489 protein-coding genes, 1 tRNA gene, 1 other RNA gene, 4 pseudogenes, 2 riboswitches and 1 other annotated feature (2 of these 498 only partly in view) are annotated in these 461,373 nt (G+C 42.6%); of the genes and pseudogenes, 402 read left to right on the top strand and 93 right to left on the bottom strand.

Annotated elements, in window-relative coordinates; genetic code table 11:
• Both LGO15_RS17375 and LGO15_RS17370 read left to right on the top strand, forming a co-directional pair.
• A protein-coding gene (locus tag LGO15_RS17375; RefSeq protein WP_226085394.1) for a peptidoglycan D,D-transpeptidase FtsI family protein crosses the window boundary here: on the top strand, positions 1-1,146 show its 3' portion. The gene continues 639 nt to the left of window position 1, outside the view; only the last 1,146 of its 1,785 coding nucleotides appear in the window; its start codon lies off the left edge, out of view; its stop codon occupies positions 1,144-1,146.
• 85 nt (positions 1,147-1,231) lie between these two features.
• Positions 1,232-1,912 carry a DUF1510 family protein gene (locus LGO15_RS17370; RefSeq protein ID WP_226085393.1) on the top strand — a complete coding sequence of 227 codons (681 nt, stop codon included), beginning with the start codon at positions 1,232-1,234 and terminating at the stop codon, positions 1,910-1,912.
• A 36-nt stretch (positions 1,913-1,948) separates the two neighbouring features.
• On the opposite strand, the gene LGO15_RS17365 is transcribed toward LGO15_RS17370, so the two are convergent.
• Entirely contained in the window at positions 1,949-2,155 is a 207-nt protein-coding gene (locus LGO15_RS17365; protein ID WP_226085392.1) for a YrzA family protein, read from the bottom strand.
• 161 nt (positions 2,156-2,316) lie between these two features.
• Here LGO15_RS17365 and LGO15_RS17360 point away from each other — a divergent pair, with 161 nt between their 5' ends.
• The 4 genes from LGO15_RS17360 to LGO15_RS17345 all read left to right on the top strand — a co-directional run bounded on the left by LGO15_RS17360 (position 2,317) and on the right by LGO15_RS17345 (position 5,943).
• Positions 2,317-3,612 carry an amidohydrolase family protein gene (locus tag LGO15_RS17360; RefSeq protein WP_226085391.1) on the top strand — a complete coding sequence of 432 codons (1,296 nt, stop codon included), beginning with the start codon at positions 2,317-2,319 and terminating at the stop codon, positions 3,610-3,612.
• An 83-nt stretch (positions 3,613-3,695) separates the two neighbouring features.
• Entirely contained in the window at positions 3,696-4,400 is a 705-nt protein-coding gene (locus tag LGO15_RS17355; protein WP_226085390.1) for a 5'-methylthioadenosine/adenosylhomocysteine nucleosidase, read from the top strand.
• A gap of 793 nt (positions 4,401-5,193) precedes the next feature.
• Positions 5,194-5,451 (top strand): YrhC family protein, encoded by a 258-nt coding sequence (locus tag LGO15_RS17350; RefSeq protein WP_226085389.1) that lies wholly within the window; start codon positions 5,194-5,196, stop codon positions 5,449-5,451.
• Positions 5,452-5,805: 354 nt separating this feature from the next.
• Entirely contained in the window at positions 5,806-5,943 is a 138-nt protein-coding gene (locus LGO15_RS17345; RefSeq protein ID WP_102263671.1) for a YrzI family small protein, read from the top strand.
• A 445-nt stretch (positions 5,944-6,388) separates the two neighbouring features.
• Here the strand turns inward: LGO15_RS17345 and sigK are convergent, their stop codons facing one another.
• A complete protein-coding gene (gene sigK / locus LGO15_RS17340) occupies positions 6,389-7,111 on the bottom strand; it encodes an RNA polymerase sporulation sigma factor SigK (RefSeq protein WP_023627218.1) in 723 nt (240 codons plus the stop codon).
• Positions 7,112-7,380: 269 nt separating this feature from the next.
• Here sigK and LGO15_RS17335 point away from each other — a divergent pair, with 269 nt between their 5' ends.
• The 4 genes from LGO15_RS17335 to LGO15_RS17320 all read left to right on the top strand — a co-directional run bounded on the left by LGO15_RS17335 (position 7,381) and on the right by LGO15_RS17320 (position 9,916).
• A complete protein-coding gene (locus tag LGO15_RS17335; RefSeq protein ID WP_167831642.1) occupies positions 7,381-7,782 on the top strand; it encodes a DsrE/DsrF/DrsH-like family protein in 402 nt (133 codons plus the stop codon).
• Positions 7,783-7,902: 120 nt separating this feature from the next.
• Positions 7,903-8,142 carry a sulfurtransferase TusA family protein gene (locus tag LGO15_RS17330; protein ID WP_226085388.1) on the top strand — a complete coding sequence of 80 codons (240 nt, stop codon included), beginning with the start codon at positions 7,903-7,905 and terminating at the stop codon, positions 8,140-8,142.
• A 62-nt stretch (positions 8,143-8,204) separates the two neighbouring features.
• Positions 8,205-9,341: an NAD(P)/FAD-dependent oxidoreductase gene (locus LGO15_RS17325; protein WP_167831641.1), complete on the top strand. Its 1,137-nt coding sequence runs from the start codon at positions 8,205-8,207 to the stop codon at positions 9,339-9,341.
• A 14-nt stretch (positions 9,342-9,355) separates the two neighbouring features.
• The gene (locus LGO15_RS17320) at positions 9,356-9,916 is read left to right on the top strand and encodes a helical membrane plugin domain-containing protein (protein ID WP_167831640.1); all 561 of its coding nucleotides are present in this window, start codon (positions 9,356-9,358) and stop codon (positions 9,914-9,916) included.
• A gap of 99 nt (positions 9,917-10,015) precedes the next feature.
• Here the strand turns inward: LGO15_RS17320 and LGO15_RS17315 are convergent, their stop codons facing one another.
• Positions 10,016-10,372, bottom strand: coding sequence for a group I truncated hemoglobin (locus LGO15_RS17315; protein WP_167831639.1), 357 nt, complete (start codon positions 10,370-10,372; stop codon positions 10,016-10,018).
• A gap of 91 nt (positions 10,373-10,463) precedes the next feature.
• Positions 10,464-11,135, bottom strand: coding sequence for a response regulator transcription factor (locus LGO15_RS17310; protein ID WP_167831638.1), 672 nt, complete (start codon positions 11,133-11,135; stop codon positions 10,464-10,466).
• A gap of 175 nt (positions 11,136-11,310) precedes the next feature.
• Here LGO15_RS17310 and LGO15_RS17305 point away from each other — a divergent pair, with 175 nt between their 5' ends.
• A complete protein-coding gene (locus tag LGO15_RS17305; protein WP_167831637.1) occupies positions 11,311-11,457 on the top strand; it encodes a hypothetical protein in 147 nt (48 codons plus the stop codon).
• Between the two features lie 204 nt (positions 11,458-11,661).
• A complete protein-coding gene (locus LGO15_RS17300) occupies positions 11,662-13,443 on the top strand; it encodes a M3 family oligoendopeptidase (protein ID WP_226085387.1) in 1,782 nt (593 codons plus the stop codon).
• A gap of 81 nt (positions 13,444-13,524) precedes the next feature.
• Here the strand turns inward: LGO15_RS17300 and pssA are convergent, their stop codons facing one another.
• Positions 13,525-14,064, bottom strand: a complete 540-nt coding sequence (gene pssA, locus LGO15_RS17295; RefSeq protein ID WP_167831635.1) for a CDP-diacylglycerol--serine O-phosphatidyltransferase — start codon at positions 14,062-14,064, stop codon at positions 13,525-13,527.
• A gap of 191 nt (positions 14,065-14,255) precedes the next feature.
• Between pssA and LGO15_RS17290 the strand changes: the two genes are divergently transcribed.
• Entirely contained in the window at positions 14,256-15,044 is a 789-nt protein-coding gene (locus LGO15_RS17290; protein ID WP_226085386.1) for a phosphatidylserine decarboxylase, read from the top strand.
• Between the two features lie 86 nt (positions 15,045-15,130).
• Here the strand turns inward: LGO15_RS17290 and LGO15_RS17285 are convergent, their stop codons facing one another.
• Entirely contained in the window at positions 15,131-15,271 is a 141-nt protein-coding gene (locus tag LGO15_RS17285; RefSeq protein ID WP_102265137.1) for a sporulation histidine kinase inhibitor Sda, read from the bottom strand.
• Between the two features lie 427 nt (positions 15,272-15,698).
• On the opposite strand from LGO15_RS17285, the gene LGO15_RS17280 reads away from it, so the two are divergent.
• From LGO15_RS17280 to LGO15_RS17245, 8 genes are read left to right on the top strand one after another with little or no spacing between them, the layout of a single operon-like run.
• The gene (locus LGO15_RS17280; protein WP_226085385.1) at positions 15,699-16,214 is read left to right on the top strand and encodes a YqeG family HAD IIIA-type phosphatase; all 516 of its coding nucleotides are present in this window, start codon (positions 15,699-15,701) and stop codon (positions 16,212-16,214) included.
• Positions 16,215-16,217: 3 nt separating this feature from the next.
• Complete coding sequence (gene yqeH, locus LGO15_RS17275; protein WP_167831632.1) at positions 16,218-17,321, top strand: ribosome biogenesis GTPase YqeH; 1,104 nt, start codon at positions 16,218-16,220, stop codon at positions 17,319-17,321.
• A 34-nt stretch (positions 17,322-17,355) separates the two neighbouring features.
• The gene (gene aroE, locus LGO15_RS17270) at positions 17,356-18,186 is read left to right on the top strand and encodes a shikimate dehydrogenase (RefSeq protein ID WP_226085384.1); all 831 of its coding nucleotides are present in this window, start codon (positions 17,356-17,358) and stop codon (positions 18,184-18,186) included.
• Between the two features lie 3 nt (positions 18,187-18,189).
• Positions 18,190-18,483 carry a ribosome assembly RNA-binding protein YhbY gene (gene yhbY / locus LGO15_RS17265; RefSeq protein ID WP_167831630.1) on the top strand — a complete coding sequence of 98 codons (294 nt, stop codon included), beginning with the start codon at positions 18,190-18,192 and terminating at the stop codon, positions 18,481-18,483.
• 18 nt (positions 18,484-18,501) lie between these two features.
• Positions 18,502-19,071 carry a nicotinate-nucleotide adenylyltransferase gene (locus LGO15_RS17260; protein ID WP_226085383.1) on the top strand — a complete coding sequence of 190 codons (570 nt, stop codon included), beginning with the start codon at positions 18,502-18,504 and terminating at the stop codon, positions 19,069-19,071.
• Positions 19,061-19,627 carry a bis(5'-nucleosyl)-tetraphosphatase (symmetrical) YqeK gene (gene yqeK / locus LGO15_RS17255; protein ID WP_226085382.1) on the top strand — a complete coding sequence of 189 codons (567 nt, stop codon included), beginning with the start codon at positions 19,061-19,063 and terminating at the stop codon, positions 19,625-19,627. The genes LGO15_RS17260 and yqeK overlap by 11 nt, the downstream gene beginning before the upstream one ends.
• A 4-nt stretch (positions 19,628-19,631) precedes the next feature.
• The gene (rsfS, locus tag LGO15_RS17250) at positions 19,632-19,985 is read left to right on the top strand and encodes a ribosome silencing factor (protein WP_167831627.1); all 354 of its coding nucleotides are present in this window, start codon (positions 19,632-19,634) and stop codon (positions 19,983-19,985) included.
• Positions 19,985-20,731, top strand: a complete 747-nt coding sequence (locus tag LGO15_RS17245) for a class I SAM-dependent DNA methyltransferase (protein ID WP_226085381.1) — start codon at positions 19,985-19,987, stop codon at positions 20,729-20,731. The genes rsfS and LGO15_RS17245 overlap by 1 nt, the downstream gene beginning before the upstream one ends.
• Positions 20,732-21,126: 395 nt before the next feature.
• On the opposite strand, the gene comER is transcribed toward LGO15_RS17245, so the two are convergent.
• Positions 21,127-21,948 (bottom strand): late competence protein ComER, encoded by an 822-nt coding sequence (gene comER, locus LGO15_RS17240; RefSeq protein WP_167831625.1) that lies wholly within the window; start codon positions 21,946-21,948, stop codon positions 21,127-21,129.
• An 88-nt stretch (positions 21,949-22,036) separates the two neighbouring features.
• Between comER and LGO15_RS17235 the strand changes: the two genes are divergently transcribed.
• From LGO15_RS17235 to LGO15_RS17225, 3 genes are all read left to right on the top strand, one after another.
• Positions 22,037-22,654: a helix-hairpin-helix domain-containing protein gene (locus LGO15_RS17235; protein WP_226085380.1), complete on the top strand. Its 618-nt coding sequence runs from the start codon at positions 22,037-22,039 to the stop codon at positions 22,652-22,654.
• 111 nt (positions 22,655-22,765) lie between these two features.
• Positions 22,766-23,179 (top strand): deoxycytidylate deaminase, encoded by a 414-nt coding sequence (locus LGO15_RS17230; RefSeq protein WP_167831623.1) that lies wholly within the window; start codon positions 22,766-22,768, stop codon positions 23,177-23,179.
• Between the two features lie 20 nt (positions 23,180-23,199).
• Positions 23,200-25,545, top strand: a complete 2,346-nt coding sequence (locus LGO15_RS17225) for a DNA internalization-related competence protein ComEC/Rec2 (RefSeq protein ID WP_226085379.1) — start codon at positions 23,200-23,202, stop codon at positions 25,543-25,545.
• A gap of 107 nt (positions 25,546-25,652) precedes the next feature.
• Here the strand turns inward: LGO15_RS17225 and LGO15_RS17220 are convergent, their stop codons facing one another.
• Complete coding sequence (locus LGO15_RS17220; RefSeq protein ID WP_167831621.1) at positions 25,653-25,787, bottom strand: YqzM family protein; 135 nt, start codon at positions 25,785-25,787, stop codon at positions 25,653-25,655.
• Between the two features lie 350 nt (positions 25,788-26,137).
• On the opposite strand from LGO15_RS17220, the gene holA reads away from it, so the two are divergent.
• A complete protein-coding gene (holA, locus tag LGO15_RS17215; protein ID WP_226085378.1) occupies positions 26,138-27,160 on the top strand; it encodes a DNA polymerase III subunit delta in 1,023 nt (340 codons plus the stop codon).
• Between the two features lie 71 nt (positions 27,161-27,231).
• On the opposite strand, the gene rpsT is transcribed toward holA, so the two are convergent.
• Positions 27,232-27,492, bottom strand: coding sequence for a 30S ribosomal protein S20 (gene rpsT, locus LGO15_RS17210; protein ID WP_167831619.1), 261 nt, complete (start codon positions 27,490-27,492; stop codon positions 27,232-27,234).
• 223 nt (positions 27,493-27,715) lie between these two features.
• Between rpsT and gpr the strand changes: the two genes are divergently transcribed.
• From gpr to LGO15_RS17195, 3 genes are all read left to right on the top strand, one after another.
• A complete protein-coding gene (gene gpr, locus LGO15_RS17205) occupies positions 27,716-28,840 on the top strand; it encodes a GPR endopeptidase (RefSeq protein ID WP_226085377.1) in 1,125 nt (374 codons plus the stop codon).
• A gap of 108 nt (positions 28,841-28,948) precedes the next feature.
• The gene (gene spoIIP / locus LGO15_RS17200; RefSeq protein ID WP_226085376.1) at positions 28,949-30,154 is read left to right on the top strand and encodes a stage II sporulation protein P; all 1,206 of its coding nucleotides are present in this window, start codon (positions 28,949-28,951) and stop codon (positions 30,152-30,154) included.
• Positions 30,155-30,175: 21 nt separating this feature from the next.
• Complete coding sequence (locus LGO15_RS17195) at positions 30,176-30,508, top strand: YqxA family protein (protein WP_167831616.1); 333 nt, start codon at positions 30,176-30,178, stop codon at positions 30,506-30,508.
• Between the two features lie 1,040 nt (positions 30,509-31,548).
• Here the strand turns inward: LGO15_RS17195 and LGO15_RS17190 are convergent.
• Entirely contained in the window at positions 31,549-31,851 is a 303-nt protein-coding gene (locus tag LGO15_RS17190) for a nuclease-related domain-containing protein (RefSeq protein WP_226085375.1), read from the bottom strand.
• Positions 31,852-32,043: 192 nt separating this feature from the next.
• Between LGO15_RS17190 and lepA the strand changes: the two genes are divergently transcribed.
• The 9 genes from lepA (at position 32,044) to mtaB (ending at position 43,624) form a co-directional block, all read left to right on the top strand.
• Positions 32,044-33,879, top strand: a complete 1,836-nt coding sequence (gene lepA / locus LGO15_RS17185) for a translation elongation factor 4 (protein WP_167831614.1) — start codon at positions 32,044-32,046, stop codon at positions 33,877-33,879.
• A 97-nt stretch (positions 33,880-33,976) separates the two neighbouring features.
• Positions 33,977-35,116 (top strand): radical SAM family heme chaperone HemW, encoded by a 1,140-nt coding sequence (gene hemW / locus LGO15_RS17180; RefSeq protein WP_226085374.1) that lies wholly within the window; start codon positions 33,977-33,979, stop codon positions 35,114-35,116.
• Positions 35,117-35,192: 76 nt separating this feature from the next.
• Entirely contained in the window at positions 35,193-36,224 is a 1,032-nt protein-coding gene (hrcA, locus tag LGO15_RS17175; protein ID WP_226087924.1) for a heat-inducible transcriptional repressor HrcA, read from the top strand.
• Between the two features lie 162 nt (positions 36,225-36,386).
• Positions 36,387-36,974 (top strand): nucleotide exchange factor GrpE, encoded by a 588-nt coding sequence (gene grpE / locus LGO15_RS17170; RefSeq protein ID WP_226085373.1) that lies wholly within the window; start codon positions 36,387-36,389, stop codon positions 36,972-36,974.
• A gap of 35 nt (positions 36,975-37,009) precedes the next feature.
• The gene (dnaK, locus tag LGO15_RS17165) at positions 37,010-38,842 is read left to right on the top strand and encodes a molecular chaperone DnaK (RefSeq protein ID WP_226085372.1); all 1,833 of its coding nucleotides are present in this window, start codon (positions 37,010-37,012) and stop codon (positions 38,840-38,842) included.
• 436 nt (positions 38,843-39,278) lie between these two features.
• Complete coding sequence (gene dnaJ / locus LGO15_RS17160; RefSeq protein ID WP_167831611.1) at positions 39,279-40,406, top strand: molecular chaperone DnaJ; 1,128 nt, start codon at positions 39,279-39,281, stop codon at positions 40,404-40,406.
• A 19-nt stretch (positions 40,407-40,425) separates the two neighbouring features.
• On the top strand, positions 40,426-41,364 hold the full coding sequence (prmA, locus tag LGO15_RS17155) for a 50S ribosomal protein L11 methyltransferase (RefSeq protein WP_167831610.1): 939 nt from the start codon (positions 40,426-40,428) through the stop codon (positions 41,362-41,364).
• Between the two features lie 152 nt (positions 41,365-41,516).
• A complete protein-coding gene (locus LGO15_RS17150) occupies positions 41,517-42,266 on the top strand; it encodes a 16S rRNA (uracil(1498)-N(3))-methyltransferase (RefSeq protein ID WP_167831697.1) in 750 nt (249 codons plus the stop codon).
• A gap of 5 nt (positions 42,267-42,271) precedes the next feature.
• Entirely contained in the window at positions 42,272-43,624 is a 1,353-nt protein-coding gene (gene mtaB / locus LGO15_RS17145) for a tRNA (N(6)-L-threonylcarbamoyladenosine(37)-C(2))-methylthiotransferase MtaB (protein ID WP_226085371.1), read from the top strand.
• A 126-nt stretch (positions 43,625-43,750) separates the two neighbouring features.
• On the opposite strand, the gene LGO15_RS17140 is transcribed toward mtaB, so the two are convergent.
• A complete protein-coding gene (locus tag LGO15_RS17140) occupies positions 43,751-44,683 on the bottom strand; it encodes a Na/Pi symporter (RefSeq protein ID WP_226085370.1) in 933 nt (310 codons plus the stop codon).
• Between the two features lie 210 nt (positions 44,684-44,893).
• On the opposite strand from LGO15_RS17140, the gene rpsU reads away from it, so the two are divergent.
• The 8 genes from rpsU (at position 44,894) to LGO15_RS17100 (ending at position 51,602) form a co-directional block, all read left to right on the top strand.
• Entirely contained in the window at positions 44,894-45,067 is a 174-nt protein-coding gene (rpsU, locus tag LGO15_RS17135; RefSeq protein ID WP_015595024.1) for a 30S ribosomal protein S21, read from the top strand.
• A 16-nt stretch (positions 45,068-45,083) separates the two neighbouring features.
• Entirely contained in the window at positions 45,084-45,530 is a 447-nt protein-coding gene (locus LGO15_RS17130) for a GatB/YqeY domain-containing protein (RefSeq protein WP_167831607.1), read from the top strand.
• Positions 45,531-45,989: 459 nt separating this feature from the next.
• Complete coding sequence (locus tag LGO15_RS17125; protein WP_413231407.1) at positions 45,990-47,303, top strand: NfeD family protein; 1,314 nt, start codon at positions 45,990-45,992, stop codon at positions 47,301-47,303.
• Positions 47,304-47,435: 132 nt separating this feature from the next.
• Complete coding sequence (gene floA, locus LGO15_RS17120; RefSeq protein ID WP_167831605.1) at positions 47,436-48,431, top strand: flotillin-like protein FloA; 996 nt, start codon at positions 47,436-47,438, stop codon at positions 48,429-48,431.
• Positions 48,432-48,465: 34 nt separating this feature from the next.
• Entirely contained in the window at positions 48,466-49,038 is a 573-nt protein-coding gene (locus LGO15_RS17115; protein WP_167831604.1) for a hypothetical protein, read from the top strand.
• Positions 49,039-49,153: 115 nt separating this feature from the next.
• A complete protein-coding gene (gene yqfC / locus LGO15_RS17110; protein ID WP_167831603.1) occupies positions 49,154-49,438 on the top strand; it encodes a sporulation protein YqfC in 285 nt (94 codons plus the stop codon).
• A 15-nt stretch (positions 49,439-49,453) separates the two neighbouring features.
• Positions 49,454-50,692: a sporulation protein YqfD gene (gene yqfD, locus LGO15_RS17105; RefSeq protein ID WP_226085369.1), complete on the top strand. Its 1,239-nt coding sequence runs from the start codon at positions 49,454-49,456 to the stop codon at positions 50,690-50,692.
• Complete coding sequence (locus LGO15_RS17100) at positions 50,643-51,602, top strand: PhoH family protein (protein WP_167831601.1); 960 nt, start codon at positions 50,643-50,645, stop codon at positions 51,600-51,602. Before yqfD ends, LGO15_RS17100 begins: the two co-directional genes overlap by 50 nt.
• Positions 51,603-51,925: 323 nt before the next feature.
• On the opposite strand, the gene LGO15_RS17095 is transcribed toward LGO15_RS17100, so the two are convergent.
• Positions 51,926-52,105 carry a hypothetical protein gene (locus LGO15_RS17095; RefSeq protein WP_226085368.1) on the bottom strand — a complete coding sequence of 60 codons (180 nt, stop codon included), beginning with the start codon at positions 52,103-52,105 and terminating at the stop codon, positions 51,926-51,928.
• A 67-nt stretch (positions 52,106-52,172) separates the two neighbouring features.
• Here LGO15_RS17095 and LGO15_RS17090 point away from each other — a divergent pair, with 67 nt between their 5' ends.
• From LGO15_RS17090 to LGO15_RS17005, 18 genes are all read left to right on the top strand, one after another.
• The gene (locus tag LGO15_RS17090) at positions 52,173-54,356 is read left to right on the top strand and encodes an HD family phosphohydrolase (RefSeq protein ID WP_167831600.1); all 2,184 of its coding nucleotides are present in this window, start codon (positions 52,173-52,175) and stop codon (positions 54,354-54,356) included.
• Entirely contained in the window at positions 54,353-54,823 is a 471-nt protein-coding gene (gene ybeY, locus LGO15_RS17085; RefSeq protein ID WP_167831599.1) for an rRNA maturation RNase YbeY, read from the top strand. Before LGO15_RS17090 ends, ybeY begins: the two co-directional genes overlap by 4 nt.
• Positions 54,813-55,193 (top strand): diacylglycerol kinase family protein, encoded by a 381-nt coding sequence (locus tag LGO15_RS17080; protein WP_226085367.1) that lies wholly within the window; start codon positions 54,813-54,815, stop codon positions 55,191-55,193. Before ybeY ends, LGO15_RS17080 begins: the two co-directional genes overlap by 11 nt.
• A gap of 428 nt (positions 55,194-55,621) precedes the next feature.
• On the top strand, positions 55,622-56,551 hold the full coding sequence (gene era, locus LGO15_RS17075; protein ID WP_167831597.1) for a GTPase Era: 930 nt from the start codon (positions 55,622-55,624) through the stop codon (positions 56,549-56,551).
• Positions 56,552-56,721: 170 nt separating this feature from the next.
• Positions 56,722-56,865, top strand: a complete 144-nt coding sequence (locus LGO15_RS17070) for a YqzL family protein (RefSeq protein WP_023627269.1) — start codon at positions 56,722-56,724, stop codon at positions 56,863-56,865.
• Between the two features lie 31 nt (positions 56,866-56,896).
• A complete protein-coding gene (gene recO / locus LGO15_RS17065) occupies positions 56,897-57,649 on the top strand; it encodes a DNA repair protein RecO (RefSeq protein ID WP_167831596.1) in 753 nt (250 codons plus the stop codon).
• A gap of 390 nt (positions 57,650-58,039) precedes the next feature.
• Positions 58,040-58,930 carry a glycine--tRNA ligase subunit alpha gene (gene glyQ / locus LGO15_RS17060; protein WP_167831595.1) on the top strand — a complete coding sequence of 297 codons (891 nt, stop codon included), beginning with the start codon at positions 58,040-58,042 and terminating at the stop codon, positions 58,928-58,930.
• Positions 58,923-60,998, top strand: a complete 2,076-nt coding sequence (glyS, locus tag LGO15_RS17055; protein ID WP_167831594.1) for a glycine--tRNA ligase subunit beta — start codon at positions 58,923-58,925, stop codon at positions 60,996-60,998. Before glyQ ends, glyS begins: the two co-directional genes overlap by 8 nt.
• Positions 60,999-61,261: 263 nt before the next feature.
• Positions 61,262-61,891, top strand: a complete 630-nt coding sequence (locus LGO15_RS17050; RefSeq protein WP_167831593.1) for a transcriptional regulator CcpN — start codon at positions 61,262-61,264, stop codon at positions 61,889-61,891.
• 29 nt (positions 61,892-61,920) lie between these two features.
• The gene (locus LGO15_RS17045; protein ID WP_167831592.1) at positions 61,921-62,739 is read left to right on the top strand and encodes a pyruvate, water dikinase regulatory protein; all 819 of its coding nucleotides are present in this window, start codon (positions 61,921-61,923) and stop codon (positions 62,737-62,739) included.
• Between the two features lie 260 nt (positions 62,740-62,999).
• Positions 63,000-63,485: a YaiI/YqxD family protein gene (locus LGO15_RS17040; protein ID WP_318999843.1), complete on the top strand. Its 486-nt coding sequence runs from the start codon at positions 63,000-63,002 to the stop codon at positions 63,483-63,485.
• Positions 63,486-63,500: 15 nt separating this feature from the next.
• Positions 63,501-65,306, top strand: a complete 1,806-nt coding sequence (gene dnaG, locus LGO15_RS17035) for a DNA primase (RefSeq protein ID WP_167831591.1) — start codon at positions 63,501-63,503, stop codon at positions 65,304-65,306.
• A 44-nt stretch (positions 65,307-65,350) separates the two neighbouring features.
• Positions 65,351-66,481: an RNA polymerase sigma factor RpoD gene (rpoD, locus tag LGO15_RS17030; RefSeq protein ID WP_102263622.1), complete on the top strand. Its 1,131-nt coding sequence runs from the start codon at positions 65,351-65,353 to the stop codon at positions 66,479-66,481.
• A 109-nt stretch (positions 66,482-66,590) separates the two neighbouring features.
• The gene (locus LGO15_RS17025; RefSeq protein ID WP_226085366.1) at positions 66,591-67,121 is read left to right on the top strand and encodes a hypothetical protein; all 531 of its coding nucleotides are present in this window, start codon (positions 66,591-66,593) and stop codon (positions 67,119-67,121) included.
• Positions 67,122-67,219: 98 nt separating this feature from the next.
• A complete protein-coding gene (locus LGO15_RS17020) occupies positions 67,220-68,359 on the top strand; it encodes an acyl-CoA dehydrogenase family protein (RefSeq protein WP_226085365.1) in 1,140 nt (379 codons plus the stop codon).
• A gap of 184 nt (positions 68,360-68,543) precedes the next feature.
• A complete protein-coding gene (gene cccA, locus LGO15_RS17015) occupies positions 68,544-68,909 on the top strand; it encodes a cytochrome c550 (RefSeq protein WP_167831695.1) in 366 nt (121 codons plus the stop codon).
• Positions 68,910-69,029: 120 nt separating this feature from the next.
• Entirely contained in the window at positions 69,030-69,740 is a 711-nt protein-coding gene (locus LGO15_RS17010; protein ID WP_226085364.1) for a tRNA (adenine(22)-N(1))-methyltransferase, read from the top strand.
• The gene (locus LGO15_RS17005) at positions 69,737-70,852 is read left to right on the top strand and encodes a Nif3-like dinuclear metal center hexameric protein (RefSeq protein WP_226085363.1); all 1,116 of its coding nucleotides are present in this window, start codon (positions 69,737-69,739) and stop codon (positions 70,850-70,852) included. The genes LGO15_RS17010 and LGO15_RS17005 overlap by 4 nt, the downstream gene beginning before the upstream one ends.
• A 79-nt stretch (positions 70,853-70,931) precedes the next feature.
• Here LGO15_RS17005 and LGO15_RS17000 read toward each other — a convergent pair whose 3' ends face one another.
• Entirely contained in the window at positions 70,932-71,885 is a 954-nt protein-coding gene (locus LGO15_RS17000; RefSeq protein ID WP_167831586.1) for a 4-hydroxy-3-methylbut-2-enyl diphosphate reductase, read from the bottom strand.
• A gap of 110 nt (positions 71,886-71,995) precedes the next feature.
• Positions 71,996-72,562 (bottom strand): YqfQ family protein, encoded by a 567-nt coding sequence (locus tag LGO15_RS16995; protein WP_226085362.1) that lies wholly within the window; start codon positions 72,560-72,562, stop codon positions 71,996-71,998.
• Between the two features lie 325 nt (positions 72,563-72,887).
• On the opposite strand from LGO15_RS16995, the gene LGO15_RS16990 reads away from it, so the two are divergent.
• Together LGO15_RS16990 and LGO15_RS16985 are read left to right on the top strand one after the other, a co-directional pair.
• Positions 72,888-74,204 (top strand): DEAD/DEAH box helicase, encoded by a 1,317-nt coding sequence (locus LGO15_RS16990; RefSeq protein ID WP_167831584.1) that lies wholly within the window; start codon positions 72,888-72,890, stop codon positions 74,202-74,204.
• A 22-nt stretch (positions 74,205-74,226) separates the two neighbouring features.
• Entirely contained in the window at positions 74,227-75,117 is an 891-nt protein-coding gene (locus LGO15_RS16985; protein WP_226085361.1) for a deoxyribonuclease IV, read from the top strand.
• A gap of 283 nt (positions 75,118-75,400) precedes the next feature.
• On the opposite strand, the gene LGO15_RS16980 is transcribed toward LGO15_RS16985, so the two are convergent.
• Positions 75,401-75,655 carry a DUF2624 domain-containing protein gene (locus tag LGO15_RS16980; RefSeq protein ID WP_226085360.1) on the bottom strand — a complete coding sequence of 85 codons (255 nt, stop codon included), beginning with the start codon at positions 75,653-75,655 and terminating at the stop codon, positions 75,401-75,403.
• Positions 75,656-75,800: 145 nt separating this feature from the next.
• On the opposite strand from LGO15_RS16980, the gene LGO15_RS16975 reads away from it, so the two are divergent.
• The 3 genes from LGO15_RS16975 to LGO15_RS16965 are packed head-to-tail and all read left to right on the top strand — an operon-like array spanning position 75,801 to position 77,853.
• Positions 75,801-76,592, top strand: coding sequence for a metal ABC transporter ATP-binding protein (locus LGO15_RS16975; RefSeq protein ID WP_167831582.1), 792 nt, complete (start codon positions 75,801-75,803; stop codon positions 76,590-76,592).
• On the top strand, positions 76,585-77,427 hold the full coding sequence (locus LGO15_RS16970; protein ID WP_226085359.1) for a metal ABC transporter permease: 843 nt from the start codon (positions 76,585-76,587) through the stop codon (positions 77,425-77,427). Before LGO15_RS16975 ends, LGO15_RS16970 begins: the two co-directional genes overlap by 8 nt.
• A gap of 12 nt (positions 77,428-77,439) precedes the next feature.
• Positions 77,440-77,853, top strand: a complete 414-nt coding sequence (locus LGO15_RS16965) for a zinc uptake transcriptional repressor Zur (protein WP_226085358.1) — start codon at positions 77,440-77,442, stop codon at positions 77,851-77,853.
• Between the two features lie 46 nt (positions 77,854-77,899).
• On the opposite strand, the gene LGO15_RS16960 is transcribed toward LGO15_RS16965, so the two are convergent.
• Complete coding sequence (locus LGO15_RS16960) at positions 77,900-78,469, bottom strand: 5' nucleotidase, NT5C type (RefSeq protein WP_167831579.1); 570 nt, start codon at positions 78,467-78,469, stop codon at positions 77,900-77,902.
• Positions 78,470-78,629: 160 nt separating this feature from the next.
• Between LGO15_RS16960 and LGO15_RS24370 the strand changes: the two genes are divergently transcribed.
• Complete coding sequence (locus LGO15_RS24370) at positions 78,630-79,175, top strand: DUF4190 domain-containing protein (protein ID WP_413231353.1); 546 nt, start codon at positions 78,630-78,632, stop codon at positions 79,173-79,175.
• 61 nt (positions 79,176-79,236) lie between these two features.
• On the opposite strand, the gene ispG is transcribed toward LGO15_RS24370, so the two are convergent.
• The 3 genes from ispG to LGO15_RS16940 all read right to left on the bottom strand — a co-directional run bounded on the left by ispG (position 79,237) and on the right by LGO15_RS16940 (position 81,795).
• Positions 79,237-80,325 carry a flavodoxin-dependent (E)-4-hydroxy-3-methylbut-2-enyl-diphosphate synthase gene (ispG, locus tag LGO15_RS16950; protein WP_226087921.1) on the bottom strand — a complete coding sequence of 363 codons (1,089 nt, stop codon included), beginning with the start codon at positions 80,323-80,325 and terminating at the stop codon, positions 79,237-79,239.
• 126 nt (positions 80,326-80,451) lie between these two features.
• Positions 80,452-80,802 carry a hypothetical protein gene (locus LGO15_RS16945; RefSeq protein WP_226085357.1) on the bottom strand — a complete coding sequence of 117 codons (351 nt, stop codon included), beginning with the start codon at positions 80,800-80,802 and terminating at the stop codon, positions 80,452-80,454.
• 216 nt (positions 80,803-81,018) lie between these two features.
• On the bottom strand, positions 81,019-81,795 hold the full coding sequence (locus LGO15_RS16940; RefSeq protein WP_226085356.1) for a DUF1189 domain-containing protein: 777 nt from the start codon (positions 81,793-81,795) through the stop codon (positions 81,019-81,021).
• A gap of 219 nt (positions 81,796-82,014) precedes the next feature.
• On the opposite strand from LGO15_RS16940, the gene LGO15_RS16935 reads away from it, so the two are divergent.
• Both LGO15_RS16935 and LGO15_RS16930 read left to right on the top strand, forming a co-directional pair.
• Positions 82,015-83,646 carry a Na/Pi cotransporter family protein gene (locus tag LGO15_RS16935; RefSeq protein WP_226085355.1) on the top strand — a complete coding sequence of 544 codons (1,632 nt, stop codon included), beginning with the start codon at positions 82,015-82,017 and terminating at the stop codon, positions 83,644-83,646.
• Positions 83,647-83,711: 65 nt separating this feature from the next.
• Positions 83,712-84,191 (top strand): DUF456 domain-containing protein, encoded by a 480-nt coding sequence (locus tag LGO15_RS16930; RefSeq protein WP_226085354.1) that lies wholly within the window; start codon positions 83,712-83,714, stop codon positions 84,189-84,191.
• A 312-nt stretch (positions 84,192-84,503) separates the two neighbouring features.
• On the opposite strand, the gene LGO15_RS16925 is transcribed toward LGO15_RS16930, so the two are convergent.
• Complete coding sequence (locus tag LGO15_RS16925; RefSeq protein WP_226085353.1) at positions 84,504-85,199, bottom strand: Crp/Fnr family transcriptional regulator; 696 nt, start codon at positions 85,197-85,199, stop codon at positions 84,504-84,506.
• Between the two features lie 418 nt (positions 85,200-85,617).
• Between LGO15_RS16925 and LGO15_RS16920 the strand changes: the two genes are divergently transcribed.
• The 8 genes from LGO15_RS16920 (at position 85,618) to phoU (ending at position 94,591) form a co-directional block, all read left to right on the top strand.
• On the top strand, positions 85,618-86,226 hold the full coding sequence (locus LGO15_RS16920; RefSeq protein ID WP_167831572.1) for a superoxide dismutase: 609 nt from the start codon (positions 85,618-85,620) through the stop codon (positions 86,224-86,226).
• 143 nt (positions 86,227-86,369) lie between these two features.
• Positions 86,370-87,590 (top strand): MFS transporter, encoded by a 1,221-nt coding sequence (locus LGO15_RS16915; RefSeq protein WP_167831571.1) that lies wholly within the window; start codon positions 86,370-86,372, stop codon positions 87,588-87,590.
• A 181-nt stretch (positions 87,591-87,771) separates the two neighbouring features.
• Complete coding sequence (locus LGO15_RS16910) at positions 87,772-89,904, top strand: peptidoglycan D,D-transpeptidase FtsI family protein (RefSeq protein WP_413231406.1); 2,133 nt, start codon at positions 87,772-87,774, stop codon at positions 89,902-89,904.
• 223 nt (positions 89,905-90,127) lie between these two features.
• Positions 90,128-91,081, top strand: a complete 954-nt coding sequence (locus tag LGO15_RS16905; protein WP_226085351.1) for a PstS family phosphate ABC transporter substrate-binding protein — start codon at positions 90,128-90,130, stop codon at positions 91,079-91,081.
• Positions 91,082-91,194: 113 nt separating this feature from the next.
• The gene (gene pstC / locus LGO15_RS16900) at positions 91,195-92,169 is read left to right on the top strand and encodes a phosphate ABC transporter permease subunit PstC (RefSeq protein ID WP_413231352.1); all 975 of its coding nucleotides are present in this window, start codon (positions 91,195-91,197) and stop codon (positions 92,167-92,169) included.
• 1 nt (position 92,170) lies between these two features.
• Entirely contained in the window at positions 92,171-93,055 is an 885-nt protein-coding gene (gene pstA, locus LGO15_RS16895) for a phosphate ABC transporter permease PstA (RefSeq protein ID WP_167831567.1), read from the top strand.
• An 18-nt stretch (positions 93,056-93,073) separates the two neighbouring features.
• Complete coding sequence (pstB, locus tag LGO15_RS16890) at positions 93,074-93,898, top strand: phosphate ABC transporter ATP-binding protein PstB (RefSeq protein ID WP_167831566.1); 825 nt, start codon at positions 93,074-93,076, stop codon at positions 93,896-93,898.
• Positions 93,899-93,931: 33 nt separating this feature from the next.
• Positions 93,932-94,591: a phosphate signaling complex protein PhoU gene (gene phoU / locus LGO15_RS16885; protein ID WP_167831565.1), complete on the top strand. Its 660-nt coding sequence runs from the start codon at positions 93,932-93,934 to the stop codon at positions 94,589-94,591.
• A 74-nt stretch (positions 94,592-94,665) separates the two neighbouring features.
• On the opposite strand, the gene LGO15_RS16880 is transcribed toward phoU, so the two are convergent.
• Complete coding sequence (locus LGO15_RS16880) at positions 94,666-95,142, bottom strand: endolytic transglycosylase MltG (protein ID WP_167831564.1); 477 nt, start codon at positions 95,140-95,142, stop codon at positions 94,666-94,668.
• The gene (locus LGO15_RS16875) at positions 95,139-95,513 is read right to left on the bottom strand and encodes a hypothetical protein (protein WP_167831563.1); all 375 of its coding nucleotides are present in this window, start codon (positions 95,511-95,513) and stop codon (positions 95,139-95,141) included. The genes LGO15_RS16880 and LGO15_RS16875 overlap by 4 nt, the downstream gene beginning before the upstream one ends.
• Before the next feature lie 329 nt (positions 95,514-95,842).
• On the opposite strand from LGO15_RS16875, the gene LGO15_RS16870 reads away from it, so the two are divergent.
• From LGO15_RS16870 to LGO15_RS16830, 9 genes are all read left to right on the top strand, one after another.
• Positions 95,843-96,286, top strand: a complete 444-nt coding sequence (locus LGO15_RS16870; protein ID WP_226085349.1) for a DUF4912 domain-containing protein — start codon at positions 95,843-95,845, stop codon at positions 96,284-96,286.
• Positions 96,283-97,494: a glycosyltransferase family 4 protein gene (locus LGO15_RS16865; protein WP_226085348.1), complete on the top strand. Its 1,212-nt coding sequence runs from the start codon at positions 96,283-96,285 to the stop codon at positions 97,492-97,494. Before LGO15_RS16870 ends, LGO15_RS16865 begins: the two co-directional genes overlap by 4 nt.
• Positions 97,491-98,123, top strand: a complete 633-nt coding sequence (locus LGO15_RS16860) for a hypothetical protein (protein ID WP_167831560.1) — start codon at positions 97,491-97,493, stop codon at positions 98,121-98,123. Before LGO15_RS16865 ends, LGO15_RS16860 begins: the two co-directional genes overlap by 4 nt.
• Before the next feature lie 56 nt (positions 98,124-98,179).
• Complete coding sequence (gene rpmG, locus LGO15_RS16855; RefSeq protein WP_084221782.1) at positions 98,180-98,329, top strand: 50S ribosomal protein L33; 150 nt, start codon at positions 98,180-98,182, stop codon at positions 98,327-98,329.
• A gap of 156 nt (positions 98,330-98,485) precedes the next feature.
• A complete protein-coding gene (locus LGO15_RS16850) occupies positions 98,486-99,055 on the top strand; it encodes a 5-formyltetrahydrofolate cyclo-ligase (protein WP_167831559.1) in 570 nt (189 codons plus the stop codon).
• The gene (locus LGO15_RS16845) at positions 99,045-99,833 is read left to right on the top strand and encodes a DUF92 domain-containing protein (protein WP_226085347.1); all 789 of its coding nucleotides are present in this window, start codon (positions 99,045-99,047) and stop codon (positions 99,831-99,833) included. Before LGO15_RS16850 ends, LGO15_RS16845 begins: the two co-directional genes overlap by 11 nt.
• 129 nt (positions 99,834-99,962) lie before the next feature.
• Positions 99,963-100,907, top strand: coding sequence for an L-lactate dehydrogenase (locus LGO15_RS16840; RefSeq protein ID WP_226085346.1), 945 nt, complete (start codon positions 99,963-99,965; stop codon positions 100,905-100,907).
• 161 nt (positions 100,908-101,068) lie between these two features.
• Positions 101,069-101,266: a hypothetical protein gene (locus LGO15_RS16835; RefSeq protein WP_167831556.1), complete on the top strand. Its 198-nt coding sequence runs from the start codon at positions 101,069-101,071 to the stop codon at positions 101,264-101,266.
• A gap of 147 nt (positions 101,267-101,413) precedes the next feature.
• Complete coding sequence (locus LGO15_RS16830; RefSeq protein ID WP_226085345.1) at positions 101,414-102,952, top strand: rhomboid family protein; 1,539 nt, start codon at positions 101,414-101,416, stop codon at positions 102,950-102,952.
• Here the strand turns inward: LGO15_RS16830 and LGO15_RS16825 are convergent.
• Positions 102,924-103,805: a hypothetical protein gene (locus tag LGO15_RS16825; protein WP_226085344.1), complete on the bottom strand. Its 882-nt coding sequence runs from the start codon at positions 103,803-103,805 to the stop codon at positions 102,924-102,926. The two genes, LGO15_RS16830 and LGO15_RS16825, sit on opposite strands and share 29 nt — an antisense overlap.
• Positions 103,806-104,066: 261 nt before the next feature.
• Between LGO15_RS16825 and LGO15_RS16820 the strand changes: the two genes are divergently transcribed.
• From LGO15_RS16820 to LGO15_RS16795, 6 genes are all read left to right on the top strand, one after another.
• The gene (locus LGO15_RS16820; protein WP_226085343.1) at positions 104,067-105,527 is read left to right on the top strand and encodes a spore germination protein; all 1,461 of its coding nucleotides are present in this window, start codon (positions 104,067-104,069) and stop codon (positions 105,525-105,527) included.
• A gap of 332 nt (positions 105,528-105,859) precedes the next feature.
• The gene (locus tag LGO15_RS16815; protein WP_226085342.1) at positions 105,860-106,066 is read left to right on the top strand and encodes a YqgQ family protein; all 207 of its coding nucleotides are present in this window, start codon (positions 105,860-105,862) and stop codon (positions 106,064-106,066) included.
• 16 nt (positions 106,067-106,082) lie between these two features.
• Complete coding sequence (locus LGO15_RS16810) at positions 106,083-107,060, top strand: ROK family glucokinase (protein WP_226085341.1); 978 nt, start codon at positions 106,083-106,085, stop codon at positions 107,058-107,060.
• Positions 107,061-107,333: 273 nt separating this feature from the next.
• The gene (locus LGO15_RS16805) at positions 107,334-109,217 is read left to right on the top strand and encodes an LTA synthase family protein (protein ID WP_167831550.1); all 1,884 of its coding nucleotides are present in this window, start codon (positions 107,334-107,336) and stop codon (positions 109,215-109,217) included.
• Between the two features lie 260 nt (positions 109,218-109,477).
• Positions 109,478-110,638 carry a YqgU-like beta propeller domain-containing protein gene (locus LGO15_RS16800; RefSeq protein WP_226085340.1) on the top strand — a complete coding sequence of 387 codons (1,161 nt, stop codon included), beginning with the start codon at positions 109,478-109,480 and terminating at the stop codon, positions 110,636-110,638.
• A 24-nt stretch (positions 110,639-110,662) separates the two neighbouring features.
• Entirely contained in the window at positions 110,663-110,980 is a 318-nt protein-coding gene (locus LGO15_RS16795; protein WP_167831694.1) for an MTH1187 family thiamine-binding protein, read from the top strand.
• 70 nt (positions 110,981-111,050) lie between these two features.
• Here LGO15_RS16795 and LGO15_RS16790 read toward each other — a convergent pair whose 3' ends face one another.
• Together LGO15_RS16790 and LGO15_RS16785 are read right to left on the bottom strand one after the other, a co-directional pair.
• The gene (locus LGO15_RS16790; RefSeq protein WP_167831548.1) at positions 111,051-111,224 is read right to left on the bottom strand and encodes a DUF2759 domain-containing protein; all 174 of its coding nucleotides are present in this window, start codon (positions 111,222-111,224) and stop codon (positions 111,051-111,053) included.
• A gap of 111 nt (positions 111,225-111,335) precedes the next feature.
• Positions 111,336-111,815 carry a hypothetical protein gene (locus tag LGO15_RS16785; protein WP_167831547.1) on the bottom strand — a complete coding sequence of 160 codons (480 nt, stop codon included), beginning with the start codon at positions 111,813-111,815 and terminating at the stop codon, positions 111,336-111,338.
• A 184-nt stretch (positions 111,816-111,999) separates the two neighbouring features.
• Between LGO15_RS16785 and LGO15_RS16780 the strand changes: the two genes are divergently transcribed.
• Both LGO15_RS16780 and LGO15_RS16775 read left to right on the top strand, forming a co-directional pair.
• Positions 112,000-112,635 carry an MBL fold metallo-hydrolase gene (locus LGO15_RS16780; RefSeq protein WP_226085339.1) on the top strand — a complete coding sequence of 212 codons (636 nt, stop codon included), beginning with the start codon at positions 112,000-112,002 and terminating at the stop codon, positions 112,633-112,635.
• Between the two features lie 168 nt (positions 112,636-112,803).
• On the top strand, positions 112,804-113,892 hold the full coding sequence (locus LGO15_RS16775) for a class I SAM-dependent methyltransferase (protein ID WP_226085338.1): 1,089 nt from the start codon (positions 112,804-112,806) through the stop codon (positions 113,890-113,892).
• A gap of 68 nt (positions 113,893-113,960) precedes the next feature.
• Here LGO15_RS16775 and LGO15_RS16770 read toward each other — a convergent pair whose 3' ends face one another.
• Both LGO15_RS16770 and LGO15_RS16765 read right to left on the bottom strand, forming a co-directional pair.
• A complete protein-coding gene (locus LGO15_RS16770; RefSeq protein ID WP_023627332.1) occupies positions 113,961-114,206 on the bottom strand; it encodes a DUF2626 domain-containing protein in 246 nt (81 codons plus the stop codon).
• A 79-nt stretch (positions 114,207-114,285) separates the two neighbouring features.
• Positions 114,286-114,987, bottom strand: a complete 702-nt coding sequence (locus LGO15_RS16765; RefSeq protein ID WP_167831544.1) for a helix-turn-helix transcriptional regulator — start codon at positions 114,985-114,987, stop codon at positions 114,286-114,288.
• Positions 114,988-115,181: 194 nt separating this feature from the next.
• Between LGO15_RS16765 and LGO15_RS16760 the strand changes: the two genes are divergently transcribed.
• Positions 115,182-115,535, top strand: a complete 354-nt coding sequence (locus LGO15_RS16760) for a Spx/MgsR family RNA polymerase-binding regulatory protein (protein WP_226085337.1) — start codon at positions 115,182-115,184, stop codon at positions 115,533-115,535.
• A 36-nt stretch (positions 115,536-115,571) separates the two neighbouring features.
• Here the strand turns inward: LGO15_RS16760 and LGO15_RS16755 are convergent.
• Positions 115,572-115,643: transfer RNA gene (locus LGO15_RS16755), tRNA-Gln, on the bottom strand.
• Positions 115,644-115,777: 134 nt separating this feature from the next.
• Here LGO15_RS16755 and comGA point away from each other — a divergent pair.
• Genes comGA through LGO15_RS16710 form a run of 9 tightly spaced genes read left to right on the top strand, consistent with a single transcriptional unit; the run spans position 115,778 to position 120,530 of the window.
• The gene (gene comGA / locus LGO15_RS16750) at positions 115,778-116,854 is read left to right on the top strand and encodes a competence type IV pilus ATPase ComGA (RefSeq protein ID WP_226085336.1); all 1,077 of its coding nucleotides are present in this window, start codon (positions 115,778-115,780) and stop codon (positions 116,852-116,854) included.
• Positions 116,841-117,872: a competence type IV pilus assembly protein ComGB gene (gene comGB / locus LGO15_RS16745; protein ID WP_226085335.1), complete on the top strand. Its 1,032-nt coding sequence runs from the start codon at positions 116,841-116,843 to the stop codon at positions 117,870-117,872. The genes comGA and comGB overlap by 14 nt, the downstream gene beginning before the upstream one ends.
• Positions 117,873-117,909: 37 nt before the next feature.
• Positions 117,910-118,236 (top strand): competence type IV pilus major pilin ComGC, encoded by a 327-nt coding sequence (gene comGC / locus LGO15_RS16740; protein ID WP_226087920.1) that lies wholly within the window; start codon positions 117,910-117,912, stop codon positions 118,234-118,236.
• Positions 118,220-118,672 (top strand): competence type IV pilus minor pilin ComGD, encoded by a 453-nt coding sequence (gene comGD / locus LGO15_RS16735; RefSeq protein ID WP_226085334.1) that lies wholly within the window; start codon positions 118,220-118,222, stop codon positions 118,670-118,672. The genes comGC and comGD overlap by 17 nt, the downstream gene beginning before the upstream one ends.
• A complete protein-coding gene (locus tag LGO15_RS16730) occupies positions 118,656-118,991 on the top strand; it encodes a hypothetical protein (protein WP_226085333.1) in 336 nt (111 codons plus the stop codon). The genes comGD and LGO15_RS16730 overlap by 17 nt, the downstream gene beginning before the upstream one ends.
• Positions 118,873-119,418 (top strand): competence type IV pilus minor pilin ComGF, encoded by a 546-nt coding sequence (gene comGF, locus LGO15_RS16725; RefSeq protein ID WP_318999791.1) that lies wholly within the window; start codon positions 118,873-118,875, stop codon positions 119,416-119,418. The genes LGO15_RS16730 and comGF overlap by 119 nt, the downstream gene beginning before the upstream one ends.
• A gap of 47 nt (positions 119,419-119,465) precedes the next feature.
• Positions 119,466-119,789: a competence type IV pilus minor pilin ComGG gene (gene comGG / locus LGO15_RS16720; RefSeq protein ID WP_226087919.1), complete on the top strand. Its 324-nt coding sequence runs from the start codon at positions 119,466-119,468 to the stop codon at positions 119,787-119,789.
• A gap of 16 nt (positions 119,790-119,805) precedes the next feature.
• Positions 119,806-120,306, top strand: coding sequence for a shikimate kinase (locus LGO15_RS16715; RefSeq protein WP_226085331.1), 501 nt, complete (start codon positions 119,806-119,808; stop codon positions 120,304-120,306).
• Positions 120,307-120,347: 41 nt separating this feature from the next.
• Positions 120,348-120,530, top strand: a complete 183-nt coding sequence (locus tag LGO15_RS16710) for a YqzE family protein (RefSeq protein ID WP_167831536.1) — start codon at positions 120,348-120,350, stop codon at positions 120,528-120,530.
• Between the two features lie 53 nt (positions 120,531-120,583).
• Here the strand turns inward: LGO15_RS16710 and LGO15_RS16705 are convergent, their stop codons facing one another.
• Both LGO15_RS16705 and LGO15_RS16700 read right to left on the bottom strand, forming a co-directional pair.
• A complete protein-coding gene (locus tag LGO15_RS16705; protein WP_226085330.1) occupies positions 120,584-121,372 on the bottom strand; it encodes a YqhG family protein in 789 nt (262 codons plus the stop codon).
• The gene (locus LGO15_RS16700) at positions 121,350-123,038 is read right to left on the bottom strand and encodes a DEAD/DEAH box helicase (RefSeq protein ID WP_226085329.1); all 1,689 of its coding nucleotides are present in this window, start codon (positions 123,036-123,038) and stop codon (positions 121,350-121,352) included. The genes LGO15_RS16705 and LGO15_RS16700 overlap by 23 nt, the downstream gene beginning before the upstream one ends.
• A gap of 174 nt (positions 123,039-123,212) precedes the next feature.
• Positions 123,213-123,301, top strand: a riboswitch (glycine riboswitch).
• 197 nt (positions 123,302-123,498) lie between these two features.
• Between LGO15_RS16700 and gcvT the strand changes: the two genes are divergently transcribed.
• From gcvT to gcvPB, 3 genes are read left to right on the top strand one after another with little or no spacing between them, the layout of a single operon-like run.
• On the top strand, positions 123,499-124,605 hold the full coding sequence (gene gcvT, locus LGO15_RS16695) for a glycine cleavage system aminomethyltransferase GcvT (RefSeq protein WP_226085328.1): 1,107 nt from the start codon (positions 123,499-123,501) through the stop codon (positions 124,603-124,605).
• A gap of 22 nt (positions 124,606-124,627) precedes the next feature.
• On the top strand, positions 124,628-125,974 hold the full coding sequence (gene gcvPA, locus LGO15_RS16690) for an aminomethyl-transferring glycine dehydrogenase subunit GcvPA (RefSeq protein WP_226085327.1): 1,347 nt from the start codon (positions 124,628-124,630) through the stop codon (positions 125,972-125,974).
• The gene (gene gcvPB / locus LGO15_RS16685; RefSeq protein ID WP_167831531.1) at positions 125,967-127,430 is read left to right on the top strand and encodes an aminomethyl-transferring glycine dehydrogenase subunit GcvPB; all 1,464 of its coding nucleotides are present in this window, start codon (positions 125,967-125,969) and stop codon (positions 127,428-127,430) included. The genes gcvPA and gcvPB overlap by 8 nt, the downstream gene beginning before the upstream one ends.
• Before the next feature lie 949 nt (positions 127,431-128,379).
• Here the strand turns inward: gcvPB and LGO15_RS16680 are convergent.
• Positions 128,380-128,700, bottom strand: coding sequence for a rhodanese-like domain-containing protein (locus LGO15_RS16680; RefSeq protein WP_167831691.1), 321 nt, complete (start codon positions 128,698-128,700; stop codon positions 128,380-128,382).
• A gap of 234 nt (positions 128,701-128,934) precedes the next feature.
• Here LGO15_RS16680 and LGO15_RS16675 point away from each other — a divergent pair, with 234 nt between their 5' ends.
• The 6 genes and pseudogenes from LGO15_RS16675 (at position 128,935) to LGO15_RS16650 (ending at position 135,935) form a co-directional block, all read left to right on the top strand.
• Entirely contained in the window at positions 128,935-129,771 is an 837-nt protein-coding gene (locus LGO15_RS16675) for a lipoate--protein ligase family protein (protein ID WP_226085326.1), read from the top strand.
• A 353-nt stretch (positions 129,772-130,124) separates the two neighbouring features.
• Positions 130,125-132,080, top strand: a pseudogene (locus tag LGO15_RS16670) (vitamin B12-dependent ribonucleotide reductase); the annotation flags it as partial.
• 246 nt (positions 132,081-132,326) lie between these two features.
• Complete coding sequence (locus tag LGO15_RS16665; RefSeq protein WP_167831527.1) at positions 132,327-133,160, top strand: HNH endonuclease; 834 nt, start codon at positions 132,327-132,329, stop codon at positions 133,158-133,160.
• Between the two features lie 72 nt (positions 133,161-133,232).
• A pseudogene (locus LGO15_RS16660) lies at positions 133,233-133,835 on the top strand (ribonucleotide-diphosphate reductase subunit alpha); the annotation flags it as partial.
• A gap of 97 nt (positions 133,836-133,932) precedes the next feature.
• Positions 133,933-134,958 (top strand): spore photoproduct lyase, encoded by a 1,026-nt coding sequence (gene splB / locus LGO15_RS16655; RefSeq protein ID WP_226085325.1) that lies wholly within the window; start codon positions 133,933-133,935, stop codon positions 134,956-134,958.
• Positions 134,959-135,050: 92 nt separating this feature from the next.
• Entirely contained in the window at positions 135,051-135,935 is an 885-nt protein-coding gene (locus LGO15_RS16650) for a patatin-like phospholipase family protein (protein WP_167831525.1), read from the top strand.
• A 107-nt stretch (positions 135,936-136,042) separates the two neighbouring features.
• Here the strand turns inward: LGO15_RS16650 and LGO15_RS16645 are convergent, their stop codons facing one another.
• On the bottom strand, positions 136,043-136,414 hold the full coding sequence (locus LGO15_RS16645) for an SA1362 family protein (protein WP_167831524.1): 372 nt from the start codon (positions 136,412-136,414) through the stop codon (positions 136,043-136,045).
• Between the two features lie 295 nt (positions 136,415-136,709).
• Between LGO15_RS16645 and LGO15_RS16640 the strand changes: the two genes are divergently transcribed.
• The 4 genes from LGO15_RS16640 (at position 136,710) to efp (ending at position 139,393) form a co-directional block, all read left to right on the top strand.
• The gene (locus tag LGO15_RS16640) at positions 136,710-137,225 is read left to right on the top strand and encodes a YqhR family membrane protein (RefSeq protein WP_167831523.1); all 516 of its coding nucleotides are present in this window, start codon (positions 136,710-136,712) and stop codon (positions 137,223-137,225) included.
• A 77-nt stretch (positions 137,226-137,302) separates the two neighbouring features.
• The gene (aroQ, locus tag LGO15_RS16635) at positions 137,303-137,749 is read left to right on the top strand and encodes a type II 3-dehydroquinate dehydratase (RefSeq protein WP_167831522.1); all 447 of its coding nucleotides are present in this window, start codon (positions 137,303-137,305) and stop codon (positions 137,747-137,749) included.
• Positions 137,750-137,752: 3 nt separating this feature from the next.
• The gene (gene pepQ / locus LGO15_RS16630; protein ID WP_226085324.1) at positions 137,753-138,814 is read left to right on the top strand and encodes a Xaa-Pro dipeptidase; all 1,062 of its coding nucleotides are present in this window, start codon (positions 137,753-137,755) and stop codon (positions 138,812-138,814) included.
• A 21-nt stretch (positions 138,815-138,835) separates the two neighbouring features.
• A complete protein-coding gene (gene efp, locus LGO15_RS16625; RefSeq protein WP_226085323.1) occupies positions 138,836-139,393 on the top strand; it encodes an elongation factor P in 558 nt (185 codons plus the stop codon).
• Positions 139,394-139,490: 97 nt separating this feature from the next.
• Here the strand turns inward: efp and LGO15_RS16620 are convergent, their stop codons facing one another.
• From LGO15_RS16620 to LGO15_RS16610, 3 genes are all read right to left on the bottom strand, one after another.
• Complete coding sequence (locus LGO15_RS16620) at positions 139,491-139,853, bottom strand: rhodanese-like domain-containing protein (protein WP_226085322.1); 363 nt, start codon at positions 139,851-139,853, stop codon at positions 139,491-139,493.
• 135 nt (positions 139,854-139,988) lie between these two features.
• Positions 139,989-140,657, bottom strand: a complete 669-nt coding sequence (locus LGO15_RS16615; RefSeq protein WP_226085321.1) for an SIMPL domain-containing protein — start codon at positions 140,655-140,657, stop codon at positions 139,989-139,991.
• 111 nt (positions 140,658-140,768) lie between these two features.
• Complete coding sequence (locus LGO15_RS16610) at positions 140,769-140,921, bottom strand: hypothetical protein (RefSeq protein WP_167831517.1); 153 nt, start codon at positions 140,919-140,921, stop codon at positions 140,769-140,771.
• 210 nt (positions 140,922-141,131) lie between these two features.
• Here LGO15_RS16610 and spoIIIAA point away from each other — a divergent pair, with 210 nt between their 5' ends.
• The 8 genes from spoIIIAA to LGO15_RS16570 are packed head-to-tail and all read left to right on the top strand — an operon-like array spanning position 141,132 to position 146,274.
• On the top strand, positions 141,132-142,055 hold the full coding sequence (gene spoIIIAA / locus LGO15_RS16605; RefSeq protein ID WP_167831690.1) for a stage III sporulation protein AA: 924 nt from the start codon (positions 141,132-141,134) through the stop codon (positions 142,053-142,055).
• On the top strand, positions 142,056-142,571 hold the full coding sequence (gene spoIIIAB, locus LGO15_RS16600) for a stage III sporulation protein SpoIIIAB (RefSeq protein ID WP_167831516.1): 516 nt from the start codon (positions 142,056-142,058) through the stop codon (positions 142,569-142,571). It begins immediately after the preceding gene.
• Between the two features lie 19 nt (positions 142,572-142,590).
• Entirely contained in the window at positions 142,591-142,797 is a 207-nt protein-coding gene (spoIIIAC, locus tag LGO15_RS16595; protein WP_009794945.1) for a stage III sporulation protein AC, read from the top strand.
• Positions 142,798-142,811: 14 nt separating this feature from the next.
• Entirely contained in the window at positions 142,812-143,201 is a 390-nt protein-coding gene (gene spoIIIAD / locus LGO15_RS16590; protein ID WP_173401223.1) for a stage III sporulation protein AD, read from the top strand.
• A 32-nt stretch (positions 143,202-143,233) separates the two neighbouring features.
• The gene (gene spoIIIAE / locus LGO15_RS16585) at positions 143,234-144,433 is read left to right on the top strand and encodes a stage III sporulation protein AE (protein WP_226085320.1); all 1,200 of its coding nucleotides are present in this window, start codon (positions 143,234-143,236) and stop codon (positions 144,431-144,433) included.
• 13 nt (positions 144,434-144,446) lie between these two features.
• Complete coding sequence (gene spoIIIAF, locus LGO15_RS16580) at positions 144,447-145,076, top strand: stage III sporulation protein AF (RefSeq protein ID WP_226085319.1); 630 nt, start codon at positions 144,447-144,449, stop codon at positions 145,074-145,076.
• Positions 145,066-145,725, top strand: coding sequence for a stage III sporulation protein AG (gene spoIIIAG, locus LGO15_RS16575; protein ID WP_167831513.1), 660 nt, complete (start codon positions 145,066-145,068; stop codon positions 145,723-145,725). Before spoIIIAF ends, spoIIIAG begins: the two co-directional genes overlap by 11 nt.
• 3 nt (positions 145,726-145,728) lie before the next feature.
• Positions 145,729-146,274, top strand: coding sequence for a SpoIIIAH-like family protein (locus tag LGO15_RS16570; protein ID WP_167831512.1), 546 nt, complete (start codon positions 145,729-145,731; stop codon positions 146,272-146,274).
• A 37-nt stretch (positions 146,275-146,311) separates the two neighbouring features.
• Here LGO15_RS16570 and LGO15_RS24215 read toward each other — a convergent pair whose 3' ends face one another.
• Positions 146,312-147,793: a methyl-accepting chemotaxis protein gene (locus LGO15_RS24215; RefSeq protein WP_264163743.1), complete on the bottom strand. Its 1,482-nt coding sequence runs from the start codon at positions 147,791-147,793 to the stop codon at positions 146,312-146,314.
• Between the two features lie 207 nt (positions 147,794-148,000).
• On the opposite strand from LGO15_RS24215, the gene accB reads away from it, so the two are divergent.
• The 14 genes from accB (at position 148,001) to spo0A (ending at position 162,988) form a co-directional block, all read left to right on the top strand.
• Positions 148,001-148,507: an acetyl-CoA carboxylase biotin carboxyl carrier protein gene (gene accB, locus LGO15_RS16560; protein WP_226085318.1), complete on the top strand. Its 507-nt coding sequence runs from the start codon at positions 148,001-148,003 to the stop codon at positions 148,505-148,507.
• A gap of 12 nt (positions 148,508-148,519) precedes the next feature.
• Positions 148,520-149,875, top strand: coding sequence for an acetyl-CoA carboxylase biotin carboxylase subunit (gene accC / locus LGO15_RS16555; protein ID WP_226085317.1), 1,356 nt, complete (start codon positions 148,520-148,522; stop codon positions 149,873-149,875).
• A 15-nt stretch (positions 149,876-149,890) separates the two neighbouring features.
• Positions 149,891-150,301, top strand: a complete 411-nt coding sequence (locus tag LGO15_RS16550) for an Asp23/Gls24 family envelope stress response protein (RefSeq protein ID WP_167831508.1) — start codon at positions 149,891-149,893, stop codon at positions 150,299-150,301.
• Between the two features lie 777 nt (positions 150,302-151,078).
• Positions 151,079-151,471 (top strand): transcription antitermination factor NusB, encoded by a 393-nt coding sequence (nusB, locus tag LGO15_RS16545; protein WP_226085316.1) that lies wholly within the window; start codon positions 151,079-151,081, stop codon positions 151,469-151,471.
• A gap of 54 nt (positions 151,472-151,525) precedes the next feature.
• On the top strand, positions 151,526-152,398 hold the full coding sequence (gene folD / locus LGO15_RS16540) for a bifunctional methylenetetrahydrofolate dehydrogenase/methenyltetrahydrofolate cyclohydrolase FolD (protein WP_226085315.1): 873 nt from the start codon (positions 151,526-151,528) through the stop codon (positions 152,396-152,398).
• 139 nt (positions 152,399-152,537) lie between these two features.
• Positions 152,538-153,896 carry an exodeoxyribonuclease VII large subunit gene (xseA, locus tag LGO15_RS16535; RefSeq protein ID WP_226085314.1) on the top strand — a complete coding sequence of 453 codons (1,359 nt, stop codon included), beginning with the start codon at positions 152,538-152,540 and terminating at the stop codon, positions 153,894-153,896.
• Complete coding sequence (locus LGO15_RS16530) at positions 153,886-154,119, top strand: exodeoxyribonuclease VII small subunit (RefSeq protein WP_167831504.1); 234 nt, start codon at positions 153,886-153,888, stop codon at positions 154,117-154,119. Before xseA ends, LGO15_RS16530 begins: the two co-directional genes overlap by 11 nt.
• A 2-nt stretch (positions 154,120-154,121) precedes the next feature.
• On the top strand, positions 154,122-155,015 hold the full coding sequence (locus tag LGO15_RS16525; protein ID WP_167831503.1) for a polyprenyl synthetase family protein: 894 nt from the start codon (positions 154,122-154,124) through the stop codon (positions 155,013-155,015).
• A 343-nt stretch (positions 155,016-155,358) separates the two neighbouring features.
• Entirely contained in the window at positions 155,359-157,251 is a 1,893-nt protein-coding gene (dxs, locus tag LGO15_RS16520; protein WP_226085313.1) for a 1-deoxy-D-xylulose-5-phosphate synthase, read from the top strand.
• A gap of 3 nt (positions 157,252-157,254) precedes the next feature.
• A complete protein-coding gene (locus LGO15_RS16515; RefSeq protein WP_167831501.1) occupies positions 157,255-158,103 on the top strand; it encodes a TlyA family RNA methyltransferase in 849 nt (282 codons plus the stop codon).
• Positions 158,104-158,300: 197 nt separating this feature from the next.
• Positions 158,301-158,750 carry a transcriptional regulator AhrC/ArgR gene (gene ahrC, locus LGO15_RS16510; RefSeq protein ID WP_041967930.1) on the top strand — a complete coding sequence of 150 codons (450 nt, stop codon included), beginning with the start codon at positions 158,301-158,303 and terminating at the stop codon, positions 158,748-158,750.
• A 16-nt stretch (positions 158,751-158,766) separates the two neighbouring features.
• The gene (gene recN, locus LGO15_RS16505) at positions 158,767-160,458 is read left to right on the top strand and encodes a DNA repair protein RecN (RefSeq protein WP_226085312.1); all 1,692 of its coding nucleotides are present in this window, start codon (positions 158,767-158,769) and stop codon (positions 160,456-160,458) included.
• A gap of 124 nt (positions 160,459-160,582) precedes the next feature.
• Positions 160,583-161,869 (top strand): SpoIVB peptidase, encoded by a 1,287-nt coding sequence (gene spoIVB / locus LGO15_RS16500; RefSeq protein WP_167831499.1) that lies wholly within the window; start codon positions 160,583-160,585, stop codon positions 161,867-161,869.
• 321 nt (positions 161,870-162,190) lie between these two features.
• Positions 162,191-162,988 carry a sporulation transcription factor Spo0A gene (spo0A, locus tag LGO15_RS16495; RefSeq protein ID WP_167831498.1) on the top strand — a complete coding sequence of 266 codons (798 nt, stop codon included), beginning with the start codon at positions 162,191-162,193 and terminating at the stop codon, positions 162,986-162,988.
• Positions 162,989-163,179: 191 nt separating this feature from the next.
• On the opposite strand, the gene LGO15_RS16490 is transcribed toward spo0A, so the two are convergent.
• Positions 163,180-163,320, bottom strand: a complete 141-nt coding sequence (locus LGO15_RS16490; RefSeq protein ID WP_167831497.1) for a YycC family protein — start codon at positions 163,318-163,320, stop codon at positions 163,180-163,182.
• Between the two features lie 44 nt (positions 163,321-163,364).
• On the opposite strand from LGO15_RS16490, the gene LGO15_RS16485 reads away from it, so the two are divergent.
• Entirely contained in the window at positions 163,365-164,099 is a 735-nt protein-coding gene (locus tag LGO15_RS16485; RefSeq protein ID WP_226085311.1) for a glycerophosphodiester phosphodiesterase, read from the top strand.
• A 76-nt stretch (positions 164,100-164,175) separates the two neighbouring features.
• On the opposite strand, the gene LGO15_RS16480 is transcribed toward LGO15_RS16485, so the two are convergent.
• Positions 164,176-164,439: a DUF2627 domain-containing protein gene (locus LGO15_RS16480; protein WP_167831495.1), complete on the bottom strand. Its 264-nt coding sequence runs from the start codon at positions 164,437-164,439 to the stop codon at positions 164,176-164,178.
• A 213-nt stretch (positions 164,440-164,652) separates the two neighbouring features.
• On the opposite strand from LGO15_RS16480, the gene LGO15_RS16475 reads away from it, so the two are divergent.
• The 18 genes and pseudogenes from LGO15_RS16475 (at position 164,653) to LGO15_RS16395 (ending at position 185,874) form a co-directional block, all read left to right on the top strand.
• A complete protein-coding gene (locus LGO15_RS16475) occupies positions 164,653-166,713 on the top strand; it encodes a sigma-54 interaction domain-containing protein (protein ID WP_226085310.1) in 2,061 nt (686 codons plus the stop codon).
• 134 nt (positions 166,714-166,847) lie between these two features.
• Positions 166,848-167,753: a phosphate butyryltransferase gene (yqiS, locus tag LGO15_RS16470; RefSeq protein WP_226085309.1), complete on the top strand. Its 906-nt coding sequence runs from the start codon at positions 166,848-166,850 to the stop codon at positions 167,751-167,753.
• Positions 167,754-167,781: 28 nt separating this feature from the next.
• Positions 167,782-168,876: a Leu/Phe/Val dehydrogenase gene (bcd, locus tag LGO15_RS16465; protein WP_226085308.1), complete on the top strand. Its 1,095-nt coding sequence runs from the start codon at positions 167,782-167,784 to the stop codon at positions 168,874-168,876.
• 209 nt (positions 168,877-169,085) lie between these two features.
• Positions 169,086-170,171 carry a butyrate kinase gene (gene buk, locus LGO15_RS16460; RefSeq protein ID WP_167831491.1) on the top strand — a complete coding sequence of 362 codons (1,086 nt, stop codon included), beginning with the start codon at positions 169,086-169,088 and terminating at the stop codon, positions 170,169-170,171.
• Positions 170,172-170,246: 75 nt separating this feature from the next.
• The gene (gene lpdA, locus LGO15_RS16455; RefSeq protein WP_167831490.1) at positions 170,247-171,668 is read left to right on the top strand and encodes a dihydrolipoyl dehydrogenase; all 1,422 of its coding nucleotides are present in this window, start codon (positions 170,247-170,249) and stop codon (positions 171,666-171,668) included.
• A gap of 69 nt (positions 171,669-171,737) precedes the next feature.
• A complete protein-coding gene (locus tag LGO15_RS16450) occupies positions 171,738-172,733 on the top strand; it encodes a thiamine pyrophosphate-dependent dehydrogenase E1 component subunit alpha (protein ID WP_226085307.1) in 996 nt (331 codons plus the stop codon).
• 12 nt (positions 172,734-172,745) lie between these two features.
• Entirely contained in the window at positions 172,746-173,729 is a 984-nt protein-coding gene (locus tag LGO15_RS16445; RefSeq protein WP_144476445.1) for an alpha-ketoacid dehydrogenase subunit beta, read from the top strand.
• A gap of 168 nt (positions 173,730-173,897) precedes the next feature.
• A pseudogene (locus LGO15_RS24365) lies at positions 173,898-174,155 on the top strand (biotin/lipoyl-containing protein); the annotation flags it as partial.
• Positions 174,156-174,326: 171 nt separating this feature from the next.
• Positions 174,327-175,301: pseudogene (locus LGO15_RS16440) on the top strand (dihydrolipoamide acetyltransferase family protein); the annotation flags it as partial.
• Between the two features lie 195 nt (positions 175,302-175,496).
• On the top strand, positions 175,497-177,452 hold the full coding sequence (locus LGO15_RS16435) for a methylmalonyl-CoA mutase subunit beta (RefSeq protein WP_226085306.1): 1,956 nt from the start codon (positions 175,497-175,499) through the stop codon (positions 177,450-177,452).
• A 16-nt stretch (positions 177,453-177,468) separates the two neighbouring features.
• Positions 177,469-179,619 carry a methylmalonyl-CoA mutase gene (scpA, locus tag LGO15_RS16430; protein ID WP_413231405.1) on the top strand — a complete coding sequence of 717 codons (2,151 nt, stop codon included), beginning with the start codon at positions 177,469-177,471 and terminating at the stop codon, positions 179,617-179,619.
• On the top strand, positions 179,619-180,746 hold the full coding sequence (gene meaB, locus LGO15_RS16425; RefSeq protein WP_226085304.1) for a methylmalonyl Co-A mutase-associated GTPase MeaB: 1,128 nt from the start codon (positions 179,619-179,621) through the stop codon (positions 180,744-180,746). The genes scpA and meaB overlap by 1 nt, the downstream gene beginning before the upstream one ends.
• 210 nt (positions 180,747-180,956) lie before the next feature.
• Positions 180,957-181,394, top strand: a complete 438-nt coding sequence (locus LGO15_RS16420) for a BrxA/BrxB family bacilliredoxin (protein ID WP_226085303.1) — start codon at positions 180,957-180,959, stop codon at positions 181,392-181,394.
• A gap of 218 nt (positions 181,395-181,612) precedes the next feature.
• On the top strand, positions 181,613-182,404 hold the full coding sequence (locus LGO15_RS16415) for a transporter substrate-binding domain-containing protein (protein ID WP_226085302.1): 792 nt from the start codon (positions 181,613-181,615) through the stop codon (positions 182,402-182,404).
• 82 nt (positions 182,405-182,486) lie between these two features.
• The gene (locus tag LGO15_RS16410; protein WP_226085301.1) at positions 182,487-183,146 is read left to right on the top strand and encodes an amino acid ABC transporter permease; all 660 of its coding nucleotides are present in this window, start codon (positions 182,487-182,489) and stop codon (positions 183,144-183,146) included.
• Positions 183,139-183,861 carry an amino acid ABC transporter ATP-binding protein gene (locus LGO15_RS16405; protein ID WP_167831480.1) on the top strand — a complete coding sequence of 241 codons (723 nt, stop codon included), beginning with the start codon at positions 183,139-183,141 and terminating at the stop codon, positions 183,859-183,861. Before LGO15_RS16410 ends, LGO15_RS16405 begins: the two co-directional genes overlap by 8 nt.
• A 466-nt stretch (positions 183,862-184,327) precedes the next feature.
• Complete coding sequence (locus tag LGO15_RS16400; protein ID WP_209437891.1) at positions 184,328-185,332, top strand: aromatic acid exporter family protein; 1,005 nt, start codon at positions 184,328-184,330, stop codon at positions 185,330-185,332.
• A gap of 26 nt (positions 185,333-185,358) precedes the next feature.
• A complete protein-coding gene (locus LGO15_RS16395; protein ID WP_226085300.1) occupies positions 185,359-185,874 on the top strand; it encodes a L,D-transpeptidase in 516 nt (171 codons plus the stop codon).
• Between the two features lie 43 nt (positions 185,875-185,917).
• On the opposite strand, the gene prli42 is transcribed toward LGO15_RS16395, so the two are convergent.
• Positions 185,918-186,013: a stressosome-associated protein Prli42 gene (prli42, locus tag LGO15_RS16390; protein ID WP_167831477.1), complete on the bottom strand. Its 96-nt coding sequence runs from the start codon at positions 186,011-186,013 to the stop codon at positions 185,918-185,920.
• A gap of 263 nt (positions 186,014-186,276) precedes the next feature.
• Between prli42 and mce the strand changes: the two genes are divergently transcribed.
• From mce to LGO15_RS16370, 4 genes are all read left to right on the top strand, one after another.
• Entirely contained in the window at positions 186,277-186,690 is a 414-nt protein-coding gene (gene mce, locus LGO15_RS16385; protein WP_226085299.1) for a methylmalonyl-CoA epimerase, read from the top strand.
• A 2-nt stretch (positions 186,691-186,692) separates the two neighbouring features.
• Positions 186,693-188,243, top strand: a complete 1,551-nt coding sequence (locus LGO15_RS16380; protein WP_226085298.1) for an acyl-CoA carboxylase subunit beta — start codon at positions 186,693-186,695, stop codon at positions 188,241-188,243.
• A 74-nt stretch (positions 188,244-188,317) separates the two neighbouring features.
• Positions 188,318-189,439 carry a tripeptidase T gene (locus LGO15_RS16375; protein ID WP_226085297.1) on the top strand — a complete coding sequence of 374 codons (1,122 nt, stop codon included), beginning with the start codon at positions 188,318-188,320 and terminating at the stop codon, positions 189,437-189,439.
• Positions 189,440-190,096: 657 nt separating this feature from the next.
• On the top strand, positions 190,097-190,579 hold the full coding sequence (locus LGO15_RS16370) for a chemotaxis protein CheW (RefSeq protein ID WP_167831473.1): 483 nt from the start codon (positions 190,097-190,099) through the stop codon (positions 190,577-190,579).
• 48 nt (positions 190,580-190,627) lie between these two features.
• On the opposite strand, the gene LGO15_RS16365 is transcribed toward LGO15_RS16370, so the two are convergent.
• Entirely contained in the window at positions 190,628-192,340 is a 1,713-nt protein-coding gene (locus tag LGO15_RS16365; protein WP_226085296.1) for a methyl-accepting chemotaxis protein, read from the bottom strand.
• Positions 192,341-192,530: 190 nt separating this feature from the next.
• On the opposite strand from LGO15_RS16365, the gene LGO15_RS16360 reads away from it, so the two are divergent.
• The 3 genes from LGO15_RS16360 to LGO15_RS16350 all read left to right on the top strand — a co-directional run bounded on the left by LGO15_RS16360 (position 192,531) and on the right by LGO15_RS16350 (position 196,225).
• Positions 192,531-193,808, top strand: a complete 1,278-nt coding sequence (locus tag LGO15_RS16360; RefSeq protein ID WP_226085295.1) for a DNA polymerase IV — start codon at positions 192,531-192,533, stop codon at positions 193,806-193,808.
• Positions 193,809-193,941: 133 nt separating this feature from the next.
• Positions 193,942-195,351, top strand: a complete 1,410-nt coding sequence (gndA, locus tag LGO15_RS16355; protein ID WP_226085294.1) for an NADP-dependent phosphogluconate dehydrogenase — start codon at positions 193,942-193,944, stop codon at positions 195,349-195,351.
• Between the two features lie 133 nt (positions 195,352-195,484).
• Positions 195,485-196,225, top strand: a complete 741-nt coding sequence (locus tag LGO15_RS16350) for an alpha/beta hydrolase (protein ID WP_226085293.1) — start codon at positions 195,485-195,487, stop codon at positions 196,223-196,225.
• A 77-nt stretch (positions 196,226-196,302) separates the two neighbouring features.
• On the opposite strand, the gene LGO15_RS16345 is transcribed toward LGO15_RS16350, so the two are convergent.
• Complete coding sequence (locus LGO15_RS16345) at positions 196,303-197,037, bottom strand: YwaF family protein (RefSeq protein WP_226085292.1); 735 nt, start codon at positions 197,035-197,037, stop codon at positions 196,303-196,305.
• Positions 197,038-197,225: 188 nt separating this feature from the next.
• On the opposite strand from LGO15_RS16345, the gene LGO15_RS16340 reads away from it, so the two are divergent.
• Positions 197,226-197,432: a zinc ribbon domain-containing protein gene (locus LGO15_RS16340; protein WP_167831468.1), complete on the top strand. Its 207-nt coding sequence runs from the start codon at positions 197,226-197,228 to the stop codon at positions 197,430-197,432.
• Between the two features lie 147 nt (positions 197,433-197,579).
• On the opposite strand, the gene zwf is transcribed toward LGO15_RS16340, so the two are convergent.
• The gene (zwf, locus tag LGO15_RS16335) at positions 197,580-199,052 is read right to left on the bottom strand and encodes a glucose-6-phosphate dehydrogenase (protein WP_226087917.1); all 1,473 of its coding nucleotides are present in this window, start codon (positions 199,050-199,052) and stop codon (positions 197,580-197,582) included.
• A gap of 292 nt (positions 199,053-199,344) precedes the next feature.
• Here zwf and rnz point away from each other — a divergent pair, with 292 nt between their 5' ends.
• The 4 genes from rnz to LGO15_RS16315 all read left to right on the top strand — a co-directional run bounded on the left by rnz (position 199,345) and on the right by LGO15_RS16315 (position 202,312).
• The gene (rnz, locus tag LGO15_RS16330; protein ID WP_226085291.1) at positions 199,345-200,274 is read left to right on the top strand and encodes a ribonuclease Z; all 930 of its coding nucleotides are present in this window, start codon (positions 199,345-199,347) and stop codon (positions 200,272-200,274) included.
• 17 nt (positions 200,275-200,291) lie between these two features.
• Positions 200,292-200,840, top strand: a complete 549-nt coding sequence (locus tag LGO15_RS16325; protein ID WP_226085290.1) for a histidine phosphatase family protein — start codon at positions 200,292-200,294, stop codon at positions 200,838-200,840.
• A 360-nt stretch (positions 200,841-201,200) separates the two neighbouring features.
• Positions 201,201-201,485, top strand: a complete 285-nt coding sequence (locus tag LGO15_RS16320; RefSeq protein WP_167831464.1) for a hypothetical protein — start codon at positions 201,201-201,203, stop codon at positions 201,483-201,485.
• A gap of 206 nt (positions 201,486-201,691) precedes the next feature.
• Complete coding sequence (locus LGO15_RS16315; RefSeq protein ID WP_226085289.1) at positions 201,692-202,312, top strand: class I SAM-dependent methyltransferase; 621 nt, start codon at positions 201,692-201,694, stop codon at positions 202,310-202,312.
• A 440-nt stretch (positions 202,313-202,752) separates the two neighbouring features.
• Here LGO15_RS16315 and namA read toward each other — a convergent pair whose 3' ends face one another.
• The 3 genes from namA to proC all read right to left on the bottom strand — a co-directional run bounded on the left by namA (position 202,753) and on the right by proC (position 205,908).
• A complete protein-coding gene (gene namA, locus LGO15_RS16310) occupies positions 202,753-203,775 on the bottom strand; it encodes an NADPH dehydrogenase NamA (RefSeq protein ID WP_226085288.1) in 1,023 nt (340 codons plus the stop codon).
• Positions 203,776-203,855: 80 nt separating this feature from the next.
• A complete protein-coding gene (locus LGO15_RS16305) occupies positions 203,856-205,004 on the bottom strand; it encodes a glycosyltransferase family 2 protein (RefSeq protein ID WP_226085287.1) in 1,149 nt (382 codons plus the stop codon).
• Between the two features lie 58 nt (positions 205,005-205,062).
• Positions 205,063-205,908, bottom strand: a complete 846-nt coding sequence (gene proC, locus LGO15_RS16300) for a pyrroline-5-carboxylate reductase (protein ID WP_226085286.1) — start codon at positions 205,906-205,908, stop codon at positions 205,063-205,065.
• A 534-nt stretch (positions 205,909-206,442) separates the two neighbouring features.
• Here proC and LGO15_RS16295 point away from each other — a divergent pair.
• The 4 genes from LGO15_RS16295 (at position 206,443) to LGO15_RS16280 (ending at position 210,209) form a co-directional block, all read left to right on the top strand.
• Positions 206,443-207,408 carry an MBL fold metallo-hydrolase gene (locus LGO15_RS16295; RefSeq protein ID WP_167831460.1) on the top strand — a complete coding sequence of 322 codons (966 nt, stop codon included), beginning with the start codon at positions 206,443-206,445 and terminating at the stop codon, positions 207,406-207,408.
• A gap of 11 nt (positions 207,409-207,419) precedes the next feature.
• Positions 207,420-208,211 (top strand): SDR family NAD(P)-dependent oxidoreductase, encoded by a 792-nt coding sequence (locus tag LGO15_RS16290; RefSeq protein ID WP_226085285.1) that lies wholly within the window; start codon positions 207,420-207,422, stop codon positions 208,209-208,211.
• A 134-nt stretch (positions 208,212-208,345) separates the two neighbouring features.
• A complete protein-coding gene (locus LGO15_RS16285; protein WP_167831458.1) occupies positions 208,346-208,867 on the top strand; it encodes a sigma-70 family RNA polymerase sigma factor in 522 nt (173 codons plus the stop codon).
• Positions 208,860-210,209: a DUF4179 domain-containing protein gene (locus LGO15_RS16280; protein ID WP_226085284.1), complete on the top strand. Its 1,350-nt coding sequence runs from the start codon at positions 208,860-208,862 to the stop codon at positions 210,207-210,209. Before LGO15_RS16285 ends, LGO15_RS16280 begins: the two co-directional genes overlap by 8 nt.
• A 50-nt stretch (positions 210,210-210,259) precedes the next feature.
• On the opposite strand, the gene LGO15_RS16275 is transcribed toward LGO15_RS16280, so the two are convergent.
• Positions 210,260-210,451 (bottom strand): YqzH family protein, encoded by a 192-nt coding sequence (locus LGO15_RS16275; RefSeq protein WP_226085283.1) that lies wholly within the window; start codon positions 210,449-210,451, stop codon positions 210,260-210,262.
• 225 nt (positions 210,452-210,676) lie between these two features.
• Between LGO15_RS16275 and LGO15_RS16270 the strand changes: the two genes are divergently transcribed.
• Together LGO15_RS16270 and LGO15_RS16265 are read left to right on the top strand one after the other, a co-directional pair.
• Positions 210,677-211,936, top strand: a complete 1,260-nt coding sequence (locus tag LGO15_RS16270; protein WP_226085282.1) for a Y-family DNA polymerase — start codon at positions 210,677-210,679, stop codon at positions 211,934-211,936.
• A gap of 21 nt (positions 211,937-211,957) precedes the next feature.
• Entirely contained in the window at positions 211,958-212,296 is a 339-nt protein-coding gene (locus tag LGO15_RS16265) for a YolD-like family protein (protein ID WP_226085281.1), read from the top strand.
• Between the two features lie 101 nt (positions 212,297-212,397).
• Here LGO15_RS16265 and LGO15_RS16260 read toward each other — a convergent pair whose 3' ends face one another.
• On the bottom strand, positions 212,398-212,613 hold the full coding sequence (locus tag LGO15_RS16260) for a CDGSH iron-sulfur domain-containing protein (RefSeq protein ID WP_167831453.1): 216 nt from the start codon (positions 212,611-212,613) through the stop codon (positions 212,398-212,400).
• 145 nt (positions 212,614-212,758) lie between these two features.
• On the opposite strand from LGO15_RS16260, the gene LGO15_RS16255 reads away from it, so the two are divergent.
• Positions 212,759-213,085, top strand: coding sequence for an iron-sulfur cluster biosynthesis family protein (locus tag LGO15_RS16255; RefSeq protein ID WP_167831452.1), 327 nt, complete (start codon positions 212,759-212,761; stop codon positions 213,083-213,085).
• A gap of 85 nt (positions 213,086-213,170) precedes the next feature.
• A complete protein-coding gene (locus LGO15_RS16250; RefSeq protein WP_167831451.1) occupies positions 213,171-213,716 on the top strand; it encodes a hypothetical protein in 546 nt (181 codons plus the stop codon).
• Between the two features lie 570 nt (positions 213,717-214,286).
• Here the strand turns inward: LGO15_RS16250 and LGO15_RS16245 are convergent.
• The 3 genes from LGO15_RS16245 to LGO15_RS16240 form a co-directional block, all read right to left on the bottom strand.
• Positions 214,287-215,222: an alpha/beta hydrolase gene (locus tag LGO15_RS16245; RefSeq protein WP_226085280.1), complete on the bottom strand. Its 936-nt coding sequence runs from the start codon at positions 215,220-215,222 to the stop codon at positions 214,287-214,289.
• Between the two features lie 249 nt (positions 215,223-215,471).
• Positions 215,472-215,603, bottom strand: a complete 132-nt coding sequence (locus LGO15_RS24210) for a hypothetical protein (RefSeq protein WP_264163742.1) — start codon at positions 215,601-215,603, stop codon at positions 215,472-215,474.
• Between the two features lie 72 nt (positions 215,604-215,675).
• Entirely contained in the window at positions 215,676-216,578 is a 903-nt protein-coding gene (locus LGO15_RS16240) for a hydroxymethylglutaryl-CoA lyase (protein ID WP_226085279.1), read from the bottom strand.
• Positions 216,579-216,728: 150 nt separating this feature from the next.
• Here LGO15_RS16240 and LGO15_RS16235 point away from each other — a divergent pair, with 150 nt between their 5' ends.
• The 6 genes from LGO15_RS16235 to LGO15_RS16210 all read left to right on the top strand — a co-directional run bounded on the left by LGO15_RS16235 (position 216,729) and on the right by LGO15_RS16210 (position 221,327).
• On the top strand, positions 216,729-217,916 hold the full coding sequence (locus LGO15_RS16235) for an acetyl-CoA C-acetyltransferase (RefSeq protein WP_226085278.1): 1,188 nt from the start codon (positions 216,729-216,731) through the stop codon (positions 217,914-217,916).
• A 90-nt stretch (positions 217,917-218,006) separates the two neighbouring features.
• Entirely contained in the window at positions 218,007-218,696 is a 690-nt protein-coding gene (locus LGO15_RS16230) for a CoA transferase subunit A (RefSeq protein WP_226085277.1), read from the top strand.
• A gap of 29 nt (positions 218,697-218,725) precedes the next feature.
• Positions 218,726-219,394, top strand: coding sequence for a CoA transferase subunit B (locus tag LGO15_RS16225; RefSeq protein WP_226085276.1), 669 nt, complete (start codon positions 218,726-218,728; stop codon positions 219,392-219,394).
• A 346-nt stretch (positions 219,395-219,740) separates the two neighbouring features.
• Entirely contained in the window at positions 219,741-219,989 is a 249-nt protein-coding gene (locus LGO15_RS16220; RefSeq protein WP_167831445.1) for a YqkE family protein, read from the top strand.
• Positions 219,971-220,513, top strand: coding sequence for a GrpB family protein (locus LGO15_RS16215; RefSeq protein ID WP_226085275.1), 543 nt, complete (start codon positions 219,971-219,973; stop codon positions 220,511-220,513). Before LGO15_RS16220 ends, LGO15_RS16215 begins: the two co-directional genes overlap by 19 nt.
• Before the next feature lie 79 nt (positions 220,514-220,592).
• Positions 220,593-221,327 carry a ZIP family transporter gene (locus LGO15_RS16210; RefSeq protein WP_167831444.1) on the top strand — a complete coding sequence of 245 codons (735 nt, stop codon included), beginning with the start codon at positions 220,593-220,595 and terminating at the stop codon, positions 221,325-221,327.
• Between the two features lie 66 nt (positions 221,328-221,393).
• On the opposite strand, the gene LGO15_RS16205 is transcribed toward LGO15_RS16210, so the two are convergent.
• Complete coding sequence (locus LGO15_RS16205; RefSeq protein WP_226085274.1) at positions 221,394-222,305, bottom strand: aldo/keto reductase; 912 nt, start codon at positions 222,303-222,305, stop codon at positions 221,394-221,396.
• A gap of 60 nt (positions 222,306-222,365) precedes the next feature.
• On the bottom strand, positions 222,366-222,512 hold the full coding sequence (mciZ, locus tag LGO15_RS16200; RefSeq protein ID WP_167831442.1) for a Z-ring formation inhibitor MciZ: 147 nt from the start codon (positions 222,510-222,512) through the stop codon (positions 222,366-222,368).
• Positions 222,513-222,587: 75 nt separating this feature from the next.
• Here mciZ and LGO15_RS16195 point away from each other — a divergent pair, with 75 nt between their 5' ends.
• The 19 genes from LGO15_RS16195 (at position 222,588) to LGO15_RS16105 (ending at position 239,612) form a co-directional block, all read left to right on the top strand.
• Complete coding sequence (locus tag LGO15_RS16195) at positions 222,588-223,139, top strand: NUDIX hydrolase (RefSeq protein ID WP_226085273.1); 552 nt, start codon at positions 222,588-222,590, stop codon at positions 223,137-223,139.
• A complete protein-coding gene (locus tag LGO15_RS16190; protein ID WP_226085272.1) occupies positions 223,140-224,306 on the top strand; it encodes an endonuclease Q family protein in 1,167 nt (388 codons plus the stop codon).
• A 256-nt stretch (positions 224,307-224,562) separates the two neighbouring features.
• Entirely contained in the window at positions 224,563-225,204 is a 642-nt protein-coding gene (gene spoIIM / locus LGO15_RS16185; protein ID WP_167831439.1) for a stage II sporulation protein M, read from the top strand.
• Between the two features lie 115 nt (positions 225,205-225,319).
• Positions 225,320-225,781 (top strand): ferric iron uptake transcriptional regulator, encoded by a 462-nt coding sequence (locus LGO15_RS16180; RefSeq protein ID WP_167831438.1) that lies wholly within the window; start codon positions 225,320-225,322, stop codon positions 225,779-225,781.
• A gap of 182 nt (positions 225,782-225,963) precedes the next feature.
• Positions 225,964-226,191 (top strand): YqzK family protein, encoded by a 228-nt coding sequence (locus tag LGO15_RS16175; RefSeq protein ID WP_167831437.1) that lies wholly within the window; start codon positions 225,964-225,966, stop codon positions 226,189-226,191.
• A 5-nt stretch (positions 226,192-226,196) separates the two neighbouring features.
• On the top strand, positions 226,197-227,090 hold the full coding sequence (gene xerD / locus LGO15_RS16170) for a site-specific tyrosine recombinase XerD (protein ID WP_167831436.1): 894 nt from the start codon (positions 226,197-226,199) through the stop codon (positions 227,088-227,090).
• A 265-nt stretch (positions 227,091-227,355) separates the two neighbouring features.
• Positions 227,356-228,537 (top strand): phosphopentomutase, encoded by a 1,182-nt coding sequence (gene deoB / locus LGO15_RS16165; protein ID WP_167831435.1) that lies wholly within the window; start codon positions 227,356-227,358, stop codon positions 228,535-228,537.
• A gap of 12 nt (positions 228,538-228,549) precedes the next feature.
• Positions 228,550-229,368, top strand: a complete 819-nt coding sequence (locus LGO15_RS16160; RefSeq protein WP_226085271.1) for a purine-nucleoside phosphorylase — start codon at positions 228,550-228,552, stop codon at positions 229,366-229,368.
• 45 nt (positions 229,369-229,413) lie between these two features.
• Positions 229,414-230,718: a pyrimidine-nucleoside phosphorylase gene (locus LGO15_RS16155; protein ID WP_226085270.1), complete on the top strand. Its 1,305-nt coding sequence runs from the start codon at positions 229,414-229,416 to the stop codon at positions 230,716-230,718.
• Between the two features lie 141 nt (positions 230,719-230,859).
• Positions 230,860-232,032, top strand: a complete 1,173-nt coding sequence (locus LGO15_RS16150) for a D-alanyl-D-alanine carboxypeptidase family protein (protein WP_167831686.1) — start codon at positions 230,860-230,862, stop codon at positions 232,030-232,032.
• Positions 232,033-232,174: 142 nt separating this feature from the next.
• Entirely contained in the window at positions 232,175-232,525 is a 351-nt protein-coding gene (gene spoIIAA, locus LGO15_RS16145; RefSeq protein WP_167831432.1) for an anti-sigma F factor antagonist, read from the top strand.
• Positions 232,526-232,528: 3 nt separating this feature from the next.
• Positions 232,529-232,969 (top strand): anti-sigma F factor, encoded by a 441-nt coding sequence (gene spoIIAB, locus LGO15_RS16140; RefSeq protein ID WP_226085269.1) that lies wholly within the window; start codon positions 232,529-232,531, stop codon positions 232,967-232,969.
• Positions 232,970-232,982: 13 nt separating this feature from the next.
• Positions 232,983-233,741 carry an RNA polymerase sporulation sigma factor SigF gene (gene sigF / locus LGO15_RS16135; RefSeq protein WP_167831430.1) on the top strand — a complete coding sequence of 253 codons (759 nt, stop codon included), beginning with the start codon at positions 232,983-232,985 and terminating at the stop codon, positions 233,739-233,741.
• A gap of 349 nt (positions 233,742-234,090) precedes the next feature.
• Entirely contained in the window at positions 234,091-234,708 is a 618-nt protein-coding gene (locus tag LGO15_RS16130; RefSeq protein ID WP_167831429.1) for a stage V sporulation protein AA, read from the top strand.
• Entirely contained in the window at positions 234,698-235,120 is a 423-nt protein-coding gene (locus LGO15_RS16125) for a stage V sporulation protein AB (RefSeq protein WP_167831428.1), read from the top strand. The genes LGO15_RS16130 and LGO15_RS16125 overlap by 11 nt, the downstream gene beginning before the upstream one ends.
• Positions 235,121-235,225: 105 nt before the next feature.
• The gene (locus tag LGO15_RS16120; RefSeq protein WP_226085268.1) at positions 235,226-235,804 is read left to right on the top strand and encodes a stage V sporulation protein SpoVABEA; all 579 of its coding nucleotides are present in this window, start codon (positions 235,226-235,228) and stop codon (positions 235,802-235,804) included.
• Positions 235,788-237,266, top strand: coding sequence for a spore germination protein (locus LGO15_RS16115; protein ID WP_167831426.1), 1,479 nt, complete (start codon positions 235,788-235,790; stop codon positions 237,264-237,266). The genes LGO15_RS16120 and LGO15_RS16115 overlap by 17 nt, the downstream gene beginning before the upstream one ends.
• A 216-nt stretch (positions 237,267-237,482) precedes the next feature.
• Positions 237,483-238,802, top strand: coding sequence for a diaminopimelate decarboxylase (gene lysA / locus LGO15_RS16110; protein WP_167831425.1), 1,320 nt, complete (start codon positions 237,483-237,485; stop codon positions 238,800-238,802).
• A gap of 432 nt (positions 238,803-239,234) precedes the next feature.
• A complete protein-coding gene (locus tag LGO15_RS16105; protein ID WP_167831424.1) occupies positions 239,235-239,612 on the top strand; it encodes a GNAT family N-acetyltransferase in 378 nt (125 codons plus the stop codon).
• Positions 239,613-239,625: 13 nt separating this feature from the next.
• Here the strand turns inward: LGO15_RS16105 and LGO15_RS16100 are convergent, their stop codons facing one another.
• Positions 239,626-240,159: a DUF309 domain-containing protein gene (locus LGO15_RS16100; protein ID WP_226085267.1), complete on the bottom strand. Its 534-nt coding sequence runs from the start codon at positions 240,157-240,159 to the stop codon at positions 239,626-239,628.
• 133 nt (positions 240,160-240,292) lie between these two features.
• Positions 240,293-240,388 (bottom strand): YjcZ family sporulation protein, encoded by a 96-nt coding sequence (locus tag LGO15_RS16095; protein ID WP_079509612.1) that lies wholly within the window; start codon positions 240,386-240,388, stop codon positions 240,293-240,295.
• A 199-nt stretch (positions 240,389-240,587) separates the two neighbouring features.
• Here LGO15_RS16095 and LGO15_RS16090 point away from each other — a divergent pair, with 199 nt between their 5' ends.
• The 17 genes from LGO15_RS16090 (at position 240,588) to LGO15_RS16010 (ending at position 257,502) form a co-directional block, all read left to right on the top strand.
• Positions 240,588-241,331, top strand: a complete 744-nt coding sequence (locus LGO15_RS16090; protein ID WP_226087916.1) for a segregation/condensation protein A — start codon at positions 240,588-240,590, stop codon at positions 241,329-241,331.
• A 4-nt stretch (positions 241,332-241,335) separates the two neighbouring features.
• Positions 241,336-241,926 carry an SMC-Scp complex subunit ScpB gene (gene scpB / locus LGO15_RS16085; RefSeq protein WP_167831422.1) on the top strand — a complete coding sequence of 197 codons (591 nt, stop codon included), beginning with the start codon at positions 241,336-241,338 and terminating at the stop codon, positions 241,924-241,926.
• A gap of 146 nt (positions 241,927-242,072) precedes the next feature.
• Positions 242,073-242,492 carry a hypothetical protein gene (locus LGO15_RS16080; protein WP_226085266.1) on the top strand — a complete coding sequence of 140 codons (420 nt, stop codon included), beginning with the start codon at positions 242,073-242,075 and terminating at the stop codon, positions 242,490-242,492.
• 160 nt (positions 242,493-242,652) lie between these two features.
• Positions 242,653-243,141: a YpuI family protein gene (locus LGO15_RS16075; RefSeq protein WP_167831420.1), complete on the top strand. Its 489-nt coding sequence runs from the start codon at positions 242,653-242,655 to the stop codon at positions 243,139-243,141.
• A gap of 170 nt (positions 243,142-243,311) precedes the next feature.
• Entirely contained in the window at positions 243,312-244,448 is a 1,137-nt protein-coding gene (locus LGO15_RS16070; protein ID WP_226085265.1) for a D-alanyl-D-alanine carboxypeptidase family protein, read from the top strand.
• On the top strand, positions 244,441-245,028 hold the full coding sequence (locus LGO15_RS16065) for a nucleoside recognition domain-containing protein (RefSeq protein ID WP_167831418.1): 588 nt from the start codon (positions 244,441-244,443) through the stop codon (positions 245,026-245,028). The genes LGO15_RS16070 and LGO15_RS16065 overlap by 8 nt, the downstream gene beginning before the upstream one ends.
• A 5-nt stretch (positions 245,029-245,033) precedes the next feature.
• Positions 245,034-245,567 (top strand): spore maturation protein, encoded by a 534-nt coding sequence (locus LGO15_RS16060; protein WP_167831417.1) that lies wholly within the window; start codon positions 245,034-245,036, stop codon positions 245,565-245,567.
• A gap of 505 nt (positions 245,568-246,072) precedes the next feature.
• On the top strand, positions 246,073-246,798 hold the full coding sequence (gene rluB, locus LGO15_RS16055) for a 23S rRNA pseudouridine(2605) synthase RluB (protein WP_167831416.1): 726 nt from the start codon (positions 246,073-246,075) through the stop codon (positions 246,796-246,798).
• 63 nt (positions 246,799-246,861) lie between these two features.
• Complete coding sequence (resA, locus tag LGO15_RS16050; protein WP_226085264.1) at positions 246,862-247,383, top strand: thiol-disulfide oxidoreductase ResA; 522 nt, start codon at positions 246,862-246,864, stop codon at positions 247,381-247,383.
• A 30-nt stretch (positions 247,384-247,413) separates the two neighbouring features.
• Complete coding sequence (locus LGO15_RS16045) at positions 247,414-249,039, top strand: cytochrome c biogenesis protein ResB (RefSeq protein ID WP_226085263.1); 1,626 nt, start codon at positions 247,414-247,416, stop codon at positions 249,037-249,039.
• Positions 249,040-249,052: 13 nt separating this feature from the next.
• Entirely contained in the window at positions 249,053-250,240 is a 1,188-nt protein-coding gene (gene ccsB / locus LGO15_RS16040) for a c-type cytochrome biogenesis protein CcsB (protein ID WP_226085262.1), read from the top strand.
• Between the two features lie 112 nt (positions 250,241-250,352).
• The gene (locus LGO15_RS16035) at positions 250,353-251,069 is read left to right on the top strand and encodes a response regulator transcription factor (RefSeq protein ID WP_041965633.1); all 717 of its coding nucleotides are present in this window, start codon (positions 250,353-250,355) and stop codon (positions 251,067-251,069) included.
• On the top strand, positions 251,066-252,853 hold the full coding sequence (locus LGO15_RS16030) for an ATP-binding protein (RefSeq protein WP_167831412.1): 1,788 nt from the start codon (positions 251,066-251,068) through the stop codon (positions 252,851-252,853). The genes LGO15_RS16035 and LGO15_RS16030 overlap by 4 nt, the downstream gene beginning before the upstream one ends.
• 832 nt (positions 252,854-253,685) lie before the next feature.
• On the top strand, positions 253,686-254,237 hold the full coding sequence (gene sigX, locus LGO15_RS16025) for an RNA polymerase sigma factor SigX (RefSeq protein WP_226085261.1): 552 nt from the start codon (positions 253,686-253,688) through the stop codon (positions 254,235-254,237).
• Entirely contained in the window at positions 254,212-255,447 is a 1,236-nt protein-coding gene (locus LGO15_RS16020; protein WP_226085260.1) for a hypothetical protein, read from the top strand. The genes sigX and LGO15_RS16020 overlap by 26 nt, the downstream gene beginning before the upstream one ends.
• Before the next feature lie 212 nt (positions 255,448-255,659).
• Positions 255,660-256,622 carry a peptidoglycan DD-metalloendopeptidase family protein gene (locus LGO15_RS16015; protein WP_226085259.1) on the top strand — a complete coding sequence of 321 codons (963 nt, stop codon included), beginning with the start codon at positions 255,660-255,662 and terminating at the stop codon, positions 256,620-256,622.
• Between the two features lie 67 nt (positions 256,623-256,689).
• Complete coding sequence (locus LGO15_RS16010) at positions 256,690-257,502, top strand: histidinol-phosphatase (protein WP_226087915.1); 813 nt, start codon at positions 256,690-256,692, stop codon at positions 257,500-257,502.
• Between the two features lie 79 nt (positions 257,503-257,581).
• On the opposite strand, the gene serA is transcribed toward LGO15_RS16010, so the two are convergent.
• Entirely contained in the window at positions 257,582-259,156 is a 1,575-nt protein-coding gene (gene serA, locus LGO15_RS16005; protein ID WP_226085258.1) for a phosphoglycerate dehydrogenase, read from the bottom strand.
• A gap of 296 nt (positions 259,157-259,452) precedes the next feature.
• A riboswitch (FMN riboswitch) is annotated at positions 259,453-259,585 on the top strand.
• A gap of 165 nt (positions 259,586-259,750) precedes the next feature.
• Here serA and LGO15_RS16000 point away from each other — a divergent pair.
• Positions 259,751-260,332, top strand: coding sequence for an ECF transporter S component (locus tag LGO15_RS16000; RefSeq protein ID WP_167831406.1), 582 nt, complete (start codon positions 259,751-259,753; stop codon positions 260,330-260,332).
• A 180-nt stretch (positions 260,333-260,512) separates the two neighbouring features.
• Here LGO15_RS16000 and LGO15_RS15995 read toward each other — a convergent pair whose 3' ends face one another.
• Positions 260,513-260,761 (bottom strand): ferredoxin, encoded by a 249-nt coding sequence (locus tag LGO15_RS15995; protein WP_023627496.1) that lies wholly within the window; start codon positions 260,759-260,761, stop codon positions 260,513-260,515.
• Positions 260,762-261,054: 293 nt separating this feature from the next.
• On the opposite strand from LGO15_RS15995, the gene LGO15_RS15990 reads away from it, so the two are divergent.
• The 5 genes from LGO15_RS15990 (at position 261,055) to LGO15_RS15970 (ending at position 265,473) form a co-directional block, all read left to right on the top strand.
• A complete protein-coding gene (locus LGO15_RS15990; RefSeq protein ID WP_167831405.1) occupies positions 261,055-262,101 on the top strand; it encodes a YpbB family protein in 1,047 nt (348 codons plus the stop codon).
• The gene (locus tag LGO15_RS15985; RefSeq protein ID WP_226085257.1) at positions 262,092-263,591 is read left to right on the top strand and encodes a RecQ family ATP-dependent DNA helicase; all 1,500 of its coding nucleotides are present in this window, start codon (positions 262,092-262,094) and stop codon (positions 263,589-263,591) included. Before LGO15_RS15990 ends, LGO15_RS15985 begins: the two co-directional genes overlap by 10 nt.
• The gene (locus LGO15_RS15980; protein WP_226085256.1) at positions 263,591-264,193 is read left to right on the top strand and encodes a CPBP family intramembrane glutamic endopeptidase; all 603 of its coding nucleotides are present in this window, start codon (positions 263,591-263,593) and stop codon (positions 264,191-264,193) included. The genes LGO15_RS15985 and LGO15_RS15980 overlap by 1 nt, the downstream gene beginning before the upstream one ends.
• Entirely contained in the window at positions 264,186-264,911 is a 726-nt protein-coding gene (locus LGO15_RS15975) for a LysM peptidoglycan-binding domain-containing protein (RefSeq protein ID WP_226085255.1), read from the top strand. Before LGO15_RS15980 ends, LGO15_RS15975 begins: the two co-directional genes overlap by 8 nt.
• Positions 264,912-265,014: 103 nt before the next feature.
• On the top strand, positions 265,015-265,473 hold the full coding sequence (locus tag LGO15_RS15970; protein ID WP_167831401.1) for a YpbF family protein: 459 nt from the start codon (positions 265,015-265,017) through the stop codon (positions 265,471-265,473).
• Between the two features lie 30 nt (positions 265,474-265,503).
• Here LGO15_RS15970 and LGO15_RS15965 read toward each other — a convergent pair whose 3' ends face one another.
• From LGO15_RS15965 to LGO15_RS15955, 3 genes are read right to left on the bottom strand one after another with little or no spacing between them, the layout of a single operon-like run.
• Entirely contained in the window at positions 265,504-266,073 is a 570-nt protein-coding gene (locus tag LGO15_RS15965; protein WP_167831400.1) for a manganese catalase family protein, read from the bottom strand.
• A 26-nt stretch (positions 266,074-266,099) separates the two neighbouring features.
• Entirely contained in the window at positions 266,100-266,360 is a 261-nt protein-coding gene (locus tag LGO15_RS15960) for a spore coat protein CotJB (RefSeq protein ID WP_167831399.1), read from the bottom strand.
• Positions 266,357-266,587, bottom strand: coding sequence for a spore coat associated protein CotJA (locus LGO15_RS15955; RefSeq protein WP_226085254.1), 231 nt, complete (start codon positions 266,585-266,587; stop codon positions 266,357-266,359). Before LGO15_RS15955 ends, LGO15_RS15960 begins: the two co-directional genes overlap by 4 nt.
• 145 nt (positions 266,588-266,732) lie before the next feature.
• On the opposite strand from LGO15_RS15955, the gene LGO15_RS15950 reads away from it, so the two are divergent.
• The 7 genes from LGO15_RS15950 to LGO15_RS15920 all read left to right on the top strand — a co-directional run bounded on the left by LGO15_RS15950 (position 266,733) and on the right by LGO15_RS15920 (position 273,090).
• Positions 266,733-267,365: a CBS domain-containing protein gene (locus LGO15_RS15950; protein ID WP_167831397.1), complete on the top strand. Its 633-nt coding sequence runs from the start codon at positions 266,733-266,735 to the stop codon at positions 267,363-267,365.
• A gap of 217 nt (positions 267,366-267,582) precedes the next feature.
• A complete protein-coding gene (locus tag LGO15_RS15945; RefSeq protein WP_226085253.1) occupies positions 267,583-267,963 on the top strand; it encodes a hypothetical protein in 381 nt (126 codons plus the stop codon).
• Between the two features lie 23 nt (positions 267,964-267,986).
• Entirely contained in the window at positions 267,987-268,775 is a 789-nt protein-coding gene (locus tag LGO15_RS15940; RefSeq protein WP_226085252.1) for a metallophosphoesterase, read from the top strand.
• A gap of 64 nt (positions 268,776-268,839) precedes the next feature.
• Positions 268,840-269,751 carry a MerR family transcriptional regulator gene (locus tag LGO15_RS15935; RefSeq protein WP_226085251.1) on the top strand — a complete coding sequence of 304 codons (912 nt, stop codon included), beginning with the start codon at positions 268,840-268,842 and terminating at the stop codon, positions 269,749-269,751.
• A 64-nt stretch (positions 269,752-269,815) separates the two neighbouring features.
• Positions 269,816-270,400: a genetic competence negative regulator gene (locus tag LGO15_RS15930; RefSeq protein WP_167831394.1), complete on the top strand. Its 585-nt coding sequence runs from the start codon at positions 269,816-269,818 to the stop codon at positions 270,398-270,400.
• Positions 270,401-270,737: 337 nt separating this feature from the next.
• Positions 270,738-272,015 (top strand): Glu/Leu/Phe/Val family dehydrogenase, encoded by a 1,278-nt coding sequence (locus LGO15_RS15925; protein ID WP_167831393.1) that lies wholly within the window; start codon positions 270,738-270,740, stop codon positions 272,013-272,015.
• A 109-nt stretch (positions 272,016-272,124) separates the two neighbouring features.
• On the top strand, positions 272,125-273,090 hold the full coding sequence (locus LGO15_RS15920; RefSeq protein WP_226085250.1) for a YpdA family putative bacillithiol disulfide reductase: 966 nt from the start codon (positions 272,125-272,127) through the stop codon (positions 273,088-273,090).
• A gap of 373 nt (positions 273,091-273,463) precedes the next feature.
• On the opposite strand, the gene LGO15_RS15915 is transcribed toward LGO15_RS15920, so the two are convergent.
• Positions 273,464-274,435, bottom strand: coding sequence for an asparaginase (locus LGO15_RS15915; RefSeq protein WP_167831391.1), 972 nt, complete (start codon positions 274,433-274,435; stop codon positions 273,464-273,466).
• Positions 274,436-274,538: 103 nt separating this feature from the next.
• On the opposite strand from LGO15_RS15915, the gene prsW reads away from it, so the two are divergent.
• The 9 genes from prsW to fni all read left to right on the top strand — a co-directional run bounded on the left by prsW (position 274,539) and on the right by fni (position 282,889).
• Entirely contained in the window at positions 274,539-275,210 is a 672-nt protein-coding gene (gene prsW / locus LGO15_RS15910) for a glutamic-type intramembrane protease PrsW (RefSeq protein ID WP_226085249.1), read from the top strand.
• A gap of 114 nt (positions 275,211-275,324) precedes the next feature.
• A complete protein-coding gene (gene sleB / locus LGO15_RS15905) occupies positions 275,325-276,113 on the top strand; it encodes a spore cortex-lytic enzyme (RefSeq protein ID WP_167831389.1) in 789 nt (262 codons plus the stop codon).
• A 12-nt stretch (positions 276,114-276,125) separates the two neighbouring features.
• Positions 276,126-277,475, top strand: coding sequence for a germination protein YpeB (gene ypeB / locus LGO15_RS15900; protein ID WP_167831388.1), 1,350 nt, complete (start codon positions 276,126-276,128; stop codon positions 277,473-277,475).
• A 479-nt stretch (positions 277,476-277,954) separates the two neighbouring features.
• Complete coding sequence (locus LGO15_RS15895; RefSeq protein WP_167831387.1) at positions 277,955-278,614, top strand: flagellar brake protein; 660 nt, start codon at positions 277,955-277,957, stop codon at positions 278,612-278,614.
• Positions 278,615-278,877: 263 nt separating this feature from the next.
• Positions 278,878-279,060: a YpfB family protein gene (locus LGO15_RS15890; protein WP_167831386.1), complete on the top strand. Its 183-nt coding sequence runs from the start codon at positions 278,878-278,880 to the stop codon at positions 279,058-279,060.
• 206 nt (positions 279,061-279,266) lie between these two features.
• Positions 279,267-279,941, top strand: coding sequence for a (d)CMP kinase (gene cmk, locus LGO15_RS15885; RefSeq protein WP_167831385.1), 675 nt, complete (start codon positions 279,267-279,269; stop codon positions 279,939-279,941).
• Between the two features lie 2 nt (positions 279,942-279,943).
• Complete coding sequence (locus tag LGO15_RS15880; protein WP_167831683.1) at positions 279,944-280,525, top strand: lysophospholipid acyltransferase family protein; 582 nt, start codon at positions 279,944-279,946, stop codon at positions 280,523-280,525.
• Between the two features lie 153 nt (positions 280,526-280,678).
• Positions 280,679-281,818, top strand: coding sequence for a 30S ribosomal protein S1 (rpsA, locus tag LGO15_RS15875; RefSeq protein ID WP_226085248.1), 1,140 nt, complete (start codon positions 280,679-280,681; stop codon positions 281,816-281,818).
• A 12-nt stretch (positions 281,819-281,830) separates the two neighbouring features.
• Entirely contained in the window at positions 281,831-282,889 is a 1,059-nt protein-coding gene (gene fni / locus LGO15_RS15870) for a type 2 isopentenyl-diphosphate Delta-isomerase (protein WP_226085247.1), read from the top strand.
• 127 nt (positions 282,890-283,016) lie between these two features.
• On the opposite strand, the gene LGO15_RS15865 is transcribed toward fni, so the two are convergent.
• Positions 283,017-283,160, bottom strand: a complete 144-nt coding sequence (locus LGO15_RS15865) for a YpzI family protein (protein ID WP_167831382.1) — start codon at positions 283,158-283,160, stop codon at positions 283,017-283,019.
• Positions 283,161-283,369: 209 nt separating this feature from the next.
• On the opposite strand from LGO15_RS15865, the gene LGO15_RS15860 reads away from it, so the two are divergent.
• The 32 genes from LGO15_RS15860 to LGO15_RS15705 all read left to right on the top strand — a co-directional run bounded on the left by LGO15_RS15860 (position 283,370) and on the right by LGO15_RS15705 (position 312,756).
• Positions 283,370-283,981, top strand: coding sequence for a YphA family membrane protein (locus LGO15_RS15860; protein ID WP_226085246.1), 612 nt, complete (start codon positions 283,370-283,372; stop codon positions 283,979-283,981).
• Positions 283,978-284,871, top strand: coding sequence for a YIEGIA family protein (locus tag LGO15_RS15855; protein ID WP_226085245.1), 894 nt, complete (start codon positions 283,978-283,980; stop codon positions 284,869-284,871). The genes LGO15_RS15860 and LGO15_RS15855 overlap by 4 nt, the downstream gene beginning before the upstream one ends.
• A complete protein-coding gene (locus LGO15_RS15850; protein ID WP_167831379.1) occupies positions 284,868-285,053 on the top strand; it encodes a capping complex subunit for YIEGIA in 186 nt (61 codons plus the stop codon). The genes LGO15_RS15855 and LGO15_RS15850 overlap by 4 nt, the downstream gene beginning before the upstream one ends.
• A gap of 210 nt (positions 285,054-285,263) precedes the next feature.
• Positions 285,264-286,574: a ribosome biogenesis GTPase Der gene (gene der / locus LGO15_RS15845; RefSeq protein ID WP_167831378.1), complete on the top strand. Its 1,311-nt coding sequence runs from the start codon at positions 285,264-285,266 to the stop codon at positions 286,572-286,574.
• Between the two features lie 19 nt (positions 286,575-286,593).
• Positions 286,594-287,640, top strand: a complete 1,047-nt coding sequence (locus LGO15_RS15840) for an NAD(P)H-dependent glycerol-3-phosphate dehydrogenase (RefSeq protein WP_226085244.1) — start codon at positions 286,594-286,596, stop codon at positions 287,638-287,640.
• A 250-nt stretch (positions 287,641-287,890) separates the two neighbouring features.
• The gene (locus LGO15_RS15835; RefSeq protein WP_167831376.1) at positions 287,891-288,091 is read left to right on the top strand and encodes a DUF2768 domain-containing protein; all 201 of its coding nucleotides are present in this window, start codon (positions 287,891-287,893) and stop codon (positions 288,089-288,091) included.
• Positions 288,092-288,118: 27 nt separating this feature from the next.
• A complete protein-coding gene (locus tag LGO15_RS15830; RefSeq protein WP_167831375.1) occupies positions 288,119-288,832 on the top strand; it encodes a hypothetical protein in 714 nt (237 codons plus the stop codon).
• Between the two features lie 286 nt (positions 288,833-289,118).
• Positions 289,119-290,597 carry a stage IV sporulation protein A gene (gene spoIVA / locus LGO15_RS15825; RefSeq protein WP_167831374.1) on the top strand — a complete coding sequence of 493 codons (1,479 nt, stop codon included), beginning with the start codon at positions 289,119-289,121 and terminating at the stop codon, positions 290,595-290,597.
• A 501-nt stretch (positions 290,598-291,098) separates the two neighbouring features.
• Entirely contained in the window at positions 291,099-291,371 is a 273-nt protein-coding gene (locus tag LGO15_RS15820; RefSeq protein WP_023627533.1) for an HU family DNA-binding protein, read from the top strand.
• A 192-nt stretch (positions 291,372-291,563) separates the two neighbouring features.
• Positions 291,564-292,130 (top strand): GTP cyclohydrolase I FolE, encoded by a 567-nt coding sequence (gene folE / locus LGO15_RS15815; RefSeq protein ID WP_167831373.1) that lies wholly within the window; start codon positions 291,564-291,566, stop codon positions 292,128-292,130.
• A gap of 146 nt (positions 292,131-292,276) precedes the next feature.
• Entirely contained in the window at positions 292,277-292,510 is a 234-nt protein-coding gene (gene mtrB, locus LGO15_RS15810; RefSeq protein ID WP_226085243.1) for a trp RNA-binding attenuation protein MtrB, read from the top strand.
• A 265-nt stretch (positions 292,511-292,775) separates the two neighbouring features.
• Positions 292,776-293,612 (top strand): heptaprenyl diphosphate synthase component 1, encoded by an 837-nt coding sequence (locus tag LGO15_RS15805; RefSeq protein ID WP_226085242.1) that lies wholly within the window; start codon positions 292,776-292,778, stop codon positions 293,610-293,612.
• Positions 293,613-293,616: 4 nt separating this feature from the next.
• Positions 293,617-294,318: a demethylmenaquinone methyltransferase gene (locus tag LGO15_RS15800; protein ID WP_167831371.1), complete on the top strand. Its 702-nt coding sequence runs from the start codon at positions 293,617-293,619 to the stop codon at positions 294,316-294,318.
• 348 nt (positions 294,319-294,666) lie between these two features.
• Positions 294,667-295,629: a heptaprenyl diphosphate synthase component II gene (gene hepT, locus LGO15_RS15795; protein ID WP_226085241.1), complete on the top strand. Its 963-nt coding sequence runs from the start codon at positions 294,667-294,669 to the stop codon at positions 295,627-295,629.
• A 91-nt stretch (positions 295,630-295,720) separates the two neighbouring features.
• Positions 295,721-296,167: a nucleoside-diphosphate kinase gene (ndk, locus tag LGO15_RS15790; protein WP_226085240.1), complete on the top strand. Its 447-nt coding sequence runs from the start codon at positions 295,721-295,723 to the stop codon at positions 296,165-296,167.
• 170 nt (positions 296,168-296,337) lie between these two features.
• A complete protein-coding gene (locus LGO15_RS15785; RefSeq protein ID WP_226087914.1) occupies positions 296,338-297,111 on the top strand; it encodes a CheR family methyltransferase in 774 nt (257 codons plus the stop codon).
• A 246-nt stretch (positions 297,112-297,357) separates the two neighbouring features.
• Entirely contained in the window at positions 297,358-298,530 is a 1,173-nt protein-coding gene (gene aroC, locus LGO15_RS15780) for a chorismate synthase (RefSeq protein WP_226085239.1), read from the top strand.
• A 1-nt stretch (position 298,531) separates the two neighbouring features.
• Complete coding sequence (gene aroB, locus LGO15_RS15775; RefSeq protein WP_226085238.1) at positions 298,532-299,626, top strand: 3-dehydroquinate synthase; 1,095 nt, start codon at positions 298,532-298,534, stop codon at positions 299,624-299,626.
• A complete protein-coding gene (gene aroH / locus LGO15_RS15770; RefSeq protein WP_226085237.1) occupies positions 299,619-299,975 on the top strand; it encodes a chorismate mutase in 357 nt (118 codons plus the stop codon). Before aroB ends, aroH begins: the two co-directional genes overlap by 8 nt.
• Before the next feature lie 107 nt (positions 299,976-300,082).
• On the top strand, positions 300,083-301,186 hold the full coding sequence (gene hisC, locus LGO15_RS15765) for a histidinol-phosphate transaminase (RefSeq protein ID WP_226085236.1): 1,104 nt from the start codon (positions 300,083-300,085) through the stop codon (positions 301,184-301,186).
• 13 nt (positions 301,187-301,199) lie between these two features.
• Positions 301,200-302,306 (top strand): prephenate dehydrogenase, encoded by a 1,107-nt coding sequence (locus tag LGO15_RS15760; RefSeq protein ID WP_226085235.1) that lies wholly within the window; start codon positions 301,200-301,202, stop codon positions 302,304-302,306.
• Between the two features lie 17 nt (positions 302,307-302,323).
• Positions 302,324-303,616: a 3-phosphoshikimate 1-carboxyvinyltransferase gene (gene aroA, locus LGO15_RS15755; protein ID WP_226085234.1), complete on the top strand. Its 1,293-nt coding sequence runs from the start codon at positions 302,324-302,326 to the stop codon at positions 303,614-303,616.
• Positions 303,617-303,756: 140 nt separating this feature from the next.
• Positions 303,757-304,662 carry a hypothetical protein gene (locus LGO15_RS15750; RefSeq protein ID WP_226085233.1) on the top strand — a complete coding sequence of 302 codons (906 nt, stop codon included), beginning with the start codon at positions 303,757-303,759 and terminating at the stop codon, positions 304,660-304,662.
• Positions 304,663-304,713: 51 nt separating this feature from the next.
• Positions 304,714-305,979, top strand: coding sequence for a tetratricopeptide repeat protein (locus LGO15_RS15745; protein WP_167831361.1), 1,266 nt, complete (start codon positions 304,714-304,716; stop codon positions 305,977-305,979).
• A 42-nt stretch (positions 305,980-306,021) separates the two neighbouring features.
• Positions 306,022-306,576, top strand: a complete 555-nt coding sequence (locus LGO15_RS15740) for a ReoY family proteolytic degradation factor (RefSeq protein ID WP_167831360.1) — start codon at positions 306,022-306,024, stop codon at positions 306,574-306,576.
• A gap of 1,129 nt (positions 306,577-307,705) precedes the next feature.
• Positions 307,706-308,161, top strand: coding sequence for a YpiF family protein (locus tag LGO15_RS15735; protein WP_226085232.1), 456 nt, complete (start codon positions 307,706-307,708; stop codon positions 308,159-308,161).
• Positions 308,162-308,316: 155 nt separating this feature from the next.
• Positions 308,317-308,823, top strand: coding sequence for a QcrA and Rieske domain-containing protein (locus tag LGO15_RS15730; RefSeq protein ID WP_167831358.1), 507 nt, complete (start codon positions 308,317-308,319; stop codon positions 308,821-308,823).
• A 3-nt stretch (positions 308,824-308,826) separates the two neighbouring features.
• Complete coding sequence (gene qcrB, locus LGO15_RS15725; protein WP_102263395.1) at positions 308,827-309,501, top strand: menaquinol-cytochrome c reductase cytochrome b subunit; 675 nt, start codon at positions 308,827-308,829, stop codon at positions 309,499-309,501.
• A 67-nt stretch (positions 309,502-309,568) separates the two neighbouring features.
• Positions 309,569-310,327: a menaquinol-cytochrome c reductase cytochrome b/c subunit gene (locus tag LGO15_RS15720; RefSeq protein WP_226085231.1), complete on the top strand. Its 759-nt coding sequence runs from the start codon at positions 309,569-309,571 to the stop codon at positions 310,325-310,327.
• Positions 310,328-310,547: 220 nt separating this feature from the next.
• Complete coding sequence (locus LGO15_RS15715; RefSeq protein WP_167831680.1) at positions 310,548-311,150, top strand: lipoprotein heptaprenylglyceryl N-acetyltransferase LhaT; 603 nt, start codon at positions 310,548-310,550, stop codon at positions 311,148-311,150.
• 69 nt (positions 311,151-311,219) lie between these two features.
• Positions 311,220-312,017, top strand: coding sequence for a sporulation protein YpjB (gene ypjB, locus LGO15_RS15710; RefSeq protein WP_226085230.1), 798 nt, complete (start codon positions 311,220-311,222; stop codon positions 312,015-312,017).
• 61 nt (positions 312,018-312,078) lie between these two features.
• Entirely contained in the window at positions 312,079-312,756 is a 678-nt protein-coding gene (locus LGO15_RS15705) for a zinc metallopeptidase (RefSeq protein ID WP_167831355.1), read from the top strand.
• A 106-nt stretch (positions 312,757-312,862) separates the two neighbouring features.
• On the opposite strand, the gene LGO15_RS15700 is transcribed toward LGO15_RS15705, so the two are convergent.
• Entirely contained in the window at positions 312,863-313,735 is an 873-nt protein-coding gene (locus LGO15_RS15700) for a YitT family protein (protein WP_167831354.1), read from the bottom strand.
• A 286-nt stretch (positions 313,736-314,021) separates the two neighbouring features.
• On the opposite strand from LGO15_RS15700, the gene LGO15_RS15695 reads away from it, so the two are divergent.
• The 18 genes from LGO15_RS15695 to LGO15_RS15610 all read left to right on the top strand — a co-directional run bounded on the left by LGO15_RS15695 (position 314,022) and on the right by LGO15_RS15610 (position 330,219).
• Entirely contained in the window at positions 314,022-314,336 is a 315-nt protein-coding gene (locus LGO15_RS15695; protein ID WP_226087913.1) for a nucleotide pyrophosphohydrolase, read from the top strand.
• Between the two features lie 15 nt (positions 314,337-314,351).
• Complete coding sequence (gene dapB, locus LGO15_RS15690) at positions 314,352-315,152, top strand: 4-hydroxy-tetrahydrodipicolinate reductase (RefSeq protein WP_226087912.1); 801 nt, start codon at positions 314,352-314,354, stop codon at positions 315,150-315,152.
• An 11-nt stretch (positions 315,153-315,163) separates the two neighbouring features.
• Positions 315,164-315,595: a methylglyoxal synthase gene (gene mgsA, locus LGO15_RS15685; protein ID WP_167831353.1), complete on the top strand. Its 432-nt coding sequence runs from the start codon at positions 315,164-315,166 to the stop codon at positions 315,593-315,595.
• Positions 315,576-316,292, top strand: coding sequence for a bacillithiol biosynthesis deacetylase BshB1 (bshB1, locus tag LGO15_RS15680; protein WP_226087911.1), 717 nt, complete (start codon positions 315,576-315,578; stop codon positions 316,290-316,292). The genes mgsA and bshB1 overlap by 20 nt, the downstream gene beginning before the upstream one ends.
• Positions 316,289-317,428 (top strand): N-acetyl-alpha-D-glucosaminyl L-malate synthase BshA, encoded by a 1,140-nt coding sequence (bshA, locus tag LGO15_RS15675; protein ID WP_226085229.1) that lies wholly within the window; start codon positions 316,289-316,291, stop codon positions 317,426-317,428. Before bshB1 ends, bshA begins: the two co-directional genes overlap by 4 nt.
• Positions 317,425-318,633 carry a CCA tRNA nucleotidyltransferase gene (locus LGO15_RS15670; RefSeq protein WP_318999789.1) on the top strand — a complete coding sequence of 403 codons (1,209 nt, stop codon included), beginning with the start codon at positions 317,425-317,427 and terminating at the stop codon, positions 318,631-318,633. The genes bshA and LGO15_RS15670 overlap by 4 nt, the downstream gene beginning before the upstream one ends.
• A complete protein-coding gene (locus tag LGO15_RS15665; RefSeq protein WP_226085228.1) occupies positions 318,594-319,589 on the top strand; it encodes a biotin--[acetyl-CoA-carboxylase] ligase in 996 nt (331 codons plus the stop codon). Before LGO15_RS15670 ends, LGO15_RS15665 begins: the two co-directional genes overlap by 40 nt.
• A gap of 242 nt (positions 319,590-319,831) precedes the next feature.
• Positions 319,832-320,668, top strand: coding sequence for a 3-methyl-2-oxobutanoate hydroxymethyltransferase (gene panB, locus LGO15_RS15660; protein ID WP_226085227.1), 837 nt, complete (start codon positions 319,832-319,834; stop codon positions 320,666-320,668).
• Entirely contained in the window at positions 320,665-321,513 is an 849-nt protein-coding gene (panC, locus tag LGO15_RS15655; RefSeq protein ID WP_226085226.1) for a pantoate--beta-alanine ligase, read from the top strand. The genes panB and panC overlap by 4 nt, the downstream gene beginning before the upstream one ends.
• Before the next feature lie 23 nt (positions 321,514-321,536).
• Complete coding sequence (gene panD / locus LGO15_RS15650) at positions 321,537-321,923, top strand: aspartate 1-decarboxylase (protein WP_226085225.1); 387 nt, start codon at positions 321,537-321,539, stop codon at positions 321,921-321,923.
• A 254-nt stretch (positions 321,924-322,177) separates the two neighbouring features.
• Complete coding sequence (dinG, locus tag LGO15_RS15645; RefSeq protein WP_226085224.1) at positions 322,178-324,964, top strand: ATP-dependent DNA helicase DinG; 2,787 nt, start codon at positions 322,178-322,180, stop codon at positions 324,962-324,964.
• A gap of 105 nt (positions 324,965-325,069) precedes the next feature.
• Positions 325,070-325,900: a ComEC/Rec2 family competence protein gene (locus LGO15_RS15640; protein WP_226085223.1), complete on the top strand. Its 831-nt coding sequence runs from the start codon at positions 325,070-325,072 to the stop codon at positions 325,898-325,900.
• A gap of 232 nt (positions 325,901-326,132) precedes the next feature.
• Positions 326,133-326,303: a YpmA family protein gene (locus LGO15_RS15635; protein WP_167831345.1), complete on the top strand. Its 171-nt coding sequence runs from the start codon at positions 326,133-326,135 to the stop codon at positions 326,301-326,303.
• A gap of 68 nt (positions 326,304-326,371) precedes the next feature.
• Positions 326,372-326,857, top strand: coding sequence for a cell wall elongation regulator TseB-like domain-containing protein (locus tag LGO15_RS15630; protein ID WP_226085222.1), 486 nt, complete (start codon positions 326,372-326,374; stop codon positions 326,855-326,857).
• Between the two features lie 70 nt (positions 326,858-326,927).
• Positions 326,928-328,109, top strand: coding sequence for a pyridoxal phosphate-dependent aminotransferase (locus LGO15_RS15625; protein ID WP_226087909.1), 1,182 nt, complete (start codon positions 326,928-326,930; stop codon positions 328,107-328,109).
• A gap of 229 nt (positions 328,110-328,338) precedes the next feature.
• Positions 328,339-329,046, top strand: a complete 708-nt coding sequence (locus LGO15_RS15620) for a DnaD domain-containing protein (protein WP_167831343.1) — start codon at positions 328,339-328,341, stop codon at positions 329,044-329,046.
• Between the two features lie 145 nt (positions 329,047-329,191).
• Positions 329,192-329,842 carry an endonuclease III gene (nth, locus tag LGO15_RS15615; protein ID WP_167831342.1) on the top strand — a complete coding sequence of 217 codons (651 nt, stop codon included), beginning with the start codon at positions 329,192-329,194 and terminating at the stop codon, positions 329,840-329,842.
• Positions 329,842-330,219 carry a YpoC family protein gene (locus tag LGO15_RS15610; RefSeq protein ID WP_167831341.1) on the top strand — a complete coding sequence of 126 codons (378 nt, stop codon included), beginning with the start codon at positions 329,842-329,844 and terminating at the stop codon, positions 330,217-330,219. Before nth ends, LGO15_RS15610 begins: the two co-directional genes overlap by 1 nt.
• Positions 330,220-330,268: 49 nt before the next feature.
• Here LGO15_RS15610 and LGO15_RS15605 read toward each other — a convergent pair whose 3' ends face one another.
• Positions 330,269-332,812, bottom strand: a complete 2,544-nt coding sequence (locus tag LGO15_RS15605; RefSeq protein WP_167831340.1) for a penicillin-binding protein 1A — start codon at positions 332,810-332,812, stop codon at positions 330,269-330,271.
• A gap of 32 nt (positions 332,813-332,844) precedes the next feature.
• Positions 332,845-333,462 (bottom strand): Holliday junction resolvase RecU, encoded by a 618-nt coding sequence (gene recU / locus LGO15_RS15600; protein ID WP_167831339.1) that lies wholly within the window; start codon positions 333,460-333,462, stop codon positions 332,845-332,847.
• A gap of 117 nt (positions 333,463-333,579) precedes the next feature.
• On the opposite strand from recU, the gene LGO15_RS15595 reads away from it, so the two are divergent.
• The 3 genes from LGO15_RS15595 (at position 333,580) to LGO15_RS15585 (ending at position 335,786) form a co-directional block, all read left to right on the top strand.
• Positions 333,580-334,572 (top strand): DUF2515 domain-containing protein, encoded by a 993-nt coding sequence (locus LGO15_RS15595; protein ID WP_226085221.1) that lies wholly within the window; start codon positions 333,580-333,582, stop codon positions 334,570-334,572.
• 448 nt (positions 334,573-335,020) lie between these two features.
• Positions 335,021-335,275, top strand: a complete 255-nt coding sequence (locus LGO15_RS15590; protein ID WP_167831338.1) for a hypothetical protein — start codon at positions 335,021-335,023, stop codon at positions 335,273-335,275.
• A 115-nt stretch (positions 335,276-335,390) separates the two neighbouring features.
• Positions 335,391-335,786, top strand: a complete 396-nt coding sequence (locus LGO15_RS15585; protein WP_167831337.1) for a YppE family protein — start codon at positions 335,391-335,393, stop codon at positions 335,784-335,786.
• 407 nt (positions 335,787-336,193) lie between these two features.
• Here the strand turns inward: LGO15_RS15585 and LGO15_RS15580 are convergent, their stop codons facing one another.
• Complete coding sequence (locus LGO15_RS15580; RefSeq protein WP_167831336.1) at positions 336,194-336,391, bottom strand: YppF family protein; 198 nt, start codon at positions 336,389-336,391, stop codon at positions 336,194-336,196.
• A gap of 191 nt (positions 336,392-336,582) precedes the next feature.
• Between LGO15_RS15580 and LGO15_RS15575 the strand changes: the two genes are divergently transcribed.
• Positions 336,583-337,161 carry a YppG family protein gene (locus tag LGO15_RS15575; RefSeq protein WP_226085220.1) on the top strand — a complete coding sequence of 193 codons (579 nt, stop codon included), beginning with the start codon at positions 336,583-336,585 and terminating at the stop codon, positions 337,159-337,161.
• Positions 337,162-337,323: 162 nt separating this feature from the next.
• Here LGO15_RS15575 and LGO15_RS15570 read toward each other — a convergent pair whose 3' ends face one another.
• Positions 337,324-337,800, bottom strand: coding sequence for an Hsp20/alpha crystallin family protein (locus LGO15_RS15570; protein WP_167831335.1), 477 nt, complete (start codon positions 337,798-337,800; stop codon positions 337,324-337,326).
• A 214-nt stretch (positions 337,801-338,014) separates the two neighbouring features.
• Here LGO15_RS15570 and hcp point away from each other — a divergent pair, with 214 nt between their 5' ends.
• Positions 338,015-339,316: a hydroxylamine reductase gene (hcp, locus tag LGO15_RS15565; RefSeq protein WP_167831334.1), complete on the top strand. Its 1,302-nt coding sequence runs from the start codon at positions 338,015-338,017 to the stop codon at positions 339,314-339,316.
• Between the two features lie 77 nt (positions 339,317-339,393).
• Here the strand turns inward: hcp and LGO15_RS15560 are convergent, their stop codons facing one another.
• Positions 339,394-340,086 (bottom strand): Crp/Fnr family transcriptional regulator, encoded by a 693-nt coding sequence (locus tag LGO15_RS15560; protein WP_167831333.1) that lies wholly within the window; start codon positions 340,084-340,086, stop codon positions 339,394-339,396.
• Between the two features lie 208 nt (positions 340,087-340,294).
• Between LGO15_RS15560 and LGO15_RS15555 the strand changes: the two genes are divergently transcribed.
• The 8 genes from LGO15_RS15555 (at position 340,295) to LGO15_RS15515 (ending at position 347,867) form a co-directional block, all read left to right on the top strand.
• Entirely contained in the window at positions 340,295-342,571 is a 2,277-nt protein-coding gene (locus tag LGO15_RS15555) for a DEAD/DEAH box helicase (RefSeq protein ID WP_167831332.1), read from the top strand.
• A gap of 15 nt (positions 342,572-342,586) precedes the next feature.
• Positions 342,587-343,864: a ribonuclease H-like domain-containing protein gene (locus LGO15_RS15550; RefSeq protein WP_167831331.1), complete on the top strand. Its 1,278-nt coding sequence runs from the start codon at positions 342,587-342,589 to the stop codon at positions 343,862-343,864.
• A 386-nt stretch (positions 343,865-344,250) separates the two neighbouring features.
• Complete coding sequence (locus LGO15_RS15540) at positions 344,251-344,568, top strand: CotD family spore coat protein (protein ID WP_167831330.1); 318 nt, start codon at positions 344,251-344,253, stop codon at positions 344,566-344,568.
• A gap of 124 nt (positions 344,569-344,692) precedes the next feature.
• On the top strand, positions 344,693-345,253 hold the full coding sequence (locus LGO15_RS15535) for an SLOG family protein (protein WP_167831329.1): 561 nt from the start codon (positions 344,693-344,695) through the stop codon (positions 345,251-345,253).
• 119 nt (positions 345,254-345,372) lie between these two features.
• Positions 345,373-345,672 carry a cell division regulator GpsB gene (gene gpsB / locus LGO15_RS15530; protein ID WP_167831672.1) on the top strand — a complete coding sequence of 100 codons (300 nt, stop codon included), beginning with the start codon at positions 345,373-345,375 and terminating at the stop codon, positions 345,670-345,672.
• Between the two features lie 83 nt (positions 345,673-345,755).
• An RNA gene (gene rnpB, locus LGO15_RS15525) (RNase P RNA component class B) lies at positions 345,756-346,142 on the top strand.
• A gap of 133 nt (positions 346,143-346,275) precedes the next feature.
• The gene (locus LGO15_RS15520; RefSeq protein WP_167831328.1) at positions 346,276-347,418 is read left to right on the top strand and encodes a THUMP domain-containing class I SAM-dependent RNA methyltransferase; all 1,143 of its coding nucleotides are present in this window, start codon (positions 346,276-346,278) and stop codon (positions 347,416-347,418) included.
• A 281-nt stretch (positions 347,419-347,699) separates the two neighbouring features.
• Entirely contained in the window at positions 347,700-347,867 is a 168-nt protein-coding gene (locus LGO15_RS15515) for a hypothetical protein (RefSeq protein ID WP_167831327.1), read from the top strand.
• 104 nt (positions 347,868-347,971) lie between these two features.
• On the opposite strand, the gene LGO15_RS15510 is transcribed toward LGO15_RS15515, so the two are convergent.
• The 5 genes from LGO15_RS15510 to LGO15_RS15490 all read right to left on the bottom strand — a co-directional run bounded on the left by LGO15_RS15510 (position 347,972) and on the right by LGO15_RS15490 (position 350,794).
• Entirely contained in the window at positions 347,972-348,277 is a 306-nt protein-coding gene (locus LGO15_RS15510) for a metal-sulfur cluster assembly factor (protein ID WP_167831326.1), read from the bottom strand.
• A gap of 13 nt (positions 348,278-348,290) precedes the next feature.
• Positions 348,291-349,535: a hypothetical protein gene (locus tag LGO15_RS15505; RefSeq protein ID WP_167831325.1), complete on the bottom strand. Its 1,245-nt coding sequence runs from the start codon at positions 349,533-349,535 to the stop codon at positions 348,291-348,293.
• 5 nt (positions 349,536-349,540) lie between these two features.
• Positions 349,541-349,756, bottom strand: coding sequence for a DUF2249 domain-containing protein (locus tag LGO15_RS15500; RefSeq protein ID WP_167831324.1), 216 nt, complete (start codon positions 349,754-349,756; stop codon positions 349,541-349,543).
• Position 349,757: 1 nt separating this feature from the next.
• The gene (locus LGO15_RS15495; protein ID WP_167831323.1) at positions 349,758-349,997 is read right to left on the bottom strand and encodes a DUF2249 domain-containing protein; all 240 of its coding nucleotides are present in this window, start codon (positions 349,995-349,997) and stop codon (positions 349,758-349,760) included.
• A 107-nt stretch (positions 349,998-350,104) separates the two neighbouring features.
• Positions 350,105-350,794, bottom strand: coding sequence for a Crp/Fnr family transcriptional regulator (locus LGO15_RS15490; RefSeq protein ID WP_167831322.1), 690 nt, complete (start codon positions 350,792-350,794; stop codon positions 350,105-350,107).
• Between the two features lie 223 nt (positions 350,795-351,017).
• On the opposite strand from LGO15_RS15490, the gene LGO15_RS15485 reads away from it, so the two are divergent.
• Positions 351,018-353,381 carry a nitric-oxide reductase large subunit gene (locus LGO15_RS15485; RefSeq protein WP_167831321.1) on the top strand — a complete coding sequence of 788 codons (2,364 nt, stop codon included), beginning with the start codon at positions 351,018-351,020 and terminating at the stop codon, positions 353,379-353,381.
• A 36-nt stretch (positions 353,382-353,417) separates the two neighbouring features.
• On the opposite strand, the gene LGO15_RS15480 is transcribed toward LGO15_RS15485, so the two are convergent.
• A complete protein-coding gene (locus LGO15_RS15480) occupies positions 353,418-353,555 on the bottom strand; it encodes a hypothetical protein (protein WP_167831320.1) in 138 nt (45 codons plus the stop codon).
• 178 nt (positions 353,556-353,733) lie between these two features.
• On the opposite strand from LGO15_RS15480, the gene LGO15_RS15475 reads away from it, so the two are divergent.
• From LGO15_RS15475 to asnS, 4 genes are all read left to right on the top strand, one after another.
• Positions 353,734-353,967, top strand: a complete 234-nt coding sequence (locus LGO15_RS15475) for a DUF2249 domain-containing protein (protein WP_167831319.1) — start codon at positions 353,734-353,736, stop codon at positions 353,965-353,967.
• Positions 353,968-354,183: 216 nt separating this feature from the next.
• Positions 354,184-355,692, top strand: coding sequence for a carboxypeptidase M32 (locus tag LGO15_RS15470; protein WP_167831318.1), 1,509 nt, complete (start codon positions 354,184-354,186; stop codon positions 355,690-355,692).
• Between the two features lie 64 nt (positions 355,693-355,756).
• Positions 355,757-356,662 carry a DMT family transporter gene (locus LGO15_RS15465; protein WP_226085219.1) on the top strand — a complete coding sequence of 302 codons (906 nt, stop codon included), beginning with the start codon at positions 355,757-355,759 and terminating at the stop codon, positions 356,660-356,662.
• 534 nt (positions 356,663-357,196) lie between these two features.
• Positions 357,197-357,430 (top strand) — a binding site (T-box leader).
• Positions 357,431-357,482: 52 nt separating this feature from the next.
• Positions 357,483-358,874, top strand: coding sequence for an asparagine--tRNA ligase (gene asnS / locus LGO15_RS15460; RefSeq protein WP_167831316.1), 1,392 nt, complete (start codon positions 357,483-357,485; stop codon positions 358,872-358,874).
• Between the two features lie 148 nt (positions 358,875-359,022).
• Here asnS and LGO15_RS15455 read toward each other — a convergent pair whose 3' ends face one another.
• Genes LGO15_RS15455 through LGO15_RS15445 form a run of 3 tightly spaced genes read right to left on the bottom strand, consistent with a single transcriptional unit; the run spans position 359,023 to position 361,331 of the window.
• Complete coding sequence (locus tag LGO15_RS15455; RefSeq protein WP_167831315.1) at positions 359,023-360,678, bottom strand: b(o/a)3-type cytochrome-c oxidase subunit 1; 1,656 nt, start codon at positions 360,676-360,678, stop codon at positions 359,023-359,025.
• Positions 360,678-361,154, bottom strand: a complete 477-nt coding sequence (locus tag LGO15_RS15450; protein ID WP_167831314.1) for a cytochrome c oxidase subunit II — start codon at positions 361,152-361,154, stop codon at positions 360,678-360,680. Before LGO15_RS15450 ends, LGO15_RS15455 begins: the two co-directional genes overlap by 1 nt.
• Before the next feature lie 27 nt (positions 361,155-361,181).
• The gene (locus LGO15_RS15445; RefSeq protein WP_167831313.1) at positions 361,182-361,331 is read right to left on the bottom strand and encodes a cytochrome c oxidase subunit 2A; all 150 of its coding nucleotides are present in this window, start codon (positions 361,329-361,331) and stop codon (positions 361,182-361,184) included.
• Positions 361,332-361,968: 637 nt separating this feature from the next.
• Here LGO15_RS15445 and LGO15_RS15440 point away from each other — a divergent pair.
• The 6 genes from LGO15_RS15440 (at position 361,969) to LGO15_RS15410 (ending at position 371,010) form a co-directional block, all read left to right on the top strand.
• Positions 361,969-362,742 (top strand): SDR family NAD(P)-dependent oxidoreductase, encoded by a 774-nt coding sequence (locus LGO15_RS15440; RefSeq protein WP_167831312.1) that lies wholly within the window; start codon positions 361,969-361,971, stop codon positions 362,740-362,742.
• Positions 362,743-363,259: 517 nt separating this feature from the next.
• The gene (locus LGO15_RS15435; RefSeq protein WP_167831311.1) at positions 363,260-364,345 is read left to right on the top strand and encodes a type III polyketide synthase; all 1,086 of its coding nucleotides are present in this window, start codon (positions 363,260-363,262) and stop codon (positions 364,343-364,345) included.
• Between the two features lies 1 nt (position 364,346).
• Entirely contained in the window at positions 364,347-364,916 is a 570-nt protein-coding gene (locus tag LGO15_RS15430) for an isoprenylcysteine carboxyl methyltransferase family protein (RefSeq protein WP_167831310.1), read from the top strand.
• Positions 364,917-365,244: 328 nt separating this feature from the next.
• Complete coding sequence (locus LGO15_RS15425) at positions 365,245-368,898, top strand: dynamin family protein (protein ID WP_226085218.1); 3,654 nt, start codon at positions 365,245-365,247, stop codon at positions 368,896-368,898.
• Positions 368,899-369,095: 197 nt separating this feature from the next.
• A complete protein-coding gene (locus tag LGO15_RS15415; RefSeq protein WP_318999788.1) occupies positions 369,096-369,941 on the top strand; it encodes a sulfurtransferase in 846 nt (281 codons plus the stop codon).
• Positions 369,942-370,143: 202 nt separating this feature from the next.
• Positions 370,144-371,010: a 5'-3' exonuclease gene (locus tag LGO15_RS15410; RefSeq protein ID WP_226087908.1), complete on the top strand. Its 867-nt coding sequence runs from the start codon at positions 370,144-370,146 to the stop codon at positions 371,008-371,010.
• Between the two features lie 51 nt (positions 371,011-371,061).
• Here LGO15_RS15410 and sspL read toward each other — a convergent pair whose 3' ends face one another.
• Positions 371,062-371,193 (bottom strand): small, acid-soluble spore protein L, encoded by a 132-nt coding sequence (gene sspL / locus LGO15_RS15405; protein WP_167831306.1) that lies wholly within the window; start codon positions 371,191-371,193, stop codon positions 371,062-371,064.
• A gap of 157 nt (positions 371,194-371,350) precedes the next feature.
• Between sspL and LGO15_RS15400 the strand changes: the two genes are divergently transcribed.
• Together LGO15_RS15400 and LGO15_RS15395 are read left to right on the top strand one after the other, a co-directional pair.
• Complete coding sequence (locus tag LGO15_RS15400; protein ID WP_167831670.1) at positions 371,351-371,812, top strand: divergent PAP2 family protein; 462 nt, start codon at positions 371,351-371,353, stop codon at positions 371,810-371,812.
• A 54-nt stretch (positions 371,813-371,866) separates the two neighbouring features.
• Entirely contained in the window at positions 371,867-372,148 is a 282-nt protein-coding gene (locus LGO15_RS15395) for a DUF6123 family protein (protein ID WP_413231404.1), read from the top strand.
• Between the two features lie 236 nt (positions 372,149-372,384).
• Here LGO15_RS15395 and LGO15_RS15390 read toward each other — a convergent pair whose 3' ends face one another.
• Together LGO15_RS15390 and LGO15_RS15385 are read right to left on the bottom strand one after the other, a co-directional pair.
• Positions 372,385-373,323, bottom strand: coding sequence for a DMT family transporter (locus LGO15_RS15390; RefSeq protein ID WP_226085216.1), 939 nt, complete (start codon positions 373,321-373,323; stop codon positions 372,385-372,387).
• A gap of 1 nt (position 373,324) precedes the next feature.
• Entirely contained in the window at positions 373,325-373,732 is a 408-nt protein-coding gene (locus LGO15_RS15385) for a reverse transcriptase-like protein (protein WP_167831304.1), read from the bottom strand.
• A gap of 196 nt (positions 373,733-373,928) precedes the next feature.
• Here LGO15_RS15385 and LGO15_RS15380 point away from each other — a divergent pair, with 196 nt between their 5' ends.
• Positions 373,929-374,585 carry a reverse transcriptase-like protein gene (locus LGO15_RS15380; protein ID WP_226087906.1) on the top strand — a complete coding sequence of 219 codons (657 nt, stop codon included), beginning with the start codon at positions 373,929-373,931 and terminating at the stop codon, positions 374,583-374,585.
• A gap of 24 nt (positions 374,586-374,609) precedes the next feature.
• Positions 374,610-374,783 (top strand): zinc-finger domain-containing protein, encoded by a 174-nt coding sequence (locus tag LGO15_RS15375; RefSeq protein WP_167831303.1) that lies wholly within the window; start codon positions 374,610-374,612, stop codon positions 374,781-374,783.
• Positions 374,784-375,216: 433 nt separating this feature from the next.
• Here LGO15_RS15375 and cspD read toward each other — a convergent pair whose 3' ends face one another.
• A complete protein-coding gene (gene cspD / locus LGO15_RS15370; RefSeq protein ID WP_023627628.1) occupies positions 375,217-375,417 on the bottom strand; it encodes a cold-shock protein CspD in 201 nt (66 codons plus the stop codon).
• 341 nt (positions 375,418-375,758) lie between these two features.
• Between cspD and LGO15_RS15365 the strand changes: the two genes are divergently transcribed.
• The 4 genes from LGO15_RS15365 to mntR all read left to right on the top strand — a co-directional run bounded on the left by LGO15_RS15365 (position 375,759) and on the right by mntR (position 379,935).
• Positions 375,759-376,745, top strand: a complete 987-nt coding sequence (locus tag LGO15_RS15365; RefSeq protein WP_226085215.1) for an HD-GYP domain-containing protein — start codon at positions 375,759-375,761, stop codon at positions 376,743-376,745.
• A gap of 60 nt (positions 376,746-376,805) precedes the next feature.
• Positions 376,806-377,093 carry a hypothetical protein gene (locus LGO15_RS15360; protein WP_167831301.1) on the top strand — a complete coding sequence of 96 codons (288 nt, stop codon included), beginning with the start codon at positions 376,806-376,808 and terminating at the stop codon, positions 377,091-377,093.
• Between the two features lie 171 nt (positions 377,094-377,264).
• A complete protein-coding gene (locus tag LGO15_RS15355) occupies positions 377,265-379,442 on the top strand; it encodes a DNA topoisomerase III (RefSeq protein WP_226085214.1) in 2,178 nt (725 codons plus the stop codon).
• Between the two features lie 70 nt (positions 379,443-379,512).
• On the top strand, positions 379,513-379,935 hold the full coding sequence (gene mntR / locus LGO15_RS15350) for a transcriptional regulator MntR (RefSeq protein ID WP_226085213.1): 423 nt from the start codon (positions 379,513-379,515) through the stop codon (positions 379,933-379,935).
• A 43-nt stretch (positions 379,936-379,978) separates the two neighbouring features.
• On the opposite strand, the gene LGO15_RS15345 is transcribed toward mntR, so the two are convergent.
• A complete protein-coding gene (locus LGO15_RS15345) occupies positions 379,979-380,197 on the bottom strand; it encodes a DUF3892 domain-containing protein (protein ID WP_226085212.1) in 219 nt (72 codons plus the stop codon).
• 121 nt (positions 380,198-380,318) lie between these two features.
• Between LGO15_RS15345 and LGO15_RS15340 the strand changes: the two genes are divergently transcribed.
• Positions 380,319-381,002 carry a class I SAM-dependent methyltransferase gene (locus LGO15_RS15340; RefSeq protein ID WP_226085211.1) on the top strand — a complete coding sequence of 228 codons (684 nt, stop codon included), beginning with the start codon at positions 380,319-380,321 and terminating at the stop codon, positions 381,000-381,002.
• A gap of 12 nt (positions 381,003-381,014) precedes the next feature.
• Positions 381,015-381,707, top strand: coding sequence for an AIM24 family protein (locus LGO15_RS15335; RefSeq protein WP_226087905.1), 693 nt, complete (start codon positions 381,015-381,017; stop codon positions 381,705-381,707).
• Between the two features lie 139 nt (positions 381,708-381,846).
• On the opposite strand, the gene metA is transcribed toward LGO15_RS15335, so the two are convergent.
• Positions 381,847-382,755: a homoserine O-acetyltransferase MetA gene (metA, locus tag LGO15_RS15330; RefSeq protein ID WP_226085210.1), complete on the bottom strand. Its 909-nt coding sequence runs from the start codon at positions 382,753-382,755 to the stop codon at positions 381,847-381,849.
• A gap of 307 nt (positions 382,756-383,062) precedes the next feature.
• Between metA and LGO15_RS15325 the strand changes: the two genes are divergently transcribed.
• The 11 genes from LGO15_RS15325 (at position 383,063) to LGO15_RS15275 (ending at position 396,523) form a co-directional block, all read left to right on the top strand.
• Positions 383,063-384,751, top strand: a complete 1,689-nt coding sequence (locus LGO15_RS15325; RefSeq protein ID WP_226085209.1) for a formate--tetrahydrofolate ligase — start codon at positions 383,063-383,065, stop codon at positions 384,749-384,751.
• Between the two features lie 124 nt (positions 384,752-384,875).
• A complete protein-coding gene (locus LGO15_RS15320; protein WP_226085208.1) occupies positions 384,876-385,409 on the top strand; it encodes a hypothetical protein in 534 nt (177 codons plus the stop codon).
• Between the two features lie 184 nt (positions 385,410-385,593).
• On the top strand, positions 385,594-386,442 hold the full coding sequence (locus LGO15_RS15315) for a DegV family protein (protein WP_226085207.1): 849 nt from the start codon (positions 385,594-385,596) through the stop codon (positions 386,440-386,442).
• An 823-nt stretch (positions 386,443-387,265) separates the two neighbouring features.
• On the top strand, positions 387,266-387,910 hold the full coding sequence (locus LGO15_RS15310; RefSeq protein ID WP_167834426.1) for an HD domain-containing protein: 645 nt from the start codon (positions 387,266-387,268) through the stop codon (positions 387,908-387,910).
• Positions 387,907-389,790, top strand: a complete 1,884-nt coding sequence (locus tag LGO15_RS15305; RefSeq protein WP_167834427.1) for an ABC-F family ATP-binding cassette domain-containing protein — start codon at positions 387,907-387,909, stop codon at positions 389,788-389,790. Before LGO15_RS15310 ends, LGO15_RS15305 begins: the two co-directional genes overlap by 4 nt.
• Positions 389,791-390,094: 304 nt before the next feature.
• Positions 390,095-391,225 (top strand): conserved virulence factor C family protein, encoded by a 1,131-nt coding sequence (locus LGO15_RS15300; RefSeq protein ID WP_167834428.1) that lies wholly within the window; start codon positions 390,095-390,097, stop codon positions 391,223-391,225.
• A 213-nt stretch (positions 391,226-391,438) separates the two neighbouring features.
• On the top strand, positions 391,439-393,151 hold the full coding sequence (gene ilvD / locus LGO15_RS15295) for a dihydroxy-acid dehydratase (protein ID WP_226085206.1): 1,713 nt from the start codon (positions 391,439-391,441) through the stop codon (positions 393,149-393,151).
• Between the two features lie 83 nt (positions 393,152-393,234).
• Positions 393,235-393,669 carry a BrxA/BrxB family bacilliredoxin gene (locus LGO15_RS15290; protein ID WP_167834429.1) on the top strand — a complete coding sequence of 145 codons (435 nt, stop codon included), beginning with the start codon at positions 393,235-393,237 and terminating at the stop codon, positions 393,667-393,669.
• A gap of 139 nt (positions 393,670-393,808) precedes the next feature.
• Positions 393,809-394,585, top strand: coding sequence for a class I SAM-dependent methyltransferase (locus tag LGO15_RS15285; protein ID WP_167834430.1), 777 nt, complete (start codon positions 393,809-393,811; stop codon positions 394,583-394,585).
• A gap of 390 nt (positions 394,586-394,975) precedes the next feature.
• Positions 394,976-395,554: a YpjP family protein gene (locus tag LGO15_RS15280; RefSeq protein WP_167834431.1), complete on the top strand. Its 579-nt coding sequence runs from the start codon at positions 394,976-394,978 to the stop codon at positions 395,552-395,554.
• Positions 395,555-395,734: 180 nt separating this feature from the next.
• Positions 395,735-396,523: a TerC family protein gene (locus LGO15_RS15275; protein ID WP_167834432.1), complete on the top strand. Its 789-nt coding sequence runs from the start codon at positions 395,735-395,737 to the stop codon at positions 396,521-396,523.
• A gap of 55 nt (positions 396,524-396,578) precedes the next feature.
• Here the strand turns inward: LGO15_RS15275 and LGO15_RS15270 are convergent, their stop codons facing one another.
• The gene (locus LGO15_RS15270; RefSeq protein WP_226085205.1) at positions 396,579-396,845 is read right to left on the bottom strand and encodes a hypothetical protein; all 267 of its coding nucleotides are present in this window, start codon (positions 396,843-396,845) and stop codon (positions 396,579-396,581) included.
• A gap of 228 nt (positions 396,846-397,073) precedes the next feature.
• On the opposite strand from LGO15_RS15270, the gene LGO15_RS15265 reads away from it, so the two are divergent.
• The 6 genes from LGO15_RS15265 (at position 397,074) to LGO15_RS15240 (ending at position 402,988) form a co-directional block, all read left to right on the top strand.
• On the top strand, positions 397,074-398,702 hold the full coding sequence (locus LGO15_RS15265; protein WP_226085204.1) for a YceG family protein: 1,629 nt from the start codon (positions 397,074-397,076) through the stop codon (positions 398,700-398,702).
• Between the two features lie 3 nt (positions 398,703-398,705).
• Complete coding sequence (locus LGO15_RS15260) at positions 398,706-399,794, top strand: toxic anion resistance protein (RefSeq protein ID WP_167834434.1); 1,089 nt, start codon at positions 398,706-398,708, stop codon at positions 399,792-399,794.
• Between the two features lie 213 nt (positions 399,795-400,007).
• Positions 400,008-400,709 carry an anthrax toxin lethal factor-related metalloendopeptidase gene (locus LGO15_RS24205; RefSeq protein WP_245243671.1) on the top strand — a complete coding sequence of 234 codons (702 nt, stop codon included), beginning with the start codon at positions 400,008-400,010 and terminating at the stop codon, positions 400,707-400,709.
• A 158-nt stretch (positions 400,710-400,867) separates the two neighbouring features.
• Positions 400,868-401,662 (top strand): thymidylate synthase, encoded by a 795-nt coding sequence (locus tag LGO15_RS15250; protein WP_167834435.1) that lies wholly within the window; start codon positions 400,868-400,870, stop codon positions 401,660-401,662.
• Positions 401,659-402,147: a dihydrofolate reductase gene (locus LGO15_RS15245; protein WP_167834436.1), complete on the top strand. Its 489-nt coding sequence runs from the start codon at positions 401,659-401,661 to the stop codon at positions 402,145-402,147. The genes LGO15_RS15250 and LGO15_RS15245 overlap by 4 nt, the downstream gene beginning before the upstream one ends.
• Positions 402,148-402,256: 109 nt before the next feature.
• Positions 402,257-402,988, top strand: coding sequence for a lysophospholipid acyltransferase family protein (locus tag LGO15_RS15240; RefSeq protein ID WP_167834437.1), 732 nt, complete (start codon positions 402,257-402,259; stop codon positions 402,986-402,988).
• Positions 402,989-403,071: 83 nt separating this feature from the next.
• On the opposite strand, the gene LGO15_RS15235 is transcribed toward LGO15_RS15240, so the two are convergent.
• Entirely contained in the window at positions 403,072-403,293 is a 222-nt protein-coding gene (locus LGO15_RS15235; protein WP_023627653.1) for a hypothetical protein, read from the bottom strand.
• Between the two features lie 165 nt (positions 403,294-403,458).
• Here LGO15_RS15235 and ilvA point away from each other — a divergent pair, with 165 nt between their 5' ends.
• The 10 genes from ilvA to LGO15_RS15185 all read left to right on the top strand — a co-directional run bounded on the left by ilvA (position 403,459) and on the right by LGO15_RS15185 (position 412,735).
• Positions 403,459-404,727, top strand: a complete 1,269-nt coding sequence (gene ilvA / locus LGO15_RS15230) for a threonine ammonia-lyase IlvA (protein WP_226085203.1) — start codon at positions 403,459-403,461, stop codon at positions 404,725-404,727.
• A gap of 172 nt (positions 404,728-404,899) precedes the next feature.
• Positions 404,900-405,103: a twin-arginine translocase TatA/TatE family subunit gene (locus LGO15_RS15225; protein WP_167834439.1), complete on the top strand. Its 204-nt coding sequence runs from the start codon at positions 404,900-404,902 to the stop codon at positions 405,101-405,103.
• Positions 405,104-405,204: 101 nt separating this feature from the next.
• Positions 405,205-405,981 carry a twin-arginine translocase subunit TatC gene (gene tatC / locus LGO15_RS15220; protein ID WP_167834440.1) on the top strand — a complete coding sequence of 259 codons (777 nt, stop codon included), beginning with the start codon at positions 405,205-405,207 and terminating at the stop codon, positions 405,979-405,981.
• Between the two features lie 268 nt (positions 405,982-406,249).
• Positions 406,250-406,501 carry a DUF2535 family protein gene (locus LGO15_RS15215; protein WP_167834441.1) on the top strand — a complete coding sequence of 84 codons (252 nt, stop codon included), beginning with the start codon at positions 406,250-406,252 and terminating at the stop codon, positions 406,499-406,501.
• A 168-nt stretch (positions 406,502-406,669) separates the two neighbouring features.
• Complete coding sequence (locus LGO15_RS15210; protein ID WP_167834442.1) at positions 406,670-407,512, top strand: DegV family protein; 843 nt, start codon at positions 406,670-406,672, stop codon at positions 407,510-407,512.
• Between the two features lie 326 nt (positions 407,513-407,838).
• On the top strand, positions 407,839-409,419 hold the full coding sequence (locus tag LGO15_RS15205) for an ATP-binding protein (protein ID WP_226085202.1): 1,581 nt from the start codon (positions 407,839-407,841) through the stop codon (positions 409,417-409,419).
• 74 nt (positions 409,420-409,493) lie between these two features.
• Positions 409,494-410,468: a nucleoside hydrolase gene (locus tag LGO15_RS15200; RefSeq protein WP_167834444.1), complete on the top strand. Its 975-nt coding sequence runs from the start codon at positions 409,494-409,496 to the stop codon at positions 410,466-410,468.
• Between the two features lie 96 nt (positions 410,469-410,564).
• A complete protein-coding gene (locus LGO15_RS15195; protein WP_167834445.1) occupies positions 410,565-411,149 on the top strand; it encodes an SCO family protein in 585 nt (194 codons plus the stop codon).
• Between the two features lie 159 nt (positions 411,150-411,308).
• Positions 411,309-412,115: an SGNH/GDSL hydrolase family protein gene (locus LGO15_RS15190; protein ID WP_167834446.1), complete on the top strand. Its 807-nt coding sequence runs from the start codon at positions 411,309-411,311 to the stop codon at positions 412,113-412,115.
• Positions 412,116-412,150: 35 nt separating this feature from the next.
• Positions 412,151-412,735 carry a YpmS family protein gene (locus tag LGO15_RS15185; protein ID WP_226085201.1) on the top strand — a complete coding sequence of 195 codons (585 nt, stop codon included), beginning with the start codon at positions 412,151-412,153 and terminating at the stop codon, positions 412,733-412,735.
• A gap of 128 nt (positions 412,736-412,863) precedes the next feature.
• Here the strand turns inward: LGO15_RS15185 and LGO15_RS15180 are convergent, their stop codons facing one another.
• Positions 412,864-413,619, bottom strand: coding sequence for a DUF4397 domain-containing protein (locus tag LGO15_RS15180; protein ID WP_167834448.1), 756 nt, complete (start codon positions 413,617-413,619; stop codon positions 412,864-412,866).
• 346 nt (positions 413,620-413,965) lie between these two features.
• On the opposite strand from LGO15_RS15180, the gene rsgA reads away from it, so the two are divergent.
• The 4 genes from rsgA (at position 413,966) to LGO15_RS15160 (ending at position 416,804) form a co-directional block, all read left to right on the top strand.
• Entirely contained in the window at positions 413,966-415,015 is a 1,050-nt protein-coding gene (rsgA, locus tag LGO15_RS15175; RefSeq protein ID WP_167834457.1) for a ribosome small subunit-dependent GTPase A, read from the top strand.
• A gap of 282 nt (positions 415,016-415,297) precedes the next feature.
• Complete coding sequence (msrA, locus tag LGO15_RS15170; RefSeq protein WP_226085200.1) at positions 415,298-415,837, top strand: peptide-methionine (S)-S-oxide reductase MsrA; 540 nt, start codon at positions 415,298-415,300, stop codon at positions 415,835-415,837.
• Positions 415,834-416,271 (top strand): peptide-methionine (R)-S-oxide reductase MsrB, encoded by a 438-nt coding sequence (gene msrB / locus LGO15_RS15165; RefSeq protein ID WP_167834450.1) that lies wholly within the window; start codon positions 415,834-415,836, stop codon positions 416,269-416,271. The genes msrA and msrB overlap by 4 nt, the downstream gene beginning before the upstream one ends.
• Positions 416,272-416,303: 32 nt before the next feature.
• Complete coding sequence (locus LGO15_RS15160) at positions 416,304-416,804, top strand: PTS sugar transporter subunit IIA (protein WP_167834451.1); 501 nt, start codon at positions 416,304-416,306, stop codon at positions 416,802-416,804.
• A gap of 49 nt (positions 416,805-416,853) precedes the next feature.
• On the opposite strand, the gene LGO15_RS15155 is transcribed toward LGO15_RS15160, so the two are convergent.
• Both LGO15_RS15155 and LGO15_RS15150 read right to left on the bottom strand, forming a co-directional pair.
• The gene (locus LGO15_RS15155; RefSeq protein WP_167834452.1) at positions 416,854-417,459 is read right to left on the bottom strand and encodes a DUF502 domain-containing protein; all 606 of its coding nucleotides are present in this window, start codon (positions 417,457-417,459) and stop codon (positions 416,854-416,856) included.
• Positions 417,460-417,522: 63 nt separating this feature from the next.
• Entirely contained in the window at positions 417,523-418,596 is a 1,074-nt protein-coding gene (locus LGO15_RS15150) for an SGNH/GDSL hydrolase family protein (RefSeq protein WP_226085199.1), read from the bottom strand.
• A 282-nt stretch (positions 418,597-418,878) separates the two neighbouring features.
• Here LGO15_RS15150 and LGO15_RS15145 point away from each other — a divergent pair, with 282 nt between their 5' ends.
• The 16 genes from LGO15_RS15145 (at position 418,879) to LGO15_RS15070 (ending at position 435,316) form a co-directional block, all read left to right on the top strand.
• Positions 418,879-419,034, top strand: coding sequence for a YjcZ family sporulation protein (locus LGO15_RS15145; protein ID WP_167834458.1), 156 nt, complete (start codon positions 418,879-418,881; stop codon positions 419,032-419,034).
• A gap of 182 nt (positions 419,035-419,216) precedes the next feature.
• Entirely contained in the window at positions 419,217-420,683 is a 1,467-nt protein-coding gene (locus LGO15_RS15140) for an NAD(P)/FAD-dependent oxidoreductase (RefSeq protein WP_226085198.1), read from the top strand.
• Positions 420,684-420,748: 65 nt separating this feature from the next.
• Entirely contained in the window at positions 420,749-421,729 is a 981-nt protein-coding gene (locus LGO15_RS15135; RefSeq protein WP_226085197.1) for a S66 family peptidase, read from the top strand.
• Positions 421,730-422,661: 932 nt separating this feature from the next.
• Positions 422,662-424,023, top strand: coding sequence for an aspartate aminotransferase family protein (locus LGO15_RS15130; RefSeq protein WP_167833730.1), 1,362 nt, complete (start codon positions 422,662-422,664; stop codon positions 424,021-424,023).
• Positions 424,024-424,716 carry a CoA transferase subunit A gene (locus tag LGO15_RS15125; RefSeq protein WP_167833729.1) on the top strand — a complete coding sequence of 231 codons (693 nt, stop codon included), beginning with the start codon at positions 424,024-424,026 and terminating at the stop codon, positions 424,714-424,716.
• Positions 424,701-425,366 carry a 3-oxoacid CoA-transferase subunit B gene (locus LGO15_RS15120; RefSeq protein ID WP_167833740.1) on the top strand — a complete coding sequence of 222 codons (666 nt, stop codon included), beginning with the start codon at positions 424,701-424,703 and terminating at the stop codon, positions 425,364-425,366. Before LGO15_RS15125 ends, LGO15_RS15120 begins: the two co-directional genes overlap by 16 nt.
• 14 nt (positions 425,367-425,380) lie before the next feature.
• Positions 425,381-426,649 (top strand): peptidase, encoded by a 1,269-nt coding sequence (locus LGO15_RS15115; RefSeq protein ID WP_167833728.1) that lies wholly within the window; start codon positions 425,381-425,383, stop codon positions 426,647-426,649.
• Between the two features lie 21 nt (positions 426,650-426,670).
• A complete protein-coding gene (gene gabT, locus LGO15_RS15110) occupies positions 426,671-427,999 on the top strand; it encodes a 4-aminobutyrate--2-oxoglutarate transaminase (protein ID WP_167833727.1) in 1,329 nt (442 codons plus the stop codon).
• A 12-nt stretch (positions 428,000-428,011) separates the two neighbouring features.
• Positions 428,012-429,433, top strand: coding sequence for an aldehyde dehydrogenase family protein (locus LGO15_RS15105; RefSeq protein WP_167833726.1), 1,422 nt, complete (start codon positions 428,012-428,014; stop codon positions 429,431-429,433).
• A gap of 58 nt (positions 429,434-429,491) precedes the next feature.
• The gene (gene ablB, locus LGO15_RS15100) at positions 429,492-430,358 is read left to right on the top strand and encodes a putative beta-lysine N-acetyltransferase (RefSeq protein ID WP_226085196.1); all 867 of its coding nucleotides are present in this window, start codon (positions 429,492-429,494) and stop codon (positions 430,356-430,358) included.
• A 52-nt stretch (positions 430,359-430,410) separates the two neighbouring features.
• Positions 430,411-431,808 (top strand): sigma-54 interaction domain-containing protein, encoded by a 1,398-nt coding sequence (locus LGO15_RS15095; protein ID WP_167833724.1) that lies wholly within the window; start codon positions 430,411-430,413, stop codon positions 431,806-431,808.
• A 165-nt stretch (positions 431,809-431,973) separates the two neighbouring features.
• Positions 431,974-433,413 carry a lysine 2,3-aminomutase gene (gene ablA, locus LGO15_RS15090; protein WP_167833723.1) on the top strand — a complete coding sequence of 480 codons (1,440 nt, stop codon included), beginning with the start codon at positions 431,974-431,976 and terminating at the stop codon, positions 433,411-433,413.
• Positions 433,413-433,694: a YokU family protein gene (locus LGO15_RS15085; protein WP_209438034.1), complete on the top strand. Its 282-nt coding sequence runs from the start codon at positions 433,413-433,415 to the stop codon at positions 433,692-433,694. Before ablA ends, LGO15_RS15085 begins: the two co-directional genes overlap by 1 nt.
• A 112-nt stretch (positions 433,695-433,806) precedes the next feature.
• Complete coding sequence (locus LGO15_RS15080; RefSeq protein WP_226085195.1) at positions 433,807-434,016, top strand: hypothetical protein; 210 nt, start codon at positions 433,807-433,809, stop codon at positions 434,014-434,016.
• A gap of 190 nt (positions 434,017-434,206) precedes the next feature.
• On the top strand, positions 434,207-434,428 hold the full coding sequence (locus LGO15_RS15075) for a YozE family protein (RefSeq protein ID WP_167833722.1): 222 nt from the start codon (positions 434,207-434,209) through the stop codon (positions 434,426-434,428).
• A gap of 189 nt (positions 434,429-434,617) precedes the next feature.
• A complete protein-coding gene (locus LGO15_RS15070) occupies positions 434,618-435,316 on the top strand; it encodes a hypothetical protein (RefSeq protein ID WP_167833721.1) in 699 nt (232 codons plus the stop codon).
• On the opposite strand, the gene LGO15_RS15065 is transcribed toward LGO15_RS15070, so the two are convergent.
• The gene (locus LGO15_RS15065) at positions 435,313-435,483 is read right to left on the bottom strand and encodes a hypothetical protein (RefSeq protein ID WP_167833720.1); all 171 of its coding nucleotides are present in this window, start codon (positions 435,481-435,483) and stop codon (positions 435,313-435,315) included. The two genes, LGO15_RS15070 and LGO15_RS15065, sit on opposite strands and share 4 nt — an antisense overlap.
• A gap of 136 nt (positions 435,484-435,619) precedes the next feature.
• Between LGO15_RS15065 and LGO15_RS15060 the strand changes: the two genes are divergently transcribed.
• Positions 435,620-435,793 carry a YozD family protein gene (locus LGO15_RS15060; RefSeq protein ID WP_144479852.1) on the top strand — a complete coding sequence of 58 codons (174 nt, stop codon included), beginning with the start codon at positions 435,620-435,622 and terminating at the stop codon, positions 435,791-435,793.
• A 401-nt stretch (positions 435,794-436,194) separates the two neighbouring features.
• On the top strand, positions 436,195-436,965 hold the full coding sequence (locus tag LGO15_RS15055) for a sporulation protein (protein WP_167833719.1): 771 nt from the start codon (positions 436,195-436,197) through the stop codon (positions 436,963-436,965).
• Positions 436,966-437,015: 50 nt separating this feature from the next.
• Here the strand turns inward: LGO15_RS15055 and LGO15_RS24200 are convergent, their stop codons facing one another.
• On the bottom strand, positions 437,016-437,147 hold the full coding sequence (locus LGO15_RS24200) for a hypothetical protein (protein WP_264163720.1): 132 nt from the start codon (positions 437,145-437,147) through the stop codon (positions 437,016-437,018).
• Positions 437,148-437,329: 182 nt separating this feature from the next.
• Here LGO15_RS24200 and deoD point away from each other — a divergent pair, with 182 nt between their 5' ends.
• From deoD to LGO15_RS15020, 7 genes are all read left to right on the top strand, one after another.
• Positions 437,330-438,034 (top strand): purine-nucleoside phosphorylase, encoded by a 705-nt coding sequence (deoD, locus tag LGO15_RS15050; RefSeq protein ID WP_167833718.1) that lies wholly within the window; start codon positions 437,330-437,332, stop codon positions 438,032-438,034.
• A 316-nt stretch (positions 438,035-438,350) separates the two neighbouring features.
• Positions 438,351-439,202, top strand: a complete 852-nt coding sequence (locus tag LGO15_RS15045; protein ID WP_226085194.1) for a M15 family metallopeptidase — start codon at positions 438,351-438,353, stop codon at positions 439,200-439,202.
• Between the two features lie 279 nt (positions 439,203-439,481).
• Positions 439,482-441,878 (top strand): heavy metal translocating P-type ATPase, encoded by a 2,397-nt coding sequence (locus LGO15_RS15040; RefSeq protein WP_167833737.1) that lies wholly within the window; start codon positions 439,482-439,484, stop codon positions 441,876-441,878.
• A 27-nt stretch (positions 441,879-441,905) separates the two neighbouring features.
• Positions 441,906-442,112, top strand: a complete 207-nt coding sequence (gene copZ, locus LGO15_RS15035; RefSeq protein WP_226085193.1) for a copper chaperone CopZ — start codon at positions 441,906-441,908, stop codon at positions 442,110-442,112.
• A gap of 196 nt (positions 442,113-442,308) precedes the next feature.
• Positions 442,309-443,796, top strand: a complete 1,488-nt coding sequence (locus tag LGO15_RS15030) for a lmo1851 family serine protease (protein ID WP_167833736.1) — start codon at positions 442,309-442,311, stop codon at positions 443,794-443,796.
• Positions 443,797-443,862: 66 nt separating this feature from the next.
• Entirely contained in the window at positions 443,863-444,777 is a 915-nt protein-coding gene (locus LGO15_RS15025) for a CobW family GTP-binding protein (RefSeq protein ID WP_167833715.1), read from the top strand.
• Between the two features lie 170 nt (positions 444,778-444,947).
• Complete coding sequence (locus LGO15_RS15020; RefSeq protein WP_167833714.1) at positions 444,948-445,784, top strand: hypothetical protein; 837 nt, start codon at positions 444,948-444,950, stop codon at positions 445,782-445,784.
• Positions 445,785-445,843: 59 nt separating this feature from the next.
• Here LGO15_RS15020 and LGO15_RS15015 read toward each other — a convergent pair whose 3' ends face one another.
• Positions 445,844-446,083, bottom strand: a complete 240-nt coding sequence (locus LGO15_RS15015) for a hypothetical protein (RefSeq protein ID WP_023627701.1) — start codon at positions 446,081-446,083, stop codon at positions 445,844-445,846.
• A gap of 110 nt (positions 446,084-446,193) precedes the next feature.
• Here LGO15_RS15015 and LGO15_RS15010 point away from each other — a divergent pair, with 110 nt between their 5' ends.
• The 11 genes from LGO15_RS15010 (at position 446,194) to LGO15_RS14960 (ending at position 453,913) form a co-directional block, all read left to right on the top strand.
• On the top strand, positions 446,194-446,478 hold the full coding sequence (locus LGO15_RS15010; protein ID WP_226085192.1) for a hypothetical protein: 285 nt from the start codon (positions 446,194-446,196) through the stop codon (positions 446,476-446,478).
• Positions 446,479-446,899: 421 nt separating this feature from the next.
• Positions 446,900-447,223, top strand: coding sequence for a rhodanese-like domain-containing protein (locus tag LGO15_RS15005; RefSeq protein WP_167833713.1), 324 nt, complete (start codon positions 446,900-446,902; stop codon positions 447,221-447,223).
• Between the two features lie 14 nt (positions 447,224-447,237).
• The gene (locus LGO15_RS15000) at positions 447,238-447,501 is read left to right on the top strand and encodes a metal-sensitive transcriptional regulator (protein WP_167833712.1); all 264 of its coding nucleotides are present in this window, start codon (positions 447,238-447,240) and stop codon (positions 447,499-447,501) included.
• A gap of 126 nt (positions 447,502-447,627) precedes the next feature.
• On the top strand, positions 447,628-447,993 hold the full coding sequence (locus LGO15_RS14995; RefSeq protein WP_167833711.1) for a rhodanese-like domain-containing protein: 366 nt from the start codon (positions 447,628-447,630) through the stop codon (positions 447,991-447,993).
• A 31-nt stretch (positions 447,994-448,024) separates the two neighbouring features.
• Complete coding sequence (locus tag LGO15_RS14990) at positions 448,025-448,318, top strand: rhodanese-like domain-containing protein (protein ID WP_226085191.1); 294 nt, start codon at positions 448,025-448,027, stop codon at positions 448,316-448,318.
• Between the two features lie 421 nt (positions 448,319-448,739).
• Entirely contained in the window at positions 448,740-449,024 is a 285-nt protein-coding gene (locus LGO15_RS14985) for a hypothetical protein (protein WP_167833709.1), read from the top strand.
• Between the two features lie 167 nt (positions 449,025-449,191).
• On the top strand, positions 449,192-450,157 hold the full coding sequence (locus LGO15_RS14980) for a YncE family protein (RefSeq protein ID WP_167833708.1): 966 nt from the start codon (positions 449,192-449,194) through the stop codon (positions 450,155-450,157).
• Between the two features lie 4 nt (positions 450,158-450,161).
• The gene (locus LGO15_RS14975; RefSeq protein ID WP_167833707.1) at positions 450,162-450,842 is read left to right on the top strand and encodes a response regulator transcription factor; all 681 of its coding nucleotides are present in this window, start codon (positions 450,162-450,164) and stop codon (positions 450,840-450,842) included.
• Complete coding sequence (locus LGO15_RS14970) at positions 450,839-452,242, top strand: sensor histidine kinase (RefSeq protein ID WP_226085190.1); 1,404 nt, start codon at positions 450,839-450,841, stop codon at positions 452,240-452,242. Before LGO15_RS14975 ends, LGO15_RS14970 begins: the two co-directional genes overlap by 4 nt.
• A gap of 89 nt (positions 452,243-452,331) precedes the next feature.
• The gene (locus LGO15_RS14965; RefSeq protein WP_167833705.1) at positions 452,332-452,802 is read left to right on the top strand and encodes a FixH family protein; all 471 of its coding nucleotides are present in this window, start codon (positions 452,332-452,334) and stop codon (positions 452,800-452,802) included.
• A 388-nt stretch (positions 452,803-453,190) separates the two neighbouring features.
• Positions 453,191-453,913, top strand: coding sequence for a CAP domain-containing protein (locus tag LGO15_RS14960; RefSeq protein WP_167833704.1), 723 nt, complete (start codon positions 453,191-453,193; stop codon positions 453,911-453,913).
• Between the two features lie 42 nt (positions 453,914-453,955).
• Here LGO15_RS14960 and LGO15_RS14955 read toward each other — a convergent pair whose 3' ends face one another.
• A complete protein-coding gene (locus tag LGO15_RS14955; RefSeq protein WP_167833703.1) occupies positions 453,956-454,429 on the bottom strand; it encodes an Hsp20/alpha crystallin family protein in 474 nt (157 codons plus the stop codon).
• 170 nt (positions 454,430-454,599) lie between these two features.
• On the opposite strand from LGO15_RS14955, the gene LGO15_RS14950 reads away from it, so the two are divergent.
• Entirely contained in the window at positions 454,600-455,379 is a 780-nt protein-coding gene (locus LGO15_RS14950) for an SDR family oxidoreductase (RefSeq protein ID WP_167833702.1), read from the top strand.
• A 181-nt stretch (positions 455,380-455,560) separates the two neighbouring features.
• Positions 455,561-455,725, top strand: coding sequence for a hypothetical protein (locus tag LGO15_RS14945; RefSeq protein WP_167833641.1), 165 nt, complete (start codon positions 455,561-455,563; stop codon positions 455,723-455,725).
• A 44-nt stretch (positions 455,726-455,769) separates the two neighbouring features.
• Here the strand turns inward: LGO15_RS14945 and LGO15_RS14940 are convergent, their stop codons facing one another.
• On the bottom strand, positions 455,770-456,330 hold the full coding sequence (locus LGO15_RS14940; protein ID WP_167833701.1) for a GNAT family N-acetyltransferase: 561 nt from the start codon (positions 456,328-456,330) through the stop codon (positions 455,770-455,772).
• Between the two features lie 274 nt (positions 456,331-456,604).
• Complete coding sequence (locus LGO15_RS14935; RefSeq protein ID WP_226085189.1) at positions 456,605-457,729, bottom strand: amidohydrolase; 1,125 nt, start codon at positions 457,727-457,729, stop codon at positions 456,605-456,607.
• Between the two features lie 151 nt (positions 457,730-457,880).
• Between LGO15_RS14935 and LGO15_RS14930 the strand changes: the two genes are divergently transcribed.
• The 5 genes from LGO15_RS14930 to LGO15_RS14910 form a co-directional block, all read left to right on the top strand.
• Entirely contained in the window at positions 457,881-458,201 is a 321-nt protein-coding gene (locus LGO15_RS14930; protein WP_167833699.1) for a DUF4870 domain-containing protein, read from the top strand.
• 164 nt (positions 458,202-458,365) lie between these two features.
• Positions 458,366-458,566: a PLD nuclease N-terminal domain-containing protein gene (locus LGO15_RS14925; RefSeq protein ID WP_167833698.1), complete on the top strand. Its 201-nt coding sequence runs from the start codon at positions 458,366-458,368 to the stop codon at positions 458,564-458,566.
• The gene (locus tag LGO15_RS14920) at positions 458,566-459,474 is read left to right on the top strand and encodes an ABC transporter ATP-binding protein (RefSeq protein WP_167833697.1); all 909 of its coding nucleotides are present in this window, start codon (positions 458,566-458,568) and stop codon (positions 459,472-459,474) included. Before LGO15_RS14925 ends, LGO15_RS14920 begins: the two co-directional genes overlap by 1 nt.
• Positions 459,471-460,250, top strand: coding sequence for an ABC transporter permease (locus LGO15_RS14915; protein ID WP_226085188.1), 780 nt, complete (start codon positions 459,471-459,473; stop codon positions 460,248-460,250). Before LGO15_RS14920 ends, LGO15_RS14915 begins: the two co-directional genes overlap by 4 nt.
• A 263-nt stretch (positions 460,251-460,513) precedes the next feature.
• Positions 460,514-461,373, top strand: partial view of a S8 family peptidase gene (locus tag LGO15_RS14910; protein ID WP_226085187.1) — the 5' portion only. Its footprint extends 529 nt past the window's final position; 860 of the gene's 1,389 nt are visible here — the first part of the coding sequence; its start codon is at positions 460,514-460,516; its stop codon lies off the right edge, out of view.

The following is a 461,373-nucleotide window of genomic DNA, read 5'->3' as shown; positions in this document are numbered from 1 at the left end:
GAAGGAGCACCATTATTCGGGATCAATGTTAAATACATAGACCCTGCAAACCCATTCTATCCAATCAATCTGCAGACTTCGATAGACAAAGACCTGCAAATACTGCTAGAGGAGAAGGTGGATCAGTACAAGATCAATAGAGGCGGCGTGGTGCTTCTGGATATTGAAACGAACAGTATACTTGCAATGGTGTCAAGGCCTGTCATTGACCGTAAAAAACCTTTTAACGACGAGGGAACTGAAAATATGATGGTCAAGCAGCATATCCCTGGTTCCGTCTTTAAAACAGTTGTCGCAGCAGCAGCGATTGATCAGGGGCTAGATGATCCTGCCAGGGAATTTGATTGCAGCAAGACTATCAGCGGGGCACCGGATTTAAAATATGACTATGGATTGCTTAATTTTCAAGATAGCTTTGCAGTGAGCTGCAACCGGACATTTGGAGAGGTAGCCCGCGAGCTCCAGGAGCAGGACCCTAATATCCTTGAAAAATACGCAGAGAAGCTATCAATCACTGGCGGTGTAGGGTGGAAAGGAGACATTTTCCATCTAGAAGATTTCAGCCAGATCCAGGACGAGGAAAAAGGCAGGGTATTTTTATCAGATGAAGCGAGGAAGGATAAGAATTTTGCCGCATTATCCGGAATTGGCCAGCATGAAGTGAGGGTGTCCCCTCTTGCTGTGGCAAACATGATGGCAACGATCGCTAGGGGCGGGGAAAAGGATATGGTCAGGGCAGTACTGTCGATCCAGTATCAAAATGGTGCTGAAATGACCGCATTTCCTAGACAGAAGCTTGAAGGAGACAAACTATCACCATTCACCGCGATGAAACTCCAAAAACTTTTACGGGAGGTCATTGTGAACGAGCAAGGTACTGGAAGATGGTTCAAGGATTTGCCATATGCTGTGGCAGGAAAGTCAGGGACTGCAGAAACAGGGATTTACATAGATGACGACAAACAGCTGCACAATAAATGGTTCGCCGGCTATTTTCCCTACGAGAAACCAAAGTATGCTCTTGTAACGGTCAACTTAGGGGTTTTAGAAAATGAAGGTGGGGTCAATCCTCTTTTTGCAGATATAGTAAAAGAGGTCTATGCATTCAATCATGGTAGCTCGGCTGAAGGTCCTGAAAACAATTGAACCATCATTAGATGAATATAAAATCCTTCAAGTTTGCCCCCAGTCATGGTAGAATGTTGACAACCTTATAAGGGAGGGAAAGATCTTGAAGCACGATGATTATGAGAACCTAAATGAGGGGTCACGTTCTCAAATGAGGGCAAAACGCAGAAAAACGAACCTTATTTTAAATAGCTTGATTGTTGTTGTAATCTTGTTGATTGGAATTGTCTCATTTAACATTTTCTTCAGCAATGATGAAGGGGTTGCCGACCAAAACGATGTTGGTGCTGAGAAGGAACAGGCCGCAGCCACTCCGGATAAAAAAAATGACAGCAAGGCTAATGACAAAAAAGACGATAGCCAGGATTCCGAAAAAAAGGATGAATCAGCTTCAGAAGAAGCAGACGAGGAGTCTGCAGAGGATGAAGAATTGGCTGATCCAATCGTGACAGAAGGCGGAAGTGATGCCAATGTGAAACAAACGATAGAGAATCCTGAGTGGAAACCGGTTGGAACTACCCAATCCGGCGAACATAATACCGTATTTGACCAGAATGCAGCAGACTGGCAGGAAATGATTTTAGCTTATTCCTATGCTACAGGAATCGATAAAGATAACATGACAGTATGGTGGAATGAAAATGGCGGTGCGCCTAATACAGCGGTCGGAACGATCTCTCAGAAGGGCAGTGACCAGACATTCAGAGTTTGGATTGAGTGGGTGGACGGCGAAGGCTGGAAACCGGTAAAAGTGGAAGAACTGATTCAAAATGATAAAAGATAAGATAAAGATTGGAAGGGGGCTGAAGCAGCGGCCCCTTTATTTTTTTGCCTTGAAGTGGACCACTGCGGAATAGAACAGCCTGCCTTTATCATCTAAATGCATCTGGTGGGACACATGGTGGACTGATAGCATGATTGCTTTATTGATTTCGATTTGCTTATTGATTTTTTGTTCCAGTGATTTCAGGTCGACCGCTTCAAAAAATTCAACCTTGTCTTCTATTAGATCAAACTGGAAGTTCATAGATTCCTTTCCCCTTTCGTATACAACTTATTGACACAAATAAAATAGCAAATTCTCTATAAAAATGATACATTTTTTGATAAATTAAAACGATAGGCATATTTCCGGGACTACCACCGAATTCTAGTAAGTAAGTGTTTTTTACATAGGAGAGATTAAATATGACAAGAAAGTTATTTTATAATGGCACAATTATTACCGGTAATACAAACAATGAAGTTCTTACGAACGGTGCCATTGGCGTCGAAGGAGAGAAAATCATCTATGTGGGCACTACGCCTGATGATGTTGCCTCTTATGATGAAAGAATAGATTTAAAAGGGAATATCCTGCTCCCGGGCCTCGTCAATACGCATGGACACACCCCAATGTCATTGCTGAGAGGCTATGCGGATGATTTGCATTTACAGACATGGCTGGAGGACAAAATTTGGCCGCTTGAAGCCCAATATACACCGGAGCATGCAAAATGGGGTGCAAAGCTATCCATTCTTGAAATGATTCGCACAGGTACTACCACATTTGTTGATATGTATGACAATATGGACGAAATCGCCAAGGCTGTTGAGGAAGCAGGCATTCGTGGAGTTCTGTGCCGCGGTATAATCGGCTTTGGTTCAGAGGAGCTTCGACAGAGCAAGCTTAAAGAAGCAGCAGATTTTGCGAAGAGCTGGAATAACGGTGCAAATGGGAGGATCACGACGATGCTGTCACCGCATTCCCCATATACCTGCTCACCAGAGTATATCACCCAGATCATTGACAAAGCGGTTGAGCTGAATGTTCCCTTGCATACGCATATGTCGGAAACGAAATTCGAAGTAGAGAAGAATATCGAGGAATATGGTGCTACACCGGTGCGTCATCTAGAGAAGCTTGGATTCTTTGACCGGCCTTCGCTTGTTGCCCATGCGGTCCATGTGAATGAAGAGGATATTCAAATCCTGGCTGAAAAAGACGTCAAAGTATCACATAACATCATCAGCAACCTTAAATTGGGCAGCGGAATTGCCCCAGTTGGCAAAATGCTGGAAAGGGGAGTCACCGTCAGCCTTGGGACAGACAGTGTTGCTTCCAACAATAACCTCGACTTATTTGAAGAGCTGAAAGCTGCAGCAACGGTCCATAAAGGGCTTGCCCAGGATGCGACGGTCATCACTGCTCAGCAAGCTTTACGGATGGCAACAATCAATGGTGCAGAGTCACTCTGGCTGGAAAAACAGACTGGATCTCTTGAAGCAGGCAAAGATGCGGATTTCATTGTCGTGAACTCCAATCAGTCATTCTTTTATCCTAAGCATAATCCAGTATCCCACCTTGTTTATTCTGGCTCAGGACGGGATGTAAAGGATGTCTATGTCCTGGGAAAACAAATTCTGGATAATGGGCAATTCAAGACGATTGATGAAGAAAAAGTCCTTTATGAAGCAAATCGAATGTCAAAGCTCCTTTCATAGGATTTTAAAAATAAGTTCGAAGTCTGGAAAGTATAGCGGAAAGCTAAAAACAGAATGTAATAAGAACATTGGAGGTCTCAATAATGAGCAGAATTGGTATTATTGGTGCAATGGATGAAGAAATACAGCATATTCTTGATGCCATGAAAGATTATGGTGAGAAAAAGAAAGCAGGCATTACTTTTTATGTCGGCACTTTCAATGGATATGACGTTGTATTGTGTAAATCTGGAGTAGGGAAAGTGAATGCAAGTGTATGTACTCAAATCCTGATCGATGAATTTGCTGCATCACAGATTGTTTTCACAGGAGTAGCGGGTGCTGTGAACCCTGATCTTAAAATAGGCGATATCGTCATCTCCACTGATTGTGTACAGCATGATATGGATGTTCGTGCGTTGGGCTTCAAACTAGGGGAAATCCCTTATACAGAAGTTTCTGTATTTAAAGCAGATGAGAAATTGATAGACTTGGCCATTTCAGCAAGCAAAGAAATAGTCGAGGACAAGAAAATCGTCAGCGGCAGGATTTTATCCGGCGACCAATTCATCGCCGACCGCGATAAAGTGAAGTTCCTGTATGAGGAGCTCAATGGTTATTGTACAGAAATGGAAGGTGCAGCAGTAGGACAGGTCTGCAGCATGAACAACATCCCATTCGTGATCATCAGGTCCATGTCCGACCAGGCCGATGGCTCAGCAGATGTGAACTTCCTTGAATTCACAAAACTTGCGTCAAAGAATTCGTTTGAAATCGTCAATGAGATGGTCAAGAACTGGAAGCTTTAATTAATCTGAAAAACAAATCTTTTTTTAGCGTGGAAATTATTCCACGCTATTTTTTTTGGAAACTAGGGAGGGGCGTAGGTTAGACAAAAACCAGTCGGCCCCGCTAGCTTTCTGCGAAGTAGCCCCAGGTTCAGACAAAATCGCAGGAGGAGCGGTTTCGTTTGTCTAAAGTAGTGGCATGTTCAGACAAAATCCCAGGAAGAGAAGCTGGTTTTGTCCGAAGTAGCATCAAGTTCGGACAAAATCACAGAGAAGGCCGCCAGTTTTGTCTGAAGTAGCTTAAGGTTCAGACAAAAACCCAGTAGGAGCCGCCCTTTTAGTCCGAAGTAGCCCCAGGTTCAGACAAAATCACAGGAGGGGCCCCCGGTTTTGTCCGAAGTAGCCCAGGGTTCAGACAAAATCACAGGAGGAGCCGCCAGTTTTGTCCGAAGTAGCATCAAGTTCGGACAAAATCACAGGAGGGGCCCCCGGTTTTGTCCGAAGTAGCCCAGGGTTCAGACAAAATCACAGGAGAAGCCGCCAGTTTTGTCTGAAGTAGCTCTAAGTTCGGACAAAATCACAGGAGGAGCCGCCCGTTTTGTCCGAAGTAGCCCCAGGTTCAGACAAAATCACAAGAGGAGCCGCCAGTTTTGTCTGAATAAGCAGCTATGGTGCATCCAAATAGAATAGCATAACCTTAGATTACCTCACATCATATCTCAACTCATCTCTTTTCCAAAAATTACATACATAAAATGTGTTTAAAAGATGTTACAGTAGGGTTGTGGTTAAGTCTATTAAAATGCAGGTGATAATGATGAAGGCTAGACAACTCTATGAAAAAATGGTTGATTTTAAACAGTTTGCTACAGTTCTTCTTGCTGTGGGAGTGTTCTTTTATCTAGGCACGATCATTCCGTCTGAAACGAAAGTGATGACAGATATATATATTGCTACTGGTGCTTCCGCTGGATTCCTTGCTGGTTCCATCGTATTCTTTTCTTTCGCAAAAAAATACCGCAATCTGCTGATTGAGTCAGAAGAAGGCCAGGAAATGCTGATGAAGAAATAAACGTCCTTGAGAGGGCGTTTTTTTTGTTGGAATTTGACGAATCTTTTTTTGGAAAAAGTGACCAAAAAAGGTTTACAAACTAACCTGAAGTGGATATACTTACCAATGTGGTTAAATAATTCAAAGGAGGTCGAGTGAAATGATCATGAATAAATACTGGAATAACGCACAAACTTCATATCGCAATACGCATTCGACCGGATCGGACTGGATTATTTAAGCTGTTTTTTTGACACTTATACATCCATGGCCGCAGGGAGAATCGTGCCCTGTGGCTTTTTTGTGCCCGTTTTGCCGCAGGGGAGGAATCCTTGCGGCTTTTTGGGGTGGAAATTTAAAGGAGGTGAACCGATTATGACCTTAAATATCTTGTTTTTTACAATTACGATTAACAAACGTCAAATGTCTTTAGAAGAAATTCGCCATAACGAAATGGTTGAAAAAATGGTTGAAGATAATAAAACTCGTCAAACAATGCTGCGCCCGTTTTAATTCATTTGAATAATTAACTAAAGAAAGGTGGAAAGAAAATGATTTATTTAATTCAAAGAAGACTGGCTAGCTTATGGGTGGAGAAGGACACCACCTAACGACGGAGTCGGGAGGTAAATTGTATGTCACTGCATGTTTTGCTCTTAACACTAATTTTCAAGAAAAAGAAATCTCATCGTTAACAAAATGTTCACAACCTCTTCCTTTTAGCATCGTCCTTATATGATAAATTTGGTGTAAACACGGGTGAATGCTAAAGGGGTGATAGGCATGTTTTTGATTGTCATGGGATTGGTAATCTGCGGAGCTGTCGGTCTTGTAGTTGCTGCAGAAGTGAGCGTAGAATAGGATGTTCAAAAGGTATCAACCAATACTGGGTTGATGCCTTTTTTCTTGCTTAAATAGCATAAAAAAGTAACCCGGGCTAGTCGTCCCCGGGTTTTCGTTATTGTCCTTTATTCTTCTTCTTTTCTTTCTCCGCACGATAAAACTCATGGAACATCTTCATCAATGCCCGTTTCTCGATCCTGGATACATAACTTCTTGAGATGCCGAGTTCTTTGGCAATTTCACGCTGTGTTTTTTCCTTTTTCAAATCAAGACCAAAGCGGCCAACGATGACCTCTTTTTCACGTTCATCGAGGACATCGATATATTCTTTTACTTTTTCAAGCTCCATATTGAGTTGGATGGTATCAATGACATCTTCTGATTCGGACTTCAGGACATCGATCAGTGAAATTTCATTTCCTTCTTTGTCCTGGCCGATTGGGTCGTGTAAGGATACATCCTTCTTGGTTTTCTTCAATGCTCGCAAATGCATGAGGATTTCATTTTCAATACATCTGGCAGCATAGGTTGCCAGTTTGGTGCCTTTGCCTTCCGAATAGCTCTCGATAGCCTTGATTAGGCCGATTGTTCCAATGGAAATCAAATCCTCTGAATCCTCGCCGGTGTTTTCGAATTTTTTCACGATATGTGCGACAAGTCTAAGGTTGTGCTCAATCAGCATGTTTCTGGCGTGTGGGTCGCCATTGGCCATCAACCTTAAGTACTTTCGCTCATCAGCTGCAGATAACGGTTGAGGAAATGCATTGTTTTTTACATACGAAACAAGAAGGATCACTTCTTTAACTAAGTACCCGAGTGCTGTAAGTATGCCCGACATGTTTCCACCCCCGCTTTTTTAGGCTTTCGCCTATAATAAATTCCTATGTCTGAAGGGGGACGATTGTGTCTGTCCTTATAAATATTTTATGATGGAAATTTAAGGGATATTATAGTTCAGAAGAATCAAGAGTTAATTCTATGAACACCTTGTTTTGTCACTTTTTGGACTAAGAACGTTCACATAAAAGAAACAGACATAGATATGGGGGTATGGGTATAATTTAAGTGTAAGATAAATCATTCGATTTCATTAGGAGGAAATAAATTATGGAACAGCAAGCCCCATCTTTAGCCGTTATTTTATTATCTGAGGATCTTGAAAAGTTACACGCTGGTGCATTGGTAGGATCGGTTGCTTCAATGTCAGGCATGACTGTGAATGTCTTCGTCACAATGAACGCATTGAAATCCTTCCGTAAAGACAGCTTTGAAAGCACTGATTTCATCACTGGAACGATTGGCAAGGAAATGCTGGCAAAGAAAATTCCATTATTCGATTCACTTTTACAGGAAGGAAAGGATATGGGAGAACTTAACATTTACGGATGCGCATTAGCAATGGACATTATGGATTGGCAAGAAGAAGACATGATCGATGTGTTTGATGGAGTGATCGGGGTTACAAAATTCCTGGGAATGACTCAAGGAGCAACAGTTATTACGATGTAAGCTGCATAAAGGGAAAAAGTGATACGGCGTGCAGGCCTTTCAACCATTTCCCATTCATCCAAAATGAAAAAATCTTCTCTTATTCTAACATAAAACTTAACTATACAGGAGGAAAAAATCATGAGTGAAGTACGAGTGACTAAATCAATCGATGCAAGAGGGGCATATTGCCCGGGACCACTAATGGAATTGGTAAAAGGAATCAAAACAGCACAAGTTGGAGATGTGGTAGAAGTACTTTCTACTGATAAAGGTTCAGCAGTTGATATTCCTGAATGGGTCAATAAAATGGGCCACGAAATTGCCTACCTCGAGAATGAAGGCGATGAATTCAAGATCGCAGTTAAAAAGGTAAAGTAAAAGATTGCTGTTTATTCAGTAATAGCCTTCATCAAAGAAACCAATAAAGAGGTGTGGACCAAATGACAAAGAAAATTGTGGTTCTTGGGGCCGGCAGCGCGGGTACAATGGTCGCAAACAGATTAGCCCGCCAGCTTGGGGAAGAGATAAAGAAGCGTGAAGTCGAAGTGACCTTGATATCCAATACAGAAAAGCATATCTACCAGCCAGGATACTTATTCATCGCTTTCAATGAAAAGCCATCAGAGCACTTCATCAGGAAACAGGAAACACTCGTTCATCGACATGTTAACCTTGTATATGATGACGTTGAGAAAATCGACGTCGAAAAGAAGACAGTCAAAGGGAAAAAACAGTACCAGTATGATTACCTTGTGATTGCGACGGGATCACATCCGGACTTTGACAGTGTACCTGGCTTAAGGGAAGGAGCGCATAACTTCTATACACTGGATGGTGCTGAACGTCTGCGCGAAGACCTTGCAGCGATGGAGAAAGGAAGAATCCTGATCACCATCGATGTTCCGCACAAATGTCCTGCTGCTCCGCTTGAACTGGCATTGATGCTGGATGACTATTACCGCAAGAATGGCCGTCGCAAGGATATTGAAATCAAATACGCTTATCCTATCGGCCGTATCCATTCATTGGTTCCGGTTGCAGAATGGGCTCTTCCGCAATTTGAGAAGCGCGATATCAAATATGAGACATTCTTCAATCTTGAAGAAGTGGATCCAAAACGCAAGGTTGCAATCACGATGGACGGCTCTGAACACGAATATGACATGCTTATTACGATCCCGGCACATACTGGCGCAAAAGCAGTGATTGATTCTGGTATTGGAGATGAGTCCGGTTTCATTCCGACGAATCGTACAACTTTGAAAATGATTGGCCAGGATGATGTATATGTAATTGGCGATGCGACGAACCTTCCAATCAGCAAAGCTGGATCAACAGCACACTATCAGTCTGAATCGTTAGTTGCCAACATCATTAGCAGATTGACTGGACGACCGGAAACTGCTGTCTACAATGGCAAGGTAGCTTGCTTCCTTGAAAACAGCCTTGAAGATGCCAGCATGATTACATTCGATTACAATAACCCGCCGCAGCCAGCAGAAACGTCTGACCTTCTTCACTGGTTCAAAGCAGTATACAATGAGCTTTACTGGTTAAATGCCAAAGGGATTTTATAGAAGGGGTGGTTGAGATGGCTACAGAAACACCTCAAGCTCAACAAAATGCTCAACATAAACTCGTCAGCTTCACAGATGCAGCCATGAATGCGGTGACCGGGGAAATGGTCTCGTCGATTGCCGAAACAGGCGTAAAGATGGTCGAGATGGCCGATGATCTGCTTCAGCCTGAAACACTTTCCTTATTGAAGACCCTTCCTGAGGTGGCTGAGAACCTCGAGCGTACTTTGATGGAAGTGAAACGCATGGAAGAAACAGGTGTCTTGAAATCTTTGATGCAGCTTGCGGATATGGCAGCTGCCATGAAGGGTGCGATGACTGGCCCGATGGTGACCGATATGGCTGAAAAGGCAATTAAAGGCGTAGAACTTGCCGATTCCTTCGTCCAGCTGGGAGCCATTGACCTGGTAGATGGAATGCTTACTGCTTTCCATCATGCTCAAGAGGAAACAAAGGATAAAGAACCGTTGTCATCCATGCAGCTGATGAAGGCTGTCACACAGAAAGAAACTAGGGAAGGCATGACATTAATGATCTCCTTCCTGCAAAACCTGCCTAAACAATTAAATAAATAGAAAAGGAGAGGGGACTTCCCTTCTCCTTTTTTCATTATTATAGGCTGTTTCGTTTAGATAATCGCTGTACATGTCCTAGAATAGAAGGTAAAAAGAGTCTTACTTATAAAGTATATCGTTTTTCATCTCTGTCAACTTTGCAAGGACTTCATTGATGTCTTGTTCCGAGACATCGAATTCCCTGAGGCTGGCAGCCAGGTGGTTGGCGATTGCACCAAAGTGCTCGTCATTCAGGTTCATCCCTTTATGAGCAAGCTCCATGCTTCTTCCAGAATATTGGTTAGGTCCCCCTAACGCCCAGCTTATAAACAGAGATTGGTGCCGGCGCTGTTTTTCCATGTCGGTTTCCTTGAAAAATTTGTTCACTGTTTCATCAGCCAGAACCTTTTCGTAAAACACATCCACTACTTTTGAAATGGCATCCTGTCCGCCCAGGCGATCATATAAAGTTTCCAAGTGTTAATCCTCCTGTCTAAAAGATAACGTCTCTATTATCTCTCTATAACCAATAGATTATGAACGAAACCTCAAGAGGAGGAAACTAATCTTAACTTATCCATTTATAGCCCACGCCCCAAACGGTAGACAGATAATCGTCCACCGCAAAACCAGCTTTGCGGAGTTTATCCCGGAGGTTCCTGACGTGTGAATCGATCGTTCGGTCTTCGGTATCGACACCATAGCCCCATATAGTGGAGATTAAATGTTCTCTTGTGAAGACTTTATTGACGTTTTGCAGGAAAAGGCTGAGAAGGGCAAATTCCTTTGGGGTAAGAGGAATTAATGTGCCATTGAACTGAACATCATAGGAATCTATGTTCAGTTTTAATCCATTGAAAGAGAGCAGAGGGCTTTTACTATTTTGTCTCCTCAGTACTGCCTCAATCCTTGCAACCAATTCACCTTCATCAAACGGTTTGGTGATATAGTCATCGGCACCGGTTTTCAAGCCACGCACAATGTCAGGCTTCTCACTCCGGGCAGTAAGCATGATGACGGGAATATCCCAATGTTTGCGAATTTCATTGCATGTCTCCCAGCCATCCATCTCAGGCATCATGACATCAAGCAAGACAAGATCTGCAGTGTAGTCTTCAAGAAAGCTGATGGCTTCGGTGCCAGAATTTTTTTTGATGCATTTATATCCTAATGGTGTTAAATACAGCGCAAGCAAATCAAGCATACGCGTTTCATCATCTACTAACAGAATCGTTGCCATATTAAAACTCCTTGCAAAATGATTGTTAAGTTCATCCTACATGAAAAGTAAGGAAAAACTGTGCATATATAACGAGTTTTACTAAAAATTTTTGAAAAGGTTTGCTAAAAGCCCAAACCAAAATGGACAGATCCCCATAAAGTAATAACAGGATACAGTAAAGGAGTGTGAGAGTATGCCTTACGGTTACTATCCACCATACGGTGCCCCTTATGGAGGTTATCCGGGTTATTACGGCGGAAGTGGTGTATGGTTTGCGCTGTTCATCATCCTGCTGGTCATCGTCCTGATTTTTGGCGGATGGTGGTATTTTTACAGTTAGAAGGTTCAAAGGTTTATCCTGAAAAGGGGTAAACCTTTATTCTTGATTCTGCCCATATATCCCCCATTTCGAATCATTTAATATTCTGGTCAAGGCCATCACTATAGAAGCCCAAAACAACAGATTCGGAAAAACATCCGAAAAAATAGAAATTTTAGAAAAATAACATTATAATAATATGATAGAAAAAAAGGGGGATAATCAATGTCGAATACATACTCAGAAGTCTGGGACCTAGACGTATTTTTTGAAGGAGGGAGTGCTTCTCCGGAATTTGCTGCACATCTAAAGGAAGCAGGAGTGGAAATCGATCAATTTAAAAAGGAAGTTGAAAACTGGCAGCCTGCTGACCAAGAAAGCGAGAGAACCACACTGGAGAGCCTCGTAGGAATGTTTGATAATGCGGCAAGGAAGGTAAGGCAGGCAGGAGCTTTTGTCAGCTGTCTGCATGCTCAAAATACAAACGATAAAAAGGCCGGACAATTAAAGGCAGCTGTCACTGAACTTAGTGCGTCCTTGCAGACAGCACTTACCAAATTTGATCAGAAGCTATCCAGTTTTTCGGATTCTGTCTGGAGTGAGCTTGTTCAGGAAGGGCTTTTACAGGAACTTCGTTTTGTGCTTACAGAACGTCGCGAACGGGCAGCGGAAAGGCTTTCCGAAAAAGAAGAATCGGTCATCAATGCATTGAGTGTGGACGGCTATCATGGCTGGGGGCAGATGTACGACCTTTTAGTTGGCAACACTAAAATCGATTTCAACGGCGAAAGTCTATCTGTAGGACAGGCAGCCAATAAGCTTTCTAATGCTGACCGATCTGTCAGGAAAGAAGTTTTTGCTCAATGGGAAAAAGCATGGGGAGAGAATGAGGAAGCTTTTGCGAAGACACTTAACCATCTTGCAGGCTTTCGCTTGAATGTCTATAAACTCCGTGGCTGGGAAGATGTATTGAAAGAGCCGCTAGACATTAACAGGATGAAAAAGGAAACACTCGATGCCATGTGGGAGGTTATTTCCGACAATAAGGAGCCATTTGTTCAGTTCCTGAACCGCAAAGCAAAGCTTCTTGGACTGGACAAACTGAGTTGGTACGATTTAGATGCACCGATTGGCAGCACCGAATCGAAAATGTCCTATCAGGAAGGTGCAGATTTCATCGTCGATAACTTTGAACAATTTGGCAAGGAGAATGCTGACTTTGCGAGAATGGCGTTTGAAAACAATTGGATTGAGGCAGAAGATCGTCCTGGTAAGGCTCCAGGCGGATTCCACACTTTCTTCCCGGAGAGCAGCCAATCGCGGATTTTCATGACGTACTCAGGCACTCCATCCAATGTTTCTACACTTGCCCATGAGCTTGGACATGGTTTCCACACCTATGCCATGCGCGATTTGCACTTGCTTAATCGTAATTATGCGATGAATGTTGCTGAAACCGCCTCTACATTCGCTGAAATGATCGTTTCCGATGCTTCTGTCAAGAACGCGAAAACAAAAGATGAGAAGCTGAGTCTGTTGGAAGATAAAATTCAGCGTTCGGTAGCGCTTCTAATGAATATTCACTCAAGGTTCCTGTTTGAAACGAAATTCTATGAAGAACGCAAAGAGGGAGTTGTCACCACAGAAAGGCTGGGAGAATTGATGAAGAATGCCCAGACAGAAGCATATGGTGGTGCACTGGATGAGTATCATCCATTATTCTGGGCTTCAAAGCTGCACTTCTTTATCACGGGAGTACCTTTTTACAACTTCCCGTATACCTTCGGTTATTTATTTTCATTAGGGATTTATGCGCTGGCACAGGAAGAAGGCAAGGGGTACGAAGAGAAATATATTGCTCTATTGAAGGACTCCGCTTCTATGACAGTTGAGGATCTTGCCCAAAAGCATCTGAACGTCGATCTGACGAAAAAGGAGTTCTGGGAAAAAGCTGTCCGTATGTGTGTGGAGGATGTCGAGGAATTTATCGCCTTGATTGAGGAGTAATCAGCTTGCCTGGGATGTAACATCAGGTTTCGTGTTCCAATATCTAAAAATATACGAAAACCCAGCCATGAGGCTGGGTTTTTATACTTTTCTCAGCTTGAAGGGACTGACCATCAGCAGACTGAGAGCCATCATTATGAACAGGAACGTTTGAGGAGGAACGTGAGGAATGGCTAGGAAGCTAAGCGTTGCCAGCACTCCTGCTGCAGTAATTGGCAATCCTGTGAAATACCCTGTATTTTCGGTTATATTGAATCGTGCAAGGCGGAAGGCCCCGCAGCCTATATAGAAAACGATAAAGAAGGCTCCAGGTGCGCCAAAATCGGATAAAATTCCCTGATAGATTAATAGTGCGGGCGCAACGCCGAATGATATAATATCACTCATTGAATCTAACTGCTTTCCAAGTTCAGATTCAATGTTGAGTTTTCTTGCGACCATGCCATCAAAACGATCGGCCAGGGCGGCTATGAAGATCAGCAAAAGGCTTAAATTCAGATTGCCGTTAATGGCAAAAATGATGGCAAATCCGCCCAAAGAAAGATTTGCCAATGTGAGCAGATTGGCTGTCTGGGATTTTACTTTCTTGACAGTTGTGTCAAGTACATCATGAAGAAACATATAGATTTCACTCCTCATAATCGGAAAGGGAACTAGCACATTGGGTTATTATATAATAATATATAATTCTAAGCTGATTATGCTTTTTCGTAAAGATTTCTTTTTGATACTTTTCGAAATGTTTGATGTATTCCGGAAAATAAAAACACTTTTTCGGGTGCGAACCATAGATGAAATCGGAGGTATGAACATTGTTTCAATCCATCTATCGTATTCTTATAGAATTGACGAATGGGAAATGGACTTCTGCCATTTTGCATAAATTTGCAAAATCCAAAAGCAGTAAAAGGATTATTCCTTCCTTTGCCAAAACGTATAACATCAACCAGGAGGAAATGGAAAAGCCTATCGGGGAATATGAAAGTCTTCATCATTTTTTCATCAGGAATCTGAAAGAGGGAGCAAGGAAAATAGATCAGGATCCTCTGTCAGTCGTTAGTCCAGTAGATTCGGTAATCGAAGAGGTGGGCGAAATTGCAGCTAATAAAACCATTACGGTAAAAGGAAAGGTTTATTCCATTTCCGAAATGCTGGGTAATGATGATGCGATGGCAAGATATGAGCAGGGAACTTATATGATTTTTTACCTGAGTCCAAGCCATTACCACCAAATTCATAGCCCGGTGAATGGAGAGGTAACCAATCAATGGACTTTGGGATTGAAGTCATACCCCGTAAATAAAATGGGGTTGAAGTATGGAAATTACCCATTGTCTAAAAACTACCGGAAAATTACTGAGATCAGGCATAATGCTGGCATGGCAGCTGTCATTAAAGTAGGAGCCATGTTTGTCAATTCGATTGAAACAACACATGACGGATCGAAGCTGGACAAAGGTGATCAAATGGCATACTTTACCTTCGGCTCGACTGTAGTATTGCTGTTCGAAAAAGGTACGATTAACCTGATGCCGGAAATAGCTCCTCCCTATCCTATCAGGTATGGAGAAAAAATCGGCACATTAATGGGACAAGGCTGAAGACTGAAGGGCACAGGCTGAATCTGTGCCCTTCACTAATGTTAAGAAGCTCTTATTGCAAAAAAAAAAGCCCTTTTAGGGGGCTGTCAGGATGAGGCTTTAATTCGGTTAGATAATGAACGCCGGTGGATTTCCGTTTCAATCAAACGAATAAACTCATAGCTTAAATTCAATTCTCTTGCTTTAAAATATGACTCGATCAACAGCTCGTCCGACAGTTTACGCATTCCAGTCATTCACCCCCAAAAAGGTTATACTAAAACAGATGTTAATTGCATATAATTGTAAGTTGTTTTGTTCTACCCTTACTCTATCAGAATGAAACTTGGAGAACAACTGTTCTAATTATCCACATACAGCGGTGGATAACCTGTGATTAATTTGTTTATAAATGGGAAATTAGTAATAGAATCAATGTGTATTTTGTGCATAAGGTTATCCACAGGGCTGGAAAAGCTTGGATTTTGTCGAAAAGTTTTTTGGGATATTTTAAAAAAGTTCGAATTTAAAGCGAATTGAGTTTGATTTTGCCGACCAATAGAGAGGTTTTGGTTTTAATTTACATACATTTAAATGTTTGTTTTGAATACGAGGATAAAATTGGGTATGATGTTAACGGTATGATAGGAATTTAATTAATGAGGTGTAATGAAATTGCTAAAGCATTTTTTGCCCGATCAGCATGTGAAAAGTATTTTTGAAATCACCCCCGAAAGCCTGCATGAAAAAGGTGTGAAGGGTATCATCACTGACCTTGACAATACACTCGTTGAGTGGGATCGTCCCTATGCGACGCCGATGCTTATTGAGTGGTTTGATAATATGAGGAAAAATGAAATACTCGTAACAATTGTTTCAAATAATAATGAGAAAAGAGTAAAGGCATTTTCGGATCCTTTGCAAATTCCATTTATTTTTCAAGCGAGAAAACCGATGACCCGTGCATTTCATAGAGCATTAAAAGAAATGGGATTGCCCAAAGAAGAAACGGTCGTTATAGGTGACCAGCTTTTAACCGATGTACTTGGCGGCAACAGAAGCGGTTTCCATACTATTCTTGTTGTTCCTGTTGCGCAGACAGATGGGTTTGTGACTAGATTCAACAGGAAAGTGGAAAGAAGAATATTAAATTGGTTCAGGAAAAAAGGAAAGCTGAATTGGGAGGACTAAGATTTGAGTGAGCAAATAAACTGTACAGGCTGTGGTGTCATCATCCAGACGGAGAATCCAGAGGAATTAGGCTATGCTCCAGCTTCTTCATTGGAAAAAGAGGTGGTTGTCTGCCAGAGATGCTTCCGTTTGAAGAATTATAATGAAATCCAGGATGTAAGCCTGACGGATGACGATTTTTTAAAGATATTGAATGAACTAGGCAGCAGGGATGCCTTGATTGTCAAAATTGTCGATATCTTCGACTTCAATGGGAGCTGGCTGCCTGGTATCCATCGTTTTGCCGGAAAAAACCCGGTATTGTTAATCGGCAATAAGGCTGATCTCGTACCTAAATCAGTCAAACAGCAAAAACTGATTGACTGGATGAAAAAGGAATCAAGGGAATTGGGGCTCAATCCGATTGATGTATTCCTCGTCAGTGCAGCAAGAGGCTTCAATATAAAGGAAGCAGCTGCGGCGATAGACGAATACCGTAATGGCAAAGATGTTTATATTGTTGGCTGTACAAATGTAGGGAAATCTACTTTTATCAATAGGATCATCAAGGAAGTGACAGGCGAAGGTGATATAATCACCACTTCACACTTTCCTGGAACGACCCTTGATATGATTGAAATTCCGCTCGAGGATGGCAAAGCGATTGTAGATACACCAGGTATCATCAATCACCATCAGATGGCGCACTACGTGGATAAGCGAGATTTGAAGTTTATTACGCCTAAAAAAGAAATCAAGCCTAAGGTGTATCAACTGAATGAACAGCAGACTTTGTTTTTCGGCGGACTGGCCCGTTTCGATTACATCTCGGGAGGAAGAAGATCTTTCTCCTGCTATGTGCCGAATGAAATTAATATTCATCGGACAAAGCTTGAAAATGCAGATGAGCTGTATAAAAATCATGCCGGTGAGCTGCTGACACCTCCACGCCGTGAGCAAATGGACGAGTTCCCTGAACTTGTCCGCCATGAGTTTACCATCAAGGAAGCCAAAACAGATGTTGTTTTCTCAGGTTTGGGCTGGGTAACGGTCAATGATGCAGGCGCGAAAATTGCCGCGTATGTCCCTAAAGGCGTCAATGTGATGCTGAGAAGGTCACTTATATAGGAACCAAATTTAAAGAGGAAGGGCGGGAGATGAAATGAAAAAATTATTCGGTGTCATTGGCGATCCGATTGCGCATTCGATGTCTCCTGCCATGCACAATGATTTATTTGAGCTTTATGGAATACATGCCGTTTATCTGCCTTTCCATGTGAGCAAAGGAAATCTTGAGGCTGCAGTTAAGGGATTGAAAGCGCTTGGTGTGAGTGGATTCAATGTGACCATTCCGCATAAGACAGAGATCATCCCGCACCTTGATAAAGTTGATCCATTAGCAAGGGCAATTGGAGCGGTCAATACAGTCAAAAATGAAAATGGCCTCCTGGTAGGCTATAATACGGATGGTCCTGGATTCGTTAAAGGGCTTGAATACTTGGCTGCTGACCTTGGTTCAAGGTCAGCTTTGATTATTGGTGCTGGTGGTGCTTCAAGAGCCATTTATTTTGCGATGGCACAATCCGGTATTGGAAAGATTGACCTTTACAATCGGACTGATGAAAAAGCGAAAGAGCTTGTCAGCTCTTGTCCATACGAGGTTGAATCCAGAGTTATTGATAAGGAAACAGCTGAAAAGTCACTGGCCGATTATCAGCTTGTTATCCAGACAACTTCAATCGGGATGGTGCCTGATACAGAAAGTTTGCCGCTTTTGCCGGAAAACTTAAAGCAGAATACGATCGTTAGTGATATAATTTATAATCCATTGCAAACAAAGTTTTTAAAAGAAGCGGCCAAAAGGGGCGCCGCCGTCCAGAATGGTGTAGGAATGTTCGTTTTCCAAGGTGCGCTTGCTTTTGAAATATGGACAGGGATATTTCCCGATATCGAAAGAATGGAAGCAAATGTTTTAAGAAATTTAGGAGGTTAACATATGTTAACAGGTAAGCAAAAACGTTTTTTAAGATCCAAAGCCCATCATCTTACACCGATTTTTCAAGTTGGTAAAGGTGGGGTAAATGAGAATATGGTCAAACAAATCGCAGACGTACTTGAAGCAAGAGAGCTGATCAAGGTGAGTATCCTGCAGAATTGTGATGAAGATAAGGATACTGTGGCTGAACAGTTGTCGCGCGGTGCGAAGGCAGAGCTTGTCCAGGTAATCGGAAACACCATTGTTTTATATAAAGAGTCTCGTGAAAATAAGCAAATCGTTCTTCCAAGATAAAAACTGGGAGGTGCCTGTTTGAAGAAAGTTGGCATTTTGGGCGGAACCTTTAACCCGCCGCATACCGGACATTTAGTGATTGCGAATGAAGTGCAGCATGCCTATGGACTGGATGAGGTTTGGTTCATGCCGAATCAGGTGCCGCCTCATAAGACAGTGGATGAGCCCATCAGCCAATCAGACAGGCTGGCTATGCTCGAGCTTGCCATTGCTGATAACAAGCAATTCAGAATTGAAAAAGCAGAACTCGAGAGAAGCGGCCCATCTTACACGTATGAAACGATGAAAATATTGAAAGATATGTATAAAGAAATTGATTTTCATTTTATCATTGGGGGCGATATGGTTGAATATCTGCCCAAATGGCATAAAATTGATGAATTAATGAGAATGGTCAAGTTTGTCGGAGTCAGCCGGCCTTCATACAGCACTGAATCATCTTATGATATTCTTTACGCAGAGACACCGCAGATGGATATCTCATCTAGTATGATCAGAGAAAGAGTAAAAGGCGGCAAAAGCATTCGCTATCTGCTGCCCGATGCGGTGAGGGTTTATATAGAGGAGCATGGTTTATATGGAACGTGAACAAGCGCTTCAAATTGTGAAGTTGCAACTAACTGAACATCGCTACCAGCATACTCTTGGTGTGATGGAGACAGCCATCAAGCTTGCAGTGAAATATGGAGCAGATATAAAGAAAGCGGAAATGGCTGCTATTTTTCATGACTACGCAAAATTCCGCCCAAAGGATGAAATGAGGCAAATCATCGAAGAACAAAAAATGCCGGCAATCCTGCTTGAGTTTAACAGCGAGCTATGGCATGCCCCGGTAGGAGCCTACCTTGCAAAAAAAGAAGCTGGTATTGACGACAAAGAAGTTCTTGATGCAATCCGTTATCACACATCAGGAAGAATCGGTATGTCACTCCTGGAAAAAGTCATCTATCTGGCCGATTATATTGAACCAGGCCGACATTTTCCAGGTGTCGATGAAGTAAGGAAAATGGCAGAAGAAGATCTGGACAGCGCGCTGGTCCAATCAATGAAAAATACGATCCAATTTTTAATGAAGAAAAACCAGCCGGTCTTTCCGGATACATTCAATGCATACAACAGCATCGTACAAAATTCAGGAGGTTGATTTAATGAGTGATCGCGCATTATTAATGACAGCTGTAAAAGCAGCGGACGATAAAAGAGCAGAAGATATTATGGTATTGAACATGAAAGGCATCTCATTGATTGCCGATTATTTTATCATTTGCCACGGGAATTCAGATAAGCAGGTTCAAGCGATTGCCCGTGAAATCAGGGAAAAAGCAGAAGAACAAGGACATAGCCTAAAGAGGATGGAAGGCTTTGATGAAGCGCGATGGGTGCTGATCGATATCGGTGATGTGGTTGTCCATGTCTTCCATAAAGAAGAACGAAGCTACTATAATCTTGAGCGCCTATGGGGTGATGCTCCAATCGAAAACGTGCAGAGTGAGTTAAATTAATGTCTTACGGACGTTTCGCTTATTTGTATGATGAACTCATGCAGGATGTTCCCTATGATGAATGGGTTTCGATCGTAGAGGCATACAAAGAGAAATATCAAGTGAACGGAATGAAGCTCCTCGACCTCGCATGCGGAACCGGGGAGCTGTCTGTTAAATTTGCACAAAAGGGCTTTGAAGTGACTGGAGCGGACTTATCTAGTGATATGCTTTCCGTAGCCCAGGCAAAAGCTCAGGCACAATCGCTGAACATACAATTTTTTCAACAGGACATGACCGAGATTGATGATTTAGGTGAATTCGATATCATTGGCATCTTTTGTGACTCCCTGAACTATCTGGAAAATGAGCAGGCAGTCCGGCAGACCTTCGAAGGTGTCCACCGCCTTTTGAAAAAAGGGGGCTTATTCCTGTTTGATGTCCATTCAGTCTATAAAATGGAGCATATTTTTGCAGATGCGACCTTTACCTGGGATGATGAAGAAATCACTTATATTTGGAATAGCTTCAGGGGCGAAGGTACCCACAGCGTGGAACATGAGCTCACCTTCTTCGTCCTTGATGAATCGTCAGGGAAATATGACAGAGTCGATGAATTGCACTACCAGCGTACATATCCCGAGGGTACTTATGTAAAATGGCTAGAACAAGCAGGCTTTGCAAATGTTGAAGTAACCGGGGACTACACCATGAAGTCTCCAGAACCAACAGCAGAGCGGTTGTTTTTTGCTATGGTAAAGCGATGAATAGACAAAGGTAGACTCAAAAGTTCGAATGAATTCAGGAAAAATAAAAGAAATGCCCATTAATATAAACTCTGAGTTGATTGGAGTGGAAGGCGCGTAGACTCCTCCGAAAATGCTAGCGCATTTCCATCGTACGGGCAGGTTCTAGGAAGCAAATCAGTGTCCTGCGGGATCAGCTGGACAGGTGAGACCCCGCAGACGCCATCTGCGGTGAGGAGGCTCACCGCCAGCCCCGCGGAAAAGCGAAGCGCCTGGAACGGAAATCAACGGACTGAATTTACAAATGGTCAATGAAAAGAGGGTGCCCAAAAGTTATTTTACTTTGGGCACCCTCTTTCTTGTACTAAATTTGTCACATTTATAAAGAAGGATTAAAAAGACCAATAGCGAAATCTTTAAGGACGGAATTGTTCTTCCGTTTTTTGCAGTTCCTTGGCGAATTTCTTATGTGTGGCCTGAAACAATTTTTCAAACATATCTCCCGTTTCACTCTCGAGTACCGTGATTCCTTCTCCTGTTATGCCGCCTTTCACGCAAACCTTTTCCTGTAATGTTTGTAACGTATAATGATTTTGCTTCAGAAGTTCTCCTAAGCCAATGAGCATTTCACTTGAAAGCTTGGTGGCAGTTTCCTGGTCAATTTCCGTTTCCTTGACCGCGCCATTAATAAAACTCTGTACAAGATGACTGAAGAAAGCCGGACCGCAGCTGACAATATCAGATGCCACTCTAGTGATTTTCTCCTCGATTTCCAAAGGTACGGATACCTTCTTGAAGAGAGTAAACAGCGCTTCCCTCCATTCTGTACTGCATCGGCTTCCAAACGAGAATAGGGAAACACCGGCAAGCGCCCTATTCGTGATGCTTGGTATTATTCTCATGACAGAACAATTCACTTTGCTTTCAATTTGCTCCACACTGATTGGACTCGTTATTGAAATCACGCATTTATCCCTTGTCAGCATAGGGGTAATGGACTCGAGGACTCCCAATACATGATGAGGCTTAACACAGACGAAAATGGCGTCAGCATTTTTAGCAACTTCTGTTGCATCCTTTCCAACTGATAAGTCTGGATATATTTTTTGAATCTCTAAAGCTTTTGATAATGTTCTGTTTGTGATCGTCATTGAAGAAGGGGAAACGGCATTCCCATCAATGAGAGCTTCGGCGAGAATTCTCCCCATATTCCCTGTGCCTATAATCCCTAATTTCATAACCCTTCCCTCCTTCATACATTTATTCTCCTATATCCATATGATTTCAAATTTTAGATTATGACATATAGAAAGGTGTTGACCCTTTGTGGACTGGATCAAGGAAAACAAAATCTATGTTATTGCAGGATTGAGTGTACTCTTATTTTTTTTCTATTCCTCCTTTATTAAAGAAACAGAATTGACTGAAGTAAATGAAGGAGTAACTGCGATGGTTGATAACGAGGAAATGGGCACAGAAGAAATGGACAAAACGCAAGCCGAAGAAGAAACAATTACCATGATGGCCGATATCAAAGGAGCTGTCGTCAATCCGGGCGTTTACCAAATTGAAGAGGGAGGAAGAGTGATTGACTTAATTGAACTCGCTGGAGGTCTTGGACAGGATGCTGATACAGCCGCCATCAATTTTGCGATGCATGTACATGATGAAATGGCGATATACATACCTAGGATCGGTGAGGAGGTGAATGCTGTTTTGCCAGCTCAATCGGGTGAGAGTGCAGGAAAAGGCAAAGTGAACCTGAACTCTGCGCAATCCGGCGAGCTGCAGACATTGCCAGGTATAGGCCCTGCAAAAGCAGAAGCTATTATTGAGCACCGTGAAACCAAGGGTCCATTCAAATCGATTGATGATTTAAAAGAAATTAGTGGGATCGGGGATAAAACGTTTGAAAAATTGAAGGATCATATTTCGGTAAAATAGCTGCATTGAAATTGACTCTTTTATGATAAGTATTAAAATTAGAGAAAAGGAAAGAGAATTTTATTTGCTAAGTCTGTACATATTTAGAGTCTTCAAAAGGGGGAAAACAGCATGGAAAGAAAGAGTTGGGATCAGTACTTCCTGGATATTGCAGAGGGAGTTGGCACACGTTCCACCTGTCCAAGACTGCATGTAGGATGTGTCATCGTAAAGGACAAGCATATTGTATCAACCGGTTACAATGGTTCCATACACGGACATGATCATTGTGAGGATGTAGGATGCCTGATCAACGAGCAAGGCCGATGCATCAGGACCTTGCACGCTGAAGAGAATGCAGTCATTCATGCCGACAGAGGTCTTTTAAAAGGAGCAACAGCATTCGTAACCCACGAGCCTTGTGAAAAATGCTCCAAGACACTCGCACAGGCAGGCATTGCAAGAATCGTATACCGCAGCGCCTATCCTAACAAGTACAATGAGCTGTTTTTAAGGGACGTAGAGGTTGTTCACCTATCTAAATAAATAGAATAAGGAATAAAAACATGAAGCCAATTGCATTTGGACCAACCCAAGGGCAGCTGTTTTACTTTGCAGCTGTCTCCTTATTGGGGCTGATGACAATGACGGACAATCAGTTCGTATACGGTTCATTATTCCTGCTTGTCATCATCCTGTTAACAAAACTGAAGAATTTTCCTCCTGCCAATCTGCTGTTAGTGGCAAGTTGCTATCTTTTATTTATAACAGCAGGATACATTGATTCTGTTCATTTTGGAACAGAATATACCGGCAGGGAAAGAAGCTTCTTAATTCTTTTTGATGAAGAAATCCAGGTGGAAGGTGATCTGCTTTTTGCCTATGCGAAAGCAATGCCATCCAATGAAAAGCTTGCTGTAAGATACAGAATCAAGTCAGTATCAGAACAAGAGTCCATTCAAGAACTCCTCATTCCTGGAATGTCTTGTCAAGCTTCCGGGAGCCTCAATAGTCCATCACCAGCCAGAAACCCCAACGCGTTTGATTACCAAAAATATCTTCAACTTAAGAAAATATCATGGACCTTGGATGTAGATACACTTTCTCTTGAAACCTGCTCAAAACAAACAAGTACTTTAACAGCTTTAAAAGCATTCAGGCAAAAAGAAATTGCCAGGATTAAAGATATGTTGCCGAAGGAGACTTCAGCACTTGCTGCAGCGCTCATCTTTGGTGAAAGGAATCTCTTCGATCCTGAAACAGAGCGCTCATACCAGAAAATCGGAATCGTTCATTTGCTTGCCATTTCCGGTCTTCATGTCGGCTTGCTCACAGGGATGATGTATTTTATTTTTATCAGGGTGGGTGTGACAAAGGAGAAAACGGAGATCTTACTAATGGCTTTCCTGCCGATTTACGCTATAATAACCGGGCTTGCTCCTCCGGTAGTCAGGGCGGCTGCGATGCTGATGATATTGATCGGCTCACGGCGTTTGTCGCTGCGAATGACGCCGCTTGACGCAGTATGTGCTGCCTTTATGATCATGATACTCGTCCAGCCTTCTATAATATACGATACTGGATTTCAACTCTCTTTCGCAGTCAGCTTCTCCCTGGTCATTTCAGCACCAGTCATTCTGAAAGCCTTTCACTCATTCATAGAACAAACAGCTGCAGCTTCTTTTATAGCCCAACTCTCAAGCCTCCCGGTCATCCTTTCGACCTTTTACGAAGTTTCTGCCATCTCGGTTTTCGCCAATCTCCTGTTCGTGCCGCTATTCTCATTCGTTCTGTTACCGCTTTTGTTGATTTCCTATATCATTTTATCTTTTGACGGAGCGTTGCCTGAGTTCTATTTATACTTACTGGAGAACCTGATACACGGTGTTAATCTTTTAGCCATGCAACTTTCTGAACTTCCAATGTCAGCACTCATCATAGGAAAGTTGGAACCGATCTTACTGATTGCGCTAATCGTTCTGATTCCAGTATTTTTTTTCAAGTGGGAAGAATTTGTTATAAAAAAATCAAAACCGCCTCTATGGCTTTTTGTTGTTCCATTAATGCCGCTGGTAATGCAAATTGTATTGCCTTATTTGAATCCATATGGGCAGGTTGTCTTTCTGGATGTCGGCCAGGGTGACAGCATCTTCATTCAGATGCCGTATAATCAAGGGAATTATCTTATAGATACAGGTGGTGTCACTCCTTTTGTAAAGGAAAACTGGCAGCAAAGAGTGGATCCTTATGATCCAGGCAAAAAGATTCTCGTTCCATTTTTGAAAAGTGAAGGGATCAGGACGGTGGACAAATTGATTTTGACACACGGTGATGCAGATCATATAGGTGGAGCCAATGCTTTACTGGAGGAAATAGGGGTAAAGCAGCTGATTGTCCCGCGTGTAGCTGAACGATCAGCGTTAGAGCAAGAGATCATTAACAAAGCCAGGAAGAAGGGAACAGAAATTTATTTAGCTGGAATAGGGACGGGATGGAAGACAGCCCAAGGGGATTTTTTCATTCTTAACCCAAGTGAAAGCATAGGAGAGCGAAACGAACAATCCATTGTGCTGCGCGCAGCGATTGGCGGGAAAGAATGGCTTTTAACAGGGGATTTAGGTATAGAAGGAGAAAGGTTGTTGATTGAGAAAATAAAGGAAATCGATATTGACGTTTTAAAGGTAGGCCACCATGGCAGTAAATATTCCAGTTCAGAGCTATTTCTGGAGGAAACAACTCCTGATTTTGCAGTCATTTCTGTCGGAGAGAAAAATCGGTATGGTCACCCGGGGAAAGAAGTCCTAACAAGGTTGGAGGGACACAGCACCCGGATTTTCAGGACGGATGAAAATGGGGCAATCATTTATAAGTTCAAAGGAGATTCAGGAACCTTTTCAACACAACTTCCATAGTATATAGAAGAACGAATAGTTCTCTCCCCTGATAATCACAAAAACATGAAAAGAGACTGCATTTCAATGAAATGCAGTCTCCGTAACTTTATCCTATGTAGTCGTGATTAACCCGCGATTAACTGCACGACTGTTGCAATAATGAACATTGTTGCAAAGAATCCAAAAGAAACGATGAATCCAACACCTGAGTCAACAGCGTCATTACGATTGCTTTGGACATTTTCTTCGAATTGATTCACGGTCAATCCCCCCTATTAATTCTATAATAGTATAAGCGATTCAAATTAAAAAATCCAGTGTTTGTCTGCTACTGTGCTATTGGAAATTTCAGAACAATTTTGGATGCCTTCCTATATTGTGTGCCATGTACCAAGAGTTGTCACAAATACTTTTCCCTCCTGGGGCTAAAATAATCTTAACTTCGATGCACCGCTGCGACATAAGTATCCTAGGTCTTATTCCGCAGCGTTCAATATAAATAGGGGAATTGGCCCGAATCGAGGGTCAATTCCCTTAGAATGCTTGTCAAAATGTCCAAGCTTCTTTACGATAGATATATGGCAAAACTGGATTGAACGGAGCGAAAACAGTGGTATTGGACATTTGGAAAAAAATCAGCAAAAAACAGGTGGACCCTGTTTATTTAATGTTTGGAACAGAAACCTTCCTGATGAATGAAACAAAACAGCTTCTCGTGGACAATGTATTGGATGAAGAAGAAAAAGATTTCAATTTCTCAGTTTACGACTTAGAAGAAACACCGATCGAGGCAGCGCTGGAAGATGCCGAAACTTTCCCTTTCATGGGAGAAAAGCGCTTGGTCATCCTGCAGAATCCAGTCTTTTTGACATCGGAAAAGTCAAAGGGCAAGGTCGAACATAACCTTTCGAAGCTGGAAGAATATCTCTCTCAGCCGGCCCCTTATTCGATTGTTGTTTTTGCTGCTCCATATGAGAAATTGGACGAGAGAAAAAAAGTGACCAAAGAATTGAAGCGCAAAGCAACGGTAATTGAAGCCAAAAAGCTGAGTGAACAAGAAACAAAAGCCTGGGTTAAAGAACGTGCTGCAGCAAACGGTGCTGTGATTGATAACGATGCAATTGAGCTGCTTTTGACGCTCGCTGGGACGAACTTGTTCATGCTGACTTCTGAAATTGATAAACTGGCTCTTTATGCTGGTGAAAACCAGCCAATCAGCAGGGAGATTGTCGACCGCCTGACATCAAGATCATTGGAGCAGAACATATTTGCACTAGTTGACAAGGTTGTTCACCGAAATGTTGAGTCTGCTTTAAGAATTTATTATGATCTGCTGAAACAAAATGAGGAACCGATTAAGATTCTTGCGGTGATTACAGGCCAATTTAGATTGATTTATCAGGTGAAGGAGCTGGCACGCAAGGGTTATGGCCAACAGCAGATTGCCGGAACTCTGAAAATCCACCCATTCAGGGTAAAATTGGCAGCAGGGCAGGCAGGTGCATTTTCAGATGAGGAATTGACCAGGATCATGAAGCTTCTTGCCGACGCGGATTATCAGATGAAAACCGGCGGCATGAAAAAAGAAATGCTGATTGAAATGATTCTATTCCAGATCAATGGAAGGAAATGATCTATTACATAGAGGACAAAATAAAAAAACGACCGTTACAGGTCGTTTTTTTATTTGCAGTATGAAAAAAATTAGCCGTTAGCATTCAATTTTTTCATAAGACGGGCTTTTTTGCGGGCAGCTGCATTTTTGTGGATAAGACCTTTAGCTGCTGCTTTATCAAGCTTGCTTGCTGCTTGAGCGTAAGAAGCTTTAGCTTCAGCGTCGTTGTTCACGATAGCTGATTCAGCTTTTTTAACTGCTGTACGCATAGTAGATTTAACAGTGATGTTGTGAGCTCTGCTCTCTTCACTTGTTTTTACTCGTTTAATTGCAGATTTAATGTTTGGCATTCCGTTCACCTCCTAAAAAGCATCGAGATTTTATGGAACTCGACATTTCCAGTACATTTCTTATTTATTAAGAACAAATGATATTTTATCAAACAGGGGTTAATAATGCAATACTCTGCTTTAATTTAAGTCTAGTGTATCGTGAATGTTTTTTTATGTAAAAGGAAAAGATAGGCAATAGTATGCTGTTTAACAGCCAAACTGCGTTGGGAGGAATGCGACAATGAAGGAACCAGTAGACTTGAGCATGTATTCAATCAGGACTGACCTGGCTGTGGAAGCGAGGGAGATGGTGCTGGCAGACCAGGGGGCAACCGTCCACACCCAGGAAAATCTCTCCCATATTGAAGGCGTCATTATAAAAGAAAAAGAAGAAAATGATATAAAAATATCCCTGGTAGAGGTGACTGCTGAGGGCGAAAAGAACCTGAGCAAGAAGCAGGGGCAGTATTTGACAATCGAAGTGGTGGGCATACGCCAGCAGGACACCGAACTGCAAGGAAAAGTAGAAAAAGTATTCGCAAACGAATTTGCTCATTTCATCAAACAGGCCGGAATCAAAGAGGATGCATCCTGCCTTGTTGTTGGACTGGGGAACTGGAATGTGACTCCAGATGCTTTAGGCCCAATCGTTTGTGAAAATTTGCTGGTAACCAAGCATCTATTTGACCTCCAGCCAGAGTATGTGGAGGATGGATATCGCTCTGTCAGCGCGCTTTCTCCCGGGGTGATGGGGTTAACGGGTATTGAGACCTCTGATATTATTTTTGGCGTCGTGGAGAAGACGAAGCCGGATTTTGTGATTGCAATCGATGCGCTCGCATCTCGATCGATTGAAAGGGTCAATTCGACAATACAGATTTCAGATACAGGTATCCACCCTGGATCAGGCGTAGGCAATAAGAGGAAGGAAATAAGCAAGGAAACCCTTGGGATTCCTGTGATTGCAATAGGAGTCCCTACAGTTGTCGATGCTGTATCGATCACGAGTGATACGATTGATTTCATTTTAAAACATTTTGGCAAGGAAATGCGAGAAGGCGACAAGCCTTCAAGGTCACTTGTGCCGGCAGGAATGAGTTTTGGGAAGAGAAGGAAGCTGACAGAAGAAGATTTGCCGGAAGCAGAACATCGTCAAACCTTCCTCGGAATGATAGGAACACTGGAAGACGAAGAAAAGCGGAAGCTGATTTACGAAGTCCTCTCTCCATTGGGACACAACCTGATGGTCACTCCTAAAGAGGTGGATGTGTTCATTGAAGATATGGCCAACTTGATCGCGAGCGGTCTCAATTCGGCGCTCCATTCAAAGGTAGACCAGGATAATTCAGGCATGTACACACATTAGGGAAATTTCATCCAGTTTTATTTCAAATTCGTTACGTAGCGATTCGGAGTTCTATCTTTTCTAGCAAAGTCATAACATTTACTAGACTTGCACTAGAGAGGTGGAACAATGAGACTTAATAAACGATCTGGAATAATTGTAGCTGTCCAAGGGACTCAAGTTGTAAAAGCAGCCTTAGCATTTGTGTTCTTTCTCATTGGAATTTTTTCAATAAGCGGAGCGATGACTTCACTGCGGCCTGAATATCGGATCACTTCAGATTCAGTAAACCAGGCCGCGAATAATCTGAATGGCCAGCTGCTGTTCAGCCTGATGGGCTGGGAAAATCATCAATTCCTTCAGGCGCTGCCAGAGGACTATAAGACACCGAAGCTGTCGAATATTATGTTCAAGCTTTCTACTAATATCAATTTGGATGACCCTCGCAGCTTGCTAGGAAGGGAGCTTCCGGGATTCTCCCTTTTTGATGGGAAAATATTAGTTGCAGGTGAGGGGACGAATTATACGAATATGCCGATGGAATCGGCCCCGCCCGTGGATGTTTTGACGGCAGAGCAGGAAGCCGCATTGCAGAATACAGAAGACCTCACATCAGGATCTCAGGGAAATACGACAGCGCCGCCGCTATCCACCGGAGACCGTAAAGCCGTCTATATTTACTTTACACATACTAGAGAGTCGTACCTTCCGTATTTAAAAGGAGTGACCGACCCGAACATGGCCTATCACTCACAGGTGAATGTCACGAAGATAGGCGATCATCTAAAGTCTAGCCTGGAACAGCGGGGAATCGGCACAACGGTAGATAAAACCGATGTTATGGCTACTCTCAGTAAGAAGGGGCTTGGGTTTGGAAAAGCCTATCAGGAATCGCGGCCGGTTGTGCAGGCTGCGATGGCCGGGGATCGGAACCTTCAATACTTCATCGATATCCATCGGGACGGATACCGCAAAGATAAAACGACAATCCAGATCAATGGCAAGCCATACGCAAAACTGGCATTTGTCATCGGCGGGGAAAATGCCAATTACGAAAAGAACCTTGCGCTCGCACGAGAACTGCATAATCTCCTTGATAAAAAGTACGGCAAGGGCTTAAGCAGGGGGATCATCGAGAAAAAGGGTGCCTCAACGAATGGAAAGTTCAACCAGGACTTGTCTGGGAATGCATTACTAATAGAGTTTGGCGGCGTTGACAACACCTTCGAAGAGCTGAACAGATCCGCCGACGCACTTGCAGATGTCTTCAGCGAATTCTACTGGCAGGCGGAAAAAGTAGATGCCTCATCGCAGGAATCTGGAGACAAACAATAACGAATCGGTAAGGTGATCGAGATGAAAATGTTTATGCTAAAAAGCTTCATGCTTGCTTCTTTAATGTTCTTATCCGTGTTGTTCGGCATGCAACAGGCAAACGAAGGCATCCATAAAATGAAAGGCTACGAAGACCCTGAATTCAAAAGTGCGTTCAGCGTTAACGAAAAGGAAAACGGGAGCTTCGAAACCGCCATTTTAGGAAATGACATTTCCAGCCACGACCTCGAACAAAAACGGAAAAAACTAGAAGAAATGAAAGCATTCAATCTCTTCTCATCACTAGGAAAAAAGCTGGCAGACGGAATATCCACCGTCGTCGAGAAAACAGTAGATTTGATTACCGGGAAGTGAGGAGAACAGCGGGCTTTGGCCCGCTGTTTTTTCTTGTGCGGAGATCGTCTTTTACAGGTGCTATTAAGGAGGGATGAAGCTGGGAAACTCCACATGCTGGGAAAGGGGGTCAGCAATAGAGCGGCTTGGGACCTCAGAACTCCATTTAATGGTAAAAGGTGTCACCAATAAGGCGTATTGGAACCCTGAAAATCCAGATACTGGTATATGATGTCACCAATAGAGCGTATTGAGACCTCAAAACACCAGATACTGGAAAGTGGTGTCGCCAATAAGGCATATTGGACCCCTGAAACACTAGATACTGGTATATGATGTCACCAATAGAGCGTATTGAGACCTCAAAACTCCATATACTGGTAAAAGGTAGCGCCAATAAACCTATTTACCCTCAAAACAAAAAAATAGGTCACCAACGAATAATTGGTGACTGAAATTCATTCATAATATGACCATTGGCCATAACCTGAAATTATTAAGTTCTCCTTTAGTGTCTGTCTGATGGTTCTCTTTGGAAATAAATCGCCAGTCCATTCATAGATTGTGTTGGTTGATAACTTTTCAGATGGATATAGAACCTGATACTCCTCAATACTTTGCACCAACGCGCTTTTGGTATTCACAGGCTTTCCGCATTTTGGACATGTTAGGATCAGTGAGTGATATTCTGCTATTCCCGTCCCACATGCCTGACAAAATACACCCTTTCGAAGCTGTGAATATTCATAATGCGGCACCTTGCTAAAAGGGGATTTCGTAATATGTGAGGCTAATATCTTTTCGGACCATCCTATATGCTGGTGGTTCAAAGCAGACATCTGCTTATTCATTTTTTGGATAAAACGGTTGAGATTTGTTGGAAGAATGATACGGCTGTTAAGAGGGGCCTGGTACAATGTGAAATCGGGATTGACGAAAACGAGATAGGGCTCGATGGGGATTTTAATTCCGAAACTATTAAAGAATTGTCTCAGGAGTGAAACGTTTCTTTCTAGTTGAAGCAGTGGATTTTTAACTTCGTTCCCGTTGATTGTCTTGAACTAATCACCTTCAAAATAATACTCTCCTTCGAAATTCTTCACTTCGAAAAGGAAGGAGAGTCTCTGGGAGATCATCAGTGAGTCAATTTGATAATGTGAATGATTTTGTTCCAACAGCAAATCATTAAGGATCAGTGATTGAATGACTATTCGTTTCAGATATCCATCAAATATCACCTCCCCTTCAAATCCTTTTTGAAGATTTAAATAATATTGTTTCTCTTTCTCTGCTAAATCCATTCTCGAATTCAGCACCTTCATTACTCTCAGTTCTTCCGATTCGGAGCGATTCTTTAAATACATATGCCACATCCTTTCTACCAACCATTCTACCTAATAAGTTCCCAATATTCTGTGAACATTCTGTGGACTCATAGGCCAGTCCGATTCAGGCACCCCTCCGCTGCTCTTCCTCCTAAATTTATTGAATCTTGATATTCCTGCTGATATAATCAACAATAGTGTACATGCGCGAGTATAGTAGGAGTGAACGCAATGAGCAGAGAAGATAGACTGAATAGACAAAGTAAAATACGAAATTTTTCGATTATCGCCCATATTGACCATGGTAAGTCCACTTTGGCTGACCGGATCCTGGAAAAGACGAATGCATTGACTGCGCGTGAAATGAAGGATCAGCTTTTGGATTCCATGGATCTTGAGCGTGAACGTGGAATCACGATAAAGCTGAATTCCGTCCAGTTGAAGTATAAGGCGAAGGACGGGGAAATCTACACCTTCCATTTGATTGATACCCCAGGACACGTCGACTTCACATATGAAGTATCCCGAAGCCTGGCAGCCTGTGAGGGAGCAGTCCTCGTTGTTGACGCTGCACAGGGAATTGAAGCACAAACTTTAGCGAACGTTTACCTTGCTATCGACAATGACCTGGAAATCGTCCCGGTCATCAATAAAATCGATTTACCAAGTGCGGATCCTGAGCGTGTCAGGAATGAAATTGAAGAAGTCATTGGTTTGGATGCTTCTGAAGCTGTTCTTGCCTCTGCGAAAGCAGGGATCGGAATTGAAGAGATCCTGGAGCAAATCGTCGAGAAAGTTCCTGCACCGCAGGGAGACCCTGAAGCTCCTTTAAAAGCATTGATTTTCGACTCCTTGTATGACGCTTACCGTGGAGTAGTCGCTTATATCCGTGTTGTTGACGGCACGGTAAAAGTTGGCGACAAAATCAAGATGATGGCGACAGGCAAAGAGTTCGAGGTGACAGAAGTCGGCGTATTCACGCCAAAGGCAACTCCTTCACCAGAATTGACTGTCGGTGATGTTGGCTTCCTGACTGCGGCAATCAAGAACGTCGGCGACACTCGTGTTGGTGATACAATCACAAACGCGAAAAATGGAGCTGCGGAAGCACTTCCTGGTTACCGCCGCTTGAACCCAATGGTCTATTGCGGTCTGTACCCAATTGACTCAGCGAAATTCAATGACCTTAGGGAAGCTCTTGAGAAGCTTGAGCTGAACGATTCGGCGCTTCAGTTCGAACCGGAAACATCCCAGGCATTAGGCTTTGGTTTCCGTTGTGGATTCCTTGGACTTCTTCACATGGAAATCATCCAGGAGCGCATCGAGCGTGAATTCAAGATTGATTTGATCACGACTGCGCCAAGTGTTATCTATGATGTCATCATGACTGATGGAACTGAATTGAAGGTAGACAACCCGTCTAACATGCCTGATCCTCAGAAGATCGACCGTGTTGAAGAGCCTTATGTAAAAGCAACAATGATGGCGCCGAATGACTATGTTGGTGCGATTATGGAGCTTTGCCAGGAAAAGCGCGGCATCTTCATCGATATGCAATACATGGATGAAACACGTGTCAGCATCGTGTACGAAATCCCGCTGTCAGAAATCGTCTATGACTTTTTCGACCAGCTAAAATCAAGCACGAAAGGCTATGCTTCATTCGATTATGAATTAATCGGCTACAAGCCTTCAAAACTTGTTAAGATGGATATCTTGTTGAATGCTGAAAAAGTGGATGCATTGAGCTTCATCGTTCATAGGGACTTTGCTTATGAGCGCGGCAAAGTGATCGTGGATAAGTTGAGAGACCTTATTCCTCGTCAGCAATTCGAGGTGCCAATCCAGGCAGCCATCGGCCAAAAAATCGTTGCCCGTTCGACAATCAAGGCAATGCGCAAAAACGTATTGGCGAAATGTTACGGCGGGGACATCTCACGTAAACGTAAGCTTCTTGAGAAACAAAAAGAAGGTAAGAAGCGCATGAAGCAGGTTGGTTCTGTTGAAGTGCCGCAGGAAGCCTTCATGGCAGTCCTCAAGATGGACGATAACAATACGAAGAAATAATATAGCAGGGGAGGCTGGATGTGCTTGTAAAGCAAGCTATTCTGGCCTCTTTTTTCAATAAATCAGGGCAACGCTGCCTTATAGGAAGTGAATCATAATGAAATCAGCTTATATCCATATTCCATTCTGCCACCATATCTGCCATTATTGCGATTTTAATAAAGTCTTTATGAAAGGCCAGCCTGTCGATGATTACCTCGATGCCCTCGCTAAAGAAATGGAACTGACTGTACAAAGTGATCGGGATATGCTCGATACAATATTCGTTGGCGGCGGAACCCCGACCGCGCTGGATGAAAGGCAATTAGGAAAGCTGGTTCAGTCTATCCAGAATCAGTTGAACTTCAACCGAGAAACAGAATATACATTCGAGGCGAATCCAGGTGATCTGTCAAAAGAAAAACTGGCCATCCTGAAAGATGCAGGAGTCAACCGCCTGAGTTTTGGAGTGCAGACTTTTAATGATGAGCTTTTGAAAAAAATTGGCCGCAGCCACCGGGCGAAAGATGTTTTTGAGTCGATTGAAAATGCTAAAGCAGCTGGTTTCGAAAATATCAGCATCGATTTAATCTACAGCCTTCCCGGCCAAACAAAGGATGATTTCATCGAATCGATTCAAACGGCTTTTTCCCTAGGACTAGTCCATTACTCTGGTTACTCATTGATCATTGAACCAAAGACAGTGTTTTACAATTTAATGCAAAAAGGCAAATTGGCAATCCCTGGCGAAGATGCCGAAGCGGAAATGTATGAAACACTCATGGATCAAATGCAAAAACACGGTCTACATCAATATGAAATCAGCAATTTTGCGGTCCCTGGCTACGAAAGCAGACATAATCTCACCTACTGGAACAACGAGGAGTACTACGGTTTTGGTGCTGGAGCCCATAGTTATGTAAAAGGGATGAGACAGTCTAACTATGGACCGCTCAAAAAGTATATGGAACCTATCTCCAGGGGTGAACTGCCGATCATGGATGCCCATAAGACCACGCTTGAAGAGCAGATGGAAGAAGAAATGTTCCTCGGTCTCAGAAAGACAAAAGGTGTCAGTGTTCGACGATTCGAAGAAAAATTCAGCCGGAATCCCTTGCAAATATTCTCTGAACAAATTGATGATTGGACAAAGAAAGACCTGTTGAAAACCGATAATGACAATATCTCGCTAACAAGACAGGGGCGTCTTCTCGGCAATGAAGTTTTTCAATCATTCATCGGGGTATCAAATCATTGACATCCTCAGCGTTTATTGATAAATTATTTTTAGAATTAGCACTCGTTCTTATAGAGTGCTAACAGAGGTGATGATGTTGTTAACAGATCGTCAGGTGCTCATTTTGCAGGTGATTGTTGATGACTTTATTCGTTCAGCTCAACCGATAGGTTCAAGGAGCTTGTCGAAAAAAGAAGAAATTAATTTCAGTTCGGCAACAATCCGAAATGAAATGGCGGATTTGGAGGATATGGGATTTATTGAAAAAACCCATACTTCATCTGGAAGGATTCCATCCGAGAAGGGGTATCGATTTTATGTGGATAACCTTCTGCTGCCACAGAAAGTGAATCGCTCGGATATGGCGGCGATCAAATCCATTTTTGCTGAGCGTATATACGAACTGGAGAAAATCGTCCAGAAATCAGCGAGAATTTTATCAGAAATGACGAATTATACGTCGATTGTTCTTGGACCGGCTGTAAAGGACAACAGGCTTAAGAAATTGCAGATTGTCCCCTTGAATAAGGACACAGCTATCGCCATCATCGTAACCGATACAGGGCATGTAGAAAATAGAATGTTCCATTTCCCGACCAGCATTGATCCATCAGATGTTGAAAAAATGGTCAATATCCTGAATGACCGACTGGCAGGCGTTCCGCTTACCAATCTGAATTCAAAGATCTACAAGGAAATCGCTATGCTGCTCCGGCAGCATATCAGCAGTTATGACACGCTCCTCAATACCATCATGGATACGCTGAACATGCCGGCAAGTGAAAAGGTGTTCTTTGGCGGTAAGACGAATATTCTCAGCCAGCCAGAGTTCAACGATGTCGATAAAATCCGCAACCTGATGAATATGATCGAACATGAAGATGGTTTATACCATCTGATCAGGCAAAATTCAGCCGGAATCAATATCAAGATTGGCACGGAGAATGATAACTCTGCAATGGAAAATTGCAGCCTGATCACGGCCACGTATTCAATGGGAGAGGAAAAGCTTGGATCCATCGCGGTTTTAGGACCAACACGAATGGAGTATTCAAGAGTCATCAGTTTGCTTCAATTGATCAGTACAGATTTGTCCAAGGTGCTGACACAGCTGTATCAAAATAAATAAGCATGGAAATATTGATTAAGGGTGGAGCAGCCTGTTCCATCCTGAATTCTCATGTGTTTTCTACTGAAGCATGTTTGCTTCGTTGAAATATAAATCAATCCGGGCACTGCCTGGTACAATGAGGCATCACATGCCGCGACACTTTTAGGGAGGTGAGTTAACTTGACAGAAGAGAGAAACACTGAGCAAGAATTGAACAGCCAGACGGAAGAAGAAACGGTTGAAGAGGTTTTTGCCGAAAACGAAGCTTCTGAACAAACTGAAGAAATTCCAGCTCAAGAAAAACAGCAAGTCACAATGGAGCAGAAATTGGCTGAATTGGAAGGCAAGCTTGATGAAGCTGACAACCGTTACCTGCGCCTTCAGGCTGATTTTGACAACTTCCGCCGCCGTTCAAGGATTGAACTTGAAGCGAGCGCTAAATATAGAGCCCAAAACATTATTACCGATCTGCTTCCCGCCATCGATAACTTCGAACGTGCACTGAAGATGGATGTGGATAATGAACAGGCGAAATCCCTAAAACAGGGAGTGGAAATGGTTTACCGCAGCTTGCTTGACGCCCTTAAGAATGAAGGCGTTGAAGTCATTGAAGCTGTAGGCAAAGAATTTGACCCGCATCTTCATCAGGCAGTTATGCAGGCTGAAGATGAAAATTACGGTCCTAACATTGTTGTTGAAGAATTCCAAAAAGGCTATATGCTAAAGGACCGCATCATTCGTCCAGCAATGGTAAAAGTGAACCAATAAAGAGCCTACATAAAAGATCCAGGAGGTAATTGAAAATGAGTAAAATCATCGGTATTGACTTAGGAACAACTAACTCTTGTGTAGCCGTATTAGAAGGCGGCGAACCAAAGGTAATCCCGAATCCAGAAGGTAACAGAACGACTCCTTCTGTCATCGCATTCAAAAACGGCGAACGCCAGGTGGGTGAGGTAGCAAAGCGCCAGGCAATCACTAACCCAAATACAATCATCTCCATCAAGCGCCACATGGGTACAGACCATAAAGTGGAAGCTGAAGGCAAGGAATACTCACCACAGGAATTATCTGCTGTCATTCTTCAATACTTGAAGTCTTATGCTGAAGACTATCTTGGTGAACCTGTAACGAAGGCAGTCATCACTGTGCCAGCTTACTTCAATGATGCAGAGCGTCAGGCAACAAAGGATGCTGGAAGAATCGCAGGTCTTGAAGTTGAGCGTATCATCAACGAGCCAACAGCTGCAGCACTTGCTTACGGCCTTGATAAAATGGACGAAGATCAGACAATCCTCGTTTATGACCTTGGCGGCGGTACTTTCGACGTTTCCATCCTTGAATTAGGCGATGGCGTATTCGAAGTAAAATCTACTGCAGGTGACAACCGTCTTGGCGGTGACGATTTCGACCAGGTCATCATTGACTATTTGGTAGAACAATTCAAGAAGGAAAATGGTATCGATCTTTCAAAAGATAAGATGGCCCTACAGCGCTTGAAGGATGCAGCAGAGAAGGCGAAGAAGGATCTTTCTGGAGTAACTTCTACACAGATTTCCCTTCCGTTCATCACTGCAGGGGAAGCTGGACCGCTTCACCTTGAGGTAAACTTGACTCGCGCTAAATTCGAAGAGCTTTCTGCAGATTTGGTAGAGCGTACTATGGGACCTACTCGTCAAGCACTAAAAGATGCAGGCTTGAGCCCATCTGAACTGGATAAAGTTATCCTTGTCGGTGGATCCACGCGTATTCCGGCTGTTCAGGAAGCAATCAAGAAGGAAACAGGAAAAGATCCTCACAGAGGTGTGAATCCTGATGAAGTTGTAGCCATGGGTGCTGCAATCCAGGGTGGCGTTATTTCTGGTGACGTTAAAGACGTAGTACTTCTTGACGTTACTCCGCTTTCACTTGGAATCGAGACAATGGGTGGTGTGTTCACGAAGCTGATCGACCGTAACACAACAATCCCAACTTCAAAATCACAGGTATTCTCTACAGCTGCTGACAACCAGACGGCTGTTGACATTCACGTGCTGCAAGGTGAGCGTTCAATGGCTTCTGCCAACAAGACACTTGGCCGCTTCCAGTTGACGGATATTCCGCCAGCACCACGTGGAGTACCTCAGGTCGAAGTTACATTCGATATCGATAAAAACGGTATTGTAAACGTTCGTGCGAAAGACCTTGGAACAAACAAGGAACAACAAATCACTATCAAGTCTTCTACAGGATTGTCTGATGAAGAAATCGACCGCATGGTAAGAGAAGCGGAAGAGAACGCTGAATCTGACAAGAAGCTGAAAGAAGAAGTAGAACTTCGTAACGAAGCAGATCAGTTAGTCTTCACTGCTGAAAAGACTTTGAAGGACCTTGAAGGCAAGGTAGATGAAGAAGAAGTCAAGAAAGCGAACGAAGCAAAAGATGAGCTGAAGGCTGCAATCGAAAAAGGCGAAATCGAAGAAATCCGCACTAAGAAGGACGCTCTTCAAGAAATCGTTACAAACCTAAGCGTCAAGCTTTACGAAGAAGCAGCCAAGCAACAACAGGCACAGCAAGGCGCAGAAGGCCAAGAAGGAACAAAGAAAGACGACAATGTCGTAGACGCAGAATTCGAAGAAGTCAACGACGATAAATAAAACGCGATAACACCGAAAAGTCAAAGTCAGGTAATACTTGGCTTTGGCTTTTTTAATGTCAACAGTACTTCTATAAAATCTTAGTAGTTGTTGATATAAAATCCTGTTGATTGAAGTGGAAGGCGCGCAGACTCCTCCGAAAATGCTAACGCATTTCCATCGTGCGTGGGCAGATTCGAGGAAGCTCAATCAATGTCCTGCGGGATCAGCTGGACAGGTGAGACCCCGCAGTCGCCAGCGGCGGCGAGGAGGCTCACCGCCAGCCCCGCGGAAAGCGAAGCGCCTGGAACGTAAATCAACAGACTAACTTAACATATCAATTAATGAATTGAAAAAAGAGACAAAATACCGCATATCCAGATATTTTAAATATTGCGTATGAATGTACGGGAATGTTAGAATTATCTTTATGTGAAAAGATTCGGGAGTGGTAATCATGAGTAAACGGGATTACTATGAAGTCCTCGGAGTCAGTAAATCGGCTACGAAGGATGAATTAAAGAAAGCCTATCGCAAGCTTTCTAAACAATTCCATCCGGACATCAATAAAGAGCCGGGAGCAGACGAAAAATTCAAAGAAGTTAAAGAGGCATACGAGGTATTAAGTGACGACCAAAAGCGCGCTCACTATGACCAGTTTGGCCATGTCGACCCTAACCAGGGATTTGGCGGCGGCGGTGACTTCGGCGGCGGTTTTGGCGGTTTCGAAGACATTTTCAATTCCTTCTTTGGCGGCGGAGGCGGCAGACGCCGTGATCCTAACGCACCAAGGCAGGGTGCTGATCTTCAGTACACGATGACCTTGAAGTTCGAGGAAGCTGTATTCGGCAAGGAAACGGATATCGAAATCCCTCGTGAAGAAGAATGTGATACATGTGACGGAACTGGTGCAAAACCAGGTACTAAAGTGGATACATGTAAACACTGTCATGGCAGCGGCCAGATCAGCGTGGAACAAAACACGCCATTTGGACGTATTGTTAACCGCAGGGTGTGTCATCACTGTAATGGGTCAGGTAAGGAAATCAAAGAAAGATGTAAGACATGTTCCGGAACAGGGAAGGTTACGAGAAGGAACAAAATTCATGTTAAGATCCCAGCTGGTGTCGATGATGGCCAGCAGCTGAGAGTGGCAGGAAAAGGAGAAGCCGGTATCAATGGCGGACCTGCAGGCGATCTTTATATTGTCTTCCACATCAGGTCGCATGAATTCTTTGAGCGTGACGGTGATGATATTTACTGTGAAATGCCGATTACCTTTGTCCAGGCAGCGCTTGGTGATGAAGTTGAAGTCCCTACACTGCATGGTAAAGTGAAATTGAAAGTTCCTGCTGGAACACAGACAGGTACAAAGTTCCGCCTGAAAGGAAAAGGGGTACCGAATGTCCGCGGGTATGGTACAGGAGACCAACATGTCCTTGTCCGTATCGTGACTCCAACCAAACTGTCTGAAAAGCAAAAGCAGCTTCTCCGTGAGTTTGCCGAAGTGAGCGGTCAGTCTCCTCTTGGAGAGCAGGAAGAAGGCTTTTTTTCCAAAGTAAAACGTGCCTTTAAAGGTGATTAATCGAATGGAGTTGGTATAAATGAAATGGTCTGAAATCAGCATTTTAACTACAAATGAAGCGGTTGAGCCGATTTCCAATATCCTGCACGAAGCAGGCGCGAGCGGGGTCGTAATTGAAGATCCGCTGGAGCTTGAGAAGGAAAGAGAGGACCAGTTCGGGGAAATATACCAGCTTAATCCAGACGATTATCCGGAAGAAGGAGTTATCGTAAAAGCTTATCTGCCGGTAAATAGTTTTCTTGGAGAAACAGTCGATGAGATAAAAGAAGCGATCAATAACCTGATCATCTACAATATCGATATCGGGATGAATAAAGTATCAATCAGTGAAGTGAATGAGGAAGAGTGGGCAACTGCCTGGAAGAAATACTACAACCCTGTGAAAATCTCTGAGAAGTTCACGATCGTTCCAACTTGGGAGGATTATACTCCAGTCAACACAGATGAATTGATCATCGAGCTTGACCCGGGAATGGCATTCGGTACAGGAACGCACCCGACAACCGTCATGTGTATCCAGGCCCTGGAAAGAACTGTCCAGCCTGGTGACCGTGTCGTGGACGTTGGTACAGGATCAGGTGTCCTTAGTATTGCAGCAGCTAAGCTGGGGGCTGGAAAAGTGGAAGCGATGGATCTGGATGATGTAGCAGTGCAGGTGGCAAAACTCAACCTTAAGCTGAACAAAGTCCACGATGTCGCTACCATTTCACAAAACAATCTTCTTGACGGTGTTGAAGAGGGAGCAGATATTGTCGTAGCGAATATCCTGGCAGAAGTGATTTTGCGTTTTGCAGATGATGCAGGCAAGGTCGTGAAAAATGGCGGATACTTCATCACTTCTGGCATCATCCAACAGAAGAAAGAAGTTGTCAAAGATGCAATGATCAATGCTGGCTTTGAAATAGAGGAGATAATATCTATGGAAGACTGGGTTGCGATCATCAGCAAAAAGAAATAATGGAGAAAAAGGGGAACGGTTTATCCCCTTTTTTCTATCTTGTTAAATCTTATGTATTCAATCTATTAGATGTCTAGCTCCAGTGCCTGGCCCTCTAGAAGCTTGTCGGGACGGCTCAAGGCGCTTGCGCTTTTAGGAAAGCAGGTGCTATGGTGCAGCGGTATTTTATTGAAAAACAAACGAGTATGGAAGAGTTCAATATTAGCGGCGATGATTATCATCATATTGTACGTGTCATGAGGATGAAGGCTGGGGACGAAATCATCTGTGTCACGGCTACGGGAAAAAGCGCAGTTTGCCAGATTGCAGAAATTACCGATGAAATCGTAGTGGCAAACGTTGTAAAATGGGAGGATGGGACTACCGAGCTTCCAGTCCATGTCGTTATTGCGAGCGGTCTGCCCAAAGGGGATAAGCTCGAATTGATTATCCAGAAGGGTACTGAACTAGGTGCCTTTGAATTTGTCCCTTTCACCGCATCCCGCTCAATTGTTAAATTGGACGGCAAGAAAGCTGCCAAAAAGGTTGAACGCTGGCAGAAGATTGCCAAGGAAGCTGCCGAGCAATCGCATCGCAGCCATGTTCCAGCAGTGAGGGAACCTGTCAGCCTCAAAGAATTAATTAAATTGAGCGATGAGTATACGTATAAACTGGTTGCTTATGAGGAAGAGGCAAGGGAGGGCGAAGCGTCGGTCCTTTCTTCTACTCTCGCGAAATTGCAAGAAGGAGACAGTCTCCTGATTGTATTCGGTCCTGAAGGAGGACTTACCTCCGAGGAAGTTGCCCATTTAACTGAGAATAGATTTTTAGCTTGTGGTCTCGGACCGCGCATTTTGCGTACAGAAACAGCACCGCTATATGCCTTGTCTGCTGTTTCCTATCATTTTGAATTATTGAGGTGAAGATAATGCCTACAGTTGCTTTTCATACACTAGGTTGCAAGGTTAACCACTACGAAACAGAAGCCATCTGGCAATTATTTAAGGAACAAGGATACGAGAGGGTAGAATTTGAATCTACCTCAGATGTTTATGTCATCAACACCTGTACGGTAACGAATACAGGAGACAAAAAGAGCCGCCAGGTCATTCGCCGGGCTGTGCGCAAAAATCCGGACGCTGTTATTTGTGTTACCGGCTGCTATGCGCAGACTTCTCCTGCAGAAATCATGGCGATTCCTGGAGTTGATATTGTCGTTGGAACACAGGACCGTGTTAAAATGCTTGAGTATATTGAACAGTACAAGCAAGAGCGCCAGCCAATCAATGCTGTAGGAAATATCATGAAGAACCGTGTTTATGAGGAATTGGATGTACCGGCATTTACAGACCGTACAAGAGCTTCATTGAAAATCCAGGAAGGCTGCAATAACTTTTGTACTTTCTGTATCATTCCATGGGCACGCGGTTTGATGAGATCCCGTGATCCACAAGAGGTCATTCGCCAGGCACAGCAGCTTTTTGATGCAGGCTACAAGGAGATCGTCCTAACCGGTATCCATACAGGCGGATATGGTGAAGATATGAAGGATTACAACCTTGCAGCACTTCTTAGGGATCTTGAGGCTCAAGTAAAAGGCATAAAGCGCCTGCGCATTTCTTCTATTGAAGCAAGCCAAATTACAGATGAAGTGATCGAGGTAATCGATCAATCGAATATCATCGTCCGTCACTTGCACATTCCGCTTCAATCCGGATCTGACACAGTGTTAAAACGTATGCGCCGCAAATACACAATGGAATTTTTCGGAGAGCGTCTTGACCGACTGAAGGAAGTATTGCCAGGCCTTGCCGTGACATCTGATATCATTGTCGGTTTCCCTGGTGAAACGGAAGAAGAATTCATGGAAACGTATAATTTCATCAAGAAACATCAATTCTCAGAGCTGCACGTCTTCCCATATTCCAAACGGACAGGTACTCCTGCGGCAAGAATGGAAGACCAGGTGGACGAAGATGTGAAAAACGAACGCGTACACAGGTTGATCGAGCTTTCCAACCAGCTGGCTAAGGAATATGCATCTCAGTTTGAAAATGAAGTGCTAGAAGTCATCCCTGAAGAGATCTACAAGGAAGAGCCAGAGAGCGGACTTTATGTAGGATATACCGACAACTATTTGAAAGTTGTTTTCCCTGCTACCGAAGATATGATTGGAAAAATCGTGAAGGTCAAAATCGCAAAAGCAGGCTATCCATTTAATGAAGGACAATTCGTCCGAGTACTGGACGATGAAACTGTAGCTGAACATGCTGTTATATAAAGTAATCTGAAAGAGCTGGCAAAAGCGCCAGCTCTTTTTTGAATCTTAAAGAGGACAGTTACGACGAAAATTTAAAAGTAGAAATCGATTTTTTTACGACTTTCATTTTGCCCTCAATTCCGGATTTTAAAAATGTTTCTCCCTCCCGTGAATGAATTCAATCATCCTGCCGAATTTCTCTGCGACAGGCAGTACGAGCAAGGAAGCGATTATATTGTAAATGACACTTACATGCGCCAGTTGAACTTCTGGTCTTGTGGCAGTCAAGGCAGCCAATGAGGCAATTTGGTCAATGAATGGATAGAAGACTGCAGCCCCAGCGATATTCAGCCATACATGGGCAAATGCGGTAAGCCTGGCCTCTTTTCCTGCGCCAATCGACGCCAGCATCGCCGTAATGCATGTCCCGATATTGGCACCAAGCATCGCAGCTACTGCTGAATCCATGCTTAGAGTCCCTTCAGACAGAAACCCCATGATGATTCCAGTCATCGCTGTACTGGACTGGATCATGGCTGTAACAACCATGCCTGTAAAAATGCTGATTAAGTGGCTATTGTTCAAATTCGCGAGGGCGTGATCGACAATTGGAAGGCTGGTCACAGGATCAGCGAGGAAGGTGAGGCCTCGCATTGCTGCAAAAACAGCTGCAATCCCAAATGAAATGGCTCCAATGTTCCGCCAGGTTTTATTTCTCATCACCATTAAGATAGCGCCGATGACAGCAAAAGGCACGATAAAGGCGTCGATGTTGAACGTGATGATTTCAAGTGTGAAGGTGGTCCCGATATTTGAGCCAAGAATGATTCCGATTGAATTCGAGAACTTCAACAGGCCAGCAGAAATCAAGCCGATCGTGATGACCATGACAGCCGAACTGCTGTGCAGGAGGGCTGTAACGATGGTTCCGGCAATCAACCCTTTTATTGGTGTATCGGTCATGTGGGCCAGCCAATTCTTCATCCTGGTTGCGGATAAATCGAATAAGCCTTTTCGAAGCAATGTCATTCCGCCGATGAAGACGGCAAGGAATAATAGGAAAAATAATAGATAGACCATTGGACTCCCCCTCCCATTTATATGTATGAAGAGGCAGACAGGACATGCTAATAAAATTTGCAGACAGAATGTTATCGTGCAAAAGTACATATTCTAAAAACAAGGGCTAAATACAGTTGACCTCCTGCCAGTGTTATATTATAATTGCAAGGTACATGGTTTCCATGTGTTTTGGTGTTAGTGTGTTGTGCTCGGAGGGAGGGAAAGAGAATGTCTAAAACTGTCGTTCGTAAAAACGAATCGCTTGAAGATGCTCTTCGACGCTTCAAACGTACTGTATCTAAATCAGGTACTATCCAAGAAGCTAGAAAGCGCGAATTCTACGAAAAACCTAGTGTAAAGCGTAAGAAGAAGTCTGAAGCTGCTAGAAAACGCAAGTTCTAAGAGAGGGTGGAATAACTTGAGCCTGCTCGAGCGTTTAAATAATGATATAAAACAAGCGATGAGGAACAAAGAAAAGGACAGACTCACGACGATTCGGATGGTCAAAGCATCCCTGCAGAATGAAGCAATCAAGCAGGGCAAGCAGGAATTATCCGAAGAAGAAGAGTTAACTGTACTTTCTCGTGAAGTGAAACAACGCAAAGATTCCCTCCAGGAATTTGAAAAAGCTGGTCGTCAAGACCTCGTTGAAAAGATACAAACAGAACTAAAGCATGTCGAAGTTTACATGCCACAGCAGCTTAGCGAAGAAGAAGTGACGGAAATCGTCAAAGAAGCTATCGCGGAGACCGGTGCGGCATCGAAAGCCGATATGGGTAGAGTAATGGCTGTCCTTATGCCTAAAGTAAAAGGTAAAGCAGACGGATCTCTCGTTAATAAACTTGTACAACAACACCTTTCATAAAAAGCTCGAAGGCCGCAGGATATTCTTGCGGCCTTTTTAGCGCATACTAAAAGCTGTCCTAACATAATTAATTTTGCTATGTAAATGTCAATATAAAGTTGCGTACTCTCTTCTAATTTGCACACAGTCTGGGATTTATATGGCGAACTTGAGCCGCCGCCTCCGCAAAAGGTCACACAGAAAGATTCTATAAGCCTGAACAGATGTTCGAGTTCCTAAAAAGGTCATATAGAAAGATTCTATAAGCCCCCTTTGTGCTCCAGCTCCACAAAGGTTTAAATTGAACATACAATATCCATGGTATGAAAGCATTGGCAGAATATCTTAACATCAAAAATGAACATTTCAATTCAAGTTAAATAATTTAAAAATCTGTAGGAAATCTTTGAAACCTTTTCGTGTTCAAATGCGTATTACCACTATGGCCTTATTTTTATGAATGGAGGTGCCGAATTGAAAATAAAATCAGTGATTGCGAGCATCATCATCCTCTTGTCACTTGCCAGCTGGATCAATCCGTTCACAGCAGATGCTGATCAAAAAGTAGTCTATGTGGTGCCGATTGAAGAAACAGTCGAAAAGGGCCTGCTTGCCTTCCTGGAAAGAGCAGTGGAGGAGGCGGAAGAGGCTGGTGCGGAAGCAATCATTTTTGATGTGCATACACCTGGTGGAGTCGTTGATGCCGCTGATGGGATAGGCAAACTGTTGACTGGTACTGACTTGAAAACAGTTGCCTTCGTCAATAAAAAAGCGTTATCCGCCGGTGCCTATATTTCCTTGAATACAGACGAAATTTATATGGTTCCTGGAGCTACTATGGGATCAGCTGCAATTATCGACCAGCAGGGCAATACTGCTGGAAAGAAAGCGGAATCTTACTGGTTTGCTGCCATGAAGGCGGCAGCTGTCGAAAGTGGAAGGAATCCGATTTATGCCCAGGCGATGGCTGATGACAGCATTGATCTTCCTGAACTCGGGGCAGGCAAGGGTAAGCTGCTGACTCTTACGGCAGATCAGGCGCTTGAAGTCGGCTATTCAGAAGGAACGGTAAAAAATCTCAACGAATTATTAAATAAACTGGGTTATGAGGATGCCGAAATCAAGAATGTGAATGAGACTTTCGCGGAAAAGCTAGCGAGATTCATTACACATCCTGTTGTGATTCCAATCCTGATGACAGTCGGCAGCCTTGGGTTGGTTCTTGAACTTTATTCTCCGGGATTTGGACTGCCGGGGATTGCCGGTTTATCGGCATTGTTATTATTCTTCTATGGGCATATGGTTGCTGGTCTCGCTGGTTTCGAGACATTGATTTTATTCGCACTTGGGGTCGGGCTAATCTTGCTCGAGCTCTTCATACCAGGTGGAATAGCTGGAACTATTGGTTTATTAGCGATCATAGCTAGCTTTTTCATGGCCTCCGCCAATGTGATCCATATGGGGATATCGTTACTGATCGCATTGACTGCGTCCATCGTTTTATCTATTCTGATGATAAGGGTGTTTGGAAAAAAGATGAAATTTTTCAAAAGAATCATACTGACCGATTCAACAAGCACTGAAAAGGGATATGTATCCAATAAAAACCGCCTGGAATTGATAGGCGTAGAAGGAGTCACATTGACTCCCCTCAGGCCATCTGGAACCATTGTTGTGGAGGATGAACGCATAGATGCAGTCAGTGAGGGTGGCTTTATAGCAAAGGGGAAAAGAGTCAGGATTGTCAAAACCGAAGGCTCAAGAATTGTAGTTAGAGAAATTGCGGATATCTAATTTGTTCTTTCATTAAGGATTCATTGAGGTACTCATGCCGCAACGAATCAATGAAGCAACAAGTAGAGATAAAAAACCAGAGGTCTTTGAGATTCAAAGACTGTGGAATAATATTTTTAGGAGGCAGTTCATATGGAAGCAGGTACAGCATTTGTTTTAGTTGCCATTGCACTTGGGATCATTTTCCTTGGTGTTTTACTGACATTCGTACCGGTAATGCTATGGATTTCAGCATTGGCAGCAGGTGTCAGGGTCAGCATTTTCACGCTGATTGGTATGAGATTGAGGAGGGTTATCCCAAGCAGGGTCATCAATCCGATGATCAAAGCGCACAAGGCAGGATTGAATGTAACGACGAACCAGCTTGAAAGTCACTATCTTGCGGGAGGTAATGTTGACAGGGTAGTAAATGCCCTGATTGCAGCGCACCGTGCGAATATTGAACTTTCATTCGAAAGAGCGGCAGCGATTGACCTTGCTGGCCGTGATGTACTTGAAGCGGTTCAAATGAGTGTAAATCCAAAAGTTATTGAAACGCCATTCATCGCTGGTGTGGCCATGGATGGAATCGAAGTGAAGGCGAAAGCCAGGATTACAGTTAGAGCGAACATCGACCGTCTTGTCGGGGGTGCTGGTGAAGAGACAATCGTTGCTCGTGTAGGCGAGGGTATTGTATCGACGATCGGTTCTTCTGACAACCACAAAAAAGTGTTGGAAAATCCTGATATGATTTCGCAAACAGTCCTTTCTAAAGGTCTTGATGCGGGGACGGCGTTTGAAATTCTATCGATTGATATCGCGGACGTTGATATCGGGAAGAACATCGGTGCCGAGCTTCAGACAGAGCAGGCTGAAGCCGATAAAAAGATTGCCCAGGCGAAAGCTGAAGAGCGTCGCGCAATGGCTGTAGCTCAAGAACAGGAAATGAAGGCGCGCGTAGAGGAAATGAGAGCAAAGGTTGTCGAGGCGGAAGCAACTGTACCATTGGCAATGGCAGAAGCGCTTCGGGAAGGCAACATCGGCGTAATGGATTATATGAATATCCAGAATATCGAAGCAGATACAGATATGAGGGGCTCTATTGGCAAGCTTACAAACAATAAAAAAGATGATAAAAATAATAATTGATGGAAGAACCCGTTAAAAGAAAGGGGGGCTCCTCATGGAACTTTTATTTGAATTGTTCAGCAATCCTATAGCCCTGTTTATTTTGATCGGGGTCATCTCCAGTCTTTTTAACAAAAAGAAGACCGATGGCCAGCAGCCACAGCGCCGTCCGGTCAGGCCGCCTGGTCCGATGCAACAGCCTGGACCAGTAAGGCAGCATCGTCCTGCGCCTGCCAGGAGACAGCCGGCAGAGGCCAGGGTTGAGCCTGCGCCTGAAATCGAATTAGATCATAAGCCTCGTCAGGGTCCTCGCAGGGAAACAGAACGAAGCCGCGAATCTGGAACACGAAATTCAGGCGAAACTGGTGTGGAAATCATTAATGATCTCCAGCAGGTTTATCTAGAAAGAAAGCTTCAGGCAGAGGATCTTACAAACAAAGAGAGATCAAGTAAAGGCAGGATGTCTGCTGGTGAATCAACGGGCAGATTAAAGCAAAAGAGAGCGCAACAAGAACCAGAAGGTATCTTCCAGCCAGACAAAGACACCCTGGTGGAGGGAATAGTATGGGCTGAAGTCCTTGGCAAACCGAGGGCAAAAAGACCATATCAACCTTTAAGGAGAAGTTAGGAAAAGATTCGCCCTCCTGCTCCTGTTTTAAAGAATGCATATCCATATAGTTAAAAATGGTGCTAGAACCTCCTTTTTTCTCATACATATGAGATGAAAGGGGGTTCTTTTTTTTATGGCAAAAAAATGGGGCCAGTACGTACGCAAATGGATGACACAAAAGATGGATCTTCCTCAAGATGTCATGATGGATCTCCCTAGAATCACGATGATTGGGCAAGTCCATATTTATATAGAAAATCACCGGGGTCTGCTTGCGTTTTCGGATGGAGAGGTGCGCCTGATGATAAAAGGGGGCCAGCTTCTCGTCAAGGGAAAGGCATTTGTGATCAAGACCATATTGCCTGAGGAAATTTTGCTCGAAGGAAAAATAGATCAGGTTATTTATATAAATGATTGATTAAGGGGGAGCACAATGAAAAACCAATGGATCCACACCTTTTCTGGCACAGTTAAAGTGAAATTGACTGGAAAGGGAATAGAAAGATTTTTAAATCAGCTGACACGAAATGGTGTTTCGATATGGAATGTGAAAAAACATGGGTCTGAGGCTGTCACCTTCTATGTCAATCTTCAGGATGTGAAAAAACTCAGGATCCCGGCAAGGGACAGCAACTGTAAAATCCGTTTTTTAGAGAGGGCAGGCGGCCCTTTCTTTTTAAGGAAATTATGGACAAACAGTGGTTTTTTGGCCGGTGCATTTTTATTTTTAGCTTTGATGATCCTCCTGTCAAATATGGTTTGGGGCATCGAGATAAAAGGAGCGAGCCCTGCGACTGAACATCAGATTCGCAAGGAACTGGACAGAATGGGGATTGGCGTCGGCAAATTGCAGTTTTCTCTAGATAGTGTGGAAAGCATCCAGAAGGAGCTGACAGATAAAGTAGGGGCCCTTACGTGGATCGGTGTGGAGCTGAAAGGGACGACCTATCATTTTCAGGCTGTGGAAAAAAGCGAACCGAAAAAAGCAGAAGTCATAGGGCCGAGGCACCTGGTCGCAAAACGGAAGGCAGCCATCTACAAGATCTTTGTCGAAAAAGGGGAACCTGTTGTTGAAGTGAATGATTATGTTAAGCCTGGCCAACTTCTTGTTTCCGGTCTCTATGGAAATGAAGATGATTTGAAGGTAGTTGCCGCTGAAGGGAAAATTCTTGGTGAGACCTGGTATACAACAAAGGTGGAATTGCCGTTGAAGAGCACCTTTCAGGTTTATAACGGAAATGAAAAAAAGAAATATTCAATTATAGTCGCGGGTAAGGATTTGCCTGTATGGGGTTTCGGGAAACCTGAGTTCAGTGAATATGAAACCGAAGTGAGTGAACAGCCGGTGAGATTCTTTAGATGGGAACTCCCTTTAAAGGTGGGAAAAAAGACCCTCAGGGAGAGGGAGCAGGTAACTCGCATATATTCGAAGGAAGAAGCAATCGAAAGTGCAAAAGATTTGGCGAGAAAGGATATAAAAAACTACCTTCCTGAAAATGCTATCATTAAAGGGGAAAAAATTTTACATCAGTCAATTGAGAATGATAAAGTAAAGCTAACAACACATTTTACAATCATTGAAGATATAGCAGAAGGACAACCAATTATCAAGGAGACTGAGAATGACAGAAGACTTAAAAACGATGGAAATACAACTAGCGAACCCAACTGAAGCCATTTCATTATTTGGCAATGCAGATATGAACCTTAAACTGATTGAACAGGAGCTTGGTGTCTCGATTGTGACCAGGGGAGAGTCAGTAGGTATTTCTGGACCAGAGGACAAAGTGGAAATGGCACAGGCTGTTTTGCAAAATCTGCTCGCTGTGATCCGCAAAGGGATCAGCATTAGTCAAAGAGAAGCTGTTTACGCAATTCAAATGGCTGAAAAGGGAACACTGGAATATTTCAGGGATTTATATGATGAAGAAATCAGTAAGAACGTTAAGGGTAAATCGATCAGGGTCAAGACTCTTGGCCAAAGGCATTATGTGAATGCAATCAAGAGCCGGGACTTGGTTTTCGGCATTGGGCCGGCTGGTACTGGTAAGACGTATCTTGCGGTCGTAATGGCAGTCACAGCGCTTAAAAATGGGACAGTGTCCAAAATCATCCTGACCAGGCCGGCTGTAGAAGCAGGAGAAAGCCTTGGCTTCCTTCCGGGAGACTTGAAGGAGAAGGTTGATCCTTATCTTCGCCCTTTATATGATGCCCTTCACGATATTCTTGGTACGGAACATACAACGCGCCTGATTGAAAGAGGGACAATTGAAATTGCGCCTCTTGCCTATATGAGAGGAAGAACACTCGATGATGCATTTGTGATCCTGGATGAGGCCCAGAATACGACTCAAGCCCAGATGAAGATGTTCCTGACTCGACTGGGATTCGGATCTAAAATGATCATTACTGGGGACACCTCACAAATTGATTTGCCAAAGGGCGCTAAATCAGGTTTGGTTGAAGCAGAAAAAGTATTGATGAATGTCTCTGGAATATCTTTTGTTCATCTTGAACAAGCGGATGTAGTAAGACATCCACTTGTGGGCCGGATCATCGAGGCATATGGTAAAAACGAATAATCCATCTCAGTCCGCTCTTGATAAAACGAGGGCGGATTTTTGCTATTATTGAGGATAAAACGCTTTTAGAACTGATATTGACAGACGTAATCTCAAATAGTGGTGAAAATTCCAGGGAAAACTGATATGATGGAACATAAAGTTAGTCTATTTCCCAGTTATTCTCAAACTTGTTCCAAGTTTTTTTTGAGAAAGTCTATATTTCAATTGAGAAGTGTTAAGGTAAGGTCAAGGTATGTCTTCGCTTGTGGGGTTACCCAAGGCGCTTACGCTTTTCGCTTTATACATGTATGAACTTTATGAACTAAGATTAATGTCTAGCTTCAGCGCCTAGTCCCTTGAGTCGCTTGTCTAGTTTCGCCTCCTAGAAACTCCGAAACTTCAACTCCGCCGGCAGAAGCAAAAAACGCTTCTTTGTCGGAGTCTCCAGTTTCTGCGTTTCTGGGCAGTCGGCTACACATTTCGATTTCGGTCCGCCCGATGAAGTCAAAGAACGACTTCACCGGTCGGCCCTCCAGCGCTTGTCGGGACTGTCAAGGCGCTTACGCTTTTCTTATAGGAGGGCTGTATATGGAAAAGCTGCAGGTCCAGTTAACTGCCATATTGAATTTGTTGAATATAAAGATTTTTAGGGTTTTGTTATTTTTGCTGATTGGTGTTGTGATGTATTCAGCGATGTACAGCAATGTAAAACCTGAAAAGCTTAATTTGGAGTTATTCTCTGTGGCGGAGAAAACCATCAGGTCGCCTATTACCATCGAGGATAAGGAAAGTACGGAAGCGAACCGCAGGGATGCTGTCGAGCAGGTTAATGATGTTTACAGAGTCAAGAGTGAATATGCTCAGAACAGGGTGGATTTAATCACTTCCATTTTCGGCTCAGTTTCAGAAGTCAATAATGAAGTGCAGGAAGAGATCAACCAGAAGAAGAAAACAGCTGAAGAAGCAGGTGTGGAAGATGCTCCTATTCCTGAAGGTCCTTCAAAAGAAGAAAAGCTGGCTATGTTAAAAACTAAGTTGACTGAGAGTGAAACAAAAAGTTTATCAGACGAAGTGTTCATTGCTTTGCTTCAAGCACCGAAGGAAGAATTGCTGGTTGCCAAGGACCTTACGGTTACGGCAATTAATAATACGATGAAGCACAGTGTTCCCGCAGATGAGGTGGAGAATGCGAAGTTAAATGTAGAGGAAGAATTGAAGTATACCAGTTTAAGCAGCAGTTTAAAGAAAGCTGTGATTGAGCTTGGCCGCTATGCAGTCGTCCAGAATGAGTTCTACGATCCAGAAGCAACTGAAGATCAGCGCCAGCAGGCTATGGACAGTGTGGAACCTGTCAGGATCCTCGAAGGTCAAATACTTGTCGATGAAGGCCAGCTCATCAGCAGGGATGTCTATAAAAAGCTCCAGCTTGTAGGTCTGTTAGAAAGTGAAAACTCCTATAAGCCTTTTATAGGGCTGGCTATGCTTGTAGCTTTGATTCTTTTTTCCTTGTTTGTTATTTTTAACGAAATGGAAAACGTGGATAAAAAGCAGAAGAATCTTTTGATTTTCAGTATCATATTCATTACTTCCATTCTGTTGATGAAGCTTGTCAGTCTATTTGATGAATTCGAGTACTCGGAGATTGGCTATCTTTTTCCAGCGGCAATGGGAGCAATGCTGATCAAGATGCTGATTAATGAAAGACTGGCTTTGTTTCAAATGGCAATCCTGGCTGTAACAGGGTCAATCATCTTTAATGAGGGGATAACTGGAACGCTGAATGTTACCATCGGAATCTATATTTTAATCAGCGGCCTGACGGCAATTTTATTTCTGCAGAAACAGAATCGTCGTTCAAAAATCCTTCAGGCAGGAATGTTTGTATCGGTGGTTAATCTGGTTGTGATTCTTTCGATTTTGTTTTTAAGGAACAGCCAGTATTCTGGTCTGGAATACGGTTTTTATTTTACTGCTGCATTTGTTTCCGGAATCGTTTCGGCTGTATTGACAATCGGTTTGCTCCCATTCTTCGAAGCAGGGTTTGGCATTCTGTCAACATTAAGGCTGATCGAGCTTTCCAATCCGAACCACCCGCTCTTAAGAAAAATTCTCACAGAAGCTCCGGGTACTTACCATCACAGTGTCATGGTTGCCAACTTATCAGAGGCGGCTTGTGAAGCAATAGGAGCTAACGGGCTTCTGGCCAGGGTCGGATGCTATTATCATGACATCGGAAAGACGAAACGCCCGCAATTCTTTATTGAAAACCAGATTAATATGGATAATCCACACGATAAATTACCGGCTTTGACAAGCAAAAATATCATTATCGCCCATGCTACCGACGGAGCTGAGATGCTTCGTAAGCACAGGATGCCAAAAGAGATCATTGATATCGCAGAACAGCATCATGGTACAACTTTGTTAAAATATTTTTATCATAAGGCGAAGCAAGGCGGTCATGAGGTGAAAGAAGAGGATTTCCGTTATCCAGGACCGAAGCCGCAAACAAAAGAATCTGCAGTCATTGGGATTGCGGATAGTGTGGAGGCTGCGGTGAGATCGATGGCGCACCCGACACATGAGCAAATTGAAACGCTTGTACACAATATTATTGGGGACCGGTTGCAGGATGGCCAGCTGGGTGAATGTGATATCACCTTGAAAGAGCTGGATACCGTCGCTGATACGCTTTGTGAAACACTAAAGGGAATCTTCCATTCTAGAATTGAATATCCAGAAATGAATAAGCAGAAGGTGAAGCAGGCATGAGTTTAGAAATCGATTTTTTGGATGAAGTAAATGAATTATCTGATCAGGAAATAAATGACATAGAAAAATTATTGAATTATGCGGCAGAGAAGGAGAATGTCCAGGAGGGCAGTGAACTTTCCGTAACATTCGTGTCGAATGACAGAATTCAGGAAATCAACCGTGAATACCGTGACAAGGATCGGCCTACTGATGTCATTTCATTTGCTCTTGAGGAAATGGGTGAAGGAGAGTTGGAGATTGTGGGTGTGGATATACCAAGGATCCTGGGTGACATCATTATTTCCATTCCAAAAGCAAGGGAACAGGCGGAAGAATATAACCATTCATTCATGCGGGAACTTGGCTTCCTTGCGGTCCATGGCCTCCTGCATTTATTAGGCTATGACCATATGAATGAACAGGATGAAAAACAGATGTTTGACAGACAAAAAGAAATACTGGATGGGTTTGGGCTTGGCCGCTGATAAACAGAGGAAGCATACACTTGCTTCCTCCTTCAAATTTGGTTTCGAGGGAATCGCAGAAGCGGCAGCAAAGGAACGAAATGTCCGAATCCACATAACGATCTCCGTTTTGGTCACTATAGCGGGTTTTGTTTTTTCGATCAACAAGTTCGAATGGATTGCCATTATATTATCCATTGGCGGCATGATCTCGTTGGAAATGATGAATACGGCAATAGAAAGAACGGTTGATATGTATACGAAAGAATATCACCCGCTTGCCAAGCAGGCCAAAGATATCGCTGCCGGTGCCGTCCTGGTTTTTGCAATTGCAAGTGTCTTGATTGGAATCCTTATTTTTCTGCCAAGATTATTAGCATGGTTTAATTAGTTGTCCATTTAGGGCAACTTTTTTTATCATGATAGTCCTATGAAAAATACGATTTGCCCTGGCGATCTCAACAAAAGTTTTTTGATGTTTTTTTAATCATATTAGACTTTATATCATTTCAACTTCGAGAATTGTCCAGCTCCAGCGCCTAGCCCCTCGAGACGTTTCGGTCCGCCCAATGAAGTCAAAGAACGACTTCACTGGTCGGCCCTCCAACGCTTGTCGGGGCTGACCTAGGCGCTTGCGCTTTTCTTATCATGTTTGAACCAATTTGAAAACAGGGCAAAACTTAAGTAAAATATCATCACAGTGTAAAAACAATGCTTGTATGTTTTTAGAAAATTTAAAATTTTATATTTCATTTTTGCTACAAACGATGAAATCACACTGAAAATAAGTTAAAATAAAGTGGAGAAGGGAAATACAGTATGAATTTTAATAATCAAGGCAGTAACAACAAATCTCACAAATCAGGCTTCATTTCCATTATCGGAAGACCTAATGTAGGAAAGTCGACCTTTCTTAACAGGGTGATCGGGCAAAAGATTGCGATCATGAGCGATAAACCGCAAACGACCCGAAATAAGGTGCAGGGTGTCCTTACGCTTGATGATTCACAGTTGATATTCATAGACACACCAGGGATCCATAAACCAAAACACCGTCTTGGCGATTTCATGATGAAGGTAGCACAAAACACATTGAAAGAAGTGGATCTGGTATTGTTCATGGTCAATGCCCAGGAAGGATATGGACGCGGTGAAGAATTTATCATTGAGAAACTTCAGAATGTAAAAACACCCGTTTTCCTTGTCATCAATAAAATCGACCTAATCCATCCGGATGAGCTGATCAAACTAATTGAGTCCTACAATGAAAAGTTCAATTTTGCTGAAATTGTTCCGATATCTGCTCTTGAAGGAAACAATGTCGAAAAGCTTCTCGAGCAAATCAAGGTGAGAATGCCGGAAGGGCCTCAGTTCTATCCCGCTGACCAGGTAACGGACCATCCTGAACGTTTCATTGTTTCTGAATTGATCAGGGAAAAAGCACTGCATTTGACAAGGGAAGAAATTCCTCATTCGCTTGCTGTTGTCATTGAAAAGATGGAACGCCAGCCTGAAAAGGAAATGGTGCATGTCATGGCAACTATTATTGTTGAAAGGGACTCCCAGAAGGGAATCATCATTGGCAAGCAGGGCGGTATGCTGAAGGAAATCGGTAAAAGGGCACGTCATGATATCGAGAATCTGCTCGGTACGAAAGTGTTTCTGGAATTGTGGGTAAAGGTGCAGAAGGATTGGAGAAACAAAGCTACACAGCTGCGTGACTTTGGGTTCAGGGAAGATGAGTATTAAGCCTGTTTGGCGAATGCTCCCTCATTAACATATTAACGGGTTGCAAATATTATTCATTAATAGGATTTACAATTTTTACGTGACATGAAAATCTGATTGACAGGCTATGATATTCATAAGGATTTGGGATAGATAAGTTGCTAGTGAAAAAACGAAAGGTGGGGTTTTCGATGTTGGATTTTACCTGGAAGGTGTTTTCTCAGACAGGTAACATTGACACATATCTTCTCTTTAAGGAATTAGAGAAAGACGATCAAGAAATACCCGGTTATCAGGAGGAAGAACTAGCAGAAATTGATTTTCCAATCTCATAGGTTTGTCTGTAGTAATGGATGGTGACAACAAATGCTGCAGAAATGTGAAGGCATTGTCATTAGAACGACAAATTATGGCGAGAACAATAAAATAGTTACCTTATATACAAGGGAATTTGGTAAAGTTGGTGTGATGGCAAGAGGTGCTAAAAAGCCTAATAGCAGGCTTTCTGCTGTCACCCAACTTTTTACTTACGGGCAGTTTCTTTTTCAGGCAAGTTCAGGTCTGGGCAGTCTGCAGCAGGGGGAAATGATTTCATCCATGAGATCGATCCGGGAGGATATTTTCCTTACTGCGCATGCCAGCTATATTGTCGATTTGACTGATAAAGTGACGGATGAAAAAAAATCCAATCCTTTTATGTTTGAATTGCTTCTCCAGACGTTGAATTTCATGAATGAAGGCTATGATATGGAGATTCTCACTTTTATTTATGAAATGAAAATGCTGAATGTCCAGGGGCTCTATCCCATTTTGGACAAGTGTGCAAATTGTGGCAATACAGAGGGTGAGTACCATTTTTCAATCAGAGAGGGCGGCCTGCTATGCCATCGCTGCTTTGAAATGGATCCATACAGGATCAGGACATCGCCAGGTACTGTAAGACTGCTCCGTTTATTTTACTTGCTGGACCTAAGCCGCCTTGGCAATATATCGGTTAAACCAGAGACAAAGCTAGAGCTGAAAAAGGTAATTTCGGCCTATTACGATGAATATTCTGGACTGTATTTAAAAACAAGGAAATTCCTCGATCAAATGGATTCTTTCAGGGATCAACTGTAACTATTGACATTGGATTCTCTTTTCGCTATCATTCAAATCAAAAGCTTTTCTTATTTGCCGGTGGATCATTGTAAGCCATCGTACAAGGAAAAGATTTCATCATAATTACATATGTTGCGGTGAAGGAAAAGAGTACTTAAATCCCTCTGTATTAGCGAGTCCGGGTATGGTGTGAGCCGGATTGCAGAAATTAAGGAAGGCGTTCCGGAGCGACATCGAATTTAAAGAGGCTGCTCTTTGCAGCAAATAGGGTGGAACCGCGGGTAAACTCTCGTCCCTATGCATGAATCAGATGCATAGGGGGCGAGAGTTTTTTTATTTGGACACAGGCTATTCGCAATAAAAAGAGCTTATTAAAAAATTTAATTTAAAATTTTCGGAGGTGTAAAGATGAATATCCAGAATATGATTTTAACATTGCAAAAACATTGGTCTGAACAAGGCTGCGTACTTATGCAGGCATATGACACCGAAAAGGGTGCCGGAACAATGAGTCCATACACATTTTTAAGGGCGATTGGACCTGAACCATGGAGTGTCGCGTATGTTGAGCCATCACGCCGCCCAGCTGATGGCCGCTACGGAGAAAATCCAAACAGGCTTTATCAGCATCATCAATTCCAGGTGATCATGAAGCCGTCACCGGACAATATCCAGGAACTGTACCTTGATTCGCTAAAAGCATTGGGAATCGATCCCCTTGAACATGATATCCGTTTTGTAGAAGACAATTGGGAAAATCCATCACTAGGATGTGCTGGTCTTGGTTGGGAAGTATGGCTTGACGGGATGGAAATCACACAATTCACTTATTTTCAGCAGGTAGGCGGCCTGGATTGCAAACCGGTATCCGTTGAAATTACTTATGGAATCGAGCGTCTTGCATCCTATATCCAGGACAAGGAAAATGTCTTTGATTTGGAATGGACAGAAGGTTTTACTGTAAGAGATATATTTGGACAGCCAGAATATGAACACTCAAAATATACGTTTGAGACATCCGATAAAGATATGCTTTTTAATCTTTTCAGCATTTATGAAAAAGAAGCAAATCGCCAGATGGATGAAGGTCTTGTCCATCCTGCCTATGACTATGTCCTGAAGTGTTCCCACACTTTTAACATTCTAGATGCCCGCGGAGCGATATCCGTAACTGAAAGGACTGGCTATATTGCCCGTATCCGAAATCTTGCGAAGAAAGTAGCGAAAACTTTTTACGAGGAAAGAGAGAAATTAGGCTTCCCAATCATTAAACGGAAGGAGCAGGTGGAAAATGACTAAACGGGATTTATTACTTGAAATCGGTCTGGAAGAAATGCCTGCAAGATTTATTACTGACTCCATAAACCAGCTTGCTTCCAAGGTGGAGAAGTGGCTGAACACGAATAATATCGGCTTCGAAGAAATCAAGCTTTATTCCACACCGCGAAGGCTTGCATTGCTTGTCCTTAATGTTGATGAACGTCAGGAAGACAGTGAGGAAGAAGCAAAGGGCCCTGCTAAAAAAATCGCTATGGCTGAAGGTGGAGAGTGGTCTAAAGCAGCAATCGGCTTCACACGCGGCCAGGGATTGAGTGTTGAGGATATTTATTTTAAAGAAATCAATGGTGTTGAATATGCTCACGTAAAGAAATTCATCAAAGGGAAGGAAACATTTGAATTGCTTGTAGAGTTGAAAGCAATTATTTCTGGACTGACATTCCCTAAAAATATGCGCTGGGCCGATCGTGAGCTTCGTTATGTCCGTCCGATCAAATGGCTTGTTGCGATGTTTGGAAATGAAATCATTCCATTTGAAATCGCTGGTGCTGAAACTGGCAGCACAACCAGAGGCCATAGGTTCCTTGGGGAAGGAGAGATTGTCTTATCCAACCCTCAGGAATATGAAGAAGCATTATTAGGGCAATATGTAGTTGCTGATGCCCAAAAGCGTAAAGAGGCGATTATTTCACAGCTCGAAAAAATCGAGGAGGAGAATGGCTGGGCAGTTCCGGTTGATGAAGATTTGCTGGAAGAAGTCAATAACCTCGTTGAATATCCAACAGCCTTATATGGCCGTTTTGAAGATGAATTCCTGGAAATTCCGAGCGAAGTCCTGATCACTTCCATGAAGGAGCACCAACGGTACTTTCCGGTGAAATCCAAGAGCGGCGACTTGCTGCCTCATTTCATTACAGTAAGAAATGGTGACCACCTTCATATAGAAAAAGTAGCTCGCGGAAATGAGAAAGTTCTTAGGGCGCGACTCGCGGATGCAGCATTCTTCTATAAAGAGGATCAAAGAATGCAGATTGATGCAGCATTGGACAAATTGAAGAATGTTGTATACCACGAAGAGATTGGAACGATTGCTGAAAAATCAGAACGTGTTCGCAAGCTTGTAGGCTTGATTGCTGATAGAATGGAGTTTTCGCCTGAGATCTTGAAAAATGCTGATCGGGCAGCCCAAATCAGCAAATTCGACTTGGTTTCTCAGATGGTATATGAGTTCCCTGAACTGCAGGGGATCATGGGTGAAAAATATGCCTTGCAAAAAGGTGAGAATCCAGAGGTTGCAGCGGCAATCAATGAACATTATATGCCTCGCAACGCAGAAGATTCGATACCAGGGTCTCCATCTGGAGCATTGGTTGCGATTTCGGATAAAATGGATACCATCGTGGCGTTCTTCTCACTTGGCATCATCCCAAGTGGCTCCCAGGACCCATATGCTTTGAGAAGACAGGCAACAGGGATTGTCCAGACGCTGATTGAAAAGAAATGGGACATTACACTGGAAAACCTTGTTGGCCTATCGCTTAATCTTGTAACAGAAGCAGGAATCATCAAACGAAATGACGAAGAAGTGTACCACGACCTTATCCAATTCTTTAAGCTAAGGGTCAAGCACTTGCTGCAAGAGCGAGGCATCCGTTACGATTTAATCGATGCAGTACTTGGCGGTGAAATAGGAATGGTGTCAGAACTTATTGAAAAAGCGGATACTCTCCAGGATGCCAGCAGGAATGAAGGCTTCAAAGAAAGCATCGAGGCATTGAGCCGCGTTCTGAACATTGCAAGCAAGAAAGATGTATTAGGTGATATCGATCCTGAGAGATTCGAAAGCGAATATGAACAAAAGCTGTACGAAAAGTACCTGGATCTTGGCAAGAAGGCTGAGGAAGGAATGGACGCAGCCTCCTATTATCAGTTACTGGTTGACATCAAGCCGACAATCAATGATTATTTCGAGCATACGATGGTCATGGCAGATCAAGCTGAACTCCGTGAAAATCGCCTGAATCAAATGGCAGCACTTGCGGTGTTAATCATGAAACTTGCGAAAGTAAATGATATTGTAGTCAAGTGATCATTCACTGATCAATCGATGCAATTGAGTGCCTTCCTTAAGGGGAAGGCACTTTAACAACTATGATCTTGTAGAAATCGTCATAAAGCTGTAAAAGGTTTTGAAAATTTATCTCTTCTGTGTACCTCTTGTGGTATATAATTATTTTAAAAGAGCATATCAGGAGCGTAAAAATTGATTTCCTGAGGAAGCACAATCGTGTTTGATTGTGAGATTTGAGAAACAGTGCGAGAACCAGCTATACTAAAATCTCCCGATGGGTGGTGAGGACAATCGAACTGAATAAACGCCAGGAGCAAATTCTGCAAATCGTAAAAGATAATGGACCAATCACAGGTGAGCATATTGCTGAAAAGTTAAATCTGACAAGAGCTACGCTCAGGCCAGACCTTGCCATCCTGACGATGTCGGGATATTTGGATGCCAGACCACGTGTAGGTTATTTCTATACCGGCAAATCTGGTAATCAGCTGCTTTCAGAGAACCTAAAAAAAATTCTCGTCAGAGATTATCAGTCTATCCCGGTAGTCGTCCCTGAAAATGTATCTGTATACGACGCAATCGTTACGATGTTCTTAGAAGATGTCGGCACTTTATTTGTTGTCGATAAAGGTTCAAAGCTAGTAGGTGTCCTATCACGCAAAGATTTATTGAGAGCAAGCATCGGAAAGCAGGAGCTGACGACCTTGCCGGTTAATATCATCATGACAAGGATGCCCAATATAACTGTTTGCCGCCGTGAAGACCTGCTTATAGATGCTGCCAAGGAATTGATTGAAAAGCAGATTGATGCCCTTCCAATCATTAAAGATACCGATGATGGATACGAGCTAGTAGGAAGGTTGACCAAGACAAACATTACAAAGGCTTTCGTAGCCTTGGCTGAAGAATAAGGAGCAAATAGAGAAGGGGTTGGTCAAAGATGAGTAAAACACCTATTATTTATGTGGTTTCTGATTCAGTCGGCGAAACAGCAGAGCTTGTTACGAAGGCTGCCATTAGCCAATTCGAGCATTTGGATGTTTCACTTAAAAGGTTTCCTTATGTGGAAGATAAAGTACATATTGATGAAGTTATTGCGATGGCGAAGCATGATGGAGGGATGATTGCGTATACATTGGTCAAGCCTGATATCAGCGATTACCTTCAAGAGTCTGCTGCAAAGGAGGGCATATATGCCTGTGACATTATTGGCCCGCTCATGCAGCAAATACAGGTCCTTAGTGGCGAGACCCCTTTATATGAACCTGGTCTTGTCCGGAAACTGGATGAAGATTATTTCAAAAAAGTAGAAGCAATTGAATTTGCAGTAAAATACGATGACGGGCGAGACCCAAGAGGAATACTGAAAGCGGATATCGTCCTCGTGGGAGTCTCACGAACATCAAAAACTCCATTATCACAATACTTGGCCCACAAACGCTATAAAGTCGCGAACGTACCTCTTGTACCTGAAGTGGATCCGCCAGAAGAACTCTTCCTTGTTCCAAAGGAAAAATGTTTTGGACTGAGAATTACACCGGATAAGTTGAATCAAATTCGACGAGAGCGGTTGATTTCACTTGGTTTGAACGATCAGGCAATCTATGCCAATATCGAAAGAATCAAGGAAGAGATTGAATATTTTGATGGGATTGTTGAAAAAATAGGGTGTCCAGTCATTGATGTAACGAACAAAGCGGTTGAAGAAACAGCAAATGTCATCCTGAATATGGTCCGTAACAAGAAAATGGACGAATAGCACATATTTTTATGTGCTTTTCTTTTTGACGGTTCTCTTTACTGAATTAATGCATTAGCCAAGAAAAAATAATGGAAAAATAGGCTTTCTTATACTATAATAAAAAATTGTGATAAAAATGTATCTGTTTAGGTTTAGACTGGACAAATTACGAATAAACTATTTACTATCAGTTGTCAAGATATTGACCGCGAAAAAATTCGACAAAATTCCCTTAAAAAAATCCATTCCTTAAGAAGGAATATGCGGAGTGATGTAGAATTAATACTAGTAAAATCAACAGTCAGACCCTTTTTGTTGATGCAGACTCTTGCCCGGTTATTAAGGAAATTGTCGAAATTGCTTCGAAGTATTCCATCGAAGCTGTTTTTGTGGCCTCATATGCTCATATGAAGAACGATCTTCAAGGGCAGAACTGGGTTTTTGTCGATTCTCATAAGGAGGCTGTAGACCTTTATTTAATGAACCACGTGAAAAAAGGTGATTTTGCGGTGACGCAGGACATTGGTCTTGCTTCTACGCTTATTGCGAAAGGGGTTTATGCCATCTCTCCAAGGGGAAATTTATTTGAAGAAAAGGACATTCAGACTGCTCTTGACTTAAGATATCTTTCTGCGCGGGCACGAAGGCAAGGATCCTATGGAAAAGGGCCAAAGCCCTTTACTGAAAGAGATAGGGAAAAGTTTATAAAGGGATTGAACAAGCTTTTATTGAATTTCAAGGTATGTTCAACGAATCACAACTAATTAGAGGTCATGCTTATGGCAGAGAGGATTGCCGAGGAAAAAGTAAATGAAATCCGGCAAGCGGTTGAAATAGTCGATGTCATTGGTGATTATGTCCAATTGAAAAAACAAGGCCGCAATTATTTTGGGCTTTGTCCATTTCATGGGGAAAACTCTCCGTCATTTTCAGTTTCACCTGATAAGCAGATTTTTCACTGTTTTGGTTGTGGAGCCGGCGGGAATGTCTTTTCATTCCTGATGGATATCGATGGTCTGTCGTTTCAAGAAGCTGCAGTGAAGCTCGCGGAAAGGGCTAACATTGAACTGAAACTTGAAGGTCAGGCTGCAGGCAGAAATCCACAACTGCCTGAAGGTTCCAAGCAGATGATTGAAGCGCATGAACTATTGCGTAAATTCTATCATCATTTGCTTGTAAACACAAAAGAGGGTCAGGATGCCCTGGAATATCTTCTGAACAGAGGATTCACACAGGAGTCAATTGACACCTTCCAGATTGGCTATGCGCTGCCATCATGGGATTTTGCGGTTAAGCTGCTGGAGAAACGGGGATTCTCGCTCGAATTGATTTCCAAAGCAGGATTGATCATTCAGCGGGAAAACGAAGGTACCTACTTTGACAGGTTCCGGAACAGGATCATGTTTCCGATCCTGGATCATCAGGGAAATACGATTGCGTTTTCAGGGAGAGCAATGGGGGACGAAGAGCCCAAATACCTGAACAGTCCCGAAACGCAAATCTTCAATAAAAGTAAAATTTTATATAATTTTCATCTCGCCCGCGGCTCAATTCGAAAGCAGCAGCAGGCTGTACTTTTCGAAGGCTTTGCCGATGTTATTTCCGCTAACCGTGCAGGCGTAGAAAACGGTGTTGCCACAATGGGAACATCTTTGACCGAGGAACATATTTCCTTGCTCAAAAGAAACGTTCAAGCTGTAACGGTTTGTTACGACTCGGACAAAGCTGGTATTGAGGCAGCATTCAGGGCGTCAAACATGCTGTCAAAAGCAGGGGTTTCTGTCAGGGTTGCCATGATGCCTGATGGAATGGATCCGGACGATTTCATAAAAGTGCATGGCGAGGACAAATTCAGGAACGAGATCATTGGTTCCAGTGCCACTTTAATGGCATTTAAATTAATATATCATCGCCGTGGGAAAAACCTTCAGAATGAAGGAGATCGACTTCAATATATCGAAGAAGTACTTAAAGAAATAAGTGCACTCGATAAAGCAGTCGAAAAAGACCTGTACTTGAGGCAGCTTGCGACTGAGTTTTCGCTTTCCTTAGATGCATTGATCCAGCAGCTCAATCAGTTGGTTCAGGTATCGGCTCCAAAAAAGCAAAATCAACCGCGAGCAGAATCACGACCTGTAAGCTATACAAGGAAGACAGAGCTAAAGCCTGCCTATCATACGGCCGAGAGGCGAATGATCTTCCATATGATGAAAGATGCCGATGTGGCATATAAGGTTCAAGAGCTGCTTGCAGGCAATACATTGAACATTGATGAACACCAGGCTATTATTACTTATTTATTTGCATACTATGAAAAAGGACATGATCCTGACCCGGGAGCGTTCTTAAATTATCTTCAGGATAATAAGCTAAAAAGGGTCGTTGCTGATATTGAAATGATGCCTCTTAATGAGGAAATCAGTGACCAGGAATTATCTGATTATATCAAGCAGGTCTTGAATTATCAAAAAATGTTAAAAATAAAGGAAAAAATGGCAGAACAAAAACAGGCAGAACGACAAAACGATTTCTTGCGCGCTGCGGCGATTGCCACTGAAATTATCCAATTGCGCAAGACCTTATAGAAGCTTATGCTGATTGTTTTTGATTTTTGGAAGGAGGGGGACATATGGCTGAAAAGTCAGCCCGTTCTAAAGAAGTCACCGAAAATGAAGTGACAGTTGAACAAGTGAAAGACCAGTTAACAGCAATTGGCAAGAAAACAGGTGTCCTTGCTTATGATGATATCGCAGAAAGGCTATCAAGCTTTGATCTTGATTCCGATCAAATGGATGAATACTATGAGTTCCTCGGTGAACAAGGGATTGAACTCGTAGGTGAAAGCGATGAGGTTGAAGACCCTGACATCAAACAGCTTGCAAAAGACGATGAAGAATTCGACCTTAATGACTTAAGTGTCCCGCCGGGAGTTAAGATCAATGACCCGGTAAGGATGTATCTAAAAGAGATTGGCCGTGTCGACCTGCTCTCTGCAGAAGAAGAAATCAATCTGGCAGAAAGAATCGAACAAGGCGATGAAGAAGCGAAAAGACGGCTTGCAGAAGCTAACCTTCGATTGGTAGTAAGTATCGCCAAGCGTTACGTTGGCCGTGGAATGTTATTCCTTGACCTGATTCAGGAAGGTAACATGGGCTTAATCAAGGCTGTAGAAAAGTTCGATTACCGTAAAGGTTTTAAATTCAGTACCTACGCAACATGGTGGATTCGTCAGGCCATCACACGTGCCATCGCTGACCAGGCGAGGACAATCAGGATTCCTGTCCATATGGTGGAAACCATCAACAAATTGATTCGTGTGCAAAGGCAACTCCTTCAGGATTTGGGACGCGAACCGACACCTGAAGAAATTGGTGAGGACATGGACCTTTCCCCTGAAAAAGTACGTGAAATCCTGAAGATTGCCCAGGAGCCAGTATCCCTTGAAACACCAATCGGTGAAGAAGATGATTCCCACCTTGGGGATTTCATCGAGGACCAGGATGCTACTTCTCCTTCAGAACATGCAGCATATGAGCTCTTGAAGGAACAGCTGGAAGATGTCCTTGACACGCTTACAGACCGTGAAGAGAATGTCTTAAGACTTCGTTTCGGTCTTGATGATGGACGCACACGCACTTTGGAAGAAGTGGGTAAAGTATTTGGCGTTACACGCGAGCGTATTCGCCAAATTGAAGCGAAAGCACTTCGTAAGCTAAGACATCCAAGCCGCAGCAAACGATTGAAAGACTTTTTAGAATAGGATTGCCAAGGAATAATTTACTTTTTAAAATAAAAGTAAATTATTCCTTTTTCTATGAGCTAATATTATTTCTAAGTTAGATCATCATTAAGACAGGATGTGCCCAAATATGGATGACCATCGCAGGAAAATCATCACCTATGAGATTAAGTACTGGAAGCAAAACAGGATGTTGCCGGATCACTATTGTGACTTCCTTTTGAACCTGTATACAGAAGGAAGTGAGGAAGCTGAACTGCCTAAGCAAAAAAGACCGAGAAGCATTACAGGATTGGGTAGTTTTATCCTGATTGGATTGTTATCGCTTTCAGTTTTTTTATTTTATTTTACTGAATTGTCGCTCTTTTTGCAAACTGCCTTCATCATTTTTTTTGCAATTACGACCCTTTCAGCAGTTCTGTACATGTTGAAAAAATCTTTTTTTGATCTGATCCCATTACTAACTTCAGCACTTTTGTTATTGATCACATCTGTTCAGGCAGCTGAAATAATATTTCCTGAGCTCCCCTTGTTGTTGTACATCGTTGCGGGCTTGAACTGTATATTGTGGATTGCAGCAGGGTCGAAGTGGAACATGGTGAGCTTTAAACTTTCCGGAACCTTGGGGTTAATTGTCCTGGTAATTGCTATATTTATATAATTTTTAACAATTTAAAAGTTTTTAAATGTTGAGAAAATTGTTTATTCACCTTTATAATGAAGAATGTAAACGCATTCAATGTTTTAAGGGGGATGGAAATGAATTTTGATTTAACATCAGAACAGGCCATGATTAAAAGGACGATTAAAGAATTTGCGGAGGAAGAAGTTGCTCCAGGAGCGATTGAAAGAGATAAAACAAAACAATTCCCGACAGAAATCTTCAAAAAGCTCGGAGAACTAGGAATGCTGGGTTTGCCGTTCCCTGAGGAATATGGCGGAGCTGGGGCTGATACGGTTAGTTTTGCGATTGTAACGGAGGAATTGAGCAAGGCTTGCGCTTCAACCGGGATTACATACTCAGCCCATATATCTCTCGGTGGCGCACCTATCAATCTATTTGGTACAGAGGAACAGAAACAAAAGTATCTTGCACCAATCTGCTCAGGTGAATCACTGGGGGCTTTCGGACTGACCGAACCTAATGCAGGCTCGGATGCTGGAGGAACACAGACAACAGCGAAAGAAGTGGATGGAGAGTACATCATCAACGGCAGCAAGAACTTTATCACGAATGCAAGCTATGCCAAACATCTCGCAATGACAGCGATCACGGGCAATGTCGATGGGAAAAAGGAAATCAGTGCGATTATCGTGCCAACCGATGCACCTGGTTTTTCTGTCATTGATAATTATGAAAAAATGGGATTGAATGCTTCCAACACGACTCAGCTTGTGATGGAGGACGTACATGTTCCGGTTGAAAACCTTCTTGGCAAAAAAGGAGAAGGCTTCAAGCAATTCCTTGTCACGCTGGATGGAGGCAGGATTGGAATAGGCGCTATGGCTGTCGGAGTGGCTCAGGCTGCTTATGAAAAAGCCTTGCAATATGCGAAAGAAAGACAGCAATTCGGCCGGCCGATTTCACAGTTCCAGGCGATCCAGTTTAAGCTTGCTGACATGGCAATGAAAATTGAACTTGCACGCAATATGGTCTATAAGGCTGCCTGGCTGAAGGATCAACGGCGCCCATTCTCGAAGGAAGCTTCGATGTGTAAGCTGTATGCTTCTGAGATTGCGATGGAAGTAGCTGATCAGGCTGTCCAGATCCATGGGGGCTACGGCTATATGAGAGAGTACGAAGTAGAACGTTACATGAGGGATGCTAAGCTGCTGGAGATTGGTGAAGGCACTTCAGAAGTCCAAAGAATGGTGATTGCAAGATTAATTGGCTGCTAAAAGGGTATCCTATATATGCTTTGTACAGAAAAACTTCATCAAACGATGGAGTTTTTTGTCTAAATTGTGAACAAGTGTGACAAAGTTTGCTTTTTTACTTTCCCTGTAAACGTTTTTCAAGTAAAATAATATCTGTGTGAAATCATTATTTAAGTTTGATGTTGTACATAAAGGAGGGTATATGATGAATCGTAATCCAATTATCCCGTTCGTATTGATCATGGTGATGGGAATCGGCTTGATGTTCTTGCTTTCTTTCAAGGGTATTGGGGATTCCAAGGATCTTGCAAAGGAACATGAAGGCGGCGGTGAAAAGACCGAAGAAACAGCTGAAGCTAACCCGGAGGATTTTTACCAGCAGTCATGTGCAGGTTGCCACGGAAACCAGTATGAAGGTGTTTCAGGTCCTTCATTAAAAGGTGTTGGCAGCAAGTATTCCAAAGAAGAAATTCAGGACATTTTGGTTAATGGTAAAGGTAACATGCCACCAGGAATGGCTGCAGGCAAGGAAGCAGAAATGGCAGAATGGATTGTCAATGAATTGAAGTAATCTTTAAAGGCTCTTTGCATAGCAAAGGGCCTTTACTTTTTTCACTCCTGCATAATTGGACAATAGGCATCGTGTTTCATATACTTAAAAAAGCAAAATACGATTTAGTAGGTGACTTGTATGAATACTGAAAGACTCTCTGACCGGCTTGAAGCCGTTGCAAATAATATTCCCCAGGAGGCGAAGCTGGCTGATATTGGTTCTGACCATGCGTACCTTCCTTGTCATGTTGTAAAGAAGGGAGTGGTTCCAATGGCGATTGCTGGTGAGGTCGCTGAAGGTCCATTCCAATCTGCCATTGAACAAGTACAGGAAGAAAAACTCACTGACAAGATTTCAGTCAGAAAAGGGGACGGACTGGAAGTCATTGCACCGGGAGAAGTGGATTGCATTACCATCGCCGGTATGGGCGGTACATTGATCTCAACGATCCTGGAAAAGGGGAAATCAAAATTAGAAGGAGTCAGCAGGCTTGTCCTCCAGCCTAATGTTGGCAGCTTTGCTGTGCGCAGATGGCTGATTGACAATGGCTGGGAGCTAGTCAAAGAAGAAATCCTTGAAGAAGATCGGAAAATTTATGAAGTCCTTGTAGCTGACAAAGGGGAACCGCTTAAGCCATATCAGGATATTAACCTTGATTCTGGCATTCTGTTTGGTCCATTTTTGCTTAAAGAGAAGTCAGCAGTATTCAAGGATAAGTGGAATGGAGAAAAGCGAAATTGGGAACGTATCCTTAAGCAGCTGGATGATGCTGTGCAAAACGATGATACAGAGAGCAAGAGGCAGGAATTGAAAGCTAAATTGAAGATGGCAGAGGAGGCGTTACAGTGAAAAAGGTGAATGGGCATGAAGTGATTCAGCTTTTTGAACAGTTTTCCCCTAAAGCATTTGCGATGGAAGGCGATAAGGTCGGTTTGCAAATCGGAGCCTTGAACCAGCCGGTCGAGAATGTCCTCGTGGCTCTTGATGTAACAGAGGAAGTGGTGGAGGAGGCGATCGCCAAGAACGCTCAATTGATCATCGCCCACCATCCGCCCATTTTCAGGCCTTTGAAAAAAATCGCAACGGACACTCCTGCAGGAAGAATGATTGCCAAGCTGATCAAACATGACATCGCGGTTTATGCAGCACATACAAATTTGGATGTAGCAAAAGGCGGAGTGAATGACCTGTTGGCTGCTGCTCTAGGATTAAAGAATGCTCAAGTGCTTGTGCCTACTTATGAAGATCAACTGAAGAAGCTTGTCGTTTTCGTGCCGGAGGAGGATGCTGAGAACCTCCGTGAGACATTAGGAAATGCAGGAGCAGGAGCAATCGGCAATTATAGCCATTGTTCATTCTCCGGAGCGGGAGAGGGACGGTTCCTCCCAGGGGAGAATACAAATCCTCATATCGGCGAACAAGGGAAGCTTGAAGCAGTCAAAGAAGTACGTGTAGAAACTGTTTTTCCACAAAGTATGGAAAAAAAGATCATCCAGGCTATGATCAAAGCCCATCCTTATGAGGAAGTCGCCTACGATATATATCGACTTGACAATACAGGAGAACAACTGGGACTTGGCAGAATCGGACAGGTGGATGAGACGACTCTGTCCCAATTTGCCGATGTCGTAAAGGAAGCTTTGGGTGTCGATAAAGTACGCGTTGTCGGTGACTTGAATGCAAAGGTGAAAAAAGTAGCAGTCCTTGGCGGTGATGGCAACAAATATTACTCACAGGCGAAATTCCGCGGGGCTGACGTCTATGTAACAGGGGATATTTATTACCACACTGCACATGACGCGCTGATGGCCGGCTTGAATATGATTGATCCAGGGCATAATGTAGAGAAAATCATGAAACATGGAGTCGCTGTTGTGATGGAAAGGCTTAGCCAGGAAAAAGGTTATGAAGTCAAATATATCCCTTCAGAAATAGAGACCGACCCTTTTACTTTTATTTAGGTTATGAGTGATAATCAAAGCTAAATTCAAAAAACAATAAAAAGCAGCCTGAAATTCGGTTCAGGCTGCTTTCGTCTAATTATACGTTTGCCCCTGTCTTCTTGACCTTTGGAAGGATTTTATGAAGGGGTACTTTTTTCTCTTTCATCCAGGTTGTCTCGTTTTCTTTATCAAACTGTTCGAGGAAAGTAATGACCTCTTTTGTGATCGGAGTAGGAGTCGATGCTCCTGAAGTGACTGCGACTGTGTCAGCATCCTTTACCCATTCGATATCCAGCTCGGTAATATCAGCAATCCGATATGCTTTTGTACCAGCTATTTCTTCGGATACTTGAGCGAGACGATTTGAATTATTGCTCTTCGGGTCGCCAACGACAATAAGGACATCTGCTTCCTTAGCCTGCTCCGCGACTGCCTCCTGGCGTACCTGTGTTGCCATACAGATTTCTCTGTGGACCTCTGCATGAGGATATTTTTCTTTCACGCTTTTCATGATATCGGCAACGTCCCACTGGCTCATCGTTGTCTGGTTAGTGACAATCAACTTTTCAGCTTGAAGATTTAAAGCTTCCACATCCGATGCCGTTTCCACAAGATGAACGATTCCTGGTGCGACACCAACTGCTCCTTCAGGTTCGGGATGGCCTTTTTTGCCGATGTAAATAACCTCGAAACCTTCCTTTTCTTTTTCCCTAATCAGGTTATGGGTGTTTGTCACGTCAGGACATGTCGCGTCAATCGAGACTAGCCCCTTTTCCTTGGCAAGCTCCCTGACTTCAGGTGAGATTCCGTGTGCTGTAAAAATAACTGTTCCGCCATCAACTTTTTCAAGGATTTCCTTGCGGTTGTTTCCATCTAATGTAATGATGCCTTCTTCCTCAAATGCATCAGTGACATGCTTATTATGGACAATCATACCAAGTATATATATTGGACGCGGCAAGCTTTTATCCAATGCAGCATTGCGTGCAATGACCATGGCATCAACAACACCATAGCAATATCCGCGTGGCGATATTTTAATTACATTCATTGAGTCATCCTCCTAAGAATACACCTCTGATTCTTTCTTTTATTATATAAGACTTGCAGAAAGAATACAAAAGTGACTTTCCAGAAGGAATGAATTAACTATTTACCGATTTATATGAACAGTTTTGGAGAAGAACCTGAGTTATTGCTTTGTTTTTTTACAGGCTTTTGGTGTGTTGGGGAACTAGAACCATTTTTTTTGTTTTTTTGTGGTTTTTTCTTCCTTTCAGCCTTTTCATTCGTCTCTGTTTCATTCGTTTCTGTTTCAGCCGTTTGTTCATCAGCATCTGGGAGGTCTTTCAATCCTCTGTACAACTTCCACATCGAAGGCAGATTTCGGACAAGTGGACCGTATTGCTGAATCATCGGTCCGAATTGCTGTGCTGTGCTAAGAACTTTTTGAGTGTTGGTGAGAAACCCATTCAACGCAGATGGATCAGCGAGCGATTTCAGGATTCCACCGCCTGATGCTGCCCCCCGTGTTGCTGGATTTCCCCCTGATAACAAACCTGCGGCACCATTCCGCTGGTTATTTCCTTTTCCGAGTATTTTTGAAAGCATTCCGCCGCCTTGCCTTGAACGCTGATTCCTGCCCGCCATCCGCGGTATCTGGCCCTGTGGCATCATGGGACCAGGACCAGGGCCGAATGGGTTCGAATACATCTGTTGCTGACCCATTCGCGGGCCTCCCATCATGCGGGGGCCCTGAAAGCGATTGTGCATTCCGCGCATATTCATACGGGGTCCTTGAAGCATCGTGACCCCTCCTTTCCCTATATTTCATCTCCTATTAGCGTATGCAAAAAGTCAGGAATGGTTTAAAGAAAAAAAGTCTGCTGCCAACAGGTTTGTTTTTTTTATAGGAAAGGTTAAGATAGTACTGATTGGAGATTTTCTGCAATCTTTATTATAATTACAGGATGAACCTGAAAAAGAACAGCTTTCGGAACAGGCTGTACTCCCGGATACATTGGCGGGACAGGGTAAAAGAAGGAGATTTTCAATGAGTGAAACAAAATTTAAACGTTATGAACTGAAGCCGTTCATTATAGATGCAATCAATAAACTAGGCTTTTACGAGCCGACTGAGATCCAGGAACGCCTGATCCCGACTGTGCTGAAAGGCGATAGCGCAATCGGTCAATCCCAGACAGGAACTGGAAAGACGCATGCCTATGTACTTCCAATCATGGACAAGCTAGATCCTTCCCGAAATGAAGTTCAGGCAGTGATCACTGCTCCAACACGTGAACTTGCAAATCAGATCTACCATGAAGTCTTAAAAATCGCTGAACACGCTCCGGAAGGCGAACAGATTACTGCCCGCTGCTATATTGGCGGAACGGACAAGCAAAGAACAATTGAAAAGCTTAAGACACAGCCGCAAATCGTTATAGGCACACCAGGAAGAATCAATGACCTTGTACAGGAAAACGCCTTGTACGTCCATACAGCCAATATTCTAATTGTTGATGAAGCAGATTTGATGCTTGATATGGGATTCATCGAGGACATTGACCAGTTTGCATCCCGCATGCCTGAAAAAATCCAAATGCTTGTTTTTTCAGCGACGATCCCTGAGAAATTAAAACCATTTTTGAAAAAATATATGGAAAATCCGAAATATGTTCAAGTCGATCCGAAACAGGCTACTGCAGAGAAGATAGAACATATCCTTCTGCCTGCAAGGCATCGGGATAAAATCGGGCTAGTTCACTCAGCTCTTCTTGCATTCAACCCTTATCTAGGAATTGTGTTTGCCAATACGAAGAAAAAGGCTGATGAGATTGCTGATGGTTTGATCCAAAAGGGACTGAAGGTTGGCCGTATCCATGGAGACCTGAGCCCGCGTGAACGTAAACGCGTCATGAAGCAAATCAAGGACCTGGAGTTCCAATATCTTGTGGCGACTGACCTTGCCGCCAGAGGAATCGATATCCAGGGAATCAGCCATGTGATCAACTATGAGCTGCCGACGGATCTTGATTTTTATATCCACAGGGTAGGAAGGACTGCACGAGCAGGTTCCTCAGGAATTGCTCTCACAATATATGAGCAGCGTGATGAAGATGCATTGGTGCGTCTCGAAAAAATGGGCATCGATTTTAAAAATATCGATTTGAAAAAAGGTGAGTTCACCGAAATTGAAGAGCGGAACAGACGCCAGAACAGAAAGAAGAAGGAAAGTGCAGGCGAGGCAAAGGCAAAGTCGCTCGTTTCCAAGCCTAAAAAGGTAAAACCAGGCTATAAAAAGAAGATGAAATATGAAATGGATAAGATTAAAAAACGTGAAAACCGTATCCAAAAAAGAAATAAATAATGGACGTTAGGGAGAGATCAAGATGTTAATTGGCTCACACGTTTCCATGAGCGGAAAAAAAATGCTGCTGGCAGCAAGTGAGGAAGCTATCTCTTATGGAGCAAATACCTTCATGATTTATACAGGGGCACCTCAGAATACTAGAAGAAAAAAAATTGAGGACCTGAATATAGAAGCAGGCCGCCTGCATATGGAGCAGAACGGCATTCATGAAATTGTCGTACATGCTCCTTATATCATCAACATTGGGAACACACAGAATCCTGATACCTTTGATTTAGGAGTAAGATTCCTGCGCAGCGAAATCGATCGCACAGAAGCAATCGGGGCTAGGCAAATCGTGCTCCATCCAGGTGCACATGTTGGGGCTGGCACAGAAGAGGGCATAAAAAAAATCATTGAAGGACTCAATGAGGTTCTGACAAGCGATGATAAGGTTCAAATCGCACTTGAAACGATGGCCGGAAAAGGTTCGGAGTGTGGAAAATCCTTTGAAGAACTTGCGATGATCATGGAAGGCGTCACCCATAATGACAAGCTGTCTGTCTGCTTTGATTCTTGCCATACACATGATGCCGGTTATCCAATCGTTGAAGATTTTGATGGTGTCCTGAATGAATTCGATAAGATCGTCGGTCTGGATCGATTAAAGGTGCTTCATATCAACGACAGCAAAAATGAAGTCGGGATGAGGAAGGACCGTCATGAGAATATCGGATTTGGCCATATCGGATTTGACGCGTTAAACTACATTGTCCACCATCCGCAATTGGCACATGTACCTAAAATTCTCGAAACCCCTTATGTTGGTGAGGACAAAAACAATAAAAAAGCGCCATACAAACATGAAATTGACATGTTGAGAAACAAACAATTCGATGAGAACTTGCTTGAACTCATCAAGAATAGCTAATGGGATACATGAAGTAAAAGCTGTGGAACATCCATGTTCCACAGCTTTATTTTGTTCAATGGGTTCGCATCAAATTGACATGGCTGTTATGATAAAAACATCAACATATGGAGATAATGGACAAAACCGTGTCGGAGAAGGTAAAAAGTGTCCGTCATAAGAGTGCTGACGGACAAAAGTAGGCTGGCCAAAGGGAAAAATGTCCGTTATAAGGATGATGACGGACAAAAACAGACCGCAATAAAGGAAAAGTATCCGTCAATAACATTGACGGACACATGTCTTATTTAGTGAATTTAACAAATAGTTTGTTGACTTCTTTTGCTGTTTCAGGGCTGGTGATTCTGGCAATTTGTTTGATGAGGGCAGTTCTTTCTGAATCAATAAAGATGTTCACTTTTTTCCCTTTTAAGTATCCGGTGATTTTCTCTGCTTGTGGCCTGGTAATGGAGATGTTGAATTGTTTTGCATACTTCAGCAGTTCATCAGCCGTAATGTTGCCTATTTTGTGATTAATGATATTTTCAAATATAGCCAAAGATCATCACTCCTTCATAGTAGGGTATGTGCCCAGTTCTGGATTCGTGACAATTTTCTCGAGTTATTTTGTTTACAATATGGCCTGTAAGAGATATACTACTAAAGGTAAATCGGAATGATTCTTATTTTTCGGGTGATAAAAAATGGACTCTAATAAATACATCGTCCAGGTGCAGGATCTTTATTATCGATATGATAAAGAAAATGTTCTTGAGAATATAAATCTGTCTATTCAAAAGGGAAGTTTTTTAGCGATTGTTGGCCCCAATGGCTCAGGCAAGTCGACATTGCTTAAGCTGATGCTGGGATTGATCAAGCCGCAGAAAGGCTCCATCTCCCTGTTTGGACATGATATTAGCAAATTTAAGGAACAGCATAAAATTGGCTTCGTTTCTCAGAAGGCAAATTCTTTCAACACAGGCTTTCCTGCTACTGTATTTGAGGTCGTGGCCAGTGGGCTGACGAAGAAGCTAGGCCTTTTCAACTTTTTAAAGAAAAGTGATCATGCAAAAATAAAGCATGCTATCGAGTCGGTCGGGATGGGGAAATTTCTCGACAGGAATATTGGAGAGCTTTCTGGTGGCCAACAGCAACGGATTTTCATCGCAAGGGCTTTGGTCAGTGAGCCTGAACTCCTGATTTTGGATGAACCAACGGTAGGTGTGGACGTTCAAAACGTCAACTCTTTTTATGAAATGCTCGAAACACTTAATAAAGAGAAAGGGATCACTTTACTTTTGGTCACTCACGATATTGGTACGATTTCAGAAAAAGTCACGAATGTTGCCTGCCTGAATAAAAACATGCATTTCCATGGAAGTGCCGAGGAATTTGAACAAATGAAGATCAATGATGTTTCAGAGATTTATGGACATGATGTCCATGTCTTGACACACGATCATCATCATCACGAAGGAGGGCACCTTCATGATTAGCGGACTGTTGCAATATGAATTTTTGCAGAATGCTTTTTTGACTGGTATGATCATAGGCGTTATTGCTCCGCTTCTTGGTGTTTTTATCGTCGTCAGAAGACTTTCTCTTATAGCGGATGCCCTCAGTCATGTGACACTGGCGGGGATTGCGGCGAGTCTGCTGCTTGAGAAAAAATTCCTGATTTTCAGTGGGTTGAATCCTCTTTACATGGGAATGGCTTTTTCCGTTGGAGGCTCATTGTTCATTGAAAAGCTGCGTACAGTGTATAAACATTACCAGGAATTAGCGATTCCAATTATCCTTTCCGGGGGAATCGGTCTTGGAGTCATTTTCATTTCACTAGCTGACGGCTTCAATACAGATTTGTTCAGTTATTTATTCGGCAGCGTGAGCGCGGTAAGCAGGGCTGATTTATGGACTATCCTCATTATCAGCATCCTTGTCATAGCGCTTGTTGTGTTATTGTATAAAGAACTTTTCCTATTATCATTTGATGAGGAATATGCGAGGGCGACTGGTATTGCTGCAAAGACGCTCCACTTTATCTTCATTGTTATGGTGGCATTGGTGATCGCAGCATCAATGAGAATCGTGGGTATCTTGCTGGTCTCTTCCCTGATGACTCTGCCAGTTGCTGCGAGCATCCGTTTCGCGAAGGGATTCAAGCAAACCATCTTCTATTCCATCCTATTTGGTGAGGTATCAGTATTGGGCGGTTTATTCCTGTCCTATTATCTGGACCTTGCTCCAGGCGGCACGATTGTGATGATAGCAGTACTCATCCTTGTGCTGGCGATTTGGCTAAAAAAACGTGCAGCAACAAGATCCATCTAACGGGGTGATTTCATGAATGTGAATGAAGCAATGAACCTGTTGAAGGAACAGGGATACAAACATACCGGTAAACGTGAGGATATGCTCCAGCTGTTCTCTGATAATGACAAATATTTGACTGCGCGTGATGTACTTGAACAGATGAAGGAAAATTACCCGGGCCTAAGCTTCGATACCATCTACCGCAATTTGAGCGTGTTTGCTGAACTGGGGATTCTTGAAATGACAGAGCTATCTGGTGAAAAGCATTTCCGCTTCACCTGCTCTCACAAAGAGCATCATCATCACTTCATTTGTCTTGACTGCGGGAAAACGAAGGAAATTGAGACCTGTCCGATGAGGAATATCGAAGCAAGCTTCAAAGGCTATGATATATCGGGACATAAGTTCGAAATATATGGTCGATGCCCTGATTGCGTCCAATAACTTATAGTTAGAAAAACATAAAAAAACGGCCATGCAAATGGCCGTTTTAACTATTTTTGTGCCAATTTTCTACCCATTCATTCGCTTCCTGCCAATTGTTGACACGAATCACGCCATCAGGAATCGGTTCCTGGTTATAAGGAGTGTTGAAAAGAATCACCGGGATACTCAGTTCTTCATGGAGGTTTACTGCATTATCATGTTTATCTTCGAAAAATATATCCACATCGTATTTGCGGGCTGCCTCGATTTTATCATGTGAGCCAATCAGGTGGATGTCATGATATTTAAGTTCATTTACGGAGAACCATTCTTTCGTCAGGTCGAGTAAATGTCTGCCTCTTGCACTGATAAAATATAGTTCGTGCTCATTCTCCCAGCTTTTTAGTATATCCTTGGCTCCTTCTGCTAAAGGAGATTTAGAATAAATGACAGGTTCCATTTTTTTGAACCAGGCTGCGAATTCTTTTTCGGAAACCGATACCAAGGGCATAAAATCATATTGCTTGATATCATCCAGTGTAATATTCAAATCGAATCCTTCATTTAAATAAGGTACAAATGTAGTGGGACAAGTGACTGTACCGTCAATATCTATGCCGAAACGTTTTTTCATCCATCTTCTCCTTAAACATTCTTCTTTCTTTCATCTTACCAAATATGGATAGTCCACAAAAGATTTACTTTCTCAAGATTTAGTCAAACATTGCCATGATGAAATCCTCTCTGCTCGTAAACAATAATAAATGCTCCACTTAAGAAAGCGAGGGATTAAAGTGGCAGACCAAGAACGAAAACAGAGAGGTACCGAATATATCACTGAACCTAAGCAGGATGTCATCACGATCAGGGATGCGCGTGATGAAATATACCAGGAAGAAACAGCAACAGAACTGTATGCTCCTGCACGTGATGAACATTACCAGGAAATGACTGCGATAGCCGGACCTGAACGTGATGAACACTATCAGGAAATGACTGCAATCGCTGGACCTGGACGTGATGAGTACTATCAGGAGATGACAGCAATTGCCCGTCCTGGACAGTACCAGGAAGAAACAGCGGCTGAAATTGCTGCTCCTGCTCCACCTGCGATTAACAGAAGGTCAGAAGAGGAAAGTACAACTGGAGGACGAGGGCTTGCATACTCAGCTCTTGCTCTATCGATCTTGTCGCTGTTTATTTTACCTGTACTTTTTGGAGCAGCAGGGATTGTCCTTGGTTTCATGGCTCGCAGAAGAGGATCCGCTATCGGAAGCTGGGCCATAGGGATTGGGACAATCTCAATCTTAGTCGGTATCTTTATCCTGCCGTTCTTCTGACGGTGATATAAGATTGCCAACAAAAAATGCCCGGGAATCATTTCCCGGGCATTTTGATTGGTTATTGCTGAAGAGCAGCTTCACGAATCTTTTCTTCAGCAATTTTATCGATTTCTTTCTTAAGTTCTTCAACCATTGTTTCTTCAGGCACTTTACGGACAATCTCTCCTTTTCTGAAAAGAAGTCCTTCGCCTCTTGCCCCTGCAATGCCGATATCGGCTTCACGTGCTTCTCCAGGGCCGTTAACAGCACATCCAAGGACAGCTACCTTGATCGGTGCCTTAATCTTTGAGATGTACTCTTCCACCTCGTTGGCGATGCTGATTAGATCGATTTCGATCCGTCCGCATGTTGGGCATGAAATCAATGTTGCAGCATTGGCTGCAAGGCCAAATGACTTCAACAATTCTCTCGCAACTTTTACTTCCTCCACTGGATCGGCGCTTAATGATACTCTGACAGTGTTTCCGATGCCCTTGCTGAGAATCGCTCCAAGGCCAGCGGCACTTTTCACAGTACCTGCAAATAAAGTTCCGGATTCCGTGATTCCAAGATGAAGCGGATAATCAAAAGCTTTTGCCGCTTTCTCATATGCTTCAATCGCCAGGTTCACATCGGAAGCCTTCATTGACACGATGATATTGTGGAAATCAAGGTCCTCAAGGATTTTGATATGGTGCAATGCACTTTCTACCATGCCATCCGCTGTAGGGTAGCCATATTTTTCGAGGATCCTTCTTTCAAGAGAGCCCGCATTAACACCGATTCTGATCGGAATACCGCGTTCTTTTGCAGCTTTAACGACAGCCTCTACCTTCTCCCGCTTGCCGATATTTCCCGGATTGATCCTGATTTTATCAGCTCCGCCTTCAATTGCTTTAAGTGCAAGACGGTAATCAAAATGGATATCTACAACAAGAGGTATGTTAATTCTTTTTTTGATTTCTGATATGGCATTGGCTGCTCTTTCATCTGGACAGGCCACGCGGACGATCTGGCAGCCCGCTTCTTCAAGGCGCATGATTTCAGCAACGGTCGCTTCGACATCATGCGTCTTGGTTGTCGTCATACTCTGGATGACAACTTCATTGTTGCCTCCAATGGTTAAATTCCCTACCTTAATTGGACGGGTTTTGGTACGATGTATAATTTCACTCAACAGTGATTCGCTCCTTTGAAAAATGGAATTCATGAAAATGTTCCTAAAGTTGCATAACCCCATTTTATCAATTCTTTGCTCAAATTGACAAGGAAAGACTTCAATTGTTAGCCTTTGCTAATTTTGGCTGCTGTAGTCCGGGAATTTATAGGTGTTTCCGAACTTGATCTTTTGGGGATCTGTTCCATTGTTCAACTTTTTGAAGTCCTCCACCGCTTGTGAGACAGGAACGTCAAGTGGACTTTCTAAATATCTGTCAATGACTGATAGTACTGTATCACCAGGCAGTACTTCATGCTCGAAAAATGGAGTTTCTTGTGAACTTTGTACTTCTGCTTTCTCTGCCTTATGTTTTGTCGCCATTTCATGTTCTTGCATTTTTGCCGCTGGAAGGGTCCCTATGCTTAAATCATTGTAGACTGCGTAAGCTAAGATCAAGAAAACGAATAAACCTGCCAGTTTTTTCATAGGACCTTCCTCCTTTAATGCTTATATCATTATTTATGCATGTGAAATAGAGATAAGAACCTATTTGATAGAAAAAATGAAAGTTTTAAAAAAAGAAATGGAATAAGTAGGATACATTCTAGTTGAGAGACTTCATTTGTTTAAGAAAATGAATAAAGGGGCAGAAAGAAAGAAAACCATAGGATAAGGCAAAAAAAATACGCCAGAGGCGCATTTTTAACTTTCCTTAGGGTCAATTGCATGCAGTTCTTTAATGGCTAAAAGCAGCATCATTGAAGCTACAAACCAATTGACTGAGAAACTGAAGGGCACTTCTGTCTTTAAAAATGCCATAATCGTAAAAAATATAGTAGGGAGTGTTGTACTATATACGGCCATTCTCCATAAATGTCTGTATTGCAGCTTTCTGCCAGCGAGATTTTTTAAAAGAAGACCGAATAGGGCTAGTAGAGACACCTCAATGAATTTCATCCCGCTTGAAAAAACATAGACGACAATAAACAATAGGCCCAGCAACACGGGAAGTGAAGATTCAGCGGTGTCGACAAGTGAAATGAGGTCATCCTTTGTCATCGTTTCACTAGAGAACAGAGAGTAAGGAACAGCATTGGTTTCTCCGCCGGCAGCAAGAACGATTTCTTCCTGAAGCATGGCAACATTTGCATCCATCCCAGTGAGCTCTCCTTGATCAATCGCGCCGGTTGGATCAAAAATTAACGTGAAACTTCCATTTTTGATGGTTAGTGGTGCTTTTATGTCGGATTGGAGTATACCCTCTTCAATTGTGAAGGAGGGAAGGTCTTTTTGGATCGATTGTTTTACCGTGCCTACAGCTTCCGAGATTCCCGCAAACATATAATAGACAACTGGCAAGATAGAAATAAGTGTAAGCAAGAAGACGAATAAGATAGTTTTGCCGATTCCCTGGATTCTTGCGTCCGCTATTACCTTAGGGGAATACATGCTTTTTGCGATTTGTGTGAAGATATTCATAGGTACACGTCCTTTAATAGAGATACACTCCCTATTTTAGCTTTTGAAGCAGTTGAATAACAACCATTTTAAAATCACTTTGTAACATTTCTGTAACATAACGAGGAAATGTTAAGGTATTGTAAATTCGCTGCTTAAATAGTTTACTTTTCATTAATATTTCCTTCATAATAATCATGTTTGTAGATGTTTGTCGAAATAAATCTAGGGGTTGAAAAAATGGAATTGAATTTACAAGAAATGCTGTTTGAGTTCTTTGGTGGACTTGGTATCTTTTTATACGGCATTAAATTCATGGGTGATGGTTTGCAGAAGTCAGCGGGGGATCGATTGCGTGATGTCCTGGACCGCTTTACAACAAACCCCGTCATGGGTGTTTTAGCTGGGCTTATTGTTACTGTATTGGTCCAGAGCAGTTCTGCCACGACGGTCATAACTGTAGGACTTGTTAGTGCAGGTTTCATGACACTGCGCCAGGCGATTGGGGTCATCATGGGCGCAAACATCGGAACGACAATTACCGCGTTTATTATTGGTATTGATGTTGGTGAATATGCTTTGCCAATCATTGCCGTCGGTTCTATCCTTTTGTTCTTCTTTAAAAGTAAGAAGGTACATAATATCGGACAAATCGTTTTCGGTTTTGGTGCCTTATTTTATGGTCTCGAGTTGATGAGCGGAGGAATGAAGCCGCTTCGCAGTCTTGAGTCATTCCATGATTTGACAGTCGAACTCAGTTCTAATCCATTCTTGGGAGTTGTAATCGGTACAGTTTTCACTGTAATCGTACAAAGTTCGAGTGCGACGATTGGTATTCTTCAGGGATTGCATGCTGAAAACCTGATTAACCTTGATGGAGCTCTGCCAGTTTTATTTGGTGATAACGTTGGAACGACGATTACTGCTGTACTTGCAGCAATTGGTACTTCTGTAGCAGCAAAAAGAGCAGCTGCAACTCATGTGTTATTTAACTTGATCGGTACGACACTGTTTTTAATTCTTTTAAAGCCCTTTACTTTTATAATAGAGATTCTAAGAGACAATCTTTCTTTGAATCCAGAAATGACCATTGCATTTGCTCATGGGCTTTTCAATACAACTAATACGCTGATCCAGCTGCCTTTTGTTGCAGCACTTGCATTGATTGTAACGAAGCTGATTCCAGGCGAGGATTCAATTGTCGATTACAAGGCTCAGCATCTTGATCCTGTTTTTATTGAGCAATCTCCATCCATCGCTCTCGGACAGGCAAAGGAAGAAGTCCTGCGCATGGGTAAGTTCGCGTTAAAGGGACTAGAAGAAACGAATGAATTCCTTAAAACAAAAAACACAAAGCATTCCAATAATGCTTTACAGTTGGAAGAAGCGATCAATAATCTTGATAGGAAAATTACAGATTATCTTGTAGATTTGTCAACAAGCTCTTTATCAGAGCATGAATCAGAAGAGCATAGTATGCTGATGGACACAGTTCGAGATATTGAAAGAATCGGAGATCATTTCGAGAATATTGTAGAACTGATTGAGTATCAGCAAGCCAATAAAGTGAAGATGACCGATACGGCTATGGAAGACCTGGAAGTGATGTTCAACCTGACTGTTAGTACTGTGGAAGAAGCGCTTCAGGCATTGGACCAAAAGAGTCCGGAAGCTGCCAAAGCAGTAGTCACAAAAGAAGATGAGATTGACAGAATGGAACGTACGCTTAGAAAGCAGCATATCCTTCGCATGAACGAAGGCCAGTGTACAGGACAGGCTGGGATCGTATTCGTAGACATCATCAGCAACCTGGAGCGAATCGGTGACCATGCAGTAAACATTGCTGAGTACGTTTTAGGCGAACAGAAATAGTGGTAAAATAAGCAAAGGGAAACCTTTGCTTATTTTTTATTTCACAATCAAAAAGGATGGAATGAATGGAATTTGTTTATTGGATAATCATTGGAGTGTTATTCGTTGGAGCTTTTGCGAGTTTGGTCGTGCCAATCTTGCCAGGTGTTCTTTTAATGTTAGGCGGCTTCATCCTTTACGGCTTGTTTTTTTCTTTTGAGCCTTTTAACTGGTTATTTTGGTCCATTCAGGGACTCTTTGTTGCTTTGTTGTTTGGAGCTGATTATGTTGCTAATATCATCGGGGTAAAAAAATATGGAGGAAGCAAGGCTGGCATGTGGGGAAGCACAATTGGTTTGCTGGTCGGTCCCTTTGTCATTCCGATCCTCGGAATCCTGGTTGGTCCATTTTTGGGAGCGGCACTTGCGGAACTGCTCTTTAATAAAAAGAACCTGAATGAAGCGGTTAAGGTTGGCTTCGGTTCTGTCGTTGGTTTTGTCAGCAGTGTGGTGACAAAAGGAATCATCATGACCATCATGATTGTTTATTTCTTCATACTTATATAAAAAACTCGTGCTCGTGCAGCACGAGTTTTTTATATGGGTGGCAGTTTCGGCCTTAAAGAAATTTCCATTAATTTGAGCTGCGGGAGGTATAACCTTCATAATCGTATCCTTATGCGACAGAATCGCATCCCATAAGGAAACAATTCAAAGCGAATCGTACCCTTATGCGGCAGCATCGCATCTTATAAGGTAACAATTCAGAGCGAATCGTACCATTATGACGAATCGGCGGTGGCCATAAGAGCTCCTTTAAGAGGATAAAACCCGTTCTGAGTGTTTCTGTTTCCATATGGGCATTATTTGCACGGTTGATTAATTAAGCCCGCAAATTTCGAAGGAGCAGTTCTGGCAATCGACTTCTCTTTTTAAATAGGCGAGGTTTTTCACTGTGAATTTAAGCTGATCGTAAGCGATGATGTCTTTTTCACGTAATTCCTTAAGCATCCTTTGAATCACTTCGCGTGTTCCATATGTGAGATTCGCCAGCTCCTGATGGGTGAGGGGCAAATCAATCAGGATGCCTTCGTCTGTCATCACGCCATAACTGTTGCACAGTCTTATCAGAATGGAATATAAACCACCTTTTTTTCCATTCATGATCAAGTCCTGGCATTTCATCTGAGCTTTGAGATACCTGGTACTGAGCCAATTGACCATTGCATTCATAGCGGTTCTATCATTGATGATGAATTCCTCGAATTGCTCCCTTTTTATCATGAGGATTTCGCATTCTGTTAGGGTCTTTGCAGAAAAATGATAACGTGGATTGTGTTTGAACAACTCATACTCTATGATCATTTCTTCGCCATTCAGGATTTTGAGGATGAATTCCTTTCCTTTCATATGGATACGTCCAACCGAAACGCTTCCGCTCAAGATGACATAAACATTCTCTACATGTTCATCCTCTTGAAAAAGCATCGTGTCTGGCTTGATTTTTTGGATTGTTTCCCGGTCGATGAAGTTCTGCAAAATTAAGCTGTATAATGATATGTTTTTGTCCATCATGGTCGTCTCCTTATTAAGCCTTTCTATACTTTTGATTTAAAAGAATTGTTGTTACTGTGTCAATGGTGTATTGGTAATAAATGTAAGTATGATCCTTGGGTTGCGACTTATATCGTTGACAGGACGGCTTTCGGGCAATATTGACGATTTTCTGAAACTTTAATGGGAAAGAGGATTTGATCACTAGTACGGATTCATTTAAAGAGCACATTTTCAATAATTATGATGCTAATGAAAATAAAAGGCATAATCTTCGAAGAAAAGGGGATATTAAACTCGTTCTATAAAGCATTTTATTTGAAACGATTACCGTTCTTTGGTAATCTAAACTAGAAGCACTTTTAGAACAATTCTAATTACTGAATTGTAAGATAGATTTGTTCCGAAAGTGAAAACGATACATAGGAGGATGTTAAAAATGGCATTTGAATTACCACAATTACCTTACGCATATGATGCACTTGAGCCACACATCGACAAAGAAACAATGAATATTCACCACACTAAGCACCACAACACTTATGTTACAAACCTTAACAACGCTTTGGAAGGAAACGAAGAGCTTCTTTCTAAGTCTGTTGAAGAAGTTGTTTCAAACCTTGATGCGGTTCCTGAAGCAGCACGCACTGCAGTTCGCAACAATGGCGGCGGACATGCGAACCACTCTCTATTCTGGCAAGTGATTTCTCCAAACGGAGGCGGCGAGCCTGCTGGAGAATTAGCAGAAGCAATCAACTCTAAGTTTGGCGGCTTCGAAGGCTTCAAAGAGGAATTCTCTAAAGCTGCAACTACTCGTTTTGGATCAGGCTGGGCTTGGCTTGTTGTTAACAACGGTGAGCTTGAAGTGACTAGCACTCCAAACCAGGACTCTCCATTAATGGAAGGCAAGACTCCAATCCTTGGACTTGATGTTTGGGAGCATGCATACTACCTGAACTACCAGAACAGAAGACCTGAATACATTGGTGCATTCTGGAACGTTGTTAACTGGGAAGAAGTTAGCAAGCGTTACGCTTCTGCAAAATAATAATCGTTGATAGTAGAGAGGCTGGCAGTTCGATGCAGCCTCTCTTTTTCATGCCCTATTACGGTCCTTGAAGACTGTCGGGAAAAACTGAATAACCCCCTTTACTTTGTTAGAAACTACCCAAGAGAAAAGGGGAGTCGATCATGAGCAAAGTAAACAGATTATTAGGAGACATTGAACTGACAAAGGATTTAGCGCTCCTATTGATTATTGGGGGATTGTACTCATTGAGCATTGCCCTTTCGAATACCTTTGTTAACATTTATTTATGGAAGCAATCAGGTGAATTGGCTGATCTCGCAATGTATAATTTATCAATTGTTGTAGCCCAGCCGCTTACTTTTATACTTGCTGGAAGGTGGGCTAAGAAAGTCGACAGGGTAATAGTACTTCGAATCGGTGTCATTTTTCTGGCGTTGTTTTATGTAACAGTTTTGCTTGTTGGCACCAAAGCTTCCGAATTTTTGCTGCTATTAGGTGTGCTCCTTGGTATTGGATATGGTTTCTATTGGTTAGCCTACAATGTCCTTACTTTTGAAATTACTGAACCGGAAACACGAGATTTCTTTAATGGTTTTCTGGGCATCCTTGGTTCAGTCGGAGGGATGATTGGACCAGTAGCTGCAGGATTTATTATCTCCAGGCTTGAAAAATTGACCGGCTATACAGTAGTATTCGGACTTTCATTGGGGCTGTTTTCAATCGCTGTATTGCTTAGTTTCTTCCTGAAACGCAGACCAGCACACGGGAAGTATTGGTTCCAGCGAATCATAGCAGAAAGAAAACATGATAAAAATTGGCGAATGGTTACAAATGCTCATTTTTTCCAAGGCCTGAGAGAGGGAGTATTTGTTTTCATTGTATCGGTATTTGTTTTCATTGCCACTGACAGTGAGATGGCGTTGGGTACTTATGGACTGATCAATTCGGGGATTTCATTTCTTGCCTATTATTTTGTCTCAAGAATGCTGAAAAAGGAATACAGAAAAAAAGCAATCCTTGTGGGAGGAATCCTTCTTTTCCTCGCCATATTCCTGATTGTTTTCCAGGTCACCTATTTCCGGCTGTTGCTGTATGCGGCTCTGATTGCAGTTGCTTATCCATTGCTTCTCGTCCCGTATGTTTCTATGACTTATGACGTCATAGGGCGCGGCTGGAAGGCGGCTGAAATGAGAATCGAATATGTAGTTGTCCGCGAATTATTTTTGAATCTTGGCCGGGTTTCTTCTATATTACTATTCCTGGCTTCGATCCGTATCTTCAATGAAGAGCAGGCAATACCGATCCTCCTTGTCATTCTTGGGAGCGGCCATACATTGATTTACCTTTTTATCAGGAAAATCCAGTTGAAGGCTCCAGCATAACCGGGATGACTCCCGGTTTTTTCAAATGAATGGAAAATATTTCTGATACAGTTTATTAATAGAAAAAGACATCCATATTCGGTAAAATAGTATATAGTGCATTTTTGGACATACAGACTGAAGAGGTGGGAGAGGCTTGAACAAAAAGAAAAAAAAGACACATGTTCCATTCAGGCTGAATATGGTTTTTTTCGCGGTTTTTGTTTTATTTTCGATGTTGATTTTAAGGCTTGGCATTGTTCAAATTGTTTACGGTGAGGATTTCAAACGGGAAATAGAGCGGACAGAAGATGTGACGGTGAACAATCCTGTTCCTAGAGGGAAGATGTATGACCGAAACATGAAGCCGATTGTTGATAATACGCCTAGTAAGGCAATAACGTATACAAAGAGCCAGAGCACCGATACAAAGGAGATGCTGCTGGTCGCAGAACGACTTGCAAAACTGATATCAAAGGATTCCGAGGATGACTTAAAGAAAGTCAGGGAACGGGATAAAAAGGATTACTGGATTTTAAGGAATGAAGAGCGTGCCCGAGAAAAAATAAATGAAAAAGAATGGGCAGAGTATGATGAAAAGAAACTGGATGATAAAGCACTTTATAATCTCCAGCTTGATCGGATAACGGAAAAAGAGTTGAATGAATTAACGAAGGACGACCTGGAGATTCTTGCTATTTTACGTGAGATGATGAGCGGATACGCACTATCTCCGCAAATCGTCAAAAAGGATGTAACACCTGAGGAGTTCGCTATAGTAAGTGAAAATCTCGAAATGCTGCCAGGCGTCGACACAACCACGGACTGGGAGCGTCAATATAGCTATGATAAAACGCTGAAATCCATTTTAGGGAAAGTAAGTGACTCAGAGAAGGGTCTTCCGAAAGAAAAGCTAGAGTATTATCTGGCACGAGGGTACAGCCGGAACGACAGAGTGGGTCTAAGCTATATCGAGCAGCAATACGAGGATGTGCTGCACGGGCAGAAGGCAAAGGTTAAAAACATTACGGACAAAGGCGGAAACGTTCTTGACACACAGGTGATTACTGACGGACAGCGAGGAAAAGACCTTGTGCTGACGATCGATATGGACCTTCAGCTCGCTGTGGAGAAAATCATCGAAGAAGAATTGGCAAATGCGAAGCAGCAGCCTAGAACAGGGCTTCTGGATAGGGCATTTGTTGTATTGATGGACCCTAATACAGGTGAGGTCTTAACGCTTGCTGGAAAGCAGATCGTAAGGGATGAAGAAACTGGCAAAACGGTCATGCAGGATTTTGCGAGCGGAAATTTTACAACTTCTTACAACGTTGGGTCAGCTGTTAAAGGAGCAACGATTTTAACAGGATTCAATACCGGGGCAATCAGTCCGGGTACACAGTTTTACGATACACCAATTAAAATTGCAGGCACGAATCCAAAAAAATCATGGAAAGCAGGCCTGGGTACACTTGATGATCGCAATGCCCTTAAGGTGTCATCTAACGTATACATGTTCAGGACGGCGATTAATATCGGAAAAGGAAATTACAAATATGATCAGCCTTTGTACCTTGAGCCCCAAGCGTTTGACACAATGAGGAATTATTTCAGTCAATTTGGCCTTGGCACAAGGACAGGTATAGATCTGCCAAATGAAATGGTCGGTTTCAAGGGCGGAGATACAGGTCCTGGTCTCTTGCTTGACTTTGCGATTGGCCAGTATGATACGTATACAAACCTTCAACTGGCACAATATGTTTCAACGATCGCAAATGGAGGCAACAGACTTCAGCCAAGGATCGTCAAAGAAATCAGAGAGCCAGTTATGAAAAATAATGAAGTAGGACCAGTCTTGAATGAATTTGAACCTGTCATCCTGAATAAGGTCGATGGCAAACCAGAATGGTTTGACAGAGTCCAGGAGGGTTTCAGAAGGGTTATGCAGGAGCGTGGCGGTACAGCCTATGGAGCATTTTATACGGCCGATTACAAACCTGCTGGCAAAACGGGGACTGCCCAAGCTTATTATGATGGTCCAAAGAGAAAGAATTATGAATTGCCTCCAGAAGTAATGAACTTGAGTCTGGTTGCGTATGCTCCATATCAAAATCCGGAAATTGCCATGGCTGTCATGGTACCTTGGGCATATGAAGGAAATCAGGGTCATCATGCGAACAATGATATCGGACGGAGAGTCCTTGATACGTACTTCGAACTGAAGAAGAAGCGACTGGAAGGAAACATGAATCCTGAACAGCCAGTCCAGGAAATTGAAGAAAAAGAAGAAGGAACGGAGCTTTTAGAGGAAATCGAAACGGAAACAGAACAATAAATCATATTCTTAAACTGTCTCAGATGAGGCAGTTTTTTTTATTCATGCTGGGCATACTATCAGCAACCGGAAAATCCTTTGTATGTAAATCGACAGAATTACACAAAATACACCCGAATTTACAAAACCTTTACATTCAGTTAAAACAACATTAAAAAAATAAAGTTATTCTTATTTCTGTAGGACATAACATACATTCACATCTCTTAGGGGGAATTGAAGAATGAAAAGTTTTAAAAAGATGAGTCTGTTTTTAATGCTGGCAGCTGTTATGGTATTTGCTGCAGCTTGTGGTGGTGGGGATAATGAAGGTGGAAACGGTGAAGAACTAGAAGGCAGCGTCGTAATCGATGGTTCTGGTACTGTTTATCCATTCATGGCACGTATGGCGGAAAATTATATGGGAGAACAAGAAAATGTCTCTGTTGAAGTAAGCCGCTCAGGAACATCGGCCGGTTTCAAGAAGTTCCTTGCAGAAGATGGAACAGACTTCAATGATGCTTCCCGCCAGATTAAGGAAGAAGAAAAAGCAGAAGCAGAAAAACTTGGTATTGAAGTACAGGAAATGAAAGTTGCACTTGATGGTATTACAATTGTCATCAATAAAGATAATGACTGGGCTACTGAGCTTACTGAACAAGAAGTTAAAGATATATTCCTTGCTAGTGCTGGAAAGAAAAAGTGGTCTGATGTCCGTGCTGACTTCCCGGATGAAGAAATAAAGACCTATGGTCCAAATGAAAACCATGGAACATACGAATTCATGTTTGAAAAAATCCTTGAAGAACAGGATCTTCCAGAAGACATTAATCTTCAGCAGGATTACTCAACTCTAGTTGACCTTGTTTCTAAGGATAAGAATGCAATTGGTTTCTTCGGTTATGGTTATTATGAAAGCAACCAAGACAAGCTTTCTGCGGTAAAAGTCGACTTCGGCAATGGCCCTGTGGAGCCGTCTTTGGACACTATCAAAGAAGATGGTGATTATGCTCCATTTACTCGTCCGGTTTTCACATATTTAAATGTGAACAATGCTAAAGAAAAACCGCAAGTACTGGATTATGCTATTTACACAATGAACAATGCACAGGATGTTGCAAAAGAGACTGGTTTTGCACCATTATCTGATGAAGATGTAAAAGCTGTTCTTGATACATTGAATGGCATGAAGAAGTAATGCCAGACACACGAGAAGATGAGAGGTCTAACCTTCTCATCTTCTTGCGTGTGAATATGTAATATTATTTTCCTTTGGACACTATAAGGAAAATTCTTCCTTGGATGAGAAGAATGAAAGGGGTTATTCACGTGGCAAAAAGTGTTGTCCGAGATCACGGCCAGAAGTTGAATGTTCGTGAACTCATACAGGAAAAGAAAAGTACCAAGAGCATCACCAATACAACTGAAAAATTAATTCCTAAAATATTATTTGGTATTGCAGCAATATCCGTTTTTACGACAATTGGAATTGTACTTACATTATTGACCGAGACGATCGCTTTTTTTAAGGATGTTCCCTTTATTGATTTCTTCACAGGCACTAAATTGAAGCCACTCGGTGAGAATGCTGTATTTGGCGTATTGCCTTTGCTTACTGGTACACTCATATCCACGGTAATTGCGATGCTTGTAGCCATTCCGGTTGGATTGATGACAGCGATTTTCCTGAGTGAGTATGCTTCTGAGAAGACTCGCAGATTATTAAAACCGATCCTTGAAATTTTGGCAGGGATTCCGACAATTGTTTATGGTTTCTTTGCTTTTACTTTTGTAACACCATTACTAAGGTCATTTATTCCCGGTCTTGAACCGACAAATATATTGAGCCCAGGGATCGTAATGGGAATCATGATCATTCCGATGGTTGCCTCTTTATCAGAAGATGCAATGAGTTCTGTGCCGAATGCCATGAGAGAAGGTGCATTGGCTTTAGGTGCCACTAAGCTTGAGGTGACATGGAAGGTTGTCATACCGGCAGCTATTTCAGGTATCATTGCCTCATTTGTGCTTGGGATATCAAGGGCAATTGGCGAAACGATGATTGTTGCGATTGCTAGCGGCAGTTCAAAGAACTTCACCTTCGACGTAACACAATCGATGCAGACTATGACGGCGTATATTGTAGAAGTAACTGGCGGCGAGGCAGCTGCTGGAACAACTCTGTATTACAGTCTTTATGCTGTTGCAATGACATTATTTGTGTTCACGCTGATCATGAACCTTGTAGCTCAATATATCTCTCGCAGGTTCAGGGAGGAATATTAAAATGAAATATGTAGATTCAACTCAAGTCCAGAAAAAAATGGGTTCCAGGTTATTGGCAAATAACCTTGCAAAAGGGTTATTCTTTTTTGCCACACTTTTCGGTCTGATTGTTTTGGTTGTTTTAATCTACCGTGTTTTAAAAGATGGTTTACCATGGGTTAACGTGGATTTCCTGATGAATAGACTATCGACTGACCCAGAAAGAGCCGGTATATGGGGAGCGATCACAGGGACACTTTGGTTGATGGTGGTAGTGGCTCCGGTAACAATGCTCCTTGGAATCGGAACAGCGATATATCTTGAAGAATATGCAACAAAAGGCCGTATTTCTTCTTTTATTAAAACGAACATCTCTAATCTGGCAGGGGTTCCCTCCGTGGTATTCGGTATCCTTGGATTGACTGTATTTGCAAGAACTCTTGATTTAGGTTCTGTAGTACTGGCCGGTGGATTGACTATGGCTTTGCTTGTCCTTCCTGTCGTGGTTGTGGCAAGCCAAGAAGCGATCCGTGCCGTACCGCAATTTTTGCGAGAAGCGTCCTATGGAATGGGCGCAACTAAATGGCAGACAATCAAGAATGTTGTTTTGCCAGCTGCATTGCCTGGGATTCTTACTGGTGTCATCCTTGCACTCTCGCGTGCAATCGGGGAAACTGCACCACTTGTCGTTATAGGCATTCCTGCACTGTTAATACCTATTCCAGACGGAATCTTTGATAAATTCACGATTTTGCCAGTCCAAATTTATTATTGGACAATAGACTCAGCTCTTGTTGCTGAATATGCCAACCTGGCAGCTGCAACCATTGTCATTCTTTTGCTTGTATTATTTGTGATGAACTCAATTGCCATTTTGATCCGTAATAAGTTCCAAAAAAGATATTAGTCTGGGAGGGTTACCCTTATGTCTGTAGTGACAGAAAAGGCAAACACGTCTGTAAATACGAAATCAAATCCAACTAAAGAAGATACAAAAAAAGTTGTATATGAAACAAAGGATTTGAATCTTTGGTATGGTGAAGGCCATGCCCTGAAAAATATCAACCTTGCGATCAATGAAAATGAGGTAACAGCCATCATTGGACCGTCTGGTTGCGGTAAGTCAACGTATATTAAAACGTTGAACCGAATGGTTGAACTTGTTCCGACTGTGAAAATTTCTGGTGAGATTTTATACAGGGGGAGAAACATCCTTGAAAAATCCTATCAGGTTGAAGATTTAAGGACGAGTGTAGGAATGGTATTCCAAAAGCCAAATCCGTTCCCTAAATCCATATATGATAATATCGCATATGGCCCTAAGATTCATGGTATCCGCGATAAAAAGGTTCTGGATGAAATCGTTGAAAAAAGCTTAAGAGGGGCTGCCATCTGGGATGACGTAAAGGATCGGTTGAACCAGAATGCCTATGGCCTGTCTGGCGGACAGCAGCAGCGTATCTGTATCGCCCGTGCGCTTGCCATTGAACCGGATGTCATCCTGATGGACGAACCAACGTCAGCACTTGACCCAATTTCGACCTTGAAGGTTGAGGAACTTGTCCAGGAACTAAAAAAAGACTACAGTATCATCATTGTTACACATAACATGCAGCAGGCCGCACGAATTTCAGATAGAACCGCATTCTTCTTGAATGGTGAAGTCATCGAGTTTGCTGAGACTGATAAGATCTTCTCAAATCCATCGGATAAGAGAACAGAAGATTATATAACTGGACGTTTCGGTTGATCGAATTTATTTCATTTGGAAGGATGATGATAGATGGTAGTAAGAGGGAAATTTGATGAAGACCTGAAGACACTGCACGGAAAGTTGCTTGAACTTGGTAACTTTGCGGTCAGTGCGCTTAACCAGTCATTAGAAGCTCTCGAGAAAAAGGATATTGAACTTGCTTTGAAAATTCTTGAGGATGATGCCCAAGCGAATCTCCTTGAAGAGGAAATCAATGACTTTGCTATCCTTTTAATTGCGAAGCAGCAGCCTGTAGCTGTGGATTTAAGAAGGCTGATTGTCGCGATCAAGATTGCGACAGATATCGAAAGAATGGCAGACTTCGCCGTTAACATTGCGAAATCGACGATCAGGATTGGAAAAGAGCCGCTTGTAAAGCCAATTGAGCATATTAAGCAAATGCACCAAATCTCGCTTGAAATGCTTAAGCTGTCATTAGAGGCGTATAATGAAGAGGATCTGGGGAAAGCACGGCAGGTTGCGCAAATGGATGACCAGGTTGATGACCTTTATGGGGAGACAATCAAGGAACTATTGAAACTTGCGCAAACGAAGCCTGAACAGCTGGCACAAATCACTCAGCTTTCATTTATCAGCCGTTATCTTGAACGCTCAGCAGACCATGTAACGAATATCGCCGAAAATGTCTTTTACCTTGTAAAAGGAAAGAGATATGATCTTAATCAATAAGGATGAAGGAGCAGGGATTCCCTGCTCCTTTTTAAATACTAAAAGAAAGACCCTCCAAAAGAGGGCCTTCATCATTATCTGTTTTTTGTGATGATCTTGGCGATCTGGTGATAATCAAGGCCGCTGGTCAATTCGTATTTGCCGATTTGAACCTTAGTATGGTAACCCTGGTCAATCAGGAATCGCTCGAATTTTGTTTCGTCGTCGATGATTCCCTGGCTTGCCAGCATGGTAGCGACATCACCTGGTGACATCCCGCCGGCGATTATGAGGGTGAACTTCTTTTCTTCCTTTACTTCTTCTTTTTTCTCAGCAGGAGCTTCTTCTTTTGGCTTTTCTTCTTTTATAACTTCTGCTTTTTTCTCGTTAAGTTCGGCATATTCGCCGCTGCTCAACACTTTATAGCCTTTTTCCTCAAGAATCTTCTTGGCATCTGTAACGCCAACTTCCTTCTCTGGCTCTTTTTTGGCGATCACGCTGCTGCCCGCCCAGAGAAAAATCGCTGCAAAAATAAGTCCTAATGCGAATGCTTGAGCTGTTCTTTTATTCATACGATCTGTCCTTTATCAACAAATTCATTAATGATTTCCTGGACTTCCTGGTTTGTGAGAGATGATTGCTTTGCAATCTGGTTTATATCCATCCCTTGCTGGGCAAGTGACCAGACTTGGTTTTTAATGATTTCGTGTATTTGCTTTTTGCCAGTATGAAATGAAGATTGCTTTTCCAGAGTAGTATCACTAACAAGCAATTCTTCCTCCAATACTTTAAGCTTTTTCTTGATTTGGTATAGATCCTGGATTTGTTGGATTGTCAGCTGGTCGATTTCTTCTCGCAATTCTTTGTAAGGATCCTTTAAAAAGAATGAAATGACGAAAAGAAGCACGGCCAGGACAAAAAGGCTGGTGATTATATAGCCCATCTGTTATTCCTCCCGAGCTGTTATTAGAACACATAGAATTAGTTTACCATTCAAGTTTGAATAATTCGATTGATATTTTTTTCCTGAAAAAAAATGATAGTTTTGTCTTATTATGATTTCCAATCGTTGTAAAGGCTGTCGAATCCCCACCATATTTGTAATCCTAAAAGACTACTGAAAAATAATTGGAGAGTTCGGCACAGAGTACCCAGCAAGCTGCAAATTGTGACAATTTGCGTTCATTGTGGCGGGCAGAGGAACATGCTAACATAAATTTAAAGAATATATTTTTACTTCTATTCATATAATGGTTCATTTGGAGGTGCATCGTGACAGAGAGGCAACAGAAATTATACAAGCTTCAGGATCAGTTAGTTGCGAGAAGCCTTTCACCTGGAAAGCTGCTGATTTACTGGCAGCTGCAGGATGAAAAAGTCAAGTTCATTGGTGATTACTTTTATATACCGGAAGACAAGATTATCAGGAGCCTGCGCTTATTTGAACAGGATTCCAGAAGAGTCCTCCAGGAGGTGATTCTTCGTCCAGATGTGTCAAGCTGGATGTTCAAGGGAATCAAGCACAACGGTAATTATTATGTTGAGCTGGGAGTTAAACGCAGTCCAGAGACGTTTTTGCCATTATTACAATCCAAGTCGATTATTCTGGATGGCAGCAACCACTTAACAACAGTTCAGCCACCTGCACCAGGGTGGGTTGGAAAGGTGAGCACCTACACCTATTATGAGAATCTGGAAGGGAGCATCCACAAGTGACAGTCATCGAGAATAAAGAAAAAACTATTTTAATGCTCTCATGGGAATACCCACCTCATATAATTGGCGGGCTTGCCAGACATGTACATGCATTGTCAGATGAGCTTTCCAAAAGAAATCAGCAAATACATATCCTCACGAGTAAACCAAATGATAGCACAGACTATGAAAAACAAGGGAATGTTCACATTCACCGTGTAAATCCCATCAACGAACAGGATCCCGATTTCCTCTCCTGGATGGCCGGGTTGAATGTTGCCATCATTGAAGAAGCATTGAATATCGCAAACCATATTGAATTCAATCTTGTTCATACCCATGACTGGATGACGGGAGCTGCAGCAGCTTTTCTGAGCAAAAAATTGGAGATACCACTGATTGCAACAGTGCATGGTACGGAGTTTGGACGGAATAAAGGTGTTTTTTCGGATCTTCAGCAATTTATTGCAAACAAAGAGAATGAACTCTGTCATGATGCAGATGAAATCATCGTATGCAGTGATTTTATGGAAGCTGAGGTCATCTCTTTATTCAAAGTCCCCATAGAAAAAGTTACTGTCATTCCAAATGGGGCAGTTTCAGGCACAGTGGAGCAGCCAGCATTCGATATCGAGGAGTTATATCCATTTCTAAAAGGTAAGAAGCTGATTTTCTCCTTAGGAAGAATCGTTAAAGAAAAAGGGTTCCAAACCTTGATTGCTGCTGCAGGCCTTTTGAAGCATAAGCAAAGGGAAGTATGTTTTGTGATAGCTGGTAATGGGCCGCTATTAGACTGGTACAGGGAAAAGGTCAGGGAGCTGGGACTCGATGGATTTGTCCATTTTATTGGCTTCATAAATGAAGATATTCGGACAAGCATGATGATGAGAGCCGATCTCGCTGTTTTTGCAAGCAGTTATGAGCCATTTGGACTTGCGGCTGCTGAGGCACTTGCTGCAGGTGTCCCGACCGTCGTCGCGAAAACCGGAGGGATGCAAACATTGATCGAGGATTATCAAACCGGATTCTATATGCAGCCAGAGAATGAAAAAAGTCTTGTCCACATTATAGAATGGATTCTTGAAAATGAAGCCTCGACTAAAGTAATCGGCCGAAGAGCTAAGGAATCCATCAATGAGAAATTCAGCTGGGCACGAAATGCGAAGGATACAGATACACTATATATAAGTGCGTTATCAAAAAAATTCAAAAAGGAGGGTGTTAGATGAAGGTGAATGCTTATCTCCAAATCGACAATGAAGAAAACTACGAACGGAGCAGGAAACCACTGATCTTAAGTCCAGGAATTTGGGTGAATGGTAAAGTGTATTGGCTTGGGAATATGACAGAGAAACTTCTGCCCCAGGAAGACCTATCGATACGAATCAAACAAGCAAATGTCCACTCAAAGGTTGATTTTTTCGATCTATATGTCACCAACCATTCGAAAGTGGAGAAAGAAGCGAGACTGATTTTGATGCAGCGGCATGCAGAAAGTGCCACCGAACAATTCAGCTTTGTTTCACCAAATGAAAATGTGATTTTTCATTTTGCGGATAAGAGGGTATATCTCGTAAATGGAGTGAATGGCAGTGGAAGGATGAAGCAGTGTACAGTGCAGCCGATATGGAATGTGAGCACTGAACGGCTTTGGAATTGCCGGAAAACAGGGAAGCTTAATTATCAGCCAATGGCAAAGGGTTCAGCAGCAAGCCTGTTCTCACTTGATCTGAAAATGAACCCTCGTGAAACACAAAAAAGCAGCTGCTGGATGATTGAAGGGAATGAAAAAAATACAGTAGTTCACCTGAATACAATGCTTTTAAAAAACACACTAGCAATTCCCGACAAAAAGTGATATTATAGAAAAGTCGTATGCACGAACCTAGCTTGAATAGTTTGGAGGGAAATCACATGCGTGTAAATATTACATTAGCTTGCACAGAATGCGGAGAGCGCAACTATATTTCTAAAAAAAATAAGCGTAACAACCCAGATCGTCTTGAGCTTAAGAAATACTGCTCTAGAGATAAGCGCGCAACAGTACATCGCGAAACAAAATAAGCAGCGGGATTTTTCCCAGCTGCTTTTTTATTTGCCTAAAAATCTAAAAATCATTTCTTCGATGCTTCCAGGAATGGTATTGTTAATATATATAGTCCATACAGATGTGCAGAAATCAATACATAAGGTAGCCTATAACGTTTGGGGGAAGCATGAATGGATGCAAAAAAAGCCCTGAGACAGGGCATGAAAGAAAAACTAGCAGAGCTGGGCAAGCCTGAATATGAAGATCTGTCTTACCGGGTTGGACAACAGTTATTTCAAACCGAAGAGTGGATGGAAGCTTCAACAATCGCTATTACGGTTTCAAAGGCTCCAGAGATAGATACATTTCAGATTATCAGGAAAGGCTGGGAACAGGGGAAAAGGATGGTCGTCCCAAAATGCGAGCCAAAGACACGTCAATTAAACTTCAGGGAACTCAAGAGATTTTCTGAACTGGAATCGGTCTATTATGGTTTATTGGAGCCGATCGTTTCCGAAACGGAGTCAGTAAGCCATGATGAAATCGACTTAGTGGTTGTGCCTGGAATCGCTTTTTCGAATGAAGGATACAGGCTCGGGTTCGGAGGAGGATACTACGACCGTTTTCTGGCAAACTATCAAGGGAATACGGTTTCTCTGGCTTTCGAAAACCAAATTGTTCCAGAAGTTCCTGTTGAAAGCCATGATATCCCGGTACGAAAAATAGTCAGCAGCGAAGGAGTCATCATCATTGGGGATTGACCAGCTGTTGGTAATTGGGTTTATTGCTATATTCTCCGTGGCTTCAGGGTTTTTAAAACTATTGAAACCATCGGGAGCTTTTGCTGCTTTTTTCACCGGTTTGACCGTATGGGCAGGATTCGGTTTGAAGGGTCTTACCTTAATGGGAGTTTTTTTTCTCACCTCCAGCCTTCTGTCCAGATATAAAAGTAAAGTGAAGGAACAGCTGGGAGAAATTCATGAAAAAGGATCGGCGAGGGATTGGGCCCAGGTAGCTGCAAATGGAGGAACGGCAGCGTTTGCAGGTGTGGTTAATTTTATTTCACCTGATCCGGTTTGGCTTCTTGTACTTGCCATCTCCCTTGCCAGTGCCAATGCAGATACATGGGCATCAGAACTGGGTGTTTTGAGCAAACAGCAGCCAATATCAATTAAATCATGTAAAAGGGTGCCACGAGGAACCTCAGGTGCGGTTTCTGGTTTTGGTACGGCAGCTTCAGCAGCAGGTTCCTTGTTGATTGCTTTAACCGCTTTGTCACTTTTCGGCGGCAATCTTGTTTGGGTTTTATTCGTGTTTTTGTTCGGGTTGGCAGGTTCGTTGGCAGACACATTGCTTGGTGCCTATTTTCAGGCAGGATTCCAATGCGTTCGCTGCAATGTCCATACTGAAAAAATGTCCCATTGCTCCACGCCAACCAAGCAGGTTTCAGGTTTTAGCAATATGAACAACGACGCTGTGAATTTCATCTCATGTTTCACAGTGGCTATATTGGGAATGTCATTATATAACCTGCTTTAAACCAGCCGAATTGAAATGTAACAAAATGTTTATAATGATAACGTTTACTAAGGAAGAAAAGTTATATATTCAGATGAGAAGAAAAAGTACAATTAAATTAACAAATAATTATGCAAGGTGGGATCCTGGATGAAAAATCACGTAAATCGTGTTGTCCTTGTTGGAACAGGCTTTGTTGGTTCGAGTTATGCATTTGCGATGGTCAATCAGGGAGTAACTGAAGAATTAGTGCTTGTCGACCTTAACAAGGAAAAGTCTGAAGGAGACGCGATGGACTTAAACCATGGAATGGCATTCGCTCCTTCCCAGACGAAAATATGGTTTGGCTCCTATGCTGATTGCAAGGATGCAGACTTGGTTGTCCTTTGCGCAGGTGCCAATCAAAAACCTGGTGAAACAAGACTTGATCTTGTGGAAAAAAACTCAAAAATCTTTAAGAGCATTGTTGATGAAATCATGGCAAGCGGTTTTGATGGGATTTTCCTGGTGGCAACAAACCCTGTTGACATCCTTACATATGCTGTATGGAAATACTCCGGGCTGCCAAAGGAACGTGTCATCGGTTCGGGGACGATTCTGGATACAGCAAGATTCCGATTCTTGCTCGGAGACTATTTTAAAGTCGATACCAGGAATGTCCATGCCTATATCATTGGAGAACACGGAGATACGGAATTGCCTGTTTGGAGTCATGCTGATATAGGCGGCAAGCCAATCGCGAATATGATGAAAGATCAGGAACATTATAAGCATGATGATCTTGAGGAGATTTTCACCAATGTACGTGATGCTGCCTATCATATTATCCAGCGTAAAGGAGCTACCTATTATGGAATTGCCATGGGTCTTGTCCGCTTGACCAAGGCGATCCTCCAGGATGAAAACTCGATTTTGACCGTTTCAGCCCAACTAAACGGCGAATATGGCCATGAAGATATCTATATCGGAGTGCCAGCTATCGTTAACCGCAACGGAATCAGGGAAATTGTTGAGCTTTCCCTTGATGAAGATGAACAACAGAAGTTTAACCATTCTGTGGGAGTATTGAGAAAAGTAATGGATTCCATCATATAAGGAAAAATGGATGGAAGGGCTGCTGATCAATGCAGCCCTTTTTCTATTCATAAGTTTGTAACCGCTTTCTTCTATTATATATGCATCTTTTGCAAGTAATCTTAAAAGTTGAGTGGATAAAAAGTTGGATTAATTACCAAAATAAAAAGGGAGGGATTAATATGGCAAGGAAAATGGTCTCGATCTTTATGCTTGGACTGGCTGGCTATTTTGTTATTGAAAATAGGTACCGGCTCATGAATATGCTTCTTGGCAACAGGTTTTTACGCCGAGTGGCTGTGGGTTCAATCATGGGGATGCCAGGTATCAGAAGCAAAATGATGAATTCATTATTCTCAGGACCTTCAGAATTTCAGTAAAAGACCTTGTCAGGTCTTTTTCTGTTTTAAAGCGTTCATGATATCTTGAAGACGGAGCATTAGTTTATAATCATTTTATAGAGGAAAAACAAGATACATATTAACGGCAGGGACCGGAGCAGGAAAGTAGGGGAGAAGTTGGCTTTTATGGAAGAGTATTTGTTTTGGAAGGTCACGGAATTCCTGATTGTGAAGAAGGAGTATCGTATCCTCCAGCTATCGCAGGACCATGGGGAGTTGTGGCTGGAAAAGACAGAAAACAAGCATTCGCAGGTAGTTCGCCTGTTGCACTATAATCTTGATTGGAGCAACTGGCTCCAACGTGATATCAAAATGACTTCTGAGAATGGAGACAGAATCCGCAGGAAGCTCACTAAAGGAGACTTAAAGATTCTGAACCTTTACTTTAGCGCCTATCCACCTGTGGATGATTATGAATTCAGGATTGATGAACCAGCTCTCTCGGATAATGGCAAGGTGACGGTTGATACCATACTAGTGGAAAGATCTAATGTGTATGATGCTTTAAGTAAAATAGAAAAAAGATTCGATGATGAAATAGAGATTGAGCTGGCAGAGGAGTTTTCGGAGGATGATGTAGAGTCCATTAAGAAGAATGCCCTGTCCAGAGCGGTTAGCCGGGCAAAAGAAGAGCAATCCATCTTCAATTATGGGAAGCCTTTTTTTACCTATATATTCATTGCAATCCAAGTTTTAATGTTTCTTGTTCTTGAGGCAGCTGGAGGCAGCACGGATACATCAACCTTGATTAAATTTGGTGCCAAATTCAACCCGCTCATTCTAGAAGGAGAATGGTGGCGCTTTTTCACACCGATTATCCTCCACATTGGGCTGCTCCACTTGTTTATGAACACCCTGGCTTTATATTATTTGGGAACGATGGTTGAAAGGCTTTACGGGAACATGAGGTTTTTATTTATTTATATCCTTTCTGGTTTCAGCGGGGTGTTGGCCAGTTTCATTTTCAGTCCTAACCTCTCGGCTGGGGCGAGTGGCGCAATCTTTGGCTGCTTTGGCGCATTGCTTTATTTTGGTGTTGCGAAGCCAAGGCTGTTTTGGAGGACATTGGGGCTGAATATCCTTGTAGTGCTTGGCATCAACCTTGCCTTTGGTTTCACGATTCCTGGAATCGATAATGCAGGACATATTGGAGGACTTGTTGGCGGATTCGTCTCAGCAGGCATTTTCCACCTCCCTAAAAAGAAACGGCCATTGCTGCAAACCGCCTTTCTATTCGTTACGATTTCAGCAATAGCTTTAACATTGCAATATGGCTTTAGCGGCAAGGCCAATATAGTGGATGAAAGTTCGATCTTGGTGCTTGCCCAACAGCATATTAAAGCAGAAGAGTATGAACAGGCTAATGATCTGCTGTCAGACTATCGCAAGTCGGAGACACTTTCGGCCGAATCATTATTTATGCTTTCTTATACTGAAATCAAGCTTGGCAGACTTGAGGACGCAAAAAGGAATCTACTTCAGGTAGTTGAATTGGCACCGGATTTTCACGAAGCTTATTATAATCTCGCGTTAATATATTTAGATGAAAAAAGCCTGGAGGAAGCCCAAACCTTTGCAGAAAAGGCAGTAGAGCTAAACCCAGGGCAGGAAAGCTACCGCAAAACACTTGAGCAGATCAATCACTACCTTGAAGAAGCTGCTTGAGCACGGTGCTCTCCCCATCACCAGTTTGTGTCACAACTAGCAGATGGCTTTTATCTTTTGATACCAGAATCAAAGGCATGGTACTGTCAATCGGGTCTACGACAGTGCCATCGCCTTTTTTTATGCCCAGATAATAATTCTTATATAGCCCCTCCCATAGCTTTCCAATAATATTGGCTGTTTCCTTTTGTGTAAATCCATTCAGAGGCTGGTCCTCATACTGTCTGATTGTATCGAGGGGGACCACAATATAATTCTCGACCCTAAACCCAAACGTTTTTTCAGCCTTTTTCAGACTTTTACTTAGTCTGTTGCTTACACTCTGATCCAGTACCTTTTTCCATTCTTTCTCCTGTTTGCTTTTGGCGACCGAAAAGGACTGGAGTGGGCTGAAAGGAGAATCAATCACATAAAGCATGTCATCAGACATTCCTTGCGCGCTTGTGATTTTGTCCCCGTCCCCATGAAGTTCTGAATAATGAAAAGTGATGGCGTCATATTTTGCACTTTCCCCGCTTGATATGAAATCTTGCTGCTCTACACCTGCAGTCTCTTGCTCCCACTTGGCAAACTTCCCTTTCAAAAGGCCGTTAACAAACAAGAGACCCATATCCTGTCTCAAGTATGCTTTCTGGTCCAATGTTGACTGTACCTTCCAATCAACAATATGTTTATTATTCTTTTTATCTTTTTGCAAATGTAACGATGTGATTGCACTTTTGTACTTTACTGCTTCATTCAAAGGAAAAAAAGTGATCGTCTCCTCCGTACTGTTTATATTCTGAAGCTGGATCATCAAAGCTGAGACGGCTATAGCCAGTGCACTAATACCCAAAAATAAATACTTTTTCATCAGCTCACCCTTTTCAAATTATCAGGAGTCGGTATAACCACTATATGATACTTGTCCTTAACACATGCAATGAAGTATGATTTTCTCTTTATTTGTCTAAGATGGTGAAAGAAGTGGACAGGAAAATATTGGCCTGAATAAATGGTAAAGGTGATCCCTGCATTGAAGGATACTCATTTCATTACAATCCTGTTCCAAGTGAACGAAAAATAAATGGGAAAAGTTTGTAATAGAGCCTTAATGAAAGGTGTTTGAATAGAGATGGCAGAAAAACCAAAGCATCCCGTACACGAAAGCTTAAAAAAGAATATTGAATTTTTAAAAGAAGAACTTGGAATCGACAAGAGTTTTGATGTCATCCAGCTGGATGTAGAGTACGCAGGGAGAGACATGGCATTGTTTCTGGTGGATGGCTTCGTAAAAGATGATATCCTGCTGTATATCATGCAATTGCTGGCGAAGCTCGAGCCAGGAGCGTTGGACGTTGAAACCCTCAAAAAGCTGGTCAAGACGTACATACCTTATGTAGAGGTAGAAACGACTGATGATCTTGATAAGGTTGCGGATATGGTACTCGCTGGTCCAACTGCTCTGGCTGTGGATGGCGTGGCAGAAATCATTCTGATCGATGCAAGAACCTATCCTGTCCGAGGACCGCAGGAACCAGATACAGAAAGGGTAGTTAGAGGTTCCAGAGATGGTTTCGTGGAGACACTGGTATTCAATACCGCCCTTACAAGAAGGCGAATCCGTGACCGCACCTTGAGAATGGAGTATATGCAGGTCGGCAGGAGGTCTCAAACCGATATCGTCGTCTGTTACATAGAAGATATTGCCGATCCGGATATGGTGAAGAAAATAAAGGACTCTATCAGTAAAATAGATACGGATGGATTGCCGATGGGGGAGAAGACCCTTGAGGAATTCATCTCTGGCCATCACTGGAATCCATTTCCCACAGTAAGGTACACAGAGCGGCCAGATACCGCGGCAACACATCTGTATGAAGGGCATGTCTGCATCATTGTGGATGGATCACCAAGTGTCCTGATTACGCCAACGACCTTTTGGCACCATTTGCAGCATGCTGAGGAGTACCGTAACAAGCCGGTAGTCGGAGCTTACCTGCGAATGGTAAGGTTCCTGGCTGTGTGGGCATCACTGTTTTTGCTTCCGTTATGGTATTTATTTGCAGTCAAACCGGAATTGCTGCCAGAGAAGATGGCCTTTATTGGGCCGAATGATCCGGGGCAGATTCCTTTGTTTTTACAGTTTTTCCTGATTGAAATAGGAATCGATGTGCTCAGGATGGCCGCCATACATACACCGACCTCACTGGCAACAGCGCTAGGACTTGTCGCGGCCCTGATGATTGGACAAGTGGCGGTCGAAGTCGGGCTTCTTACAAATGAGGTCATCCTTTATCTTGCCATTGCCGCAATCGGGACCTTCGCAACGCCAAGCTATGAAATGAGCCTGGCAAACAGGCTAGTGCGGATATTCTTGTTAGTGCTGACTGCGGCATTCCAGCTTTATGGATTCCTGATCGGTGTCTTGCTGTTCTTCATCTTGCTCGCAAGAATGAAATCCTTCGGTGTACCATACCTGTGGCCGTTCATTCCATTTAACCCAAGGGCTTTCCGAGACGTGCTCCTACGGTCACCGATTCCATTAAAGAACAGGCGGCCAAGAATACTCAAACCACAGGATCCAGATCGTTAGAAAAAAGCAGCGCTTAATCTGAACACCTGACAGCATTGTCAGGTGTTTTTTAAATGCACAAAAGAGCTGTAATAGGCGAGAAATGTGCCCTTATGAAGGGGAGTTCCATCCCCTAAGGGTACGATTAGGTGAGAAATGTACCTTTATGAAAAAAATGCATCCCATGAATGGATATTCGGTATGAATTATATTCGAAAATCTTAACAAATGTGTAATGCGCTTTCTTATTTGTCATAAAATCTTCTCCTGCATACTTGAGGAGGCATAGAGTATCCTTTATACTAAAGTAATGAAAGCATGTTCTTATTTTCACAAACATTGAGGGGATTACGTTGAAAACGATTTATGACATCCAGCAGTTCCTGAAAAAATTCGGGACAATTATTTACATAGGTGACAGGGTGGCAGACTTAGAACTCATGACCGCCGAACTGAAAGAACTTTATAATTCCCAATTGATTGAGACAAAAGATTACCAGTCTGCGATTTTACTTTTAAGACAAGAAATCCGTCTGGAAACAGAAAAAAAACGCAAATGAGAAAAGGTGACAGAAAATGGCTGAAAAATGGCTTGTAGGGGTAGATCTAGGTGGAACAACAACCAAGCTTGCTTTCATAAGCATGTATGGGGAAATTCTTCATAAGTGGGAGATTCCAACAGATGTTTCAAACGAAGGAAAAAATATAACAGTCAATATCGCGAAGGCTATCGACGCAAAACTTGAGGAGTTAGGCCATTCAAAAAGTGAAATCATCGGGATTGGCATGGGAGCTCCTGGCCCAGTTGATCTTGCGACCGGTGTGATTTTTGAAGCAGTGAACCTTGGATGGAGAGAGCCTTATCCTTTAAAAGACCTGCTTGAAGTCGAAACCTCGCTTCCGGCTGTAATCGATAATGATGCGAACTGTGCCGCACTAGGTGAAATGTGGAAGGGTGCAGGAAATGGTGCCAAAGATCTTGTGTGTGTCACCCTAGGAACAGGCGTAGGCGGCGGTGTCATCACTAATGGTGATATCGTTCACGGAGTGAGTGGCGCTGCAGGTGAAATCGGCCATATCACTTCAATGGCTGAAGGTGGAGCGCCGTGTAACTGCGGCAAAACTGGCTGCCTGGAAACCATTGCATCTGCCACTGGAATTGTCAGGATAGCTATGGAAGCCTTGAACAAAGAAGCTTCAACTGGAGAACTGGCAACAGTGTATAAGGAAACAGGCTTTGTAACGGCGAAAGATGTTTTTGATTCTGCAAAAAGGAACGATCAATTGGCGCTGAAAGTCATTGATTCAGTGGCTTTGCATTTAGGAATTGCACTTGCCAATATCGCCAATACACTTAATCCGGAAAAAATCGTCCTTGGCGGAGGAGTTTCCAAAGCAGGGAATGTCCTTCTCAATCCGATAAAAGAAGAGTTTTTGCGCAACTCTTTTCCTCGAGTTGCTCAATCAACCGAAATAAGTATCGCTACATTGGGGAATGATGCAGGCGTTATTGGGGCTGCATGGCTGGTCAAGAACAAAATTAGACAAGAATAACGATTTACAGGGAGTTTTCAGTGAGAAAACTCCCTGTTTTTTTATGAGACAAAAGTTTCAATTTTCGGAATTTGGACATTCCTGAAACTTTTTAAGGTTTAATTCGTCTAAAGTAGTGGAAAATCACAATAATTGGTCTATACTTTTTTACTTTAATTTTGTTTGCTTTTTAGAAAAAAAAGTATTAAGATTATCTTTGATTCTTGAGCAAGTGGAAAAAATAACCTAAAAATTCCCACATCTGTTATATTTGACAGGGAGGTAACAAGCAAAATGAAGAAGAATACATGGACTAAAGCATCCATTGTTGCTATTGCGACAATTCTGCTTTGGCTAAAGACGTATATTGCCTATAAAACTAGCTTTGATATAAAGATTGAAAACTGGAGACAGGAAATCATTCTGCTCATGAACCCCTTAAGTTTCCTGATGATCATCCTGGGAATCAGCATGTTCATGAAGGAGAAGGCTCAGAAGCGCTACATTTTAATAACAAGTTTCATAGTTTCAGCTATCCTGTTCGCTAATGTAGTATTCTACCGTTTCTTCAATGACTTCCTGACGATCCCTGTGCTTTTCCAGACGAGTAATATGAGTGATCTGGGCAGCAGTGTCACCGAACTCATCAACATCAGCGATTTGTTTTATTTTGCAGACTTGCTCGTGTTGGCTGTTCTTTTAAAATTCAAACCCAATCTAATCGTATTTCGTGAATATACAAAAGTGGACCGCAGATCTTTCTTCCTTATCGCAATTGCGATTGCATTCTTTAACCTGGGAATGGCTGAAACTGAGCGACCTCAGCTATTGACAAGAACATTCGATAGAGAAATGCTTGTTAAAAATATCGGAACTTACAATTACCACCTATATGATGCTTACTTACAATCTAAGTCATCCGCACAGAGAGCAATGGCTGATGGCAGCGAGCTTGCAGACATTGACAACTATGTGCGTGCAAACTATCTACCGCCTAACGATGAGATGTTTGGCATAGCAAAAGGCAAAAATGTCATTCTAATATCAATGGAATCCACCCAGAACTTTGTCATAAACCAAACGGTGAATGGACAGGAAATTACCCCATTCCTGAACGATTTCATCAAAGATAGTTATTACTTCAATAATTTCTATCATCAGACTGGCCAGGGTAAAACTTCAGACTCTGAATTCCTGGTTGAGAATTCACTGTATCCATTAAGCCGAGGTGCTGTTTTCTTTACCCACTCTGGCAATGAATATACTGCAACACCAGAAATCTTGAACGAAAATGGCTATTTCACGGCTTCTTTGCATGCGAATAATAAGAGCTTCTGGAACCGTGATATCATGTATCAATCACTGGGCTACGAGCGCTTTTACTCCTTGCCGGATTATGAAGTGAAAGAAGAAAATTCAGTAGGCTGGGGCATGAAAGACATTGAGTTCTTCCAGCAATCTGTTGACCATTTGAAGGCTATGCCAAAGCCGTTCTATTCAAAGTTCATTACATTGACGAACCATTTCCCATTCGAACTGAATGAGGAAGACCGTTTTATCGACCCTTATACGTCAAATGATAAGACAGTCAATAATTATTTCCCAACTGTACGTTACCAGGATGAGGCTCTTAAGCTATTCATCCAAAAATTGAAAGATGAAGGGCTTTACGAAGACTCAATCATTATTTTATACGGTGACCATTATGGGATTTCAGAGAACCATAATAAAGCGATGAGTGAATACCTTGGCAAGGATATCACACCTTTTGAAAGCACTCAGCTTCAACAAGTGCCGTTGATTGTCCATATTCCTGGGCAAGAAGGCAAGATCATGCCTACGGTTGGCGGACAGATTGACCTGAAGCCGACGATCCTTCATCTGTTAGGAATCGATACAAAAAATAACATCGATTTTGGTTCAGACCTATTCTCGAAGGACCGAAATGATTTCGCTGTCCTTCGTGATGGCAGCTTCATAACGAAGGATTATGTATTCACAAGAGAAACTTGCTATGATAAAGCAACTGGTGAACCGACTGATAAAGCAGCTTGTGAGCGTTACTTCGATCAAGCAAAGAACGAGCTTGAGTTCTCCGATAAAATCATTTACGGTGACTTACTGAGATTTTATGAAGATGCAGACAATGAAAAAAGTTCTTCGAAATCTAATGAGTGATTAATAGAAAAGCCTGTGCCTGAATGTAATTTGGGTGCAGGTTTTTTATTATAAAAAAGCTGCCTTTATAGTGGCAATTTAGCTGAATCAATGAGATATTACATAGTGCAGAATAACAGTTTTTTAATAATGGGAGAATTTATAAAAAAACTGGTTTCCAAGCAGTGTAAAATGATTTACTAATTTTTCAAAATTGATTGAAACATTTCGGCGTTTCTAACGTACAGATATATACATTGTTAAAAAAGGGGGGGGCTGAGGTGAAGAACATCAAGGAAAGTACATATCGTTTACCTTTTGTTATATGGGGGATCCTGATCATCATCACTTCTGCAACGGCCCTTTCTGGCTGCACTCAGAAACTTGAAGGTTCATTACATAAAAGAGCGGACCATAGTTTGGATAGGATAAGAGAACTGCCGTCTCCTTCGTTTTTAGGAGAAGGAATCATTCCTATTAAGATTGGTGAGGATGAGGAATTCTATAAATCAGCAGGGTGGCTGAGTGGTTCAGAAATCCTCTATGTTTCAAATAAAGGAGAACAAACTTCTTTACTGTATTCCTACAACCTCGGGACAGGAAAGGGAGCATTGCTTTATAGAAGTGATGAGCCAATCATCACAGCGGTACCAAGTCCAGATAGGAAAAAGGTTCTCATCCATAGCTCTGCATCAGAAGAAGGCCTTTTGACGATCATCGATTTGTCAGGTGAAGAATTGTACTCTACAAGCATTCAATCATATGAAATAACATTTGAATGGAATCCGTTCGATGAAAATTTGATTATGATATCTGCTTTTACAGAAGAATGGGACTTCAACAGTTATTTGCTGGATTTGAGGAACAATAAGCTAGATGAGATTAATCTTCCAGAACCTTTTGTCAGGTGGATTTCCGAGGATGAACTTGTTTATCAGGAATGGGACGAAGAAGGGATGGAGCTAACAGCACCACTAAATTCCTTATCACTTAATGAAAGCAAGACGGAAACTTTGTTTGAGGATATTTATCAGTTCGATTCTTTAGGGCCGTATTTAATGACTGTCAAAGTGGATGATGAAGAAAATCCAGGTTTGGGATTGTATTCATTTTTCAGGAGTGGGGACAGACAGGTGGCCAGTTTCACAGCACCTTTGCTAACCTCTTTTTCTGGATGGGTCGTTCCATTTTATGATTTAATGGGAAATGGAAATGGTTTTATCTATCTGAAGGCAAACAGTATGGGAGATGCCGATCTATATGAGGGCGGATATAACTTGATGCGTTATCACTTAGAATCCCAAAAAGAAGAAGTGGTGCTTAGCGAGCTGGCTAACGAACCACTCTCCTGTTCACCTTCGGGAAAGATATGCCTGTATGGGTTCCAGCTCGAAAAAGTCTTGAATATTGAGACAAACGAGATGTTTGACCTCGTTTATTAATTGAATTTGCAAGGAGAGATTATGATGGCAATCGTCGATGTAACAGTTATACCAATCGGAACGGAAACACCGAGTGTGAGTTCTTATGTAGCAGATATCCAAAAGATACTTAAGCAATATGAGGAAAAAGGGGAAATTCAATATCAGCTTACGCCGATGAATACTTTGATTGAAGGTGAGCTGCCGGTGTTGTTTGAGGTGATCCAGGCGATTCATGAAGCACCCTTCAATGCAGGAATCCAGCGTGTGGCCACAAATATCAGGATAGATGACAGGCGTGATGTGAAAAGAAGGATGCAGGATAAGGTGGAAAGAGTAAACGAATTGTTGAAAAAGCAGTAAATGAAAAATTGGAATAAGCAGTAAATGAAAAGACCACCTGCTATAGGTGGTCTTTTCATGTGTCATAAAATTAGTGCGCTACTGGGAAGCCGTTGTGAAGGACCGTCATGACTGTGAACCAGCCAATAACCAAGAAAGTTCCTCCACCAAAGACGATTCCAAGAATGTTTTTGTTTTTAAGCGCTGAGAAAGTTGCATAACCGGCAAGCAGTGTGACTAAAGCCAAGATAATTGCCAATCCCATGATAAAAGCCCCCTTCATAATTAGGCAGACATAAGCCTGTTTGTTGAACAAGTTGATTGAAATTAGGCGGCAGCCTGTTATGTAATGACAAGCATACACTCGTTTTATATTTTATATTTTTTTACACCATTTGTCGAGGTCTAAAAACTCAACTTTCACCTCATATGCCTTTACTATACCCAATATCAGGTCAGTATAATGGTTGATGGTAAAATAAATACCTTCCGAAGAAGTATACACGAGATGTTCCTCCAACTGAATAAGAGCCATCTTAATCTGGATAGTACTTCCATCTGTAATCCTGAAGGCTGAAAGATCGTTAGTATATAAATAAGTATCAGTACCAGTGTGAAATCCGTAATCATAAAAATCCGCTCCGGCAGATCCTTCCACTTTTATCAGTTGATGTGTATCTTCATGAAGATCAGCTTCTGTCATCAATGCTAAGGCTGCTTCCGCCATTTGTTGCTGTACATAAATATAGATATTTCCATGAACAAGTTGCGGAGGGGCTTCTGACAGAAGTAACTGTTCAAATTCAGGCAGTTCCTTGATTATAGGGTCGGCCTCAATAGCAAAGAAAATTTGCATTTTATCGTCTCCTTAGTGTTTTATTGGAGAACACCTAACCATTATGAATGTGCGAATTTAGTTTCAACCCCGTTTGTTCAGAAGATGGCTACAAGCTTTTTCAATCGCAACCCCTGAAAACTTGCCTGACAATAGTGTAAAATAAATATATTAATAATACCACTAGAAGCTGGAGGCTATTTTAATGAAATGGAAACAGATTCCCTTAGGTCCTTTACAAACAAATTGCTATATTGTTTACGATGAAAACCACTCATGTCTGATTGTGGATCCAGGAGATAATCCGAAAAAGCTGGCAACAGTGATTGAACAGCTGGAATTAAAGCCGGAAGCAATTGTTCTGACACACGCTCATTTCGATCATATTGGTGCGGTGGATCGTATAAGGGATAAGTATGGTATCAAAGTCTATATCCATGAAAACGAGAAAGACTGGTTACCAGATCCTGCCCTGAATGGTTCCAGGCATTTCATGTTGAACGAGCCGATAAAAGCCCGACCTGCTGACTACTTGATTAAAGATGAGGGTACCATGTCAATTGGCAGTTTTAAGTTCGAAGTGTATGAAACGCCAGGGCATTCTCCAGGAAGTATCTCAATGTATTTTCCAGAAGGAGAATTTGTACTGGCAGGTGATGCCCTTTTTAATGGAAGCATCGGAAGGACAGATTTGCCGGGTGGAAACCATAATCAATTAATCAGAAGCATTCATGATAAGCTCCTGGTACTTCCAGAACAAACAGAGGTGCTATCTGGACACGGCCCGGCGACTACGATTGGTTTTGAAATGGATTCCAATCCGTTTTTAAACGGATTTTAAAGATCGCAGCATGAAAAAGAATACTAGAAAAGCCCTTCTCAAAGAGAAGGGCTTTCCTGGGGGATGTTCTATTCATATCATGGGAGGGGATATAGTTAAGCTACTACTAAAACAATATAATATCGAAAACACTATGTCAATAGTGAAAACTTTTTTCAAGGAGTTAATATGAAAGAAATAATTAAACAGTATATTGAAGCCTCTCCAGAAAAAATGATCTCTTATGCTGAGTATATGGAGCTTGCACTTTATCATCCTGAGGCAGGCTATTACATAAAGGAACGCAAGAAAATAGGCAAAGAAGGCGACTTTTATACATCCAGCAATGTAGCTGATGTGTTTGGCAAATTGATAGGAAAGTGGTATGCGAAAAATGCCAAAGCCCTTTGCTTACCGCCATCTGTTTGTGAAATAGGTGCTGGCAATGGGCGATTTGCCAGGGCATTCATTCAAGGCTGGAATGAGGTGAATGAGGAAACGCTTTGCTATTGGATTGTGGAAGCGAGTCCTTATCATCGAAAGCTTCAAACAGCAGAGTTGAATGGCTTGGATGTGGACATCCTTTATGGAGATGCATTTGAAAACACTGGCATGAAGCAAGGTCTGGTTTTTTCTAATGAATTATTTGATGCTTTCCCGGTCCATGTCATCGAAAAGTGTGAGAGTGTAGTCAACGAAGTTTTTGTAAGATATGAAAATGGACAACTTGAAGAGGTCATGATTCCGGTAGTGAATGAAAAAATTAAAGCTTTCATAAAAGACCAGGGAATAGAATTGGCTGAAGGGCAAAGGATTGAGATACCGCTTTCGTATGAACCTTTCATTAAATCGATTTCAGAGAATATGGCAAAGGGAATCATGTTGAGTGTAGATTACGGTTATACGAAAGAAGAATGGAAGCACCCAGCGCGCAGGCGCGGAAGCTTGAGAGGATATTACCAGCACCAGATGCATCATGATGTTTTGCAATATCCAGGTGAAATGGACCTTACAAGCCATGTGCATTTTGATGCACTAAAATTCATTGGTGAAAAATACGGCCTGAGTTTTCTGCAAAAAATGAGGCAGGATGAATTCTTGATGGCTGCTGGGATATTAGAAGAGCTTGCGGAGCACAATGATCCTAATCCTTTTTCTGAAGCAAGCAAGCGCAATCGTGCAATTCGGAGCCTGATCTTGCCAGGAGGGATCAGCCAGTCATTTCATGTTATCGTACAGGCTAAGGGAATGGGCGGCCTAGATGGGAAGCTATTTTAATATATCCGAAAGTAAATAAAAAAAGCGATGGAAATCCATCGCTTTTTTTATTTGAACTAAACAATTGATCAATGTCCAGTTCCACCTAATGGCATCATAAATGTTGACCAGTAAGTAAATCCAGCAAAGAAAATTGTTAAGTATGCGCCGAAGACGTATATGTACATACGCTCAGACAGTTTCAAGTAGCTTAATAACAAGAAAAATCCAGTTTGACCAAAGAAAATCAAGGACGTCGTATACATGTCACCCAAGAAAAACATGACAGCAAAGATTCCCGTCCAGAATCCTAAAACTCTGTACATACGATCCAAAGATATCCCTCCTTTACCCTACAAGTCCATCACTATCATATTATAAAGTAAAGTGGAGTGAAAAGTAAACAAGGATTGATTATTGTGCAATAACTGCTTGATATGAACAAGAGTCACAGCCTGTGAACATATTCTCTTTTTCGATCAATTCAATCTCGCCAAAGAGGGATTCGAACATTCCGCGCAAAAATTCATAGTGCATATTGCAGACTGTTTCTGTATGATCCATTGCCACTTCCTTGAATGGACAGTTAAAGATCTGAAAGTAAATTTTAGTCTTTTCACTGTTAGGTTCGAATTCAGGATAAAAACCAGCAAGAGTAGCCGCATTTTTTATTGAATTCAACTTATGTTCAAACGTCATTTCAGCCGACAATTGCGGATGGCGTGCTAGTTCCTGATCCATCAGCTCTTCACCAAAACGTTTACCTGTCATGTACAATGCCTTTTTTCCGGCTTCTCCAAGCGACATCATGGTGGTCATTGCGATTTTGGACAATAGCTGATAATCACGGAAAGGGAAGTGAAGCTGGATCACTTCATCTGATAGACGGTAAAGTCTGCTTGGGCGGCCGCCCTTGCCAGTCTTTTTCGTTTCGGATATCAGCATGTTGACATCTTCCAGTTTTGATAAATGCAATCTTGCTACATTTGGATGAATATCGAAATTATCAGCGATTTCCTGGACAGTTACATCCTTATGCCTTTTTGTGATGTATTGATAAATATAATAACGCGTTGGATCAGACAAAACACTTGTGATTTTTAATGTTTGCTCCACCTTAGTTCACCTCAGACCACTAATTTGCCTTCATTATAATACAGAGGAAAATAAGGTTTACACTGTTTACACTATATGTTTAGAAAATGTTCACAACTAAATGGCGAAATGATGACAAAATACTATACAAATGTTATACAAAAGTTATACAATGTGTATATAAGATAATTTTGTTCGCCAGGAGGGTTAACTTAATGGAAGAGCTGACGTTTTATTCATACCCAAGCTGTACTTCATGCCGTAAAACAAAAAAGTGGCTGGTCTCTAACAGCGTGAAATTCAAAGAACGTCATATGTTCAAAGATACTCCATCGAAAAAAGAATTAATGGAAATTTTATCACTGACGACTGAAGGCTTGGATGAACTGCTTGCCACAAGAGGAGAAACTTATAAAAATCTAAATATGGACATGGAAGACCTGCCACTTTCAGAGGTAATCAAACTTGTCATTGAGGAGCCGAAGCTGCTTAGACGCCCAATCTTGACAGATGGGAAAAAGCTTATAGTCGGTTTTAACCCTGATGCATTAAAAAAAATTGCTAAATAAAAAAACGGAAGCGCTTTGCTTCCGTTTTTTTAGGGACTGGGCTAGCTGGATTCGAACCAACGCATGACGGAGTCAAAGTCCGTTGCCTTACCGCTTGGCTATAGCCCAAAAAAATGACTCGTTGACGTTACGGTAGTTATTATGAATAGAACTGTCACTATTTATACATATTTTTGATCAATTTTTTGCAGGAAGGGAAGGGGGTGTGGCGAATTCCTTTCTATAACCCAAAAAGGTGGTGCATGATTATTGTCAAATCAATTGAACAGCTAGCGGACAATGTCCTGAAAGATGCTTTAAGAAGTGGCGCGTCGGATGTACATATTATCCCTCGCGAGAAAGACACACTGATTAAGTTCAGACTAGGCAATCAGCTACTCCCCCGGTACACACTTGAACAGGCTGATTGTGAGCGCCTCATTTCCCACTTCAAATTCACAGCTTCAATGGATATTGGTGAAAAAAGACGTCCTCAAAGCGGTGCTTTCACGTATCAATTCCAAGAAATGAAGATCGGCTTAAGGATTTCCACGCTTCCAGCCTACCAGAGCGAAAGCATGGTCATACGACTCCTTCCCGAACAAAATCAATCTCCTTCTTTCCAAATTTCTTTATTTCCATCCACATCGAAAAAACTGATTTCCCTTTTAAAACACGCACATGGTTTAATCATTTTTACTGGCCCCACCGGCAGTGGAAAGACGACTACCTTGTATTCCATGCTTTCCGAAACTTCGGATATAGTCAATCGCAATGTCATTACACTTGAAGATCCGATTGAAAAACCGAGTGATACAGTTCTCCAGGTCCAGGTCAATGAACGGGCTGGCATTTCATATTCTGCAGGCTTGAAGGCCATACTCAGGCACGACCCGGATATTATCATGGTTGGGGAAATTCGGGATAAAGAGACCGCGGAAACGGCTATTAGGGCCTCGCTTACAGGGCATCTCGTACTGACGACGATGCATACAAGGGATGCGAGAGGAGCGATTTACAGGCTTATTGAATTCGGAATCAATTGGCTTGAAATTGAACAGACATTGATTGCAGTGACGGCACAGAGGCTCGTTGAATTGACTTGTCCTTACTGTGAAGGAACTTGTTCGCCATTTTGCTATTCATCGGGCAGCGGAAAAAGAGGAAATGTCTTCGAAATCCTAACGGGGAAGGATTTATCTGCTGTACTGAAGGAAGCAAAGGGGGAGAGCCAAAGCTATCATTACAAGACGCTCAAAGATGCGATCCGGAAAGGAATCGCTCTGGGGTTCATCAAGGAGTCCGAATACCAGAGGTGGGTTCTCAATGATGGAGAGTAAATGGCCTGTCGCTGAACAGGCCAGGTTTCTCAAACGGACGGGCGAATTGCTGTCGCGCGGTTATTCACTGGCTGAAGCGATTGAATCAATGACTTTTTATTTGGAAAAGAAGAGAAAAGCTGAGGTTCGGAAAAGCCTAGAAAAGCTGCGCGAAGGATTTCCTCTTTATTTGATTCTGGCAGAATTGAATTTTAAAAGGGATCTTGTCAGCTATGTTTATTTTGCTGAACAGCATGGGGGACTGGCCCGCACCCTGACTGAAGGCAGTGATATGGTCATTAAGCGAGACGCAGATTACCAGAGATTAAAAAGGCTTGCAGCTTATCCATTACTGCTTTTGATGCTTACATTCAGCCTATTCTTTTTCGTCAACAGAATCTTGCTTCCGAAATTCAACTCACTCTTTTTAGACATGAACCTTGCTCCGAACATCTTTATGAAAACAATAGGGGCAACCGCCTCTTTTCTCCCAAACTTGCTCTATATTCTTCTCAGCCTCCTCACATTGCTTGTTTTATACTACTTCTCGAGCTTTAAAAACATCCATCCAATGAAACAAAAATTGATGCTTGTCAGGCTGCCGATTGCCGGAAAATTTGTCAGGCTTCTTTACTCACACTATTTCTCTGTCCAGTTAAGCTATTTGTTTTCTGGCGGACTTTCCGTGCTTGCGGCATTGAAGGTGTTTGAGCAAAACGTGCATGAACCATTTGCAAGGGAAATAGGGAAGGATATGATTTCAAAACTGGCTGCTGGCCAGGATTTTGACAAAGCAGTTGGAGAGTATCAGTTTTTTGAGGCAGAGCTGCAAAGGATTATTAAACATGGGCAGGAGAACGGGAAGCTTGACCAGGAACTTTATTTCTATAGCAGGCATTGCCTGAAAGAACTTGAAGAAAAATCGGAAAAAGCGATGAAGACCGTGCAGCCGATTTTGTATAGCTTTATTGGCTTGCTCGTCGTTTCATTGTACCTCGCCATACTGCTGCCAATGTTCCAGATGATGAAAGGTATTTAAGCATTTTTTGATGCGGAAAAATAAAGGAGAATGCATGATGAAAAACCAAAAAGGATTCACTTTGATAGAAATGATGATTGTTTTGCTCGTGATTTCTGTTCTGCTTATTATTACAGTTCCGAATATCGCTACACATAGTTCAAAAATCAATTCAAAGGGCTGCGAGGGCTATATTAAAATGGTTGAGGCACAGGTACAGGCGTACAAAATTGACAAAAATGTAATTCCTACCTTTGATCAGCTTCAAACGGACAAATACCTGAAAAACACCGGCTCCAAATGTCCAGACGGTAAAACTGAACTTGTAATAACCACTGAAGGTGCTGTTCTCACAGAAACAGAGTTCAATGCAACCAACCAATAAAGCATCTGGCGGGTTTACTATGGTCGAAATGCTGATCGTGCTTTCAGCCTTCTTGATGCTCTCCCTTATATCTGCGTTCCTGTTTTCACCCCAGAAGGACTTGCTCGAAAAGGAGATGTTCTTTTCTCAATTAAAGGCCGATCTTCTCTACGGCCAGCAATACGCAATTTCCCATCAAGAGACCATTACCGTTCATATCATGCCGGAAAATAATTACTACTATATCCGCGGAATGGATTATACTGCGCCATACTTGGCCAAAAGACATTACTCATCTGACATTATAGTGGAAAAAGGAACGATGAAATTGATGTTCCAATATAAGCCGGATGGGAATATCGATAGCTTTGGGTCTATTTACATCATTGCAGGTTCGAGAAAATATAAGATGATGTTTCAGATTGGAAAGGGCAGATTTTATGTTTTGGAAGAATGATGGTTTTTTTCTGAGTGAGATGCTGTTGTCACTTGCCGCTTTTTTCATGGGTACTGCGATTTTGCTGCCGATTGCCATACTAGTTGTCAATCAGACAATAGAGTCCGAAAAAAGTGTTACAGCCAGCCATCTAATATATGACGAACTGATGTATTTGAAAATTGAAGGAACATATTCGGGTAGAGAGTATATCATTCAGAATGGCGACCGCTATGATATCAAGGTCACTAAAAATAAGGGAGATACCTCGTGGGAGGTTTGCGTACTATATGTTGATCATGCTAATCAGCAGCAAAAAAAATGTGCACCTTCAGAGTGAACGAGGCTTTACGATGGCTGAGATGCTTTTATCTGTCCTTCTATTTTTGTTGATTGCCTCGATGCTGCCTTTAGGGATGAAAATAATCCTTGATCATCGAGTTACAGAGAGGATGGAGAGGAAAATGGAGTGGGAGATCTTCGGCAGCCAGGTGAAAAGAGAAATCCGATCAGCGCAGCAAATGACTGTCCAGCCAGATAAGCTTCTGCTAAAGGTTGATGAGCAAATTATTCTTTATGAAAAATATGCTAACAGTATGCGCAGGAGGGTGAACTACCAGGGACATGAAATCTTGATCCAAAACATTTCAAGCTTCAGTTTTGGCAAAATAGCTGATGGAGTAGAGATAAAAGCAAAGGATTTGGAAGGAACGGATTATTCGGTAAGGGTTCATCGACTTTATCCAGCTGGGGGTGTGGAACCATAAATCAAAAAGGTTTTGTTTATCCACTAACGATGATTTTTTTGCTGTTGATGTCATTTTCTTTATTGATATTGACGGAGAATTATGTCGCTGGCAAAAAGTTCGCGAAAGAAACAGAAGCGATCCGGCTGCAAGAATATTATATGCTATGCTCGGTCAAACAGACGGAGAACATGAGGAGCGAAGGCTCTTTACCTGCTTCAGGTACATTGGAGTATAAGTTAGGAGATGTTAGCTTTCAAAAGCAGGATGTTTCAAGCAGCGTGGAAGAGGTTATTTTTAATCTTAAACTCGAAGGCGGGGAGAAAGCTCTGGGTATCGCGCAATATGACAAGAATACTGGGGCAATGATAAGATGGAGAGAAAAGAAATGATAGGTGATAAAGAGATATGGAAGCAATCTATCTGATTGGGTTCATGGGATCGGGGAAAACTACTGTATCACAGGAATTGGCCAAAAAATTGCAAGTGGATGTTTACGACACAGATTTGGAAATTGTCAAAAAGGCCGGAATGACAATCAATGAAATCTTCTCTAATAAAGGCGAAGAGGAATTTCGTGGCATGGAGTCAGAGGTTTTATATTCAATGCCGAACGCAGATGCCATTGTCGCCACTGGGGGCGGAATTATTGGGTCGGAAAAGAACAGGGAATTTTTAAAAGGAAAAAAGAATGTTGTTCTCCTGCATGCAGATTTCAGCGCTATTATGGGCAGGCTCAAGGGTGACGACACCAGGCCTTTATTAAGCAATAATAATATGGAAGCTGCGGAAAGACTGTACAGTAGCAGGCTTCCTTTATATCAAGAAACGGCAAATATTGAGATTGATACTTCCGAGAAAACTGTTTCTATGATTGTCGATGAAATTATCCAGCGTATGAAAAACTAACTCCTGGTTATACTTGATAACGTACGGAGGATGGTGTAACTATGAAAACCAATGATTATGTGAAATATCTTACCCAGACTGTTGTAAAATATATTGACCAACCGAAAGAAGAACGCCAGAAGATGAAGCAGGCAAAAAAAGAAGCAGAAGCTACCTTTATGTTCAGGTGGTTTGGCATCCTGCCATTCATGCTGATGTCGAGCATCAAAAAGAAAAAGAACTAACTGGAAAACCCGGCTTAAACTATAGCCGGGTTTGTTTTTTTAGGGACTTGTCATCACAAAGCACGATCTGTTAAATAAAATAATCCCCCATTGACAATTTCGATATTGATCTTGGGTTCATATTGTTCCTGTAATGCAGCTTTTTCCGTTTTATAGCTGTCAGACGCTTCTTCTTCATTTTCATAGAAGTGATGGAGCAATTCCAGATCCTTCTGCCAGCGTTTTCTTGCCTCTTCCGCCCACGTATGATCCTCTTGCTCGACCCTGGCATTCAAAAATGACTGGATTCTGTTTACGCCGCTTTTTGGCTTGATTAGTGGAGAGAGTGTATAGGCGTAGTCCGGTATTTTTGAACTAAGCGGCAGCTTCAGTAATTTGTCATGGAATTCTTCTACCATCCTGCCATTGATCAGCTGCAGTCCGATAGAATGGAAAACATCACGCTTTCTATCACACTGATAGGATATTTTCATATTCAGACCAATCCAGGGGATAAGTGGTGTCTGGACTGGAAATTGGTTATTTTGGTATAACCGGATATAACCGGCAAGGTTTTTGGTCGATGCAAAAATTTGATGAAGACGCGGTGATCCAAAGTGGATTACCTCACCTTTCATATCGTCCGGCGCCTGCTGTTTATTGGTTATGAAGGTCAGCTTCATTGGGTTGGGGACGCCGCCAGTCTTCTCAAGATAATGCCAATAAAATGGTCGGTTCATCAACTCCTTGTCAAGATCCACCGTCAGCTGAACTGTCATATAACCCTTGTTATTTTCAACCAAGTCACAGTTATTCGCGGTAAAATATCTTTCGAGAAAATTATGGATTTCCTGTTGCTGCACGCTGATTTCCCTCCTTCATTTCCTCTGCGAACTGAATCATCGAAGTCAGATTTTCCATCTTGATCCTAATCTCACCATCAGAAGCCGACTTTCCAAAAATATCGGTTAGATGATCTTCAATATTGCCAAACTCCAATTTAGTCAGGATATCATCCAGTTCTCCGATGACTTTCTCAAACAAGTTGATCTTTTCGTATAGAAGTTTCAGTACATGTTCTTCGACTGTATCTTTTGTTGCGAAATTATATATTTTTACATCCTTCTCCTGTCCAAGGCGGTGAATCCTTCCGATCCTCTGCTCAAGTCTCATCGGATTCCACGGAAGATCGAAGTTGATGATATGGCTGCAGAATTGCAGGTTGATTCCTTCACCGCCAGCTTCCGTTGCGATCAGGACTTGGACATTCTTCTGGAAGAGCTCCCTCATCCAATCCTTCTTGCCGCGTTTGAATCCTCCTCGGAAGGGCACTGATGTGATGCCATTTTGCTTAAGGAACCATTGAAGGTACAGTTGTGTGGCCCTGTACTCGGTAAAAATAATGACCTTGTCATCAATCTCCTGGATTAATTCCAGCGCTTTTTCAGCCTTGGAATTCTTTGTTACGGCCTCTACACGTTTGATCAGCTGTGCGATGGTGTTTTGGAAGCCGACCGATGGATTCTCCTGTCTTTGAAGCATGTTCCTGAGTGTGTAGAATACAGCTTCCCTGCTGCTGCATGCTTCCCGCTGAAGCGTCATTAATGAGAATTGGCTTGAGTTTAGTCCGCTTTCAGCACCTCTTAATGATTGAATCGAATCGTAAAGTGCCCGTTCTTGTTCCGAGAACTGTATAGGAATGGTTTCGACATGCCGCTTGGTCCATTCGATTCCGGTATCAGCCCGCCTGTTGCGAATCATCACTTTATTGACCAGTTCCCTGAGGTGTTCGTCATCATTTACTGACCTGGCGTCCTTTTTATATTTATCAAAAAATGCCGTTTCACTGCCTAAATGTCCAGGTTTTAATAGAGAAACGAGATTGAAAATTTCTTCAATACGGTTTTGAATTGGTGTGGCAGTCAGAAGCAGGCAAAACCTTTTCTTGAGATTTTGGACAAATTCATAGTTTTTTGTTTTATTATTTTTAAGCTTATGAGCTTCATCAATAATGATAAGGTCATAATTTAAATTATTGATGATATCTCGGTGCGGCGCACGTTTAGCTGTGTCGATTGAAGATACGACAACATCACACTGCTCCCATACGTAACTTTTCTTTTGGGCTATTGCAGGAATATGGAACTTAGTATTCAGCTCCATGGCCCATTGCGAAACAAGGGAAGCAGGAACAAGAATCAATACTTTTTTGACTAGCCCTCTGATCATGTATTCTTTCAAAATCAATCCAGCTTCGATCGTTTTTCCAAGACCGACCTCATCGGCAAGTATGGCTTTTCCGTTCATGTTTTCAACGACCTGCTTCGCTACCTCCAGCTGATGCGGAAGGGGAGTGAGTTCCGGTAGATGAGACGGTGCCTGAAGTCCCTCGAATTCAGGGATGATGGTATGTTTTTCTATCTCCACGGCTAGTTTGTATAGCTCCCAATTTCCCCATGGCCCGTCATTCTCAATTCTCGCAGCCATTTCGTCCTGCCAGGAAGAATCAAAGTTAATTTCCAGAGTCATTTTATCCACCTCTTTTTAAGTATAAATATATTGCCGAAATTAGCTCTCTAATGGTAGGATGAAGTTAGCTTTTGAATGTTTTGAAATTTGTCATTTTATAGTCTTAAATAGTCAGTTTGCAGACATGTGTAATAACGTCTAGCATGCCCAATTGTGAAAATAATATAAATGCGGATGACAACAAGGGGAGAGACTACTTTAGTAGCGCCGAAGGAGCAAGCAGACTTTGTGAATCTCTCAGGCAAAAGAACTCTTGTTTGACGCATCTCTGGAGAGCGCTTTTTTAGTGGGAGCCACCAAAGGGGAAAGCCTTTACAGGTAAACTTTCAGGTGAAAGGACAGAGACCTTCTCAGAATCAGAGGGGGTGCTCTGTCCTTTTTTATGGCTCCAATGGCAATTGCCTCAACTAAAAACGTTCACAAACTGATTTTTTAGCTATAGGACGAAGGGGGATACATAATGACTGAATTAAAACGGACACCGCTATTTAATGTGTATAAGGAATACGGTGGAAAGACGGTTGATTTTGGAGGCTGGGAACTTCCTGTCCAGTTTTCGAGCATCAAGGAAGAGCACGAAGCAGTTAGGACAAAAGCTGGTCTATTCGATGTTTCTCATATGGGAGAAATCGAGGTAAAAGGCCCCGATAGTCTGGACTATTTACAAAAGATGATGACGAATGATGTTTCAAAACTCAAAAACGGCGGAGCCCAATACACAGCGATGTGTTATGAGACAGGTGGCACTGTTGATGATTTATTGGTTTATAAACTTGAAGATGAGCATTATCTGCTTGTAGTCAATGCATCCAATATAGAAAAAGATTTCGATTGGATGAATGACCACCTTGAAGGGAATGTGCAAATCGAGAATTTGTCTGAAGGCATGGCGCAGCTTGCGTTACAAGGCCCGCTTGGTGAAGGAGTCCTGCAAAAGCTTGCAAAAAATCATGACCTAAGCACAATCGGTTTCTTCAAGTTCAGCGAGGAAGTAGATCTGAACGGCAAGAAAGCGCTTGTTTCACGAACTGGATATACAGGGGAAGATGGATTTGAAATCTATTGCGATGCCGGGGATGCTGTAAGCCTCTGGAAGGAAATCCTTGAAGCAGGAAAAGAAGAGGGAGTCATCCCATGCGGCCTTGGTGCCAGGGATACATTACGATTTGAAGCCAATCTGGCATTATACGGCCAAGAGCTTTCATCAGAAATCAGCCCGCTTGAAGCTGGGATTGGTTTCGCAGTTAAGCTGAATAAAGATGCTGATTTTATTGGAAAAGAAGCGCTTAAGCAACAAAAAGAAAATGGACTTCCTAGAAAGCTTGTCGGCATTGAAATGATCGACCGCGGGATTCCTCGCCATGGGTATCCAGTTTACAAAGGGGATACTCAGATTGGCGAAGTCACTACAGGCACGCAATCCCCGACGCTCAAGAAGAACATTGGGCTTGCACTGATTGATACAAAAGAAACTGAGTTAGGCAATGAAGTGGAAGTTGAAATCCGCGGCAAGCGTTTAAAAGCTGCTGTTTCAGCTACACCTTTTTATAAAAGAGATAAAAAGTAAAAGCCGGAGAGGGGAAAAAGTTATGAAGCATCGCTATTTACCGCTGACTGAAAGTGATAAAAACGCAATGTTGGAAAGCATCGGCGTTTCATCGATTGACGAATTGTTCAGCGATATTCCTGAAAAAGTCCGTTTTGCCGGAGAATACAACATCAAGCCAGCCAAGTCAGAAACAGCACTGATGAAAGAGCTGGCACAGATGGCTGCGAAAAATGCCGATTTGAAAATGAATTCTTCATTTATTGGCGCAGGTGTCTACGACCATTACATTCCGGTGATTGTTGACCATGTCCTTTCACGTTCTGAGTTTTACACTGCGTATACGCCATACCAGCCGGAAATCTCTCAGGGTGAGCTTCAGGCGATCTTTGAATTCCAGACGATGATCTGTGAATTGACTGGAATGGAAGTTGCGAACTCCTCTATGTATGACGGCGGCACAGCATTGGCTGAAGCTGCAATGCTTAGCGCGGGCCATACGAAAAGAAAGAAAGTATTGATTTCTAGTGCTGTCCATCCTGAATACAAGGACGTAGTCAGGAGTTATGCTAAGGGCCAGTACATCGATGTTGTCGAAGTACCGCATAATGATGGCGTCACTGACCTTGAAGCACTGAAGGATATGGCAAGTGAAGAAGTAGCAGCTGTCATCGTCCAGTATCCAAACTTCTTTGGCGGCATCGAATCAATGAAGGAAATCGAAGCAATCGTTCATGAAAATAAATCATTATTCGTCGTATCCAGCAATCCTCTTGCATTAGGTGCATTGACGCCTCCTGGTAAGTTCGGTGCTGATATCGTTGCCGGAGATGCACAGCCATTCGGAATTCCGACAGCATTCGGCGGTCCTCACTGCGGATACTTCGCTGTTTCTGGAAAGCTCATGAGAAAGGTTCCGGGCAGACTAGTCGGACAGACGAAGGATGATCAGGGACGCCGTGGATTCGTATTGACACTTCAGGCGAGGGAACAGCATATCCGCCGTGATAAAGCGACCTCAAATATTTGTTCGAACCAGGCCTTGAATGCGCTAGCTGCCTCAGTGGCGATGACTGCTCTAGGTAAAAAAGGTGTTCGTGAAATGGCTGTTGCCAACATCCAAAAGGCACATTATGCGAAAAAAGCATTTAAAGAAAATGGCTTTGAAATAGCGTTCGAAGGACCAATCTTCAACGAGTTCGTTGTCAAGCTGAATAAACCAGTAAAAGAAGTGAACCAAAAGCTGCTTGAAAAGGGCATTATCGGCGGTTATGACCTTGGACGTGATGATTCCAATCTCGACAACCATATGCTTGTTGCGGTAACAGAGTTAAGAACAAAAGAAGAAATCGATACGTTTGTAAAGGAAATGGGGGATATCAATGCATAAGGAAGATCAGCCACTCATTTTTGAATTAAGCACACCAGGCCGTGTCGGCTACAGCCTTCCGGAAATGGATGTTCCGGAAACAGATTTATCAGAGCTTTTGCCAGAAGGTTTCCTGCGTGAAGAAGAGCCAGAACTTCCTGAAGCTTCCGAGCTTGATATCATGCGCCATTACACTGCATTATCCAAGCGTAACCACGGTGTTGACTCCGGATTCTATCCGCTTGGTTCTTGTACAATGAAATACAATCCTAAGATGAATGAAAATGTGGCACGCTTCAACGGTTTTGCGCATTTGCATCCATTGCAGGATGAAAGCTCTGTCCAGGGTGCTCTTGAATTAATGTACGACCTGCAGGAACATCTGATTGAAATCACTGGAATGGACGAGGTGACTCTTCAACCGGCTGCAGGTGCTCACGGTGAATGGACGGGCTTGATGATGATCCGCGCCTATCATGAAGCGAACGGAGATCAGAACCGTACAAAAGTAATCGTTCCTGACTCTGCGCACGGAACGAATCCAGCTTCAGCAACAGTAGCTGGTTTTGAAACAATTACGGTAAAATCAGATGAAAACGGTCTGGTTGATTTAGAAGACCTTAAGAAGGTTGTCGGTGAAGATACAGCTGCATTGATGCTGACAAACCCGAACACACTTGGTCTATTTGAAGAAAATATCCTTGAGATGGCAGAGATTGTCCACGGCGCAGGCGGAAAGCTTTATTATGATGGAGCGAACCTGAATGCTGTTATGTCAAAGGCGCGCCCTGGCGACATGGGCTTCGATGTTGTTCACTTGAACCTACACAAAACATTCACAGGCCCTCACGGCGGCGGCGGACCAGGTTCAGGCCCAGTCGGTGTAAAAGCAGATTTGATTCCATTCCTTCCTAAGCCAATCGTGACGAAGCAGGATGGTGTTTATAAATTCGATTACGATCGTCCGCAGTCGATTGGAAGGGTTAAGCCTTTCTACGGAAACTTCGGCATCAATGTCCGTGCATACACGTATATCCGCACAATGGGTCCAGATGGCTTGAAAGCCGTTACGGAGTATGCCGTACTGAACGCGAACTATATGATGAGAAGACTTGCAGAGTACTATGATCTGCCATTCAACCGACACTGCAAGCACGAATTCGTCCTCAGCGGCAAGCGCCAGAAGAAACTTGGCGTCCGCACATTGGATATTGCAAAACGCTTGCTAGATTTCGGCTATCATCCGCCAACCATCTACTTCCCATTGAATGTAGAAGAAGCGATCATGATCGAGCCAACAGAAACAGAATCCAAGGAAACTCTTGATGCCTTCATCGACGCAATGATCCAGATTGCAAAAGAAGCAGAAGAGAATCCGGAAATCGTCCAGGAAGCCCCACACTCTACAGTAATAGGCCGTCTGGATGAAACAACAGCTGCAAGGAAGCCGGTATTGCGTTACCAAAAAGCTGAATAGAATGATAAGAGTCCTGCCAGATTTGTTTATGGCAGGACTTTGTTTTTGTATTTGAAAACAATGTATGACCTTGACATTTTCTAAGAGTGGAAGCAGTGTGTTTGTCTGAATCTGGTGTGGCTTCAACAAGATGAAGATGAGAAGCCGAATAATTGTCCGAATCTGGTGTGGCTTCAGACAAGATTAGGAGGAGAAGCTTGGGTTTTGTCTGAACCTAGTGTGACTTCAGACAAAATGAAGAGGAGAAGTCGAGATATTGTCCGAACCTGTTGTGACTTCAGACAAAGTGAAGAGGAGAAGCCGAGATATTGTCCGAACTTGGTGTGGCTTCAGACAAAGTGAAGAGGAGAAGCTGAGAATTTGTCCGAACCTGGTATGGCTTCAGACAAAGTTAAGATGGGTATTTGAGAAATTGTCCGAACCTGGTATGACTTCGGACAAAATGAAGAGGAGAAGCTGAGAATTTGTCTGAACCTGGTATGACTTCGGACAAAATGAAGAGGAGAAGCTGAGAATTTGTCCGAACCTGGTATGACTTCGGTCAAAATGAAGAGGAGAAGCTGAGAATTTGTCCGAACTTGGTGTGACTTCGGACAAAAGGAAGAGAAGAAGTCGTGATTTTGTCCGAACCTTGTATGACTTCAGACAAAATGAAGAGGAGAAGCTGAGAATTTGTTCGAACTTGGTGTGGCTTCAGACAAAATGAAGAGGAGAAGCTGAGAAATTGTCCGAACCTGGTTTGGCTTCAGACAAAATGAAGAGAAGAAGTCGTGATTTTGTCCGAACCTGGAGTGTCATTGGACAAAAGGAAGAGGGGAATCCGTTATTTTGTCCAAACCTGGAGGAATTCTGCTTGATCCGGCAAGCGTTCATTTTGATTATCTCCTGAAGTAAAAAAGCTAACCCCCTCAGCATTCCTGCTGAGGGGGTAATTTTATGGGAAGATTTCTTATTTAGCTTTGACTTTGCCGCCCCATTTTTTGAAGCCGCCTTGTAGATGATTCAGATCCTTGTAGCCTTTTCTGTAAAGCAGCTGTGCAGCACGTCCGCTGCGGGAACCGCTCTGGCAGTAAAGGTAAACTGGCTTGTCCGGCCTAATTTCCTTCAGGCGAGCTTTAAGTTGGGTAAGCGGGATATTTCTTGCGCCTAGAATGTGTCCACCTGCGAATTCATTCGGTTCACGGACATCAATCAATTGCGCCTTACGATAACCGGCTTTGAATTCTTCCTCTGTCAGGGTATTGAGAATTTTTTTCTGGCGGAAATACATAAACACAGAGTATAGAATTACCGCAACTGTCAGGACGATTAAAAAGATAAGTGTATCCAAAACATATTTCTCCTTTCAAGCTTAGCTGAGCCACTTATAATTATATAAGCCTTCATGGCAGAGAGCAAAGGAAATTCGTAAATTTCTTTAAATCATCTTGCTTTGCTTTTGAAATTTATTTTGTTAGACTAAAAAAATCTTAGCTTAAAACTATTTTAAATGGGGTTACTTAGTATGAATAAAGAGGTATGGGGATTTATTGATTCAGGTGACTGTTCACCTTCTTTTAACATGGCGCTTGATGAGGCCTTGCTTGAATGGCATGGTGCCGGAAAAATTCCTCCGGTGGTCCGTTTTTATGGATGGAACCCGGCGACACTTTCAGTTGGCTATTTCCAAAAGATTGAAAGAGAAATTGACATGGATGCTGTGAAACAGCACGGTCTTGGATTTGTAAGGAGGCCTACTGGCGGCCGCGGCGTGCTTCATGAACATGAACTTACATATAGCGTGATCGTTACTGAAGAGCACCCAGAAATGCCAAAGACAGTAACAGAAGCATATAGGGTGATTTCAGAAGGGATTTTACAGGGGTTCCAGAAGTTAGGTCTGGAAGCTTATTTTGCTGTACCAAAAACCTCTGCTGATAAAGAAGCGTTGAAAAACCCACGGTCTGCAGTTTGTTTTGATGCTCCAAGCTGGTATGAGCTTGTAGTTGAGGGCCGGAAAGTGGCAGGCAGTGCCCAGACCCGGCAAAAAGGGGTTATCCTCCAGCATGGTTCCATTTTGCTTGATTTGGATGAGGATAAGCTATTCAGTCTGTTCAAGTATCCGAATGACAGGGTCAAGGAAAGGATGCAGCGAGCCTTCAAGACTAAAGCCGTAGCAATCAATGAAATCAGCAGCCGCAAGATTAACCTTGAAGAAGCGAAAGAAGCATTCAAAGAGGGTTTTGAGGACGGCTTGGGGATTACTTTGGAGCCGTATACTTTAAGTGACGAAGAACTGGATTATGTAAATGCACTGGCAAAAAATAAGTACGAATCCGATGAGTGGAATTTTAAGCGATAAAAATATTTTAAAAGCGGATTTCCCGCTTTTTTTGTTTTTATCCAGTATTTTCTAGGATCTGAAGATTTATAAAAAGTGCAACCCTCGAAATTTGTTGTTTTTTATCATTTACTGAAGAAATTCTACTTTTCTCTCTGAATACCTCTCTTTTTTAATAGTTTTCATGTTTGACAAAATCTATAACGTTTGACCTAAACACCATATATAGTGTTGTCGAAAATAAAATATATACTATATATTGATTTTTGATGTTTCGATATGATAACGTAAGGGTAATTCAAAAATGCAGCTAGAATTACATACTTCTAGTAAGACATTAGAGAAAAGATATAACCGTAGAAGGAGTTGTAGAAATGTCTGTAACTATTGGACAAAAAATGAGCCTGGATGTAGAAAGCCTGAACAAGGATATCAAGCTGTTCCCGCAGGTTCACCCGATTACCTCTGACATGAAACTTACCCACAAAGGCGTCTCCCGATTAGTCATGCTGGACCGCTATACTTTTAAAGACACTGAAAAAATTACACTATCAAATGGTGATTTTATCGTTCTCACCATCAAAGAGGACCCAAAGTTTCCTGCCCGTGGACTTGGATTCATACTAGATATTGATTGGGAGAACAAAACTGCTAAAGTGCTTGTAGATGAAGAATTCCGCGGTGTGCTCGATGACCCTGAAGAAGCTTCGACCGGGGTGATCAAACGTTCACTGGACGTGATTGAAAAGCCGCTCGAAGTATTTTACGAGCAAATTGCGAAACGGAATGCGACAGGGCTTGCAGCAGTTGAAAAAACAGAGGAAAAGCGCCAGGAATGGTTTGAGAAGTTCTATCAGGAGCTTGTATCGATGAACTTCATCCCGGCAGGCCGTGTTCTTTACGGAGCAGGCGCGGAAACAGATGTTACCTACTTCAACTGTTATGTCATGCCATTCGTAAAAGATTCACGCGAAGGTATCTCCGAGCACCGAAAACAGGTCATGGAAATAATGAGCCGTGGCGGCGGAGTTGGAACAAACGGTTCGACATTAAGACCGCGCAACACACTTGCCAAAGGTGTTAACGGAAAATCATCCGGATCGGTTTCATGGCTCGATGACATTGCCAAGCTTACGCATTTAGTTGAGCAGGGCGGGTCAAGAAGGGGCGCGCAGATGATCATGCTTTCTGACTGGCATCCTGACATTGTAGAATTCATCATTTCAAAAATGCAAAACCCAAGGATCCTACGCTTTTTGATTGAAAACACAAACGATGAATCAATCAAGAGAATGGCGAAAGAGAAATTAAAATTCACACCGCTGACTTTGCAGGAAGAAGCAATGTATCAGGGAATCGTGAACTATAAGAGCATTCCTGGATACGGTGGATTCAGCGCAGATATCATTAAAGCGGCTGAAGAAAAGCTTGCAACAGGCGGAACATATACCGTCCATAACTCAGAATTCCTTACTGGTGCAAATATTTCGGTCACTCTGACAAAGGATTTCATGGACGCAGTCGAAAACGATGCTGATTATGAACTTCGCTTCCCTGATGTGGAGAGCTATGATACTGAGACAATGAAGGTTTATAACGAAGAATGGCATAAGATCGGCGACGTTCGCGAGTGGGAAAAGCTGGGTTATAAAGTTCGTACTTATAGAAAAATTAAAGCGAAAGAATTATGGAACCTGATCAATATCTGTGCGACTTACTCAGCAGAACCAGGCATCTTCTTCATCGACAATGCCAACGACATGACTAACGCACAGGCTTATGGACAGAAGGTTGTAGCGACAAACCCATGTGGGGAACAGCCTCTCGCACCAAATTCCGTCTGTAACCTCGCTGCTGTAAACCTTGCAGAAATGGCGGACAAGGATACAAAGACAGTTAATTTTGAAAAATTGAAGCGTACTGTAGAAGTTGGAGTGCGCATGCAGGACAATGTCATCGATGCGACTCCATACTTCCTTGAAGATAACAAGAGGCAAGCATTGGGTGAACGCCGTGTCGGTCTTGGAGTGATGGGACTACACGATCTTCTGATATACTGTGAAACAGAATACGGTTCAGAAGAAGGAAACCAGCTTGTTGACAAGGTATTTGAAACAATTGCGACGTCTGCTTACCGCGCATCTGTTGAACTTGGTAAGGAAAAAGGGAGCTTCCCATTCCTTCAAGGCGGTACAGAAGAAGAAACAAACAGACTTCGCCAGGCATTCACGAACACTGGTTTCATGAAGAAAATGCCTGAAGATATTCGCGAGTCGATCCTTGAAAACGGGATTCGCAACTCACACTTGCTGACTGTTGCTCCAACGGGTAAATTGCTTGCCCCCTATATTCGTAAGAATGTAGCGTAAACTTGGCTATATGCGGGAAACTCTGGCGTATCTCTTGCTACCAGGACTTAGCCAGTCCATGTAACCGGTAAAAATGCAGGAGTGTTGGTAGAATACCTACCAGACAATCCGCAGGGAAGTCGTGGCTGACCCCTCAACGACTACATGCCGAGCAACCAAACGAACACCTGTTCTTGTTGTGTGATATAATAAGAAGGGGTGCTCAAGATGATAAAGCAGTGTTTAAATTGTGGGAATGACATTATTGTTAAGCCTAGTCATTTTGACCGAAAAAAGTATTGTTCTCGTTCATGTAAAACCCAATACCAACTAAAAAATCCACCTGCATTTTGGAAAGAATTCTCACGTAAAACAAGGGTTTATTGCAATAACTGTGGGAAGGAATTGCTCAGAAAACCAAGTGATATACACAAGAGTACTTTTTGTGATCGTGAGTGTAAAACATCTTTCCAAATCAAAAATGGACATAAGATTAACCAGCATTTAAAAAAACAGGTGAGTCTTATCTGTCCGATTTGCGAAAAAACATTTAATGTACCAAAGAATCGGGAAAATTCAGCTAAATATTGTTCCAAAAGCTGTTTAGGTAAAGCCAATGGAATTAGAGGTAAGAAGGATTATCGACGAAGGGTTAAAACAAATTGTGCTAATTGTGGACAAGAAATCGAGAAAAAACCTTCGGAAATTACTACCTTTAATTTTTGTTCGGTAATATGTATGGGACGATTTTATGCTGAAAGTAAGATGTTTGCAGGTGAAAATAGTGGAACCTGGTTGGGTGGAGAGAAAAATTATTATGGTCCGAACTGGTTAAGTCAACGAAGAAAAGCTAGAAAACGAGATCATTATACTTGTCAAGATTGTGGCATTACAGAAGAACAATACGGTCATGAACTATCTGTTCATCATATAAGGCTTTTCCGCGATTTTAATGGGGACTGGAAACAAGCGAACCAATTATCTAATTTGGTTACACTCTGTGAATATCCATGTCACCGAAAAAGACACTCTAAAAATCATGTGGTTGATGATATAGTCTGACCCATATGGCGACATATGGAGCGGGTACTGATAATCCCGCCCTCTATTATAGAATAGAGAGTAACAAAAGTGAGCACTGGTACAATGGTTGGCGTTTCAACAGGATTGGAGCCATACTTCAGCTTCTCTTACTTCCGAAGCGGTCGTCTTGGCAAGTTCATCGAAGTGAAGGCTGATATCGTTCAGGAATATCTTGACCGTAATCCGGAAGCTGATCCTGAGAACCTGCCGAACTGGTTCGTTTCAGCGATGGAATTGGCGCCTGAGGCACATGCTGATGTTCAATGTGTCATCCAGCGCTGGATTGACAGCTCAATCAGTAAGACGGTCAACGCGCCAAAGGGCTACAGTGTAGAGCAGGTTGAAAAGGTATATGAGCGCCTGTATAAAGGGGGCGCGAAGGGCGGTACCGTTTATGTTGACGGCTCCCGCGATTCGCAAGTACTGACGCTAAAAGCGGAAGAAAACACGATGGAAGAGGAAATCGACAAGAAAGAAAGACAAAAGCAGCATGTTGTCCTTGTCGACACGATCAATGAATTGCGTTCTACCAACGTAACGATCGGCTCTGAAGTCGGAAATACATGCCCTGTTTGCCGCAAAGGTGAAGTAAAAGAAATCGGCGGCTGCAATACTTGCACAAACTGTAACGCACAGCTTAAGTGTGGCTTATAAAAGCGTAAGGAGGATGGAAATATTTTTTCCATCCTCTTTTTTCATTTCTGTCCATACTAACAATACTGACTTTTGGAATGAAATGAGGAAATAAGTTATGAAAGCTTTTGAACCACAGCTTGTTTATATTGAACCGAGGGCTTTAGACTACCCGCTAGGACGAGAACTGAAGGAAAAGTTCGAGAAAATGGGCCTGGAAATCAGGGAGACGACTTCCCATAACCAGGTCCGCGGCATTCCTGGTGACAATGAACTCCAGCAATACCGGAATGCGAAATCGACACTTGTTGTAGGCGTCAGGAAGACTCTGAAATTCGATACCTCAAAGCCGTCTGCCGAATATGCCATCCCGCTTGCTACAGGGTGCATGGGACATTGCCATTATTGCTACCTGCAGACAACACTTGGAAGCAAGCCTTATATCCGTACCTACGTGAATCTCGATGAAATTTTCGACCAGGCACAAAAATATATGGATGAAAGAAAGCCGGAAATCACCAGATTTGAAGCCGCCTGTACATCGGATATCGTCGGGATTGACCATTTGACCCACGCTTTAAAGAAAACAATCGAATTTTTCGGGGAGTCGGATTACGGACAATTAAGGTTTGTAACAAAGTATCATCATGTCGATCACCTGCTCGATGCAAAGCATAATGGTAAAACAAGATTCCGTTTCAGCGTCAATGCCCGTTACGTGATCAAAAACTTCGAACCTGGAACATCATCCTTCGATGAAAGACTGAAGGCTGCAAGAAAGGTGGCCCAAGCCGGATATCCGCTTGGCTTCATTGTTGCCCCAATTTATATCCATGAAGGCTGGAGGGAGGGCTATCATGAATTATTTAAGAGGCTGAGCCATTCCCTTGAAGGAATCGACCTTACTGGCTTAAGCTTCGAGCTTATCCAGCACCGTTTTACCAAACCCGCTAAAAATGTGATTCAAAAAAGATATCCCAAGTCCAAGCTAGAAATGGATGAAGAGAAGCGGAAATATAAATGGGGACGTTATGGCATCGGTAAGTACGTCTACCAGAAGGATGAAGCAAAGGATCTTGAAGAAACGATCCGGGGATATATCCATTCGTTCTTTCCGGAAGCTGAGATTCAATATTTCACATAATCACAAATTTTTTTAACTTGTACGCCGTACTATTTTACAAATGAAGCGCTTAAAGATGTAAAGATGGGATTACATCGACGGGAGTGGCTCATATGTATATTGACGGCGTTTTTTCCGGCGGAGGAATCAAAGGATTGGCATTGGTTGGTGCCTGTGCCGCAATTGAAGAGCGAGGGTTCCGTTTTAAAAGGGTCGCAGGGACAAGTGCGGGTTCCTTGATTGCTGGCCTGCTTGCAGCTGGATATACGAGTACTGAGATGGCAGGCATCTTGGATGATCTTGACTTGAAAAAATTTCTCGACTCAAGGAAAACGTTCTTCCCATCGGCCTTGACAAAATGGCTTTTTGTATACTGGCGTCTGGGACTATATAAAGGCGATGAGTTGGAGTGCTGGATAGATGAAAAGCTTGCAGCCAGGGGTCTGCGCACTTTTGGTGACCTTGCCCCGGATGCATTAAGGATTATCGCGTCAGACCTCACAAACGGAAGGCTGCTGATTCTTCCAGATGATCTTCCGAAGTATGGTGTTGATCCACGGACTTTCCCGGTGGCAAGAGCAATCAGGATGAGCTGCAGTCTCCCATTCTTTTTCGAGCCAGTGAAACTGCGTGACCGGGTCGGAACCAATATAGTAGTGGATGGGGGAGTTTTAAGCAATTTCCCGATGTGGTTATTTGATAAGGATAATGTGAAAAAAGTCCGGCCAGTATTGGGAGTCAAGCTCAGCCAGAATTTAATCCAGCAGCCAACAAACAACATTAAGAATGCCCTGCAGATGTTTGAAGCTTTGTTTGAAACGATGAAGGATGCCCATGATTCCCGATACATCTCGAGGAAACATGAAAAAAATATCATTTTCGTTCCGACGGAAGGGAACTTGACTACTGAATTCCAGCTTTCAGATGAAAAGAAACAGGAATTGATCGATTTGGGAAAGACGAGTGCGGAGAAGTTTTTTAAATCCTGGTGTTATTAACCATGCTTCCGAATCGGATAGGCAAATCGAGCGTAACCGTTTTTTTTCTTCAGGTATAAAAGTAACAAAGCTTACGCAAAGAGCCTTATAAAACACAAAAATCGAGCTTAAAACGAAGCCCGATTTTTTTTTCTGCTCTTTTTACCGTCTATGACCGTTAAATGCGACGCATCCTTCTTTTTGTTGCGAGCGGATGCGAGCGACCTTATTTTTGAACGTTTAGAAGAGACGTTAGCGTCTTTAGTCTGGAACCGCTTTTTAGACCGCTTTGCTGCTTTTTGGAACGCACGTTGCTGCTGACGTCCCGAGCTTGAACTTGTCAAGCGGGTGACGAGGAAATAAATTAACGCACCAACCAGGGCGATTGTTGCAAGCATGGTAAGGATACTTAGGGGATCGGTCAATAATGTAAAGGCGAAACCAAAGATTGCAAGAACGATCAGTCCTGAAACAATATACGTAGAAGCACGATTCTTCAATGAAAGCCACCTCCCTACTAGCATCATGAGCAATTTTTCCAGCTTTTAAACTTGCCAACGATTACTTTATACAAATTCTCCGATTTTATACGCTTCTCCTGCTACTTTTTCCTATTTAAATGCGCTTTAAACGATGATTTACATTTTCTTCATTATTCGCGTCCATATGATCTGTTAGTTTTATTTTACTAAAAATGAACAAAAACCTCTATATCAAGGTCGCTTCCTGAACAATTTTTCCTGTTGTGCAATTCATTGGGGAGTCCGGGACATACTAAGGTTGGAGGTGCAACCAATGGCAGAAAATAATGAAAACCTTGAACAAAATCAAAGGGAAAAACCAATGTCTTTCATCGCGATGAGCATAGTTACCGGTTTATTTGGAGGGATTTTTTGGAGTTCACTTGCCTATTTAGCTTATATCTTCAACTTTACAGAAATTCGTCCCAATGTCATTCTTGAGCCTTGGGCATTAGGGGCCTGGAAGGAACAGTGGCTGGGTACAGTCATATCCATTGTTGTGATTGGACTTTTTTCAATTGGTGCGGCCATGGTGTATTATGCCTTGATGAGGAAGCTTAAATCAATTTGGGCTGGTGCAGCATTTGGGTTGGCCTTGTTTTTCCTTGTATTCTACGTGCTGAATCCTCTCTTTCCCGGGATCAAACCGTTTTGGGACCTATCAAAAGATACATTGGTCACATCGATTTGCTTTTATGTCCTATATGGTGTGTTTGTTGGTTACTCCATATCATATGAGGAAAATGAAAATCGTAACCTGGAGAAAAATCAGCACGAAGTTAACTCTTAAGGCTCTCGCGGTAGTGTTAAGGAAATCAATTATGATAGAATGTTCTTATTGAACATTCTTTTTTTACGGGAGCTGCCATGAAAAAAATACTTTTGCTAAACGGCCCAAATTTGAACCGCTTGGGAAAAAGGGAGCCGGGGATATACGGTGTCAAGACACTGAAGGATTTAGAAGATAAGATCATCCGTCTTGGAGAGGAAAGAAAGGTTGAGGTTACTTGCTTTCAGTCGAACCATGAAGGAGAACTGATTGACAAACTCCATGAAGCAGAAGACACTGGTATGGACGGCATTATTTTTAACCCAGGAGCTTTCACGCATTATAGCTATGCCATCAGGGATGCAATTGCAGGAATTGATTGTCCCGTTATCGAAGTACATATTTCCAATGTTTATCAAAGAGAGGAATTCAGGCACAAGTCAGTGATTGCTCCAGTATCTGTTGGTCAAATTGCCGGTCTGGGCGTTCTTGGCTATGAATTGGCGCTTGAAGCATTTGTAAGGGAAACAGAAGGGGAGGAATAGGTTATGGAAAAAATTCAAAAATTACGTGAGAGCTTTCATAGGCTCGGAATCGATGGAATGCTTGTCACTAGTGATTTCAACCGCAGATATATGACTGGGTTCACTGGTTCCGCAGGTATGGTGCTGATCAGCGCTGAAAAAGCACTATTCATCACGGATTTCAGGTATACTGAGCAGGCAGCAAAACAATGTGAAGGCTACGAAGTCGTCCTGCACAAAGGATTGATCCAGGATGAGGTTGCAGAGCAGGCCAAAAAGCTGGGGATCAAAAAGCTTGGCTTTGAAGAAAATCATGTTACATATTCTGCTTACAAAACCTTTGATAAGGCTGTGGAAGCTGAATTAGTGCCTGTATCAGGCGAAATCGAAAAGTTACGCTTGATTAAGACTGATTCAGAGATTAAGATATTAAAGGAAGCAGCAGCCATCGCAGATGCTGCGTTTACACATATACTTGAGTTTATCCGTCCGGGCAGGACAGAGCTGGAAGTATCAAATGAACTGGAATTCTTCATGAGAAAACAGGGAGCAACATCCTCTTCGTTCGATATCATTGTAGCTTCAGGCTACCGTTCCGCACTTCCGCACGGAGTAGCAAGTGACAAGGTAATTGAAACAGGGGACTTTGTAACCCTGGATTATGGTGCCTATTATAATGGGTATGTATCTGATATCACACGTACATTAGCCGTAGGAAGCCCTTCAGATAAGCTAAAGGAAATCTATGATATTGTACTTGAAGCTCAGTTGCGTGGAATGGCAGGCATCAAGCCGGGCATGACAGGCAAAGAAGCTGACGCACTAACTCGCAACTTTATCACTGAAAAAGGCTATGGAGAGTATTTTGGCCACTCTACAGGCCATGGAATCGGTCTCGAAGTACATGAAGGACCTGGTCTGTCTTTCAGATCTGATACAGTGCTTGAGACTGGTATGGTTGTGACTGTCGAGCCTGGAATCTATATTGCTGGTCTAGGCGGGGTAAGGATAGAGGATGATACTGTTATAACTAAAGACCATAATGAGTCACTGACACATTCAACTAAGGAACTCATCATACTATAGGACACATTAGGAGGACAAACAATGATTTCAGTTAACGATTTCCGTACAGGTTTAACAATCGAAGTGGACAATGGCATTTGGCGAGTACTTGATTTCCAACACGTAAAGCCAGGAAAAGGAGCAGCTTTCGTTCGCTCAAAGCTTCGTAACCTTCGTACTGGAGCGATCCAGGAAAAAACATTCCGCGCTGGTGAGAAAGTAGCGAAAGCACAAATTGAGAACCGCAAAATGCAATACCTTTATGCGAGCGGTGACCAGCACGTATTCATGGATAATGAATCTTATGAGCAAATCGAATTGCCAGGTTCTTCTATTGAATATGAGTTGAAATTCCTTAAGGAAAACATGGAAGTACACATCATGCAATTCGGCCACGAAACTCTTGGTGTCGAACTTCCAAACTCTGTAGAACTTGAAGTAACAGAAACAGAACCTGGTATCAAAGGTGACACTTCTTCTGGCGGTACTAAGTCTGCAACATTGGAAACTGGCCTTACAGTCCAGGTTCCATTCTTCATCAACCAGGGCGACAGACTGATCATCAATACAACAGATGCATCTTATGTATCACGTGCATAATTCATAACCTTAAAACCTGCTGCAAAGCAGGTTTTTTTATATGGAAAAAGCATCTCGATAACGAGATGCTTATGTTAGAACTGCTAAATTGTTTAATTTATTTCTCTATTTCATATTTCCACTCATTCATTCCACCGGTCATATTGTAAATGTTCTTGAAGCCGTTTTCTACGAGGATTCCGCTTGCCTGGGTCGAGCGGTTGCCGCTGCGGCAGACTACTAAGTATTTTTGGTCTTGATCAAGCTCGGAAAGCATGCTTTCGATGACCTGCAAGGGGACCAATTTAGCGCCCGGAATATGTCCAGCAGCGAATTCATCAGGAGTGCGCACATCCAAAACCTGAACTTCTCCACTGTCAATCAGTTCTTTTGCTTCGTCGACTGTAACATCTGTATAGGAACCGCCGGAACAGCCGGTAATCAACAAGATAAACATAAATGCCGCGAATATTTTTTTCATGGTGATCTCTCCTTCATATACTTATAGAGGTATTTTAACTTAAAAATTCAAAAGTGGATATAGACAATTTGTGTCAGGGAGCAGTGTTTTCTTTATACATAAAAAAAGCCGGGCAGTATGCCTGGCTTTAAACATCTATTGACTTATATACGTTCCTGTCACAGTTGCTTTGATTTCCAATCTTCCCGGCTCAATAGGAGTTCCGCTTTCTTTGCTTGTACTGAGTGATGCTACCAGGAATGGACCTGGCGAACCTTTCTGAGTTTCCTCGGTAATCGAAAGTGGGGAAATTGGAGTTTGGATTCCCAAAGTCCGTGCTACTGTTTGGGCTTTGTTGAAGGAGTCCACCACTGCCATTGAAAGAGCCCTATTGTATAACTCCTGCGGCTCAGCAACTGAGAATTGAATGTTCATGATCTCGTTGGCACCATTTTCAACGGCTGTGTCAATAATCAGGCCAGCCTTTGCGAGATCCCTGATCGTGATACTGTATAAATGTGTAACTCGATATCCTTGGAATAATTGTTTTCCGTCTTCATAGGTATAGATCGGATCAATACGAAAATCTGCTGTTTTCATATCCTCCTTTGCAATCCCGAGATTGCGTAAGGATGCTAACATGGCATTAGATTTTTCAGCATTTTCGGCCTGTGCACTTTGCAGATTTTGATTTTCGGTACGAACGCCAACCGTTGCGGTTGCACGGTTTGGCGCTGCGAATACCGAGCCTTCCCCACTAACGGTAATTTTTCTCCCATTTCCAGCAACATTGCCACGGTAGCCAGTATTCAAACTATTAACCATCCATGATCCCTCCACACTTCCTTTTTCTATTACCTATTTCTATGTCGGCTTGGAGAAACAAATAACGTTCATAGAAAAAAGCATGGAATGGATAAGAGGAATAGAAAGAACTTACTCTCCGGCTCCAGGTGCTTTGTCTGTGTCATTCTTATTATTGTATTTTGTATCATTAGTCGGCGATTCCTTAGGACTTCTTCCGCCTCCAAGATAGGAAGCACGGTCGGCTCTCTGTGCTTTTTGGAACTTCTGGTGATCATTATTCATCTTTATCAACTCCTTTCATTACTATTCTTTTCGATTCAAAGCGATTTTATTTCCTCTCGGTCTAGACAGTTCCTAACATATCAAAATCTGGATATCATTTTTGAACCAGCACAAAACAAATCTGCGTGTCAGCCAATCACGAATCTGCTCGTCATAAAGTGTCCAAGCAGGCATACATATTAAGTAAGCGTATTGTCAGGAGGATTAATGATGGAGGATATCTTATCTTTTTTGCCGAAACGAATTGCCGAATTGCTGGATGCAGTTCCTCCTAATGATCAAGATGGGATGGAAGAAGTGCGGATACGGATTAACAGGCCTCTTGAAATAACGGTAAGAGGAAAGCCTCAATTCCTGCCGTATATCATTCCGCCTGAGGATGCTGTCCAGCTGTTGAACAAGCTAGGGCATTTTTCTATGTATACATTGGAGGAAGAATTAAAGCGAGGCTATATCACTATTGCCGGAGGCCATCGTGTCGGACTGGCAGGCAAGGTAATTCTTGAAAATGGCTTTGTAAAAGCAATTCGGGATATATCATCCTTTAATTTCCGGATTGCGAGAGAAAAAATTGGGATTGCAGAGCCTTTGCTTCCCTATATTTACGAGAATGGCTGGAAGCATACGATGATCATCGGGCCGCCCCAGACAGGAAAAACAACGCTGCTCAGGGATATAGCGAGAATGATCTCAAGTGGAGTACCAAGTAAAAAATTGCCTCCTCTTAAGGCAGGCATTGTGGATGAAAGATCAGAAATAGCTGGATGCGTGAAGGGTGTCCCGCAGCTTACATTCGGACCTAGAGTAGATATCCTGGATTCCTGCCCAAAGGCCGAGGGGATGATGATGATGATTCGCTCGATGAGCCCGGATGTCCTGGTTGTTGATGAAATAGGGCGAAAGGAAGACGGAGAAGCGATTCTTGAAGCAGTAAACGCAGGGATCAGATTAATCATGACTACCCATGGAGATTCGCTCGAGGATATCAAAAAAAGGCCAACTTTGAAACCAATCCTTGAGATGGGGATTTTTGATCGATTTGTGGAGCTCGGAAGAATTTCTGGCCCGGGAACCATCACCGCAATCAGAGAAGCCAACGGCAAAGAAATTCGCCATAAAGTGAGAGTGACATAAATGATCAAAATAATTGGTGCGATATTGATTATCCTGGCAACGACTTGGACAGGTTTCGAGGCTTCCAGACACCTTAGCGAGCGTCCAAGGCAGCTTCGGCTTCTGAAGTCAGCCCTGCAATCCTTGGAGGCTGAAATCATGTACGGCCATACACCGCTCCATGATGCCTCAAGAAAGCTGGCTGCACAGATGTCCAAGCCTTTATCCTGGTTCTTTGAATCTTTTTCCAAAAAGCTGACAGAATCTGATACGACGGTAAAAGCCGCGTGGGAAGACAGCCTAAAAGAGGTCTGGAAAATGACCGCATTTAAACAGGGAGAGTTCGAGATCATGAAACAATTTGGTGAGACGCTCGGCAGGCATGACCGTCATTCTCAGCAAAAACAGATACTGCTGACAATCTCCCATCTGGAAAGAGAAGAAGCGGATGCCTGCGAAAAACAAATGAAATACGAAAAAATGGTGAAAAGTATCGGCTTTTTATCAGGCTTATTATTAATCATCTTACTGATGTAGCGTTTAGGAGGAGGACAAGATGGGTCTTGAAGTGGATATTATTTTTAAAATCGCAGGGGTAGGCATCGTCGTGGCATTTTTGCACACTATACTCGATCAGGTGGGAAAGAAGGAATATGCACAGTGGGTAACCTTATTTGGGTTCATTTACATCCTTTTCATGGTCGCCTCTATTGTCGACGACCTCTTTCAAAAAATTAAATCAGTATTCCTATTTCAAGGGTAGGGGAGGGCTTTGCCATTGAGATCCTTCAAATAACAGGTGTAGCACTGATCGCGACTTTCCTGGCCCTCATTGTTAAGGAACAAAAGCCAAACTTTGCTTTCTTGCTCATCGTGTTCACGGGTTCAGCAATCTTCTTATTTCTGGTAGACCAAATATATCAGATCATTTCTATGATCCAGAAGCTGGCGGCAAATGCCAAGGTAAATCTCGTCTATGTAGAAACGATCCTGAAGATCATTGGAATTGCCTATATAGCCGAATTCGCTGCACAGATCACAAAGGATGCAGGGCAGGGGGCTATTGCTTCCAAAATTGAATTAGGCGGTAAAATTCTTATTCTCGCCATGGCCATTCCGATTCTCACTGTCATGATCGAAACAATCATTCGCTTGATTCCAGGCTGATCGCGAGCCTTTTCCTAAAGAGGTGAATATAGTTGAAGCAGCGTTTGCAGTTCATACTTGGCATTATATTGATCCAGTTGTTTTTTTTCCTTCCGGGTGTACAAGCTGCTGGTGACGAAGAAACAGCCAACACATTGATCAATCCAGATAAAATCGCCGGTGCCCAGCTTGAGGATTTGAATATCGATGAACTTAAAGGATTCTGGGAGGATATTATCAACAAATACGATGGATATTTACCAGAAAGCCAGAAAGGCAGTCTATATGATTTTATCAGCGGTGAAAAAAAGTTTTCGCTGAAAGAATGGTTCAAAGGAATTCTGAATTTCGCTTTCCATGAGTTTATCGTCAATGGAAAATTATTGGGTTCCCTAATCTTGCTAACTGTTTTCAGCATGTTCCTTCAGGCCTTGCAGAATTCTTTTGAAAAAAGCACCATCAGCAAGGTTGCTTATTCGATTGTGTTTATGGTGCTGATCATCATAGCACTCAATAGCTTTCATGTTGTGGTTGATTATACAAATGATGCGATAGGCACGATGATTCAATTCATCCTGGCGTTGATCCCGCTGCTCCTGGCACTGATGGCTACATCAGGAGGGCTGATTTCCGCAGCTTTCTTTCATCCAGTCATCCTTTTCATGATGAACACAAGCGGCATGTTCATTCAATATGTAGTGCTGCCGCTATTATTCCTATCAACACTGTTAAGTATCGTCAGCATATTGTCAGAGCAATACAAGGTTACACAGCTGGCCAGCATGCTTCGTAATTGGAGTGTAGGACTTCTGGGGATTTTACTGACAGTGTTCCTTGGGGTCATTTCTGTTCAGGGAGCATCTTCAGCGGTAACGGATGGAGTCACGGTCAAGACGGCAAAATTCATCACTGGCAATTTTGTCCCGGTAATCGGCCGTGTATTCACGGATGCGACGGATACGGTCATCAGTGCATCGATGCTGCTTAAGAACACAGTCGGTATCGCAGGTGTAGGGATTCTGTTGATCATTGCCGCGTTTCCAGCAGTAAAGATCCTTATGGTTGCATTTATTTATAAATTTGCTGCTGCCATCCTGCAGCCTTTAGGTGGCGGACCGGTCATTACTTGTCTGGACATCATCAGCAAAAGCATCATATATGTTTTTGCAGCCCTGGGGATTGTTTCCCTGATGTTTTTCCTGACAATCACAGTGATTATTGCCGCTGGAAATCTTACGATGATGGTGAGGTAAGGAGGGAGAAGGAATGGATTTTATAAAAGAATGGGTTACCAATATTATCATCTTCATACTCCTGGCTACTGTCCTTGACATGCTTCTGCCAAACTCGAGTTTCCAGAAATATACGAAAATCGTTACAGGCTTGATTTTGATCGCCATCATACTGTCTCCAGTGATGAAATTATTCACTTCTGACTTTGAAACAGCAATCGCTTCAATGGGCCAATTCAATAGTTTTGAGGATGAAAAGATAAAAAATTCAATAGAATTTCAGAAAAAAGAAATACAAGCATCCCAGCATGCATATATTTTAGAAACAATGGCTGTCCAATTGAAAACAGCCGCAGAGGAGGAGTTGATGGAGCAGCAAGGAATGGAGATTGCTAATATCGAGCTTGAAGTAAATGATCAGGATCAGCGGCCTTTCCCTGAAAACCTGGAGTATGTCATCGTGCACCTGAAAAAAGCCGAAGATGAGGGAGAGACTGTGGCAGTAGTAAGAGAAGTAGAAATTGATACGAATGCACCCCTTCCATCAAAACAAACCTCTCAGAATACAGATCAAATATCTTCTCTTCTGTCAGAGAAATGGAATGTTCCTGAAAAATCAATTCAAATCATGATAGAAGGGGGGAGTGACGAGCATGGACAATGAGAAAGGTCCCCTAAGCTGGCTTAAGAAACAATTGAACAGCAAAGACGGGCCGCCAGAAAAGAAATCTGGCAAATACCAATACTTAATGATTGTCGTCTTGTTTGGCGCAGCCATCATGCTCATAGGCAATATCCTTGGAGACCAGAAACCGGAAATGGCAGTTACAGCTTCGAAGGAAGCAGGAGCTGAAGAGGATGCTGCCGTATTCGGGCAAAAGAAATCGGCAGGGAATGACGTCATTTCCGAGTATGAAGAAGCATATGAAACCCAATTGACCGAGATGCTGGAAGGAATTAATGGCGTAGGTGAGGTCACCGTTTTTGTAAACGTGGATGCTACGGACAAGAAGGTTCTTGAGAAGAATACGGTCATCCAGTCACAGACGACGGATGAAACCGACCGTGAAGGCGGTAAACGTAAGGTTCAGGATGCATCACAAGATGAACAGCTGGTCATCATCCGCAACGGCGAAAAAGAGGTTCCGATCGTTCTCGAGACCAAGAAACCAGAAATCAGAGGTGTCCTAGTGGTAGCAAAGGGCGCTGAGAATATACAAGTGAAAAAATGGATTATCGAGGCCGTCACCAGGGCTTTGGATGTTCCGAATCACCGGGTGGCAGTCATGCCTAAAAAATCTAAGGGGGAATAATAAATGTTATTAAAAAAGCAAACAGTGTGGCTATTGACAATGTTGAGTCTTGTAGTGGTGTTATCGGTGTATTATATCACTGCACCTGAACAGCAAAAGGCGGATTTGGCCGGAGTTGAAGAACAGAAGGCTGAAGGAACAGAAACGGCAGCAACTGAATCCAAGGATGGCAAAACAGTGATCTCTGGCATTGCAAGTGATGAAAAGTTCGAAGCACTTCGCATGAAGCTTGAAGAACAGCGCACAAAAATGAAGGAAGATCTTCAGTCAATTGTCGCTTCCACTGACCTGCCAGCTCAAGACCGCAGCGATGCAATCGAGAAGATGAACGAGCTTGATGAAGTAGCTCAAAAAGAATTCACTCTAGAGACATTGATTAAGTCCATGGGTTATGAAGATGCCCTTGTTCGTGCGGACGGAGAGAATGTCCGGATCACAGTAAAAGCTCAGGAACATTCAAAATCAGCCGCGAACGAAATCATCCAGATGGTTCGTACAGAGCTAGGCTCCCTGCAGAATGTAGCAGTTCAATTTGAGCCAGTAAAATAATGGGGAAATGCAAAAGGGAAGGCTCATCGCCTTCCCTTTATTTATTTTGCAGCTTTATCAGGTTATCCAAAGATTGGTGTGCAGCTTCCACAGATTTAAATAATTGTTCATGATGTTCACTTTGAGATAAAGCAGCTGATGAAATCTCTTCCAACGCGGCGCTTGCCTGCTGGATGACGGAGCTGAAGCCGGTAATGGAACTTTCGATCGCCATCGAAGAATCCACGATTGTCTTTATCAGTTCTTCCTGCTCAGATATATCACCCTTTAGGTCTCTGAAAGTTTGATGAATCAATTGGAATGCTTCCATTGTTTCTGCTGCCAGTTCAAGGTTCTGTGTCAGTTTTTCAGCGGTTAGATTGACACCTCCCCTTGTTTTGGAGGTATCGCTCATGACGTTAGTTAAGTTTTCGGTAATCTGTGTCGCTGTATGACTGGTGATGTCCGCAAGCTTCCTTACTTCCTCTGCAACGACAGCGAATCCCTTACCGCTGTCTCCGGCACGAGCAGCTTCGATGGAGGCATTCAGTGCTAGCAAATTAGTCTGGGATGCGATTCCCTGGATATCTGCTGCAAAGTTGGCTGTTTCTTTAATCAGCGCTGAAAGAGATAGAATGTGTGAATTGACATTCTGCATGTTTTCATATGATGCTGTCAATTCTGATATCAGACTGGACATTAGATCATCACCTTTATCTGAAACCCTTTCAGCCGCCATTGCGTCATGATGCAGCTTTTCGACAAGGGTTGATGTCCTGGTGATGACCAGATTTGTTTTTTCAAGAGATTGAGTAATGTCCACGACTGAATCTGACTGGACATGGATTCCTGCAGAAATCTCTGCGACAGACTGTGTCATTTCCTTTGAAGATTGATAATTTTCCTTACTCTTGAATTTTACGTCATCAATCAAGTTTGCGATGCTTCTTGTATTACTTTCGATTACTGCCCTTGTCTCTAAATCCTTGTTTAATAGATTCTCCGTTTCCAGCTTTGCAGACTCAATCGTTTGAGAAAGCTTTTTAGAAATGGAAAACTGAAAGCCGAGCATAACGGTGACCAGCATGTACAAAAGATAGATTGTTACATAGTTTTTTGTTTCCAGCGACAGCGAGTCATGATGCAGCCATGTGAACAAGGAGATGATCATAAAACCAAGACCAGATGCCAGGAATAGCAATCTCCTGTCCATATAGATTGCTGCTGTAGCAAGGATAAAATAAAGAAGGGTATAGGCGGTCGGCGAAACGCTAGTTTCCATGATCAGGAACAAAACGGCAGAAACGATCACAACGGAAAGATAAGGAATGAGAGTTGTTAACCTTTTTGTATAGTGGAGCAATGCAACTGCTGCTACCCCTGCACCCCCGCCGGCAATGATGGAGAGGATTACGGCAAGTTCTTTCTGCATGGCAATATCAACTACTGCCGCCAAAATGACAGATACGAGAGTGGCTTTGACAATTAAAGAATTTTTCCTTTCCAAATCCTCTTTTTTAATTTCTTCAATATTTTTCATGAATTGTATTCTCCTCATATTCAAGCTAATGTAATATTCGCTAGAAATTTTGGGATTCCTGTCGTATGAATTCACTTTTTTTTCAGAAAATATTAAAATAGAGAAGGAAGACAAGAAACATTGTTACATATTGAAGTTTTACATGGTATTATCGTATAGTATTAGTATCTAGTCTTAATAATCGAAAAGGACAAGGGGTGCCCAAAGATGTTAAAAGTACAAGAAATCAGAGAATTAATCAAACTAGTAGACCAATCAAGCATTGACGAATTTTCATATGAATTTGAAGGATCAAAAATCAAAATGAAGAAGCGCGGAGAAGCTAAATCTGTAGTTGAGCATGTACAGCCAGCAGCTCCAGCACCATCTCCACAGCCGGCTCCGGTCGTGCAGGAAGCTCCAAGACCAGAGCCAAAGGCAGAGGCAGCGGCGGTCCAGGAATTGAAACAGGAGGAAGTCCAGGATACATCCAACTTACATAAGATCGTCTCGCCGATGGTCGGGACCTTCTATCAATCTTCTTCACCTGAAGCGGATGTATATGTCAAGACGGGCTCGAAGGTGAGCAAGGATTCGATTGTATGTATCGTTGAAGCAATGAAGCTTTTCAACGAAATTGAGGCAGAAGTCAATGGGGAAATCGTAGAAATTCTTGTTAAAGATGGACAGCTTGTAGAATACGGCCAGCCTTTATTCCTGGTTAAGCCCGAATAAGGAGCGATATTGATGATAAAAAAATTACTGATAGCCAACAGAGGAGAAATAGCAGTCCGGGTCATCCGTGCCTGCAGGGAATTGGGGGTTGAATCCGTAGCTGTCTATTCAGAAGCTGACAAGGAATCTCTCCATGTTCAGCTTGCTGATGAGGCATACTGCATCGGCCCAAAGGCTTCAAAGGACAGCTATTTGAATTTCACCAATATAATCAGCGTAGCTAAACTGACAGGATGTGACGCAATCCATCCAGGATACGGCTTCCTTGCCGAGAATGCTGATTTTGCAGAGCTTTGCAGGGAGTGCAATATCACATTTGTCGGTCCATCCCCTGAAGCGATTCAAAAGATGGGAACGAAGGATGTTGCAAGGGAAACGATGAAGCAGGCCAATGTACCGATTGTGCCAGGTTCACAGGGAATCATTGAAAGCACGGAGGATGCGGTCAGCCTGGCAAATGACATCGGTTACCCGGTGATCATCAAGGCAACGGCTGGCGGAGGCGGTAAAGGAATCCGAGTTGCCAGAACGGAACAAGAGATGATCAAAGGAATCAATATTACCCAGCAGGAAGCGATGACGGCGTTTGGAAATCCAGGTGTATATATCGAGAAATATATCGAAGATTTCCGCCATGTAGAAATTCAGGTACTTGCAGACAGTTACGGCCATACCATCCATCTTGGAGAGCGTGACTGTTCAATCCAGCGGCGACTGCAAAAACTGCTTGAAGAAACGCCATCACCAGCCCTTGATGGCGAAATCAGGGCCGAGATGGGTGAAGCGGCAGTCAAAGCAGCGAAAGCAGTTGATTATACAGGTGCTGGCACGGTAGAATTTATATATGATTACCGCAATCGCAAATTTTATTTCATGGAGATGAATACCCGCATCCAGGTTGAACATCCTGTAACTGAAATGGTTACTGGTGTCGATTTGATCAAGGAACAGATTAAGATTGCCTCCGGCGAAAGGCTGAGCCTTAAGCAGGAAGACGTCGAGTTCAACGGATGGGCGATTGAATGCCGGATTAACGCTGAAAATCCTGCGAAGAATTTCATGCCATCGGCAGGCAAAATCAAAATGTATCTCCCTCCAGGCGGTTTTGGTGTTAGAATAGATTCAGCGGCATATCCTGGTTATACAATCCCGCCTTACTATGATTCAATGATCGCGAAGGTCATTACTTATGGAAGCAGCAGGGAAGAAGCGATTGACCGCATGAAGAGAGCGCTTGGTGAGTTTGTGGTTGAAGGCATCCACACAACCATACCGTTCCATCTTAAGCTGCTGAACCATGAAAAGTTCGTGGAAGGGCAGTTCAATACGAAATTCTTGGAAATGTATGATGTGATGTCAGAAGAATAATAGGAGGTTCTAGCCATGAGTGAACAGCAAAATTTACTTGAAATGAGCCATGATGAAAACGGCCTGGGTAAAGTGGAAATTGCACCTGAAGTAATTGAAGTCATTGCCAGCATCGCTGCATCCGAAGTAGAAGGTGTCATGCAAATGCGCGGCAGCTTTGCAGCAGGAGTAGTTGAAAGACTTGGCAAGAAAAACCACGGCAAAGGTGTAAAAGTCGAGCTAGTCGAAGAAGGAATCAAGGTTGACGTGTACTGTGTCATGAAGTTTGGTGTATCGATTCCTGTGGTTGCGCAGAAAATCCAAGACAATATCCGCCAGGCATTATTGAACATGACGGCACTTGATGCAACGGAAGTCAATATCCACGTAGTCGGTGTCCAGTTCGAAAACCAAAAAGTAGAACCAGAAATCGAACAAGAAGTTTAACCATCAAACCAAAGGCATAAATATGCATGCCTTTGGTTTTTTTTGTACTGTTTTCTTAGGTGCTGGGGATGTAGTTGTCCGAATTAGGCCCAGGTTTGGACAAAATTTCGTGCGGAAGAGGGGAAGTTGTCTGAAGTAGCTCCATGTTCGGACAAAAGCTCATGTTGGAGAGGAAAAGTTGTCCGAAGTAGCCTCAAGTTCGGACTAAATCTCATGTTGAAGAGGAAAAGTTGTCTGAAGTAGCCTCAGGTTCGGACAAAATCTCGTGCGGAAGAGGAAAAGTTGTCTGAAGTAGCCTCAAGTTCGGACAAAATCTCGTGCCAATGAGGGAAAGTTGTCCGAAGTAGACTCAAGTTCGGACAAAATCTCGTGCCAAAGAGGGAAAGTTGTCCGAAGTAGCCTCAAGTTCAGACAAAATCTCTTGCTGAAGAGAAAAAGTTGTCCGAAATAGCCTCAAGTTCGGACAAAATCTCGTGCTCAAGAGGGAAATTGTCCGAAGTAGCCTCAGGTTCAGACAAAATCTCTTGCTGAAGAGAAAAAGTTGTCCGAGTTGTCCAAGTTCGTACAAAATTTCATGCTCTCCAGCAAATGCTGTCAAAAGCACTCCAAGCACACCATTCTCACATTGAAATTCCTTGGCTTGCAGGAGATATTTTCTTTTGTTTTGATTAACTTTTTTCTAAAAAGTGAAAAATAATAGGAAATCATGCGTAAAGAGATATGATATGCTATTATTTTGTTAGAATCAGACAAGCCATAAAGGAGCTAAGGAATTAAATGAAAAGAAGAACAGCACGAGAAAAGGCGTTACAAGCCTTATTCCAGATTGATATAAGCAAGGTGGAGGTTTCAGACGCAATTGAGCATGTGCTTGAAGAAGCGCCAGGGGATGATTATCTGAACAAGCTTGTGAACGGCACAGTAGAGCACCAGCAGGAAATTGATGAGGAGATCAAAGTATACTTAGAAAAGTGGTCACTTGATCGTCTTGCAGCCGTTGACAGGAACCTCCTTCGCCTCGCCGTATACGAATTGAAGTATTGCAACGATGAAGTACCGATGAATGTCGTTCTTGATGAAGCAATCGAAATTGCTAAATTATATGGGGATGACCAATCCAGCCGATTCATTAATGGTGTTCTGTCCAAAGTGAAGCAGAGCATTTCCTAAGACCATTGGGAGCAGGCAGGTTGGACCTTCCCTGATCATATAGGGGGAGAAAGTATGGCTGCTATAATTATTGATGGAAAAGAAATTGCCCAAAAAAAGAAACTTGAAATCGCTGACCAGGTCCAGGAGCTGAAAAAACAGGGAGTAACTCCGGGTCTGGCGGTGATTCTTGTCGGTGACAACCAGGCATCAAGAACGTATGTCAACAGCAAGCAAAAAACCGCAAGAGAACTAGGTATGCATAATGTCTTGATTGAGTATCCAGTCTCCATTACTGAACAAGAGCTTCTGGCTAAAATTGATGAACTCAACAAGGATGAAGAGATTCATGGGATTTTAGTGCAGCTTCCGCTTCCAGATCATATCAGTGAAAAGAAACTGATTGAAGCCATTTCACCTGAAAAAGATGTTGATGGTTTCCATCCAATCAATATCGGGCGAATGATGACTGGCCAGGATGCCTTTTTGCCATGCACACCATATGGTGTCATGGTCATGATGAAGGAGATTGAGATGGATCTTGCCGGAAAGAATGTGGTTGTCGTTGGCAGGAGCAATATTGTCGGAAAACCGGCAGGCCAACTTTTCCTGAACGAAAACGCAACCGTTACATATTGCCATTCAAGGACAAAAGACTTAAAGGAATATACAAAACAGGCAGATGTCATCATAGCTGCAGTTGGGAAAGCGGACTTGATTACAGCTGACCATGTAAAGCCAGGGGCTGTGGTCATCGATGTTGGAATGAACCGCAACGAGCTAGGCAAGCTTTGCGGGGATGTAGCTTATGACGAGGTCAAGGAAAAAGCTGGGTATATCACTCCTGTGCCTGGCGGTGTCGGTCCAATGACGATCGCCATGTTGATGTATAACACGTTGAAGTCTGCAAAGAACCATATGAATAGACTTCAAAACTCAAATCTATAAGGCGTGATTCTGTCCATATCTGTTATAAGTTAGAAACTGAAAATCCACTTATGTTAAGTGACGAATCGGGATTCTAAATTTATAATGGGTATGGGCAGTTTTTTTATGAGATCAATGTTTTACAAAAAGGAGTTTCTAAATGGATAATCAGCGTTATCTAACCGTCAACGCGTTAACCAAATACATAAAGCGAAAATTCGATGCAGATCCGCATCTTCAAGGGGTTTATATCAAAGGGGAAATCTCCAACTTCAAAAGGCATTCAAGCGGACATATGTATTTTACGCTCAAGGATGAGAAAGCAAGGATCCTTGCTGTCATGTTTGCGGGTGCTGCGAGATCCATGAAGTTCAAGCCTGAAAATGGCATGAAGGTGCTGGTAAGAGGAGATATTTCCGTATACGAAGGCAGTGGCCAATACCAGGTTTACATTAAGGAAATGAAAACCGATGGAGTAGGCGACTTATTTGTCGCATACGAGCAGCTGAAGAAAAAGCTTGAGCAGGAAGGCTTTTTCTCATCGCAATACAAACAGCCTATTCCAAAATATCCAAAAGCTGTCGGAATCGTTACTTCTCCAACGGGGGCAGCAATCCGCGATATACTAACGACAATCAAGAGAAGATATCCCATTACCAAGGTGCTCATTTTCCCGGCCTTGGTACAGGGAGAGCAGGGTGGCCCATCCATAGTCAAAGCAATCGAAAAGGCGAATGAAAGGGCAGACATTGATGTTCTGATCATCGGACGCGGAGGCGGATCGATTGAGGAACTCTGGAACTTTAATGAGGAGTCCGTAGCAAGAGCGATTTTTGCTTCTAAAATCCCGATTATATCTGCTGTGGGCCATGAAACAGACTTCACTATTGCCGATTTCGTTGCAGACATGAGAGCACCGACGCCAACTGGTGCGGCTGAGTTGGCCGTTCCTCATATCCAGGAACTGATCGAAAGGGTAATGAACCGGGAAACCAGGCTGATGAGAGCAATGAGGGAGAAAGTGTACTTCCAGCAGGAGCGATACCAGCGGCTCATCAGGTCTTACGCTTTTCGTTATCCAAGGAAGCTGTATGAGCAAAAGCTTGAGCAAGTCGATAAGCTGACAGAATCGCTGACCCGCGGGGCTGGGAAGTTGTATTCTTCGAAAAATGATGCGCTTCTTCAGTTGAAGCGGAGATTGGATCGAAGCCACCCGGAAGAGCTGAGAAAGCTTTCAGCTGACAGGCATTTAAGGACAACAAGAGCTTTGAACCGTGCGATGACGTCCGTCTTGTCTGAAAAGCGAAAAGAATTCAACGGTATCGTTTCTACTCTTGAAGCATTAAGCCCGCTGAAAATCATGGACCGTGGCTACAGTCTTGCGTACACAGACGAAGGGGAACTGATAAAGACAGTCAACCAGGTGAAGCCTGAACGGAAAATAAACGTAAAGCTTTCTGATGGAAGCATTCAATGTATCGTCACAGATATCGAGGAGAGTGAAAACAATGGCAGATGAAAAAAAACTGAGTTTTGAACAGGCAATGGATCAACTTGAAAGCATTGTTGAAAAGCTGGAAGAGGGAGATGTGCCTTTGGAAGAAGCGATTTCTTTTTATAAAGAGGGAATGGAATTATCCAAACTTTGCCATGATAAGCTAAAGAATGTGGAAGAACAACTAGCCCAAATCATAACTGAAGATGGACGGACTGAAGGTTTCTCCATAAACGAGGAGGAATAGTATTGCATTCTATTTCACTTAATTCTTTTACCAGTAAATATAAGGCTCTTGTCGAGGAACGGTTAAGGGAGGCGGTCGGTGCCCTTGAGACGCCGGAAAATCTCGCGAAGGCGATGCTTTATTCGTTGGAAGCAGGCGGGAAAAGAATCCGCCCGCTGCTGGTCTTCGCAGTTATCGATGCATTCGGAAAGGATCCGGAAAATGGAGTAGATGCAGCAGCGGCGATCGAAATGGTCCATACCTATTCCTTGATTCACGATGACCTGCCGAGTATGGACGATGACGATCTAAGAAGGGGAAAACCGACGAATCATAAAGTATTCGGTGAAGCCACTGCCATATTGGCAGGGGATGCACTTTTGACATTAAGTTTTAACCTACTAGCTGAAATTCCTGAAGAATCAGTATCAGCCAACATTAAACTGGCGTTGATCAAAGGGCTGTCAGCTGCTGCAGGTGCTCATGGTATGGTGGGCGGTCAGGTTGCAGATATGGAAGGTGAAAATAAGAAGCTCACACTGGAGGAGCTAGAATATATACATATCAATAAAACGGGTAAGTTACTGGAATACAGTATTATTGCCGGGGCTGAAATTGCCGGGGCGACTGCAGGGCAAAAGGAAATACTGTCAAAGTTTGCTTATCATATAGGCCTTGCATTCCAAATACGGGATGATATCCTCGACCTTGAGGGCAGTGAGGAAATGATCGGCAAGCCGGTTGGAAGCGATACAGCAAATGAAAAAAGCACGTATCCTGCACTGCTTGGAATAGCGGGAGCAAAGGAAGCGCTTGATTACCACTTACGAAACGCGAAAGAATCCCTCGGCAATAGCGGTCTTGATGTTGGGCTACTTGATCAAATCACTGATTTGATCGGACTGCGCAATCATTAGCAGTCATTGAGAATTATTCGATAGTGTGCTATAATTGGCTGTTAGCACGGTAGTGTTGGCAGCTATTTTTACATAAGGATGCTTCGCTTTGATGTGCATTGGTGGTATATACATTGATCATTGTGATTTAAGTGGGACGTGACTCTTTACGTCGAGGCTTCTTGACAGTGATGAGCCTCCATGCTAGTTCATAAAGCGAAAAGTTCACTACATAAATCAGCCATATTTCCATGTATAGCTTGAAAAGACTTTATTACTTAATATATGTTATTACTAACAACTTTTTGAGATATGGAAAAAATTGCGGAATAATAAGTCAGAAATGAAAGTGAGTGGTCCGAAAATGGATCTTTTATCAATAAAAGACCCTTCCTTCCTGAAGAATCTTTCGAAAAAGGAATTGGAGGAGTTAAGCAGGGAGATTCGGCAGTTCTTGATAGAAAAGTTATCAGTTACGGGAGGACACATAGGACCTAACCTGGGTGTTGTCGAGTTAACGATTGCCCTCCATAAGTGTTTTGACAGCCCGAAGGATAAGTTTCTATGGGATGTTGGTCATCAATCCTACGTGCATAAAATCCTGACGGGAAGAGCATGCCAGTTTGACACGTTAAGACAGCATAAAGGGTTGTGCGGTTTTCCAAAGATGGTCGAGAGTGAACATGATGTCTGGGAAACTGGGCATAGTTCGACTTCGCTTTCAGCTGCTATGGGAATGGCGATTGCCCGGGACCTGAAGGGCGAAAACACGCACATCGTTCCGATCATCGGTGATGGTGCCCTTACAGGGGGAATGGCTTTAGAGGCGTTGAACCACATAGGGCATGAAAAAAAGAAGCTTATTGTCATTTTGAACGATAATGAAATGTCAATTGCCCCTAATGTAGGAGCATTGCATAGTGTCCTAGGCCGCCTTCGCACTGCTGGCAAGTACCACTGGGTAAAAGATGAACTGGAATATTTGTTGAAAAAGGTGCCTGCTATTGGTGGTCAGCTTGCGTCGACTGCCGAAAGAATAAAGGATAGCTTAAAATATCTCTTTGTATCAGGAATCTTTTTCGAGGAATTAGGTTTCACTTATCTAGGCCCTGTAGACGGCCATGATTATGACGATCTATTTGAAAACCTTGCATATGCCAAAAAGCAGGAAGGACCTGTTTTATTGCATGTCATTACGAAAAAGGGCAAAGGATATAACCCGGCTGAAAACGATAAGATTGGCACATGGCATGGAACCGGACCTTATAAAATGGAAACCGGTGATTTTGTGAAGCCTGAATCTGCACCGCCAGCCTGGAGCAAGCTGGTTAGTGAAACAGTAAGGAAAATCGCGAGGACGGATGAACGGATCGTGGCTGTGACACCAGCGATGCCTGTTGGTTCAAAGCTTGAGGGCTTTGCCAGTGAGTTCCCTGACCGGATGATTGACGTTGGAATTGCAGAACAGCATGCAACGACTTTTGCAGCCGGATTGGCGACTCAAAACATGAAGCCGTTCCTTGCGATTTATTCAACCTTCCTGCAGCGCGCATATGACCAGGTCGTCCACGATATTTGCCGCCAAAACTTGAACGTATTCATCGGGATCGACCGTGCAGGACTGGTAGGCGCAGACGGAGAAACACACCAGGGTGTGTTTGACATCGCCTTTTTAAGGCACTTGCCTAATATGGTATTGATGATGCCGAAAGATGAAAACGAAGGCCAGCATATGGTATACACAGCAATTAAGTACGACGATGGCCCGATTGCAATGCGTTATCCTCGAGGCAATGGACTAGGTGTGCCGATGGATGAAGAGTTGAAAGAAATTCCAATAGGAACCTGGGAAGTACTTCGTGAAGGGGAAGACGCGGCCATTTTGACATTTGGGACAACAATTCCAATGGCCATGGAGGCAGCAGAAATCCTTGCAAAACAGGGAGTATCAGTAAAAGTAGTCAATACCCGTTTTATCAAGCCTCTCGATGAAGAGTTGCTTGTGGGCATCCTGAAAGACAATATGCCTATTTTGACGATTGAGGAAGCGGTCCTGCAGGGTGGATTCGGAAGCTTCGTGCTTGAAACATCGCATGACTTGGGCTACCAGCATGTAGAGATTGACAGGATGGGAATCCCGGATCAATTCATCGAACATGGCAGTGTCGATAAACTTCTTGAGGAAATTGGCATGACAACAGAAGATGTCGTCTTGCGTTTGCAAAAGCTGGCGAGACAGAAACAAAAAAGGGCGTAGCAAATGAAAATCAAAAAGGAAAGATTAGATGTACTGCTCGTTGAACGCGGCCTTGCGGAGACAAGAGAAAAAGCCAAAAGGACGATCATGGCTGGTCTTGTCTACACGAATGAGAATCGGCTGGACAAACCTGGCGAAAAGGTTAGCAGTGACATTCCATTGACAGTAAAAGGAAATGTCCTTCCGTATGTTAGCCGCGGTGGATTGAAGCTTGAAAAGGCATTAAAGGTTTTTGACCTAGATGTTCAAGATAAAACACTGCTGGATATCGGTGCTTCGACAGGCGGCTTTACCGATTGTGCCCTTCAAAACGGAGCTGAGATGTCCTATGCTTTGGATGTCGGATACAATCAGCTTGCATGGAAGCTGCGACAGGATGAACGTGTCGTTGTGATGGAGCGGACAAACTTCCGCTATGTGAAACCGGAGGACCTTATAAAGGGGATGCCGAATTTTGCCAGCATTGATGTATCATTCATATCCCTCCGTCTCATTTTACCTGTGCTCAAGACCTTGCTGGTAACAGGCAGCGATATCGTTGCTCTCGTCAAGCCGCAATTTGAGGCTGGAAGAGAACAGGTTGGCAAAAAAGGAATCGTCCGTGACAGGAAGGTGCACGAACAAGTTCTGGACAGGATTATTTCTTTTTCAATAGAAGAGGGCTATGATGTGCTGGATTTGAGCTTCTCGCCGATCACAGGCGGAGATGGCAATATTGAATTCCTGCTGCATCTTCAATGGAACGGCACAGAAGAAGAAAAAGGGAAGCTGATGCTGAAGACCCAGCTAGAAGCAGTCGTCACAGAAGCTCATTCTGAACTAAAATCAAAACAAACTACCGAAGAAGAATAGGCGGAATCTGCCTGTTCTTTTTTGTGTGGTTTTGAAAGTACTGAAATTTATTATGACTTTTTAAAAAAAACAGTTCACCACTTCGTCAATTCCATCGATAACTTTTGCCGAAAGTCCACGAATGATTGTACATTCTGTAGAAATCGGCTAACATATGAGTATATGAAATGTTTCGGATATATCCAGGGGTGATATTAATGAATAAAGGACAGCGACATATTAAAATCCGCGAATTAATCGCGAGTAAGGATATCGAGACGCAGGATGAACTGGTGGACCGGCTGAAGGCTGCAGGCTTTAATGTTACACAGGCGACAGTTTCACGTGACATCAAAGAACTGCATCTTGTGAAGGTTCCTTTGATTGATGGCAGATATAAATATAGCCTGCCAGCGGACCAGCGTTTCAATCCACTGCAAAAACTAAAAAGGTCGTTAATGGATGCTTTTATCCGCATCGATCAGGCCGGCCATCTTTTAGTGATGAAAACCTTGCCTGGCAATGCCAATGCGATCGGGGCATTGATTGATAATCTCGATTGGGAAGATATTCTTGGTACGATTTGTGGAGACGATACAATCTTGATTATTTGCCGTACTCCAGAGGATACTGAGCAAGTCACAAATCGTTTTCTCGAAATGCTGTAAATGAGGTGACGTTTGCTTGTTAAATGAATTATCGATTCGCAACTTCGCAATTATTGAATCATTATCCGTTTCTTTTAATAAAGGACTGACCGTACTCACCGGAGAAACAGGGGCCGGGAAATCCATCATCATCGATGCCATTCATCTCCTTGTGGGAGGAAGAGGCTCGGCGGAATTCGTACGCCATGGTGAAGATAAAGCTGAAATTGAAGGTTTGTTCCACCTTGAAGGGGAGAATCATCCAAGTTATGCAAAGGCAGCCGAATTTGGCATTGAAATTGAAGATGCGATGATTGTCTTGAGAAGGGATATTTCGGCGTCTGGAAAAAGTGTGTGCCGCATCAACGGCAAGCTGGTCACGATTGCAGTCCTGCGTGAAGTAGGCTCGACACTGATTGATATCCATGGTCAGCATGAGCACCAGGAATTAATGGATGAGACAAAGCATATCAATCTTCTTGACCAATTCGGAGCAGAGGAAATCCTGCCTGCGCTGCAAGAATACCAGCACGTTTTTCGATCTTTTGAACAAACACAGAAAAAGCTGAAAAACTTAAGTGAAAATGAGCAGCAAATGGCTCACAGACTCGATTTGATTCAATTTCAGCATGATGAAATCCTCTCGGCTGACCTAAGGCTAAACGAGGACGAGGAACTTTTTGAAGAGAAGCGTAAGCTCAGCAACTTCGAAAAGATCTATGAGAGTATCCAAACCAGTTATTCGGCATTGCAGGGTGAGCAAAAGGGCCTTGATTGGATTGGCCTGGTCATGGATAATCTTCAGAATGCAGCAGACCTTGATCCCGACTATAAGAATGTTGCCGACACAGTAGCGAACAGCTTTTATATGCTTGAGGATGCTGCAAGGACGATCAGGAATGAATTGGATTCACTTGAATATGATCCGAAGCGCTTGAATGATATTGAAGATAGGCTGAACGAGATCAACCAATTAAAACGGAAATATGGAAATACGATCGAAGAAATTCTGGAGTACTCCTCTAAAATAGAGGAAGAAATCGAAACGCTTCAAAACAAGGAAGTCCATATTGACCAGATGGAAAAAGAGCTCGCCTCACTTAAAAAGGATCTGCGAATCGAGGCCAATAATTTGACTCAAACTCGCAAAAAATATGCTAAAAAACTGACGAAATTAATTCATAAAGAATTAAAGGAACTATATATGGAGAAGACGGTATTCGACCTCAGGATTGACGCAGATCCTGACCATTTCCATAAAAATGGCGCCGATAAGGTCGAGTTTTATATCTCTACAAATCCGGGCGAACCTTTGAAGCCTTTGTCAAAGATTGCATCCGGCGGGGAACTTTCGCGGATCATGCTAGCCTTAAAAAGCATCTTCTCAAAACATCAAGGTGTCACCTCCATCATTTTCGATGAAGTGGATACAGGAGTCAGCGGTCGGGTGGCTCAATCAATCGCTGAAAAAATTTACAATGTCTCGACGGGGTCACAGGTTCTTTGCATATCCCATTTGCCTCAAGTTGCCGCAATGGCTGATACTCACCTGTATATCGCAAAGGTCATCAAGAATGGCAGGACAAAAACTTCCGTCACTCCGCTGTCTTCATCTGAGAAGGTAAAGGAGATTGTCCGGATGATTTCAGGAGTCGAAGTTACTGACCTGACGAAACAACATGCAGAAGAATTGCTGAAGCTTGCACAGAATATGAAGGCAGTTACATGAAAAGCTATCCATAAAGGGTAGCTTTTTTATTTTTATACAGGTTATAAATGCGGGGAGACGAGGCAAAATTAAAGATGTAGCCATTTCGATGTGTGTGGACTAGAAGCGAGGAGAGTGAAATGATTTGAAGAAAGATTTTCTCAGAAAATTTATTGGTGGAATTCTCCTTGTTTCATTAATTGCTTTAGGATTTGCAAAACCAGTACAAGAATATTTATCCATTCCAGGGGATATAACGTTATTCGAGGGGCAAAAGCTTGATTTTCAGGCAAATGCAGTCCAGGTTACTGCCCCAGTTAAAGACTCAAGCATCGCTGTGGACCAAAAAGATGAGACCTTCACTCTTGAGGCAAAAAGACATGGTAAGGATGAAATGGTCCTTGAATTAGCAGGCTTCCCTGTTAAAAAAGTCGATGTCAATGTCCTTAAGGATTTCAAGGTCAGGCCAGGCGGTCAATCTATAGGAGTAAAATTGAATACGGTTGGTGTCCTTGTGGTCGGACATCACCAAGTGCAGGCTGATGAAGGAAGAGTGTCGCCAGGTGAAAAGGCTGGCATAAAAAAAGGCGATATTATCACTGAAATCAATGGGCAGCAAATTGAAAAAATGGCAGATGTCGGTCCGTTTGTAAAGCAGGCGGGTGAAAACGGCAAGCCATTGGATGTTGTAATCAAAAGGGAAAATGAAATAGTCAAAACTCAACTCCAGCCTGAAAAAGATGTAAATGAGAACACCTATAAGCTTGGATTGTATATACGCGATTCAGCTGCCGGTATTGGAACAATGACATTTTATCACCCACAGTCCAAAAAATATGGTGCCCTCGGACATGTCATATCGGACATGGATACGAAAAAACCTATTGTCGTTGGAGATGGGCAAATTGTCAGATCAACTGTCACTTCGATCGAAAAAGGCGGAAAAGGCAATCCGGGGGAAAAACTGGCTCGTTTTTCATCTGACCGGGAAGTGATTGGGAATATTAAAAGAAATAGTCCATTTGGAATCTTTGGCGAACTGAACAAGGATATTACAAATGGGGTTTTTGATAAACCTCTGCCTATAGCCCTTTCTCATCAAGTAAAAGAAGGTCCAGCAAAAATCTTGACAGTTGTAAATAATGACGAAGTAAATCTTTTTGATATAGAGATCGTCAGTACCATCCCGCAAAAGTTTCCAGCAACCAAGGGCATGGTGATCAAGGTGACGGATCCTGAGTTGTTGGAAAAGACAGGTGGAATTGTCCAGGGGATGAGCGGAAGTCCAATTATCCAAGGTGACAAGCTGGTAGGGGCTGTCACTCATGTCTTTGTAAATGACCCAACAAGCGGATATGGAGTTCATATAGAGTGGATGCTGAATGAAGCAGGCATCGACATATACGAGAAGCCAAGAGAGCAGGCAAGTTAATATCAGGAATTCGGCGGCGGCATACAGCCGCCTTTTCTTTGTGTTTCAACTGCCCATGAAAAGCGAAGTTCCTGTAACGAAAAACAGACCAATACACGCAAAAATCAAGATTATTCGACAAAATCACCAACCGTTTTTTGTCAACTATCGAAATAAGTCGAAAAACAAAGGAAAATGAAGCATTAATAAGAAAATATTCCTTTTTTAAGAAAAAATTAAAAATAAGAGGAATTTCTGTTGCATTGTCGAATTAGTCATTTAGAATAGAATTTAGAGAAGAAATATTTGTGATCATAATTGGATTTGAGGAGGAACCAAGTAGTGAACAAAATAAAAGTATGCGTTGTTGATGACAACAGAGAATTAGTAGGTCTTCTAGAGGAATATATTTCTTCACAGGATGATATGGAAATTGTAGGAGTTGCCCATAATGGTCAGGAATGTTTGGAGATGCTCGAAGATACAGATCCTGATGTCTTGCTTTTAGATATTATTATGCCGCACCTTGACGGATTAGCGGTCCTTGAAAGACTTCGTGATATGAAGAAGGGAATCATGCCGAATGTTATCATGCTGACAGCATTTGGCCAGGAAGATGTTACGAAGAAAGCGGTAGAGCTGGGGGCTTCCTATTTCATTCTAAAGCCGTTCGATATGGAGCATCTGGCAGGGCATATCCGTCAGGTAAGCGGCAAGGCGAAATCAGTAGCCCGAAAACCTTCTTCATCCATCAACTACGGCAGATCAAATGCCGAACAGAAGCCTAAAAACCTGGATGCAAGCATTACAAGCATCATCCATGAAATTGGCGTCCCTGCCCATATTAAAGGGTATATGTATCTGCGAGAAGCCATTTCAATGGTATATAACGATATTGAACTTCTTGGCTCGATCACAAAAGTCCTCTATCCAGACATCGCCAAGAAATTCAATACGACTGCGAGCCGTGTGGAACGTGCCATCCGCCATGCCATTGAGGTTGCCTGGAGCAGAGGGAATATTGATTCCATTTCTTCCTTGTTCGGATATACTGTTTCGATGTCAAAAGCCAAGCCGACAAATTCTGAATTCATCGCCATGGTCGCAGACAAACTTCGTCTGGAACACAAAGCTTCTTGAAAGAGTTAGGCAATATTTAGCTATCTTTTCATATTATTACATTGAACATCTTACTTTAGCACGGACTTACCGAGCTAAAGTAAGGTGTTTTTTAATTTCTGTATATTGGCATTCTGCGGGTCTGAATATTATCATGTAGTTATAGCTAAGCCTCGACATCAAAAAAACGCCTTCAAAGGCGCTTCTTGTATTTATTTTTCTTTATCTTTTTCCAGCTCCGATAATTTTTGAATGAGGATATGCTGGGGCATATGCATGATTTGTTCAATAGGTACTCCCAGTTTTTCTGAAAGCTTGACAGCAGTTTCAGCAGAAATATGCAATGGTCTCATTGTGTATTTACCTCCAAATTGAAAAGATAGGTGTGTGATGGTTCATGACTCTTATTTTAGCACATCGTGGCTATGCGGCAGAATATCCGGAAAACACAATGCTTGCTTTTAAAGAAGCCGAAAAAGCAGGTGCAGATGGCTTAGAGCTCGATGTCCAAATGACAAGAGACGGTGAGCTTGTTGTGATTCATGATGAAAAGGTGGATCGGACTACCGATGGCACTGGGCTGGTAAAGGACTACAGTTTAGAGGATTTAAGAAAGTTGGATGCCCGTTTCAAATTCAAGGAATTACCAAAGAAAGAACAGATTCCTACTTTGGATGAAGTCCTTGAATGGTTATCTGGAACCGGAATGATCTGCAATATTGAATTGAAAAACAGCATTATTCCTTATGAAGGAATGGAAGAGAAGGTTATAAATAAGGTTAGGCGCTTTAATTTAACTGACAGGATCATCATTTCCTCCTTCAATCATTACAGCATTGTCCATAGCTATTTATTGGCTCCGGAAATTGAAATCGCCCCTTTACTATCTGAAGGCTTATATATGCCGTGGATATATGCGCAGTCGATCAAGGCTAGAGGATTTCATCCTCACTGGCGGGCAGCGCCGGATCAAATTGTCAATGCGTCCCTTGAGAGTGGAATCGAAGTAAGACCTTATACGGTAAATAAAGAATCTGAGCTGGAAAGATTGTTCAAGGTAAACTGCAGTGCTGTTATAACGGACGACCCAGCCAAGGCTAAAAGAATTAGAGAAATGCAGTCTGCGCGATAGAACATGAAAAAGCCACTAGCTGTTTTTACTTTAGTTTTTAAAGTTAGAGAAAAAATAAAACAGGCCTGATTTCTAATCAAGGCCTGTTTTGCTTTTTATTGCTATCAGGAATCCGGAAAATTGCCTGGACTTTATTTCTCTTTCGATCACGATGCAGGATAAAACCAGCGATGAAACCCAGTCCCGCCAGGAAAAAGAGAAGGCCGGCAAGAAATTGAAGCCATAAAAATGGGAAAGGTGCCTGCAAGATTCCAAACACCATATCGCGCATCAGTTTTACCCCTAAAGCAGCAATGACACCTGGTATCAACATAATGATTAATGCTATGATCCTGATCATTTGTTTTCCCCTCGATATTTGTCCTTATTTAAAAAGTATACTTAACCCTGTGTTTTTCCGCAATATAAGTTACTCTTAGTGAATTATGTACAGAAGAGTTAGAAAACAAAGAAATTTGTCAGCGCATACAAAAAGAATTACAATGATATTGAAAGATTTTGCAGACTTTAAAGATGTTCCGTGAAATATTTTTCTAGATATGTGGTGGATATTATGCAAAAAGTAATGATTGTAGGAGCAGGTAAGGGTGGAACGGCAATTCTTGACATTTTCAAACAGACTGCAGATGTGGTTGCTGTGGTTGATATAAACCCTGATGCTCCGGGGATTATCGCAGCACAAGATGCAGGAATCCAGACAGGGGCAGACTGGCATAAGTACATGTCAGATCAGTTGGATATCATCATTGAAGTGACCGGAGAAGAGGATGTCTTCAGGGAATTAAGGGATGCTCGCGGTAAAAACACTGTGCTAATACCAGGAAGTGTCGCTTTCCTCTTGGCTACCCTTTTGGAAGAAAAGGAAGAACTAATAAAAACTCTCAGGAAAATTACATATGAACATGATTTGATATTCAATTCTTCTGGTGACGGTATGGTGGTCATTAATACAGAAGGAATCGTAACCTTGTTCAATAAAAGCGCAGAAAAAATAATTGGAGCAACAAAGGAACAGGCAGAAGGGAAACACGTCTCCGAAATCATACCCACAAGCAAGCTTCCAAGAGTGCTCAACACCAGGAAGGTAGAGTCCAATCGGGAATTGGTTCTGCCCAATGGGTCGAAAATCATCACGACAAGGATCCCGATCATTGACGAAAATGATCAATTGATTGGCGCGTTCTCTGTATTTAAGGATATTACTGAAGTTGTGAACCTTGCGGAAGAGATAACGAACTTAAAAGAAATCCAAACCATGCTTCAGGCGATCATCAACTCCAGTGATGAAGCTATTTCTGTAGTAGATGAAGATGGCCGGGGAATCATGATCAATCCAGCTTATACAAGGATAACCGGGCTGAAGGAAGAAGAAGTAATCGGACAGCCGGCAACCGCTGATATTTCGGAGGGCGAGAGCATGCATATGAAGGTGCTTAAGACGAGACGGCCTGTCCGTGGTACGGCGATGCGGGTTGGACCGAATAAAAAAGAGGTTGTTGTCAATGTTGCGCCGATCATCGTAGATGGGAAGCTTAAGGGAAGTGTCGGGGTCATCCATGATATGTCGGAGATCCAGAGCTTAAACCGTGAGCTGACACGAGCGAGGCAGATTATTAGAACACTTGAAGCGAAATACTCATTTGAGGATATTATCGGCCAATCAGAAGAAATGACGATTCCAATTGAACAAGCTAAGCTTGGGGCGAAAACCCCTGCAACTGTCCTCCTTCGCGGGGAGTCGGGAACGGGCAAGGAATTATTTGCACATGCGATTCACAATGCGAGCGACCGGAGGTTCAATAAGTTCATCCGGGTTAATTGTGCAGCAATTTCAGAATCACTGCTCGAAAGCGAACTCTTCGGATACGAAGAAGGTGCTTTTTCAGGCGCAAAACGCGGCGGGAAACGGGGATTTTTCGAGGAAGCCAATAATGGCAGTATCTTCCTTGATGAAATCGGTGAATTGCCTGCCAATACCCAGGCAAAACTGCTCCGGGTCCTTCAGGAAAGAGAAATAGTCCGGGTGGGTGGAACAAAACCCGTTCCGATCAATGTCAGGGTCATAGCCGCGACAAATATGAACCTTGAAAAGGCGATTGCAAATGGCAGTTTTAGAGAAGACTTATATTATCGTCTAAACAGGATGCCGATTCATATACCTCCTCTTAAAAGGAGGAAGGAAGACATCCCGCTCCTGTGTGAAAGGTTGATCCGTAAAATCAATCAGGATTATGGCCGTAACGTCGAAGGAGTTTCAGGAGAAGCTATTAAGAGGCTGATGGATTATGATTGGCCAGGGAATGTAAGGGAGCTTGAAAATGTCCTTGGGCGTGCGATCATATTTTTGAATTATAGCGAGACGATCATTCGAATCGAACATTTACCGGAATTGCAGAACAGCCAGGTTAAGGATAAGGAGGATAACATTGGTCCATCAATCCCGACCGAACCGCTTGCAGTCCAACTGGAGGAGTACGAAGCGAAAGTCATTCTGTCAACTCTAAAGGCGGTAAAAGGGAACAAAACGGCTGCTGCGAAAGCTTTAGGTGTTTCAGTGAGGAATTTATATTATAAGCTTGAAAAATACAGGATTGAAGTAGATAGCATGCAATAATTTTCACGCTCTGCAATATTTTGCACAATGTTTTCGAGCAAAAGTAAAGCGTTTTCACTATTTCAAGTTGGCACAGTTCTTGCATACTTAATATAGTGGCGATGCGAGAAGAACAGAAGGGGTTGAAACAGGTCATGAAACTAGACTCACTCATCAGCATGGCATCCCAAGATGGCAGGAAAACAGTAGCCGTTGCAGCCGCTGAAGATTCTGAGGTTTTAGAAGCAGTTGCCAGAGCTGTTGAACTGAAGCTTGCCGATTTCCTTCTTTATGGAAACGAGGAAGAAATTAAGAAGATGATTGCGGCGAAGCATCCGAGCCTTGGAGGCAGCAAAGGCGTTAAAATCTTTTCCACACCAAATAATTATGCCGCTGCAGAAATGGCTGTGAAAGCAGTCAAAAACAATGATGCCAATGTCGTAATGAAGGGGAATATCCCAACTGCGGTGATTTTAAAGGCTGTCTTGAATAAAGAGTATGGACTTAGGACAGGGGCTGTTCTTTCTCATGTGGCGGTATTTGAAGTGCCTGGCTACGATCGATTCACAATTGTAACCGATGCAGCGATGAATATTTCGCCTGACGTTGAGCAAAAAGCCCAAATCATCAAGAATGCAGTAAAGGTAGCTCATTCTATAGGTATTGAAATGCCGAAAGTGGCACCGCTTGCAGCCGTGGAAATGATCAATCCTGCGATGCAGGCAACCGTAGATGCTGCATCATTAACGATGATGAACAAAAGGGGACAGATTCAGGGGTGTATTGTGGATGGTCCGCTTGCCCTTGATAATGCGGTATCGCAGATTGCTGCAGAGCATAAGGGAATCAAAAGTGAGGTTGCCGGCAAGGCGGATATACTCTTGGTCCCTGCAATCGAGGTTGGAAACGTCCTTTATAAATCATTAATTTACTTTGCCAATGCAAAAGTTGGCGCAGTTATTGCCGGAGCTAAAGCTCCAATTGTGTTAACATCCAGAGCGGACACTGCTGAAAGTAAACTATATTCACTTGCATTAGCGTTATGCTCTGCTTCTAAATAATTTACATAAACCAGGGGAGGAATTAGAAATGGAAATTTTCAAGTATCTAGAACAGTACGATTATGAGCAGGTTGTATTTTGCCAGGATAAACAGTCAGGATTGAAAGCGATCATCGCAATTCATGATACAACTCTTGGACCAGCTTTAGGCGGAACTCGTATGTGGACTTATGCATCAGAAGAAGCTGCTATCGAGGATGCACTTCGCCTAGCTAAAGGCATGACATACAAAAATGCTGCTGCTGGCCTGAACCTTGGCGGAGGAAAGACGGTTATTATCGGTGATCCTCGCAAAGATAAGAATGAAGAAATGTTCCGTGCATTCGGCCGTTATATCCAGGGTTTAAACGGAAGATATATCACGGCAGAAGATGTTGGTACGACTGTGGCAGATATGGATTTAATCCATGAAGAAACAGACTATGTAACCGGTATCTCACCAGCATTCGGTTCATCAGGCAATCCTTCCCCGGTTACAGCATATGGCGTATACAGAGGGATGAAGGCAGCTGCTAAGGAAGCCTTCGGCACGGATTCCCTTGAAGGAAAAACAATCGCTGTCCAAGGTGTGGGTAATGTAGCATTTAACCTTTGCCGTCATCTGCATGAAGAAGGTGCTCAGCTGATTGTTACGGATATTAATAAGGAAGCAGTACAAAGAGCTGTTGAAGAGTTCGGGGCTAAAGCAGTTGAACCGGATGAGATCTATAGCGTGGACTGTGATATTTACGCACCATGTGCATTAGGCGCAGTAATCAACGACGAAACGATTCCTCAGCTAAAAGCGAAGGTCATTGCCGGAGCTGCCAACAATCAGCTTAAGGATACAAAGCATGGAGATATCATCCATGAAATGGGTATTGTATACGCACCTGATTATGTCATCAATGCTGGCGGCGTCATCAACGTTGCGGATGAGCTTTACGGCTACAATGCAGAAAGAGCAATGAAAAAGGTTGAAACCATTTACAACAATATCGAAAAAGTAATCGAGATTGCTAAAAGAGATGGGATTCCTACTTATAAAGCGGCTGACCGTATGGCAGAAGAGCGAATTGAAAGAATGCGCAATTCTCGCAGTCAATTTCTGCAAAACGGCCATCATATCCTAAGCCGCCGTTAATAAAGGCTCTGTTCATAAATTTAGCTGCTGAATAGATAACGGTTTTCGATTTTAAAGAAGACTTTATGGCAACAATTTATTTGAAGCAGCCTAAAACAAGGCTTACGCAGAGAGCGCTGAATATTTGTTTCGGCGCCTCTGCTGTTTCCTATATGCTACTGACGTATTGCGGATCCTTTTTATTCCGCAAGCTAATTGGAGGTTTAACTGTGCAACAAACAGAACATCGGATTCTAGTCATCAATCCAGGATCTACATCAACGAAAATTGGAGTCTTTGACAATGAGGTTTCGGTTTTTGAAAAAACAATCCGTCACGACTCAGCTGTCATCAACTCTTATGAAACCATCATCGACCAATACGAATTCAGGAAGAATACGATACTTGAAACGCTTGATACGGAAGGGATCAACATTTCAAAATTAAGTGCTGTTTGTGGGCGCGGCGGGCTTTTGCGGCCAATCGAGGGCGGAACATATGCAGTGAACAATAATATGCTCGCAGACTTGCGTGCAGGTTATTCTGGCCAGCATGCTTCAAACCTGGGAGGTATTCTTGCATATGAAATCGCGTCAGGTTTAAACATACCTTCCTTTATTGTTGACCCAGTCGTGGTGGATGAGCTTGATCCGGTTGCCCGGGTATCAGGATTCTCCCTTATTGAACGAAAAAGCATTTTCCATGCATTGAACCAAAAAGCAGTCGCCCGCAGGGTTTCGAAAGAGCTCGGAAAAAAATATGAAGAGCTGAATTTGATCATAACTCATCTTGGAGGCGGGATCACTGTAGGGGCCCACAAAAAGGGAAGGGTTGTCGATGTGAATAACGGTTTGCATGGGGATGGTCCTTTCAGTCCGGAACGTGCAGGCACAGTACCGGCAGGCGACCTTGTGGAGCTATGTTTTTCTGGTGATTACTTCCGGGGAGAAATCATGAAGAAACTTGTCGGACAGGGTGGCTTGGTTGGGTACCTTGGAACGAATGATGCAGTGAAGGTCGAGAAAATGATTAAACAGGGAAATAAAAAAGCAAAACTCGTTTATGATGCGATGGCTTACCAGGTAGCAAAGGAAATCGGTTCTGCAAGTGCCGTCCTTGCTGGGAAAGTAGACGCGATTGTTCTTACAGGGGGTCTTGCGTACGGTAAAGAGTTCGTTCAGGCAATCTCTGAAAGAATCAACTGGATTGCGGATGTCATTGTCCACCCTGGTGAAAACGAATTGCAGGCACTCGCTGAAGGTGCGATTCGCATTCTTCGCGGCGAAGAAGAAGTGAAAGAATATCCGGGCAAGTAGCTAGCTGGCAAAAGGACTGGCATGCCTGATTGGTAAGTCAATTAATAAAAAAACATAGATAGAGGAGGGAATGAGATGGCTCAAGAATATGATTTGGTCATTCTCGGAGGCGGTACAGGCGGATACGTTGCAGCAATCAGAGCTTCTCAGCTTGGCTTGAAGACTGCCATAGTTGAAAAAGGAAAGCTAGGCGGAACATGCCTGCATAAGGGCTGTATCCCGAGCAAGGCATTGCTCCGCAGCGCTGAAGTATATGCGACTGCAAAGAAAAGTGAAGAATTTGGCGTGACTACAGGAGAAGTGGGCGTCAATTTCGTAAAGGTACAGGAAAGAAAAGAAAAAATCGTTGAGCAGTTGCACCGTGGTGTACAGCACCTGATGAAACAAGGGAAGATTGATGTATTTGAGGGACTCGGAAGGATCTTAGGTCCGTCCATCTTCTCACCAATGCCGGGAACCATTTCTGTTGAAATGAACAGTGGTGAGGAAAATGAAATGCTGATTCCTAAGAATGTCATCGTTGCAACAGGTTCTAGACCAAGAACATTGCCTGGACTTGAAGCAGATGGCCAATATGTGATGACATCCGATGAAGCACTTGTCATGGAAGACCTGCCAAAATCCATCATCATCGTTGGCGGTGGCGTAATCGGAATTGAATGGGCGTCCATGCTTGCTGATTTTGGATCTCAAGTTACCGTCATTGAATATGCGGACCGTATCGTTCCAACTGAGGATAAGGAAGTTTCGAGAGAGATGCAGCGGGCGATGAAGAAAAAAGGCGTGAAAATCATCACAAGTGCAAAAGTCTTATCTGAGACTCTTCAAAAAGGCGATGGAGTCACGATCAGTGCAGAGGTTAAAGGTGAAACGAAAGAATTCACTGCTGAAAAATTGCTAGTCTCTGTTGGACGCCAGGCAAATGTTGAAGGAATCGGACTGGAGAATACAGAAATCCAACTGGAAAAAGGCTTCATTCAGACGAACGAGTTTTTCCAGACAAAAGAATCTCATATCTATGCAATTGGTGATGTGATCGGTGGCCTGCAGCTTGCTCACGTGGCTTCACATGAGGGAATCGTTGCGGTTGAACATATTGCTGGTGAGGATACGCACCCAATCGATTATACGCTTGTCTCCAAATGTATTTACAGCTCTCCTGAGGCTGCAAGCGTCGGTTTGACGGAAGATGAAGCAAAAGAAAAGGGCCATGATGTAAAGACAGGGAAGTTCTCTTTCAAAGCGATCGGCAAGGCGCTTGTATATGGTGAGTCAGACGGATTTGTAAAAATCGTTGCTGATAAGGAAACCAATGATATCTTAGGTGTCCATATGATTGGGCCTCATGTAACCGATATGATTTCTGAAGCAGGCCTTGCTAAAGTTTTAGATGCAACACCATGGGAAATTGCCCATACAATCCATCCGCACCCGACATTGTCAGAGGCCATCGGCGAAGCTGCCCTGGCTGTGGATGGCAAAGCAATCCATTCTTAATATAGATTATGAACAAGAGCTCTTTTCCCTGCGAAAAGGGCCTTGTACGAACAATTGGGAGGTATAAAGATGGCAGAAAATCGTCACGCTGCACTTGGCTTAAGTGATGAAAAGGTTATGGAAATGTATGAAACAATGCTGTTGGCCCGCAGGCTGGATGAGCGGATGTGGCTGTTGAACCGTGCCGGAAAAATTCCGTTTGTTATTTCATGTCAGGGACAGGAAGCGGCACAGGTAGGAGCTGCTTTTGCTCTGGATCGTGAAAAGGATTATGTGCTTCCTTACTATCGTGATATGGGTGTGGTCTTAACTTTTGGCATGACTGCAAAAGACCTGATGCTTTCTGGTTTTGCCAAAGCGGAAGACCCGAACTCTGGCGGACGCCAGATGCCTGGACATTTCGGGCAAAAGAAAAACCGGATCGTAACAGGTTCATCACCGGTAACTACACAGGTTCCTCATGCTGTCGGAATCGCCCTTGCAGGCAAAATGGAGAAGAAGGATCTGGTAACATTCGTTACGTTTGGAGAAGGATCTTCCAACCAGGGAGATTTCCATGAGGGAGCAAACTTTGCAGGCGTCCATAAACTTCCAGTTATCTTTATGGTTGAGAACAATAAATATGCGATTTCAATACCTTACGAAAGACAGGTTGCTGCTGAAAAGGTTTCCGACCGTGCGATCGGATATGGTATGCCAGGTGTCACTGTCGATGGAAACGATCCTTTAGAAGTCTATAAAGTGGTCAAAGAAGCTGCTGACCGCGGACGCCGTGGTGAAGGGCCTACACTTGTCGAGGCTGTCTCCTACCGTCTGACTCCGCACTCATCAGATGATGATGATCGAAGCTACCGCGCGCCAGATGAAGTTGCACAGGCAAAGACGAAGGATCCGATCATTACCTTCGGCGCATATTTAAAGGAAAATGGCATCATGAATGATGAAAGTGAAAAGGATATCAACGATCGAATCATGAAGCTGGTAAATGAAGCAACCGATTATGCTGAAAATGCACCGTATGCAGAGCCTGAAGATGCTCTGAAATACGTATATGCGGAAGAGTAAGGGGGAACGAAAATGGCGGTAATTTCTTATATAGATGCAGTGACATTGGCAATAAAAGAAGAAATGGAAAGAGATCCGAGAGTTTTTGTCCTCGGTGAAGACGTAGGTAAAAAAGGCGGAGTATTCAAAGCTACACAAGGGTTGTACGAAAAGTTCGGCGAAGACCGGGTAATCGACGCTCCGTTGGCAGAGTCGGCTATTGCAGGTGTCGGGATCGGTGCGGCCATGTATGGCATGCGCCCTATCGCAGAAATGCAGTTCGCGGATTTCATCATGCCTGCAGTAAACCAGATCATTTCAGAAGCGGCAAGAATCCGTTACCGCTCTAACAATGACTGGAGCTGTCCGATGGTCATCCGTGCTCCATATGGCGGAGGTGTCCACGGAGCGCTTTACCATTCTCAGTCTGTTGAAGCCGTGTTCGCAAATCAGCCTGGTTTGAAGATTGTTATGCCATCAACACCTTATGATGTAAAAGGATTATTGAAAGCAGCAATCAGAGATGAAGATCCGGTATTGTTCTTCGAGCACAAGCGTGCTTACCGACTGATCAAGGGAGAAGTTCCTGAGGATGATTATGTTCTGCCGATTGGCAAAGCAGACGTGAAGCGTGAGGGAGAAGATATCACCGTCATCACTTACGGTCTTGCAGTCCACTTTGCACTGCAGGCAGCTGAAAGGCTTGCCAAAGACGGAATTTCTGCTCACATCCTTGATTTGCGTACGGTATACCCACTGGATAAGGAAGCGATCATCGAGGCTGCTTCTAAAACAGGAAAAGTTCTTCTTGTGACGGAAGACAATAAAGAAGGAAGCATCATGAGTGAAGTGTCTGCCATTATTGCTGAACATTGCTTATTTGAATTGGATGCACCAATCAAGAGACTGGCAGGACCGGATGTACCAGCGATGCCTTATGCTCCAACAATGGAAAAATACTTCATGATCAATCCGGATAAAGTTGAAAAAGCAATGAGAGAGCTTGCTGAATTTTAAATAGAAAAGCGTAAGCGCCTTGGTCAGCCCCGACAGGCATAAGACGAACCGCGAGGAGGCAGTTCCTCAGCCAGGCAACTGCCCCGAATATACTTCCTTGTAGCCTTGCGACGCGGCGTTAGCCGTGGGAGCAACCAGCTTCTTCGAATATACATCCCTCGCCGGCTTATGACCCGAGGGGCTAGGCGCTGTAGCTGGACACTGACTTATATGCATATTTTACAATATATTTTAAGAAAAGAAGGAGGTCAAACTGTGGCAATCGAACAAATTAAAATGCCTCAATTAGGTGAGAGTGTAACGGAGGGAACAATCAGCAAGTGGATGGTTTCCGTTGGTGACAAAGTAAATAAATACGATCCACTTGCAGAAGTCATGACCGATAAAGTAAATGCTGAAGTACCATCTTCATTTTCAGGTACAATCAAAGAATTGATTGCTGGTGAAGGAGACACACTGGCAGTAGGGGAAATCATCTGCACCATTGAAATTGAAGGCGGATCGTCTGATGAAGCACCAGCAGCTGATGCTGCTTCAGATTCTGCATCTTCTGCAAGTGCAAGTGCAGCACCTGCATCAGCAGCGGAAGAAGGAAGCAAGGCTAGATATTCACCTGCAGTCTTGAAACTGGCTCAAGAAAATAATATCGACCTATCCCTGGTCAAGGGAACTGGAGCGGGTGGAAGGATCACACGCAAAGACCTTAAGCAAATCATTGAATCCGGCAATATTCCACAAGCTTCAAGCCAGAAAGAAGCAGTAAAAGAAACTGCACAAGCTCAGCCGGCCGCTGCAGAGCCTGCAACACAAGCTCAATCAGCAGCCCCATCCCAGCCTGCTGCACCTGCACCTTCAGTTCCGGTTGCTGCCGGTGACATTGAAATTCCTGTAACAGGTGTCCGGAAGGCGATTGCGGCTAACATGCTTCGCAGCAAGCATGAAGCTCCGCATGCATGGACGATGGTTGAAGTGGATGTGACGAATCTTGTAGAGTACAGAAATGGCCTTAAAGATGACTTCAAGAAAAAAGAAGGCTTCAATCTTACTTTCTTTGCTTTCTTTGTAAAGGCAGTTTCTCAGGCATTGAAGGAATTCCCACAAATTAATTCTATGTGGGCTGGCGATAAGATCATTCAGAAAAAGGATATTAATATTTCCATTGCAGTAGCGACCGATGATGCACTTTTCGTACCTGTCATCAAGAATGCTGACGAAAAAACAATCAAAGGCATTGGCCGTGAAATCAATGAGCTTGCTCAAAAGGTACGCACAGGCAAGCTACGTTCCGAGGATATGCAAGGTGGAACCTTCACTGTCAACAACACAGGTTCCTTCGGTTCCGTCCAATCAATGGGAATCATCAATTACCCGCAGGCAGCGATTCTCCAGGTAGAATCAATTGTTAAGCGCCCTGTGGTCATGAACAATGGCATGATTGCTGTCCGTGATATGGTGAACCTCTGTCTGTCACTTGATCACCGTGTATTGGATGGCCTCGTTTGCGGCCGTTTCTTAGCAAGAATCAAAGAAATTCTTGAAAACACCTCAAAAGAGACAACATCTATTTATTAATAAAGTTTGTTTATGCAAACATCAAGCGCCCAGAAAATTTCTGGGCGTTTTCGTTTTTATTATGCCAACTCATGCAAATGTCCTTCGTTGCTAGAAAAGGATTCGTATACTAAAATAGAAGAGTGTAAAAATTAGAATTTTACTACAATTTCAGTGAAGGGGGGAAAGCTGTCTGAATTATGGACAGTAAGGTTTATGACGATTGAAAATATGAAGGCGACCTCGTTCAAAGATGCAACATTTGAAGATTGGCAGGAAAAAGCTGCAGCTTCATTGAAAGGCAAACCGATTGATTCACTTTATACGAATACATATGAAAATATTACTCTTAAACCACTTTATACAAAAGGAGATCTTCCAGATGAACTGGCAGGAGATCTGCCTGGCCAGGGAGATTATAGAAGAGGGATCCATTCTCTTGGATACCAGTCCGAGTCCTGGCATATAGCAAACCGCCTATTCTACAACAATGTCGGTGAACTGAAAGAAAAAATCGATCACGCGCTATCAAAAGGACAAACTGCCATTTCTTTTGAGGTAAAACCAGAATTTTTTTCCGATAATTCAGCATTGATGTCACTCATCTCTTCCATTAATAATAAGTACCCGATGAGCTTGGATGCTGGATTGCTTCAGACGCCATTGCTGGCAGCTCTGACAATTTCCAGAAAGGAAGCTGGCACGTCGGAAAAGCCAACGGGTTTCGTTGCAGCGGATCCAATTGCACAGGCAAGCGTGATTGGCGGACTGCCAACAGAGGAAGATGAATTTTTTGCGGATTGGGCAAAGGTGCTTGAAGAAGCAGCTCAGCATTTGCCAGAAGTAAAGACGGTACTCGTCAATAGTGTCCCTTACCATAACAGCGGTGCCAATGCTGTGCAGGAACTTGCAATCACTGTTGCCACAGGAGTTTATCTACTCCAAAAGCTGCTGGACAATGGATGGGAGTTAAAGAAAGCGTTATCAAAGGTAGTGTTCCACTTTGCAATTGGCTCTAATTTTTTCATGGAAACTGCCAAGCTTAGGGCAGCGAGGCTTCTGTGGAGCAAAACGGCAGAAGCTTTCGGTGCAGAACCAGAAGAGCGTAAAATGGTCATATCCGCAGAAACCTCAAAGTTCACTAAAACTATTTTCGATCCATACGTGAATATGCTTAGGACTGGAAATGAAGCCTTTGCTGCTGTTTTAGGAGGAATTCAGTATCTTCATACCGATAGCTTTAATGAACCTTCGGGTACGGTGAATCTTTTTTCCGAAAGAGTTGCCAGAAATACGCAGCTGGTGCTTAAATCTGAAGCTCATCTTGAAAAAGTAGCCGATCCCGCAGGCGGTTCCTGGTATGTCGAGTCACTGACAAAGGAATTGGCTGAAAAAGCGTGGGAACTATTCCTAGAAATGGACAGCAGGGGCGGTATTTATGAAACACTGAAAACAGGCTGGCTTCAGGAGCAGATTTCGCTTACTGCGGAAGCCCGTGAACAGGACATTGCTACGCGTAAAAAGAGCGTAATTGGAACGAATGTTTATGCCAACCTTTATGATGTCATCGCTGAACCTGTAGTGAAGGGGTCAAAAAGCAATTATATGATAGACTCCCTTGATTCTGCCATCAGTAAAATTACCTCTGACAGTTCTCTGTTAGAGAGTTTTAAAGAAGTGGAACCAAGCTTTACATCTTTAAAATTAAATAGACTAGCAGCACCTTATGAGGAATTAAGGTTTAAGGCAAAGAAGCTGGAAAGCCAAGGTGTTCAACCCAAGGTCGGCTTGATTTGCCTCAATGAGTTGAAGAAGCATAAGGCAAGAGCAGATTTCATTTCCGGACTATTATCAGCTGGAGGGATTCATGCTGAGAGGAGCGGGGAAGTGGACTCCATTTCAGCAGCTATTGAGTTCATAAACTCTTCAAAAGCCAGCCAGTTTGTTATATGCGGCGATCAGTCTTCCTATCATTCTTTTGGGCCTGAGCTAGCAAAGGACATTAAGAGAGAGCACGATGTAAAACTTTACCTGGCAGGCATCCCTGATGAAAATCAAAGTGAATGGAGATATGCCGGAATTCAGGAGTTTTTACATGTAAGAAGCAATGCATTACAAACTCTATCATCAATGCTTCAGGATATGGAGGTGGAATCAAGTGCAAAAGCCTGATTTTAAGAAAGTCCGTTTGTTTGCTGAGGAAGAGGAAGTCAGCAAGGAGCAAGTTGATCAGGAGGTACAACAGAAAATCGATGATCTTTTATTTGAAACAAATGAGAAGATCAAGGTGAAATCAGTGTATACAAAAGAAGATGTAACTTCTTCAGAACATATGGAAGGTATGCCGGGTCTCCCTCCTTTTACAAGGGGACCGTATCCAGCCATGTATGTTAACCGTCCATGGACGGTAAGACAGTATGCAGGCTTTTCCACTGCGGAAGAAAGCAATGCGTTTTACAGGCGCAACCTCGCAATGGGACAAAAAGGTTTGTCTGTAGCCTTTGATTTGGCTACACATCGAGGGTATGATTCCGACCATCCCCGGGTTGAGGGTGATGTAGGAAAAGCTGGAGTAGCAATTGATTCGATATTGGATATGAAGGTTCTGTTCGACGGTATCCCACTTGACCAGATGTCTGTGTCAATGACAATGAACGGTGCTGTGCTGCCTATCATGGCGTTTTTCATTGTGACGGCGGAGGAACAAGGTGTGACACAGGACCAGTTATCCGGGACGATTCAAAATGATATCCTGAAAGAGTATATGGTCAGGAACACATATATTTACCCGCCGGAAATGTCGATGAAGATCATTGCCGATATTTTCGAATACACTTCAAAATATATGCCGAAATTCAATTCAATCAGTATTTCAGGATATCATATGCAGGAAGCCGGTGCTCCTGCGGATATCGAATTGGCATATACACTAGCCGACGGGCTTGAATATGTAAGAACAGGCCTTAAGGCTGGGATCGACATCGATTCTTTCGCACCAAGGCTAAGCTTTTTCTGGGCGATCGGCATGAATTATTTCATGGAAATTGCAAAGATGAGGGCTGCTCGCTTTATCTGGGCAAAAATGATCAAGACATTCACTCCGAAAAATGAAAAGTCAATGGCCTTGAGGACTCACTCGCAAACATCAGGCTGGAGTCTTACAGAACAGGACCCATACAATAATGTCATTCGGACATTGGTAGAAGCGCATGCAGCGGCAATGGGCCACACTCAATCGCTGCATACCAATGCACTTGATGAAGCCATCGCACTGCCGACTGATTTCTCAGCACGCATTGCTCGTAATACACAGCTATTTCTTCAGGAAGAATCGGGGATTACAAAGGTTATTGATCCATGGGCAGGCAGTTACTATGTTGAGAGTTTAACAAATGCGCTGATCGATCGTGCCTGGGAGCATATTGAAGAAATCGAAAGTCTTGGCGGCATGGCGAAAGCAATTGAAACCGGACTTCCAAAAATGCGGATTGAAGAAGCAGCGGCAAGGCGCCAGGCCCAAATTGATTCTGGAAAAGAAACAATCATCGGCGTGAATAAGTTTAAGCTGGAGCAGGAGGACCCTCTGGAAATCCTGGATATTGATAATACTGCAGTCCGTGCGAAACAGATTGAAAGGCTCAAGCAGCTGAAAGATAGCCGTGATGAGGTAAAAGCCCAGTCAGCTCTAGATGACTTGTCAAGGGTGGCTGAGAGTGGAGAAGGCAACCTTCTGGAATTTGCAGTAAGGGCTGCTCGCGCAAGAGCGACACTTGGAGAAATATCAGATGCAATCGAAAAGGCGGCTGGAAGGCATAAAGCGGTCATCCGTTCCGTCAGCGGAGTGTATAGCACGGCCTTCACAAATGCAGAGGAAATAACCGAGGTTCAGCAGATGACTGAAGAGTTCCTTGAAAATGAAGGACGCAGGCCCCGCATCATGATAGCGAAAATGGGACAGGATGGACATGACCGCGGAGCAAAGGTCATTTCTACCGCTTTCGCTGATTTAGGTTTTGACGTGGATATTGGGCCGCTTTTCCAAACACCTGAAGAAACAGCAATCCAGGCAGTTGAAAATGATGTCCATGCCATCGGAATCAGTTCTTTGGCGGCTGGACATAAAACATTATTGCCACAGCTTGTGAAGGAACTGAAAAAATTAGGCCGCGAGGATATTGTTGTCATTGTCGGGGGCGTGATCCCTGCTCAGGATTATCAATTCCTTTACGAAAATGGGGCAAGTGCTATTTTTGGACCTGGGACGGTCATCCCAGTTGCGGCTCAGAAGGTTTTGAGGACGATTTATGGGCGCCTGGGCTATGAGGAAGTGTCTAGTTAATGACTGATGAAAAAAAGCCCGAGTGGTTCGATCCCGAAAAGGCGGATTCGTTCTCCAGCGTCGTGAAACCAGGGGTGGCAGCAGGAAATACCGAAAGGTCCGCTGTGAAATCCGGGCGTTTCGTCAAGAAAAATAATGTACCAAGGATTGATCCAGTTTCCTTAGCTGAAGACATCAAGGCGGGCGGCAGGACAGCGCTGGCAAAAGGAATTACATTGATCGAAAGCAATGCGGAGCATGACTTTCAAACGGCCCAAACTCTTTTGCAGAAGCTTTTGCCAGAATCAGGACGGTCCATCCGGGTTGGAATCACAGGTGTGCCGGGGGCGGGCAAGAGCACGTTCATTGAGAGCTTTGGCAGCTATTTATGCAGCAAGGGTCATAAAGTTGCTGTGCTTGCGGTAGATCCTACATCAAGCCTGACTGGCGGCAGCATCCTCGGAGATAAGACGAGGATGGAAAAGCTGGCCCGAAATCCACGGGCATTCATCCGACCATCCCCTTCAGGTGGAAAGCTTGGCGGAGTCCACCGCAAAACAAGGGAAACAATGCTGTTATGTGAAGCAGCCGGCTTCGATATCATCCTGGTGGAGACAGTTGGAGTTGGGCAAAGTGAGGTCATTGTCAGGGATATGGTCGATTTTTTCATGCTTCTCGTCCTGACAGGTGCCGGAGATGAGCTCCAGGGAATGAAAAAAGGAATCATGGAACTTGCGGATGCCGTCATTGTGAATAAGGCAGATGGCTCAAATGAACAATCAGCGAAAAAGACGAAAGAAGAGTATAACCGAATCCTTCATTTCCTGCAGCCTGCTACAAAGGGATGGCAGACAGCGGCCCTGACCAGCTCGGCGTTACAGGACAAAGGAATTGAAGAGATATGGACAACAATCAGAGCCTTTGAGAGTTTTACCAAAAATAACGGGATATTTGATGAAAGAAGGCGACTTCAGACAAAACAGTGGCTGAATGATATGATCATCGATCAGCTGCAGGCAAGTTTCTTTCATCACCCGGAAGTTAAATACCTTCTTCCTAAGGTGGAAAACGAAGTCATCTCAGGAAATAGGCCAGTCGCATCTGGAGTCGAGGATTTATTTAAAGCATTTTTTGAGGCAAAGAAATAAGCTGTCCAATTTTGGGCAGCTTTTTTCTGGCAAAAAAAGCGGACAACAGAATGTTCTGTTGTCCTTCATCTAGGGAGTTTAGGGGTATGGATCTAGCTGTATTGTTACCTTTCCCGGAATTCGTGAGAGTTAAACATACTTTGAAAAATTAATTTTAATTGGTATCATATATTTAGTACTAGTTACTATTCAGCAGAGGAGAGATGTATCATGAGTATGGATTTCAATTTTTTCATGAATGATGTAGTCCGCCAGGCCCGCCAGGAAATCGTGGCAGCGGGATATACAGAATTAACTTCCGGTGAGGAAGTAGAACAAGCTTTGGCTAAAGAAGGCACAACACTTGTAATGGTAAACTCAGTTTGCGGTTGCGCCGGAGGAATTGCTCGCCCTGCAGCAGCACATGCTGTTCATTATGATAAGCGCCCTGACAACCTTGTAACAGTTTTCGCCGGCCAGGATAAGGAAGCGACAGAAAAGGCACGCAGTTATTTCACTGGCTATCCGCCATCATCTCCATCTTTCGCTTTGCTTAAAGACGGCAAGCTTTGCACAATGGTCGAACGCCACGAAATCGAAGGCCATGACCCAATGCAGGTAGTGAACAAACTGCAAAATGCATTCGAAGAATATTGCGAAGAAGTATAATGACTGAAGAACCCCGCATTGCTGGGGTTCTTTTTTTGTGGTGAAAACTCTTGTTATTTATATTTAAAAATATTATTGCATATTTATTAATATGTGTTAAAATACATTTTAGTTAATAATTATTAGTTGTTATTCATAAATTCACAAGTTTAATAGCTAATATATTAATAAAATTGTATAAAAATTACAGAATGGACATTATAGGGGGAAAACAACAGATGAAAAAAGCAATTTCAGTTTTTATGATGAGCATTTTATTAATGGGCATTCTCGCTGCATGCGGGACAAGCACTGAGAAAACTTCAGGTGACGGCGGTGAGGAAAAGAAAGTCCTTACAATGGGGACTTCAGCTGACTATCCGCCATTTGAATACGTGGAAACAGCAACAAGCGATGAAATCATTGGTTTTGATGTAGACTTAGCCAATCTGATTGCAAGTGAATTAGGATACGAAGTAGAAATTAAGGATATGGACTTCAATGGCCTTATCGGAGCAATCCAGGCAGACCGCGTTGACTTTGTCATGGCAGGGATGACTCCAACACCAGAACGTAAAGAGAACGTAGACTTCACAGATGTTTACTATACAGCACAGCATATGATCGTTTCTGCGAAGGACAGCAATATCAAATCAATTGAAGATTTAAAAGGTAAGACTGTTGGTGTCCAGCTTTCATCCATCCAGGAAGAAGAAGCCGAAAAAATTGCCGAAACAGTAGAAATCAAAATTGAGAAACGTACAAGAATCCCAGAATTGGTCCAGGAAATCAAAGCTGGACGCATCGATGCAGCGATTATTGAAGATACAGTGGCAAAAGGCTATTTCGATAATAATCCCGACCTTGAAGGATTCACGATTGAAGACGGAAGCGAAGAAGAAGCGGGTTCAGCAATTGCGTTCCCTAAAGGAAGCAAGCTGACCGAGGAATTCAACAGGGTCCTGAAAGAAAAAATGGAAAACGGTGAAGTAGATAAGTTGATCGTTAAATGGTTTGGCGGAGAAAAGTAAGAATCAAAACAGGCGTTCAGAATGCTATTGTTTTCTGGGCGCCTTTCTCCTTCATGAAATAGACAGAGAGGGCTGTTAGAATATGGATCTAGATTTTACCGCCATCCTTCCTTCGTTGCCATATATTCTGGAGGGAATTGGCGTCACACTGAAAATAGTTTTGGTAGCAGGGCTTCTGGGCTTTGCGTTAGGTATTATTCTTGCAATCTTTAAAATCAGCAAATACAAGGCACTTCATTGGTTCGCTGATGTTTATACATCGATTTTTCGCGGTACACCGCTCATTTTGCAATTGATGATTATTTACTATGGAGCTCCGCAGATCCTCGGCTTTGAAATTTCATCCTACACAGCTGCGGTCGCATCTTTTTCTTTAAACTCGGCAGCCTATATTTCCGAAATCATCCGGGCAGGAATTTTAGCCGTGGACAAAGGACAGAAAGAAGCAGCAATGGCTCTTGGTGTTCCCGGCAATCGAATGATGCGTGACATCATCCTGCCTCAAGCATTAAAAAATATTCTGCCTGCATTGATGAATGAATTCATCACCCTGACAAAGGAATCGGCAATCGTAACGGTTATTGCAGTAAATGATATCATGCGCAGGGCTTATGTTGTTGGCGGAGAGCAGTATAGATTTTTCGAGCCGCTTATTTTTGCCGGCCTGATCTATTACCTCATGGTCATCTCCTTGACATTCATTGGCAAGCTGGTTGAAAGGAGAATGAGACAAAGTGATTAAAGTACAAAATCTTCATAAATCGTTTGGTAAGCTGGAAGTATTAAAAGGAATTTCAACCACAATCGAAAACGGGGAAGTTGTTGCCATCGTCGGACCTTCAGGTTCAGGAAAATCAACTTTCCTCCGCTGTCTTAATCTATTGGAGCAGCCGACAGGCGGCCAGATATTGATTGGGTCAGAGGATATTACCGACAAGAAAACGAACATTATGAAAGTCCGTGAAAATGTCGGGATGGTGTTCCAGCATTTCCATCTGTTCCCGCATATGACCGTACTGCAAAACATTACGTATGCACCGATTAAGGTTAAAGCTATAGGCAAGGCCGAAGCAGATAAACAAGGTTTGGAGCTTCTGAAAAAAGTAGGACTCTCCGAAAAGGCAAATGAATATCCAAACAGGCTGTCAGGAGGCCAAAAGCAGCGTGTAGCCATCGCACGGGCGCTCGCGATGAACCCGGAAGTCATGCTCTTCGATGAGCCTACTTCCGCATTGGACCCGGAAATGGTTAAAGAAGTACTTGAGGTAATGAAGTCACTCGCCCATACCGGGATGACAATGGCGATCGTAACCCATGAAATGGGCTTTGCCCGTGAAGTTGCGGATCGAGTGCTCTTCCTTGATGGCGGAGTATTGGTCGAGGATGCACCTCCAGCAGAATTCTTCAGCAACCCGAAAAGCAGCAGGGCAAAAGAGTTTCTTGAAAAAATGCTATGATTCACTTCCATTGCTTTTATAAAGGATAACGAATCTGATAAACTAAGGGATGACCATGTCTAAGATGTGGTCATCTTTTCATTTTTATTAATAAATATCGTGCATTGCCCGTTTTTCATTTCTGGAATGAATTTCGGTAAAAGGAAGCGCGTTGCATTGCCCGTTTTTCAGTTTTTGAATGAATTTCGGTAAAAGGAAGCGCGCTGCATTGCCCGTTTTTCAGTTTTTGAATGAATTTCGGTAAAAGAAAAGGCGCTGCATTGCCTGTTTTTCAGTTTTGAAATGAATTCTGGTAAAAGAAAAGGCTCTGCACTGCCTGTTTTTCAGTTTTGGAATGAATTTTGGTAAAAGGAAAGGTTCTGCATTGCCCGTTTGTCTAATTTTAAATTGATTTAGGTAAAAGGACATTTCATAAAGGGAATCCGCTTTGTATGGTCTGGAAAGTTATTAGAGCTTAAGTTTTTTGATGGGAGAAGACATTGTGAAATTCAGAATTGGTTATCGTACGTTAAAAACAGCGCTTGGGACGGCGGTCGCCATCGTCATTGCCCAGTTTTTCGGTTTTGAAAATTATGTTTCTGCGGGCATCTTGACGATCCTTTGTATCCAGGTGACAAAGAAGCGATCGCTTCAGGCATCCTGGCATAGATTCCTGGCATGTGTCATTGCTATGGCGTTTTCCGCAGTGTTCTTTGAGGGAATCATGTACCACCCTATTGTCATCGGAGTGTTGCTGCTCTTTTTCATTCCGACTGTCGTCATGTTCAGGGCAAAGGAAGGAGTCGTTTCCAGCAGTGTCATCATCATGCATATATACTCTGCCGGGAAGGTAACAACAGGTCTTTTACTTAATGAACTAGGAATCATCACGATCGGAATTGGAGTTGCGTTGATCATGAACTTGTACATGCCGAGTGTCGACAACAAGCTGGAGGCATACCAAAGAGACATCGAAGCACAATTCAAAAAAATATTCAGGGAGATTGCCCTCTATCTTAGAAAAAACGATTCAGATTGGGATGGAAGGGAATTGACAGAGACTGCAAGAATGATTGAAAAAGCAAAGAGTCTCGCAATCCAGGATGTCGAAAATCATTTCTTGAGAGACGAAAACTTGTATTATCAATACTTTAAAATCAGGGAAAAGCAATTTGAAATAATAGAGAGGGTACTGCCTTCCGTCACTTCGATTCCCCGGCATGTAGAGCAGGCCAATATGGTCGCTGGTTTTATCGAGGAGCTCGCTAAAGGAATCCACCCGGGGAATACGGTTCTGTTTTATCTTGAAAAATTGTTGAGGATGAAAACGGAATTTGAGAATATGGAGCTTCCAAAAACACGGGAGGAATTCGAGGCAAGGGCGGCTCTGCTTCATTTTGTGAATGAGATGGAACAATTCCTCTTGCTGAAACGGTCTTTTAAAGGTTTGAAAACGAGCGAGGATAAAAAGGAAGCAGTCGTGGCAAACTAACGGAAATAGACCGCGGAGGGATCATCATGCCAGTGTTTATTTCTATGCTTCTAGCAGCGTTCATCTTTTCACCTATTTGGCCTCTGGGACCAAATCCGATGCCTGGAGACCCATTCGTGATTGTGAATAAGAGAACGAACGAAGTCGCTTTGATCAACGAGAACAGAGTCCAGACGGTTGTCAGTGCGGCTACTGGCAAATCAGAGGACCTGACGCCTGAAGGGCTTTTCACTGTCACTGTTAAAGCACCTGATCCATATTATCGCAAAAAGGACATCCCGGGTGGCGACCCCAAAAACCCACTCGGCAGCAGATGGATTGGGTTTGACGCTGAAAATACAGATGGCCGGACATATGGAATCCACGGGACGAACGACCCTTCAAGCATCGGGAAAAGAATATCTCAGGGCTGTGTCCGCCTTCAAAATGAGGCAGTTGAATCATTGTATGACTATATACCCTTAGGAACAAAAATCCTGATTACATCGACCTCTGAAGATTTTATAGAATTAGGCAAAGAATATGGAGCAATCGACAAATAGAATAGGGCTGTCACAGCGACAGCCCTTTTATTATTGATATTAATTATAGAAATGTGGACAATCCCATAAGAAGGGTTGAAGCAAGCATAGTAAAAAGCATGATGTATACTACGACCTTCCTGACATTGGTTTTACGCATTAAGGAATCCCCCTTCCAAAACTCAAGCACTCTTCCTCTACTATTTTACATCCCAGTGTTGATTTGGACAACCCTTTTAGCAGGGCTTGAATGCCACCTTTTGATAAAATTTATGATAGTGTAAAAGTAAAGTGACTTTAATATTAAAACTATCCTAATTGTTCTAATGAATGTAATGTTCAATGAAATAAGGAGGAATTGTGACATTTTTGTCGAATATTAAAACAGTTAAATATATTTAAATAATATTTGGAGGGAATTACATGATTAAAAAGGTCGACCATATCGGCATTGCTGTCAAATCTATTGAGCATGCCCTCCCATTTTATACAGATGTGCTGAAGCTGCCATTGCTTGGGATAGAGGAAGTAGAAAGCGAGAAAGTCAAAGTAGCTTTCCTGAAAGCAGGACAAACAAAACTTGAACTCCTTGAACCTTTATCTGAGGAGAGCGCCATCGCAAGTTTTATTGAAAAGCGAGGAGAAGGAATTCATCATGTCGCACTCGGCGTAGACTCGATCCAGGAAAGAATCAATGATATGAAGGAAAATGGAATTAGAATGATTCAGGATGCTCCAAAGAAAGGTGCAGGGGGTGCGCTGGTCGCATTCATGCATCCAAAATCGACAGGAAGTGTTTTATACGAACTTTGCGAGAAGAACGGGGAGGCGGAATAGAAATGCCAGACATCTATGAAAAAATCAATGAACTATATGATAAACGCAGGGAAATCGAACTGGGCGGCGGTGACGAACGGATCGAAAAGCAGCATGAAAAAGGCAAGCTGACTGCTCGTGAACGAATCGATTTGCTTGTCGATCCAGGCAGTTTTGTGGAGTTGAATCCATTCATCCAGCATAGGAGCACAGACTTTGGACTTGAGAACCAGAAGGGACCTGGGGATGGAGTTGTAACCGGTTACGGTAAGGTGAATGGCAGGCCGATTTATTTGTTTTCACAGGATTTCACCGTGTTTGGCGGAGCCTTGGGTGAAATGCATGCAAAGAAAATCGCCAATGTAATGGATCTGGCAGCTAAAAATGGTGCTCCATTCGTGGGGTTGAATGACTCCGGGGGAGCGAGGATCCAGGAGGGTGTCGTTTCACTTGATGGATATGGGCATATTTTTTACCGCAATTCTATCTATTCTGGGGTCATCCCGCAAATTTCCGTGATCATGGGTCCGTGTGCTGGTGGTGCGGTTTACTCTCCAGCCATTACTGATTTTGTTTTCATGGTCGAAAAAACGAGCCAGATGTTCATCACTGGTCCTAAAGTAATTGAAACGGTTACCGGTGAGAAAATTTCTGCGGAAGACCTCGGCGGTGCAATTGTACATAACACGATCAGTGGGAATGCTCATTTTCATGGGCAGTCAGAAGAAGAAACATTAGAGCAGGTAAGGCTGCTGTTAAGCTATCTGCCGCAAAGCTATGAAGAAAAGCCTCCGAGACTGGAGGCAGATGCTGAAGATGACTACAGGCCGGATTTGACAGATGCCATTCCATTCGATGCGATAAGGCCGTATGACGTGCGTAGAGTGATTGAGCAGGTAGTCGATGCCGGCTCATTCCTTGAGATACAGAAGGATTTTGCCAAAAACATTGTCATTGGTCTGGCAAGAATTAAAGGCGAGGTCGTCGGTCTTGTCTGCAACCAGCCTAAGGTAATGGCAGGCGGACTTGATATTGACTCTTCCGATAAAGCATCCCGTTTCATCAGATTCTGTGATTCTTTCAATATTCCAATCATCACTTTTGAGGATGTAACAGGATTCTTCCCGGGTATCAAGCAGGAGCATGGCGGCATCATCCGTCATGGCGCGAAAATCCTTTATGCCTATTCAGAAGCAACTGTTCCGAAGCTTACCGTTATTTTACGAAAAGCATACGGGGGTGCATATGTTGCCCTGAACAGTAAATCCATCGGAGCGGATCTTGTGTTTGCATGGCCGAATGCTGAAATTGCCGTCATGGGGCCACAGGGAGCTGCCAATATTATTTTTGCGAAGGAAATTCAGAACAGCGACAACCCTGAGCAGACCAGGCAGCAGAAAATCGATGAGTACCGTGAAAAATTCGCGAATCCATATGTCGCAGCAAGTCAGGGAATGGTCGATGATGTCATCGATCCGCGGGAAACACGAATCAAATTAATTCAGTCTCTGGAAATGCTGCGGACAAAGAAGGAAGACAGACCAGGCAAAAAACACGGCAATATCCCACTGTAGGATTTTGTGTTTGGTATTGGGATTCAATTAGCGTTATACTCTAGAAGTATTTACATAATTGGAGGTCGGCTAGGATGATAAATAACGAACGTTTATTGAATGAATTTTTAGAGCTTGTCCAAATTGACTCTGAAACAAAGTATGAAACTGAAATCGCACGCGTCCTTAAGAAAAAATTCGAGGACCTCGGTGTGGAGGTTTTCGAGGACGATACAACTACTCAAACTGGTCATGGTGCCGGAAACCTGATCTGTACTTTACAAGGTACAAAGGAAGGAGTAGATACAATCTACTTTACGTCCCATATGGATACGGTTATTCCTGCAAAAGGAGTTAAGCCATCGATTCAAGACGGTTATGTCGTGACAGATGGAACGACGATCCTTGGTGCGGATGACAAGACCGGTTTGGCTGTCATGCTTGAAACGGTGCGCGTCTTGAAGGAACAATCAATCCCGCATGGTACAATCCAGTTCATCATTACAGTTGGGGAAGAGTCCGGTTTAGTTGGTGCAAAGGCATTGGATTCTTCATTGGTAAAAGCCAAATACGGATATGCACTCGACAGTGATGGTAAGGTAGGAAACATTATTGTTGCAGCACCTACACAGGCAAAGGTAGCAGCTGTCATCCATGGAAAAACGGCTCATGCAGGCGTTGCTCCTGAAAAAGGTGTGTCCGCGATTACAATCGCTGCCAAGGCTGTTGCAAGAATGCCGCTTGGACGTATCGATGAAGAAACAACAGCAAATATCGGCCGTTTTCAGGGTGGAACACAGACGAATATCGTATGCGACCATGTAGAGATCCTTGCTGAAGCGCGTTCTTTGATTCCTGAAAAGATGGAAGCGCAAGTGGCAAAAATGAAAGAAGCGTTCGAATCAGCTGCTCAGGAAATGGGCGGTAAGGCAGATGTCGATGTCCAGGTCATGTACCCTGGCTTCAAATTCGGAGAAGGCGACCTGGTTGTTGAGCTTGCTAAAAAAGCAGCTGCAAAAATCGGCAGAAGCTCCGAATTGCTCCATAGCGGCGGTGGAAGCGACGCAAATGTCATTGCAGGTTTTGGTGTCCCAACCGTCAACCTTGCTGTAGGATATGAAGAAATCCACACAACGAATGAAAGAATGCCAATCGAAGAGCTCAACAAGCTTGCTGAAATGGTCATTGCATTGATTGAAGAAGTAGCAGCACAATAATACCTTAAAGGACTTCCCAGCTGGGAGGTCCTTTTTAAACATGGAAAAACCATTGGGGAAGAATTGGAGTGTTAATAATTCTGGCAGACAATTTTGTGCAGCAGTTAATAGACATTTCGGATGGAGCACGGAGGCAAAATGTCCAAGAACCATGTTTTAATAGACATTTCGGATGGAGCACGAAGGCAAAATGCCCAAGAACCAAGCTTTAATAGACATTTCGGATGGAGCACGAAGGCAAAATGTCTAAGAACCATGCTTTAATAGACATTTCGGATGGAGCACGGAGGCAAAATGTCTAAGAACCATACTTTAATAGACATTTCGGAAGGATCACGATGCTAAAATGTCCAAGAACCAAGCTTTAATAGACATTTCGGATGGAGCATGAAGGCAAAATGTCCAAGAACCATGCTTTAATAGACATTTCGGATGGAGCACGGAGGCAAAATGTCCAAGAACTATGCTTTAATAGACATTTCGGATGGAGCACGACATCAAAATGTCCATTAAACACGCTCGTTCTTCAATAATCCTAAAGATGGCACTGAAGAATCCGATATAATACTTGGAATGGTCCACAGATTAACAATCTGGAATCATATGACGATTAACAGAGCAATAGATGGAAATTAAATTAAAGGAAGTGTACTCCAAATGGCTGATAGCAATAAGACGGTTGTATTCCAAGCAGGAAATGAAGAATACGCTTTTCCGATTCTTTATGTCGTTTCAATTGAAAAAATGGAAGGGATGACAGCGATTCCGCATATGCCTGATTATGTCACCGGAATCACAAAGGTAAGGGGAGATTTGATACCGGTCATTGATCTTGAAAAGGTCCTTTACCATCGGGATATTCAGGCGGATGACAAGACGAGACTGATTGTGCTGGAGACTTCGGACATCTCTTTGGGAGTCCTCGTTAGAGATGCGAAGGAAATCCTTGAAATTCCCGAGGAAAACATGAAGCAGCCTGGACTTATCGCCTACCAAAACACAAAATTCATTACGGGAATCGCCAATTTGGATAAACGAATGATCATGATCATTGACCCGCAAACCCTGATCACTTCACTAGAAGGAATCAAAGAAATCAAAGACTATATGAAACAGCAAAAGCAGGAAATACATAATTAATGGCATCAACAAAACAAGCTGGCCTCATCTGGGCCAGCTTGTTTACTTTTATAGTTTGAAGCTGGAGAATGACTTTCTCAAGTCTTCTGCCATGTCAGACAGCTTGTTGGATGATTCCAACAGCTCTTGCATTGTAGCATTTTGTTCTTCGGTTGTTGCGGCTACCTGCTCCAGGAATAATGCGGATCTTGAGGAAGCAGTAATCACTTCATTGGCTGACTGCGTCATTGATTCCATTTTTTCATTTGCATTCATGACGGCGCTGCTAACAGTGTTTCCCTTCAAGCTGACCTCTTCGATCGATTGTGCTATTTCCGTGAAGATTTCTGCTACTTTCTCGACAAGTTCATTTCCTTTTTGTACGGTCGTTTGGCTTTCATCCATGACGTTTACGGCCTGGTTCGTTTCTTTTCCTGTCTGTTCAAGAATGGTGCGGATGCTGTCTGCTGCACCAGCTGATTGTTCAGCCAGCTTGCGGACTTCCTGTGCCACGACACCAAAACCTTTTCCATGCTCTCCAGCTCTTGCTGCTTCAATTGCAGCATTTAATGCCAGCAGATTGGTTTGATTGGAAATATCCGTGATGATCTCGATGATTCGATGAATTTCCTGAGAATTATTTTTCAGAGAATGAATCACACTCGCTAATTCGGAGACTTTTCCATTAATCTGGTCCATCTGTTCTGTGACGTTAAATGCATATAGTTTGCCTTCCTCGATCTTATCCTTTGTGCTTGATGTTGTATGAAGTGTCTCTTTTAGCGAACCAGTGACTTCAATTAATTGGGAAGAAACATCTTCAACCGCTTCATTTGTACGTTCTGAGATTTTCACTTGTTCGTCAGATGAAGATGCCACATGCATGATGGATGCTGTAATTTCATTATTGGCTTCTGTCGTGGCCTCAGCATTGAATTTTAAGTTCCTCGACATTTCGTTTACCTGGTTAGAAGAAGCAATTATACTTGAGATGGAAGTTTTCAAGTTACCAGACAATTGGTTCATTGCCAGAATGATTTGGCCGACTTCATCCTTGCTCTTTGCTTCCAAGGCTTGGACATTCAATTCACCTGCAGCTAGTTTTTTGCAGTATCCGACTACATTTTTAAGGTTTTTGCTGATGTTGCGGGAAACAAAATACATGGATACAGACGAAATGATGAATGCAAGTATGATAAGGATGAAAGTGTTTCGGATCATTGAAGCTATTGAAGAATGGGTTTCCTCCATGATTTTTGTTCTGTCCTCAAGAATCGTTGTCCTGATAGCATTTAGTTTTTCAATGTTCATATCACGGATTGTCTCTGCTTTGTTAGTCAGGCTGATCTGGGTATAAATATCAACCTGTTCAAAGTTCTGCTGGAATTCTGTGACAGTCTTCAAGATATCTTCTTCCCACACTTTATCCATGTGTTGATCTATGTTCATAATCGCATTAAGCAAAGTTTTTGCTTCTTCTGTCTTCACATACGCTTGCAGTTTTTTCGATGAAGCATTGAATTGTTCAGCCTCTTTTTCATAAGCGGTAAGAAGTTCTGGTTTTGGTTCAGTTATGTAGTCTGTAATAATAATATACTTCTGGCGGAAAGAAGCCCCCATTTCACTGATCATGATTGCATAATCACTTTTCTCCTCAGCAAGATTAATCGCTCCTTGAAGATTTGTTAAAACCGTTGATAAATAAATAAAGCTGCCCAGAAATATGACCATTATAAATGCGAAAACGCTTGCATACTTTCTGCCAATTGACCAATGCTGCATAAAAATTCCCCCATCTTTTCATTATCCTCATGGTTATTTATCGGTTTCGGAAAAAATTTTTTTAACGTTTTAAGGCTTTTCTTCACATAATGTTCAAAACTTTACCCTGACCTAAATTCAAACGCGATATAAGTAATCAATGGGTTTTTTTGATACACTATAAGGGAACGTATATTTGGGAAGTGGGATCATGAAAGAAATGTATCCAAAAAACGGCAAAGTCATTTTGCATGTTGATATGAATAGCTTCTATGCCTCAGTAGAAATGGCTTACGATTCTGAATTGAAGGGAAAGCCACTGGCTATTGCCGGCAATCCTGAAGAAAGACGCGGAATCATTGTCACGTGCAGTTATGAAGCGAGAAAGGTCGGCGTCAAAACGACAATGCCTTTATGGGAAGCCAAAAAGCTTTGCCCAGAATTAATCATAATGAAACCGAACTTTGATAGATACCGTACAGCATCTGCGGCGATGTTCGATATTTTGCGCCAGTATACAGAAGCTGTAGAACCTGTTTCCATTGATGAAGGGTATATGGATATAACGAATTGCTCAGAACTCGGCGCGCCTCTTGAAATCGCTGAAGGCATCCAAAAGAGAATTTATGAGCAGCTTGACTTGCCATGCAGCATCGGGGTTGCACCAAACAAATTCCTGGCGAAAACGGCTTCCGATATGAAGAAGCCAATGGGAATCACTGTTCTTAGAAAGCGTGACATCCCGCGGATTCTCTGGCCGCTCGAGGTCGGGGAAATGCATGGAGTAGGAACAAAAACAGCGGACAAACTAAAAAGTATTGGAATCAATACAATAGGCGGGTTGGCGGCTGCAAATGAAATCCAGCTGAAAGGACTGCTGGGCATAAATGGATTACGATTGAAAGAAAGAGCAAATGGACAGGACAATCGCCGGGTGGATCCCGATTCTGTCTACGATTTCAAGAGCATCGGCAACTCGACAACGCTGCCCCGTGATATTTCAAATCAGCATGAGCTCCTCAAAGTTCTTGATGTGCTTTCAGGGCAAGTAGCGGCAAGGATGAAAAGGAAGGAAGCTGTAGCCACCAGCATTAGCGTGATGATCCGCTTTAAGGACAGGAAGACGATCACCAGGAGCCAAAAGCTGCAGAACCCCATATCGAAGCAGGACGAAATAGCCTCGGCCGCAAAAATGCTTTTCCTGAAGCATTGGAATGGAGATCCTATCAGGCTATTGGGAATCACGGGAACGGATTTGCTTGAAGCAGACAAAGCAGTCAAGCAGCTTGACCTTTTTTCTTATGAGCAGGATGCTAAAAAGGAGCCGCTGATCAATACGATGAGCCAGTTGCGTGAGAAATACGGCAAGAGCATCATTGAAAGTGCAGGTTCTCAGGTGAACAAGCCCAGAACCAGCGAGAATCCGGGGGCTGGGACGAGCTTCAATAAGGATTTCCTCCAGGGGCGCAAAAGTGAGGAAAAAGATTAACAATGAAGTTTAGCATACCCGGGTTAAGTCAAAATAAAAAGGGACAAACCAGATTGTTTGCACCAGTTTGATTTCATTGTTAAATTAATGTGTATGTCTAAACACCTATTATAAAATGAAGGGAAGTTATTATATGTCAAAACAGCAAATTGGAGTCATTGGCCTTGCTGTCATGGGAAAAAACCTTGCCATGAATATCGAAAGCAGAGGCTATTCTGTTTCAGTATATAACCGGTCCAGGGAAAAGACGGATGAAATGCTTGAGGAAACGAAAGGCAAGAAGGTCGTCGGAACTTATTCTATCGAAGAATTTGTTCAATCTCTTGAAAAACCAAGAAAGATCCTTCTGATGGTGAAAGCTGGAGCCGCAACAGATGCGACGATCGATCAACTAAAACCTCATCTTGAAAAGGGCGATATTATCATTGACGGCGGCAATACATATTTTGCTGATACTCAGCGTCGGAACCAGGAATTGAGCGAGCTTGGACTTCACTTCATTGGCACAGGTGTATCTGGCGGTGAGGAAGGGGCACTTCATGGACCTTCCATCATGCCTGGCGGACAAAAAGAAGCGTATGACCTTGTGGCCCCAATCTTCCAGGATATCGCTGCAAAGGTTAATGGAGAAGCTTGCACCACCTACATTGGCCCTGATGGAGCAGGACATTATGTGAAAATGGTACACAACGGAATAGAATACGGAGATATGCAGCTGATTTCTGAATCCTATTTTATGTTAAAGCATGTACTTGGATTGAATGCTGACGAGCTGCATGAAGTATTTGCAGAATGGAATAAAGGTGAGCTTGATAGCTATCTGATTGAAATTACGGCTGATATTTTTACAAAGAAAGATGATGAAACCGGCGAACCACTTGTTGATATGATTCTTGATACCGCTGGCCAGAAAGGCACTGGAAAATGGACGAGCCAAAGTGCGCTTGACTTAGGGGTGCCGCTGCCAATCATCACTGAATCTGTTTTCGCCCGCTTCATTTCAGCAATGAAACAAGAGCGTGTCGAAGCAAGCAAAGTCCTCTCTGGCCCTGAAGCAAGATCATTTGATGGCGATCGCGATGCATTCATTGAATCCATTCGAAAGGCACTTTATTTGAGCAAAATTTGTTCTTATGCTCAAGGATTTGCGCAAATGAGAGCGGCGTCTGAAGAGTATGGCTGGGATTTGAATTACGGCTACATTGCGATGATCTTCCGCGGAGGCTGCATTATCAGAGCTCAGTTCCTTCAAAAAATCAAAGAAGCATACGATCGGGATCCAGCTCTTAAAAACCTGCTGCTCGATCCATACTTCAAGGAAATCGCAGAAAGCTACCAGCAGTCATTGAGGGAAATTATCTCGGCAGCCGTCATGAACGGCATACCGGTGCCAAGCTTCTCCGCTGCACTTTCTTATTTTGACAGCTACCGTACTGAAACACTGCCTGCCAATCTGATCCAGGCACAGCGCGATTATTTTGGTGCCCACACGTATCAGCGCATCGACAAAGAAGGAATCTTCCACACTGAGTGGATGGAATAACAAAGAGGCACAGCGAATTCAATGTTCGCTGTGTTTTTTATATTATAAAAAAGTTAATTCAGCTGCAGGGAGGGTTTTTAAAAGGGCCAGTCGAAACCTTTATTGGATGGTATTATGATTGGAGGGATTCAGTATGGCAGAAGATTATCCAGTTTTACAGGGGGCAGAACCGTTTTATTTTGAAGGGAATTCTGTAGGCATATTGGTTTCGCATGGATTTACCGGATCCACACAGAGTATGCGGCCGCTGGGAGAGGCATTTGCTGCTGCAGGATATACTGTTTGCGGACCACGATTGAAAGGTCACGGTACACATTATGAGGACATGGAACAAACAACCTATCAGGATTGGATCGCATCGGTAGAAGAAGGACTTAAATGGTTAAAAGCACGATGCGATAAGATTTATGTAACTGGCCTGTCAATGGGAGGAACATTGACTCTTTACATGGCTGAGAATTATCCTGAAGTCAGGGGAATTGTCTTGATCAATGCGGCCATTGATATTCCCGCAATGGAGCCGGTCCTCCAGCTGGAAGGAACAAGATTTCTGGATGCTATTGGTTCAGACATCAAGAAGCCGGGAATTACGGAACTTGCTTACGAAAAAACCCCTGTTCAATCCATTAAAGAAATATTGGCTTTTATGAAAGTAGTAAAAGAAGACCTATCCAAGGTTTCTTGTCCAGCTTTGATCTTTGTTTCGGACGAAGACCATGTTGTCCCGCCTGATAATTCACAAAAGATTTATGAGGAGATCAGCTCTGAATTAAAAGAAATCATTTACTTGAAAGATAGCTTTCATGTGGCTACTCTCGATAATGACCAAAAAATAATCATTGATAATACGCTCGCATTCATCAAAAAACACTAGGTTAAGAGGTGAATGTATCATTGCTTGCGGAGTGATCCGCAAGCTTTTTTGATTCAGTTCTACAGAAGATAAACCAATCATGACTCTGAATAGGAGGATCTTTTCTCACCTTTTAGCCAGCTCCGCATGCAGAGCCAGGTGATTAAACTCAAAATCACCAATAAACTTTCCAAAGAAAAAATATACCATGGATAGGGGCCGAGTAAATCCAGGAAACTTGGGCTTTTCGGTTTATGACGTAAAAACCAGTAATTTCCGTCAGCTGTCGTATTAATGAACAGGATGACTGGCAACAACATATTGATAAAGAGCACAACTTTTATAACCGATCTGAAGGTAGGGTAATAACCTTTAGCCCAAAGAAAATAAAGGGTCACCCATACAATCATCATATGAGCATAGAAAAAGTGGAAAAATCGGAAGTGAGGAAAATCATAGGTTAATGCGGGTGTTATTATGGCTTGAGTTGCCCCTAATAAAGCAATGAAAAATAGCAGTTCAAAAAGTATTTTCTTCCTGGTCAGTAATAAACCAATCGCGAGCAAGAGCCCAATATTGCATAATTCCAGCGGCATTGATCGTCCTAATTTCCAGACAGCATGCTTGTACATCCAAAGGTGGTTGGTGATCTCAATCATTATTAATGACAGGGCTGTACCCAGTTCTGCTTTTCTCCACCGCTCCACGCTTAATTTCTTTCGGTGAATGAAAATGAGAGAGCAAACCAAAAAAAAGATTGTTAGGGTAACATAATGACTCAAGGAAAACATATCAAAGTTAAAACCTTTATTGCTATGACCAAACCACTCCATGCTTACACCTCTAGTCTGAAATAGAACAAACATAAGTTATCCTTTTTCGGTCATTTTTATGTAGGCTCATACCAATAAAATTGCTGTTGACGCAAACAAGGAATATTCATTTCAGAAGAGGAAAAAGTGAAACCAAAATATATTCAATGCGTAATAGTACTATAGCTTAAAACAGGGAGATGAATTTCATGCAAGGTAATGGCTGTATTAAATGTGGAAGCAGGGATGCAGGGCAGAAAGATGTAGCAATGACGGGGACGGGCTTGTCCAAGATGTTTGATATCCAAAACAACCAGTTCACCGTTGTCTATTGCAAGAATTGCGGATACTCGGAGTTCTACAATAAAAATGCATCTGCTGGATCAAACATTCTTGATTTCTTTTTTGGAGGCTGATGATAGTCTCACTTCAGCTAAGGAAATACCAAAAATCCCGCCTGTAATATGGGCGGGATTCATGTTGTATAGACTTAAACTTTATTGCTTTCTCAACCAATTATAAAAACAATCTATTTTCAGCAGTTCCCTCGAAAAGAGTCCTTTTTAACAATTCTCCACGTCAATTTCAGTGATTGGCCACCAGAAGAATCCATCTTTCTCGAGCAGCTTGTCTGCTGCGTCAGGACCCATTGAACCGGATGCGTAGTTCGGGAATGATGCTTCCTTCGTGTTTTCCCAGACCTCTGAAATATTATCAACGAAACTCCAGGATAACGCGACTTCATCCCAATGTGTGAAGTTAGTTGCATCACCGCGCAATGAATCAAACAGCAGCTTTTCGTATGCTTCAGGTGTGTTCAGACCGTCAATGCCTTTATTGGCATAATTCAGTTTTACTGGTGTCGCATCTGTGCCCTGGCCGGATTTCTTGGCATTCAGATGGAGCGTGATTCCTTCTTCAGGCTGGATATGGATCACAAGTAAATTTGGGTTGACCGTCTTTTCAGGCTGATAGTACAGATCCATTGGGATATCCTTGAATTGAATCACGATTTTCGTTGACTTGGCCTTCATTCTTTTTCCAGTACGGATATAGAATGGCACCCCAGCCCAGCGGAAGTTATCAATCATCAACTTTCCTGCTACGTATGTTTCTGTATTGGATTCAGGATTGACCATTTCCTCGTTGCGGTATGCAGGTACGTCTTTTTCATTCATGATGCCTTTGTCATACTGTCCGCGAACAAAGTATTCATTGACTTCACCGTCTTTTATTGGGCGGAGGGCACGGAATACTCTAACTTTTTCAGAACGAATCTCATCAGTCGTCAACTTGATCGGCGGCTCCATCGCAAGCAATGAAACCATTTGCAGCATATGGTTCTGGACCATATCCCTTAGTGCACCGCTTTTCTCGTAATATCTTCCGCGTTCTTCGACTCCAAGAGTTTCACTTGATGTAACCTGGATATTTGAAATGTAGCGGTTATTCCAGAGTGGTTCGAACATCGCATTCGCAAAACGGATAACTTCGATATTTTGGACCATTTCTTTTCCAAGGTAGTGGTCGATCCGGTAGATTTCATCCTCGGTAAAAGCGGTTCGGATTTGTTTGTTCAACACTTTGGCTGACTCAAGGTCATGTCCGAACGGCTTTTCAATGACTAGGCGTTTGAACCCGGAAACGTCGGTAAGCTTGTCCTTCTTTAAATGCTCAGCAATTGTTCCAAAGAATTCTGGTGCCATTGCCAGGTAAAAAATTCTATTGCCGTTAAGTCCATAGTGGCTGTCCAATTCTTCCGAAAGCTTTCCTAGGGCAAGATAAGAACTAGAGTCAGTTACATCATGTGAATGGTAATAAAACTTGGAGACAAACTCGTCGATATCCGCATTTGTCTCTGTGTCCCCATTTTCATTGACGGATTCTTTTACCTTAAGCTGGAATTCCTCGTTAGAAAGTGCTCGGCGGGCAACGCCAACGACCGCGAATTTGTCCAGTTTTCCTTTTTTAAACAAATTATAGAGGGAAGGAAATAATTTACGGTTTGCCAGGTCTCCCGTAGCCCCGAAGATCATGATTAAAGCTGTTGGTTTTTCGGTATGTGCCACAATATAGAACCTCTCTTTTATGTGAATTTAAATGTATGTAGAAAAAAACACTTTACAAATACAAAATTTTATCTGTTTCAAGAACAATTAGCAACTGTTTAAACTGTATTTAGTTTTCTTCCAATTGTCTGGAACTATCCCATTGTGGTTAAATCCGTCGTTTAGTTTAGCTGTATACAAGGTGTTGTGATATATTGTAAGGAATAATGAACCTGCCTGTAAGGATTGCAGGTGTTTTGTACGAGAGGATGTTAGCATTATGGATGTATTTTTTCTTGGAACAGGTGCAGGTGTTCCTGCCAAGCTGAGGAATGTAACCTCAATCGCCTTGAAATTGCTGGAAGAACGGGGAGCTGTCTGGCTATTTGACTGTGGGGAAGCAACTCAGCATCAAATTTTACATACCAGCATCAAGCCTCGCAGGATTGAGAAAATTTTCATCACTCACCTCCATGGAGACCATATTTATGGTTTGCCGGGACTTTTGTCCAGCCGTTCCTTCCAGGGAGGGGAGTCGAGGGTTACCGTATATGGACCTCCCGGGATTAAAGAGTATATCGAAGTGTCTTTGAAAATTAGTAAATCCTATTTGAAATATCCAATTGAAATCATCGAGCTGGAAGAAGGCGTCATTTTTGAAGATGAACAGTTCACCGTGGAAGCAAAACTGCTGGAGCATGGAATTCCTTCCTATGGGTATAGAGTAAAAGAAAAAGACCGTCCAGGGACTCTCCTTGCTGACAAGCTACAGGCGGCAGGTGTTAAACCAGGTCCAGACTACCGGAAAATCAAGAATGGTGAAGAAGTCATACTGGATGATGGAAGTGTCATCAACCCTGCGGATTTCGTCGGTCCGCCGCAAAAAGGCAGAATTGTCACGATTCTGGGTGATACAAGAGTGTGTGAAAATGCTGCATTGCTCGCGCAAAATGCAGACCTTCTCGTCCACGAAGCGACTTTTTCAGCAGATGAAGGCACACTTGCTTATGAGTATTTTCATTCGACCACACTGCAGGCCGCGGAAACAGCATTGAATGCCAATGTGAAAAAGCTTTGCCTGACCCATATTAGCTCGAGGTATGACCGGAATGACTGGAAGGAGCTTGAGGCGGAAGCCCGGACAGTGTTTGCCAATACTGTAGTCTCGGAAGATTTTATGGAAATCTCCGTCTCTTATGACCATGACTGAGTGAAGGGGTGTAATGATTGAAAACAATCTATCTTGTACGACATGCAAGTGCAGTTGGACAGCCTGTTGACTCTCCCCTGACTGAACAGGGAAGGAAACAGGCGCTGGCGCTCGTTGACTTTTTCAAGCAAAAAGAAATAGACATCATCTATTCAAGTCCTTTTAAAAGAGCGGTCGATACAATCAGGCCACTTTCTGATTCAAGAGGAATAAGAGTTCAAGAAGACGACAGACTCGGAGAAAGAGTACTCAGCACGGTCAATTTTGAGGACTGGCGGGATAAATTAAGGCAAAGCTTTGATGATTTCGAGCTTGTCTTCGAAGGTGGGGAATCCCATTCAACCGCGATGAATCGCGCGAAATCGCTGTTAGAAGATGTATTATGTTCAGATGATGACCATATTCTACTGGTCAGCCATGGCAACATGACCACATTGCTCATGAGGTACTTCAATGAGAGCTTCGGATACGACTGCCTGTTGGAAATGACGAATCCGGATGTTTTCGAACTGGTCGTTTCTAGTGAAGAAACAATGCTTAATCGAATTTGGGATGATAGAATTTGAGTTTTTGTTTGGCTCGGCGATTTCCGGCCAGGTATGAAAATCCATAAGCGGAGAATTTCCGGCTATTGTATAGAAAGGCCGCTTTTGAAGCAGAACTAGGCGGAGATATTCCGGTTAACTGCTGTAAATAAGACGAATTCCAATGATTTTGATTAAATAAACGGAAAAATGCCCTTTATTTTTAAGAAAATATGGGGCTTTTCCAATTTAAACGGAATTTTTCCGTTTATTTTTCTTATACTGTGAAATACACCTTCAGTTTTTACAGCGCCTAGAGTTTAAGGTCGGAACCCAGAGGGAATTGGAAAGTGATGGGACAATTTCCATCAAGCCAACAACATGAGAACTGGGGGAATTGATATGGAGTTTTTGCTATTATTCGGTCTTCATCTTTTTATCATGGGTTCGCTGGTCCTTTTGCTCAGCGGGATCATCACTTTTCTTTTTCCAAGGTTAAATTTTCTCATCACCATATCACTATTCGGAATAGTTGGTTTTCTGTATGCCTACATTTTTGAAGTAATGGACCTTGCGATATTTGCTGTGTTTTTCAATATGATTCTCTCCTTGACCGCAGTAGGCCTCGTCAAATTGGGGTTTTACTTCAAAAAGGTTGCCGACAGGCAGGGTGAGAAAATAGCCTAACCTTTAAAACCAGGAGAATTCCTGGTTTTTTTATTTCATTTGACAATCAAACACTTGTTTGAATAAAATATATTCAAAAGATCATTTGAATGATACCTGACAGACATCCTGTACCTTCAACAAGTGTCACTCTGAATAGTCTGAGGCTTTGGAGAGTGAAAGATAAATAGTTGTTTCAAACTATGATTCTGGGTGGAGAGGATAACATGAACAATTCGTGGAATAAGCTAATTTACAAGGGCTGGGCCCCAATTTATGATAAGTTTTTCAATGTTGGTCCATTTTCAAAAGCAAGAGACAGCCTGTTCAAAGAGATTCATTTCCGTCCGGGAGACAGAGTACTGTTCGTAGGGGTTGGCACTGGGGCAGACATCGAGAGATTACCATATGACCAATTGGAGATTACGGCAATCGATTACTCTGAGGATATGCTGCAGAAAGCAAAAGATAAATTCAGGAATACTTCGATCACCTTTTTAAAAATGGATGCCCAACAGCTTGAATTTGCCGATGCATCATTCGATTATGTGATCGGTAGCTTGATTTTATCAGTAGTACCCGACAGCAAAAAGGCGTTCCGCGAAATGGTCAGAGTTTGCCGCAGGGATGGTCTAGTGGTAGTTTTCGATAAATTTGCAGAACCCGGCAAAGGACTATCTATTGGCAAAAAAACTCTCAGACATGTGATTAAACTGCTCGGTACGGACATCGGTGTGTCATTCGATGACATCAGCTCAACAGAAAGAGCCAGAGTAAAGCTGATTGCAGATGAAGGAGTTATGTTCGGTAATATGTACCGGAGGATTTTACTGGAAAAAGTCTGTTGAAAATGAAGGATTCATAGAAAAGAGGCTGTTTGAAGACAGCCTCTTTTCTATGGATGTATAAAGTTGTCTCGCTTTAAGGCCATGACGGACAGAAACTCATGAACTATGCAAGAAAGTGTCCATCATCAAGTCCATGACGGACAAAAACTCAGGAAATACGCAAGGAAGTGTCCGTCATCAAGGTCATGATGGACAAAAATTCCTTGGCAAACACAAGAAAGTGTCCATCATCAAGTCCATGACGGACAGAAACTTATGAAATACGCAGGGAAGTGTCCATCAGCAAGGTCATGATGGACAAAAATTCCTTGGCAAACACAAGAAAGTGTCCGTCAGCAAGGTGATCACGGAAGAAAGCCATGAAACTGGTTTAGAACAAAAAAAGGCTATCCAAAGTAACACTCTGGAAAAGCCTCTTTAGCAATTATGATTGTTTTAGCTTAAAAAATCCATCCTCGTTCATATTGTTTAGGTGATTCGATGCTTGTGCCGAGCTCTTTGGCAGCTGTTCTTGGCCAGTATGGGTCGCGCAGCAGTTCGCGTGCGATGAAAATCAAATCGGCGCGTTCATTCTGGAGGATTTCTTCAGCCTGGATCCCTGTGGTGATCAAACCGACCGCGCCGGTAGCCACATTGGCTTCATGCTTGATTTTTTCTGCGAATTTAACCTGGTAGCCTGGATAGGCATGAATTCTTGCAGGTACAACGGCACCTGAGCTGACATCAATCAGGTCAACTCCCAGTTCCTTTAGTGACGCACCAATTGTTACATAATCCTCAACAGTCAAGCCTTCGTCATGATAATCACTTGCGGAAACCCGGACAAGAAGTGGCCCATCCCAAACCGTTTTCACCTCTTCAAGAATTTCCTGAAGGAAGCGGAAGCGGTTTTCGGCAGTGCCCCCGTATTCATCTTCCCTTTTATTCGTAAGCGGGGAGAGGAACTGGTTGATCAAATAACCATGTGCAGCGTGGATTTCAATCACATCGAAACCAGCACGATTTGATCTCTCGGCAGCCAGTCTGAACGCCTCGATGGTTTCCTTGATTTCCTCAACCGTCATCGCCTTCGGTTCTTTATATTTCTCGTCAAAAGCTAGGGCAGAAGGGGCGATGATTTCGTCACGCAATGCTGCTTTTCGGCCGGCATGTGCCAGCTGGATACCAGCCGCAGCACCACTCTGCTTGATTTGTTCCGTCAATTTTGTCAGCCCGGGAACATGCTCATCGCTCCAGATGCCCAGGTCCTGATGTGAAATCCGGCCCTGAGGAGTGACCGCTGTTGCTTCGAGAATGACCAGGCCAACCTGGCCGACGGCGCGGCTTACATAGTGTGTCATATGAAAGTCGGTGACCATCCCATCTTCTTTTTCACATGAATACATACACATCGGAGCCATGACAATCCTGTTTTTTAGGGTTAAATCTTTAATTTTATAAGGGGAAAACAATTTCTTTTCCAATCCAGAAGCCTCCTTTTATTTCGTTAGCCAAAATATATTTTAAGTATAACAGGGCTCAATCAGGAAAGGAAAAATTGTACTCACCGCAATGTGTTTTTTCTTAATTCAGCTAGCGTATATTTTGTTCCGCGCCAGATGATGCCGCCTCTTTTAAAAGTCAGGTAGCTGGCTCTCAGGATGGAGAAGATGAACAGCAGGGCAGTGAACGGAAGGACAAAGAACAGCCATGGTGAAAATCGTGTCATCTTCTTTGTTACCATTACATAAAGAAAAGCCAGGAATACGAGATTAACAGCGCTCAGGATTGCCACTGCCTGATCGCTTGAAAAAAGGGTGAAGAACGGCATGACCTGGGATACAAAGACCCCGAACACCGAAAACAGCACCATGCTGATCCTGTAGTGAAGGCCGGCGAAGGTGTTCTTTTCCAGACCTGCTAAAGCATCACGCAAGCTCTGATACCATTCCACTTCAATGAGCTCCATAGCAGTGACAATCCGCTGCTTGAGGCCCAGTCGCTTTACCATCATGCCCAGCTGCAGGTCATCATCGGGCCGCATCTTTATATATTCATGTGTACCGACTTTTTCATAGGCCGGCCGGGTGATCATATTAAATGCACCGATTCCGACTCCCGTTTTCGAACGTGGATTATTGCCGAGCCATGGCCGCTTGTAATAAGAAAAGCCGAATAAGAAGAAAGCAACAAAGGCCTTCAGCCAGAACGGCTTTGCGCTGAGGTTTGGGGCGGCCGTCAAATGATCAAGGCTATGTTTCTGGAAATAGCCAACTCCTTTAGAAAAAGCCTCAGGATGATACAAAACATCGGCGTCTGTAAATAAAATCAGGTTCCCTGTCGCATGCTGATAGCCTTTATAGAGTGCGTGGTTCTTGCCAAGCCACCCTTCTGGCAAACTCTCGATATGGATTACTTTGATTCTCGAATCGAAACTTTTCAGGTTTTCCATCACTTTGCCGGTGCCATCCTCGGACCGGTCATTGACCAGGAGCCACTCAGTATTTTTGTAGGTTTGGTTCAGCTGCGTGCGAACGCTTTGTAAAATATGTTCTTCTTCATTCCTGGCAGCCACGATCACGCTTAGCTTTTGTCCCTGCTCGACAGTCTCGGCCTTTTCGAGGGAATCCAATTTCCTGAAACCAATCAAGGCATCGATTGTCGCCAAAATCCAAATGATTAATGTTAAAGACAGTAAGGTTAGAATCACCATGTACACGTCCCTGTTGTTTTTCTCCATTGTAGAGAAACAGGGAGCACTTTTGCAATTTTTAAAGGTGGCGGTTTGCAGCTGCCAGTTGATCGCCAAGCAGGTGGCCCAGCCTTTTTGATTGAGCGGTGGCTTCCTTGATGCAGGATACGAAAGCAGTTTGGACGCCATGCTGCTCAAGAATGCTGATCCCTGCTTCGGTCGTGCCACCCGGGCTGGTCACCTCCAAACGAAGCTGTGCAGGCTCCTTATCAGATTGCGTCAGCATCTCAGCTGCGCCCAGCAGCGTCTGGATAATCAACTGCTTAGCTGTCTGCTTTTCGAGACCGATTTCAGCGGCGCTTTTTTCCATCGCCTCCACAAGGTAATAAATATAGGCAGGTCCGCTTCCAGATAGTCCTGTAACGGCATCGAGCTGGTATTCCTCTACGATCGTCGTCAGGCCGACAGTGTTAAAAAGCTCCTGCACCAGCATCTTTTGGGTTTCACATACATGGGAGTTCACTGCCAGGGCAGTTGCCGATTTGCCAATCGCTGCCGAGGTATTAGGCATCGCCCTTACCACAGCAAGGGATTTTTCTGCAGCCCTTTCAATGGCGTCAATCGAAACTCCAGCGAGAACCGAAATGATCAGCATCCCCTCGGGTAAATACGGTTTAATCTCCTCGATCGCACCTGCTGCATCTTTTGGTTTCATGGCCAGAACGACTGCATCAGCGTCTTTAAAAAGCATTTCATAGTCATATGTCGCTTTTATTCCGTATTTCTGCTTCAGAGTTTTTAATCTGTCTGTATCCTGTCTATTCGTGACCCACATTTGCTCTCCCGGAAGAAGCCCGCTTGCCCCTATTCCGGAAATCATCGCTTCTGCCATCGAACCTGCCCCAACAAAAACAAGCTTCTTCATCAATATCGCCTCCATGATATTTCTTCGTTTGTTACAGCTTCCAGAAAAAACAAAAAGGCCCTTCATCCCAAAAAAGGACGAAAGGCCATGCTTCCGTGGTACCACCTTCATTCACTTCCTCGGCCAGCGCCGAGTAAGTGCAGCTCAATATCCGTTAACGCCGGCTTACGTCCAGGTTTGCCTGGCAGCTCGCAAGGTAGGGTTCAACATGAAGAGGGTGGCGGAGCCTTTCAGCCGGTGGACTCCACTCTCTGGCACCATTCCTGTCTACTCGTCTTGCTCAAGTGCTTTTAAAAAGTTTACGAAATTTTAATAGTGATTATGCAAGATGGACAACCCTTATGTCAAGTAGTATTTTAATTAATTTTTAGTTTTTTCAGAAAATATAAAGTCAAAATAATGACAATTGACTGCTTTAAATGTAAACTTATTTTTATATTGGAAAAATACCAAGACCCGGTAGGTTAATTGATTATCTTTATAGTCAATCAGATTATCTTATAGAAAAATAATATTTTGAGGTGTATGGATCATATGGCTGAATGGAAAGATGGAATTGCCAAACTGACTTTGCCGACGCCTTTTCCGGTCGGTGATGTGAACGCATATTTAATTAAAGGGGATAGATTGACACTTGTGGATGCCGGTACGAAAACGGAGCAGTCCTGGGAGTCGTTCAAATCCCAGCTTGCGGATTTGAAACTGAAGCCGGAAGATATTGAACAGGTCATCCTGACACACGACCATCCGGACCATGTAGGAATGCTGGATTATTTATCGCCAGATCTCAGCGTATTTGGCCACTACCTGAATGAAAGGTGGATCAACAGGACTTCTGAATTTGAGAAAGAACATCAGAAGTTTTATGAGGAATTCTTTTTGCAATCAGCAATACCACAACAATATTTCGTGCCATCGATGAAAATCATGAAAAAGACATTGGTATTTTCATGCAATCGCTCGTTGACTGGGACTATTTCGGAAAATGACGTTCCGCCAGCGCTGCCAGGGTGGAGGGTGATCGATACACCGGGACATGCCCAAAGCCATATCGTGCTCTTGCGCGAAAAAGACGGCACAATGATTGCCGGGGATACAATCCTTGCGGGGATTTCACCGAACCCATTGCTTGAGCCGCCGCTGCCAGGCGAAACGGACCGGCCGAAGCCGCTGGTCCAATATAATGCATCACTGAAAAAACTGCAGCAGTACCCGATTGGACTAGTATACACCGGTCATGGAACGGAGATAACAGAATTGCAGAGCCTGATTGAAAAAAGGCTGGCCCGCCAGCATGATCGGGCATGGCAGGTAAGGGGAATGCTTGAAGGAAGGGATCTCACTGTATTTGAGATTTGCAAACTGCTCTTCCCGACAGTTTATGAGCGTGAGCTGAATCTGACCATTTCGGAAACAGTCGGCCAGCTTGATTATTTACAATCCCTGGACGCAATTTCGGTCAGGGAAGAAGGTACCTCCTTCGTTTATACAGCAAAATGAGGTGAATGAAGATGCCATCCTTAAAAGGGAAAAATATTATCATTACCGGAGCTTCCGGGGGAATAGGGGCCGAGATTGCCACACTTTGTGCTGCGCGCGGTGCGAATCTCGTCCTTTTGGCCCGGAGTATCGATAAACTGGAGAATTTAAAAAAGGAATTACAATCGAAGTATGCAATCAATGTCCATGCCCAGCAGCTGGATGTAGCAGATCCTGAAGCGGTCAAGCGGGTCTTCGCAGAAGTGCTTTCAGATATCCGCTATGTGGATATACTGGTCAACAATGCAGGCTTTGGCGTTTTTGACTATGCACACGAAGCGAAAATTGATGATATCAAAACGATGTTCGATGTCAATGTCGTCGGCTTGATGGCATGTACCTCGATGGTGTTGCCTGCAATGAAGCAGAGAAGAAGCGGACATATCATCAACATTGCTTCCCAGGCTGGCAAGATTGCCACACCTAAGTCAAGTGTCTATTCGGCCACAAAGCATGCCGTGCTTGGATACACAAACAGTCTGCGGATGGAGGTTGCTGATGACAATATCTATGTCACTTCAGTCAATCCAGGCCCAATCGCGACAAACTTCTTTGAGGTCGCCGATAAACAAGGAACCTACGTCAAAAACGTAAAACGTTTTATGCTTCAGCCCGAATACGTAGCGAAACAAGTGGTCAATCGCATGATGACGAGAACACGTGAAATCAACCTGCCCCGCTGGATGAGTCCAGGAAGCATTTTTTATTCTCTGTTTCCACGCACATTCGAACTTTTCGGCAAAAGGGTTTTCAATCAGAAATAAGCCGTCGATAATCTGTTTCAAAAGAATACCGTTGATGACCGCCTTGTAAAACTTTTGGCGGTTTTTTCAATTTTTTAAAACTTTTTTCCGGGTTCGATGTCTAATTGATAGAGACAAAGTCAGGGGGAGACATTTTGGAGCTTCAAGAACTCGTACAGAGAGCAAAAAAAGGAGATGAAGCGGCATTTTACGAATTGATGCAGCTTCATAAAGTGCGCCTGTACCGGATTGCCCTCAGCTATCTGAAAAATAGCGAGGATGCGGTCGAAGCGCTGCAGGAGGTAACCTACAGAGCGTTCCGTTCAATCCGGAAGGTGAAGGAACCGCAGTATTTTACGACATGGCTGACCAGGATTCTGTTGAATTACTGCAATGATGAATTAAAAAAGAGGAAGCGAATCCTCGTCAGCAATGATCTCATCAGCTTGATGGGCACCGAGCACCAGTCCAGCTGGCTTGAGGTTGAGGAAATCATATGCAAGCTGGATTCTAAAACGAGGCAGGTCATTGAATTGAAATACGTGCATGATTTTAAAATCAAGGAAATTGCCGAGATTCTCGAATGTCCCGAAGGCACCGTGAAGACTTGGCTGAATAAAGGGCTGAAGGAACTTCGCGGGCAGCTCGAAGATAAGGGAGGATTGGGCTATGCTTAATGCTGAAGAAAAAAAGTTGACACAGGCTCAGGCCGCACTTGAGAATATCGAAGTTCCGGAATTGCAGCTGGATGGGGCCATCGCAGCCGGAATCAGCAAGGGGAAAAGGAAGCGGAAGAAAACCCTTTTCTTCATAAGGACATTTGCATCAGCAGCAATCCTGGTTTTTGTTTTTACCGCGTTGCTGAGGACGTCAGAAACATTTGCTACGTATGTCACCGCGATACCTGGGATGGAGAAGATCGTCGAGCTTGTCCGCTATGATAAAGGGCTGACTGCAGCCGTTGAAAATGATTTCGCGCAGAAAATCGGTGTATCTGATGAACATGACGGCCTTAAGGTCACATTAGATTCGGTCATTGTTGATGAGCAGATGATGGTGATGTTTTATAAGATTCATTCTTCAGGCGGGCACAAGAAAATTTCGGTTGAGAACTTGAAATTGACCGACAGTGACGGAAATAACATCGAAGAAACCGTGTCTTCTTTTGGCGGATGGATAGATAATTCACAGAATAACGAGCAGCTGCTTCAGGCAACATATGAGTTTTATGGGAATAACCTTCCGGAAAATTTGAAACTCAGTATTGAGCTCGCTGAAGGAGAAGCAGAAGATGGCCAGCCTCTGGCTAAGCTTGATGACACGTGGGTACTTCCATTTTCGATTGATAAAGAAGCATTCAAGAATAAAAAAGAAGTGTTTGAGTTAAACAAGACAGTCGAGTTCGAAGGCCAGAAAATCACTATTGAAAAAGTGTCCATTTACCCTACGAGAATTGGGGTAACGGCCCATTTTGATGAACAGAACACCAAGCATGTTTTTGGCTTTGAGGATTTGAGGCTTGTGGATGAAACAGGAGAAGAATGGGCTGCGACCAACAATGGAACCATCATCAGCCATTCGGAGAAGAACACGAAAGAGTTTTACCTGCAGAGCAATTATTTTAAAAAACCTAAGGAGCTTTATCTTCGCTTCAATTCCGTGCGGGCACTTGATAAAAAGGAGCTTGATATTATTGTTGATCCCGATAAACTGGAAATCGTGAAGGCTCCAAGTGATGGTCGATTGCTTAAAGTCAGCAGGGAAGAAGATCAGTTGATGCTTACCTTCCAAAGGAATTCAAAGGAAGGACATACCAATATTTCTTTTGAACAGGCAGTCGATTCGAATGGAGATGAAATTGGTGACGGATCTGCTTCTTTCAGGTTGAGCACGAATGAACTGCCGGTTGATATTTTAATCCCATACTTCGGTGAAGGAGCAGCACTGGGCCCGATTACCTTAAAGCTGAATGACTATCCCGCAACAATCAAAGGCGAAGCAAATATCAAGATAAAATAATCAAAGGCTGTCCTGTTTGCAGGGCAGCCTTTGCCATTCCGGGAATTTTTTTACGTCGCTAAAAATTCATATACCGCATCATTGATGATGTCATGCAAATCCGTCTCAGGTTCCTCATTTTTCTGTTCCACAATCTTTATGTAAATTTCATTGAATTCCGCCTCGCCAAACGGCAGTGAACCTTCATGACGGTACTGGACGAAGCATTTCTGGACCATTTTACGAATGAGTTCTTTATCCATCTAAACAGCACCTCTCGATCTGATTATACTCGGAACCTCGCTCTGGAAACACCCTTCCGTAAAAATCTCCATTCCTGGCATCACTCACCATTTACACCTTAATTAAGTCAGTCACCCGGAAAATTACCATTGAAACCGAACACATATTCGCTTAATATAATGGGTATAATGAAACGGAACAGATGTTCTTATTTTGGTGGATGCCCTGCGGAAAGGAGAGAAAACATGGTCGATTACAGCGAAATGCCGCAAAATAAAATTTTATGTGTGGATATGAAGAGCTTCTATGCGAGTTGTTCTGCCGTGATGCTTGGCCTCGACCCTCTTGACTGCTATCTGGCTGTCGTCGGGAATCTTGATCGCCCGGGAAGCGTCGTCCTCGCAGCCTCACCGCGTTTGAAAAAAGAATTTGGCATCAAGACTGGATCACGGAAATTTGAAATTCCTGATGATCCGCGAATTGTTGTCGTTGATCCGCAGATGTCCACCTACCTGCGAATCTCCACAGAAATCTCCCGTGTATTCAATCGCTATGTTCCAAAGGAAGCGATCCATACCTACAGTGTCGACGAAAGCTTCATAAAGGTAGACGGAGCTTCGAAGCTTTGGGGAGACGCAGCCTCAATCGCAAAAAAAATCAAAGATGATATTGAGCGCGAGTTCCAGCTTCCCTGTGCCATAGGGATTGGGCCGAACATGCTGATGTCGAAGCTCTGTCTTGACCTTGATGCAAAGAAGAAGGGCATTGCTGAATGGACTTATGACGATGTCCAGACAAAGCTGTGGAACGTCTCACCCCTCAGGGAGATGTGGGGAATTGGCCGCCGCGTCGAAAAAACACTGAACAGCATGGGGATTTTCACAGTCGGCCAGCTGGCCCGCTATGATCTTGAAAAATTGGAGAAAAAGTTCGGCATCATGGGCAACCAGCTGTACTGGCATGCATGGGGGATCGATTTTTCGGATATCGGCGCGCCAATCATGGAAGGGCAGGTAAGCTTCGGGAAAAGCCAGATTCTGCTTCGCGACTATAAGGAAGAAGAGGAAATCAAGCATGTCATCCTCGAAATGTGCGAGGAGGTCGCTCGCAGGGCAAGGAGCCATGGGAAAGCAGGCCGGACGATCAGCTTCGGGGTTGGCTACAGCCAGGATGAATTCGGCGGAGGGTTCCATCGCTCAAGAACAATTGTGGAGCCGACAAATATCACAATGGATTTATATCGTGTCTGCCTCGAGCTTTTTGCCGAGAACTATGCAGGAAAAACGGTGCGGAGCATTTCCATTGCACTCGGGAATCTCGTCACCGACAGCGAATTCCAATTGAATCTTTTTGAAAAAAACGGCTGGAAAAAGAAAGAGCTTGGCTACGCAATGGACCGGATCCGCAGCCGTTACGGCTCGACAGCGCTCCTAAGGGCAGTGTCCTATACAGCAGCCGGAACAGCAAGGCATCGCGCCGCACTCGTTGGCGGGCATAAGGGTTGATAAAAGGAGGAGGAGAGCAAGATGATTCGCGACCGCGGAAGAATTAAATGGACATCAATGATGCTACCTGAACATGTCAAGATGCTGCGTGACTGGTCACAGGAGGACGAATATGAAAAGGAAAAGCAGCTGGATGAACAGCAGCTGGAGCAATTGAATGATACGATCCTCGAAGCAATGGAGTATAACCGTCCGCTCAGCATCACCTATTACAGGCAAAGAAAATATGAATTGGTGATCGGAAAAATCCATTATTGGAATGAACTTGGGCAGAAGCTCCATATCGTGGACCGATTCGAAGAAATCCATCAGATCGGGATTTCCAGCATTGCCGATGTCAGGCTTGCGGAAGAATGGTAGTCAAATCATCAAGCAACTCCACGGGCCCTCTTATAAGAGTGGTTCGGTGAAATGAATCCCCATAAAAAAGAGCAATGGATGAACCATTGCCCTCACATGAATTATTCCGTTTCATCAGCTTGCGGAGCACGGACTGCTGATTCGAATTTCCCTTTATGGGAAGCATCGCAGAACGGCATGTTCTTGCTCATGCCACAGCGGCAAAGCGAGAAAGCAGGCTTTGTCTCATACTTATTGCCGGCACCATCCAGCAATTCAACATCACCAGTAATCCTTAAGGAACCATTATCATTGACTTTAATCGTTACTTTTGACAAAAAAAGCACCCCTTTTCACATTGTCAGAATTATCTTTGATAGTAAGAGTTAAACGGAAAAAAAGCAAGACATTTCGGCAAAGGGTTCTGAAACGTAAAAATTTCCTCACTATGATAAAATGAAGCATCGAAAGGGGATGGCGAGCATGAAGTTGAAAATCACCGAAGCAGCATCGAACAAATTGAGCGAAAAAATGTCAGGTGAAGGGTATGTAAAATTGAAATACGATATAGATGGCTGCGGCTGTGCAGTAAATGGGGTAGCTGCCCTCTGGTTTGAAAGCGAAAAAAATGTGGAAGAACATCAAATAGAAACGGGCGGAATTCCGATTTACATTGAAAAAGCCAAAGAGGTCTTTTTTGATGAGGAAATGACGCTGGATTATAAGGCGAGCAATGGATGTTTCCAGTTAAAGAGCCCGAATGAATATTTGAATCCAAGAATGAGCTTTCATGATAAAAGAAGGTTATGAGTTTACAAAAAATTGAAAAAAAGGTTAAATAAGAGAGAGGAATGCAGAAATACATAGAAGTTTGACGCAAAGGCAGGGGAGAAAGATGGGGAAATTGTGGAGGTCAGCGATCACCATTTTATGCGTGCTGGTGCTATCGGCGTGTGCCTATAAAACTGCAGGGGAAGCAATCCAAAACGATATTCCGTTCAACATCAAACAAATCGTCCACAAGGAAAAGGTGGAGGATGGATATCTCATCTTTTACACAACAGAGCAAAAAGAAGGCTCAAACAGATTTGACGCGCTGGCAGTCGCCTATATCAAAGGCAGCGAAAAAGAAGGCTGGGAAAATGCGGGACATAACCACTGGACTTATTATAAAAGTGATTTCATGATCCTTTATGCCGACACTTTCACAACCTTTGATGAAGACGGAACATTGGACACAAAGATTCCCGTGATTTTCGGTAAGGTCGTGAATCCGGATATCAAAACAATTGAAGCAGCAGGACCAGATGGCAAGTTTACCAAAATAGAAATCTTTGAAAAAGATAGCGAGCGTTATTATTACGCAATTGGTGATTACAAGGAAGTCAGGGCATTGGACGGTGCCGGAAAAGAAATGGATCGCCAGGGAGAAAAACAGTAAAAAATTGGCTCAGCAGATGAGCCAATTTTTTTGCGCTTAAAAGACTAGTGACAGGACGCATAAAGCCCAAGCGAAACTGCTCCGGGGGAAAATGCCCATAGAAAGACTCTATCGGACAAATGGAAGCCGGAGCGGAAGAAAAATGTCCGATAGAAAGGCTATATTGGACAAATGGAAGCCGGAACAGAAGAAAAATGTCCGATAGAAAGGCTCTATCGGACAAATGGAAGCTTGAACGGAAGAAAAGTGTCCGATAGAAGGGCTCTATCGGACAAACAGAAGCTGGAGCGGAAGGAAAATGTCCGATAGAAGGGGTCTATCGGACAAACAGAAGCTGGACCAAGAGAAAAATGTCCGATAAAAAGGCTCTATCGGACAAATGGAAGCTTGAACGGAAGAAAAATGTCCGATAGAAAGGCTCTATCGGACAAATGGAAGCTTGAACGGAAGAAAAGTGTCCGATAGAAAGACTCTATCGGACAAACGGAAGCTGGAGCAAAAGAAAAGTGTCCGATAGAAAAGCACAATTGGCTGCGTCCGAGCTGATAACAGCGTAGGATACAGACTCGCTCAATCCGCATCTGAGGTTTCCTGATCGGCAAAGACATATTGCTCGAGGAATTCATCGAGCACCTTTTCATACTGATCCCGGTTCTCGCTATAGGATTGGGCATGGAGTCCGTTTTCAGCCATGAACAGCTTCTTCGGTCCTTGTTTCTGTTCGAATAATGCCTCGGTCATCGATGGCAGGATGAAATCGTCCTTACGGCTGTGGACGAACAGGATCGGGTTTTTAATATTTTCAATAACCGCAATCGGCGATACCTGACTTAAGGAATATTTATCACGGATGCGGACGAACATGCTGGCGACTGGCAGCAATAGTTTTGGCGGCAAAAACTTGACCTCTTCCTTGATGCGGTAAGCAAGCTGTTCGCTGAAGTCGGAAAATGGGCAATCGGTCACATAGAAGTCCGCACCGTCCTCAAGCATGCCTGCGTAAAGGAGCACGGTAGCGGCGCCCATTGACTCTCCATGGATTCCGAGAAGCAAATCCGAACCTTTTTCCTCCCTCAGCCAATCGACGACTGATTTCAGGTCGAACTTTTCATAATATCCATAGCTGGTGGTCTTCCCGCCTGATTCACCGTGACGCCGATGATCGTAGATGACAGCATTAAAGCCCCGGTTCAAAAATAAATTCATGTATTTCACAGAATTCGTCTTGCTCTGGGTAACACCATGGGCAATGATGATGTAACGATTTGTGTGATGTGGCTCAACGAGGACGGCCTTCAATGAGTAGCCAAAGGACGAAGGGATGGCCACTTCCGTCTTTGGCAGGGAATCATATTCATCAGGCACCAGATGCCCAGCTTTCGTTTCTCGGTTGAAGATTTCTTCGTCATCTTTCCTTTTTAGAAACATGACTTTATTGGATATAAAAACCCCGAGCGAGGTCAGGACTAACAAAAAAGAAAATAGCACGCGGAACGCTCTTCTCAAGCTCAACCCTCCGATAATCTGTTTTCTTTATTTTACCATTAGAATCAGAAATACAAACAGGAAAAAGACCGCCAAACCGGCGGTCCACTGTTAAATTTAGTGAATGAATTATATCTCGAGAAGTGTCCAGCTCCAGCGCCTAGCCAGTTTTCATCCCTGAGAGTGCCTCCTCGAGTATCTTGCGATAAGCGTTAGCTTTGAGCAGCTCGAGTCGCTTGTCGGGGCTGACCAAGGCGCTTACGCTTTTCTTTATTGCTGAGAATTTTGGCGCTTTGTCGGATGAAGCGCTTTTTCAAGGTCTTCGGCGGCAATCTGCTGTTTTACACTATCTGCATTTGGCTTGCCTTGCTGGCTGTAGCCTTTGTCCCGTTTTTGGCTCATGCAAAATACTCCCTTCTTCAAAATTACCTCATCTAATAAGATGGATTTTAAATCAGGAGCTTATGCAAAAAGTTAAACAGTAACAGAATTCAGCTTGAAATAGGTGCTTTCAATCGGCCTTGAGAGGTGAGGCTTGACCACCTCGATGGCATTGAGCATCTTCTCAAGGTCAACGCCGGTTTCAATCCCCATCCTGTGCAGCATATAGACGACATCCTCAGTAGCGGCGTTGCCTGCAGCACCTGGGGCGAATGGGCATCCGCCAAGGCCGCCTGCAGAAGTGTCGAATCGGGTGACTCCTGCCTGGAGAGCGGCGAGAATATTTGATAGGGCCAGCTTCCTTGTATCATGGAAATGCGCAGTCAGTAGCACACCGGGGTAGGCATCCTTCAATTTGGCAAATAAAGAATAGGACTCATGAGGTGCAGCCATGCCAATTGTGTCGGCAACACTGAGTTCATCGACCCCGGCACGAACGAATTCCCCGCATAGGGCAAGGACTTCAGCCTCTTCGACCTTTCCTTCGTATGGGCAATAAAAAGCAGTGGAGATGCATGCACGCACAAAATAGTCCTTCTCTTTAAGCTCAACAATCAGCGGGAGAACCTCGGCAAGGCTCTCAGAAGTTGATTTATTAATATTTTTCTGGTTAAACGTATTGCTGACACCAACGAAGACAGCGACTGCTTTGCATTCGGTCATATAGACGCGCTCAATCCCCTTTTTATTAGGAGCGAGGACGATATTCCTGGTGTCGCTATCAAGGCAGTCAGCTACGATTTCTGCTGCATCCCCCATCTGAGGCACCCATTTAGGGGAGACGAAGGAAGTAAGCTCCATCTCTTTGATGCCGGCACCCTTCAGCGTAGTGATAAATTCTTTTTTTACTTCCGTAGGAACAAAACTCTTTTCATTTTGGAGCCCATCTCTCGGGCCTACTTCAATTATTTCAACCTTCTTGGGAAGCTGAAGCATTTGATATACCCCTCCTCTTAAGATATCTTAATTGTAAATAGAATATTTTTAAAAATGCAAGAATAAATAAAATTTTGATAAAATAAAAGGGATTTTATCAAAAGCAATAGAAGTTAATAAAATGTGAGAATCAGAGAAAGGGTGAGCAGTTTGAGCAAGACTGAAGCAGTAATCGTAGCTGCCGTCAGAACGGCTATTGGCAGCTTTAATGGGAGTTTAAAAAATATTTCCGCACCAGATCTAGGTGCCGCAGTAATTAAAGATGCCTTAAAGCAAGCGGGTGTCCAGCCTGATCAGGTGGATGAAATCATTATGGGGAATGTTCTCCAGGCAGGTCTTGGTCAGAATCCGGCGAGGCAGGCAGCGATTAAGGCGGGTATTCCTGAAAGCGCTTCCTCTATGACCATCAATAAAGTATGTGGTTCAGGCTTGAAGGCCGTACATCTGGCAGCACAGGCGATAATTGCCGGAGATGCTGAGGTTGTCGTAGCCGGCGGAATGGAGAATATGAGCCAGGCTCCATATTTATTGAAAAACGCACGTGATGGATTCAAGATGGGTGACCAAAAGCTTGTCGACAGTATGATCTCGGACGGACTATGGTGTGCGTTCAATGATTACCACATGGGAGTGACCGCAGAGAATTTATGCTCTCGATATGATATCGGCCGTGGAGAACAGGACGAGTTCGCAGCATCCAGCCAGGAAAAGGCTGCAAAAGCGATTGAAGAAGGAAAGTTCAAAGATGAGATCGTACCGATTGAAATTCCTCAGCGAAAAGGGGATCCGGTTGTTTTTTATACAGATGAATATCCGAAAAAAGGAACAACTGCAGAAAAGCTTGGCGGACTGCGTCCTGCATTCAAAAAGGATGGCAGCGTAACAGCAGGGAATGCGTCAGGAATCAATGACGGAGCTGCAGCTCTCGTTGTAATGAGCAAGGCAAAAGCGGAAGAGCTTGGCCTGAAACCGCTTGTTGTAATCAGGGCAAACGCAAGTGCTGGTGTTGATCCAAGTGTCATGGGCATCGGACCGGTTGATGCAGTGAAAAAAGCTTTGAATAAAGCGGGCATGACGATGGAAGACATGGAGCTGATCGAGGCGAATGAAGCGTTTGCCGCACAGTCACTCGCTGTCGACCGTGAGTTGAATTTCAATAAGGAAATCCTGAACGTGAATGGCGGAGCAATAGCTCTAGGCCACCCGATTGGGGCCAGCGGTGCAAGGATCCTGGTTACGCTGATCCATGAAATGCAACGGAGACAAGCAAAAAAAGGCCTTGCTACGCTTTGCATCGGAGGCGGACAGGGTGTCGCCACTGTAGTGGAACTGGCATAAAACAATGAATCTTTCATTCTATTAAAAAACTCTGGCAGACTGTCATTAAGACGCCGGCCATTGCTATCCATAGTAAAAGGGGGAAAAACGATGAAAAGAATTTGCACATCCTTTCAAGATGCCGTAGCGGATATCCAAGACGGTGCAACCTTGATGGTGGGAGGCTTCGGGCTCTGCGGTATTCCTGAAAACGCCATCCTCGCGCTTGTTGAAAAAGGAGTAAAAGATCTGACAGTCATTTCGAATAACTGCGGTGTCGACGATTGGGGACTTGGCCTTTTGCTTAAAAACAAGCAGATCAAGAAAATGGTCGGTTCCTATGTTGGAGAAAACAAAGAGTTCGAAAGACAGGTATTGTCTGGCGAAATCGAAGTCGAATTGATTCCTCAAGGAACCCTTGCGGAAAAAATCAGGGCTGGCGGTGCTGGAATCCCGGCATTCTATACACCTGCAGGAGTAGGCACTCCAATCGCGGAGGGAAAAGAAACCCGTATGTTCAATGGCAAGGAATACCTCCTGGAAGAGTCGCTGACGGCGGATTTCAGCATTGTCAGGGCTTGGAAGGGCGATAAGATGGGCAACCTCGTCTACCATAAAACGGCAAGAAACTTCAATCCAATGATAGCAGCAGCCGGCAGGGTCACCATTGCCGAAGTCGAAAATCTATATGAAGTTGGGGAATTGGAGCCGAACAGTATCCATACTCCAAGCATCTATGTCCAAACGCTGATTGAAGGAAATCAGGAGAAGCGGATTGAAAGGCTGACGGTGAGAGGTTAACTCTGGCTGAACATGAAAGGAGAAGGCTTATGATTAAAAACAAAGGGAATGTCCGGGAAAAAATCGCGCGCCGGGCGGAAAAAGAAATTCAAAATGGTTTTTACGTAAACCTTGGAATCGGAATGCCGACGCTAGTGGCAAACTTCATCTCTGATGACAAGCAAGTTGTCCTTCAATCAGAAAACGGCCTGCTCGGTATCGGCCCCTACCCAACGGAAGAAAGCGTCGATCCTGATTTGATCAATGCAGGTAAGGAAACGGTCACTGCCATTCCAGGTGCAGCGTATTTCGATTCTGCTGAGTCTTTTGCCATGATTCGCGGTGGACACATCAATATAGCGATCCTCGGCGGGATGGAGGTCGCTGAATCAGGTGATCTGGCAAACTGGATGATTCCAGGCAAGATGATCAAAGGAATGGGCGGGGCGATGGACCTTGTCCACGGTGCCCAAAAAATCATCGTCATCATGGAGCATGTGAACAAAAGCGGTGAGGCAAAAATCCTTAAGGAATGCAGCCTGCCGCTCACAGGAAAAGGCGTCGTCAATCGGATCATCACTGACATGGCAGTCATAGACGTGACACCTTTCGGATTGAAACTAGTTGAAGTAGCTTCCGGTTACACAGTCGACGATGTCATCAAATCAACAGAACCAGAATTGCAGGTAGACGACTCAGTCATCCTAGACGCATATTGATAAAACGGGAACGTCCTTAAAAAGGCGTTCCTTTTGCTTTAAAGAGCAGCAAACTCAGAAAAATTTTAATTGTTAGCATCCGATGGTATAATTTCATCACAAATGTTTGTATTAAATTTATTTTTATTTTATAAGCCCTGTTGATTGGAGTGGAAGGCGCGTAGACTCCTGCGGGCTTAGCTGGTCAGGTGAGACCCCGCAGGAGCAAAGCGACGAGGAGGCTCAGCGCCAGCCCCGCGGAAAGCGAAGCGCCTGGAACGGAAATCAACAGACTAGTTTACAATCCAAAATAAGGCTCTCAGTATTTAAACCAAGTTACCAAAAACATAGAACCGAGGGATCAACGATGAAAAAGAAACAAAAACGCCAGCAACAAGTGAAAAAAGAAGATAAGCCAGCAACACTTGGCGATCTCCTGAATCAGGATATCATGCAAAAGCTAAAAGCCCAGCAACAAGAGTTAAAGGACGAAGAAGAAAAGAAGAAGCAGGCAGAACTGGAGCGCAAGAAGGAGGAGAAGCGTTTAAGGGAAAAGAATAAATCGTTTGAAGAATTGCTTTCCGAGAGCGACATGGATTGGAAGAAGTTCAAATGACCCGGAGAAGAGTGGAAGTCGTTCCATACAATCCCGAGTGGGAAACTCTTTTTGAAAAAGAGAAGCAGCTTCTTGAATCCATTTTTAACGGAGGAGAAGTTGAAATCCATCATATCGGCAGTACATCTGTCCCGGGCCTTAGCGCCAAGCCAATCATCGACATCATGTTAGCAGCAGACATCCTTGAACAAGTGGATAAGGCGACAACCGCGATTGAGGCTGCTGGATACGAGGCGAAAGGGGAAAACGGCATCCCTGGGCGGCGTTATTTCCAAAAACATGACGAAAACGGAATTCGAAAAGTTCATTTGCACTCTTTTGAAAAAGGCAGCCATCAATTACACAGGCATCTTGTTTTTCGTAATTACTTAAGGGCTCACCCATCGGAAGCGAGCAAGTATGCTGAGGTAAAAGAAAAAGCTGCCCTTAAATATGAATACGATATTGATTCATATATTGCTGAAAAGTCTCCAATTATAAAGGAGCTTGAGCAAAAAGCAATGTTGTGGAGGCCTGAAAGATAAAGGGTTCTGCACCTGAATAAAATGTTTTGCTTCGTGTGCGAAAGGGCAATTAGGTAAAAAAAGCAAAGGAGCAAAGCATTTGTTACTTATCACTTTCATATTGGCGGCTGGATTTGTTTCCATCCATTTATTTTCAAGATATTTACCTTTTCTCGACAGTGTACCTAGAAGTAGACTGCTATCAGCTGCAGGAGGCATCTCTGTAGCCTATGTGTTCATCCACCTGCTCCCTGAGTTGAATAAACATAACGAGGTCCTTGACAGGAGTATCCAATCAGATGCCTTAAAGTTCTTTGAAAACCATACATATATTGTGGCAATGATTGGTTTGGCCATTTTTTATGGACTGGAACGCATGGTAAAGACCTCAAAAAAAAAGCAGCAGGAGAAACACAATATGGACCGGGCTTCAAAAGGAGTATTTTGGATCCATATAGTTTCTTTTTTTCTCTATAACAGCTTGATCGGGTATTTGCTGCTACATGGAGAGCAGGAAACAAAAATGGGACTGGTCTTTTACTTTATCGCCCTGGCCGTCCACTTCATCACCAGTGACCATGCGCTCAGGGAAGCACACAAGGACATGTATGATGTTATAGGGAGATGGCTTCTGGCAGCCGCAATATTGGCAGGCTGGGCAATCGGGATTATCTGGGAAGTGAATGAAAACATTATTGCTGTCCTATTTGCCCTTCTTGCAGGCGGAGTCATTTTAAATGTAATGAAAGAAGAGCTCCCGGAGGAAAGGGAGAGTAACTTTTGGGCCTTTGCCGCTGGAATGGCAGGCTATACATTTTTGTTGATGCTTGCTTAGAAACTGGATTAACTCATATAGAAGAAAGGAACACTCTCGCTTTTGCATGCGAAGGTGTTCCTCTTTTTATCTATGCTGTTCATATTTATTTGCCTTCGTAATGGACTTAATCAATTGGATTTCTTCAGCAGACAGGGAATTGGAGCCTGCAGCCCTGGCATTTTCCTTGATTTGTTCAGGTGTGCTTGCTCCTGCGACAACGGAAGCTACGGCAGGTTGGGCTAAATTATATTGAATGGCGACTTCAGCAAGTGATCTTGATGAAGCGACCTTCTCTTTCAATAAAGGAAGGATCACAGCCAATTCGTCATAACTGTAATCGAGATACCCTTTGGCAGCTGCTTTCTCTAGCATCCTGTCACTGAGCATGCCTTTAGCGACCGTCCCTCTCGTTACCACACTGATGTTTTTATCCTGAAGAAGCGGGAGCGCAACTTCTTCCGGGCGGCGGTCCAGTATGCTGAGCTGCATCATGACCGAGACTATGTTTGATTTTTGAGCATATTCTCGAATGACATTTGGTCTAATGGAAGATATCCCATAAAATTTAATATAGCCTTCATCTTTTAATTCTTCAAAGGCCTCGATAGTTTCATCGATATTATCTTCAATTGTCCCGCCATGAAGCTGGTACAGATCAATATAATCAGTATCCAATCTTTTCAAACTTTGCTTGACGGCCTCTTTGATATAAGCTTTTGAGGGATCCCAAGTCCAGCTGTCTTTCTCGTCAGTCCAGCGATTGCCGGCCTTTGTAGCGATGACGACTTGCTCTCTGACATTCTTTAAGACTTGTCCGACTATCTTTTCATTCTCCCCGAAGTCGTACAAATCAGCGGTATCAAAATAGTTGATTCCTTCTTCTAGGGCAGCTTCAACGACCCCCTGTGCCTTTGAGAGATCCTTCCCAAGCGACATACAACCGAGGCCGATTTCGCTGACAAACAGATCAGATGTACCCAGTTTCCGTCTCTTCATATAAAATCACTCCGTTCCAATATTGATTCCATCTTAACGGAAAAAAAGGAGTGTATTCAACTATTCAGGCCGGCGTGTATGCTGATTGACAGCGTCTACCCAATCTTTAACAAGCTCATGCTTTTTTCCATACTCTTTTAAGATGGTTTTGATTTCCCACGCCTTTCCAGCAAGAGTGATTCCCTGGCCATGGACGTAAATTTTCATAGGCATACTCCTTTCAGATAAGTATGGTAAAATGTATGAGCATTTGATATCGGATTAGAACAGGAGTGGACATGTATGAAATCGCTTGAGGAAAAAACATTGAAGACAGAGCAGATTTTCACAGGAAAGGTCATAAGCCTGCAGGTAGACGATGTAGAATTGCCGAATGGAAAAACATCAAAAAGGGAAATCGTCAAGCATCCAGGGGCAGTAGCGGTCATTCCGGTCACTGCTGATAATAAAATCATCATGGTGGAACAATATAGGAAGGCTCTTGAACGGACAATCATTGAGATCCCTGCTGGCAAGCTGGAGGCAGGAGAAAATCCCGAAATTTGTGCGGCACGTGAGCTTGAGGAAGAGACTGGTTATGAATGTGCCAACATGGAATGGCTGATCTCCTTCTATACTTCCCCGGGGTTCGCAGATGAGATTATCCATGTATATAGAGCAACTGGGCTTGCTAAAAAGGCCAATCCAGCGGCAGCCGACGAGGATGAGTTTGTCAATTTGCTGGAAATAACCCTTGAAGAGGCGATCCAGCTTGTGAAAGAACAAAAAATCTTTGATGCCAAAACAGCATATGCAGTCCAGCATCTGCAATTGCAGGAAGCGTTGGATAAGTAAATGGAGGAATACTTCGTTGATCTGCACATCCATATTGGCAGGGCGAGATCAGGAAGAGCTGTTAAAATCACGGGTGCAAAATCACTCACATTCAGCAATATAATCCGCCACGCAAGGGATTATAAAGGATTGAATATGATCGGGGTCATTGACAGCCATTCACCGGAAGTGTTAGATGAAATGGAAGAGTTGCTTAAAGCAGGTGAGCTGCAGGAACATCCAGAGGGTGGACTGAATTATGGCGGGATGAGTGTGATCCTTGGTTCCGAGCTTGAGATAAATGATGAAAGCACTCAGGGTCCAATTCATGTATTATGCTATCTGCCAACTCTCCAAAAGATGAGAACTTTTTCAGATTGGCTCGCAAACCACTTGAAAAATATTCATTTGAGCTCCCAAAGAGTGTATGTTTCTGGCCATGTTTTGCAAAAAAAGGTTAAGGAACTTAGTGGTATTTTCATCCCTGCTCATGTATTTACGCCCTTTAAAAGCTTATACGGAAAAGGGGTCAGGAATTCTCTTGCAGAGGTGTTCGATGCAGACCTGATTGATGGAATTGAATTAGGCTTAAGCTCAGATACAAACATGGCAGACCAGCTGGCTGAGCTTCACCGTTATACGTTCGTGACGAATTCCGACGCCCATTCACTTGCAAAAATCGCGAGAGAATACCAGAAGATTGTAATGGCTGAACCATCTTTCCGAGAACTGGGACTTGCACTAAGCAAAGCGGAAGGCAGGGGGATCAGAGCAAATTATGGTCTGGATCCTCAGCTCGGAAAGTATCACCGCACGGTCTGTGCAGATTGCCTTACATACAGTCCAGTATTTGATGAAGCGTGCTCTGTTTGCGGATCTGATAAAAAGATAAAGGGTGTTGCTGACAGAATACTGGAACTAAGGACTTCTGAGGAAAATAATTATGATGAAAGGCCACCATATATCCACCAGGTGCCGCTCGAATTCATACCAGGGCTGGGTCCGAAAATGCTAGAAAAGCTCATGAATCATTTTGGTACAGAAATGGCCGTCCTTCATTCAGTGCCATTTGACTCCTTAAAACAGGTCATTCCTGAAAAAACTGCTATAACGATAGATAAGGCTAGAAAAGGCCAACTTGCGTTTCACGCAGGCGGTGGAGGAAAATACGGTAAGATAACTGATTAAATGAATCCGGTCATGTGAAATGGCCGGATTTTTGTTTCCAGCTCCAGCGTCTAGCCAGCTTTCATCCCCAAGAGTGCTCCCACGAGTATCTTGAGAAAAGCGTTAGCTTTGAGCAGCTCGAGACGCTTGTCGGGACTGACCAAGGAGCTTACGCTTTTCGTTTTCTATTAAATCGGAAATTGAAAGCTTTGCAGTCATAGACTCTCTGTCCATGCATATGATGATAGTAAGTAACCAATATGCAGGAGGAAAAGAGATGAAGAAACGAAGGTACCAGGACGTCGCAGTAACCCATTTAAGAGAATATTCCTCAATCTATCTTTTTGTCATTGTCCTGTTTTTGATGGGAGTCATATTTGGGGCCATAATAGTGAATAGCCTCAGCTTCACTCAAAAAGAGGATTTATTCTATTATTTATCGCAGTTCTTTGGCCAGGCCGCATCCGGAAAAGTAGCGGACGGAAAAGATTTATTTTTGCAAAGCTTTTTACACAATGGGAAATTCATTGGACTGATCTGGATTCTTGGAGTTTCAATCATAGGGCTTCCAGTCATACTGATTCTGCTTTTCATGAAAGGGATGGTTGTTGGCTTCACGGTCGGCTTTCTTGTTAACCAGATGCAATGGGACGGATTTCTTTTATCTTTTGTTTCCATCCTTCCGCAAAACTTCATTATTATCCCGGTATTCATCATAACAGCAACAATGGCGGTGACTTTTTCATTGAAAATGATCAGGAACCAATTTATGAAGAAAATCAACCAGCCAATCATGCCGCAATTCTTCAGATATATCTTTGCGTTTGTCGCTGCGCTTGTTTTCCTGGCTATGGCGGCAGGAGTGGAGGCGTATTTGTCTCCAGCACTGTTGAAGGCGGTCATCAACTCCGTTAATTAAAGTAATTACTAAAAGAAAATAACTATTGTTTCTTATTTGTAATAATTTTATTTTGAATCTCATTCCCCTTCTGATATAATATAAGAATAGTGGCGGGGGAGTGAGAGTTATCGAAATGGAAAACAGAATTGAGAGAATCAAGAAACAGCTGCATTCGTCCAGCTATAAATTAACGCCGCAGCGTGAAGCTACTGTTCGCGTGTTGCTTGAACATGAAGAAGACCACTTGAGCGCGGAAGATGTTTATTTGCTTGTCAAAGAGAAATCTCCTGAGATCGGTTTGGCAACAGTATACCGGACACTTGAACTGCTGACTGAACTGAAAATTGTCGATAAGATCAACTTCGGCGATGGTGTATCTCGTTACGATCTCCGCCAGGAAGGCGCTGCCCATTTCCACCATCATCTCGTCTGCATCGAATGCGGAGCAGTGGATGAAATCCAGGACGACCTTCTTGAAGATGTGGAAGAGATCGTTGAAAGAGACTGGAATTTTAAAATCAAAGATCACCGCCTGACTTTCCACGGCATTTGCCATAGATGTCAGGAAAAAGAAACAACTGAAACTGATGAATGATTCCAAAACCCTTTTTCCATTGAAGAAGGGTTTTTTATTTTCTCGTGAAATTGCCTTAGCATTAGGTATAATTCTTGTCCAAATAGGCATACAGATTAGTATTAAGTATAGTCGAATAGAACATGACGGACTCTGAAAAAGGGGCATCCCTTGTTCTATGTGTCGGTTTGGAGGCAAGAAAAATGAAATCGTGGTTTGGATTGGTCCTGCATACATTAAAGGTGTTTATATTATTCACTGGATGCACAATCTTATTTTATTATGGTATCATGTGGATTAACGAAGAGTATGAGAGTTATCATCGATATGACGCACCAGAAGGAGCGGCTATAAAGGTGTCAGGAACTTTTGATGAAGAAAAGGGAAGTATGTTTGAAAGGCTTCTACTGTTTTATCTGAATGGGGAGTAATAAGAATGGAAGACAGGCTTGACGACTTTATCCACTTTTTAGTTGTTGAAAAAGGGCTTTCGAAGAACACGATCGTGTCCTATAAACGTGACTTGAACAGTTATATCACATATCTTAAAAATGTTGAACAGCTTGGGGACTTAAACGGTGTACAACGTCCTCAAATTGTTCATTTCCTGGGTCATTTGAAAGACACAGGAAAATCGTCAAAGACACTGGCAAGACATATTGCCTCAATCAGGGCTTTCCATCATTTCTTGCTGAGGGAAAAGGCGGTCGACCATGATCCCACGGTTCACATCGAGAGTCCTCAGCATGAACGGTCTTTGCCCAAGGTATTGAGTATGGAAGAGGTAGAGACACTTCTCGACAGCCCGAAACTGACTGACCATTTTGGCTATCGGGACAAGGCGATGCTGGAAATGATGTATGCTACCGGAATCCGTGTGAGCGAGCTGATAGGACTGAAATTATCAGACGTCCACCTGACTATGGGATTTGTCCGCTGCATGGGGAAAGGCAGCAAGGAAAGGATCATTCCTATTGGCAAAACTGCTTCAGATGCAATTGAGCAATATCTTGAAAAGGGCCGTCCGAAACTTATATCAAAAAAACATAAAGATGACTCTTTATTTTTGAATCACCATGGGAAGGGCCTATCACGTCAGGGTTTTTGGAAAATCCTCAAACGTCTTGCGACAGAAGCGGGAATTGAAAAAGAGCTGACCCCTCATACGATGAGACATTCATTTGCCACTCACCTGCTGGAAAATGGCGCCGATCTTCGCGCTGTACAAGAGATGCTGGGCCATGCGGACATCTCGACAACCCAGATCTATACCCATGTCACGAAGACAAGATTAAAGGATGTCTATACAAAATTCCACCCCCGTGCTTAACACAGCGGGATGCCTTCCGTGTTTAATGCATTGACCGATGAAGGCTGCGATTCACGCAATAGGATAATAGTTTCATAGAATTGTCATAAAAGGCCGGCTAAAAGTCGGCTTTTTTTCTTGTAATTTTATTTAAATTTAGTACAATGATGATGTCAGACTTCTGACAAATGAAAACGCAAGCATTCGGTTATCTGAAATAAAAAAGGGTATCATAAAATTGTGAAAAAGGTTAGTAACGCATTCACCATTTTAAGGAGGAGAAGGAATGTCGACTACATATAAAAGAGTGTTCTTGATCGTCATGGATTCAGTCGGGATTGGTGAAGCCCCGGACGCTGAAAAGTTTGGAGATAAAGGTTCCCATACACTGGGCCATATCGGAGAAAGAATGAATGGCCTGAACATGCCGAATATGGGCAAACTCGGCCTTAGTAACATCGAGGCGATCAAAGGAATCACTCCAGCAGATAAGCCACTGGCTTACTTCACAAAGATGGAAGAGGCTTCTAACGGCAAAGATACAATGACTGGCCACTGGGAGATCATGGGCCTGAATATCCAGACACCATTCCAGGTATTCCCTGATGGATTCCCGGATGAATTGATATCTGAGCTTGAAACACGAACTGGCAGGAAAGTCATCGGGAACAAGCCGGCAAGTGGAACGGAAATCCTTGTTGAGCTTGGCGAAGAGCACATGAAGACAGGAGCATTGATCGTTTATACTTCAGCTGATTCAGTGCTTCAGATTGCTGCTCACGAAGAAATCATCCCTATTGAAGAGCTTTATGATATTTGTAAGATTGCCAGGGAATTGACACTTGATGAGAAATACATGGTAGGAAGGGTCATCGCCAGACCATTCATTGGTGAACCTGGAGACTTCAAACGAACATCCAACCGCCATGACTATGCACTGAAGCCATTTGGAAGAACAGTCATGAATGAACTGAAGGACGCAGGACTTGACGTATTGGCCATCGGTAAAATCTCTGATATTTATGATGGGGAAGGTGTAACTGATTCTCTTCGCACAGTTTCCAATATGGACGGAATGGATAAATTGCTGCAGACACTGGATCAGGATTTTACAGGCTTGAGCTTCCTGAACCTTGTGGATTTTGATGCTTTGTTCGGACATCGCCGCGATCCTGAAGGGTATGGCAAGGCGCTGGAAGAATACGATGCACGTCTTCCTGAGGTATTCGAGAAATTGAAAGAAGACGATCTGCTTATCATTACGGCTGACCACGGAAATGATCCGGTTCATCACGGAACAGACCATACACGTGAATTTGTGCCGCTCCTCGTCTATTCAAAAGGAATGAACGAAGGAAAAGAACTGCCTGTCCGTAAAACATTTGCAGATATCGGTGCAACTGTTGCTGAAAACTTTAATGTGAAAATGCCGGACCACGGAACAAGCTTTCTAAATGAATTGAAATAAGGAGTGGATGTTATGGATTACAATTACATTCAAAATGCAGTATCTTTTATTAATGACAAACTGAAGAAGCAGCCGAAAATTGGGTTGATTCTCGGTTCAGGGCTAGGCGTACTTGCGGATGATATCGAGAACCCGGTTAAGATTCCTTACAACGAAATCCCGGGGTTCCCGGTTTCGACTGTAGAAGGCCATGCAGGACAATTGGTCTGCGGACAGCTCAGCGGTGTGGAAGTGATTGCGATGCAAGGACGTTTCCATTATTACGAAGGCTATAGTATGGATAAGGTTACTTTTCCAGTGCGCGTGATGAAGGAACTGGGAATTGATAAGCTGATTGTTACGAACGCTGCTGGCGGTGTGAACGAAAGCTTCGAGCCTGGCGATTTAATGATCATTACTGACCATATCAACAATATGGGAACGAATCCGCTTATTGGGCCAAATGATTCCCGTTTTGGCGTACGCTTCCCGGATATGAGTGAAGCTTACTCCAAGAAATTAAGAGGAGTTGCGAAAGAAGTTGCTGATAAGAACAACCTCACACTCAAAGAGGGAGTATATGTCGGTAACCCTGGACCAGTTTACGAAACACCTGCAGAAGTACGAATGATCCGTACAATGGGCGGTGATGCAGTCGGAATGTCCACAGTACCGGAAGTGATCGTTGCTAAGCATTCAGGACTTGAAGTGCTCGGCATTTCTTGTATATCTAATATGGCAGCAGGGATCCTTGATCAGCCTTTAAGCCATGATGAGGTAATCGAAACGACTGAAAAAGTGAAATCAAACTTCCTTTTACTCGTAAATGAGATTGTAAAAACGTTAGGATAAGAAATCAATAGCTTACCGGCTAAATAATGATAAGTGGTGATAAGGATGAGAATGGTTGACGTTATCGAGAAAAAACGTGACGGGCATGAATTATCAACTGAAGAGATCCGATTTTTTGTTGAAGGCTACACGGATGGATCGATTCCAGACTATCAGGTAAGTGCCCTGACAATGGCAATTTTTTTCCAGGGCATGACGGAAAAAGAGCGTGCAGACCTTACAATGGCCATGGTGAAATCTGGGGACCAGATTGATTTATCAGCCATTGAAGGCGTGAAAGTCGACAAGCACTCTACAGGCGGTGTAGGTGATACGACGACTCTTGTTTTAGGACCTTTAGTAGCAGCTTTAGGTGTACCGGTCGCAAAAATGTCCGGACGCGGGCTTGGCCACACAGGAGGGACAATCGACAAGCTGGAGGCTGTTGAAGGCTTCCATGTTGAAATCGATAATGATGAATTCATCAATCTTGTAAATAAAAATAAAATTGCCGTCATCGGCCAAAGCGGAAACCTGACTCCGGCTGATAAAAAGCTTTATTCATTGCGAGATGTAACAGCTACTGTGGACAGCATCCCATTGATTGCGAGCTCAATCATGAGCAAGAAAATCGCTGCTGGAGCTGACGCGATCGTCCTTGATGTTAAAACAGGTGCAGGCGCATTCATGAAGACTCTCGATGATTCTCGTGAATTGGCTAAGGCGATGGTCCGAATCGGTAATAATGTTGGCCGCAGGACGATGGCTGTCATTTCGGATATGAGCCAGCCGCTTGGATATGCAATCGGTAACGCTTTAGAAGTTAAGGAAGCAATTGATACATTGAAGGGTGAAGGTCCAGAAGACCTGACTGAACTTTGCTTGACGCTTGGCAGCCACATGGTATTCCTTGCTGGAAAAGCTGAATCTCTTGGAGAAGCACGCAGCAAGCTGGAAGAAGTGATCAAGAACGGTACCGCACTTGAAACATTCAAAGTGTTCCTGGCATCCCAGGGCGGAGATGCTTCGGTTGTCGACGATCCAAGCAAGCTTCCTCAGGCAAAATACACCTTTGAGCTTGAGGCAAAAGAGGCAGGATATGTTTCTGAAATCATTGCTGACGAAGTAGGAACAGCAGCTATGCTTCTTGGCGCAGGAAGAGCTACGAAAGAATCTGTAATCGACCTCGCAGTAGGTTTGGTATTGCGCAAGAAAATTGGCGATAAAGTCGAAAAAGGCGATTCACTTCTTACAATCTATAGCAACTTTGAGGATGTAAATGAAGTGAAGGAAATGCTGTATGAAAATATTAAGGTAACAAGTGAACATGTAGAAGCACCTATTCTGGTTCATGAAGAAATCACTGAATAAATAGATGCAGGAAGAAGCGAAGAGGCAACTCTTCGCTTTTTTGTGTGCAGAAAATCAAGGTTTTATATACCTTGATTGTATAAAAATGGATTCGTTGGAAAAAATAGACCCTATAAAGATAGGAGGGTTATGGCCATGAATCTGAAAAAGTTGACGAGTATACTGCTTGTTTTTATGATGGGCGCTGCAATTACATCCCCAATAGGGTACGCAAATGAGGGAGACCCGGGACTGGCTGATGATGCCAGTTCAGCTATTTTGATTGAACGTGATACTGGTCAGGTTTTATTTGATAAAAACAGTCATGAAAAACTCCCGCCAGCCAGCATGACAAAAATCATGACTATGCTCTTAATCATGGAAGCATTGGATGAAGGCAGGCTGAAAATGGACGAAAAAGTCCGGGCCAGTGAATATGCTGCTTCTATGGGAGGTTCACAAATTTTCCTTGAGCCAGGAGAAGAAATGACAGTTGAGCAATTGCTGAAAGGAATTGCAATCGGATCAGGAAATGATGCATCAGTTGCCATGGCTGAACGAATTGGCGGGTCTGAAGAAGCTTTCGTCAAAATGATGAATGAGAAAGTAAAAGAGCTCGGTTTGAAGAATACAGTATTCAAGAACACGACCGGATTGCCTGTCGATGGTCATTACAGTTCAGCATATGACATGTCCATGATGGCAAAAGAGTTGCTGAAATATGAAAAAATTACTAAATTCACTGGAACGTATGAAGACTATCTCCGGGAGGATTCTGAAAAGAAATTCTGGCTGGTCAATACGAATAAGCTTGTTCGTTTTTATCCAGGAGTGGATGGACTGAAAACAGGATTTACAAATGAGGCGAAATATTGCCTGACGGCTACAGCTCAAAAGGATGGCATGCGTGCGATTGCCGTCGTGTTTGGAGCCCCAACCTCCAAGGCAAGGAATGCACAGGTAACGAAAATGCTGGATTATGCTTTCAGCCAATACCAGACACATCCTATGTTCAAGAAAGGCCATGCACTTGGTAAAGCAGCCATCAGCAAAGGTGACAAGAAGACAATCAATGCTGTCACATCTGAAAGTGTCTCACTATTGACTAAAAAAGGTGCAGACGTCAAGGATGTAAAGCAGAAAATCACTTTGAATAAGAGCCTTAAAGCACCTGTCCAAAAAGGTGACAAGGTAGGCACTTTGAAACTGGTCAAAGACGGCAAAACTCTTGCTGAAACACCTCTTGTTGCTGATGCGACGGTAGAAAAAGCTAGCTGGTGGACATTGTATAAACGCTCATTTGGAATGTTTACGAGAGCAGGAAGCCAGCAATAATGTGAATTTTTGAAAGAGAATGTCGAAAACTCTGCCATTCCATCTAGTTTTAGCGAATGGGCACTAGTTTTGTTCTTAAGAAGGATTTGCCTGAATCAATGGAGAATTTGACTCACTATACCAGATAAGGAGGCTTTGGATAGTGAGTCTTAACATTGATATCGAAGTGAAGCATGACGTCTTATTAATTCGAGTAAGTGGTGAATTGGATCACCATACCGCAGACCAGCTTCGCGAGCAGGCAACAAAAGCCCTTGAAAACGAAGAAGTCCGCCACATTGTCTTGAACCTCGAACATCTTACATTTATGGATAGTTCAGGTCTTGGGGTAGTTTTAGGCAGGTATAAACAAATCAAGCAGCTTCATGGAGAAATGGTTGTATGCGCAATTTCTCCGCCAATCAAGAGATTATTTGATATGTCGGGACTATTTAAGATTATCCGTCTTGAACCGACAGAAGAATATGCATTAGAGAGATTGGGGGTTGCTTGATATATGAAGAATGAGATGAATCTTCATTTTAGCGCATTAAGCCAGAACGAGTCTTTCGCCCGCGTCACTGTCGCTGCCTTCATTGCGCAGCTGGACCCAACGATGGACGAACTGACCGAAATCAAGACGGTCGTATCTGAAGCGGTAACGAACGCGATTATTCATGGATACGAAAGCAATCCAGATGGAAAAGTGTTCATTTCTGTGATGCTTGAGGATGGAATGGTAGAAATGGTGATCAGGGATGAAGGAATAGGGATTCCGGATATCGATGAAGCCATGCAGCCACTGTATACCTCTAAGCCTGAGCTTGAAAGGTCCGGTATGGGCTTTACGATTATGGAAAATTTCATGGACGAAGTACAAGTGAGATCAGAGCCCGGCTTTGGGACAGAGATTCGTTTGAAAAAGCACCTGTCAAAGAGCAAAGCGCTGTGCAATTAAGGGAGTTCTGCCTATGGATGTGGAGGTAAAAAAGGATAATAGCCAAACGTATCTTAAGGACCATGAAGTCAAAGAACTGATTTTGAGAAGCCAGCAGGGTGACCAGGCGGCCAGAGATTTAATCGTCCAGAAGAATATGCGGCTCGTATGGTCTGTCGTTCAGCGCTTCCTCAACAGGGGATATGAACCGGACGACCTGTTCCAGATTGGCAGCATCGGCCTCTTAAAATCAGTTGATAAATTTGACCTTTCGTATGACGTAAAATTTTCAACGTATGCCGTCCCAATGATTATTGGGGAAATCCAGCGTTTCATCCGGGATGACGGCACCGTGAAAGTGAGCAGGTCGCTAAAGGAAACCGGGAATAAGATACGGAAAGCCAAAGACGAGCTTTCCAAAACTTTGGGCAGGGTACCGACTGTCAACGAAATAGCCGAGTTTCTGGAACTATCACCGGAAGATGTGATCATGGCGCAGGAAGCAAGCCGCAGTCCAGCATCCATCCATGAAACGGTGTACGAGAACGACGGCGACCCCATTACCCTGCTGGACCAGATAGACAACGGGGAAGAAGGGCGCTGGTTTGATAAAATTGCGTTAAAAGAGGCGATTAACGAGCTGGACGAACGGGAAAGGCTGATCGTGTACTTGAGGTACTATAAGGATCAGACTCAATCCGAAGTTGCAGTCCGACTGGGCATATCCCAGGTTCAAGTCTCACGCCTCGAAAAGAAAATACTGCAGCAAATGAAAGGCCGTATGGATCTTTGAATCCATATGGCTTTTTTTTGTTTCCCTTTAACTAACAATCTTTCGAGGGGAGAAATAGCTTCTATTAAGTCACCTATTGAGCGCATTGGCGCCCGAAAAACCAAGATTCAGGTAAAAAGAGGTCACCAATGAAGTGTATTGGCGTAAAAAAAACAAGATTCAGGAAAAAGAGGTCACCAATGAAGCGCATTGGCATCCTAAAACCAAGATTATGGAAAAACAGATCTCCAATAATGCACATATCCCAAAAAGGAAGCCTGCCACCTTAACCAATTATTGGACTTCATGAAATATCTGCTGGAATACATACTAAATATACGAGGAAAACACTGTGTTGGAAGTGAATCTGATGGAAAAAACGATTTATATCCGTATGCGGAATCGCGTCCAGGTCAAACCTGAGCAATCCCTAATAATGAAGGATATTGCGCAAATCATCGCTAGTGAAGAGATTTATCAGGATTTGGCTGCTCTTCAGGTTAAAAAGATCTTGCCAAAGGACCATATACACATTGTCGATGTCATGAAGGTCATTCGTTTCATTTCAGAGATATACCCTGATCATGAAATCCAGACTGTTGGCCCTCCGCAAACGATTATTGAGGTGATTTACAAGAAGAAAGGGATGTCAATCCCCTTTTTTATCCTTGTATGGTTCCTGTTATTTTTCGGTGCAGCGTTGACCATCATGAATTTCCATGAAGATGTCAGCATGCAGACGGTGCATCAGCGGCTTTATTTTATCATGACAGGGAAAGAGGTTGCGAAGCCGCTGCTATTCCAGATTCCCTACTCAATTGGCATTGGCCTCGGCATGATCCTGTTTTTTAACCATGTATTTAAAAAGAGGCTGAATGAAGAACCTAGCCCGCTTGAAGTAGAAATGTTCAACTATCAGCAATCTCTCGATCAATATGTGATCCTTCACGAAAACAAGGAAAGCGTGAAACATATTCATGACGATTAGTATCTTGTTGATTATTCTCATCGGGCTGGCGAGCGGGCTTGCTGTAGGATCTGGTTTTGTAGCTTTCTTATCGGTGCTCGGAGTGATTCCCAGACTCACACAGCTGACAAAGACGATGAAGCTGATTTCCTGGTATGAGTGGGCGGTGGTATGCGGTGCCCTGCTCGGAACAGCCGGAAGCCTGAGAGACCCTGTGATGAGCTTCTCTCCCTACATCACGATCCCACTTGGGTTGGCGGGGGGAGTATTTGTCGGTATGCTGGCAGCTGCGTTGACAGAAGTCTTGAATGTACTGCCAATCCTTGCGAAAAGAGTCAGGGTAGATGATAAGCTTGAGACATTGCTGATGGCGATTGTACTGGGAAAAATATTCGGTTCATTATTCCATTGGATTTACTTTGTAGGACGATAATCAATGGGCTCAGTCGTTTTTAAACTGGAGTTAGTGCCTGCAACGGTTTCGGTAACATTTATTTAAGATATTTGAAAAAATGAGTGGCAGAAAGGACGGCAAAGAATGGCCGAAAAAAGGAAGGTAATCTTAATTACAGATGGCGATGATTATGCCCGGCGTGCAGTTGAGCACGTGGCTGCAGAAGTAGGCGGGCGCTGCATCTCTGTTTCTCATGGCAATCCTTCTGTCCTTTCGGGACCGCATCTTGTTAAATTAATCAAAAAGGCAGCAAAGGACCCTGTATTGGTCATGTTCGATGATAGTGGTTTTCTTGGAGAAGGAGCAGGGGAGAAGGCGCTCAAATACGTCGCTGAGCACGATGACATTGAGGTGCTTGGAGCCATTGCAGTCGCTTCGAAAACGCATATGGCAGAATGGAGCCGAGTGGATTTTTGCATAGATCGGGATGGTGAACTCACCCCCTATGGTGTTGACAAACATGGAGTACCGGAACTTGAAATGGGCAGAATTAACGGAGATACGGTGTACTGTTTGGATACGCTTGATGTCCCATTAATAATTGGAATAGGTGATATCGGTAAAATGGCCAGGCGAGACCATTATAAAATAGGTTCACCAATCACGAAGAAAGCAGTGGAAATCATCCTTGAAAGGAGTGGATTCTATGCCAAAGAAGAATGACAAGCTTCCTATCCCGCAATCATTGGACGAGGCTGAAAAGTATATGAAAGAACGCGTCGGCCTGGAAGCCAGTTTTGACCTTGGAGTTCGGAAGCTGAAAATCCTTAAAAAGAATGTCCATTTTTATTATGTGAATGGTTTGTGTGATACTAGCTTCATCGTACATATTGTTGAAGAGCTAGTGGACATCAACGATAATGAAAAACTTTCTACCCATCTGCAAGAGATTGTCGAAAACCGGATTACCCACCAGTCTGTAGAAAAAATCAAAACGATGGATGAACTGGTCGATCAGGTTCTTTCGGGTCTCATTGTCATATTGGTCGAGGGGGAAGGAATAGGGTTAGTCGTTGATGTCAGAAGCTATCCAGGAAGACAGCCGCAAGAGCCAGATACAGAAAAGGTTGTGCGTGGTTCCCGGGATGGCTTTGTTGAAAATATTATTGTCAATACAGCACTGACAAGAAGGCGAATCAGAGACGAGAACCTGCGTTTTGAGATGATGAAGGTAGGAGAAAGGTCAAAATCAGATGTTGCCATTGGCTATATTAAAGATATAGCAAATCCCGACTTGATCAATGTCATCAAAAAAGAGCTAAAGGCAATCGAAATTGATGGAATTACGATGGCTGATAAAACCATCGAAGAATTTTTAGTGAAACAAGGCTATAATCCATACCCGCTTGTAAGGTACACGGAGAGAGCTGATGTGGCTGCAACCCACCTGCTTGAAGGACATGTTCTCATTTATGTTGATACATCACCAAGCGTCATCATTACGCCAACAACCTATTTTCATCATCTTCAGCATGCTGAAGAGTACCGACAATCACCTGGGGTCGGAACGATGGTTCGCTGGATCCGATTCCTTGGTGTTCTTGCATCCCTTTTGCTATTGCCGTTATGGTACTTATTTGTTCAGAATCCGGATCTGCTTCCTGAGAAAATTTCCTTTATCGGGCCAAATGAAGAGTCGAATATTCCGATTTTCTTGCAAATCATGCTTGCGGATGGCGGTATAGAGTTCCTAAGAATGGCAGCCATTCACACTCCGACCCCTCTATCGACAGCGATGGGTTTAATTGCTGCAGTCCTGATTGGGCAAATTGCCATCGATGTAGGGATGTTTGTGCCAGAAGTTATCCTTTATGTAGCTGTGGCGGCAATCGGCACTTATGCGACACCAAGTTATGAACTTAGTATAGCGAATAAAATAGGAAGGGTATTTCTGCTGATTTCGACGGCCATTTTCCATATCCCCGGCTTTGTTGCCGGCACCACAATATGGCTGTTGCTGCTTGCTAGTATCAAATCCTTGAACACACCTTATCTATGGCCATTCATTCCTTTTCATCCTGTTGCCTTTATGCAGATTTTGATCAGGAGAGCTGTGCCAGGTTCGAAAATCCGTCCAAGCATCGTCCATGCGCGGAATCGCTATAAGCAGCCATCAAAATCCTGACCAGGAAGCAATTGCACGTTCCCTCAAATTATGATAAAGTGTTTTTAATTTACTAAAGACTTAAAGCGAAAAATAGAATAGACAGTTCACCAGATGAACTGTCTATTTGTTTATCTTTTTCAGATGGATAGCTTAACAGCGCGAAAGAACAGGTTATGCTGAATTGACTGAACAATGAAAATTATGATCTTAAATGGCAAGGGATGAGGGGACAACATGGAATTTCATGGAACTGCAACAGTTAATCGACTAGGACATTTGGAAATTGGCGGTGTTGATACAATCCAGCTGGCTGAGAAGTATGGAACTCCGCTGTATGTTTATGACGTTGCCTTAATCAGGGACAGGGCAAGAGCGTTCAAAAAAACGTTTGAGAATGCTGGTATAACCGCTCAAGTGGCGTATGCAAGTAAAGCCTTTTCAACTGTGGCAATGGTGCAGTTGGCGGCTGAGGAAAATCTTTCGCTGGATGTTGTATCAGGCGGAGAACTTTATACAGCTCTTGCTGCTGGCTTCCCGACAGAAAAAATCCATTTTCATGGAAACAATAAAAGCCGTGAAGAACTGATCATGGCCATCGAACACAATATCGGCTGTATTGTTGTCGATAACTTTTATGAGCTGGAAATGCTCAAGGAAATCTGTAAAGAAAAAAATACGAAAATAAAGGTTTTACTGCGAGTTACACCCGGCATTGAAGCGCATACCCATGATTATATTTTAACGGGCCAGGAAGACTCCAAGTTCGGATTCGATTTACAGAATGGACAAGCAGATAAGGCGATTGAACTTTGCCTGGAGGATCAACATATCGAAGTTCTTGGTCTGCACTGCCACATTGGATCGCAAATCTTCGAAACAACTGGCTTCATCCTTGCTGCACAGAAAATCTTTGAAAAACTTCATCAGTGGAAACAAGCACTTAATTTTGAATCTACAGTGCTTAATCTTGGCGGAGGTTTTGGGATTCGTTATACAGACGAAGATGATCCAATCCCAGCAGCTCAATATGTAGAGGAAATCATTGCTGAAGTGAAAAAGCAAGCTTCACATTTTTCAATGGCAATGCCGGAAATCTGGATCGAGCCAGGTCGTTCTCTGGTAGGGGATGCAGGAACAACACTTTATCGAGTTGGTTCGCGAAAGGATGTACCGAATGTGCGCCAGTACGTAGCTGTCGATGGAGGAATGAGCGACAATATCCGACCTGCCTTGTACCAGGCTAAATACGAAGCAGTCCTTGCGAACAGAGTGATGGACAAACCTGATGAAACTGTATCGATTGCCGGTAAGTGCTGTGAATCAGGTGATATGCTAATTTGGGACCTTCCGCTGCCAAAGGCTGGAGACCAGGATGTATTGGCTGTTTTTTGCACCGGTGCCTATGGGTATTCAATGGCCAATAACTATAATCGCTTGCCTAGACCGGCAGTGGTTTTCCTGGAAGATTCAAAGGACACCCTTGTCGTTCGCCGCGAAACATTCGAGGATATGGTAAAATTAGATCTTCCTTTTAAAGAAAAGGTAAGATATTAAAGCTGCTTTTGCGCAGCTTTTTTTAAAGGTTAAAAAGTGGAAATTTCGCTTCGTTGGCGAAAAACCCGGTCTTGTTGTAGAATTACAGATTGGGAGGGATTCCGTTTGAGAAAGAACAATTGGCTGTTATTCCTGTTATTGCTTTTGATGTCTGTTGGCTGGGGAGCCTATTACTGGTTTTTCATCGTACCGGGACAATAAGTCTCAGAAAAGATTTGAAGTATCGTTTTAGATTATGTATGATATTATCAATTCAAGTAAAATATTGAACCATCATTCGAGGAAAAACATATATTATTAAAACCGTGTTATTACATGTGATTTTTTCGCTTCCATTAAAAGGGGAACCAAGGGTTTAAGTTGGATGAAAAATGGAAAAAATAGATTTGTTATCATTCCATTATTATTGGCAAACCACAATGAGGGATATCTATGTTAATTCGATATAAAAAGGCATTTGAAAAGATCGCGATGGGATTATTATCTTTTATGCCAAATGAAAAGGATTTGAAAAAACTTCAGCAGACGATGAGGAGTTATGAAAGTGATGATTCATGGCAGCTGTTTTTGTGGAAGGACGGAGAAGATATCATCGGGCTTTTGGGTGTTAACTTCACTGATGATAAACTGATGCAGCTTATGCACATCTCAGTGAACCCATCACACCGCCACCAGGGAATAGGAAGGCGTATGGTCAACTCCCTGCAGGAGATGTTTCCTGAATGGACAGCAGTTGCTAATGCTGAAACAGCATCCTTTTTTGAAAAGTGCAGTGAGGTAGACAATAGTGCAGAAGGCAGTGGATGTTAAATCCAACTGCCTTTTATTTTTTGTCTCTTTTTTTCCTATCCTCAAGAGCCATTTGCCGGTCTGTAATGACATCGCTTCGATCACGTTGAGAATGTCGATGGATTAAATCAAAGTTCTCGAGATTGCTGCAGGTCCCCCAAGTAAATCCGTTTTGTCTGCATTCTTCAAGGCAAAGCCTTTCAAGTTCCTTATCAACTAAAGGAAGGTTAAAGCTTGTATAAGGAATCTTGTTAAGTAAGTTTTCTTTTCTTTTACGCAGTGTTCCTGACAAAAGGTCAGGATCAATTCCCAACTGATTAACCGCATCTTTATCGTTTGAGAAGATTTCCAGTGATTTATCTAAAGTCCGTAAAGCTCCTGAGAAATTTTTCCGGCGATGATGGTAATTTGATACCGCCAAAAGGATTAGTGCCACCCAAATGGATTTTTTATTGCCGGCATCTGTCGCTTTCCAATATTCTTCCAGTATTTCATGGCATTCAAAATAATCTCTGTCTCCATGGAAATGAGCGAGATATTGTATATAGGATATTGGATATTTAATCATGAATTAACCCCCTATCAAGTACTACTAGCTTAGCATATAATCAGTAAAATGATAAAAGGAACAAGTGCCGCTCAGCTCGAAATAAAAAAGCCCGGCCAGTGCCGGGCATCTTCTTCATTGGGATTGCACAAGCTTATAACCAGGCAGCACCAACGATGATGAGCAAAATGAAAAGCACGACGATTAAAGCAAACCCTGCACCGTAACCATAACCTTTTCCATCAGACATTTAACATACCTCCTATTAGTGAAATAGCCTAGTATTCAATCACAGCATATGCAGGAACAAGGAGAAAGGTTTGGGCGCATCGCCTACTTTTTACAATAACTTCAGTTTTAACGATGTAAATTAGTAATGGATAACATGAAGTGAATCTACTATACTTATATAATGATGCAGTTCAATATAGGAATTTTGGTGGGAAATGATGCAATATAATGTGAAAATCGAGGCCTTTGAAGGTCCGTTGGATTTACTTCTGCACTTGATCAATACTTTGGAGATTGATATTTACGATATACCAGTAGCGGAAATAACGGAACAATATTTAATGTACATTCATGCAATGAAGGAACTGCAGCTGGATGTCGCAAGTGAATATCTTGTAATGGCAGCGACCCTGTTGGCAATCAAAAGCAAGATGCTCCTTCCTAAGCATGAGGAAGAACTGGAAGATGATTTTGGATTTGATGATGATGGCGATCCGCGAAATGAACTTGTGGAGAGATTGATTGAATATAAAAAGTTCAAAGAGGCAGCGATTGACCTGAAATCACTTGAAGAGGAACGGGGACTTATGTATACCAAACCCCCAAGTGACCTTACGGAATATGCCCTCGAAACCAAGGGTGAAAATACAGACTTGGATATCTCTTTGTATGACATGCTGGGTGCATTTCAAAAGCTATTAAGAAGGAAAAAGCTGCAAAGGCCAATTTCAACTAAAATCGCCCGTCAGGAAATTTCCATTGAAAAAAGGATGGATGAGGTCTTAAGCTTCTTGAGAAAAAGCGGCGAAAGGAAAAATTTCAATGATTTGTTTCCCGAATCTGACCGCGAGCACATTGTCGTTACATTCCTGGCGATTTTAGAGTTGATTAAACGGAAAGAAATCGACATAGAGCAAGAGCGGAACTTTGCTGAAATATACATGACAGCCAGAAAGGAGTAAACTCGTGGGAATAGTGAAGTGGAAAGGAATATTGGAGAGCCTTCTGTTTGCAGCAGGTGATGAGGGTTTGAGCATGAAGCAAATTACAGCTGTGCTTGAAGTGGACGAAATCCAGGCAAATGAAATTGTTACCGAACTTAAGCAGGATTATGAAAAAGACGAAAACCGCGGCATAACAATCGTACAGCTGGCCGGTGTGTACCAGCTGGCCACGAAAAAAGAACATGCTGGTTATTTAAAGAAGCTTGTTGAATCACCGGGAACTGCTCATTTGTCACAAGCTGCCCTAGAAACTTTGGCGATTGTAGCTTATAAGCAGCCAATTACTAGAGCTGAAATTGAAGAAATCCGCGGAGTGAAAACGGAAAGGCCGCTTCATACGCTTTCATCAAGAGCGCTGATTAAAGAGGTTGGCAGAGCAGAGGGTACTGGACGAGCTATCCTATATGGAACAACAAAAGAATTCCTGGATTACTTTGGCTTGAAAAATATAAACGAGCTTCCTCCTCTTCCCGATCATGTGGAGGACGATGTGCAGGATGACGCAGATTTATTCTTTGAGAAATTCCAGGAAACAATGGAAGCAGATCAATAGCTTTTGTGCACAAAGTTTAGAATTTATGATAAAATCAAAATAATTATTTATGAAATGCTTGGACGGGTGCCAGTTTGCAGGCATTTAAAAGCATTTTTTCTACATAAGGATTTAATTAAGAATGAATGTCCAACGGGAGGAATACCATGCTTATTAAGCAATGTATTGGTTATGAACTTGAAAAAGAAAAATCAAACACCTCGGAGGATTTTTTCAACCGAAGCGAAGTCACTTTTGTAGAAGATGGCAAGGAGAAAACCCTGCATGTCCTTTATGTAAGGTTTTTTGATGAGTTGGCTGCAAGTATCACTCCATTTGCTCAGGATCCCATCTTCAAAGCTGGCGGTAAGGAAGTATACATGAGGGATTTGGTGGCACTGGCTGCATTGTTGAAAAATCCTGGATATCGACACCGCAAAAGGGTATATATAAATGAACAAAGAGAATTTGCGGAACTTTTCAAAGGCCTAGATTTCAATAAAATTCCGGGGATCTATGAAGGCATAGAGCAAAAAGGATCATATGAAGTGCGCTCTCCTTTAGATTATATTGTCCAGCCAGTCTAATTCCGTAAAACTTTGAATCTTTTCTCACAGGTTCTTTACATTCTTGGTTGCGGGTATACATCTATGTGAACCGATTCCAGAATGATGTTCTTCATTAGAGCCATAGGAGAGCAGCAAGTCTCGCAATAAGGAATGGTTAAAATCCATTGGGGGTGTCAGTTTGGGGAATTCAATCGTAAAAACACAAATCGAAGAAGTAAGGGGATTTCTGGCGGATACCGTTGTAAAGCTAGAAAACTACCTGAATGAAACAACCCTTGAAGAACTAATACAAGGGCAGACGTCAGATGAAGAATACTATAAAATCGTTCTTTCCAGCCTTCGAAAGCTGGCTGTATACTCCGATGAAGGCCTGGACGCTTGCAAGGTGATCCTCCAGGCAGAAGTATTCTCAAAGCCGGCAGCTGAGAAAACACTATACCGTATCTACTATCAATGCATCGAAGAGTTCTTCTCTCCTAAAAGTGATGCTTGGTATGAAGACAGCAGAGCCGCCTATACTGGTAAAAATGCAATCAAGTTCAGGCAGACTGTGCCTGCTCACCTGAATGAACTGATGGTCAGCCTTGAAAGCGGGTTTCAAAGAGCCCGCGAAGAGCTTGAATATTACGAAACAGATTACCGGACAAAAATGCTTCAATCCAGATAATGAAAGCCAGGGAACAGCTATTTTAAAAGCTGTTCCTTTTTTCATGACTTGATTTATTAAAATCAAGGGGAATATTAAGGCCACGCTGTTCTCTCCCTCCGATTTGTGTCATAACACACCTTGTCCTGCATAAACTTGTACAAACTGCCAAAGGAGACGAGGGTCTGTCAATGAAAAGGATTTCGATAAAATTATTGTTAATTGCCACTCTGTTGATTTACAGCATTCCTCAAACAGCACAGGCTACTGTTTCAGTAAGTGCCCGAAGCGCTATTTTGATAGAACAGGAATCTGGCAGGGTCTTATTTGAGAAAGATGCACACAAAGTAAGCAGGATTGCCAGTATTACAAAGATCATGACGGCGATTCTTGCGATAGAATCTGGCAAATTGGATGAGAAGGTGAAAGTAAGCGAGAAGGCGGTCCGTGCCGAAGGATCTTCTATTTATTTGAAGCCGGGAGAAAAAATCAGGCTGGAGGATCTGGTGTATGGATTGATGCTGAGATCTGGTAATGATGCTGCCGTCGCCATCGCGGAACATGTAGGTGGCAGCCTCGATGGATTTGTATACATGATGAACGAAAAAGCCCAGCAAATCGGTATGCAAAATACACATTTTGCGAACCCCCACGGATTGGATGATCATGAGAATCATGTTTCCACAGCCTATGACATGGCAATTTTGACTCGCTATGCAATGGAAAATGAAGTGTACAAGGAGATTTCTGGGACAAAAGTTCACAGAGCTCCAAATCCAACTGAAACATGGGACAGAGTCTGGAAAAATAAAAACAGGCTTCTGACAGAGAAGTATAAATATAGTACAGGAGGAAAGACGGGCTATACAAAGCGCGCGAAACGAACATTAGTCTCAACCGCCCAAAAGGATGATTTTGGATTAATTGCTGTCACTCTAAATGCACCTGATGATTGGAATGACCACATCCAGATGTTTGAAACAGCATTTTCAAATTACGATATTGCTGAACTTCTTTCAAAAGGAAAAGTTAAAGGGATTAAAGAATCCCACTATAAAGATAAAGTTTATCTGGATCATTCATTTGTTTACCCGCTGACTTCCGAAGAAGAAGATCTGGTCAGGGTAGAGTACAGATTGAAAAAGTTGGCTCCGAATGAGGATGATATGAGAGACCCTATCGCTGGCCGTGCGAATGTTTACCTAAACGATCAGCAGATTGCCAGTTTACCGGTCTATTACAAAGTAGACAAAGAAGAAGAAAAGTCATTTTTTGATCTTTTTAAAAACATCTTTACCTCAATAGCAGGGGTCAATGAACATGGTTAATTATATATGGGTGTTCATGATTCTAATCAGCCTTGGATTTGCGATGATGAATGGCACAATGGCTGAGGTGAATGAAGCTGTTTTTACAGGTGCAAAGGAAGCGATCACACTTAGTATCGGATTGATCAGCATCCTTGTTTTCTGGCTCGGCATGATGAGAATCGCTGAAGATTCAGGGCTATTATCCAAGCTTTCTGCATTATTTAAGCCGTTCATTTCAAAGCTGTTCCCTGAAGTTCCTCCCAGCCATCCAGCAATGGGCTACATACTATCGAATATGATTGCGAATATGTTTGGTCTAGGGAATGCTGCTACCCCTCTTGGGATTAAGGCAATGGAAGAACTAAAGGACTTGAATGATGGGAAAAGTGAAGCAAGCCGGTCGATGATCACATTCCTTGCGATCAACACAGCAAGCATCACCCTCATTCCAACCACTGTAATCGCAATCAGAATGAATTATGATTCCGCCAACCCGACAGATATCGTTGGACCGACGCTTGTAGCAACCGCTGTCTCTGCTTTTGCAGCAATATTAATAGATCGTTTCTTTTACTATAGAAGAAGCAAGAAGGGGTGAATCAAATGGAAATTGTATCTGCGATATCATTATGGTTCATCCCTGTTTTGATCGCTTTTATCCTGATCTATGGAACGTATAAAAAAGTTCCCACATATGAAAGTTTTGTAGAAGGCGGCAAGGAAGGGATCAAAATGGCTGTGTCCATCATGCCATTCCTGGTAGGGATGATGGTCGCCATTGCGGTTTTCAGGGCCTCCGGCGCACTTGATGTAATGGTGAATTGGATTCGTCCTGGACTTGAGATGGTGGGAATTCCTGCAGAAATTGTTCCGCTCGCGCTGATCAGGCCAATCTCAGGTACAGCGGCACTCGGAATTACCAGCGACCTGATTGGTGTCCACGGGCCGGACTCTTTTATCGGCACTCTAGCAGCGACCCTTCAGGGAAGCACCGATACAACTTTCTATGTCCTCACCGTTTATTTCGGAGCAGTCGGGATCAAAAAAATGGGAGATGCACTTAAAGTCGGCCTCCTTGCTGACGCAGTTGCCATCATAACAGCCATCATCGTCGTCACATTCATGTTTTCCAAATAAAGAAGATACCTCCAGCGGGTATCTTTTTTTTGCCCCTTGCAGCAGGAATATTGTATTTGAAAATAAACGGAAGAATTCCGGTTAAAATGGAATCGATCCTTCTTTTCTTAAAAATAAGGGTTGTTTTTTCCGCTTATTTGATCTAAATTGCTAGATTTCGTCTGATTTTTAGCAGTTAACCGGAATATCTCCTCTTAATCCAGCTTCATAGGCACCATCTATCTACAATAGCAGGAAATTCTCCTCTTAAGATTCTTCATACCTTCGCGATCAACAAAGATTGGTAAACACCCTATTTTTAAGCAACGTTATATAAGGAAAATATCCGTTTAGCAGGTGAGCTTAACGAAACAATGTTAAAGAACAATTAACATTCCCTATTTATTTTTCACTTTTTAAGCCATTGCTTACTTTGAAAACAGCGAGACTTATGTCATAATTCATAGGGATGGATTAGATATTAATATTAACCATAGGTAATTGATATTAAATAGGAGTGACCTTCATGGAAAGACTGCAAAAAGTGATTGCTCATGCAGGAATCGCATCGAGAAGAAAAGCCGAGGAATTGATCCTCGAAGGAAGAGTCAAGGTAAATGGCAGTGTTGTCAAAGAACTTGGCCGGAAGGTGACTTCATCTGACAGAGTAGAAGTGGATGGAGTGCAGATTGAAGGGGAAGAACCGGTTTATTTCTTGTTTTACAAACCCCGCGGAGTTATTTCGAGCGTACAGGATGATAAAGGACGCAAAGTGGTTACGGATTTTTTCCAGACAATCGAACAGCGGATCTATCCTGTAGGACGGCTGGATTATGATACATCGGGACTGCTATTGTTGACGAACGATGGTGAATTTGCGAATTTGCTCATGCACCCAAGTAATGAAATAGATAAGGTGTATGTGGCGAAGGTGAAGGGGATCCCTTCAAAAGAAAAGCTGACGAGCCTGGCTCGTGGCGTCATGCTTGAAGATGGGAAAACGGCGCCTGCAAAGACGAAAATGCTGAGTGTCGATAAAAAGAAAGATACCGCAATCGTTGAAATTACCATCCATGAGGGCCGGAACAGACAGGTCAGGAGGATGTTTGAAGCAATTGGGCACCCAGTATTAAAGCTGAAAAGAGAAAAATATGGATTCCTGACGCTGAACGGCTTAAGAACTGGGGAAATCAGGGAGCTTACACATCATGAGGTTAAGCAGCTCCGTGTCCTGGCTATGAAAAAATCATAGACTTACCGACTAATGGCAGTTGTAATGTTATAATGAGGGAGAAATACGGTGGGAGGTTTAGGAATGAAAAAGAAGCGTCTAATCACTCGAACTATTATTCTTGCGGTTATGGTTCTGGCTGTTGGCTATACATTATACGCCAACATGAATAAGGATAAAAACCAGAAGATTGTGATTGGAAAACCTGCTCCTGATTTTGTCCTTGTGGATATGGAAGGCAATAAACACAGGCTTTCTGATTATAAAGGACAAGGAGTTTTCCTTAATTTTTGGGCAACATGGTGCAAACCTTGCGAGAGAGAGATGCCTTATATTGAAAATCAGTACCAGCAGTTCAAGGATCAGGGTGTCCAGGTCCTGGCAATTGACTCCGGTGAATCAGAACTTGCTGTAAATAGGTTCATTGAGCGAAAAGGGATGACTTTCCCGGTCATGATCGACGATGGACCAGTCCAGGCCGCTTATGGTATTAACCCGCTGCCAATCACTTTTTTGATTGACAAAGAAGGCATTGTCTTAAAAAGCCATACCGGGGAATTAGATGAAAAAACAGTCCGTGATTTCATGGAACAGATAAAACCTTAAAAATAGTAAGGGGAACAGGGAGTTTTTACTATGAACGAAGTAAAATGTGAGTGCGGCCATGTAAATCCGCAGGGAACGATCCTATGTGAATCTTGCGGAAGACTGCTGGAAGAAAAAGAGAAAGAAAAGCAGCTCGTTGATATGCGCTATGAAGGTAGCGCGCGCCGGTCCCAAACTTATAACAAGACAATCATCGATAAAATCTGGAATTTCTTTTCATCAGTGAAGGTAGGGGTATGGCTGATCGTCATCCTCTTGATCGCATCCTCATTGGGTACGATTTTTCCACAGGAAATGTATATTCCGCCAGTCATGCCGGCATGGGAATATTATGAAGAGCAATATGGCTGGCTTGGTAAACTTTATTATGATCTGGGATTCCACAACCTTTACAGCTCCTGGTGGTATTTGCTTCTAATCGCTGGGCTAGGAATATCACTTGTTATCGCAAGTCTTGACAGGGTGGTTCCGTTATATAGATCCCTTAAAAATCAACGAGTGTCAAGGCATGAAAGCTTTTTAAAGCGCCAGAGAATGTTCGGTATGTCAGATGCCGAGTTGTCAGATGAAGCAGTAGGTAAGATTAAAGAAAATCTGACGAAAAAGCGCTATAAACTGCGTGAGGAGAATGGAGATATCCTCGCCGAGAAAAATCGATTTTCTCGATGGGGTCCCTATGTAAATCACCTTGGCCTGATCATCTTTTTGATAGGGGGCATGCTCAGGTTCGTACCTGGAATGTATGTGGATGAAATCCTCTGGTTAAGGGAAGGCGAAACAAAAGCAATCCCAGGTACAGAAGGCCAATATTATCTTGAAAACAATCAATTCATCTTTGAAGTATACGACAAAGATAAAGATGAGGAAGTCTTCCAGGATGCCATCAACAAGGCAGGGACTGTTGTGAAAAACTATCAGACCAATGCTACTTTATATCAAAGGCAGGGGGAAATAATCCCCGGGGAAAAACCTGAGCTTGAAAAGGTCCGTGACCAGGCAATCCAGGTTAATAAACCTCTAAAGGTAGACGGTTTTGCTTTATACCAGGTTGATTACAAGCTTGATGAAATGAACAAAATGTCATTAAATCTTGAGAATAAAGAAACACAAGAACAATTTGGTACTGTAGAAGTAGATTTATATGATCCGGAAATGCATTACGATTTAGGAAATGGTTATAAAGTTGAAATAATGAGCTATTTCCCGGATTTTGAATTCAATGATGATGGGGAACCAGCTACGAAGTCTCGAATTCCTAATAATCCTGCTTTTATTTTCAAGATGTTCTCTCCTGAGAATACGGAAGGTGAAGTCAGTTTCGTAGCCATCAGGCAGAATCTCGAGCCTTTAGGTGAAAATGATTACAAGATGACATTCGCAGGGATTGAAACGAAGAATGTTACTGCCCTGACTGTCAGAAAAGACCATACCCTTTGGATCATTGGGCTTGGTGGATTAATATTCATGATTGGTGTCATCCAGGGAGCATACTGGAACCATCGACGAGTATGGTTAAGACGTGTGAATGGCCAGGTTTGGACAGCAGCACATACGAATAAAAACTGGCATGGTTTGAAGAGAGAACTAGAAGATGTCTTCTCCGATTCAGGAATAGAGGCTCCAGAAGACCAGGTAGCCGAAGACAAGAAGGAGTAAGGAGGGAAAATTAATGGTTGAGTTGAGTTCTAACTTTCTGTTTACAGCGTTTATCCTCTATTTAGTTGGTATATTATTTTTTGGGGGAGCAATCAAGGATAAAAGGCATGCAGATCGAAAAAATGCCCCTAATAAATGGGCGAAAATTGGGATCCTGGTAACGATTGCAGGCTTCCTTTCCCAATTGACATTCTTTATTTTAAGGTGGGTCGCTTCAGGGCACGCACCGGTCAGCAACCTGTTCGAATTTACGACATTCTTCGGAATGTCCTTAGTTGGGGCATTTATCGCTATTTATTTCATTTATAAAACGCCATTGCTTGGCTTGTTCACCTTGCCGGTAGCGGCTTTGATCATTGCTTACGGAAGTATGTTCCCAAGGGAAGTAACCCCGTTGATTCCGGCTTTGCAAAGTTACTGGCTCCATATCCATGTAACGACAACAGCGATTGGACAAGCAATCCTGGCAGTAAGTTTTGCTGCAGGACTGATTTATCTTGTCAGAAGTGTTGACCAGTCGAAGAAAAGCAAAAGCACATTATGGCTTGAAATTGTTTTATTTGGATTGATCAGTACTCTTGGCTTTGTATTTGTATCGAGCTTCTTTGCAGCAACAGACTACTCAGCGAACTTCAACTATATCAACAAGGATGGACAGCCAGCAACAGAGGAATACACAATTCCTGCTTTGGTTGGTCCGCATCAATATGAGCTGACTGATAAAAATCGCTTTGAACCATTGTTCGAGACACCTGCCATCATCAGTGCGAAGAAGCTGAATACGGTTATTTGGTCGCTAGCAGCGGGTATAGTATTATATGGATTATTAAGAGCTATCCTGCGCAAGCGCATTGCTGCTGTATTGCAGCCATGGACGAAAAACATCAATATGGATCTCGTCGATGAAATAGGTTATCGTTCGGTACTGATTGGCTTCCCGGTATTCACGCTTGGCGGGTTGATATTTGCAATGATCTGGGCGCAGATTGCCTGGACGCGTTTCTGGGGCTGGGATCCGAAGGAAGTTTGGGCATTGATTACCTGGCTTTTCTATGCTGCATTCCTTCACTTACGTCTTTCAAAAGGTTGGCATGGCGAAAAGTCCGCTTGGCTTGCGGTCATCGGTTTTATCATTATCATGTTCAACCTGGTAGCAGTTAACCTTGTTATCGCAGGTCTGCATTCTTATGCAGGATCCTAATTTGTGTCAAATTTATGGCTGCCTTCACTGTCTTTAGTGAAGGCCTTTTTTAAAAAAGCATGGAAAGAAGACTCTTGTTTATGTAAAATAATCGCAGGGAGGGATATACCTTATGGAAAAAGACGTAAAGATTTTAGTAGTGGATGATGAAGAAAGAATCAGACGATTATTGAAGATGTATCTTGAAAGAGAGAACTATATAATTGATGAAGCAGAAGATGGCAATGAAGCGCTGGCGAAGTCGCTTGCAAACGATTACGATGTCATCCTTCTGGATTTGATGATGCCAGGTAAAGACGGTATCGAGGTCTGCCGTGACCTTCGTGAAAAGAAGTCAACACCTGTGATTATGCTTACCGCTAAGGGTGAGGAAGTGAACAGGGTACAAGGCTTCGAGGTTGGGACTGATGATTACATCGTCAAGCCGTTCAGCCCTCGTGAAGTTGTTCTGAGGGTCAAAGCAATGCTGCGCCGTTCGTCGAGCACTAGTTATTTGCAGACAGAAACGACGGCAAAAGACGTGATTGTTTTCCCTCATTTAACCATTGATAATGATGCCCATAGGGTTTTGGCAGATGGCAAAGAAGTCAGCCTCACGCCTAAGGAATATGAACTGCTCTACTTCCTTGCGAAAGCACCAGATAAAGTTTTTGACCGTGAGCAATTGTTGAAGGAAGTTTGGCATTATGAATTTTTCGGAGATTTGCGTACCGTTGACACTCATGTTAAAAGATTGCGTGAGAAGCTGAATAAAGTATCAGAACAGGCTGCTAAGATGATTGTGACAGTCTGGGGGGTTGGCTACAAGTTCGAGGTAGTCAATGAATGATGTTTTGGCGCAGTGTAGTAGGTAAGCTTTGGATTACCATCCTTTTGCTCGTTTCATTTGTGTTATTCATCCTGACAGTCATGTTGATGGAATTCTTTGAAAACTATCATATTAATGAAACCAGGAGAGGAATGACCAATACTGCTGAAAAAATAGCCAGGGTGCTGGAAGATCACCCTGGCCAGGAACAACAATTAGGTATAGAGATCGCATGGGAAATGGTCGACGATGATTCCAGGGTAACGATTGTTAAGGATAAGAATACTTATTTTTACTCACCTGGTGGAGAAGACACGACACATGTGCCCATTTCATTTTTTATGAATGATGACGATCTTTCTGCCGTTTTTAAGAACGACCAGACTGTAGATATGATTACTTCCATGCCAGGTGTTTCCAACGAAGTGGATGATACCCAGTATTTAATGATTGGTGTTCCGCTTCACCAATTTGAAAATGAAAATGGAGCAGTCTTCATATACCAGTCGCTTGAAGTAATGGAAGAGACGACAAGGCTGACAACCAAGTTCATCTTGCTTGCTGCAGGCGTCGCCATAGTCCTGACAACAATTTTTGCTTTCTTCTTGTCTACGAGGATTACTGCCCCTTTGCGAAAAATGAGGGAGGCAGCCTTCGAAGTCGCCAGGGGAAAGTTTGATACAAAGGTACCCATCCTCACTCATGATGAAATTGGTGAACTGGCCACTGCCTTCAACCAGATGGGCAGACAGTTGAAATTCAATATGAATGCATTGAGTCAGGAAAAAGAACAGCTGACAAGCATTCTTAGCAGTATGGCAGATGGAGTGATCACCTTTAATCGTGATGGAACCATCCTCATCACGAACCCGCCTGCCGAAGTATTCTTGAGATACTGGTATTATGAGCAGGGCCTGGCTTCCGAGAATACAGATGCCGTCCCATCCGAAGTCATGGAGCTATTCCAGCTTGCGGTCAATACGGAGAAAGAGCAGGTTGGGGAAATCACAGCACAGGGACGTACCTGGGTCATCATCGTCAGCCCGCTCTATAATAAAAGGTTCATCCGTGGAGCTGTAGCTGTTGTACGTGATATGACAGAGGAAAGAAAACTCGACAAAATGAGAGAAGATTTCATCGCCAATGTTTCACATGAATTGCGGACACCAATTTCGATGATGCAAGGTTATAGTGAAGCCATTGTCGATGACATCGCCCAAACTGATGAAGAAAAGAAGGAAATGGCCAAAGTTATTTACGATGAATCACTAAGAATGGGCCGCCTTGTTAATGAACTGCTCGATTTAGCCCGTATGGAAGCAGGTCATATTCTTCTGAACCTTGAAAATGTTGAAATCAATCCTTATGTAAACCGGATTATCCGTAAATTTCATGGTCTGGTGAAAGAGAAGGGGATTGAGTTATCAGTCCAATTCGATTCAGAAGAACGTGATTTCCGTTTTGATCCGGACCGTATCGAACAGGTTCTTACCAATCTGATTGATAATGCGATCAGGCATGTCCCTGATTCGGCATCTATTGTGATCAAAGGAAGAACCGATGAACGAGGCATATATTTTGAGGTGAGCGACCAAGGACCAGGTATTCCCGAGGAAGACTTGCCATTCTTGTTCGAAAGATTCTATAAAGGCGATAAGTCCAGAACTCGAGGTGTATCCGGAACCGGGCTTGGACTGGCTATCGCCAAGAATATTATCGACGCCCATCGAGGGAATATCTCTGTAAAAAGCAAACTCGGACAAGGAACGACATTTTCCTTTTTCATCCCTCGAAATATTGAATAACTTGCCGACTAATCTTGATTCACAAGGAACAAAGAACAAGTCCATCCCGTTTTTTTGTGGGTGGGCTTTTTTGAGTTTTTGAAAAAGGTAATTCTGTTCCCGCTATTGGACAACCTCAAGCAGAATAGAGGGGTAATTGTCCGTTAGAACGCCTCTAACGGTCAAACAGAAGCAGAATCTAGAGAAAATTGTCCGTTAGAATGCCTCTATCGGCCAAACAGAAGCAGAATCCAAGGAAAAGTGTCCGTTAGAGCACCTCTATCGGACAAACAGAAGCAGAATCCAGAGAAAAGTGTCCGTTAGAATGCCTCTATCGGCCAAACAGAAGCAGAATCCAGAGAAAAGTGTCCGTTAGAATGCCTCTATCGGCCAAACAGAAGCGGAATCCAGAGAAAAGTGTCCGTTAGAATGCCTCTATTGGCCAAACAGAAACAGAATCCAGAGAAAAGTGTCCGTTAGAACGCCTCTATCGGCCAAACAGAAGCGGAATCCAGAGAAAAGTATCCGTTAGAACGCCTCTATTGCCCAAACAGAAGCAGAATCCAGAGAAAAGTGTCCGTTAGAATGCCTCTATCGGCCAAACAGAGACAGAATCCAATGGAAAGTGTCCATTAGATCACCACCTCCAGGGTATGATCAATGGTAATTAAATGGAAAGTGGTCTTCAAGTCCTCATAGGATGATAAAGTTTGTTTTAAAGAATGGGATTCTGTTTTCGATTATTTTGTCCTCTAAAATTCCTTCCATTTCCATTCTAAAAATAATATAGTTAATATGAAACTTTAATTAATTATTTACGACTAATCTAATGAATACGGAGGCGAAAAGACCTATGAACTCCGTTTTTGATGAATTGTATCAAAAATATCATCATGACGTTTTTCAATTTTTATTTTATATGGTAAAAAGCAGGGAGTTGGCCGAAGACCTTGTGCAAGAAGTGTACATCCGCGTATTGAAGGCATACGACCGGTTTGAAGGCAAGAGCAGTGAGAAGACCTGGCTGTTTTCGATTGCGAAGAATGTCGCAATTGATTATTTCCGAAAACAAAAGGGCTGGAAACAGCGATTGCTTGAATCCTTCGATATGTCTGCACGCCAGGTAAGGGATGACCAGCCATTACCTGAGGAAATGGCTCTCCAAAGTGAAGAAATTCAAATGATGTACAAGTGCCTCGATCAATGCACGGTTGACCAGCGAATGGTCATCATCATGCGCTATATACATGAGCTATCCATAAGTGAAACAGCAGAAGCTTTATCATGGACAGAAAGCAAAGTGAAGACAACCCAGCACCGCGGGTTGAAGACGCTGAAAAAGCTTATGGAAGAAATGATTGTAAAGGAAGGGATGACTAGTGAAAAAGTCACAGCTAAGCGATAAGCAGCTAGAAGAAATCCTCGGCCAGATGCCAAAGATAAAAAATCATCGCGACTCTCGTGACATTTATTCAAATATCGCCCATCGTGTTGAAAAAAGAAAGAAAATGCCAGCATGGGTTATACCGGGCGCTGCACTTGCTGCCGTACTCTTCCTCGCCTTCATCCTTTCTCCTGGACTGCTTGGTGTTAACGACGCATCACAGGAAAGTATGGACAGAAACTCCGCCACAGAAGCCAAGTCGTCAATGGAGATGGATACAGCTGTCAGGGATGATTCGGCAAATAAAAGTGCTGCTGAAGAGGAGAACACCTTCATGGCGGATTCAGCAGCTGGTAAAGAAAAGGCAAATGAATTTGCCGCCATGGATCAAGTAAATCCATATGAGGGACTGATTTCATTATATCCTGAGGAAGTAGATACGGAGAATACGGAAATCTTTACTTATTCCATTCCTGACCAACAGGTGATGACAGTTGTTCCAGTAACGGTTACAACCCCAAAGCAAGAAGGGAAAAGATGGATAGACAGCTATACAGAAACAATGCCTAAGCTTAAAGAAGAGGAATGGGGATTGACAGATTACTATCCAATTGATGCATCTTGGAACTATGATGAAGCGACGAAAACACTGACAATGGATGTAAAGCCAGATCACCCATTTCAATATGGAAGTGCTGCAAACATTATTTTTGTTGATTCCATGACACAGAATTTCTCACGAGCAGGGATCGATAAGATGGTGTTGACGACAGAGGGCGAATCGGGGATTAATCTAGGGAACTTTGGCACCATGGAGGAGCTTCCGCTTAACACAGAAACAAAAAAGAGGCGGGCGTACTTGTTTTTGACTGTGGAGGAGGTACAGAATCCGTACCTTGTTCCAACCAAAGAACAGTTTAAAACAATTGGTGAGGCCTTTGCGCAGATGTGGAAGAGTGATGAGATAGGGTATCTCTCACCTTCCCTGCCGGATGATTTCAAGCTTGCAAAAACTGAATCAAAAGATAAAGTGTTAGAAATCACCTTAACTGATGATACGACTTTGAACGAAAGTTTCCTGCCACATCTCGAGGCAATCTTAATGACAGCGAGCGAGTTCGAATATACAGGTGTTAAATTCACAAATGCCAACATTGACCAGATTGGACCTTTCAATATGAACGAAGTCCTCTCGCTGCCACTCGCTCCGAACAAGAAAAATATTGACTAAAAGAAAGGCCATCCGGTCTTTCTTTTTTTTTGCTTAAGCACTTCAAAACGCTGGCACATAAACAAATTTTCCTTCTTTTGCATAAAAAAGCAGTTTCCCACCAATTATAACGAATGTGCTTTTTTTAGCTGCTTCTTTTCCGCGATCCAGTTCTATTTTTGTACAGGCTGTCATAGGGATGGAAAGGGAGCAAAAAGTTAAGGAGGAAGAAAATGCAGGATTACATAAAGCGTTTACTCATTGCCGGGATCATGGCACTTTGTATCAGTTTGCTATTTCTTGGCGGAAAGCACTCTCAGGCGGAAATGCTCGATTTAAAAGAATTAACTTCAGATTGGGTGTGGCCTGCTGATGGAGTTATAACAGACTTATATGGAACCCGTCATGGTCATCATAAGGGAATTGACATTGCTGGTGAGTTCAAAACACCTATACATAGTGTTGATAAAGGTATAGTAACAAAATCATATTTTTCTGGTTCCTATGGACATGTTGTGTTTATCAAGCATGATAACAACCTGGAAACTGTATATGCCCATTTGAATAAAAGAAACGTAAAAGAAGGACAGGTCGTCATGCAAGGTGATGTAATCGGATTGATGGGAAATACAGGCGATTCCTCTGGGGTTCATCTCCATTTTGAGATTCATAAAGATAATTGGACCTATGAAAAGGAAAATGCGATCGATCCTGTATTGGCACTAGGTGAAGCTGCAGTGGGACAGCCTATTTTAGCTATGGAGAAAAAAGGAAGTGAAGTGACGTTGGAGACAGTCGCCAAGCTTCGATTGATGGATAATATAGATATTAGTAATAAAGGTGAAAGCATACATCCTGACGATGAAAATAAAAATGTAGAGACGTCAGTTGCAGTTGAGCAGCGCTCTTTAGAAAAGCACACCGTCCAAAAAGGGGAGACTCTTTGGTCAATCGCAGGGAAATACGACACCACAGTAGAGACCATTAAAAAAGAAAATAATATCAGCAGTAACCATATCTCAGTGGGTGACATTTTAACAATTAAGAGTTCATCTAAAAAGAGTTATGTCGTTTCTTCCGGGGATACTCTCATCTCAATAGCAAGAAAGACAAACACGACTGTGGAAAAATTAAAGGCTCTGAACAATTTGACATCTGACACCATACAGCCACAGCAAATCTTAATTACTGAATAATCTCCCCTTGTACCATGCTGATTTCTGAAAGTATAATAGGTAAAAGAGTGCAAAGGGGATGGATACTATGCTGACGGATTACCACAACCATCTTGAGAGAGGCACATTGACGCTTGACTACTTGAAGAAATTCACGGATACAGCGCACCAAAAGGGCATCCAGCATTTCGGGATTTCTGAGCATGCTTATCATTTCTATCAGACTGCGGATATTTTACGCAATAGCTGGGTGGATGAACGCAGATACTATGATATGTCTGATTACGTTCACCTTTTCGAGGAAGCCTGGAGAAATGAAATCGACGTAAAAATGTCAATCGAAATGGACTACACTCCTGGCAAGCATAAGGAGATGGAACAGTTCATTAATAGCTATGACTTTGATTATGTTATTGGGTCGATCCATTGGATTGGTGATTTTGGAATCGACCTTGCGGAGTATCGCAAGGAATGGGACAGAAGAGATGTTTACGATGTTTATAGAAGTTATTTTGATCAGGTAGTAACGTTGGCTCAATCCAATCTGTTTGATATCATCGGTCATATTGACCTTGTCAAAATTTTTAAGTATGTACCTGAAGATGAGAGCTTCCTCATGGAACAGTACGATCGCGCAACCTCAGCATTGGCTCAGTCCAAGACCTGTGTGGAAATCAGCACGGCGGGATTAAGGAAGCCTACCCAGACTCTGTATCCGGATAAAAGGCTATTGCAGATGTGCTTTGATAAGAAAATACCGATTGTCTTGTCTTCAGATGCCCATGTACCTGAGCATGTCGGAGCCGATTTCGATCAGGCTCTTGAACTTGCAAGGGAAGTAGGCTATAAGGAAATCATGACGTTTTCCAAAGGTGAGCGAAAATCCTATCCTTTGGGATAAGATAGGGAATATCCTTGTGATGCAGGAAACGCATCACAAAAAATACAGGCCCCACTAATTGGAGGCCTGTTTGCTTTGTTTATAGAACGATACTATTGATTGTGACAATGTCCTGCAGGGATTCAAGCTTGCCGATCATATCTGTTGAAAGGGGCTTATCAAACGAGAGAACCATGATGGCTTCGCCGCCGGCCTCTTTTCTGCCAACCTGCATGGTCGCGATGTTCACACCATGGTCACCCAGCACCTTTCCTACATGTCCGATTACACCAGGTCGGTCCATATGCTGGATATACAAAAGGTTTCCTGACGGATGGAAATCGATATTAAAGCCATCGAGATTGACTATCCTTGGCCCGTAATGGTCAATGTAAGTTCCTCTCACGGTAAAAGATTCGCCATCCCCGCTTGCGGTAACTGTTATCGTATTTGCGTATCCATAGGAGTTTCCTGTCACTTTTTCACCGACCATGATTCCTCGTTCTTTTGCAATGTGGATGGCATTCACTTCGTTGACTTTCATATCAATGCGGTTTTCAAAAAATCCTGCAAGCAGGGCCTTTGTTAAAAAAGAGGTTTCAAGTTCCGCTGCCGTTCCTGAATACGTGGCTGTAAGCTCGCTGATTCCTTTGTTATGGCATTCAGAAACAATCTTCCCCATTTCTTTGGCTAGCTGGTGATAAGGTTGGATTTTTTCGTATATTTCTTTAGACATGGCCGGAAGATTGATCGAGTTGGCAACAGGGTTATTTTCAAAAAATGTTCTGATTTCGCTTGCGACCTGGGTGGCCACATTCAGCTGTGCTTCTTTTGTTGAGGCTCCTAGGTGTGGGGTGGCAATAACAGAATCAAACTTAAGTAAAGGGTGATTCTCTGGGGGTTCAACTTCAAATACATCCAGTGCAGCACCGGCAACATGACCGTTTTCAATGTAATGGGCGAGTGCCATCTCGTCAATTATTCCTCCTCTTGCACAATTCAGGAGATAGACACCTTTCTTTGTTTGGCTCAAAGTCCTTTCGTTAAGAAGTCCTTTCGTTTCCTTCGTCAAAGGTGTGTGAACCGAAATGATATCTGTTTCGGCTAGAACTTCCTCGAAAGACGATAATTGAACGCCCAAAACTGCTGCACGCTCCTTTGTCAGGAAGGGGTCAAATACCTTTACCGACATTCCGAAAGCCTTGGCTCTTTTTGCAAGCTCGGAACCAATCCTCCCTAAACCGATAATTCCTAATATTTTTCCGTAAAGTTCATTCCCAATAAACTTATTTCTCTTCCATTCGCCATTTTTAACAGTAGAGTGTGCCTGCGGAATGTTTCTCATTAATGCTGACATCATCGCAAAAGTATGTTCTGCGGTAGAAATGGTGTTCCCATCCGGAGCATTGACGACGACAATTCCTCTTTTTGTCGCCTCGGCGATATCGATATTATCCACCCCCACACCTGCACGGCCGACGATTTTTAGTGAGGGCATCAGATCAAGCAGTTCCTGGGTTACTTTTGTTGCGCTTCTGACAAGAAGGGCGTCAACCTTTTGTAAATCAATAATTCCTGAATCTACACCTCCGATATGTACATGGATCCCATCCTGTTCTAATAAGGGCCGTAAGCCTTCTTCCTTAATTGAATCTGCCGCTAGAACGTGAAACATCCTTTTACCCACTCCTTTTAGTGAAACAAAGTGTTAATTTTCTGATTATTTTACAAAACGAATATTCTTTTGTCAAACTGCGAGATTGTTCATAAATACAATGCAAGCGCTCTCAAAGATAACTGATTTATATTAAATATATTCTGTTATTCCGAATTTAGCAGAAGTTAATTATAAATAGTGTGGGCAATCAAGGGCAGGTGGGCTTCTTTACCTAACGGTCAAAAAATCTTCACAAGCATACACCTTCACAAATGATTTTTTTTTCAGTATAATAAACCTGTTAAATAAATATGGTCTATCTTCGGGGCAGGGTGAAATTCCCGATCGGCGGTAATGAGATCCATTCTCTAAGCCCGCGAGCCTGTATGGGCAGGATTTGGTGCGATTCCAAAGCCGACAGTATAGTCTGGATGGGAGAAGATGGAGGTTCTGCAGACGATCAAAAAATGCAGGTTTTGATCGTTTATTAAGCATGCCTTTCACAAGTCTCCCTCAAGTACTGAAAACTTGGGGGTTTTATTTGTTATGGGTATGTGATTGCCGAATCTTTCTTCTTTATGTGAGATGGATCTCTATAAGGAGAGAGGAAAAATGAAAAAATTTAGTGTCAAAGCAATGGTTTCGATTGGAATGCTTAGCAGTATCTCTTATGTATTGATGCTGTTGAATTTTCCGCTGCCGCCATTTCCAAAATTCTTAATGGTCGACTTCAGCGATCTTCCTGCATTGATAGCTGCGTTGATTTTTGGTCCGGTAGCTGGTATTTTAGTAGAATTCTTGAAGAATACGCTTGATTATTTTATGACGGGCAGTGATACGGGTGTTCCCGTAGGCCATGTTGCCAACTTTGTAGCAGGGGTTTTATTCATCCTGCCAACCTACTATATTTATCAGCGTATGAAATCAAATAAAGGAATGACGTTTGCTCTCGTGGCTGGGACAACAAGTATGGCCATACTGATGAGTGTGCTTAACTACTACGTGTTCCTTCCTGCCTACACATTGTTCTTGAATATGCCAGCTATGTCTGGCCCAGAAACCAAGGCGATGATCGTTGCAGGGATTTTACCATTTAACTTCGTAAAAGGCATATTGATGTCTGTCATTTTCATGCTGATGTTCACAAGAATGAAAACATGGATCGAAAGACAGCAAACTTTTAAAAACGCATAAACTTAACTTATATAGATTGATAAAAAAGCAACGGCCTGCACCGTTGCTTTTTTGATTTATAATAGGACTGATTAAAGATTGCTTTAGCACTTGTAATTACCCAATTGCAGTCTTTGGGAAAGCAATAAGGAGTATAAAAAACAAAAAATTCCCGCTTGTAAGCGGGAATTATGTATTTACTTATTCAAACTTAGTAGCATCTCCGTTGAAAGGCTCATCAGCAACTTTGATTGAGTCTGTTGGGCAGCCTTCGAATGCATCCATCATATCGTCAATCAATACATCAGGAATCTCAACGATCCCTTCGTTTTCATCAAGTGTTACGAATGCAATGCCTTCATCGTCGTAGTCGTAGATATCTGGAGCAGCTGCACCGCAAGCTCCGCATGCAATACAAGTTTCTTTGTCAACAATTGTGTACTTAGCCATGATATAATTCCTCCCAAGTGTTTAACAATAATATGCTGTTTCCACCGAATTAGTGAAAACGTATTCCTCATACCTATTGTAAAACTGTATCGCCAACATTTCAATAAAAAAAGTATTGAGAATGCTTATCACACAAGGCGTTGAGTGATTTTTTCGTTGAAAATAAAACATTTTACAAGATATTTTCATGTTAAAATAATGGTATATTATTTTTCTGCTATAGTGGGCAACGAATATTATGTTGCCCTTTGCTTAATTTTTCATTCAAGGGTGATTTTATGGGGATAACTTATTTGGAAACAGTTGTTTTGTCTATTTTGAATAAAATCAATGGCGAAAGAACTATATATTCATTATTTCACCTTCTTCAGGGCAAACGTTCCTCGCAGACGATTCAAGATGCTCATTTGTATAAAATCACCCCATATTTTCATACATATCCAACAGTTACCCGTACTGCACTTGAAAAAATGATTGATAGGCTGAAGCAAAGGGGACTTGTGGAGGAAATTGCAGAAAGAAAGGTCATTTTAACTGAAAAGGGAAAGCGTGAGCTGGAACAAAAATTAGGTGATTATAACCTTCCTGAACATTTGAATGGCTGGAAATACCACCAGGTAACGGATAGTTTTTGGGAAAGATTGACGCTGCTGATTCAGGTGAGTTCAAACCTGATTCATCATGAACGATCCTTTATCCCGGTAAGGAATAAGCGAGAAACCCATATTTGGGTTAAACAATACATTAGACAGCAAAATGAAGATCGTTACAAGCTTTCAGAAAGGCTATATGTAGAGCTCATATCTGCTCTTGATAATGAAAAAACGAGGCCGGAATTAGTTGTTTTAAGGCTGACAGGTTTCAAAAAAATTGGATTGACGACCATGCAGGCTTCTGAAGAGACTGGCCTGGAACCGGCACACTATCATTTCGAATTCTTAAATTGCCTGCATGCATTGTTTGATAAGGTGGTAGGAAACGAACATACCTATCCATTATTAAGTGGAATGATCAAGAAAGCGGAACGAAGCGTGCCTTTGACGATATCAACTGACAAGACATATAGATTGATGCAAAGGGGTTACACCCTGGAAGAGGTTGCAGCTGTCCGGAACCTTAAACAAAGCACGATAGAAGACCATGTTGTGGAAATAGCCCTCTCGATCAAGGAATTCAATATAGACGACTATGTGCTTAAAGAGAAAAGAGAAAGAATCCTTCAGGCAGCTTACCAGAATAGTGCGAAAAAATTAAAGCAAATCAAGGAACAAGTAGCGGATGCTTCCTATTTTGAAATCAGGCTTGTTCTGGCTAAATTTGGTGATAAAGAATGGAGTTAAAAAAATATTTAAAAAGGTATTTTGGCTTTGAAGAATTTCGTTCAGGGCAGGAAGAAACGATACAATCCGTTTTAGAAAATAAACATACCATTTCCATGCTGCCAACTGGAACGGGAAAGTCCCTGTGCTACCAGTTACCGGGTTATCTTTTGGACGGGCCTGTTTTGATTGTTTCTCCGCTGCTGTCACTCATGCAAGATCAGGTTGACCAAATGATGGCAATGGGTGAAAAGCGAGTGATTGCCTTGAATTCCTTTTTGTCACCGCAGCAGAAAGCTAAAGCATTGGAAGAACTCGAATGGTATCGGTTTATCTTCATTTCTCCAGAAATGCTGGGGATTGATTCAGTATTGAACCGGATTGAAAAATTGTCTGTCTCACTGTTTGTTGTAGATGAGGCCCACTGTATTTCTCAATGGGGATATGATTTTAGGCCGGATTACCTCAAACTGGGAGAGTTCAGGGACAAACTTGGCGGCCCTTTGACTCTTGCGCTGACAGCAACGGCTTCAGAGGAAGTTCGAATAGATATTGCCGAAAAACTTCATTTAGGAGATTGGAAAGAAGTGGTCTATTCGGTCGACCGTCCTGCTATATCACTTGGTGTGGAATTCGCATCTACCTTCCAGGATAAGCTGGACCGGACAGTGGAGCTGGTGAGATATTTGAAAGGTCCAGGAATCATATATTTTTCCAGCAAGAAAGTGGCTGAACAAACCGCCGCCTATATGAGGGAAAATGGAATCATGAGGGCCATGGCTTACCATGGGAGCCTGGACCCGGAAAGCAGGATCCTCATCCAGCAGCAATTCATCAATGGTCAACTGGATGTAGTTTGTGCCACAAGCGCTTTTGGGATGGGGATTAATAAAGAAAATGTCCGATATGTAATTCATTTCCACATGCCTATGCAAATTGAATCCTATCTCCAGGAAATAGGAAGGGCAGCAAGGGACGGCCGCGATTCGACCGCTGTCCTGATTTACACTCCGGGTGACGAACAGCTGGCGTACCAGCTCGCAGAAGGGGAGCTGCCTGATCAATACCAGATTGATAGGCTGTTTGTCTTTTTAATCGAAAACCAGATACATTATGATGATCTTGCCGGGCGTGCTGAAGAACTGTCAATGATATGCGGCTTCACCGAGATACAATGGAGAATTGTCGAAGATTATCTGTCTAGTATTGAAAGTATAGATTATAACAGGGATAAAGTAAGCCTGGTCCAATTAATCGAAAATCGCTTGGTTGTAAAAAACATGAAGATCAAAAAGATGCTCGAATGGATTCACACGAAGGAATGCAAGAGGACATTTATTTTGAGTTTGTTCGGCGAAGAGATACAGGAACGGCCCCATAATTGCTGCAGCAATTGTGGGATTGATATAAGTGATTATGAAGACACCGGACAATCTGCTGGTCAATGTGATGCAGAGTTGGACTGGAAGCAGGAATTGGCTTCAATTTTATTGATAAGAGAGCGGATATAATGAAAAATCAATATAAGGAAACTGTGGCAGGGCTTACTGAAAAAGAACTACTTTTCCACTTGGTTGCTACGCAAATATTACTATTAACGATATCGGGTATATTAGGTATGATATTGTTTGATAGCTTAAATGAATTCAAAGAAATATTTATTTGGAGAGATTGGAGCATATTGTCAATTGGTCTCACTGCGGGGGCCGCAGTTGTAGTTATGGACTTCATCCTCATGAAATATCTGCCTAAATCCTATTATGACGATGGCGGCTTGAACGAAAGGATTTTCAAAAATAGAAGTATCATTCAAATTATGCTTATTGCGGCAATGGTGGCAATAAGTGAGGAAATACTTTTTAGAGGAGTCATCCAGACGAATACTGGATTAATCATATCGAGCATCATTTTCGCAGTCGTTCATTATCGTTATCTGTTCAATTGGTTTTTGTTTACAAATATCATTTTACTGAGTTTCTTAATTGGCTATATTTATATGGTGACCGATAATCTTCTAGTTACAATCGTGATGCACTTTTTCATAGATTTTATCTTAGGTTTGATTATTAAATTCAGGACTCATGCAACAGTTGGGGGTACAGACAGTGAATAAGGAAAAACCTATCAGGGACCAGGCGGAGCGGCTTAGAAAAAGAGTTGAGCGCAAATCCGAGAACATCATTGAAAAAAAAGAATCGCTTCCACCAAGAAGTGAGATGCACAGGCAAAAACAGAAAAAAACAAAAGTGAAGGTGAAATATCCGGTCATCAGGCTGATGGCTCTGTTTTTCATCCTGCTCCCTATATCATTTTTCAGCATCCTCTCTTACCTGGATAGCAATAAGATGCCTTTAAATAAGAGCCTGGAACGTGCTGGGGTAGAAACAATCAAGGTAGAAAGCAAGGATGATACAAATAGTAAGGAACAGGAAACGGATCAGGAAGCACCTTCCTATGAGGAAATTGCCAATCCGGATGGGATTGATGTTGTCACAGCCGGACCGGCTCCTTCAAGCAGCGGGGACAAAAACACGGTGGAAGCACCAGTTGGTGATGAGGAAAAAGAAGGCGGGAAAACAGCGGTACCAGCCTCCGCTGAGACCGAACAAGAACCAGCCATTGCAGCAGATACCACAGCAGCAGATGAAAAAGCAGCCGAAAGCAGTGAAGAGATCATCTATCATACCGTAAAACCGAATGAAACTTTGTTCAGAGTAGCAATGACCTACTATAAATCCCAGGATGGAATCCCGATCATCAAAAAAGCAAACAACATCCAGGGCAATGAGATTCAAGCAGGACAAGTATTGAAAATACCGATCAAACATTAGCCGGAGTGAACTCCCGGCTTTTTTTGATTGATGACTTTTTTTGTACAATATTCATATCTCCATGGACAAGTTCATAAAAATGGTATAAAGGGGAGGGCTTGCCATGGAACAAGAAATCATCAATCTGGATGACCGGACAGATCCAGCGACAAAAAGGATGCTGCAGAATTTAATCGACCGCAAGAAAAAGTTCGACCGCTTTAAATCTAGGCATCTTTTATCCGTATGGGCAACGATAGGATTGATTACCATTTACTTTTACTATCTTTATATAACGGTTCTGAAGCCGTATTCCTATTCGTTCGCTGAGATATTTTCCGTTTATGTCCAGAATTCCGCAAATCTATATTTCCTCATTTTAACGGTAGGAACCTACGGATTTATGATCCTACTGAAAGAGAAGCGCGAAAAGGCAGAAAAGGAATATCAGGCACTCCGTTGTGAAATAGTAGACCGAAGTAAGGATCTCTGGAAAAAAGAAGAGGAATGGAAAAATCGCCATATTGTTTTTGATATGATGAAGAAACAGTTTGATATCAATCTGTTTCATGAAAATAAATAAGAAGCATCCAATGCGGATGCTTCTGCCTGTTTAGAAGATCTTCTTCTTGCCCTGATCCTCCTTGATGATTTCCACAGCTTCCCGGAAGCGCTGAGAATGGATGATCTCCCTTTCGCGTAAGAATCTTAACCCATCGTTTAGGTCAGGATCATCGCTCATATTGATGATCCACTGATAAGTTGCCCTCGCTTTTTCTTCGGCTGCTATGTCTTCATATAAATCGGCGATTGGATCACCCTTAGCGGCAATATAGGATGCGGTCCACGGAACCCCTGCAGCATTATGATAAAAAAGGGCACTGTCATGATTCGCATAGTGTGCATCAAGTCCAGCTTGTTTCATTTGTTCTGGAGTTGCATCTTTTGTTAGTTTATAAATCATCGTTGCAATCATTTCCAAATGGGCGAATTCTTCGGTGCCAATATCGGTCAATAGGCCTATTACTTTATCAGGAATCGTATAACGCTGATTTAAGTATCTGAGTGCCGCGGCCAATTCGCCGTCGGCTCCCCCATATTGCTCAACAAGGAATTTGGCGAGCGTGGGATTACAGGTGCTTACTTTTACGGGATATTGCAATTTCTTTTCATAAAGCCACATGTTCCTTACCCCCTCCTAATTTTAGTTTAGACCTGCCATGGCCAAGGACTGTCATCCCAATTCCACGGATAACCTGAATAGCTGTTGCCGAATTGCTGGAGAGGTCCATACATACTTTCAACAACTTTCTTCAATCGGCGTCTTTCTTTAGCGAACTGGTTGAACTGATTGATGGCTTCATAATCCTCTGGATGGGTGTCTAAGTATAGTGTAAGGTCCACGAGAACAAAATCTACTGCCTGAAGTTCTTCCATGGCTGCATAAAATTCCTTGGGTAATTGTTTCATGAATGATCACCCTCCCTTGGTGCCTCATAAGGTGAATACCAAGGATCATAGAAAACCTTCCAGAGTGTCCCTGTTCTTAATGCCTGCATTGGCGTGAACTGTTCAAGATTGGGCGGCTGGAAGCCCAGAAATAAATTCGGCGGAGTGGAATACGTTTTCGCCTTGATCGGCGGACAGGGGTCGAAGGGACTGGCGTATGGATACCATGTTCTTCTGAATTTAGACAAGTTAAGCCCTCCTCTATATAAACTTCATTTCATTTTATGAGCAAAATATTATTTCATGTTAAATTTATCTGTGAAAGAAGGGATTTTTGCGGCAATGCAGAAATATATAAGGCAGGGCAGTACTTTAAAATTCGAGGTGAATGGAATGTTTGTTAAAAGTATCATGATTCCGAAGTATAAATGTATTACAGCGCAACTGGACGAATCATTGCAAAGTGTTCTTGAAAAGCTTGATGGAAATGAAATTGATGGTGTACCTGTACTCGATGGCGATCAATATGCAGGTGTGGTCACAAGATACGGCATCTATCAGGAATACTTCAAGGCAGGGGGAGAGAAGGATGATTTCCTCCAGACCAAGGTTGCTGCTGACGTACTTTGCCTTCAGGAACAAATCCTGCATGGCATTGAGATTTTCGAAAGCACATTGGTTAAATTAAAGGATATCCCTCTTATGGCGGTTGTCGATGAAAAGGGGAAATTCCAGGGAGCTGTAACACGCTCTGATGCTCTGGACCAATTCCAGAGTGCTTTTGGTGTACATAGAGAGGGTGTCAGGATTGCGTTTACTTCTGTGGAAACGGAAGGCCGTATCGCAAGGCTGGCTGATATCGCCCATCAGTTCCACGAGCATATCATTTCATTGGTCACTTTTGATGAAACAGATAAGCTTGTCCGCAGGATTGTCATGAAAATTGAAAAGAAAGACAATATTGATAAATTCGTTAAGAAGCTGGAAGAGTCTGGATTCCGCATTCTGGATATCCACGAGGTTTGATTTTTCAAAGAGAAGTAGGATAATCTTTTACTTCGAGAAAATGTCCAGCTCCAGCGCCTAGCACCTCGAGACGTTTCGGTCCGCTTAATGAAGTTAAAGAGCGACTTCACTAGTCGGCCCTCCAACGCTTTTCTGTGCTGACCAAGGCGCTTCCGCTTTTCTTAATACGGAAATAAAGACAAGGGCCTTTCATACATTGTGTATGGGAGGTTTTTGTATGCTTTGGAAAGTTTTCAGACTGGTCATTGGACTGTTGTGTGGTTACATGTTCATCATGTCACTGACTGCTGTCATTCCATCCGTAGAGTTTCTGGGAGAATTTATTTTACATCCAATTGAGTTCCTTGCCAGTGCAGTAGCTCTTGTTTTCGGGATGTATGCAATCGGGGGGCTGCTCCGAGATGGGGGAGTTGGAATCATACGGACGATTAAAGGTGAAAAGGGGTTAGGATCAGATATTGTTTTAGCCTTCACCTGTTTAGGCTTCTTTTTTTTGCTATTGCCCGTGGGTGTTTGGGAGACAGCAATTTTTTTCGTTTTCTGTTTGCTTTATGGTATGATGTCATGTAGCTTACCAGAGGACGGAAATGAAAGCTAGATAAAGAATGGCGGGAGGAAAAAATGGAGATTGTTTTTTTCATAGTTGGAATGCTGCTGTTTGGCAGCTTCCTTTTACTATATATGTATCGTCAGGCATTTGCTGACAGAGTGCTTGAGCAGGAAATCACATTGAAGGATTTTCCGGAAAGCTTTGGGTCAGTCAAAATCTTTTTTATCTCAGATGTCCATAAGCGAATTATTCAAGATTCGATCATCTCAGAGGTGAAGGGAAAGGCCGACCTTGTGATCATTGGGGGTGACCTGGCTGAAAAAGGCGTGCCCTTGGAGAGGATATCGGTTAATATTGAAAAATTGAAAAGGATCGCCCCGGTTTTTTTCGTATGGGGAAACAATGATTATGAATTCAATTCACATGAACTTGACTCTCTTTTGTACCACCTGGGTGTGAAAGTGCTGGACAATACTGCAGTTAAATTTGAATCTAGATCAGGGGATGTCATGCACATCTTGGGTATAGATGATTTAAGCCTTGGTAAAAGCAGGCTGGATTTGGCGTTACGGGATGCGGAGGAAGAAGGTTTCAAAATCCTTGTTAGCCATAACCCTGCCATTGCTAACACCCTAAAGCCAGAATATGATATCCGCCTTGTTTTGAGCGGTCATACTCACGGGGGACAAATCAGGATATTTGGGTTCGGCCCTTATGAATTAGGCGGAATCAAAGAGAACAATGGCGCTAAGGTTCTGACCAGCAATGGCTATGGAACCACAGGAGTCCCTCTTCGACTCGGAGCCAGGGCTGAGACGCATTTAATTACTTTGGTTTCAGACTCCAAGCAAGCAGATTGAAGTTTTACAGCTGATCCAAAACACGGATATAATCGGTAATACAGGTAATAACGGAGGTTTTAGTATGGGGAATGATCCAGGAAAATACAATATTAAGGCAGTATCCAGAATGCTTAATATCCAGGCAGGAACACTCAGGGCCTGGGAAAGAAGATATCAGATGATTGCCCCAGTTAGAAATGAATCTGCTCACCGATTATATACCGAGGAACATGTAGAAATACTAAGGTGGCTGATTTCAAAAATCAATCAAGGCTTTACAATTAGCCAGGCCGTTTCTTTGCTTGAAAATTCCTCTTTATCAATGGAGAAGGCTGAAGTGCCAAAGAGGGACCAGGCAGATGAAATAGGGGACAAGCTGCTGGCAGCACTTCTGGAGTTCGACAGCACCAAAGCGCATGAATTAATCAATCAAGCCTTTAGTCTATATACAATAGATAAAACTGTTATTGATTTATTGGGTCCTATTTTGATTAAAGTGGGCGATTTATGGGAAGAGGGAAGTATAACGACTGCACATGAGCATTTTGCTTCATCCTTTATACGTTCTCGAATAGAAGGATTATCTAATTCTTTTCCGCATAGCACATTCCTTCCAAAGTCTATTGCGGTTTGCGGGCCTGGCGAGAAACATGAACTAGGCTTGCTAATCTATACGCTTTATCTAAGGCGAAAAGGCTTTGAGGTTATCTTCCTTGGCACAAGTCTTGCTGAGAATGATCTAGAGGTAGTTGTGGAAAAGATCAAACCCAAATTTCTTTTCTTCTCCTGCACTCTTGAAGAAAATAGAAAGGCAACATTGGAGCTTGCCCAAGAGATGAATAAGACTTTTCCCGATCTTATGATTGGGCTCGGTGGGATCGCGATTGACTCCATGCCTTTAGAGCTGCAAGAAGAATATCGGGAGTACTTGGTAGGAATGACAAGAGCCGAATGGGAAAAATGGTTGAAAAAGCGCATCGATCAATTGAAATAACTCACCAACCTGCGATATTTTCATAAACTACAATAAGAGCTTTGCGATGGCAGGGGGCATGATTATGCGCTTGGAACGATTAACCAACAATAAGATTAAGATATTCCTTACGATAGATGATTTATCCGATCGGGGATTGACCAAAGAAGATATATGGAAGGATTCGTTGAAGTGGCACCAGCTTTTTCATGATATGCTCGAGGAAGCCAGCGAGGAATTCGATTTGGAGATCATTGGTTCAGTTGCAGTTGAGATCTTTTCACTGCATGCCCAGGGGATGGTCATGATCGTTACTATGATCGAACAAGATGAAGATGAAGAACAGTTCGATGATGGAATTATAGAAATGCAGGTAACCGTCGATGGAAGCGAAGACATACTGTTTGAATTCAATGATATCGAAGATGTGATCCAGCTGGCAAAGAGACTCTTGGATGCCGGTATTATTGGAGGAAGCCTGCATTCCATGAATGACCATTATTATTTGCTTATGAATGGAATATTGCCTGATGAGGTCAATATGACGGTGTCTTTAATGGCAGAATACGGAGTTCCATCAATATTGAGCATCCATAGACTGCTCGAGTATGGGAACGAGATTATGGAAGAACGTGCAGTCGAAAACCTAGTCCATTATTTTATAAAATAATGGATAGGTTTCGGCTTTTTTTAATGGGAAAGTGTTTAAGCAGTGTTTTCAGGCTAAGTCCCTTAAGCGGAAATATCCGATGGCCGAAGGGAATATTACTGCTGTGTTTATCTCTCGAGAGGACGATAAAAATAAAGCTTTTTTACCTAGGAATGTCTTATTATTCAGTCAATTTATTATTAAGTCAATAATAATAAGGGCTTGAATGGTAGCGTTTTCATTTAATAATCAAAAAAAGCGGAAAACTGTTTTTTTCTTCTTGCATAAAATATCCAAAGGTGTATACTAATCCATGAAAGCAGACAACATCCGCAAAAGTGATTTAGGAGGTTTATCAATGGTAGCCGCAAACGGTAATGAAAATCCAAATAAAGAAGACAAACATGACGTCTTACGATCTACACAAACTGTTATTCACAAGGCTTTGGAAAAACTCGGATACCCAGATGAGGTTTTTGAGCTTTTAAAGGAGCCGCTCAGAATGATGACAGTGAAAATTCCTGTCAGAATGGATGACGGATCTGTTAAAGTCTTTACTGGCTACCGGGCGCAGCACAATGATGCAGTGGGTCCAACAAAGGGAGGAATACGTTTCCATCCAAACGTATCAGAGAAAGAAGTAAAAGCCTTATCAATCTGGATGAGTTTGAAATGCGGCATCGTCGATCTGCCGTACGGCGGCGGTAAAGGCGGGATCGTTTGTGATCCTCGCGACATGTCATTTAGGGAACTGGAACGATTGAGCCGGGGATATGTTCGTGCGATCAGTCAGATCGTAGGACCAACAAAAGACATCCCGGCACCTGATGTTTTCACAAACTCGCAGATTATGGCTTGGATGATGGATGAATACAGCCGTATAGATGAATTTAACTCTCCAGGATTCATTACAGGCAAGCCGCTGGTACTCGGTGGTTCACATGGTCGTGAATCAGCAACAGCAAAAGGGGTTACAATTTGTATCCGCGAAGCTGCAAAGAAAAAGGGAATTGAACTTGAAGGCGCAAGAGTTGTCGTCCAGGGATTCGGTAATGCCGGAAGCTACTTAGCAAAGTTCATGCACGATGCGGGAGCGAAAATAATCGGTATTTCTGATGCTTATGGTGGGCTCCATGATCCTGAAGGACTTGATATTGATTACTTACTTGACCGTCGTGACAGTTTTGGTACAGTAACCAAATTATTCAATAATACAATAACAAATAAAGAATTGTTGGAACTTGATTGTGACATTCTCGTTCCGGCTGCGATAGAAAATCAGATTACGGAAGAAAATGCCCACAATATCAGGGCAAGTATCGTTGTTGAGGCTGCAAACGGTCCAACGACGCTGGAAGCAACAGAAATCCTTACAGAACGCGGCATCCTGCTCGTTCCGGATGTACTCGCTTCTGCAGGCGGCGTAACAGTTTCTTACTTTGAATGGGTCCAAAACAACCAGGGTTATTACTGGACAGAAGAAGAAGTGGAAGAAAAGCTTGAAAAGGTTATGGTAAAATCTTTTGACAGCATCTATGATACTGCCCAGACACGCAGGGTAGACATGCGTCTTGCTGCCTATATGGTCGGTGTCCGCAAAATGGCTGAAGCCAGCCGATTCAGAGGATGGATCTAACAATGGCAAGGGTTCTTCATTGAATCTGAAGTTAAAATCTCCTATCATTTAATGATGGGAGATTTTTTATATATTTTTTAGACGTAACGATAAGGAGTGTTTTTAATACATGACAAACGAAGATGTCATTATCATCGGGGGAGGCCCATGCGGACTTGCTGCGGCAATAGCATTGAAGAAAAAGGGAATGAATCCGCTCATCATCGAGAAAGGGAATATCGTTAACGCGATCTATAATTATCCCACTCACCAGACCTTTTTTAGCAGCAGTGAAAAGCTTGCGATAGGCGATGTACCCTTCATAACTGAAAACCTCAAACCAAAAAGGAATCAGGCTTTGGTTTATTACCGGGAAGTGGTCAAGCGGGAAAAGCTTAGGATCAATAAATTTGAAAAGGTAGAAGAAGTTCAGAAGCAGGGAGATGCTGTTTTCAAGGTTTCTACGGATAAACAGGAATACACTGCAAAAAACATCATCATAGCGACTGGTTACTATGATCACCCGAATCTCATGGAAATACCAGGCGAAGAGCTGTCCAAGGTTTCTCACTATTTCAAGGAAGCGCATCCTTACTTCGATATGGACATCGCAGTCATTGGCGGGAAAAACTCTAGTGTGGATGCAGCGATTGAGTTAGAGAAGGCGGGGGCGCGAGTGACCGTATTGTACCGTGGAGCAGAATATTCGCCCAGTATCAAACCTTGGGTGCTACCGGAGTTCGAAGCGCTAGTAAGGGCAGGTTCGGTAAAAATGGTATTCAATGCAGAAGTAAAGGCGATTGAAGAAGATTATGTGATCTACGAGCATGAAGGGGAACAGGTGAAATTAAAGAATGATCATGTTTTTGCGATGACAGGTTATCGGCCTGACCACGCCTTCCTTCAAAAGATGGGGGTGAAAATTGAGGCAGAAACAGGGAGGCCTCACTTTGATCAGGAAACAATGGAAACAAATGTCCCAGGGATTTTTATTGCAGGAGTAATTGCTGCTGGGAACAATGCAAATGAAATCTTCATCGAGAACGGCCGGTTCCATGGCGGACAGATTGCAGAAGCCATCTCAAGTAGAGCTTAGAGTGTAAGTTAGAATTAATGAAACAAAGCGGTGCCGAAGGGCACCGCTTTGTTTACGGAGAAGAATCCTTACAGGTATCGAATGTGCCCTAATGGAGAGCTTTCACTTGCTATAAGGATACGATTAGGAGAGAATCGTGCCCTTATGGAGCGGTATCGCATGTTATAAGGCTACGATTAGGAGAGAATCGTAACCTTATTTAAAGCTTTTTCATGTTATAAGGATACCTTTAGAAGTTAAACCTGCCCTTATGTAGCTTATCCAATGTCTATAGGGAAATAACTCCTTATTGGTCACTGATAAAAAGCGAAAGCGATGCCTGTAAACATACAGGCATCGCTTTTTTCATATATTATCCTGATTGCTTTACTGATTAGAACATGAACATCTCATTAATTTCATCTATGTTTTCTGTCTTGGCAAGGGCAACTAGTAGTTTGATCCTTGCTTTCTGGCCGTTGAGTCCATTTGAAAAGATGACGCCCAATTCCTTCAGGTGTTTGCCGCCGCCTTCATAGCCATAGACATCCTGGACAATGCCGGCAAAGCTTCTGGAAACGATGACGACCGGGATATTGTGCTTAAGGAAATCTTTTACGCCCTCAAGTGCAGCAGGCGGAAGATTGCCTTGTCCAAGTGCTTCGATGACTACTCCATCCACATCAAGTGCCAAGATCGCTTTAAGCAGAGAAGAGTCCATCCCTGCATGTGCTTTAATCAGGGAAACATTTTTGCTGATATCTTCCACTGGATAATTCTCGTGTTTCGTAGGGGTATGGTGGAAAAGAACTCCCCTTTTCGTCACAATGCCAATTGGTCCATATTGAGGGCTCTGAAAGGTTGAAATATTGCTTGTGTGTGTTTTGGTCACATTCACAGCTGTGTGAATTTCATCATTAAGGACGACCAGGACCCCTTTTCCTTTTGCTTCCGGGCTGGAAGCGACCCTTATGGACGAGATTAAATTATAGAGACCGTCAGAGCCGATTTCATTGCTGGACCTCATGGCTCCAGTAACGACGACCGGGAAACTTGCCTGGCAAGTAAGGTCAAGGAAATAAGCTGTTTCTTCCAGTGTATCTGTTCCGTGGGTAATGACCGCGCCATCGATGGTTCCTTTTTTATCATAATCCTCAAGGATGTATTTTAACTCCATCATCTCTTTTGGTGTAATATGTGGAGATGGCAGATTAAATGGTTCTTCAACGACAAGTTCAGCAAGACTGGATAGAAGGTCGGTTCCCTGTGTCAAAGGGTTGTTCGTTCCGGGTTTAACCGCTCCGCTTGTATCCTCGCTCATAGAAATGGTGCCGCCAGTATGAATCAATAAAATATTTTTCTTCAAAACTATTACCTCCGAAAGACCGTTAAGAAAGAAAAATTAATCCATTTTCTTTCTTCTAATTACATGATACGATTAAAAAAACAAATTGAAAAGAGGACAGCATATGCTGGGAATAGTTACTGCCGGTGTAGCACCGGGTCTGGCGCTGTTAAGTTATTTTTACTTAAAGGATCAGTATGAGTCGGAGCCGCTATCTCTGGTGTTTAAAATGTTTATATTCGGTGCATTGCTTGTATTTCCGCTTATGTTCATTCAATATGTGCTTTCTGTTGAGGGATTGTTCCAGGGTGACTTTACAAAAGCGTTTGGGACGGTTGGTCTTCTAGAAGAATTCTTTAAATGGTTTATCCTTTATTACACGATTTTTCAACATATTTCCTTTGATGAACATTATGATGGAATTGTTTACGGCGTTTCTGTATCACTTGGTTTTGCTTCAGCTGAAAATATATTTTATCTGCTTGCCAATGGCCTCCAGGATGCAATTGGGAGGGCGCTTTTGCCTGTATCAAGCCATGCGCTGTTTGGGGTCATAATGGGTTACTATATAGGTAAGGCAAAGTTTTCGCCCGGGGTTCAAAAGAAGTGGATCCTGTTATCACTTACAGTCCCAGTCCTACTGCATGGTGTCTATGATTTCATCCTTATGACCAGAGAAGATTGGATGGTTCTGATGGTTCCATTCATGATTTTCCTTTGGTGGCTTGGGTTGAGAAAAGTGAAAAAAGCGCGTGTCCTGACTCTTCAGCAGGTTGAAAAGCAATATACAATCTGAAAAACTCTTCATTTCTAAAAAATGAAGGGTTTTTTTGTTTTGTGGAATAAAAGTCAACTCTTAACAAAAAATAGGAGTAATCTTTTAAGTTCACATCTTTGGGGGTTGCATTCAATGAGAAATTATCGGTCTATCTTGAAGGTGATGGCCGCGATGGCTTTGATCGTGTCTTTTGTACAATTCAGCGAAGTCGATCAGAGGGCGGAGGCTTTTACGAGTCAAGTGCTCCAGAAGGGTGCGGTAGGAGACGATGTTATCGAACTCCAATCACGTCTCAAGCATATTGGTTTTTACAGTGGCAAAATCGACGGGGTGTTCGGCTGGGGGACCTATTGGGCTCTTCGAAACTTCCAATATGAATTTGGTTTGGAGATCGATGGAGTGGCAGGGTGGCAGACGAAACTCAAGCTTGCAAAAGCAACGCCAAATGCGAAAATCGCCTGGGGCGGTGAAGCACAAGGTGGCGGCACAACGGGCGGTGGTGGCGGTGGTACGCAGACACAACCGGCTTCTAAACCACCAGCTGCGACAAATACTCCAAATGGGTTTTCTCAAAATGATATCCAGCTCATGGCCAATGCGGTCTATGGAGAGGCCAGGGGTGAGCCTTATACCGGACAGGTTGCGGTTGCGGCAGTCATTTTAAACAGAGTGGACAGTGCTACATTCCCGAATACAGTATCGGGCGTCATTTTCGAACCGAGAGCGTTCACAGCAGTTGCTGATGGCCAAATCTGGCTAACGCCGAACGAAACGGCAAAAAAGGCGGTCCTAGATGCGATCAATGGCTGGGACCCAACCGGAAATGCTATGTACTATTTTAATCCCGATACAGCCACCAGTGCCTGGATTTGGTCACGACCACAAATCAAAAAGATCGGGAAACATATTTTTTGTAAATAGGGGTGAGTTGAATTGCTAAGAGGAATAGCCATTGCAGTCCTCGTCATAGGTATTGCTGGAACTGCCTATTGGGGTTATCAGGAGCACAGGGAAAAAACAGCCGTATTGATTAATGCTGAAAACAATTATCAACGGGCTTTTCATGATCTGTCATATCAAATGGACTTACTGAACGATAAAATCGGTACAACGCTTGCGATGAATTCAAGGAGCTCGTTATCGCCTCAGTTGGCGGAGGTCTGGAAAATCACTTCTCAAGCTCATAGTGATGTCGGCCAGCTTCCATTGACATTATTACCTTTCAATAAAACGGAAGAATTTTTGGCGAGTGTAGGGAATTTCAGTTATAAAGCAGCGATACGGGATCTGGATAAAGAACCATTAACAGAAAAAGAATATTCCACACTTAAAGCCCTATATGAGCAATCAGGCGAAATCCAACAGGATTTAAGAAAAGTCCAGCATATGGTACTTGAAAATAATCTCCGCTGGATGGATGTAGAGCTTGCCCTCGCGACAGAAAAGGGTCAAGCAGACAATACCATCATTGACGGTTTCAAAACTGTCGAAAAGACCGTAGAAAGCTATTCGGAAACTGAGTTCGGACCAGCGCAGATCAACCTGCAGAAAAAGGATGAAAATTTTAAGAAGCTGCCTGGCGAGAAAATAACAAAGGAAAAAGCGATCCAGATTACCAGGAAGTATACTCCGCTCAGGAAGGGCGGGAAGGTGAAGGTAACCGAAAACGGCAAAGGTTCTGATTATGGATTCTTTAGTGTTTCAATCCAAAACCCAAAAACCAAGTTAGAAGCGAATATGGATATAACCAAAAAAGGAGGATATCCAATTTGGTTCTTGCTTGATAGGGACGTGAAGAATCAAAAACTTAGTCTTAATGACGCTTCTAATAAGGCGATCTCCTTCTTAAAGGAACATAACTTTGAAAACTTGGATCTTTTTGAAAGCGCACAGTATGATAATATCGGTGTATTTACTTTTGTTGGGACGCAGGACGATGTAAGGATATATCCTGATGCAATCGATATGAAAGTTGCGCTGGACAATGGTGATGTGATTGGCTTCTCAGCTGAGGAATATTTGAAATCACATAAGGCTAGGGAAATTCCACAGGCAGCAATTGAACTGGCGGATGCCAAAAAGAAAGTCAACCCAAATCTTAAGGTTATGGATGAAAAGAAGGCCATCATCATGAACGACCTTAATGAGGAGGTGTTATGCTACGAATTCACAGGAGTTCTAGGCAATGACACATTCAGGATTTATATCAATGCAGAAGACGGAACGGAAGAAAAAGTAGAAAAGCTCCATAACGCCGAACCAGTATATGAGGATGTAGTCTAAGGGAAGGCCAAGCGCTTTCCTTTTTTTATTTGGCTCTTTTAAAGCTAAATGTTGTTTATACATCCTATTGATTGTAGTGGAAGGCGCGAAGACACCTCGGAAAATGCTAACGCATTTCCATCGTGCGAGGGCATGTTCGAGGAAGCTCAATCAATGTCCTGTGGGATGAGCAAGTCATGGGGAGACCTCGGAGGCGCTTATAGCGCTGAAGGGGCTCCCTGACTGCAAGGAAGAAATTGATCTTTGAAAAAGCCGGCAGCAGGGCTTTTTCATAATTCTTCCCCGCGGAAAGCGAAGCGCCTGGAACGAAAATCAACAGCCGATTTTAACAGAGCTTTTATATTAATTATTGTAAAAATAATCCATTAAAGGACTATTGCACCAGATTGCTCCTGCATGTCATAATAAATAGAAGGTAATAGAGAAAAATAGACAAATTTATAAAACAGCATAGATAGAAGTGGGGAAGTGGGTCAGCTATGATAAAAATCGGTGATAACATCATCCTTGAGCATAAGTATTCCGACAGCTTTGAACAATACAAGTGTAAACTGGTTGAGCAAAAAGGCGACGATTTGTATATTGATTATCCTGTAAACATGAATACCAACCGAACGGTGTTCCTGCTTGAGGGTACTCCGTTGAAGGCTAATTTTGTTACAGATTCAGGTTCTCATTATTTTTTTGATACCGAAGTAAAAGGCAGGATCAAACTTAATATACCAATGGTGATTCTCTCGTATCCAGGCAAGGATCGACTCATTAAGATCCAGCGCAGACAATTTGTGCGGGTAGAAACCTCTGTGGATGTTGCTGTATACTCTGCCAAGGGGGAGTTCACCCCATTTACAACTGTTACCGATGATATCAGTGCTGGAGGAACTGCATTGCTGATTGATAAAAAAAGCAGTTTGAAGCAGGGGATGGAGATTGAGTGCTGGTTTGCCCTCCCGATGCAAAATGGAGAATTTGAATATAGAAAGTTTCATGGCAAAATTGTCCGAATCATCGATGGACCTGGCCACATGAACAAAGCTTCTGTTCAATTTTTTGATTCCTCGGGCACCGACAGACAGATGCTTCTAAGGTTCTGTTTCGAAAGACAGCTTGAAATGAAGAAAAAAGGACTTCCTGTTTAAGAAGCATGGCTCTGTTATTGCAAAATGTTGTTGTTTTTTCACACCTGTTGATTGTAGTGGAAGGCGCGAAGACTCCTGCGGGATGAGCAAGTCATGGGGAGACCCCGCAGGCGCTGAAAGCGCCGAGGAGGCTCCCCGACTGCCCGCGGAAAGCGAAGCGCCTGGAACGAAAATCAACAGCCAAGTTTAAGATAGTCAAAGGAATAAATACCTGGTAATGCTCCAATAATAGAATAAAAGTTTATTTTACAGGAGCATTAGACATGAAAACATTTGAAAGAATCTTAATCAAGATTGCCATTATTCAGTTTGTTTTTTTAGTGATCGCCCAAGTATTTTTTCATGAACTCAATGCTTTCCCCGAACTCAAGCAAATTACTCAGTACGAGGGTGTAACGGATAATAACCATTCTGAAGTCTTGAAATCAATAAGAAGCAAAGAGTAAGCAGGCAGTAGGCCTGCTTACTTTTTATATTGGCGGGATAACAAAGCTTTGAGAGTTTTGAAGAAGGAAATCCTATTGATAGCTGGAGTAACGCAAAGTTTAGAAAAGTGCCTCAAAAAAAGTGTTGATTAGCGAGGATTAAAAGATTTTTGTGTTAAAATATAAGAGTATATCAAGTAACAACTAGAAGGGTACCAGGAGGAAATATGAGTAGACGAATTTCAATTGCCATAGACGGTCCTGCAGCAGCAGGAAAAAGTACGGTTGCCAAAATTGTAGCCGAAAAACTAACATACATTTACATCGATACGGGTGCGATGTACAGAGCGCTTACATACAAGGCTTTAAACAAAGGAGCCAGCCTGGATAACGAATCAGCTCTGATTGAAATCTTAAATGATACTTCAATCGAGCTGATGCCTGGAGAAGCAGGCCAAAAGGTTCTGCTCGATGGGATCGAGGTCACCAATGAGATAAGAAGTGCTGAAGTTACAAATCAAGTATCATATGTTGCGGTGCATGAACTTGTCAGGAAAGAGATGGTCAATCGCCAGCAGCAGTTTGCAGTTGATGGCGGTGTCGTGATGGACGGAAGGGATATCGGCACACATGTATTGCCGAACGCTGAGGTAAAGGTCTTTTTGCTTGCTAGTGTGGAGGAAAGGGCACAGCGCCGACATGCGGAGAATATCCAAAAAGGTTTCCCATCTGATCTGGAAAAGCTGAAAGAAGAAATTGCGGCACGTGACAAAATTGATTCTGAGCGGGAAGTAGCTCCTTTGAAAAAAGCGGATGATGCCGTTGAAATCGATACAACCTCTTTATCAATCCAGGACGTAGTAATGAAAATAATGGATTTAGCACTTGAAAGGATCGGATGAAATTGACGTTTTATTCGTTTGCAAGGTCATTGGTTAACTCTGTATTGGGTCCAATTTATCGGATTGAGGTGATTGGCAAAGAAAATATGCCTGCCGATGGCGGTGTGCTCCTATGTGCCAATCATATAGACAATCTTGACCCCCCGGTAGTAGGAATTACTGCCCCACGTCCCGTCCATTTCATGGCGAAGGAAGAACTTTTCTCTGTACCGGTACTTGGGAAAATTGTTCCTCACCTGAATGCTTTTCCTGTTAAGAGGGGAATGAGCGACAGGGAGGCTTTAAGGAAAGGTCTCGGAATTTTAAAGGATGGAAAGGTTTTAGGTTTGTTTCCAGAGGGAACAAGAAGCAAGACAGGTGAAATGGGCAAAGGACTTGCAGGGGCGGGCTTTTTTGCTCTTCGATCTGATGCTCATGTCGTTCCATGCGCGATCATCGGTCCATACAAAGCATTCAAGAAATTGAAGGTGGTATATGGGAAGCCAATTGATATGGAATCAATTAAAGAAAAAAAGTTAAATGCAGAACAGGCGACAGACCTGATCATGGGTGAAATACAGGCACTGATTAACAAATACAAGTAATGTTTCTTGCTTGACAAAAATGTCTGTTTGTAAGAAGTTATTAAGAAGAGATATTTTTAGAATTTTCACTTAGTGGCTAATTATTGTGTTCTTTAGTGGCTTTTTGCCACAAAGCATATATTTGCAGCAGTCATGGATTAAGGAGGAGTACATATGTCAGAAGATATGAACCAAGTTGAGGTAAAAAACTTTGAGGCTGGAGACCGAGTTAAAGGCCAAGTAACCAAAGTGGAAGAAAAGCAGGTATTAGTAGATATCGAAGGAAGCAAGCTTGACGGCATCATTCCAATCAGTGAACTATCAAGCCTTCATGTTGAAAAAGCAGAAGATGCAGTTTCTGTCGGCGATGAGCTGGATTTGGAAGTGCAAAAGGTTGAAGAAGAAGCATTGATTCTTTCGAAGAGAAAAGTAGATGCTGAAAAAGCCTGGGAAGAACTAAAAGGTAGGTTTGAAAGTGGAGAAGTATTTGAGGCAGAAGTGAAAGATGTGGTAAAGGGCGGCCTGGTAGTGGACCTTGGTGTCCGCGGTTTCGTACCAGCATCTCTTGTAGAATCTTATTTTGTTGAAGATTTCTCTGATTATAAAGGGAAAACGCTGAGCTTCAAAATCGTAGAGCTTGATCAAGAGAAGAACCGTTTGATTCTTTCTCACCGTGCAGTGGTGGAAGAAGAGCAAGGAAAGAAAAAGCAGGACTTGCTTGCAGCTATCCAATCTGGACAGGTTATCGAGGGTATTGTACAAAGAATCACAGATTTTGGGGCGTTCGTTGATATCGGTGGAGTGGATGGACTTGTCCATATTTCACAGCTTTCCCACGAGCATGTAGAAAAGCCATCCGATGTTGTCGAAGAAGGACAGCAGGTTCAAGTTAAAGTATTGAGCGTAGACCGTGATAATGAACGTATATCACTTTCTATCAAAGAAACTCTGCCTGGACCATGGTCGGATATTGATGAGAAAGCTCCGAAGGGGAGCACTTTGGAAGGCACTGTGAAGCGTTTGGTTTCATACGGTGCATTTGTTGAAGTATTCCCTGGTGTTGAAGGACTTGTCCATATTTCGCAAATTTCTCATAAGCATATCGGCACGCCGCATGAAGTCCTTCAAGAAGGGCAAACTGTAAAAGTGAAGGTGCTTGACGTAAATAAGGAAGATCAAAGACTGTCACTCAGCATGAAGGAGTTCGAGGAAAGAGAAAGCAATGAGGCTTTCGATTATGAACTTCCTGAGGAAACGAAGGGCTTCAGCCTGGGTGATATGATCGGAGACAAGCTAAAGAATCTTAAACAGTAATGGTGATATAACGTGTCAAGATCAAAACGTAAATGGGACCATATACAATATGCCCTTGAAACAGGCCAAAAACGCCTAACCGGTTTTGACGATATTAAGTTTGTAAACCAAAGCTTGCCTGGATCAAAACTTGATTCAGTAAAATTGGAGACTGAAATTGGCGAACTTTCTTTAAGTTCGCCAATTTTTATAAATGCCATGACAGGCGGCGGCGGAGAGAGAACTTTTCGAATTAACCGGGAATTGGCTATAGCAGCCAGGGAGACTGGATCAGCGATTGCTGTTGGCTCGCAAATGGCTGCATTGAAAAATCCTGACGAGCGGAGAAGTTATGAAGTTGTAAGGGAAATGCACCCTGACGGCATTATCCTTGCCAATTTGGGCAGTGAAGCAACAGTGGTGCAGGCGCGTGCAGCAATTGATATGATCCAGGCAGATGCGCTGCAAATTCACCTGAATGTAGTTCAGGAGTTGACCATGCCTGAAGGAGACAGGGATTTTGAAGGTGCGTTAGCCAGAATCATGGAAATCCAACAAAGTGTTGATATCCCAGTTGTTGTTAAAGAAGTGGGGTTTGGCATCGGAGCAGAGACCGCTGCTTTGCTTTGTGCATCTGGAGTAAGCTATGTTGATGTTGGCGGATTTGGCGGAACCAATTTTGCGGAAATAGAAAATAAGCGGCGGAATCGGTTATTGACGTTTTTTGAGGATTGGGGAATTCCGACTGCTGCCTCAATTATTGAGACAAAGTCTGCCACTAAAAAACTTTCAGTTATAGCTTCAGGCGGAATACAGACGAGCCTGGATATTGTAAAGGCTCTTGCCGTTGGTGCTGACGCTGCTGCAATGGCAGGGTACTTGCTTAAGACTTTGATGGAGAATGGAACAGAAGAGTTAATAAAGGAAATCAATCTGGTTAAAGATGAGATGGCAATCATCATGACTGCATTAGGTGTACATACAATCTGTGAGCTAAAAAGCGTACCTTTGGTGATAACAGGAGAAACTCACCACTGGCTTGAGCAAAGAGGGATTGATACGAGTACTTTTGCTAGAAGGCAAAAAAATTAATCTGAATAAATTGGTTTAGCCCCCTGCAGACATTGCAGGGGGCTATTTTGCTCATTGAAATCATCTGAACGATTTCAATCCAGCCCTAAAGTGTATTGCACTTTTACAAATCTAGATAGTCGTGCGCTCAACTATACTTGCCGTCATTTAACGAACGTGCTTCTTCAGGGCTTTGCAGTTTTGTTGCACCTGGATAATGCAAAGCCTGGTCTCGGTCAGACTCCACTCGTCCGCTCTTTTTTAGTTTCTTTTCCTGTCTGTCTTTGCCCATAATTAACACCTCCTGAATTTTTTACAGTCGATACAGGAAATAGTCAAGCTGATCGGGCTATTTCCTGTCATAGTTTTCCCTATCTTTTCTGTTTTACAGCTGAAATAAAGTTACTCCTTTATTTTATCTGGTATAGCTAAAAAACTTTAGGTGAAAAAAGATTAAATTACATAACGATTTACCATAATGGAAATGATAGGAGGGGTTGAATGGAAGGGTTGTACTTTTATTGGCTGGCTTGGATTGCTTGGGTTTGGACTACTTTCTTCATGAATAAAAAAAATCCGGTGAGACTGAAATGGTCTGTTCTTTTGCTGTCTGTTATTCTTGTTGCGCCATACACAATTGATTTCGTGAACATCGAAATTCATCTATCCGCTTTGGCAATTGGCCTGTATATTTTTTTCGAAACAAGGCGAAAAAAGACTGGATCATTACTGTATTTATTTTTATCTTCGTTCATTATCATGCTTGCCTACACAAGTTTTTTGCTTTTCGAATTATTCGATCCTGTATGGGTGTTGTTCGATCGGAACATCATGCTTGGGGCAGCAGGTTTTTATCTGTCAGTCCTATTACATAAAGAAAGGAAAGACCGTATATTAGCATTGGTTTCAGGCTTTTTGCAGGGAGATATCTTATTTTCGGTGATTCTGTGGAAATTCAATTTTCCATACCCTGCTGCTTCCATGGGTTTTATGGACATCCTGTTCATCTCTCTCGGCCTTCTCCTCGCCTGGTCAGCAATTGAATCAATGATTTCGCTCATGTCTGGCAGTACAATAAATCAAGTAGAAGGGGAGGAACAAAAGACTTCATGAATGAATATACGTTACCAATTGTATTCGGAATTGCTATAGGGACATTATCGAGACTTTTAATGCTGAGAACCGATTATCGTCAGTATCCAACATATTTACATGGGAAAATCATTCATGTAGCTCTTGGATTCATTGCAGCGGGTCTTGGTACTGTTGCAGGACCTGCAATCATGGAGGAAGAGTTTACGGCGATTACCTTCTTGACGCTTGCTGCGTCACAATTCAGGGAAGTCAGGAATATGGAGAGAAATACTCTGACCGAACTCGATAGCTATGAACTGGTTTCACGTGGGAAGACATATATCGAGGGGATTGCGATCGCTTTCGAGAGCCGCAATTATCTGGTGATTTTCACATCCCTTGTCAGCACGCTTGCCTACCTGATCTTCAATGTCTGGGCTGGGATCATTGCGGCAATCATCGCGGTGATCATTTCACACAAGCTGATGTCTGGCGGAAAGCTGAAGGACATCGTTGAGATCGAATATATGGAACCAAGGTTTGATGGTGCAGGGCTGTATGTAGATAACATTTATATAATGAACATCGGCCTCCCAGAGAGGCAGAAAGAAGTACTTCGTTATGGTATGGGATTTATTTTAAAACCCAAAAACATGAATGCGCGGTCTACAATAGCTAATCTGGGACAGAGGCAGGCTGTGCTGCATGATTTGTCAGTTGCGCTTGGCGTTTATCGTGATTCAGGTACACCCGCTCTCGTTCCGCTGGCGAAACGGGATCTTGACGATGGCAGAGTAGGAGTTTTTGTATTGCCACAAGAACGGGATATTGATCGTGCAATAACGGTGATAGGTGATGTGCCGACACTGGAGAATGCTATCAGGATGCCTTCCGAAAAAAAGAGCAATGAAGGGAGTGGGGCTCAATGATGCTGGAGAAATTCGTCCTTGCTGCCATCACGACGGACCCTAAAAAGGTGCCAGCTGGAACAGCCGTTTTCCATTGCGATTCAAAGGAAGAAATGGAGAAAGTTGCTGCGAACCTTGAAGCAATCCTTGATGGAATCGCACATGCGCTCACAGAAGAGCTCTATATAATTGTAAAACACTGACAAGAAATGTTTTCATTGCCTGATTAAGGCATCTTTTGATAAACTGATTAAGCCAGACCCTTCTGTATACCAAGAAGGGTTTATTTTATAAGTGTCTTCCTTTGGATGATATTAAATTAATGATGAAAACTAAAAATATCGGGTTTGACATTGTTATGGCCCAGGTCCTGGACCTGCACACTAATAGAATTTTTTGAAAGGGTGATGTTCATGACGAAACCAGTGGTAGCTATCGTTGGACGTCCGAATGTCGGCAAGTCTACGATTTTTAACCGAATCGTTGGTGAACGTATTTCGATCGTTGAAGATATTCCTGGAGTAACGAGGGATCGTATATACAGTTCAGCTGAATGGCTGACGCATGATTTTAATATTATTGACACTGGTGGTATTGATTTGGGGGACGAGCCGTTTCTGGACCAAATCCGCCAGCAGGCTGAAATTGCCATTGATGAGGCAGATGTAATTATTTTCCTTGTTAACGGCAGAGAGGGTGTAACAGCGGCTGATGAGGAAGTCGCAAAGATTCTTTATCGTTCTAACAAGCCAGTAGTCCTTGCGGTTAATAAGATTGACAATCCAGAAATGAGAGACATGATTTACGACTTTTATGCTCTTGGATTTGGAGAGCCATTCCCGATCTCTGGTTCTCACGGATTGGGTCTAGGTGATCTGCTGGATGAGGCAGCTAAGCATTTTCCAAAGGAGAAGGAAGACGAATATGATAAAGATGCGATTAAGTTTTCCTTGATCGGCCGCCCGAATGTTGGGAAGTCTTCATTAGTGAATGCGATTCTTGGGGAAGACCGCGTCATTGTAAGCGATATAGCGGGAACGACGAGAGACGCGATTGATTCGCAAGTAACTTACGATGGTCAAAAATATGTGATCATTGATACCGCCGGTATGCGCAAAAAAGGAAAAGTATATGAAACGACCGAAAAATACAGTGTTTTAAGAGCCTTAAGGGCAATCGAGCGTTCAGATGTCGTCCTTGTTGTCATAAATGCCGAAGAAGGCATCATCGAACAGGATAAGCATATTGCCGGGTATGCCGAGGAAGCTGGCCGTGCAGTCATTATCGTTGTCAACAAGTGGGATGCCATCGAAAAAGACGAAAAGACAATGAAGGAATATGAAGAAAAAATCCGTGCTCACTTCCAATTCCTGAGTTATGCTCCTATTGTTTTCTTATCGGCCAAAACAAAGAAAAGAATTCACACATTGATGCCGATGATTGATATGGCAAGTGAAAACCATGCGATGAGGGTGCAGACCAATATCCTGAATGAGGTCGTCATGGATGCAGTTGCGATGAATCCAACTCCTACAGACAAAGGGAAAAGGCTGAAGATTTATTATGCGACCCAGGTGTCGGTAAAGCCGCCTACATTTGTTGTCTTTGTCAATGAACCAGAATTAATGCATTTTTCTTATGAGCGATTCCTTGAAAACAGGATCAGGGATGCCTTTGATTTCACAGGCACACCAATCAAGATATTTGCGAGACAAAGAAAATAAGGTAAAGGTTGTGGTTTAAATGGAAAGGAAGAGTGAGAAAGTAGCGGTTCTTGGGGCCGGGAGCTGGGGAACAGCCTTGGCTATGGTCCTTGCCGATAATGGTCATGAAGTTCATCTTTGGGGACACAATCCAGTGCAAATTGATGAAATCAATCTCCACCATACCAACAAGAAATATCTTCCTGAAATTACTTTGCCTGCAACCATCAATGGGCATTCTTCGCTACAAGAGTCCTTGGCTGGCATCAAAACAGTGATTTTGGCGGTACCTACAAAAGCAATCCGTGAAGTAATCAGGAAGATGATTGAGGTTACTTCCGGACCTCTGGTCATTGTCCACGTCAGCAAAGGGATTGAACCTGACTCCTTGCTGCGTATTTCTGAAATGATAGAAGAGGAAATGCCTGAGGACTTGTTAGAAAGTGTTGTAGTTTTATCCGGCCCAAGCCATGCCGAGGAGGTAAGCCTGCGCCACCCTACAACGGTTACTGTATCTTCGAAAAACATGGGAGCAGCTGAAAAAATTCAGGACCTGTTCATCAATAATAACTTTAGAGTTTACACGAATCCAGATTTGATTGGTGTGGAAATTGGCGGGGCACTTAAGAATATCATTGCTCTTGCTGCCGGTATTTCAGATGGATTAGGTTATGGTGATAATGCCAAAGCCGCTTTGATTACCAGGGGTCTAGCGGAGATTGCCCGCCTGGGTGTCAAAATGGGAGCAAGTCCATTGACTTTTTCTGGTTTGACCGGAATCGGGGATCTGATTGTTACATGTACAAGTGTCCATTCCAGGAACTGGCGGGCAGGAAACCTGCTTGGTAAAGGCCAGAACCTTGAGGAAGTCCTTGAGAACATGGGAATGGTCGTAGAAGGAGTACGTACAACGAAGGCTGCTTATCAGCTCGCAGAAAAGTACGGAGTCAATATGCCGATTACGAATGCGCTATACAGCATTCTATTCAATGACGTCAATCCAAAGGACGCTGTTGATGGGCTGATGTCGAGGGAAAAAACTCACGAGATGGAAGATCTGGCTGACATTCTTGGCGGGAAAATCTGACTGTAAAAATTTTTAATGAATAATGTTGCTAATATGGGCATTCGAGGATGCGATTTCTCTCATGCTTGCATAAGATGCAACGAAGCAAACTGGTGGTTTGAACTGGGTGTTAGGGTATTTAGTCATGTAGGCTGAGGTAAAGTTGTCCGCCCCTTCTTTACCTCAGCTTTTTTTGCTTTTATTTAGGTTTATTTGCACTCACGTTTGCACCTTGTGGTATAATACTTCTCGGAAAAGGGAGGGGTTTATTGTGTCACCCGCATTATTGAAGATGTATATTTCTTTTGTTGGTATGGGCAGTATGATATTGTCTTTGTTTGCCATATACCTAAGCCGCTATAAGTTAAAAGGCTTCTTCAAGATAGCCACAGCAATCATTGCTTACATATTGATGATTATCGCAGGGCTGATCATTTTCTTTGTCGTTTTCAGCGGCCCGACGAGCGAATAAAATACATAGGATTAAGGGTTGGGATCAATGAAAAAAATCCGATTTTATTTGTCAGTCATCATGGTTTTGTTTACATTGACTGGCTGTATGTATCCGGAAGAAAAGCTTGTACAGAATCAGGTACCCTATAAGGACCAATTAGACAGTGTCCAGTCAGCAGTTGATCAGTACAAGGAAGCAAATGGCGGCTTGCTGCCAATTAAGACGAAGCATGCAGAAACACCGATTTATCAAAAGTATCCAATAGATTTTAAGAAAATCGTTCCGAGATTTATCGCTGAGGCCCCTGGCAATGCTTATGAAAATGGCGGCTTGTTTCAATATGTCCTTGTAGATGCGGAAACAAATCCTACAGTGAAGCTCCTCGATTTGAGGATGGCAGAGACAATTCGTGAGATAAAGATGAGAATCAATGCATCTGGATACCCTCCTTTCAAGGAAAGGATTGCAGAAAATCTGTACACTCTCGATTTCAAAAAGATTGGCTATAAAAAGGAGCCTGTAGTGGTAAGCCCGTTTACAAACCAGAATCTGCATTTTATCATCTCTGCTGATGGGGAAATATATGTGGATTACCGAAGTGATCTCTACCAGGCTATTCAATCTTCAAAAAAAGAACTTGAAGAGGGTGAGGATATACGTGATATCCTCGTAGATAATTCTATGTTCGTACCAGCCTATTCTTTGCCTTATTCCATAGATAAGGAGACCAATGAACCGGTCTTTTTGGTCAAGGACTAAAGCGGGTGCATGCCGGCGACTGAGCTCTAGCGCATTTCTAATAAATTTGTCATAACCCTGCTTCTGCAAAATATATTGTAGAAGCAGGGTTTTTTTACCTTAAAAAAGATATCAATTGTTCTCATATATGGGAATTGAAGGATTCTTTTGTGAAATCAAAATTAAGGGGGTAAAAAAATAAAAAATTGTCATATTGATATAGGACAACATCATAAATATATACTGTCCCAGATTACTAATTTGGATGAATTTATTCCCACTAACTCTATGATCGGGAGGGGATCACTTGGAAAAGGTAGATATTTTTAAGGATATCGCCGAGAGAACGGGCGGCGATATTTACCTGGGGGTTGTAGGTGCGGTCCGCACTGGAAAATCCACTTTTATTAAGAAATTTATGGAGCTGGTGGTTTTACCTAATATCAATAATGAGGCCGATAGAGCCAGAGCGCTTGATGAGCTGCCGCAAAGTGCAGCAGGTAAAACGATTATGACGACTGAACCAAAATTCGTGCCTAACCAGGCAGCATCTGTACATGTGGATGAAGGCCTGGATGTAAATATCAGGCTCGTAGATTGTGTTGGGTATACAGTTCCAGGAGCAAAGGGCTATGAGGATGAGAATGGACCGAGGATGATCAACACGCCTTGGTATGAGGAGCCAATCCCTTTCCATGAAGCAGCTGAAATTGGAACAAGGAAGGTTATCCAAGAACATTCCACACTTGGCGTCGTCATCACGACGGATGGGACAATTGGGGAAATCCCAAGACAAGATTACATTGAAGCAGAAGAAAGAGTGATTGAAGAACTCAAGGAAGTCGGCAAGCCGTTCATTATGGTTGTGAACAGTGCACAGCCTTACCATCCAAACACAGAAACATTGCGTGCCCAGTTAGCGGATAAATACGATATCCCGGTACTGGCAATGAGTGTAGAAAGCATGCGTGAATCTGATGTGATGAGTGTCATGAGGGAAGCGTTGTATGAATTCCCTGTGCTTGAAGTGAACGTCAACCTGCCAAGCTGGGTGATGGTCCTCAGGGAGAATCACTGGCTGCGTGAAAGCTACCAGGAAGCTGTCAAGGAGACAGTGAAGGACATTAAGAGGCTGCGCGATGTAGACAGGGTCGTCCACCAATTCAGTGACTTTGAATACATTGACAGGGCTGGCCTTGCAGGAATTGAAATGGGCCAGGGTGTGGCCGAAATCGACTTGTATGCTCCAGACGACCTTTACGACGAAATCTTGAAAGAAATCGTGGGCGTCGAGATACGTGGTAAGGATCATTTACTTGAGCTAATGCAAGAGTTCGCTTATGCAAAAACAGAGTTTGACCAAATTTCTGATGCACTTAAAATGGTTAAACAGACAGGATATGGCATTGCTTCACCTTCATTGACGGATATGAGCCTGGAAGAGCCAGAAATTATCCGCCAGGGATCGCGTTTCGGAGTCCGTTTAAGGGCGGTAGCTCCATCAATCCATATGATCAAAGTGGACGTCGAATCAGAATTCTCGCCTATCATCGGCACAGAAAAACAAAGTGAAGAGCTTGTTCGCTATCTGATGCAGGATTTTGAAGATGATCCGCTGTCAATCTGGAATTCGGATATCTTTGGCAGAAGCCTGAGTTCAATCGTCAGGGAAGGAATTTCGGCTAAATTGAGCTTGATGCCTGAAAATGCACGTTATAAATTAAAAGAGACGCTGGAAAGAATCATCAACGAAGGTTCCGGTGGATTAATAGCAATCATATTATAATGGGACTCCTTTTGGGAGTCTTTTTGTTTGTCTTGCAAAAGGTTAATATCCTTACTCAATTTCTTTTTTGGGCATTATTGCTCTTCTAATATAACTTACTAGTCGTGAAAATATAAGGGGATTCCTTGAAACTTGCTTTAAAATCCAGGATAAAAGACTTAAAGTTCAATATATCATGTTTGGTCGAACCAGTTCCGGGTAATGAATTAGGGTCAACATATTACAAATATGTTTCAAAGAAGAAAAGATTCCCATTATTTCTTGAAATTATCTTGATAAGAGGAAAACATTATGATAATCTTTTAACAGAATTAGCGTTGCTGCTTAAAAACCCTTATATAACAGGGTTTTAAGCGATTTTAGGTTTCTTTATCCTAGTTTTTTGCAAACTTAGATAAAAAATCTATCAACAACGTATAGAATTCACATGTTTTGTTTAGAAATGTAGTTAAGATGCTTAATTTCTGAGCAATGGGATCTCTTTGGGAGGAGGTGAATGGCATGAACAAAACAGAACTTATCAATGCAGTTGCGGAAGCGAGCGAGCTTTCTAAGAAAGATGCAACAAAAGCAGTTGACGCTGTTTTTGATTCAATCTTAAATGCATTAAAAGATGGGGACAAAGTACAATTAATCGGTTTTGGTAACTTCGAAGTTCGTGAGCGCGCAGCCCGTAAAGGCCGCAACCCACAAACTGGTGATGAAATCGAAATCTCTGCAAGCAAGGTGCCTGCTTTCAAACCAGGTAAAGCACTTAAGGATGCAGTGAAATAATTACATACGACGCACTGAGCGTATGCTAAACCCTAAAGGCCGCGACCTATTCGCGGTCTTTTTTCTTTGAAGTTGAATATTAAGTTTTGCCTGCCGAGAATTGGTTATGCTAAGATGAAAATATTATAATCTAATAGTTGTTTAACTATGCAGGATTATGATGAGATTGATGGATCATAGGAGGAAACGCAGATGACAAACGTCAATCGTGCCCAGATCGAAGAAGCGGTACGTTTAATATTAGAAGCAGTCGGTGAAGATCCTAACAGGGAAGGCTTGCTGGATACTCCCAAGCGGGTCGCAAAGATGTATGAAGAAGTTTTCTCAGGGTTGAATCAAGATCCGAAAGAATATTTTGAAACGATTTTTGGCGAAGACCACGAGGAGCTGGTTTTGGTCAAAGATATCCCTTTCTATTCTATGTGTGAACATCATCTAGTACCTTTCTTTGGCAAGGCGCATGTCGCTTACATTCCACGAGGCGGCAAGGTGACAGGGCTCAGCAAGCTTGCTAGAGCGGTAGAAGCAGTGGCTAAAAGGCCTCAGCTGCAAGAAAGAATCACATCCACTATCGCGAATTCCATCATGGAAAAACTGGATCCCCATGGTGTCATGGTAGTCGTAGAAGCTGAGCATATGTGCATGACGATGAGAGGGGTCAAAAAGCCCGGCTCAAAGACAGTTACATCTGCCGTAAGAGGAACCCTCGCTGAGGATGTAAATGCTAGAGCAGAGATTCTCTCATTGATTAAAGATTAAAGAGCTTTGATAACACAATCTTAAAAAGCACATTCAAAGATGTCGAAGGCTGAAAGTATTTCTTTTAGCCTTTTGCTATATTATAAATAAACTAAGACAACGTGCTTGCCTAATACGTCATATTCTTTCTTGTTAGGGGGATAATAATGGATAAGAAACAAAGCGTCAATACGGATTATGTAGTAATCAAGGCCATCGAGGATGGTGTGAATGTAATTGGTCTTACAAGAGGGACTGATACGCGATTCCATCATTCAGAAAAGCTTGACCAGGGTGAAGTGATGATTGCGCAATTTACAGAACACACTTCGGCCATCAAAATCAGAGGGCATGCAAAAATAGTCACTCCTTTCGGTGAAATAGTAAGTGAGAAGAAGTAAATTAGTCCAAAATCAACTATTTTGTTACAAAATCAAGCTCAGTTTTTCGTAAAAAGTACTTAATTTAGAATATCACGTTCATGTTTTTACTATTTGTGATATAATTGTCACTGCCTTGGAATGTTCGGTACAATTGCAAAAATAGTTATTTAGGCGCTTTTTTTATGTCTGTAAATATAGGCCGGTTATTTGTAAATAGCAGGCTTTCAAAATAAAACAATTTATGCTCGCCGCCGGCAATCCAACATAAATAAGGGGAACAAGGGTGATTTATTTGCTAGATTTACAAAACAAATTAGATGGCACCAGAGAGCTTCTTCTCGAAAAACTTTCACATCCTTATTTGCTGGAGCATGTAGAATCTCCTTTTATCGATGATGATCGGCTCTTGTTGCTCACCTCATTGATGGAACAGAAGGAAGTCAATCAGGAGAGAGCGAAGAACTATACAGTGACCACAATGCTCCTGCAAATTGCCCTTGATACCCATGAGCAGGTCCATAACTCACAACCAGGTGAAGAGGATAAAAGCCATAAGCGCCGCCAGCTGACGGTTCTCGCCGGGATTTATTTCAGCGGCCTATATTACAAGCTGCTGGCTGATGTGGATGATATAGAAATGATCAAGCTTTTGGCTTCTGGCGTAAAAGAAGTCAATGAACAGAAAATTCTGTTGTATCAAAAAGAAGCCGAAGCAATCGATAAATTAATGGAAAGTGTAAAATTAATTGAATCGACTCTTTTAGGCAAGGTCGCTGATCATTTTGATGCAGCTGAATGGTTTGAATTCGCTTCTAATTGGCTTTTTGTCAAAAGGCTCCTATCAGAAGAAACAAGGTTCATTAATTCCGGCGGTTCACTGGTTTTCAATGCGCTGAAAAAGATTGCTCTGCCAAAAATGGACCAGAGTTCAACAGAACTTTCTTCAGAACAGCAAAAATACCTTTTAACAATTTGCACACGCTATATTGAATTTTCAATGACAAAGATCAATGCAGCGTTAAAGAAGCTGCCAGGGATGAACAACTTGCTGATGGAACGGTTAGACCTGATTGCAGGGCAGCATCAGACCATGTCTAAAAAATTCGCGGAAGAAGGGTAATGCAATGCAGCAATCGAAAGAACAACGTGTTCATGGAGTCTTTGAAAAAATCTATGAGAATTACGATCAAATGAATTCTGTCATCAGTTTTCAGCAGCATGTTAAATGGCGCAATGACACAATGAAAAAGATGAACGTCCAAAAGGGTTCCAAAGCCCTGGATGTTTGCTGCGGTACCGCTGATTGGACGATTGCGCTTGCGGAAGCTGCCGGAAAAGATGGCGAAGTGGTTGGACTTGATTTTAGCCAAAATATGCTCAAAATAGGTGAGGAGAAATTACAGGCCCGCAACTTGGACCAGGCAACTCTAATCCACGGTAATGCAATGGAACTCCCATTTGAGGATAATAGCTTTGATTATGTAACGATTGGCTTTGGTTTAAGAAATGTTCCTGATTACAATCAGGTGCTGCGTGAAATGCATAGAGTTCTTAAACCGGGCGGGATGGCAGTATGCCTCGAAACGTCCCAGCCTACAATGCCAGGCTTCAAGCAAGCATACCGTTTATATTTCAGGTTTGTGATGCCGATGTTCGGCAAACTGTTTGCTAAGAGCTATGATGAGTATTCCTGGCTTCAGGAATCCGCAAAAGACTTTCCTGGTATGAAGGAACTTGCAAAAATGTTTACGGAAGCAGGATTCGTCAATGTTGAATATAAGCCGTATAGCGGCGGGGTAGCAGCCGTGCATATCGGCCGGAAATAGATAGAGTGCATACGCTAACCAGAATGCGCCTTGTATGGCATTTCCAAATGAAAATGAAGCGGTTTTCTAGGTTGGAGGGTACCCGAGGCTGAAACTGGTTCAATTTCCCGGCTAAAACACATTGCTTGTAGATATAAAATAGACCATGGCTGCCCTTTTCTTTTTCGCTCGGCAAGGAAGGTCAGCCTGTTTTAGTTTAAGGTTATCTCTTGCAGGGACAATCACGAAAGTAACAAATTTACTAACAGAGCCTTCATAAAAGAAATCTCCTTATTGCATTGAGGCGGCGAGGGACATGCTGAAGTTGCATCAATGGATATTGAGGATGTAAAAGCTGGGTGGATTAATATGAAAATGAAGTTACTATATACATATTTGAATTCTGATTTGACATTGATAGAAAGAGAACTGGAAGAAGCGATCGAGGCAGATTCACAGCTCCTTAGACAGGCAAGTCTGCACTTGCTGAAAGCTGGCGGGAAACGGATCAGGCCCGTTTTTGTGCTCCTTGGCGGAAAATTCGGTGATTATGACATCAATACGATTAAAGATGTAGCAGTCTCCCTGGAACTGATCCATATGGCCTCCCTGGTTCATGATGATGTGATCGACGATGCTGAATTGCGTCGGGGGCAAGCGACAATCAAAGCTAAATGGGATAACAAGATTGCGATGTACACTGGAGATTATATTTTTGCCAGAGCGTTGGAGCTTATGACGGACATTAATAATCCGACTGCACACCAGATTCTCTCTGATACAATAGTCGAACTAAGTGTTGGTGAAATTGAGCAGATAAAAGATAAATACAATTTCGATCAAAATCTGCGTAATTATTTACTGCGGATCAAACGGAAGACAGCTCTTTTAATTGCCGCGAGTTGTCAGCTGGGTGCCGTGGTATCAGGAGTTCCTGAGCAGGACCATCGTAAATTGTATGAGTTTGGCTACTATGTCGGCATGTCCTTCCAGATTACGGATGACGTGCTTGATTTCACGGGGACAGAAAAAGAACTTGGGAAGCCGGCTGGCGGGGATCTTTTGCAAGGCAACGTAACGCTTCCAGTACTGTATGCAATGCAGGATGAATCGATTAAGAGCCGAATCCAGGCTGTCCATGAGGGCATGGCAAGAGAAGAGCTTAATGAAATCCTTAAGCTTGTACAGGATTCAGGAGCGATTGAAAAATCACTGGCAATCAGTGACCGTTACCTGGATAAAGCACTTGAAGTCCTTGAAGAGCTTCCATCTAATAAGGCAAAGAAGTCATTGCGTGATATCGCTAAATTCATTGGAAAACGCAAGTATTAGCAAGTTGCGAATTTTTCAAAAAAATGATACTATTTCTAAGGATTGCTTTTGTAAGCGGTTCACATACATATATGAATTAGGAGTGGAACTCATGGAAAAGACTTATTTGATGGTGAAACCTGACGGAGTACAGCGTAACCTGATTGGTGAAGTTGTAGCTCGTTTTGAAAAGAAAGGCTACCAGCTAGTTGGAGCAAAACTTATGAACATCCCTAGAGAGCTTGCTGAAGAGCATTACGGCGAACATAAAGAACGTCCATTCTTCGGTGAATTAGTAGACTTCATCACTTCAGGCCCAGTATTTGCTATGGTATGGCAGGGAGAGAATGTAATTTCTACTGCACGCCAGATGATGGGAGCAACTAACCCTAAGGATGCAGCTCCTGGAACAATCCGCGGAGACTTCGGCGTAACTGTAGGCAAGAACGTCATTCACGGATCTGACTCACCAGAAAGCGCTGAGCGTGAAATCGGACTATTCTTCAAGCAAGAAGAACTGGCTGAATACAGCAAATTGGTTAATGAGTGGGTATACTAAAATAATCCCCGGACACTTGTAAATTGCAAGTGTCCTTTTCTTTTTACGGGATCTTTTGCTCCTTGTTTGAAACAGACCGGTTTAATCATAAAAAATATCTCACTCTATATCATTTTTTTCGATATAATAAAAATGTCCAACTTTTTCTAGTACCGAGAAGGAGCAAAATGATGCTGCAAGACTATGAACAATTTATTTCGAATATCTACCAGAAGACTGGTATAAACCTTGCTCTATACAAAGAAGCGCAAATGAAAAGAAGGTTGACTTCACTCTATCAAAAGAAAGGCTACTCATCTTTCAAGGAGTTTTTTCAGGCTCTGGACAAAGACAAGCAGCTTATGAACGAATTTTTGGACCGCATGACCATCAATGTATCTGAGTTTTATAGAAACGCAAAAAGATGGGAAGTACTCGATCAATCAATCATTCCAGAGTTGTTAAGCAAAAATACAACACTTAAAACCTGGAGTGCAGCCTGTTCAACTGGGGAGGAGCCATTTACATTATCGATGGTGCTTTCAAAGCATATGCCCTTATCGAAGATACAAATCCTGGCTACCGACATTGATGAAAATGTCTTGGCAAAAGCCAAGCGCGGAGTATATTCAGAAAGGTCATTGAATGAAGCTCCAAAGGAAATGGTTAAAAAGTTCTTTCAGCAGGATGGTTCTTACTATACTGTTGGGGATGAAATCAAGAAGACTGTTACCTTTAAAAAACAAAATTTGCTCGCCGACCATTACGGAGGACCATTTGACTTAATCGTCTGCCGCAACGTCCTCATTTATTTTACCGAGGAGGCCAAGGAAAGCATTTATCAAAAATTCAGTGCAGCATTAAGGCCGGGTGGGATTTTATTTGTCGGAAGCACTGAACAAATCTTCAACCCTGGCACCTATAACTTTGAAACAGTAGATACTTTCTTTTATAGAAAGAAATAATAGGAGGAGCCGGGTACCCGAGCTCCTTCTTGTTTTGCCATTTTATAGGCCTCACGGCAAAAATGTCCTTGGAATTCCGACTGGCAGATTAGAGAGAGATTGTTTTTTTGCGAGTATATGGGCTTCGTGATAAAATGGCTTCATTCTTAAAAGGAAGAATACATATTTCGAAATTTTTAATTTATTTATTTTCACCTGTATGATATAGTAAAACAAATCCTTTAGCGAGTTGAAGGGAGAAAGTATATGAGATATTTAACGGCTGGAGAATCACATGGACCACAGCTAACAACCATTATTGAGGGGATGCCAGCAGGCGTGCCGATTATAGCAGAAGATATAAATAAAGAGCTTGCGCGCAGGCAGAAAGGCTATGGACGCGGAAGAAGGATGCAGATTGAAAAGGATCAGGTGCAGATTACATCAGGGATTCGGCATGGATATACATTAGGCTCGCCGATTGCGCTGGTTGTAGAAAATAACGATTGGAAGCATTGGACCGGGATTATGGGCCAGGAACCGCTGGATGATCTATCCTCTGATGAAGTGAAGAGGAAGATTTCACGTCCTCGTCCTGGTCATGCAGACCTAAATGGTGCGATTAAATATGGGCATCGTGATATGAGGAATGTTCTTGAACGTTCGTCTGCAAGGGAAACGACTGTCAGGGTTGCAGCAGGCGCAGCAGCAAAAAAACTTCTGTCACTGCTGGGGATCGAATTGGTGGCTCATGTTGTCGAGATAGGCGGTGTTGCAGCTGAAAAACAGGATTTCGCTACACTGGAACAGCTTAAAGAAGTAACGGAAGCTTCTCCAGTCAGATGCTTCGACCCAGATGCAGGAACGAAAATGATGGCTGCGATTGATGAAGCTAAACAAAATGGAGACTCCATTGGCGGGGTCGTCGAGGTAATTGCCGAGGGCATGCCGGCTGGAGTTGGCAGCTATGTTCATTACGACCGCAAGCTTGATGGTAAACTTGCTGCGGCCATCATGAGCATCAATGCATTCAAAGGTGTTGAAATCGGCATCGGTTTTGAAGCGGCCAGAAAGCCTGGCAGCCAGGTGCATGATGAAATAGCATGGGAAGAGGGAAGAGGATACTACCGGAAAACGAACCGGCTTGGAGGTCTGGAAGGTGGAATGACAACGGGTATGCCAATCGTTGTCCGAGGTGTTATGAAACCAATCCCGACTCTTTACAAACCGTTGATGAGTGTTGATATTGACTCCAAAGAACCTTTTGCAGCGAGTATTGAACGTTCTGATGCCTGTGCGGTACCTGCAGCTGCGGTGGTTGCGGAAAGTGTTGTTGCCTGGGAGTTAGCTTCGGCAATCGTTGATCAATTCTGTGCTGATCGATTTGAAACACTGAAAGCATCCGTCGACGAGCAGCGAAGGACTGCGAGGGAGTTTTAAGATGCAGCAAGTGGAAATCCATACAAGCACCAAAACCTATCCTGTATATATTGGAAAGGGTGCTATTCAACAATTACGGGAAATTATTCATGGTACGGAAGACCACTATACTTCGGTCATGGTCATTACTGATGAAACAGTCGCCAAACAACATTTGCAAACATTTAGAGAGCGAATCGGTCTGGAAAGAGTTTTCGAAAAGATCGTTCCGTCAGGAGAAAAAGCGAAGACCTTCGATGTTTACCATGATTGTCTTACCTCAGCGCTTGAAAATAAACTTGATCGAAAGTCGCTGATCCTCTCTTTTGGTGGCGGGGCAGTGGGAGACTTAGCAGGTTTTGTTGCCGCGACTTATATGAGGGGGATCCGTTTCATTCAAATCCCTACCACTATTCTTGCCCATGATAGTGCGGTGGGGGGCAAGGTAGCAATCAACCATCCATTAGGCAAGAATATGGTTGGGGCATTCCATCAGCCTGAGGCAGTCGTTTATGATTTGGAATACCTGAAGACACTCCCTGAAAAAGAATTGCGTTCCGGCTTTGCAGAGGTCATAAAGCATTCATTAATAAGCGATGAAAACTTCTATTGCTGGCTTATGGAAGAGATCCAGTCATTGAATGAAATGACGGATCCTCAGATGCTTGAGTTTTTGACAAGAGGCGTGCAAATCAAAGGGGCCATTGTTGCAGAGGACGAGAAGGAAAACGGCGTCCGCGCATATTTGAACTTTGGGCATACTCTTGGTCACGCTATTGAAGCAGAGGCTGGTTATGGCAAGGTGACCCATGGGGAAGCTGTTGCTATAGGAATGCTTTTTTCGCTAAAGTTAAGCACACAATTGCTTGGACTTGATTTTAATATAAAGGAAATCAAGAACTGGCTCAAAGGTCTTGGATATAAAACGTCCATTCCATCCGGTATTTCAAATGAGAGGCTGCTGGAAAGGATGAAACAGGATAAGAAAACTGTTAATGGTTCAATTCGGTTTGTTTTACTTGAGAAAGTCGGACTTCCTGCTCTCAAGGAAGTGGAGGAAGCAGTATTGTTGATGAACCTGAAGAATTTTGCGGAAGAGGGGGAGTTTGATGATTAGGGGTGTAAGGGGAGCCATTACAGTAAATGACAATGATGAACAAGAAATCATTGCTGCCACTGAAAGACTTTTAAAAGAAGCAGTATCCTCCAATGATATTTCGCCAAATGTGGTTGCTTCCATTTTAATTTCTGCTACTGATGATGTTGATGCAGCCTTCCCGGCAAGGGCATTGCGAAATTTACCTGGCTGGACCTATGTTCCGGTCATGTGCATGCAAGAATTATCTGTCCCCGGCTCGCTGCAGAAATGCATCAGAATCATGATCCATTTCAACACTGAAAAATCCCAGGAAGAGATCCGGCATGTATACCTTGAAGGAGCTGCTGGACTTAGACCGGATTTATAGAACTTTTAGTCTTTTTCTGTTGGGCCAAAAAGTGTATGATAGATATATGTCCTTTAATACTTTAATTAGATAGCGGGTTAAAGAGTAGAATAGTCGAGGTGGATAAGATGAGATGGAAAGAGCAGCTTCTAAAGCTAAAACCGTACCAGCCTGGAAAATCGATCAGTGAAGTGAAAAGGCAGTATGGTTTAACAGAGATTGTTAAACTGGCATCAAATGAGAATCCATTTGGTTCTTCAGAAAAAGTTAAAAATGTTATTGCGAACTATGCTGGGAAATTTTCAATGTATCCTGATGGATATGCAACCGAACTTCGCACTCATTTAGCAAACCATTTGGGTGTTAACGAAGGGCAGGTCATTCTAGGAAATGGATCGGATGAAATTATCCAGATGATTGCCCGTGCGCTTCTTAAACCCGGGACAAAAACCGTGATGGCTGCTCCCACATTTCCTCAATATAAACATAATGGCGTTATCGAGGGCTGTGAAATAACGGAAATCCCCTTAGTTGATGGTGCCCATGATCTGGATGGGATGGCGGCGGCCATAGACGAACGGACAACGGTTGTCTGGTTATGTTCTCCGAATAATCCAACAGGGATGTATATCACTGAAGAAGAATTGACAGCATTTATGGCAAGGGTGCCAAGCGATGTGCTCGTCGTGCTGGATGAAGCTTACTATGAATATGTGACCGCCGAAGATTATCATGATTCATTGCGGTTGCTTGATCAATATAAGAATTTAATCATCCTGAGAACTTTTTCAAAAATATACGGTCTAGCCAGCTTCAGAGTTGGATATGGAATTGCACATGAGGAAGCAATTACAGCACTTGAGCCAGTCAGGGAGCCATTTAATGTTAACTCCTTGGCACAAGCCGCGGCAATAGCAGCGGTCATGGACCAGGAATTTGTGGATGTTTGCAAAAAGGAAAACAGAGCTGGTTTAGAGCAGTTTTACCAATTTTGTGATACTGCAGGTTTGGCTTATTATCCGTCACAGGGAAACTTCATCTTGATCGATTTCAAAAAGGACGGTCAGGAGGTATTCCAATTCCTGCTTGAAAGAGGATATATTGTGCGTTCAGGTACAGCACTTGGATTTCCAACATGTGTAAGGATTACAATTGGCTCAAAAGAACAGAATCAAGGTTTAATTGAGATCATCAAAGAATTTTTGAGTGTGGATACGGTATTAAATAAATAAGGGTGTGGACGATATGGAAGGCCGCGTATTGATCATTGGGCTTGGTTTGATTGGCGGCTCTCTGGCAATGTGTATAAAAGAGGAGCATCCGAAGGCAGAACTTATCGGCTTTGATGCTGACAAAAATCAAATGGACATCGCCTTGATGCTCGGAGTCATTGACCGTGCAGCAGGCAGTATTGAAAGAGAAGCTCCCATGGCAGACTTAATCATTATAGCGACCCCGGTGCAGACTACGGGAAGCATTATTGAATGTTTGGCAGGATTGAAGCTGAAAAAAGAAGTCCTCATAACCGACACTGGCAGCACGAAGTCATATATTTCGAAGAAGGCAACTTGCCTGAGTGAAAAGGGAATAAACTTCATTGGCGGCCATCCCATGGCTGGTTCTCACAAAAGCGGTGTGGCCGCAGCCAAGAAAATCCTCTTTGAAAATGCATTCTATCTTCTTACACCTGAGACTGTGGTGAGACGTGAGACGGTAGATCGATTGAAAAAATGGCTTTCTGGCACACGAGCAAAGTTTCTCGATGTATCACCTGAAGAGCATGATTTTCTTACAGGAGTGGTCAGCCATTTCCCTCACATCATAGCTGCTTCCCTCGTCCATCAAGCGTCAAAGGCGGATGAGGGAAATCCGCTCATTAATCGTCTGGCTGCCGGCGGGTTCAGGGATATAACACGAATCGCTTCAAGCAATCCGCGGATGTGGAGAGACATTCTTCTCCAGAACCGGGAAGTCCTCATATCTTTGTTGTCCGACTGGCAGGATGAAATGGGACGGGTAAAAGAATTATTGGTTACCAATGATCGAGAGAGCATCTTTGACTTCTTTGATTCAGCCAAAAAGTTCCGGGATGGTTTGCCTGTGAGTGATAAAGGGGCAATTCCCAGCTTTTATGATTTGTTTGTAGATGTTCCTGACTATCCAGGTGTGATTTCTGAAATCACCGGATATCTAGCAGTTGAAGAGATCAGTATAACGAATATAAGAATCATTGAAACTCGTGAAGACATCTACGGCGTATTGGTGATCAGTTTCCAAACGCCCGATGACCGTGCGAGAGCTAGAGAATGTATTGGAAAAAACACAGACTATGAAATGTCTGTTGCAGAGTAGACTTAAGGAGCCGAATTATGTCAGTTAAAACTCTTTTAACAAATAGGACCTCTTTGGAGGGGCAGGTTAAAGTACCTGGGGATAAATCTATCTCACACAGAGCAGTCATGTTCGGGTCACTAGCCGAAGGAATCACAAAGATTGAAAACTTCCTGCCCGGAGAAGATTGTTTAAGCACGATTTCCTGCTTCCGGCAGCTGGGTGTTGAAATTGTCCAGAACGGAAGCGATGTGACAGTTATAGGAAAAGGTACGTCTGGGTTAAGCAAGCCTGAGGCAACGTTGTACGTCGGCAATTCCGGGACAACCATACGGCTGATGATGGGAATCCTTTCTGGCTTGTCATTTAGTTCCACTCTTGAGGGGGATGAATCGATTGCCAGAAGGCCGATGACCAGAGTGACTCTCCCGCTCGCTAAAATGGGAGCGAGGATTACAGGCAGGAATAATGGAGAATTCACCCCACTGACAGTGGAAGGCCAAAAATTAACCGGGATTACATATGAACTGCCGATAGCAAGTGCGCAGGTGAAGTCGGCGATCCTGCTTGCAGGACTTCAGGCTGAAGGTGAGACTGTAGTTGTTGAGCCAGTGAAAACACGGGACCATACAGAACGGATGATCAAGCAATTTGGCGGACAAGTCGAACGCAAGGAGGATGCCGTAAAGGTAACAGGCGGACAAATGCTTAAGGGCACGGAGATAAAGGTTCCTGGTGACATTTCCTCTGCAGCCTTTTTTCTAGTCGCGGGAGCGGTTGTTCCAGACAGTGACCTCATTCTCCGAAATGTTGGACTAAATCCAACAAGAACAGGAATAATCGATGTGCTAAAATCGATGGGAGCTGATTTCTCAATTGATCCATATGAGGGTGAATCAGCTGAACCAGCTGGAGATATAAGAATCAAATATTCAAAATTAAAAGGTACAATCATTGAAGGCGACCTGATTCCCCGCTTAATTGATGAAATCCCGGTCATTGCCCTGCTGGCAACTCAGGCCGAAGGAAAAACGGTCATTAAGGATGCAGGGGAATTGAAGGTAAAGGAAACAAATCGGATTGATACAGTAGTCAATGAACTGAAAAAAATTGGGGTAGACATAGAAGCTACAGAGGATGGCATGATCATACAAGGTCTACAAAGCCTTGACGGAGGTACTGTGTCTGCACACGGGGACCACCGGATTGGGATGATGTTATCGATCGCCGCCCTTCTATGTAAAAGGGATGTCATCCTTGAGCAAAGTGAAGCGGTCGCCGTTTCTTACCCGGGCTTTTTTGATGATTTGTATTCCTTGTTGGGAAAATAGCATAGTCTTGTTTTGGAGGAGGGCCAATCATGAGCAATGGATGGCCTTCTGTCTATTTGTACGGTAAAACCAAATAAAACTGCGTTATATTCTCTGGATTTCAGCATAGTTTGTCATAAGACCGATAAAGGAGTGGTTTTATGGCATACATTATAGAAAATGTCCACCTCATGAAAGGACAAGCCTTAACAGAGATGAATATGCTGGTAGAGGACCAGCGAATTCTATCTTCAGCGTCCAATTTTGACCGCTATAACTACATGAGGATGGATGCGGACACCTTCATAATGACCCCAACACATGTCCTCTTTGATCAAAATCTTCCTGTGAAAGAACCTTTTAAAGAGAGAAAAGAATATTACCTGAAAAATTTCATCTTCAAGGGCAGCACTGTTGTGTTCACGACAGTTAAAATCCAATTTGAACGACAGCTGGAAGAAAAGCTTAAGCAGATGAAAAGTGATTTGCTGGACAGCCCAATTGACTTTGTCCTGGGGGTCAGCATCCCTCCACGCCTTTTGAATCCTGGATTTATCCGGAAGTGCAAAAAGTTAAAAATCCCAGCGATCTTTCTGGAAATTGACGAGATGGACAACTTAAGTACGATGCCATGGGGTTGGATCAAGGAAGCACTGTTTCCATATAATTGCCCAATCATTCCACTCTTCCCTGAAAGCAAGCATAAAAAGGGAAGGCAGGTTCAGCTCAATATCTGGAGTGATTTAATGAAAAAAGAGAAGCTCCCCGCAGTGCACGATGACTTATCGAACCCGGGCCCCGTGTCAAGGTCAGTTTTAAAGAAAACGGGAATCTTCCCGGAAAAATCCAATCTGCATATTGGCGGGGAACTCAGCTATAATCTTTACAATATTAACGCTGAAACAAAACATCGTGATGAACACGGGTTGTTTTTCCAATCAAAGCATTTGGCAGTGACCGTCGATAAGGGAAAAGTAATTCGTGCAGGGAGTGAGGTTTATTATCGGCCAGGAAAGGGAGAGAATGTTATAATTAAGACACCAGGATTTTTTACAGATAATTATTAAAGGCTTTCTTGAGTTGATTGCGAAGCCTGAAGTGAAGATAGGATGAGAGAAATGATCGAAGTAAAAGAAATAACAAATTATATTGAAAATGGACAGCTTGAAAAAGCAATGGCTGCCTATAAGGAAATTCTTGAACAAGGCAGCGACGAAGAAAAATTCCTTCTTTCCGAGGAGCTATTCCGATTCGGTTTTATGGAAGAAACAGGGGCTTTGATTGAAAGTTTATTAAAGAATTATCCTGATGAAGGAGAACTCCATGTATTGCTCGCAGAAACCCAGATTGAAATGGGTAATGAGGAAGAGGCGATGCTTACCCTTGAAAGAGTAAAAGAAGATGATCCTTCTTTCCCTCAAGCGCTGCTACTATTGGCAGACCTGTATCAAATGGAAGGTCTGTTTGAGGTAAGCGAAAAGAAGCTCCATGAAGCGAAAAGGATTTTACCGGATGAGCCTGTGATTGATTTTGCACTAGGTGAGCTATATGCCCACCAGGGGAAATTGGTTGAAGCGATTCAGTATTATGAAACGGTTCTTAAGACACATGAGGAAATTGGCGGAGTGAATATCAATCAGAGATTGGCCGAAGCTTTAAGTGCGGGCGGGTCGTTTGAGGAAGCTCTCCACTTTTATGAAAAAGCGTTAGAGCAAAAACTGGAAATTAATACTTTGTTCGGATTTGCTTTCACCGCGTTGCAGGCGGGCTATAATAAAACAGCGATCGAGAAATTCGAGGAACTGAAGGCTCTTGACCCTGAATATCACTCCCTTTACCTTTATCTAGCCAAAGCCTATGAACGTGAAGAAATGGTTGAAGAAGCGTTCGAAGCTGTAAAGCAGGGAATCGATCAAGATGAATTCAATAAAGATTTATATTTTTATGGCGGCAAATTGGCCCTTAAGATTCCTGATGAAGAAGCTGCTGAAAAATTGCTTCGAGAATCAATTGCCATTGATCCTGGGTTCATGGAAGGGGTCTTGGTCCTCAATAAATTGTTTCTTAAGCAGGAACGCTATGAGGATGTACTGGAGCTGGTACGAGCAGCTGATATCCATGAAGAGGAAGAGGAACCTCAGATTTTATGGGATGAGGCAGTAGCTTACCAGCAAATTGAAGATTTTTCACAGTCATTAAACAAATACCAACTAGCATATACTTTCTTTAAAGACAACAAAGAATTTTTGACAGACTACGGATATTTTTTAATTGAAGAAGGAAAAATGGCCGACGCTGCCGAAATTTTTAGTAAGTTAGTTGAAAAAGAACCTGGCAATGAAGAATTCCGTGAGTTATTGGAACGCTTGACGGAGAATCAGTAATTTCAACAAAAAATTTGAGTTATGCAGAGGAGGGATTCAAAAATGACAACCCCTGTATCTGTCAACGAGAAAAAGGATTTTATTCGCTGGTTTTTGAACCATTATCAGCTTAAAAGGCGGGAATGCGTTTGGATCCTTAACTACTTGATGAGCCATGACCAGCTGATGGAAAAGGTGCACTTTGTGGATAATGCACAGTATTGTCCAAGGGGATTAGTAATGTCGACCCATTGCGTCGATGAAGTGCCATTCAGGTTCTTCAAAGAAAACGTAATGACGACGGATGCAGAAAAGTCGTTCCACGACATTCGTCTGAACAGAGAAGAGGAAATTTACATCCAATTGAATTTCCACGCTTCAAACAAAGCCCACCAGTTTGCGGCCGTACTGGAAGAAAACCCATATGTTCCAGGCCAGCTCCAAATCAGCGAAAGTGACAAGATGGTAGCAGAAAGATTCCTTGAAGAAAGTATCCAAAAGTTCCAGAAAGACAAACTGCTCACCATGATCGATGAAGCACTGGACAGCCAGGACCAGAAAGCTTTTGAACAACTCACAGAACAATTAAAAAGATTGGGCACAGTCAATTCGTTATAGCTTGCTTTAGATAGCAGGCTTTTTATTTTGCATTTTTATACGGACGGTGTGTTTTGATGAAAAGTGAGAACAAGGTGTTGTAATGGCCGGAATCTAAGGTTGTCCCCTACAAGATTTCAGGGTTTAGCTGCGATATTGACTGAACCTGGTGTGACTTCGGACAAAACTACGAGGAGAAGCCACGAATTTGTCTGAACCCGGTGTGACTTCAGACAAAACTACGAGGAGAAGCCACGAATTTGTCTGAACCCAGTGTGACTTCAGACAAAACTTTGAGGATAAGCCATAAATTTGTCTAAACCAAGGGTGACTTCAGACAAAACTAAGAGGATAAGCCATAAATTTGTCTGAACCCGGTGTGACTTCAGACAAAACTTCGAGGATAAGCCATAAATTTGTCTGAACCCGGTGTGACTTCAGACAAAACTACGAGGAGAAGCCACGAAATTGTCTGAACCCGGTGTGACTTCAGACAAAACTTTGAGGACAAACCGCAATTTTGTCTGAACCCGGTGTGACTTCAGACAAAACTTTGAGGACAAACCGCAATTTTGTCCGAACCCGGGTCGACTTCAGACAAAACGAAGAGGACAAACCGCAATTTTGTCTGAACCTGGTTCAACTTCGGACAAAACGAGGAGGAGAAGCCGTAATCTTGTCCGAAGCCGGGTCAACTTCGGACAAAACGAGGAGGAGAAGCCGTAATCTTGTCCGAAGCCGGGTCAACTTCGGACAAAACGAAGAGGACAAACCGCAATTTTGTCTGAACCTGGTTCAACTTCGGACAAAACGAAGAGGACAAACCGCAATTTTGTCCGAACCCGGGTCGACTTCAGACAAAACGAAGAGGACAAACCGCAATTTTGTCTGAATCTGGTTCAACTTCGGACAAAACGAGGAGGAGAAGCCGTAATCTTGTCCGAACCCGGGTCGACTTCGGACAAAACAAAGAGGGTAAGCCACAATTATGTCTGAACTCATTGATTCGGTTATCTATAAAGCCAAGAAACCAACACACCATACGGTTCGAAAACTATTTTCAATATGATATTATAGAGTAGATGTAAATAAGGGCCTTAGGTAGCCTTTAGTTACGACTCAAGCCTAAATGATAGATGGAGTTGGTTTTATGAAATGGGTGGCAGCAGATGTGGAAATGTACCAAAAAGCTGCTGAGTATGTCGACACAGCAATTGTCCCGTTATTGCCAGTTTCTTTTGGTGATGACATGAAACAAAATGCTTCGATGGCGGAATTCACTGGAATACTTACATCACAGCTGGAGAAGCAGTTTCGGGGCCGGATTTTCCTCTTGCCTGATTTTGTTTACATAAAAGGAAATGAGGGTAGCTTGAACGTTTTGAAGGAATGGGAGAACACTCTATTGGACAAGCATTTCAAGCATGTTTTTTATGTGACGTCCGACAGCAGCTGGAGACAGCAGGAGAAAGAGTTGATTGGAAATGTTCTTTGGCTTCCGTCCTTGTCTTTGGAGCACATGCAGGAGCAGCAGAAAGTGGCTATAGTGGAGGATCAGGTAAAGCAATTACTTTCTTTGTTTACTGAGAAATGGGAAGAAGAATAGTTTCGTGTTATTTTTATCACTGCAAAAAATGTTTTCAACATAGTATTATATTGATTTTGTAATGAGATTGATATATCATGGTTATGTCCTAGTTTTAAAATGTGTTTAAATTATGTCCGTTGGGGACTTAACTTGGGAATAGAGGGGGGAATAGCGTGAGTAAGCATCGTGTTTCAAGACGTCAATTCTTAAACTATACTCTAACAGGTGTAGGCGGTTTCATGGCTGCAGGGATGCTGATGCCAATGGTTCGATTTGCCGTTGATCCTGTACTGAAGGGTGAGGATGCGGGAGATTTTATCGCGACTCCATTGAAAATCGCAGATATCACAAATGAACCGCAAAAAGTCAACTTTACTTTCACACAAAAAGATGCATGGTATGAATCTGAAGAGACTGGAACTGCTTGGGTATTCAAAAACGAAGGCGGGGACATTATTGCCCTGTCGCCAGTATGTAAACACCTTGGCTGTGTTGTAGACTGGAATACGGATAAGAAAAATCCGAATATGTTCTTCTGTCCATGCCACTACGGCCTTTACGAGAAGGACGGTACTAACGTGCCGGGCACACCGCCGTTGGCACCATTGGATGTATATCCAACAAAAGAAAAAGACGGGTTCCTTTATGTAGGAAAAGCCGAACCACGAAAGGGGGCGTAATCTTTGTTAAACAAAATTTACGATTGGGTAGATGAACGTTTAGATATTACGCCTTTGTGGCGCGATATCGCAGACCATGAGGTTCCTGAGCACGTTAACCCGGCGCACCACTTTTCTGCGTTCGTGTATTGCTTTGGCGGTCTGACGTTTTTCATCACTGTCATACAGATTCTTTCAGGGATGTTCCTGACAATGTACTACGTGCCGGACATCAAGAATGCATGGGAGTCTGTTTACTATCTTCAAAACCAGGTAGCATTTGGACAAATTGTCCGCGGTATGCATCACTGGGGTGCGAGCCTTGTCATCGTTATGATGTTCTTACATACGCTTCGCGTGTTCTTCCAGGGCGCTTATAAGAAACCTCGTGAATTGAACTGGGTCGTCGGAGTCCTGATTTTCTTCGTCATGCTGGCTCTTGGATTGACAGGCTACTTGCTTCCATGGGATATGAAAGCATTATTCGCAACTAAGGTTACATTGCAGATTGCAGAGGCTGTTCCATTGATTGGTCCTTACATTAAGATATTACTTTCCGGACATTCAACGATCGTTGGTGCACAAACCTTGACTCGTTTCTTCGCGATCCACGTATTCTTCCTGCCGGCTGCACTTTTAGGCTTAATGGGAGCGCACTTCTTGATGATTCGTAAGCAAGGTATTTCTGGTCCATTGTAAAATTCGAATGAAAATGTTGTGCGAACCGTGATTCGCCAATGATACGGAAAAAGGAGGGGATTGCTCGATGCATCGTGGTAAAGGTATGAAGTTCGTAGGAGACTCTCGTGTCCCTGCAGAACGCAAGCCTAATATTCCGAAAGACTACTCGGAATACCCTGGCAAAACGGAAGCGTTTTGGCCAAACTTCCTGTTGAAGGAATGGATGGTTGGTGCGGTCTTCCTCATCGGATACTTGAGCTTGACAATTGCTCACCCGTCTCCGCTTGAGAGGATTGCCGACCCTACTGATACAGGGTATATTCCATTGCCAGACTGGTATTTCTTATTCTTATATCAATTGCTTAAATATTCTTATGCTTCCGGGCCATATACAGTAATTGGAGCTATGGTAATTCCGGGTCTTGCATTTGGTGCATTATTGCTTGCGCCGTTTATTGACCGCGGTCCAGAACGCCGTCCATCAAAGCGTCCACTTGCTACTGGTTTTATGCTGTTGGCAATCGCTTCAATCTTCTACCTTACTTGGGAATCTGTTGCCCACCATGACTGGGAAGCAGCCAAGAAGCAGGGAGCGATCGTCGATGTTGAGATCGACAAGAACTCTGACGGATATAAAATCGCACAAGCACAGACATGTACTTCCTGCCACGGTGGGGAGTTCGGGGGCAGTGCTACTGCGCCAAGTCTGTTGGATACTAAATTGAATGCTGAAGAAATTGCAGACGTTGCCAAGAATGGTCAAGGTAACATGCCTGCTGTCTTCAAAGGTACTGACGAAGAACTTCAGACACTTGCTGAATTCATCGACGGCCTAAGCGAGTAATATTTCAAAGAACCTGTAAGATAACTTGCAGGTTCTTTTTCATGTAGACGGATAAATACTCTGACTTTGGTCTCCTTCATACATAGGGTAAGTTGAATCTTGAATAAGGATTGAATTAAATACATATAGCACTTAATGAAAGATCAAGGAAAACTTGGATTATTTTCTACAAACTGTAATAATAGTGATAGAAAACTTGGGAATGGAGATAGTCAAGATGATAAAAAGATTATACCCTTTACTAGGGAATAGGTCCGTCTTGTGGCTGTTATTTTGGGTGAATGTGTTAGGGACAGCCTACGGGTACTATTGGTACAAATGGCAGCTTATCGATACACCACCGCGGTTTCTTCTTTTCGTCCCAGATAGTCCAACTGCAAGCTTGTTTTTTGTATTCGTTTTGGGGGCATTCCTTATGGGGAGAAATTGGCCTTTAATGGAAGCATTGGCTATCGTAAGCTTAGTCAAATATGGCCTATGGGCTGTGGTCATGAACTCAATGGTGTTCTTCGTTTCAGGCCAGCTCGACTGGATCGGCCTCATGCTGATGGCTTCCCATTTTGCGATGGCGGTGGAAGGGGTGTTATACGCTCCTTTTTATCGGATGAAAGCATGGCATTTGATTGTCGCTGCAGTGGTCGTTCTTCATAATGAAATCATTGACTATGTTTTTGAAATGATGCCTAGGTACCATACGCTAGATTTATATATGGACCAAATTGGATACTTTACATTCTGGCTGAGCATTTTCTCAATTGCCGTTGGTTATTATTTCGGACTGCGGCCTGAGCGATTCGCACTCTCGCTAAAAAGATCAAGATAACCCTTTAATTTTGGTCTAACCTTGTCCACCCTCTCATACATTTTAATAGTATTTAGAGGGGGGACAGGAATGAGAGCAAAATATCTTTTATTCTTTACGGTGCTACTATTATTGCTTGCGCCGTTCGCAGCATACGCAGAACCACAGTCGCCTGTTGAGGAACTGGACAATATATCAGACCAAGCTCTGCAAATGGTCAAACTTCACCGATATGATGATGCGAACAGATTGTTGAATCATTTTTCAGAAGAATTCCTGATAGTCGCCGGGGATGGTCGTCCATTCACTATGGATGAATTGCGGATTATTACTGTAGCGCATGATGAAGCAGTTGAAGCGGTGGCAAACAATGACCTGGGACATGCTGAAAGGATGAATCGGGTTACAAAATTCAGACTTGTAATTGATGCGATTGCCTCCACTCATCAGCCGTTATGGACTGAAATGGAAGGTCCCATCATGACAGTATTCAATGATATGAAGACTGCTGCTTATGAAGGTGATAATGACGAATTCCATTCGAACCTTAATTCATTTCTGTCATTGTATAATGTCATTTATCCGAGCATGAAGATTGACATCACACCGGAAAGAATCCAAAAAGTTGATGCTAAAATCAGCTTTATTGACCAGTATCGGCCCCAAGTTCTCGAAGAAGCCACCAGCCAGGAGGAACTGGAAGCCCTTGAGTCGGACTTGCAGAATATCTTTGATGACATGACCGAGGATGAAGCGGATCCATCCCTGTGGTGGGTAATGATTTCTACTGGAAGCATCATCATTCTTACATTGTCCTATGTTGGTTGGAGAAAATATAGAGGGGACAATGAGAAAAAGAGAAATGTACAAAAAGAACGAAAAAATTGACACCGCTATCTAGTATTAATAAAATAATGATAACAGCAAGAGTTGTAAGGGGAGGTACTAGATGTCTACGTTAATTTATTTTGCGCTTATTATTTTGATCCCATTATGGGCTCAATTCAAAGTAAAAGGAGCATACAAGAAATATTCACAGGTCGCTTCTTCGTCACAAATGACTGGGGCTGAGGTAGCGCGTAAGATCTTGGATGATAACGGTTTATATAATGTTGGCGTCGAGGAAACAAGAGGTTATTTAAGTGACCACTACGACCCGCGTTCAAAGGTTGTCCGTTTATCCTCCGGAAACTTTTTCGGCCATTCAGTCGCAGCAGCAGCAATTGCTGCTCATGAGGTAGGCCATGCGATTCAGGATGCTGAGGACTATGCATTCCTTCGCTTCCGCCATGCGCTTGTTCCAGTGGCAAGCTTAGGGTCAAACTTTTCCTGGATCCTGATCCTAATTGGGATTTTTGCTCAATTAAGCGGTTTACTGTTACTTGGTATCCTATTCATGGCTGCTGCTGTTGTTTTCCAGATCATAACCTTGCCGGTGGAATTCAACGCTTCCAACAGGGCAATGGACCTGGTAGTTTCAAATGGCATCATTCGCAATGATGAAGAAAGAGAAACAAAGAAAGTTTTGAATGCAGCTGCTTTGACCTATGTAGCTGCAGCAGCGGTTGCGGTCCTTGAACTGTTGCGCTTAGTGATGATATATACTGGAATGACCAGTGAAGAATAAAAAAATCCGGAGAATTCTCCGGATTTTTTTGTTAATTAGAAAATAATATATCAACCTTTGGAGTAGGCTGACCAAGGCAATTGCGCTTTTTGTTCTGTGCGATTTTTTATCTCTCCAAAGGCAATTTGTTTTCATCAAGCGTAAACCCTTCACCAAGTACATCATGGACCACTGTGACCGACACAAAAGCGTGTGGGTCGACTGAATTAATGACACTTTTCAATCGGACAATTTCGTTCTTGGCTACCACGCAGTATAAAACATCTCTTTCAGCTTTCGTATAAGAGCCTACAGCTTTTAGGCTTGTGACACCCCGGTCCATTTCCTTCATGATTTTTGCTGCGATCTCTTCATTATTTTCTGAGATAATCATGGCTCCTCTTGCAGCGTATGCCCCTTCTTGCATAAAGTCGATTACCCTTGCCCCCACAAAAACAACTACAAGTGTATACATGGCCTCCCTATAGTTGAGGTATGTAAGAAGGGAAAGAGTTATAACACCAAAGTCGAACATGAACATTGTCCGGCCCATCGTCCACCCAAAATATTTTTGCGCAAGTCTTGCGATAATGTCGACTCCGCCTGTTGTTCCGCCATAACGGAAGATGATACCGAGACCAATCCCAATGAACACGCCCGCAAACAAAGCAGCTAAAAATAAGTCTTCATATAGGGGCATCTGAATCTGATATTTCTGGAATATAGCCAGAAATATGGAAACACCTACAGTTCCTATGATGGTATAAATGAATACATTCCGTCCAAGCAGCTTCCAGCCTATAAAAAACAGCGGCAGGTTTAATAATAAGTTCGTGATCGATGGAGACCAGCCGAATACGAAATAAAGCAAGAGTGTAATACCGGTGAATCCGCCTTCTGCCAGGTTATTCTGCATATTGAAATGAACAAGACCGAATGAAAAAATAGCCGCACCAAGCAAAATGAAAAAGATGTTTTTGAATTTTAAGCCCTTCAGCACGTTTATTCCTCCTAAAAGTACGACTAAAATGAACCAAATGAAGCGCTTATATTATATAAAATATAACCAACAAGGGCAATCTTTTACAGGAGGGACATGAAGAGTCGGAATTTTCTACACTCCACGTCCGGTTCATACTGATATAAAGCTTCATTGTTGGTATGTCCATAATTAGTTTGAAATAAAAATATTTGTCAAAGTACCTCCATTAAGCTAACATCGATATAGATAATAGAACAACATACATACTAAAGGTTGGGTGAGTTTCTTGAGTGAAAATAAAACGATGAAAGAACTCCAGCAGGAAGTGGATGCATATATTAGCCAGTTTAAAGAGGGATACTTCAGTCCGCTCGCATTGACTGCACGCATGACCGAGGAGCTGGGTGAGCTGGCTCGCGAGGTAAACCATTTTTATGGCGAGAAGCCAAAGAAGAATGATGAAAAGGAAAAGACAATTGAAGAAGAGCTGGGAGATATGCTATTTGTTATGATTTGTTTTGCCAACTCTTTAAATATAGACCTGGAAGAAGCACATAACATGGTCATGAAAAAGTTCAATACAAGGGACAAAGACCGCTGGACGAGAAAAGACAGTTAAAGGAGACAAGGGATGATGGGAAAAGTAAAAATAGTCATTGCAGGACCACGTGGAAGAATGGGAAAAGAGGCTGTCAACCTCGTGCTGGGAACAGAAGAATATGAACTCGCAGGAGTTGTTGACCGAAAGTATGAAGGAATGAAAATTGGGGAGCTCGACGGTTTTCCGGAGAGTGAAGCCTTAATCTATACGGATTTTGAGAAATGTCTTCAGGAAGTAGAGCCAGACGTATTGATCGATTTGACGACACCTGAAGTCGGCATGTTCCATACAAGGACTGCATTGAAATATAAAGTTCGCCCAGTAGTAGGGACAACAGGGTTCAGTCAAGAAGACCTTGAAGAACTTGAACAGCTTTGCGCACAACAGGAAACAGGCTGTATCATTGCACCGAATTTTGCAGTCGGAGCAGTGCTGATGATGAAATTCTCGCAAATGGCCGCCAAATATTTCAATGATGTTGAAATAATTGAACTGCACCATGATCAGAAGCTGGATGCGCCATCAGGTACAGCCGTAAAAACGGCTCAAATGATATCGGATGTTCGTGAGCCTAAAAAACAGGGCCATGCTGACGAGAAAGAAACGATTCAGGGTGCCCGCGGTGCGGATTATGAAGGAATGCATATTCATTCTGTTAGGCTTCCTGGACTTATTGCACACCAGCAAGTGTTATTTGGCGCTGACGGACAAACATTGACGATACGCCATGATTCGTATAATCGAAGCTCCTTTATGTCCGGGGTAAAGCTTGCGGTGGATACCGTCATGAAAATGGATGGTTTTGTTTACGGACTAGAGAATATCATTGAATAGGGGAGAAACCAATGAATATTGCCTTAATTGCCCACGATAAAAAGAAAGATGATCTTGTGGGTTTCGCAGTCGCTTATAAAGAAATCTTTGAGAAACATACATTATTCGCTACTGGAACTACAGGGCTAAGGATCATTGAAGCAACCGGCCTGAACGTGACAAGGTTTCAATCCGGCCCCCTTGGCGGTGACCAGGAAATCGGCGCACGAATCGCCAACAATCTAATGGATGCAGTATTCTTCTTCAGGGATCCACTTACTGCCCAGCCGCATGAGCCTGATGTGACAGCCCTGCTACGGCTTTGTGATGTATATTCTGTCCCGCTTGCGACCAATATGGGAACAGCGGAGATTCTCGTCAAAGGAATCGAAAGAGGAGACCTGGACTGGCGAAATATAGTGAAAGAAGAAACTGGTGATGTACATGGAACCAATGAATCTTGATATACTGGCATTCGGTGCCCATGCTGATGATGTGGAAATCGGCATGGGTGGAACAATCGCAAAATATGCTGCCGAAGGAAAATCCATTGGGATATGTGATTTGACGAAAGCGGAGATGTCTTCGAATGGAACGGTAGATACGAGGAGACGTGAAGCAAATGAAGCAGCCGGCATTCTTGGGGTGAAGATGAGGGAAGCACTTGATTTGCCGGACAGAGGCTTGTTTTTAAAGGATGAATACATAAGGGAAATTGTTAGAGTGATCAGGCGTAACACACCGGACATAGTTTTTGCACCTTATTTTGATGACCGTCATCCTGACCATGGCAGCTGTGCCCGCCTTGTCGAGGAGGCGGTCTTTTCGGCAGCAGTAAGAAGATATGATGAAGAGCATGGATTGGCACCACATAGGCCAAAAGCTTTATATTTTTATATGATTAATGGATTCCATAAACCCGATTTTGTTGTTGATGTTTCAGAGACGATCCATATAAAAATCAATGCGCTGAATGCCTATGAAAGCCAATTCATGAAAGGGGCAGCCACATTCGATACTCCGCTTGTGAATGGCTATATCGAAACAGTTGAGGCCCGCGAGAAACTATTTGGCAAAGAAGCCGGTGTTGCCTATGCTGAGGGTTTCATGTCAAAAAAACCATTGTTAATCCAAAAGGATTTGTTAGGGGAAGGAAAATGAAAAAATTAAAAATTGGCATCACCTGTTACCCGACGGTAGGAGGGTCTGGAGTTGTCGCAACAGAACTCGGGAAGCTGCTGGCAGAGAAAGGCCATGAGATCCATTTTATCTCCTCGAGCCTTCCCTTCCGGTTGAAGAAGATGTATCGAAATATCTATTCTCATGAGGTAGAAGTCAATCAATATTCTGTCTTTCAATATCCGCCATATGATATCGCGCTTGCAAGCAAAATTGCAGAGGTCGCTGTTATGGAAAATCTAGATGTCCTGCACGTGCATTATGCAATCCCCCATGCGGTCTGTGCCATTTTGGCCCGCCAGATGAGCGGGCGGGATCTGAAGATTGTCACTACGCTTCATGGTACCGATATAACTGTACTTGGATATGATCCATCTCTTACAGATGCTATTCGTTTCGGAATTGAAAAGTCGGACTATGTTACAGCAGTGTCCAATTCGCTCATTCAGCAGACATATGATTTAATCAAACCGGATAAAGAAATTGACTGCGTTTATAATTTCATCGACACTCGTGTCAACAAACGAATTGACTCGCTGGACCTTAAAAAGGAATTTGGAATCCTGCCTGAAGAAAAAGTGGTCATCCATGTTTCCAACTTCCGGCCAGTTAAAAGAGTTCCTGATGTCATCAAAGCATTCGCAGGAATTGCAGAAAAAATGCCGGCTAAACTTTTGCTGGTAGGAGATGGCCCGGAAATGAAGACTGTCTGCAGTCTTGCAAGTGAACTAGGGATACGAGACAAAGTCCTTCTTCTTGGTAAACAGGAGAGAGTTGAGGAATTATATTCAATTAGTGATTTAATGCTTCTCCTTTCAGAAAAAGAAAGTTTCGGATTGGTCGCTTTGGAAGCGATGGCTTGTGGCGTGCCATGTATCGGAACGAATGTAGGCGGAATCCCGGAAGTAATCGTAGATGGAGAGACGGGATTCGTGTGTGAATTAGGAAATACTGAAGAAATTACCAAGAAGGCTGTTAATATCCTTTCCAATCCGGCCTTACACAAGAGATTTGCTGAAAACTCGATAGAACGGGCGGAGAAGAGTTTCAGCGCTGAACAGATTGTTTCTGAATATGAAAGCATTTACTATACCCTCGTTGGGCAGGAAGAACAATGATCGGCGATCCATTCAAACAGGCAGTACCTGTCCTTCAATTAATCGAGAATGCTGGATTTGAAGCCTATTTTGTCGGCGGTTCTGTCAGGGATCATATCCTGGGCCGCGAAATATCCGATGTGGATATCGCTACCTCGGCGTTACCTGAGGAGTTAAAAGAAATTTTCCCTAAAACCAATGATGTGGGAATTGAACATGGAACTATACTCGTCCATCATAAGAATGGCCACTACGAAATCACGACATTCCGTTCAGAAGGAAACTACTCTGATTTCCGCAGGCCTGATAAGGTTTCATTCATTCGGTCATTAAAGGAAGATCTTCAGCGTCGGGATTTTACGATGAATGCTATGGCGATGGACAAAGAAGGGAACATTATCGATCCTTTCGCAGGAAAAGAGGCAATAAAAAACAAACAGATAGCCACTGTAGGCAATCCGGAAGAACGATTCGGAGAAGATGCACTAAGGATGTTAAGGGCTGTCAGATTCCAGTCACAATTATCTTTTTCAATTGAAAAACGTACTTTAGAATCGCTTTGCGCTCTATCTCACCTGTTGGACAACATCGCAGTCGAACGGAAAACGGTGGAATTTGAGAAATTGCTCATGGGTACAGGCAGGAGAGAAGCGGTCCATTTGCTGGCGGATAGCGGGATGATACACTATTTGCCAGGCTTGAAAGGTCGTAGTGATACAATGATACGTTTTTCGAGTCGTTTGACAGAGAACTTCAAACTGACAGATTCCTGGGTTCTGTTAGTTTACGAATTAGGGTTGAAGGATAAAGAAATTGATGTTTTCTTGAGAGAATGGAAGCTCCCAGTCAATAAAATTAAGAGGATCATCAAAACTCTTTCATTATTAATACATCGCCTTGAAAATGACTGGAATCTGGAATTGGTCTATAATGCAGGGCTGGAAGATGCGATTAGTGCTGAAATAGTATATTCATCCCTCCAAAATAATAGCGTCAATTTAAATAAGATCAGGGAATTGTATGAGCAGCTTCCAATTAAGCACCGCAAGGAATTAGACGTAACGGGGAACGATGTCATGGACTGGATGAATCAACCTCCTGGACCATGGCTGCGCCAGACTATTGAAGAAATTGAGCGTTCTGTGATTTATGGCGTTGTACCAAATGAGAAGGAGAAAATAAAGAAATGGCTGAGCGGGTTCAATCAGAAATCAGAAAAAAGTTAATTGATGCCTTTACAAAAAATGAAACTGAATACTTGTCAGGACAACATCTTGCCGATATTGCGGGCTGTACACGTACGGCCGTTTGGAAGCATATTGAAGAACTTCGCAAGGAGGGTTTTCAGTTTGAGGCGGTAAGAAAAAAAGGCTATAAGATCGTTTCAATCCCTGACAATATGTCTGCAGATAAAATTAACCTGGGTTTAAACACTGAATTTTTAGGCAGGAACCTTCACTACCATGACAGCGTGGAATCGACCCAAAAAATTGCGTATAAACTGGCATACGAACATGCCGAAGAAGGAACAGTCGTGATTGCCGAAGAGCAAACTGCAGGTAGGGGCAGAATGGATCGGAAATGGCATTCTCCCAAGTACTCTGGAATATGGATGAGTCTCATCCTCAGACCGAAAATTCCGATCCCTAAGGCTCCGCAGCTGACATTGATCACAGCAGTGGGTGTAGTACAGGCTATAGAGGAGGTAACAGGCCTGCTGCCCGAAATAAAATGGCCGAATGATATACTCATTAACGGAAAGAAAATAACCGGGATCCTCACCGAGCTCCAGGCGGAATCTGACCGTATTAATTCAATCATTATTGGCATCGGCATAAACGTGAATACAGATATTGAAGACTTCCCGGAGGATATCCGGCCAATTGCTTCGTCGCTCTCCATCGAATCTGGCAAAAAGATAGATAGGGAAAAACTGATCAGGTCGATACTGGAAAAAATGGAGAAATTATATTTGCTTTATCTGGAAAAAGGCTTTTTTCCAATCAAGCTGATGTGGGAAAGCTATGCGATCAGCATAGGTAAGCAAATCACTGCAAGAACAATCACAGGGGAAATCAAGGGAAAAGCTACCGGAATAACGGAAGATGGAGTTTTATTAATCGAGGATTCTGCAGGAGACATTCATCATATCTATTCCGCGGATATCCAGATAGATGGTTAATTTCGTTTTGTAGCCAAAAAAGTAGTCATTTGCTATAATCAATCTGGGCGGTATCGAAAGAACTGCACCTTGGTGACTAATAATAAACAAAATAGTTCTGCCTGGATCCGGTAGCGGACTGGGACAGAGGGATGAAACAAGTACAGGCTTCAAAGGGTCCTTCTGGCATAGATGGGCCCTTTTTTAGTGTCTGACATTGATGGATTGTTTTATCTCCTCTTCAGAAAAAGGGAGGAATGAAAATGAAACAAACAACTGATTTCTTGAAAATGAAGCAAACAGGCAACAAGATCGTCATGGTAACGGCCTATGATTATCCTTCTGCAAAACATGCAGAACAGGCTGAAGCGGATATGATCCTCGTGGGAGATTCCCTTGGTATGGTCGTGCTTGGCTATGACTCGACTGTTCCGGTGACGATGGAGGATATGATCCACCATTCGAAGGCAGTCAAGCGGGGAGCGGCCAACACATTCATTGTTGTCGATTTGCCATTTATGAGCTATCATCTGTCGATCAAAGACACGCTTATAAACGGAGCAAGAATTATGCAGGAAACAGGGGCAAATGCAGTTAAATTAGAAGGTGCTGACGAGGTCATCGGCCATATAAACGCACTGACAAAGGCGGGGGTCCCGGTAGTAGCACACCTTGGATTAACTCCGCAATCCGTAGGAGTACTTGGTGGATATAAAGTACAGGGGAAAAGCGCGGATGATGCAAAGAAATTAATGGATGACGCGAAAAAGTGCGAAGAGGCAGGTGCCTTTGCACTTGTGCTGGAATGCGTCCCTAAACAGCTTGCAGAACAAGTCAGCCAGAACCTAACTATCCCGACAATTGGGATCGGGGCTGGTGCAGAGGTAGACGGACAGGTTCTTGTATACCATGATATCATCACCTATGGCGTGGACCGAGTCCCGAAATTTGTAAAACAGTATACGAATGTAAATGAACTAATCTCTACTGGGCTCAATGCCTATGTATCTGAAGTCAGACATAAGGCCTTCCCGGAAGATAAACATAGTTTCACCATGAAGGAAGAAGAATTGAAGGCATTGTACGGGGGAAAAGAATGAAAATCGTCAGAACCATCACCGAGATGCAAGAACAAATGCAAAAACTGAAATCTGAAGGGAAAACCATCGGGTATGTACCAACCATGGGCTTCCTCCATGAAGGCCATATTTCATTAATGAAGAAGGCCCGTCCGGAAAATGACATTGTTGTCCTGAGCATTTTTGTGAATCCCCTCCAGTTCGGTCCGTCTGAGGATTTGGATGCCTATCCACGCGATTTTGAGCGCGACCATAAAATCGCGGAAGCTGAAGGTGTGGATTTTATCTTTTATCCTTCCGCTGAAGAAATGTATCCAGGAAATGCTTCAGTTAAGGTCAATGTTGTTGAAAGGACCAATGTACTGTGCGGAAAGTCAAGGCCTGGCCATTTTGATGGAGTAGCAACAGTTCTTTTCAAACTGTTCAATATCATCCTGCCGACTAAAGCGTATTTTGGGCTGAAGGATGCCCAACAGGTTGCAGTGGTCGATGGTTTGATCAAGGATTTTAATTTTCCAATACAATTGATTCCGGTTGAAACAGTCCGTGAAGAAGATGGTCTTGCAAAGAGTTCAAGAAATGTCTACTTATCTGAAGAGGAAAGAATACAGGCGGTTGAACTTAGCAAGAGCCTGAAGATGGCTAAAAGTGCAATAGAAAATGGCGAAAGAAATTCTGATGAACTTGTCAGTTTGATGAAAAATCATATAAATGAAAATACGACTGGTACAGTTGATTATATTGAAATCTATTCCTATCCTGAGCTAGAAGAAATGAAAATGCTGAAGGGGAAAGTTATCGTAGCGCTTGCGGTGAAGTTCTCTAAAGCCAGATTGATTGATAATACCATTTTAGAAGTAGAATAACTTATATAGGGGGATTATATTCCATGTTCCGCACCATGATGAATGCTAAAATACATCGAGCACGAGTTACTGAAGCTAATCTTAACTATGTCGGCAGCATCACGATCGACACAGATATTCTGGATGCAGTCGGTATGGTTGCTAATGAAAAAGTACAAATTGTCAATAATAATAATGGCGCGCGCTTCGAAACATATATTATACCTGGGGAAAGAGGGAGCGGTGTAGTTTGCCTTAACGGTGCAGCAGCTCGTCTTGTCCATGAAGGTGACGTCGTAATCATCATTTCCTATGCCCTTGTAGCGGAAGAGAAGGTTCCGTCCCACCAGCCTAAAGTAGCGCTGATGGATGAAAACAACCGTATTGTAGAAATGATTCATGCTGAGCCCGAGAAAACGGTATTTCTATAGAACAAGAAAACTCCCGAACCATCGGGAGTTTTTTCATACCATTACTCATTCGTCCACGTCTGCCGATACAGTATGGTGTACAGACTTTTTTACTAGTATAACTAAATTGGATCATCCAAATTCCTATATAATGGTCATAATAGGTATAAGCCTGAAAGAGAATGTAGAAAGGCCTGGGATGAGACTCCCGCTTTCACTTTCCAATATTTTGTGATACGGTTTTGTTTGACTGAATGTTAGAGGTGTATTGAAGAATGAGCCAAAAATTTGTAGTTGTAGATTTAGAAACAACGGGTAATTCCCCTAAAAAGGGTGACCGTATTATACAATTCGGGGCCGTGATCATCGAGGGTGGAAAGATAACTGGCAGATTCTCATCGCTTGTCAATCCAATGCAGGAGATTCCAGCTTTCATTGAAGAATTGACAGGAATTTCAGAATCAATGGTGAAGAATGCCCCATTATTTGAGGAAATCGCTCCGCAGGTTTCTGATATGCTTGAAGATGCTTATTTTGTGGCTCATAATGTCTTGTTTGACCTTTCTTTTTTACAAGAAGAATTAATAAACTCAGGCCAGGAAGGATTTTATGGACCTGTTATCGATACAGTGGAAATGGCAAGAATCCTTTATCCGTCAGCTGACAGCTATAAACTGACTGATTTGGCAGCCAGGGAGGGGTTGGATCATGACCGTCCACACCAGGCTGATAGCGATGCGCAAGTGACCGCAGAATTACTGTTAATCATGCTCGATGCAGCGAAAGCTCTGCCTCTTGTTACAGTCAAAGAGCTTGCAAAGCTTTCTGAGGGACTCAAGAGTGATCTTCACCTGATTTTTGATGATGTTTTGAATATGAAGGAGAGCAGTCTCGAAGATCTGCCTGACCATATAGAAGTCTACCGCGGGATTGCCTTGAAAAAGAGAGCTGAAATCCAAAAGGCTATACATAGTGTAATTAAGTATCCCCAATCAGTGGAGGAAAAAAAGACTTTGCTACAAAAAGCTTTTTCTGGTTATGAGATCAGGCATGGACAGTTCGCGATGATGGATTATGTCCACGAAGCATTCATAAGGAATGGCCATGCTCTCATCGAAGCCGGAACAGGTGTAGGCAAGTCTCTTGGTTATTTGATTCCAGCAGCCATTTTTTCCATGGATATTCACAACCCTGTTGTAGTAAGTACCTATACCACACAGCTTCAGGAGCAGCTCTTACACAATGATGTACCGAAACTGGCTGAGGTTCTGGGTACGAAAATAAATGCCTCTCTCATTAAAGGAAGAAACAACTATATCAGCATGGCCCGGTTTGAGCATTCCCTGCGAGAGGTAGAAGAAAATTACGATACAGCCCTTACTAAAATGCAAATCCTTGTATGGCTTACACAAACAGAGACCGGAGATTTTGATGAACTCAATTTGTCTAGTGGAGGTATCCTCTTCTGGAGTAAAGTAAAGAATGAGCCTGCCCTTTTCCTTAAGACAAAGCACTGGGAGAGTTATGACTTTTATCAAAGGGCGGTTGAAAAAGCGCAACAAGCAGATATTCTGATCACGAATCATGCCATGCTTCTTGCCGACCTTGTTTCTGAAAAGGGTCCACTGCCGAATTATGACTATGTAATTCTTGATGAAGGCCATCAATTTGAAAAGGCAGCAGGAAAATACTTTGGGAGGTCGCTGGATTATCTGGCTGTCAGGCTTGTACTGAATCAGCTTGGACTTTATGACCAAAACCAATTGTTTTATAAATTGGAGAGATTGCTGCAAAATGAATCAGGAGACGGCAGACTGCATACCTTTGAGGTCAGCCAGTTGATTTCCGATTTGGTATATGAAACCGAGGAACTCTTTAAGCTTGCTGGAACATATGCAAGAAAGTCGGTTAAGAATAAAGCCTATGGTAGCAAAATACATGCAGGCATGATTCCGGACAGGGATAATCGTGTTTGGACAGCATTGAAAACAACAGCAGAAAGATTTTATTTTGACTTAAAGGATTTAATTATTGCACTGGAAGAAAGGCTAAATGAAGCCGGGAAGAGCAACCGTCCATATACGGGAGTGCAGCAATCCATTCTGGAAGAGGTTGTACAGGTTAAAGAAGACTTAGAAGCAATCCGTGATACGGCCAGAACCCTATTTATGGACGATAGTGGCTATGTGAGATGGATTGAGGCAGATTTAAGGTCTTTGCAAAACTCAACAACCATTTTTTCACGCCCTGTCTATGTATCAGACTATTTGGCTCAACGATTTTTTGCGAAAAAGAAAAGCGTAGTGGTCACATCAGCCACGCTTTCTGTCAATAATTCCTTCAGTTTTATTAAAAAGGAATTGGGGCTTGAGAATACTCTCATGGAAAAGCAAATTCCTTCACCATTTTCTTATGACTCTCAGGTCAAGCTGATTGTTCCTGATGACTTGCCGGATATAAAATCTGTGTCTCATGATGACTATGTGGCTGCCATAACAGAACATATCATCTCCATCGCAGAAGCAACGAAAGGCAGGATGCTGATTTTATTCACATCACATGAAATGCTGAAGAAGGCGTATGAATTAATTAAAGAGAGCGGTCTACTTGAAGAATTTATTTTAATTGCACAGGGTATTACAGCAGGCAGCAGGACAAGGTTGACCAGGAATTTCAAGCGGTTCGACAAAGCGATTTTGTTCGGGACCAGCAGTTTCTGGGAGGGTGTCGATATTCCTGGAGAGGACCTCTCATGTTTAATCATCGTGAGGCTCCCATTTACACCTCCTGATGAACCAATCACAGCTGCAAAATGTTCCATAATCAAGGAAAGCGGGGGCAGCCCTTTTAATGAACTATCTCTGCCAGAAGCGGTTCTACGGTTTAAGCAAGGGTTTGGAAGGCTGATTCGAACAACTAATGACAGAGGGTTGATTTTTGTCTTTGACCGAAGGCTTGTGACCACATCGTATGGAAGAGCCTTTTTACATTCTGTACCTGACATTCCAGTTGAAAAAGGGAATATCACAAAAATAGTCGAAATGGTACATGATTGGCTGTAGTCTTCCTGAAAAATATCAGTATTGAATGCTTACTTTTTATAAAAGCCTTTTATATTTTCGGCTAAATGACACACTCTAAAGCTAGAAGTAATTGGAGGAGTGTACATGAAGTTGTTAATAGCTATCCTGGCTTTTATGAATTGGTACTATTTCCCTTACGAGTCCCCATCTGCACCAGTTGAGGTAGAAGGAGTGGATGTCAATCTGAAAAGAAACGAATTGGCTTTTACATTTTTAGCGATCAGCGATGGGGAGGCTGCGTTAATTCAGCATGCTAATGGCGAGAATGTACTGGTCAATACTGGAGGAAAGGGTACAATAAAAGAGATTGATCGCTTGCTGGCTCTTTTTCATGTGAAGGAATTATCGACGATAATTTTAACTACAAATAGAGGACAAGAAAATCTTGATCCATTAATCCAGAAATATAACGTACGCCGGATCTTTTCAGGTAAAGCTGGTAGTCAAGTGCTGACAGAAACATCAATTTCGACTGAAGTGAAGGTTCAAAGCTGGAAGCAGGGGGATTTGTTAAAACTTATGCCAGGATTGACCGCAGAAGTCATTTACGATGGCGATGATGTAAATGAAGGGACAGATATTTCTTTTCAATTCTTTCATCATCAGATTTTTTATGTTAGTTCTGCAAGTCATAAATCCGAACAAGCTTTTCTAAAGGAACCATTAAGGAATGTCAATATTGTCAAATTGCCATTATTCGCTGCGAAAGGGTCTTTTTCGGATTTATTGATCGAGCATCTTGATCCACAACTTGCGATCATATTCAAATCAAACTCAATTAAACCTGATCCTGATTTAGTGGAGATGCTCCATGAAGCATGGATTGATGTTTATTTCACAAAACAGCATGGGACTGTTACAATTAAACTTACTGATTCAACCTATGATGTCATAACAATTGCAAGTGAAGAATAGTGGAATTTGAAGACGCATCCATGGATTCTAAAAGCATCAACAGCAAAAAAACTGCGCATATATTGCGCAGCCATTTTGGTGTGTGTGGAACAGAAAAATATTTTTTGTGTGTCAGCGATACTCTTACCAGTGAGGACCATCTCCTGATATAATGAGTGGTGTTAATTGTATTGTTGCCAGCTTAACGTTTATATATAGATGACAAAAATTGTGTGAGAGGAGAGGGCCAGACATGGAAAGTAAAATCGAAATCGTTTCGACAGTGAAGGTCCAAAATAGTCCTGATTTATATAAAATTGTAGATGCCTTAAACAGGACATTGAAGCGCGATGACCTTATGTTCGGTCTTGCACTGGATCAGGATGATAAAGAAAAAGCAGTCTTTACCATTTATCGTACCTGATAAAAAAATCATATTGATATGAACTGCTGTTTTAAGCAGAATTGAGCATACATAAAGAAGGGATTCATGTGAAGAAATGGATATTTATCAGTATTCTCATTGTTTTTACAATAACGGGAATCCTGATCAATGTATACTTGAACGCGGTTGAGCCAGTCAAGGCAGCAGAGGAAGAGGCTGTTAAAATTGCGTCGAAAGAAACAAACCTTACCGATTTCACTAACTTCAGTTTGTACAGTGGAGAAGAAACTTATTATGTGATGACGGGGAAAAATGCCAAACAGGAACCTGTTTATGTTTGGATCAATGAAAAAAACAGAGAAATTATTACGAGAAATGCTAAAAATGGTATCACGAAAAAAGAGGCTTTAAATAAACTATATCAGGAAAAAAATCCGAATGAAATCATTGAAGTAAGGCTCGGCATGGCCAGGATCCAAAAGACGGACAGGCCGGCATGGGAAATTTTTTACCGGAACAACAGCGACACAATCAATTATTATTATATCGATTTTGATACGGGTGAAAAACTCAGAGCTATCGATAATTTGTAAGCATTTTGGAGCATTTACAGGTTGAAAAAATGTCATACATGTAAAAAACATAGGAGGTAAAGGGATGGAGATCCAATTAGCCAGCAGAGTGGGTGCACTCACTCCTTCATCGACTTTGGCCATTACCGCCAAAGCCAAAGAATTGAAAGCGCAAGGAAAAGATGTGATTGGACTTGGAGCAGGGGAGCCAGACTTCAATACGCCGGAGCATATTATCGAAGCGGCTGTCCAATCAATGAATGAGGGTTTCACAAAGTACACTCCATCCGGCGGGCTGCCAGAATTAAAAAAGGAAATAGCAGCAAAATTAAAGGCGGACCAGGGACTTGAGTATCAGTTGAATGAGATTATTGTGACAAGTGGTGCTAAACATGGTTTATACACCCTTTTTCAGGTGCTGCTCGACGAGGGAGATGAGGTCATCATCCCGATTCCTTACTGGGTCAGCTATCCAGAGCAGGTAAAGCTTGCGGGTGGAAATCCGGTTTACGTTGAGGGACTGGAGCAAAACAATTTCAAGATCACTCCGGATCAATTGAAGCAGAAGGTCACGGACAAGACAAAGGCAGTCATCATCAATTCGCCAAGCAACCCAACTGGGATGGTATATTCACAAGAGGAATTGCAAGCTCTTGGAGAAGTCTGTCTGGAAAAAGGCATTCTGATCATTTCGGATGAAATTTATGAAAAATTGATTTATGGAGAGGCTGAGCATATTTCGATTGCCCAGCTTTCAGCAGAGCTAAAAAAGCAGACGCTCATCATTAATGGTGTTTCCAAGTCCCATTCAATGACCGGTTGGAGAATTGGCTATGCTGCCGGTGATAGCAGGATCATCAATGCAATGACCGACCTGGCCAGCCATAGCACATCAAATCCGACGACTCCATCACAATATGCGACAATTGCTGCCTATGCTGGAGAACAGGAAGCTGTGGAAGTGATGCGTTCCGCGTTTGAAGAAAGACTAGAAATCATCCATGGAAAACTGAATAACATTCCAGGAATCAGCTGTATCAAGCCTCAGGGAGCGTTTTACCTGTTCCCGAATGCCAAAGAAGCAGCCATTATGTCAGGCTGCAAGGATGTAGATGAGTTTGCGGAAGTCTTACTGACTGAAGCGAATGTTGCAGTCGTTCCTGGCTCTGGTTTTGGAGCACCAGACTATATGCGACTTTCATATGCAACATCCCTTGATCAGTTGGAGGAAGCTGTCAGCAGAATTCATCGATTCATTGAAAGCCGAGCTTAAATCAGGTAGTGTGGGTTAGCGGGCTTAGTATTGGTGCGGTTGCTAAACCGTCTAGATCCATAAAACGTATGGCCCGTGATCTTGCGGGCCAGTTGTTTTTTAGGGTATTTTTTATAATATAAAAACAATACCTATTCGCTATTTTTCGACTAATTTCCCTTTTTAATCTTTTTCTATTTTATTACCAGCCGGGCTTGTTCATGCTATACTATGAAAAGAGGTGTCCGGAATGAAAAAAGCAGATATGTTAGATTGGCTGAAAGAGGGGAATGTGACAATTCCTGCTGTATTGCTTACGCAATATAAAGAAATGAGATTAAACGAACAAGAATTAGCTCTATTACTTCATGTATTCTATTTTTCTGAAAAAGGAAATGAATTTCCTACGCCTACGGAACTTGCAGCCCGCATGACGATATCGGCTTTCGAATGTACAGATTTGCTCCGAGCACTGATTCAAAGAGGGTTCATATCGATAAGTGACGGGAATTCGACGGACGGAATCAGATATGAAAAATATTCGCTGGAACCGCTATGGGAAAAGCTATTTGATCAGTTTATGCTCAAGCGGAAACAGGAAAAAGAGATTCTCAATCAGAAGGAAGAAACAGATTTATATACAACGTTTGAAAGGGAATTCGGCCGGCCGTTATCACCATTTGAATGTGAGTCACTGGCAATGTGGATGGACGATGACCACCATGATCCAATCATCATTAAAGCTGCCTTAAGGGAAGCTGTTATCTCTGGAAAATTGAATTTTCGGTACATAGACCGGATTCTTTTTGAATGGAAGAAGAATGGAATCAAGACAATCGAACAAGCCAAAAGTTATGGAAGAAAATTCAGGCAGCAACAGAGTACCCAGAAGACAGGGAAGGAAGAAACCAAAGTGTCTGCGAATCCTGTTCCATTTTATAACTGGCTTGAACAGTAATTGTAACGAGAGAATTCATCCATTCTCTCTTTTTTAATGGCTCTTTTCGTACTGGAACAATCACGAAAAGCAACTTCAATGTTAAAACAACCTTTTAATTTGGATAACTGAGCTTTAGATCAATTATAGAAAAGTGGTGAGAGAGTTGTTAAATAAACAACAAATCAGGTTTTGCCTTGATGAAATGGGCAGAATGTTCCCTCAGGCACATTGTGAGCTGGTCCACTCGAATCCTTTTGAACTTGTAATTGCTGTCGCCTTGTCTGCCCAGTGCACGGATGCACTTGTAAACAAAGTGACAAAGGATTTGTTTCAAAAATACAAAACCCCGGAAGATTTTTTGAGTGTGTCGCTGGAAGAGCTTCAGCAGGACATTCGGTCGATCGGACTGTATCGTAATAAAGCGAAAAACATCCAGAAACTATCCAGGATGATCATAGAGGAGTATGGAGGAGAAGTCCCTCGTGACAGGGATGAATTGACAAAGCTACCTGGCGTTGGCCGTAAAACTGCAAATGTAGTGGTATCGGTCGCTTTCGGCATCCCTGCCATTGCTGTGGATACGCACGTAGAGCGAGTCAGCAAGCGCCTGGCATTTTGCCGATGGAAGGATTCGGTTCTTGAAGTAGAGAAGACACTGATGAAAAAGATTCCTGAGGAAGAATGGTCCATCACGCATCACAGGATGATCTTCTTCGGCAGATATCATTGTAAAGCGCAAAACCCTAAGTGCGAAACTTGTCCTTTACTGGAGGTATGCAGAGAGGGCAAGAAGAGGATGAGGGCAAAAGCGTAATGGAAGAATTAAATACCTTATCTGTTGATCATGAAATAGCTGTGGGGGAACTACTCAACGAATGGAATCAGTGCAAGGAGCAGTTAGACTCTCATTTTAAAAACAGGGATAGCAAAATGGCAGAACCCTTGATGAGAAGGGCGATTTCATTATTTGAACAATTCCTTTTTCTATCTATCAGCCTTTCTCAAGAAACATGTTCGATTAAAGACTGTAAAATCAAGCCGGTGAATGTGGAGGAAAGGCTTGATTTCATTCTATCAAGACCAAAACTTTTTCATTCATATAAGCAGCTTGCTGAATTGTTCGCTGAACAGGAAAAGCAATTTGCTAAGCAAGCAGTATTAAATAAAACAAAAAGCAAACGTCCTGAGTGAGTCTCTGGACGTTTGCTTTTTTTGTCTATTTAGTTCGGGAAGGGGGATATTAATCGTCATCCCCATCATCATTAGCATTGCCGCTAGTGTTCCCATTATTGTTGCCGTTGCCGTTTCCATTGCCGGTTCCAGTACCATTACCATTTCCTTGTCCATCACCATTGCCTTCTCCATTACCTTCAGGGTTCTCGCCTTCTTCATCTTCATTCTCGTCGCCCTCTAAATCTGGCAGTAATGGTTCAGGAACTTCGACTTTAAGTGTTGCCGGGTCGGATTTCTGTTCACCACGAATAGCTGTAACCTTGAATGAGTATATACCGCCAGGGACGACATTGGCGATTTTCAGACTGTTTTCTGCTGTAGTGGTCAATGGCTGTTCAGGACCCTCATCAAGTGAAGCTGTTACTTCGAACTGGATTCCATCTTTATTTTCCTGTTCGATATCCCATGTCAGGATGATTTCATTTTTCGTTTCATCATATTTTGCTTCAAGCTTGGACGGAGTTTCGAGTTTTTCAAACTTCTTGGAAGTTTCCTTAGGAACATTTCCTTTCACAGCCCACTCATAAAGGATTTCCTCCTTAGGAGTGAATTCACTGGCAAGCTTCGCAGGCATAGTTCCTTTTTCGACTTTAACTCTTTCAACACTCTTAGGTACCGTAAAATCAGGTGTATCTACATCTTTTGATACATAGGTCATTAGATTCTTGAAAAGAGTCTGGGAAATTTTTTGTTCATTCCCATAAAGTGCGGTCTTTCTGTCACTATAACCAGTCCAGACAGAGGCTGTATATCTTGTTGTATAGCCAACAAACCAGGAGTCGGGAACACCGCCGTTCTTGATTCCCCATTTATTTATTTCATCTTGTGTGTAATTCGTTGTTCCAGTTTTTCCGGCTACATGAAGGTTGGATATGTTTGCGTATGTTGCCCCAGTTCCTTGTTTGATAGCCGTCTTCAGCATATCGGAAATCATGAAGGCTGTGTAATCCTTCATGACCACTTCAGTTTCAGGTGTAAGGTCAATTTCTGTCTTGTCACGGAGTACAACCTTTTTGACTGAATATGGCTCTGTAAAGAATCCGTTGTTACCGAATGCTGCATAGGCACCAGCCATTTCGATCGGGGCAATTTCCTTAGCACCGATTGAAGCTGATTCATAAAAAGGATCATCTAGTGTCAAACCAAGGTTGGTCCCGAATTCCCTTGCTTTTTCAAGACCTACAGCCTGGAAGGCCTGCAGGGCAGGGATGTTGATCGATTTTGCCAGAGCCATTCTCATGGTCATGACTCCGTTATACTTGTCGTTCCAGTTGCCGATTGGTTCACCGTTTGAATAGGTCATAGGCTTATCTTCAAGCATATGATAGGTACCCCAGCGCAAATGCTCAATCGCCGGTCCATAATCAAGAATTGGCTTGATGGTCGATCCTGGCTGCCTTGTTACATCAATCGCATAATTCAGTCCACGTTTGACCTGCTGTTTTCGACCGCCGCCTATCGCGCGTATTTCTCCTGTCTTCGTATCCAGAAGGGTAATGCCTGCCTGCATTTCATTATTAGGAAATTGTACAGCAGCATCTGTATTCAGGATATTCTCTACATGCTTTTGTGCGTTTTGGTCTAGCGTTGTATATATTTCAAGGCCATCGGAAAAAATATCAAAATCGGTTTTTTCGGTTACTTCCTCAATGACCATATCCACGAAGGCATCAAACGGTTCTTCATCTTTGTTTTTCCTGTTCTCTTCCTTTACCAAGCTGGATTCAACAGGGATTTTCTGTGCTTTTTCTTTTTCTTCCTTTGAAATGAAACCATGCTGGTGCATCAGATATAATACCGTGTTCCTGCGCTTTTCTGCATTTTCAGGGTTCGTAAATGGGTTGTAATTATTAGGACTTTGCGGCATACCTGCAAGCAGGGCAGCTTCATGAAGCTCAAGCTCACTTAGATCTTTGCCGAAGTAAGTTTTTGATGCTGTCAGGACACCGTGCATATTCTCTGACATATAAATCTTATTAACATACATTTCAAAAATTTGTTGTTTTGTATATTTTTGTTCGAGCTGGTAGGCAAGCCATGCTTCCTGTGCTTTCCTTGAAATCGTTTTTTCAAAGCCAAGGAAGTAGTTTTTGACAACCTGCTGTGTGATAGTGGAAGCACCTTCGGATCCAAATCCATCAGTAATGTTCGCAAGAACTGCTCCTCCAAGACGGATGACGTCGATACCATTATGTTTATAGAATCTGACATCCTCTGTCGCTAAAAAGGCGTTTTCCACTAGCTTTGGTATATCTTCATAGGCAACATAGTCCCTGTTCTGCGACCCGACTTCTGTTACAAGCTCTTTGTCTTTATCATAGATTTTGGAGGATATAGGGTCTTTAAGCAAGCTTTCATCAAGTTTTGGCGTATCCTGTATCATGAATGCAAAGGTAGCGATACCAGTCAGCATGCCAATGATGCCAAGGGCAATCAGCGTAAGGAAGATTTTCTTGAACATTCCCTTTTTTGCTTTTTTGCCTTTTGTTTTCTTATTCTTGGCTGCCTGCTGTCTACGTCGCTCCTCCCTAGTTTGAGGTTTCTGTGCCATATATAGTTCATTCCTTTCTCGCAATAAAAAAACTAACTAAGTTTATAAAGATAATCGATAACTTTTATATAGTCAATCCTTGGATGAAGTCCAAGAGGAATCTGGTGGCCCGATTCGACGACCTCTTCCTTTGTGATTGACTTCCTGCCGCCAGTGATCATCCTTTCCCAAAAACTAAGCAAATGGCTGGCTTCAAGGAGGTAAATCTCTTCTTCTGTCGAGAAGCGGAGGATCACAAAACATATGCCTCCTTGCTCTAGCACGCCTTTCATATGGACGATCTGATGTTCGTGAAAGTTTTTCAAAGGAAATGATGTTGAAAACTTTGTCTCTTTGGCTTCAAAATCAATGTACTTCCCCCTGTAAACCCCATTATAGTCTGTAGTAGAAGCTTGTTTAAAGTATGCCTCTTTTATAACAGCTGCACTCCTGCGCGGATAATCCACATTAACGATTTGGACGGGTGTCGGTTTTTTATGGATTACGGCTATGCCACGATCAAGATAGTAGGAGTTCGTTTCATTCAGGTCCTCCTCTAATGTCATCCCTCTATTGCTGTAGGCTGCGTTTTTCTGCATCCGGGCCTTCTTTGCCGGCTCTTTATTAGTGTTTGGAGTATATTTTTTCCCATTTGGATAATTGAATATCAAGCTAACCACCTCGCAGACTACTCTATATCATACCAAATATCAAAGGACTTTGGTTGAATAAAAAGCCTCATTTCAATTCACCCTATAAAGAACCTATAGAAAAGGAAGAGAAAAGGTGTGTCAATAACCCAAAATCCTCAATTTCATCATCTGTGTGACCACGAAGTCGAGGTCATAGATAAAATCAGGCTGCAAACAGAAGAAAAGAATCTTGATAATATCTCAAGAACAAGTGCCTATCTTGACTTCTATCTGGAATATCCAGAAATGATCTGGTCGTTCCTCGCCAGTATGGTTTCTAGGAATGGCGGTTATAATATGTGCGACCTGGAGGGGGACTGGTTCCCGAAGTTTCTGGATCCTCCAATCCGGAAGCGGTTGTTCCTCACATATGAAAGGGCGAACTGGCTGATTTTCCGAGATGCCTATTCTCAGCTCCTTTTATACTCTTATTCGACGAAAAAAAGCTCACCAATGTTTCACTTGCTGAAATTCCTGGATGTTTCAACCTTCATGGAAAAGGAATGGCTGGTATTTTGGAAGTACGGAGATAAGAAGAGGCTTATGACAGCTTTGATCATTAATGAACAAAACGTAATTCATAATCCTGTCATTAAGCATCATGTATACAAAAAAAGAGTATTCAATACCATGATGTTTTCCTTTGAAGACCATCTGCATTTCAGTACGGTTCTTTTCCCGACGTGCCACGGAGAACTATACGGGGCAAGTGTGAATGGATTCAAATCTGTCAGTAAAAGAATCAATCTTGGAAAACGGCTTGCTTCTATATTATTTGACCAGCGATACTATCCATTGTTTTTAGAATTTGCGATTCAAACGGAACATACTGCTTCAAGACATGATTATGAAAAGTACTTTTCTAGTCGAAAAAAAAGAGACACTCCATTCCTTCGCTGCACCTATCCTATCATCCAGCATCATTTCCATAAGCAAGGTGACTGGTATAAAGAGAGGGGATTACGAAAGAAGTGGTTCAGTCACGAACTTAACCACAGGCATCCTGTTCATCTGACACGGTGGTACAAACAAAAACAGAAACAACTGCATGCCTTGATTTCAATGAAGGAGTTATTCACCAGTGACTGAAGCAAACAAAAAAGCAAGGGATCTCCTTGCTTTTTTGTTCATTAATCCAGTTCCTAGCCCTTGAAGTCGATTGTGCATATTGGTTCATTCTGCTGGACGGTTTGGTCCTTCAAGCTTTTTGTCGCCATATCCTGTTTTCTTCTCGGTGGTTTTACCCGGCTGCTGTGCAGTTTTCTGTTGTTTTTTATTCATGTGAACACCTCCCGAGATTAGTTTGTTCATTTGCTCGTTTTTCATTCGGTAATTGGATGTCGAAGGCTGTAATCATTGTTGCTGAAAAGCACTTTGTTTGGCGAATCTCTTCTAGTTTTGTCATCGTTGAAGGAGGTTTCAGCGATGAGTAGAATTTACAAGTAGAGTTGTTATATTTCCGTAGATTAGATTCTTTGACGTGCAGCTAAATGTTTCTGCCAGCCCATAAAGTTACTATAGTAAGGAGAGATGTCCGGTGAGACCAGGAATTGAAAAGGAAGAGATTTTAGGGATGTTGACGGATATGGCCCATAGTCTTGAAGTGACAGATATGAACCTGCATCATTGTTTGACGGAAATCCGAAAAACAATGTATGGAACACATTCCATGCAATTAGCAGAAACCAGCATTCTTTTAGAGAGAATGGAAGGGAAACTGCCTGAGTCAATGAACCCTGCCTTACAGGCAAAGTCTGAACAGCTGTCTTTAAAACTTGAAATGAGTTTTTAATATATAATAGAATAAGACAACGTTAAGTAGCTTTTTACAGAAGGCTGCTTTTTTCTTTGAATGATGAAAAATATGGATAGGCAAAGGTAAATAAAATAGAAATGAAGAAAGTGTGATGAACGTGGAACTGGAAAATAACATTCTCGCATTGTCCAGAAAGCTGCTGGAGAATATGGACACTGCTTTTAAAAGATTTCACCATTCCAAGGAAGAGGGAGTCAGAGGCGACTTTCATACTGAAGTAAAGCCATTTGCTGATGAGGTGAAAACGGCGACAGATGCCTGGAGACAATCAGCTGTGCAATGGGTAAAGATTAATAGACCGAAAAACCTACACGCCAATCAAATCGAAACGGCCGCTGACTATTTGGAGGTCATCTCTGTGCAGGCTTTTTTCCCTGAAACAAGCAAAAAAAGATTCCTTGACCAGGTGCAGTCAGTCGAATACATTCTAAAAAGTATGATCCTTGCCATCGAACAAGCTGACAGTAAGCATGGCAGCGAAAGATAAAAGAAGAGTAGGCTAGGTGTGGTGACATTAAAAAGGAGAAGAAAAAATTCATCTTTGATTAAAGTTAGTATTAAAACCTGAGTTGATTGGAGTGGAAGGTGCGAAGACTCCTCCAAAAATGCTAACGCATCTCCATCGTGCGTGGGCAGGTTCGTGGCAGCTCAATCAATGTCCTGCGGCGTCAGCTGGCCAGGTGAGACCCCGCAAGAGCAAAGCGATGAGGAGGCTCAGCGCCGGCCCCAAGGAAGAATTGCTTATGAAAAAGACGGCAGTTGGTCTTTTTCATATTCTTCCAGCGGAAAGCGAAGCGCCTGGAACGGAAATCAACGGACCATTTAACAAACTATCCTAAAAACAAAGAGGGTGTCCTAAAGTTTATATCTTTTGGGACACCCTCTTCAACATGTTTATATGGATATTTCTTTCTCTTCTTCAGGGATGACGGCACCTTGCAATTCCAGTTCACGAACCAGGTTCCGGTATTCTAAAATGGTAATGTCATTTTGAATATACGATTTTTTAGTGAAATCAAGCAATTCATTTACATGTTCCGGAGTATATGCTTTTGTCTCGGCAAATAGATTTTTCAGTTCGTGAACGTTCATCTTTCATCCTCCTCCATCATTTGAAATAATCGTATCATGAAAATACAATTGGCTTTTATTTTTCAAAAATTGAAACTTCCGACAACATATTTCACCATTAGACAAAATCGGAAGTACCTTCCAGCCTTATCACCAACTGGGCGGCCATAACATATAATATCGTAATGAAAACCCGGAGGAGGATGTTCGCCATGTTTGGCCGCAGAAATAAGACGAATGCCTATCATCCACAATGGTGGGAAAATCAACAATACCTTGATCCGAATTTTATATACGGAAATCATCAAGATATGAACCGGCAGCAACCGCTCCCTCAACAATATAATCCTTCATATTGGAATTCGATGCCAGGAAACTGGCAAAACCAATATATGCAGCAGGAGAACCCGGTGAATCCGTATATGGGGCAGGGCAGTCCGATGAATCCCTATATGCAGCAGGGAAATTCCTATTGGAACCAAGTTAATCCAATGGCTGGGAATAAAAATGACTATTCAAAAATGCTTTTCCAAAATCCGCTAGAGCCTGAGGGTGACCCTATTTATGGATATTATAACCCTCAAGCAGATTATCAGAATTTCAATCCATATCCTCAATATGCGTTCATGCCGAAGCAGTCATCTGGTCTGCAATCGATCATGAACTCGTTTAAAAGCCAGGATGGCAACCTGGACGTCAACAAAATGGTGGATACGGCCGGTCAGATGATGAATGCAGTGACCCAGGTCTCTTCGCTCGTCAAAGGCCTTGGCGGGATGTTCAAGGTTTAGGTGAGATGGAGGTTTTCTCAATTCTCGAAATGTTATGAGGAGATTAAAAGCTATTGGAATAAAAAACAAGCAGGCCATTTAATTAGCCTGCTTGTTTTTTGATGGTACCCTTATGCAAGGTCTTCGTCAGCTATAAGGGTACGATAATAGATTTTTATCATCTCATCCATCATGTTCTGGCAATATATCAATCTTCTTGCCTTGCTTTTTCGCGACCTTGACTTCAAGCAGTCCGTCACGATAGGATGCTCGGGTCTTTCTTTCATTGACAGGGACAGAAAAGGGAATCGTCCTGCTTAACTGCCGTGTCGATGCCATGTGCCTTTCTGTTTTGGCGATATCATTGATCTCTGAAGTGACGTCAGTTTGGTTGACCAATATTGTCAGGGAGTTATTGATAATATTAATAGAGATTTGGTCTCTCTTTACTCCTGGCAATTCCGCTTTCACAATATACTCTTTTTCAGTTTCATTTAGTGCTACATTGAAAGGGGAATGTGGAAAGGGCTGTCTGAAAAAATCATCAATGCTTTGCAATATGCCTTTAACTGGCTTCTCTTGCATCAGTTGATTCATAGATTTGAACCAGTGTTCAAGGGCTTCATGTCTTTTTGGGCGGTCAGGATGGTTGGTTGCCATCGATGAACATCCTCCTCTGCAGAAATTCTTATAATAGGATATGGAGAGAGGAATGTCCCTGTTCAATGTTATGTGATTTTATAGCTTCATTGTATCGCCTTAGTTTTTTGAACACTTTGTGAAAAATGCCTTTAGTGTGATTTAGGTCACATAACCAGATTTTCATCCTCTGTATGCTGTAAAAGTAAATAACGCAGAAGAGGGGAATACACATATGTTTTGTTACCAATGTGAACAAACGCCAACAGGAGGATGTAAAGTTGTTGGTGTGTGCGGAAAAGATGAAACAATCGCAAGTCTTCAGGACACAATGATTTTTGCTTTGAAGGGAATCGCAGCATATAGAACCCATGCGAACCAGCTTGGCTTCACAGATCCATTTGTTGACGCTACAACCCATGAAGCATTATATATGACTTTAACCAACTCAAACTTTAATGTTCAAGAACATATCGATATGGCAATGAAGGTTGGCCAGTCAGCTGTACGTGTGATGGAAATGCTTGATGAGGCACACACCAGCCGCCTTGGAATTCCGCAGCCTGTGAAGGTCAGCCAGAATAAGATTGAAGGGAAGGCAATCGTCGTTACTGGACATAACCTGTTCGCGCTGGAAGAATTGCTTAAACAAACAGAAGGTAAAGGAATCAACATCTATACTCACTCCGAAATGCTCCCGGCCCATGGCTATCCAGCATTGAAGAAGTATCCTCATCTTAAGGGGAATATCGGAAAAGCCTGGTTTGACCAGCGCCGCCTGTTTGAAAAGTTCCCAGGAGCGATCTTGGCTACGACAAACTGTGTTATGCCAATCAAAGGCTCATATGCAGACCGTATGTTTACATATGAAGTCGCAGGCCTTGAAAATGTAAGAAAAATTGAAAATGACGATTTCTCCATGCTGATTGAAAGAGCATTGGAGCTTCCTGAAGCTAATATGGAATCAGAAGAGACATTGGTGACAGGATTCCACCATGAGACAGTGATCGGCCTGGCGCCAGAGGTTATTGAAGCTGTTAAAGCTGGTAAGATCAAGCGCTTCTTCGTCATTGCGGGCTGTGACGCACCAGGTAAAGGTGGAGAATATTACCGTGAGCTTGCAACATCTCTGCCTCCTGAAGCTGTTATCCTGACAACTTCATGCGGGAAATTCCGTTTCAATGATGTTGATTATGGTGTAGTTCCAGGAACAAATATCCCGAGATACCTTGATCTTGGTCAGTGCAATAACTCTGTATCCACTGTAAAAATCGCGAAGGCGCTTGCTGATGCGTTTGAATGTGACGTTAACGAACTGCCTGTCAGCATCGTACTATCATGGTTCGAGCAAAAAGCTGTTGCTATCCTGCTTGGGTTATTCAGTATGGGAATCCAGGATATCCGCATTGGACCAAAGCCGCCAGAATTCATTTCTGATGGAGTGATGGAAGTGCTTCAGGAAACATTCAATCTGAAGCTGATCACTACTGCACAAGAGGATATGGAAACAATGATGGGATTAAGCAAAACTAAATAATAAAGTTGAACGCCCGGAGCTGGCTCCGGGCGTTTAATTATGTTTGCTTTGAGGATGACTGTAATCAATGAAGAAAACTAAACAAGCTCATCCATCAAAACATCCGTGTCCAAAATCATGTTCCCGTTTGAATCGGTAAGGATTAGTTCATCTTTTTTCATCTTAGTTAACGTCCTGCTTACCGTTTCCCTGGTAGTTCCAATCATATTGGCGAGATCTTTATTGGTGAAATCAACTTTCAACAGAACCTTGCCATCCTCCTGCTTTTTACCATGAAGCTCACCTAATCTAATCAAAAGTTTTATAATCTGTTCATAGGTGTTGTTCAGTATTTGTGCTTCAAGTCTTTCCTGAAGGTCAACAATTTTTTCACCAAGGACCTTGAATACCTTGATGCTTAAGTGGGGATTATCTACAAGGACTTTCTCGAATTGTGAAATCGGAACAACGACAAGGCTTGCCTGCTCCAAAACCTCGGAAAATCCTGGATAACCTCCTTTCCTGAAAAAACCGACATGCGGGAACATTTCACCTTTCTTCAGGATGGCGACAATCTGCTCCCGGCCATTTGCGTCACTTTTATATATTTTGACCTTTCCTTCATGGATGAAATACACATTTTCAAGTGGATCACCCTGCATGAAAATATGGCTGTTTTTCTTCCATTCCCGCGAGATTGATATATCTACTATTTTATCAAGTTCATAATCATCAAGGTCCCTGAACAAAGAAAACTTGGACAGGACACTTCTTACCTCATTCTTATCCAAAAGAAACACCTCTATCAGCGGTTTGTCCCCTCTATTTTAGCAAATGGCTGTATTAAATGACACCACTCATTGCTTTATGGACAATTGGATAGTTAATAAAAAATGATCAGGCAGTTTGTATACCAAAAAATAGCAGTTTATTTAAATGAACTTTTATCTTTTGCAACGAACGTTTATTCGGTAAAATAGTGATAACGAGGTGAACGCTATGAAGGTCCGCAAAAACATGCAAGAAATATTGCAAGATTTAAAGGTTAGTGAATCGGTTAAGAAGAATATTGTCCACTGGCATACGATTGAAGAGCGAGAAGCCCGAACGGAGGAAATGCCAGAGGAATTGAGCGGGATATTAAAAGGTGCACTAGAACGACGAGGGATTTCCCGTCTTTATACACATCAGAAGTCCTCTTATGATCAAATCATGCAGGGACGCAGCATCGTGGCTGTCACGCCGACTGCATCAGGGAAAACACTGTGCTATAACCTGCCTGTGCTTCAATCAATCATTGATGATCCGAACGCAAGAGCTCTGTATATGTTTCCTACCAAAGCGCTTGCCCAGGACCAAAAGAGTGAAATCAATGAATTGATACAGGAGGCTGAGCTGGCGATCAACAGCTATACATATGACGGAGACACTCCGTCTAATATACGCCAGAAGGTCAGGAGGGCAGGGCATATCGTTATTACAAACCCGGACATGCTCCATTCCGCGATTCTGCCGCACCATACAAAGTGGGTTTCACTTTTCGAAAATCTTAAGTATGTCGTTATTGATGAATTGCATATTTACAGAGGGGTCTTTGGCAGCCATGTGGCAAATGTCATAAGAAGGTTAAAGAGAATTTGCCAGTATTATGGAAGCGACCCTGTTTTCATCTGCACCTCGGCCACGATTGCGAACCCGCTTGAACTGGCTGAAGGCCTGACTGAAAAGGATATGGTGTTGATCGACAACAATGGAGCTCCCACAGGGCGAAAGCATTTTTTATTCTATAATCCGCCAGTCGTCAATATCCCGCTGAATGTCCGCAGAAGTGCGACACTTGAAACGAGAAGGCTCGCAGGTGAGTTCCTGAAAAATAAGATCCAGACCATCGTTTTTGCTAGAAGCAGGGTGAGAGTCGAAATCCTGCTTACCTATCTTCAGGAACTGGTCAAGCACAAACTGGGGCCAAAGGCGATCAGAGGATACCGTGGAGGTTATCTTCCGACAGAAAGGCGAGAAATTGAAAAAGGGCTGCGCTCTGGTGACATCTATGGGGTAGTCAGTACAAATGCATTGGAACTGGGTGTAGATATTGGACAGCTACAGGTATGTATCATGAACGGTTATCCGGGGACGATTGCCAGTGCCTGGCAGCAGGCAGGACGGGCTGGACGCCGTCACGGAGAATCGGTTGTCATCATGGTGGCAAGTTCCAGTCCGCTCGATCAGTACGTGATCCAGAATCCAGATTACTTTTTTAACCGAAGTCCGGAAACGGCGAGAATCAATCCAGATAATCTGATTATCCTGATCGACCATATCAAATGCGCTTCCTATGAATTGCCGTTCAAAAAAGGCGATACGTTTGGTGCGGCTGAAATCGAAGAGATACTTGAATATTTGACAGAGGAACGGATCCTGCACCAGAACGGTGACAAATGGTTCTGGATGAATGACGCTTTCCCGGCACACAATATCAGTTTGCGTTCAGCATCACAGGAAAATGTAGTGATCATCGACCAGTCAGATGTAGCCAATGTCAGGGTAATTGGCGAAATGGATACTTTTTCAGCGATGACATTGCTGCATGAAGAGGCCATTTATCTTCATCAGGGTATCCAATTCCAGGTGGAAAAGCTTGATTGGGAAGAGAAGAAGGCCTTTGTCAGGGAAGTGGATGTAGATTATTTTACAGATGCCAATCTTGCTGTCCAACTTAGTGTCCTTGAGGAAGATAAAATGAGGGGCAATGAAGAAACAGAAATTGGATATGGAGATGTCAGTGTAAGGGCAATGGCAACCATTTTCAAAAAAATCCGATTCGAAACGCATGAGAATATCGGTTCTGGACCGATTTTCCTTCCGGAAGAGGAGCTCCATACAAGCTCGGCCTGGATATCTTTAAACAAAGAACTGTCTGAATTTGGCGATGACCGCCTTGAAGAAGGGTTGATTGGCACATCACAGGCACTAAAGCACATCGCACCATTATTTGTCATGTGTGATCCTTCCGACGTGCATGTAGTCCCTCAGGTCAAGGCTGCCCATAATGAAAAGCCAACCATCTTCTTCTATGACCGCTACCCGGGAGGAATCGGGTTAAGTGAAAAAATATATAGCGGTATTGAAGAGATTTTGAACCAAACTAAGCAAATGGTCTTGAATTGTCAATGCTCTGACGGGTGCCCGTCTTGCATCGGAACGGATACGACATCGATTCACTCTAAGAAAGATGTAGTAAAACTTCTGGATTTATTTCTTAAAGCAGCTGTGTAGGAAAGGAGGGGGGATATGAGTCTTAAAAATAAATTGAACAGACTGAAACCCCATATAAAAAGTGGGGTTGAAAAACCAAAGATGGAGCCGGCAAAGGCTGAAGGGACGCCAGACATACCGTTTCTTGATGTCTGGGAACAGGAACAAGTTTCCCCCTTCTATTTTGATGGCCAATATTGTCTTGTCAGGGAAGTTAGTTATCCTCTTGACCATCAGCATGGTAATTACCAATTCGGAGACTTTCTGGAGGCTGTTTCGCTTTGGAACAAAGAGCAGACAAAGCATCCGCTTTCCGCAGTCGGCCACACTCCTAATGACCTTGTGTTTTTTGATACCGAAACGACAGGCCTTGGGGGTGGAGCTGGGAATACGATCTTCCTGCTAGGCCATGCGTCGATTTCAGGGGACTCGGTGAAATTGAAACAGCATATCCTGCCGAATCCAGGAGCGGAAGTAGCGCTTTACCAGAGTTTTTTAACCAATGCTGATTACACAACATTGGTTACATACAATGGCAAGGCTTTCGATTGGCCACAGGTCAAAACGAGGCATACTCTTGTCCGTGACCATGTACCCAAACTACCTTCATATGGCCATTTTGATTTGTATCATGCAGCGAGAAGATTGTGGAAGCATAAGATTGAGCGGATGAAGCTCAGCATTGTGGAGCAAGAAGTCTTGGGTCTTGAAAGAAAGGACGATATTCCTGGCTTTTTGGCACCCATGATTTATTTTGACTTTCTGGAGCGTAAGGACCCTGAAGGCTTGCTGGGTGTCATAAAGCACAATGAAACGGATATTTTGTCATTATTGACTCTTTATACACATTTAACCTTCCAGATTCTCGGAAGGGACCGGACACAAACACCACGGGAAACTTACGAGGTGGGAAGATGGTTCTCCTATCTTGGACAGTCAGAAAAAGCGAAGCAAGCATTCACAGGTCTCCTTAACGATGGGAATGAGGAAGAGATTTCAGCCAAGCATGCCCTGGCTTTTGAGTACAAAAAACAAAAAGAATGGCATAAAGCTGTCGAACTTTGGATCGAAAGCGCAGCCGCAGGTACAAGAAAGCAGCAGCTAGAAGCGTGCATTGAGCTAGCTAAGCATTTCGAGCATCGCGCAAAAAACCTTGGAATGGCTATGAAATATTGCCTGCTTGCTGAAGAATTTCACCACAAGAATAAAGGGACAGCAAAAAAAGACATGATTTTTGCCGAAGAGCTCAAAAAACGGATCAGGAGGATTTCCCGAAAACAATTTCCCGGGGAAGCGCATGATTCGTCAAATTGAATCGATATTTTAGCAGGTTTCGTCAAAGAATCTGTAATTGTAACAAAATTTTAACATTTATCCATTCAAAACCTGTAATATCCTGTTGTATGTATGGTTTCGACATTGTAAAATGTAAAATTGTATGGTGTTAAAAAACAATATAATTTTACGGGGCGGGTTTGATGTATAAAGCGGTATTAGTTCTATATTTTGTCGTGATTACTCTCATCGCTGTAATTTTCAGCGGTCTTAAGGACAACTTTTACACATTCCTTTAAGAATCAAAAATTGGACTGCATTGCAGATTCTTTTGAAAAATAGGTGTTTTCATTAGTACAAGACGCATGGCTACTTCATAGGCTGATAATGTAAACAATAAGTCTAAATGAAAGGAGTTATGCACTATGCACTGCAAGCCGACACATGTATTGCCAACGGTAGTTCATCCTACTAAGTGCTGCACGAACCATAACTTTGTAAACAATGTGGTTCCGCATGTTCATCCAACACACACTACCAATGTAAACCACATCAATTATGATCATGTCCATTATTTCCCGCAAACACAGTCCACAGTTAATCAGGTAACACATCAGAATCACTATGGCGGACCTGGTCCAGTGCCAGGCGGAGTGGCTCCAGTTGGACCTAGGCCTCGCCCGGGATTTGGCGGTCCAGGATTTGGTGGACCAGGATTTGGCGGTCCAGGATTTGGTCGATAAAATGACTTCAACAAGGGCTCTAGCAGCCCTTGTTTTTTTAAAAATATGAGGTGTAATATTTGCAGCTTAAAGGGAATACCTTCAATATGGAGTTATGACAAATCACTATTTCAAAGGAGAAACCATGGCAAAAGTAGCTGCGATATCAGGGTATAAACCATTTGAAATTGGCGTATTCCAGCATGATCATCCAGCGGCTGAATACATAAAGATGGCGATAAGAAAAAGCTTGATTCCTTTAATTGAGGATGGCCTTGAATGGGTGATGATCAGTGGACAGCTCGGTGTCGAATTATGGGCTGGTGAGGCGGTATTTGAACTTCAGGAAGAATATCCTGATCTCAAACTCTCGGTGTTCACTCCCTTCCTTGATCAGGAGGACACATGGAAGGATTCCAATAAAGAGTGGTATGAATCCGTGCTTGCTGGAGCTGACCATGTGGATTCAATTACTAAGAAGCCTTACGAAAAACCATGGCAATTCAGGCTGAAGAACCAGTTTTTCATAGAAAAAAGCGATCTCCTTGTTCTCCTATACGATCCTGAAAAGGAAGGCAGTCCTAAATTCATATATGAAACAGCTAAAAAATATCAAGAAAAAAATGAATATGATATCAGATTGATCACTTTATATGATTTACAAATGGTGGTCGAAGAGGAACAATTGAAACAGCAGGGGTTTTAAACAAATGCTTCATTCCTAAAATTGCAAACACGAAATAAGCCTTATAAAAGAAAAATTGACAAATCGCCTTGTTTTTGAAAAAATAAATGTGACGATTGGGGTATATTGAGGTGAATGGAATGCTATCCGATAAAATACAGTTAACTGCTAAAGATATTTTAGAAAAAGAATTCAAAACAGCAATGCGTGGTTACAAGCCAGAAGATGTTGATAAGTTTCTCGATACGATCATCAAGGATTATGAAGTGATGCAGCAGGAGATTGAGGAGCTGCAACAGGACAATCTTCGCCTTAAGAAGCAGCTTGATGAAGCTTCGCGCCGACCAAGCACACAGGCAGCTGGCACAACGAATTTCGATATTCTTAAGAGGCTTTCGAACCTTGAAAAGCATGTTTTCGGTGATAAGCTTTACGATTAATCCAGCATTTTCTAGTTTTTGAAATGTATTACCATTGCTTTTCCGATCTATATTTCATATAATGTTTCTTGTAGCTGTTAATAACGTTCGGGTAATCGCTGCAGCACTGCTGCAGAGGAAAGTCCATGCTCGCACAGGCTGAGATGCTTGTAGTGTTCGTGCCTGGCCAATTCATAAGCCAGGGCAGTCGGGCTCACGCTCGGCTGACGGCCGGGAAAATGCCTAAGTCGGCAACGATATGGCATGAATACCTATAAAAGTGCCACAGTGACGGAGCCTTTCGAGAAATCGGAAGGGTGGAACGAGGTAAACCCCACGAGCGAGAAACCCAAACGATGGTAGGGGCACCTTCCTGGAGGAACTGAACAAAGGGAAGGACAGATGTTTTCATCTGTAGATAGATGATTACCGCCGGAGTACGAGACTTTTGGTCGTTTGCAGTACGAAGGTACAAAACATGGCTTACAGAACGTTATTAATGGATTTGTATGAGTGTTTACTAAAGCTCTCCTTTTGCCAGGAGAGCTTTTTTTATGTATATTAAGTGTTATTGGGCAACTTAATAATTGGATACATAAGATATTGGATATAAAGGGTGAAACGATGAAGAATTTTGATATAATCGCAACGTCTGCAATGGGTTTGGAAGCCATCGTTGCAAAGGAAGTCCGTGACCTAGGATATGAGTGCCAGGTTGAAAATGGGAAAATTACCTATAAGGGAGATGCGCGCGCTATTGCGAGAAGCAATATGTGGCTGCGTACAGCTGACCGGATCAAAATTAAAATAGGCGAATTCAAGGCTTATAGCTTTGACGAACTCTTTGAAAAGACAAAGTCGCTTCCATGGGAAGAGTTTTTGCCGGAGAATGCTGAATTCCCTGTTTCGGGCAAATCAGTGAAATCGAAGCTTTTCAGCGTATCCGACTGTCAGGCAATTGTGAAGAAAGCAGTCGTCGAACGCTTGAGAACATCTTATAAGAAGACTGGCTGGTTTGAAGAAAACGGTCCTCTTTACAAGATTGAAGTTGCGCTGCTTAAAGATGTTGCCACAATTACCATCGATACAAGCGGAAGCGGACTTCATAAGCGCGGCTACAGGACAGGCCAGGGGGAGGCTCCATTGAAGGAGACCCTTGCAGCTGCTTTGGTCATGCTGACAAACTGGAATCCGGACAAGCCTTTTGTTGATCCGTTCTGCGGATCTGGAACGATTCCGATTGAAGCTGCATTAATCGGGCAAAATATTGCGCCGGGCTTTAACAGGGAATTTGTATCGGAAGATTGGCCGATTTTCCCTGATGCAGTTTGGGATGAAGTGAGGATGGAAGCGGAAGACCTTGCAAATTACGATCAGCCGCTCGATATTAGCGGAATGGATATCGACCACCGTTTGGTAAAAATCGCCGAAGAGAATGCTTTTGAAGCCGGTCTTGGCGACTTGATCACATTCAAGCAAATGCGTGTCCAGGACTTTACAACAAAAAAAGAGTACGGCGTCATTGTCGGCAACCCTCCATATGGGGAGCGGTTGGGTGAAAAGAAAGCTGTAGAAGAAATGTACAGCCAGATGGGCAAGGCATTTGCTCCGCTGGATACATGGTCCATCTATATGCTGACATCGAACGAGAACTTTGAACAAGTATACGGAAAGCCGGCAACAAAGAAGCGTAAGCTGTTCAATGGATTCATCCGCACAGATTACTACCAATACTGGGGCAAACGCCCGCCAAGAACCGATAAATAAACACGAAGCCTCCTGTATGACCAGGAGGCTTTTTGTTATTTGGACATACACTGCTAATTTTCAAGAATAAATAAAGGTGAAGGTGAATAAAATACATTTATATTTGAATTTTGTAAAAGGTAAGAAAGTATCAACTTTTTACACTTGAATTTGTGCCTAGCTCCTCGAGACGTTTCGGTCTGCCCAATGAAGTCAAAGAGTGACTTCAGTGGTCAGCCCTCCAACGCTTGTCGGGGCTGACCAAGGCGCTTACGCATTTCTTATGAAACGGAGGGATGGCAATGAATTATTCTTTTATCGACTTCCAACGTATATCAAAAGCTCTGACAACCAGCAGCGAGGCATTGCGTAATGAAATGCAGACTGATGAAATGCAGTCGGCAGAATTGCAGGAAGCGGAAAATAACTTACGTCAGGCATTGTCATTTGGCCTTTCAACACCTAAATAAATACATGCAAAAAACGCTTGGAGCCCAAGCGTTTTTTTACTTTCCATAAATCTTTCAGCCAGTTTAGGAGCTGTTCTGTTTAGAACAGTTAGGGTGATCCTCAGTTAAAAGCCCTGAAGCAGCCTTTTTCCATCCTCGGTCATCCGATCCGGTGTCCAGGCCGGCTCCCAGGTCAATTGGACATCTGCATGATCAATTTCCTCCATGCCTTGTACGCAATATTTAATGCCACTGGCAATGCTGTCATGAAGAGGGCAGCCTGGTGTCGTTAAAGTCATCAATACTCTTGCTGTGCGAGGTTCCGGTACATCGATTTCATAAATCAATCCTAGATCTACTACATTAATATTTAACTCAGGATCGATTACAGTTTTTAAATTTTCCCTGATTTTATCCTTTAATTCTGTCATTGCAATTTCCTCCTTAAATGGTTATCACTTTTGCGATAATGTAGCTGAACAGGACTGTTCCTATCACGATTAAACTCTGGCCAATATAAAAGATTGGCATCACCTTGACTACGAATGAAAGTAAAAGAAGAATTGTACCGGCAGTGAAGATAAGGAAAAGAGGCAATGCCAACTTTTCATCCATCATGTCCTTTAATGCAGGTACCTTCTTTTTGCCGATTTCTTTGCTGTATTTATGAGTCCACCACAGGAATGGAACGATTTTATACAAATAACCGATGATGCTGAATGCGATCCAGGATATTAAATAAAGTAAGATAATCGGCCCTGCCATTGCTGAAAACAGATTTGTTGCACTTGCTGTAAAAGCGGCTAAGTGGATTAAAGCCCCGCAGCCTATGGCGAATAATTCAAACATGAAGGGACGATCAAGTTTCTTCTTCACGCGCTTATCGATGATCTTTTTAACATGCCAGCTAAAAGTCAAGAAACCAGCTAATAAGAAGGAGGATCCAAACACTTCAAGCATATGGCTGCCTGTGATGAATGAAAATATTAAGAGGAAGATACCAACAACATAAATAGCGAAAACAAAGGGTGCCAGTTTCATGGAATACCCATGTGAAAGTGAGAACATCGGGACCATTTTATAGGAAAAACCAAAGATCAATAATGAAAACCAGCCAACGGTACCAAGCAGGATATGAGTTTTAAAGATAGCTTGATAATATTCTGATAGAAAGCCTGTCTTCATGCTCAGTACCAGTGTGATGCCAAGTGAAATGGTAGCTAGCAGACAAAATAGCGCAGATCCGACGAATAAAGTTAGGATATTTGGCTTTGCCTGGCTTTTTAGCGTCATGAACATTTGGAAAATGAACATTAAGATGCCGAGCAATGTCAGCAGTCCTGGAATCATGGCATCTTGTGGGCGAAAGTACAGAGCGCCTGCGAAGGAAATGATTCCTGCAACCGTAACTGCCAGCTGCCAGAACCCGAATCTTTCATTCCAAATCGGTGTCAGGAAAGCGACAGGGACCAGCTGGTACATTGAGCCCATAGCGACCATCAGTGCCCATCCAAGCACGAACAGATGGGCAGCAGACCAGATTGCCGGAAGCCTGAAAATACCGGAAACAAGAAGGTCGCCGTTCAGCAGGATCAGCAGCTGTGATAGGACTAAGGCCACCATGCTGAAGCCGATGAAAGAAAAAGGAAGTTTAATATTAGTCTCGTTGCCACTGCTTTGTTGAAACATTTCAATCACCCCGCTTTTCGGGAAATCGTCACACGATAGCTGCCGTCTTCTTGCTGTTCAGTCAAATAGATATAGCCCATTTCATCCAGCTGTTCGAACAGGAACATTGGTCGGCGGTCATTAATGATGATGAGCGTCTGTCCTGCTTCAAGCTCTTCAAGCTTTGCGAGCGTCCTCATCATTGGCTGAGGCGGTTCAAGCCCTCTATTATCAAGCATCATTTTACTTTCCTCCTGTTTTAGTAAAAGTAATTTTATAATGTTTTGCTTCGATTTTTTCTACCTCGTGCTCAAAACCCTTTGCTTTTAACACACCATAGAGCGGAACAGGCTTGAAAGGTGCATGGAGGATCAGGCTGTCATTCAATTGCAGCTCGCCAATGGCCTCCATGATTTTCTGGAAAGGCTCCAGCTTTTTATTGATATCCTCCCGCACATCCAATTCAATACTTCTGTGTTCCATATCGATCAGCTCCTAAATACTTTTGTTGGTATGATTAAATGATAATCATTTTCACTTCTTTCTTCCGTGATGCGCATCACTTACACTCTAAAAATTACATTTTCTACTTAAAACAATTCCTGGTGCAATTTTTCATGATCAATCAGATAAAAACCGTCAGCGTCCAAGCTTAAGTAATCCTTCTTCTTTAAATGGTTGATTGTTCTGCTGACGGTTTCCCTCGAAGTACCGATCATGTTGGCAAATTCTTTATTGGTAAAATGGGTGGTTAATTTGAAACCATGCTCTTTCTTTTCCCCATTTGTCTTACATAGTCGTAGCAACAGCATAATAATCTGTTCATACGTATTATGAAGAATCTGTTCCTCAAGTCTGGCCTGTAAATCGATGATTTTCTCACCAAGCACGCGGAATAACTTAATAGATAGTTCAGGATAAGCAACCAGGATTTCTTCAAATTTAGAAATTGGGACGATGATCATCTGCGTATCCTCCATTATTTCCGCGTGTGCGGGATACTGGCCTTTCCTGAAGAAGCCAGCGTGAGGGAACATCTCGCCAGTTTCAAGTACTGACACGATCTGTTCTCTACCTGAAGAGTCTGTTTTATAAATCTTCACTTTCCCTGAATGGATGAAGAACACCCGGTCAAGTGGATCTCCCTGCATGAAAGCATACATTTTATTCTTGAAGAATCTCGGCTGGGCGATTTCCACAATTGGATTCAGTTCATCTTGTGATAGTTCTTTAAATATAGGAACCTCTTTTAATTGCTGTCTGATTTGGGATATATGCATATCAATCTGCTCCTCTAACTATTGGATTCAATATCTATCGTAAATTTTATCAAGAGACGAATAGGGGTTAAGTGACCTGAATCATATAATGACGTTTTTATGAAAATAATTATCATCGCTGTGTGAAATATCACACCTGACAAATGAGGAACTTCACAAACTTACCATTGAATTCTCTTTATGCTTAATTTGTAAATCAATCAGGAAAGGGGATGTATGGTAGATGGAAATCCAGCATGGAACATCTAAGAAGACAGTGGTCAAGAAAAATACAAACTCACTGTTGAAATCCGTACTCATCATTACTTTATTACTAAGCTTTACAGTGCTCCTGACAGGGGGATACTGGATCTTTAAAGATATGGCTCCGAGGCCGCTTGAAGTCACAAGCGAAAAAGGAGAGATCATCTTAACGAAAGAAAGCATCATGGGAGGGCAGGCTGTATTCCAGAAATATGGTTTGATGGATTATGGAACTGTATTAGGGCATGGTTCTTATATGGGACCTGATTATACTGCAGAGGCATTGAAAATTTATACTGATGGGATGCAAGACTTCAGAGCACAGGAAAAATACAGTGAAGATTTTGAAAGCTTAGCAGGGGATGAACAAACAATCATTCGAGACATTGTGATGAAGGAAATGCGTGAAAACCGTTATATGCCGGATAAAGATAAGCTGGTATTGACAGATGCTCAAATATTCGGGCACGAAAAGGTAAGGGAATTCTATCATACTATTTTTACGGAAGGTGACGATTGGGGTCTTAAGCCTGGATTAATCCAGGAAAAACATATGCCGGATGGTGAGCGCGCCTGGGTATCCAAGGGAGACCAAATTGAACAAATCGCTGACTTCTTTTTCTGGACTGCTTGGCTATCGAGTACTGAAAGACCAGACGATGAAATCACTTATACTAACAACTGGCCTTATTATGAAGACGCAGGAAACACGATGTCATTTTCGGCAATCTGGTGGAGCGGGGCGAGCGTGACCATTTTGATCTTGTTCGTCGGATTGATCCTCTTTGTATTCTATCGTTATCACCTGGGGATGCAAGAGGCTTATACAGCCGGCAACTTCCCTAAAATTGACCTGAGGAAGCTTCCGCTAACCTCTTCACAATTGAAAACAGGCAAGTATTTCGCCGTTGTATCTGTACTATTCTTTGTACAGGCAATGTTCGGGGCACTTCTGGCACACTATTATATCGAGCCTGACAGTTTCTTCGGAATGAAGTGGGTTCATGATATCCTGCCATTTAATATTACAAAAGGCTTCCACTTACAGCTGGCGATTTTCTGGATAGCGACTGCGTGGCTTGGAATGGGCATCTTCATCGCTCCGCTGGTCGGCGGTCATGAACCAAAACGCCAGGGATTACTAGTCGATATCCTTTTCTGGGCACTAGTAGTGCTCGTAGCCGGCAGTATGATAGGCCAATGGCTTGGAGCAAACGGCTATCTTGGAAACAACTGGTTCCTATTAGGTCACCAGGGCTGGGAATACCTTGAGCTGGGACGTATTTGGCAATTCATTCTTGCGACAGGCATGCTGATTTGGCTGTTCATCGTATTCCGCGGCATCAAGAGTGGATTGAAAAGAGAGTCCGATAAAGGCGGATTGATACACCTATTGTTCTACTCAGCGATTGCCGTACCGGCCTTTTACTTCTTTGCTTTCATGATCAATCCAGGGACACACTATACCTTTGCTGACTACTGGCGCTGGTGGATCATCCATCTATGGGTTGAAGGTATTTTCGAAGTTTTCGCAGTGGTTGTTATTGGGTTCTTGATGGTCCAAATGAAGCTCGTCACAAAAAAATCAACAATTAGGGCATTATACTTCCAACTAATCCTTCTAATGGGAGCAGGTGTCATCGGTATCGGTCACCACTATTACTACAATGGCTCATCAGAAGCTTGGATCGCGCTGGGTTCGGTATTCTCAGCTCTTGAAGTCATTCCGTTGACCTTGCTCATTCTGGAAGCGTATGAACAGTATAAAATGATGAGGGATGGGGGAGTGGATTTCCCTTATAAAGGTACATTCTGGTTCTTGATTTCAGTAGCGATTTGGAATCTGGTTGGTGCAGGGGTTCTAGGCTTCCTGATCAACCTGCCAGCAGTCAGCTTCCTTGAGCACGGCCAATTCCTGACACCTGCCCACGGCCACGCGGCAATGATGGGTGTGTATGGAATGTTCGCAGGAGCAGTACTGATCTACTCATTGCGCAATATTGTGAAGCCTGAAAAGTGGAGCGACAGGTGGGTGAAATTCATTGTCATCATGCTGAACGTGGGATTGGCCGGCATGGTCTTCCTTTCATTGCTGCCAGTCGGTTACCTTCAGTTAAAAGAAGCCTACTTCAACGGATATGCAGCATCACGTTCATCACAGTTCTTGCAGCAAGAAACAGTTGAGATGCTTCTGACGCTGAGAGCGATACCAGATTCAATCTTTTTGATTGGTGTTGCTGCCCTGGCGATCTTCAGTGTAAAAGCACTATTTAATCTGCGTAAAGTGACACATAAAGAAGGGGAGCAGTTGCCTGTAAAAGACTTGGCGGTTGATGAAGAATAATTTGGAAAACCGCAAAGCGTCTTGCTTTGCGGTTTTTTATGATGGTTTTTGTTCCTCTTCTTTCTCACACTCAAAACAAAGGACTCTTCCATCCTTATGAACACCATTTAAAAAACCGTCCAAGCAAAAAATCTCTTTTCCACAACTTTCACAGCGGCCTACTAACTCTTTCACAAACATCCCTCCCCATCTTATAGTTCTATCTTATAAAAGAAATCCCTCTAATTTTCATTAGATCACTATCCTTCATGAATGAAAGAAGTCATAGTCAAACTGTGACCGCGCTCACTACAGGGGAGTTTTCACAGACTTATAATGAAAATGTAAACATCATAAAAAAGGAGAGAGAGAAATGACTTTCAACGTTATTATCAATGTTCCTGATTACCCACCCCGGGAAAAACACCCTACTATATTCCAAAACTTTGATTCACTGCAAAAGGGTGAATTCATGCAAATCGTCAATGACCATGACCCAAGACCGCTGCAGTATCAATTCATGATGGAACGTCCGGAATCTTTTTCTTGGGAGTATCTTGAAGAAGGTCCAGAAACATGGCGCGTAGCAATCGGAAAAACAAAATAACCAAATAACCAATTAAATAAACCCTCTGATTCCAATGAACAACAGGTTCGCCTGTTGTTTTTGTTTTGTTTCGGAACAGATTAATCTTGTTAACTAATAGACTGATACAGTTGGAATCTATTGTTCATTTGGACCGTACTCTTTTTGATATTCGCGAACGTAAATTTCAGAAAAGTATGATAAGATAGAATGGAAAAGAAAAATGGGGTGAAATGAATGAGTGAAGTATTGCAAACAGAAAAGAAATTTTTAGATTATGTTAAAAAAATGGCAGCCTATGGAGAGGCGCTTTCTTTGATTTATTGGGATTTAAGGACAGGAGCTCCGAAAAAGGGAGCTGGTCAGCGTTCTGAAGTGATCGGGGTACTTTCTTCCGAGCTGTTCAATATGTCTACTTCAGAAGAAATGGCATCATACATAGCAAGGCTTTCCAATGAAACAAGTTTATCAGAAATTACCCGTAAAACACTGGACGAGTGCCGGAAGGATTATGACCGCAATAAGAAAATCCCAGCGGAAGAATACCGTGAATATGTGATCCTGCAATCAAAAGCCGAAAGTGTATGGGAAGAGGCAAAAGCAAATTCCGATTTTGAAATGTTCAGGCCGTATCTTGAAAAGCTGGTCGAAACGACTAAGAGATTCGTAAGTTACTGGGGATATGAAGGCAATAAATACAATACGCTGCTCGACATGTATGAGCCCGGTGTTACAGTCGAGGTACTGGACCAGGTATTTGGAGACCTTCGTGATAAAATCGTCCCGCTCGTTCAGCAGATTTCCAGTTCAACAGATAAGCCTGAAACTGAATTCCTGTTCAAGCATTTCCCTAAAGAAAAGCAGCGTGCATTCAGTCTTGAAATCCTAAAACAAATGGGCTATGACTTTGATGCTGGCCGTCTCGATGAAACGGTCCACCCATTTGCAATGGGACTTAACCCTGGGGATGTAAGGGTTACGACGAAATACGATGAATCAGACTTCAGGACAGCTGTTTTCGGTACAATCCATGAGGGCGGCCACGCTCTATATGAACAAAATATTTCAGAAGAGCTAGTCGGAACTCCTATGAGTTCAGGAACTTCAATGGGAATCCATGAATCCCAGTCACTTTTCTACGAGAACTTTGTCGGCCGCAACTACTCCTTCTGGAAAAACAACTACAGCCTGCTGCAGGAGTATTCAGATGGACAGTTTTCAGGCGTGGAAGTAGAGGATTTCTATCGGGCTGTCAATGAGTCCAAGCCAAGTTTGATCAGGATCGAGGCAGATGAGCTAACATATCCGCTGCATGTAATGGTCCGATACGAGATTGAAAAAGGCTTATTCAATGATGAAATAGAAGTAAAAGATCTTCCGCAGATCTGGAATGACAAATATGAACAGTATCTTGGCATCAGGCCGGAAAATGATGCACAGGGTGTCCTTCAGGATGTACATTGGGCTGGAGGCAGCTTTGGTTACTTCCCATCCTACGCTTTAGGCTATATGTATGCAGCGCAGTTTAAGGATGCCATGCTCAAAGACTTGCCTGACTATGAGGAACTCCTGGAACAAGGGAATCTTAAGCCAATTAAAGAATGGATGACTGAGAAAGTCCACAAGCATGGAAAAATGAAAAAACCACTTGAAATTTTGACTGATGTAACTGGTGAGGGACTCAATGCCCAGTACTTAGTGGATTATTTATACGAGAAATACAATAAAGTATACCAGATGGTCTAGTAAGATCCTATTTTTATAAAAAAAGATGGCAGTCTTCCTGCCATCTTTTCTGTGTGGTGAATGTATGTCCGGGAAATTACCATATTTAATGATTGCCTTTGCTGCGGCGATGTGGGGGCTTATCGGCTTTTTTGTAAAAGGCCTTACGAATGCTGGATTCACGGCGATGGAGATTGTGGCAATCAGAGTGATGGCTGCTGCCATTATTTTGATTTTGGTGGGAATGGCTTTTTATCGAAGTCATTTAAAAATCAGGGTGAAAGACTTGTATCTTTTTGTGGGTACAGGGATTTTAAGCATTGTGTTTTTTAATTGGTCTTATTTTACGGCAATCAACCTGATGAACATCCCGATTGCAGTAGCTTTACTCTATACTTCTCCGGCTTTTGTTGCGGTTTTATCCTTTCTTTTCCTGAAAGAAAGCATTAACAGGAAGAAGCTGTTTGCGATTGTCATGACCGTCATTGGCTGTACACTTGCCGCAGGCATTACAGGGCAGGGGGGAATGTCGTTTTCTGCCTCCAGTATGCTTATTGGCTTAGGGGCAGGCTTCGGCTACGCTCTTTACAGTATATTTGGCAAGATCGCATTAAGGCGCTACCATCCTTTTACGGTCACATTGTATACATTTCTGGTAGCTTCGGCTGCCCTCGTTCCGACAACTGGCATTTTCAGCAAAACGGATGTCCTTTTTGCTGGGGATGTGTGGCTTTATGCAATTGGATTAGGGGTTTTTCCAACTGTGGTTGCCTATTTTGCTTACTCCTGGGGCCTTGAAAGGACGGAAAGCAGTACTGCGGCAGTAGTTGCTACACTAGAACCTGTCATTGCCACCATGCTGGGAATACTGGTGTATGGTGACAGGCTGGGAAGTCTTCAGTTGCTCGGATCCTCATTGATTATCCTATCTGTAATATCTATTAATATCTCATTTCCGAGCAGGAAGCATACAAAGCACTTCACTGTGTGATTCAGTCTCTTTTGTAGTGGGGAAACGAACAAGCATAATAATGTAGCAATTAACAGAGAAAGGAGCCTGGTTCAAAACCAAGCTTCTTTTTATTGTTCTATTGAAAGTGCTTTTAGTTAGGCTCAGTTATCAATCAATGATAATTTCCGAGTACGTATGGGAATTCATAAGCGGAGAATTTCCGGCTATTGTATACGAAGGAAGCTTTGAAGCAGAAATAGGCGGATGTATTCCGGTTAACTGCTGAAAAAATGAAAAAATCAAACGATTTGGATTAAATAACCGGAAATACGCCCCTTATTTTTATGGAAATAAGCCTCGTTTTCGATTTAAGCGGAATTTTTCCTGTTATTTATCAACAATGTGAAATCAACATTCAGTTATAACATAATTTTAGTTAAAGAAAATTGTGTCACTTGAGATTGTACATAATGATTTTGAGGATAAGTGTTAATAAATTGGAGGGCAACTAGACAAAAGATTATGTTTTGTGATAAATTATTACAGTAAAAATCCTTTTGATAACTACATATTTTTAAATCGATGAAAAGGAAAGTAGTTTTTGCTATATTCGATAGCGAGCCGGGGACGGTGGAAGCCTGGCGATGAAGCATAAATGAAGAACACCTTTGAGTTCTAACCGAAAGGGATATCCGTGAGTAGGCTTAGACGTTTCCAGCACGTTACAGACTGGGATAGCAGTAGTAAAGTTGGTCATTTTATGACAATTTGGGTGGTACCGCGGAAGTTCAGCCTTTCGTCCCTTTTTTGGGGATAGGAGGCTTTTTTTATTGCAAAAATTACCCTGAGGAGGTTAATTATGATTAAGACCGTAGTAAAAGATTTATACAGAAACCAAGAAAATTTTAAAGACCAAACTGTTCAAATTACAGGATGGATCCGTACTCTTCGTGATTCCAAAACCATTGGCTTTATGGAGTTAAACGATGGAACTTTCTTTAAGAGTGTACAAGTTGTTTTTGAAGATACCCTTGATAACTTCAAAGAAGTTACAAAGTTGCCTATTAGCTCTTCTGTTTTAGTAGAAGGTGAATATGTACCAACTCCTGACATGAAACAGCCTTTTGAAATCAAAGCGACTAAAATTGTAGTCGAGGGATTGTCGGATACCGATTATCCTATACAAAAAAAGAGACATACCCTTGAATATTTGAGAACAATCGCTCACTTACGTCCGAGAGCAAACGCCTTCTCAGCCGTTTTTAGAGTAAGATCTCTTGCATCTTATGCCCTACACAAATTCTTCCAAGACAAAGGATTTGTCCATGTACATACACCGATTATTACTGGAAGCGACACTGAAGGTGCCGGGGAAATGTTTCGTGTGACATCAATGGACATGAACAAGCTTCTAAAAACTGAGGACGGAAAAGTGGATGAAAGTGCAGATTTCTTCGGCAAAGAGACCAACTTGACCGTGAGCGGTCAACTGAATGCGGAAAGCTTTGCGCTAGCTTTCCGTAATGTGTATACCTTTGGTCCAACATTCAGGGCAGAAAATTCAAATACGGCAAGACATGCTGCGGAATTCTGGATGGTCGAGCCGGAAGTTGCCTTTGCAGAATTACCTGATATCATGGACCTTGGAGAAGAAATGGTCAAGTATGTCATTGATTATGTTTTTGAACATGCACCAGAAGAAATGGCCTTCTTCAATAGCTTTATTGATAAAACACTTATCGAAAGATTGCAGAATGCATTAGAATCCGATTTCGGGCGAGTTACTTATAGCGAAGCAGTTGAATTACTAAAGAACTCAGGCAAGGAATTTGAATACCCAGTTGAATGGGGTACAGATTTGCAAACCGAACATGAGCGTTACCTTAGTGAGGAAATTTACAAGCGTCCTGTCTTCGTAACCGACTATCCGAAAGACATCAAGGCATTTTATATGCGAGCGAATGAGGATGGCAAGACAGTTGCCGCAACTGACCTTTTAGTCCCTGGAATTGGCGAGTTAATTGGGGGAAGTCAGCGTGAGGAAAGAGAAGAAGTCCTCGCAGAACGAATTAAAGAACTTGGTATGTCTGAAGAAGACTACTGGTGGTATCTTGAGCTTAGAAAATACGGCAGCACTAAGCATTCTGGCTACGGAATCGGATTCGAACGACTTGTTATGTATCTAACAGGGATGAAGAACATCCGCGATGTCATTCCATTCCCTCGTACACCAGGAAACGCAGATTTTTAATTAAATACTTGTAAAAAAATAGGATGCCTATGCATCCTATTTTTTTAGGATCAATACTGTATAACAATAAAAAACAGGGTGTGAAACCTTTTTTGATTTCATACCCTGTTTTGGTTATTTTTTGCTTCTATACTTAAGAAGAAAGCTTTTAGAAGAACTTATATCCCTTAGATCCTATCGGTGCATTTTGGATCATATCGATGAACGGTATTGTGTATGCGAATAGGATTAAAAGGACAGTGATGCCAAGCCATAACTTCCAGTTTTCGAATACCATCGGAGTCTTCTCAGCTTGATCAGCAACCTCTCCGACAGGGAATTCTTCATCACCTTTAGGTGCAAAGAATGCAAGATTGATGAAAATGTAAAGCATCAGTATGATTCCAAGGAACAGGATGGATCCACCGACTGCCTGTGCGACCTGGTAAGGAATCCATTCAGCAGCTTGTTCTGCACCTCCGTAAGTTGAGAATGATGAACGGCGTGGAGCGCCAAGCAGGCCTGCTGCGTGCATTGCACCGGACATGAAGGTCATACCGATTGCCCAGACAATCCCCTGAATGATTGCTAGTTTATTCATAGCCTTTGTTAGTACCCTTCCAGTAAGGTGAGGAACTAGCCAATAAGAAATTCCGAAGAAAGTCAGGACGACTGAAGTCGCAAGTGTCAAATGGAAATGGCCTGTAACCCAAATGGTATTGTGTACTACCTGGTTCAACTGGTGGGATGCGTTGACTAGTCCGCCAGCACCAGCAGGAATGAAAGCTAGCATTCCGATAAATGGTACTGCAAAGCGTGCATCGCCCCAAGGAAGCTTTTTTACCCAGCCGAATAGGCCAGTAGAGCCTTTTGAACGGCCGAACATTTCAAATGTCGCAAACAACGAAAATGCAGTCATCAATGATGGGATGACAACAAGGAATGTCAAAATAACCTGAAGGAATTTCCATGCTGGGTCAATACCTGGTTCCATCAACTGGTGGTGGAAACCAACAGGGATTGAGAATAACAGGAATAGGATGAAAGACATCCTTGCTAAAGAATCAGAGAAAATCTTTCCGCCGATGATCTTTGGCACGATCGCATACCAGGCCATATATGCAGGCAACAGCCAGAAATATACAAGCGGATGTCCGAAATACCAGAACAATGTACGGCTGACCAATACATCTACCCGCTCTACTAGGCCAAGTGACCAAGGAAGCAGTTGGAATAATACGGTGGCAGCGACACCAATTGTCGCAACAATCCACATAAGCGTGTTTACAAGTGACATAAAAGTCAGCAATGGACTAGGTTTTCCTGGATTTGCTTTTCTCCATGAAGTGTAAGCCATAATCAGTGCGGCACCGTCAATCCAGCTTCCGACGATGACAAGTGTAAGTCCTAGGTAAAAGAGTGCGTGTGCTTGTAAAGGTGCGTAAAATGTATAAAGAACAGAAGCCTGGTTCGTCAGGATCATGACAGCAGCCATTACAGTACCAATTGTCATTGTCCAGAAACCAATCCAGCCAGTCAAACGTTGTTTATCTGTTAATGTACCGGATGTTTTGCTCACTAAAGCGAGCTGGAATCCCATAATGAAAAATGTAGTTAAAACCAGTCCGAGCACAACACCATGGACCGTGAGGATTTGGTAATATCCAGTCCATGAAGGCAGTTCGAATTTTCCTGAACGGACGAGTGTCTGGAGCAAACCTGCAAGCCCGCCAATTGCAAGAGCGATGAAAGCGACATAAAAGTGGGCCATTGCCAATTTGCCGTCTCGGCGGTCTACTTTTGGATTAATTAATTTCGTAGTCATTATTCAACCACCTCGATTTTAGACGTCATCATGTGGTGGCCGACACCACAATATTCATTACAAACAATCAGATAATCGCCAGCTTTGTCAAATGTTGTGACGAACTCACTGATATATCCAGGCTCTAGCATCATATTAATATTTGTTCCTGCCACCTGGAATCCGTGGATGACGTCTTTGGTAGTCGCGATTACTTTCACTTTGGCTCCTTTTGGAACCTCAATTTGTCCAGGATTGTAGGAAAATGCAGAAGCTACAAAGACAAGTTCGTAATCCCATTCTTTTCCTTCTACCTTCTTCAGGCCAGGCTCATCGAAAGGTGCTGTAGTATCTACCTTTTCAGGATTGATTGTTGCCAGGCAGCTTGGTGGCTGGTTGCCTAAATAAAATGCGCTGACTCCAATAACAGATAGAAATACGATTAATGTCGTAATTCCAAATATAAGCCAGATCTTTTCAAATTTATGAATATGCATAACTTGTTTCTCCCCTTTTGGTCTCTCTTAAAAACGATTAACAAATAATAAATAAACGCCTACCCAAGTAGCGATTAAAAAGAATCCTAACAAGAACACAGATGCAAGTGTTCCTTTCAAGGAAGATTGGTCTTCCACCTTCGTATGTGTTTTCTTCCCGATTCCAGGCTGAGCCATCCCGGTCCACTCCCTTCGTAATTAAATGTTCGTTAATAATTGATGAGTACATTCTCATAATACAAAACAATTTGGAAACGTAAATATGGTTTCAGACAGTTCACAAATTGTTCATACCTGACATATTTACTATGTTAATGGTGAAAACGCGTCAATACAGTGATTTAAGTCACATAGAACGAGGGGGAAATGTGAAGAATTTGTGAATACACCCATGTGAAACCATGAACAAAAGTGAAAACAAGCAAAACGAGATGTGACAGAACGACTTGACATTTTTAAAAACAGGAATCACTAATCTGAACTTAAGCGAATAAACTAATATAAAATGTGTCGATCAGGAAGTGGTACTCATGAAGAAGTTTTATTGCGAACATTGCCGCCTCATATATGATGAAATGAAAGTATGTAATATATGTGGAGGAGCAGCCGAAAAACAAATCTGGATTGAGGTACAAAAGCAATCCAATGAAAAATAGCACCTGTTTAGGTGCTTTTTCTATCTGCCATGCTTTATTTGATACTAATTAAGGAAATTTATCAGTCGAGAATTTAAATTGAATGTCAGGCGACGAAGCCTGAATTTCCCGCTTAATATGGTAAAATGGAGTCAATTTAAAGTGGGAGGATGATATGAATGTTTTTGCCATCATTTGATTTAGAAGGGAAAACAGCGATAGTGTCAGGCGCTGGAAGAGGGATCGGCAGGGCGATCGCTATTGGCCTGGCTGAGGCTGGAGCAAATGTTGCCTTACTTGCCCGAACGGAGGAGGATCTCAAAGAAACATCTTCGGTAATTGAGAAATTAGGAAGGAAAACTCTCGTGCTGCCGACAGATGTGACCAAAAGGGACCAAGTACATAATTCGATTTCTGCAGTCAGTTCTGAATGGGGAAAAATTGATATTCTTGTCAATAATGCAGGAATGAATATCCGTTCAAAAGCTTTGGAAGCTACAGATGAAGAATGGCAAACAATCATGGATACCAACCTGAAATCAGCCTTCATGATGTCCCAGGAAGCGGGAAAAATCATGAAGGAACAAAATGCAGGGGGGAAGATCATTAATATCGCCTCTGTTGCCGGACAAGTAGCGCTCAGGACGGGTGTCGTCTATGCAGCGACTAAAGCAGCCCTTATGCAGATGACAAAGGTGCTCGCTATGGAATGGGGACAGTACGGAATTAACGTGAATTCAATCGGGCCATGGTACTTCAAAACGCCGCTGACAGAAAAACTATTGGCCGACGAAGCGTATGTTCAGGACATCCTATCAGTAACGCCTTTGAAGCGGATCGGGGAGTTGCCTGAGCTTGTAGGGCCTGTTGTATTCCTGAGTTCCGATGCGGGGAACTATGTGACAGGGCAAACATTATTCGTTGATGGCGGAATGACGATCCATGGATTTTGATTGCCTGGTGTATGGTACCTAGTGTAATAAGAAGTTTTACTGCATTACCCCAAAAATGATAAAGAGATGGAAAACGGTAAAAGCAGCTGCTTTGCATTGCCCGAAAAAGGGTCGCGGCTTGAAAAACGGTAAAAGCAGCTGCTTTGCATTGCCCGAAAAAGGGTCGCGGCTTGAAAAACGGTAAAAGCAGCTGCTTTGCATTGCCCGTAAAGGGGGCGCGGCTTGAAAAGCGGTAAAAGCAGATGCTCTGCATTGCCCGAAATGGAGTCGCAGCTTGAAAAACGGTAAATGCAGAAAGCGTACATTGAAATACATTGTCAACTGGTAAAGATTTTATAATGTATAAGGCCTCAGTGCATTGTATAATGAACTTGCACAGCAACTCCTTCAAAACGTTAGCTTTCCCTTATTGCGGGGAAGGCTTTTTTTTCGTTTCAAAGTCACAGACTAGTTTGACTGTATACTCTCCGGGTAAATGGAAAAAGTAACCGTACATAGATGTGAGGAGAGTATAAAAATGCCGAGAATTATATCCATCGCAGAAGCTGTGCCGCCTTATTCTATAGAGCAGGATAAGGTAATGGACTTTGCAGAAAATCTTTTCAGTGAATCCTTTAAAGACATCAAAAGGCTGATTACCGTTTTTCAGAATGGTCAAATAGAAAAACGCCATTTTGCCAAAGACCTTGAATGGTTTGAACATGATCATACATTTGAAGAGAAGAATGATGCCTATATCGAGGCAGCTGTTGATCTTGGGGCAAAAGCCATTTCAAATTGCCTGAAGAACGATGAGTTTCTGAAAGACGAAGTGCATCTTGAAGAAATTGATGCTATTTTTACCATCAGCAGTACGGGTGTGTCGACTCCGAGCATTGATGCGAGAATAATGAATGTCCTGCCTTCTTCTCAATATACGAAAAGGATTCCGATTTGGGGCCTCGGGTGTGCAGGCGGAGCATCAGGCTTGTCGCGTGCCTATGAGTATTGTCTTGCCTATCCAGAGGCAAAAGTGCTTGTGCTATCCATTGAGTTGTGCAGCTTAACTTTTCAACGAAACGACCGTTCAAAAAGCAATCTGATCGGCACTTCCCTGTTTGCAGACGGTGTTGCCTGTGCCCTAGTCTGCGGAGATCGTTCCGGCTATGAAAATATGATGAAAAAATCTTCGGCCCCCAATATTATCGGTACACAGTCCACCACCATGCCGGATTCTGAAGATGTAATGGGCTGGGAAGTGAAAAATGAGGGACTATATGTCGTCTTTTCCAAGGATATACCGACGATCATTGAAAACTGGCTGCAGCCCAATGTCTTAAGGTTCTTGAATACCAATGGCCTTGACGTTCCAGATCTTGATCACTTTATTGCTCATCCTGGAGGAAAGAAAGTACTTGAAGCCTATGTATCTGCATTAAAGTTTCCAAAGACGATGACGAAGACTTCACTTGAAGTCTTAAAAGAATATGGGAATATGTCTTCAGTGACAATACTATACGTATTAAAGAGGTTCATGGAGACTGCAGAGAAAGGCGACCTTGGCTTGGGTGCTGCCCTTGGGCCAGGATTCAGCTCGGAATTGTTATTGATGAGGTGGGAATAAAATGATGTTCCTCATATTTGTCGGATTGGTAATCTTTCAGAGGATGACAGAACTAGTCATAGCCAGAAAAAATGAGGCCTGGATGAAAGAGCAGGGAGCAATAGAGTTTGGACAGGGACACTATCCTGCTATGGTTGCAATCCACACAGCTTTTTTTATCACTTTTATCGTGGAAGTGATTCTTTTTGATAAAAATCTGTCAGGATTTTGGCCAGTGTTACTTGCTCTGTTCATTTTTACACAGATAATGAGGATTTGGGCACTGTCTTCTTTAGGCAAGTTCTGGAATACAAAAATCATTATTCTTCCTGGAGCCAATGTGGTCAAGAGAGGTCCTTATAAGATCATCAAGCATCCTAACTATTTAATAGTGGCGATAGAATTGATTGTTATTCCCCTAATGTTCAATGCCTATATTACAATGGCAGTCTTTACTCTATTAAATATCCTTATTTTATCCATTAGGATCCCAGCGGAGGAAAAGGCATTGAGAGAGCTGACGAAGTATGAATCTGAATTCTCAACTCATGGGCGCTTCGTTCCGAATTTGTTAAATAAGTGTGACAATTAACTTCCTTTCATTGAAAATGATAATCAATAGTGATACACTTTTCTTAAGATGAAAATTGTTCTCAATTAAAAAGAACCTTAAGGATGGTGTCGGACCCATGGTTTCAATGATCGTTGTTTCAACCATTGCAGCTTATTCCTTACTTATGAAATACGTACTTAGCAATGTACTAAAACCACATTAACCAACCCTATTCTCAATTAGATGAAAGCCTGGACCCAGTGTCCGGGCTTTCTTTTTTCGAAAAGCAAAAATGTAATTATAGGAAAAGAGCGAAAAATCATATAAAATAAAGTTATTCACAATTTTGTCACAAGGGGTTAGAGGAATGGGCCACACTATTGCACAGCAAGATTATAAGCTTCTAGGAAAGATCCTATCTTTATATAACTTAATGAATTCAAACCACGATGAAGATACAGCAGAAAAAGTAAAGGAATTGGGAAGAAAAGCAGTCGAAGAAGAATTCTCAATCGCTTTTTGCGGACATTTTTCCGCAGGTAAATCGAGTATGATCAACAGGTTGATTGGCGACAACATCCTGCCATCAAGCCCGATCCCAACCAGTGCAAATCTGGTAAGGATTAAATCAGGTTCTGAATATGCCAAGGTCCTCTTCAAAGAAGGCAGGTCACGCTTGTATCCGGCACCATATGATTATGAAACTGTCAAAACGTACTGCAAGGATGGCGAACAAATACAGGCGATCGAAATCAGCCATAGTGGGGCTGAGTTTCTTGAGCAGGCCGTCATCATGGATACACCGGGAATCGATTCTACAGATGATGCGCATAGGATTGCAACTGAATCAGCGCTCCATTTGTCAGACATTGTTTTTTATGTCATGGATTATAACCATGTCCAATCTGAACTGAACTTTCTTTTTACAAAAGAATTAACAGATGCTGGAAAAGAATTGTATTTAATTATCAACCAGGTCGACAAACATCAGGATGCAGAATTGTCTTTTGACCAATTCAAGAGGAGTGTTGAAATTTCTTTTGCAGACTGGGGGGTAAAGCATGCGGGGATCTTTTATACATCGCTGAAAGAACCTGATGCTCCTCATAACCAGTTCCAGGAGCTTCGTTCTTTTATCATGGAGCGGAAGGGAAAGAGAAAGGAAATCCTGCCAATTTCAATTTTTAAGTCGATGGAAAAACTGACCGAGGATCATTTGGCGAATCTGCAACAAAATGTTTCTGAAGAAATTGATCAATATGAAATGGTCCTTGAAGGAATTCCTGACAGTGAGCGGCAAAGACTGTCGGATGAGTTAGATACAATAAAGAAGCATATTGAAAAAATCCAGATTGACCGGGATCCTGAACGGGAATTTCGTGAGGGACTCAATGATATCTTAAAGAACGCCTATTTAATGCCATTCCAGACCAGGGAGCTGGCGGAGGCTTATCTGCAGTCGAGGCAGCCAGACTTTAAAGTGGGCTTGTTGTTTTCAAAGCAAAAAACGGAACAGGAACGAACAGCTAGACTCGATAATTTCTATCGAGACCTGGAAGATAAAGTGCAATCCCAGCTGAACTGGCATATCAAGGACTTTTTATCTAAGCTGTTCAAAAAGCATAATCTTTCCCAGACGGAGCTCCAGACAGCAGCAAATAATTTCAAGATTGACTTCCAAACTGAGCTGCTATCTGAAGCTGTTAAACCTGGTGCGAGACTTTCAGGGGACTATGTCCTCAATTATACGAATGACGTCGCTGACGCATTGAAGAACCTTGCCAGAAGAAAGCTAGAGCCAATCAAGGAAAAGTTCATTGGCAATGTAAAAGGGCTAGGTGATGAGGAGGTAAATGAACTTCTCCAAAAACAAGAAAAACTTGAGAAGCTGTTCTCTGCGTGGGAAGCTTTGCGTGCCATTCAGGAAACCTTAGCCGAACAACGCAGACTTGTATCGGAAATTCTGTATGGTCAACCGACAGAATTTCTGGAGAAAGACTACCATATTTTCAGGGCAGCAGAAGACGAGCCAGAAGTGATCCTAACGGATGACACTTCCTCTTCAAACACTGCGAAGAAAAAGGCTGGCCCATCAGCTCAGGAAGTTCCTGTCGAGCAAGGCGGTAATGAGATCGCACAATTTCATGAAGAACAACAACAGCTGGTAGAGAAAATGAATTATACAGCTGAACAGATCGAGAATATACCCGGTTTGAAAAAAATCGCCCGTGAATTGAAAGAAAAAGCTTCACGATTAAAAGAAAGAGAATTTACAGTTGCCTTATTTGGAGCTTTCAGCGCCGGAAAATCTTCTTTCGCGAACGCTCTAGTAGGTGAGCGGATTTTGCCGGTATCACCAAATCCGACTACTGCTGCAATCAATAAAATCAAGCCGGTGACGACTGAGCATCCTCACGGGACGGTCATAGTCAAGATTAAGAATGCTGATGAAATGCTGAAAGAATTGGATCGGTCTCTAGGATTATTCGGCAAGAATACAAGTGATTTTGAGCGAGCGATCGATCAAATCAATACTCTTGAATTCGAGGACAGCGGTTACAGTGCGGCAGAAAAAACACATTACTCATTCCTCAAGGCTTTTGCCAAAGGATTCAGCAATTTCAAAAATAGCTTTGGAGAACTGCTGTCTGTGGACCTTGAATCATTCCGAGGGTATGTTGCTGAAGAGGAAAAATCCTGTTTTGTAGAGTGGATCGAGGTTTATTATGATTGTGAGCTTACAAGAGAGGGGATAACCCTTGTTGATACGCCAGGGGCCGATTCAATCAATGCACGCCACACTGGAGTGGCCTTCGATTATATCAAGAATTCAGATGCAATCTTGTTCGTGACCTATTATAATCATGCATTTTCAAAAGCGGATAGGGAGTTCCTGATTCAGCTTGGCAGGGTCAAGGATACCTTTGAACTCGATAAAATGTTCTTTATTGTCAATGCCGTCGACTTGGCTAATTCTGAGGAAGAACGTTCGGACGTTTTGGAATACGTCGAGGATCAGCTTGTCCAATACGGCATCAGGAAACCTCATCTATTCCCTGTTTCCAGCTTGAATGGGTTAAATGCGAAGCTGGAAGATAAGAATGGCGGAGACCAGCTCTTTAATCAATTTGAACGATCGTTTTATTCATTCATTGCCAATGACCTTATGAATATGGCTGTAGAGTCTGCAGAGGCAAAATGGGGTCAGGCGATCAATATGATCGAAGAAATGATCAGATCGGCAGAAGAAGATAAGGCGGCAAGGGCTGATAAACGCCAGAAATTAATATCACAAAAAGAAGAAATGCTGCATGTTTTATCTGAGAAGAAGCCATCGGTTCTTGAAGAACGCCTGATACAGGAAAGTGATGAATTGACTTACTACATTCGCCAGCGTGTCTTCATCCGATTTGGTGAATTCTTCAGGGAGGCCTTCAATCCAGCCCTTTTAAAGGACGATGGACGAAATATGAAGAAGGCTCTTGAAAGTGCGCTTGATGAATTGGTTGATAGCATTGGATATGACCTTGCTCAGGAAATGAGGGCTACATCATTGAGGTCCGAGGCATTCATTGTTCGAATCTTGAAAGAGTTCCAGGAAGCTTTGATAGCTGAATTCTTGAAAATTAATTCTTCAGTTTCCATTTCTGCCACGGAAAATGGTACTTTAACCGGACTCGACTTTGAAACAGCATACCAGGACATCGATCGTACGAGATTCAGGAAAACGCTTGGAATGTTCAAAAATCCTAAATCCTTCTTTGAAAAGAATGAAAAGAAATTTATGGCGGATGAACTAGAAAAGCTTTTACACGGACCAGCTGGGGATTATCTCGAAAAAGAGAATGCAAGGCTGAAAGGTCACTATCTGCCTGAACTGGAGCGGGAGTTTGCAAAAGTACAGAAGGATTTCTCAGAGCAAATTACCGAGTATTTTGAAGGAATCACCTCTGCACTTGATGATAATTTCTCGATTGATTCTGTAAAAACTGCGCTGCTGAAAATAAAAAACTATCAATAAGGGTTGTATGAAGTAATGACCAGTAACCGATTTCATGCATGTGCTACTTGTGTTAATTTTCAGGCTGAAAAACTGGAAGGGAAAATGAAATATCATTGCCTTAGGCTTGGCTATGAAACGAAAAGCCATTATCAATTCGCCTGCTGGGATCCAAAGGAACATGTGAAAAAACTGATGGTCCAAAAACAAACAAAGGAGTGAATGCCTTGCAATATCATATAGATTCAAAATGGCTTAATGAACGTCTAGGAGACAAGAATACGAGAGTCGTCGATTGCCGATTCAAGCTGGGGCATCCTGACGAGGGCAGAATGCTCTATGAACATAGCCATATTCCAGGCGCTGTCTATTTCGACCTGGAAAAAGACCTTTCTGGTAAAGTCGGGGAGCATGGTGGCAGGCATCCGCTCCCGGCTCTTAGTCAATTCAAAGAAAGGCTCCAGAATGCTGGAATTACAAACGAAAGTTTAGTCGTTGTATATGACGGCAAAGAAGGAGCATTTGCTTCGAGGATGTGGTGGCTACTGAAATATGTTGGTCATGAAAAAGTCTATATCCTAAATGGAGGCATTGGTGCATGGGAGAAGTCCGGCTATCCGACTGAGGATTCAATACCGCATTATCAACAGACAAATTACATCATCCAAGAAAACAAGGAGATGCTTGCTTCTTTTGAAGAAGTAAAGGACCTCGCACTCAAAGGGACAGGTAGTGCTGCTCTTGTTGATTCCCGTGAAAGCAGACGATATCTTGGAATCGAGGAGCCAATCGACCGGGTTCCTGGCCATATCCCCACAGCAATCAATAAACCGTGGATGGAAGGCTTTGAGAATGGTTTCTATAAACCATGTGACGAGCAGAAAAAGAGATTTGAAGACCTGGATCCTAATCAGCCAATCATCGTGTATTGTGGATCTGGGGTGACGGCAACACCGAATTTTATTGCCTTAAAAGAGGCTGGATTCAAGAATGTCAGGCTTTATGCAGGAAGCTACAGCGATTGGGTATCTTATCATGAAAATCCCGTTTCCAAAGGTGAATGATTCGTTGGAGAAAGTCCTCCTTCGAAGCAGACTATTCAATGATTGAAGAATGGTTATATTCGGAATATACAAGGGAACACCAAGAATTGTGATATAATATCAAAGTTGACTTTTACATTAAGACATAATGCTTTTAAAATAGAGCATTCGCTCAATCTATCACATTGGAGGTACCAACTTGGAAAATAATAAGACTTCGCTAATGCTTGTTGATGGGATGGCTTTGTTATTCAGAGCATTCTATGCAACAGCTGTTTCCGGACAGTTCATGATCAATTCCAAAGGGGTCCCTACTAATGCGATCCACGGTTTCATGAAACACTTCGCGACTGCGGTGGCAAACTTCAAGCCCACCCATACGGCTGTTTGCTGGGATATGGGCAGCAAAACCTTCCGCACCGAAATGTTCGATAACTATAAAGCAAATAGACCTGAGGCACCAGTTGAGCTTCTGCCGCAGTTCGACCTTGTCAAAGAAGTAGTCGAAGCTCTGGATGTTCCTAACATTGGGTTGCCGGGCTATGAAGCGGATGACTGTATCGGCACGATTGCCAGGACGGCTAAGGAAGTAGATTCTGTAACGATTTTGACAGGTGATAAGGATATTCTCCAGCTGATTGATGATCGGGTTTCAGTCATCCTTCTTCAAAAGGGGTATGGCAATTATCAAGTCCATGACCGCAATAGCCTCTTTGCCGAAAAGGGAATCTGGCCTGAACAGATGATTGATTTAAAAGCCTTCATGGGAGACCCGAGTGATAACTATCCTGGAGTCCGAGGAATCGGTGAGAAGACAGCTGTTAAACTTCTTCAAGAGCATGGAGATGTAGAAGGGGTCATCGCGAACCTGCATCAGCTGACAAAATCACAGCGTGCTAAAATCGAAGCTGATCTTGAAATGCTTCATCTAAGCAGGCAGCTTGCGGAAATCAAATGTGATGTACCTGTTGAGTGCAAGATGGATGAAGCCCTTTTCAAAATTAATCGTGATAAGCTTCTCGCCAAGTTCAATGAAGTGGAACTCAGAGGGCTGCACCGCCTGTTTGAAAATGACTCTATATACGCTTAATGAAAACGGCTGGTACTATACCAGCCGTTTTTTAGCGTTTAGCTTACTTCACTACTTTGTATTCTTCTTCTTAGCTGCATTTTCGAGCTTCGACTTTGGCTCTTCAGCAAATTCAGCATCTTGTCCGTAACCTTGCGGCGTCACTCCGGGTGCCTTAATGCCTCTGTTTCCCTTTTTACTCATGATCAGCAATCCCTCCAAAAATTTTTTTGTTTAAAAATGCCGAGAAATGAGAATTAACCTTTATAGGTTGTCTGCTTGTTACAGCTTAATCCTTATTATGAACGAGCAAGAATAAAAGCAATCATTTTTCTTCAAAATAACATGGAGGTGACGGATGATGAACAAAGGTGCAGTTATTGCTATTTCAAGTATTGGCCTTGCTCAGGCCTTAAAAATACCGTTTCATTATGCAAAGACACAGGAGTGGAAGCCAGATTTATTTTTGGCAAGCGGCGGAATGCCAAGCTCCCATTCAGCTGGTGTGTCTTCATTAACCACATATGTTGCTCTTACAAAAGGAGTTCGATCCATTGACTTTGCATTATCCCTTGTCTACGGCATGATCGTCATGTACGATGCTCAGGGGATAAGAAGACAAACGGGAGAGCTCACTTTAAAAGTAAATGACCTTGATGAATTAATTGATAAAATCCATGAGGATGACCCGGTAGAATTTGAAGAAAAATCTCCGGATCCATTAAAGGAAATGCTGGGCCACCAGCCAAAAGAGGTGCTTGGAGGAGCACTGTTTGGCATGGCGATGGGAATTGCAGGATACCTTTTAACAAAAAAACGGTAGAAAAAGATCGAATGTTGCGGTAAAATTTTACTAGAAGTTGACTTGAAGAGAGGATTGATTCAGTCAGTGCGGACAGTTGAAGATTACTTGCTTCATTTGAAGAGCAAGGGGTTCCAGTTGCGTGAGGACGCCATCGGCTTTATATATTTTGGTCAGCAGTATACGAATTCAAGCGATGAAATTACTAACGCTGCGATTGAAATTACCTTAAAAGCTCAAAAAGGTTTTGATGGAAGCTTCTTTGTTTCATTACTCGAGACGTTTGCTTCCAATAAAATTCATTCCCGCAGAGCAGCGTTACAGTACGTAAAAAAAATCGAGCTTTTAGCCGTATAATCGAAAAGCGTAAGCGCCTTGGTCAGCCCCGACAAGCGCTGGAGGGGCTGGCAGTGAAGTCGTTCTTTGACTTCATTGACAGAACCGAAGCGACTCGAGCTGCTCAAAGCTAACGCTTATCGCAAGATACTCGAGGAAGTTTATTCAGGGGAGAAAACTGGCTAGGCGCTGGAGCTGGACAATTCTCGAAGTAGAAATTATATAAACTAAATTAAGAAGAGGCTGGTTCCAGAGCATTATGCTTTGAAATCAGCCTCTTTTTTAGGGAATAGTTTACGAATGATTCTTTCAAATTTGCCAGGAGGCAATTCCGCGAATACCATACCCGCAAATATTAATACACAGCCGGCAAGAGCACTATATGTCAGGCGCTCATCTGCCCAGAAGTAAGCCGTGATTGCCGCAAAAACAGGTTCCATCGCAAAAATCAAGGCGACTCGAGTAGCAGTCGTATGTTTTTGGAAATTCGTCTGGATAAAAAAGGCCAATGCAGTTGCAAGAATAGATGTAACCAGCAGGGCTACCACGACATTCGTTGAAAAGATCACATCAGGGTTGAATGCCCTTTTCCAATCCTCGAAAAAGACAGCTGAAATGGCTGATAATGCCGCTACTGTTGCAATTTGAACCGTCGTTAAAAGGAGTGTTGGATAACTGCTGCTGAATTTTCCGGTAAAAACGATATGAAGGGCAAATCCTGCCGCACAAATCAGAACGAAAGCATCTCCGATATTAAGGCTGGACACATCTGACATTGTTAAAAGATAAAGTCCCGCAGTTGCTGCCGAAACACCAGCGATCGAATTTAAACTAGGCCGCTGTTTTAGGATTCCGAGCATTAACAATGGTACCAGGACAACACTCAATCCAGTGATAAATCCCGCCTTGGATGAGGTCGTATAAAGCAAACCTAATGTCTGGAAAGCATAGCCGATGAATAACCAAAAACCCAACATGATCCCGGATAATAGTAATTTTTTATCCAGTTTTTTTAGTTGTTCTTTTTCAAAAAATATAAGCCAGAGTACTAACAGGATGGCTGCAAAGGCAAACCGGACTGCGTTGAACGATTGTGGCTCGAGAAAAGAGATCGCATTTTGTACAAGAACGAATGTGGCGCCCCAGATGAGGGCTACGAATAGTAAGCTTAAATCCGCAAAAGATGATGCTTTCATATTAGTCTTCTGTTCCTTTCATGTTGTTCTCCCTTACAGCCTTCCTTGCCAGTTCGTCCGCTGTCTTATTTTCACTCGATGGAATCCATTTCATGAAGAACAAATCAAATTGTCCAGCAAGATTCATTGCTTTTTCCAGAAGAGGGGCATAGAGCTTGTTTTTGACGAACTCCTTTTCTACTGCTGCATTAACGAGCTGTGAATCGGTTCTGAATGATACAACACGGAAACCTTTTTCAAGACAGATTTCCAATGCTTTTATAAATGCATGATATTCAGCTTCATGGTTAGACATGACCCCAAGAGGGATGGAATATCTGAAAACTTCTCCTTCTCCTTTTATAAAAATACCAGCACCGCTTGGTCCAGGGTTGCCAGCACTTGCGCCATCAATATAGACTTCGAACAACAAAGATCACTCCCGGTTGGTTTGTACAGATAATAGTTAGTGTATCATAATAGGAGCGATATTTTATAAAATATACTATCAGCAAAACCGATTCATCGTCCCTTTTTCATTGTAACGTGGTCTGAAAATGGGTAAGATAACTAAAAATAAGCCATTTGGCAGTGCGAAAACAGATTCAGAAAGCGGGGGAGAATTCATGAAGTATAAATTAGAATGGGAATATAAAGCAAAAGGAATAGAATCCATCCTGTTCAGCTCCGATTTTCTTGATGGTGAGCATGCACTTCAGGCCGGTGAAGAGCTAGATAAATCGGGTAAAGCTGGAGAGATATCTTTTATAGATGAAATCGGCACTTCGTGGACATTAAAGGAAATGCGCAAGCTTCTGGAAGAAGTGGAAGAAGAGCCTCATGACCTTACTGTTTATTTTGATGGCGGTTTTGATAATTATAATCATAAAGCAGGACTAGGCACCATAATCTACTTCAAACAAGGAAAGAAAAAATACAGATTGCGAGCCAATGAAGTGTTCGATGAGCTTGAAACAAACAATGAAGCAGAATATGCTGCTCTATATTTTGCCCTTACCATCCTTGAGGAAATGGGTGTTAAGAACATGACCTGTGAGATAAAAGGGGATTCCCAGGTAGTTCTTAAGCAGCTAGAGGGAGAGTGGCCTTGTTATGAAGAAACACTTAACCGTTGGCTCGACAGAATCGAGAATAAAATTAAAGACCTCGGCTTGCATCCAAGATACAATCCGGTAGGCAGAAAAGAAAATAAAGAGGCAGATAAATTGGCGACACAGGCACTGCAGGGTAAAATGATTAACAGCAAAATGCAAATATTATAACCAGGAGGGAAAGGCGGTAATTCAGTGACGCGTAATGAAATCCTTGCCGAGGTAGAAACATTGCTCACTACATACTGCAATGGCTGCTTCCTCAAAAAGCACAACCGGCAAGAAAACGGAAAAAGACATGCCCACAGGTTCTGCATCAATGAATGCACCGTTGGGGAGAAGATAAAAAAATGCGGGCAAAAACTATAATTTGGTTCGTTCGGGTGGTCCCCCTTTATAGACATTTCAGCAGCAGAAGCGTGAACGCTAAATGTCCAAGCAAAAGCCCTTAATGGACATTTCAGAAGGAGCACAAGGCTAAAATGTCTAAGAAATTGACTTTTATGGACATTTCAAAGGAAGTTTTATGGCGAAATGTCTAAGAAATGGCGTTTTATAGACATCTCAGCGGAATCGCGAAGCCAAAATGTCTAAGAAATGGCGTTTTATAGACATCTCAGCGGAATCGCGAAGCCAAAATGTCTAAGAAATGGCGTTTTATAGACATTTCAGCAAAAGAGCGAAGTCAAAATGTCTAACAAAGAGCCTTTAATCGAGACTGATGTGTATAAATGTCCATGAACCGTGAATTTAAATAATCAAAAAAGGCTGGCGCCACGCGCCAGCCTTCAACTTTTTAAAATTATAGTTTTACTACGTTAGCAGCTTGTGGTCCGCGATTTCCTTCGACGATTTCGAAAGAAACTTCCTGACCTTCTTCTAATGACTTATATCCGTCACCCTGGATTGCTGAGAAGTGAACGAATACATCGTCTCCGCCTTCTACTTCGATGAAACCAAAACCTTTTTCATTGTTGAACCATTTTACTTTACCGTTTTGCATGTTAAACTTTCCTCCCATGTCTTTCGTGACACAAAATATGTGCCAAAGTTGAATATTATCATCTAATGGATACAGCTGCAGTTTGACACGGCAAATATAATCTATTAAATGATGTCTTAAATATACAATATGGGAAAGGATTCAGTCAAGAATGTAAGCGTATTACAAACTAAATAATCTTAAAATTAAGTTAATTTAAAATAAATTGAAATTCCCCCAGCTTTAGTTCCTATTTTCGGAAAAATTTGTTATTATTTTCTTATTAATATTCTATCTAAGCCTGACAAAAGAGTGAAAAATTCTAATCTAGAAGTCTACTCTTAACTAAGAGGAGGGTACGAATGAAGAAGACCACTCCATCCACGTTGACGTCCTTGACTGATCATCAAATTGATGCATTATTGGATACAATCAGGAATGGCAATGCCGTTCAGGACCACACACCTCAGACTGCAGTAATTAAAAAACTTGATTATATTTCTAAGAAAATCGATGATGCCTCCATGCAAATGGAAGAGATTTTCGATATCGTGGCAAAGACAGGAGTTGTTCCTGTTAGTGAAATCAGGAATGAGATCATTCCCGTCATCAGACAGGCAGCGGAAATCCCCCATATCTATCACCTTTTTTACGAGTTGAAGGCTCAGGATGAGTATACCTACAGGCACACAGTCTGTGTTGGCATCATCTCTACATTGATCGGGAAATGGCTGAATTTGGACCAATCAGATTTGCATGACCTTGCCCTGGGAGCTACACTTCATGATATAGGGAAAGCTCGTATCCCTGCCAATATCTTGAACAAGCCAGGCAGGCTGACACAGGAAGAATACAACGAAATGAAACGCCATACCGTGTATGGATACCGGATGTTGAAGGATATTCCTGAGTTAAACGAAAGAGTTGCCCTGATTGCTCTGCAGCACCATGAGCGCGAGGATGGTGGAGGCTATCCGTTCAGCCTTCGCAGCGAAAAGATAGACGAGCTTGCAAAAATCGTTGCCATTGCTGATGTGTACCATGCAATGTCATCTTCAAGGGTCTATCATCAGGCGGAACCTTTCCATATTGTTATTTCTCAGATGCAAAACGATGTATTCGGAAAATTCGATCCGAAGATCATGCTCGTTTTCCTATTCAGGATCATGGACAGCCTTGTCGGAAGACGTGTTCTCCTTAGCGATGGTGAAGAAGGTACAATCCTGATGGTTGACCCATTCGAACCGTTAAGGGCACTGATTAAAACGGGAGATACACTCGTTGACCTCCGACTTAATCGCGGCTTGAGGATTTCGAGAGTATTAAATGATTCAATCGTAGGGGTATAATCTGCAAATGCACTTCATATCTTTTATTAGTCAATGATGATGAATTAAAAGGGTGAGGGCATGTACCGCTTTTCGATAGGTGATGAGGATTGGATCATCATTTTTTCTCAGCATCTTTCACTTGAACAAGCAGAAAAGGAAGAAATCATCCGTTCCATTGCGATTATGGGTCCCCAGTGGGCAGCATTCAGCCATGGAGAGTCATTCGTGATATTCCAGAAGCTGGTCGGAGCAATCGTGGTCCGGATCGAAAAGGTTCCTTCGCTGATTTTAACCGTTTCGGCAGTGGTTAACAGGAACCGTTGGTACATCAATGACAACAACATAGTCGAACCATTTGAGGAATAACATCTTAAAGGCAGCTGATCCATTCAGCTGCCTGTTTATTTTTTACTAGTTAAAATACAGGCTCATGCAGACACACTGCAATAAAAGTCCTTTACGCTTTTGTCGAAAAAAAGATAAAATAGAGGACGAAGCTTAAAAAGCACGCATATAAAAGTTTTTCAGGAGGAAATTATGAAATTGATTGTTGCGGAAAAGCCTGACCAGGGCAGAACGCTGGCCTCCGTATTTAAAATGAAAAAAAGAGAAGGATTCATCGAGATACTTCCTAATGAAATATTTCCTGAAGGTGCATACGTATCATGGGCAATTGGCCATTTAACGGAATTGTCGGCCCCAGAGCATTACAATCCGTCATGGAAAAAATGGTCGCTTGGTACACTGCCAATCATCCCAGAAAACTTCAAGTATGAAGTGGTCAAGTCGAAAGCAAAGCAATTCCAAATCATAAAAAAGCTCGCCACCGATCCGCAGGTGTCTGAAATCATTCACGCAGGCGATGCCGGGCGCGAAGGTGAACTGATCATCAGGAATATCCTCCGTCTGGCCAACTGCACGAAGCCAATGAAGAGATTGTGGATCTCCTCGCTGACTCCAAAAGCGATTAAGGAAGGCTTCCAAAACCTTTTGGATGAGGCAGATACGAAGAATTTGTATTTTGAAGCCTACACCCGTGCTTGTGCTGACTGGGTTGTCGGCATGAATGCATCGAGGCTGTACACTCTTCTTCTTCAAAAAAAAGGCTATTCCGATGTTTTTTCAGTCGGGAGGGTACAGACTCCTACTCTCGCATTAATTGTTAAACGCGAGCTGGAAATTGAAAACTTCGTATCGGAACCTTTTTGGGAAGTGCTTGCAAAATTCAATATCAATGGCAAGAATTACAGTGGCAAATGGGAAAAAGACGGAGATTCACGGATCAAGACAAAAGAGATGGCTGAGAAAATAGCTGCTTTCTGCGATGGGAAATCTGCAGAAGCCGCAGAAGTTATCTCTGAGAAAAAAGAATTTCTGCCGCCGCTGTTCTATAATCTTTCAGCGATTCAGGCCGAAGCGAATCGACGATTTAAAATGTCGCCGAAAAAGACGTTGGACATTTTACAGGGATTATATCAAAGGGGAATTGTTTCTTATCCCCGTTCCGATTCCAGGTATGTAACCCCCGGAGAAGCAGAGGGATTTTCTGCGATTTTGAATAAACTTCAAGCTAATCCTGATTATCAGCAGCTTTTTCCATTGCCAAATTCATCTATTCAAAATAACAAGCGCTATGTAAATGAAAAAAAGGTCACCGACCACTATGCAATCATACCAACTGAACAAGTTCCAAACCTTAGCAGGCTTTCTGGGGACGAGCTAAAATTATATGACTTGCTGGCCAGGACACTGATTGCAGCCCACTACGGGCCATACATCGCAGAATATACCACGATCAAGACGGTAGTGGAGGGCAGAGCGGAGTTTATTTCCAAGGGGAAAGTCCAGCTGGATGAAGGATGGAAAAAAGTACTTCCTCAAAAAGACTCAGACAAAGAACCCGAGCTTCCTGCTGTCCAGCAAGGTGAAACGGGAACCGTATTGAAGTCAGAGGTCAAGGAAAGCAAGACACAGCCACCAAAGAGGCTGACTGAAGGCCAACTCATTACCCTTATGAAAACGGCAGGAAAGCATATTGAAGACAAGGAACTAGAAAAGGTTCTGATGAAAGCTGAGGGACTTGGAACAGAAGCGACGAGAGCGGGCATCATTACGATGCTAAAGGATCGAGCGTATATAGAAGTCCGTAAAAACCTCGTATATGCGACAGCCAAAGCGAAAATCCTCGTCGCCGCTGTGGGCGGACAAGTCCTGGCATCACCGGAAATGACTGCAAAATGGGAGCAGAGGCTGCACCAAATAGGAGAGGGAGAAGCATCTCCCAAACAGTTCATTGAGCAGACTTCAAAAATGATCAAACATCTTGTTGCTGAAACATCGGAAGGGTCCTCCGGCTGGACGTTTTCCGAAGAGCTAACCAATGCTTTCGTACCTGGGAAGAAGGGGGGACGTTCCCGCCGTACTACTAACTTGGGAAAATGTAAAAAATGCGATGGCATGGTTGTGGACAAAGGGACTTTCTATGGCTGCTCAAACTATCAGAAAACAAAATGCAACTTCACACTCTCCAAGCAAATCCTTGGCAAGACGGTAACCCAGAAAAATATCAAGAAACTTTTGACTGAAGGAAGTACGGATGTGATTGAAGGCTTCCAAAGCAAGGATAGAACCTTTAACGCCAAGCTATATTGGGATGGAGAGGACAGCAAGCTGAAATTCGATATAGCAGCACAGCCAGTCAATCAAGGTGGATAGCGCCTTGTCACCCTTGTCCTTCTATAGTAAACTTTAATATGGCTATTGTTTAAGCATTGGAGGTCATGGGATGCCAACACCTAGTATGGAAGATTATATAGAACAAATATTCATTTTAATAGAACAAAAAGGATATGCCCGGGTAGTGGATATCGCGGAGGCATTATCGGTCCATCCCTCCTCAGTGACAAAAATGGTCCAGAAGCTGGATAAAGACCAGTTCGTGGTTTACGAGAAATATCGGGGGCTTGTCCTGACTCCGAAAGGATATAAAACAGGTAAAAGGCTGGTAGATCGCCATGAACTGCTTGAGCAATTGCTTAAGGTGATCGGCGTAAAAGAGGAAAATATCTATAATGATGTTGAAGGAATCGAACACCATTTAAGCTGGGATGCAATCGACAGAATTGGTGACCTTGTCCAATTCTTTGAAGAAGATCAATCCCGTGTCCAAGAATTAAGAGCTATCCAAAAACAAAATGATGAAGAATAAAAATAAACACCTGACCATGCTGTCAGGTGTTTTTATTCATTCCTTAGTAAATATCGGGATATTGCTCAAAACCGGATCCATCTGCTGAAACCAAAGAATTAGTTCCATCTGCACCTTCATTGATATTCACTCCTGAAATTGTTCCTGTGTTAGCTTCCTGCAAGGCTTTGCGATAGGATATAATCCTTCCGCTGGATGTCTGGAAACTGATGATTTCACCAGCGTTATTTTTATGTATGGCAACCAATTGTTCTTCTTCCAATTTGATCTCTCCTTTCATCCTCCTAGTCTTGCACTTTTTTCGCAAAAATAAACTTAAGAGGAATTCTCTTTTTCATAGCGAAATAACTATTATTGGAATTAAAAATGAGGCAGGTGAGCTTATGAGTACCTTCAATTGGGAAATGGAGTCCGAAAAACAGTGGGACAGCATGGCTTCTACATGGAATTCGAGAAGCAGGGCAATGTGGGAAACTGGAAGCCGAAAGGATATAGTGCCATTCATCAAGCAATTTGTCCCGGCTTCTTCGTTGGTTTGTGATTTGGGCTGCGGAGATGGAACAGGTTCGGAAAAGCTGGCGGAAGCAGGCTATGTAGTCACCGGAATCGATGTATCAGAAGAGATGCTGGAAAGGGCCAGGCTGAACCCTCGAAATGAGAACGGTGCTTTCACTAAAGGAAGCCTGTCGGATTGTGGAAGTCCCGATAACCATTTTGATGCGGTTATGGCAATTAATTCAATAGAATGGACGAATCACCCCTATGAGTCTTTAAAAGAAATGGCTCGTATTCTTAAACCAAATGGCTATGCCTGCATAGGCATTCTAGGTCCAACTGCAGGACCAAGGACGAACAGCTTCAGGAGACTATATGGAGAAGATGTAATCTGTAACACGATCATGCCATGGGAGCTGGAAAAGCTGGCTCTTGAAAATGGCTGGAGAAAAGCAGGTGAATTCGGAGTTTATAAAAAAGCGGCAGAGCAGCTTCCGCACGGTTCTTTGCCCTTAGAGCTCCAGCAATCCCTTTCATTTATGTGGGTTTTCATGTTCCAGGTTATAAAATAAGGAGGCATTATGATGAGTCGTTATTCAATCGAAGAGTTTGTGAACAGCACAAAGCAGGAGGATAAAGGGGAAGGGCTATTTGAACTGGAGACACCGAGAATGCTGGAGATCAATCTGAATGGACAGGTATGGTCGAAAGCTGGAGCGATGGTTTCGTATCGCGGTCAAATCAAATTTGAGCGTGAGGGAGTGCTTGAACACGGAATCGGCAAGATGTTCAAAAAGGCGTTAACAGGTGAAGGCACCTCGTTAATGAAAGCAAACGGCAATGGAAAGCTCTATTTGGCTGACCAGGGGAAGAAAATATCGATCTTGCATTTGCAAAATGAGGCCATCTTCGTAAACGGAAATGACCTGCTTGCATTCGAACCTTCCATCAGCTGGGATATCAAGCTGATGCGTAGGGTCGCTGGAATGTTGTCGGGTGGTCTGTTCAATGTCCGCCTTGAGGGTACAGGAATGGTGGCAATCACATCCCATTATGAGCCACTGACGCTGCTTGTCAGTCCGGATAACCCAGTATATACAGATCCGAACGCAACGGTAGCATGGTCTGGAAATCTTCAGCCTGAGTTTGTTACAGATATCTCGTTCAAAACCTTCCTTGGACGTGGAAGCGGCGAATCGATCCAGATGAAATTCAGCGGTGATGGCTTTGTTGTCGTCCAGCCATTTGAAGAAGTTTATTATGCACAGCAAAGCTAACAGAGATAAGCAAATAGCTCTTGCTATAAAAAAATTGAGAAAGGCACCGACTCGGTCGATGCCTTTTTGTTTGTAAAACTTAAAATATCACTTCAAGCATGAAGCTTTGTCAAGGCTGACCTTGGTGCTTTGGCCTTTTCTAATCCCATTCATACGGAGTTTCTTGATATACATAATAGTTAAGCCAGTTGGAAAAGAACAAATGTGCATGTGATCTCCAGCGGTTGTTCGGACTCTTTTCTGGGTTATCCTGTGGAAAATAATTCTCTGGCATATCGATTTCGATGCCTTTCTCCTTATCTCGCAAGTATTCTTCTGCAAGTGTTGTAGCTTCATATTCAAGGTGGCCGGTGATCATGATCTTCCTGCTGTCCTTGCTGGCGATAATCAATGCGCCTGCCTCTTCTGATGAAGCTAGCAGCTTCAGCTCTGGATGGCTTTGCAACGCTTCTTCGCCTATATCCGTATTCCTCGAATGAGGAGCAAAAAATTCATCATCAAAGCCTCTTAAAAGCTTGTCGGTTTGGTCTAGGACTCTATGATTGAATACGCCCGAACATTTCCTCGGCAGAGTATATTTATTGATGCCGAAGTGATGATATAAAGCTGCCTGTGCTCCCCAGCATATATGCAGTGTAGATGTGACATTCCGCTCAGTCCAATCGAGGATTTCCTTCAGTTCATTCCAATAGTGTACTTCCTCAAATTCCATCAGTTCAATTGGGGCACCGGTAATGATCATGCCGTCATATTTCTTTTCTTTAACTTCAGAAAAGGTCAGATAAAACTCTTCAAGGTGGTATTGTGATGTGTTTTTCGGATCATATGTAGCGGTTTTTAAAAATGTTATGTTTACCTGGAGTGGCGTATTTCCGAGAAGCCTCAGCAGCTGTCTCTCTGTTTTTTCCTTTTCGGGCATCAGATTCAGGATCAAGATATTCAACGGGCGGATATCCTGTTTGGCAGCACGGCTGTCATCCATGATGAAAATATTTTCTTTTTCAAGTATTTCCTTCGCTGGCAAGTGTTGCGGGATTTTAATAGGCAATGTATAACCTCCTTTTTAGCAAAATTCATCTTAGATATTCTAGTAACCACCATATAAAGCCATCGTGACTCTTTTCATGTAGACTTCTGAATGATAATTGCATTTATATTCGTCAAAGCAACAAAGATGTTGAAAAGCGTGTATTAAAACTAAATTCAGTAATTTTTATTATAGTCTGAATTCTTTTGTGGAGCAATTGACTAAAGAGGAAATTTTATGACAAATAAATATTTTTTGCCTGATAGTAATTCTCTGATGGTAAAATATAAGATGGTAAGCATATAGAGAATATCTGGGGGGATTGGAAATGGGAACAAATATTCAAGTTAAGTCAGATATTGAAATTGCTCGTGATAGTATAATGAAACCGATTGTCGATGTTGCAGCGTCCATTGGCCTGGATACCGATGATCTTGAGCTGTTTGGGAAGTATAAAGCGAAGCTGTCCTCGGAAGCTTTGGCGAAACTGAAAACAAAGGAGAGTGGCAAGGTCGTTCTTGTCACTGCCATCAACCCTACTCCTGCTGGGGAAGGAAAATCTACTGTAACAGTCGGGTTGGCGGATGCATTGAACAAGCTTGGTAAAAAAACGATGATTGCCATGCGTGAGCCTTCGTTAGGACCTACTATGGGAATCAAGGGCGGTGCAACAGGCGGAGGTTTCGCGCAGGTGCTCCCGATGGAGGATATCAACCTTCACTTCACAGGAGACCTGCACGCGATTACTACAGCGAATAATGCGTTGGCTGCTTTGATTGATAACCACATGCAGCAGGGAAACAAACTGAACATTGATCAGCGGAGAATCGTTTGGAAGCGCGCTCTCGATTTGAATGACCGTGCATTAAGAAAAGTTATCGTCGGACTGGGCGGGCCTATGCAGGGCGTTCCTCGTGAAGATGGCTTCGACATCACGGTTGCATCAGAAATCATGGCTGTCCTATGCCTTGCGAGCGATCTTAAAGATTTAAAACTCCGCCTCTCAAAGATGGTTGTTGCTTATAATTATGAAAAACAGCCTGTCACTGTGGGTGATCTGGGAGTAGAAGGGGCTTTGACTCTTTTATTGAAGGAAGCAGTAAAGCCGAACCTTGTTCAGACCATAGAACATACTCCGGCACTGATCCATGGGGGACCATTTGCGAACATCGCACATGGGTGCAACAGTGTCATCGCGACCGAGGCTGCGTCCAAGCTTGCTGACTTTGTCGTTACGGAAGCAGGGTTCGGTGCTGACCTTGGAGCAGAGAAGTTCTTGAATATTAAAGCAAGAACAGCGGGAATCGATCCGTCAGCGGTTGTCATTGTTGCAACCATCCGTGCACTCAAGATGCATGGCGGAATGAAGAAAACAGAATTGGTCAACGAAAATGTGCAAGCATTGAAGGACGGATTCACGAACCTGAAAAAGCATGTCGAGACGATTGCCAGCTTTGGCCTGCCATATGTAGTTGCCATTAACCGATTCATTACAGATACAGAGCTTGAGACCAACACATTGAAAGAAATGTGTGAAAATGCTGGAATCCCGGTTGCCTTGACGGAAGTTTGGGAAAAGGGAGGCGCCGGTGGTGTGGAGCTTGCAGAGAAACTTCTTGATGTAGTTGAAAAAAGCGAAAATACGTTTGCCCACCTTTATGACTTGTCGGATTCACTGGAGGACAAAATCAAGACTATCGCGCGTCAGGTTTATGGGGCGGATGGAGTCGAGTTTTCACCGAAAGCAAAGAAGCAGCTTATTGACTTTGAAGGATTCGGCTGGGGTGTGCTGCCAGTCTGTATGGCTAAAACACAATATTCACTTTCTGATAATCCGCAAAAACTTGGAAGGCCGTCAGGTTTCACTATTACCGTAAGGGAACTTAAGCCTTCGGTAGGTGCCGGATTTATTGTAGCGTTGACAGGTGAAGTCATGACAATGCCTGGTTTGCCAAAGCTGCCGGCAGCTTTGAATATGGATGTTGATGAAGAGGGCAATGCAGTTGGATTGTTCTAATTAAAAATTGCATGGCCAGTCCTTTCAGACATAGTGTGAACATGGAATTGACTTTCATGGAACCTAACACACTGTGAGATTGGGCTGGCCATATTTCCTATTGTTTTTAAAAGGAGTGGAAGCATTGTTTGACCCGACAGCTTTTGAAAATATCAAAGTCGTCATCGAAGGCGATATATACGACAGGGATTTGAGTGGAGAAATTATTGTCATTGACCGAAATGACTGGATTAATGCTGCCAAGTTGTCGCGTAAATACGAAATCTCATTCACCAAAAAAGGCTATGAATCAAGGCTGTTGTCGGCAACTATGACAATTGAGGCAGGATTGGAGAACCTCTCTGCAGAGCTTTTAGAAAGTGTAGATGCCAAACAGCTTGCAGGTTGTGTAGTGGGTATTTCCTTCACGCTCACGCATCAAAATGAATTAGATGTTTTTAAGGAAGTCCAGAAAGTGCTCACCGAAATCTGGGGAGGGGACCGGGCGATCAGCCAGACCACCATGATGGACCCCTTGGAGAAAAAATCACACATTCAAAACCATGTGAAGGTAACCTTTAACCGTCTTGTTTACGAAGAGCAGATCGACGACCTATCAGAAATGGTCCATTATATGATAACTTCACTAGAAAAATTAAAAAAATTATGCGTTGAATAATAATTCCTGTCAAATAGGCAGGAATTTCTGTATTGTTTTCAGAATAATCTATTAACACGGGGATGGTTCTATTCAATATATAAGCGCGTGATTTGTACAAGCTTGGCTGGATAGTATGCAAAAGGGGAATTGGTGGATAAAAATTTTCATATTTATAATGAAAAATAAAATAGGGGGAGATTGTTTGAAGAAAATCGCCTGGGTTACAGATAGTACAGCCTACCTGGATGAGGAATTAAAGAATCATCCAGATGTATATCAGGTTCCGATGACCATTGTGCTGGATGATGTAGAATACCTTGATGGCAAGGATCTGACTGCAGAACAATTATATGAAAAATTAAAGAGTGTCAAAACGGCGCCTAAAACCTCTCAGCCACCTGTGGGAGTTTTTTTGGAATTATATGAGAAGCTAGAAAAAGATTATGATCTCGTATTTGCAGTTCTGATTTCATCCAAGCTTAGCGGAACAGTCGCCTCGAGTGTACAAGCCGCACAAGACGCCAATATTCCTGTCATAACCTTTGATTCTAAAATTCTCACTTTCCCATTGACTTCCCTATTAAAAAAGGGAATTGCACTGGCGGAACAGGGCGCATCAATCGAGGAGATTAAGGAAAAGCTGGAAATTATCCGTGATTCCAATGAAACCTATGTGATGATTGGCAGCTTAGAACAGCTCCATCGCAGCGGGCGTATGTCAGGAATGCAATTCTATCTGGGAAGCATGCTGAGTATTAAGCCTATTATCAGCATTGAAGATGGAGCGTTGAATACTAAAGAAAAAGTCCGAAGCGATAAAAAAGCGCGCGAGAAAATATTTGATTATTTAAGAAAATCTCACGAGAAATACGGAGTTAAGGAAGTTTACATCCTCTATGGCCTTCATAAGGAGGTTGCTGACGAATGGCAAAGCGAACTAGAGGCAATATTTCCTGAACTCACTTTCCTAAGCTGCCCAATTGGAGCTGTAATCGGCGTCCATGCAGGTGAACATACAATCGGAATCAGCTGGAATAACAAAGATGTTTAAGTGCCGAACCGGCACTTTTTTCTTTGTTTTTTTAGGAGAAGTATTGTGATTTGAGATATTTTGGAGACATTGTTTATTGGCGTGCTCTAAAGACCAAACAGGAAGCTGAAGCATGAGAAAGTGTCCGATAGAAAGGCTCTAACGGTCAAACACGAAGCTGGATTTTGAGAAAGTGTCCGAAAGAAAGGCTCTATAGGCCAAACAAGGAGCTGGATTTTGAGAAAGTGTCCGATAGAAAGGCTCTATCGGCCAAACAGGAAGCTGAAGCATGAGAAAGTGTCCGATAGAAAGGCTCTATCGGTCAAACAGGAAGCTGAAGCATGAGAAAGTGTCCGATAGAAGGGCTCTATCGGCCAAACAAAAAGCTGGATTTTGAGAAAGTGTCCGATAGAAAGGCTCTATCGGCCAAACAGGAAGCTGAAGCATGAGAAAGTGTCCGATAGAAAGGCTCTATCGGCCAAACAAGGAGCTGAACCGTGAGAAGATGTCCGATAGAAAGGCTCTATCGGTCAAACAGGAAGCTGAAGTATGAGAAAGTGTCCGATAGAAAGGCTCTATCGGTCAAACAGGAAGCTGGATCTTGAGAAAATGTCCGATAGAAAGGCTCTATCGGTCAAACAGGAAGCTGGATCTTGAGAAAGTGTCCGATAGAAGGGCTCTATCGGACAAACAGGAAGCTGACCCCTAGGAAAGTGTCCAGAAGAAAGTCTGGCACTATACATACTCACTTAAGGGAAAGCGAAATGCCATACCAAGTATATAACCCGCTATCTCAAATCAGTTTCTATGGTAAAATGAGTTCGGTAGGAAAGTGGGGGTTCACATGGAAGATATAATCGTAATAGCAGAGGAATTTGTTAAAGCTGAGCTAGGAAAGGATTCTTCGGGGCATGACTGGCATCATATTGACAGGGTAAGGAAAAATGCGCGACTTATATGGAGCAAGGAGAAGAAGGGTGACTGGTTCATTATCGAAATGGCTGCCTTGCTTCATGATATACCGGATGATAAATTGAATGAATCAGAAGAAGCAGGTTGGGCGAAACTGGATTCATTTTTGCATAGCATACAAATCGAGAGCGAACTCGTTTCCAAAATCAAGAACTGTATCGAAACAGTTTCTTATAAGGGCGGCAGGGTGATTGAGCTTGATAGCATTGAAGCGGAGATTGTCCAGGATGCTGACCGCCTTGATGCCCTTGGTGCCATAGGGGTTGCAAGGACTTTTGCATTTGGCGGTAAAAAAGGCCACCCGATCTATGAGCCTGAGCTGAATGTCAGGGATCAGATGACACTGGAAGAATACAGGCAAGGCGACAGTTCTTCAGTCAATCACTTTTACGAAAAGCTTTTGAAGCTAAAAGATAAAATGAATACTGAGCATGCAAGACAACTGGCAGAGGAAAGACATAGATTCATGGAAAATTTCCTTGATCAATTTTACAGTGAATGGAATGGTAAGGCATGAAAATGATCACGATTGAAAACGTGACAAAGACATATGGAGAAAAAGAGCTTTTCAATGAGATTACCTTTACGATTGGCGAACGTGAAAGAGTCGGCTTGATTGGTGTGAATGGAACAGGGAAGTCATCTTTACTCAGGATTGTAGCGGGCATTGACCAGCCGGATTCGGGTGATCTGATCTTTGCGAAAGATTATAAAATCTCGTTTTTATCTCAACAGCCTGAAATGGAACATGACAAAACGGTTCTTGACCAGGTTTTTAGCGGAGAAGCCCCTATCTTAAAATTAATGCGAGATTATGAGATCATTCTTTCTGAATTGGGAGAAAGACCAGATGACCCTGGACTTCAGGAGAGGTTTTATGAGCTGCAGAGGAAGATGGATAGTTCAGATGGATGGGATGCCAATACTGCTGCGAAATCCATTCTCATGCAGCTTGGAATTTCTGACTTCTCCAAGAAGATGGGTGAACTATCAGGCGGGCAGAAGAAACGAGTAGCCCTTGCTCAAGTATTGATTGAATCACCGGATTTGCTGATTCTTGATGAGCCGACGAACCATCTCGATTATGAGACGGTAAAATGGCTTGAAGATTATCTTTCAAGATATTCAGGTTCACTTTTGCTCGTCACCCATGACCGTTATTTCCTTGATCGGGTGACAAACAGGATTTTTGAGCTTGATGGCGGAAATCTATATAGCTATAAAGGCAACTATGCAAGCTTCCTTGAAGCCAAGGCAATCAGAGAGGAAAACGAAGCCGCAACATTTGAAAAGAAGAAGAATTTGTTCAGGCAGGAACTCGAGTGGATCAGGCGCGGAGCTAAAGCAAGAACAACTAAACAGAAGGCCCGTATTCAACGGTTTGACAAGTTGGATGAAGAAGTGGCAAATGTGAAGTCTTCTGAAAAACTTGATATTTCTCTGAGTGGCAGTCGCCTGGGTAAGCAGGTGCTAGAACTGAAAGAAGCATCAAAAAATTATGAGGACAAGGTGATTTTGGATCACTTTAACCTTCTCGTAAAACCTGGAGACAGACTGGGAATCATCGGCCGTAACGGGACAGGTAAATCGACTTTGTTAAATATTCTCGCAGGCAGGATCAGGCTCGATGACGGTGAAATCGTCACCGGACAAACTGTTAAGATTGCTTATTATACCCAAGAAAATGAAGATATGGATGAAAATAAGCGGGTAATTGAATACTTGAAAGAGACTGCGGAGATCGTCCATACCACTGACGGCAAGACAATATCGGCTGCACAAATGCTCGAGAGGTTCCTGTTTCAGCCATATTCCCATGGAACGCCAATCAGGAAGCTTTCCGGTGGCGAGAAACGCAGACTTTACTTGTTGAAGCTATTAATGGAAGAACCAAACGTCCTGCTGCTGGATGAGCCGACGAATGATCTGGACACACAAACATTGACTGTTTTGGAAGATTACCTGGAAGACTTCCCGGGTGTCGTCATTACCGTATCCCACGACCGGTACTTCCTTGATAAGGTTGTCGATTTGCTTCTAGTTCTGGAAGGGAATGGCCACACAGATTTGCATTATGGCAACTACACAGAATACCTCGAAAAAAGACCGAAACCAGAAGCTGCTCCTTCAATGCCGAAGAAGGAGAGAGTAGAACAGACCGAAAAGCCTAAGAAAAAGAAGCTTTCCTTCAAGGAGCAGAAAGAATGGGCAGAAATCGAAGATAAGATTGCAGGTACAGAAGAACGCCTGGAAGAAGTGCAGTCAGAAATGGCCAAGATCGGAAGTGATTTTGAAAAGGGTCAGGCTTTGATGAATGAAGAAAATGAGCTGAATGAGCAGTTAGAGTATCTAATTGAAAGATGGAGCTATTTATCTGAGCTTGCCGAAAACGAATAAGGCCTGGGAAACCAGGTCTTATTTTTTTTTCGCTTAACAGCAGAGCTGACTTAGTATTGCAACTTCTGACAGGATTGGTAAGAAAAAAGGAAAAGCTGTCAAAAGAAGGCCCAACATAAGACAGGTTTGGCGAGAAAAGAAGCAAAGCTGTCAAAAGACCGAGCAACTTCTGCCACGTACAGAGAAAAAAGAGAAAAAGCTGTCAGAACAAAGGGCTGCTTTGGTCTGAAGGGCTTCGAAATGCTATCTATCACTCATTATGTTAAAATGGCTTCATTCCTGAAAAAAATAAAGGGGTGGGAATGTGAAAATTGTATCAATTGAACCAACGCCAAGCCCGAATACGATGAAGATCAATCTGGATCAAGAACTTCCTATGGGCAAGAGCAATAATTATAAAAAGGACTCGGCGGCCGGGGCTCCGGAAGTCATTTTGAACATATTGGATATTGAAGGGGTAAAAGGTGTTTACCATGTTGCAGATTTCCTGGCAGTTGAAAGAAATGCAAAGTATGACTGGAAAGTAATCCTTCCTGAAGTGAGGAAGGCATTCGGAGAAGATGCAGAGGAATCAGGGAACGCCGTACCTGAGATCAATGAGCATTTTGGAGAAATAAAGGTTCTTGTCCAGGTCTATAAGGGGATACCGATGCAAGTGAAATTGACCGACGGAACAGAAGAAAAGCGCTTTGGTCTGCCAGAATCCTTCGTTAAAAAAGTAGGTGAGGTCCAGACTCCCGACGATAATGTGGTAATGGTCCGCCGGTGGAAAGAACTCGGTGTCCGGTACGGAGAATTCGATCAGGTAGGAAATGATGTTGTAGAAGAGCTTTTAGCGGCATATCCTCCTGAAAGACTGGAGGAGCTCGTAAAGCTGGCTAAAAATCCAGGACAAGAAGCTCAAATTAAAGCAGCAAAGAAGAAAATTAGAATCACAGAAGCTGACTTGGAAAATCCGGATTGGCGGATTAGATACCAGCTTCTTGAGCAAATGGAAGATCCAACTTTAGAAGATCTGCCAGTGCTGGAAAAAGCATTGAATGATGAGAAAGCATCCATACGCCGGCTGGCAACTGTCTACTTGGGAATGATAGAGGACAAAAACGTATTGCCATTGCTGTACAAAGCTCTGAACGACAAAACGGTTACGGTTCGCAGGACAGCGGGTGATTGTTTATCGGATCTTGGTTTTACGGAAGCAATGGACGAAATGATGGAAGCATTAAAGGATCCAAGCAAGCTTGTCCGCTGGAGAGCGGCAATGTTCCTTTATGAAGCAGGGGATGAAGGGGCACTTCCTGCGTTGAAGGCTGCAGAAGATGATCCAGAATTCGAAGTAAGCATGCAGGTGAAACTGGCGATTGCCCGTATCGAGCATGGCGAGGAAGCAAAAGGCTCCGTCTGGAAGCAAATGACGGAAGCGAGAAAACAATAAAAAAATCAAGACACTTTGGACATTCCGGAACGTCCAGGGTGTCTTTTTTTTAGAGAAAAAGTTCCTTGGTTTGCTTACTCGGATGATTTTCTGTATGAAAATGAATAATGTATCCGCTTACTTATTTTTAATAATTAAAATATTTAGATAATTATTGCAATCATCCCTAAAAAGAGGTAATGTAGTGAATAAAAAATCGGGAGGGACAAATCAATGGAAAAAGATTTAAGAATCAAGAGCCATGTATTTAGTGATGATGCCAGAAAGGCCCCGAACAGAGCCATGCTTCGGGCGGTTGGTTTCAGTGACGATGATTTCAGGAAGCCTATGATTGGAATTGCGAGTACCTGGAGCGAGGTGACTCCTTGTAATATACATATTGATAAGCTAGCGGTGAAAGCGAAAGAGGGTGCAAGGGCAGCCGGTGGAGCGCCGATGATCTTTAACACGATCACTGTATCGGATGGAATTTCGATGGGGACAGATGGCATGCGCTATTCGCTTCCTAGTCGAGACCTAATTGCCGACTCGATCGAAACGGTGGTCCAGGGAGAGAGCCTTGATGGTTTCGTCGCGATCGGCGGCTGTGATAAAAATATGCCAGGCTGCATGATGGCGATTGCCAGGATGGATCTTCCTTCTGTTTTTGTTTATGGAGGCACGATTAAACCAGGAAAGCTCGATGGAAAGGACATTGACATTGTGTCAGCGTTCGAAGGTGTCGGCCAGTATAACAAGGGTGCGATTGGTGATGAACAACTTCATAAGATTGAATGCCAAGCTTGTCCAGGATCTGGTTCCTGTGGAGGGATGTACACAGCTAATACAATGGCCAGCGCCATCGAGGCCCTTGGTATGAGCCTGCCGGGAAGCTCATCACATCCAGCAGAAACGGATGAAAAGCGGGAGGATTGCTATAAAGCTGGAGAAGTGGTCTATCAGATGCTAGAGCAAGACATTCGACCAAGACAGATTTTAACGAAGGAAGCTTTTGAAAATGCGATTACAGTCGTAATGGCTCTCGGGGGATCCACGAATGCCGTCCTGCATTTAATGGCTATCGCGCACGCTGCAGAAGTCGACCTGACGCTGGACGATTTTAATAAAATCCAGGAAAAAGTACCACATCTTGCTGACTTGAAGCCAAGCGGCAAATATGTCATGCAAGACCTTTTCAATGCTGGAGGGGTTCCTGCCGTCATGAAACTTTTATTAAAAGAAGGACTCCTGCACGGTGATTGCCTCACTGTTACGGGAAGAACACTCGAAGAGAATCTTAAGGACTTTCCTGACTTAAAACCTGACCAAAAAGTCATTCGCCCTGCAGCCGAACCATTTAGAAAAGATGGTCCGCTCGTTGTTTTAAAAGGGAACCTTGCCCCAGATGGTGCTGTAGCAAAAGTATCAGGCTTGAAGGTGAAAAACATGACTGGCCCGGCTAAGGTTTTTGATGATGAAGAATCAGCTTCAAAAGCAGTTATGTCGGATGAAATTGTCGCTGGAGACGTATTGGTCATCCGGTATGAAGGTCCAAAAGGTGGTCCGGGCATGCCTGAAATGCTGAGTTTATCAGCAATCCTTGTCGGAAAAGGCCTGGGAGAAAGTGTTGCATTGCTTACAGATGGCAGATTCTCCGGGGGAAGTCACGGACTGGTTATTGGCCATATTGCCCCTGAAGCACAGGTTGGCGGGCCGATTGCATTAATAAAAGATGGAGACCTGATTACGGTCGATAGTGAACAGAAGTTGATCTCGGTTGCTTTAAGTGAGGAGGAACTTGCTGTTCGCAGGCAAAACTGGACTCCGCCGCCACTTCCTAAGAGAGGGGCACTGGCTAAATACGCCAGACTTGTATCTTGTTCCTCAAAAGGCGCTGTAACCGATCTGTTCGATGTGAAAACTGTCGAAGAGCCTGTCCATTCCTAGTTATGAAGGGTTCTTTTATTGCGTTTGGCATAAATAATATAGTATGCTAACACTGCAAACTATTGTTTGGGAGGGATTTATTTATGTCAATGGCATATGAAGAATATATGAGACAAATGGTAAAGCCAATGCGCGAGGAATTGACACGTGCGGATTTCAAAGAACTGCTAACCGCTGCTGACGTTGAAGAATTCATGGAAAATGTAGAGGGAACAACGCTTGTCGTCGTGAACTCTGTTTGTGGTTGTGCTGCAGGCCTTGCGCGTCCATCTGCAACTCAAGCACTTTTGCGCAATGAGAAGAAGCCGGATCATCTTGTGACTGTTTTTGCAGGCCAGGATAAAGAAGCAACCGCAAAAATGCGTGAGTACTTCACAGGTCTTGAGCCATCTTCACCATCAATGGCATTGTTGAAGGGAAAAGAAGTCGTACACTTCATTCCTCGTCATGATATCGAAGGCCAGCCAATGGAAGCTATCATGGAAAACTTAACAACTGCTTTTGATGATCATTGCTAAGCTGTTGATTTTCAATCAATTTAGGAAATTCTCAATTTGAACATTACAATGAGTTAGGAAAAGGATGTCTAAGGACGTCCTTTTTCTATGTTGATCAGGAGTTAATCAATATGAAATTTTCTGTCAGGAGGTGTTGGTTGTGTTTGTGACGACTGCAGGCAGGACAAATGAGATGATGACAGCTCATGCAAGATCTATTGCCGTTGAACTAAAAGCAGATTTTGTTCCGAGGAAAAAAAGGTCAGTTTCAGCGCTCCAGGAAATCGTGAAGGATGACTGCCTCGTTGTTGGCAAAGAGCGTCTTGAACTATTCCCGCTGGGAGCTGCGGAGCCTTTCTTTTTCCACCCTAATTCTGCCATGTTCCGAATCAAACGGTTAATGAAAGGGGAAACTGACCCTCTTATTGAAGCAGCAAAACTCCAAGAAGGGATGAGTTTTCTTGACTGTTCGCTCGGCCTTGGGTCCGATAGCATCGCAGCTAGCTTTGTTGTAGGAAAAACAGGATTTGTCACCGGGATAGAAGCAAGGTCTGAGCTAGCATATCTAGTCAAAACCGGTCTCAAAACTTGGGAGTCGGGATATGAAGAAATCAATCATGCTATGGGAAAAATAAAAGTGGTACAAGATTATTCAATGGAGTTCCTTATGGAGCAGGAAAATGAAAGCTTTGATTGTGTTTATTTTGACCCCATGTTCGATGAATCGATACTAGAGTCAGATGGAATCAGGGGTCTAACACACTTCGCTGTATATGAGGGGCTTTCACCAGAAGTCATCCAACAGGCAATCCGTGTTGCCCGGAAAAGAGTCATCCTGAAGGATCATTTCAGAAGCAGGCGATTTGAGGATCTTGGTTTCAATGTGTACAGAAGAAAAACCGCTAAATTTCATTTTGGGGTCATAGAAAAAGAATGAGGCAAAGCCCCATTCTTTTGTGATCTAATTACTTTAGCCTTGGAGATTCATGACGGACAATAACTGATACTACTGCTGTCCGTCCTGCTCATCTTAATCCGCAATTGCCAAATAGACAAAATAAGCAAGCGTTATTAGACTGACTGCAACAGCGACCCACTCCATACTCTTGACCTCCCTTTTTCACTTCTTTAAAGAAGCCTCTACTATTTCCTTATTACCATTTTTAAAAAATCTGAAACCCTTTGCCCAATTTTTCGTATAAACAAGTTATAATAAAACTAAGTATATTTTTCATAGTATCACCCATTTTGATTTTTTCTACGCGACTGAAGACAGATTGATATATTTGCAGATAATAATTCCTATTTCCATAAGGATGTGATCGACATGCCCGCATGGCTGCGCAAATCGCTCGTTGTCATGATTTCAATTGTCTCGTTTGGGATGGTATCTCCTGCCCAGGCGAATGGCTTTCTGACAACAACTGAAAGATCTGAAAAATCGACTGCTGCTGAAACAAGTTTCATTGATTCTCTGGATGTCCCTATAGATGAGGACGCGGAGAGGGACACATTCATGCATAGAGCAATGAGGGAAGCCGAACTGCAATCTTTCCAGAAATTTGGAACGAAAATTGGCCCGGTAATTGAGGATGAATTTAAGCAGACCATTTTGCCTAACATTGAAAAGGCAATTGAAATGGTAGCACTGCAATATCCGGGAGAAAAGCTGAATTCGCTGCGTATCACAGAAATGCCTGGTGGTGGTGAATCTGAAAAGATTTTTCATATTATCGGGGACAGCGGCAAGGACATTATTCGATTCCATGTGAGGAGAGACCAGCCGCCAAAGGATGGTTTCTGGTTTAATTTTCATTACCACACTTATCATGATAACTTCCAGACTCATTATGAACTTGGGAAGATATTCTGGGCAAAAAATACTCCTCCTAAATGGAGAAGCTGAACATACGAATCCTGCATCAGAAACCAGTTGTTCTGCTTTAAAAAATTTGCGTGAATCCCATTTATTTTGACTTATTAGGACTTAAATTAAGAAAAACGAAATAAGTTTTTATAGAGGCCCGGCTGATGCCGGGTTTTTCTGTAAAAAGCCTAAGAACCAAAAATGGGAGGAACATCTAGAATGACTGACATACTGCAAGGTTTTGTTGAAACTTATGTCCAGTTTTTTAATTGGGATATGTGGGTTGAGGTTTTAACGGATCCTGTCAGCTGGGGGCTGATCGGAACACTTGTCATCCTTGAAGGGCTTTTATCTGCTGATAATGCCTTAGTGCTGGCAGTGATGGTGAAACATTTGCCGGAAAAGCAGAGGAAAAGGGCTTTATTTTATGGGCTTTTAGGCGCATATGCGTTCAGGTTCATCGCAATTGGAATTGGTGTATATTTAATCGAGTTCTGGTGGGTGAAAGTGCTGGGCGCTGGATATCTGTCATGGCTGGCAATCAAATATTTTATCGAAAAGAAAAAAGGAGAAAATCAGGATAGCGGGGAAGCTGCAGGAATCAACCAGGGCGGTTTGCTGATACGGTTATTTGGAACCTTCTGGGGGACGGTAGCTGCAGTAGAATTAATGGATATTGCATTTTCAGTAGACAGCGTCCTCGCTGCGTTGGGGATTAGCGAGGAAGTATGGGTCTTGCTCCTTGGGGGTATGCTTGGTGTTTTGATGATGCGGGGGGTTGCTGGGGTATTTCTTAGATTGATTGAAAAGATTCCCGAACTTGAGACGACAGCTTACATTCTGATTTTTATCATATCAGCAAAAATGTTGGCTGGTGTGTTTGGTTTCCATTTAGAACATGCCTACTTCTTTATTCTCCTGCTGATTACTTTCACAGCAACATTGGTCCTACACTATATTAATAAGAAGAAAGCTGAAGTGAATGAACAGCAAAAAAATGTTCAATAATGGCATCGAGGAACGGATACAGGTCTGTTCCTTTTTATTATTCGAAAAAAAGGTTCTACTTATCATAATGCCTGACAGGGGTGATTCCTTTGATTGTTCTCCTGATTAATAAGAATAGGCAGGCAAATGATACATAGGTAAGTAAAAAAGTACATGTGAAGTGTAACAATGTGGAGGCAGCTGGAGTGATTAAAACGGTGAGTATAAGTGAATAAAATAATAAATCAAACAAAATTAGTCCGCCTGAGCACAATGCCTGACTTACTTCCTGTAATTCAAGCTGCATTTCTTCAACAGGCTCTCTTTTATAAATAAAGCGCATGTGATTTCACCTTCCATATTTAAGTATTCATCTATATGCGAGGGTAGGGCGAAAGGTGAAATAAAGGAATTGCGGCTATGGATGAAACTTTAGCGGTTCTTCAAGCGTATGGTTATTAAATCCCGAAAGTTAAGACATTTCTTTATGTATGGTATGATAATGGTATAATCAGACAATTCTTAATCAACATTCAATTTTAGATTAACGTCCTCAGCAGGAAGTGATCCTATGCATCCAACAAACACCAAATTAGTCATCCACCCAGTAACTGTTACATACGATAACTGTTTGGCCATGTTAAATACTCCTTCTAGTGAGCGGCCATTTTATAAAAAAGAGGGCCCTTATACACATATCGGCCAAGTGGCTGCTAGTTTCATTGGCATCCCTCATGATGAAGATGCATATTATAACCAATTGTATGACTATGTTCACTCTCATGGGCTAGTCTTGTTAAGCGACTCTTCACTGAAAAATTCAACCGTCCATATTCAATCCGTACAGCAAATAAGCAGGTTCGTCAATGAACAGAAATTATCCATTAAAAGCTTTGTTTCCCATTTGGATATAGAAAGGCTGCTGCCCACGATAGAGAACTTCCTGATCAATAGGCAAATAAGAGAAGCAGCGATTAAAATGATTGAACTGTATACGAATTTGGAAAAAGAGGGGCTCGAGAGCAAGGATTTTTTTGTTGTTCTCAATGATGTAATGGAATGGATTGTCCAGCTGGAGAATCATCTTAAGAACGCGGACCCTGATGAAAGGATGCCTGCGTTTCTTTGGTATGGGAGCTATAGAAAAAGTCACCAGTATTTGTTGTTCTTTCTAATTGAAATGGGCTGCGACATCGTTTCCTTCAATCCGGCGGGCAATGACATATTATCGATAGGGGAACAGGATGGGCTGAAAACATTTTTTCATATTTTCCCGGACACCAGTATTCCAAAGCCATTTCCAAAGGAAAAGCGGTTGAAGCCCACTACAGTGGCATTCAGGGCTTCTAAGGAAATTGAAAAAATACTCGACTGTGAAGGCACAGTGATTTATAAACCATGGCAGCTAAGAGAGTACATTCCTAATGCCATAACGTTAAGAACAACGTATGACGAAATGTTTCTGGTCTCCAGGGAAAAGGCGATGTTCAGACCACATTTTGACTTACAAAAGAATGTTGTGAAGATTCCGGCCATATTTGCGAAAGTCAATGGCGTGACAAGTAATCGCCGTGAATATTGGAACCGTCTTCATGGCTTGATTCTTCAGGAAAATACCTATCTGGCAAAAAGCTTGCCTGTTTCACCAGGCGCGAATAATGACTTTCGGTTTCATTATCAAAAGTCATTGGATCATGATGGGCTTCTCAATCCGGAAAAGATGGCAGGTGCCCATTATTGGAAGTATAGTCATCTGCCTGCCGGGCTGCAAAATGGCCTGGCTACAGCAATCAGAAACATATGTGCAGCTCCTAAGCTTAAGCCGAGGAATAGTGAGAAAGAAGATGATGTCAAGGTTTATTTGTTCAATCAGGCAATGCAGATACCGGAGATTATTTTGAAAATGCTGCAGAAATTCGACTACTCCCAGAATGTGCCTAAGTTGATTCTCTTCAATAACCAACTCAATGGATCGCTGTCGAGACCAGATGCCGCGCTCCTGCTGTTATTGAATCAATTTGGAGTTGACGTAGTGATTTATAACCCTGCGGGGCAAAGTGACATCGAAAATTACATCGATCAAAGTGCCTTCGTCTCCCACTGGCTTGAGGACGTTGTATTCGAACAAGAGCTAAAGGAGCCTTCCGTCATAAAGAAGGTGATTTTCCATGGCATCTCAAAAATCCTAAGGAGAGATTAGCTGATGAATCCAACACATGATCAAAGTGTCAGCTCTTCAAATGGCAAGTCTATGAATGAAGCGCGGCTTTCTCATATTAAGTTGGCTTTAAGGAATGAACCTGAAATACAGAGGCTTGCACGGAGCATTGATGAAAAGACCATCAATATCCTTCAATATGGCAAGGAGCCATCGGTTGAAATTTCACGTTTCTCGGAACGGATCCTTGACATAATGAGTATGAGAAATGCAGAGGACTATGTAGAACTGCTCAAGCAATTAAGCAAGGTCATGGATCGTTTTGACAAAAAGGATTTTGAAAAAGCCCAAGGGGGGATTTTAAGCAAGTTATTCAGGAACAGCGGAAAAATGACGGATAGGCTGTACCAGAAATATCAGTCGATGGTGAAAGAAATAGAGCTGGTTTATATAGGAATATCAAAATACAAATGTGAATTGACAGAAACCACGAACATGCTTGATCGTCTGCATGAACAGATTCTTCAGGATTACTTGACACTGGAAAAATACGTTGTCGGTGCCGAATTGAGGTTAGAGGAATGGAAGACAAAAAAACTTCCGCATCTCGAACAAAATGAATTGAAAGGGAATCAATTGTCATCCATGGAACTTGATTCATTACGAAATGCGACTGAGTTTCTTGAAAAAAGAATCCATGATCTTGAAATCGCGAAGACGATCGCTTTGCAGACAGCAGCCCAAATAAAGCTCCTCCAGCGTGGAAATGAGAAACTGGTCAGCAAAATCAACTCTGCTTTTTTAATGACTATTCCCATATTCAAGAACGGATTGATACAGGCTGCAGCAACTAAAAGGAAAAAGTTAATGATTGATTCGATGAAAGAGCTCGAGCGGAGCACGAAAGAGTTAGTGGTCAGGAATGTCCAGGATGTTGCCGCCAACAATGTGGATTTAGCCCGCCATATAGGTACACCAGGCATCAGGATTGAGACGATTGAAGAATGCTATCAGATCATTCTTAAAGGAATGAAGGAAATCAAGGTAATTGAGGAAGAAAATAAGCGTCTGTTTGATGAGGGGAAACAGCACTTGAACAGATTCGTGAAATCTACAAGCAGTAAGCAGGCATAATTAAATGGTATGCCATAAAAACTCACCCAACCACTGATTTGGGTGAGTTTTTTTATGGCAAATAATTAAGGCCTTCCTGAAATTCTCAATCAGCAGGCAAGCAATCATATGTTATAATTTTAGTAGATTACTATAGAGAAATTCCCGCGAATTGATGACTCTTCCACCTATTTGCATCTTCGGCTAAATACACTACAGGAAAGGGGATAATAAATGAAAAAGTTTTATCAAATACTCGTTGTTATCATCCTTTCCTTCACCTTGCTCGGAAGCTCCAATGCGAATATGGACGGCATTTTCCTATATGAATATCCTAAACAATCCTTGCTATATGAATCACTGATGCCTGATGACGCAAGGCTGGCTGGCAGATTGATTGTCCTGCCGGAAAAGGACTTCGATCAGGGAGAAGCAGCTAGGATCATAAAAAGACTTACGATCCTTCCAGAAAGCATGATTTTTAAAGCAGTAAACAACAATATTAAAGTAAAGTTATTCGAAGGCAGTTTGACGGATAATCCAACAGCAAGCCATTTGAAGGGAATCATCCCTAGAGGATATACATCTGATAAGACATGGGATCAGGTACCTGGTATTGGCGGATCACGGACGGTCCTCGTGAAAATAGGCAGCAGTGAAAAAGGAAAGGGCCACGGTTCTGTCAATCTTGAATTGCATGAATTTGCCCATTCACTTGACCGCCATGTTTATGACGGAATCAGGCATGAGGAGCGGTTTCAGAAAATCTGGAAACGTGAAAGCAGGCTGCTTTTCCCAGGGCGTGGCTATTTCCTCGATTATCCTGAAGAATATTTTGCTGAAAGCTTTGCAATGTTTTATATTGGCGGACTGCCTGCAAAACTGCTAAAGGAAGCAGCACCGCAAACCTACCAATATATCGAAGGCCTGGATTAGGCCTTTTTTGCTATTATTGAAGCATTCGGCAGGAAAAATAGAACACTTTGGCTAAGTTATAAGAGAATTTAAAATAAAAGGTATAGGCTTCCACCATAGGGGATGAATTTGCTAAAATAAGAAAAAGAAATCGAAGGCTTTGAAGGGCAGGGAGATTCATGAAACAATATCTAGAACTTTGTGAACATGTATTGAATACAGGTGTGAAAAAAGAAGATCGGACTGGTACTGGTACGATCAGTACATTCGGGTATCAAATGCGGTTCAACCTCCAGGATGGATTTCCGATGCTCACAACGAAAAAACTCCACTTGAAATCTATCATCCATGAACTTCTATGGTTCCTGAATGGCGATACGAATGTGAAATACCTACAGGAAAACGGAGTACGTATCTGGAATGAGTGGGCAGATGAAAATGGAGAACTCGGCCCGGTATATGGCCACCAGTGGCGTTCATGGACAGGTGCAGATGGTGAGACGGTAGACCAAATCACCGAATTGATCGATACTATAAAAAACAATCCTGATTCAAGAAGGATGATTGTCAATGCATGGAATGTGGCTGAAATCGATAAGATGGCTCTGCCTCCTTGTCATTGTATGTTCCAGTTTTACGTAGCCGATGGCAAGCTCTCCTGCCAGCTGTACCAGAGGTCGGCTGATGTATTTTTGGGAGTACCATTTAATATTGCTTCCTATGCCTTGCTGACAATGATGGTCGCTCATGTATGCGATCTTGAGCCCGGCGAATTTGTGCATACTTTTGGCGATACCCATATTTACTCGAACCACTTGGAGCAGGTGAAATTGCAGCTAACACGCGATCCTAAACCATTGCCGCAAATGCGGATCAACCCTGAGGTTAAATCAATCTTTGAATTCAAATACGAAGATTTTGAACTGGTCAATTATGAAGCGCATCCACATATTAAAGGGGTTGTCAGTGTATGATATCGCTTATTTGGGCAATGGATGAAAACAGAGTCATCGGATACCACAATCAGCTGCCGTGGAGACTCCCGGAAGACCTGAAATTTTTCAAGCGTATGACATTGGGGCATCCAATCGCAATGGGAAGGAAAACATACGAATCGATCGGCAAGCCCCTCCCAGGAAGGGAAAATATCGTCATTTCGCGTGACGAAAATTATGATCCTGAGGGGTGCACCGTGATGCATTCAATTGATGACCTGTTAGCCTTTGCAACTGAGAACAAGTCTGAAGAAGTGTTCGTCATCGGTGGGTCAGAAATATTTAAGGAAGTCCTCCCGCATGCAGACAAGCTTTACCTTACTATGATTCATCACCAGTTTGAAGGAGATACTTTTTTTCCAGTGTTCGACATTGATAAATGGGAGCTAGAGACAAGAGAGAACGGCATGAAGGATGAAAAAAATCCATACGATTATGAGTTTTTAATCTATAAGCGAAAATAATGATTGCAGCCTTTTTTTGGGCTGCTTTTTCTATACAATTTTCCGATAGATATAGTCTCTTCCTATTAAATCCAGTATAATGACAACAGAATAACCTTAGGAGGAAACAATGCTTCGATTAATTGCGTGCTTTTTGTATATGGGTGGCTATCTTATTTACACCATACCAAGGCTTTCACGACTAAAAAGATTGCCGGATGATCTAACTCCAGATAGTAAGAAGCAACTGATTCATGAGACGCCAAAAAAATGGTCAAAAACGTTCATGGCACTGACAGGTTCACAGATAGAAGTTGATGGACTTCAGCATATTCCCGAAGGTCCGGTGTTGATTGCCAGTAACCATGAGGGCAATTTTGACATCCCTGTCCTTATTGGGGCCCTTGAAAAGCCTTTTGGCTTTATAGCGAAGGTTGAAATAAAGAAGGTCCCGGTTTTGTCTGCCTGGATGGAAGCCATCAATTGTGTCTTTATTGATCGGAAGAATCGTGAAAAATCGACTGACTCCATTATGGCAGGGGTGGAGCTTTTAAAGAATGGGAATTCACTTGTGATTTTTCCAGAAGGGACAAGAAGCAAGGGTGGACCAGTTGGCCTCTTTAAAGCAGGGGGATTCCGGCTTGCTAAAGATTCAGGTGTTCCGATTGTGCCGATCTCCATACAAGGAACAGCCGATGTATTCGAGAAAAATGGCCGATTAGTCAAACCTGCAAAAATTAAAGTCATCATCAGCCCTCCAGTTTACAGCCGGCAATATAAGGATAAAGATCCTATTTCCCTTGCTGAAGAAATTAGGGAAGTGATCATCCAGTCTAGGAACGAGAAAAGAATTGCCTCATAATTCATTCCAAAAATGTCAACAGCCCCTGCACAATGGCAGGGGCTGTTCGTTTTTAGAAAATCTGGCTGGATGATGTAATGGAGTTATTCGAATTGTGCAAGGCTATTCATCATTTGGGTGAATTCTGCAGGAATGCAAAAATCCTCAGGCTTAAAGTTGTCTCTAATCCATTTCACCATTTCCAAAGGACTATTGAAATACTCTCCACTAGTATCACTTTTGCGAATCATGTAGCGCCCATTATCCTCATCGAGTGTAACCTCTACTGGCAAAGCCCCGTCATAACTGTTTAAAGAAAATTCCATTTCTCATTTCCCTCCAGCGTAATTTCCGTTATTATATGTTATTTTACTACCATTATATTCATCTTAAAAGCCTAAAATTTTTAAATATTATAAAAATTCAACTGATATTAGATTATTTCATGTTATAATGGAAAAATTAATATTTTGCAAAGTGAGGGTGACAGTATGGAACAAGAAACAATGAAAAAAAAATGGGTAAGTGTTGAAGACATTCTCATTGCCTATCGGCATCTAAAAGAGGTTGTTGCCCATACACCATTGCAACTGAACCAGCGTTTATCTGAAAAATATGAAGCTAATATTTATTTGAAACGTGAGGATTTGCAGCATGTACGCTCTTTTAAGTTAAGGGGTGCTTATTACTCAATGAAATTATTATGGGAAGAAGGGCTTGATCAGGGAGTGGTATGCGCCAGTGCCGGGAATCATGCTCAAGGTGTAGCATACGCCTGCCGGCAGCTTGGTGTGAATGGGAAAATTTTCATGCCAGCCACAACACCAGGCCAAAAAGTAAGCCAGGTTGAGATGTTCGGCCGTGAATTCGTTGATATCGTCCTAGTAGGGGATACATTCGATGACTCTTATCGGGAGGCAAGGGAATGTGCAGAAAAAGAAAATAGGGAATTCATCCATCCTTTCGATGATGAACAAGTAATTGCCGGGCAGGGAACTGTTGCAGTGGAAGTTTTAAATGATTGTCAGGACTCAGTTAATTTTTTAATCGCCAGTATAGGTGGCGGAGGTTTGATGGCAGGAGTAAGTACATATATAAAAAGCGTATCACCGACGACGAGGCTTATTGGAGTCGAGCCTTGTGGTGCCGCATCCATGAACGCTGCATTTGAGCAAAATAGCGTTATTCCCCTAAAGGAAATCGATACATTTGTAGATGGTGCTGCGGTCAAATGTGTCGGCAGTAAAACATATGAGATCTGCAAGGAAAATGTCGATAAGCTCGTTGCAGTTCCAGAAGGAAAAGTGTGTTCCTCAATCCTGGAGTTATATAATGAGCATGCGATTGTCACTGAGCCGGCTGGAGCTTTGCCAATTGCAGCACTTGACCTACTCCGGGATGAAATAAAAGGGAAGTCAGTGGTATGTGTTGTAAGTGGCGGAAACAATGATATAAGCAGGATGCAGGAAATCAAAGAAAGGTCTCTTCTCCATGAAGGGCTGCTGCATTACTTTATTGTCAACTTCCCACAGCGGGCAGGTGCGCTGCGTGAATTCCTCGATGATGTGTTGGGACCAGGTGATGATATAACGAGGTTTGAGTACACAAAGAAAAATAATAAAGAAAGCGGTCCGGCACTTGTGGGGATCGAACTGAAAAATAAACATGAATACCATAGGCTGATTGCGAGCATGGAGAATAAGGGATTTGCCTTCATGGAATTGAATAAGGATAATCAGTTGTTTAATTTACTGGTATAATATTAATAATAGATAATTAAGGGTGAATGTTATAGAATAAGAACTGTCACAGAAAATTAGCTTCTGGCAGCCTTTGTGAATTTCTTATGAACTTTCACGGCATTCCTCCACTTTGGGGAGTAAAAGTACTATAATCATAGTAGATTTACAATATGAAAAAGGAGATGTTGATATGTTATCAAACATCGGAGTTCCTGGATTAATCTTAATCCTTGTCTTAGCCCTCATTATATTTGGACCTAAAAAGCTTCCTGAGATTGGCCGTGCATTTGGCCAGACGCTTCGTGAATTCAAGAAATCAACTCGCGAATTGACAAGCGATGTCATGGAAGAATTTGAAGAAGAAAAGAAAGAAATCACGAAAGTTACTAAATAAGGTGTAAGATACTTTTGTCTTACACCTTTTTTAAAAAAGAGGCTTGTAAATGACAAGCTATTCAAGAACAGCACCAAAAGGAATTGGCAGGGGATTGTGAAATGGAAGATAAAGAATTAAATCTGGTGGATCATCTCGATGAGCTGCGAAACAGACTGATCATTACGGCTGTAGCATTTATTATTTTCTTCGGCGTAGGGTTTTTCTATGTTAAAGAAATATATAACTTTTTTGTCCGGGACTTGGATGTTAAGTTAATAGTCTTAGGTCCAAGTGACATCGTATGGATTTACTTCATGCTTGCCACCATCATCGCGATAGCTGGTACGATTCCTGTATTGGCCACACAGATTTGGCTTTTTGTCAAACCAGCACTCAGGCCGATTGAACGGAAAATATCGCTTTCTTATATACCGGCGTTATTCATACTATTCATCGTTGGTCTAGCTTTTGGCTACTTTGTTATTTTTCCTACAGTATTGAACTTCCTTGTTGAACTTAGCGGGGATATGCTTGTAACCAACTTTACGGCAGAAAAGTACTTCAAGTTCATCATGAATATGACCATCCCATTTGGAGTACTGTTCGAATTGCCGGTTGTCGTCATGTTCTTGACATCACTGGGAGTCATTAATCCTTATGTTCTGGTAAAGGTCAGGAAGTATGCTTACTTTATACTAATCGTGATTTCAGTCGTCATTTCTCCGCCGGATTTCATGTCCGATATCCTTGTTACAATTCCACTTCTGGTCTTGTATGAGATCAGCGTGAACTTGTCCAAATTCGTTTACAGACGTAAGCTGAAAAAGGAACAAGAGTGGCAAGAGCAATATGGTGATATGGAAGAGGAATTGGATGAGGAATCATCCAGATCATAAAGGATTTAGATCCTGATCAAGCTTTAATAAAACATTCCTAAAAACGTGTGGGTTAGTTCCACACGTTTTTATTATGGTCTTTTCCGTCTCAAGCTTGTTACTTGGACTCAGCAGAGTCTCAAGTACAACAGGTTTGTTACATTAATCTTGAAAGAATCAAGTTTACGGAAAGTACTAAAAAAAATTTTTTTATCTCCGTAAACAGACACATTTCGACCAGGATTTAGGGTATAATATAATCAAACGGGTATAAAAGAGGATTGATATTTTGCTATTCAAAAGCCTAGAGTTCAAAAATGTTGTTGGACAGAAGGTTAAAGTCGTGGATATTCCTGTGTTGGAAGAAGAGAGCACCTATTATTTTATGATCCAAGTCCGTTTGCAAACTTTTATAACAGCAATCTATCAGGAAAGAAACGCAAGAAAGTTTTATTCTTTTAAAGAGTATTTAAAAAGAGTTATGAAGTGGCCGGAATATGAGCAGTTATTCCAAAGTGCTGAATTGAAAAATAACGCCTGAAGATTCATTTTTGAAGCGCCCTTAAACAGGCGCTTTTGTTCTTTTTCAGGGACTTTTTGTAAACTTCGCTGTTTGGAAAATCAAATAGAATGTATGCAAATATTTTAAATTGTATTTAAGAATAGGTATAATAGTCATAGTTCAGTGTTTTGATAGGGATGTGAATTTATGTCTAAAATTAAAATTGTAACTGATTCTACATGTGATCTGAATGATGAGATTATTAAGAAGTGGGGGATCATCGTTGTTCCATTATCCATTTCTATTAATGGGGATAATTATTTAGATAGAGTGGAGATCAGTCCTAAGGAATTCATGGAAAAGATGAAAGCTTCTCCTGAATTGCCAAAGAGTTCCCAGCCTCCTGCCGGTGAATTTTTAAAGATTTATGACGAACTGGCCGCGGAAGGTTATGAAATCATCTCGATACATATGACAGGCGGCATGAGCGGTACCGTCCGCTCTGCAGAAAGCGCGGCGCAGATGACCACTGCAAAGGTGAATGTCATTGATTCCCGCTTTATATCGAAAGCGCTGGCCTTTCAGGTTCTTGAGGCTGCAGAGATGGCGGCAGATGGTAAAACAGCTGAAGAAATAGTGTCAAGACTGGATGAAATAAGAAATCAGACTCGTCTTTTTGTCGTCGTGGATACACTTGAGAACTTGGTCAAGGGAGGGCGTATTGGCAAAGGAAAAGCGATGATTGGTTCATTGTTGAATATCAAACCAATCGCTTCACTTGAAGGTGGAGAGTACACTCCAGTTTCAAAGGCCAGAAGTCATTCCCAGGTTGTAAAGTACCTTAGAAATCAATTTGCTTCAGATGTAGATGGTAAAACAATCAAAGGTGTAGGGCTTGTTCATGCAGAAGGCATGGGACTAGCTGATAAAATAAAGGAAGCTGTGTATGAAGTATCTGGCTATGATAACTTTACTATCGAAGACACAACGCCGATTGTAAGCACTCATACAGGCCCTGGCGCTATTGGTTTTATGTATTATTTTGAATAATGCTCTACTCTCTAAGTCCTGAAGTTTACATTTCAGGACTTTTTGTTAGCTTTCTCTAAAAAACGGATAATGTGCGGATACATCGTTTAGGAAGAGAATTAGCTACATTATAAAAATAACCAAATGAATGTAAACAACCGGTTCACCAAATATCCAATTCTTAAATAATAATTTTCTTCTGGTCCAAAACAAAGTTTTTAAACAATACAGGAAAATCAAAGAATAGTGTCGAATATTTTCAATATTCACTTTAAGATGGAACGGAATGTGACAATGAAAATATGAAGCTCAATGTTAATAACATGCCATTATTTCAGAAGGTCTTGATGTTCTCATTTATGATCACGACGATCGTAGTCGTGTCAACAATAGGAACAAGCTTCTACCTGCAGTCAAAACAATTGAAAAGCCAAATGGCAGACAAGGTTGAAGGAGTGGCAGGTATTTGGTCATCCACACTGGATCCAGAAGATATTAAGAAGGCAAATGAGTTCCGGGATGCGTCCAATCCTTCAATAAGGCGGCTAGAAAGGCTTTTGACTTTGGTAGGCAGCAAAAGTGCCTCTTTCCTTGGTGCTTATATTGTACTTCCTGAAGAATATCCAAATCATAAAGTTTACATACTGTCTGCGTCTGATGCTTATTATGAATATTCCTTTGATTCCTTGATGTTTTATGATGCAGGCGAAGAATTTATCGGTGCTTATCGGGAAACCAGGGAAAATAAGATTATAACAAGTACCGATATTTTCACTGATCAATACGGCTCTTGGATCACCGCATTTGCCCCAATTACCGATAACAGCGGGAACGTTGTAGCCATACTTGGAATAGATGCAAAAGCATCCATCATCAAGGAAAATCAAATGGAAATTTTAATGCTGTTATTATTGGAGCTGGCGGCCATATTGGCTGCTGTGTATGTCATCTTGAATTGGGGCCTTAAGAAGGTCATGAAACCCGTTGACGACTTGTTTTTTGGGATTAAGGAAATCAGTTCCGGAAATTTTAGCGTCAAGCTGCCTGTGCATGACCAATCAGAACTAAGTTTATTGAGTGAGAATTTTAATGAGATGGCTTACAAGCTTTCCCAACTTTTTGATCGAGTCTCAGCGGCATCCAAACAATTGGGCCAAAGCGCTCTTAAGGACAATGAGTCGCTGTTGCTGGAGGAAGCAATCAACACAATGGAGAATATATTTGAACGAACAAAACTTCAGCAAGAGCTTCAGCGTGCCGAGAAAATGAACGCAATAGGCCAGCTGGCGGCCTCTGTTGCCCATGAAATCAGAAACCCTATGACTGTTGTTAAAGGCTTTCTGCAAATCTTCCTTTCAAAAGAGATGGGCGAAGAAGATCATATGTATTTAAAATTGATGATTGAAGAGTTGAACAGAGCAGAAAATATCATCAATGACTATTTGAGTCTGGCGAAACCTGATGTTGGAAAGCTGGAAATCATCGATGGAAGAGAGCTGGCGGAGCAGGTCATGGATTTGATGAATTCTTATGCCATGATGTCTAAAAACATTTCAATGCATACAGAAATAAAGAACCAAGTAAAAATTAGAGGGAATAAAAGCGAATTAAAACAAGTTCTCATCAATATCCTGAAAAATGGTATTGAGGCAATGGGGGATGGCGGTAAGCTTAGCATGGCATTGGAAAAGCAAGGTGATTTCGGTGTTTTTACCATCAATGATACAGGCATTGGCATGACTACGGACGAACTCTCAAGGCTTGGTACGGCTTTTTATTCTTTGAAAGAGCGGGGCACAGGCATGGGATTGATGGTATGCTATCAGATTGTAGAACGCATGAAAGGTCAAATAAAGGTCTACAGCAAAAAAGGAGAAGGAACCACTTTTGAGATAAAGGTCCCATTGTTGGATGAAAGTCCTGAGTAAATATCAGGGCTTTTTATTTTTTTGCCATTATTTTCAAAGCTCTCAATATAATTTACCAAGGAGGTGTCCGGACTTTGGTATATAAAGTGCTTTTCTTTAGTGATTTTGGAATAGATGACAATATCGCTGTTTTATATGCTTTTTTTAACAAGGAAATAGATTTGGTCGGTGTCGTTGCCGATTATGGCAATGTATCAAAGAAAGATGCACTGCGTAATGCCGCTTATTTGCAGAAGCTGACCGGAAGAAGTGATGTTCCGGTTTTTACTGGTGCCGAATTGCCATTGACAGGAATACCCCCTGAATATGTTCCTGATGTCCATGGGATTGAAGGGCTAGGACCGATTATCCCTGATATTGAGGTGGATTACTCTCTAGAAAATTTCCACGGCATTCAGGATATCATCGAAAAAAACCCCGGTGAAATCATCATAGTGAATGTGGGCAGACTGTCATCGCTCGCGGCAGCTTTCATTCTCTACCCTGAAACTATGAAAATGGTTAAGGATTTTTACGTTATGGGTGGAGCGTTCAATGAGCCGGGAAATGTGACGCCGGTCTCAGAAGCGAATTTCTATGGAGATCCCTATGCTGCCAATATCGTCCTGACACAATCAAAACCACCTGTGAAAATCATTCCGTTAGATGTGACGAGCGGGGCAATCGTGACCCCTGCCTTGATTGATGAGCTTGATGAATACTACCATTCCATTGACAGTGAAGTAGGGAAGCTAGTCAAGCCCATGTTCGATTATTACTTCAAGTTCTATAAAGAGAGGAATCCTGAATTGACTGGTGCTCCTCTCCATGATGTACTGACACTCTGGGCGTTAGTGCATGAAGAGCATGTTGTTTACCTCGATATTCCTGTCAAAATTGTTGTGAACAAAGGAGAGGCATTTGGCCAGAGTATCGGGGATTTTAGGAAATCGATTGACAAAGCAGATTATCCTGTCCATAAGGTAGCTGTTAACTTTAATTATGCAGAGTTCATTAAGAATTTTTACACCACGATGAAAAATTCACAATCCCACAATGGCACAGGGTAAATGATGCAATTTCACACTTTTTTCATACCTTTTTCTTTCTTCTCTCAAATGCCTCTGATAAAATTGTCTATGGACATTATTCGAGAGATGCAGGTGATGGGTTTGAAAAAGGTTTATACCATTCTCATGCTTGCTGCAGTTATGATTTTTGCTGCTGCATGTGGGAATAGCGGATTAAAGGATGCCAAGAACTATCCGATTGAGGATTTTACTTTCACCAATCAAGATGGTGAGTCAGTAAGCAAACCGGATTTAAAAGACAAGGTCTGGGTTGCCAGTTTTATTTTTACGAACTGTGCAGATGTGTGCCCGCCAATGACAGCCAATATGGCAAAGCTCCAGGATATGATGAAAGAAGAAGGGCTTAAGGATGTCGAGATCATTTCCTTCAGTGTGGATCCTGATGTCGATACTCCTGAGGCACTTAAGGAATATGGAAAGAAGTTCAATGTGGATTTCAAGAACTGGTCATTCCTAACGGGTTATACCCAAGAGGAAATAGAGAAATTTGCGCTTGAAAATTTCAAGACTTTAGTCAAGAAGCCTGAAACAGGGGACCAGGTCATCCACGGAACTGATTTTTATCTTGTAGACCAGAACGGGGATATGAGGAAATATTATACTGGGCTTAAGGACGTTCCTTTTGAACAAATAATTGAAGATATCGAAGCACTTCAATAGACCGCATTATGTGGTCTTTTTTTTGTCCTGGAATAAGCCTATTCAGGTTGAACAGATTATAATATACGCTTGGAAATGGGAAAAGCGAATCGGAAAATAAGCCCCATTAAGGCATTAAATGATATAATGATAATACTTTTTAAAGGTAGGTGATGAATATTGTTGAAGAAATTCACCTTACTTTATGTAGCGCTGGCCATGATCTTATCTTCCTGCAGCCAGTTTGAAAGTTTGCAAAAAGGGAACTTCAATAAGGTAAAAGAAACGGGAGTGGAATTAAAGGAAGCTTTGCCAACATCATTCTTTCCAAGGGATTTGCATATTGTGGCTGCTGGGGACTCTCTTACACAGGGGGTAGGGGATAGTACCAACACAGGAGGTTATATCCCATATCTTACTGAACAGCTTGAAAATGAAAAGGCAATAAAAAATGCGAATTTCGAAAATTTTGGTGTAAGAGGGAACCGGACCGACCAGCTTCTTAAAAGGCTCAATAACAAAAATGTCCAATCCTCTATCAAGGAGGCCGATCTGATCATCTTAACGATCGGCGGAAATGACTTGATGAAGGTGGTTAAGCAGAATTTCTCCAGTCTTAATCTTAATCTTTTTCATGCAGAACAAAAGTTGTTCGCAAAACAGCTTCAGGAAATTTTCTTATCAATCCGAAGCCATAATCAAGAAGCGCCAATAGTTTTAGTCGGACTGTATAACCCATTTTATAGCTGGTTTGCGGATGTAGAAGAAATGAATCAAATAGTGGATGAATGGAACAGCCAAAGCCTCTCAATAGTAACGCAGGACGGGAATGCGCACTTTGTCGACATTCATGATATTTTCTTGAACAATGAAGAAAACCTGTTATATACTGATTATTTTCATCCAAATGACCGGGGTTATCAATTAATTGCTGATCGGATCTATGAAACGCTGGATGAGCAGGTCATTGATTCAATATCGAACTGATGCAATAAGTCATGGAAGAGGAGCTACAAAGAGTAATGAAAAAAAACAAATGGAAAATCGGCTTTTTTATTTTATTGGGTATCATAGCTGCAGTGTTCATCGCAGTCTGGGTCCTAATCGCTTCACCAGTTGAGGAAACAAAAATAGAACCTGTTCCGAATCAATCTGATGGAGATGATGTTGCTTTTAATGTCTCGACAAACAAACGGGATTTAAATCGGGTCATCAATCACTACCTGGAAGAAGAAGCAAAGAACAGCCAGATTAATTATCAAGTTCTGTTGACAGATGAAGTGGAGTTATATGGAACGCTGCCTCTCTTCAGTCAGGAGTTGGAGTTAAGGCTAACCTTCGAACCTCAAGCATTGAAAAATGGAGATTTGATCTTAAAGCAGAGGTCCATTTCGGTAGGAAGACTGAACCTTCCTGTATCAACGGTTCTTAAATTTGTCCGCGACAGCTATGATTTGCCGGCTGCCGTGAACATCCAGCCAAAGGAAGAAAGAGTGTATGTGTCAATGCAAAGGCTTAAGTTGAAAAGTAACATAAAAGTCCGTGTAAATGAATTTGATTTGAAAAAAGATAACGTTAAATTTACGCTGCTTGTTCCAGCAGATTAAGAAGGCACTTATATGGGTGCCTTCTTTTTGATTTTTTTCGGATGGAACATTGATGTGGAAGCTAGGATAACTTTCCTTGCAAAGAAATGAGGTTTCATAAAAAAAAACAGGCCGGTCGCCCGGCCGCCTTAACCTTGCAATATTAGTACTTCAATTGGAGGTTCCCCTTTTGCAGTACCTACCGCAACGATCGTATAGGCATTATTTGGTTCCAATTTCACATCGGGGATTGTCACTACTGTATTTTTGGTACCGGCAACTTTCGCCTCAAGTGTAACAGTCATAGGGGTCAAAGCGAGATAAGTAGTGGCTTGTTTATAGGACACATTCGGGAAAATAACATCACCATTTTTCCCGGCAATATCTACAGCTGGTGCATCTGGAGAAAGGTGGATAAATCTAGCTTTCGTTTCTCCTACAGGAGTCTGTGGGCTGTCTTCGAAAATCAGCAGCCTAAGGTTATTGACAGGGCCGGCAATTGCCGCTGTGTATATCCTTCCTGGTTCGACCACTATCTTTTTGCTGATCACCGTAGATACACTATCACCTGCTGGGTATATATCAACCTGATATTTCCCTGGCTGAAGCTGCATATGGCTGCTGTTGGATTTATAGCTGAAGTCGCGGAGCACCCTGTTTCCATTTACATAAATATCAACTTTCTCTACTCCTGGAGAACCATGCAAGAAGCGAACCATGGCTGGAGTCAATGGAATTTCCGGAACTGCAGGGGATCGCATTAACTGGACAGCCTTATTTAAATTCCGTAAGTGTTTGTGGTAATACATGACATGTAAGCTTGGATTAAGGTATTTATAATAATTGGCCAATAAATCATAAATGGCTGCTTTATGAAGGTAATCATTCTGGTTCCTAGTGGTCATACCCCTCACTCCTAAAATTAATGAATACTCAAATGTAAAGTATGCAAATTGGGCGCAAGAGGTGCAAATAGGCAGCGGATAGTTAAAATAAGACTTTACTTGAGGAATGTTTTACCATATACTATAAATAATTAAAAGAGAGGCAGGTGGAGTGAAATGAGCAAAATGTTAAATGTTTTGATGATGACTGTTGCTTTTTGCACGGCCCCTGACCTGAGCGGATCAATAGACGACTAGTCTTTTTCTTCATGCTTATGAACCACGGGCTGTGTATGCCTGTGGTTTTTTTATATTATAAAAAAGCATGATGGAGGAATAAGAATTGAATAATCTTGAAAATATCGGAATGAGTGCTGAAGTGAACAGCCTTTTTAATGAAAGTTATCCAGATGGACTGAAGCTTGGCAGGGTAGCATTAGAGCATAAGCATAGTTATAGGGTATGGCTCGAAGAAGGAGAATATCTATGTACATTAGCTGGCAAATTGACATTTGAAGCAAATGGCCGTGAAGATTTGCCGGCAGTTGGCGACTGGGTTGCCGTTCAAGCTTCCCCCGGGGAGATGCGCGGTACCATAAAAGGAATCATTCCCCGAAAAAGCAAGTTTTCCAGAAAGGCTGCCGGCCAAGTTACCGAGGAGCAAATAGTCGCAGCAAATGTTGATACGGTCTTCATCGTTAACTCACTTAATGATGATTTGAATCTAAGACGAATTGAGCGATACCTGCTGCTTGCCTGGGAAAGCGGTTCAAACCCTGTCATCGTTTTAAGCAAAGCGGATCTAGTGAAAGATCTACAAGCGAAGCTGGATCAAGTTTCCTCAGTGGCTATCGGTGTACCTGTAATAGCCGTAAGCGTTCTTGAGGAAAAAGGCATTGAGGAACTTCATGCCTACCTGGCACCAGGTAAGACAATAGCATTGATTGGTTCGTCAGGTGTCGGCAAGTCAAGCCTTGTCAACTACTTCACAGGATTTGAAAAACAGCTTGTCCAGGAAATCAGGGAAAATGACGATAAAGGCAAGCATACTACCACCCATCGGGAAATGGTCCTGCTGCCTGGTGGGGCGATCTTAATTGATACACCAGGAATGAGGGAAATACAGCTATGGACAAGTGAAGATGGGATCACCGAGAGTTTTGCAGATATCAAGGAGTATGCTGATGCCTGCAAATTTCGTGATTGCAGCCATAAAAACGAACCCGGCTGCGCAGTTGTGGCAGCAATCCAGGAGGGACTGCTCGAAGAAAGTAGGCTTGTCAGCTATAAAAAGCTCCAAAAAGAGTTGGCCTTTATTGACCGTAAATTGGATAAAAAGGCACAAGCCGATGAAAAAAAACATTGGAAAAACATCAGTAAAGAAGCTCGCCATAATTCCATGCACAAGCGAAGATAATGTAAAAACCTCTTCTACGGAAGGGGTTTTTTTGAGAGATAAGTACGCAAATGTATAATTTACTTTGCAGACTGTCTAGCTCCAGCGCCTAGCCAGTTTGCATCCCTGACTTAACTTCCTCGAGTATCTTGCGAGAAGCTTTAGCTCTGAGCAGCACGAGTCGCTTTTCTTATTTGAGCACTCTGAATGTGTTTTTTGCTTTAAAAGTTATACAATAGGGAATAAGTATTTGAGTAGACAGTTACATTGATTTATCAAAAGCTTAAAAGATGAGGTGTCACTATGGAAAATAGTAATTACCAGCTTGCTACATTTGCCGGAGGCTGTTTCTGGTGCATGGTAAAGCCGTTCGATGAGCAGCCGGGGATTATCAGCGTTGTGTCCGGCTATACTGGAGGCACAACGGAGAATCCTACATATGAGCAGGTTTGCAGCGAGACAACTGGGCACTATGAAGCGGTACAAATCACATACAATCCGGAAATATTCCCTTATAAGGACCTGCTGCAGTTATACTGGCAGCAAATCGATCCGACAGATCCAGGAGGTCAGTTTTACGACAGGGGACAGTCCTATCAGACAGCGATTTTTTATCATAGTGAAGAACAAAGACAGTTAGCGGAAGAATCAAAAATGAAGCTTGCGGAAAGCGGTGTATTCACGAAACCTATTGTCACGCAGATTCTGCCGGCCAAAACGTTTTATCCAGCAGAGACATACCACCAGGCTTATTATAAGAAGAACCCTGAGAGGTATAATGCATTCCAAGTAGGATCGGGACGTTCAGCATTTATCAGGAATCATTGGGGGGAAAAGAAATGACAAAAAATAATCCAGAGGAGTTAAAGAAGAGACTGACTCCTATGCAATATGAGGTTACGCAAAATAATGGAACCGAACCGCCATTCAGAAATGAATATTGGAATGACTTAAGAGAAGGAATTTATGTCGATATCGTCTCCGGCAAGGCTTTGTTCAGCTCCCGGGACAAATATGATGCCGGATGCGGCTGGCCAAGTTTCACGAAGCCAATCTTGGATGAAGAAATAATTGAAAAGCAAGACCGGAGCCATTTCATGGTCCGGACTGAAGTGCGGAGCAAGACGGCGGATTCTCATTTGGGTCATGTGTTTGATGATGGGCCTGGAGAAAATGGACTGCGATATTGCATTAATTCGGCCGCATTGAGGTTTGTTCCGAAAGAAAAAATGGAAGAGGAAGGTTATGGAGAGTATCTCAAGCTGTTCCATGATTAATCAAAGCTCAATGTTTGAAAGGAATGATACTGATGTTTAAAAAGCTATTCGGAAAAAAAGAAGAGCCGGTTAAAACAATCCAATTGGTAGCACCTATGACAGGTAAAGCCATAAGTTTAACTGCAGTACCAGATCCTGTTTTTTCGGAAAAAATGATGGGGGATGGAGTAGCGATCGAACCGTCAGAGGGAGTGGTCGTGTCCCCGGTGGAAGGTGAAATACTTCAGGTTTTCCCTACGAAGCATGCTGTCGGGATCAGGGCGAAAAACGGAGCAGAGCTATTGATCCATATCGGTCTGGAGACTGTTTCCCTAAAGGGAGAAGGTTTTGAAACGCATGTAGCACAGGGCGATAAAGTCAAGGCAGGAGATAAACTGGTAACCTTTGATCTCTCTGTGATCAGTGAAAAGGCGAAAAGTACTGTGACACCAGTGATTATAACCAACACAGATCAGGCTGCCTCCTTGAAGGTTTTAACAAAAGGAAATGTAGATAAGGGAACGACACCGATTTTGGAAGTGACCTTTGAATAGGGATCAGGTTTGTTTAAACGGACCAGGTATGAACAAAAACAGCCGCTGATCAGCGGCTGTTTTCATGAACAGACTTTTTGCCATTTGCAGAGGTCATACCCCCTGAGAGGATGAATTTCATTGCATCCTCAGGCTTTACATCAATGATTTCCACCTCGGTTTTGGGGATGAGGAAGGTGAACCCTGCTACTTGGAACGTCTGGGGTACATAGACGGCAACATGCTCGGATAATGGCTCATGGAATGATTTCAGGTTTTCTGTCGTTATGAAACCGAGACTTTTCATATTGGTACCGGGTATTGTTACTAGAGCGACCTTGGAGAATGATTTTTTCTCGCCAAGGAATGAATGGACCGTGTCCTTTATAACAGAGTAAACCGTTTTTACGAAAGGTGTTTTTTCCAGCAATTTATCAATCAGTTTAATGATACTTCCAGTAATGAAACGGGTGGACAACCATCCTAGAATAGTAATAAGGATCAGGGTTGTCAGGAGGCCAATGCCTGGAATATACCGTTCTTGTAAATAGGGCTTCAGGACATTGCCTAGAAGGCTGTCTAAGAACATGAATGTTTTATAAATGACATAGATAACGAGAATGATCGGGACAATTGTCAAAATCCCATTAATAAAATTCTTCAATACACTTTTCATGTTGAACTCCTTATTTTAAACATATGGAAGTATCATACACTTTTTAAATGTAACTTTCTATGATTATTTTTGTTCATCTTTCGCAACGATAATTGAGGATATCTGGATGACTGACTTTTCACTTGTATTGTTTGATGAAGTTTTGTCCAATGTTTCAAATCGGACTGTGTGCCGTCCTTTATCAAGCCCGCTTGCGATATATAGATATCTTTCCCGAGTGAAGGGCCACCATGTCGAAAGCGTCGTGACATATTCTCCGTCGATCAACACCTTCAGCATTCCTCCCTCCTGGCTTCGAATCGCCTTAACTCCAAGAATAGGGCCTTGGAACTCGTATTCTAGGTAATCTCCAGCTCTCCTGCTGATATTCATTCCATTATCAAAGACGAATCCCTGGCTGCGAGATAAATTCTTTTTTTCGTACAGAGTAAAGGATTGGTCCATGGTTAAAGGTTTTGGAAGACTGGCAGTCTCGGTATCTGAATTGATATTACTCTTAATCAGTTCAAGTATTGAAGCCGCGTATAACTGATATCCTTTCCCATTAGGATGGACCGTATCTGTGGTGAGCTGCTCAGTAAGCATCCCTGACTGTTTAAAAGGAATCCGCATGTCTAGTGGCTTTGCTCCATAATGCACCGACACTCTATTTATCGCATCAGCAAATTCCTCCTGTTTTAAAGGACTTTCGATGATTGTGATGACTTCAGAGCCAGGATAGCGCTCCTTGGCATTTCGGATCAATTTTTCATAAAAAAAAGTAAACTGTTCAGAGTCCATGTATTTGCGATCATTTTCGCCAAAAACAATAAAGATGAGATCTATGTCCCGGAAATACGGGGCCTTCTCCAGTTTGTAAATTCCTTCGAACGCGGTTGCCCCGCTCTGGACGATCATATTCCTTCTTGCCCGGGATCCGCTGAAATCTCTGAGAAGGACCTCGAATTGGCTATACCAGCGTAAGTCCTTATCTTCTGCACCAGCACCCCGGCCAATGCTGTCTCCGATTATTAAATAATGAATCTTCGAACCAGCTTCAATTTTTTCATATACCGTTAAATTCTTTGAAAAGTAATGTTCGGACTGTATCGCTAAAAAGATCATAACTGCGGCGGTGAGGAGAATTATACTGGACATTTTTTTTGCGCTTGATGTCATTCTTGTTGGTATCCCTCCGAAAAATATCTATATCACTATTTTAACTGCTAATTACCAACTTTGTAATATTTTTTCCTGTTTTTTGACTTTAACATAAATCCTCGGAGATTTTGAAGAACCCATAAATTTTAAAAAATGGGCTAATGCACAAACGGGTCAAGTACCCATATCATACCGTAAAGGGAAAGCAATTCAAAAACAAACGAGGAGTGGTTTTTAATGTACGGATATGATAATGCCCCTATGCCTGTAACTTCACCAATGGCAACAGCACCAACTTATGGAACTTTCTGCGGCGGAGGTTATCCTTATGCAGGAGTAGCAGGTGCTGGTTACGGATACGGCGGTTTCGCTTTAATCGTTGTATTGTTCATCTTGTTGATCATCATTGGTGCATGCTGCAGCTATAACTGGTAAAAACAATGTACTGAGATAAATAAGAGGCTGCCTGCCAGGCAGTCTCTTATATTGTTCTGATAAAACACGAACATTATTTATATATACCCTTAATAAAGTTCGTGATTATTGTTGACTCCTTCGCCTTTGTTTGTTATATTTACCAATGGTTAAGCAAAAAACTGATTGGCGGGGGATGCAGAATGAATACAAACTATGATGTGATTGTCGTTGGAGCAGGTCCGGCAGGTATATTTACTTGTTATGAATTATCGTTGAAGATGCCTGAGGCAAAGGTTTTGCTGGTTGATAAAGGCCACGATATTTATCGGAGGAATTGCCCGATACTACAGAAGAAAATTGAGAAATGTCCGCCGCCAGCCGGGAAGAAGGATTTTGCCGGTTGCCTTCCAGCATGTTCGATTACGAATGGGTTTGGCGGTGCCGGTGCCTATTCAGATGGAAAGTTCAATATAACAAGTGAATTCGGCGGATGGATGACGGATTACCTTCCTGATTCAAAAGTCGTCGAGCTTATTAAATACGTAGATGAAATTAACCTTAAGCATGGAGCTACAGAAAGCATCACCGACCCGATGACAGATAAGGTCAGGGAAATTGAAAGAAGAGGCTATGCCGCAGGATTGAAGCTGCTACGAGCACAGGTGCGTCATCTTGGTACTGAACAGAATCTTGAGATTTTAAAAAATATTTTTGAATACTTAAAAGATAAAGTTGATATGGCGTTCAAGACGGAGATCGAGGATTTGATTACCGAGAAAACTGCTGATGGCCATATAGTCAAAGGTGTTGAGCTTAAGAACGGTGAGAAAATCCTTGCTGAGAAAGTGGTCGTTGCCCCTGGCCGTGACGGCTCCAAATGGCTGACACAGCTTTTGAAAAAAAGAAGGCTTACGATGATGAACAACCAGGTCGACATTGGCGTCCGTGTGGAAACGTCCAATGTTGTTATGGAGGAAATAAATGAGCATTTATATGAAGGGAAATTCATCTTCAATACTTCCGTAGGGACTAGTGTAAGAACGTTCTGCAGCAATCCTTCTGGACATGTCGTTGTCGAAAATCATTCTGGAATCATGCTTGCAAATGGCCATGCTTACAAAGATCCTAAACTTGGAAGCAGCAATACCAACTTTGCCTTGCTTGTATCGCATACTTTTTCTGAGCCATTCGATAAGCCGAATGAATATGCACATGAGATTTCCAGACTGGCAAACAGCCTTTCCAACGGCGGCCTGATTGTCCAGAAATACGGTGATATTTTAAAGGGGCGCAGGTCAACGGAGAAGAGGATCAAAGAAGGATTTTTAGAGCCGACATTAAAGGAAGCTGTTCCAGGTGATCTGGGACTTGTCCTTCCATATAACACACTGAAGAGCTTGATCGAGATGACAGAAGCACTTAACCAGGTCACTCCAGGGCTTGCTTCAGAACATACCTTGTTCTATGGAGTCGAGGCAAAATTCTATTCTGCAAGACCGAAGTTGAATGACAAATTTGAAACCGAAATTGGCGGCCTGTATGTCGGAGGGGACGGAGCCGGCATCACAAGAGGTCTGGCACAGGCAAGCGCATGCGGTGTCTGGATTGCCACCGACATCATCGAAAAGTCAAAGGTTGGCCGAAAAGCTGAGCCTGCATTCGTTTAAAGGTACTTACACACTCTCTTTTCTCTGATAAAATAATTGATATATCTAGAAAAGGCGGGGAGATAATGTTTGCACCTAAATTAGTGCCAGGGGACGAAATAAGAGTGATTGCGCCTTCGACCAGCATGGTCATATTGAAGGGGGCCCAGGTTGATTTGTCTGTTGAGAGGTTGACCAAGCTGGGTTTCAATGTGACATTTGGGAAGAATGCGGAGGCACACGACGAGTTCTTCAGCTCTTCCATTGCTGAAAGGATCGAGGACTTGCATGATGCTTTTGCCGATCCAAATGTAAAAGGAATCTTAACGGCAATTGGCGGATATAATTCCAATCAGCTGCTAAAGTATATAGACTTTGACCTGATTGCTGCTAATCCTAAAATTCTATGTGGATACAGTGACATTACCGCGCTTCAGCTGGCGATCTATCAAAAAACAGGTCTCGTAACCTACTCAGGTCCACATTTTTCAAGCTTCGGCGTGAAGCATGGACTTGAATATACGATGGAATCGTTTTTGCAGGCAGTCACGAATGATGCTCCTTATGAAGTCGTTCCATCTGCAACATGGTCCGACGATGCCTGGTATCTTGACCAGGAAAATCGGACATTCCATGAACAAAACGGCTTTCTAATCCTCCAGGAAGGAGAAGCCGAGGGAAAACTGATTGGCGGAAACCTTTGTACGATGAACCTGCTTCAGGGAACAGAGTTTATGCCTTCACTGAAAGATAGCATCCTGTTCATTGAGGATGACGAAGAAAGCCATTCAAGGAGCTTCGACAGGGATCTGCAGTCGCTGCTGCATCTGCCGGATGCTGACTCGATAAAAGCGCTATTGATTGGCCGCTTCCAAAAAAACTCCAATATTACAGAAGAGGCACTAAGGAAGATTATTTCCAGTAAGGAAGAGCTGCGCAACATACCCATCATCGCAAACGTCAACTTTGGCCATGTCCAGCCATTTGCGACATTGCCAATCGGAGCAACCGCAACTGTAAAAGCAGCAGCTGGCCAAACCGAGATCTTTATTGAACAAAAAGAATAGTTCTTTCACTTTTTAAGGCACCTTTTATGGGTGTCTTTTTTTTGCTCGAAATATTTCGGACAAAACAGCTTTTAGAAAAGCAGATTAGTCTGAAGTAGGTGCAGGTTCGGACAAACAGCGGTTGGAAGAACAGAATTTATCCGAAGTCATCCCAGGTTCAGACAAAACAGCTGAAGGAAGAGCAAAAATTTTCCGAAGTCACCCAGGTTCGGACAAAACAGCCAGCGGAAGAGTAGATTTTGTCTGAAGTCACCCCGGGTTCGGACAAAACAGCTGAAGGAAGAGCAGAAATTGTCCGAAGTCAACGCAGGTTCGGACAAAACAGCTGGTGGAAGAGTAGATTTTGTCTGAAGTCACCCCAGGTTCAGACAAAACAGCCTGCGGAAGAGTAGATTTTGTCCGAAGTCATCCCAGGTTCGGACAAAACAGCTGAAGGAAGAGCAGAAATTGTCCGAAGTCACCCCAGGTTCAGACAAAACAGCCAGCGGAAGAGTAGATTTTGTCTGAAGTCATCCCAGGTTCGGACAAAACAGCCGGTGAAAGTGCGGAAATTGTCCGAAGTCACCCCAGGTTCAGACAAAACAGCCGGTGAAAGAGCAGAAATTGTCTGAAGTCATCCCAGGTTCAGACAAAACAGCCAGCGGAAGAGCAGAAATTGTCCGAAGTCATCCCAGGTTCGGACAAAACAGCCGTTGGAAGAGTAGATTTTGTCCGAAGTCACCCCAGGTTCAGACAAAACAGCCAGCGGAAGAGCAGAAATTGTCCGAAGTGTAGGCATTCCGAAACTACGAAGAGTTGTCAAATCCATCCCTATCAATAACCTCAGGCAAGTACCACTTATTTTTTACATCTTCAAGAAAGATTCCCCTATTCATTTCATACACTTTACAGAATGTCCATTTAATTTTAATTGCGGTGAATGGAGTGAATTTATGAAGCCGTCCTACTTGATAAAACCTGCCTTGGATGAAAGCTATCCAGAGATTGACTATGGAAAGGGTGTCTTTCTTTTTGACAAAGAAGGCCAAAAATATCTAGATGCTGCATCCGGGGCTGTCACGGCAAATATTGGACACGGGGTTCCTGAAATTATCCTGGCCATGCATGAACAGTCGAAAAAGGTGTCATTTGTCTATCGCTCCCAATTCACTAGTGAGGCAGCCGAAAAACTTGCGGAAAAACTAGCCGATGCTCTGCCAGGGGATTTAAATTGGAGTTTCTTCGTAAATAGTGGTTCAGAGGCTACAGAAACCGCGCTGAAGATTGCGATTCAGTACTGGCAAGAGAAGGGGATCAAGTCAAAAACAAAAATTTTATCACGATGGATCAGCTACCATGGAATCACGCTTGGTGCCCTATCGATGTCAGGTCATCCAGGGAGAAGAGCAAGGTTCGTTCCATTGCTTGAGGAATTTCCGTCCATTTCACCTCCATATTGTTACCGATGTCCATATCAAAGCTCAGCACCTGAGTGTGGCTTTTTATGTGCGCTGGAGCTTGAGGGAGCGATCAAGCGGATTGGTTCTGAACATATCGCCGGATTTATTGCAGAACCGGTGATCGGTGCTGCTGGAGGCGCAATAACTCCCCCAAAGGGCTACTACGAAACGATTAAAAAGATTTGTGACGAAAACAATATATTATTCATCGCGGATGAGGTGATGACAGGGTTTGGCCGAACAGGACCGATGCTCGCATCTGAACACTGGAACATCATCCCCGATATTGTCGCCCTTGGAAAAGGAATGGGAGCAGGATACGCTCCGATTGCAGCAACGGTTGTCAGTGATCATGTGATGGAGCCTATTGAGAATGGCTCTAAATCGATTATGAGCGGCCATACGCTTAGCGCGAATCCACAATCATGCGCAGCCGCACTGGCGGTATTGGAATACCTTGAGAACAATCAAATTCTTAATGAAGTCGAATCAAAGTCTATTTACCTGAAAAACAAGCTCGATAAGTTGAAGAATCAGTTTGAGTTTATCGGTGATGTCCGGGGAAAGGGCTTGCTTCTCGGTCTTGAATTTGTCAGATTGGCAGGTGCAAAAATCCCGTTTGAACGAAGCATCAAATTAACAGAGCTAGTTGTAAAAACAGGAAGAGAAAAAGGGATTCTGCTCTATCCAGCAGGTGCCGGCCTGGATGGCCTGTCAGGGGACGCAGTCATTATCTCTCCGCCGCTGACGATCACCAGGCGAGAGATTGATGAATTGATAGCTCTGCTGAAGGCAACATTCCTTGAAGTATATAGAATACTGGGATTTCCTTGTGAAAATGGAGATGAGAAATAGATGGAAAATCCATTTGGAAAGATAGCCACACTTGAACAAGCAATGGAGCATTTTTATGACGGGATGACCTTGATGTTTGGCGGGTTTGGCGGAGTAGGATCTCCTCCTGACCTGATAGACGGCATTCTCGAAAAAGAAATAAAAGACCTTGTGCTGATTGGGAATGATACGGGTTTTCCTGAAATCGGAATTGGGAAAATTGTCAGCCGCGGCAAGGCAAAGAAAGTCGTCGCCTCGCATATCGGCTCTAATCCAGTTGCAGGTGAACTGATGACCAAGGGGGAGCTGGAGGTAGAGTTTTCGCCACAGGGAACCCTTACAGAACGAATCCGTGCTGGAGGAATGGGTCTCGGCGCCATTTTGACAGATGTAGGCGTTGAACATGAGTTTGTTTCTAAAGGAAAAAAAAGAATGACCTTGAACGGCAAAGACTATTTGATCGAAACAGCTTTAACTGCCGAAGTTTCAATCGTTTATGCCAAAAAAGCAGACCCATACGGAAATCTTGTTTTTGATAAAAGTTCCAGGAATACGAACCCACTTGTAGCGATGGCGGGGAATTTCACCATTGCAGAGGCAGAGGAAATTGTCCCCCTGGGCAGCCTGGATCCTGAAGAAATCGTTACACCTGGAGTATTTGTAGATATGGTAATTCCTTCTGGAGGGGTGAATTGGAGATGGGCATGGGAGTAGATGTCAGAAATAGAATGGCCAGACGAGCTGCCGAAGAAATCTCTCCGGGCATGGTTGTCAATCTAGGCATAGGAATTCCCTCACTGGTCCCAAACCACCTTCCCAAGAATACGAGAGTCATGTTCCATGCTGAGAACGGAATTATTGGGATGGGGGAGTCGCCTGAAAAAGGTTTTGAGGATGAAAACCTATGCAATGCTGGCGGCTTCCCTGTTACTGTCGTGGCGGGTTCCTCTTATTGTGATAGCGCTGTTGCCTTTGGAATGATTCGCAGGGGCAGAGTGGATCTTACGATTCTAGGATCCTTGCAGGTTAGCCAAAAAGGGGACCTGGCAAACTGGATTGTCCCCGGCAAGAAGGTTCCAGGTATGGGAGGAGCAATGGAGCTGGCACAGAAGGCCCAGAAAGTTGCCGTATTGATGAACCATACCGATAAAAACGGGGTTTCTAAAATTGTCCCATCCTGTACCTTGCCTTTAACGGCAGCTGAATGTGTCGACATGGTGATTACCGACCTCGCAGTTTTTAAAATAATGGATGGATCTTTGATTTTGTCTGAACTTTTTGCGCCACATACAATACCTGAAGTTACCTCTAAGACCGCATGCGAATTTACAGTCGCAGCTGAGGTCCGGATTATCGAATATTAAAAGGGGCTGATATCGTGCAAACTCCTGAGCAAAAGGTGAGGAATTACATTAAAGAGAGCAGAATCAGAGGGACGCGGCTTTTACAGAAGTTAGTCCAGGAACCTAGTACAAGAGGGGATGAAAGCGGAGCGCAGGCAGTCATTATAGAAAAATGCCGCGAGCTTGGACTTGAAATGGATATATGGGAAATCGGGGATAACACACTTACTGTCCACCCAGCGTTTTGTTCTGATCGAAAAGACTTCGATGGAAATCCAAATGCTATCGGGATTATGAGGGGGACAGGCGGAGGGAAGTCGATGATCCTCAATGGACATATTGATGTTGTTCCCGCTGGTGACCCAAAAGATTGGGATAAAGACCCGTTCAGCGGGCATATCGAATGCGGCAAGTTGTTTGGCAGAGGCTCGACAGATATGAAGGGCGGCACAACTTCACTGCTCATGGCGATGGAGGCAATTAAGAATTCAGGAATAAAGTTAAAGGGCGATGTTATTTTTCAGAGTGTGATTGAAGAAGAAAGCGGTGGTGCCGGTACCCTTGCCACGGTCCTGAAAGGTTATAAAGCGGATGCAGCCATCATCCCTGAACCGACCAATATGAAACTGTTTCCAAAACAGCAGGGATCGATGTGGTTCAGAATCTCTGTAAAAGGAAAAGGGGCACATGGCGGGACAAGGTATGAAGGGGTCAACGCGATTGAAAAATCCATGCTGGTGATAGATAGACTGAGAAGCTTGGAGACTCAGAGGAATGAGAGAATCACAGACCCGTTTTTTGAGAGCATCCCAATCCCAATTCCTATCAATATAGGGAAAATCCATGCAGGAGATTGGCCATCTTCTGTACCAGATTTAGCTGTCATTGAGGGCAGGATGGGGGTCGCCCCAAATGAAACACAGGAAGAGGCAAAGTATGAAATGTTGGAAGCCATTGCGGAAGTCTGTAATGAAGATCCGTGGTTGAGAGATCATTCACCTGAGCTTGAATGGTTCGGTGCTAGCTGGCTGCCAGGCGACCTGGATCCCGAACATGAACTGATCCATGTCCTTTCAGATAGCTTTAAGGAAGTTAAAGAAAAGACTCCATTAATCGAGGCGTCTCCATGGGCTACTGACGGAGGAATTCTTTCGAAGGTTGGCGGAGTGCCTGTAGTGGTCTTTGGACCGGGAGTAACGGAAACAGCACACCAGGCGAATGAGTATATCAAGCTAGAAGATGTTTTTGAAGCTGCTGAAATCATAGCCCTTGCATTACTTAAGTGGTGTGAGGTCAGCGATTAGAGAAAAAGGGGGAATCAAGCAATGGGATATATAAAGATTAACACAGCGATACCGGGTCCGAAGGCACAGGCATTGTTAGCGCGAAAAGAAAAAAGTGTTCCTCTTGGACCATTCAACACAATCAAGTCGTTTGCGGAAAAAGGGGAAGGTGCATTGTTGACTGACGTCGATGGAAATACCTTCATCGATTTTGCCGGGGCCATTGGAACGCTGAATGTTGGACACTGTCCGCCTGAGGTTGTGGATGCACTGCATGAACAGATTGACCGCTACCTTCACCCTTGCTTTCATGTGATGATGTATGAACCATATATTGAACTGTCAGAATTGCTGAATGAGATCACCCCAGGAACTCATGATAAAAAAACCTTCTTTCTAAGCAGCGGAGCAGAAGCAGTTGAGAATGCGATCAAGATCGCGAGGAAATATTCAGGACGAAAAGGAATCATTTCTTTTGAAAGAGGATTTCATGGCAGGACCTATATGGCCATGTCCCTGACTAGTAAAGTGAAACCATACAAATACCAGTTCGGGCCATTCGCTCCGGAAACTTATAAATGGCCATATCCGGTGTATTCCCAGGAGAAAGAGATGAAACCTGAAGAACTGGACGCCTATATGCTGAAAAAGTTTGAGACCTTTTTCCTTAGTGAGGTTCCTGCTACCGAAATTGCGGCTGTCATAATGGAACCAATTCAAGGGGAAGGTGGATTTAATATTCCGTCCAAGGCGTTTGTCCAGGGAGTGAAAAAAATCTGTGAACAATATGGAATTCTCTTTATCGCAGATGAAATTCAAACTGGCTTTGGCAGGACGGGAAAGATGTTTGCGATGGAGCACTACGACGTTGTACCAGACTTGATGACCATGTCAAAATCAATAGCTGCCGGACTTCCGATCAGTGCGGTCACAGGAAGGGCCGAGATTATGGATTCTGCAGGCGTTGGCGAAATTGGCGGCACCTTTGGAGGAAGTCCTCTCGGTTGTGTAGCGGCCGTAAAAGTCGTTAAAATGATAGAAGAACAAAATCTTCTTGATAGAGCAAACTTGTTTGGTGAAAAATTTCATGCTAGGTTCGGCAAGCTGACAGACCGCTTCCCGGAGATTGGCGATATCCGTTCAATTGGAGCAATGTGTGCAATTGAATGTTTCGATAAGAATGATCAACCTAACGGACAATTGGTCCGCGAAATACTCGCTAAAGCACATCAGCGAGGCTTGATCTTGATGAGCGCAGGTCTTTACGGTAATGTAATCAGGCTTTTGGCTCCTCTCGTCATAACAGATGATCAGATTGAGGAAGGATTCGATGTGCTGGAAGCAGTCATAAATGAATGCTGCGAGCGATAGGAGGGATATGCAATGAAACAGAACTTATGGATAAATGGAGAGAGCGTTGAAACGGAAACATATCGTCCGCTTTTTAATCCATTCAATGGAGAAAAAATTGCTGATGTTGCCGAAGCAGGCAATAAAGATGTCACAAAAGCAATTGATTCAGCGGCAGGAGCAGCAAGAGTGATGGCGGAAATGGATGCCCACAAGCGTTCTGATATCCTGCGTAGAGTGGCTGAATTCATCCAGGAAGACAGGGAGGAATGTGCCCGGCTGATTGCGGAGGAATCCTCCAAACCCTTGAAGATAGCTCGAGGAGAAGTTGACCGTACGATCATGACCTATACTTTTGCTTCAGAAGAGGCTAGGAGGATTCATGGTGAAACAATCCCAATGGATGCGGCACCTGGAGGCGAGGGAAGAGTCGCTTATACAGTCAGGGAACCGCTGGGTGTGATTGCTGCGATCACTCCTTTCAACTTTCCGATGAATCTCGTGGCCCATAAGGTCGGCCCGGCTATTGCTGCCGGTAATACGGTCGCCCTTAAGCCAGCCAGCCAGACACCGTTATCGGCATACAAAATAGCTTCCTATTTTCATAGGGCAGGATTGCCTGCAGGTGCTCTGAATGTAGTCACTGGAAGTGGGAAGAGTGTTGGCGATGTACTGATTTCAGATGATCGGGTAAAAATGGTCACATTCACAGGTAGCCCTGAAGTGGGAAAGCATATCCGCGAAAATGCAGGCCTCAAAAGGGTAACTCTTGAACTAGGTTCGAATTCCGCATTGATTGTCGACGAAGGAACTGATTTTAACAAGGTTATGCCAAGAATCGTTACGGGAGCATTCTCAAATCAAGGCCAGGTCTGCATATCCATTCAGAGAATTTTTGTGCATGAAAGCATTGCTGATAAATTTGTTTCAACATTTGTAGAAGAAACTGGTAAGCTGAAGGTAGGAAATCCGCTGGATGAACAAACAGATTTAGCTGCGATGATCAGTGCTAATGATGTGGCCAGGGCAAAAACGTGGGTTCAGGACGCTGTGGAAAATGGAGCGGAGCTGGTATATGGCGGAGAAAGCGATAAGCAAATCCTGAAGCCGACCGTGCTGCTCAATGCACAGCTCACTGACAAAATTTCCTGTGAGGAAGTTTTCGCGCCAGTTGTCCATATCAACACTTTCATAGAATTCGATGATGCGCTCGCTCAGGTCAATGACTCCCAATTTGGCCTTCAGGCAGGGGTCTATACAAAAGATCTTCAAAAAGCTTTCAAAGCAGCAAAAATCCTTCATGTTGGCGGTGTAATGATCAATGATATCCCGACATTCCGGGTGGATCACATGCCATATGGAGGTGTCAAATTGAGCGGGAACGGCAGAGAAGGGATTAAATATGCTTTAGAAGAGATGACAGAACTGAAGCTCGTATCCATTAAACTAGATTGACCGTCAGCCTGGCCCAAAGCCAGGCTTTTCATACATTTTGGGAATTGGGGGAATGAACATGCATTTAGGAAAAACCTTGAGCTTTTCTGATAAGAATTATAATGTGACTGTTTACCTGGATCAACAGAATAAGCGGGTCAGGGTGGAAGATTATTTAGGCAGTTTACCACATGTTTTGGATCATGCGGAGAAGCTTGTGGAGAGCGAAAAAGCAGACAAATTGATTATCAAGGGAAGGAAAGAGCATTTTACGCAGCTGCTTGAACGGGGCTTCAGTTTTGAGGCAGGTATTGACGGATTTTTCCTCGGCAATGACTGTGTGTTCTTTTCGAAGTTCTATAGCGATGAAAGAAGGACTTCACTGCATTGGGTACAGGAAGATGGAATCATCAAGAGTGTGTACCATCTGGCGGAACCGGCGCAGAACATCACACCTCCAAATGATTACATCCTGAAAAAAATGGACGAAACAGACGCTCAGGGCCTGTCTGTTTTATATAGCAAGGTTTTTCAAATCTATCCGACACCATTGAATGACCCGGAGTATATTGTCAAAACGATGAAAGAAGGGAGTATTTATTTTGGCTTTGTAAATGACGGCCAGATTGTCAGCGCGGCATCAGCGGATGTGAACTCTTTTTATAAAAATGCTGAAATGACAGATTGCGCAACCTTAAAAGAACATAGAAAGCACGGTTTAATGAAGGTGCTGCTGGCACGTCTTGAAGATGAACTGATTGAAAATGGCATTTATTGCGCTTACTCCATCGCCAGGGCTTTATCCTTTGGCATGAATGCAGCACTGTATCAATTGGGCTATGCGTATCGCGGCAGGCTGGTGAACAACGTGTATATCTATGATAAAATTGAAAACATGAACGTTTGGGTAAAAGATTTGGCAAAAACGCCAAATTTTGGGCAGTGATAAGACAGTTTTTCGGCACTCTGTCATATACTCAATATGGGAGTGTGATGAGATGAATTCAGTATCCAATGTGACGGAAGAAATCTTAAGCGCAATATTGAAATGCATTGACGAGGCAATCCACGTCGTGAATACAGCTGGGATCACCATTTTTTATAATGAGGTGGCAGCAAGGCATGATGGACTTGAAATCAGCGAAGTGATTGGAAAGCCGCTGCTTAGTGTGTTTCCTTCACTGAATAATCAATCCAGCACCCTTTTGAAAGTAATTGAAACGAAGAAACCGATTTTTAATGAAACCCAGTCCTTTGTCAATTTGCATGGACGGAAGATTGACACTGTCAATACAACCTTGCCAATTTTTGTTCAGGGAGATTTAATCGGTGCAGTGGAAATTGCAAAGGATTACTCCCAGATTAAGCAGCTTTCTGAACGTCTGGTCGAAATCCAAAAAAAGCTTAAGCCTCGCAACGGGAAAGCGGTCAAACTGCAAGCGGGTTATACATTCAGTGACATGCTTACAAAAAATAAGCATTTTATGACGATAAAGAAAAAGGCCGAGAAACTGGCAATGTCTGATTCACCGATTCTTGTATATGGAGAAAGCGGTACTGGAAAGGAGCTTTTCGTCCAATCCATCCATAACGCCTCCAATAGGGCAAATGGACCTTTCATCGCGCAGAACTGTGCGGCTATACCGGAAAACCTGCTTGAAAGCATCCTGTTTGGCACCTCTAAGGGGAGCTATACTGGGGCGGTGGACAGGCCGGGTCTTTTCGAGCTGGCAAACGGTGGAACACTCTTCCTAGACGAGCTGAATTCAATGCCATTCGACCTGCAGGCCAAGCTCCTTCGTGTCTTAGAGGATGGGGCTGTCAGAAGAATCGGCAGTACAAATGTCATCTCCGTCAACGTCAGGGTGATCTCCGCGATGAATGTATACCCTGTTCAGGCTATGGAAGAGAACCAGTTGAGAACGGATTTGTTTTACCGCCTGAATGTCTTGACATTCGAACTTACGCCTTTAAGGCAAAGGAAAGAGGACATCCTCTATTTATCCGATATCTTCATCAGCCAATATAACAACCAGCTGAGTAAGCATATCTCTGGACTGGATGGCCATGTGAAGGCCATTTTTCTCAACCACCAATGGCCAGGCAATGTAAGGGAGCTGAAACATACAATTGAATACATGATGAATGTATGTGAAGGCACGATGCTGACTGGACAAGACCTGCCAATGATGCTGAAAAACATCGTCCCAGGTCCCCCTGATGAAAAATCACGAAACTCTTTTATTTTAAGGGACCACCTTAAAGAGTTGGAAATCTCGTTAATCAAGGACGCGCTTGATGCATCGGGCGGCAATATCCAAAAAGCAGCCAGCCTCCTGGATATTCCTAGGCAAACACTCCAATATAAAATCAAAAAATTAAATATAACTACCTAATCTGCCGAAATTTCAGCAGGTTATTTTTTTTATACTGACTTATTTTCCCCAGCTATCGTATGAACTCCCAGCTGATGCTGGTTTTAATGTATTCAGAATAATCCGTCACTTTTGGCACGGAACTTGCAATATAAATAACTATAAAAATAGCTGGGGGGAATTGGGATGAAACAGACTTTATATAAGCCTTCAAGACACTGGAAGGATATTGAGCTTTGGAAGGATGTTACGGAGGAGCAATGGAATGATTGGCTATGGCAACTTACCAATACAATCAGGACACTGGACGATTTAAAGAAGGTGATTAATCTTACGCCTGAAGAAGAAGAGGGTGTCAGGATCTCGACGAAAACCATTCCGTTGAATATCACACCCTACTATGCTTCATTAATGAATCCGGATGATCCGCGCTGCCCGATCAGAATGCAGTCAGTCCCCATCTCAAAGGAAATTCACAAAACAAAATATGATCTTGAAGATCCGCTTCATGAAGACGAGGATTCGCCAGTACCTGGCTTAACTCATAGATATCCTGACAGGGTGCTTTTCCTTGTGACCAACCAATGCTCGATGTATTGCCGCTATTGTACTCGGAGAAGGTTTTCCGGCCAAATCGGCATGGGGGTTGCCAAGAAGCAGCTTGATGCTGCAATCAATTACATCAGGGAGACCCCTGAAGTCCGCGATGTATTGATTTCAGGCGGGGATGGTCTCCTCATCAACGATAATATACTCGAATATATTTTAAAAAACCTGAGAGAAATCGACCATGTTGAAATTATCAGAATTGGAACGAGGGCACCGGTTGTTTTCCCGCAGCGAATTACAGAGAATCTTTGTTCCATCCTTAAAAAATACCACCCAATCTGGCTGAATACACATTTCAACACATCAATCGAAATTACGGAAGACTCGAAACGGGCCTGTGAAATGCTTGCAAACTCGGGTGTACCAGTCGGAAACCAGTCTGTCATACTGGCAGGAATCAATGACAGTGTCCCGATCATGAAAAAGCTTATGCATGACCTCGTAAAAATCCGTGTCCGCCCATATTATATTTACCAATGTGATTTGTCAGAGGGCATAGGTCATTTCCGTGCTCCAGTTACAAAGGGACTTGAGATTATTGAAGGTTTAAGAGGACATACATCGGGCTACGCTGTCCCAACTTTCGTAGTCGACGCTCCTGGCGGTGGCGGAAAAATCTCCTTGCAGCCGAATTACTTGATTTCCCAAAGTCCGGAAAAAGTCGTTCTCCGCAATTTTGAAGGTGTGATCACCTCTTACCCTGAGCCGGAAAATTATGTTCCAGGAAAAGCGGAGGGCTACTTCAAACAAGTGTACCCAGATTATGAGAAGAAAAAATCGAACACCGGAATCGCAGCGATTATGAACGACAGTGAATTTAACCTGATTCCAGAAGGTCTTGGAAGGCTTGACCGCAGGGAAAAGTATGAGGAAGATCCTGCGCATGCATCTCTGAAGGATAAGCGTGAAAAACGTGATGAGCTTAAGGAAAAGAAATTTATGGCGCAACAGAACAAGACGACAGCTGAAGCAGCTGATGGGCAGGGAGCTATTCCTACGACAAAGGGGGTTGACTGATGTCAAAATGCGAGTGGTGCAGCAGTGAAAATACCAAAGCTGTAAGTGACAAAGTCTATTGGGAACTTCCGGACGGCACGAAAGCAATTCAGATTAATGAAACCCCTGCCATCCATTGTCTCGATTGCGATATGACATACCAGACCGAATTGATCACGAAGGAAATCGAAGACCAATTGTTTTTAATCGATACAAAAAAACTCGGTAAAGTGGTCACCTTTGAAGAATTGATGGCACAGCCGAGGTTGTTGAAGCGTAATTACTTTGACTTTTCATCCTGATATCCTGGTGTGATAAAAATTACCAGCTGCTGCGTGTTGTTCACAAAAATTTCATACTTCCTTTTTCTCCATTTACTCCCTCCTCTTTATAGTAGAGTGGGGAGTATTTTTTATGAAATGGGGAGAGAAAATGTCCATCGCATTATCAATCATGCTGGTTGCAGCAATGGTTGTTTTATTCTTTTGCGGATATTATGTTAGGCTGATTATTGAGAAATATGGGATGAATTGGCTGCATGCCGTGCCAATCACCGTGGCGATTTTAATGTTCAATATCATATGGGCATTACTGGAAATGGCGAAATCAGCAAGATGGCAGTAAGAAAAGAGCAGGCGCCTTGAGTAGCGCTGTAGCTAAATCCTAATCTAAGCACTAAATTTATTCTTTAATCCAAAAAGGGAGCACCTCACCAAATCGGGAGGTGCTTCGTTTTTTGCATTACAGTGGACGGACACTTAACAAATCCGTTATAGTATGGACAAACTAATTTTAACAATAGGCAGGCGTTCATATGTATAAAAGCTTTTACCACTTTCTTATGAAGTACCGGACCACAAAACCGACGGATGCAATCAGCAGGTTTGCAAATTCCGCATACGATGATCTCTCATTCCCGAAAAACTCCGAAGATTATGATGAGATTAGCTCCTATCTGGAACTGAACGGTCAATACCCGGAAAGTATGGCTGTTTTTGACGAAGCTTGGGAGGAGTATTTAATAGCAGAAAGTTAATAAGGCTCTTGCGGTCAAACCGCGGGAGTCTTATTTTTTTTCAAGGAGTTATTGTTCCTAAAAAAGTCCATCATAGACTCCCTTTTATAAAAGCTGCTTCCATCTAATATCTAGGCGTAGCGATTTTCAGAAAATTGCATATACTGTTGTAATCACAATTCACGACTCATCGTTGAGAGGATGGAGGATATGGAAAAACGGAAGAAACCTAAGTTTAACATCGGTGATACAGTCGTGATCACTATTTATGGAACTGTGGGGAAAGTGACTGATGTAAAATGGCTTGACGGCCTTCATGTATATGAGATAAATAAGAGCGAGGGCTTGTATTTGGAAACAAGTTTGCAGATGCTCTCTGAATACGATGGGAAGCTGCTTGAAAAGGAGCAAATCGACATCGAATATAAATATTTCTTTGGGGACTTAGTTCAGGTTAAAGGGTATGGCTCAGACTTATTTAAAGTTGTCGGCTTCCGCACTGAAATTTGGAGATACAAAGAAGATGCCTGGGAGGATGTCATTTATGAACTATCCAGGATTAAAGATGGGGAATGGCTTGAAGCAGGTGAGGAAGAACTGACACTTGTTGCGGATTCAGACAGTGCAGATACGTTCATCCAGAAGTTGGGTCTTTTGTTTTCGGCCAATAAAGAAGTGAAGCCTTCGGTCAATCTTGATAAGAAGTCTCAACAGCCGCGAGCAGGTGAAAAAGAAGAACTGCGGAAAATCCATCAAAAGAGGATGACGATCGATAATCTGCTTGATATTTATAATGATTACCGGATTTTATATAAGTGGTTCAATGATGATGAATATGCGCATGTCATGAGGGTCATTCTTCGTAAGCTGTCAACGCTCGTTAACAATGATGGCAAAAGCCATGTTTAAAATAAACCTGCAAATTCAATAAGAACATAAGCAAGAAAAGGAATTCCCAACACTAAAACAGCTTTAAATAAGAAGTTCACGATATTGCCGAACAATTCAACTACCATACTGTTTTCCTTGTTCACGTCCTCAACAAACATTTCTGCAAGGATACCAAGTCTCTCCATACCTGTTCACTCCCGATTTGAATTTATTCCATTCTATGCTTGTCCAAAAGCAATAGAACAATTTTCGGAAAATTGGTTGAGCTCGGCATGAAACAGGCGTGTTTCACATACATTTGGAATAAAGGGGGGCGAATCTGTGAAAGAGATTGAGGTTATTATCGATACAGAAGAGATTGCTGAATTTTTCTTTCATGAACTTGTAAAAAGGGGATACGTTCCCACAGAGGAAGAACTTGAAGAAATGGCAGATATCACTTTTGAATATCTGATCGAAAAATGTATCATCGATGAAGAAGAAGATATAGACTAGGTAGGTTATGCATGGTTAAGGCAGATTCTAATGAGAATCTGTCTTTTTGTATTTAACCATTGTTATAACAGCATTTGAAAATAAACGGAAAAATTTCGCTTAAATTAAAAATCACCCTTAATTTCATGAAAATAAAAGTCGTTTTTCCGGTTATTAAATCCAAATCGATTAATTTTGTCCTATTTTTAGTAGTTAACCGGAATATCTCCGTCTATTTCTGCTTCAAAAGCGTCTTCTATATACAATAGCAGGAAATACTCCGCCTATGAATTTTCATACCTACTCAAAACCCTCATTCGATGAATTTTTAAAAAAAGTTCCGTCACGCTGAAACTCTCTCAATTTTTAAACGTATACATTTATATGAAAAAGAATTTTGTATAATCAGGGAGGCAAGGGATATGTCATTTTTTAATAAGGTTTTTGCCAGTGTCGGCATAGGTGCAGCTAAAGTCGATACGAAGTTGGAAAAGGACAGGGTGATGCCTGGAGAAGAAGTACGCGGAATTGTCGAGATTCGTGGGGGAAACACTGAGCAGAATATCGACGACATCTATTTGAGTTTACATACAACTTATATAAAAGAAGCGGATGATAAAAAGTACACTGCTACAGCACAAATTGACCGATTCAAGCTAACGCAGTCATTCATCATCAAAGAGAATGAAACAAAGGAAATTCCTTTCTCTTTCAGGCTCCCGATGGAAATGCCATTATCGATGGGCAGGACGAAGGTTTGGGTATCAACGGGGCTTGATATTAAAAATGCAGTAGACCCTAGCGATAAAGATTTCTTGACCGTAGTGCCGAATCAGCTGATGCACGGGGTTTTTAACGCGGTTAGCGACCTTGGATTCCGACTGAGGGAGGCTGAGTGCGAACAAGCGCCAAGACATCTCCGCAGAAACATGCCGTTTATCCAGGAGTTTGAATTTGTGCCTTCATCAGGTCCATTTAGAGGACGACTCGATGAATTGGAAGTGATTTTCTATCCAATTAGTGAGAACGAGGTCGAGGTTTTAATGCAGGTCGACCGGAAGGCACGGGGCCTTGGAGGCTTCTTGTCGGAAGCGATGGGTATGGATGAAACATATGTCAGGATGAATATCCATGCATCCGACCTGCCGTCATTAAAGCAAAACCTTCAAAACACGATTGAAAGCTACTGTTAAAAAATATATAGACGATGAAGCAAGCCAATGGCTGCTTCATCGTCTTTTATTTATCCCTGTTTCTTTCTCCCATTAGCTGAAAATTCTTTGCCGTGAGCTTCCTGTTCAGCAACGATTGCTTCAGGAGAAATGTGATTGTTTTTCTTAGGTGAGTTGATTCGGTTGCGGTGTTTTTTACCCATAGGTCATTCCCCTTTATTTCAGATTTTTCGACTCGCATATGAAAGAATTTTTTGTTTCAGCTTCGGTAAAGCTAGTTCTAGCATGCCCGTTAACAAAAATGTCATGAGATTGAAGATTTTCCTGCTTAACTATATTGTGGTATAGTTTTGGGGTAGCAACCTATAGGATGGAGGATTATTGAATGAGTGTACATATTGGTGCTAAAGAAAATGAAATTGCAGAAACGGTATTGCTTCCTGGAGATCCATTAAGGGCGAAATACATTGCTGAAACTTTTCTTGAAGATGCAAAGTTATATAACGAAGTTAGAAATATGTTTGGCTACACTGGGACATACAAAGGAAAAAGAATTTCTGTACAGGGAACAGGCATGGGTGTACCGTCCATTTCAATTTATATCAATGAATTGATGAACAGTTATAACGTCCAAAACCTGATTCGCGTAGGCACATGCGGTGCAATCCAGAAGGATGTTAAAGTCCGTGACGTCATCTTGGCAATGACTTCTTCAACTGATTCTCAAATGAACCGACTTACATTCGGTGGAGTAGATTACGCTCCGACAGCGAACTTTGACTTATTATACAAAGCGTATAATTCTGGGCTTGAAAAAGGTTTGAACCTTAAAGTTGGTAACGTATTCACTGCAGACCAGTTCTATAATGATAATGCAGAATTGGAAAAATGGGCACAGTACCAGATTCTGGCTGTCGAAATGGAAACAACAGCTCTCTATACACTGGCTGCTAAATACGATCGCAACGCCCTTTCGATTCTTACAGTCAGCGACCATATCCTGACTGGAGAAGAGACAACAGCAGAAGAGCGCCAAACGACTTTCAATGACATGATCGAAGTTGCACTCGAAGCAGCAATCAAAGAGTAAGTATTTGTAAACCCTTTCCTTTGAGGAAAGGGTTTTTATATGGATATACATAATGGCCATTTCAAAATGCAAACAGCGTTTAATGGACATTTTGAATGCAGAGGGAAGTCGAAATGTCTAAGAACCAGCACTTAATGGATATTTTGAAGGCGTTGTAGAGTCAAAATGTCTAAGAACGCACCCTCATGAGTTTAGCATATTCTCAAAACTGTCATAATGATTAACAAGAATAATGGGAAAAAAGGCCATTCGAAAGTTTGCCGAAAAATGTTAGAATGGTGTTATTGCCTTAAAATGTTGAAGATTGGTGGACTAAATGAAAAAACTATTGCTGATAATCGCTTTGCCGATATTATTGACAGGTTGCTCACAAGTAGAGCCGTATCTTGAAAAAATTCCTTATTTGGGAGATAAATTGGTTGGACAAGATGTGCAGGAAGACCAGCCAACTGAGGTAAAAGAATCTCAACAAAATACGGAAAACACTACTCAGGTCGAGGACAAGCCTGTAGAAGAAGAAGGATTGACACTTGAAGCAGCGTATTTCAACGTAGTACAGAATACGGACGGAAAGAATGTCATTCAGAACCCTCAGAATACGATGGCGCTTGTAAATAAGGTTTTTGGGTTGCCAGATCAGTATATCCCGGGAGATTTGGTTCGGCCGAATGTCCCATTCTCTTTTGGAGATGCTAAGCTTGAAAAGAGCCTTATGAGGCAAGAAGCTGCAACAGCCCTGGAAAAAATGTTTACAGGTGCGAGGAATGACGGGATTGAACTTGCTGCTGTTTCAGGGTACCGGTCATATGGAAGGCAGGAAACTCTTTTTAACGCGGAAGTAAATAAGGTTGGGGAGGAAAAAGCTCTTCAAGCAGTTGCTAGACCTGGAAGCAGTGAGCATCAAACCGGTTTGACGATGGATATTTCCAGCAAGACCAATAATTTTAATCTGAATGAACAGTTTGGCAAAACTAAAGAGGGTGTGTGGCTTGCCCACAATGCCCATAAATACGGGTTTATCCTAAGATACCCAAAGGGTAAAGAAACCCTGACAGGATATATGTATGAACCGTGGCATTTTCGGTATGTTGGCATCAAAGCTGCCACTGAAATATATGAAAATGAATGGACATTGGAAGAGTACTTCGAAAATGTGAAGAAAATTTAGTGAGGAGCCTGGCCGATAAGCCAGGCTTTTTGTCTAACGACTTTTTTCATAACCTTGTTGTTCTCTCAACTACAGGTAGATTTTTAAAGGCTTGTTTTAAAAAATGTCAACACTTCATCTGCCAGATCCTCATAAATAGTGATATTTTTAACAGTAGTATTAATGGTTAAAGGTAAAATAATAAATATCACAAACTTTATTGTTGATAAATATACTATACAGGGGTATAGTAAGTATGAGAGACGGAATGAAAATTTCGATTGAAACGGGGTGTAGATGATGAAAGAACAAATGACTGTCGACATAACGGGTATGACATGTGCCTCCTGTTCGACAAGGATTGAGAAGGTCCTTAATAAAATGGATGGCGTCGATGCAACCGTAAATCTGGCGATGGAAAATGCCTCAGTCACATACGAATCAGAAAAAATTAAACCAGACGATATATTCAATAAAATCAACGACCTGGGGTACGGTGTCAGAAACGAAAAAATGGATTTAGATGTTTTCGGCATGACCTGTGCAGCATGTTCAACTAGGATTGAAAAGGTACTCAACAAGATGGATGGAATGGAAGCAGCCACAGTTAACCTTGCAACAGAGTCCGCTTCTGTGGAGTTTAATAGTGCTGTCCTTTCAGCCGAGAAAATCATCTCGAAAATCCAGGATCTTGGCTATGATGCTAAAGAGAAGGTTCAGAGGGAAGCAAAAGCTCAGCAAAAAGAAGAGGAAATAAATGCTAAGAAACGAAAATTATTTATATCCATCCTTTTATCACTACCGCTTCTTTATACGATGATTGGCCACGCACCCTGGGATACGGGACTGCCAATGCCTCATCTATTGATGAATCCGTGGTTCCAGCTATTATTGGCTACTCCTGTTCAATTCTGGATTGGCGGGCAATTTTATGTTGGAGCGTATAAGTCACTCAAGAACAAGAGTGCCAATATGGATGTGCTGGTTGCGCTAGGTACATCGGCTGCTTATTTTTACAGCCTTGCAGAAGCAATTAAAACAATTGGAAATCCGTCTTACATGCCGCATTTATATTTCGAGACAAGTGCTGTCCTGATCACTTTGATCCTTGTCGGGAAATTGTTTGAAGCGCTTGCAAAGGGACGCACGACTGAAGCGATCTCCAAGCTTCTGAGCCTGCAGGCTAAAGAAGCGACTGTCATCAGGGATGGCGAGGAAATTAAACTGCCAATAGAAGAAGTAAAAGTAAATGATATCATTCTCGTTAAACCAGGAGAGAAGATTCCAGTCGATGGCAAGGTTGTATCCGGCCAGTCCGCTGTAGATGAAGCGATGATCACCGGTGAATCCATTCCTGTTGAAAAAGCAGCTGGTGACTCCTTGATAGGAGCTACCATCAATAAAAATGGTACCTTGACGATGACAGCAACAAAGGTCGGTAAAGATACCGCTCTTGCAGGAATCATTAAGGTAGTAGAAGACGCCCAGGGCAGCAAAGCTCCAATCCAGCGTGTGGCAGATCAGATTTCTGGAATTTTTGTCCCGATTGTTGTTGCAATCGCGATCGTAACATTCCTTGTCTGGTACTTTGTTATCACTCCTGGCGACTTTGCTTCAGCTTTGGAAACAGCCATTGCCGTCCTTGTTATTGCCTGCCCTTGTGCACTTGGTCTTGCAACTCCGACCTCCATTATGGTCGGAACAGGTAAAGGTGCAGAAAATGGGATTCTTTTTAAGGGTGGAGAGCACTTAGAAGCAACACACAAAATTAATGCTATAGTTCTGGATAAAACGGGAACTATTACTAAAGGGAAACCAAGCGTAACCGACCTGGAAATATTCGGTGAAGAAGATAAGGTACTGCAATATTTAGTATCTGCGGAAAAGGCTTCCGAGCATCCTCTGGCTGAAGCCATTGTCGAGTACGGAAACTCAAGAAACATAGAGGTAATATCAATGGATGAGTTTTCTGCGATACCTGGACACGGAATTGCAGCCACCATCAACGGTGAGAGAGTCTTTGTCGGAACCAGAAAGCTTATGAGCAGAGAAGGTATTGAATACACACGCTACGAAGACCGTCTCGAAAAAATGGAGACTGAAGGAAAAACTGCGATGATGATCGCGATTGACAATAAGGTGGATGGAATCGTCGCGGTTGCTGATACAGTAAAAGAAACAGCGAAAACCGCGATTGAAGAGCTCAAATCCATGGGTATTGAAGTATATATGCTTACTGGTGATAACAGCCGAACTGCAAAAGCAATTGCGGCACAGGTTGGAGTAGAAAATGTAATCGCAGAAGTATTGCCAGAAGAAAAGGCGAATCATGTCAAAGAGCTTCAGCTGAAAGGCAAGAAAGTCGCGATGGTCGGAGATGGCATCAATGACGCACCTGCGCTAGCACTAGCTGATATCGGCATCGCCATTGGAACAGGTACTGATGTTGCCATCGAGGCAGCTGACGTCACGATTCTAGGTGGGGAGTTGACATTGATCCCTAAATCCATCTCATTAAGTAAAAAAACGATGCAAAATATTCGCCAAAACTTGTTCTGGGCTCTCGCATACAACTCAGCGGGAATCCCGATTGCTGCCATAGGTCTTCTGGCTCCTTGGGTAGCAGGGGCTGCTATGGCATTCAGTTCAGTTTCTGTGGTGACTAACTCCCTTCGTTTGAAGCGGATTAAGTTATAAATTTAGAATAAGAGAGGAAGATTTCTAATGGAAAAAACAACTTTAAACGTATCTGGAATGACTTGTGGACACTGCGAAAAGGCAGTTAAGAATGCATTGATGGGCGTAGACGGAGTTTCAAGCGTCGTTGTTTCCCTGTCAGAAGGAAAAGCCGAAGTCGAATATGATGCTTCAAAAGCAGAAGTAAGCAAAATGAAATCTGCAGTTGAAGATCAAGGTTACGATGTAGAGTAAGAATTCAATTTGGTTGGGTGAAGACGAAATCAACTCTTCACTGCCACCAAAAAAGAGAGGGTGTCCCAAGTATTGGGACCCCTCTTTTTGCAATACCTATTTTTCTGTTAATTTCACAGCAAAAATGTTATCCTAATAATCATTAAGGATTTTAAGCTTGATTGGAAAGTGGTGAAAAGGGTTGGATCAGCAAAATATGAATGAAGAAAACAGCGAAAATCTTAAGGGCCAAGAAAAGGCTGCAGAAACAGAGTCCAAGAATAGTTTTCTTCGGATAAAAAAGTTCCACTTTGCAATGCTGTTGTTTTTTCTAGTCTTTTTAACAGCGGGTATCACTACCTTTGCCCTTGCTTTTGGCGAGGACAAGCCAGCGGTACAGGTAATTAGGGAAAGAGAAGAATTTGCAAAGCTATACGATGCATACGATACACTGAAAAATGACTATTTCCAGGAAGTCGATCAGGAAAAGCTAATAAATGGTGCGATAGATGGTATGCTTGAATCATTGGATGATCCTTATTCAGATTATATGAGCCAAGAAGATGCCAAAAACTTTCATCAGAGCCTATCTTCTTCCTTTGAGGGAATCGGAGCGGAAATCCAGGAGAGAGATGGATTCATTTTCATTGTCACTCCGTTAAAGGGTTCTCCGGCGGAAAAGGCTGGCCTTCAACCTGAGGACAAGATTATGTCAGTTGACGGGAAAAGTCTGCAAGGAATGAGTACAACCGAAGCGGTGGCTCTAATAAGAGGCGAAAAGGGTACGGACGTAAAGCTTTCGATTCTTCGCCAGGGTGGAGAAAAACCGGTTGACGTCACAATAACCCGAGATACCATACCAATTGAAACGGTTTATGGTGAAATGCTGGAAGATGGAATTGCGAAAGTTCAGATTACAAATTTCTCCCAAAACACAGCAAATGAACTAGTCAATATCTTGAATGATCTTCAAAAACAAGGAATGCAAGGTTTGGTTCTTGATCTTCGCCAAAACCCTGGCGGTCTCTTGGATCAAGCCATAAAAATATCCAGTCTCTTTGTCCCTGAAGGTGAAATCCTTTTTCAGGTTGAAGACCGCAACGGAAATGTAGAGAAATATGCATCAGAGAATGAAAACAACCAAAACCTCCCATTGGTTGTAATCATCGATAAAGGGAGTGCCAGTGCATCCGAAATCCTGGCAGGAGCAGTCAGCGAATCTGCTGAAGTTCCTCTTGTAGGGGAGAAGTCATTCGGTAAAGGGACGGTCCAGCGAGCGGAAGATTTTTCAGATGGATCGAATATGAAGTTCACTACAGAGAAATGGTTGACACCTAAAGGCAATTGGATTCATAAGAAAGGCATTAAGCCGGACCATGAAGTATCAATGCCTGACTATGCATCATTGCCATTCATTGATCCTGAAGCTGAATTGAAGGAATCCACAGCATCTGAACAAGTCAAGGCTGCACAAAAAATGCTTAAAGCTCTTGGATTTGATCCAGGTCGTGAAGATGGTTTTTATGATGGGAAAACTAAGGAAGCTGTGATGGCTTTCCAAAAATCAAAAGAACTTGAGGAAACGGGTATCCTTAAGGGCAGCTCGACGATTGAATTAATGAATGCTTTGCGTGAACAGATTAAAAATGACGACCCGCAGATTCAGAAAGCACTAGAAGTGTTAAAGCAGGAAATGAATAAATAAAAGGCGGATCTCCAGCATTTGCTGGAGATTTTCCATATTACATAGAAAAGATGGGCGGAAAAGAAAATGAAAAAAACAGAGGTTTACATTTTGTCAGGTTTTCTTGGCACAGGTAAAACGACACTGCTTAAACAAATTTTACAGCATGAAAAAGAGAGCGGACGGACAATTGCCGTTATGATGAACGAGCTTGGCAATGTTTCGATTGATTCCGATGCTGTGGACACAGATGTTCCCTTGAAAGAGCTACTGGGAGGGTGCATTTGCTGCACAATCCAGGACAAACTCGAATCCCAGCTTCAGGGATTGTTATTTGACCATGATCTCGATGCAATTTATATAGAGACTACAGGAGCCGCTCATCCGGTTGAGGTTTTGGATGCTGTCCTATCCCCATTATTTGCGGACAAGCTTGAGATCAAAGGAATCATTACAACAGTGGATGGGCCTCAATGGTTCAATAGGGTGACATTAGATCCACAAGTGCATCAGCTTTTGCTCGAACAAGTAAAGCATGCTGACCTCATCATCGTTAATAAGTCAGACCTTCTCAATGAAGCAGAACAGGCAAAAATAAACCTGGATATCCAAAGGCTTAATTCTCAAGCTAAATGCATTTTAAGTACCTATTCCAAAGTGCCGATGAAACTGCTGGAAGGATTGGCTTATACTGAAAAAGCTAAAAGCACTGGGGCGCATGTACAGGCTGATCTGAGGCTTAGCACGTATGTTCATCAATTCAAAGGCCCTATCAGCCAAAAAGGTTTTGAAGACTTTTTGAGGGCGCTTCCAGATTCGATTTATCGGATAAAAGGGTATGTATTATTTGATCATTCTCAATATCCAGACCTGTTCCAGTATTCGTACGGGATGCCTTTATATATGAAGGAGTATATGAAGATGCCGCTCAATCTCGTTTTCATCGGTCAGGTAACAGACTGGAGTCTTTTAGCAGAACAGCTGATGAACCTGGAAAAGTAGGTTTATACTAATTTACCCAGCTTTTGCTGGGTTTTTTGTTTGCTTTAAAAAGAGGTTTTGAATAGCAGGGGGCAAAAAAGCAAAAACTTTCATGGAGCGTGATTCTGCTTTGTTGGATTTTAGCAAAGTAAACAGCAAGATTAAGCCGAGTGAAAAAGAGTTGATTATAAATGCCAGTAGTGAAAGTAATGATCATGGTCATTTTTTTTCTTGCTATGACTGGGAACAACATAGAAGCCAAGAATAATACGAAAAGGGACCAGATCAATATGCTGAAGTGGGAAGAAGTGAATGAAATTCTCCCAAGGTACAGTAAGTTCACAGTTGTCGATTTTGAAACAGGGATGAAGTTCCGCGTCCAAAGAAGAGCGGGCAGTAACCATGCGGATGTTCAGCCTTTAACTTCAAAGGATACGGCAATCATGAAAGAGATTTATAAAGGTAAGTGGAGCTGGAAGCGGAGGGCAATTATCGTGATCTCGGAAGATGGCAAAATTGCAGCCTCAATGCATGGAATGCCACATGGCGGTGGTGCCTTGAAAAATAACTTTCCAGGTCACTTTTGCATCCATTTTTATGGAAGCACGACGCACAGGACAAACTTTATGGATCTTTCCCATAAATTGATGATCCTGAAATCAGCAGGCAAGCTCGAAGGATACCTGGAACAAACCGATCCTTACGACCTAGTCAATGCCTATATTGCTGGGCTAAAGCAGCAGGACAGTGACATCGTTTCATTAATCTCTCTTCAAGTCCTTGAATGGGAGAACCTCCTGTACAAAATAGAGAATATCAGGATTTCCCGCATGGAAGTTTTGCCTGCGGAGGATGTTGGAGATCAGTTGAGTCTATCTGTCCCTGTCGAGGTTAATTTGCAGTTAAAAGGGACTGGCGGAAAGAATTTTTTAGGTAAAGTACATCTTGTGAGGTACATGCCAAATGAACAATGGAGAGTAGATTCTGTAAAGTTTTTTGATGATATAGGCATGAAGGCAGGCAAATAAAAAAGCTTGAGAAATCTCAAGCTTTTTTAACTTATGTTCTTAATGGGCTTTGATTATCGTTAACTCTCCCCAAATTTGGCAAAGGTTTTTTCATCCTCAACCAGTCCACAAGCTGCACATTGTATTTTCAGTTCTGGACCTTTGTATGGAAGGTGAAAAGGTTCAAGCTGGTCATTTGAATATTGCTCTACAATTTCACCTGATTGCGGATTCAATTTTACAGGTTGGGGAACTTGGGATATCATATTGAATCTTGTCCTGTTCGTCTTGCAATTAGGGCATCGGTAAGGTTTGCTCATAGCTATTCTCCTTTAATTTTATTTAACTTATTTTTTGCATTATCAGCCTGAAATATGTAAATATACTAATGAGGGTTTTATTAGGCGAATTAACTGCAGGGGGAGTCACGATGCAAGGAATGGATTATGATAAATTACTTGATGAGTATAGGACTATTTGGAACAATCGAAAACTCCAATCCGAACAGGTACCGGAAGACATATTAAAAGAAGCGATAAGAAGAGACCTAAAGGATGAAAATTCACATCCGAGAGCTAGAAAACCATTAATGGTAAAATACTTCCTTGCCACTAAAAGAATAGTAGAGTCCTCTGTGCCAAGTGAGAGTAAAATCATGTTGATCCACCTTCATTTGGAAACAGCTGAGGCAATCCAAGCTGGAGTGGAAGAATAAATAATCAAGTAGTATAAAGCGAAAAATGGCAGTTGATTGCTGATGCACTTGATCCAATATTGATATAGTAATCAAAGAAGGAAGGAAGGAATTCTTGCTTCTTTTTTTGTTTTTGGCTCTGTTAAAGTCCATTGTTGTTTTAAAGCCCTGTTGATTGTAGTGGAAGGCGCGTAGACTCCTGCGGGATGAGAAAGTCATGGGGAGACCCCGCAGGCGCATAAGGCGCCGAGGAGGCTCCCCGACTGCCCGCGGAAAGCGAAGCGCCTGGAACGAAAATCAACAGCAAAGTTTAACAGAGCCTTGTTTTTTTAAAAAAATGTCAAAAAATATTTCTTCAACTATTGATTTTATACCCCTTATGGTATACAATAAATATTATAAGTTCAGTAATGAACAAGATATAACAAGAGGTGAAGAGTAGTTGCTCACAACTTTAATCATCAGTCTCCTTTTGATTACCTTAGCTTTCAACCGTTATGTTCCAGTAAGGAATCTTCCGGCAGTAAAGGGATATGAAAAGGATGCAGTCTTTGTCGATCTTAGAGATTATCAGGATTCTGCTAAAAATCCGGTAAATGGCGCAATTAATATTCCTTGCGGATATTTGAAAAGATATATTAAAGAAATTCCTAACAGGCATATCGTCATTATTGCATCAAATGAGCTAGAAAAGAATTTCGGTGCAAGATTGCTGAAAAAATATGGTTACCATGTTAAAGGCTATACAATTACTCGACCATCATAGTAGGAGGTGGCAAGGTGGAGTACAATAAGGAAATTGTGAATCGCTTGAAGAGGATCGAAGGACAGGTAAGAGGAAGCATCCGCCTGCTCGAAGAACAGGAGGAATGCAAGTCGGTCGTAACCCAATTATCAGCTATTCGTTCTGCAGTTGACCGCACGATTGCTTTGGTTGTCAGCAAGAATCTTGAACAATGCTTAATCAGTGATCTGCAAGAAGGCAGAGAAACGTCCCAGGCAGTAAATGATGCAGTGGAATTGCTTGTGAAGAGCAGAAAATAAAGAGTTTCTGTTCTTGACAAGTTGATTTTTGTCAATTAAAATACCCTTATGGGTATAAGTGGTGTGCAAGATTGCCTCACTAAAAAATCATGACTTACTAAAATGAGGAGAAAGAGGTGCTTACGGATGGATGTAGTAATTAATGTATTGATCGTTGTGCTAGCAGCAGCTTTCTTATGGAGTCGTTTCGCTCCAACTAAGGGAGTAAACCAAATCACCACAGCACAATTAGGTGATATGATGAAATCAAAAAAGGCTGGAGTGCAATACGTTGACGTAAGGACTCCAGGTGAATATAAAGGGAATCACATTAAAGGGTTCAAGAATATTCCATTGCAACAGCTTGGTAACCGTACCGGTGAACTTTCGCAGGATAGGGATGTAGTTGTCATTTGCCAGAGCGGAATGCGCAGCAGCCAGGCAAGCAAGTTATTGAAAAAAGCTGGATTCAAGAATGTAACGAATGTAAAGGGCGGCATGAGCGCCTGGTAATTAATGATAAAGTAATAGGGAGGAAATTGAAATGCGTGAGATGACACCAACAGAAGTGCAAAATGGATTAGGCTCAAATGAATATGAAGTTTTGGATGTTCGTGAAGTAAGCGAAGTAGCTCAAGATAAAATTCCGGGATCGATTCATATTCCATTAGGTTTGCTTGAGTTCAGGATGAATGAATTAGACAAGAACAAGACTTACGTAATGGTCTGCCGTTCGGGCGGCCGCAGTTCCAGGGCAACTCAATTCCTGGATTACTATGGTTATAACGTGATCAACATGCAAGGCGGCATGATGGCATGGACGGGTCCAACTGAATAACCCCCCCCAATAGGGATGGCGAAAGCTGTCTCTATTTTTTTTGAAACAAACCGTGATCCATGCCGAACTGGGCGATTACCCAGCATGAAAAGGAACGGAAACCTTGTTTCAATACCCGAATGAGCGATAACCCAGCATGAAAGGGAACGGAAACGGTGATTCAATGCCCGAATGAGCGATAACCCAGCATGAAAGGGAACGGAAACGGTGATTCAATGCCCAACCAAGCGATTACCCTGCATGAAAAGGAACGGAAACCTTGTAATCTGGGGAGTTAGCAATTTATAAGGTGACAGGTATTTCTACATTAGTGGTCGAGAAGGATCCAGGATATGTCGAAATATACTTGCTTGTTTTCAACTTAATACGTACACTAATAGTGAAGTGAATATTTCGACAATTGGTAACGAGGAGGATTCTAATGTCTGGTATTGGAACCGTAAAGTTGGAACTTGTCCGAGAAGTTGTTCATGTCGAAGGGATCCTGGACTTGCTTATTAAAGGATGCTGGATAGAGCAAAATGATCATCGTTGTACAGTATCTCATGGTCAGATAGAATTCACTGGTGGATTTCATGATTCTTTTTTCAAAATTACCCTGCAAGCTAATGAACTCCTAATTGAATCAGATAGCCCTTGGGAACTTGAAGTGCTTGCTGAAGAACTGAAAGAAATCGCTGTTAAAAAAGAAATGATCATCAAATGACAAAATACATAATTCATGACTTGTCGCTAATGTCGGCAAGTTTTTTCTTTTTGCAAAAAACTTCAATAACTTTATTGCTTTTTAACCCGTATTGTTCAACTTCATAGAAATATCACAAATTAGAGCTATAATAATATGAGATACTTGTGACAGAAAAGGAGTAAATTATGAAGTGGATTTATATAATCACTGCAGCAGCTTTCACTGTTTTGTTATCAGCGTGTACTTTTGAATCTTTTGAATCGATACCAAAGGATTCTTCTATTATATCGACAATAAATATCAAAGAAATGACCATTTCATTTTATGATATGGAAAAAGGTGAAAAATTACCTGACTGGGCTGTTGACCGTCCGTACATCGGAGGGCTGATCCTTCCTGACAATGATACGATATTGCTTTATGGCAAAAGTCTCGATACTGCCGATTTGTATTCGTTGAGTAAAGGGAAGAAGATTGCATCGTGGAAAACTGGAAAGGGAATCGTGAATGCTCTATTGGTAGAGAATGGAGCGGAAATCGCATTCGCCGACCAGGATAGGGACAGTGTCCGATTTTACAATATCAAAGGAACGGAAGTGGATGAAATAAAGGTTGAAAAAGACCCGCTGACACTTCTCGAGGCCGAGGAAAAGCTTTATGCCATCAGCTATAATCAAGAAATGTTAAGTATTATCGACACAAATGATAAAAAGCGGCTTCCGGGATTTAAAATCCATCCTGCTGCAGCAGGTGCGTTATTGTGCAGGGAAAAAGATGAGCTTTGGATTGGCGGGCATGGAAAAGGAACGGAAGTTGAAGAATCAATTCACATCTATGACCTGAATAATGGACGTTTAATGAAAGAGATTTCAGCTCCTGTCATGCCAGTGGATTTCACGAAGGATGAAGATGATGTATTTGTCCTGAGCCATGGATCGAATATGCTGTATAAATTGGGTGAGGACGGGAGAATGAAGGACTCATTGAAGGTGGGGGCAAATCCGTTCGAAATTGATTTTTTTGCGGACAAACTCATTGTAGCCGGTTATGACAGCAATGAAGTATATATAATCGCCCCGGATAGTCTATCCATAGAGAACACACTAGAAGTTGGAAACGGCCCATTTCAAATCGTAACGAGGGAGAGATAGCAGGATGAATCCCATAAAAGTTTTAATCATAGATGATGAAGAAGATATGCGCAATCTTGTGCAAATGTATCTTGAAAATTCAGGGTTCAAATGTGTCCATGCCGCAGACGGGGTAGATGGAGTGAGAAAACTGCAGGAAGAAAACTTTGACCTGGTCATTCTTGATATTATGATGCCTTTTGAGGATGGCTTTGCCGTTTGCGGAAAGATCAGGACTTTTTCGCAGGTACCGATTATCTTCCTTTCAGCTAAAGGAGAAGAATGGGATAAAGTAAAAGGGCTCCAGCTTGGGGGAGATGATTATATAGTCAAGCCTTTCAGTCCGGGAGAGCTTGTAGCAAGAATCAATGCATTGTTAAGAAGGACGTCTTTTGTCAAGAATGATGAAGATTCAGTGACTCTGGGAAAAATTAACATAGATAAGAAGGGAAGAAGAGTCAGTGTGGAAGGAAATAATGTTCCGCTCACCCTCAAAGAGTTTGAGCTGCTCGTTTTTCTTGTTCAGCACCAGGGCCAGGCCCTAAGTAGGGAACAGTTGCTGGAGTTTGTCTGGGGAATGGATTACCATGGCAGCTTGAGGACTGTCGACACACACATTAAGACGCTGAGGATGAAACTGGGAACAGGAGACTATATTCAAACCATCTGGGGTGTAGGGTATAAATTCGAGGTGCCGGAAACATGATTTCTTTTTCTGACAGCCTGTTTAAAAAATTATGGCTGACGGTTACCGCCACCATACTGGTAACTGTATTGTATTCTTTTTTTTTATCCTATCTATTTTATGAAAAACTATATGTCGATATAGTTGAAGATTCACTTATTGAAGAAGGTTACCGCCTGGCGAGTGACTATCCAGGCGGTCCATTGACCGATGAAATGAAGGAGCAGGTAGAATGGTATAATGAAAAATCGGAGTCCGAGGTATTCCTTGTCAGTAACCCAAAGGAGCTAAGCGCCTGCCTCCCTTATTCAATTGATTATGAAACCTTGATCGGGAAGGAAGAGCGAGAACAGCTTCTTAATGGTGAACCAGTCATGAAATCAGGATTTGAAGAGAGGTTTGGAAGAAAGATCCTTGCTGTGGCCATTCCTCTTCTTGACGATAACCGGCTTGAAGGAATCATTTATTTATATGTTCCCCTTGCTAAAATTTCCGAGCTGACTGTCGATTTCTCTTTTTTATGGCTGATTGGCGGAGTACTGTTCATTATCATTGCCGCTTTCCTTGGGTTTAAAATGCTTAGAAAGCTAACCAGGCCTCTTGCTGCCATGAAGGAGGCAGCTGAAAGGGTATCTGGAGGAGATTACTCTGCACGTGTAAATATCAAATCTGAAGACGAAATTGGTCAGCTGGCAAAAGCTTTCAACCATATGTCCGAGTCTGTACAAAAAGAAGATGAGAAAAAGAGGGAATTCCTTGCAGATGTTTCCCATGAATTAAGGACTCCTATAAGCTATATAAAAGGCTATAGCGAGGCGTTGGAAACAGGGATGATAAAAGAGCCTGATGAGAAGAATAAATATTTAAAGCTAATAAACAGGGAATCCGGCAGAATGGTAAAGCTTGTTCAAGATTTGCTTGATTTATCAAGACTGGATGCAGATGAATATAGTTTAATGAAAAGTCCTTTCCCGCTGGCACAGCTAATCGAAGATTTTATTATCAAGTACGGTCCAGCCCTGGATGAAAAGAAGATCAGCCTAACACTTAATCTTGATCCGGATATCATTATTAATGGTGATGAAGGAAGACTCGAGCAGATTTTCCAGAACCTCATTGACAATGCGATCCGCTATACTGAGAGTGGCGGCAGGATTTTAATCAGACTTGCAAAGGATGCCTATGGCTGTAAAGTCGAGATTGAAGACACTGGGACGGGAATACCAGAAGAGGATATAAAAAAGCTGACTGAACGCTTTTATAGAGTGAATAAGGCAAGGTCCAGAGCAGACGGAGGTACAGGTTTGGGTCTGGCGATTGTTGATAAATTAGTCGAGCTTCATGATGGTAAAATGGAAATATCAAGTGAGCTAGGACATGGTACGACCATTACTCTCTATTTTCCAGCCGTGGAATTATAGCGTTTCAGGGATCAAACTGAGCGTTGCCAAAGTCAATGCAAGCTCTTTTAGAAGCAAGATTTCACAAAATTAATTAAGGGGTATATTAAATGAAACGAATGTTGGTAGTGTTATTGGCAGCATTGATAGGTCTGATTATGACAGGATGTTCACAGCAGGAAGTGGAAGAGGAACCGCAGTTTTTAGAAGTTGAGTTGACAGCAAATCCTGAAAAAGCCGAATTAAATGAGGAAATCACGTTTGAAGCCAAGATAACTTATGGAACAGAAAAAGTAGAGGACGCAGACGAAGTGAAATTTGAAATCTGGCGTTCACAGGCAGAAGAACACGAAAAAATTGTGGTGGAACACGATCAAAACGGAATTTATAGCTTGAAAAAATCCTTTGATGAAGAAGGTACCTATTATATTATTTCTCATGTGACTGCCAGAAGGATGCATAATATGCCAAAAATTGAATTTATCGTGGGCAGCCCAAGTGAGCCAGAAGAAGAGGGGAAATCCTCTGAAATGAAAATGGATGACAAAGATTCAGAGTCTGAGGATCAGCATGGGCACTAAAGAGGAAAAAGCGGCGATGGCCGCTTTTTTTCATTCTTTTGCTGTCTATATAAGGCCAATTGGCATGTAATATACATTAATGATTGTCATATTGCCGAAAAAATTGTCATGAAAGACGTCTGGTCAAAAAGTTGTCAATCACTTAATTCTTCCTTTTTTTTGTTTAACTGGTCTTTCGAAACTAAAAAGGAAAATAATGATAATACTATATGATTCAAGTTAAAAGTCTTTTAAACATTGTTTTTTTTACCTATCAAACAAAAAATAATCAAATTCATTTTCATAGTATAATAGTGTTACCTGTTTCTCCCATAAATATTACAAAAATCGCATGATATGATTAGTGTGCAAGAGAGAGACAAACTAAATTTTCGGGAGGAATTCGAGAATGAAAAAGAAAATGATTATAACAGCAATTGCTGCTGCAGCTCTATTCGCTTCTAATCCCGCGATGGATAAAGCAGATGCATCTACTATACAATCAAAGGTTTACTATTACCAAAATGGAAATTTAAGCAACGAGCAAATCAATTCTATTCTGCAAAAGTATTTTAAGAACTATCAATTCTCTTGGAAACAAGCACAGCCAGCTGACACCAAAGTTCAGGAGCCTGTTAAAACTCCAGAACCAACAAAAGTACAAGAACCTGTAAAAGCTCCAGCGCCTGCACCAGTTCAGGAGCCGGCTAAAGCCCCTGCTCAAGAGCCAGCTGCTGCACCTGTATCTTCAGCTGTTAGTGCCTACGAGCAAAAAGTAGTTGAGCTGACAAATCAAGAGAGAGCAAAGAATGGTTTGAAGCCACTTGCTCTTGATACAGAACTAAGTAAAGTAGCAAGGGAAAAATCCCGAGATATGCAAAGCAAAGGTTATTTCAGCCATACTAGCCCAACTTACGGTTCACCTTTCGATATGATGAAGAAGTTTGGAATCTCTTATCGTTCAGCTGGTGAAAACATCGCTATGGGCCAGCGTACCCCAGAAGAAGTAGTAAATGCATGGATGAACAGTTCAGGTCACCGTGCGAACATCCTGAACTCAAGCTATACACATATCGGTGTTGGCCATGTAGCAACAGGTAACTATTGGACACAAATGTTCATTGGGAAATAATGGAAGAAAAAGAGCAGCCACCCGGCTGTTCTTTTTTTGAACTCATTTGGATATGTCGATTTCCGCAAATTGCATATCAACCATTTTTTGTAGCCTTAATTCCAATACGCCATCGCGGTAGTTTGCTGCTGCTCCTTTACGCTTAACGGTCGCTGGCAGTACGAGGGTGTGTTTATCTGAAAGATCAGGGATGTGCTCGACAATAACCTGGTTTGAAGTATAGAAGAGTTTCATTTGTTTTAACATGGATTCATCTTTAAGCGGCAGCCTTACAAAAACATAATCATGAGTTTCAAACATTTCTGCATTTAGTCCGGCCTCAGGCTGGACTGGATTCGGTGCACTTTGCTGCTGCATCCCTTTAAGCCATTCTTCTGGCTTTAACATCCCTTGCATATTTGGCTGGAGCATCTTGCCCATCATTTGCTGGACATAATTTTCAATTTCATCTGGCTTCATTTCCAAAAACTTTTTCTGCGTATTTCGGTCGAACGGCAATAGATTCCAAGGAAACAATTAGATCCCGCCTTTCAAACAGCCCATCTTCGATATGAATAGTATATGCAGGCATCGGCCCAGCGGTTAAAATCTAACGATGTTGATGTGAAAAAGGTTAAAAGTTGCAAAACAGCTTGCTTCTTTTTAGTATAGGGATAAGTAATCTAAAGAAGATGAGGGGTACAGTTGTGGAAAATAAAACTGCTTTGATAACCGGAGGTGCCACCGGTTTAGGGAGGCGGACAGCACTGCAGCTTGCTGCCGAAGGAATAAACATAATCATCAATTATCGTAACAGCAAATTAGAGGCTGAACAGCTTGCAAAGGAATTATCGGAAGTGTTCAACACAAAGAATATTTGTGTGCAGGGAGATATCACTAACTATGATGACTGTAAGACCATTGTTTCCCAGGCACTGAAGGAATTCGCTAAGATAGATATAGTCGTGCATAATGCTGGTCCATACATTTCTGAAAGGAAAAAAATGGCTGATTACCAGGTCGATGAATGGACTTACTTAATAAATGGCAATTTAAATGCCGTTTTCTATTTATCAAATTTACTTATCCCTTCAATGAGGGAACGAAAATGGGGAAGAATCATTACAATTGGTTTCGACAGAGTGGAGTCGGCTCCCGGATGGATTTACAGGTCTGCATTTGCGGCTGCAAAGTCTGGATTGGCTTCTTTGACGAAAACACTTGCAATTGAAGAAGCAGAAAATGGCATCACAGCCAATATGGTTTGTCCAGGTGACATAATAGGCGAGTGGAAAGAAAGGGCAATCAGTCAATCCTTGAAAGTCGAAGATTCTTCAGTACCAGTAGGCAGACCAGGTACAGGTGAAGATATATCAAGGGTTATAAGCTTCCTTGCAAATGATGATTCCAGCTTTATAACGGGGAGCATCATCCCGGTTACAGGAGGAAAAGACGTGCTTGGAAAAGCTTTTCGGGAGAATTTGTAGAAACGCCATCATGGCGTTTTTTTTATTTGATCCGTGATCCACTTACTGGTGACATTTAATGTGAAGGAGCTTGTTTGAATAACACGAAGCACATTGGGAAAACTATTATCAATAAAAAGAAAATTGTATCGAATTATCTAACTATTGATAGTATTTAGTTTACTTTCGTGGGGTGATTATAATGGGAATAGGTTTTAACATGAATAGAATCAATCCAAATCAGACGCAGGTTTTCTTTGAAGATGGACGTTATGAGACGTTAACGGATGCTGAGCTAGAAGTGTTCCTGTCTGAAGCTGCCTTATCGGAGCATGAAGAAATAAAAGGGCAGGATTTACTGAATTAGAAAACGCCCTGTTCAATTACAGGGCGTTTTTATTGTTGAACGGATTATGCCTCCAGCAACTGGGCGGCTTCTTCTTCTTGTACACCAGACCTTTTCAGGTAAAGTGTATATTGATCTTTTGGAATTTCATATAAATCGTAAATTTCCTCAGTAGCATTAAGCTGTTCATAAATATTCTTCCGAGTCTCATTCGCTTTTACCACATAAGGCAGCTTCTCTGCTGCTTTTATGGAGCGGATATTCACCTTCCGGATGCGCATGAAAATAGTTTCAATACCAAGTTCATAAAATAATTCCTGGAAGAATGCATCCTTGGCCAATGTATTGTACCCTTTACCATGAAACGGTTTTCCCAGCCAGGTTCCCAGGAACCCAGCTCCTTCCTGGATATCAAAAAGATTGATCGTACCAATTGGGGCTCCCCACTCATCAAGAATGGTACGGGAAATCAATTCCCCTTGCTCCTCGGATTCTATCGTCTGTTTTGTGACAAATACGAATTCATCATATGAATATGCCTTCTGGCGCACAAAAGGGAAGACCTCCGGATGCGCCATCAGCTCAAATAAATCATGGCAATCATGCAGATCGCGTTTTTTGAGCATTTTGTATCCCTCCACGCAGGGCAGTCCTATCCCGTGCGAATGTAACTACACGGCCACCCTCGAAATTTTTTGTAAGTTGCTAAAAAATTTCGGGGTGGGAATCGAACCCACTAGAACCAGGATACTGGTGGCGCACCATTTGCCTTCCCTAATCACTTTGCTTTATGAAATTTTATTTCCAAAGAGTATAATACAGGATATTTTCAAAAAAGAAAATAGGTTTTTCAACCTTTTTTTCTGCGTTTTTTTGCCAAAAATCTACACCATTTTTCGACTAAAGCTGATACACGATTTTGCCATCGATCATTGTCCATAAGGGCTTAGCGCTGAAGTGGAAAGGATGTTGGCTCCAAAGGACCAAGTCAGCATCTTTACCAGGCTCAATACTGCCGACACGGTCATCAACTCTTAAGTTCCTTGCAGGCAATATCGTAATTCCTTCGAGCGCTTTTTGTTCTGATAAACCTTCCCTGACTGCGATAGCGGCACAAAGATTCAAATATTGGATTGGAGTGTATGGATGATCAGTGGTGACTGAAACTTCAACACCCTGGTCAGTCAATTCCTGATAAGTTCTCCAGCTCTTATTCTTCAGTTCCACTTTTGACCTGCGGGTGAGAGTTGGTCCCACTGACACCTTTAGATTAAGATCAGCTAGCTCTTCGGCAATCAAGTGCCCTTCCGTACAATGCTCAATCCGTAAATCGAGATTGAATTCATCAGCAAATCTGATTGCAGACATGATATCGTCAGCTCTGTGGGCATGGATCCTAACAGGGATTTCCCGGTTCAGCGCTTTTATGATCGGTTTGATCCTTAACGATTCCGGATTTTCGGCATTCATAGCTTCATAAAAAGCTTCCCTTAACATTCCCATGATTCCCATACGTGTGATGGAGTCCTTATTTCCCATACTGTGGATCCTTTTTGGGTTTTCTCCTAACGCAATTTTAAGACCTGCAGTTTCCTGGATAACCATATTTTTAATGTTCTTCCCAGCCGTTTTGATGACAGATGTAGTCCCGCCTATAACATTGGCACTTCCAGGCATAACATGTGCAGTGGTAATACCGTATTTAAGTGCATCGCTAAATGCAGGATCGAGTGGGTAGACACCGTCGATTGCCCGGACATGGGGACTCATCGGCTCAATCGTTTCGTTGGCATCATTTCCGGCCCAGCCTGTACCTTCATCATATAGGCCTAGGTGAGTGTGGACATCGATGAAACCTGGCAGCAAATAGTGATTATTACACTCAATTACCTCCATCCCAGGCTCAATCGCAATTTTAACTTCGATTCTAATTATTTTTCCATCTTCTATAAGAACATCACAATTTGAGCTTGGCTCAGCAGTGATTGGCATTATATTTGCATTCTTCAGCAGTATCCTTTTCATTTTTGATCCTATCCTAAATTTATTTTCTTGCTCATTGGCAAGAAGTCAAGGTTTCTCTTCATTTCATTATAATGAAAAAGTACACCATTGATGAAACTTTTTTACACCTTCTTCGTAAAGTTACTATAAGAGTTTTGGGGGGAGAAAGATCATGCCAAAAAACGACGAAAGACTTATTGCAGCAGGTATTTATGTAATTAGCTTTTTTACTGCTTTTCTTGGCCCGCTGATTATTTGGCTGGCTAAGAAGGATGATTCCAGCTATATTGATTACCACGGAAGGGAGTATATGAACTTTTTTATTTCTTATACTGTCTATGGAATAGTAAGTGGAATTCTTGTCATCCTGCTGATTGGGATCTTCATGTTGTGGGTCATTGGTATTTTAGCCATGGTGTTCACGATTGTAGGTGCGATAAAAGCCTATGAAGGTCAAGAATATCGGATTCCATTCATATTCAGGCTTCTTTAAGACTTCTTTAAGAGGAATTAGTCACAAATCTCTGGCAGATATATGCCGGAGATTTTTTTGGCTGTACTTTACACTGTGTAACAACAAAAAAATTTATTATTTTTTGAACGATATTCCTCTTCAGTCGTCTTATGGGTGTAAGAACAAATGAGGAGGTTATTTAAATGGAATTATTCGCTGATATAAATTGGGCTTTAATTGCCCCTATAGTGATCATCCAAGTGATTTTGTTAATTGTCGCGGTGGTTGATTTAATAAAAATTGAAAAAACAAACGGTCCTAAATGGGTTTGGGCCATTGTTATCCTATTGGTGAACATCGTCGGGCCTATCCTGTATTTCGTGATTGGAAGGAGAAATCATTAATGCCCTTAGTTCGAGTGGAAAATTTGGAAAAGAGTTTTAAAGACTTACGAGTGATCAAAGGGTTGAATTTTGAACTAGAAAATGGGAAATGCGTCGCATTGATCGGCGCCAATGGTGCTGGAAAAACGACCACGCTGAAAATGCTCTCAGGGCTGCTGGAACCAAGCAAAGGTACGATTTCTTTTGCGGGTGAAAAGCAGGGGGGTGACCATCGCCAGTTAATTGGTTATCTTCCGCAACATCCTGTTTTCCATGACTGGATGACAGCGAGGGAATTCCTTGAGTATGTTGGGAAGCTATCTGGATTGGATGCAAAGGAATCGAAGGAGCGGTCAGCTGAACTTCTTGAGCTTGTGGGTATTGCGGATGCAAAAAACAGGAGAATCGGCAAGTTTTCCGGCGGCATGAAGCAGCGGCTTGGGATTGCCCAGGCAATCATTCACAGGCCAAAATTGATTATGCTGGATGAGCCGGTTTCCGCCCTGGACCCATTTGGAAGGCGAGAGGTACTTGAATTGCTGGAGAAGCTAAAGAAGGAAGCGACTGTATTGTTTTCTACTCATATCCTTAATGATGCAGAGGAAGTGTGTGAGAGTATTTTGTTCCTCCACAATGGTGAAATAATAGAATCTGGGACAATGGATGAATTCAGGGAAAAATATCACCAGTCAAAAATCGATCTTGCTTTTAGCCAGGAAGCTTCAAGTTTTTTAATTTCTCTTTCAGAACATCCACTCATCGTTTCCATTCAAACTGAAGGCAATAAAGCAAGTATTTACACGGAAGATCTTGAAACAATTAAAGAGGCATTACTGAGTCAGGCAGCCAGGGAGAACTGGCCTCTCACTAGATATGAAATTGGTTCTGTAAGTCTTGAAGATGTGTTCATGAAGGTGGTGCAAAAATGAAGCAGTGGTTCACTCTATTAAACAAAGAATTCCTGGAGATGGCAAGAAACTACAAATGGGTCTGGATGCCAATCACTTTTATATTACTTGGGGTGATGGACCCATTAACCACCTATTATTTGCCTGAAATCCTTAATTCCGTCGGCGGCCTTCCTGAAGGGACGGTATTTGAAATGCCCGAACCATCTGCTCAAGAAGTATTTATCATGAGTTTGGGACAATACCAGATGATTGGAATATTGGTAATCGTCCTCTCGATGATGGGGATAATTGCTGGTGAAAGAAAGAGTGGTGTCGCACAATTAATCCTTGTAAAGCCAGTTTCCTATTCGTCTTATATTACTTCCAAATGGGCAGCTGCCATTATACTGATCGTCTTATCCTTATTCCTTGGAATGTTGGCAAGCTGGTATTATACAGGTGTTCTATTTGAGTTCATTCCGTTCGGCTCCTTCATGGAATCATTTGGACTATATGCACTTTGGCTCGTACTGGTACTCTCCTTTGTAATCCTTTGCAGTGCAATGTTCATGCAGCCAGTTGCAGCAGGAATGGTAGCGCTTGTTACTGTCTTCGTATTTACAATCTTAGGTGGTTCCTTCCAACACCTTCTCGAATGGAGTCCGACACAGCTAGTATCCTATGTTTCGGAGAAGTTGATTACCGAAAGCTGGCCTGAACATATTTGGCCAGCGACTGGAATGACTTTATTGATGAGTGTGTTATTTGTTGTAATGGCAATCTATATATTTAAAAGAAAAGAGCTTGCTGATTAGGCCCGGTCAATGACCGGGCCTAATTTTTTTTCTAGGAATGAAGAACTGTTTTTGTCATTTGATTTGTCGAAACATTCACTTATTTAGAACTTTAAAATGAATCTTTTAACATATTTTGAAGTTGTTTTCTTTTGAAGTTTATTTAGCGAATAATAAATTAGACCTATTTTTCTGGATAAACACTGGGTTTTAGTGTCGAATTCATTATATTGCTAAAGTTTGAATTTTAAATATAATGAAAATTAAGAAAAAGGAGGGGTAATATGTCGACAAGAAAAAAGCTATATGCAGGAACACTTGCAGTCCTTCTGGGCGCGGCTACCATTTTCAATGCAGGTGTAACGAAAGGGGAAGCTGAATCGAATACAGAGAATACATACCTGGTAATCTTTAAGGATCAACAGGGACTTCCATCTGGTTATGCCGAAGCGATTAAAAAAGCCGGCGGTCAAGTGGAAGATAAATTGGACAAGCTCGGTGCGGTAGAGGTTACCTCTAAAAATGCCAACTTCCTAAAAGAAGTCAAAAAGTCATCCATTGTTTTAGAAGCTGGTGTGGAGAATACTGTATACCCTGAACAAACGATTGATGGAGAGACTGTAGAAGTGGAAGACCTTATTGAAGGTGCAGACTTTTATAACCAATACATGTGGGATATTAAACAAGTAACAAATAACGGTGAATCATGGAATCTTCCAGGTGGAACAGGATTATCAGCAGATGGTGAGGATATCGTTGTCGGTGTCATTGATACTGGAATTGACTATAATCACCCTGATTTAAAAGATAATTACGCAGGCGGTAAGTCTTTTGTTCCTGGTTATGATGATCCAATTGACCAGAACAGCCATGGTACGCATGTTGCCGGTTCCATTGCTGCAAAAGGTGAAGCTCTTGGAGTGGGACCAGATCTTAAGGTTGCATCATACAGAGTGTTTGGTCCAACTGGAGGTGCTGCAACTTCTCATATTGCTGAAGCTCTAATGACAGCCGCTGATGATAATGTTGATGTCGTCAACATGTCTCTTGGTGGTTATGATTGGTTCCAGGATCCTGAGTATGCAACAAAGGACATCGTTGCGGATGTACAATTGTTCAACCGGGCAATTCAGTACGCAATCCA

The sequence above is a fragment of the Mesobacillus sp. S13 genome (assembly GCF_020422885.1).
GTDB lineage: Bacteria > Bacillota > Bacilli > Bacillales > Cytobacillaceae > Mesobacillus > Mesobacillus selenatarsenatis_A.
This window is presented reverse-complemented; position numbering and strand designations above follow the sequence as displayed.

Excerpts from the sequence above, each read along its gene's own strand:
- LGO15_RS17365 (WP_226085392.1), bottom strand. The coding sequence starts at position 2,155 with ATGAACTTCCAGTTTGATCTAATAGAAGACAAGGTTGAATTTTTTGAA.
- LGO15_RS17360 (WP_226085391.1), top strand. The coding sequence starts at position 2,317 with ATGACAAGAAAGTTATTTTATAATGGCACAATTATTACCGGTAATACA.
- LGO15_RS17355 (WP_226085390.1), top strand. The coding sequence starts at position 3,696 with ATGAGCAGAATTGGTATTATTGGTGCAATGGATGAAGAAATACAGCAT.
- LGO15_RS17350 (WP_226085389.1), top strand. The coding sequence starts at position 5,194 with ATGATGAAGGCTAGACAACTCTATGAAAAAATGGTTGATTTTAAACAG.
- LGO15_RS17345 (WP_102263671.1), top strand. The coding sequence starts at position 5,806 with ATGACCTTAAATATCTTGTTTTTTACAATTACGATTAACAAACGTCAA.
- sigK (WP_023627218.1), bottom strand. The coding sequence starts at position 7,111 with ATGTCGGGCATACTTACAGCACTCGGGTACTTAGTTAAAGAAGTGATC.
- LGO15_RS17335 (WP_167831642.1), top strand. The coding sequence starts at position 7,381 with ATGGAACAGCAAGCCCCATCTTTAGCCGTTATTTTATTATCTGAGGAT.
- LGO15_RS17330 (WP_226085388.1), top strand. The coding sequence starts at position 7,903 with ATGAGTGAAGTACGAGTGACTAAATCAATCGATGCAAGAGGGGCATAT.
- LGO15_RS17325 (WP_167831641.1), top strand. The coding sequence starts at position 8,205 with ATGACAAAGAAAATTGTGGTTCTTGGGGCCGGCAGCGCGGGTACAATG.
- LGO15_RS17320 (WP_167831640.1), top strand. The coding sequence starts at position 9,356 with ATGGCTACAGAAACACCTCAAGCTCAACAAAATGCTCAACATAAACTC.
- LGO15_RS17310 (WP_167831638.1), bottom strand. The coding sequence starts at position 11,135 with ATGGCAACGATTCTGTTAGTAGATGATGAAACGCGTATGCTTGATTTG.
- LGO15_RS17305 (WP_167831637.1), top strand. The coding sequence starts at position 11,311 with ATGCCTTACGGTTACTATCCACCATACGGTGCCCCTTATGGAGGTTAT.
- LGO15_RS17300 (WP_226085387.1), top strand. The coding sequence starts at position 11,662 with ATGTCGAATACATACTCAGAAGTCTGGGACCTAGACGTATTTTTTGAA.
- pssA (WP_167831635.1), bottom strand. The coding sequence starts at position 14,064 with ATGTTTCTTCATGATGTACTTGACACAACTGTCAAGAAAGTAAAATCC.
- LGO15_RS17285 (WP_102265137.1), bottom strand. The coding sequence starts at position 15,271 with ATGCGTAAACTGTCGGACGAGCTGTTGATCGAGTCATATTTTAAAGCA.
- aroE (WP_226085384.1), top strand. The coding sequence starts at position 17,356 with ATGAAAAAATTATTCGGTGTCATTGGCGATCCGATTGCGCATTCGATG.
- yhbY (WP_167831630.1), top strand. The coding sequence starts at position 18,190 with ATGTTAACAGGTAAGCAAAAACGTTTTTTAAGATCCAAAGCCCATCAT.
- yqeK (WP_226085382.1), top strand. The coding sequence starts at position 19,061 with ATGGAACGTGAACAAGCGCTTCAAATTGTGAAGTTGCAACTAACTGAA.
- rsfS (WP_167831627.1), top strand. The coding sequence starts at position 19,632 with ATGAGTGATCGCGCATTATTAATGACAGCTGTAAAAGCAGCGGACGAT.
- LGO15_RS17245 (WP_226085381.1), top strand. The coding sequence starts at position 19,985 with ATGTCTTACGGACGTTTCGCTTATTTGTATGATGAACTCATGCAGGAT.
- comER (WP_167831625.1), bottom strand. The coding sequence starts at position 21,948 with ATGAAATTAGGGATTATAGGCACAGGGAATATGGGGAGAATTCTCGCC.
- LGO15_RS17230 (WP_167831623.1), top strand. The coding sequence starts at position 22,766 with ATGGAAAGAAAGAGTTGGGATCAGTACTTCCTGGATATTGCAGAGGGA.
- LGO15_RS17225 (WP_226085379.1), top strand. The coding sequence starts at position 23,200 with ATGAAGCCAATTGCATTTGGACCAACCCAAGGGCAGCTGTTTTACTTT.
- rpsT (WP_167831619.1), bottom strand. The coding sequence starts at position 27,492 with ATGCCAAACATTAAATCTGCAATTAAACGAGTAAAAACAAGTGAAGAG.
- gpr (WP_226085377.1), top strand. The coding sequence starts at position 27,716 with ATGAAGGAACCAGTAGACTTGAGCATGTATTCAATCAGGACTGACCTG.
- spoIIP (WP_226085376.1), top strand. The coding sequence starts at position 28,949 with ATGAGACTTAATAAACGATCTGGAATAATTGTAGCTGTCCAAGGGACT.
- LGO15_RS17195 (WP_167831616.1), top strand. The coding sequence starts at position 30,176 with ATGAAAATGTTTATGCTAAAAAGCTTCATGCTTGCTTCTTTAATGTTC.
- LGO15_RS17190 (WP_226085375.1), bottom strand. The coding sequence starts at position 31,851 with ATGTATTTAAAGAATCGCTCCGAATCGGAAGAACTGAGAGTAATGAAG.
- lepA (WP_167831614.1), top strand. The coding sequence starts at position 32,044 with ATGAGCAGAGAAGATAGACTGAATAGACAAAGTAAAATACGAAATTTT.
- hemW (WP_226085374.1), top strand. The coding sequence starts at position 33,977 with ATGAAATCAGCTTATATCCATATTCCATTCTGCCACCATATCTGCCAT.
- dnaK (WP_226085372.1), top strand. The coding sequence starts at position 37,010 with ATGAGTAAAATCATCGGTATTGACTTAGGAACAACTAACTCTTGTGTA.
- dnaJ (WP_167831611.1), top strand. The coding sequence starts at position 39,279 with ATGAGTAAACGGGATTACTATGAAGTCCTCGGAGTCAGTAAATCGGCT.
- prmA (WP_167831610.1), top strand. The coding sequence starts at position 40,426 with ATGAAATGGTCTGAAATCAGCATTTTAACTACAAATGAAGCGGTTGAG.
- mtaB (WP_226085371.1), top strand. The coding sequence starts at position 42,272 with ATGCCTACAGTTGCTTTTCATACACTAGGTTGCAAGGTTAACCACTAC.
- LGO15_RS17140 (WP_226085370.1), bottom strand. The coding sequence starts at position 44,683 with ATGGTCTATCTATTATTTTTCCTATTATTCCTTGCCGTCTTCATCGGC.
- rpsU (WP_015595024.1), top strand. The coding sequence starts at position 44,894 with ATGTCTAAAACTGTCGTTCGTAAAAACGAATCGCTTGAAGATGCTCTT.
- floA (WP_167831605.1), top strand. The coding sequence starts at position 47,436 with ATGGAAGCAGGTACAGCATTTGTTTTAGTTGCCATTGCACTTGGGATC.
- LGO15_RS17115 (WP_167831604.1), top strand. The coding sequence starts at position 48,466 with ATGGAACTTTTATTTGAATTGTTCAGCAATCCTATAGCCCTGTTTATT.
- yqfC (WP_167831603.1), top strand. The coding sequence starts at position 49,154 with ATGGCAAAAAAATGGGGCCAGTACGTACGCAAATGGATGACACAAAAG.
- yqfD (WP_226085369.1), top strand. The coding sequence starts at position 49,454 with ATGAAAAACCAATGGATCCACACCTTTTCTGGCACAGTTAAAGTGAAA.
- LGO15_RS17100 (WP_167831601.1), top strand. The coding sequence starts at position 50,643 with ATGACAGAAGACTTAAAAACGATGGAAATACAACTAGCGAACCCAACT.
- LGO15_RS17090 (WP_167831600.1), top strand. The coding sequence starts at position 52,173 with ATGGAAAAGCTGCAGGTCCAGTTAACTGCCATATTGAATTTGTTGAAT.
- ybeY (WP_167831599.1), top strand. The coding sequence starts at position 54,353 with ATGAGTTTAGAAATCGATTTTTTGGATGAAGTAAATGAATTATCTGAT.
- era (WP_167831597.1), top strand. The coding sequence starts at position 55,622 with ATGAATTTTAATAATCAAGGCAGTAACAACAAATCTCACAAATCAGGC.
- LGO15_RS17070 (WP_023627269.1), top strand. The coding sequence starts at position 56,722 with ATGTTGGATTTTACCTGGAAGGTGTTTTCTCAGACAGGTAACATTGAC.
- recO (WP_167831596.1), top strand. The coding sequence starts at position 56,897 with ATGCTGCAGAAATGTGAAGGCATTGTCATTAGAACGACAAATTATGGC.
- glyQ (WP_167831595.1), top strand. The coding sequence starts at position 58,040 with ATGAATATCCAGAATATGATTTTAACATTGCAAAAACATTGGTCTGAA.
- glyS (WP_167831594.1), top strand. The coding sequence starts at position 58,923 with ATGACTAAACGGGATTTATTACTTGAAATCGGTCTGGAAGAAATGCCT.
- LGO15_RS17045 (WP_167831592.1), top strand. The coding sequence starts at position 61,921 with ATGAGTAAAACACCTATTATTTATGTGGTTTCTGATTCAGTCGGCGAA.
- dnaG (WP_167831591.1), top strand. The coding sequence starts at position 63,501 with ATGGCAGAGAGGATTGCCGAGGAAAAAGTAAATGAAATCCGGCAAGCG.
- rpoD (WP_102263622.1), top strand. The coding sequence starts at position 65,351 with ATGGCTGAAAAGTCAGCCCGTTCTAAAGAAGTCACCGAAAATGAAGTG.
- LGO15_RS17025 (WP_226085366.1), top strand. The coding sequence starts at position 66,591 with ATGGATGACCATCGCAGGAAAATCATCACCTATGAGATTAAGTACTGG.
- LGO15_RS17020 (WP_226085365.1), top strand. The coding sequence starts at position 67,220 with ATGAATTTTGATTTAACATCAGAACAGGCCATGATTAAAAGGACGATT.
- cccA (WP_167831695.1), top strand. The coding sequence starts at position 68,544 with ATGAATCGTAATCCAATTATCCCGTTCGTATTGATCATGGTGATGGGA.
- LGO15_RS17010 (WP_226085364.1), top strand. The coding sequence starts at position 69,030 with ATGAATACTGAAAGACTCTCTGACCGGCTTGAAGCCGTTGCAAATAAT.
- LGO15_RS17000 (WP_167831586.1), bottom strand. The coding sequence starts at position 71,885 with ATGAATGTAATTAAAATATCGCCACGCGGATATTGCTATGGTGTTGTT.
- LGO15_RS16995 (WP_226085362.1), bottom strand. The coding sequence starts at position 72,562 with ATGGGTCAGCAACAGATGTATTCGAACCCATTCGGCCCTGGTCCTGGT.
- LGO15_RS16990 (WP_167831584.1), top strand. The coding sequence starts at position 72,888 with ATGAGTGAAACAAAATTTAAACGTTATGAACTGAAGCCGTTCATTATA.
- LGO15_RS16985 (WP_226085361.1), top strand. The coding sequence starts at position 74,227 with ATGTTAATTGGCTCACACGTTTCCATGAGCGGAAAAAAAATGCTGCTG.
- LGO15_RS16975 (WP_167831582.1), top strand. The coding sequence starts at position 75,801 with ATGGACTCTAATAAATACATCGTCCAGGTGCAGGATCTTTATTATCGA.
- LGO15_RS16970 (WP_226085359.1), top strand. The coding sequence starts at position 76,585 with ATGATTAGCGGACTGTTGCAATATGAATTTTTGCAGAATGCTTTTTTG.
- LGO15_RS16965 (WP_226085358.1), top strand. The coding sequence starts at position 77,440 with ATGAATGTGAATGAAGCAATGAACCTGTTGAAGGAACAGGGATACAAA.
- LGO15_RS16960 (WP_167831579.1), bottom strand. The coding sequence starts at position 78,469 with ATGAAAAAACGTTTCGGCATAGATATTGACGGTACAGTCACTTGTCCC.
- LGO15_RS16945 (WP_226085357.1), bottom strand. The coding sequence starts at position 80,802 with ATGAAAAAACTGGCAGGTTTATTCGTTTTCTTGATCTTAGCTTACGCA.
- LGO15_RS16940 (WP_226085356.1), bottom strand. The coding sequence starts at position 81,795 with ATGAATATCTTCACACAAATCGCAAAAAGCATGTATTCCCCTAAGGTA.
- LGO15_RS16935 (WP_226085355.1), top strand. The coding sequence starts at position 82,015 with ATGGAATTGAATTTACAAGAAATGCTGTTTGAGTTCTTTGGTGGACTT.
- LGO15_RS16930 (WP_226085354.1), top strand. The coding sequence starts at position 83,712 with ATGGAATTTGTTTATTGGATAATCATTGGAGTGTTATTCGTTGGAGCT.
- LGO15_RS16925 (WP_226085353.1), bottom strand. The coding sequence starts at position 85,199 with ATGATGGACAAAAACATATCATTATACAGCTTAATTTTGCAGAACTTC.
- LGO15_RS16920 (WP_167831572.1), top strand. The coding sequence starts at position 85,618 with ATGGCATTTGAATTACCACAATTACCTTACGCATATGATGCACTTGAG.
- LGO15_RS16915 (WP_167831571.1), top strand. The coding sequence starts at position 86,370 with ATGAGCAAAGTAAACAGATTATTAGGAGACATTGAACTGACAAAGGAT.
- LGO15_RS16910 (WP_413231406.1), top strand. The coding sequence starts at position 87,772 with ATGGTTTTTTTCGCGGTTTTTGTTTTATTTTCGATGTTGATTTTAAGG.
- LGO15_RS16905 (WP_226085351.1), top strand. The coding sequence starts at position 90,128 with ATGAAAAGTTTTAAAAAGATGAGTCTGTTTTTAATGCTGGCAGCTGTT.
- pstC (WP_413231352.1), top strand. The coding sequence starts at position 91,195 with ATGAAAGGGGTTATTCACGTGGCAAAAAGTGTTGTCCGAGATCACGGC.
- pstA (WP_167831567.1), top strand. The coding sequence starts at position 92,171 with ATGAAATATGTAGATTCAACTCAAGTCCAGAAAAAAATGGGTTCCAGG.
- pstB (WP_167831566.1), top strand. The coding sequence starts at position 93,074 with ATGTCTGTAGTGACAGAAAAGGCAAACACGTCTGTAAATACGAAATCA.
- phoU (WP_167831565.1), top strand. The coding sequence starts at position 93,932 with ATGGTAGTAAGAGGGAAATTTGATGAAGACCTGAAGACACTGCACGGA.
- LGO15_RS16880 (WP_167831564.1), bottom strand. The coding sequence starts at position 95,142 with ATGAATAAAAGAACAGCTCAAGCATTCGCATTAGGACTTATTTTTGCA.
- LGO15_RS16875 (WP_167831563.1), bottom strand. The coding sequence starts at position 95,513 with ATGGGCTATATAATCACCAGCCTTTTTGTCCTGGCCGTGCTTCTTTTC.
- LGO15_RS16860 (WP_167831560.1), top strand. The coding sequence starts at position 97,491 with ATGAAGGTGAATGCTTATCTCCAAATCGACAATGAAGAAAACTACGAA.
- rpmG (WP_084221782.1), top strand. The coding sequence starts at position 98,180 with ATGCGTGTAAATATTACATTAGCTTGCACAGAATGCGGAGAGCGCAAC.
- LGO15_RS16850 (WP_167831559.1), top strand. The coding sequence starts at position 98,486 with ATGGATGCAAAAAAAGCCCTGAGACAGGGCATGAAAGAAAAACTAGCA.
- LGO15_RS16840 (WP_226085346.1), top strand. The coding sequence starts at position 99,963 with ATGAAAAATCACGTAAATCGTGTTGTCCTTGTTGGAACAGGCTTTGTT.
- LGO15_RS16835 (WP_167831556.1), top strand. The coding sequence starts at position 101,069 with ATGGCAAGGAAAATGGTCTCGATCTTTATGCTTGGACTGGCTGGCTAT.
- LGO15_RS16830 (WP_226085345.1), top strand. The coding sequence starts at position 101,414 with ATGGAAGAGTATTTGTTTTGGAAGGTCACGGAATTCCTGATTGTGAAG.
- LGO15_RS16825 (WP_226085344.1), bottom strand. The coding sequence starts at position 103,805 with ATGAAAAAGTATTTATTTTTGGGTATTAGTGCACTGGCTATAGCCGTC.
- LGO15_RS16820 (WP_226085343.1), top strand. The coding sequence starts at position 104,067 with ATGGCAGAAAAACCAAAGCATCCCGTACACGAAAGCTTAAAAAAGAAT.
- LGO15_RS16810 (WP_226085341.1), top strand. The coding sequence starts at position 106,083 with ATGGCTGAAAAATGGCTTGTAGGGGTAGATCTAGGTGGAACAACAACC.
- LGO15_RS16805 (WP_167831550.1), top strand. The coding sequence starts at position 107,334 with ATGAAGAAGAATACATGGACTAAAGCATCCATTGTTGCTATTGCGACA.
- LGO15_RS16795 (WP_167831694.1), top strand. The coding sequence starts at position 110,663 with ATGGCAATCGTCGATGTAACAGTTATACCAATCGGAACGGAAACACCG.
- LGO15_RS16790 (WP_167831548.1), bottom strand. The coding sequence starts at position 111,224 with ATGGGATTGGCAATTATCTTGGCTTTAGTCACACTGCTTGCCGGTTAT.
- LGO15_RS16785 (WP_167831547.1), bottom strand. The coding sequence starts at position 111,815 with ATGCAAATTTTCTTTGCTATTGAGGCCGACCCTATAATCAAGGAACTG.
- LGO15_RS16780 (WP_226085339.1), top strand. The coding sequence starts at position 112,000 with ATGAAATGGAAACAGATTCCCTTAGGTCCTTTACAAACAAATTGCTAT.
- LGO15_RS16775 (WP_226085338.1), top strand. The coding sequence starts at position 112,804 with ATGAAAGAAATAATTAAACAGTATATTGAAGCCTCTCCAGAAAAAATG.
- LGO15_RS16760 (WP_226085337.1), top strand. The coding sequence starts at position 115,182 with ATGGAAGAGCTGACGTTTTATTCATACCCAAGCTGTACTTCATGCCGT.
- comGA (WP_226085336.1), top strand. The coding sequence starts at position 115,778 with ATGATTATTGTCAAATCAATTGAACAGCTAGCGGACAATGTCCTGAAA.
- comGB (WP_226085335.1), top strand. The coding sequence starts at position 116,841 with ATGATGGAGAGTAAATGGCCTGTCGCTGAACAGGCCAGGTTTCTCAAA.
- comGC (WP_226087920.1), top strand. The coding sequence starts at position 117,910 with ATGAAAAACCAAAAAGGATTCACTTTGATAGAAATGATGATTGTTTTG.
- comGD (WP_226085334.1), top strand. The coding sequence starts at position 118,220 with ATGCAACCAACCAATAAAGCATCTGGCGGGTTTACTATGGTCGAAATG.
- LGO15_RS16730 (WP_226085333.1), top strand. The coding sequence starts at position 118,656 with ATGTTTTGGAAGAATGATGGTTTTTTTCTGAGTGAGATGCTGTTGTCA.
- comGF (WP_318999791.1), top strand. The coding sequence starts at position 118,873 with ATGGCGACCGCTATGATATCAAGGTCACTAAAAATAAGGGAGATACCT.
- comGG (WP_226087919.1), top strand. The coding sequence starts at position 119,466 with ATGTCATTTTCTTTATTGATATTGACGGAGAATTATGTCGCTGGCAAA.
- LGO15_RS16715 (WP_226085331.1), top strand. The coding sequence starts at position 119,806 with ATGGAAGCAATCTATCTGATTGGGTTCATGGGATCGGGGAAAACTACT.
- LGO15_RS16710 (WP_167831536.1), top strand. The coding sequence starts at position 120,348 with ATGAAAACCAATGATTATGTGAAATATCTTACCCAGACTGTTGTAAAA.
- LGO15_RS16700 (WP_226085329.1), bottom strand. The coding sequence starts at position 123,038 with ATGACTCTGGAAATTAACTTTGATTCTTCCTGGCAGGACGAAATGGCT.
- gcvT (WP_226085328.1), top strand. The coding sequence starts at position 123,499 with ATGACTGAATTAAAACGGACACCGCTATTTAATGTGTATAAGGAATAC.
- gcvPA (WP_226085327.1), top strand. The coding sequence starts at position 124,628 with ATGAAGCATCGCTATTTACCGCTGACTGAAAGTGATAAAAACGCAATG.
- gcvPB (WP_167831531.1), top strand. The coding sequence starts at position 125,967 with ATGCATAAGGAAGATCAGCCACTCATTTTTGAATTAAGCACACCAGGC.
- LGO15_RS16680 (WP_167831691.1), bottom strand. The coding sequence starts at position 128,700 with ATGTATTTCCGCCAGAAAAAAATTCTCAATACCCTGACAGAGGAAGAA.
- LGO15_RS16675 (WP_226085326.1), top strand. The coding sequence starts at position 128,935 with ATGAATAAAGAGGTATGGGGATTTATTGATTCAGGTGACTGTTCACCT.
- LGO15_RS16665 (WP_167831527.1), top strand. The coding sequence starts at position 132,327 with ATGATAAAGCAGTGTTTAAATTGTGGGAATGACATTATTGTTAAGCCT.
- splB (WP_226085325.1), top strand. The coding sequence starts at position 133,933 with ATGAAAGCTTTTGAACCACAGCTTGTTTATATTGAACCGAGGGCTTTA.
- LGO15_RS16650 (WP_167831525.1), top strand. The coding sequence starts at position 135,051 with ATGTATATTGACGGCGTTTTTTCCGGCGGAGGAATCAAAGGATTGGCA.
- LGO15_RS16640 (WP_167831523.1), top strand. The coding sequence starts at position 136,710 with ATGGCAGAAAATAATGAAAACCTTGAACAAAATCAAAGGGAAAAACCA.
- aroQ (WP_167831522.1), top strand. The coding sequence starts at position 137,303 with ATGAAAAAAATACTTTTGCTAAACGGCCCAAATTTGAACCGCTTGGGA.
- pepQ (WP_226085324.1), top strand. The coding sequence starts at position 137,753 with ATGGAAAAAATTCAAAAATTACGTGAGAGCTTTCATAGGCTCGGAATC.
- efp (WP_226085323.1), top strand. The coding sequence starts at position 138,836 with ATGATTTCAGTTAACGATTTCCGTACAGGTTTAACAATCGAAGTGGAC.
- LGO15_RS16620 (WP_226085322.1), bottom strand. The coding sequence starts at position 139,853 with ATGAAAAAAATATTCGCGGCATTTATGTTTATCTTGTTGATTACCGGC.
- LGO15_RS16615 (WP_226085321.1), bottom strand. The coding sequence starts at position 140,657 with ATGGTTAATAGTTTGAATACTGGCTACCGTGGCAATGTTGCTGGAAAT.
- LGO15_RS16610 (WP_167831517.1), bottom strand. The coding sequence starts at position 140,921 with ATGAATAATGATCACCAGAAGTTCCAAAAAGCACAGAGAGCCGACCGT.
- spoIIIAA (WP_167831690.1), top strand. The coding sequence starts at position 141,132 with ATGGAGGATATCTTATCTTTTTTGCCGAAACGAATTGCCGAATTGCTG.
- spoIIIAB (WP_167831516.1), top strand. The coding sequence starts at position 142,056 with ATGATCAAAATAATTGGTGCGATATTGATTATCCTGGCAACGACTTGG.
- spoIIIAC (WP_009794945.1), top strand. The coding sequence starts at position 142,591 with ATGGGTCTTGAAGTGGATATTATTTTTAAAATCGCAGGGGTAGGCATC.
- spoIIIAF (WP_226085319.1), top strand. The coding sequence starts at position 144,447 with ATGGATTTTATAAAAGAATGGGTTACCAATATTATCATCTTCATACTC.
- spoIIIAG (WP_167831513.1), top strand. The coding sequence starts at position 145,066 with ATGGACAATGAGAAAGGTCCCCTAAGCTGGCTTAAGAAACAATTGAAC.
- LGO15_RS16570 (WP_167831512.1), top strand. The coding sequence starts at position 145,729 with ATGTTATTAAAAAAGCAAACAGTGTGGCTATTGACAATGTTGAGTCTT.
- LGO15_RS24215 (WP_264163743.1), bottom strand. The coding sequence starts at position 147,793 with ATGAAAAATATTGAAGAAATTAAAAAAGAGGATTTGGAAAGGAAAAAT.
- accB (WP_226085318.1), top strand. The coding sequence starts at position 148,001 with ATGTTAAAAGTACAAGAAATCAGAGAATTAATCAAACTAGTAGACCAA.
- accC (WP_226085317.1), top strand. The coding sequence starts at position 148,520 with ATGATAAAAAAATTACTGATAGCCAACAGAGGAGAAATAGCAGTCCGG.
- LGO15_RS16550 (WP_167831508.1), top strand. The coding sequence starts at position 149,891 with ATGAGTGAACAGCAAAATTTACTTGAAATGAGCCATGATGAAAACGGC.
- nusB (WP_226085316.1), top strand. The coding sequence starts at position 151,079 with ATGAAAAGAAGAACAGCACGAGAAAAGGCGTTACAAGCCTTATTCCAG.
- folD (WP_226085315.1), top strand. The coding sequence starts at position 151,526 with ATGGCTGCTATAATTATTGATGGAAAAGAAATTGCCCAAAAAAAGAAA.
- xseA (WP_226085314.1), top strand. The coding sequence starts at position 152,538 with ATGGATAATCAGCGTTATCTAACCGTCAACGCGTTAACCAAATACATA.
- LGO15_RS16530 (WP_167831504.1), top strand. The coding sequence starts at position 153,886 with ATGGCAGATGAAAAAAAACTGAGTTTTGAACAGGCAATGGATCAACTT.
- dxs (WP_226085313.1), top strand. The coding sequence starts at position 155,359 with ATGGATCTTTTATCAATAAAAGACCCTTCCTTCCTGAAGAATCTTTCG.
- LGO15_RS16515 (WP_167831501.1), top strand. The coding sequence starts at position 157,255 with ATGAAAATCAAAAAGGAAAGATTAGATGTACTGCTCGTTGAACGCGGC.
- ahrC (WP_041967930.1), top strand. The coding sequence starts at position 158,301 with ATGAATAAAGGACAGCGACATATTAAAATCCGCGAATTAATCGCGAGT.
- LGO15_RS16490 (WP_167831497.1), bottom strand. The coding sequence starts at position 163,320 with ATGAGACCATTGCATATTTCTGCTGAAACTGCTGTCAAGCTTTCAGAA.
- LGO15_RS16485 (WP_226085311.1), top strand. The coding sequence starts at position 163,365 with ATGACTCTTATTTTAGCACATCGTGGCTATGCGGCAGAATATCCGGAA.
- LGO15_RS16480 (WP_167831495.1), bottom strand. The coding sequence starts at position 164,439 with ATGATCAGGATCATAGCATTAATCATTATGTTGATACCAGGTGTCATT.
- LGO15_RS16475 (WP_226085310.1), top strand. The coding sequence starts at position 164,653 with ATGCAAAAAGTAATGATTGTAGGAGCAGGTAAGGGTGGAACGGCAATT.
- yqiS (WP_226085309.1), top strand. The coding sequence starts at position 166,848 with ATGAAACTAGACTCACTCATCAGCATGGCATCCCAAGATGGCAGGAAA.
- bcd (WP_226085308.1), top strand. The coding sequence starts at position 167,782 with ATGGAAATTTTCAAGTATCTAGAACAGTACGATTATGAGCAGGTTGTA.
- lpdA (WP_167831490.1), top strand. The coding sequence starts at position 170,247 with ATGGCTCAAGAATATGATTTGGTCATTCTCGGAGGCGGTACAGGCGGA.
- LGO15_RS16450 (WP_226085307.1), top strand. The coding sequence starts at position 171,738 with ATGGCAGAAAATCGTCACGCTGCACTTGGCTTAAGTGATGAAAAGGTT.
- LGO15_RS16445 (WP_144476445.1), top strand. The coding sequence starts at position 172,746 with ATGGCGGTAATTTCTTATATAGATGCAGTGACATTGGCAATAAAAGAA.
- LGO15_RS16435 (WP_226085306.1), top strand. The coding sequence starts at position 175,497 with ATGACGATTGAAAATATGAAGGCGACCTCGTTCAAAGATGCAACATTT.
- meaB (WP_226085304.1), top strand. The coding sequence starts at position 179,619 with ATGACTGATGAAAAAAAGCCCGAGTGGTTCGATCCCGAAAAGGCGGAT.
- LGO15_RS16420 (WP_226085303.1), top strand. The coding sequence starts at position 180,957 with ATGAGTATGGATTTCAATTTTTTCATGAATGATGTAGTCCGCCAGGCC.
- LGO15_RS16415 (WP_226085302.1), top strand. The coding sequence starts at position 181,613 with ATGAAAAAAGCAATTTCAGTTTTTATGATGAGCATTTTATTAATGGGC.
- LGO15_RS16410 (WP_226085301.1), top strand. The coding sequence starts at position 182,487 with ATGGATCTAGATTTTACCGCCATCCTTCCTTCGTTGCCATATATTCTG.
- LGO15_RS16400 (WP_209437891.1), top strand. The coding sequence starts at position 184,328 with ATGGGAGAAGACATTGTGAAATTCAGAATTGGTTATCGTACGTTAAAA.
- LGO15_RS16395 (WP_226085300.1), top strand. The coding sequence starts at position 185,359 with ATGCCAGTGTTTATTTCTATGCTTCTAGCAGCGTTCATCTTTTCACCT.
- prli42 (WP_167831477.1), bottom strand. The coding sequence starts at position 186,013 with ATGCGTAAAACCAATGTCAGGAAGGTCGTAGTATACATCATGCTTTTT.
- mce (WP_226085299.1), top strand. The coding sequence starts at position 186,277 with ATGATTAAAAAGGTCGACCATATCGGCATTGCTGTCAAATCTATTGAG.
- LGO15_RS16380 (WP_226085298.1), top strand. The coding sequence starts at position 186,693 with ATGCCAGACATCTATGAAAAAATCAATGAACTATATGATAAACGCAGG.
- LGO15_RS16375 (WP_226085297.1), top strand. The coding sequence starts at position 188,318 with ATGATAAATAACGAACGTTTATTGAATGAATTTTTAGAGCTTGTCCAA.
- LGO15_RS16370 (WP_167831473.1), top strand. The coding sequence starts at position 190,097 with ATGGCTGATAGCAATAAGACGGTTGTATTCCAAGCAGGAAATGAAGAA.
- LGO15_RS16365 (WP_226085296.1), bottom strand. The coding sequence starts at position 192,340 with ATGCAGCATTGGTCAATTGGCAGAAAGTATGCAAGCGTTTTCGCATTT.
- LGO15_RS16360 (WP_226085295.1), top strand. The coding sequence starts at position 192,531 with ATGAAAGAAATGTATCCAAAAAACGGCAAAGTCATTTTGCATGTTGAT.
- gndA (WP_226085294.1), top strand. The coding sequence starts at position 193,942 with ATGTCAAAACAGCAAATTGGAGTCATTGGCCTTGCTGTCATGGGAAAA.
- LGO15_RS16350 (WP_226085293.1), top strand. The coding sequence starts at position 195,485 with ATGGCAGAAGATTATCCAGTTTTACAGGGGGCAGAACCGTTTTATTTT.
- LGO15_RS16345 (WP_226085292.1), bottom strand. The coding sequence starts at position 197,037 with ATGGAGTGGTTTGGTCATAGCAATAAAGGTTTTAACTTTGATATGTTT.
- LGO15_RS16340 (WP_167831468.1), top strand. The coding sequence starts at position 197,226 with ATGCAAGGTAATGGCTGTATTAAATGTGGAAGCAGGGATGCAGGGCAG.
- zwf (WP_226087917.1), bottom strand. The coding sequence starts at position 199,052 with ATGATCTTCGGGGCTACGGGAGACCTGGCAAACCGTAAATTATTTCCT.
- rnz (WP_226085291.1), top strand. The coding sequence starts at position 199,345 with ATGGATGTATTTTTTCTTGGAACAGGTGCAGGTGTTCCTGCCAAGCTG.
- LGO15_RS16320 (WP_167831464.1), top strand. The coding sequence starts at position 201,201 with ATGGAGTTTTTGCTATTATTCGGTCTTCATCTTTTTATCATGGGTTCG.
- LGO15_RS16315 (WP_226085289.1), top strand. The coding sequence starts at position 201,692 with ATGAACAATTCGTGGAATAAGCTAATTTACAAGGGCTGGGCCCCAATT.
- LGO15_RS16305 (WP_226085287.1), bottom strand. The coding sequence starts at position 205,004 with ATGGTGATTCTAACCTTACTGTCTTTAACATTAATCATTTGGATTTTG.
- proC (WP_226085286.1), bottom strand. The coding sequence starts at position 205,908 with ATGAAGAAGCTTGTTTTTGTTGGGGCAGGTTCGATGGCAGAAGCGATG.
- LGO15_RS16295 (WP_167831460.1), top strand. The coding sequence starts at position 206,443 with ATGGCTGAATGGAAAGATGGAATTGCCAAACTGACTTTGCCGACGCCT.
- LGO15_RS16290 (WP_226085285.1), top strand. The coding sequence starts at position 207,420 with ATGCCATCCTTAAAAGGGAAAAATATTATCATTACCGGAGCTTCCGGG.
- LGO15_RS16280 (WP_226085284.1), top strand. The coding sequence starts at position 208,860 with ATGCTTAATGCTGAAGAAAAAAAGTTGACACAGGCTCAGGCCGCACTT.
- LGO15_RS16275 (WP_226085283.1), bottom strand. The coding sequence starts at position 210,451 with ATGGATAAAGAACTCATTCGTAAAATGGTCCAGAAATGCTTCGTCCAG.
- LGO15_RS16270 (WP_226085282.1), top strand. The coding sequence starts at position 210,677 with ATGGTCGATTACAGCGAAATGCCGCAAAATAAAATTTTATGTGTGGAT.
- LGO15_RS16265 (WP_226085281.1), top strand. The coding sequence starts at position 211,958 with ATGATTCGCGACCGCGGAAGAATTAAATGGACATCAATGATGCTACCT.
- LGO15_RS16255 (WP_167831452.1), top strand. The coding sequence starts at position 212,759 with ATGAAGTTGAAAATCACCGAAGCAGCATCGAACAAATTGAGCGAAAAA.
- LGO15_RS16250 (WP_167831451.1), top strand. The coding sequence starts at position 213,171 with ATGGGGAAATTGTGGAGGTCAGCGATCACCATTTTATGCGTGCTGGTG.
- LGO15_RS24210 (WP_264163742.1), bottom strand. The coding sequence starts at position 215,603 with ATGAGCCAAAAACGGGACAAAGGCTACAGCCAGCAAGGCAAGCCAAAT.
- LGO15_RS16240 (WP_226085279.1), bottom strand. The coding sequence starts at position 216,578 with ATGCTTCAGCTTCCCAAGAAGGTTGAAATAATTGAAGTAGGCCCGAGA.
- LGO15_RS16230 (WP_226085277.1), top strand. The coding sequence starts at position 218,007 with ATGAAAAGAATTTGCACATCCTTTCAAGATGCCGTAGCGGATATCCAA.
- LGO15_RS16225 (WP_226085276.1), top strand. The coding sequence starts at position 218,726 with ATGATTAAAAACAAAGGGAATGTCCGGGAAAAAATCGCGCGCCGGGCG.
- LGO15_RS16220 (WP_167831445.1), top strand. The coding sequence starts at position 219,741 with ATGAAAAAGAAACAAAAACGCCAGCAACAAGTGAAAAAAGAAGATAAG.
- LGO15_RS16205 (WP_226085274.1), bottom strand. The coding sequence starts at position 222,305 with ATGAAGAGACGGAAACTGGGTACATCTGATCTGTTTGTCAGCGAAATC.
- mciZ (WP_167831442.1), bottom strand. The coding sequence starts at position 222,512 with ATGAAAATTTACGTCCATGGCCAGGGAATCACTCTTGCTGGAAAGGCG.
- LGO15_RS16195 (WP_226085273.1), top strand. The coding sequence starts at position 222,588 with ATGAAATCGCTTGAGGAAAAAACATTGAAGACAGAGCAGATTTTCACA.
- LGO15_RS16190 (WP_226085272.1), top strand. The coding sequence starts at position 223,140 with ATGGAGGAATACTTCGTTGATCTGCACATCCATATTGGCAGGGCGAGA.
- spoIIM (WP_167831439.1), top strand. The coding sequence starts at position 224,563 with ATGAAGAAACGAAGGTACCAGGACGTCGCAGTAACCCATTTAAGAGAA.
- LGO15_RS16180 (WP_167831438.1), top strand. The coding sequence starts at position 225,320 with ATGGAAAACAGAATTGAGAGAATCAAGAAACAGCTGCATTCGTCCAGC.
- LGO15_RS16175 (WP_167831437.1), top strand. The coding sequence starts at position 225,964 with ATGAAATCGTGGTTTGGATTGGTCCTGCATACATTAAAGGTGTTTATA.
- xerD (WP_167831436.1), top strand. The coding sequence starts at position 226,197 with ATGGAAGACAGGCTTGACGACTTTATCCACTTTTTAGTTGTTGAAAAA.
- deoB (WP_167831435.1), top strand. The coding sequence starts at position 227,356 with ATGTCGACTACATATAAAAGAGTGTTCTTGATCGTCATGGATTCAGTC.
- LGO15_RS16160 (WP_226085271.1), top strand. The coding sequence starts at position 228,550 with ATGGATTACAATTACATTCAAAATGCAGTATCTTTTATTAATGACAAA.
- LGO15_RS16155 (WP_226085270.1), top strand. The coding sequence starts at position 229,414 with ATGAGAATGGTTGACGTTATCGAGAAAAAACGTGACGGGCATGAATTA.
- spoIIAB (WP_226085269.1), top strand. The coding sequence starts at position 232,529 with ATGAAGAATGAGATGAATCTTCATTTTAGCGCATTAAGCCAGAACGAG.
- sigF (WP_167831430.1), top strand. The coding sequence starts at position 232,983 with ATGGATGTGGAGGTAAAAAAGGATAATAGCCAAACGTATCTTAAGGAC.
- LGO15_RS16130 (WP_167831429.1), top strand. The coding sequence starts at position 234,091 with ATGGAAAAAACGATTTATATCCGTATGCGGAATCGCGTCCAGGTCAAA.
- LGO15_RS16125 (WP_167831428.1), top strand. The coding sequence starts at position 234,698 with ATGACGATTAGTATCTTGTTGATTATTCTCATCGGGCTGGCGAGCGGG.
- LGO15_RS16120 (WP_226085268.1), top strand. The coding sequence starts at position 235,226 with ATGGCCGAAAAAAGGAAGGTAATCTTAATTACAGATGGCGATGATTAT.
- LGO15_RS16115 (WP_167831426.1), top strand. The coding sequence starts at position 235,788 with ATGCCAAAGAAGAATGACAAGCTTCCTATCCCGCAATCATTGGACGAG.
- lysA (WP_167831425.1), top strand. The coding sequence starts at position 237,483 with ATGGAATTTCATGGAACTGCAACAGTTAATCGACTAGGACATTTGGAA.
- LGO15_RS16105 (WP_167831424.1), top strand. The coding sequence starts at position 239,235 with ATGTTAATTCGATATAAAAAGGCATTTGAAAAGATCGCGATGGGATTA.
- LGO15_RS16100 (WP_226085267.1), bottom strand. The coding sequence starts at position 240,159 with ATGATTAAATATCCAATATCCTATATACAATATCTCGCTCATTTCCAT.
- LGO15_RS16095 (WP_079509612.1), bottom strand. The coding sequence starts at position 240,388 with ATGTCTGATGGAAAAGGTTATGGTTACGGTGCAGGGTTTGCTTTAATC.
- LGO15_RS16090 (WP_226087916.1), top strand. The coding sequence starts at position 240,588 with ATGCAATATAATGTGAAAATCGAGGCCTTTGAAGGTCCGTTGGATTTA.
- LGO15_RS16080 (WP_226085266.1), top strand. The coding sequence starts at position 242,073 with ATGCTTATTAAGCAATGTATTGGTTATGAACTTGAAAAAGAAAAATCA.
- LGO15_RS16070 (WP_226085265.1), top strand. The coding sequence starts at position 243,312 with ATGAAAAGGATTTCGATAAAATTATTGTTAATTGCCACTCTGTTGATT.
- LGO15_RS16065 (WP_167831418.1), top strand. The coding sequence starts at position 244,441 with ATGGTTAATTATATATGGGTGTTCATGATTCTAATCAGCCTTGGATTT.
- LGO15_RS16060 (WP_167831417.1), top strand. The coding sequence starts at position 245,034 with ATGGAAATTGTATCTGCGATATCATTATGGTTCATCCCTGTTTTGATC.
- rluB (WP_167831416.1), top strand. The coding sequence starts at position 246,073 with ATGGAAAGACTGCAAAAAGTGATTGCTCATGCAGGAATCGCATCGAGA.
- resA (WP_226085264.1), top strand. The coding sequence starts at position 246,862 with ATGAAAAAGAAGCGTCTAATCACTCGAACTATTATTCTTGCGGTTATG.
- LGO15_RS16045 (WP_226085263.1), top strand. The coding sequence starts at position 247,414 with ATGAACGAAGTAAAATGTGAGTGCGGCCATGTAAATCCGCAGGGAACG.
- ccsB (WP_226085262.1), top strand. The coding sequence starts at position 249,053 with ATGGTTGAGTTGAGTTCTAACTTTCTGTTTACAGCGTTTATCCTCTAT.
- LGO15_RS16035 (WP_041965633.1), top strand. The coding sequence starts at position 250,353 with ATGGAAAAAGACGTAAAGATTTTAGTAGTGGATGATGAAGAAAGAATC.
- LGO15_RS16030 (WP_167831412.1), top strand. The coding sequence starts at position 251,066 with ATGATGTTTTGGCGCAGTGTAGTAGGTAAGCTTTGGATTACCATCCTT.
- sigX (WP_226085261.1), top strand. The coding sequence starts at position 253,686 with ATGAACTCCGTTTTTGATGAATTGTATCAAAAATATCATCATGACGTT.
- LGO15_RS16015 (WP_226085259.1), top strand. The coding sequence starts at position 255,660 with ATGCAGGATTACATAAAGCGTTTACTCATTGCCGGGATCATGGCACTT.
- LGO15_RS16010 (WP_226087915.1), top strand. The coding sequence starts at position 256,690 with ATGCTGACGGATTACCACAACCATCTTGAGAGAGGCACATTGACGCTT.
- serA (WP_226085258.1), bottom strand. The coding sequence starts at position 259,156 with ATGTTTCACGTTCTAGCGGCAGATTCAATTAAGGAAGAAGGCTTACGG.
- LGO15_RS16000 (WP_167831406.1), top strand. The coding sequence starts at position 259,751 with ATGAAAAAATTTAGTGTCAAAGCAATGGTTTCGATTGGAATGCTTAGC.
- LGO15_RS15995 (WP_023627496.1), bottom strand. The coding sequence starts at position 260,761 with ATGGCTAAGTACACAATTGTTGACAAAGAAACTTGTATTGCATGCGGA.
- LGO15_RS15985 (WP_226085257.1), top strand. The coding sequence starts at position 262,092 with ATGGAGTTAAAAAAATATTTAAAAAGGTATTTTGGCTTTGAAGAATTT.
- LGO15_RS15980 (WP_226085256.1), top strand. The coding sequence starts at position 263,591 with ATGAAAAATCAATATAAGGAAACTGTGGCAGGGCTTACTGAAAAAGAA.
- LGO15_RS15970 (WP_167831401.1), top strand. The coding sequence starts at position 265,015 with ATGGAACAAGAAATCATCAATCTGGATGACCGGACAGATCCAGCGACA.
- LGO15_RS15965 (WP_167831400.1), bottom strand. The coding sequence starts at position 266,073 with ATGTGGCTTTATGAAAAGAAATTGCAATATCCCGTAAAAGTAAGCACC.
- LGO15_RS15960 (WP_167831399.1), bottom strand. The coding sequence starts at position 266,360 with ATGAAACAATTACCCAAGGAATTTTATGCAGCCATGGAAGAACTTCAG.
- LGO15_RS15950 (WP_167831397.1), top strand. The coding sequence starts at position 266,733 with ATGTTTGTTAAAAGTATCATGATTCCGAAGTATAAATGTATTACAGCG.
- LGO15_RS15945 (WP_226085253.1), top strand. The coding sequence starts at position 267,583 with ATGCTTTGGAAAGTTTTCAGACTGGTCATTGGACTGTTGTGTGGTTAC.
- LGO15_RS15940 (WP_226085252.1), top strand. The coding sequence starts at position 267,987 with ATGGAGATTGTTTTTTTCATAGTTGGAATGCTGCTGTTTGGCAGCTTC.
- LGO15_RS15935 (WP_226085251.1), top strand. The coding sequence starts at position 268,840 with ATGGGGAATGATCCAGGAAAATACAATATTAAGGCAGTATCCAGAATG.
- LGO15_RS15930 (WP_167831394.1), top strand. The coding sequence starts at position 269,816 with ATGCGCTTGGAACGATTAACCAACAATAAGATTAAGATATTCCTTACG.
- LGO15_RS15925 (WP_167831393.1), top strand. The coding sequence starts at position 270,738 with ATGGTAGCCGCAAACGGTAATGAAAATCCAAATAAAGAAGACAAACAT.
- LGO15_RS15920 (WP_226085250.1), top strand. The coding sequence starts at position 272,125 with ATGACAAACGAAGATGTCATTATCATCGGGGGAGGCCCATGCGGACTT.
- prsW (WP_226085249.1), top strand. The coding sequence starts at position 274,539 with ATGCTGGGAATAGTTACTGCCGGTGTAGCACCGGGTCTGGCGCTGTTA.
- sleB (WP_167831389.1), top strand. The coding sequence starts at position 275,325 with ATGAGAAATTATCGGTCTATCTTGAAGGTGATGGCCGCGATGGCTTTG.
- LGO15_RS15895 (WP_167831387.1), top strand. The coding sequence starts at position 277,955 with ATGATAAAAATCGGTGATAACATCATCCTTGAGCATAAGTATTCCGAC.
- LGO15_RS15890 (WP_167831386.1), top strand. The coding sequence starts at position 278,878 with ATGAAAACATTTGAAAGAATCTTAATCAAGATTGCCATTATTCAGTTT.
- cmk (WP_167831385.1), top strand. The coding sequence starts at position 279,267 with ATGAGTAGACGAATTTCAATTGCCATAGACGGTCCTGCAGCAGCAGGA.
- rpsA (WP_226085248.1), top strand. The coding sequence starts at position 280,679 with ATGTCAGAAGATATGAACCAAGTTGAGGTAAAAAACTTTGAGGCTGGA.
- LGO15_RS15865 (WP_167831382.1), bottom strand. The coding sequence starts at position 283,160 with ATGGGCAAAGACAGACAGGAAAAGAAACTAAAAAAGAGCGGACGAGTG.
- LGO15_RS15860 (WP_226085246.1), top strand. The coding sequence starts at position 283,370 with ATGGAAGGGTTGTACTTTTATTGGCTGGCTTGGATTGCTTGGGTTTGG.
- LGO15_RS15855 (WP_226085245.1), top strand. The coding sequence starts at position 283,978 with ATGAATGAATATACGTTACCAATTGTATTCGGAATTGCTATAGGGACA.
- LGO15_RS15850 (WP_167831379.1), top strand. The coding sequence starts at position 284,868 with ATGATGCTGGAGAAATTCGTCCTTGCTGCCATCACGACGGACCCTAAA.
- der (WP_167831378.1), top strand. The coding sequence starts at position 285,264 with ATGACGAAACCAGTGGTAGCTATCGTTGGACGTCCGAATGTCGGCAAG.
- LGO15_RS15840 (WP_226085244.1), top strand. The coding sequence starts at position 286,594 with ATGGAAAGGAAGAGTGAGAAAGTAGCGGTTCTTGGGGCCGGGAGCTGG.
- LGO15_RS15830 (WP_167831375.1), top strand. The coding sequence starts at position 288,119 with ATGAAAAAAATCCGATTTTATTTGTCAGTCATCATGGTTTTGTTTACA.
- LGO15_RS15820 (WP_023627533.1), top strand. The coding sequence starts at position 291,099 with ATGAACAAAACAGAACTTATCAATGCAGTTGCGGAAGCGAGCGAGCTT.
- folE (WP_167831373.1), top strand. The coding sequence starts at position 291,564 with ATGACAAACGTCAATCGTGCCCAGATCGAAGAAGCGGTACGTTTAATA.
- mtrB (WP_226085243.1), top strand. The coding sequence starts at position 292,277 with ATGGATAAGAAACAAAGCGTCAATACGGATTATGTAGTAATCAAGGCC.
- LGO15_RS15800 (WP_167831371.1), top strand. The coding sequence starts at position 293,617 with ATGCAGCAATCGAAAGAACAACGTGTTCATGGAGTCTTTGAAAAAATC.
- hepT (WP_226085241.1), top strand. The coding sequence starts at position 294,667 with ATGAAAATGAAGTTACTATATACATATTTGAATTCTGATTTGACATTG.
- ndk (WP_226085240.1), top strand. The coding sequence starts at position 295,721 with ATGGAAAAGACTTATTTGATGGTGAAACCTGACGGAGTACAGCGTAAC.
- LGO15_RS15785 (WP_226087914.1), top strand. The coding sequence starts at position 296,338 with ATGCTGCAAGACTATGAACAATTTATTTCGAATATCTACCAGAAGACT.
- aroC (WP_226085239.1), top strand. The coding sequence starts at position 297,358 with ATGAGATATTTAACGGCTGGAGAATCACATGGACCACAGCTAACAACC.
- aroB (WP_226085238.1), top strand. The coding sequence starts at position 298,532 with ATGCAGCAAGTGGAAATCCATACAAGCACCAAAACCTATCCTGTATAT.
- aroH (WP_226085237.1), top strand. The coding sequence starts at position 299,619 with ATGATTAGGGGTGTAAGGGGAGCCATTACAGTAAATGACAATGATGAA.
- hisC (WP_226085236.1), top strand. The coding sequence starts at position 300,083 with ATGAGATGGAAAGAGCAGCTTCTAAAGCTAAAACCGTACCAGCCTGGA.
- LGO15_RS15760 (WP_226085235.1), top strand. The coding sequence starts at position 301,200 with ATGGAAGGCCGCGTATTGATCATTGGGCTTGGTTTGATTGGCGGCTCT.
- aroA (WP_226085234.1), top strand. The coding sequence starts at position 302,324 with ATGTCAGTTAAAACTCTTTTAACAAATAGGACCTCTTTGGAGGGGCAG.
- LGO15_RS15750 (WP_226085233.1), top strand. The coding sequence starts at position 303,757 with ATGGCATACATTATAGAAAATGTCCACCTCATGAAAGGACAAGCCTTA.
- LGO15_RS15745 (WP_167831361.1), top strand. The coding sequence starts at position 304,714 with ATGATCGAAGTAAAAGAAATAACAAATTATATTGAAAATGGACAGCTT.
- LGO15_RS15740 (WP_167831360.1), top strand. The coding sequence starts at position 306,022 with ATGACAACCCCTGTATCTGTCAACGAGAAAAAGGATTTTATTCGCTGG.
- LGO15_RS15735 (WP_226085232.1), top strand. The coding sequence starts at position 307,706 with ATGAAATGGGTGGCAGCAGATGTGGAAATGTACCAAAAAGCTGCTGAG.
- LGO15_RS15720 (WP_226085231.1), top strand. The coding sequence starts at position 309,569 with ATGCATCGTGGTAAAGGTATGAAGTTCGTAGGAGACTCTCGTGTCCCT.
- ypjB (WP_226085230.1), top strand. The coding sequence starts at position 311,220 with ATGAGAGCAAAATATCTTTTATTCTTTACGGTGCTACTATTATTGCTT.
- LGO15_RS15705 (WP_167831355.1), top strand. The coding sequence starts at position 312,079 with ATGTCTACGTTAATTTATTTTGCGCTTATTATTTTGATCCCATTATGG.
- LGO15_RS15695 (WP_226087913.1), top strand. The coding sequence starts at position 314,022 with ATGAAAGAACTCCAGCAGGAAGTGGATGCATATATTAGCCAGTTTAAA.
- dapB (WP_226087912.1), top strand. The coding sequence starts at position 314,352 with ATGGGAAAAGTAAAAATAGTCATTGCAGGACCACGTGGAAGAATGGGA.
- mgsA (WP_167831353.1), top strand. The coding sequence starts at position 315,164 with ATGAATATTGCCTTAATTGCCCACGATAAAAAGAAAGATGATCTTGTG.
- bshB1 (WP_226087911.1), top strand. The coding sequence starts at position 315,576 with ATGGAACCAATGAATCTTGATATACTGGCATTCGGTGCCCATGCTGAT.
- bshA (WP_226085229.1), top strand. The coding sequence starts at position 316,289 with ATGAAAAAATTAAAAATTGGCATCACCTGTTACCCGACGGTAGGAGGG.
- LGO15_RS15670 (WP_318999789.1), top strand. The coding sequence starts at position 317,425 with ATGATCGGCGATCCATTCAAACAGGCAGTACCTGTCCTTCAATTAATC.
- LGO15_RS15665 (WP_226085228.1), top strand. The coding sequence starts at position 318,594 with ATGGCTGAGCGGGTTCAATCAGAAATCAGAAAAAAGTTAATTGATGCC.
- panB (WP_226085227.1), top strand. The coding sequence starts at position 319,832 with ATGAAACAAACAACTGATTTCTTGAAAATGAAGCAAACAGGCAACAAG.
- panC (WP_226085226.1), top strand. The coding sequence starts at position 320,665 with ATGAAAATCGTCAGAACCATCACCGAGATGCAAGAACAAATGCAAAAA.
- panD (WP_226085225.1), top strand. The coding sequence starts at position 321,537 with ATGTTCCGCACCATGATGAATGCTAAAATACATCGAGCACGAGTTACT.
- dinG (WP_226085224.1), top strand. The coding sequence starts at position 322,178 with ATGAGCCAAAAATTTGTAGTTGTAGATTTAGAAACAACGGGTAATTCC.
- LGO15_RS15640 (WP_226085223.1), top strand. The coding sequence starts at position 325,070 with ATGAAGTTGTTAATAGCTATCCTGGCTTTTATGAATTGGTACTATTTC.
- LGO15_RS15635 (WP_167831345.1), top strand. The coding sequence starts at position 326,133 with ATGGAAAGTAAAATCGAAATCGTTTCGACAGTGAAGGTCCAAAATAGT.
- LGO15_RS15620 (WP_167831343.1), top strand. The coding sequence starts at position 328,339 with ATGAAAAAAGCAGATATGTTAGATTGGCTGAAAGAGGGGAATGTGACA.
- LGO15_RS15610 (WP_167831341.1), top strand. The coding sequence starts at position 329,842 with ATGGAAGAATTAAATACCTTATCTGTTGATCATGAAATAGCTGTGGGG.
- LGO15_RS15605 (WP_167831340.1), bottom strand. The coding sequence starts at position 332,812 with ATGGCACAGAAACCTCAAACTAGGGAGGAGCGACGTAGACAGCAGGCA.
- LGO15_RS15585 (WP_167831337.1), top strand. The coding sequence starts at position 335,391 with ATGAACGTGGAACTGGAAAATAACATTCTCGCATTGTCCAGAAAGCTG.
- LGO15_RS15580 (WP_167831336.1), bottom strand. The coding sequence starts at position 336,391 with ATGAACGTTCACGAACTGAAAAATCTATTTGCCGAGACAAAAGCATAT.
- LGO15_RS15575 (WP_226085220.1), top strand. The coding sequence starts at position 336,583 with ATGTTTGGCCGCAGAAATAAGACGAATGCCTATCATCCACAATGGTGG.
- LGO15_RS15570 (WP_167831335.1), bottom strand. The coding sequence starts at position 337,800 with ATGGCAACCAACCATCCTGACCGCCCAAAAAGACATGAAGCCCTTGAA.
- hcp (WP_167831334.1), top strand. The coding sequence starts at position 338,015 with ATGTTTTGTTACCAATGTGAACAAACGCCAACAGGAGGATGTAAAGTT.
- LGO15_RS15555 (WP_167831332.1), top strand. The coding sequence starts at position 340,295 with ATGAAGGTCCGCAAAAACATGCAAGAAATATTGCAAGATTTAAAGGTT.
- LGO15_RS15550 (WP_167831331.1), top strand. The coding sequence starts at position 342,587 with ATGAGTCTTAAAAATAAATTGAACAGACTGAAACCCCATATAAAAAGT.
- LGO15_RS15540 (WP_167831330.1), top strand. The coding sequence starts at position 344,251 with ATGCACTGCAAGCCGACACATGTATTGCCAACGGTAGTTCATCCTACT.
- LGO15_RS15535 (WP_167831329.1), top strand. The coding sequence starts at position 344,693 with ATGGCAAAAGTAGCTGCGATATCAGGGTATAAACCATTTGAAATTGGC.
- gpsB (WP_167831672.1), top strand. The coding sequence starts at position 345,373 with ATGCTATCCGATAAAATACAGTTAACTGCTAAAGATATTTTAGAAAAA.
- LGO15_RS15520 (WP_167831328.1), top strand. The coding sequence starts at position 346,276 with ATGAAGAATTTTGATATAATCGCAACGTCTGCAATGGGTTTGGAAGCC.
- LGO15_RS15515 (WP_167831327.1), top strand. The coding sequence starts at position 347,700 with ATGAATTATTCTTTTATCGACTTCCAACGTATATCAAAAGCTCTGACA.
- LGO15_RS15510 (WP_167831326.1), bottom strand. The coding sequence starts at position 348,277 with ATGACAGAATTAAAGGATAAAATCAGGGAAAATTTAAAAACTGTAATC.
- LGO15_RS15505 (WP_167831325.1), bottom strand. The coding sequence starts at position 349,535 with ATGTTTCAACAAAGCAGTGGCAACGAGACTAATATTAAACTTCCTTTT.
- LGO15_RS15500 (WP_167831324.1), bottom strand. The coding sequence starts at position 349,756 with ATGATGCTTGATAATAGAGGGCTTGAACCGCCTCAGCCAATGATGAGG.
- LGO15_RS15495 (WP_167831323.1), bottom strand. The coding sequence starts at position 349,997 with ATGGAACACAGAAGTATTGAATTGGATGTGCGGGAGGATATCAATAAA.
- LGO15_RS15490 (WP_167831322.1), bottom strand. The coding sequence starts at position 350,794 with ATGCATATATCCCAAATCAGACAGCAATTAAAAGAGGTTCCTATATTT.
- LGO15_RS15485 (WP_167831321.1), top strand. The coding sequence starts at position 351,018 with ATGGAAATCCAGCATGGAACATCTAAGAAGACAGTGGTCAAGAAAAAT.
- LGO15_RS15475 (WP_167831319.1), top strand. The coding sequence starts at position 353,734 with ATGACTTTCAACGTTATTATCAATGTTCCTGATTACCCACCCCGGGAA.
- LGO15_RS15470 (WP_167831318.1), top strand. The coding sequence starts at position 354,184 with ATGAGTGAAGTATTGCAAACAGAAAAGAAATTTTTAGATTATGTTAAA.
- LGO15_RS15465 (WP_226085219.1), top strand. The coding sequence starts at position 355,757 with ATGTCCGGGAAATTACCATATTTAATGATTGCCTTTGCTGCGGCGATG.
- asnS (WP_167831316.1), top strand. The coding sequence starts at position 357,483 with ATGATTAAGACCGTAGTAAAAGATTTATACAGAAACCAAGAAAATTTT.
- LGO15_RS15455 (WP_167831315.1), bottom strand. The coding sequence starts at position 360,678 with ATGACTACGAAATTAATTAATCCAAAAGTAGACCGCCGAGACGGCAAA.
- LGO15_RS15450 (WP_167831314.1), bottom strand. The coding sequence starts at position 361,154 with ATGCATATTCATAAATTTGAAAAGATCTGGCTTATATTTGGAATTACG.
- LGO15_RS15445 (WP_167831313.1), bottom strand. The coding sequence starts at position 361,331 with ATGGCTCAGCCTGGAATCGGGAAGAAAACACATACGAAGGTGGAAGAC.
- LGO15_RS15440 (WP_167831312.1), top strand. The coding sequence starts at position 361,969 with ATGTTTTTGCCATCATTTGATTTAGAAGGGAAAACAGCGATAGTGTCA.
- LGO15_RS15435 (WP_167831311.1), top strand. The coding sequence starts at position 363,260 with ATGCCGAGAATTATATCCATCGCAGAAGCTGTGCCGCCTTATTCTATA.
- LGO15_RS15430 (WP_167831310.1), top strand. The coding sequence starts at position 364,347 with ATGATGTTCCTCATATTTGTCGGATTGGTAATCTTTCAGAGGATGACA.
- LGO15_RS15425 (WP_226085218.1), top strand. The coding sequence starts at position 365,245 with ATGGGCCACACTATTGCACAGCAAGATTATAAGCTTCTAGGAAAGATC.
- LGO15_RS15410 (WP_226087908.1), top strand. The coding sequence starts at position 370,144 with ATGCTTGTTGATGGGATGGCTTTGTTATTCAGAGCATTCTATGCAACA.
- sspL (WP_167831306.1), bottom strand. The coding sequence starts at position 371,193 with ATGAGTAAAAAGGGAAACAGAGGCATTAAGGCACCCGGAGTGACGCCG.
- LGO15_RS15400 (WP_167831670.1), top strand. The coding sequence starts at position 371,351 with ATGAACAAAGGTGCAGTTATTGCTATTTCAAGTATTGGCCTTGCTCAG.
- LGO15_RS15390 (WP_226085216.1), bottom strand. The coding sequence starts at position 373,323 with ATGAAAGCATCATCTTTTGCGGATTTAAGCTTACTATTCGTAGCCCTC.
- LGO15_RS15380 (WP_226087906.1), top strand. The coding sequence starts at position 373,929 with ATGAAGTATAAATTAGAATGGGAATATAAAGCAAAAGGAATAGAATCC.
- cspD (WP_023627628.1), bottom strand. The coding sequence starts at position 375,417 with ATGCAAAACGGTAAAGTAAAATGGTTCAACAATGAAAAAGGTTTTGGT.
- LGO15_RS15365 (WP_226085215.1), top strand. The coding sequence starts at position 375,759 with ATGAAGAAGACCACTCCATCCACGTTGACGTCCTTGACTGATCATCAA.
- LGO15_RS15360 (WP_167831301.1), top strand. The coding sequence starts at position 376,806 with ATGTACCGCTTTTCGATAGGTGATGAGGATTGGATCATCATTTTTTCT.
- LGO15_RS15355 (WP_226085214.1), top strand. The coding sequence starts at position 377,265 with ATGAAATTGATTGTTGCGGAAAAGCCTGACCAGGGCAGAACGCTGGCC.
- mntR (WP_226085213.1), top strand. The coding sequence starts at position 379,513 with ATGCCAACACCTAGTATGGAAGATTATATAGAACAAATATTCATTTTA.
- LGO15_RS15340 (WP_226085211.1), top strand. The coding sequence starts at position 380,319 with ATGAGTACCTTCAATTGGGAAATGGAGTCCGAAAAACAGTGGGACAGC.
- LGO15_RS15335 (WP_226087905.1), top strand. The coding sequence starts at position 381,015 with ATGAGTCGTTATTCAATCGAAGAGTTTGTGAACAGCACAAAGCAGGAG.
- LGO15_RS15325 (WP_226085209.1), top strand. The coding sequence starts at position 383,063 with ATGGGAACAAATATTCAAGTTAAGTCAGATATTGAAATTGCTCGTGAT.
- LGO15_RS15310 (WP_167834426.1), top strand. The coding sequence starts at position 387,266 with ATGGAAGATATAATCGTAATAGCAGAGGAATTTGTTAAAGCTGAGCTA.
- LGO15_RS15305 (WP_167834427.1), top strand. The coding sequence starts at position 387,907 with ATGAAAATGATCACGATTGAAAACGTGACAAAGACATATGGAGAAAAA.
- ilvD (WP_226085206.1), top strand. The coding sequence starts at position 391,439 with ATGGAAAAAGATTTAAGAATCAAGAGCCATGTATTTAGTGATGATGCC.
- LGO15_RS15290 (WP_167834429.1), top strand. The coding sequence starts at position 393,235 with ATGTCAATGGCATATGAAGAATATATGAGACAAATGGTAAAGCCAATG.
- LGO15_RS15280 (WP_167834431.1), top strand. The coding sequence starts at position 394,976 with ATGCCCGCATGGCTGCGCAAATCGCTCGTTGTCATGATTTCAATTGTC.
- LGO15_RS15275 (WP_167834432.1), top strand. The coding sequence starts at position 395,735 with ATGACTGACATACTGCAAGGTTTTGTTGAAACTTATGTCCAGTTTTTT.
- LGO15_RS15270 (WP_226085205.1), bottom strand. The coding sequence starts at position 396,845 with ATGCGCTTTATTTATAAAAGAGAGCCTGTTGAAGAAATGCAGCTTGAA.
- LGO15_RS15265 (WP_226085204.1), top strand. The coding sequence starts at position 397,074 with ATGCATCCAACAAACACCAAATTAGTCATCCACCCAGTAACTGTTACA.
- LGO15_RS15260 (WP_167834434.1), top strand. The coding sequence starts at position 398,706 with ATGAATCCAACACATGATCAAAGTGTCAGCTCTTCAAATGGCAAGTCT.
- LGO15_RS24205 (WP_245243671.1), top strand. The coding sequence starts at position 400,008 with ATGAAAAAGTTTTATCAAATACTCGTTGTTATCATCCTTTCCTTCACC.
- LGO15_RS15250 (WP_167834435.1), top strand. The coding sequence starts at position 400,868 with ATGAAACAATATCTAGAACTTTGTGAACATGTATTGAATACAGGTGTG.
- LGO15_RS15245 (WP_167834436.1), top strand. The coding sequence starts at position 401,659 with ATGATATCGCTTATTTGGGCAATGGATGAAAACAGAGTCATCGGATAC.
- LGO15_RS15240 (WP_167834437.1), top strand. The coding sequence starts at position 402,257 with ATGCTTCGATTAATTGCGTGCTTTTTGTATATGGGTGGCTATCTTATT.
- LGO15_RS15235 (WP_023627653.1), bottom strand. The coding sequence starts at position 403,293 with ATGGAATTTTCTTTAAACAGTTATGACGGGGCTTTGCCAGTAGAGGTT.
- ilvA (WP_226085203.1), top strand. The coding sequence starts at position 403,459 with ATGGAACAAGAAACAATGAAAAAAAAATGGGTAAGTGTTGAAGACATT.
- LGO15_RS15225 (WP_167834439.1), top strand. The coding sequence starts at position 404,900 with ATGTTATCAAACATCGGAGTTCCTGGATTAATCTTAATCCTTGTCTTA.
- tatC (WP_167834440.1), top strand. The coding sequence starts at position 405,205 with ATGGAAGATAAAGAATTAAATCTGGTGGATCATCTCGATGAGCTGCGA.
- LGO15_RS15210 (WP_167834442.1), top strand. The coding sequence starts at position 406,670 with ATGTCTAAAATTAAAATTGTAACTGATTCTACATGTGATCTGAATGAT.
- LGO15_RS15205 (WP_226085202.1), top strand. The coding sequence starts at position 407,839 with ATGTTCTCATTTATGATCACGACGATCGTAGTCGTGTCAACAATAGGA.
- LGO15_RS15195 (WP_167834445.1), top strand. The coding sequence starts at position 410,565 with ATGGGTTTGAAAAAGGTTTATACCATTCTCATGCTTGCTGCAGTTATG.
- LGO15_RS15185 (WP_226085201.1), top strand. The coding sequence starts at position 412,151 with ATGAAAAAAAACAAATGGAAAATCGGCTTTTTTATTTTATTGGGTATC.
- LGO15_RS15180 (WP_167834448.1), bottom strand. The coding sequence starts at position 413,619 with ATGACCACTAGGAACCAGAATGATTACCTTCATAAAGCAGCCATTTAT.
- rsgA (WP_167834457.1), top strand. The coding sequence starts at position 413,966 with ATGAGTGCTGAAGTGAACAGCCTTTTTAATGAAAGTTATCCAGATGGA.
- msrA (WP_226085200.1), top strand. The coding sequence starts at position 415,298 with ATGGAAAATAGTAATTACCAGCTTGCTACATTTGCCGGAGGCTGTTTC.
- msrB (WP_167834450.1), top strand. The coding sequence starts at position 415,834 with ATGACAAAAAATAATCCAGAGGAGTTAAAGAAGAGACTGACTCCTATG.
- LGO15_RS15160 (WP_167834451.1), top strand. The coding sequence starts at position 416,304 with ATGTTTAAAAAGCTATTCGGAAAAAAAGAAGAGCCGGTTAAAACAATC.
- LGO15_RS15155 (WP_167834452.1), bottom strand. The coding sequence starts at position 417,459 with ATGAAAAGTGTATTGAAGAATTTTATTAATGGGATTTTGACAATTGTC.
- LGO15_RS15150 (WP_226085199.1), bottom strand. The coding sequence starts at position 418,596 with ATGTCCAGTATAATTCTCCTCACCGCCGCAGTTATGATCTTTTTAGCG.
- LGO15_RS15145 (WP_167834458.1), top strand. The coding sequence starts at position 418,879 with ATGGCAACAGCACCAACTTATGGAACTTTCTGCGGCGGAGGTTATCCT.
- LGO15_RS15140 (WP_226085198.1), top strand. The coding sequence starts at position 419,217 with ATGAATACAAACTATGATGTGATTGTCGTTGGAGCAGGTCCGGCAGGT.
- LGO15_RS15135 (WP_226085197.1), top strand. The coding sequence starts at position 420,749 with ATGTTTGCACCTAAATTAGTGCCAGGGGACGAAATAAGAGTGATTGCG.
- LGO15_RS15130 (WP_167833730.1), top strand. The coding sequence starts at position 422,662 with ATGAAGCCGTCCTACTTGATAAAACCTGCCTTGGATGAAAGCTATCCA.
- LGO15_RS15125 (WP_167833729.1), top strand. The coding sequence starts at position 424,024 with ATGGAAAATCCATTTGGAAAGATAGCCACACTTGAACAAGCAATGGAG.
- LGO15_RS15120 (WP_167833740.1), top strand. The coding sequence starts at position 424,701 with ATGGGCATGGGAGTAGATGTCAGAAATAGAATGGCCAGACGAGCTGCC.
- gabT (WP_167833727.1), top strand. The coding sequence starts at position 426,671 with ATGGGATATATAAAGATTAACACAGCGATACCGGGTCCGAAGGCACAG.
- LGO15_RS15105 (WP_167833726.1), top strand. The coding sequence starts at position 428,012 with ATGAAACAGAACTTATGGATAAATGGAGAGAGCGTTGAAACGGAAACA.
- ablB (WP_226085196.1), top strand. The coding sequence starts at position 429,492 with ATGCATTTAGGAAAAACCTTGAGCTTTTCTGATAAGAATTATAATGTG.
- LGO15_RS15095 (WP_167833724.1), top strand. The coding sequence starts at position 430,411 with ATGAATTCAGTATCCAATGTGACGGAAGAAATCTTAAGCGCAATATTG.
- ablA (WP_167833723.1), top strand. The coding sequence starts at position 431,974 with ATGAAACAGACTTTATATAAGCCTTCAAGACACTGGAAGGATATTGAG.
- LGO15_RS15085 (WP_209438034.1), top strand. The coding sequence starts at position 433,413 with ATGTCAAAATGCGAGTGGTGCAGCAGTGAAAATACCAAAGCTGTAAGT.
- LGO15_RS15080 (WP_226085195.1), top strand. The coding sequence starts at position 433,807 with ATGAAATGGGGAGAGAAAATGTCCATCGCATTATCAATCATGCTGGTT.
- LGO15_RS15075 (WP_167833722.1), top strand. The coding sequence starts at position 434,207 with ATGTATAAAAGCTTTTACCACTTTCTTATGAAGTACCGGACCACAAAA.
- LGO15_RS15070 (WP_167833721.1), top strand. The coding sequence starts at position 434,618 with ATGGAAAAACGGAAGAAACCTAAGTTTAACATCGGTGATACAGTCGTG.
- LGO15_RS15065 (WP_167833720.1), bottom strand. The coding sequence starts at position 435,483 with ATGGAGAGACTTGGTATCCTTGCAGAAATGTTTGTTGAGGACGTGAAC.
- LGO15_RS15055 (WP_167833719.1), top strand. The coding sequence starts at position 436,195 with ATGTCATTTTTTAATAAGGTTTTTGCCAGTGTCGGCATAGGTGCAGCT.
- LGO15_RS24200 (WP_264163720.1), bottom strand. The coding sequence starts at position 437,147 with ATGGGTAAAAAACACCGCAACCGAATCAACTCACCTAAGAAAAACAAT.
- deoD (WP_167833718.1), top strand. The coding sequence starts at position 437,330 with ATGAGTGTACATATTGGTGCTAAAGAAAATGAAATTGCAGAAACGGTA.
- LGO15_RS15045 (WP_226085194.1), top strand. The coding sequence starts at position 438,351 with ATGAAAAAACTATTGCTGATAATCGCTTTGCCGATATTATTGACAGGT.
- LGO15_RS15040 (WP_167833737.1), top strand. The coding sequence starts at position 439,482 with ATGAAAGAACAAATGACTGTCGACATAACGGGTATGACATGTGCCTCC.
- copZ (WP_226085193.1), top strand. The coding sequence starts at position 441,906 with ATGGAAAAAACAACTTTAAACGTATCTGGAATGACTTGTGGACACTGC.
- LGO15_RS15030 (WP_167833736.1), top strand. The coding sequence starts at position 442,309 with ATGAATGAAGAAAACAGCGAAAATCTTAAGGGCCAAGAAAAGGCTGCA.
- LGO15_RS15025 (WP_167833715.1), top strand. The coding sequence starts at position 443,863 with ATGAAAAAAACAGAGGTTTACATTTTGTCAGGTTTTCTTGGCACAGGT.
- LGO15_RS15020 (WP_167833714.1), top strand. The coding sequence starts at position 444,948 with ATGCCAGTAGTGAAAGTAATGATCATGGTCATTTTTTTTCTTGCTATG.
- LGO15_RS15015 (WP_023627701.1), bottom strand. The coding sequence starts at position 446,083 with ATGAGCAAACCTTACCGATGCCCTAATTGCAAGACGAACAGGACAAGA.
- LGO15_RS15010 (WP_226085192.1), top strand. The coding sequence starts at position 446,194 with ATGCAAGGAATGGATTATGATAAATTACTTGATGAGTATAGGACTATT.
- LGO15_RS14995 (WP_167833711.1), top strand. The coding sequence starts at position 447,628 with ATGGATGTAGTAATTAATGTATTGATCGTTGTGCTAGCAGCAGCTTTC.
- LGO15_RS14990 (WP_226085191.1), top strand. The coding sequence starts at position 448,025 with ATGCGTGAGATGACACCAACAGAAGTGCAAAATGGATTAGGCTCAAAT.
- LGO15_RS14985 (WP_167833709.1), top strand. The coding sequence starts at position 448,740 with ATGTCTGGTATTGGAACCGTAAAGTTGGAACTTGTCCGAGAAGTTGTT.
- LGO15_RS14980 (WP_167833708.1), top strand. The coding sequence starts at position 449,192 with ATGAAGTGGATTTATATAATCACTGCAGCAGCTTTCACTGTTTTGTTA.
- LGO15_RS14975 (WP_167833707.1), top strand. The coding sequence starts at position 450,162 with ATGAATCCCATAAAAGTTTTAATCATAGATGATGAAGAAGATATGCGC.
- LGO15_RS14970 (WP_226085190.1), top strand. The coding sequence starts at position 450,839 with ATGATTTCTTTTTCTGACAGCCTGTTTAAAAAATTATGGCTGACGGTT.
- LGO15_RS14965 (WP_167833705.1), top strand. The coding sequence starts at position 452,332 with ATGAAACGAATGTTGGTAGTGTTATTGGCAGCATTGATAGGTCTGATT.
- LGO15_RS14960 (WP_167833704.1), top strand. The coding sequence starts at position 453,191 with ATGAAAAAGAAAATGATTATAACAGCAATTGCTGCTGCAGCTCTATTC.
- LGO15_RS14945 (WP_167833641.1), top strand. The coding sequence starts at position 455,561 with ATGGGAATAGGTTTTAACATGAATAGAATCAATCCAAATCAGACGCAG.
- LGO15_RS14940 (WP_167833701.1), bottom strand. The coding sequence starts at position 456,330 with ATGCTCAAAAAACGCGATCTGCATGATTGCCATGATTTATTTGAGCTG.
- LGO15_RS14935 (WP_226085189.1), bottom strand. The coding sequence starts at position 457,729 with ATGAAAAGGATACTGCTGAAGAATGCAAATATAATGCCAATCACTGCT.
- LGO15_RS14930 (WP_167833699.1), top strand. The coding sequence starts at position 457,881 with ATGCCAAAAAACGACGAAAGACTTATTGCAGCAGGTATTTATGTAATT.
- LGO15_RS14925 (WP_167833698.1), top strand. The coding sequence starts at position 458,366 with ATGGAATTATTCGCTGATATAAATTGGGCTTTAATTGCCCCTATAGTG.
- LGO15_RS14920 (WP_167833697.1), top strand. The coding sequence starts at position 458,566 with ATGCCCTTAGTTCGAGTGGAAAATTTGGAAAAGAGTTTTAAAGACTTA.
- LGO15_RS14915 (WP_226085188.1), top strand. The coding sequence starts at position 459,471 with ATGAAGCAGTGGTTCACTCTATTAAACAAAGAATTCCTGGAGATGGCA.